The 461,373-nt window shown below is 64.9% G+C and carries 396 protein-coding genes, 4 tRNA genes and 2 pseudogenes (2 of these 402 running past the window's edge); 186 read left to right on the plus strand and 216 right to left on the minus strand.

Annotation, left to right across the window (positions count from 1 at the left end; translation table 11 throughout):
- The 3 genes from ACU4IU_RS07755 to ACU4IU_RS07765 form a co-directional block, all read right to left on the minus strand.
- On the minus strand, nt 1–1,547 hold the 5' portion of the coding sequence (locus tag ACU4IU_RS07755; protein WP_139469533.1) for a hypothetical protein. It extends 958 nt beyond the left edge of the window; 1,547 of the gene's 2,505 nt are visible here — the first part of the coding sequence; the start codon lies at nt 1,545–1,547; its stop codon lies off the left edge, out of view.
- A 92-nt stretch (nt 1,548–1,639) separates the two neighbouring features.
- Nucleotides 1,640–3,085: a dihydrolipoyl dehydrogenase family protein gene (locus ACU4IU_RS07760; RefSeq protein WP_139469534.1), complete on the minus strand. Its 1,446-nt coding sequence runs from the start codon at nt 3,083–3,085 to the stop codon at nt 1,640–1,642.
- 115 nt (nt 3,086–3,200) lie between these two features.
- Nucleotides 3,201–3,965 carry a GntR family transcriptional regulator gene (locus ACU4IU_RS07765; RefSeq protein WP_062860559.1) on the minus strand — a complete coding sequence of 255 codons (765 nt, stop codon included), beginning with the start codon at nt 3,963–3,965 and terminating at the stop codon, nt 3,201–3,203.
- A 187-nt stretch (nt 3,966–4,152) separates the two neighbouring features.
- Between ACU4IU_RS07765 and ACU4IU_RS07770 the strand changes: the two genes are divergently transcribed.
- The 9 genes from ACU4IU_RS07770 to ACU4IU_RS07810 all read left to right on the plus strand — a co-directional run bounded on the left by ACU4IU_RS07770 (nt 4,153) and on the right by ACU4IU_RS07810 (nt 15,025).
- Nucleotides 4,153–5,268, plus strand: a complete 1,116-nt coding sequence (locus tag ACU4IU_RS07770) for a TIGR03364 family FAD-dependent oxidoreductase (protein WP_139469535.1) — start codon at nt 4,153–4,155, stop codon at nt 5,266–5,268.
- Nucleotides 5,269–5,518: 250 nt separating this feature from the next.
- Nucleotides 5,519–6,523, plus strand: a complete 1,005-nt coding sequence (locus ACU4IU_RS07775) for a phosphate/phosphite/phosphonate ABC transporter substrate-binding protein (protein WP_420096842.1) — start codon at nt 5,519–5,521, stop codon at nt 6,521–6,523.
- Nucleotides 6,524–6,534: 11 nt separating this feature from the next.
- Complete coding sequence (phnC, locus tag ACU4IU_RS07780; protein WP_139469537.1) at nt 6,535–7,452, plus strand: phosphonate ABC transporter ATP-binding protein; 918 nt, start codon at nt 6,535–6,537, stop codon at nt 7,450–7,452.
- Complete coding sequence (gene phnE, locus ACU4IU_RS07785) at nt 7,449–9,128, plus strand: phosphonate ABC transporter, permease protein PhnE (RefSeq protein ID WP_446656381.1); 1,680 nt, start codon at nt 7,449–7,451, stop codon at nt 9,126–9,128. Before phnC ends, phnE begins: the two co-directional genes overlap by 4 nt.
- 111 nt (nt 9,129–9,239) lie before the next feature.
- Complete coding sequence (locus ACU4IU_RS07790) at nt 9,240–9,932, plus strand: phosphonatase-like hydrolase (protein ID WP_139469539.1); 693 nt, start codon at nt 9,240–9,242, stop codon at nt 9,930–9,932.
- Nucleotides 9,929–11,002 (plus strand): alcohol dehydrogenase catalytic domain-containing protein, encoded by a 1,074-nt coding sequence (locus ACU4IU_RS07795; RefSeq protein WP_248284040.1) that lies wholly within the window; start codon nt 9,929–9,931, stop codon nt 11,000–11,002. The genes ACU4IU_RS07790 and ACU4IU_RS07795 overlap by 4 nt, the downstream gene beginning before the upstream one ends.
- A gap of 244 nt (nt 11,003–11,246) precedes the next feature.
- Entirely contained in the window at nt 11,247–12,728 is a 1,482-nt protein-coding gene (locus tag ACU4IU_RS07800) for a GntP family permease (RefSeq protein WP_139467849.1), read from the plus strand.
- 49 nt (nt 12,729–12,777) lie between these two features.
- Entirely contained in the window at nt 12,778–14,082 is a 1,305-nt protein-coding gene (locus ACU4IU_RS07805; RefSeq protein WP_139467894.1) for a CaiB/BaiF CoA transferase family protein, read from the plus strand.
- A 10-nt stretch (nt 14,083–14,092) separates the two neighbouring features.
- Nucleotides 14,093–15,025 (plus strand): hydroxymethylglutaryl-CoA lyase, encoded by a 933-nt coding sequence (locus tag ACU4IU_RS07810; RefSeq protein ID WP_139467848.1) that lies wholly within the window; start codon nt 14,093–14,095, stop codon nt 15,023–15,025.
- A gap of 73 nt (nt 15,026–15,098) precedes the next feature.
- Here ACU4IU_RS07810 and ACU4IU_RS07815 read toward each other — a convergent pair whose 3' ends face one another.
- Complete coding sequence (locus tag ACU4IU_RS07815) at nt 15,099–15,896, minus strand: IclR family transcriptional regulator (RefSeq protein ID WP_139467847.1); 798 nt, start codon at nt 15,894–15,896, stop codon at nt 15,099–15,101.
- Nucleotides 15,897–16,095: 199 nt separating this feature from the next.
- Between ACU4IU_RS07815 and ACU4IU_RS07820 the strand changes: the two genes are divergently transcribed.
- The 3 genes from ACU4IU_RS07820 to ACU4IU_RS07830 all read left to right on the plus strand — a co-directional run bounded on the left by ACU4IU_RS07820 (nt 16,096) and on the right by ACU4IU_RS07830 (nt 20,297).
- The gene (locus ACU4IU_RS07820; protein ID WP_139467846.1) at nt 16,096–16,980 is read left to right on the plus strand and encodes a LysR family transcriptional regulator; all 885 of its coding nucleotides are present in this window, start codon (nt 16,096–16,098) and stop codon (nt 16,978–16,980) included.
- Nucleotides 16,981–17,080: 100 nt separating this feature from the next.
- A complete protein-coding gene (gene kdgD, locus ACU4IU_RS07825) occupies nt 17,081–18,028 on the plus strand; it encodes a 5-dehydro-4-deoxyglucarate dehydratase (protein WP_139467845.1) in 948 nt (315 codons plus the stop codon).
- 109 nt (nt 18,029–18,137) lie between these two features.
- On the plus strand, nt 18,138–20,297 hold the full coding sequence (locus ACU4IU_RS07830) for an aldehyde dehydrogenase family protein (RefSeq protein WP_446656382.1): 2,160 nt from the start codon (nt 18,138–18,140) through the stop codon (nt 20,295–20,297).
- Nucleotides 20,298–20,519: 222 nt separating this feature from the next.
- Here the strand turns inward: ACU4IU_RS07830 and ACU4IU_RS07835 are convergent, their stop codons facing one another.
- From ACU4IU_RS07835 to ACU4IU_RS07850, 4 genes are all read right to left on the minus strand, one after another.
- Nucleotides 20,520–22,169 (minus strand): M24 family metallopeptidase, encoded by a 1,650-nt coding sequence (locus tag ACU4IU_RS07835; protein ID WP_139467843.1) that lies wholly within the window; start codon nt 22,167–22,169, stop codon nt 20,520–20,522.
- A 119-nt stretch (nt 22,170–22,288) separates the two neighbouring features.
- The gene (locus ACU4IU_RS07840) at nt 22,289–23,068 is read right to left on the minus strand and encodes an ABC transporter ATP-binding protein (protein WP_139467842.1); all 780 of its coding nucleotides are present in this window, start codon (nt 23,066–23,068) and stop codon (nt 22,289–22,291) included.
- A 13-nt stretch (nt 23,069–23,081) separates the two neighbouring features.
- Nucleotides 23,082–24,110: an ABC transporter substrate-binding protein gene (locus ACU4IU_RS07845; protein WP_139467841.1), complete on the minus strand. Its 1,029-nt coding sequence runs from the start codon at nt 24,108–24,110 to the stop codon at nt 23,082–23,084.
- Between the two features lie 11 nt (nt 24,111–24,121).
- Nucleotides 24,122–24,970, minus strand: coding sequence for an ABC transporter permease (locus ACU4IU_RS07850; RefSeq protein WP_139467840.1), 849 nt, complete (start codon nt 24,968–24,970; stop codon nt 24,122–24,124).
- A gap of 596 nt (nt 24,971–25,566) precedes the next feature.
- On the opposite strand from ACU4IU_RS07850, the gene ACU4IU_RS07855 reads away from it, so the two are divergent.
- Nucleotides 25,567–26,643: an IS110 family transposase gene (locus tag ACU4IU_RS07855; RefSeq protein ID WP_139470449.1), complete on the plus strand. Its 1,077-nt coding sequence runs from the start codon at nt 25,567–25,569 to the stop codon at nt 26,641–26,643.
- Nucleotides 26,644–26,710: 67 nt separating this feature from the next.
- On the opposite strand, the gene ACU4IU_RS07860 is transcribed toward ACU4IU_RS07855, so the two are convergent.
- The 4 genes from ACU4IU_RS07860 to ACU4IU_RS07875 all read right to left on the minus strand — a co-directional run bounded on the left by ACU4IU_RS07860 (nt 26,711) and on the right by ACU4IU_RS07875 (nt 30,531).
- Nucleotides 26,711–27,469 (minus strand): HpcH/HpaI aldolase family protein, encoded by a 759-nt coding sequence (locus ACU4IU_RS07860; RefSeq protein ID WP_420096793.1) that lies wholly within the window; start codon nt 27,467–27,469, stop codon nt 26,711–26,713.
- 176 nt (nt 27,470–27,645) lie between these two features.
- On the minus strand, nt 27,646–28,206 hold the full coding sequence (locus ACU4IU_RS07865) for a dihydrofolate reductase family protein (RefSeq protein ID WP_446656383.1): 561 nt from the start codon (nt 28,204–28,206) through the stop codon (nt 27,646–27,648).
- A 127-nt stretch (nt 28,207–28,333) separates the two neighbouring features.
- A complete protein-coding gene (locus ACU4IU_RS07870) occupies nt 28,334–29,956 on the minus strand; it encodes a GMC family oxidoreductase (RefSeq protein ID WP_446656384.1) in 1,623 nt (540 codons plus the stop codon).
- Nucleotides 29,956–30,531 (minus strand): hypothetical protein, encoded by a 576-nt coding sequence (locus ACU4IU_RS07875; RefSeq protein WP_376905038.1) that lies wholly within the window; start codon nt 30,529–30,531, stop codon nt 29,956–29,958. The genes ACU4IU_RS07870 and ACU4IU_RS07875 overlap by 1 nt, the downstream gene beginning before the upstream one ends.
- Nucleotides 30,532–30,643: 112 nt before the next feature.
- Here ACU4IU_RS07875 and ACU4IU_RS07880 point away from each other — a divergent pair, with 112 nt between their 5' ends.
- The 3 genes from ACU4IU_RS07880 (at nt 30,644) to ACU4IU_RS07890 (ending at nt 32,838) form a co-directional block, all read left to right on the plus strand.
- Entirely contained in the window at nt 30,644–31,471 is an 828-nt protein-coding gene (locus tag ACU4IU_RS07880; RefSeq protein WP_172172749.1) for an IclR family transcriptional regulator, read from the plus strand.
- Between the two features lie 169 nt (nt 31,472–31,640).
- The gene (locus ACU4IU_RS07885) at nt 31,641–32,426 is read left to right on the plus strand and encodes an acetoin reductase (protein WP_446656385.1); all 786 of its coding nucleotides are present in this window, start codon (nt 31,641–31,643) and stop codon (nt 32,424–32,426) included.
- Between the two features lie 82 nt (nt 32,427–32,508).
- On the plus strand, nt 32,509–32,838 hold the full coding sequence (locus ACU4IU_RS07890; RefSeq protein WP_446656386.1) for a putative quinol monooxygenase: 330 nt from the start codon (nt 32,509–32,511) through the stop codon (nt 32,836–32,838).
- 183 nt (nt 32,839–33,021) lie between these two features.
- Here ACU4IU_RS07890 and ACU4IU_RS07895 read toward each other — a convergent pair whose 3' ends face one another.
- Nucleotides 33,022–33,522: an NADPH-dependent FMN reductase gene (locus ACU4IU_RS07895; RefSeq protein ID WP_259358188.1), complete on the minus strand. Its 501-nt coding sequence runs from the start codon at nt 33,520–33,522 to the stop codon at nt 33,022–33,024.
- Between the two features lie 649 nt (nt 33,523–34,171).
- On the opposite strand from ACU4IU_RS07895, the gene ACU4IU_RS07900 reads away from it, so the two are divergent.
- The 8 genes from ACU4IU_RS07900 (at nt 34,172) to ACU4IU_RS07935 (ending at nt 42,867) form a co-directional block, all read left to right on the plus strand.
- Nucleotides 34,172–35,356, plus strand: coding sequence for an amidase (locus ACU4IU_RS07900; protein ID WP_446656387.1), 1,185 nt, complete (start codon nt 34,172–34,174; stop codon nt 35,354–35,356).
- A gap of 55 nt (nt 35,357–35,411) precedes the next feature.
- Entirely contained in the window at nt 35,412–36,752 is a 1,341-nt protein-coding gene (locus ACU4IU_RS07905) for an MFS transporter (RefSeq protein ID WP_180345554.1), read from the plus strand.
- Between the two features lie 68 nt (nt 36,753–36,820).
- The gene (locus tag ACU4IU_RS07910; RefSeq protein WP_139467830.1) at nt 36,821–37,348 is read left to right on the plus strand and encodes a MaoC family dehydratase; all 528 of its coding nucleotides are present in this window, start codon (nt 36,821–36,823) and stop codon (nt 37,346–37,348) included.
- 77 nt (nt 37,349–37,425) lie between these two features.
- Nucleotides 37,426–38,586 carry a CaiB/BaiF CoA transferase family protein gene (locus tag ACU4IU_RS07915; protein WP_376905041.1) on the plus strand — a complete coding sequence of 387 codons (1,161 nt, stop codon included), beginning with the start codon at nt 37,426–37,428 and terminating at the stop codon, nt 38,584–38,586.
- Nucleotides 38,587–38,590: 4 nt separating this feature from the next.
- The gene (locus tag ACU4IU_RS07920; RefSeq protein ID WP_139467828.1) at nt 38,591–39,745 is read left to right on the plus strand and encodes an acyl-CoA dehydrogenase family protein; all 1,155 of its coding nucleotides are present in this window, start codon (nt 38,591–38,593) and stop codon (nt 39,743–39,745) included.
- A 14-nt stretch (nt 39,746–39,759) separates the two neighbouring features.
- Nucleotides 39,760–41,133 (plus strand): MmgE/PrpD family protein, encoded by a 1,374-nt coding sequence (locus ACU4IU_RS07925; RefSeq protein WP_139467827.1) that lies wholly within the window; start codon nt 39,760–39,762, stop codon nt 41,131–41,133.
- A complete protein-coding gene (locus tag ACU4IU_RS07930; RefSeq protein ID WP_181271064.1) occupies nt 41,126–41,983 on the plus strand; it encodes an HpcH/HpaI aldolase/citrate lyase family protein in 858 nt (285 codons plus the stop codon). Before ACU4IU_RS07925 ends, ACU4IU_RS07930 begins: the two co-directional genes overlap by 8 nt.
- Nucleotides 41,984–42,177: 194 nt before the next feature.
- Nucleotides 42,178–42,867, plus strand: a complete 690-nt coding sequence (locus tag ACU4IU_RS07935) for a FadR/GntR family transcriptional regulator (protein ID WP_139467825.1) — start codon at nt 42,178–42,180, stop codon at nt 42,865–42,867.
- Between the two features lie 64 nt (nt 42,868–42,931).
- On the opposite strand, the gene ACU4IU_RS07940 is transcribed toward ACU4IU_RS07935, so the two are convergent.
- Nucleotides 42,932–44,770 carry a hydantoinase B/oxoprolinase family protein gene (locus tag ACU4IU_RS07940; RefSeq protein WP_139467824.1) on the minus strand — a complete coding sequence of 613 codons (1,839 nt, stop codon included), beginning with the start codon at nt 44,768–44,770 and terminating at the stop codon, nt 42,932–42,934.
- Nucleotides 44,767–46,848 (minus strand): hydantoinase/oxoprolinase family protein, encoded by a 2,082-nt coding sequence (locus ACU4IU_RS07945; RefSeq protein WP_446656388.1) that lies wholly within the window; start codon nt 46,846–46,848, stop codon nt 44,767–44,769. Before ACU4IU_RS07945 ends, ACU4IU_RS07940 begins: the two co-directional genes overlap by 4 nt.
- A gap of 465 nt (nt 46,849–47,313) precedes the next feature.
- On the opposite strand from ACU4IU_RS07945, the gene ACU4IU_RS07950 reads away from it, so the two are divergent.
- The gene (locus tag ACU4IU_RS07950) at nt 47,314–47,988 is read left to right on the plus strand and encodes an SRPBCC family protein (protein WP_376905043.1); all 675 of its coding nucleotides are present in this window, start codon (nt 47,314–47,316) and stop codon (nt 47,986–47,988) included.
- A 40-nt stretch (nt 47,989–48,028) separates the two neighbouring features.
- Here ACU4IU_RS07950 and ACU4IU_RS07955 read toward each other — a convergent pair whose 3' ends face one another.
- The 11 genes from ACU4IU_RS07955 to ACU4IU_RS08005 form a co-directional block, all read right to left on the minus strand.
- The gene (locus ACU4IU_RS07955) at nt 48,029–48,727 is read right to left on the minus strand and encodes a helix-turn-helix domain-containing protein (RefSeq protein ID WP_139467821.1); all 699 of its coding nucleotides are present in this window, start codon (nt 48,725–48,727) and stop codon (nt 48,029–48,031) included.
- A 9-nt stretch (nt 48,728–48,736) separates the two neighbouring features.
- The gene (locus ACU4IU_RS07960) at nt 48,737–50,251 is read right to left on the minus strand and encodes a tripartite tricarboxylate transporter permease (RefSeq protein ID WP_376905044.1); all 1,515 of its coding nucleotides are present in this window, start codon (nt 50,249–50,251) and stop codon (nt 48,737–48,739) included.
- Between the two features lie 9 nt (nt 50,252–50,260).
- Nucleotides 50,261–50,857 (minus strand): tripartite tricarboxylate transporter TctB family protein, encoded by a 597-nt coding sequence (locus ACU4IU_RS07965; RefSeq protein ID WP_376905046.1) that lies wholly within the window; start codon nt 50,855–50,857, stop codon nt 50,261–50,263.
- A complete protein-coding gene (locus ACU4IU_RS07970; RefSeq protein WP_376905047.1) occupies nt 50,854–51,918 on the minus strand; it encodes a tripartite tricarboxylate transporter substrate binding protein in 1,065 nt (354 codons plus the stop codon). Before ACU4IU_RS07970 ends, ACU4IU_RS07965 begins: the two co-directional genes overlap by 4 nt.
- 69 nt (nt 51,919–51,987) lie before the next feature.
- Nucleotides 51,988–53,202: a CaiB/BaiF CoA transferase family protein gene (locus ACU4IU_RS07975; protein WP_181271070.1), complete on the minus strand. Its 1,215-nt coding sequence runs from the start codon at nt 53,200–53,202 to the stop codon at nt 51,988–51,990.
- A 13-nt stretch (nt 53,203–53,215) separates the two neighbouring features.
- Nucleotides 53,216–54,163: a hydroxymethylglutaryl-CoA lyase gene (locus tag ACU4IU_RS07980; RefSeq protein WP_181271071.1), complete on the minus strand. Its 948-nt coding sequence runs from the start codon at nt 54,161–54,163 to the stop codon at nt 53,216–53,218.
- Between the two features lie 156 nt (nt 54,164–54,319).
- Nucleotides 54,320–54,880 (minus strand): dihydrofolate reductase family protein, encoded by a 561-nt coding sequence (locus ACU4IU_RS07985; RefSeq protein WP_181271072.1) that lies wholly within the window; start codon nt 54,878–54,880, stop codon nt 54,320–54,322.
- A 38-nt stretch (nt 54,881–54,918) separates the two neighbouring features.
- A complete protein-coding gene (locus ACU4IU_RS07990; RefSeq protein WP_139467814.1) occupies nt 54,919–55,413 on the minus strand; it encodes an acetyltransferase in 495 nt (164 codons plus the stop codon).
- On the minus strand, nt 55,388–56,695 hold the full coding sequence (locus tag ACU4IU_RS07995; protein ID WP_139467813.1) for a CaiB/BaiF CoA transferase family protein: 1,308 nt from the start codon (nt 56,693–56,695) through the stop codon (nt 55,388–55,390). Before ACU4IU_RS07995 ends, ACU4IU_RS07990 begins: the two co-directional genes overlap by 26 nt.
- Before the next feature lie 136 nt (nt 56,696–56,831).
- Nucleotides 56,832–58,280, minus strand: coding sequence for a sodium:solute symporter family protein (locus ACU4IU_RS08000; protein ID WP_180345551.1), 1,449 nt, complete (start codon nt 58,278–58,280; stop codon nt 56,832–56,834).
- 1 nt (nt 58,281) lies between these two features.
- Nucleotides 58,282–58,629 (minus strand): hypothetical protein, encoded by a 348-nt coding sequence (locus ACU4IU_RS08005; protein WP_259358179.1) that lies wholly within the window; start codon nt 58,627–58,629, stop codon nt 58,282–58,284.
- Between the two features lie 280 nt (nt 58,630–58,909).
- Between ACU4IU_RS08005 and ACU4IU_RS08010 the strand changes: the two genes are divergently transcribed.
- Nucleotides 58,910–59,209 carry a hypothetical protein gene (locus ACU4IU_RS08010; protein ID WP_376905049.1) on the plus strand — a complete coding sequence of 100 codons (300 nt, stop codon included), beginning with the start codon at nt 58,910–58,912 and terminating at the stop codon, nt 59,207–59,209.
- Nucleotides 59,210–59,300: 91 nt separating this feature from the next.
- Here ACU4IU_RS08010 and ACU4IU_RS08015 read toward each other — a convergent pair whose 3' ends face one another.
- The 3 genes from ACU4IU_RS08015 to ACU4IU_RS08025 form a co-directional block, all read right to left on the minus strand.
- Nucleotides 59,301–60,152, minus strand: a complete 852-nt coding sequence (locus ACU4IU_RS08015; protein WP_376905051.1) for a fumarylacetoacetate hydrolase family protein — start codon at nt 60,150–60,152, stop codon at nt 59,301–59,303.
- Nucleotides 60,153–60,285: 133 nt separating this feature from the next.
- The gene (locus ACU4IU_RS08020; protein WP_376905053.1) at nt 60,286–61,203 is read right to left on the minus strand and encodes a universal stress protein; all 918 of its coding nucleotides are present in this window, start codon (nt 61,201–61,203) and stop codon (nt 60,286–60,288) included.
- Nucleotides 61,200–62,660 carry an APC family permease gene (locus tag ACU4IU_RS08025; protein WP_376905055.1) on the minus strand — a complete coding sequence of 487 codons (1,461 nt, stop codon included), beginning with the start codon at nt 62,658–62,660 and terminating at the stop codon, nt 61,200–61,202. The genes ACU4IU_RS08020 and ACU4IU_RS08025 overlap by 4 nt, the downstream gene beginning before the upstream one ends.
- 328 nt (nt 62,661–62,988) lie before the next feature.
- On the opposite strand from ACU4IU_RS08025, the gene ACU4IU_RS08030 reads away from it, so the two are divergent.
- Entirely contained in the window at nt 62,989–63,399 is a 411-nt protein-coding gene (locus ACU4IU_RS08030; RefSeq protein ID WP_139906572.1) for an ArsR/SmtB family transcription factor, read from the plus strand.
- A gap of 1 nt (nt 63,400) precedes the next feature.
- Complete coding sequence (locus ACU4IU_RS08035; RefSeq protein WP_446656389.1) at nt 63,401–63,898, plus strand: SRPBCC family protein; 498 nt, start codon at nt 63,401–63,403, stop codon at nt 63,896–63,898.
- 51 nt (nt 63,899–63,949) lie between these two features.
- Here the strand turns inward: ACU4IU_RS08035 and ACU4IU_RS08040 are convergent, their stop codons facing one another.
- The 3 genes from ACU4IU_RS08040 to ACU4IU_RS08050 all read right to left on the minus strand — a co-directional run bounded on the left by ACU4IU_RS08040 (nt 63,950) and on the right by ACU4IU_RS08050 (nt 66,851).
- Nucleotides 63,950–64,156 carry a hypothetical protein gene (locus tag ACU4IU_RS08040; protein ID WP_376905057.1) on the minus strand — a complete coding sequence of 69 codons (207 nt, stop codon included), beginning with the start codon at nt 64,154–64,156 and terminating at the stop codon, nt 63,950–63,952.
- Between the two features lie 206 nt (nt 64,157–64,362).
- Nucleotides 64,363–65,043 (minus strand): GntR family transcriptional regulator, encoded by a 681-nt coding sequence (locus ACU4IU_RS08045; RefSeq protein WP_139467799.1) that lies wholly within the window; start codon nt 65,041–65,043, stop codon nt 64,363–64,365.
- A 2-nt stretch (nt 65,044–65,045) separates the two neighbouring features.
- Nucleotides 65,046–66,851 carry a gamma-glutamyltransferase family protein gene (locus ACU4IU_RS08050; protein WP_139467798.1) on the minus strand — a complete coding sequence of 602 codons (1,806 nt, stop codon included), beginning with the start codon at nt 66,849–66,851 and terminating at the stop codon, nt 65,046–65,048.
- Between the two features lie 204 nt (nt 66,852–67,055).
- On the opposite strand from ACU4IU_RS08050, the gene ACU4IU_RS08055 reads away from it, so the two are divergent.
- The gene (locus ACU4IU_RS08055; protein ID WP_139467797.1) at nt 67,056–67,757 is read left to right on the plus strand and encodes a YoaK family protein; all 702 of its coding nucleotides are present in this window, start codon (nt 67,056–67,058) and stop codon (nt 67,755–67,757) included.
- Nucleotides 67,758–67,835: 78 nt separating this feature from the next.
- On the opposite strand, the gene ACU4IU_RS08060 is transcribed toward ACU4IU_RS08055, so the two are convergent.
- Nucleotides 67,836–69,131, minus strand: coding sequence for an MFS transporter (locus ACU4IU_RS08060; RefSeq protein WP_139467796.1), 1,296 nt, complete (start codon nt 69,129–69,131; stop codon nt 67,836–67,838).
- Between the two features lie 79 nt (nt 69,132–69,210).
- The gene (locus ACU4IU_RS08065; protein ID WP_139467795.1) at nt 69,211–70,674 is read right to left on the minus strand and encodes a M20/M25/M40 family metallo-hydrolase; all 1,464 of its coding nucleotides are present in this window, start codon (nt 70,672–70,674) and stop codon (nt 69,211–69,213) included.
- Nucleotides 70,675–70,812: 138 nt separating this feature from the next.
- Here ACU4IU_RS08065 and ACU4IU_RS08070 point away from each other — a divergent pair, with 138 nt between their 5' ends.
- Nucleotides 70,813–71,712 (plus strand): LysR family transcriptional regulator, encoded by a 900-nt coding sequence (locus ACU4IU_RS08070; protein ID WP_139906565.1) that lies wholly within the window; start codon nt 70,813–70,815, stop codon nt 71,710–71,712.
- Between the two features lie 49 nt (nt 71,713–71,761).
- Here the strand turns inward: ACU4IU_RS08070 and soxR are convergent, their stop codons facing one another.
- Nucleotides 71,762–72,229: a redox-sensitive transcriptional activator SoxR gene (soxR, locus tag ACU4IU_RS08075; RefSeq protein ID WP_139467793.1), complete on the minus strand. Its 468-nt coding sequence runs from the start codon at nt 72,227–72,229 to the stop codon at nt 71,762–71,764.
- A gap of 71 nt (nt 72,230–72,300) precedes the next feature.
- Between soxR and ACU4IU_RS08080 the strand changes: the two genes are divergently transcribed.
- Both ACU4IU_RS08080 and ACU4IU_RS08085 read left to right on the plus strand, forming a co-directional pair.
- Entirely contained in the window at nt 72,301–73,770 is a 1,470-nt protein-coding gene (locus ACU4IU_RS08080; RefSeq protein ID WP_446656390.1) for an MFS transporter, read from the plus strand.
- A 63-nt stretch (nt 73,771–73,833) separates the two neighbouring features.
- On the plus strand, nt 73,834–74,772 hold the full coding sequence (locus tag ACU4IU_RS08085; protein ID WP_376905061.1) for a PCC domain-containing protein: 939 nt from the start codon (nt 73,834–73,836) through the stop codon (nt 74,770–74,772).
- A gap of 104 nt (nt 74,773–74,876) precedes the next feature.
- Here ACU4IU_RS08085 and ACU4IU_RS08090 read toward each other — a convergent pair whose 3' ends face one another.
- The 10 genes from ACU4IU_RS08090 to ACU4IU_RS08135 form a co-directional block, all read right to left on the minus strand.
- A complete protein-coding gene (locus tag ACU4IU_RS08090) occupies nt 74,877–75,644 on the minus strand; it encodes an SDR family NAD(P)-dependent oxidoreductase (protein ID WP_376905063.1) in 768 nt (255 codons plus the stop codon).
- A 114-nt stretch (nt 75,645–75,758) separates the two neighbouring features.
- A complete protein-coding gene (locus tag ACU4IU_RS08095) occupies nt 75,759–77,282 on the minus strand; it encodes a TRAP transporter large permease (RefSeq protein WP_446656391.1) in 1,524 nt (507 codons plus the stop codon).
- Nucleotides 77,279–77,833 (minus strand): TRAP transporter small permease, encoded by a 555-nt coding sequence (locus ACU4IU_RS08100; RefSeq protein ID WP_139467788.1) that lies wholly within the window; start codon nt 77,831–77,833, stop codon nt 77,279–77,281. The genes ACU4IU_RS08095 and ACU4IU_RS08100 overlap by 4 nt, the downstream gene beginning before the upstream one ends.
- Nucleotide 77,834: 1 nt before the next feature.
- The gene (locus tag ACU4IU_RS08105) at nt 77,835–78,875 is read right to left on the minus strand and encodes a DctP family TRAP transporter solute-binding subunit (RefSeq protein WP_376905065.1); all 1,041 of its coding nucleotides are present in this window, start codon (nt 78,873–78,875) and stop codon (nt 77,835–77,837) included.
- An 81-nt stretch (nt 78,876–78,956) separates the two neighbouring features.
- Nucleotides 78,957–79,925, minus strand: a complete 969-nt coding sequence (locus ACU4IU_RS08110) for an SDR family NAD(P)-dependent oxidoreductase (protein ID WP_446656392.1) — start codon at nt 79,923–79,925, stop codon at nt 78,957–78,959.
- The gene (locus ACU4IU_RS08115; protein WP_446656393.1) at nt 79,922–81,562 is read right to left on the minus strand and encodes an AMP-binding protein; all 1,641 of its coding nucleotides are present in this window, start codon (nt 81,560–81,562) and stop codon (nt 79,922–79,924) included. The genes ACU4IU_RS08110 and ACU4IU_RS08115 overlap by 4 nt, the downstream gene beginning before the upstream one ends.
- On the minus strand, nt 81,562–82,725 hold the full coding sequence (locus ACU4IU_RS08120; protein ID WP_446656394.1) for a thiolase domain-containing protein: 1,164 nt from the start codon (nt 82,723–82,725) through the stop codon (nt 81,562–81,564). Before ACU4IU_RS08120 ends, ACU4IU_RS08115 begins: the two co-directional genes overlap by 1 nt.
- A gap of 109 nt (nt 82,726–82,834) precedes the next feature.
- On the minus strand, nt 82,835–83,176 hold the full coding sequence (locus ACU4IU_RS08125) for a DUF1330 domain-containing protein (protein WP_446656395.1): 342 nt from the start codon (nt 83,174–83,176) through the stop codon (nt 82,835–82,837).
- 4 nt (nt 83,177–83,180) lie between these two features.
- The gene (locus ACU4IU_RS08130; protein ID WP_446657585.1) at nt 83,181–84,464 is read right to left on the minus strand and encodes an MFS transporter; all 1,284 of its coding nucleotides are present in this window, start codon (nt 84,462–84,464) and stop codon (nt 83,181–83,183) included.
- Entirely contained in the window at nt 84,464–85,402 is a 939-nt protein-coding gene (locus ACU4IU_RS08135; RefSeq protein WP_446656396.1) for a hypothetical protein, read from the minus strand. Before ACU4IU_RS08135 ends, ACU4IU_RS08130 begins: the two co-directional genes overlap by 1 nt.
- A 173-nt stretch (nt 85,403–85,575) precedes the next feature.
- Here ACU4IU_RS08135 and ACU4IU_RS08140 point away from each other — a divergent pair, with 173 nt between their 5' ends.
- The gene (locus ACU4IU_RS08140; protein WP_139467781.1) at nt 85,576–86,169 is read left to right on the plus strand and encodes a TetR/AcrR family transcriptional regulator; all 594 of its coding nucleotides are present in this window, start codon (nt 85,576–85,578) and stop codon (nt 86,167–86,169) included.
- Between the two features lie 132 nt (nt 86,170–86,301).
- On the opposite strand, the gene ACU4IU_RS08145 is transcribed toward ACU4IU_RS08140, so the two are convergent.
- The 4 genes from ACU4IU_RS08145 to ACU4IU_RS08160 all read right to left on the minus strand — a co-directional run bounded on the left by ACU4IU_RS08145 (nt 86,302) and on the right by ACU4IU_RS08160 (nt 93,054).
- Nucleotides 86,302–88,860, minus strand: coding sequence for a GcvT family protein (locus ACU4IU_RS08145; protein ID WP_446656397.1), 2,559 nt, complete (start codon nt 88,858–88,860; stop codon nt 86,302–86,304).
- Nucleotides 88,861–88,922: 62 nt separating this feature from the next.
- Entirely contained in the window at nt 88,923–90,275 is a 1,353-nt protein-coding gene (locus ACU4IU_RS08150) for an MFS transporter (protein ID WP_446656398.1), read from the minus strand.
- A gap of 47 nt (nt 90,276–90,322) precedes the next feature.
- The gene (locus tag ACU4IU_RS08155; protein WP_446656399.1) at nt 90,323–91,837 is read right to left on the minus strand and encodes a flavin reductase family protein; all 1,515 of its coding nucleotides are present in this window, start codon (nt 91,835–91,837) and stop codon (nt 90,323–90,325) included.
- Nucleotides 91,834–93,054 (minus strand): aromatic ring-hydroxylating oxygenase subunit alpha, encoded by a 1,221-nt coding sequence (locus ACU4IU_RS08160; protein WP_229664036.1) that lies wholly within the window; start codon nt 93,052–93,054, stop codon nt 91,834–91,836. The genes ACU4IU_RS08155 and ACU4IU_RS08160 overlap by 4 nt, the downstream gene beginning before the upstream one ends.
- Before the next feature lie 262 nt (nt 93,055–93,316).
- On the opposite strand from ACU4IU_RS08160, the gene ACU4IU_RS08165 reads away from it, so the two are divergent.
- The 3 genes from ACU4IU_RS08165 (at nt 93,317) to ACU4IU_RS08175 (ending at nt 96,628) form a co-directional block, all read left to right on the plus strand.
- On the plus strand, nt 93,317–94,249 hold the full coding sequence (locus tag ACU4IU_RS08165; protein ID WP_139906551.1) for a LysR family transcriptional regulator: 933 nt from the start codon (nt 93,317–93,319) through the stop codon (nt 94,247–94,249).
- A 171-nt stretch (nt 94,250–94,420) separates the two neighbouring features.
- On the plus strand, nt 94,421–95,635 hold the full coding sequence (gene fdhA / locus ACU4IU_RS08170; RefSeq protein WP_139906550.1) for a formaldehyde dehydrogenase, glutathione-independent: 1,215 nt from the start codon (nt 94,421–94,423) through the stop codon (nt 95,633–95,635).
- A 312-nt stretch (nt 95,636–95,947) separates the two neighbouring features.
- Nucleotides 95,948–96,628: a GntR family transcriptional regulator gene (locus tag ACU4IU_RS08175; protein WP_172172886.1), complete on the plus strand. Its 681-nt coding sequence runs from the start codon at nt 95,948–95,950 to the stop codon at nt 96,626–96,628.
- A gap of 124 nt (nt 96,629–96,752) precedes the next feature.
- On the opposite strand, the gene ACU4IU_RS08180 is transcribed toward ACU4IU_RS08175, so the two are convergent.
- The 6 genes from ACU4IU_RS08180 to ACU4IU_RS08205 all read right to left on the minus strand — a co-directional run bounded on the left by ACU4IU_RS08180 (nt 96,753) and on the right by ACU4IU_RS08205 (nt 101,599).
- Complete coding sequence (locus tag ACU4IU_RS08180; protein ID WP_172172888.1) at nt 96,753–97,799, minus strand: LLM class flavin-dependent oxidoreductase; 1,047 nt, start codon at nt 97,797–97,799, stop codon at nt 96,753–96,755.
- Between the two features lie 75 nt (nt 97,800–97,874).
- The gene (locus ACU4IU_RS08185; protein WP_139467772.1) at nt 97,875–98,096 is read right to left on the minus strand and encodes a tautomerase family protein; all 222 of its coding nucleotides are present in this window, start codon (nt 98,094–98,096) and stop codon (nt 97,875–97,877) included.
- Nucleotides 98,097–98,100: 4 nt separating this feature from the next.
- Nucleotides 98,101–99,582 carry an aldehyde dehydrogenase gene (locus tag ACU4IU_RS08190; RefSeq protein ID WP_172173483.1) on the minus strand — a complete coding sequence of 494 codons (1,482 nt, stop codon included), beginning with the start codon at nt 99,580–99,582 and terminating at the stop codon, nt 98,101–98,103.
- Nucleotides 99,582–100,325, minus strand: a complete 744-nt coding sequence (locus tag ACU4IU_RS08195; RefSeq protein WP_172172890.1) for an alpha/beta fold hydrolase — start codon at nt 100,323–100,325, stop codon at nt 99,582–99,584. Before ACU4IU_RS08195 ends, ACU4IU_RS08190 begins: the two co-directional genes overlap by 1 nt.
- A 15-nt stretch (nt 100,326–100,340) precedes the next feature.
- Nucleotides 100,341–100,892 carry an amino acid synthesis family protein gene (locus ACU4IU_RS08200; RefSeq protein WP_172172892.1) on the minus strand — a complete coding sequence of 184 codons (552 nt, stop codon included), beginning with the start codon at nt 100,890–100,892 and terminating at the stop codon, nt 100,341–100,343.
- Entirely contained in the window at nt 100,889–101,599 is a 711-nt protein-coding gene (locus tag ACU4IU_RS08205; RefSeq protein WP_172172894.1) for an amino acid synthesis family protein, read from the minus strand. The genes ACU4IU_RS08200 and ACU4IU_RS08205 overlap by 4 nt, the downstream gene beginning before the upstream one ends.
- A 142-nt stretch (nt 101,600–101,741) precedes the next feature.
- Between ACU4IU_RS08205 and ACU4IU_RS08210 the strand changes: the two genes are divergently transcribed.
- Entirely contained in the window at nt 101,742–102,704 is a 963-nt protein-coding gene (locus tag ACU4IU_RS08210; RefSeq protein ID WP_139467767.1) for a flavin reductase, read from the plus strand.
- A gap of 74 nt (nt 102,705–102,778) precedes the next feature.
- Nucleotides 102,779–104,521, plus strand: coding sequence for a BCCT family transporter (locus ACU4IU_RS08215; RefSeq protein WP_172172896.1), 1,743 nt, complete (start codon nt 102,779–102,781; stop codon nt 104,519–104,521).
- Nucleotides 104,522–104,636: 115 nt separating this feature from the next.
- Here ACU4IU_RS08215 and ACU4IU_RS08220 read toward each other — a convergent pair whose 3' ends face one another.
- On the minus strand, nt 104,637–105,836 hold the full coding sequence (locus tag ACU4IU_RS08220) for a M20 metallopeptidase family protein (protein WP_172172898.1): 1,200 nt from the start codon (nt 105,834–105,836) through the stop codon (nt 104,637–104,639).
- 159 nt (nt 105,837–105,995) lie between these two features.
- Here ACU4IU_RS08220 and ACU4IU_RS08225 point away from each other — a divergent pair, with 159 nt between their 5' ends.
- Entirely contained in the window at nt 105,996–106,553 is a 558-nt protein-coding gene (locus tag ACU4IU_RS08225; protein ID WP_139467764.1) for a dihydrofolate reductase family protein, read from the plus strand.
- Nucleotides 106,554–106,609: 56 nt separating this feature from the next.
- Here the strand turns inward: ACU4IU_RS08225 and ACU4IU_RS08230 are convergent, their stop codons facing one another.
- Nucleotides 106,610–106,900 carry a winged helix-turn-helix transcriptional regulator gene (locus ACU4IU_RS08230; RefSeq protein WP_446656400.1) on the minus strand — a complete coding sequence of 97 codons (291 nt, stop codon included), beginning with the start codon at nt 106,898–106,900 and terminating at the stop codon, nt 106,610–106,612.
- Nucleotides 106,901–107,012: 112 nt separating this feature from the next.
- On the opposite strand from ACU4IU_RS08230, the gene ACU4IU_RS08235 reads away from it, so the two are divergent.
- Together ACU4IU_RS08235 and ACU4IU_RS08240 are read left to right on the plus strand one after the other, a co-directional pair.
- On the plus strand, nt 107,013–107,795 hold the full coding sequence (locus ACU4IU_RS08235) for an NAD(P)H-dependent oxidoreductase (RefSeq protein ID WP_446656401.1): 783 nt from the start codon (nt 107,013–107,015) through the stop codon (nt 107,793–107,795).
- A gap of 57 nt (nt 107,796–107,852) precedes the next feature.
- Entirely contained in the window at nt 107,853–109,028 is a 1,176-nt protein-coding gene (locus ACU4IU_RS08240; protein ID WP_446656402.1) for an epoxide hydrolase family protein, read from the plus strand.
- Here the strand turns inward: ACU4IU_RS08240 and ACU4IU_RS08245 are convergent.
- Nucleotides 109,009–109,365 carry a VOC family protein gene (locus ACU4IU_RS08245; protein ID WP_446656403.1) on the minus strand — a complete coding sequence of 119 codons (357 nt, stop codon included), beginning with the start codon at nt 109,363–109,365 and terminating at the stop codon, nt 109,009–109,011. The two genes, ACU4IU_RS08240 and ACU4IU_RS08245, sit on opposite strands and share 20 nt — an antisense overlap.
- A gap of 248 nt (nt 109,366–109,613) precedes the next feature.
- Here ACU4IU_RS08245 and ACU4IU_RS08250 point away from each other — a divergent pair, with 248 nt between their 5' ends.
- The 7 genes from ACU4IU_RS08250 (at nt 109,614) to ACU4IU_RS08280 (ending at nt 115,902) form a co-directional block, all read left to right on the plus strand.
- Nucleotides 109,614–110,408: a SurA N-terminal domain-containing protein gene (locus ACU4IU_RS08250; RefSeq protein ID WP_446656404.1), complete on the plus strand. Its 795-nt coding sequence runs from the start codon at nt 109,614–109,616 to the stop codon at nt 110,406–110,408.
- A 204-nt stretch (nt 110,409–110,612) separates the two neighbouring features.
- Nucleotides 110,613–111,983 carry an L-lactate MFS transporter gene (locus ACU4IU_RS08255; protein WP_446656405.1) on the plus strand — a complete coding sequence of 457 codons (1,371 nt, stop codon included), beginning with the start codon at nt 110,613–110,615 and terminating at the stop codon, nt 111,981–111,983.
- 15 nt (nt 111,984–111,998) lie between these two features.
- Nucleotides 111,999–112,169, plus strand: coding sequence for a hypothetical protein (locus ACU4IU_RS08260; RefSeq protein WP_172172908.1), 171 nt, complete (start codon nt 111,999–112,001; stop codon nt 112,167–112,169).
- A gap of 271 nt (nt 112,170–112,440) precedes the next feature.
- Nucleotides 112,441–112,878: a MarR family winged helix-turn-helix transcriptional regulator gene (locus ACU4IU_RS08265; protein ID WP_446656406.1), complete on the plus strand. Its 438-nt coding sequence runs from the start codon at nt 112,441–112,443 to the stop codon at nt 112,876–112,878.
- Complete coding sequence (locus tag ACU4IU_RS08270) at nt 112,875–113,483, plus strand: DUF998 domain-containing protein (protein WP_446656407.1); 609 nt, start codon at nt 112,875–112,877, stop codon at nt 113,481–113,483. The genes ACU4IU_RS08265 and ACU4IU_RS08270 overlap by 4 nt, the downstream gene beginning before the upstream one ends.
- 133 nt (nt 113,484–113,616) lie before the next feature.
- Nucleotides 113,617–115,107, plus strand: a complete 1,491-nt coding sequence (locus ACU4IU_RS08275) for a S1C family serine protease (protein ID WP_446656408.1) — start codon at nt 113,617–113,619, stop codon at nt 115,105–115,107.
- A 45-nt stretch (nt 115,108–115,152) separates the two neighbouring features.
- Nucleotides 115,153–115,902, plus strand: coding sequence for a TVP38/TMEM64 family protein (locus ACU4IU_RS08280; protein ID WP_446656409.1), 750 nt, complete (start codon nt 115,153–115,155; stop codon nt 115,900–115,902).
- Here the strand turns inward: ACU4IU_RS08280 and ACU4IU_RS08285 are convergent.
- From ACU4IU_RS08285 to ACU4IU_RS08335, 11 genes are all read right to left on the minus strand, one after another.
- Nucleotides 115,899–116,675 (minus strand): enoyl-CoA hydratase/isomerase family protein, encoded by a 777-nt coding sequence (locus tag ACU4IU_RS08285; protein ID WP_139467755.1) that lies wholly within the window; start codon nt 116,673–116,675, stop codon nt 115,899–115,901. The genes ACU4IU_RS08280 and ACU4IU_RS08285 overlap by 4 nt on opposite strands.
- Before the next feature lie 64 nt (nt 116,676–116,739).
- Nucleotides 116,740–117,609: a 3-hydroxyacyl-CoA dehydrogenase family protein gene (locus ACU4IU_RS08290; RefSeq protein ID WP_446656410.1), complete on the minus strand. Its 870-nt coding sequence runs from the start codon at nt 117,607–117,609 to the stop codon at nt 116,740–116,742.
- On the minus strand, nt 117,606–118,517 hold the full coding sequence (locus ACU4IU_RS08295) for an enoyl-CoA hydratase/isomerase family protein (protein WP_446656411.1): 912 nt from the start codon (nt 118,515–118,517) through the stop codon (nt 117,606–117,608). The genes ACU4IU_RS08290 and ACU4IU_RS08295 overlap by 4 nt, the downstream gene beginning before the upstream one ends.
- Nucleotides 118,514–119,677: a thiolase family protein gene (locus ACU4IU_RS08300; RefSeq protein ID WP_446656412.1), complete on the minus strand. Its 1,164-nt coding sequence runs from the start codon at nt 119,675–119,677 to the stop codon at nt 118,514–118,516. Before ACU4IU_RS08300 ends, ACU4IU_RS08295 begins: the two co-directional genes overlap by 4 nt.
- Before the next feature lie 91 nt (nt 119,678–119,768).
- Nucleotides 119,769–120,887 (minus strand): 1,2-phenylacetyl-CoA epoxidase subunit PaaE, encoded by a 1,119-nt coding sequence (paaE, locus tag ACU4IU_RS08305; RefSeq protein ID WP_446656413.1) that lies wholly within the window; start codon nt 120,885–120,887, stop codon nt 119,769–119,771.
- Nucleotides 120,887–121,426 (minus strand): 1,2-phenylacetyl-CoA epoxidase subunit PaaD, encoded by a 540-nt coding sequence (paaD, locus tag ACU4IU_RS08310; RefSeq protein WP_446657586.1) that lies wholly within the window; start codon nt 121,424–121,426, stop codon nt 120,887–120,889. The genes paaE and paaD overlap by 1 nt, the downstream gene beginning before the upstream one ends.
- Before the next feature lie 5 nt (nt 121,427–121,431).
- The gene (paaC, locus tag ACU4IU_RS08315) at nt 121,432–122,412 is read right to left on the minus strand and encodes a 1,2-phenylacetyl-CoA epoxidase subunit PaaC (protein ID WP_446656414.1); all 981 of its coding nucleotides are present in this window, start codon (nt 122,410–122,412) and stop codon (nt 121,432–121,434) included.
- 13 nt (nt 122,413–122,425) lie between these two features.
- Nucleotides 122,426–122,767 carry a 1,2-phenylacetyl-CoA epoxidase subunit PaaB gene (gene paaB / locus ACU4IU_RS08320; RefSeq protein ID WP_446656415.1) on the minus strand — a complete coding sequence of 114 codons (342 nt, stop codon included), beginning with the start codon at nt 122,765–122,767 and terminating at the stop codon, nt 122,426–122,428.
- The gene (paaA, locus tag ACU4IU_RS08325; RefSeq protein ID WP_446656416.1) at nt 122,764–123,798 is read right to left on the minus strand and encodes a 1,2-phenylacetyl-CoA epoxidase subunit PaaA; all 1,035 of its coding nucleotides are present in this window, start codon (nt 123,796–123,798) and stop codon (nt 122,764–122,766) included. The genes paaB and paaA overlap by 4 nt, the downstream gene beginning before the upstream one ends.
- Nucleotides 123,799–124,123: 325 nt before the next feature.
- On the minus strand, nt 124,124–125,095 hold the full coding sequence (locus tag ACU4IU_RS08330) for a transposase (protein ID WP_446657587.1): 972 nt from the start codon (nt 125,093–125,095) through the stop codon (nt 124,124–124,126).
- 68 nt (nt 125,096–125,163) lie between these two features.
- Nucleotides 125,164–125,556 (minus strand): hypothetical protein, encoded by a 393-nt coding sequence (locus ACU4IU_RS08335; RefSeq protein WP_181272604.1) that lies wholly within the window; start codon nt 125,554–125,556, stop codon nt 125,164–125,166.
- 313 nt (nt 125,557–125,869) lie between these two features.
- Between ACU4IU_RS08335 and paaI the strand changes: the two genes are divergently transcribed.
- The 3 genes from paaI to ACU4IU_RS08350 all read left to right on the plus strand — a co-directional run bounded on the left by paaI (nt 125,870) and on the right by ACU4IU_RS08350 (nt 128,667).
- Nucleotides 125,870–126,403 (plus strand): hydroxyphenylacetyl-CoA thioesterase PaaI, encoded by a 534-nt coding sequence (paaI, locus tag ACU4IU_RS08340; protein ID WP_139467748.1) that lies wholly within the window; start codon nt 125,870–125,872, stop codon nt 126,401–126,403.
- Nucleotides 126,404–126,562: 159 nt separating this feature from the next.
- On the plus strand, nt 126,563–127,858 hold the full coding sequence (locus tag ACU4IU_RS08345) for an AMP-binding protein (protein WP_446656417.1): 1,296 nt from the start codon (nt 126,563–126,565) through the stop codon (nt 127,856–127,858).
- Between the two features lie 107 nt (nt 127,859–127,965).
- A complete protein-coding gene (locus ACU4IU_RS08350) occupies nt 127,966–128,667 on the plus strand; it encodes a TetR/AcrR family transcriptional regulator (protein ID WP_434592776.1) in 702 nt (233 codons plus the stop codon).
- A gap of 24 nt (nt 128,668–128,691) precedes the next feature.
- Here the strand turns inward: ACU4IU_RS08350 and ACU4IU_RS08355 are convergent, their stop codons facing one another.
- Nucleotides 128,692–129,363: a TetR/AcrR family transcriptional regulator gene (locus tag ACU4IU_RS08355; RefSeq protein WP_446656418.1), complete on the minus strand. Its 672-nt coding sequence runs from the start codon at nt 129,361–129,363 to the stop codon at nt 128,692–128,694.
- A gap of 67 nt (nt 129,364–129,430) precedes the next feature.
- Between ACU4IU_RS08355 and ACU4IU_RS08360 the strand changes: the two genes are divergently transcribed.
- The 3 genes from ACU4IU_RS08360 to ACU4IU_RS08370 are packed head-to-tail and all read left to right on the plus strand — an operon-like array spanning nt 129,431 to nt 133,649.
- Complete coding sequence (locus ACU4IU_RS08360; protein ID WP_446656419.1) at nt 129,431–131,035, plus strand: FAD-dependent oxidoreductase; 1,605 nt, start codon at nt 129,431–129,433, stop codon at nt 131,033–131,035.
- Nucleotides 131,036–131,040: 5 nt separating this feature from the next.
- The gene (locus ACU4IU_RS08365) at nt 131,041–132,687 is read left to right on the plus strand and encodes an FAD-binding oxidoreductase (RefSeq protein WP_446656420.1); all 1,647 of its coding nucleotides are present in this window, start codon (nt 131,041–131,043) and stop codon (nt 132,685–132,687) included.
- Nucleotides 132,684–133,649, plus strand: coding sequence for a diacylglycerol/lipid kinase family protein (locus ACU4IU_RS08370; protein WP_376905094.1), 966 nt, complete (start codon nt 132,684–132,686; stop codon nt 133,647–133,649). The genes ACU4IU_RS08365 and ACU4IU_RS08370 overlap by 4 nt, the downstream gene beginning before the upstream one ends.
- Before the next feature lie 94 nt (nt 133,650–133,743).
- Here the strand turns inward: ACU4IU_RS08370 and paaZ are convergent, their stop codons facing one another.
- Nucleotides 133,744–135,780 (minus strand): phenylacetic acid degradation bifunctional protein PaaZ, encoded by a 2,037-nt coding sequence (gene paaZ / locus ACU4IU_RS08375; RefSeq protein ID WP_139467741.1) that lies wholly within the window; start codon nt 135,778–135,780, stop codon nt 133,744–133,746.
- Nucleotides 135,781–136,134: 354 nt separating this feature from the next.
- On the opposite strand from paaZ, the gene ACU4IU_RS08380 reads away from it, so the two are divergent.
- Both ACU4IU_RS08380 and ACU4IU_RS08385 read left to right on the plus strand, forming a co-directional pair.
- On the plus strand, nt 136,135–137,499 hold the full coding sequence (locus ACU4IU_RS08380) for an MFS transporter (RefSeq protein ID WP_446656421.1): 1,365 nt from the start codon (nt 136,135–136,137) through the stop codon (nt 137,497–137,499).
- Nucleotides 137,500–137,643: 144 nt separating this feature from the next.
- Nucleotides 137,644–138,609: a serine/threonine dehydratase gene (locus ACU4IU_RS08385; RefSeq protein ID WP_446656422.1), complete on the plus strand. Its 966-nt coding sequence runs from the start codon at nt 137,644–137,646 to the stop codon at nt 138,607–138,609.
- A 30-nt stretch (nt 138,610–138,639) separates the two neighbouring features.
- Here the strand turns inward: ACU4IU_RS08385 and ACU4IU_RS08390 are convergent, their stop codons facing one another.
- The 4 genes from ACU4IU_RS08390 to ACU4IU_RS08405 all read right to left on the minus strand — a co-directional run bounded on the left by ACU4IU_RS08390 (nt 138,640) and on the right by ACU4IU_RS08405 (nt 142,018).
- A complete protein-coding gene (locus ACU4IU_RS08390) occupies nt 138,640–138,831 on the minus strand; it encodes a hypothetical protein (RefSeq protein WP_446656423.1) in 192 nt (63 codons plus the stop codon).
- 82 nt (nt 138,832–138,913) lie between these two features.
- Nucleotides 138,914–139,717: an ABC transporter ATP-binding protein gene (locus ACU4IU_RS08395; RefSeq protein WP_446656424.1), complete on the minus strand. Its 804-nt coding sequence runs from the start codon at nt 139,715–139,717 to the stop codon at nt 138,914–138,916.
- 200 nt (nt 139,718–139,917) lie between these two features.
- Entirely contained in the window at nt 139,918–140,430 is a 513-nt protein-coding gene (locus tag ACU4IU_RS08400) for a hypothetical protein (protein WP_139467737.1), read from the minus strand.
- A 91-nt stretch (nt 140,431–140,521) separates the two neighbouring features.
- Entirely contained in the window at nt 140,522–142,018 is a 1,497-nt protein-coding gene (locus tag ACU4IU_RS08405) for a long-chain-fatty-acid--CoA ligase (protein WP_446656425.1), read from the minus strand.
- Nucleotides 142,019–142,267: 249 nt separating this feature from the next.
- Between ACU4IU_RS08405 and ACU4IU_RS08410 the strand changes: the two genes are divergently transcribed.
- Nucleotides 142,268–143,506, plus strand: a complete 1,239-nt coding sequence (locus tag ACU4IU_RS08410; protein ID WP_446656426.1) for a PucR family transcriptional regulator — start codon at nt 142,268–142,270, stop codon at nt 143,504–143,506.
- A 110-nt stretch (nt 143,507–143,616) separates the two neighbouring features.
- Here ACU4IU_RS08410 and ACU4IU_RS08415 read toward each other — a convergent pair whose 3' ends face one another.
- The 3 genes from ACU4IU_RS08415 to ACU4IU_RS08425 form a co-directional block, all read right to left on the minus strand.
- Complete coding sequence (locus ACU4IU_RS08415; protein ID WP_446656427.1) at nt 143,617–145,143, minus strand: aldehyde dehydrogenase family protein; 1,527 nt, start codon at nt 145,141–145,143, stop codon at nt 143,617–143,619.
- Nucleotides 145,140–146,768, minus strand: coding sequence for a GMC family oxidoreductase (locus ACU4IU_RS08420; protein ID WP_139467733.1), 1,629 nt, complete (start codon nt 146,766–146,768; stop codon nt 145,140–145,142). Before ACU4IU_RS08420 ends, ACU4IU_RS08415 begins: the two co-directional genes overlap by 4 nt.
- A 228-nt stretch (nt 146,769–146,996) precedes the next feature.
- Nucleotides 146,997–147,590: a dihydrofolate reductase family protein gene (locus ACU4IU_RS08425; protein WP_259358124.1), complete on the minus strand. Its 594-nt coding sequence runs from the start codon at nt 147,588–147,590 to the stop codon at nt 146,997–146,999.
- 114 nt (nt 147,591–147,704) lie between these two features.
- On the opposite strand from ACU4IU_RS08425, the gene ACU4IU_RS08430 reads away from it, so the two are divergent.
- Nucleotides 147,705–148,628: an IclR family transcriptional regulator gene (locus tag ACU4IU_RS08430; protein WP_139467731.1), complete on the plus strand. Its 924-nt coding sequence runs from the start codon at nt 147,705–147,707 to the stop codon at nt 148,626–148,628.
- 36 nt (nt 148,629–148,664) lie between these two features.
- A complete protein-coding gene (locus ACU4IU_RS08435; protein ID WP_446656428.1) occupies nt 148,665–149,654 on the plus strand; it encodes an Ldh family oxidoreductase in 990 nt (329 codons plus the stop codon).
- Between the two features lie 17 nt (nt 149,655–149,671).
- On the opposite strand, the gene dapA is transcribed toward ACU4IU_RS08435, so the two are convergent.
- From dapA to glyA, 10 genes are all read right to left on the minus strand, one after another.
- On the minus strand, nt 149,672–150,556 hold the full coding sequence (gene dapA / locus ACU4IU_RS08440; RefSeq protein WP_376905109.1) for a 4-hydroxy-tetrahydrodipicolinate synthase: 885 nt from the start codon (nt 150,554–150,556) through the stop codon (nt 149,672–149,674).
- Nucleotides 150,553–152,064 (minus strand): protoporphyrinogen/coproporphyrinogen oxidase, encoded by a 1,512-nt coding sequence (locus ACU4IU_RS08445; protein ID WP_446656429.1) that lies wholly within the window; start codon nt 152,062–152,064, stop codon nt 150,553–150,555. The genes dapA and ACU4IU_RS08445 overlap by 4 nt, the downstream gene beginning before the upstream one ends.
- A gap of 145 nt (nt 152,065–152,209) precedes the next feature.
- Nucleotides 152,210–152,878, minus strand: coding sequence for a GntR family transcriptional regulator (locus ACU4IU_RS08450; RefSeq protein WP_446656430.1), 669 nt, complete (start codon nt 152,876–152,878; stop codon nt 152,210–152,212).
- A 157-nt stretch (nt 152,879–153,035) separates the two neighbouring features.
- A complete protein-coding gene (purU, locus tag ACU4IU_RS08455) occupies nt 153,036–153,890 on the minus strand; it encodes a formyltetrahydrofolate deformylase (RefSeq protein ID WP_092009573.1) in 855 nt (284 codons plus the stop codon).
- Between the two features lie 57 nt (nt 153,891–153,947).
- Nucleotides 153,948–155,414 carry an L-serine ammonia-lyase gene (locus tag ACU4IU_RS08460; protein WP_446656431.1) on the minus strand — a complete coding sequence of 489 codons (1,467 nt, stop codon included), beginning with the start codon at nt 155,412–155,414 and terminating at the stop codon, nt 153,948–153,950.
- Entirely contained in the window at nt 155,414–156,130 is a 717-nt protein-coding gene (locus ACU4IU_RS08465; RefSeq protein WP_446656432.1) for a sarcosine oxidase subunit gamma, read from the minus strand. Before ACU4IU_RS08465 ends, ACU4IU_RS08460 begins: the two co-directional genes overlap by 1 nt.
- A complete protein-coding gene (locus ACU4IU_RS08470) occupies nt 156,123–159,050 on the minus strand; it encodes a 2Fe-2S iron-sulfur cluster-binding protein (protein ID WP_446656433.1) in 2,928 nt (975 codons plus the stop codon). Before ACU4IU_RS08470 ends, ACU4IU_RS08465 begins: the two co-directional genes overlap by 8 nt.
- A complete protein-coding gene (locus tag ACU4IU_RS08475; RefSeq protein WP_139467723.1) occupies nt 159,047–159,337 on the minus strand; it encodes a sarcosine oxidase subunit delta in 291 nt (96 codons plus the stop codon). Before ACU4IU_RS08475 ends, ACU4IU_RS08470 begins: the two co-directional genes overlap by 4 nt.
- 22 nt (nt 159,338–159,359) lie before the next feature.
- Nucleotides 159,360–160,577 carry a sarcosine oxidase subunit beta family protein gene (locus ACU4IU_RS08480; protein ID WP_139467722.1) on the minus strand — a complete coding sequence of 406 codons (1,218 nt, stop codon included), beginning with the start codon at nt 160,575–160,577 and terminating at the stop codon, nt 159,360–159,362.
- The gene (gene glyA, locus ACU4IU_RS08485; protein ID WP_172172962.1) at nt 160,577–161,968 is read right to left on the minus strand and encodes a serine hydroxymethyltransferase; all 1,392 of its coding nucleotides are present in this window, start codon (nt 161,966–161,968) and stop codon (nt 160,577–160,579) included. Before glyA ends, ACU4IU_RS08480 begins: the two co-directional genes overlap by 1 nt.
- A 136-nt stretch (nt 161,969–162,104) precedes the next feature.
- Here glyA and ACU4IU_RS08490 point away from each other — a divergent pair, with 136 nt between their 5' ends.
- Nucleotides 162,105–162,767, plus strand: coding sequence for a GntR family transcriptional regulator (locus ACU4IU_RS08490; protein WP_446656434.1), 663 nt, complete (start codon nt 162,105–162,107; stop codon nt 162,765–162,767).
- Nucleotides 162,768–162,965: 198 nt separating this feature from the next.
- Nucleotides 162,966–164,087 (plus strand): YkvI family membrane protein, encoded by a 1,122-nt coding sequence (locus ACU4IU_RS08495; protein WP_446656435.1) that lies wholly within the window; start codon nt 162,966–162,968, stop codon nt 164,085–164,087.
- A gap of 18 nt (nt 164,088–164,105) precedes the next feature.
- Here ACU4IU_RS08495 and ACU4IU_RS08500 read toward each other — a convergent pair whose 3' ends face one another.
- The 6 genes and pseudogenes from ACU4IU_RS08500 to ACU4IU_RS08525 form a co-directional block, all read right to left on the minus strand.
- On the minus strand, nt 164,106–164,804 hold the full coding sequence (locus ACU4IU_RS08500; protein ID WP_446656436.1) for an IclR family transcriptional regulator: 699 nt from the start codon (nt 164,802–164,804) through the stop codon (nt 164,106–164,108).
- A gap of 28 nt (nt 164,805–164,832) precedes the next feature.
- A complete protein-coding gene (locus ACU4IU_RS08505) occupies nt 164,833–166,086 on the minus strand; it encodes an aminopeptidase P family protein (protein WP_446656437.1) in 1,254 nt (417 codons plus the stop codon).
- Nucleotides 166,087–166,154: 68 nt separating this feature from the next.
- Nucleotides 166,155–167,505 (minus strand): annotated as a pseudogene (locus ACU4IU_RS08510) (MFS transporter).
- A 254-nt stretch (nt 167,506–167,759) separates the two neighbouring features.
- Complete coding sequence (locus tag ACU4IU_RS08515) at nt 167,760–170,402, minus strand: cytochrome b/b6 domain-containing protein (RefSeq protein WP_446656438.1); 2,643 nt, start codon at nt 170,400–170,402, stop codon at nt 167,760–167,762.
- 1 nt (nt 170,403) lies between these two features.
- The gene (locus ACU4IU_RS08520; protein ID WP_446656439.1) at nt 170,404–171,381 is read right to left on the minus strand and encodes an electron transfer flavoprotein subunit alpha/FixB family protein; all 978 of its coding nucleotides are present in this window, start codon (nt 171,379–171,381) and stop codon (nt 170,404–170,406) included.
- 11 nt (nt 171,382–171,392) lie between these two features.
- On the minus strand, nt 171,393–172,169 hold the full coding sequence (locus ACU4IU_RS08525) for an electron transfer flavoprotein subunit beta/FixA family protein (RefSeq protein WP_259358109.1): 777 nt from the start codon (nt 172,167–172,169) through the stop codon (nt 171,393–171,395).
- 422 nt (nt 172,170–172,591) lie between these two features.
- Here ACU4IU_RS08525 and ACU4IU_RS08530 point away from each other — a divergent pair, with 422 nt between their 5' ends.
- Nucleotides 172,592–173,047, plus strand: coding sequence for an Lrp/AsnC family transcriptional regulator (locus ACU4IU_RS08530; RefSeq protein WP_420097045.1), 456 nt, complete (start codon nt 172,592–172,594; stop codon nt 173,045–173,047).
- A 10-nt stretch (nt 173,048–173,057) separates the two neighbouring features.
- On the opposite strand, the gene ACU4IU_RS08535 is transcribed toward ACU4IU_RS08530, so the two are convergent.
- The 4 genes from ACU4IU_RS08535 to ACU4IU_RS08550 form a co-directional block, all read right to left on the minus strand.
- Nucleotides 173,058–174,071: an ABC transporter substrate-binding protein gene (locus ACU4IU_RS08535; RefSeq protein WP_181271140.1), complete on the minus strand. Its 1,014-nt coding sequence runs from the start codon at nt 174,069–174,071 to the stop codon at nt 173,058–173,060.
- Nucleotides 174,072–174,140: 69 nt separating this feature from the next.
- Nucleotides 174,141–176,033: an SIP domain-containing protein gene (locus tag ACU4IU_RS08540; protein WP_446656440.1), complete on the minus strand. Its 1,893-nt coding sequence runs from the start codon at nt 176,031–176,033 to the stop codon at nt 174,141–174,143.
- A gap of 222 nt (nt 176,034–176,255) precedes the next feature.
- Nucleotides 176,256–178,205: a hypothetical protein gene (locus tag ACU4IU_RS08545; protein ID WP_446656441.1), complete on the minus strand. Its 1,950-nt coding sequence runs from the start codon at nt 178,203–178,205 to the stop codon at nt 176,256–176,258.
- A gap of 172 nt (nt 178,206–178,377) precedes the next feature.
- Nucleotides 178,378–178,986, minus strand: coding sequence for a TetR/AcrR family transcriptional regulator (locus ACU4IU_RS08550; RefSeq protein WP_446656442.1), 609 nt, complete (start codon nt 178,984–178,986; stop codon nt 178,378–178,380).
- Nucleotides 178,987–179,095: 109 nt separating this feature from the next.
- On the opposite strand from ACU4IU_RS08550, the gene ACU4IU_RS08555 reads away from it, so the two are divergent.
- The 6 genes from ACU4IU_RS08555 (at nt 179,096) to ACU4IU_RS08580 (ending at nt 185,578) form a co-directional block, all read left to right on the plus strand.
- Nucleotides 179,096–179,611 (plus strand): YqeB family protein, encoded by a 516-nt coding sequence (locus ACU4IU_RS08555; protein WP_446657588.1) that lies wholly within the window; start codon nt 179,096–179,098, stop codon nt 179,609–179,611.
- Between the two features lie 184 nt (nt 179,612–179,795).
- Nucleotides 179,796–180,902 carry a pyruvate dehydrogenase (acetyl-transferring) E1 component subunit alpha gene (gene pdhA, locus ACU4IU_RS08560; protein ID WP_446656443.1) on the plus strand — a complete coding sequence of 369 codons (1,107 nt, stop codon included), beginning with the start codon at nt 179,796–179,798 and terminating at the stop codon, nt 180,900–180,902.
- The gene (locus ACU4IU_RS08565) at nt 180,899–182,005 is read left to right on the plus strand and encodes an alpha-ketoacid dehydrogenase subunit beta (protein ID WP_446656444.1); all 1,107 of its coding nucleotides are present in this window, start codon (nt 180,899–180,901) and stop codon (nt 182,003–182,005) included. The genes pdhA and ACU4IU_RS08565 overlap by 4 nt, the downstream gene beginning before the upstream one ends.
- Complete coding sequence (locus ACU4IU_RS08570; protein WP_446656445.1) at nt 182,005–183,528, plus strand: dihydrolipoamide acetyltransferase family protein; 1,524 nt, start codon at nt 182,005–182,007, stop codon at nt 183,526–183,528. The genes ACU4IU_RS08565 and ACU4IU_RS08570 overlap by 1 nt, the downstream gene beginning before the upstream one ends.
- A 236-nt stretch (nt 183,529–183,764) precedes the next feature.
- A complete protein-coding gene (locus tag ACU4IU_RS08575) occupies nt 183,765–184,067 on the plus strand; it encodes a DUF3311 domain-containing protein (RefSeq protein ID WP_446656446.1) in 303 nt (100 codons plus the stop codon).
- Nucleotides 184,064–185,578, plus strand: coding sequence for a sodium:solute symporter family protein (locus ACU4IU_RS08580; RefSeq protein WP_446656447.1), 1,515 nt, complete (start codon nt 184,064–184,066; stop codon nt 185,576–185,578). Before ACU4IU_RS08575 ends, ACU4IU_RS08580 begins: the two co-directional genes overlap by 4 nt.
- A gap of 26 nt (nt 185,579–185,604) precedes the next feature.
- Here ACU4IU_RS08580 and ACU4IU_RS08585 read toward each other — a convergent pair whose 3' ends face one another.
- From ACU4IU_RS08585 to ACU4IU_RS08595, 3 genes are read right to left on the minus strand one after another with little or no spacing between them, the layout of a single operon-like run.
- Nucleotides 185,605–186,810, minus strand: coding sequence for an acyl-CoA dehydrogenase family protein (locus ACU4IU_RS08585; protein ID WP_446656448.1), 1,206 nt, complete (start codon nt 186,808–186,810; stop codon nt 185,605–185,607).
- Nucleotides 186,807–188,135 (minus strand): beta-ketoacyl-[acyl-carrier-protein] synthase family protein, encoded by a 1,329-nt coding sequence (locus ACU4IU_RS08590; protein WP_446656449.1) that lies wholly within the window; start codon nt 188,133–188,135, stop codon nt 186,807–186,809. The genes ACU4IU_RS08585 and ACU4IU_RS08590 overlap by 4 nt, the downstream gene beginning before the upstream one ends.
- A 35-nt stretch (nt 188,136–188,170) precedes the next feature.
- A complete protein-coding gene (locus tag ACU4IU_RS08595) occupies nt 188,171–189,832 on the minus strand; it encodes an AMP-binding protein (RefSeq protein ID WP_446656450.1) in 1,662 nt (553 codons plus the stop codon).
- Between the two features lie 166 nt (nt 189,833–189,998).
- Between ACU4IU_RS08595 and ACU4IU_RS08600 the strand changes: the two genes are divergently transcribed.
- Complete coding sequence (locus ACU4IU_RS08600) at nt 189,999–190,679, plus strand: DUF402 domain-containing protein (protein WP_446656451.1); 681 nt, start codon at nt 189,999–190,001, stop codon at nt 190,677–190,679.
- A gap of 40 nt (nt 190,680–190,719) precedes the next feature.
- Here the strand turns inward: ACU4IU_RS08600 and ACU4IU_RS08605 are convergent, their stop codons facing one another.
- The 7 genes from ACU4IU_RS08605 to ACU4IU_RS08635 all read right to left on the minus strand — a co-directional run bounded on the left by ACU4IU_RS08605 (nt 190,720) and on the right by ACU4IU_RS08635 (nt 201,022).
- Entirely contained in the window at nt 190,720–192,207 is a 1,488-nt protein-coding gene (locus ACU4IU_RS08605) for an amino acid permease (RefSeq protein ID WP_181271155.1), read from the minus strand.
- Nucleotides 192,208–192,301: 94 nt separating this feature from the next.
- On the minus strand, nt 192,302–193,705 hold the full coding sequence (locus ACU4IU_RS08610; protein ID WP_446656452.1) for an aspartate ammonia-lyase: 1,404 nt from the start codon (nt 193,703–193,705) through the stop codon (nt 192,302–192,304).
- 74 nt (nt 193,706–193,779) lie between these two features.
- Nucleotides 193,780–194,802 carry an asparaginase gene (locus ACU4IU_RS08615; protein WP_446656453.1) on the minus strand — a complete coding sequence of 341 codons (1,023 nt, stop codon included), beginning with the start codon at nt 194,800–194,802 and terminating at the stop codon, nt 193,780–193,782.
- Entirely contained in the window at nt 194,799–195,515 is a 717-nt protein-coding gene (locus ACU4IU_RS08620; protein WP_446656454.1) for a FadR/GntR family transcriptional regulator, read from the minus strand. The genes ACU4IU_RS08615 and ACU4IU_RS08620 overlap by 4 nt, the downstream gene beginning before the upstream one ends.
- Before the next feature lie 311 nt (nt 195,516–195,826).
- On the minus strand, nt 195,827–197,221 hold the full coding sequence (locus ACU4IU_RS08625; RefSeq protein WP_181271159.1) for an NAD-dependent succinate-semialdehyde dehydrogenase: 1,395 nt from the start codon (nt 197,219–197,221) through the stop codon (nt 195,827–195,829).
- A gap of 343 nt (nt 197,222–197,564) precedes the next feature.
- Entirely contained in the window at nt 197,565–200,003 is a 2,439-nt protein-coding gene (locus ACU4IU_RS08630; RefSeq protein WP_446656455.1) for a transketolase-like TK C-terminal-containing protein, read from the minus strand.
- 2 nt (nt 200,004–200,005) lie between these two features.
- Nucleotides 200,006–201,022, minus strand: coding sequence for a 1-aminocyclopropane-1-carboxylate deaminase (locus ACU4IU_RS08635; protein WP_446656456.1), 1,017 nt, complete (start codon nt 201,020–201,022; stop codon nt 200,006–200,008).
- A gap of 185 nt (nt 201,023–201,207) precedes the next feature.
- Between ACU4IU_RS08635 and ACU4IU_RS08640 the strand changes: the two genes are divergently transcribed.
- From ACU4IU_RS08640 to ACU4IU_RS08660, 5 genes are all read left to right on the plus strand, one after another.
- On the plus strand, nt 201,208–201,867 hold the full coding sequence (locus ACU4IU_RS08640; RefSeq protein ID WP_181271161.1) for a GntR family transcriptional regulator: 660 nt from the start codon (nt 201,208–201,210) through the stop codon (nt 201,865–201,867).
- A 143-nt stretch (nt 201,868–202,010) separates the two neighbouring features.
- Complete coding sequence (locus ACU4IU_RS08645; RefSeq protein ID WP_446656457.1) at nt 202,011–203,036, plus strand: alpha/beta hydrolase family esterase; 1,026 nt, start codon at nt 202,011–202,013, stop codon at nt 203,034–203,036.
- 58 nt (nt 203,037–203,094) lie between these two features.
- Nucleotides 203,095–203,808 carry a FadR/GntR family transcriptional regulator gene (locus ACU4IU_RS08650; RefSeq protein ID WP_181271163.1) on the plus strand — a complete coding sequence of 238 codons (714 nt, stop codon included), beginning with the start codon at nt 203,095–203,097 and terminating at the stop codon, nt 203,806–203,808.
- Nucleotides 203,805–204,617: a creatininase family protein gene (locus tag ACU4IU_RS08655; protein WP_446656458.1), complete on the plus strand. Its 813-nt coding sequence runs from the start codon at nt 203,805–203,807 to the stop codon at nt 204,615–204,617. Before ACU4IU_RS08650 ends, ACU4IU_RS08655 begins: the two co-directional genes overlap by 4 nt.
- Nucleotides 204,618–204,744: 127 nt before the next feature.
- Nucleotides 204,745–206,289 (plus strand): AbgT family transporter, encoded by a 1,545-nt coding sequence (locus tag ACU4IU_RS08660; RefSeq protein ID WP_446656459.1) that lies wholly within the window; start codon nt 204,745–204,747, stop codon nt 206,287–206,289.
- Here ACU4IU_RS08660 and ACU4IU_RS08665 read toward each other — a convergent pair.
- Entirely contained in the window at nt 206,216–207,337 is a 1,122-nt protein-coding gene (locus ACU4IU_RS08665; protein WP_446656460.1) for a diaminopropionate ammonia-lyase, read from the minus strand. The genes ACU4IU_RS08660 and ACU4IU_RS08665 overlap by 74 nt on opposite strands.
- The gene (locus ACU4IU_RS08670) at nt 207,334–208,611 is read right to left on the minus strand and encodes a M20 family metallo-hydrolase (RefSeq protein ID WP_446656461.1); all 1,278 of its coding nucleotides are present in this window, start codon (nt 208,609–208,611) and stop codon (nt 207,334–207,336) included. The genes ACU4IU_RS08665 and ACU4IU_RS08670 overlap by 4 nt, the downstream gene beginning before the upstream one ends.
- A 142-nt stretch (nt 208,612–208,753) precedes the next feature.
- Between ACU4IU_RS08670 and ACU4IU_RS08675 the strand changes: the two genes are divergently transcribed.
- The 4 genes from ACU4IU_RS08675 (at nt 208,754) to ACU4IU_RS08690 (ending at nt 212,093) form a co-directional block, all read left to right on the plus strand.
- On the plus strand, nt 208,754–209,683 hold the full coding sequence (locus tag ACU4IU_RS08675; protein ID WP_446656462.1) for a LysR substrate-binding domain-containing protein: 930 nt from the start codon (nt 208,754–208,756) through the stop codon (nt 209,681–209,683).
- Between the two features lie 339 nt (nt 209,684–210,022).
- Entirely contained in the window at nt 210,023–210,637 is a 615-nt protein-coding gene (locus ACU4IU_RS08680; RefSeq protein ID WP_139467688.1) for a DUF6230 family protein, read from the plus strand.
- Nucleotides 210,637–211,254 (plus strand): DUF6114 domain-containing protein, encoded by a 618-nt coding sequence (locus tag ACU4IU_RS08685; RefSeq protein WP_446656463.1) that lies wholly within the window; start codon nt 210,637–210,639, stop codon nt 211,252–211,254. Before ACU4IU_RS08680 ends, ACU4IU_RS08685 begins: the two co-directional genes overlap by 1 nt.
- Entirely contained in the window at nt 211,251–212,093 is an 843-nt protein-coding gene (locus ACU4IU_RS08690; protein WP_446656464.1) for a hypothetical protein, read from the plus strand. The genes ACU4IU_RS08685 and ACU4IU_RS08690 overlap by 4 nt, the downstream gene beginning before the upstream one ends.
- Nucleotides 212,094–212,190: 97 nt before the next feature.
- Here ACU4IU_RS08690 and ACU4IU_RS08695 read toward each other — a convergent pair whose 3' ends face one another.
- The 6 genes from ACU4IU_RS08695 to eat are packed head-to-tail and all read right to left on the minus strand — an operon-like array spanning nt 212,191 to nt 218,861.
- Entirely contained in the window at nt 212,191–212,994 is an 804-nt protein-coding gene (locus ACU4IU_RS08695; protein ID WP_446656465.1) for a type 1 glutamine amidotransferase, read from the minus strand.
- Nucleotides 212,995–213,023: 29 nt separating this feature from the next.
- Nucleotides 213,024–213,800 (minus strand): 3-oxoacyl-ACP reductase, encoded by a 777-nt coding sequence (locus ACU4IU_RS08700; RefSeq protein WP_139467685.1) that lies wholly within the window; start codon nt 213,798–213,800, stop codon nt 213,024–213,026.
- A 43-nt stretch (nt 213,801–213,843) separates the two neighbouring features.
- A complete protein-coding gene (locus ACU4IU_RS08705) occupies nt 213,844–215,211 on the minus strand; it encodes an aldehyde dehydrogenase family protein (protein WP_446656466.1) in 1,368 nt (455 codons plus the stop codon).
- On the minus strand, nt 215,208–215,978 hold the full coding sequence (locus ACU4IU_RS08710) for a gamma-glutamyl-gamma-aminobutyrate hydrolase family protein (RefSeq protein ID WP_446656467.1): 771 nt from the start codon (nt 215,976–215,978) through the stop codon (nt 215,208–215,210). Before ACU4IU_RS08710 ends, ACU4IU_RS08705 begins: the two co-directional genes overlap by 4 nt.
- Nucleotides 215,959–217,377 carry a glutamine synthetase family protein gene (locus ACU4IU_RS08715; RefSeq protein ID WP_172173034.1) on the minus strand — a complete coding sequence of 473 codons (1,419 nt, stop codon included), beginning with the start codon at nt 217,375–217,377 and terminating at the stop codon, nt 215,959–215,961. The genes ACU4IU_RS08710 and ACU4IU_RS08715 overlap by 20 nt, the downstream gene beginning before the upstream one ends.
- 47 nt (nt 217,378–217,424) lie before the next feature.
- Nucleotides 217,425–218,861, minus strand: a complete 1,437-nt coding sequence (gene eat, locus ACU4IU_RS08720) for an ethanolamine permease (RefSeq protein WP_139467681.1) — start codon at nt 218,859–218,861, stop codon at nt 217,425–217,427.
- 188 nt (nt 218,862–219,049) lie between these two features.
- Here eat and ACU4IU_RS08725 point away from each other — a divergent pair, with 188 nt between their 5' ends.
- Both ACU4IU_RS08725 and ACU4IU_RS08730 read left to right on the plus strand, forming a co-directional pair.
- Nucleotides 219,050–219,796 carry a FadR/GntR family transcriptional regulator gene (locus ACU4IU_RS08725; RefSeq protein ID WP_172173036.1) on the plus strand — a complete coding sequence of 249 codons (747 nt, stop codon included), beginning with the start codon at nt 219,050–219,052 and terminating at the stop codon, nt 219,794–219,796.
- Between the two features lie 72 nt (nt 219,797–219,868).
- Nucleotides 219,869–220,678, plus strand: a complete 810-nt coding sequence (locus tag ACU4IU_RS08730; protein ID WP_446656468.1) for a MerR family transcriptional regulator — start codon at nt 219,869–219,871, stop codon at nt 220,676–220,678.
- 158 nt (nt 220,679–220,836) lie between these two features.
- On the opposite strand, the gene ACU4IU_RS08735 is transcribed toward ACU4IU_RS08730, so the two are convergent.
- Nucleotides 220,837–221,304 (minus strand): DUF2871 domain-containing protein, encoded by a 468-nt coding sequence (locus ACU4IU_RS08735; RefSeq protein ID WP_376905147.1) that lies wholly within the window; start codon nt 221,302–221,304, stop codon nt 220,837–220,839.
- A gap of 145 nt (nt 221,305–221,449) precedes the next feature.
- On the opposite strand from ACU4IU_RS08735, the gene ACU4IU_RS08740 reads away from it, so the two are divergent.
- The gene (locus ACU4IU_RS08740; RefSeq protein WP_139467678.1) at nt 221,450–221,935 is read left to right on the plus strand and encodes a hypothetical protein; all 486 of its coding nucleotides are present in this window, start codon (nt 221,450–221,452) and stop codon (nt 221,933–221,935) included.
- Nucleotides 221,936–222,050: 115 nt separating this feature from the next.
- Here the strand turns inward: ACU4IU_RS08740 and ACU4IU_RS08745 are convergent, their stop codons facing one another.
- Nucleotides 222,051–223,595, minus strand: a complete 1,545-nt coding sequence (locus ACU4IU_RS08745) for an 8-oxoguanine deaminase (RefSeq protein ID WP_446656469.1) — start codon at nt 223,593–223,595, stop codon at nt 222,051–222,053.
- A 450-nt stretch (nt 223,596–224,045) separates the two neighbouring features.
- Here ACU4IU_RS08745 and ACU4IU_RS08750 point away from each other — a divergent pair, with 450 nt between their 5' ends.
- The gene (locus ACU4IU_RS08750; protein WP_446656470.1) at nt 224,046–225,656 is read left to right on the plus strand and encodes a nucleobase:cation symporter-2 family protein; all 1,611 of its coding nucleotides are present in this window, start codon (nt 224,046–224,048) and stop codon (nt 225,654–225,656) included.
- 131 nt (nt 225,657–225,787) lie between these two features.
- Here the strand turns inward: ACU4IU_RS08750 and ACU4IU_RS08755 are convergent, their stop codons facing one another.
- The 10 genes from ACU4IU_RS08755 to ACU4IU_RS08800 form a co-directional block, all read right to left on the minus strand.
- Nucleotides 225,788–228,001: an HNH endonuclease signature motif containing protein gene (locus ACU4IU_RS08755; RefSeq protein ID WP_446656471.1), complete on the minus strand. Its 2,214-nt coding sequence runs from the start codon at nt 227,999–228,001 to the stop codon at nt 225,788–225,790.
- A gap of 172 nt (nt 228,002–228,173) precedes the next feature.
- On the minus strand, nt 228,174–228,851 hold the full coding sequence (locus ACU4IU_RS08760) for an HAD family hydrolase (protein ID WP_446656472.1): 678 nt from the start codon (nt 228,849–228,851) through the stop codon (nt 228,174–228,176).
- A 151-nt stretch (nt 228,852–229,002) separates the two neighbouring features.
- The gene (locus ACU4IU_RS08765; protein WP_259358075.1) at nt 229,003–229,752 is read right to left on the minus strand and encodes a M50 family metallopeptidase; all 750 of its coding nucleotides are present in this window, start codon (nt 229,750–229,752) and stop codon (nt 229,003–229,005) included.
- Nucleotides 229,753–229,917: 165 nt separating this feature from the next.
- Nucleotides 229,918–230,931: a sugar phosphate isomerase/epimerase family protein gene (locus ACU4IU_RS08770; RefSeq protein ID WP_446656473.1), complete on the minus strand. Its 1,014-nt coding sequence runs from the start codon at nt 230,929–230,931 to the stop codon at nt 229,918–229,920.
- Nucleotides 230,928–231,887, minus strand: coding sequence for a sugar phosphate isomerase/epimerase family protein (locus ACU4IU_RS08775; RefSeq protein WP_139467671.1), 960 nt, complete (start codon nt 231,885–231,887; stop codon nt 230,928–230,930). The genes ACU4IU_RS08770 and ACU4IU_RS08775 overlap by 4 nt, the downstream gene beginning before the upstream one ends.
- Before the next feature lie 22 nt (nt 231,888–231,909).
- Complete coding sequence (locus tag ACU4IU_RS08780; RefSeq protein ID WP_180345541.1) at nt 231,910–233,127, minus strand: substrate-binding domain-containing protein; 1,218 nt, start codon at nt 233,125–233,127, stop codon at nt 231,910–231,912.
- A 16-nt stretch (nt 233,128–233,143) separates the two neighbouring features.
- Entirely contained in the window at nt 233,144–234,289 is a 1,146-nt protein-coding gene (locus ACU4IU_RS08785) for an ABC transporter permease (RefSeq protein ID WP_374990283.1), read from the minus strand.
- Nucleotides 234,289–235,374 carry an ABC transporter permease gene (locus tag ACU4IU_RS08790; protein ID WP_139467670.1) on the minus strand — a complete coding sequence of 362 codons (1,086 nt, stop codon included), beginning with the start codon at nt 235,372–235,374 and terminating at the stop codon, nt 234,289–234,291. The genes ACU4IU_RS08785 and ACU4IU_RS08790 overlap by 1 nt, the downstream gene beginning before the upstream one ends.
- Nucleotides 235,371–236,885 (minus strand): sugar ABC transporter ATP-binding protein, encoded by a 1,515-nt coding sequence (locus tag ACU4IU_RS08795; RefSeq protein ID WP_139467669.1) that lies wholly within the window; start codon nt 236,883–236,885, stop codon nt 235,371–235,373. Before ACU4IU_RS08795 ends, ACU4IU_RS08790 begins: the two co-directional genes overlap by 4 nt.
- 19 nt (nt 236,886–236,904) lie before the next feature.
- Complete coding sequence (locus ACU4IU_RS08800) at nt 236,905–238,005, minus strand: Gfo/Idh/MocA family protein (RefSeq protein ID WP_139467668.1); 1,101 nt, start codon at nt 238,003–238,005, stop codon at nt 236,905–236,907.
- Between the two features lie 95 nt (nt 238,006–238,100).
- On the opposite strand from ACU4IU_RS08800, the gene ACU4IU_RS08805 reads away from it, so the two are divergent.
- The 4 genes from ACU4IU_RS08805 to ACU4IU_RS08820 all read left to right on the plus strand — a co-directional run bounded on the left by ACU4IU_RS08805 (nt 238,101) and on the right by ACU4IU_RS08820 (nt 241,748).
- Nucleotides 238,101–239,288: an ROK family transcriptional regulator gene (locus ACU4IU_RS08805; RefSeq protein ID WP_139467667.1), complete on the plus strand. Its 1,188-nt coding sequence runs from the start codon at nt 238,101–238,103 to the stop codon at nt 239,286–239,288.
- A gap of 118 nt (nt 239,289–239,406) precedes the next feature.
- Complete coding sequence (locus tag ACU4IU_RS08810; RefSeq protein ID WP_446656474.1) at nt 239,407–240,303, plus strand: PhzF family phenazine biosynthesis protein; 897 nt, start codon at nt 239,407–239,409, stop codon at nt 240,301–240,303.
- Nucleotides 240,300–241,271 (plus strand): methyltransferase family protein, encoded by a 972-nt coding sequence (locus ACU4IU_RS08815; RefSeq protein WP_446656475.1) that lies wholly within the window; start codon nt 240,300–240,302, stop codon nt 241,269–241,271. Before ACU4IU_RS08810 ends, ACU4IU_RS08815 begins: the two co-directional genes overlap by 4 nt.
- Before the next feature lie 45 nt (nt 241,272–241,316).
- Nucleotides 241,317–241,748: a YdeI/OmpD-associated family protein gene (locus tag ACU4IU_RS08820; protein ID WP_446656476.1), complete on the plus strand. Its 432-nt coding sequence runs from the start codon at nt 241,317–241,319 to the stop codon at nt 241,746–241,748.
- On the opposite strand, the gene ACU4IU_RS08825 is transcribed toward ACU4IU_RS08820, so the two are convergent.
- Nucleotides 241,749–242,174, minus strand: coding sequence for a VOC family protein (locus ACU4IU_RS08825; RefSeq protein WP_139467663.1), 426 nt, complete (start codon nt 242,172–242,174; stop codon nt 241,749–241,751).
- Between the two features lie 98 nt (nt 242,175–242,272).
- Between ACU4IU_RS08825 and ACU4IU_RS08830 the strand changes: the two genes are divergently transcribed.
- Entirely contained in the window at nt 242,273–242,755 is a 483-nt protein-coding gene (locus ACU4IU_RS08830) for a MarR family winged helix-turn-helix transcriptional regulator (protein WP_446656477.1), read from the plus strand.
- Between the two features lie 81 nt (nt 242,756–242,836).
- Here the strand turns inward: ACU4IU_RS08830 and ACU4IU_RS08835 are convergent, their stop codons facing one another.
- From ACU4IU_RS08835 to ACU4IU_RS08850, 4 genes are all read right to left on the minus strand, one after another.
- Nucleotides 242,837–243,310 (minus strand): VanZ family protein, encoded by a 474-nt coding sequence (locus tag ACU4IU_RS08835; RefSeq protein WP_181271182.1) that lies wholly within the window; start codon nt 243,308–243,310, stop codon nt 242,837–242,839.
- 80 nt (nt 243,311–243,390) lie between these two features.
- Nucleotides 243,391–243,858: a VanZ family protein gene (locus ACU4IU_RS08840; protein ID WP_258041814.1), complete on the minus strand. Its 468-nt coding sequence runs from the start codon at nt 243,856–243,858 to the stop codon at nt 243,391–243,393.
- A gap of 156 nt (nt 243,859–244,014) precedes the next feature.
- A complete protein-coding gene (locus ACU4IU_RS08845) occupies nt 244,015–245,094 on the minus strand; it encodes an NAD(P)-dependent alcohol dehydrogenase (RefSeq protein WP_446656478.1) in 1,080 nt (359 codons plus the stop codon).
- 132 nt (nt 245,095–245,226) lie between these two features.
- Nucleotides 245,227–247,017, minus strand: coding sequence for a bifunctional 3'-5' exonuclease/DNA polymerase (locus tag ACU4IU_RS08850; protein WP_446656479.1), 1,791 nt, complete (start codon nt 247,015–247,017; stop codon nt 245,227–245,229).
- 172 nt (nt 247,018–247,189) lie between these two features.
- Here ACU4IU_RS08850 and ACU4IU_RS08855 point away from each other — a divergent pair, with 172 nt between their 5' ends.
- The 9 genes from ACU4IU_RS08855 (at nt 247,190) to ACU4IU_RS08895 (ending at nt 257,159) form a co-directional block, all read left to right on the plus strand.
- On the plus strand, nt 247,190–248,563 hold the full coding sequence (locus tag ACU4IU_RS08855; RefSeq protein WP_446656480.1) for an FAD-binding oxidoreductase: 1,374 nt from the start codon (nt 247,190–247,192) through the stop codon (nt 248,561–248,563).
- A gap of 138 nt (nt 248,564–248,701) precedes the next feature.
- On the plus strand, nt 248,702–249,136 hold the full coding sequence (locus ACU4IU_RS08860; protein ID WP_376905164.1) for a YciI family protein: 435 nt from the start codon (nt 248,702–248,704) through the stop codon (nt 249,134–249,136).
- A 10-nt stretch (nt 249,137–249,146) separates the two neighbouring features.
- Nucleotides 249,147–250,400 (plus strand): RNA polymerase sigma factor, encoded by a 1,254-nt coding sequence (locus ACU4IU_RS08865; RefSeq protein ID WP_446656481.1) that lies wholly within the window; start codon nt 249,147–249,149, stop codon nt 250,398–250,400.
- Nucleotides 250,401–250,484: 84 nt separating this feature from the next.
- The gene (gene mvk / locus ACU4IU_RS08870) at nt 250,485–251,447 is read left to right on the plus strand and encodes a mevalonate kinase (protein WP_172173068.1); all 963 of its coding nucleotides are present in this window, start codon (nt 250,485–250,487) and stop codon (nt 251,445–251,447) included.
- On the plus strand, nt 251,444–252,460 hold the full coding sequence (gene mvaD, locus ACU4IU_RS08875; RefSeq protein ID WP_259358059.1) for a diphosphomevalonate decarboxylase: 1,017 nt from the start codon (nt 251,444–251,446) through the stop codon (nt 252,458–252,460). Before mvk ends, mvaD begins: the two co-directional genes overlap by 4 nt.
- Entirely contained in the window at nt 252,457–253,587 is a 1,131-nt protein-coding gene (locus tag ACU4IU_RS08880; RefSeq protein WP_446656482.1) for a phosphomevalonate kinase, read from the plus strand. The genes mvaD and ACU4IU_RS08880 overlap by 4 nt, the downstream gene beginning before the upstream one ends.
- Complete coding sequence (fni, locus tag ACU4IU_RS08885) at nt 253,577–254,737, plus strand: type 2 isopentenyl-diphosphate Delta-isomerase (RefSeq protein WP_139467653.1); 1,161 nt, start codon at nt 253,577–253,579, stop codon at nt 254,735–254,737. Before ACU4IU_RS08880 ends, fni begins: the two co-directional genes overlap by 11 nt.
- Entirely contained in the window at nt 254,734–255,852 is a 1,119-nt protein-coding gene (locus ACU4IU_RS08890) for a hydroxymethylglutaryl-CoA reductase (RefSeq protein WP_446656483.1), read from the plus strand. Before fni ends, ACU4IU_RS08890 begins: the two co-directional genes overlap by 4 nt.
- Nucleotides 255,849–257,159 carry a hydroxymethylglutaryl-CoA synthase family protein gene (locus tag ACU4IU_RS08895; RefSeq protein WP_446656484.1) on the plus strand — a complete coding sequence of 437 codons (1,311 nt, stop codon included), beginning with the start codon at nt 255,849–255,851 and terminating at the stop codon, nt 257,157–257,159. Before ACU4IU_RS08890 ends, ACU4IU_RS08895 begins: the two co-directional genes overlap by 4 nt.
- 179 nt (nt 257,160–257,338) lie before the next feature.
- On the opposite strand, the gene ACU4IU_RS08900 is transcribed toward ACU4IU_RS08895, so the two are convergent.
- Nucleotides 257,339–257,422, minus strand: a tRNA-Leu gene (locus ACU4IU_RS08900).
- Nucleotides 257,423–257,969: 547 nt separating this feature from the next.
- On the opposite strand from ACU4IU_RS08900, the gene ACU4IU_RS08905 reads away from it, so the two are divergent.
- From ACU4IU_RS08905 to pknB, 7 genes are all read left to right on the plus strand, one after another.
- Nucleotides 257,970–258,836 carry a DUF3662 and FHA domain-containing protein gene (locus ACU4IU_RS08905; RefSeq protein ID WP_446656485.1) on the plus strand — a complete coding sequence of 289 codons (867 nt, stop codon included), beginning with the start codon at nt 257,970–257,972 and terminating at the stop codon, nt 258,834–258,836.
- Nucleotides 258,833–259,342: an FHA domain-containing protein FhaB/FipA gene (locus tag ACU4IU_RS08910; RefSeq protein WP_446656486.1), complete on the plus strand. Its 510-nt coding sequence runs from the start codon at nt 258,833–258,835 to the stop codon at nt 259,340–259,342. Before ACU4IU_RS08905 ends, ACU4IU_RS08910 begins: the two co-directional genes overlap by 4 nt.
- Nucleotides 259,339–260,763, plus strand: a complete 1,425-nt coding sequence (locus ACU4IU_RS08915; RefSeq protein ID WP_446656487.1) for a protein phosphatase 2C domain-containing protein — start codon at nt 259,339–259,341, stop codon at nt 260,761–260,763. Before ACU4IU_RS08910 ends, ACU4IU_RS08915 begins: the two co-directional genes overlap by 4 nt.
- Complete coding sequence (locus ACU4IU_RS08920) at nt 260,763–262,355, plus strand: FtsW/RodA/SpoVE family cell cycle protein (RefSeq protein ID WP_446656488.1); 1,593 nt, start codon at nt 260,763–260,765, stop codon at nt 262,353–262,355. Before ACU4IU_RS08915 ends, ACU4IU_RS08920 begins: the two co-directional genes overlap by 1 nt.
- Nucleotides 262,352–263,821 (plus strand): peptidoglycan D,D-transpeptidase FtsI family protein, encoded by a 1,470-nt coding sequence (locus tag ACU4IU_RS08925; protein ID WP_139909578.1) that lies wholly within the window; start codon nt 262,352–262,354, stop codon nt 263,819–263,821. Before ACU4IU_RS08920 ends, ACU4IU_RS08925 begins: the two co-directional genes overlap by 4 nt.
- Nucleotides 263,818–265,638 (plus strand): protein kinase domain-containing protein, encoded by a 1,821-nt coding sequence (locus ACU4IU_RS08930; RefSeq protein WP_172173085.1) that lies wholly within the window; start codon nt 263,818–263,820, stop codon nt 265,636–265,638. The genes ACU4IU_RS08925 and ACU4IU_RS08930 overlap by 4 nt, the downstream gene beginning before the upstream one ends.
- 117 nt (nt 265,639–265,755) lie before the next feature.
- A complete protein-coding gene (pknB, locus tag ACU4IU_RS08935) occupies nt 265,756–267,639 on the plus strand; it encodes a Stk1 family PASTA domain-containing Ser/Thr kinase (RefSeq protein WP_446656489.1) in 1,884 nt (627 codons plus the stop codon).
- Nucleotides 267,640–267,730: 91 nt separating this feature from the next.
- Here pknB and ACU4IU_RS08940 read toward each other — a convergent pair whose 3' ends face one another.
- The 4 genes from ACU4IU_RS08940 to ACU4IU_RS08955 form a co-directional block, all read right to left on the minus strand.
- Nucleotides 267,731–268,243, minus strand: a complete 513-nt coding sequence (locus ACU4IU_RS08940) for a GyrI-like domain-containing protein (protein ID WP_139467643.1) — start codon at nt 268,241–268,243, stop codon at nt 267,731–267,733.
- 159 nt (nt 268,244–268,402) lie between these two features.
- Entirely contained in the window at nt 268,403–269,047 is a 645-nt protein-coding gene (locus ACU4IU_RS08945; RefSeq protein ID WP_446656490.1) for an anthranilate synthase component II, read from the minus strand.
- Nucleotides 269,044–269,211, minus strand: a complete 168-nt coding sequence (locus tag ACU4IU_RS08950) for a hypothetical protein (protein ID WP_167443994.1) — start codon at nt 269,209–269,211, stop codon at nt 269,044–269,046. Before ACU4IU_RS08950 ends, ACU4IU_RS08945 begins: the two co-directional genes overlap by 4 nt.
- Nucleotide 269,212: 1 nt before the next feature.
- Nucleotides 269,213–270,421, minus strand: coding sequence for a class E sortase (locus ACU4IU_RS08955; protein WP_446656491.1), 1,209 nt, complete (start codon nt 270,419–270,421; stop codon nt 269,213–269,215).
- Nucleotides 270,422–270,685: 264 nt separating this feature from the next.
- Between ACU4IU_RS08955 and ACU4IU_RS08960 the strand changes: the two genes are divergently transcribed.
- Nucleotides 270,686–271,408 (plus strand): cell division protein CrgA, encoded by a 723-nt coding sequence (locus ACU4IU_RS08960; protein ID WP_259358048.1) that lies wholly within the window; start codon nt 270,686–270,688, stop codon nt 271,406–271,408.
- Between the two features lie 431 nt (nt 271,409–271,839).
- Here the strand turns inward: ACU4IU_RS08960 and ACU4IU_RS08965 are convergent, their stop codons facing one another.
- Both ACU4IU_RS08965 and ACU4IU_RS08970 read right to left on the minus strand, forming a co-directional pair.
- Complete coding sequence (locus ACU4IU_RS08965; RefSeq protein WP_446656492.1) at nt 271,840–272,541, minus strand: rhomboid family intramembrane serine protease; 702 nt, start codon at nt 272,539–272,541, stop codon at nt 271,840–271,842.
- Nucleotides 272,542–272,579: 38 nt separating this feature from the next.
- Nucleotides 272,580–273,122 carry a peptidylprolyl isomerase gene (locus ACU4IU_RS08970; protein WP_139467639.1) on the minus strand — a complete coding sequence of 181 codons (543 nt, stop codon included), beginning with the start codon at nt 273,120–273,122 and terminating at the stop codon, nt 272,580–272,582.
- 175 nt (nt 273,123–273,297) lie between these two features.
- Here ACU4IU_RS08970 and ACU4IU_RS08975 point away from each other — a divergent pair, with 175 nt between their 5' ends.
- Nucleotides 273,298–274,038, plus strand: coding sequence for a hypothetical protein (locus ACU4IU_RS08975; RefSeq protein ID WP_229664020.1), 741 nt, complete (start codon nt 273,298–273,300; stop codon nt 274,036–274,038).
- Nucleotides 274,039–274,244: 206 nt separating this feature from the next.
- On the opposite strand, the gene ACU4IU_RS08980 is transcribed toward ACU4IU_RS08975, so the two are convergent.
- Both ACU4IU_RS08980 and argS read right to left on the minus strand, forming a co-directional pair.
- Nucleotides 274,245–275,531, minus strand: coding sequence for an MFS transporter (locus ACU4IU_RS08980; protein ID WP_446656493.1), 1,287 nt, complete (start codon nt 275,529–275,531; stop codon nt 274,245–274,247).
- Nucleotides 275,528–277,267, minus strand: coding sequence for an arginine--tRNA ligase (argS, locus tag ACU4IU_RS08985; RefSeq protein WP_446656494.1), 1,740 nt, complete (start codon nt 277,265–277,267; stop codon nt 275,528–275,530). The genes ACU4IU_RS08980 and argS overlap by 4 nt, the downstream gene beginning before the upstream one ends.
- Before the next feature lie 87 nt (nt 277,268–277,354).
- Between argS and ACU4IU_RS08990 the strand changes: the two genes are divergently transcribed.
- Nucleotides 277,355–280,678, plus strand: coding sequence for a S41 family peptidase (locus ACU4IU_RS08990; RefSeq protein WP_446656495.1), 3,324 nt, complete (start codon nt 277,355–277,357; stop codon nt 280,676–280,678).
- A gap of 171 nt (nt 280,679–280,849) precedes the next feature.
- Here the strand turns inward: ACU4IU_RS08990 and ACU4IU_RS08995 are convergent, their stop codons facing one another.
- Nucleotides 280,850–281,488, minus strand: coding sequence for a hypothetical protein (locus ACU4IU_RS08995; protein WP_446656496.1), 639 nt, complete (start codon nt 281,486–281,488; stop codon nt 280,850–280,852).
- Nucleotides 281,489–281,713: 225 nt separating this feature from the next.
- Here ACU4IU_RS08995 and ACU4IU_RS09000 point away from each other — a divergent pair, with 225 nt between their 5' ends.
- The 5 genes from ACU4IU_RS09000 (at nt 281,714) to ACU4IU_RS09020 (ending at nt 286,970) form a co-directional block, all read left to right on the plus strand.
- Nucleotides 281,714–282,547: an enoyl-CoA hydratase-related protein gene (locus ACU4IU_RS09000; RefSeq protein WP_139909571.1), complete on the plus strand. Its 834-nt coding sequence runs from the start codon at nt 281,714–281,716 to the stop codon at nt 282,545–282,547.
- A 62-nt stretch (nt 282,548–282,609) separates the two neighbouring features.
- Nucleotides 282,610–283,755, plus strand: coding sequence for an acyl-CoA dehydrogenase family protein (locus ACU4IU_RS09005; RefSeq protein WP_446656497.1), 1,146 nt, complete (start codon nt 282,610–282,612; stop codon nt 283,753–283,755).
- Between the two features lie 108 nt (nt 283,756–283,863).
- Entirely contained in the window at nt 283,864–284,628 is a 765-nt protein-coding gene (locus tag ACU4IU_RS09010; protein WP_139909569.1) for an SDR family NAD(P)-dependent oxidoreductase, read from the plus strand.
- A 94-nt stretch (nt 284,629–284,722) separates the two neighbouring features.
- On the plus strand, nt 284,723–286,345 hold the full coding sequence (locus tag ACU4IU_RS09015) for an AMP-binding protein (RefSeq protein WP_446656498.1): 1,623 nt from the start codon (nt 284,723–284,725) through the stop codon (nt 286,343–286,345).
- Nucleotides 286,335–286,970, plus strand: coding sequence for a TetR/AcrR family transcriptional regulator (locus ACU4IU_RS09020; protein ID WP_139467631.1), 636 nt, complete (start codon nt 286,335–286,337; stop codon nt 286,968–286,970). The genes ACU4IU_RS09015 and ACU4IU_RS09020 overlap by 11 nt, the downstream gene beginning before the upstream one ends.
- Before the next feature lie 205 nt (nt 286,971–287,175).
- Here ACU4IU_RS09020 and ACU4IU_RS09025 read toward each other — a convergent pair whose 3' ends face one another.
- Together ACU4IU_RS09025 and ACU4IU_RS09030 are read right to left on the minus strand one after the other, a co-directional pair.
- Nucleotides 287,176–287,976: a family 1 encapsulin nanocompartment shell protein gene (locus tag ACU4IU_RS09025; protein WP_139467630.1), complete on the minus strand. Its 801-nt coding sequence runs from the start codon at nt 287,974–287,976 to the stop codon at nt 287,176–287,178.
- Nucleotides 287,973–289,232, minus strand: a complete 1,260-nt coding sequence (locus tag ACU4IU_RS09030; protein ID WP_446656499.1) for a Dyp-type peroxidase — start codon at nt 289,230–289,232, stop codon at nt 287,973–287,975. The genes ACU4IU_RS09025 and ACU4IU_RS09030 overlap by 4 nt, the downstream gene beginning before the upstream one ends.
- A gap of 236 nt (nt 289,233–289,468) precedes the next feature.
- Here ACU4IU_RS09030 and ACU4IU_RS09035 point away from each other — a divergent pair, with 236 nt between their 5' ends.
- The 5 genes from ACU4IU_RS09035 (at nt 289,469) to ACU4IU_RS09055 (ending at nt 292,896) form a co-directional block, all read left to right on the plus strand.
- Entirely contained in the window at nt 289,469–289,948 is a 480-nt protein-coding gene (locus ACU4IU_RS09035) for a DUF488 domain-containing protein (protein ID WP_446656500.1), read from the plus strand.
- The gene (locus ACU4IU_RS09040; protein ID WP_446656501.1) at nt 289,945–290,463 is read left to right on the plus strand and encodes a DinB family protein; all 519 of its coding nucleotides are present in this window, start codon (nt 289,945–289,947) and stop codon (nt 290,461–290,463) included. Before ACU4IU_RS09035 ends, ACU4IU_RS09040 begins: the two co-directional genes overlap by 4 nt.
- A gap of 35 nt (nt 290,464–290,498) precedes the next feature.
- Nucleotides 290,499–290,846 (plus strand): VOC family protein, encoded by a 348-nt coding sequence (locus ACU4IU_RS09045; protein WP_139909560.1) that lies wholly within the window; start codon nt 290,499–290,501, stop codon nt 290,844–290,846.
- 113 nt (nt 290,847–290,959) lie between these two features.
- Nucleotides 290,960–291,610, plus strand: coding sequence for a TetR/AcrR family transcriptional regulator (locus tag ACU4IU_RS09050; RefSeq protein ID WP_446656502.1), 651 nt, complete (start codon nt 290,960–290,962; stop codon nt 291,608–291,610).
- Nucleotides 291,607–292,896, plus strand: coding sequence for an MFS transporter (locus ACU4IU_RS09055; protein WP_446656503.1), 1,290 nt, complete (start codon nt 291,607–291,609; stop codon nt 292,894–292,896). Before ACU4IU_RS09050 ends, ACU4IU_RS09055 begins: the two co-directional genes overlap by 4 nt.
- A 52-nt stretch (nt 292,897–292,948) precedes the next feature.
- On the opposite strand, the gene ACU4IU_RS09060 is transcribed toward ACU4IU_RS09055, so the two are convergent.
- Nucleotides 292,949–293,443: a winged helix-turn-helix transcriptional regulator gene (locus ACU4IU_RS09060; protein WP_139909554.1), complete on the minus strand. Its 495-nt coding sequence runs from the start codon at nt 293,441–293,443 to the stop codon at nt 292,949–292,951.
- A 76-nt stretch (nt 293,444–293,519) separates the two neighbouring features.
- Between ACU4IU_RS09060 and ACU4IU_RS09065 the strand changes: the two genes are divergently transcribed.
- On the plus strand, nt 293,520–294,902 hold the full coding sequence (locus ACU4IU_RS09065; RefSeq protein WP_446656504.1) for an MFS transporter: 1,383 nt from the start codon (nt 293,520–293,522) through the stop codon (nt 294,900–294,902).
- A gap of 18 nt (nt 294,903–294,920) precedes the next feature.
- Here the strand turns inward: ACU4IU_RS09065 and ACU4IU_RS09070 are convergent, their stop codons facing one another.
- Complete coding sequence (locus ACU4IU_RS09070) at nt 294,921–295,298, minus strand: VOC family protein (protein WP_446656505.1); 378 nt, start codon at nt 295,296–295,298, stop codon at nt 294,921–294,923.
- Nucleotides 295,299–295,411: 113 nt separating this feature from the next.
- Here ACU4IU_RS09070 and ACU4IU_RS09075 point away from each other — a divergent pair, with 113 nt between their 5' ends.
- Entirely contained in the window at nt 295,412–296,785 is a 1,374-nt protein-coding gene (locus ACU4IU_RS09075; protein ID WP_446656506.1) for an aldehyde dehydrogenase family protein, read from the plus strand.
- A gap of 180 nt (nt 296,786–296,965) precedes the next feature.
- On the opposite strand, the gene ACU4IU_RS09080 is transcribed toward ACU4IU_RS09075, so the two are convergent.
- Nucleotides 296,966–297,412: a MarR family winged helix-turn-helix transcriptional regulator gene (locus ACU4IU_RS09080; RefSeq protein ID WP_172173123.1), complete on the minus strand. Its 447-nt coding sequence runs from the start codon at nt 297,410–297,412 to the stop codon at nt 296,966–296,968.
- 168 nt (nt 297,413–297,580) lie between these two features.
- On the opposite strand from ACU4IU_RS09080, the gene ACU4IU_RS09085 reads away from it, so the two are divergent.
- Nucleotides 297,581–298,795 carry an MFS transporter gene (locus ACU4IU_RS09085; protein ID WP_446656507.1) on the plus strand — a complete coding sequence of 405 codons (1,215 nt, stop codon included), beginning with the start codon at nt 297,581–297,583 and terminating at the stop codon, nt 298,793–298,795.
- Between the two features lie 13 nt (nt 298,796–298,808).
- Here ACU4IU_RS09085 and ACU4IU_RS09090 read toward each other — a convergent pair whose 3' ends face one another.
- The 5 genes from ACU4IU_RS09090 to ACU4IU_RS09110 all read right to left on the minus strand — a co-directional run bounded on the left by ACU4IU_RS09090 (nt 298,809) and on the right by ACU4IU_RS09110 (nt 306,199).
- Nucleotides 298,809–299,483 carry a metal-dependent transcriptional regulator gene (locus ACU4IU_RS09090; protein WP_139467613.1) on the minus strand — a complete coding sequence of 225 codons (675 nt, stop codon included), beginning with the start codon at nt 299,481–299,483 and terminating at the stop codon, nt 298,809–298,811.
- Nucleotides 299,484–299,493: 10 nt separating this feature from the next.
- A complete protein-coding gene (locus ACU4IU_RS09095) occupies nt 299,494–300,801 on the minus strand; it encodes a sodium:proton exchanger (RefSeq protein ID WP_446656508.1) in 1,308 nt (435 codons plus the stop codon).
- Nucleotides 300,802–300,941: 140 nt separating this feature from the next.
- Nucleotides 300,942–303,503 (minus strand): excinuclease ABC subunit A, encoded by a 2,562-nt coding sequence (locus ACU4IU_RS09100; protein WP_446656509.1) that lies wholly within the window; start codon nt 303,501–303,503, stop codon nt 300,942–300,944.
- Between the two features lie 125 nt (nt 303,504–303,628).
- The gene (locus ACU4IU_RS09105; protein WP_172173512.1) at nt 303,629–305,077 is read right to left on the minus strand and encodes an MDR family MFS transporter; all 1,449 of its coding nucleotides are present in this window, start codon (nt 305,075–305,077) and stop codon (nt 303,629–303,631) included.
- A gap of 249 nt (nt 305,078–305,326) precedes the next feature.
- Complete coding sequence (locus tag ACU4IU_RS09110; RefSeq protein WP_446656510.1) at nt 305,327–306,199, minus strand: endo alpha-1,4 polygalactosaminidase; 873 nt, start codon at nt 306,197–306,199, stop codon at nt 305,327–305,329.
- 188 nt (nt 306,200–306,387) lie between these two features.
- Here ACU4IU_RS09110 and ACU4IU_RS09115 point away from each other — a divergent pair, with 188 nt between their 5' ends.
- Nucleotides 306,388–306,981 (plus strand): CHAP domain-containing protein, encoded by a 594-nt coding sequence (locus ACU4IU_RS09115; protein WP_172173133.1) that lies wholly within the window; start codon nt 306,388–306,390, stop codon nt 306,979–306,981.
- Nucleotides 306,982–307,063: 82 nt separating this feature from the next.
- Here the strand turns inward: ACU4IU_RS09115 and ACU4IU_RS09120 are convergent.
- The 9 genes from ACU4IU_RS09120 to dnaA form a co-directional block, all read right to left on the minus strand.
- A tRNA-Ala gene (locus ACU4IU_RS09120) sits at nt 307,064–307,136 on the minus strand.
- Between the two features lie 171 nt (nt 307,137–307,307).
- Nucleotides 307,308–307,381, minus strand: a tRNA-Ile gene (locus ACU4IU_RS09125).
- Between the two features lie 149 nt (nt 307,382–307,530).
- Entirely contained in the window at nt 307,531–308,391 is an 861-nt protein-coding gene (locus ACU4IU_RS09130) for a DUF3566 domain-containing protein (RefSeq protein WP_446656511.1), read from the minus strand.
- A complete protein-coding gene (gyrA, locus tag ACU4IU_RS09135; RefSeq protein ID WP_446656512.1) occupies nt 308,388–310,955 on the minus strand; it encodes a DNA gyrase subunit A in 2,568 nt (855 codons plus the stop codon). The genes ACU4IU_RS09130 and gyrA overlap by 4 nt, the downstream gene beginning before the upstream one ends.
- A gap of 141 nt (nt 310,956–311,096) precedes the next feature.
- Nucleotides 311,097–313,094 carry a DNA topoisomerase (ATP-hydrolyzing) subunit B gene (gene gyrB / locus ACU4IU_RS09140; protein ID WP_139467608.1) on the minus strand — a complete coding sequence of 666 codons (1,998 nt, stop codon included), beginning with the start codon at nt 313,092–313,094 and terminating at the stop codon, nt 311,097–311,099.
- A 219-nt stretch (nt 313,095–313,313) separates the two neighbouring features.
- On the minus strand, nt 313,314–313,826 hold the full coding sequence (locus ACU4IU_RS09145; RefSeq protein ID WP_101546518.1) for a DUF721 domain-containing protein: 513 nt from the start codon (nt 313,824–313,826) through the stop codon (nt 313,314–313,316).
- Nucleotides 313,823–314,959, minus strand: coding sequence for a DNA replication/repair protein RecF (gene recF / locus ACU4IU_RS09150; protein WP_139909528.1), 1,137 nt, complete (start codon nt 314,957–314,959; stop codon nt 313,823–313,825). The genes ACU4IU_RS09145 and recF overlap by 4 nt, the downstream gene beginning before the upstream one ends.
- Nucleotides 314,960–316,099: a DNA polymerase III subunit beta gene (gene dnaN / locus ACU4IU_RS09155; protein WP_172173149.1), complete on the minus strand. Its 1,140-nt coding sequence runs from the start codon at nt 316,097–316,099 to the stop codon at nt 314,960–314,962. It lies immediately after the preceding gene.
- A 557-nt stretch (nt 316,100–316,656) separates the two neighbouring features.
- Entirely contained in the window at nt 316,657–318,342 is a 1,686-nt protein-coding gene (dnaA, locus tag ACU4IU_RS09160) for a chromosomal replication initiator protein DnaA (protein ID WP_446656513.1), read from the minus strand.
- A gap of 416 nt (nt 318,343–318,758) precedes the next feature.
- Between dnaA and rpmH the strand changes: the two genes are divergently transcribed.
- From rpmH to ACU4IU_RS09200, 8 genes are all read left to right on the plus strand, one after another.
- Nucleotides 318,759–318,896, plus strand: coding sequence for a 50S ribosomal protein L34 (gene rpmH / locus ACU4IU_RS09165; RefSeq protein WP_039211706.1), 138 nt, complete (start codon nt 318,759–318,761; stop codon nt 318,894–318,896).
- 2 nt (nt 318,897–318,898) lie between these two features.
- Nucleotides 318,899–319,264, plus strand: coding sequence for a ribonuclease P protein component (rnpA, locus tag ACU4IU_RS09170; RefSeq protein WP_139909524.1), 366 nt, complete (start codon nt 318,899–318,901; stop codon nt 319,262–319,264).
- An 82-nt stretch (nt 319,265–319,346) separates the two neighbouring features.
- The gene (gene yidD, locus ACU4IU_RS09175) at nt 319,347–319,604 is read left to right on the plus strand and encodes a membrane protein insertion efficiency factor YidD (RefSeq protein WP_101546527.1); all 258 of its coding nucleotides are present in this window, start codon (nt 319,347–319,349) and stop codon (nt 319,602–319,604) included.
- 132 nt (nt 319,605–319,736) lie between these two features.
- Complete coding sequence (yidC, locus tag ACU4IU_RS09180) at nt 319,737–320,690, plus strand: membrane protein insertase YidC (protein ID WP_139467603.1); 954 nt, start codon at nt 319,737–319,739, stop codon at nt 320,688–320,690.
- A gap of 8 nt (nt 320,691–320,698) precedes the next feature.
- Complete coding sequence (locus ACU4IU_RS09185) at nt 320,699–321,256, plus strand: Jag family protein (RefSeq protein WP_446656514.1); 558 nt, start codon at nt 320,699–320,701, stop codon at nt 321,254–321,256.
- On the plus strand, nt 321,249–321,947 hold the full coding sequence (gene rsmG, locus ACU4IU_RS09190; protein ID WP_139467601.1) for a 16S rRNA (guanine(527)-N(7))-methyltransferase RsmG: 699 nt from the start codon (nt 321,249–321,251) through the stop codon (nt 321,945–321,947). Before ACU4IU_RS09185 ends, rsmG begins: the two co-directional genes overlap by 8 nt.
- A gap of 67 nt (nt 321,948–322,014) precedes the next feature.
- Complete coding sequence (locus ACU4IU_RS09195) at nt 322,015–322,911, plus strand: ParA family protein (protein WP_139467600.1); 897 nt, start codon at nt 322,015–322,017, stop codon at nt 322,909–322,911.
- 769 nt (nt 322,912–323,680) lie between these two features.
- Nucleotides 323,681–324,889, plus strand: coding sequence for a ParB/RepB/Spo0J family partition protein (locus ACU4IU_RS09200; RefSeq protein WP_446656515.1), 1,209 nt, complete (start codon nt 323,681–323,683; stop codon nt 324,887–324,889).
- 2,856 nt (nt 324,890–327,745) lie between these two features.
- On the opposite strand, the gene ACU4IU_RS09205 is transcribed toward ACU4IU_RS09200, so the two are convergent.
- The 7 genes from ACU4IU_RS09205 to ACU4IU_RS09235 form a co-directional block, all read right to left on the minus strand.
- On the minus strand, nt 327,746–328,834 hold the full coding sequence (locus tag ACU4IU_RS09205) for an N-acetylmuramoyl-L-alanine amidase (RefSeq protein WP_229664217.1): 1,089 nt from the start codon (nt 328,832–328,834) through the stop codon (nt 327,746–327,748).
- Nucleotides 328,835–328,986: 152 nt separating this feature from the next.
- Nucleotides 328,987–329,304, minus strand: a complete 318-nt coding sequence (gene trxA / locus ACU4IU_RS09210; protein WP_039211718.1) for a thioredoxin — start codon at nt 329,302–329,304, stop codon at nt 328,987–328,989.
- Nucleotides 329,305–329,427: 123 nt separating this feature from the next.
- Nucleotides 329,428–330,414, minus strand: coding sequence for a thioredoxin-disulfide reductase (gene trxB, locus ACU4IU_RS09215; protein ID WP_139467599.1), 987 nt, complete (start codon nt 330,412–330,414; stop codon nt 329,428–329,430).
- Between the two features lie 149 nt (nt 330,415–330,563).
- Entirely contained in the window at nt 330,564–332,993 is a 2,430-nt protein-coding gene (locus ACU4IU_RS09220) for a virulence factor MviN (protein ID WP_446656516.1), read from the minus strand.
- A 22-nt stretch (nt 332,994–333,015) separates the two neighbouring features.
- Entirely contained in the window at nt 333,016–334,635 is a 1,620-nt protein-coding gene (gene murJ, locus ACU4IU_RS09225; protein WP_446656517.1) for a murein biosynthesis integral membrane protein MurJ, read from the minus strand.
- Between the two features lie 3 nt (nt 334,636–334,638).
- The gene (locus ACU4IU_RS09230; RefSeq protein WP_446656518.1) at nt 334,639–336,951 is read right to left on the minus strand and encodes a DUF6049 family protein; all 2,313 of its coding nucleotides are present in this window, start codon (nt 336,949–336,951) and stop codon (nt 334,639–334,641) included.
- A complete protein-coding gene (locus tag ACU4IU_RS09235; protein ID WP_025779589.1) occupies nt 336,948–337,436 on the minus strand; it encodes an NUDIX domain-containing protein in 489 nt (162 codons plus the stop codon). Before ACU4IU_RS09235 ends, ACU4IU_RS09230 begins: the two co-directional genes overlap by 4 nt.
- A 140-nt stretch (nt 337,437–337,576) precedes the next feature.
- On the opposite strand from ACU4IU_RS09235, the gene ACU4IU_RS09240 reads away from it, so the two are divergent.
- From ACU4IU_RS09240 to rplI, 8 genes are all read left to right on the plus strand, one after another.
- Nucleotides 337,577–339,052, plus strand: a complete 1,476-nt coding sequence (locus ACU4IU_RS09240) for a CCA tRNA nucleotidyltransferase (protein WP_446656519.1) — start codon at nt 337,577–337,579, stop codon at nt 339,050–339,052.
- A 108-nt stretch (nt 339,053–339,160) separates the two neighbouring features.
- Nucleotides 339,161–340,867, plus strand: coding sequence for an AMP-binding protein (locus ACU4IU_RS09245; protein ID WP_420096558.1), 1,707 nt, complete (start codon nt 339,161–339,163; stop codon nt 340,865–340,867).
- A 445-nt stretch (nt 340,868–341,312) separates the two neighbouring features.
- Complete coding sequence (locus tag ACU4IU_RS09250) at nt 341,313–343,727, plus strand: transglycosylase domain-containing protein (RefSeq protein ID WP_446656520.1); 2,415 nt, start codon at nt 341,313–341,315, stop codon at nt 343,725–343,727.
- Between the two features lie 16 nt (nt 343,728–343,743).
- Nucleotides 343,744–345,117: a hypothetical protein gene (locus tag ACU4IU_RS09255; RefSeq protein ID WP_446656521.1), complete on the plus strand. Its 1,374-nt coding sequence runs from the start codon at nt 343,744–343,746 to the stop codon at nt 345,115–345,117.
- A 109-nt stretch (nt 345,118–345,226) separates the two neighbouring features.
- On the plus strand, nt 345,227–345,517 hold the full coding sequence (rpsF, locus tag ACU4IU_RS09260) for a 30S ribosomal protein S6 (protein WP_025779601.1): 291 nt from the start codon (nt 345,227–345,229) through the stop codon (nt 345,515–345,517).
- Between the two features lie 34 nt (nt 345,518–345,551).
- Nucleotides 345,552–346,181, plus strand: coding sequence for a single-stranded DNA-binding protein (locus tag ACU4IU_RS09265; RefSeq protein WP_172173179.1), 630 nt, complete (start codon nt 345,552–345,554; stop codon nt 346,179–346,181).
- Nucleotides 346,182–346,228: 47 nt separating this feature from the next.
- Nucleotides 346,229–346,468 carry a 30S ribosomal protein S18 gene (rpsR, locus tag ACU4IU_RS09270; protein WP_025779604.1) on the plus strand — a complete coding sequence of 80 codons (240 nt, stop codon included), beginning with the start codon at nt 346,229–346,231 and terminating at the stop codon, nt 346,466–346,468.
- A 16-nt stretch (nt 346,469–346,484) separates the two neighbouring features.
- Nucleotides 346,485–346,943 carry a 50S ribosomal protein L9 gene (gene rplI, locus ACU4IU_RS09275; RefSeq protein WP_101546503.1) on the plus strand — a complete coding sequence of 153 codons (459 nt, stop codon included), beginning with the start codon at nt 346,485–346,487 and terminating at the stop codon, nt 346,941–346,943.
- A 522-nt stretch (nt 346,944–347,465) separates the two neighbouring features.
- Here the strand turns inward: rplI and ACU4IU_RS09280 are convergent.
- The 7 genes from ACU4IU_RS09280 to ACU4IU_RS09310 form a co-directional block, all read right to left on the minus strand.
- Nucleotides 347,466–348,806, minus strand: coding sequence for a Dyp-type peroxidase (locus tag ACU4IU_RS09280; RefSeq protein WP_172173182.1), 1,341 nt, complete (start codon nt 348,804–348,806; stop codon nt 347,466–347,468).
- Nucleotides 348,807–348,825: 19 nt separating this feature from the next.
- The gene (gene efeO, locus ACU4IU_RS09285) at nt 348,826–350,139 is read right to left on the minus strand and encodes an iron uptake system protein EfeO (protein WP_172173185.1); all 1,314 of its coding nucleotides are present in this window, start codon (nt 350,137–350,139) and stop codon (nt 348,826–348,828) included.
- A 79-nt stretch (nt 350,140–350,218) separates the two neighbouring features.
- Nucleotides 350,219–351,166, minus strand: coding sequence for an iron uptake transporter permease EfeU (efeU, locus tag ACU4IU_RS09290; protein ID WP_172173188.1), 948 nt, complete (start codon nt 351,164–351,166; stop codon nt 350,219–350,221).
- 194 nt (nt 351,167–351,360) lie between these two features.
- A complete protein-coding gene (locus ACU4IU_RS09295; RefSeq protein ID WP_446656522.1) occupies nt 351,361–351,981 on the minus strand; it encodes a DUF488 domain-containing protein in 621 nt (206 codons plus the stop codon).
- Between the two features lie 10 nt (nt 351,982–351,991).
- Nucleotides 351,992–353,167: an acetylornithine deacetylase gene (argE, locus tag ACU4IU_RS09300; RefSeq protein ID WP_446656523.1), complete on the minus strand. Its 1,176-nt coding sequence runs from the start codon at nt 353,165–353,167 to the stop codon at nt 351,992–351,994.
- Between the two features lie 261 nt (nt 353,168–353,428).
- Nucleotides 353,429–354,202 (minus strand): class I SAM-dependent methyltransferase, encoded by a 774-nt coding sequence (locus ACU4IU_RS09305; protein ID WP_446656524.1) that lies wholly within the window; start codon nt 354,200–354,202, stop codon nt 353,429–353,431.
- Between the two features lie 181 nt (nt 354,203–354,383).
- Nucleotides 354,384–354,824, minus strand: coding sequence for a hypothetical protein (locus ACU4IU_RS09310; RefSeq protein ID WP_446656525.1), 441 nt, complete (start codon nt 354,822–354,824; stop codon nt 354,384–354,386).
- Between the two features lie 312 nt (nt 354,825–355,136).
- Between ACU4IU_RS09310 and ACU4IU_RS09315 the strand changes: the two genes are divergently transcribed.
- From ACU4IU_RS09315 to ACU4IU_RS09365, 11 genes are all read left to right on the plus strand, one after another.
- Nucleotides 355,137–356,453, plus strand: a complete 1,317-nt coding sequence (locus ACU4IU_RS09315) for a DUF445 domain-containing protein (protein WP_446656526.1) — start codon at nt 355,137–355,139, stop codon at nt 356,451–356,453.
- Nucleotides 356,454–356,623: 170 nt separating this feature from the next.
- Nucleotides 356,624–358,585: an ABC1 kinase family protein gene (locus ACU4IU_RS09320; RefSeq protein WP_446656527.1), complete on the plus strand. Its 1,962-nt coding sequence runs from the start codon at nt 356,624–356,626 to the stop codon at nt 358,583–358,585.
- 149 nt (nt 358,586–358,734) lie between these two features.
- Nucleotides 358,735–359,490 (plus strand): ABC transporter ATP-binding protein, encoded by a 756-nt coding sequence (locus ACU4IU_RS09325; RefSeq protein ID WP_446656528.1) that lies wholly within the window; start codon nt 358,735–358,737, stop codon nt 359,488–359,490.
- Nucleotides 359,490–360,908: an FtsX-like permease family protein gene (locus ACU4IU_RS09330; RefSeq protein WP_446656529.1), complete on the plus strand. Its 1,419-nt coding sequence runs from the start codon at nt 359,490–359,492 to the stop codon at nt 360,906–360,908. The genes ACU4IU_RS09325 and ACU4IU_RS09330 overlap by 1 nt, the downstream gene beginning before the upstream one ends.
- Before the next feature lie 11 nt (nt 360,909–360,919).
- Nucleotides 360,920–362,302, plus strand: coding sequence for an FtsX-like permease family protein (locus ACU4IU_RS09335; protein ID WP_446656530.1), 1,383 nt, complete (start codon nt 360,920–360,922; stop codon nt 362,300–362,302).
- Nucleotides 362,303–362,454: 152 nt separating this feature from the next.
- A complete protein-coding gene (dnaB, locus tag ACU4IU_RS09340; RefSeq protein ID WP_039211746.1) occupies nt 362,455–363,792 on the plus strand; it encodes a replicative DNA helicase in 1,338 nt (445 codons plus the stop codon).
- A gap of 14 nt (nt 363,793–363,806) precedes the next feature.
- Complete coding sequence (locus tag ACU4IU_RS09345) at nt 363,807–364,508, plus strand: hypothetical protein (protein WP_127365193.1); 702 nt, start codon at nt 363,807–363,809, stop codon at nt 364,506–364,508.
- Between the two features lie 86 nt (nt 364,509–364,594).
- Nucleotides 364,595–364,954: a Cd(II)/Pb(II)-sensing metalloregulatory transcriptional regulator CmtR gene (gene cmtR / locus ACU4IU_RS09350; protein WP_446656531.1), complete on the plus strand. Its 360-nt coding sequence runs from the start codon at nt 364,595–364,597 to the stop codon at nt 364,952–364,954.
- Nucleotides 364,951–365,676: a cation diffusion facilitator family transporter gene (locus ACU4IU_RS09355; protein ID WP_446656532.1), complete on the plus strand. Its 726-nt coding sequence runs from the start codon at nt 364,951–364,953 to the stop codon at nt 365,674–365,676. Before cmtR ends, ACU4IU_RS09355 begins: the two co-directional genes overlap by 4 nt.
- Before the next feature lie 24 nt (nt 365,677–365,700).
- On the plus strand, nt 365,701–366,606 hold the full coding sequence (locus ACU4IU_RS09360) for a LysR family transcriptional regulator (RefSeq protein ID WP_446656533.1): 906 nt from the start codon (nt 365,701–365,703) through the stop codon (nt 366,604–366,606).
- Nucleotides 366,607–366,629: 23 nt separating this feature from the next.
- Nucleotides 366,630–367,460, plus strand: coding sequence for a uroporphyrinogen-III synthase (locus tag ACU4IU_RS09365; RefSeq protein WP_446656534.1), 831 nt, complete (start codon nt 366,630–366,632; stop codon nt 367,458–367,460).
- Between the two features lie 2 nt (nt 367,461–367,462).
- Here ACU4IU_RS09365 and ACU4IU_RS09370 read toward each other — a convergent pair whose 3' ends face one another.
- A complete protein-coding gene (locus tag ACU4IU_RS09370) occupies nt 367,463–368,671 on the minus strand; it encodes a winged helix DNA-binding domain-containing protein (protein WP_446656535.1) in 1,209 nt (402 codons plus the stop codon).
- 92 nt (nt 368,672–368,763) lie between these two features.
- On the opposite strand from ACU4IU_RS09370, the gene ACU4IU_RS09375 reads away from it, so the two are divergent.
- From ACU4IU_RS09375 to ACU4IU_RS09400, 6 genes are all read left to right on the plus strand, one after another.
- On the plus strand, nt 368,764–369,267 hold the full coding sequence (locus ACU4IU_RS09375) for an SRPBCC family protein (protein ID WP_446656536.1): 504 nt from the start codon (nt 368,764–368,766) through the stop codon (nt 369,265–369,267).
- Nucleotides 369,268–369,402: 135 nt separating this feature from the next.
- Complete coding sequence (locus ACU4IU_RS09380; RefSeq protein ID WP_139909931.1) at nt 369,403–369,795, plus strand: acyl-CoA thioesterase; 393 nt, start codon at nt 369,403–369,405, stop codon at nt 369,793–369,795.
- 91 nt (nt 369,796–369,886) lie between these two features.
- Nucleotides 369,887–370,798, plus strand: a complete 912-nt coding sequence (locus ACU4IU_RS09385; protein ID WP_446656537.1) for a helix-turn-helix domain-containing protein — start codon at nt 369,887–369,889, stop codon at nt 370,796–370,798.
- The gene (locus ACU4IU_RS09390; protein WP_446656538.1) at nt 370,795–371,208 is read left to right on the plus strand and encodes a (R)-mandelonitrile lyase; all 414 of its coding nucleotides are present in this window, start codon (nt 370,795–370,797) and stop codon (nt 371,206–371,208) included. The genes ACU4IU_RS09385 and ACU4IU_RS09390 overlap by 4 nt, the downstream gene beginning before the upstream one ends.
- A gap of 56 nt (nt 371,209–371,264) precedes the next feature.
- Nucleotides 371,265–372,287 (plus strand): zinc-dependent alcohol dehydrogenase family protein, encoded by a 1,023-nt coding sequence (locus ACU4IU_RS09395; protein ID WP_446656539.1) that lies wholly within the window; start codon nt 371,265–371,267, stop codon nt 372,285–372,287.
- A 34-nt stretch (nt 372,288–372,321) separates the two neighbouring features.
- Entirely contained in the window at nt 372,322–372,891 is a 570-nt protein-coding gene (locus tag ACU4IU_RS09400; protein ID WP_446656540.1) for a DapH/DapD/GlmU-related protein, read from the plus strand.
- Between the two features lie 90 nt (nt 372,892–372,981).
- Here the strand turns inward: ACU4IU_RS09400 and ACU4IU_RS09405 are convergent, their stop codons facing one another.
- Both ACU4IU_RS09405 and ACU4IU_RS09410 read right to left on the minus strand, forming a co-directional pair.
- Entirely contained in the window at nt 372,982–374,205 is a 1,224-nt protein-coding gene (locus ACU4IU_RS09405; protein WP_446656541.1) for an amidohydrolase, read from the minus strand.
- Between the two features lie 113 nt (nt 374,206–374,318).
- Nucleotides 374,319–374,945: an HAD family hydrolase gene (locus ACU4IU_RS09410; protein WP_446656542.1), complete on the minus strand. Its 627-nt coding sequence runs from the start codon at nt 374,943–374,945 to the stop codon at nt 374,319–374,321.
- A gap of 98 nt (nt 374,946–375,043) precedes the next feature.
- Here ACU4IU_RS09410 and ACU4IU_RS09415 point away from each other — a divergent pair, with 98 nt between their 5' ends.
- A complete protein-coding gene (locus tag ACU4IU_RS09415; RefSeq protein WP_139467570.1) occupies nt 375,044–375,688 on the plus strand; it encodes a GNAT family N-acetyltransferase in 645 nt (214 codons plus the stop codon).
- A gap of 71 nt (nt 375,689–375,759) precedes the next feature.
- Here ACU4IU_RS09415 and ACU4IU_RS09420 read toward each other — a convergent pair whose 3' ends face one another.
- From ACU4IU_RS09420 to ACU4IU_RS09430, 3 genes are all read right to left on the minus strand, one after another.
- Complete coding sequence (locus tag ACU4IU_RS09420; protein ID WP_446656543.1) at nt 375,760–376,257, minus strand: GNAT family N-acetyltransferase; 498 nt, start codon at nt 376,255–376,257, stop codon at nt 375,760–375,762.
- 49 nt (nt 376,258–376,306) lie between these two features.
- Entirely contained in the window at nt 376,307–376,495 is a 189-nt protein-coding gene (locus tag ACU4IU_RS09425) for a hypothetical protein (protein WP_446656544.1), read from the minus strand.
- A gap of 227 nt (nt 376,496–376,722) precedes the next feature.
- Nucleotides 376,723–376,926 (minus strand): cold-shock protein, encoded by a 204-nt coding sequence (locus ACU4IU_RS09430; RefSeq protein WP_062240453.1) that lies wholly within the window; start codon nt 376,924–376,926, stop codon nt 376,723–376,725.
- A gap of 549 nt (nt 376,927–377,475) precedes the next feature.
- On the opposite strand from ACU4IU_RS09430, the gene ACU4IU_RS09435 reads away from it, so the two are divergent.
- The 7 genes and pseudogenes from ACU4IU_RS09435 (at nt 377,476) to ACU4IU_RS09465 (ending at nt 386,593) form a co-directional block, all read left to right on the plus strand.
- A complete protein-coding gene (locus tag ACU4IU_RS09435; protein WP_446656545.1) occupies nt 377,476–378,567 on the plus strand; it encodes an LCP family protein in 1,092 nt (363 codons plus the stop codon).
- A gap of 138 nt (nt 378,568–378,705) precedes the next feature.
- The gene (gene trxA, locus ACU4IU_RS09440; protein ID WP_139467566.1) at nt 378,706–379,143 is read left to right on the plus strand and encodes a thioredoxin; all 438 of its coding nucleotides are present in this window, start codon (nt 378,706–378,708) and stop codon (nt 379,141–379,143) included.
- Entirely contained in the window at nt 379,140–379,862 is a 723-nt protein-coding gene (locus ACU4IU_RS09445; protein ID WP_446656546.1) for a class I SAM-dependent methyltransferase, read from the plus strand. The genes trxA (ACU4IU_RS09440) and ACU4IU_RS09445 overlap by 4 nt, the downstream gene beginning before the upstream one ends.
- 173 nt (nt 379,863–380,035) lie before the next feature.
- Nucleotides 380,036–383,221, plus strand: a pseudogene (fdnG, locus tag ACU4IU_RS09450) (formate dehydrogenase-N subunit alpha); the annotation flags it as partial.
- Nucleotides 383,222–383,616: 395 nt separating this feature from the next.
- On the plus strand, nt 383,617–384,744 hold the full coding sequence (locus ACU4IU_RS09455; RefSeq protein WP_446656547.1) for a 4Fe-4S dicluster domain-containing protein: 1,128 nt from the start codon (nt 383,617–383,619) through the stop codon (nt 384,742–384,744).
- Nucleotides 384,741–386,054, plus strand: coding sequence for an NrfD/PsrC family molybdoenzyme membrane anchor subunit (gene nrfD, locus ACU4IU_RS09460; protein ID WP_446656548.1), 1,314 nt, complete (start codon nt 384,741–384,743; stop codon nt 386,052–386,054). Before ACU4IU_RS09455 ends, nrfD begins: the two co-directional genes overlap by 4 nt.
- Before the next feature lie 320 nt (nt 386,055–386,374).
- Nucleotides 386,375–386,593: a hypothetical protein gene (locus ACU4IU_RS09465; RefSeq protein WP_446656549.1), complete on the plus strand. Its 219-nt coding sequence runs from the start codon at nt 386,375–386,377 to the stop codon at nt 386,591–386,593.
- A gap of 77 nt (nt 386,594–386,670) precedes the next feature.
- On the opposite strand, the gene ACU4IU_RS09470 is transcribed toward ACU4IU_RS09465, so the two are convergent.
- Both ACU4IU_RS09470 and ACU4IU_RS09475 read right to left on the minus strand, forming a co-directional pair.
- Complete coding sequence (locus ACU4IU_RS09470) at nt 386,671–388,317, minus strand: amidohydrolase (protein WP_446656550.1); 1,647 nt, start codon at nt 388,315–388,317, stop codon at nt 386,671–386,673.
- On the minus strand, nt 388,314–389,579 hold the full coding sequence (locus tag ACU4IU_RS09475) for an MFS transporter (protein ID WP_420097315.1): 1,266 nt from the start codon (nt 389,577–389,579) through the stop codon (nt 388,314–388,316). Before ACU4IU_RS09475 ends, ACU4IU_RS09470 begins: the two co-directional genes overlap by 4 nt.
- Nucleotides 389,580–389,754: 175 nt before the next feature.
- On the opposite strand from ACU4IU_RS09475, the gene ACU4IU_RS09480 reads away from it, so the two are divergent.
- Nucleotides 389,755–390,363, plus strand: a complete 609-nt coding sequence (locus ACU4IU_RS09480) for a TetR/AcrR family transcriptional regulator (RefSeq protein WP_446656551.1) — start codon at nt 389,755–389,757, stop codon at nt 390,361–390,363.
- A gap of 4 nt (nt 390,364–390,367) precedes the next feature.
- Here the strand turns inward: ACU4IU_RS09480 and selD are convergent, their stop codons facing one another.
- The gene (selD, locus tag ACU4IU_RS09485) at nt 390,368–391,354 is read right to left on the minus strand and encodes a selenide, water dikinase SelD (RefSeq protein ID WP_446656552.1); all 987 of its coding nucleotides are present in this window, start codon (nt 391,352–391,354) and stop codon (nt 390,368–390,370) included.
- Between the two features lie 111 nt (nt 391,355–391,465).
- Nucleotides 391,466–395,458 carry a phosphodiester glycosidase family protein gene (locus tag ACU4IU_RS09490; RefSeq protein ID WP_446656553.1) on the minus strand — a complete coding sequence of 1,331 codons (3,993 nt, stop codon included), beginning with the start codon at nt 395,456–395,458 and terminating at the stop codon, nt 391,466–391,468.
- 199 nt (nt 395,459–395,657) lie between these two features.
- Here ACU4IU_RS09490 and ACU4IU_RS09495 point away from each other — a divergent pair.
- The 4 genes from ACU4IU_RS09495 to ACU4IU_RS09510 all read left to right on the plus strand — a co-directional run bounded on the left by ACU4IU_RS09495 (nt 395,658) and on the right by ACU4IU_RS09510 (nt 400,734).
- A tRNA-Sec gene (locus ACU4IU_RS09495) sits at nt 395,658–395,752 on the plus strand.
- A gap of 63 nt (nt 395,753–395,815) precedes the next feature.
- Nucleotides 395,816–397,135 carry an L-seryl-tRNA(Sec) selenium transferase gene (gene selA, locus ACU4IU_RS09500; protein WP_446656554.1) on the plus strand — a complete coding sequence of 440 codons (1,320 nt, stop codon included), beginning with the start codon at nt 395,816–395,818 and terminating at the stop codon, nt 397,133–397,135.
- Complete coding sequence (gene selB / locus ACU4IU_RS09505; protein WP_446656555.1) at nt 397,128–399,032, plus strand: selenocysteine-specific translation elongation factor; 1,905 nt, start codon at nt 397,128–397,130, stop codon at nt 399,030–399,032. Before selA ends, selB begins: the two co-directional genes overlap by 8 nt.
- A gap of 325 nt (nt 399,033–399,357) precedes the next feature.
- Nucleotides 399,358–400,734, plus strand: a complete 1,377-nt coding sequence (locus ACU4IU_RS09510) for an NAD-dependent succinate-semialdehyde dehydrogenase (protein ID WP_446656556.1) — start codon at nt 399,358–399,360, stop codon at nt 400,732–400,734.
- Nucleotides 400,735–400,812: 78 nt separating this feature from the next.
- Here ACU4IU_RS09510 and ACU4IU_RS09515 read toward each other — a convergent pair whose 3' ends face one another.
- Entirely contained in the window at nt 400,813–401,673 is an 861-nt protein-coding gene (locus ACU4IU_RS09515; protein WP_446656557.1) for a nucleotidyltransferase domain-containing protein, read from the minus strand.
- A 125-nt stretch (nt 401,674–401,798) separates the two neighbouring features.
- Between ACU4IU_RS09515 and ACU4IU_RS09520 the strand changes: the two genes are divergently transcribed.
- From ACU4IU_RS09520 to ACU4IU_RS09540, 5 genes are all read left to right on the plus strand, one after another.
- The gene (locus ACU4IU_RS09520; RefSeq protein ID WP_446656558.1) at nt 401,799–402,899 is read left to right on the plus strand and encodes a MerR family transcriptional regulator; all 1,101 of its coding nucleotides are present in this window, start codon (nt 401,799–401,801) and stop codon (nt 402,897–402,899) included.
- Nucleotides 402,900–402,910: 11 nt separating this feature from the next.
- Nucleotides 402,911–404,122 (plus strand): MFS transporter, encoded by a 1,212-nt coding sequence (locus ACU4IU_RS09525; protein WP_446656559.1) that lies wholly within the window; start codon nt 402,911–402,913, stop codon nt 404,120–404,122.
- Nucleotides 404,123–404,338: 216 nt separating this feature from the next.
- Nucleotides 404,339–404,929, plus strand: coding sequence for a hypothetical protein (locus tag ACU4IU_RS09530; RefSeq protein ID WP_446656560.1), 591 nt, complete (start codon nt 404,339–404,341; stop codon nt 404,927–404,929).
- Between the two features lie 88 nt (nt 404,930–405,017).
- The gene (locus ACU4IU_RS09535; protein ID WP_139909426.1) at nt 405,018–405,620 is read left to right on the plus strand and encodes an NlpC/P60 family protein; all 603 of its coding nucleotides are present in this window, start codon (nt 405,018–405,020) and stop codon (nt 405,618–405,620) included.
- A 563-nt stretch (nt 405,621–406,183) separates the two neighbouring features.
- Complete coding sequence (locus tag ACU4IU_RS09540; protein WP_446656561.1) at nt 406,184–406,777, plus strand: hypothetical protein; 594 nt, start codon at nt 406,184–406,186, stop codon at nt 406,775–406,777.
- Nucleotides 406,778–406,829: 52 nt separating this feature from the next.
- Here the strand turns inward: ACU4IU_RS09540 and ACU4IU_RS09545 are convergent, their stop codons facing one another.
- Entirely contained in the window at nt 406,830–407,090 is a 261-nt protein-coding gene (locus tag ACU4IU_RS09545) for a hypothetical protein (protein WP_446656562.1), read from the minus strand.
- A gap of 29 nt (nt 407,091–407,119) precedes the next feature.
- Between ACU4IU_RS09545 and ACU4IU_RS09550 the strand changes: the two genes are divergently transcribed.
- Nucleotides 407,120–407,332 carry a hypothetical protein gene (locus tag ACU4IU_RS09550; RefSeq protein ID WP_446656563.1) on the plus strand — a complete coding sequence of 71 codons (213 nt, stop codon included), beginning with the start codon at nt 407,120–407,122 and terminating at the stop codon, nt 407,330–407,332.
- Between the two features lie 190 nt (nt 407,333–407,522).
- Here ACU4IU_RS09550 and ACU4IU_RS09555 read toward each other — a convergent pair whose 3' ends face one another.
- The 6 genes from ACU4IU_RS09555 to ACU4IU_RS09580 form a co-directional block, all read right to left on the minus strand.
- A complete protein-coding gene (locus ACU4IU_RS09555) occupies nt 407,523–408,641 on the minus strand; it encodes a hypothetical protein (protein WP_446656564.1) in 1,119 nt (372 codons plus the stop codon).
- Nucleotides 408,631–410,229 (minus strand): ATP-dependent nuclease, encoded by a 1,599-nt coding sequence (locus ACU4IU_RS09560; protein WP_446656565.1) that lies wholly within the window; start codon nt 410,227–410,229, stop codon nt 408,631–408,633. Before ACU4IU_RS09560 ends, ACU4IU_RS09555 begins: the two co-directional genes overlap by 11 nt.
- Before the next feature lie 737 nt (nt 410,230–410,966).
- Nucleotides 410,967–411,197 (minus strand): hypothetical protein, encoded by a 231-nt coding sequence (locus ACU4IU_RS09565; RefSeq protein ID WP_446656566.1) that lies wholly within the window; start codon nt 411,195–411,197, stop codon nt 410,967–410,969.
- Nucleotides 411,198–411,246: 49 nt separating this feature from the next.
- Nucleotides 411,247–412,512: a M20 family metallo-hydrolase gene (locus ACU4IU_RS09570; protein WP_446656567.1), complete on the minus strand. Its 1,266-nt coding sequence runs from the start codon at nt 412,510–412,512 to the stop codon at nt 411,247–411,249.
- 116 nt (nt 412,513–412,628) lie between these two features.
- Nucleotides 412,629–414,377, minus strand: a complete 1,749-nt coding sequence (locus tag ACU4IU_RS09575) for a thiamine pyrophosphate-dependent enzyme (protein ID WP_446656568.1) — start codon at nt 414,375–414,377, stop codon at nt 412,629–412,631.
- A gap of 88 nt (nt 414,378–414,465) precedes the next feature.
- Nucleotides 414,466–415,797: an MFS transporter gene (locus ACU4IU_RS09580; RefSeq protein WP_446656569.1), complete on the minus strand. Its 1,332-nt coding sequence runs from the start codon at nt 415,795–415,797 to the stop codon at nt 414,466–414,468.
- A gap of 190 nt (nt 415,798–415,987) precedes the next feature.
- Between ACU4IU_RS09580 and ACU4IU_RS09585 the strand changes: the two genes are divergently transcribed.
- Together ACU4IU_RS09585 and ACU4IU_RS09590 are read left to right on the plus strand one after the other, a co-directional pair.
- Nucleotides 415,988–417,202 (plus strand): PucR family transcriptional regulator, encoded by a 1,215-nt coding sequence (locus ACU4IU_RS09585; RefSeq protein ID WP_446656570.1) that lies wholly within the window; start codon nt 415,988–415,990, stop codon nt 417,200–417,202.
- Between the two features lie 268 nt (nt 417,203–417,470).
- Nucleotides 417,471–418,499 carry an LLM class flavin-dependent oxidoreductase gene (locus ACU4IU_RS09590; protein ID WP_181271861.1) on the plus strand — a complete coding sequence of 343 codons (1,029 nt, stop codon included), beginning with the start codon at nt 417,471–417,473 and terminating at the stop codon, nt 418,497–418,499.
- 208 nt (nt 418,500–418,707) lie between these two features.
- Here the strand turns inward: ACU4IU_RS09590 and ACU4IU_RS09595 are convergent, their stop codons facing one another.
- Nucleotides 418,708–419,745, minus strand: coding sequence for a DUF2332 domain-containing protein (locus ACU4IU_RS09595; protein ID WP_446656571.1), 1,038 nt, complete (start codon nt 419,743–419,745; stop codon nt 418,708–418,710).
- 330 nt (nt 419,746–420,075) lie between these two features.
- Between ACU4IU_RS09595 and ACU4IU_RS09600 the strand changes: the two genes are divergently transcribed.
- On the plus strand, nt 420,076–421,440 hold the full coding sequence (locus ACU4IU_RS09600) for an MFS transporter (RefSeq protein WP_446656572.1): 1,365 nt from the start codon (nt 420,076–420,078) through the stop codon (nt 421,438–421,440).
- 43 nt (nt 421,441–421,483) lie between these two features.
- Nucleotides 421,484–422,920, plus strand: coding sequence for an FAD-binding oxidoreductase (locus ACU4IU_RS09605; protein ID WP_420095479.1), 1,437 nt, complete (start codon nt 421,484–421,486; stop codon nt 422,918–422,920).
- Nucleotides 422,921–423,000: 80 nt separating this feature from the next.
- Here the strand turns inward: ACU4IU_RS09605 and ACU4IU_RS09610 are convergent, their stop codons facing one another.
- The gene (locus ACU4IU_RS09610; RefSeq protein ID WP_446656573.1) at nt 423,001–423,885 is read right to left on the minus strand and encodes a LysR family transcriptional regulator; all 885 of its coding nucleotides are present in this window, start codon (nt 423,883–423,885) and stop codon (nt 423,001–423,003) included.
- Nucleotides 423,886–424,018: 133 nt separating this feature from the next.
- Between ACU4IU_RS09610 and ACU4IU_RS09615 the strand changes: the two genes are divergently transcribed.
- The gene (locus tag ACU4IU_RS09615) at nt 424,019–424,930 is read left to right on the plus strand and encodes a DMT family transporter (protein WP_446656574.1); all 912 of its coding nucleotides are present in this window, start codon (nt 424,019–424,021) and stop codon (nt 424,928–424,930) included.
- A 50-nt stretch (nt 424,931–424,980) separates the two neighbouring features.
- Here ACU4IU_RS09615 and ACU4IU_RS09620 read toward each other — a convergent pair whose 3' ends face one another.
- Entirely contained in the window at nt 424,981–425,994 is a 1,014-nt protein-coding gene (locus tag ACU4IU_RS09620) for a siderophore-interacting protein (protein WP_446656575.1), read from the minus strand.
- Nucleotides 425,995–426,215: 221 nt separating this feature from the next.
- Between ACU4IU_RS09620 and ACU4IU_RS09625 the strand changes: the two genes are divergently transcribed.
- Both ACU4IU_RS09625 and ACU4IU_RS09630 read left to right on the plus strand, forming a co-directional pair.
- A complete protein-coding gene (locus tag ACU4IU_RS09625; RefSeq protein ID WP_446656576.1) occupies nt 426,216–427,196 on the plus strand; it encodes an ABC transporter substrate-binding protein in 981 nt (326 codons plus the stop codon).
- A gap of 31 nt (nt 427,197–427,227) precedes the next feature.
- Nucleotides 427,228–428,583, plus strand: a complete 1,356-nt coding sequence (locus ACU4IU_RS09630; protein WP_446656577.1) for a D-serine ammonia-lyase — start codon at nt 427,228–427,230, stop codon at nt 428,581–428,583.
- A gap of 34 nt (nt 428,584–428,617) precedes the next feature.
- Here ACU4IU_RS09630 and ACU4IU_RS09635 read toward each other — a convergent pair whose 3' ends face one another.
- Nucleotides 428,618–431,743, minus strand: coding sequence for a hypothetical protein (locus ACU4IU_RS09635; RefSeq protein ID WP_446656578.1), 3,126 nt, complete (start codon nt 431,741–431,743; stop codon nt 428,618–428,620).
- A 173-nt stretch (nt 431,744–431,916) separates the two neighbouring features.
- Here ACU4IU_RS09635 and ACU4IU_RS09640 point away from each other — a divergent pair, with 173 nt between their 5' ends.
- On the plus strand, nt 431,917–432,807 hold the full coding sequence (locus ACU4IU_RS09640; RefSeq protein WP_446656579.1) for a hypothetical protein: 891 nt from the start codon (nt 431,917–431,919) through the stop codon (nt 432,805–432,807).
- Between the two features lie 67 nt (nt 432,808–432,874).
- On the opposite strand, the gene ACU4IU_RS09645 is transcribed toward ACU4IU_RS09640, so the two are convergent.
- On the minus strand, nt 432,875–434,293 hold the full coding sequence (locus tag ACU4IU_RS09645; protein WP_446656580.1) for an APC family permease: 1,419 nt from the start codon (nt 434,291–434,293) through the stop codon (nt 432,875–432,877).
- 100 nt (nt 434,294–434,393) lie between these two features.
- Between ACU4IU_RS09645 and ACU4IU_RS09650 the strand changes: the two genes are divergently transcribed.
- Entirely contained in the window at nt 434,394–434,786 is a 393-nt protein-coding gene (locus ACU4IU_RS09650) for a hypothetical protein (protein WP_446656581.1), read from the plus strand.
- Here ACU4IU_RS09650 and ACU4IU_RS09655 read toward each other — a convergent pair.
- Nucleotides 434,722–435,648: a LysR family transcriptional regulator gene (locus tag ACU4IU_RS09655; RefSeq protein ID WP_446656582.1), complete on the minus strand. Its 927-nt coding sequence runs from the start codon at nt 435,646–435,648 to the stop codon at nt 434,722–434,724. The two genes, ACU4IU_RS09650 and ACU4IU_RS09655, sit on opposite strands and share 65 nt — an antisense overlap.
- A 143-nt stretch (nt 435,649–435,791) precedes the next feature.
- Here ACU4IU_RS09655 and ACU4IU_RS09660 point away from each other — a divergent pair, with 143 nt between their 5' ends.
- Nucleotides 435,792–437,162: an aromatic ring-hydroxylating oxygenase subunit alpha gene (locus ACU4IU_RS09660; RefSeq protein WP_446656583.1), complete on the plus strand. Its 1,371-nt coding sequence runs from the start codon at nt 435,792–435,794 to the stop codon at nt 437,160–437,162.
- Nucleotides 437,159–438,433 carry an FAD-binding oxidoreductase gene (locus ACU4IU_RS09665; RefSeq protein WP_446656584.1) on the plus strand — a complete coding sequence of 425 codons (1,275 nt, stop codon included), beginning with the start codon at nt 437,159–437,161 and terminating at the stop codon, nt 438,431–438,433. Before ACU4IU_RS09660 ends, ACU4IU_RS09665 begins: the two co-directional genes overlap by 4 nt.
- Before the next feature lie 9 nt (nt 438,434–438,442).
- On the opposite strand, the gene ACU4IU_RS09670 is transcribed toward ACU4IU_RS09665, so the two are convergent.
- From ACU4IU_RS09670 to ACU4IU_RS09695, 6 genes are all read right to left on the minus strand, one after another.
- Nucleotides 438,443–439,984 carry an ABC transporter substrate-binding protein gene (locus ACU4IU_RS09670; RefSeq protein WP_139467529.1) on the minus strand — a complete coding sequence of 514 codons (1,542 nt, stop codon included), beginning with the start codon at nt 439,982–439,984 and terminating at the stop codon, nt 438,443–438,445.
- A complete protein-coding gene (locus tag ACU4IU_RS09675) occupies nt 439,984–440,805 on the minus strand; it encodes an ABC transporter ATP-binding protein (protein ID WP_139467528.1) in 822 nt (273 codons plus the stop codon). The genes ACU4IU_RS09670 and ACU4IU_RS09675 overlap by 1 nt, the downstream gene beginning before the upstream one ends.
- The gene (locus ACU4IU_RS09680) at nt 440,802–441,632 is read right to left on the minus strand and encodes an ABC transporter ATP-binding protein (protein ID WP_139467527.1); all 831 of its coding nucleotides are present in this window, start codon (nt 441,630–441,632) and stop codon (nt 440,802–440,804) included. The genes ACU4IU_RS09675 and ACU4IU_RS09680 overlap by 4 nt, the downstream gene beginning before the upstream one ends.
- Before the next feature lie 2 nt (nt 441,633–441,634).
- Nucleotides 441,635–442,564 carry an ABC transporter permease gene (locus ACU4IU_RS09685; RefSeq protein WP_139909407.1) on the minus strand — a complete coding sequence of 310 codons (930 nt, stop codon included), beginning with the start codon at nt 442,562–442,564 and terminating at the stop codon, nt 441,635–441,637.
- Between the two features lie 11 nt (nt 442,565–442,575).
- On the minus strand, nt 442,576–443,514 hold the full coding sequence (locus ACU4IU_RS09690) for an ABC transporter permease (protein ID WP_139467525.1): 939 nt from the start codon (nt 443,512–443,514) through the stop codon (nt 442,576–442,578).
- 92 nt (nt 443,515–443,606) lie between these two features.
- On the minus strand, nt 443,607–444,281 hold the full coding sequence (locus tag ACU4IU_RS09695) for a TetR/AcrR family transcriptional regulator (RefSeq protein WP_172173378.1): 675 nt from the start codon (nt 444,279–444,281) through the stop codon (nt 443,607–443,609).
- Between the two features lie 45 nt (nt 444,282–444,326).
- Between ACU4IU_RS09695 and ACU4IU_RS09700 the strand changes: the two genes are divergently transcribed.
- On the plus strand, nt 444,327–445,295 hold the full coding sequence (locus ACU4IU_RS09700) for a quinone oxidoreductase family protein (protein WP_446656585.1): 969 nt from the start codon (nt 444,327–444,329) through the stop codon (nt 445,293–445,295).
- Nucleotides 445,296–445,313: 18 nt separating this feature from the next.
- Here the strand turns inward: ACU4IU_RS09700 and ACU4IU_RS09705 are convergent, their stop codons facing one another.
- The gene (locus ACU4IU_RS09705; protein WP_446656586.1) at nt 445,314–446,375 is read right to left on the minus strand and encodes a proline racemase family protein; all 1,062 of its coding nucleotides are present in this window, start codon (nt 446,373–446,375) and stop codon (nt 445,314–445,316) included.
- Nucleotides 446,372–448,540, minus strand: coding sequence for an oxidoreductase (locus ACU4IU_RS09710; protein WP_446656587.1), 2,169 nt, complete (start codon nt 448,538–448,540; stop codon nt 446,372–446,374). Before ACU4IU_RS09710 ends, ACU4IU_RS09705 begins: the two co-directional genes overlap by 4 nt.
- Nucleotides 448,541–448,691: 151 nt before the next feature.
- Between ACU4IU_RS09710 and ACU4IU_RS09715 the strand changes: the two genes are divergently transcribed.
- Nucleotides 448,692–449,438, plus strand: coding sequence for a GntR family transcriptional regulator (locus tag ACU4IU_RS09715; RefSeq protein ID WP_265418609.1), 747 nt, complete (start codon nt 448,692–448,694; stop codon nt 449,436–449,438).
- 203 nt (nt 449,439–449,641) lie between these two features.
- Here ACU4IU_RS09715 and ACU4IU_RS09720 read toward each other — a convergent pair whose 3' ends face one another.
- Together ACU4IU_RS09720 and ACU4IU_RS09725 are read right to left on the minus strand one after the other, a co-directional pair.
- Complete coding sequence (locus ACU4IU_RS09720; protein WP_139909402.1) at nt 449,642–451,180, minus strand: MFS transporter; 1,539 nt, start codon at nt 451,178–451,180, stop codon at nt 449,642–449,644.
- A 312-nt stretch (nt 451,181–451,492) separates the two neighbouring features.
- Nucleotides 451,493–453,037 carry an aminotransferase class I/II-fold pyridoxal phosphate-dependent enzyme gene (locus ACU4IU_RS09725; RefSeq protein ID WP_446656588.1) on the minus strand — a complete coding sequence of 515 codons (1,545 nt, stop codon included), beginning with the start codon at nt 453,035–453,037 and terminating at the stop codon, nt 451,493–451,495.
- Nucleotides 453,038–453,128: 91 nt separating this feature from the next.
- Between ACU4IU_RS09725 and ACU4IU_RS09730 the strand changes: the two genes are divergently transcribed.
- Entirely contained in the window at nt 453,129–454,133 is a 1,005-nt protein-coding gene (locus ACU4IU_RS09730; RefSeq protein ID WP_446656589.1) for a LysR family transcriptional regulator, read from the plus strand.
- Between the two features lie 34 nt (nt 454,134–454,167).
- Here the strand turns inward: ACU4IU_RS09730 and ACU4IU_RS09735 are convergent, their stop codons facing one another.
- The 6 genes from ACU4IU_RS09735 to ACU4IU_RS09760 all read right to left on the minus strand — a co-directional run.
- Complete coding sequence (locus ACU4IU_RS09735) at nt 454,168–455,553, minus strand: tripartite tricarboxylate transporter permease (RefSeq protein WP_172173390.1); 1,386 nt, start codon at nt 455,551–455,553, stop codon at nt 454,168–454,170.
- Nucleotides 455,550–455,972: a hypothetical protein gene (locus tag ACU4IU_RS09740; RefSeq protein WP_446656590.1), complete on the minus strand. Its 423-nt coding sequence runs from the start codon at nt 455,970–455,972 to the stop codon at nt 455,550–455,552. Before ACU4IU_RS09740 ends, ACU4IU_RS09735 begins: the two co-directional genes overlap by 4 nt.
- A gap of 48 nt (nt 455,973–456,020) precedes the next feature.
- Nucleotides 456,021–456,956, minus strand: a complete 936-nt coding sequence (locus ACU4IU_RS09745; RefSeq protein WP_172173396.1) for a hydroxymethylglutaryl-CoA lyase — start codon at nt 456,954–456,956, stop codon at nt 456,021–456,023.
- Nucleotides 456,953–458,227 carry a hydroxymethylglutaryl-CoA reductase, degradative gene (locus tag ACU4IU_RS09750; RefSeq protein ID WP_420097695.1) on the minus strand — a complete coding sequence of 425 codons (1,275 nt, stop codon included), beginning with the start codon at nt 458,225–458,227 and terminating at the stop codon, nt 456,953–456,955. The genes ACU4IU_RS09745 and ACU4IU_RS09750 overlap by 4 nt, the downstream gene beginning before the upstream one ends.
- A 150-nt stretch (nt 458,228–458,377) precedes the next feature.
- A complete protein-coding gene (locus ACU4IU_RS09755; protein WP_446656591.1) occupies nt 458,378–460,276 on the minus strand; it encodes a helix-turn-helix domain-containing protein in 1,899 nt (632 codons plus the stop codon).
- Between the two features lie 78 nt (nt 460,277–460,354).
- Nucleotides 460,355–461,373 carry the 3' portion of a pyridoxal phosphate-dependent aminotransferase gene (locus ACU4IU_RS09760; RefSeq protein ID WP_446656592.1) on the minus strand. Its footprint extends 262 nt past the window's final position, so the window shows 1,019 of its 1,281 coding nt (coding positions 263–1,281); its start codon lies off the right edge, out of view; it ends in the stop codon at nt 460,355–460,357.

A 461,373-nucleotide genomic window follows, 5' to 3' on the forward strand; every position in this document is an offset into this window, starting at 1 on the left:
TCCCCCGAATCAGTTTCGAGTGAGACGACGGCGTAGCCGTCCTCTTTGTCCCCGTTGACGAGCACGTGCTCATCGGCGACCGCCACTCCGGTCGCGGCGGTGAGCTCTCCCCCTCCCCTGAGGTCGATCTCGTCCGGATCCGCCTCGGTGGAATGACTCGACGGCAGGGCTGCGCCCCATTTCAGGGCGGGAGTGTTGGCGGCGATCGGCAGGTCCGAGGTCGCATCGGAATCCGCCGCGTGGATGGTGCACTTGGCGGCCGCCTCGGCGCAGGTGACCAGGTAGTCATCGGTCATCGCGGCGGGGACGCTGTCGAAATCGTCGATTCTCGTCTCACCCTCACGGTCGACGGCTTTGAAGTCGCCGCCATCCTGTGTTGTGTCTTCGGTGATGATGGTCTCTCCGAATACCTGGGCCGAATTCCATGAATGGGCCGCGTCGCCGTCGTAGGGGCTCGACCGTTCGATGGCTGCATCTGCTCCGCTGATGGTGGTGAGTTCGTCGTCTTCGTCGCAGGCGATGAGCACGGCGCTCGACCGGCACTCCGCGAAGTCCTCGAGCTCCTCGACGACCGACCCGTCGCTGATGTCGATGAGTTCGGTCGAGTGGGCCGAACCGTCCGAATCGGCGGACGACAATGTTCCGGAGACCACCGCGAAGTTACCGGCTGCGGCCGTGATCGAGGCATGGTCGAAGCGGTCGTCGAGGTCCCAGACGGTATCGCCGCTGTCCGGGTCGATCCCGCGCGGAGCAGTTTTGTCGATGCGGTCGGGACCATTTGCCGACCAGAGCAAGTCGGGTTTCCGGGCGGGTTCGACGATGACGGTTCCCGAGCTGTCGGCATTCGTGCCAAGCGCGACCGGCCAGAGATTGTCGGTCTTCGACCTCGTCTTTCCGGTTTCAGCGTCGAGGATCCACCCGGTGATGTGGCCTCCCTTGCGCTTCCCCGAGGCGGCCACGACAGTATCGTCACCGGCGAGCACCGGCCGAGCCATGCCTTCATCGGTGCCTCTGCTGGCTTTTTCGAACGCCTCGCTGGTCCAGACCGCGTGGCCGTCTTCGCCCGACACAGCGGCGATTCCCCGGTCGAGGGGAGGCGTGGATCCGCTGTCCGAGGGGCTCGTCGCGTCCTCGGTCGAATCGGCCGAGCCTCGAGCCTTGCGGTAGGGAACGAGCACGTCGAACTTGCCCTTGCCCAGGTCTCGCACCGTCGGCGGCAGTGCCTCGTGAGGACTGCTGAGATCGACACGTGCCCCTTCCCCACGGAGGATGGGGTCCCCATCGTCGGTGCTCCACAGGGTCTTGCCCGAAGGAAGATCGATTGCGGCAAGTGTGCCGCCGCTGAAATGGGTGGTGGTGACCAGTGCGATATCACCGATGATCCGGGTGCCGGACAGATCGTCCGCTCCGATGTCGGTGCCCTTCAGCAGGGCGTCTGGTGAGAACTCGAGGGGTCTATTCGAGTCGCTCGTGCATCCGGCGATGGCGGTGAACGTACAGCACAGCAGGATCGCCCCAAGGGCCTGCCTAGGTCGAATCCTGTTCATGGTTCTTCAACATAGAGGACCCTCGGCGCAATCGCCACAGTTCGACAGAACTCAGATCAGCGACCCGCGAAACTTCGCTCTCCGCGCCGTGTTCATTTAAGTGCGCCGAGCACCTCGTTGAGCGCCTCGGTGGCGGAGGGGTGCGTGTAGATCGTGTCACGCAGCTCGGTCGCGGTGACGTCATGGCGCATCGCGAGCGCCACGGTGTTGATGACCTCCTGCGAGTGCACGTGGACGAGGGCAGCGCCGAGGATGTGGTCCGTTGTCGCGTCGACGACGAACTTGACGATTCCGCGCGGGTCGCCTTCGATCTTCGCCCTCGGCGCTGCGGCGATATCGGCCTGCAGCTTCGCGCCGACCTTGATCTCATAGCCTTCGTCGCGGGCGGCTTTCTCGGTCAGGCCGACGCGGGCGACGGGCGGGGTGAGGAACATCGTGTACGGCACGGATCCGCGGTCCTTCGTCGACCGTTTGCCCTCGCCGAGGAGTTGGTCTGCGAGGATCCGGTTGTCATCGAGGGAGATGTAGGTGAACATCGGTCCGCCGTTGACGTCGCCGAAAGCATAGACGCCTTCGGCGGAGCTGCGCAGGTACTCATCGGTGACGATGAACCCGCGATCGTCGGTGTCGATGCCGGCCTTCTCGAGGCCGAGGTCCGCGGTGGCGGGCTTGCGTCCGACGGCCAGGAGGACCGCCTCGGCGTCGATGGTCTTGGTCTCACCGCCCACCTCATAGGTCACGGTTGCGGCGTCAGCGCCGTCGTTGACTGCGGTGACGGAGGCGTCGTTGACGATGGTGACTCCGTCATCGGCGAGGGCCTGAGCGACCACCTCGGCGACGTCGTCATCTTCATTAGCGAGCGGGCGGGGTCCGCGGTCGAGGACGGTGACCTGCGAGCCGAAGTGGGCGAACATCGATCCGAATTCAAGTCCGATGTAGCCACCGCCCACGACGACGAGGCGTTTCGGGAACGGGTCGACGTGCTGCAGGGATTCGGAGTCGTGGATGCGGCCGCCGAGCTGGGCACCGTCGATGGGTGGGATATTGGCGACGGATCCGGTGTTGACGACGACCGTGTCGGCGGTGATCGTCATGGTGTCGGCGCCGCCGGTGACTCGGACTTCGCGTTCGCCGGTGAACTCGGCGCGGCCGCCCAACAGCAGCACCGAGTCGAGGTCGGCGAGCATCGAGTGGTTCTTCTTCCGCATTGCACCGGTCAGTGTGTCGCGGCGTTTGACGGCCTTGGCGAAGTATTCGTCGGTGTCGTCATCGGCGCGTTTGTTCTCGGCGTCGTGGACGAGGATCTTCGTGGGGATGCAGGCGATGTTGATGCAGGAGCCGCCGATCATCATCTCCGACTGTTCGACGACGGCGACCTTCTTGCCGGCGCGGGCCATGGTGCCGGCAAGTGTCTTGCCGCCCTTGCCCCAGCCGATGACGAGGAGGTCGACGTGTTCGGTGTGGTCGGCTCCGGTGGGGGCGGAGGATGGGGTGGTTTCGGTCGAGGTGCCCTGCTGCGTCACTGTCTCTGTGGTCATGCTCTGTCCTCTCGAGTCGGTGTCTGTCACTGTACCCGCCCCTTATTGCTACCCGAGGGCGGCCCAGATACCTGGCGCCAGGTTGCTGGGCCGCCCTCGGGTAGTAATTGGGGAATTAGTCGCCGGAGATGAGGGACATGGAGCTCGGGTTTCCGCGGGTGGAGTTCATCGTGAAGCTCGCCTTCCACGGCAGGTATCGGTCATCGGAGGACTCGATGACATCACCGGCGGTCGTGAACGCCCTCCGGCGCACCCGCAGCAGCGGGGTGCCCACGGGGACTTCGAGGAGCCTGGCATCGTCATCGTTCGCTCCGACCGCATCGATCGTGCGTGACGCCCGGTTGATGTCGACGCCCTGGTCGATGAGCTCCTGATAGATCGACCCGGAATCCGTGTCGAAGGCCAACACGTGACGTCCGAACTCGAACGGATAGTTCAGCCTCTCGACCATGGCCGGAGCTTCGTCCATGAGCCGCAGCCGGAACACCGAGACGATCGGATCGCCCTCTTCGATCCGCAGGCTCGCGGCCAGTGATTTCTCCGCCGGTTCCCGCGCCACACGCTGCGTGACCTGACCAGGCACGATGTCCGAGGCGTGGCACCACTGGGAGAAGGAGATGACGTCGTCGAAGGACTGCGTGAGGACGTTGTCGAGCACGACCGTGCGCCTCCCCCGCCCCGAGGAGATCAGCCCCTCCCCGCGCAGAGCGGACATCGCCTGCCGCACCGGTCCACGCGAACTCGCGAACTTCCGCGTCAGTTCCGCCTCGGAGGGCAGCTCATCGCCGGGCTGGAACGAGCCCTCACGAATCGCCGTGCGCAGATAGTGCGCGATCTCGTCATGCTGCTGACGGGTGCGGTGCCTCGGGCCGGTGGTCATGACCTCACTTCTCCTTCGACGGTGCTCATTCGACGGTTCAGAGGACAGCGCCTCAGAGTTGAGGAAGCGCTGTCTCGGTGAACTCGGCATGGCTCAACGAAGTCCGAATGTCACATTCAGGTGAACAGACATCAAACTTGTACATACATATCTTCATCTTATCCGACAACCGCACGAATATGAGGGAATGCCGACAACAGATCTCATCATCACCGGCTCAGGCATCCTCGGCCTGGCCACCGCATTCCTCGCCCGCCGACAGGGCCGCAGCGTCCACATCATCGACCGTTCCGACCGCCCCGTGGGCTCGTCCATCCAGAACTTCGGCCACGCCTGCTTCACCGGCCAGTCCGATGCCGCGCAGCCGATCGCCTCGAAGGCCCGCGAGGGCTGGCTCGACGCCGCGGCCGCCACGGGACTCTGGGCCGCCGAGACCGGAACCTTCATCCCGGCCATGACCGAGGCCGAGCTGACCGTCCTCGAGCAGTTCGCCGCCCATCGCGGCCCCGACCAAGTTCGACTGCTCGACCCGGAGGCGATCGTCGAGGCGGTCGGCAACCCCGACCTCCCGGCCATCGGCGGCGCACATCTGCCGCAGGACATGCGCGTCGACCCGCGACAGGCCGCCCCGAGAATCGCCGCATGGCTGGCCGGCCAGGGCGTGGAATTCACCTGGAACACGCACGTCACCGCGGTGGCCGACGGCACCGTGTCGACGACACGCGGGAACTTCCACGCCGAGCAGGTCGTCGTCTGCCCCGGCTATCAGCTGACCAGCCTCTTCCCCGAGATCGCCGAATCCCACGAGATCCGCATCTGCTCGCTCGTCATGTCGCTCATCGAGGCCCCGCAGCACATTCCGATCGGCTTCGCGATGCTCACCGGCACCTCCCTGGCCCGCTACGACGGGTTCGCGGCGATGCCCGGCGCCGAGGCGCTGCGCCACGACCTCGACGAACGGGAACCGGAGCTTCGCGGCTGCATCGCGAACCTCATGGTCACCGACATCCCGCAGGGCCTGCTCATCGGCGATTCACACGCCTACGACCTCAGCCCGGAACCCTTCATCGACGAGAAGATCGGCGCACTGCTGCTCGATCGGGCCACCTCGATGCTCGGGATCGAGAGCCCGCGGGTGCTGCAGCGGTGGCTAGGAATGTACGCCGACAGCCCGACGACGAACCTCGTCCTCGAGCGCCCGGACGAACGCACGACCGTCGCCGTCGTCGCCTCGGGGATCGGCATGACCCTGTCGTTCGGCATCGCCGACCTCATCCTCTCCGGCGCCACCGCCGACATCTGAGGCAGCTCCCCTTCCCCGCCCTGACACCGACCAACCCAACCGGCCCCGAGGCGGTCGCGCCCATCCGCGCGACCGCCTCGGGGCCGATTCGATGCCCTCAGAGATGCGACGCCCGGCTCGGACCCACCCGACCATTTCAGTGACCGCCGCCACGATACGTCGGGGTAACTCCGAACCGACCGTGAAGTTGTCATGTCCAATCGGTGAACTGCCTCGACTTGTATAGACATTCGCCAGTGATCTCGGCACGATGAATGCGAACGATCACCTCAGCGCCTCTGCCGCACTGCTCTCCGAAAGGCCATTCGCCATGACCATGACCTCCCTCCTCCGCTCCACAGCGGTCCGGACCTTCACCGCCGGTCTCCTCGCCCTGCCTCTGCTCGCCGCCTGCGGCAGCTCCGGAGGAAACGGCGACGACACGATCACCTTCGCCGCCGTCCCCGCCGAATCCTCCTCGACGCTCGAGTCCTCCTTCGAGAACGTCACGAAGCTGCTCGAAGAAGAGACCGGCAAGAAGGTCGAATTCCAGAACGCCTCGGACTACGCCGCGGTCGTCGAAGGCATGCGCGCCGGCCAGATCGACGCCGCTTCCTTCGGGCCCTTCGCCTACGTCATCGCCAAGGACTCGGGCATCAACATCGAACCGGCCGCGGCACCGACGAACGACAAAGCCAAGGATCCTGCCTACACCTCGCTGGCGTATGTGAAGAAGGGCTCCGACGTCAAGGACATGAAGGACCTCAAGGGCAAGAAGGTCTGCTTCGTCGATGCCGCCTCCACCTCCGGCTACCTCGTGCCGATGAAGGGACTCCAGGACGAAGGCATCGACATCGACAAAGACCTCGAACCGGTGATGTCCGGCGGCCACGACGCCTCGCTGCTGTCGCTGAACTCCGGTGACTGCGATGTCGCCTTCGCCCACGACGCCATGCTCACCACCCTCGAGAAGTCCGGCCAGGTCGACAAGGGCAGCCTCGAACCCATCTGGGAATCAGACCCGATCACCGAGGACCCGATCGCGGTGAACAACGACTCCCTCGACGCCGATACGGCCGCGAAGATCACCAACATCCTGCGCGAGAAGGCCAACGTCCCGGCGATGGTCGAAGCCGGAATCTGCGACTCCGAGGACGACTGCGTCCTGCCCGAAGAGATCACCTACGGCTACAAGGAAGTCTCCGATTCGGACTTCGATTCGATCCGTGACATCTGCGACGCCACCCAGGCCGACGCCTGCAAGAACATCGGCTGAGAAGGATGACCATGCCACACTCACACACCGTTCCCCGCCCGACCACACCGGAACTGCAGAAGGAGATCGACTCCATCTATTCCGTCCAACTCGACCATGTGACGAAGGACTTCGGCGGCGGAGTCCTCGGCCTCGACGACGTCAACCTCGGGTTCCGGACCGGCGGAATCAGCGTCCTCCTCGGCCTCTCCGGCTCGGGCAAATCCACCCTCCTGCGCCATATCAACGGACTGCACACCCCCACCTCGGGGAAGGTGCGCGTCCTCGGTGAGGACATGGACCGGCTGCGCCGCTCGGAGCTGAAGGCCGTGCGCCGCGACATCGGCGTCATCTTCCAGTCGTTCAACCTCGTCGGCCCGATGTCCGTGCTCGAGAACGTCTGCGCCGGGGCACTGGGATCGCTGCGCGGACCGCGCATCACCCTGATGATGTACCCGAAGGCCATCCGCCGCGAAGCCCTCGAGAAGCTCGACCGCGTCGGTCTGGCCGACCGCGCCTACCAACGCGCCGACACACTCTCCGGCGGTCAGCAGCAGCGGGTCGCGATCGCCCGCGCACTCATGCAGCACCCGAAGGTGCTGCTCGCCGATGAGCCGGTCGCCTCCCTCGACCCGGTATCGGCCCGCGACGTCATCGACCTGCTGCGGCAGATCTCCGCCGAGGATGACCTCACCGTCATCGCCTCCTTGCACCAGGTGCAACTGGCCATCGATTTCGCCGACCGGATCATCGGTCTGCGCACCGGCCGGGTCGTCCTCGACCGCAAGACCGCCGGGCTCAGCGCCGAGGAGGCCTCCCAGATCTACTCGAGCGTGTCCGGAATGGACACCGCCGCCGAGGCGAGCGAGCGAGCCGGTGCGACCACTGCCGGATCGCAGACCGCGACGTCCGGCACCGAGGCGGGCGCCCGGGTGGGAGCCACCCGATGAGTCTCGTGCTCGACCGAGAGGCTCCCGCCGTCGTCGAACCGCGGCGTCCCCGCCCGTCGGGGAACTCCGCCGTCGCCGTCATCGTGCTCATCGGCCTCGCCGTCGCCGGTGCCTGGTCGGTGTGGTCGCTCGGGATCGACATCGCCACGATCGCCTCGTCGTTCGACAATGCCGTGGGGTTCTTCTCCCGCATCGTCCCGCTCGACTTCCCGGCGTTCGGTGAGACCGTCTCGCTTGTCGTCGAGACCTTGGCGATCGTGTTCCTGGCGACTCTGCTCTCCGTCGTGCTTTCGATCCCCGTCGCCCTCTTCGCCGCTCGCCCCACCCGGATGGGGCGCGGTTCGCAGTGGACGGCGCGCACCCTCATCGTCCTCGCCAGAGCGATTCCCGACCTCGTGCTCGCCATCGTGTTCCTTCGGATGTTCGGCCTCGGCGCCACGGCAGGCATCATCGCCATGGGCATCCATTCGGTGGGGATGATCGGCAAGCTCTACGCCGATGCCATCGAAGAGCTCGACGACGGACCCCGCGAATCGATCGAGGCCCTCGGCGGCAGCCGCTCCCAGCAGATCCTCACCGCGATCCCGCAGACGCTCATGCCGCAGCTCATCGCCACGGCTCTGCACCGCTTCGACATCAACCTGCGCACCTCGGTGCTGCTCGGCTATGTCGGAGTCGGCGGAATCGGGCTGGCCATCGCGGACTCCCTGCGCACCTTGGACTACCAGCGCGGGATGGCCCTGGCGGTCATCGTGCTCGTCCTGTGCATCGTCATCGAACTCGTCTCCGGATCCATCCGGGCCGCGCTCATGGCCTCGACGGGGGCGAAGATCACCGGCGGCACCTGGGTCGACCGGATGTTCAACCGGGGTCGGGGAACCGGGGTCGGCGATCTCACGCTCACCCCACCATGGAGCGTGGCACGGTTCCGTCGTTTCGCCTCGGCGGCGGTGCTCATCGTCCTCACGATCGCCGCTCTGTGGCGGGTGGACGTGTCATGGTCGGCTCTGGCCGCGGGTCTGCTCGACCTGCCGCAGACCGTCAGCCTGTTCTTCCCGCCGTCGACCGGCGGGACGCTCACCAACCTCGTCGAGCAGCTGCTCGTCACCATCCAGATCTCGCTGGCGGCGACGTTCATCGGGGCGATCCTCGCGGTGCCCATCGGCGTCCTCGCCGCCCGCAATGTCGTGGCGAACCGGGCGGTGCACAAGACGTTCCGCGTCCTCATCGTCGTCGTCCGCGGCATCCCCGAGCTCATCCTCGCGATCATCTTCGTCGTCATCTCCGGACTCGGCGAGGTGGCCGGAACCCTGGCGCTGTCCATCGGTGCGATCGGCCTGCTCTCGAAGCTCATCGCCGACTCCATCGAGGAAACGGACCTCCAGGTCCAGGAGGCGGTGCGGGCCACCGGAGCCGGCGAGGCGCAGGTGTTCTTCTCCGCCACCCTGCGGCAGGCGGCACCGGCGTTCGTCGCCCACATCATGTACCTGCTCGACACGAACATCCGCTCGGCCACGCTGCTCGGCGTCGTCGGCGCCGGAGGCATCGGATTCCTGCTGCTCAACGCCTCGCGGGTCAACCAGTTCGATGTCGTGACGATGGTGCTCATCCTCATGGTCGCCGTCGTCCTTGCAGTCGAGGCCCTGTCCATGTGGCTGCGCCGAGCCGTGCGCTGAGCCTGCGCAATCAAGTCCACCCGCCCACCGAAATTTCCGTCCGCCGACCAAGCGGGCGAAGCAGAGCCCACGAACTCGCGTGGGCACCACCGCAAGAGAAAGAGAATCGACATGACTGAACTTGCCGTCTTCGACATGGCCGGAACCACTATCGACGAACGTGACGAGGTCTACCGCGTGCTGCGCGAGGCCACCGAAAGGGAGGGCGCGGACTACTCCGATGAGGTGTTCCAGAAGTGGATGGGCACGGAGAAGCACTGGGCGATCGAGAATCTGCTTCGCCTCGGCGGAATCGAGGTCACCGAGGAGGTTCACGAGCGGGCTTGGCAGTGGTTCCGTGCCGAACTGCGCGAGACCTACACCAAGAATCCTCCGCGTCCGCTGCCCGGAATCGAGGAGGCCCTGTCGACCCTGCGGGAACGCGGGATCAAGGTGGGCCTGACCACCGGATTCTCCCGCGAGATCGCCGCCCTCATCTTCTCCACCATGGGCTGGGCGCCGGGTGAGACCTTCGACGTCGCGGTCACCGGCGACGAAGTGCCCGCCGGACGTCCGGCGCCGGACCTGATCAACAAGGTCATGGACACGGTCGGGGTCACCGACCGCGCTGCCGTCGTCAGTGTGGGAGACACCTCGGCGGATATCGAATCGGCACTCAACGCCGAGGTCACAGCCGTGGGCGTGCTCACCGGGCACCTGAGCCGAGAGGATTTCGCGGCCGAGGGCGCGCACCTCGTCCTCGATTCCGTGGCGGATCTGCCCGCGGTCCTCGCCGAGCAGGAAGCTGCGGTGGTCGCGAAGTGAAATCGACCGTCCCCGATTCGACGATGACCGGCACCGAGGCGGCCGATCGTGGCCGCGCGACCGCTCAGCCGTTTGCCCAGGTGTGGACGGGAGGCTCGGAATTCGAGCTCCGCACGTTCGACCGGCCGCAGCTGGCACCGGGCGAGAGCCTCATCCGGCTGACCGCGGCGACGGTGTGCGGGTCCGATCGGCACACCGTCAGCGGACGTCGGTCGGGGGCATGCCCCTCGGTACTCGGCCACGAGGGCGTCGGCATCGTCGAGGAGACGCGCGGGGATGTGCCCGTCGGCACTCGCGTGGTCTTCTCGGTCACCTCGGTGTGCGGTCAGTGCCGGAACTGTCGGCGCGGGCTGAGCGCGAAATGCAGCTCGGTGCGCAAGGTCGGCCACGAATCGGCCGAGTCGGATTGGGCGCTGTCGGGCACCTACGCCAGCCATATCCACCTGCCGGCCGGGGTGGCGATGGTCCCGGTGCCGGATTCGCTGCCCGACGGGGTGGCGGCGACCGCGGGATGCGCCGTGGCCACCGTCATGGCGATGTGTGAAGCAGCCGGTGACCTGCGGGGACGACGGGTGTTCGTCAATGGCATCGGGATGCTCGGGTTGACCGCGGTCGGAGCCGCTCTGGCCCGCGGTGCGGCCGAGGTCGTCGCCGCCGATCCGCACCCGGACCGCCGCTCTCTGGCCGACCGGGCGGGGGCGACGCGGTCCGTTGAACCAGGTGAGGAGATCGCTGATGTCGAGGTCGCTCTCGAGCTCTCGGGTACCGAGTCAGGGGTGCGCTCCTGCATTTCGCCGTTGGGTGTCGGGGGCGTTGTGGTCCTCGCCGGCAGCGTGACGCCGGGGCCGCAGGTGTCGATCGATCCCGAGCAGATGGTGCGCGGATGGCGCACGATCACCGGAGTCCACAATTTCGAACCTCACCACCTGGCCGAGGCCGTGGACTTCTTGGCAGCCGACGGGGCTGCTCTGCCGTGGAAGGACATCCTCGGCGGCCCGATCCCCTTGGCTGACTTGCCCCAGGAATTCGCGTCCCCGCCAAAAGCCCTCCGCACGATAGTCTCCCTCTAATTGCTACCTGACGGCGGCCCAGATACCTCGCGCGAGGTATCTGGGCCGCCGTCGGGTAGTAATTACCTCACTAGGCAGGGCTTCTTGGCGTCGAAGGTCCAGCCGGGGACCAGGTACTGCATGGCGACCCGGGGTCTCCTCTAATGGATCGACGCTCCAGCGGTCTCCCGCAATATTGACATTGTGAGTTTGAACTCATATCGTGAGTCAGCAATGACTCACGCACACACACATAGGAGTGTTGATGTCCGACGTCGCCATCATCGTCAATACAGCCATCGCGGTTGTCGCCACTGTTGTATTGATCGTGCGCTTCAAGGTCAATCCAGTCATTTCCCTCGTCATCGGTTCGCTCTACCTCGGCCTCATCACAAGGATGGGAGTGGAGAAGACCGTCGAGACGATCACCAAGGGTTTCGGCGACATCATGGTCGACCTCGGACTTCTCATCGCCTTCGGCATCCTGATGGGATCGATCCTCAACGCCACCGGAGCGATTTCCCGCCTCGTCGATGGGCTGCTCCGCATTTTCGGCTCCCGCGGCATCCCCTATGCGCTGGGGACTGCGGTCGGAACTGTGTTGCAGTCGATCTTCGTCGATGTCCTTCTCGTCATCACTGCACCGTTGGCCAAACGCGTCGGACACAGGATCGGTCGCTTCGGAACTCCGAAGATGGCCGTCGCAATGGCCGTCGGTCTAGAGTGCGGCATCGTCTTCACCGTCCCCGGCGTCGGCGCACTCGCCCTCGCCGGACTCCTCGGCGTCCCCCTGGGCAAGATGCTCGTCTTCGGTCTGCTCGTCGTCGTGCCCACCGTCCTCCTCACCATCTTCATCACCTCATTCCTCTTCCGCCGGGGCTGGTGGAAGGAGGAACGAGACGAACAAGAAGTCGAGAAGGAACTGGCGGAGGCGACCTCAACCGCCGGTTCTGCGGCTGGGACGTCCACCGCAGGAGCCCGCTCTTCGGCTGGTGCATCATCAGGTGCCGCCAGGACATCGTCACAGCCTGATGACCCTTCCCGTCCCGCCGATGAAGGCGGTGCCGTCATGACCGCGACGGCCGAGTCGACGTCAACCCATCAACCACCACTGTGGCTGCTCTTCGGTCCGTTGCTGCTGGCCCTGTTCTTCATCGCCGGTGGCGCGGTGGCCGACATCGCCGGATTCACGCCCGGTTGGGTCCTCTTCTTCGGCGAACCCAACATCGCTCTGCTCATCGGGCTCCTCGGAACTATGGTCGTTGCGCACTTCTGCATCGGACGCGAAGGCATCGAAGATGCCGTCACCAGCGGCTTCCGGGAGAGCGGCCAAATCCTTCTCCTCACCGGGGTCGGCGGCTCCCTGGCCGCTGTGGTCACCGAAGCCGGCATGGGCGACATTCTCGGAGAGGTCTTCTCTGCGAGTACCGTGGCTCCTCTCCTCGTCGTCTGGGGCATCGCCGCAATCCTCCACGTGGCCGTCGGCTCCGTCACTCTCTCGGCGATCACCGCCGCCGGGCTCCTCGCTCCCGTGGCACCGAGCATCGGACTCGACCCTGTGCTCATCGCCCTCGCGGCCGGCGCCGGTTCACTGTTCATCATCCACGTCACCTCGAATACCTTCTGGCTGCTGCAGACCCTCCTCGGCCAGACAGTCCGCGGAGCCCTGAAGACCGTCACCGTCTCACTCTCCATCGCTTCCGTCGTCGCTCTCACCTGCGTCCTGGCCCTGAGCCTGTTCATCTGAACCACCGAAAGGATTCCCCTTGACTGCTGCCGCCCCCACTCCCGGGGACATGCCCACGCTCCTGACGACCACTTCACAATCCGAGGCGCCACTTCCCCTGGAAGGTGTGCGTGTCATCGAACTCGGCAACTACATTGCCGCTCCCACCACTGGGCGCCTCCTCGCAGACTTCGGCGCCGAAGTGATCAAGATCGAGCGCCCGCACACCGGGGACGAACTGCGCAATTGGCGGCTGCAGAAGGGCAGTGTGTCCATGCTCTACCGGACGATAAATCGCAACAAGAAGTCCGTGGAACTTGACCTTCGCTCGGAAATCGGCCGCCAGGCGATCCTCGATCTCGTCCGCGACTCCGATGTCCTTCTCGAGAACTTCCGTCCGGGCACGCTTGAGCGTTGGGGGATCGGACCTGACGTCCTGCACGCGGTCAATCCGGACATCATCATCACGCGCATTTCTGCCTTCGGACAGACCGGTCCGCTCGCCGAGCGCCCGGGCTTCGCCGCCGTCGCCGAGGCCTTCAGCGGATTCCGCAACCTCGTCGGCGACCCCGACCGCGCTCCGGTCCGGGTCGGAGTCTCAATCGGCGACTCCATCGCCGGACTCTACGCCGCTTTCGGCACCGCCATTTCCCTATTCCAACGCCTCGCACTCCGCGATGCACAACACCACGCCACCACTGGACCAGACCAGACGTCCGATGCGGAACCCGCCAGCCGCTCAGCCGCACCCAACCGGATGGTCGACGTCGCATTGCACGAGGCGATGTTCTCCATGCTCGAATCCCTCGTCCCTGACTACAGCGCCTATGGAACTGAACGCGAGCGCACCGGCGGACGGATGGAGGGCATCGCCCCATCGAACGCTTATCTGTGCGGCGACGGCGGCTCCATCGTCGTCGCGGGCAATGGAGACGGAATCTTCAAACGGTATATGGAAGCCATCGACCGGCCGGATCTCGCCGAGGACCCCGACCTTCAGACCAACGCTGGACGGTGGAACCGCCGGGACGACCTCGACGCCGCAATCGGAGCGTGGACCCTCACCCGCACCGTGTCCGACGCACTCAACACTCTCGATGCCGCCGGCGTCCCGGCCGGAGCCATCCACACAGCCGCGGACATCGTCAACGAGCCCCAATTCATCGCGCGCGACATGATTCAGTACCGCGAGGTGTCGACCGGCGAGGAGACGCTCACCGAGGTGGGATTCCCTGGAATCGTCCCTGTAATCGGCGAGAGGTCTCTGCCGATCCGTACGCTCGGGCCCGACCTCGGCGCGCACACTGAGGAGATCCTCGGCGACCGCCTTGGAATGAGCACCGCCGACATCCGCATGGCCACGAAGAAGGACTGAAGGAGTTCCCTTGACCGCCGCTTCCACAACTCCCATCCTCCGCGACGTCACATTGCGCGACGGGCTCCAGCTCACGGGAAAGTTGCTGAGCACCGAACGCAAGGTTGCCGTCGTCAGAGCTCTCATCTCCGCCGGCGTCGAGGAGATCGAGCTCGGTTCCATGGCCCGCCCCGACCTCGTACCGCCGATGGCCAACACGCTCGAAGTCGTCGAGGCGCTCACCGAGGACGAACTCGCCCACTGCTGGATCTGGGTGGCCACTCCCGGTCAGGTCCGACGGGCCGTCGACGCCGGCATCACCAACATCCAGTACTGTCTGTCCGTGTCCGACGCTCACAACAAGGCAAACATCGGCCGCGACACGGAGACCAGCATGTCTGCCTTCCCCGAGAGCTTCGACATCGTCAGGTCCGCGGGCGGACGCATCCAACTGTGCCTGGCGACGTCGTTCACCTGCCCGTTCGACGGCGAAGTCGACCCGCAACGGGTACTGGCCATTGCCCGCGATCCGCGCGCGATCGACGCCGACGACATCGTCATCTGCGACACACTGGGTCAGGCCGTGCCGGCCCAGGTGTCGTCGCTCATCGCTGCCGCAGCCGAGACGAACAGAGACCGCCGGGTCGTCTTCCACGGCCACGACACATGGGGTTTGGGAGTCGCCAACAGTCTCGTGGCCGCTTCTGCCGGTGCCGCAGTCCTCGATGGAGCTCTCGGCGGACTCGGCGGATGCCCGTTTGCTCCGGGTGCCAGCGGCAATACTTCGAGCGAGGACTTGCTCTTCGCCACTCGTCCTGAATGGCTGACGCCGGGGACGTTCGCCGACCTCGTCGAGCTTTCGGAATCGATCACCACTGAACTCGGTGAAGAACCGCGATCAAAGGCTGCACAGGGCGCCCGCTCCAAGGCGGAGGCCTTTCCCTGGGTGATCCCTACGACCTGATTGCGAAGGATTGGCCAATAGAGGTCGTAGACGAACCGGTGCATTCGGACTGCGGAATATCCGCGGCCGACGATCAGGATTCCGCGGCCTCGCCGGGGAAGCGTCCGCCGAGGAGCCGAGTGATCCGTTCGGCCGCGTCGACGACAGGTTCGATCCATTCCTCGCAGACCTCGCGGGGCATCCGAAAGACAGGACCGTTGATGGAGACCGCCGAGGTGATCCTCGCTCTGGCATCGAAGACCGGCGCCGAGAGTCCCGATGCGCCCGATTCGCGTTCGCCAATGGTGATGGCGAACCCGTCAGCTTTCGTCTGCGCGACCACTTGACGCAATTCGTCCGGCGAGGTGATCGTCGCATCCGTGAGCGGGTCGAGCGTGGCATCGAGCAGCTGCTCCATCGCTTCAGGATCCCATGCGAGCAGGACCCGTGAGGCCGAGCCGACATGCAAGGGCATCATCTTCCCAACATGCAGCTCCCGGCGCAGCGCATGCCGGGTCTCGGCCAGGCCGATGCACACTCGGTAGTCGCCTTCCCGCCGGAACAGCACAGCCGATTCCCCAGTAAGATCCCGCAGCTCCCTGAGCACCGGGATGACGACATCGTGTTCATCCCGCCCAGTCGTGGCCGGGGCCGCCCAGAAGGCCATCCGCATGCCGATCCGGTACTTGTCCTCAGTCTTCTCGAGGAACCCCTGCTCGACGAGGTTGGCGACAAGTCGTTGGACGGTCGATGCCGGCAAGCCAGTCGCGTCGCGGATATCAGTGAGCGTCCGTTCCGGAGCACGCAGCGAGAAGGCGTCGAGGATCGCAGAAATCTTCCCGAGCACCAGAAGTTGGTTCTGACGCCCGGCTTGCTTGTCCGCATCGGTCATGTTTGCCAGCTTAGTCGCGATGGACTCAACGTGCCCCGCCCAGAACTACGTGACGGCGGCCCAGATACCTCGCGCGAGGTATCTGGGCCGCCGTCGGGTAGCGCGGAGGGAGTTGCCGACAACTGAAAGCGAGGTGCCGCACGCCCGATACACTGCTGAACAGCACAGGCCGTGGCCCACGAAAGAAAACGAGCGAGCGATGCAGTTCACCTTGGCACAGATCACCGGCTTCATCGCGGTGGCCGAAAACCTTCACTTCGGACGCGCCGCTGAAGAGCTGAATATGACCCAGCCACCGTTGAGCCGGCAGATCCAGAAGCTGGAGAAATCGATCGGTGTCCACCTCTTCGAACGCAACAATCGCACCGTCACACTTACGCCGGCAGGTGAGGCCTTCCTCGCTGAGGCATACGGTCTGCTCGCCTCCGTCGAGCGTGCCCCGCGGCGAGCACAGAAGATCGCCGAGGGCTCCTGGGGTCAGATCACCATCGGGTGCACTGCGGTCTCGACGTTCGGCGTCCTCGGCAGTCTGGTCTCGACCCTGGCAGAACAGCTGCCGGGCATAAGCGTCGAGATCGCCGAGATGGTTACGGGAGAACAGATCAAGGCCTTGTCTGAGGGCAAGATCGACATCGGCCTGGGGCGAGTGGGCCGCATTCCCGAAACCATCGACGCGACCCTGGTCCTGTCTGAGCAGCTCGTACTGGCAGTCCCTTCGGACCATGCGTTCGCCGCACGTGACTCTGTGGACACAAAGGAGATCTCCGGTCAGCGACTGCTCATGCACGATGCCACGAGGGCTCGATACTTCTACGATCTCACCGTTCGCTACATCGATGTCGAAGCCAATGAGGTGGCTCATTCGCTGAGCCAGATCCTGACCATCGTCAATCTCGTCGCTGCTGGTCGCGGCATCGCCGTCGTCTCGGAATCAGCTGCTCGCCTCGGCGTCGACGGTGTCACATATGTGCCGCTCCACGACGCTCCACGCGATGTCGTCGAACTTCATGCGATCTGGAATCCGGAGTCCCGCAACCCGGCACTCAAGGAAGTCCTCGCATTGATTCGCAGAGAATTAAGATAATACCTTCTGGGCATCAATGCATATATAAATAATCTTGGACAGGAATTATTCCTCGTTCTTACAGTGGGATCACTATCCCGACTAAAAAGGACGTCATTCCGTGGCCAATTACCAACCTCAAGAACTCGCCGACCACCTCAAGGACGGACTCCTCTCCTTCCCCGCGACAGCATTCAACGCAGACCTGTCCCTCGACGCCGACGCCTATTCCGACCACATCACCTGGCAGTCGAGCTTCGACGTCGCAGGACTCTTCGCCGCTGGCGGAACCGGCGAGGGATTCAGCCTCACTCCCCCGGAAGCGAAACAGGTCGTGGGCTTGGCAGTTTCAAACTCACGTACTGAAGTGCCGGTCCTTGCTTCGGCAGGGGGTGCCACTGCACACGCCGTGCAGAATGCGATCGACGCCGAGGAAGCCGGAGCAGAGGGCCTTCTGGCCCTTCCTCCCTACCTCACTGAATGCAGCCAAGACGGCCTCTTCGAGCACGTATCCGCCATCTGCAAAGCAACCAAGATCGGCGTCATCGTCTACAACCGGGCAAATGCGATCTACTCGCCCGAGACCGTTGAGCGCCTCGCCGACACCCATGAGAATTTCATCGGCTTCAAGGACGCCCTCGGCGACATCGAGCAGCTGACGAAGGTCTACGCCCGCACCGGCGACCGCCTCTTCTACCTCGGCGGACTTCCGACCGCCGAAGTCTATGCACTGCCATTGCTGCAGCTCGGAATGAGCACCTACTCATCCGCCATGTTCAACTTCGCACCCGAATTCGCCCTCGACTTCTACGATGCGGTGCGCAAACAGGACCGCGCCGCCGTGACAGAGAAGCTCAACTCCTTCGTCCTGCCCTACTCGAAGATCCGCGAACGAGTGGCCGGCTACGGCGTCTCCATCGTCAAGGGCGGCCTCAAAGTCATCGGCCGCGACTGCGGGCCGGTCCGGCCACCCTTGCAGAACCTCACCGAGGCAGACCTGCAGGATCTCGAACAAGTTATGTCCGCTGCCGGCATCCGACTCGACCGCACCGCGTCCGCGGTCGCCTGAACGTTCAGTCCGCCACGAATCCGCGGCTGAGACAGCCACACCCACAGATCGGCGCCGATCGGCTTGAGCCGGTCGGCGCCGACATCGCTATCAGGAATAGAGGTCACTTATGACGACGCAGTTCACTACCGCGACGACCGACTCGGACGTCGACACATCACTTTCCGGCACATCAATTGTGGCCGGCACGAAGACGCCAGGACAGGGGGAGACCAGCCGTGCAATCAATCCGGCGACAGGTGAGACCTTAGATCCCGAATACACGCTGCTCACCGAGGAGCAGGTATCCGCAGCCATCGCCGAGGCCCACGATGCGTTCCCTTCGTACCGCGGCACTTCGCCGGAGATCCGCGCAACCTTTCTCGAGAGAATCGCAGCCAATATCGAGTCTGACGCGCGGCGCATCGTCGACCGGGCCGTTCTGGAGACCGGACTTCCTGCGGGGCGCCTGAATGGCGAGATCACCAGAACCTCCAACCAGCTGCGCCTGTTCGCATCGGTCGTTCGGCTCGGTGACGCCCACGGCGTGCGCATTGATCCCGCGCTCCCGGACCGCGCACCGCTGCCGCGCCCCGATATTCGTCAGCGCAAGGTTCCTCTGGGCCCCGTCGCTGTCTTCGGCGCGAGCAACTTTCCCCTTGCTTTCTCAACCGCAGGCGGTGACACCGCTTCCGCACTTGCTGCCGGATGCCCGGTCATCGTCAAGGCCCATAATGCCCACCCCGGGACCAACGAACTGGTCGGTGCCGCCATCACTCGTGCCGTTCGCGACAGCGGGCTTCACCCGGGCGTCTTTTCACTCGTCTATGGGGCTGGCTCCGAGGTCGGGCAGCAGCTAGCCACGGACCGGCGAATCACGGCCGTAGGATTCACCGGTTCCAGGGCTGCCGGACTGGCATTGTCGGCCGCCACCGCGGCTCGACCCACACCGATCCCTGTCTATGCCGAGATGAGTTCAATCAATCCCGTGTTCGTCCTGCCAGGTGCCATTGCCGATGACGTCGCCGAGGTGGCCCAAGGCTTTTTCGGAGCAGTGACCGGTTCCTCCGGTCAGTTGTGCACCTCCCCTGGAATTCTCTTCGTTCCCAACGGCGACCGTGGAGATGCTCTGACGGCTCGCATTGCTGAGGAATTCAACGCGGCGAAGGGTCAAACGATGCTCACTCCCTCCATAGCCGCAGCCTGGCAGAGTGGAATCGACCAGCTTTCAGCACAGCCGGGCGTCTCATCTCTGGCTCAGGGGGCGGATGGGGAGACGCTCAACGCGCCCGGGCCCCGCGTGTTCACGACCTCGATCCAGGACTTCGCGTCGAACAAGGAACTGCAGAATGAGATCTTCGGTTCCGCTGCCCTCGTCGTGCGCTATCACTCGACTGATGAGCTGGAGCATGTCGTAGCAGAGCTCGAAGGACAGCTGACTGCGACACTGCAGATGGGTGAACACGACACCGAGGTGGCCGACGCGCTTGTGCGCGCGCTGGAACTCACCGTCGGACGGATCATCGTCAACGGTTGGCCGACAGGAGTCGATGTCGGCCATGCGATGATCCATGGTGGACCGTTTCCAGCGACGTCAGCTCCGCAGACCACTTCGGTGGGTGCAACTGCGATCGACAGGTTCCTCCGCCCGGTCGCCTACCAGAACGTCCCGCTGGCCATTCTTCATCCGGTCCTCCAGGACGCCAATCCTTGGGCGGTGGCCCGGGTGCTCGATGGTCGATACTCTGCAGCACAGCGTGGCGATGCCTCGGCCGCTACCGACGCAGCTGTCTCGGCGAAATCCTTCGCAGACGGCGTGCGCCACCGTCTCAATGAACTCGGATTCGACCTTCCCGAAGCCAATCCCGCCAGCTACAGCTACGAGACGGTGACCGTCGCCGGCCAGTTGGCCTTCGTGTCCGGGCAGATTGCCAAACAAGGCGGAGAAGTACCGGTCCAGGGAGTCGTCGGTGAGGATCTGAGCATAGAGGACGGAATTGCGGCAGCTCAGCTGTGCGCGGTGAATCTCATTGCCCAGCTGGAGACGAACCTCAGCCTCGACAATGTCGAGGGCATCGCCAAACTCAACGTCTATGTGGCCAGTCCGACAGACTTCAGTAAGCACCCCGTCGTCGCTGAAGGGGCCTCCAAACTCCTTGTCGATGCTCTGGGAGACGCAGGCCGTCATGCACGCACTGCTCTGGGAGTCCCGCGTCTCCCTGCGAACTCACCGGTTGAGATCGAAGCCGTGGTCAAGCTCAAGAGTCCAGGTGAACTCCGCCCCAGCTGATCAGCTGCCAAGCTGACAGCACAAACGCAGAGCGGTCCGGTCGATTCAACGACCGGACCGCTTTCAATTCCCTGCTGACCATAAGGTAACTGCATCTCACTCTTCTGCTGGTTTCAATCTACGCAACGGGGCGGACACTCCCTTGTGGGAATGTCCGCCCCGTTCAACCTGTAAGGAGTTGAGCGTCCTGCGTGTGACACATCGAAGTGGAGAGGTCCCGCCTCAGCGCTTGGAGAGAATATAGGTACGGTCCGACCCGATGAACCAGAGGTCCTCAGTGCCGATCGCCACATTGCCGTACCGCCACGGGATCTCCGCGGCGCCGAAGGAACCGACCTCCAAGACGTGCTTGTAGCCGGGACGCAGCTCGTTGGCGAATGACTCCTGCTTGCCCATGAGGTGCCCGACATTGCGCTTCCGGTATTCCGTGTTGAAATCCACGTCTGCACCGAGCATGCCGATCTCGATCATCCTGTCGAGGTGGGGCGCCAAGTAGTCCAATGTCCCCTGATGGACATCCTCGCACACGACTCCGGGACGCAACTGGCCGATGATTCCCTCACGGACCACGTCGAAGAAGAACTCATAGGCCTCTTTGGCACTATCGGTACGCGGAAGCGACCGTGCCATATCGGAGGTCGCCACAGTGATCCCGTCAAAGGTGATCCGCACACCGGCGTCGAGTTGGATGCACTTCGTGTCATCGTTGATCGGGAAATCGACGGGAGGTCCGGGAAACAGCATTCTGTTCGAGGAGTGCAAGTTGGTGAAGTACGGTTCGATCGCAAAAGGAATCACGTTGTCCGTGCGAAATTCGACGATCTTGTCCACATAGCGCGCGTAGATGTCGAGCTCGGTGAACTCAAGCCCCGCCGCCAACGACTCCTCCGCCCATTTCAGAGCCTCTTCGATGGCGAAGACGCTGCACCTGGCAGCAACGATCTGGAACCCGAGGTCTTCGTGGTCACGAATATCGCGCCAGTGACCAAGAGCGGTCGACAACTCATTGAGGACGGCGCCTTCGGCTTCGAGTTCGAGTGCCAGACCGGTTGCGATCCACTCCTCCTCAACGCCGATCTGATTGCCATGAGCCAGTGCCACAGCTGCCGCACCAAGTCCGGCGAAGCGGCCGATAGGAGTGCCGGTCACACCGTGCGCGGTCTCCGGGGCGAGAACGTAGAGTTTCTCGTCCTGCGTTGACCAAACCGCCAGTTGATCTTCGCTCTGCTGAGTTCCGACGACCTCGCTGAAGTTCGGCGGAGCGGCGATGATGACGGCGTCGAGACCGCGGTCCTTCGCCATCGACTGCAGCGCCGAATAGCGTGTGTCGGTCTGCGACTGGATCTCCTTGTCCAGTCCGTCAAGATGTTCGACGTCGTCGATGAGCCGCGTCGCAGTCTCCGCTCCGAGCTCACGCCAGCGAGAGAAGCGCTCAAGAACCGCTGCGGTGTCGATCTCATAGGCGACCACCGGAGTCGTCGGCTGCTTGTCGGCGACGACATCGAGGCTCTTCGACAACGTCGAGTAGTGCTTCATGACAACACCGGAGTCGAGACCGACCTGATCCCCTTCTGCGAGCTCCTCAACCAATGTCGAGAGTGATGCTGAGGCTGGTGTATCGGCAACAATTCGGGGATCGATCGTCACCCACGGCGCATAGAATCTCATCCGCTCCTTCGGTACCCCGGCGGACAGGGCGTTTCCCTGCTCCTGCTGGCGAACAAGCAGCACTTCACCGTCGGTCGTGTCGGCGATGATCGGTGCAACCAGAGGGCTCGAATCAAGGCGAATCGCAGAGAACAGAAGGCTCTTCTGGGCATCTAGTCCGAACGAATCTGCCAGACGCGTCTTGTCGGTTGTCAGTTTGATCATTGCGTTTCCAACTCCATATCTTCCTTGAGACGTGTTCGCCTCGTGCGGTGTGCCTTGGGCCGAAGGATCCCTGCCGGCCATCCCTGGCATGTGTTCGTCGGGCCGGACGGGCGGACCGCTCAGCTGATTCCGGCGGTGACGCCGATGTGGGATTCGATCTCCGCCACGTAGCTGGCGAAGTTCTCTGAGAATTTGTGCTCTTTCGCGCGGGGACGTTCGATGTCCACCTTGACGTCAGCGACGATCCGTCCCGGACGATCACCGACAACGACGACTCGATCTGCCAGCCATACAGCTTCAGAGATGCTGTGGGTGACGAAGAGGACACTGCAGCCCGTGCGGCGCCAGATCCTCTGGATTTCGAAGTTCATCGAATCACGCGTCATCGCGTCGAGTGCGCCGAATGGCTCATCCATGAGGAGAATTTCCGGACGTGAAACCAACGCGCGGCAGATGGCGACGCGCTGCTGCATCCCACCGCTGAGCTCGTAGGAGTACCGGGTCGCTTTCTCTCCAAGTCCGACCATGTGCAGCAGCTCCATGGCGTGGTCCTTGGATTCCGATGTGACGGCGTCACGAAATTCCAAGGGCAGGAGGACATTGTCGAGATTATTCCGCCAGGGCAGGAGGACCGGGCTCTGGAACACCATTCCGATGTCCTTGAGAGCGGCGCTGATCTCACGTCCGCGGATGAGGATTTCGCCTTCAGAGGCTTCCTGCAGACCCGAGATCGTGTTGAGCAGAGTGGTCTTTCCGCTGCCGGACTGGCCGACGATCGAGACGAACTCCCCCGGGTTGACATGGAAGTCGAGTCCCTTGAGGACGACGTTCTCCTGCCCGTCTCGCGAGGTGTAGGTCTTGCCGACGTTGTTGACTGAGATCGCATAGTCAGTGGTCATGGTCGTACTCCATTCACTTTGTGGGTGCCGCAACGTCTTCGTCATGGCGAATCGGGTCGATGTAGTCGTTCGTATAGATGTCATCGACGGTGAGGTCGGTCGAATTCTCGAGACCGAGGAAGTCAGTGGCCACGTTCAGCATCTGCCCAACTCCATCGTCGGTCATCACACCGAACTGGTCGTCTGACTTTCCGGTGGCCCAGTTCAACTCGCATTGCGACTTGAGCGCATAGGTCACGGTCTCCGGTTCGTACCCTTGAACTTCCTTCGTGAAGTCCTCTGCAGTCTGATCCGGGTGGTCGCAGGCCCAGAGAAAGCCCTTCTGCATCGCGCGGTTGAAGCGCTCAACACGCTCGGGATCATTCTTCAGGGCCTCATCCGAGACCACGATGCCATTGCCGTAGAGGTCGATGCCGACGTCAGACCATTTGAGGATGTTCGCCTTCTCACCGAGCGCCATCAGCGCCGGCTCGTCGGAGACGTAGAGCGCGAGGTTCGCATCCCAGCGGTCGGCCAGCAGACCTGGAATCTTCGATTCGCCGGTGGCGTGGACGACGTTGACGTCATCCTGTTTGAGGCCACTGCGTTCGAGCGCGAGCGGCCACATAGCCGTCATGGCACCGGCACCCTCAGTCGCCACCGTCTTGCCCTTCATGTCCTCCCAGGTTTTGATACCCGAACTCTCGAGTGCGATAGTCGCATACGCTGATCGGGCCTGAAGCAGATTCACCTGCTTAACGTGAGCTCCTTTGCCCTGGCTGAGGATGGTCGCGCCGAAATCGGCCCATCCGGCGTCGACTCTCCCGGTTTCGACGGAAGTCACGGTGTTCGTTGAGCCGGAACCCGGCATCAGCGAGACGTCGAATCCTTCCTCTTCAAAGAACCCCTCGGCCTCAGCTGCGAAGAACGGTGCGTGCTTCGGCAGATAGGCGACGTCGACCATGAGGTTGAAGTCATCGAGTCCGTCCTTTGGCGTGCATCCTGTCAGAGTGACGACAGACAGCAGGAGCGGCGCAACTAGCAGTTTCTTCAAGATGTGCATGGTTCCGCCTCTCACTTCGTGTAGTTCTTCCACGGCAGCAGCTTCTTCGAGATGAGGTCGATGATGAAGAAGAGAAGCAATGCGATCGCCGCAAGCACGATGAATGCTGCGAACATCGAGGGGAGGTCGACCTGAGAGTTCGCGAGAAGAATGACGTATCCGAGGCCCTTGGACCCGGCGATGAACTCACCGACCACGGCACCGCCGACAGCCAGCGAGATCGAGATCTTAGCTCCCGTGAAGATCGAAGGAAGCGCATAGATGAAATCGATCTTCATCATCTTCTTCAGCTTCGAGGCACGGTTGATGCGTGCAAGGTCCTGCAGCTCGTGCGGCACAGAGTTGAGCCCGTCGAATGTGTTGATGACGAGCGGGAAGAATGCGATGGCCATTGCCACGAAAGCCTTCGACTCGAAGCCGAAGCCGAACCAGACGATGAACAGCGGCGCCAGAGCGACCTTCGGAATCGTGTCGATGGCGATGAGCGCCGGATAGAGGAAGGGACGAAGGAAGGAAGCGTAATAGAGGAGTGCTCCACACAGAACGCCCAATGCTGTGCCGAGCGCAAAGCCTGCGAGACCTTCCTGGAGGGTAGTGAGAGCGTTGACCGCGAAGTATCCCGGGTTCGTGAACAATTCTTCGAACGCCGAAATCGGACCGACAAGCAGATACTTCGGGAAGTCGAAGATGAAGACTGCTAGCTCCCAGATCGCGAACAATCCGACGAGCCCGACAACAGCTTTGATTCCCGCTGTGAATGACTCAGGTTTGAGCCTAGATGCAGTCGGCGGAGCTGCCGGCGCAGGGCTGGGCTCCACAGGTCGAACTGCATCGGTATCGATGCGTGGTGCTGTTGTCATTGGCGATCCCTCCATTGGGTTCTGGTCCATGAGCAGGTGTGGCATTGCATTTGTGACGTGGAACAACTGTGATGCGTTCCAGTATTCGCGACTCAACGATGCCTGTCCAAGATTGTTTTCGCATGTTTCGATACCCTGAAGGAATTGCATCAATGAGTTTGTGCAGGCAGGAAAAACTCGAGAGTTGAACTGAGAAACGCCAGGATACTCGGACTTCCCAAGAACATCCTGGCGCACCATGGCAACGTCGCGCGCAACGCGGATCCCCGAACTACCTGACGGCTGTGAGTCTTGGTAGTGGCTGGTCTGGGACCGGCTGGCAGAGTAGGTGTTGGCCTCTCCATCCCGTGATCGTGACTCAACCTGGCGGTGACCCACCCCCCTTTTGGTGGTGTCTTCGGGCCGATTTGTCCGATCACATGGGTGGTGCGGCCGGCACCGACTCGGCCCACCTCGGTAACTTGATCAGAAGGCTGTCCGCCCCTTGCCGGGGCGTGACTCATCACAGTGTTGTTCCGAAGTGACCTCATCCCGGACCGGTACCGGCCGCAAGCGGCCGCACAACCTATCGGTCAAACAGGGAGCTTCGAACCGCTATGTCCATTGTCGCGCACTTATACAACTTCTTCATCGGCGTCGATACACACGCCAGAAAACACGTCTACACGATCATCACCAACACCGGCATCCTCGTGGCTACCGGCAGCTTCCCGACATCTCGGGCCGGCATCAAACGGGCCCTGACCTGGGCAGGCCGGTGGACGAAAGGTGACCTCGACACCCTGTGGGTCGTGGAAGGAACCGCATCCTACGGGGCGGTGCTGACCGGTCATATCGCCACGACCGAATACCCCGTGGTCGAAGCTGGACGCATGGATGCCAAAGCCCGGTACGGCGTGGGTAAGAGCGATGAGCTCGACTCCTACCGGATCGCGAAGTCCGTGCTGGCGCTACACACCGACCAGCTGCGGTGGCCACGCCAAGGCGAAGGAGTCCGCCAGGGCCTGCGCGTGCTGTTGGCAGCCCGGGACGCGATGACCACCGAACGGACCCGGATGATCAACTCCCTGACCGCGTTGGTGCGCACTGTCGCTCTGGGAATTGATGCCCGTAACTCGTTGACCGATGCCCAGTTCGTCGAGATCTCGAAGTGGCGGTCGAGGAAGGAAGACATCGGCCTGGCCACGTCCCGGGACGAAGCGGTCCGTTTAGCTCAACGCGTCCTCGATCTTGATGACGATCTGCAGGACAACCATGACAAGCTCGCTGAACTTGTTGAGGCCAGTCCGGCGGCAGTCTTGCTGGCCGAACCCGGGATCGGTACGTTCACTGCCGCGGTGTTCTTCACCGCCTGGTCGCATCCGGGACGAGTCCGTAACGCGGCTGCGTTCGCAGCCCTGGCAGGGGCGAATCCGATCCCTGCTTCGTCGGGCAACACGCAACGACACCGGTTGAACAGGGGTGGGGATCGGCAGTTGAACCGGGCCCTGCACACGGTGATCACGAACCGGATGATCCACGATGAGAGAACCAGGGATTATGTTGCCCAGCGCTTTGGTGAGGACCCGACGAAGAAGTCGAAGAGGGAGCTCAAGCGCAAGCTCAAATGGTATCTCGCGCGTCGAGTTTTCAAGATTCTCAACGGGCTAGAAACAATTCCCACGCCGGCTTGACAGACATAGAAGGATCGGCCCAGATACCTCGCGCGAGGTTGCTGGGCCGCCGTCAGGTAGCAATAGATCAACTCCGGGCGTTTGCCAGGTCCTCTCGGAAGGCTCGGCCCGCGGCACCCAAGTCGCCGCATGAGGTGATGAAGCGGAAGCCCTGTTCCCGACGCAACCGAGCCTCCTCGCCGTCGCCGCAGTGGATTCCCGGAACCACCCCGGCGGCATCAGCGGCCGTGCGGATCCGCACGAGCGCCTCGGCGTGGGCCTCGTTGTGCTGCCCCGGCAGCGCGCCGACAGCGAACGCGAGATCGGACGGTCCGACGTACACCCCGTCGATTCCCGGCACGACGCAGATGTCCTCGACCGCGGCCAGACCCTCCTCGTTTTCGATCATGACGAACAGCAGAGGCCGCTCATCCCGCGTATCCTGCACGGCGCCGTGCATGATCTCGGCTGTCGGCCCCCACGAACGATCCCCGCCCCGCGAGGGATAGTCGAGCGCGGCCACCGCAGCCTGTGCCTCGTCGACCGAGGACACGAGCGGAACGATGATCGCCTCGACTCCGGCGTCGGCGAGCGCCCCGATCTCCGTGAATCGGTTCGCCGCGACCCGCGCCGTTACGAGTGCGTCGCCGCTGGCGCGCACAGCGTCGGACAGTCGCAGCACGTCGGTGGGCCGCACCAGCCCGTGCTGCAGGTCGAGGCAGACATAGTCGAATCCGGCCGCCGACCCGGCCTTCGCCAGCTCCGGACTCGTCGACATCATCCACAGTCCGTTGTAGATCTCCCCCGCGCGCAGGCGGGCCCGATGGTTCTCAATCGCAGCAGTCATGACTGCATCGAATCACGGAATCCCACCGCCCACCAGGGGTGCCCGATATCCGGATGAACCTCGCCGAGGCGGCCCACCCTTGCGTATAGATCATCGATCACTTCGCCGAGGCGGCCCTGAACGTCCGTACCAAAGATCGACCCGTACGAAACGTCGCCCCACCTCGGCGAGGGATTTCACTCGGTTGGGCTGTCCTCGAGGAGGGGCCCGATGACTCGGTGGCGGGAGATGACGAAGGGATCGCTGTGTCCGACCTCTATGAGTTCGAGGTCGAGGCGGCGCGGCAGCAGCGAGCGCCCCTTGCCGAGGACCACCGGCGCGGTCCAGGTGATGATCTCGTCGAGGAGTCCCTCGTCGGCGAACTGTCCGGCGAGGTCGCCGCCGCCCATCACCCACAGGTCATGGTCGCCCGTGGCGGTGCACATTTCGAAGTAGTGGTCGGAGACCGAGCCCTTCGCGAACCGGATGTCGGGTGTCTTCCCATCCTTCCCGGCTTCGGGCAGGCCGAGCTTCCGGTGGGTCATCACCCACGCGGGAACCTCATAGGGCCACGGCCCGTCGAGATTGCGCAGCACCCATTCGTACGTCGTCGAGCCCATGACGATCGCTCCGACTCCGTCGATGAACCCGTCGTCCGGCGGTTCTTCGGTCTGGCGCAGCAGCCATTCGAGCGAGTCATTCGGGTCGGCGATGAGCCCGTCGAGCGTGGTCGCGGTGTAGTAGACGGTACGTGCCACAGGCAGTCTCCTCCTTAATGCGTCTCCCTTTCATCCTATTGGTCCGATGCTCTCTCACAGCAGTTCGGCGTCGATTCCATCCGTTGACAGAACCGACGCCGATCGATGCGACGACATCCTGCCGCCCCTATATCTCCTGAGTCCGCAGCGCCTCGGCGATGTACTCGGCCTGCCGGATCGCGAGCGCCACGATCGTCAGTGTCGGGTTCGCGGCGGCGCCGGTGGTGAAGACCGATCCGTCGGAGATGAAGAGGTTCTTCACGTCGTGGGTCCGGCCCCATTTGTCGACGACTCCGTCTTCGGGGCGTTCGCTCATCCGCGCGGTGCCGAGGTTATGCGTCGACGGATAGGGCGGAGTGCGGTGGGAGGTCTGCGCTCCGACCGCCTCGTAGACCCTCTGACCTGCGGCGTAGGCGTGTTCGCGCATCGCCAGGTCATTGGCATGGTCGTCGTAGTGGACGTTCGGCACGGGCAGACCGTTCGTGTCCTTGACCGTCGTATTCAGCGTCACCCGGTTGCTCTCCTGCGGCATGTCCTCACCGACGATCCACATTCCCGCCGTGTTGAGATACCGGTCGAGCAGCGCCGCGAAGTCCGGTCCCCAGCCGCCGGGCTCGACGAAGGAGGCCATGAATGCCGGGCCCAACGAGATCGTCTCCATGTAGTAGCCGCCGGAGAATCCGCGGTCGGGGTCGTGGATCGACTCGTCGGCGATGACTCCGGCCATCGTCTCCCCGCGATACATCCGCACCGGCTTGTCGAAGTGGCCCCACACGGTACCGGTCAGGTGGCGCATATAGTTCCGGCCCACATGGCCGGACGAGTTCGCCAACCCATCGGGGAAGGACGGTGTGCCGGAGAGGAGGAGCAGCCTCGGCGTCTCGATCGAATTGCCGGCCACGCACACGACCTTCGCGGCCTGACGGTGGAGGTTGCCGTCCTTGTCGAGGTAGAGCACGGCGTCGGCCCGACCGCCCGCATCGTGGGTGATCTGCACTGCCTGGGACTCGGGCCGCAGATCGAGCAGCCCGGTGTCCGCCGCCCGCGGCAGCTCTCTGACCAGGGTCGACCATTTGGATTTGTTCTTATCGCCTTGGAAGTTGAAGCCGTCCTGGATGGAGGCGGGGCGGCCGTCGTATTCTTCGGCGTTCGTGGCGTACGGCCCGGTCGCATAGAACTTGTAGCCGACCTCCTTCGCCCCTCCGGCGAAGACCTTGTAGTTGTTGTTCGCCGGCAGCGGCTTCCGGCCGTGGACGTGGGTCGAACCCATCGCCTTCTCGGCCCGGTCGTAGTACGGGGCCATCTCCTCAAGCGTGATCGGCCAGTCGAGGAGGTTGGCGCCGTCGATGCGGCCGTAGACGCTGCGGGCCTTGAACTCATGAGCCTTGAATCGCGGGGTCGCTCCCGACCAGTGGGTCGTCGTGCCGCCCACAGCTTTGACGATCCAGGCCGGCAGGTTCGGGAAATCGCGGGCGATCCGCCACGATCCGGTCGTCGTCCTGGGATCGAGCCAGGCCATCTGGTTGAAGGCTTCCCATTCGTTGTTGACGTAGTCCTCGTTGCGCAGATACGGCCCGGCTTCGAGCACGACGACGGGAATGCCCTTCGCGGTGAGCTCGTAGGCCAGGGTTCCCCCGCCGGCGCCGGAGCCGACGATGACGACGGCCTCTTCGTCCGGGTCGATGCTGAATCCGGTCACGCTGCGTCCAGCCTCGGCGCTGGCACCGCGTCCTATATTCTCAGCGGTCATCACTTCTTCACCTCACCCATCTCGACGCTCTGCGGCGCCGGCTGATTGGTCGAATCGTCACCGGCAGCGCTGCCGCTGCGGACACCCGCAACCCCGTCGCCGAGCTCCGGCAGCGGCTCGTCCTCGGGGTAGACGATCCGCGGTTCGGGCAGCCAGTCGAGATCGTCGAAGCCGCGGTTGATGTAGCCGCCCTTGTCGAACGAGGGTCCTTCGTAGCCGAGCGTCTCCCACACCTCGACATCGTCATAGAGGTTGAGCACGGCGGTGCGGCGGACGAAACCGAAGAACTCGGTGGACTCGACCCGGCGCAGCACCTTGAGCGCGGAGTCATCATCGAGTCCGCAGAAATCACCGTCGGAGAGCTGATCCAACGACAGCAGCCCTTGGATGAGGGCCACCCGGAACCACGTCTCCTCATCGGCGGCGATGAGGATCTTCTCCGCGGTGCGCAAATACGGTCCGTCGGGGAAATCTGCGTGCGGGAATGCCACGCGCAGCACTCGGATGAGGGTCTGCTTCGCCTCGTCCGTCATCTCCATCGCATTCAGCGATGGGTATTTTGCAGGGAATGCCATCGGATGCTCCTTTGCTCCACTCGGCAGGCGGCATCGACGCACGCCCACCACTGTCCTGACATGAGCAACCTATGTGACCCGCGACACCATGGACTATCCTCATTCTCATCACATGAAAAAGTCGATCGCCGAGGCGATCGCACAGTCAGGAGACCGTGTGTCCAACAGTGCCGTGATCCAACGAACCTTCTCCGTCCTGGAGGCCGTCGCCGCTTCGGGCTGTGCCGCCGCGAAGACCGTGGCCACCCGCCTCGAGATCCCGCTGCCCACCGTCTACCGGCTCCTCAACGAGCTCGCCGATTCCGGGTATCTCGTCTACCTCAAGGACACCAAGCGCTTCGAGCTCGGTCCCAAATGCTTCGAACTCGGACTGTCGTTCCAGCAGCGCCTCGTCGCTCCGCATCCGATCCGGCAGATCACCGATCAGCTCCACCGGTCGCTGGGCACTGCCGCCTATTTCGCGATCTACCGCGGCTCGGACATCATCCTCACTTACTGCTCCGACTGCGAGAAGCATCCGCGGCTGCGGCCTCTGCGCTTCGGTTTCCACGAGGCGGCGCACGCCACCGCTTTCGGCAAGATCCTCCTGGCCGGAATGCCCGAACCGCAGCGCACCGACTACCTCGAGGCGCGCGGGATGCAGGTGCTCACCCCGCAGACGATGATCAGTCGGGAGGCCCTCGACCCCCACCTCGCCGAGGTGGCCACCCGCGGAATCGCCTGGGAGCACGAGGAGTTCCTGCCCCGTCAGACCTGCGCGGCCGTGCCGGTGCGCAACGGCACGGGAATGCAGGTCGGGGCGATGGCGATCAGCACCCCCTCGTCGAAGATGGCGGGTCGCGCGAAGCTGGTCGAGTCGACCCTGCGCGAGCATGCGGGACTGGCGTCGAGCTACCTGCGCGGCGGGTCGGTCACCGTCCCCGTCGCCGAACACGCCTGAGCCCCGAACTCCCGATGGAGACAGCACTCGCGACAGCGACCACCCGCCCCACAACCGGCCACGTGTGACCCCCAGCTTTATCGCCACATGAGAAGAACCATGTCCTCCGGCTGCCGGCTCTGCTGAGAATGATCGTGCTCGCTCACAGTTGAGAACTCAAGGAGGAGAAATGGGCACGAACAACAGCGTCGCAGTGGTGACGGGATCCGCTCGGGGAATCGGTCAGGGCATCGCGCAGAGGCTCGGAACCGATGGCCATCATGTCATCGTGGCTGACCTGCCGAGCATGCAGGACGGGGTGGCGGAGACCGTCACAACGATCGAAAGCGCAGGTGGGAGGGCCACCGTCGCTGAGGTCGACGTCACGGACGAGGATTCGCTGAGCCGCCTCGTCGAGGTCGCCGTGGAAGCGGGAGGAAAACTCGACGTCTTCGTCGCCAACGCCGGAATCGCGCAGGTCGAACCCCTCATTGAATATTCGAAGGCCGATTTCGAGAAGATCGTCGACGTCAATCTCACCGGGGTGTTCCTGTCGTATCAGGCCGCGGCGAAGCAGATGATCGAGCAGGGCAACGGCGGCAAGATCATCGGCGCCGCCTCGATCGTCGCGTTCCGCCCCTTCGCCCTCCTGTCGCCGTATTCGGCGACGAAATGGGCGGTGCGCGGGCTCACCCAGGGTGCGGCAATGGAGTGGGCCAAGCACGGCATCACCGTCAACGCCTACGGGCCCGGCATCGTCGGCACCGCGATGTGGGATCTCATCGATGAGAAGCTCGCCGCCGAGGAGGGACTGGCCAAGGGTGAGGCGATCAAGAAATATGCTGGTGACATCCTCATGGGCCGGGTGTCCGTGCCCGAGGACGTCGCGAACCTCGTGTCGTTCCTCGCCAGCGAGGACTCCGATTACATCACCGGGCAGACCATGCTCGTCGACGGCGGAATGCAGTTCTCGTAACGTTGTCGCTGATAGCAGAAACCGACACCGCCACACCCACATCTCCACCCGAGAGAACAACCACAGAGAGAAGGAAGAAGCCATGATCTTCATCGTCGTGAAGTTCCCCGTCAACCCCGAAATGGCCGACCAGTGGCCCGAACTCACCCGCGAATTCACCGAGGCGACCCGTGCCGAACCGGGCAACAAATGGTTCGACTGGTCGCGCAGCCTCGATGACCCGAACGAGTATGTCCTCGTCGAAGCCTTCGACGACGATGCCGCCGAAGCGCACGTGAAGTCCGACCACTTCCAGGCCGCGACCGCCGAAGGCGGGCCGATGCACTCCGCGCTGGCAGCGACCCCGAAGATCATCTCCCGTCAGATCGACGGTGACGATTGGGATGCGATGGGCGAGCTGCAGATCGGCTGAACCCCCACCGAGGCACCCGTCCCCGATCGGGGCGACCTCATTCGCCGAGGATGTCGCGCGGGTCCGCTGATGCGTTCAGCGGGCCCGCGCCACGTTCCCGGCACCGGCCAGCTCTCCCGCGTGGTGAAACTGCAATAGCTCGGCCCCTGCACTAAGCCGCTGCAGGTTCACCAAGCTGAAGGCTCACCTCTGCGGCAGGTACGCCTTCTGGCTGTCGACCCATTCGTCGAGCACGTTTGCGCGGTCATCGAATTTTGCGGTCGGGAACGCCAGACCTTTCGTCGGCACGCTGGCGCCGAGTTCGACGAGCAGCGGACGCAGGGTCGTCTCCACCGCGAGCGTGTGCGCCGGGGACCCGATCGTGAAGACCGGGATCGCGGTCAGCCCGTGCAGACCGCCAGCGTCGTACCGGTCGAGGAAGGCTTTGAGCAGTCCGGTGTAGCTGGCCTTATAGGTCGGCGTGGCGATGACGGCGTAGTCGGCGGTGGCCAGACGTTCGGTGAGTGTGTTGAGGCGGTCGGACTTCCATTCGAAGATCTCGTCGGTCACCTCGGCGAGTTCGATGGTTTCGTCGATCTCGGATCCGGTCACCTCGGCGATCTTGGCGGCGAGGTCTTCGGCCACTTGGCGGGTTCGCGAATTTGAGCTCGGGTTGCCGACGACGACGGCGATGCGTGTGGTCATAAGGGGTCCTCTCCCAACAGTTGAGCCGATGAAGGACGGACATTCGCCGCCTTCCATGACAGTCACCCTAACCATGCAGACCAGAGTCCTATTTCGCCACAGTCACAGGGAGTCACAGACGCGTTTCACCGTCACATAGCCACATCGAAGCCCAATTGATCAGATATTAACGAGCCTCAGAGCCAGCTTTAGCTCTAGAAGATTCCTATTGACGTATAAACATCATAGGTTTAAGCTCGATTCTGCCATCAGGAGTTTCCACTCGATCGCCTCGAGTCGCTCCATGGCCGGTGCGCGCAGAGCCGCGCTGCACCGCACATCGCAATGAGAACGGGCTGAAATGAGCACCACCTCTGAGAACCACGATGCGCACCCGGCGGCGCGCATCAGCGGAGCCGTCGACAACCTCCTCGGCTCTGTCGGCAATGACCGTGCAGAATCCCTAGTTGCCGCGAGTGCCACCGAAATAGACCGCTCGTTCACACCACCGTCACCGCCTCACTGGCTCAATCCACCAGGCACTTCAGTCGATTCCTCAGATGTTCACTGGCACAACACCGTCGACGAGTCCCCGAGAACCGGAATCTTCCGCACATACACAGAGTCCACGGTCACTGGCGCACCTGTACTGACATATGAACTGTCCGGGTTGAGAATCACCCACAAAGACAATATCGGCATCCGCAACTATCCGATCACTGCTGGCAGCCCGGCCTTGTCGGACACGCGAGCAGAGACCACCTCCCCCATACTCCGCTCACTCGAAACGGCAGGAGGAGCGATCATCGGGGCCAACCATATGGCGGAATTCGCGCTGAGTCCCACCGGCCACAACCAATGGTTCGGAGACGGCGTCAATCCCCTCAGCGCTTCCCACCTGTCCGGGGGTTCGTCGAGTGGCTCGGCAATCTCCGTCGCCACCGGCGCCTGCGATCTCTCTCTGGGTACGGACACCGGAGGATCCGTACGGCTTCCAGCTGCCTATTGCGGCCTCGTCGGATACAAACCCACCAATGGCCTCTTCTCCCATTCCGGTCTCATCCCGCTTTCCGAGACTCTTGACACCATCGGTCTGCTGGCCTCCGACACCACGATTGCGCAGCAGGCCTTCGAGGTTCTCGTCTCCGACCCCTCGGTCGTCTATATCGAAGCTCGCAGCCGGCTCGAAACCTGCAATGCCTCAGAGTTCTCCGGCTTCACACACCTGTCCCGGTCTGCCGTCGACAGAGACTGCGAGGACGAGGTCGCCTCCGCATTCGCTAGTGCACTCGACGTCGTCGAGGAGATCGGACTGAGCAATACCAGTGGATTCGGACGTCTGGACGGAAAGGGAGTCGACATCGACGATGCCGAGCTCAACAGAAGGTCCGTCACAGTTGTCAGCGTCGAGGCCGCACGAAACGTCGGCAGCATCCTCGGATGGAACTGGGACCTCCTCGGCGACCAGGTCCTCTCACGCGTGATCCGTGGAACTGCGATTCCCGCGATCGGCTACGCAGATGCTCTCGCCTGCCGTTCGGCCCTGACCTCCGAGTTTCTCGCCACGGCTATGGGAGGTTCGCGGTTCCTCCTCACACCGACGAGCCCGATCCTCGCGCCACAGATGTCGACGTCCAACGCGACAGGTTCCCGTGCTCGCAGCGACTACATGCGAGCCAGCAGGTACACACGCACCATCAACTATCTCGGACTGCCTGCGATCACTGTCCCGCTGCCAACTGCAGGAGGAGGCCTCTCGCCTGCACTTCAGCTCATCGGCCGCCCTTACGACGACCGGGCGCTGCTCGCAGTCGCGGCGACTATTGCAGAGACCTGCAGACAACCACAGAAATGACTGCCCAGAGAATCACCACTATTTCGGTATGAATCCGATGAAAGGCGCGACAAGGATGTCCGTTGACACCACTGCAGAACAAATAGAAATCGGGGCGCGCATGGATGCGCTCACCCCCAACACAGAACACAAGAAGCTCTTCGCCTACATCGGGGCTGGGGCCATGATTGATGCTTACGACATCTATGTCGCGGCCGGTGTCTCGGCGGCACTGGTCTCGACAGGCTTCGCCGGGGTCCACGAGATCGCAGTCTTCATGTCCATGACGTTCTTCGGCATGCTGCTCGGAGCGGCAACTGCCGGCTTCGTCGGGGACAAATTCGGACGACGGATGAGCTATCAGATCAATCTGGCCATCTTCGCCGTCGCTGGGTTCGCCGCCGCACTGGCTCCGAACTTCGAATTCCTCGTCGGCACCCGATTCGTTATGGGTATCGGACTCGGGGCCGAACTCGTCCTCGCCGCTGCCATCCTCGGCGAGTTCATTCCCCCACGTAGTCGCGGGAGGTGGACAGCAGCCCTCGGCATCCTCGTGAATTCGGGTCTGCTCTTCGCCTCGGCGATCGGCGCATTGGTGATCTCGAACTTCGGATGGCGCTGGATGTTCGTCATCGGGGCCGTTCTGGCGGTCATCGTCTGGTTGGCACGCCGGAGGTGCCCGGAATCGCCCCGCTGGCTTGTGGTCAGGGGACGACTGAGCGAGGCTCAGGCGATCGTCGAACGGTTCGAAGCGAAATCGGCGACGACCTTGGAGACCAATCCGCCTGCACCGACCACTGCCACCAACGCCGACGAATCGCCGACAACCTCCAAACGCCCGTTCTGGCAGCTTGCCGTACTCGGAACCGTCCTTGCCGTCGGAGTCAACATGTTCGTCTACGGCTTCATCTCCTGGATGCCGACGTTCTTCGTCGAACAGGGCATCGACGTCTCCCACTCCCTGGCCTATACGACGGCGATGGCTCTCGGCGCACCTGGTGGAGGCCTCGTCTGCCTGCTGCTCATCAATAAGCTCAACCGACGTACGGCAATCGTCGTGTTCTCGATCATCGTCATACCACTCGGCCTGGCCTATGCGGCCGCGCAGTCGATCCTCATGATCGTCGTCATCGGCATTCTGCTCGTTACTGCGATCTACACCCTGGTGACGTTTGTCCTCTACTCCTACATGCCCGAGCTCTATCCGACCCGCTTCCGTCTGCGCGGAACCGGCATTTCATACACCTTCGCTCGCGGCGCGTCGATCGTCGTGCCGTTCGTCATGTCGGGACTGTTCGTGGCATTCGGGATCTTCGGCCCCATCGGCTTCGTCTGCGCCATGGCCGTGTGCATGATCGCCGTCGTCGTTGCGATACCCATCGAAACCCGCGGACGCAGCCTCGAAGAGATCTCCTGATCTCGCCTTGCCCGATGAGACAGCACTCCCCTGACTTTTCAGCCACTGCCCACTAAGAAAGTAGAAACATGACAATCCACGACGCCACCATCGGCCGGTTCTTCGAGGACTACACCGTCGGTGACATCTATCAGCACCCTTTCGGACGCACCATCACCGAGGCGGACAACGTCTGGCTGACCAACCTGACCCTCAATACGAACCAGAACCACTTCAACGAACACTTCGCTTCGCAGAATCCGATCACTGGCGGCAAGGTCATCGTCAACTCCGGTCTCACTGTGGCCATGGTGCTCGGCCTGAGCGTGTTCGACATGAGTCAGAACGCTATCTCGAACCTCGCCTTCACGGACATCAACTTCCGCCACCCCGTCTATGTCGGCGACACGCTCTACGCGGAAAGCGCGTGCACCGAGGCTCGTCGGTCGAAGTCCCGTGACTACGCAGGCATCATCTCGATGACGACTCGCGGCCTCAACCAGGACGGCGTCACCGTGGTCAGCTGGAAGCGCTCGGTCATGATCGCCACGAGAGACAGCGGAATCGGCCAAGGGCATTTCCCCGAGACTGCTGACTCGGTCAGCGACTACAGCTGAGCACCATGATGAACACGCCTTTCCCGCAGCCGCGGACTCCGCATCAAGACAACACAACGAACTCAAGAGGAGACAGGATGCAGCCCCTTGAAGACATCCGAATCATCGCTGTCGAACAGTACGGTGCGGGCCCCTGGGGATCCATGCAACTCGCCGATCTGGGCGCCGATGTCATCAAGATCGAAGACCCGAGCACCGGCGGCGATATCGGACGTTATGTTCCGCCGTATCGCGAGGGAACCGATTCGCTTTTCTACGAGTCCTTCAACCGAAACAAGCGCAGCATCGCGCTGAGCCTGAGTGATGCAGCCGATCGTGAGATCTTCGACCGCCTCGTTGCCGGTGCCGACGTCGTCTATTCGAATCTCCGCGGCGATGTTCCGGCCAAGCTCGGCATCACCTACGCCGACCTCCAGGACATCAATCCCCAGATCGTGTGCTGCAACCTGTCCGGTTACGGCGGAGGTTCGGCGGCGAAGCGGCCGGGCTACGACTACATGCTGCAATCCGCGGCCGGATGGATGGACATCACGGGCGAGCCCGACGGACCACCCACGAAATCAGGCTTGTCTCTCGTCGACTTCAGCGGCGGACTCGTCGCCGCAATCTCGATGCTCGCGGCGGTCCATGCCGCCCGTCGAGACGGAGTGGGCACCGACTGCGACCTCAGCCTCTTCGACACGGCGGTGTCGATGCTCACCTACGTGGGCAACTGGCATCTCAACGAGGGATTCGAACCGCAGCGGACCCCCAAGTCCTCACATCCGTCGCTCGTCCCGTTCCAGGCGTTCGAGACCAGCGACGGTTGGATGACCGTCGGCTGCGCCAAAGAGAAGTTCTATCTCCGCCTCGCCGAGGTGGTCGGAGACGAAAGGCTGAACGACGACAGGTTCTCGAGCTTCGACAAGCGGATCGAACACCGAGGAGAACTTCTCGACATCCTCGACGAGGCTTTCCTCCAGCGCCCCGCCGATGAGTGGGTCGAGCTGTTGGAAACAGCCGGAGTCCCTGTGGCCAAGGTCAAGAGCGTGGCAGAGGCGCTGCAGGATCCGCTGATCGCCGAACGCGGCCTGGTCTTCGACACCGAACACCATCGGTGGGGAACGATCCGCAATATTGCGACGGCCCCGCGAGTCGGACCTCCGCTGACGAGCAATCGAGCAGCTCCGACGATCGATGAACACCGCGCCGAACTCCTGAAAGAGATCGGCACCACTTTGAACAGCAAAGGAGCCTGAGACCATGTTCGAACTCAGCGAAGAGCAGAACGATTTCAAGACATCGCTGCGGACTTTCGTCGACAAGGAGATCGTCCCCGTCGCCCGAGAGATGGAAGCAGCGGGTGAATACCCGGCCGAAATCATCGACAAGCTCAAAGAAATGGGGCTGTTCGGACTGACCATCCCCGAGGAGCACGACGGTCTGGGCATCGATCCCGTTTCTTTCGGAATCGTCTTCGAGGAGCTTGCCCGTGGCTGGATGGGCATCGCTGGAGTCCTCGGCAGCCACACGATGGCGGCGAAGATGATCGCCGAACACGGCACAGACGAGCAGAAGTCGAAGCACCTCTCTGCTCTCGCTTCGGGAAAGCGGCGTACGGCCCTCGCTCTGACCGAGCCCGATGCCGGAACCGATCTGCAGGGCATCAAGACGACGGCGAAGAAGATCGGTGAAAAGTACGTCATCAACGGGGCCAAGATGTGGATCACGAACGCAAGGCATGCCGATCCGCTGCCGGTTCTCGTGAAGACAGATACCTCGACAACGCCAGCGCACAAGGGCATGAGCATCCTTTTGGTCAGTGCGGACACACCCGGCTTCGAAGTCACCAAGGACATCCCGAAGCTCGGCTACAAGGGCCCCGAGAGTTGTGAGATCGTCTTCGACAACTGCGAAGTGAGCGCCGACGCTCTGCTCGGCGGAGTCGAGGGCCGAGGTATGCAGCAGGTGCTCTCTGCACTGCAATGGGGACGAGTGAATATTGCAGGCCGTTCCGTCGGCATCGCGCAGAGGGCGCTCGAAGAATCAGTCGCCTACGCCCAGGAACGCGAATCCTTCGGTCAGCCCATCTCCCAGTTCCAAGCGATCCAGCTGCGGGTCGGCCGGATGGCAACACGGGTGCAGGCGGCGCGTCAGCTGATGTACTGGTCGGCTCAGTCGCTGCTCAAAGGTCGGGCAGACGGAGAGACCGGTATGGCAAAGGTCTTCTGTTCAGAAGTCGCCCTCGAATCCGCAATCGAAGCCATGTCCATCCACGGCGGCTACGGCTACTCGAAGGAGTATGAGATCGAACGGCTGTATCGCGACGCCCCGCTGATGAGCATCGGCGAAGGCACGAATGACATCCTCAATACCGTGATCGCCAAGTCGATCTTCTCCGGCCGTACCGCGATCTGATTTCAGGAGACCTCATGACCAGCATCTCAGAATCCATTGCCTCTTCAGTCGCTTCGATCAGGCTCGATGACATTCCCGCAGAAGTGCAGTCGCGTGCCCGTCATCTTATGCTCGACTCGGTCGGGGTCGCCCTTGCTGCCAGCAATCAGGATTTCGCGGCAGTCACCTTGGCCGGACTCGCTGAGCTCGACCCTGGTGAGACTCCGGTCATCGGCAGCTCGACCACGCTTTCCAAGACCGGAGCGGCGATCGCGAACGGCCTGATGATCCACGGCCACGACTTCGATGACACGCACATAGCCGCCGTATCGCACGTCAGTGCCTCCTCTCTTGCCGCCGTCATCAGCGCGAGCGCCGCCGACGAATCAATCAGCTTCGGCGACCTCCTGCTCGGCTACATCCTCGCCATCGAGGTGAACTCCCGTCTGGGGATGGCCGTCGACGGACGGTTCCACGACAAAGGATTCCACCCCACGGGTATCCTCGGAGCGTTCGGATCGGCAGTCGGCATCGGAGTCCTGCGCAGCCTTCCGGTCGACAAACTCGTTGACGCTCAGGGCATCGTCGGTTCGTTCTCCTCCGGACTCCTCCAGTTCCTCGATGAGGGAGCCCCTACGAAACGGCTGCACCCGGGTTGGGCGGCCAACGCCGGCCTCCATGCTGTTTCGCTCGCCGCTGCCGGGTACACCGGTCCGACGGAAATCTACGAGGGCCGATTCGGTCTGTATCGGACTCATATCCAGGGTGAAGATGCGCCTGGGCTCGAGGTCTTCGAAACCCTCGGTGAGACATGGGAAGTGGCGAATGTTGCTGTCAAACCGTTCCCCACCTGTCACTTCACCCATTCGTTCATCGATATTGCGCTGCGCCTCCGGCAAGAACCGAACTTCGACTTCGACCGAATCGCGTCGATCTCGGCGAAGATCCATGATGTACCCGGTGCGGTGGTCTGCGAACCGGCTGCGGACAAGCTGCGACCTCGCAGCGAGTACGACGCCAAGTTCAGCCTGCCTTATCTCACAGCTGCGGCTCTGCAGCACGGGCAGATCACGTTCGCCGAACTCGACGAGACGGCTCGCGCCGACGAGTCGGTCCTCAGCGTCGCAGCACGGGTGGATATACAGCACGACCCAGCGAGCCTCTATCCGAAAGCATTCTCCGGAGACCTGGCCATTACACTCGACGACGGCACCACCTTCCACGAGGCGGAGCAGATCAATCGTGGTCACGAATCCCGCCCGTTGACGAACGCCGAGGTGGCTGAGAAGTTCTCCGCCTGCGCATCACCAGTCGTCGGCTCGGTACGAGCAGCAGAGATCGCGGCAACCGTGACAGATGCTCCTGTCGGCCGGCCAGCCGCCGCTGTCATCGGAGATTTCTGTGGTTGACGTCGACAGCGGACCGGGGAGCGTCACCGCCACGAACCCGCCGGAAACAGACGTGTTGGGTCCCGGATGGCTGTTCGTCCCGGCCGACCGACCAGAGCGCTTCGAGAAAGCCGCAGCAGTCAGCGACCAGATGGTCATCGACCTCGAAGACGGAGTTCGCGAAGCCGATAAGGAGAAAGCCCGAAGCCTGCTGCGGCGATCCGAGTCCGTACCGAGGCGGGCTTGTCTGCGTATCAACGGCCTGTCTACTGCGCACGCCGATAGGGACCTCGAACTCGCACGGGAGATGGGCTTCCGTTCGGTCATGGTTCCGATGGCTGAATCACATCAGCCCTTCACTCAGCTAGCTGACTTCAGCGTCGTCGCCCTCGTCGAGACGGCTCGCGGGGTCGTCGAATCCGATCGCATCGCGGCTCACCCCAACGTCAATGCTTTGGCCCTGGGAACGGCAGATCTGCAATTGGATCTGGGATCGCGCGACACAAAAGGGACCGCTGGTGTGTTCGAGGACCTGCTCGCATTTGCCCGGGCGACACTCCTCTTCGCGGGTCGAGCTCACCACGTTCCCGTCATTGACTCGGTGCATGCCACTGTGGCGGACGATGCGGGGCTGCGACGGGCCGCCGCGGTGGCGTCAGCATACGGAATGGACGGCAAACTGGCGATTCACCCGAGACAGATCGAAATCATTCGCGGCGAGTTCGCTCCCAGCGAGTCAGAGGTGGCTTGGGCAGCTGCCGTGGTCTCTGAGGCCGAATCTCGAGCTGCAGGCGCGTTCGTCCTCGATGGCGAGCTCGTCGACGAAGTCATCATCCGCAGGGCGGAAGGAGTTCTCGCCAGGACCCAGTGACCTGAGCACCCGGCGGCAATGCGATCCGACACGGATCTGCGCGAGCTGAGCGGTCCGTGGAAGGGTATCGCACTACCATGGCATCACAGGTGATCGTCTTCGGCTGCAGACCACCGATTCGAACAGCCTGACAAGGAGAGTAGACAGAATGCCTCAGTGCACCCGCCTCAATCGATTGCTGGTCAGGACTTCACATGGTTGAGTCGAAAACCGCCTATGCCGTCGTCGCTGAGAAGATCCGTCGAAACATCCTCGACGGGACTTTTGCCCCCGGCTCTCGGCTGCCCTCAGACGCCGACTTGCGCGAGACCTACGCTGTCGGACAGAGCACCATTCGCGAAGCACTTCGCACCCTGTCGAGCGAACATCTGGTCAAAAGCGTTCGCGGCGTCAATGGGGGCACGTTCGTCACGATTCCGACCGTCGGTCATTTGGGTTCGCAGTTGGAAGTCGGGGTCACTCTCCTGGCCTCTTCGGACTCGATCTCGATCGATGACCTCATGGAGATCCGGCATATCACCGAAGTTCCGGCAGCCGGCTATGCTGCATCGAGACGAACCGACGACGACCTGAATAAGCTGCGTAACTCGGATCCGAGTCTGCGCAGCGAAGAATCGTCGTTCTCCAGCCATTCGACTTTCCATCAGCAGATCGTCGAGGCGGCGCACAACCCCCTGCTCGAAGTCGTGACTATCCCACTGTTCAATGCACTTCAGAACATCGTCGGCGAAGCGAATGCTGCTGCAAACATCGGCACGAGCGTGAGCCACGATCATTCGGCGCTCTTCGACGCGATCGTCCGCCGCGACTCTATGGCCGCGATGTCACTCATGCGCCAGCATCTGGATTCCGTCTCTGAGTACTACCGCAGTCGCGGTCTCTGATTCAGCACTAGTGAGGGCCCTCCTACAAGAAGAGGGCCCTCACTGATGCTGAGCATTGCGCAGATCAATTCTCGGCGTTTCGAGTTTGAGAATCTCGAGACCTCAGTGCCGACGTTGCCGCGTCGTCGACGACCCACCGTTCAGTATCGACGACGACACCATAATCACGAGCAGCCTCTTCCGAGGTCAGATACTCATCCCATACATCGTGGAGAACCGCGAAGGGGTCTCTCTTGAAAGGGTCGCCGAATCCGCCTCCTGAGGGCATCCGGATCTCCAAGGTATCTCCTGCGTGAACGACCTCCTGAGTGACCTTCGAATGGAGCACCTCTTCTCGTTCCGTTCCCGGATTGCGAACGAAAGACCCGGAGACTCCGTCAGCGCCGCCCAACACACCCGCAGGCGGATCGCTTCGGTTGTCGGCCTCGGACCCGAGGAAGGTGTCCGTCATCATCAGCCAGCGGCGGACACTGCCAATGCCGCCTCTCCATTGTCCCGGTGCCGGAGATTCATCGCGCAGCTCGTATCGTTCGGCGCGCATGGCGTGGTTGAGTTCGAGTTCCTCAATCGGGTTGTTTCTCGTATTCGCCATCAGCGCGTCGACGGCGTCGAGCCCATCTCGGCCGTTGCGACCACCGTACGAACCTTCATTGATCTCGATGTATACCCAGTAGCTCTCTCCATCTTCCGCAACTCCCGAATATGCGATGGCGCAGAGCGCGGACGATGAACCGGCAACCGCCTGGTCCGGCAGAATCGGTGCCAACGCCAAGTTGATCGAGTCGAAGACACGATTGACCTGTGAGAATCGGGCAAAGCACGAAGCAGGGAAGTCTGGGTTGAATATTGTTCCTTCGGGGGCATAGGCCCGGACCGGACGGAAGCAGCCGTCGTTTTGAGGGACGTATTCTGGAGTCGTCTCCTCGTCGAGCAATATCGTTCGGATGGCGCTCACCGCAACCGGCAACACCGAGCCTTCGAAAGGAACGTTGAATGCTGTAGGAACCTGGTCGTTCGAACCGGTGAGATCGATAAGCACTTCGTCGTCTTCGATGTCGACTCGGACTGCCACCTTCAACGGGACTCCGCGGTTCTTCCCATCATCGTCGAGGTAGCCGATCGGTGCTTCGTAGCTGCCGTTCGGCAATTCGCGAATCCGGCTCCGGAGCATGTTCTCCGAATAGTCCATCCAGGCTTCGCTCGCGCTCATCACAGTATCGAGGCCATACGTCTCGAGGAGTTCGACGAATCTCTTTTCCCCGATACGAGCGCATGACACGAGCGCCTCGAGGTCGCCGCGGTTCTGCTCCGGCGTTCTGACGTTGTCGAGGATGTGCTGAATGAGCATGTCGTTGCGCACGCCCGCATCGTAGATCTTCATCGAGTCCATCAGCTTGCCCTCTGCCCAGACGTCGACAACGTCCATGCACAGTCCCGGGAAATTACCGCCAATGTCCGATACGTGCCCTGTGCATCCGGCGAATCCAATGTGTTCGTCGTTCCAGAAAATGGGAATGATGATTCCGTAGTCAGGCGAGTGAGCTGCACCGTGGTACGGATGGTTATGGAGAATCACATCTCCGGGACGGTAGCTTCCTGCAAGCCGGCGATTTACTCCCTTGATATAGGCGGGGATCGACCCACAGTGCATCGGTGTCGAGTCCGATTCGCAGAGTTCTCGTCCATAGACATCGAAGATTCCAGCTCCCAAGTCCTCTGATTCTCGGATGAGACTCGAATACGCCATCCGGTAGAGAACCTGGGCCATCTCCTTCGCCATAGAATCGAGGGCACCTCCGATCACTCGCAAGGTGATCGGGTCTACCTCAACCGAGTTCCACGTGCGATGAGGGACTTCAGGTGCCAGTGAGACACCAGTCATCGGCATTGTTGTTTCACTCATTGTGCGCACCTTTCGATGATGATGTGTCCGAGCTCATCGACCGTGGCCCGTTGTCCGATTCCAATAACAGTTGTCGAGTCGAATTGTTCGACAATGGCCGGTCCGTCGAAGACGTTGCCCGCTCGAAGAAGCTCTCGAGAATAGACGTCTGTGTCGACCCACTTCGGACTGCCCGCATCATCCGTCCACATCAGGGTCTGTGCCGTCGCCACCTTCGCAGGAGTAGAGTCGGCATCGCCAACGGGTATCTTCGGAAGCCTGATCTGAGGCACCATTCCGATACCGGTCATCCGAACATTGACCAATTGGACCGGTTTGTCGTCGAACCGCTGCGAGTACATACGCCCGTGCTGCTCGTGGAAAGCTTGAGCGACCTGCTCCACCCAGTTGGCGTCGATCTCTCCGCTGGGTGCCTGGACTCGCAGTTCGTAGCCTTGTCCGACGTATCTGCAGTCGACGCTGCACTCGAGGTCAATGTGCTCATCGGGGATTCCGTCGCCTTTGAGCTGCGCGACGGCCTGGTCGGTCAGGCGGGCGACTTCGCGTGCAAGCAGGTCGATGTCAGCCTGGTCCGACGAGGTCCACACCGTTGTCGGAACTTCGTAGCGTATGTCGGTGGCCAGGAGGCCCACTGCCGAGGTGATCCCGGGGTGCGTTGGCACGATGATCCGCGGAATATCGAGTTGCTTTGCAATATGCCAGGCGAACAGCGGACCGGCGCCGCCTTCTGCGACCAGTGAGAAGTCTCGTGGATCGTAGCCCTTGCGGACCGAGTGCAGACTGATCGCTTCGGTCATTGAATGTGCGAGCACCGTAAAGATGCCCATGGCCGCCTTCTCGGTGCTTTGGCCCAGAGGCTCAGCGATGTGATTCCTCACTGCCTGCTCGGCGAGCTGCGGTCGGACTTCCATGGTTCCGGAGAGAAAGCTCTTCTCGCGCAGCCACCCGAGGACCACCATGGCGTCAGTCGAGGTAGGTTCAGTGCCGCCGCGGTCGAAACAAGCAGGACCCGGCACGGCACCGGCGCTGCGCGGGCCGACACGGAACATGCCTCCTTCATCTATCGAAGCGATCGAGCCTCCACCCGCCCCGATGGTGTCAACTTCGGCCATCGGAACCATTGCGTGATAGTCGCCGATACGGGTATCGAGCAAGTGTTTCATCCGGAGGCGTCCGTCGGGTGCGACTCCAACGTCGGCTGATGTGCCTCCCACGTCGAGCGTGATGACGCTCGGATAGCCGGAGGCCGCTCCGATTGCGCAGCCTCCGATGAGCCCGGCGACGACACCACTCGTCAGGAGCGAAACCGGGGTTTGGCGAGCACTCCTGGCAGTGACGAGTCCGCCAGCAGAGGTCATGAGGTGGACGTCGTCACTTACGCCCGCAGCACTCGCCTCGTCGACGAGTTTCGAGATGTAGTTCGATGTCTTCGGTCCGACGAAGGCGTTGAGAGCGGTCGTCGAGAATCGCTCGTACTCTCGATACTGGCTGGCAACTTCGCTGGACAGAGAGATGAACGCCTCTGGGAACTCTTCCTCTACGATTTCGCGTGCCCGTTGTTCGTGGGCGGGATTCTTGTAGGCGTGCAGGAACGCGATGGCCACCGCGGCAACTCCACGCTCCCGCAGGAGCCGCGCTTCCTGTCGAACGGCGTCTTCGTCCAGCGAGGTGAGAACGGCTCCGGACGCATCAATGCGTTCGGGCACTGTCCGCCTGTTTCGGCGAGGAACCAATTGCCATTTCTGCCAAGGCAGCTCCTGATAGTTCGAATAGTTCAGAGGACGCTTCTTCCGCGCAATGTGGAGGAGATCTCTGAACCCCTCAGTCGTGATCAGGCCGACATCGTCACCGTTGTGCTCGAGGACGATGTTGGTCGCCACAGACGTCCCGTGGAAGAACATGTCGATGCTTTCGAGGTCGATCTCCGCTTTGACCTCCAGCGCAGAGATCCCCTTCATCGTGCCGACTGACGGGTCCTCATTGGTCGAAGGTGTCTTATGTACTGTGGTTGTGCCGTCGTCGTCCCATAGGACCAGGTCGGTGAAAGTTCCGCCGACGTCAACTCCAAGTCGTCTCATGGAAGTCCAATCAATGTGTAGGAGGATTTCAGTGATGCCTGACACTGCTCTGTGCGCACCACTGAAGCGAATATACATCAGATATATAGAGGCCGCTAGACCCAATTCTCGACAATATTTCCAGGAATTCACGAGAATACTTACATAAACACCTGATGTTTAAGCGATTGGGATACCCCCTCTAAACCGGATCCAGTTCCACTCCGTTCGACACCGAGGCGGCACTACTGCGCGGCGTCGACGAGTGGCTCACTCCATTCCGTCGTTTCTGGGTCCCGCAATCGGACATGCTGTCAGCCGAGATCGCCCGCGCAAAGCGACAGTGCCGTCTGGCAGAAGCCGAATCAGACACCATTCCACCGCCGCGCATCCTTGGTTACCATGAAGTACCGCCGATCTTCGGCGAACCTCCCGCACCTCACCTTCAACCGCCGTCAGATCATCGACGACCTCCGAGGAGCTTCCATGACCACCCCCGACTCCAGTCGCCCCACCGAAGACCAGGTCCTCGCCGCGCAGGCCGACGCCGTCGACCGCGGGCTTAACATCACCGTCGAGGGCGACAACCAGCACACGGTCCAGACGCTGAGCCAGACCTACCCGACCACCGTCTCCGACCTCTGGGAAGCCTGCACCGATCCGGTTCGGCTCGAGCGCTGGTTCGCACCCGTCAGCGGCGACCTCGAACTCGGCGGTCGCTACCAGATCGAAGGCAATGCCTCCGGCACGATCGAGAACTGCGAACCGCCCCACTTCTACTCGCTGACCTGGGAATTTGCGGGAGGAGTCAGCCATGTCACCGTCCGCTTCGCCGAGGCAGACGGCAGCGCACGCCTGACCCTCGAGCACTCGCACGCAGGTGAGGCGCACGCCGATTTCTGGGTGCAGTTCGGACCCGGCGCCACCGGGGTCGGGTGGGACATCTCCCTCCTCGGTCTCGCCAACCATCTCGTGGCCGGTACGGGACGCCCCGAAGACGAGAATGAATGGGTCGCCTCGGCGTCGGCCCAGGAATTCGTCCGCACCTCCAGCGCCCGCTGGGGCGAGGCCTCGGCGGCGGCAGGAACCCCGGTCGATCAGGCGCGCGCCGCCGCAGAACGCACCACCGGCTTCTACCTCGGCCAGCCTCCGGCAGAGTGACCTTCATCCGCTGACTGAGCCAACGGCGGAATAGTCCTCCCTACTCTCCCGCCTGCTTCCGAGCCCCCAGCGCCAGCCGGGCGATATCGCGCAGCACTTCGAGTTCCTCGCTGCCGTCGAGCAGTGCCCGCAGCTCGACGGCGGCCCGGCTGAGCAGGCTGCGATAGGCGCCGGCGACGTTGTCCGGTTCCCGCGTCAGCGGGTAGGACACACAGAGGGCGAACACGATCGCACCGACGGTGAAAGCCACACTCGCCGAGGCGGTCCCGGCCACCCGTGCCTGCTTCGTCGCGTAGAATTCCGCCGGATTTCCCGGCCCGCACAGCGCCAGGGCAGCCGAGCCGCCGTCGACGAGCGGGAGCACCGCACCGACTCCGCGCGAGACGCGCAGCTCATGATCGGCTTCGACGTTGCGCACGCACACGCGATCCTCACCGACGCGGACCCACATCTGCACGGATTCCCCGGTCATCGTCCGCAGATGGTCGAGCACCGAGTTCGTCGTGGCGATATTGCGCCTGCCCGGGAAAGGGCCCAACCGCAGCAGCCCCGAGGAGTCACGGACGATGAACTTGTGCGCCCGCAGGTCGGTCAGCAGCCGATACGTCGTCGACTTCGAATAGCCGAGGCGGCGGCACACCTCCGCAGCCGTCATCGGCGAGTCCTGGAGGACTTCGAGGATGGCCGCACTGCGGTCGATGACTCCGATCTCCGCCGGCACCTGGTCAGAACTCTTCATTCCCACTCCTCACGACACCGTCACATCGGCGAGCAGCTTCCGCCGGGACACCCACCACCGGAAGATGATGGGTCCGATGATGCCTGCCACCATGAGGATGATGATCGACAGCGACACCGGCCTGGTGACCAGGGGTGCGAACGATCCACCGGAGATCTGCAGCATACGCCGGAAGTTGTCCTCGAGCAGCGGCACGAGCACGAGCGCCAGGATCGCCGGGGCCAAGGGGATGCCGCCCTTCTCCATGAGATAGCCGATGACGCCGAAGATGCCGAGCATCATCAGCCCGAACAGACTGAATTCGATGGCGTAGGCGCCGATGACCACAAGCACGAGGATGGATGAGAAGAGGATCTCCTTGGGCATCTTCAGCAGCTTCACGAAGACCCCGACCAGCGGCAGGTTGAGGATGATGAGCGCGATATTGCCGATGTACATGCTGGCGATGATCGTCCAGATCAGACCGGTCTCGTCCCGGAAGATCAGCGGCCCTGGCTGCAGGCCGTACATCGTGAACACGAAGAGCAGCAGCGCCGTCGTCGCCGAACCCGGGATGCCGAGGCTGAACAGCGGAATCATCGCACCACCGACACCGGCATTGTTCGCCGCTTCGGGGCCGGCCACACCCTCGATGGCTCCGTGACCGAATTCGTCCTTCCGCTTCGAGATCCGCTTCTCCATGATGTAGGACATGAACGAGGCCAGCGACGGACCGACTCCTGGCAGGATGCCGATGATGAAGCCGACCACGGAACCGCGGGCCCACGGGCCGGCCGACCGCTGCCAGTCTTCCTTCGTCATCCACTTGTCGTTGCCGAAGCTCTGGATCTCGTCCTTGGCCCCACGTCCGAGCGCGAGGTTCCGGATCGCCTCGGGGATAGCGAAGAGCGCCATCGCGAAGATCGTGAAGTCGATTCCGTCGGAGAGCAGACTCATCCCGAACGTCTGCCGGGGCAGCCCGGTCTGGAAGTCGAGGCCGATGAGGCCGACGGCCAATCCGATGAAGATCGAGATGAGCGCCTTCGCCCGCGAGCCCGCCGACATCGTCGACGCGAGCAGCAGAGCCGTGGCCATGAGCAGGAAGTATTCGGTGGCGCCGAAGACGTTCGCGAGCTTGACGAGCACCGGGGACAGGAACGTCAGCCCGATGATCGCCAGGGTGCCGGCGAGGAACGAACCGATCGCCGCGGTCGCCAGGGCGGCCTTGCCCCGACCGCGGCGGGCCATCTCGTAGCCCTCGATCGCGGTCACCGCGCTGGCGACCTCACCGGGGGTTTTGATGAGCGTAGCGGTGATCGAACCGCCGTACATCGACCCGTAGTAGATTCCGCACAGCAGGATGAGGCCGTGCACCGGCTCCATGCCGAAGGAGACCGGGATGAGGATCGCGATCGCGGAGATCGGTCCGATTCCCGGCAGCACTCCGACGACTGTGCCGAGCAGCACGCCGAGGAGGGCGAAGGCGAGGCTGACCGGCTCGAGTGCCGAGGCGAAGCCGCCTCCCAGATCGATGAGAGTGTCCATGCCCGCCCCCTAACCCAGGATCCCGACCGGCAGGTACACGGCGAGTCCGTAGACGAACGCCGTGTAGACCACGACCGCGAAGAGGACGGAGAAGATGAGGTTGCGAATCCACTTCTCAGGTGCGTAGATGCTGGTCAGCCCCATCAGGAACGCCGCCGTCGACAGCAGGAATCCGACTGGGATGAGGATCGCCAGATAGACGAAGAAGAGCGCGAACTGGAATACGACCTTGCGCACCTGCGGCTCCGGCGGGGCTTCGAGGACGATCCCGCTGACCCCCTCCTGACCGGAGGATCGGTCGGCGGTTTCAAGGGATGATTCCCCCGCCGAGGCGGCCGTACCGTCCCCGTCCCTCGCCGGAGTCGTACGTGCAGTTCCCCCGGACCCGGTCCCCGCCTCGGCGAGGGTGTCCTTCCGGTGCCGGACGACGGCCTGGCCGGCGAGGAAGAGGCCGAGCACGATGAGTCCGATCCCGACGATGGCGGGGAAGGTGCGCGGGGTGACGATGTTCGCGGTCTCCTGGATGGAGAACGTCGCGATGTAGTACACCGCGCCGATGACGGCGATGGCGCCGCCGGTGATGAGGTCGGTGCGGAAAGCGGTCATTTGCTGTTGCCCAGGTCGGTCTCGTTGACGCCTTCGGCGACCGTCTTCGCCGCGTCGTCGACGTAGGCCTGGGCGTCGTCGCCGGTGTGGAACTCGGTGGCCCACTGGTTGTTCTTCAGCGTCTCCTGCCAGGCGTCGGACTTGCTCACGTCTTCGAGCGCCTTGGCCCAGAAGTCCACGGCTTCCTGCGGCATCTCGGCGGGTCCGTAGACTCCGCGCCAGTTGCCCAAGGTCACGTCGTAGCCGGAGTCCTTCGCGGTGGGCACCGTGTCGAAGGGCGCCGCCAGCGGTTCCTGGGCGAAGGTGACGAGGGGTTCGATGTCGCCGGCTTCGATGACGGAGCGGAATTCGCTCATGCCGGCGATGGCGACCTTCGCGTCCCCGTTGAGCATGGCGGTCGTCTGCTCGCCACCGCCGTCGTAGTTGACGAAGTTGATGTCGGCCGGGTCGACGCCGGCTTCCTTCGCGAACAGGGCGAACGGCAGAGTGTCGTCTCCGGCGGCCGCGACGGTGACCTTCTGCGGGTCGTCCTTGAGCGCCTTGACCAGGGCGTCGAGATCCTTGAAGTCCCCGTCTTTCGGCGTCACGACCATGAAGTCCTCGACGTAGAGGGTGGCGATGAGCGTCGTGTCCTCGGGACCGAACTCGCAGAGGTTGCGCGCCTTCATCGTCTGGCTGGCCAGGGAGGTGATGGCGATCTGATCGTCCTTGCCCTTCTCCTGCTGCATCATCGACGTCAGCCACGAGCAGCCGGTGCCGCCGGGCTTGTTCTGCACGGGCAGCGGCGAGGAGACGATGTCTTCCTTCTGCAGCGCCTCGACCAGCGCGCGTGCCGTGGTGTCCCAGCCGGATCCGGGTTCAGCCGGAGCGGTGACCGAGACCGGTCCCTTCGGATAGTCCCCGCCCTCGCCCGGGGGCTGCGCCTTGTTCCCGCAGGCAGCGGCGACGAGGGCGACCGAAGCGAGCACCGCCCCGATCTTCGCCGCGCGCTTGCGGGTACTCGTCGACCCTTCCTTCGCCGAGGCGGCCGTCCGTGTGCGTGTGATCGTCGTTGATCGCATGAGCTGTCCCCTTGTGTGTTCGGTTCTCGATATTCAGTGGTGTGCTTGGTGGTGCCGCTGGCTGAGTTGTCAGTCCAGGCGGTTTTCGTCGGGCTGGGGTCCGTCGACCGGCGGGCCCGTCGGCACTGCGGGGCCGTCCCGGTAATGGCTGTTGTGGCGGCCGGGTTCGGGCACGTCGCTGCGCAGCCCGAGCCGGTTCCCGTCGAAGGTCAGCGGAAGCAGCGGCACATCCACCCTTGCACCTGTCGGCAGCCCGGTGTGGGCGAGCGCTCCGGAGGCCACAAGGTGCGGGTCGTCGGTGAGGTCGGCCGGGGTGTTGACCGGAGCGACGGGCAGGCCGCGCCGGGTGCACTTGTCTTCGATCTCGGCCAGGCTCAGCTGTGACAGTGCCTGCTGGAGCTCGCGATGAATACGGTCGCGCTGGTCGACTCGGCCCTGGTTGGTCAGCATGTCCGGGTCGGCGGCCAGCCCCGTCAGTCCGAATTCGTCGCAGAGGTCGCGCCACTGCCCGTCGGAGACGGCGGCGACGAAGACCTGGTTGTCATCAGCATCGCGGAAGATGTCATAGACGGCCCAGGTTGCTTGCCGGGTCGGCATCGGGCGGGGTGGTTCGCCGCTGATCTGGGATTGAGCCATGTGCGTGCCGACGAGGAAGGCGTTGTTCTCGAACAGTGCGGAGTTGATGAGTTTTCCGCGGCCCGTGGTTTCGCGCACCCGCAGTGCGGACTGGATGCCGATGACTCCGAACATTCCGCCCATGATGTCGTTGACGCTGGCTCCGGCGCGCAGCGGCTGGCCGGGTGGACCGGTCATATACGCCAATCCCCCGAGCATCTGGACGACCTCGTCGAGGGCGGCGCGGTTCCCGTAGGGGCCGGAGAGGAATCCCTTGAGTGAGCAGTAGATGAGTCCGGGGTTGCGGGCCGAGAGCTCCTCGTATCCGAAGCCGATCGATTCCATCTTCCCGACGCGGAAGTTCTCAAGCAGGACATCGGCGGAATCGATGAGGTCGAGGACACGGTCACGGTCGGCCGCCTCGGCGATATCGAGTTGGACGCTGTGCTTATTGCGGTTGAACGCGGGGAACAGCCCGGATCCGGACCCGGGCAGGTAGCGGGTCTTGTCGCCGGCTCCGCGGGGTTCGATCTTGATGACCTCGGCGCCGAGGTCGGCGAGGATCATCCCGCAGCTGGGACCCATGACCATGTGGGAGAACTCGATGACGCGGATGCCTTCGAGCGGCAGCGGTTCGGGGGTCGTTGCCTGGGTCTGTTCGGCGGTCATGTGGGAAGTCATTTCAGACCTTCGCCGAGGCGGCCGCGAACCGGTCGTCGAAGACCGCGGGGGTCGCGGGGATGTCCGACAGGCTCGAAGTCAGGTCGTGTCCGACGGCGGCGATGAGGGGGTCGCGCACCTCGGTGAGCGCCTCGACGTCGACGCCGGTGGCCACGCCCTCGCGGTGGAGGAGGTGGACGAGGTCGTCGGTGCCGATGTTGCCGGCGGCGCCCGGGGCGAAGGGGCAGCCGCCGAGTCCGCCCATGGCCGCGTCGAAGTTCGCGATCCCCAGCTCGAGGGCGGCGATGACGTTGGCCATGCCGAAGTTGTAGGTGTCGTGGAGGTGGAGGTTGACCGGTTTGCCGGGGAAGGCGTCGAGAACCGCCGAGGTGTTGCGGCGGACCAGCGATGGGTTGGCGTTGCCGATGGTGTCGGCCACCCCGACGCCGTGGGCTCCGGCGTCGACGAAGGGACGGAGGACCTCGACGAGGTGGTCAGCCTCGGTGATCCCGTCGAAGGGGCAGATGAAGCTCACGGCGGTCGTGATGTCGAAGCGCAGTCCCCGGTCACGGGCGAAGACGGCGGCGTCCATGAGGCGGTCGGAGGCCTCGGCGATGGAGGCATCGGAATTCGCTTTCGAGTGTCCTTCGGAGGCCGAGAGCACGAGTTTGATGTTCTTCGCCCCGGCGTCGACGGCCCTTTGGGCGCCTTTGAGGTTGAAGACGAGGGTGAAGAACTCGACCCCGTCGGCCTCGTGTGGTGCCAGACGGCGCAGCAGTTCGTCGGTGTCGGCCATCTGCGGGACCTTCTTCGGATTGACGAAGGAGCCGACCTCGATGTGTTTGAGTCCCGAGCCGATGAGTTTCTCGGCCAGGGCAACCTTGACTTCGGTGGGCACGATGGCTTCTTCGATCTGCAGCCCGTCGCGCAGAGTGGTGTCGAGGATATCGACGGAAGTGGGCCGGACCATGGGACTCCTTCACGCAGGCTCCCGCTGAACGGGAAACGATTCGTCGCCGCGCGACCATGCGCGACTCCACTCTCGTTATATAACGCGCTCAGTCCAGGTAACAGACTTTGTTCGGCATATGAGAGGTCGGGGAGAATTGCCTGTGTTCATTCCCGTCTATCGGGACGCTAGGTTCTTCGGCCGGTATGTCTGGATCGCGTGGCCTGCTTCGAGTTCGCTGCGGTCGACGAGCTCCAGGTCGACGACGTCACTCAGACCCGCGAAGAGGTACGGTCCGTGGCCGGCGATGCAGGGGTGGATGACGAATTCGAATTCGTCGATGAGGCCGAGTTCGGCGAGCGCGAGCGGCAACGTCACTCCCCCGACTGCGAGTCCCGTCACGGATTGTTCCTTGAGCTCGCGGACGGCGGTGGCGAGGTCGCCGCGGATGAGTTCGGAGTTCCAGTCGACGCTGTCCAAGGTGCTCGAGACGACGTATTTGCGGGCCGGGCCGATGGCCGCAATGAACGGGTCGAGGTCCTTTTCCGGGGTCGTGTCACCTTCGGGCCGGCGCCAGGCGTCTTCCATCATCTGGTAGGTGATGCGACCGAAGATCAGCCCGTCGGCACGCTTGAGATTGTTCGCATGATGGCGATGGAAATCATCGCTGATGACTCCCACGCGATGATCACAGCAGCCGTCGACGGTGACGTTGATCGAGTACCTCAGCTCGCCCATGGCATAAGAGTAGACCTGGGCGGGCACTGCTGGAAGAGTCAATTCCCGCTGGCGTCGGCATCCCCAGCCAACCTCATGTGCAGGATCGGATAGGGCCGCCCGGCTTCATCGGTCTCACTGCGTCCGATCATTTCGAACCCCTGGTGCCGGTAGAACTCCAGCGCTGAGGTGTTCTGTTCATTGACGTCGACCGTGGTCACATCCTCGTGTTCGATCGCATAGTCAATCAGCGCGGAGCCGATCCCCCGGCCCCGTTCACCAGCGTCGATGAAGAGCATCGCGAGGTCTCCGTCGACGACCCCGCAAAACCCTACGGCTCGGCCGTCCAATTCAGCGACGGTGAGTCTCACGGCCGGAAAGTAGTCCGCAGCCAGATGCTTCTCGATCTCGTCCCGGTCGTCGTCGGACAGAAAATCATGCGTGGCGTCGACAGCGCTGCGCCAGATCGCCACAAGGGCAGGGACGTCAGAGCACCCGGATGCGGGCCGAAGCCTGAGGGCTGTCATATCAGTCCGTGTCTTTGGCGGCACCATCGACGTTCCCCTCCGAGTCGGCACCGAAATCCGCCTCACCGCGTGCGGCCGAGGCGAGGCCCAGCCACGACAGCACCTCGTCGGTGTGTTCGCCCAAGTCGGGCCCGAGGTGGTCGATCGCGATCGATTCGCCGCCGATGACCGGGGTGATGCCGGGGAAGGCGACGTCTTCGAGGACTTCTTCGCCGGTGGAGACGTCGAGGTTCTGAATCATCCCGCGAGCGGCGAGCTGCTCATCGGCGACGAGATCTTCGGCCGTGTAGATGGGTCCCGCCGGAACGCCCACTTCCTCCAGAGTCTCGACGACGTCCTCGACTGAACGCTGCGCGCACCACGCCCCGATGGCTTCGTCGAGTTCGTCGCGCCGCTGCCAACGGCCGGCATTCGTCTGCAGGTCGGCATCCTCGGCGAGGTCGGGACGGTCGATCGCCGTCATCAGCCGCGGGAAGATTCCATCCCCATTACCGGCGATGACCACGGACTTCCCGCCGGCGCACATGTAGCCGTTCGAGGGCGCGATGCCCTCCATCCGACCACCGGTGCGGGTGCGGACCTCGCCGAATGCGGAGTAGTCGGGGACGAGGGATTCCATCACGGAGAACATCGCCTCGTTGAGCGCGACGTCGACGGTCCGCTCCGACAGCGGACCCTTGCCTTCGAAGCTGTGCGCGGATCCGACGACCGCCTCGGCGGCTCCGGCGATCTTCTGCCGCTGTCGGTCGAAGAGCATCATCACGGCACCGAACGCCGCCTGCATTCCGGCGATCGAGTCGCCGATCGAGATGCCCACGCGCACCGGCGGGCGGTCGGGGTCGCCGACGAGTTCGCGGAAGCCGGAATATCCTTCGGCGACGGCGGCGAATCCAGGCCGGGACGACATCGGTCCGGTCTGGCCGAACGCTGAGATGCGCACGAACACAAGGTCGGGGTTCGCCTCTTCGAGCACGTCGGGGCCGAGTCCCCATTTCTCGAGGGTGCCGGGGCGGAAGTTCTCGAGCAGGATGTCGCTGCGGCGGACGAGCTCGAGCACAGCTTCGCGTCCCTCGTCGCTGCGCAGGTCGAGCACGACCGACTTCTTGTTGCGGTTGATCGTGCGGTAGAGCATCGAGGTGTCGCCGGCCTTGAGCCGCCAATTGCGCAGCTCATCGCCGGTGCCGGGGCGTTCGACCTTGATCACCTCGGCGCCGAAGTCCGCAAGCATCCGCCCGGCGGTGGGTGCGGCGATGTAGTTGCCGAGTTCGAGGACTCGCACACCGGAAAGGGGAAGTCGGTGCGTGCTCATGACGATGCTCCTAGTTGTGCGTGGTTCGGTTCTCCCATGGTGCCAGGTGTCGGGGCGATCGGCGCGGATATCCGCCGCCCGGGCGGTCGGACGGTCCACCTCCCCGAGGCGGTGCTCAGCTGTTCCGCAGCGTGACCTACGCGCGTTGACCGATGGATTCGGTCGGAATCTCAGCCTTCGACCGACCGACCCCGGCACGCACGGCTTCGCAGACCGCAACGACGAGGATGTTGACGCCGAGGCCGATGATGCCTTCGCTGATCGCCCACGGCAACGGCAGCCAGAACGTGTAGGCGATGACGACGATCAGTCCCGCCGCGAGACCGGCGATGATCGAGCGAACACTGAGACGACCGCGGAAGAAGAGAGCCGCGGCGATCGCCGGAGCGAGCTGGTCGAGGCCGGAGAAAGTCAGCAGCAGGAGGTTCGCCAGCAGGTCGGGCATGACGATGGCCAGCAGCAGCGACAGGGCAGTGGCGACGACGACGATGATCTGAGTCGCAGTGAACTGATGCCGTTCGGATCTGATCCGGAAGACATTGCGTGAAGCCAGGGTCGAGATACCGATGAGCAGCGCGGCCGAGGGCACCATCGCCGTGGTGATTCCGGCGACGGCGAGGACTCCGATCACCCAATCGGGGAACATCTGTCCGGACAGGTGGAGCAGAGCCGAGTCGGCGTCGGTGTTCCGACCGAGGATGACGACAGCCACGTAGCCGACGATGAGCGGCAGGACGATGAAGGTGTTGTAGATCGGCAGCCACAGGTAGTTCTGACGCAGCACCGCGGAGCTGCGGGCTGCGAGGATCGGCGGCCACATGTGCGGAAGAGTCACGAAGGCCACGCCGATGGCGCTGATCGCCATGTTCGAGATGTACCAGGGGATGCCGTATTCCTCTGTGCCGTGGACGCTCAGGAGGTCGGGCATGGTGGCAGCGACGGTGTCGAAGACGTTCGTGAATCCGCCGGTGAAATGGATGGGGATCGAGATGCATACGACGAAGAGCATGACGAGCATGAGCGCGTCTTTGAAGTACGCGGTCGTGGCCACGCCTCGCAGACCCGACCACAGGACGAAGGCGACGACGAGGATGAAAGCGATGACCATTGACCATACGCCCGTCGTTCGGTTGCCGGTGACGAGTTGAACGATGAGGCCGAGTCCGGTGATCTGCAGCTGCAGGTAGGGCAGCAGAAAGATGACTCCGCAGATGCCGGCGATGACTCCGAGGGTGCGCGAGGAGTAGCTGTGTTCGAGGAAGTCGGCCTGTGTCAGGTGTCCGCGTGCTTTGGCCATGCGCCAGATCTTCGGGCCGATGAAGTAGAGGACCAGGTAGCCGAGGGGTACGTAGGGCATCGAGTAGAAGGCGGCGGCGCCTCCCGAGACCACGAGCCCGGCGGTACCGAGGAAGGTGAAGGTGGTGAAGGTTTCGCCGGCCTGAAGCAGCCAGGTGGTGGCCACGCCGAAGCGTCGGCCGCCGACGGTCCACTCGGAGAGGTCGGCATTGGGCTTCTTGCGTCCGATGAACCCGAGAATTGCGACGAGGACGATTCCGCCGAGGGTGACGATCTCGATAGTGCTCATCTCAGCCCTCCCGACCGTTGTCGGGGTGTGCCTGCACTTCCGGTCGGTCTCCGACTTTGGCCGATTCGAGCCTCTCGGCTTCTTCGAGGGCAAGGTCGTCGAGGTGGCCCTGCCGTTCGAGATCGGGGCGGGTCTTCTCGATGATCAGGAGGATGCCGGTGACGAGGAGGCTGCCGGGCACACAGGTCCACCACAAGATGGTCGGCAGCCCGAGAAACAGATGTGGGCCGTTGAGAATCGGCAGCCATTGGAGGACGAAGGCGGCGATCACCGGAATGAGACAGAGAACCGCCCAGACCGTGACGCGACCTTTCGTCACCCGTCGTGTGTCGGAATCGGGTGTACTCATTGTGCCTCCCGCACTCGTTCGGCCGGTCTGCTCGGCCGGCGGTCCGACCACCATGGTCACGACCACGTCCATCTTCTCTCCACAATCGGTGCTGGACGGTGACGAAATGCCGCTGACAGCAAAGTCGCATTGAAAAGCTGCCTTGGCTGAACATCAGCTGCGGCTTGAGTGAACTTCGTGCAACATTCCTTGAACTCTATTGTCAGCCAGGCTCTGGGTACCGAAGACTGGCAATCGAGTCGCAGACAGCGATGATTCGTCACCGAATGAGGAGTTGGACATGGAATCGAACGATTTCGCAGGCAACAACGACAGCGGTCAGAACGACTTCGGCAATCAGCAGCAGAGCGGTCCCGAGGGACAGCAGAGCGGCTTCGGCGATCAGGGTGGCCAGCAGGGCCAGTCGGGTCAGCAGGAGCAGGGTGGCTTCGGCGGCCAGGAACAGTCCGGCGGATTCGGTGGAGATGACCGCGAGCAGGGCGGCCAGCCCGGCGGCCAGGATCAGGGTGGATTCGGCGGCCGGGATCAGGCCCAGGGTGGCTTCGGTGGCGAGCAGGGCGGCTTCGACGAGAACCGCTGATCTCAGCCCTCACCTGATCCGGCGTCATCGTTGAGACGCCGATCCGCAAACACAAGCGGCGCACCAGTCATCGGTGCGCCGCTTCGTGCATTCACTCCGTGACGGTCACGATCTGTCGGTGTCGGCCGAGGCCCTCGAGCTCGATTTCGACGACGTCGCCGTCGACCAGGTACGGGTACTGCCCCGACAGCGCGACGCCCTGCGGTGTGCCGGTGAGGATGACGTCGCCCGGTTCGAAGGCCATCGCCTGGCTGAGCTGGAAGATGATCTCGCCGACGGAGAAGATGAGGTCACTCGTCGACGAATCCTGCCTGGCTTCGCCGTTGACCCAGCTGCGCAGGCGCAGGTTGCCGGGGTCCACCTCGGCGGCGGGGCGGATCCACGGCCCGAGCGGGGTGAACCCGGGCAGATTCTTCCCTTTCGACCACTGGCCCCCGGACTCCTCGATCTGCAGTCGGCGTTCGGACAGATCGTTGCCGAGCACGTACCCGGCGACGTGATTGAGTCCTTCCTCCGCCGAGGCGACCCTGAAGGTCCGTGATCCGATGACCACTCCGAGTTCGACCTCCCAATCGGCCTTCGCCGCATACGGCGGCAGTTCGATCGGGTCGTTGGGCCCGGCGATGGTCGAGGGCATCTTGAAGAAGATGACGGGTCGCTCGGGAGGTTCGGCTCCGGCCTCACGAGCATGCGCTGCATAGTTCATGCCCACGCACACGATGGCTGAAGGTCGGGTCAGCGGCGCGCCGATGCGCATCTCATCAGCACCATCGAGCGGCTTGAGTTCCCCAGCGTCAAGCGCGCTTCGGACGCGTCCGATGCCGTCGGCAGCGAAGAAGTCCGGGTCGATGTCATCGGTCAGCGGGCGGAGGTCGAAGCAGACTCCGTCATGGCGGACCGCCGGAATCTCGTGTCCTATCGGTCCCAGTCGCAGCAGTTCCATGCGGTTCCTCTCTACTAGCTCTCGGCCACGTCGTTGTGACCTGTCGCCAGGCTAGCGAGACTGCCTGCGCTAATTTGGAACTGCTCAAGCATTGGACACCCGCAGGCGTCGAAGCGCCCACCCGGACCGACCGTCACACGGTCTGCTGGCGCGTGTAATCGGCCTTCGCTCGACGGGGTACGACGACGATCGGCACCGGAGAGTTCTGCAGGATCCGCATTGCGTGGCTGCCGAGCGAGACCCGCTTGAGCGCACCCAGCCCGGAGGATCCGAGCATCATCACTTCCGGATGCTTCCACTCGACAGCGCCGAGCGCCGCGGCCCAATCGGCGCCGGTTCCCACGACGACGTCCGTCTCACCTGGCTTGATGTGCAGCTGCTCGATCGAGCACAGGATCTTGTCCGTGTCACGCTGGACGGTCTTCGTCCATTCGTCGATGACGCGTGACTCCATGTCGAAAGGCACGTTCGCCGAGGCGACCACACGCGAACGCGGGGCGAACGAAGCGATGCGGAACGGCACGTCCGACTCCGCCGAAACCATCGCAGCACCAAGAATGAGATCCGCCGAGGTGGACGACCCCGAATACGCGGCAGTGATCCGCTCCAGCCGCGCCCCTGCAGGCGCTTCGAATCCGGCCGGGGCCAGGGCCACCGGCAGCCTGGCGCTGTGCAGCAGACCGTTCGACACCGACCCGAGCGCGATCTTGCCCGGCTTCCCTTCCGACGATGGTCCGACGACGAGGCGATAGGCGTCGGTCTTCTCGCACATCTCGAGCAGACCGCGCCGCGACGACCGCGCGGAGTGGAGGACGCATTCGGACTCGATATCGCTGGGAATGAGCGCACGCGCCTCGTCGAGGGCCGCCTCGGCGACGGTGCGGAACCTGTTCTCGTACTGGCTCTCGAAGTGCACGGGCGCCATCGGGAACGCAGCGGAGTCCACGGCGGTTGCGACGATCCGGCGTCGATAAGTGCGGGCGAGGACGATGCCCAGCTCGACGGCTGCGCGGTTGTCCTGACCTGGGGCAAGACCGACGACGATGCTCATTTGGCTCCTCCTGTGGAGTCCGGTCCGGGGGATTCGGGATTGGTGGGTCCCGCCTCGGCGAGCTGCTTGCCGAGGACGGAGGACTTGCGGCCGAAGATGAAGTACAGGCTCAGGATAAAGGCGGTCCAGATGATGAAGACGACGATAGTGATGACCTGCAGGCTCGAGATGATCCAGAAGCAGCCGATGATCGAGAGCACCGGCAGGACGGGATAGAACGGGACCTTGAAGCCGCGTTCGAGGTTCGGTTCGCGCACGCGCAGGATGATCACGGCCAGGGAGACGACGACGAAGGCGACGAGGGTGCCGATCGAGGTCATCTCGGCGAGGAAATTCAACGGGATGAAGCCGGCGAGGACCGCGATGACGGCGGAGACGACGATCGTGCCTTTGACCGGGGTGAGTGTGCGGGGATTGACCTCGCGGAAGAGCTTGGGCATCATTCCGTCGCCGGCCATTGTGAAGAGGATGCGGGACTGGCCGTAGATGGAGACCAGGGTGACGGAGAAGATCGAGATCACCGCGCCGGCGGCCACGACCGTGCCGGGCCACTGCGAGCCGACGATGTTCTCGAGGATGGCCGACAGGCCTGCGGTCTGTCCGTCGAATTTCTCCCACGGCTGGGCGGACAGGGCGGCGACGGCGACGAGGACGTAGACGGAGGTGACGATGATGAGGGCAGCGATGAGAGCTCGGGGCATCGTCTTCTTCGGGTTCTTCGTCTCATCGCCGGCCGTGGCGACAGCGTCCATGCCGACGTAGCTGAAGAAGATCAGACCCGAGCCGGCGACGACTCCGGAGATGCCGAAGGGGGCGAAGTCGGCGAAGTTATTCGAGTCCCAGCCGGTAACGCCGACGCAGATGAAGAAGATGAGCACGCCGATCTTGAGGCAGACCATGATCGCATTGACGACGATGGATTCGCCGGTGCCGCGCACCAGGAGGAAGCAGCACATCGCCAGCAGCAGGATGGCAGGCAGGTTGACGATTCCGCCTTCTTCCGGCGCATAGGCCAGGGCGTGCGGGATCTGGAATCCGAAGAGATTGAACAGCAGCTGGTTGACGTACTGCGACCAGCCGACCGCGACGGCCGCACCGGCGACTCCGTACTCGAGGAGGAGACACGCGGCCACCCCCATCGCCGGCAGTTCGCCGAGGGTCGCGTAGGCATAGGAGTAAGAGGATCCGGAGACGGGGACAGATCCGGCGAGCTCGGCGTAGCAGATGACCGCGAGGCCGGCGACGACGCCGGCGATGACGAATGACCAGATCACGGCCGGTCCCGCCACCGGAACGGACTCGGAGAGGATGAAGAAGATGCCGGTGCCGATGGTCGAGCCGACGCCGACCATCGTCAGCGAGAACAGCCCGATCGTGCGTTTGAGATCGGTCTCGACGTCTTCCTTCTGCCGCGGAACCGGTTTGATCCGGAACAGCTGCTGTCGCAGTGTGGGCATGTTCTTCTCCAGACTTCATCGTCTTACTTGCCTGTCGGCGGAGCCCGTCGCGCACCGGTCGGGTGCGCTCGCTGCTCGCCGCTACTGAGACCATACGACAGACTGCGCGGTCCGATTCGGTTTCTACCGGAATTCATCGGTGCGGAATCCGTCGCCTCTCACCGAGGCGGCTCCGACCCTGCGCACGTCACTGCAGGTGGAGCACGAGATACGCTCCAACGAATACTTTATTCAACCAAATGGTTGACTTACGAGAACTGGCAGACATACCCTTTTATCAACCCATTGGTTGAATGATTGTTTCGATTCAGATTCACAGGAGGCTCAAGTGGCCGATCAGCTGTCCAAGGTCTTCGCCGCTCTGGCCGACCCGACGAGGCGGGACATGGTGGCCAGACTCAGCGTCGCGGACTCGACGGTGAACGAACTCGCCGAACCCTATGACGTCAGCCTGCAGGCCGTATCGAAACATCTCAAGGTGCTCGAGGACTCCGGACTGGTCTCCCGCACCCGTGACGCCCAGCGCAGACCAGTCCACCTCGAAGACAATGTGTTCGATCTGATGACGAAATGGATCGAAAGATACAAGCAGCAGGCAGAGGAACGCTACCAACGCCTCGACGCGGTCCTCGAAGCGATGAACGCGGACGAGGTAGCGAACGACTCGGACTCCAGCGCCGCCTCGGCGAAGGGGTCCGAGGACACATCACCCCACAGAAAATCACGCAAAGGAGCATGACATGACCGCCACAGACACCGCAGCCGACTATTCGACTCTCAAGCTCGACGTCCCCGAGGGGGTGCAGACCGTCTCGATCACCCGCGATTTCGCCGCCTCACCGGACAAGGTGTTCCGGGCCCACATCGACCCCGAACTGTTCGTCAAGTGGTGCGGACCGGACTCGATCACGAACACGATCCGGGAATGGAATGCGACGACCGGCGGGAACTGGAGCTATGTTTCGAACGACGATCGCGGCGAGTACGCGTTCTTCGGCTCGTTCCACGAGGTGCGGGAGAACGAGCGCATCGTCCAGACCTTCACCTTTGAGGGCTTCCCGGACGCGGTCAACCTCGAGATCCTCACACTCACTGACCTCGGCGACGGGCGGACACGGCTGATGTCGACCTCAATCTTCGACTCGCTCGAATCCCGCGACGGCATGGTCGCCCCGGGTATGGAGCACGGCATCGTCGAGGGCTACAACAAACTCGACCGCCTCCTCGTCGAGGCCTAATTACTACGTGACGGGGGCTGAGCAACCTGGCGCCAGGTTGCTGAGCCGCCGTCAGGTAGTTGTGGGGCGTTCGGACGACTTGGCGATGTACAGGCACAGCTCGTTGATGCCGATGAGGAAGACACCGGAGCCCAGCAGGGCTGCACCCGGGACCTCGTACGCGAGGATCAGCAGGCTGATTCCCGCAACGACGAGCAGATAGCTCAATGCTGTCAGCAGCAGGGAGCGACGGGCGGGTTCCTGCAAGTTTCTGATCACCGTTCCAGTTGATGGGCTGGGCTGACTGGACCGTCATCACGTCCGACGAACCTTCAACGGGCGTCGTAACGGTGACGGGACCACTCAACAGTAGCGGGTCTCCGAGTCGATGTATCTCCCACAAAAGGATGAAATTCGCTCTCCAAGGCACCTGACGGCGGCTGAGCAACCTGGCGCCAGGTTGCTGAGCCGCCGTCAGGTAGTAGTTAGGGGCGTTCGGACATGGTGGCGAAGTAGGAATCGCGGCTGCGGCGCACGTGTCGGGCCATTGCCTCGGCGGATAGCTCGACCTGGCCAGCATCGATGGCAGCGATGATCTCGCGATGCTCCGGCCACGCCTGCGGGCCTCGACGCATGAGGTTGAGCGAGTACAGCCACTCGATCTTGCCGGAGATCTGACGCAGCAGGCTGATGAACGACAGGCTCCCGCTGAGCTCGGCGACCGCGAAATGGAATCGCATATTCAGCACCGCGAGGTCCTCAAAGCGCTCATCAGCGATGACGGCGTCGCCGGCCTCGAGGATCTCGTTGATCTCTGCGCGGATCTCCGACCACTTCGCATCATGCTCGCCGCCGGCACTGAGCTCGGCGGCCCGGCGGGCGGCGCGCTTCGCGGTCGCCGATTCGAGCACGATGCGGATCTCGAACAGATCCTCGGCATCCTCGGCCGGGGAGGGCGCGACAACCGAACCGCTGAACTTCCGGGACTCGACGAGCCCATCGGCCTCAAGAGTTCGCAGCGCTTCCCGAATCGGAATCCGCGACACTTCGTAGCGTTCGGCCAGGGCGACCTCACGCAGCTTGGTCCCGGGCTCGAGCTTGCCCTTGATGATGTCGGTGCGGATCTGCGCGGCGACATCCAGTGGCGCATCGTGCGAATCAGCCATGGTCATCTCCCCGCCGCATAACCCTGCGCTCCACGCGGATTCGCTCCTGCGCTCAGCCGCCCCGTCGCCGGATCCCGGGTCACGCACGACAGCCGACCGAGCTCCCACTCCCCCGCCCTGGTCACGTCATGACCGCGGTTGATGAGCCCGTTGATGACATCCTCGCCGAGGCGGTCCTCGACGACCGCCCCACCCGGAACCCAGGTGCGCGGCCAGAACGATCCCGCCAACGACGTCGTGTGCAGTGCCGGTGCGTCGATGGCCTCCTGCGCACGGTAGCCGCCGACGAGCATGCGCAGGATCAGCAGCAGCTGCCACTGTTCCTGCTGGTCACCGCCGGGTGAGCCGAGAGCGATGACCGGCTGCCCGTCTCGGGAGATCAAGGTCGGGGTCAATGTCGTGCGCGGACGCTTGCCCGGGCGCAGTGCCGAGGGGGCCGCCTCGTCGAGCCACATCATCTGCAGCCGGGTGCCGAGGCAGAATCCGAGTCCGGGGACGGTCGGCGAGGATTGCAGCCACCCTCCGGACGGGGTCGCCGAAATCATATTGCCCCACCGATCGACGACGTCGAGGTGACAGGTGTCGCCGTTGTTCACGCCGTTCTTCTGTACGGTCGGCTCCCCGATGCCGGCTTTGATCAGCGCTTCTTTGTCATCACCTTCGGGAACGAGGGGGGTGGTGAAGACGGGCGCCGCACCGTCCCGGCCGAGACCGGGCCGGAATTCCGCCGATGCCTGCTCAGTGATGAGTTCTCGTCGGGAGGCCGCATAGGAGTCGCTGAGCAGCCAGTCGAGGTCGACGTCGGCATCGCCGTAGTAGGTGTCACGGTCGGCCATGGCCAGCTTCAGCGCTTCGAGGATCGTGTGCGCTCCGCTCTCGGTCGACGGGTCGAGGCGGTCATCGTCGAAGCCCTCGAGGATCTTCAGAGTCTGCAGCAGCACCGGACCTTGACCCCAGGCACCGATCTTCGCGACCTGATATCCGCGGAAGTCGATGGTGACGGGATCTTCGAACCCAGCGTCGAACACGGAAATGTCCTTCAGAGTCATGACTCCGGCGTGGTCGCCTCCGGTCGAGTGTCTGTGCGCGGTGGTGATGAAGTCGGCGATCGCCCGCGCGACGAATCCGGACTTCCACTCCTGACGGGCCGCTCGGATCCGCTCCTCCCGTGTCGCAGTGCCGTCACCGGCGGCGATGAGTTTGCGCAGCACATCGGCGTAGGCGTGGTTGAACACCAGCTCGCCGGCATCGGGAACTCGGCCTTCGGGCATCCACTGTGCGACCGAGGTCGGCCAGTGCTCAGTGAAGAGTTCGCTGACCTTCGCGATCGCCCCGGCTGTTCGGGCGAGGATCGGATGCCCGTTATCGGCGTAGTCGATGGCGAAGTCGAGGACGTCGGCGAGCTCCCACGTCCCGTGGTGTTCGAGCAGGTTGAGCCACGAGTCGACGGCTCCGGGAACGGCGGCGGCGAGAGCCCCGGAGCCGGGGACCATATCGAGGCCCTCGCCGCGGAAATGCTCGATCGTCGCCGCGGCCGGAGCCGGCCCTTGACCCATCATCACCTGTGGCCGGGAAGGCTCGGCGGCGGTGGCGAAGATCCCGGTCATGTCACCTCCGGGTCCGTTGAGGTGGGGCTCGACGACGTGGAGGACGAAGGCTCCGGCGACGGTGGCGTCGAAGGCGTTCCCGCCGCGTTCGAGCACCGCCTGCGATGTTGCAGTGGCCAACCAGTGCGTCGATGCCGCCATCCCGAAGTGCCCCTCGAGGGTGGGGCGCGTGGTGAATGCTGGGGGCGGTGTAAAGGTCATGAGCGAAGTCCTTCGGCAGTGGTCAGCTGATCGTGGTTCGGCGTGCAAGCCGTGGTCAGCTGTCGATAACGACGATACCCGGACAATTCCGGTTGCCCCTCGATTGCATGCCAACCGTCACCTGATTACAGTTTTGTATACAAATTGCCCCTCATGGCGACATTCCGGCACTGCCGCCGGCTCCACTCGCCCGGAAAGGACACCATGACTCGTCGCCTCGACCTGGCCATGCTCCTGCTGCTGACCTTTTCGACCGGCATGGTAGACGCCATCGGCTACCTCGGCTTCGACAAGGTCTTCACCGGCAATATGACCGGCAACGTCGTCATCCTCGGCATGGGCCTCGCCGGCGCCGACGGCGTTCCCGTCCTCCGCCCCGCCCTCGCCCTCGTGTTCTTCATGGTCGGTGCGGCACTGTCCGGGCGCATCCTCGGCGACATCGGCGAGAACTGGCACCACCGGACGACCGCGATCTTCTCCGGCGTCGCCGTCGGCTGTGCCGCATTATCCGTCTACGTCGCGGTCGTCCCCGATCCCGAGATCGGGCTGGCCGGCACGATCTTCACCTCGGCCCTGTCCGCGCTCATGGGTGCGCAGGCCGCGGCAGCACGGAAGATGAAGATCGCCGACGTCACCACCGTGGTGGTGACCTCGACGATCGTCGGCCTCGCCGCCGATTCGAGCCTGGCCGGCGGTGACAACGTCCGCTGGATCCGCCGAGCCCTCGCCGTCGTCCTTATCCTCATCGGAGCGCTGGCCGGTGCCGCCACGCTCATGCTCAACCAGTGGATCGGCATCGCCCTCGTCGCCGTCATGATCGCCGCCGCAGCCGTGATCGGTCACCTCGGCGAGAAGAAGAGACGAACCCGCGCCGAGGCGGCCGCCGCCGTTGCCTCGAACGCCTGAGTTCCGTATTCGCCCAGTCGGGGCCGTGGTCGCAATCGACCACGGCCCCGATCTCACGGCGGCCCCATACCCTGGGCGTCAGCGCACGCCGAGCTTCTTCCACACCACGAGGATCGCCGCCACGCTCAGCGCTCCGGCAAGCAGCACCCAGTAAGCCGGGGCTTTCGCATCACCGGTGATGCCGATGAGCCAGGCCGCCACCAGCGGGGTCAGTCCTCCGAAGATGGCAACGCCGACGTTGTAGCCCAGTGACAACCCGGTCCCTCGCACCTCAGTCGGGAAGATATCGCCCATGACGCTGGCCAGCGGCCCGTAATAGGCGGCTTTCAGGATCGAGAAGATGACGACCACGACGATGAGCACCGTCAGCGCATTGGCCGCGACTACCCAGGTGAAGAGGACCCAAGTGAGCACCATGACCGCGAGCGCCGCCGGAATCATGAAGGTCAACCGTCCGACCTTGTCGCAGAAGTAGCCGGCGACCGGTGTGCAGAGGAACAGCACGAGTCCGGACACAAGCGTTGCCCAGAATCCTGCGGAGCTGTTCATACCGAGGTTGTCGACAGCGTAAGTCGGCACATACGTGATGAAGTAGTTGAGGCAGGTCGAGACAGCGATCGCACCGATCGCCAACAGCACCGCGAGTTTGTGATGTCGCAGCACCCCTCCGATTGCTGCTGCTTCCTTGGGCTTCTCAGCTTGGGCAGCGGCAAACTCGGGAGATTCGGGGACATGCCGACGTATGTAGAGTCCGACCGGGCCGACGAGGAGTCCGACGATGAATGGCAGGCGGAAGCCCCAGGTCTCGAGTTGCTCCTGCGTCAGCGTCGTCGTTACGGCCACACCGATGACGGAGGCGAGAATTGTCGACATCGCCTGCGAGGTGAACTGCCAGCTTGCAGCGAACCCTCGGCGATCGGGCAGGTGTTCGACCATGAGCGAGGTTGCCGAACCGAATTCGCCTCCGGCGGCAAACCCCTGAATGAGCCGCGCAAGCAGTATGAGCAGCGGCGCAGCCAGTCCGATGACATGAGCCGGTGGCATGAGCACGATCATCAGGGTGCCTGCGAACATCAGCCAGATCGTCAGCGTCAGTGCCGGTTTGCGTCCCTTCCGGTCAGCAAAGCTGCCGAGCACGATTGCTCCGACCGGGCGGATGAAGAAGGACAGAGCGAAAGTGCCCAAGGCCAGCATCACTGAGACCGCATGACTCTCGGAGGGGAAGAACGCCACGGAGATGTAGACGGAGAAGTACGCATAGACCGAGATGTCGTACCACTCGAGGGCGTTTCCGATCGAGGCCGCGGTGATGACCTTCCACGATTTCACCGGTTTGTTCTCAGCGGTATTCTGCGCTGACAGCTGTTCTGTCATGACTGGGCTCCTTTGCCTGCAGTGTGGTGGTGGGACGGCTTGGTTTTTTGCGACATGGGGTCTCCGACAGCTGGCGGGATCATTTCGAGGAGAACCAGTCGCCCGGACGCATGCGCATGTCCCAGAACATTCCCGTCATGATCTCCGCACCCTGCTTGAGGATCGATACCAGCGCATGCTCATTCGGTGCGTGCTGGTTGCATCCCGGGTAGGAATGCGGCACCCAGACGGTCGGCAGTCCGAGCACTTCGGCGAAGACATCGTTCGGGATGGTTCCCCCGAGGTTCGGCTCGACGGCGACGTCGAGTCCGGTCGTCTCGCGGATCGAGTCCACCGCTGCCGTGACGACTCGTGCTTCCGGGTCCAGACGTGTGGCCGGCATGCAGTGTTCGAGCTCGACCGCGACCCCATGGATCCCTTGTTCTTCGAGGAAGGTCCGGACCCGGTTCTCGAAATCGCTGACATCCGTGCCCACGACGTATCGCAGCTGCATGCTCGCCGAGGCGGCGCCGGGAATCGCGTTGACAACCTGAGTCGGGTCGCCCGCATCGAGGGCGAGGACCTCGAGCACATTGAACGCGAAGACCCGTTCAGCAGGGCTCAGGCCGGGCTCACCCCAGTCCGGATCGGTCTCCGGTGCACCTTCCTCGGCGATGTCAGGCAGCTTCGCCACTGCATCGAGCACCGAGGCGGGAGGATCGTCAGGGCGCAGTGCAGGGATCCGAATGACGCCGTTGGCATCCACCAGAGCGTTGATCGCGGCGGCGATGACCGTGGCCGGGTTCCGCAGCCGACCGCCCCAGTTGCCCGAGTGGTGGTCGCCGTCGCGCTCGTGGGCGATGAGCCGGAAATTCAGTGCCCCACGGGAGCCGAGGAACAGCGTGGGGACCTCGGCGGCGATCCGTGGACCGTCGGAGGCGAGGAAGAGCTCGGCCGAGAGGTCATCGGCATGTGCGGCCGCAAACGAGCGCAAGCCCTTGGACCCCGCCTCTTCAGCGGTCTCGATGAGGATCGTGATGTTGTAGCCGAGACTGGCTTCGCCGGTTCCGTGCTCTGCACGGAGGCCGTCGAGCACGGTCTTCAATGCCGCCGTGTTCACGCTGTGCTGGCCTTTGTTGTCGGCAGTGCCGCGGCCATACAGGCGGTCACCGTCACGAGTGAGCACCCAGGGGTCGAGGCCCTCGGCCCACTGCGAATCGTGGGCGAACTGCACATCGGCATGGCCGTAGAGCAGCACCGTGGGCAGCTTCGGGTCCTCGACGCGCTTGGTGATGAGAAGCGGGTGTTCGTCCGATTCCGGATTGTCGTGGATGGTCGAAACGAAATCGAGTTCGTCGAGTTCTGGAACCAGCTCTTCGCTGAGGTAGGCCAGCGCTGCCGGCCCGCCTCCGGGTGCTTGGCTTTCGGTGCGCCGGGCGACTCTGCGGGAGAGTCGATCGATGAAGTCTGCGCCGCGGACGAATTCGCCTGCACGCCGGGCAAGGTCAGTTCGGGTTTCGGGGGAATCTTCCGCACCCTCGCGGACAGTGTTCTCTGCGTTCATGACTGTCAGCATCGCCCAGCAGACGACTCGACAACACCCGGATCCGTCCACACCCAGGTGCGTTTCCCGCACCGAGGTGGTGCGTTTGCTGCACCACCGACGTACTCTGGAGTCGCACCCGGCCGAAGGACGACCACGATGACCGATCTCCGCAGTCTCAAGACCCTGCTAGCCGTCGTCGAATACGGGTCGATCCATCTCGCCGCGAGGTCGATCTTCATCTCGCACTCGACAGCGAGCCGTCAGATCAGGAGCCTGGAAGAGCATTACGGCACACAGCTCTTCGAACGGACGAGTGCCGGAGTCAATCCCACAGCACAGTGCCTGGCCGTCGCGGATTTTGCCCGCCGAACCATCGCCGAGTCGGAACTGCTCGCCGACTCGTTCGGGGAGTACTCGGGCGCGGTCGAAACAGTCTCGATCGTGACGAGCACCGGGTTGGGGCAGACCGTGGTGGCCGATGCCATCAACCGACTGATGCGGATGACTGACAGAGTTCAGGTCAGCATCATCGACCGCGGTTCGGTCGAAGCTCTGCAGGTGCTGCGGAACCGTCGGGCCGACCTGTGCGTGAATTTCTCGGTCTCCAGCCACGAATTCGGAACCTTACCGGGGGTCCGCAAAGTCGCCGAAGTGGAAGCGACGAACTTTGCGATTCTCGACGGACACCATCCGCTGGCTGACCGGTCCAGTCTTTTCATCAGCGATATGACGGACTTTCCTGTCGGAACACTTCCCGCCGGGAACACTGCTCGGATGCGCATCGAGCAGGCAGTCCGGGCCCAGGGGCAGGTCTTCTCCCCGTCACTTGAGGCCACATGTCCGGTTCTCATGCTGCGCTCTCTCGTGGGAACGTCGATGATCGCGATGATGGCCGGGCGAACCATTCCGACGAATCTCAATGCAGTTGGCTGCAAAGCGATTCCGATCGTCGATCCGGATATCGAATCGCGCTACATTCAGGTCCTCGAAGCCGATCCGCGCCGCGAATCCCACGGTCTCGATCTCGTAGTGGAGGCTCTGCAGAACAGTTTGTGAGATGTTCCGGGTTCTTCACATTCTTCTTCTCTTAGAACCGTTCATCCCCTCACTCGGAGGGGAATTCCGGAAGCAGGCGTGGGCCCGAACCGCTCGAGCCGAGCGCGTCATCGGGGTTGAGCACTCGGCAGCTGCGCAGTGAGACGCAGCCGCAGCCGATGCATTCGACGAGTTCGCTCTCCATCCGCTCGATCTCCTTGCGACGGGCTTCCAACTTGCCCCTCCAGCGCTCGCTGATCCGTCGCCAATCGGACTTCCCGGGCATCCGATCGGCAGGGAGATCCTCGAACACCTCGGCCACCTCGGCGAGGGGAATGCCCATCCTCTTCGCCACTTGGATCACCGAAACCCGGCGGAGAACATGACGGGCGTATCGGCGCTGGCCTCCAGCGGTACGGACCGAGGCGATCAGGCCCTGCCGTTCGTAGAAATGCAACGCAGAGACGGCGACTCCGGTTCGTGCAGCCACATCGCCCACGGACAGGATATCGGTCGGCGACGGCTTCTTGTCGCTCATGGACATTCTTTTTCCTCGCTCAGCAGAGACCTATTGACCTCAACTTAAGTTGAGGTTCTAGCGTAATCGATATGAGAGACGAACACGAGAGTGCGATTCCCGAACACCCCTCCGAAGGCGCAACCGCGGATGCCGCCGCAGCGCAGTCGACGGGCGGCTGGCGGGAACTCTTCAGCGCCGAGCATGCAAGCGCCTCCCTCGTCCTCGCCGGCGGCATCGCAGTGTTCGCGATGAACACCTTCGTCACGGCAGCCCTTCTGCCGTCGACGATCGCCGACATCGGCGGGCAGCAGTACTTCGCATGGGTGACCACGGCATTCCTCGTCGCCTCTGTGCTCGCCTCAATGCTCGTCGCCAGAGTGCTCGGTTCGATGGGCGCTGCGTGGTCGTACCTGCTCGCGTTCGGCCTCTTCGCTGTCGGCTCGCTCGGCGCCGCGCTCGCTCCTACCATGGAGCTGCTGGTGATCGCGCGGGTCGTTCAGGGACTCGGCGGAGGTCTGCTCGCCGGGCTCAGCTACTCGGTGATCCGCGATGCCCTGCCGAAGCGCCTTTGGACTCGCGCGACAGGACTGGTCTCGGCGATGTGGGGGCTCGGCACACTTATCGGCCCAGCCGTCGGCGGAGCATTCGCCCAGGTCGGGTACTGGCGCGGGGCCTTCGGTCTGCTGACGCTGATATCGGTTGTGCTCGGCCTTATGGCGCTGCGCAGCCTTCCCCTCGAGGCTTCCGGTCAACGGGACTTCGGCCGCCTTCCGATCCCCTCGCTGTCGCTGCTCGTCCTTGCCTCCGCTGCCTTCAGCATTGCCGCAGTGGTTCACACGGGCTGGCCCACGACGATCGCTCTTGCTGCAGGAGCGGCACTCATCATCACCTTCATCGCCGTCGATCGGACTTCCGCTTCTCCAGTCCTCCCACACATCACCTACCAGCGCGGCAATCCGCTCAAGTGGATCTACCTCGTCATCGGGATCCTCAGCTCCGCGGCGATGGTGGAGATCTTTCTGCCGAAGTTCGGTCAAGATCTCGTCGGCATGCCGCCACTGTTGGCGGCTGTGTTCGGCGTTAGCATCTCGGTCGGCTGGAGCTTCGTCCAGCTGTTCAGCGCGAGTATCGATGATTCTCGCACCGGCCGGAGGCTCATGACCCTCGGCCCCATCCTTGTGACCGCGGGGCTGGTCATCTACGCCGCGACTCAATTCGTCGACGCGGAGTGGATCGCTTGGGTCTGGGCCGTAAGTCTGGTGCTCGCCGGCTCCGGAATCGGCCTCGCCTTTCCGCACCTCAACGTCGCGGCGATGAGCAGCAGCGATGACCCCGTCGAAGGATCCAAGGCGGCCGCCGGGCTCGGCACCGCCGAGCTCATCAGCAACACGATCGCCTCAGCACTTGTCGGAGTGTTCGTCGCCGTCGGCGGTCCGGGCGCGACCGGTGCGATGACGATGGGTGCCGGCATCGCCTTCCTCGGCGGCATCGGCATCATCGGTACCGTGATGATCATGCGCGGCACCGAGGCGGCCGCCGCCGTTCCGTCAGATGTCTGAGCTCATGTTCCACCACTTGGATCTTCGGCGACACCGGCCCTGGCGCCTGACCATAATCGAGACATGAGCAATGGAGCCGAGACGACAGCACTGCAACAGCCGACCTTCCCGCTGAAGGCACCCGGAACAGCGGTGGTCCACGCGGGTCCACGGCAGAACCCCCGCATCGTCTCCGTCCGGTCCCGCTGCACCGAGCATGTCCTCGAACTGCAGGAGGGCGCGGACCTGTTCAGCGCACTCGAAGCATCCCTGACCGACTTCGTCGTTCCCGGCATCATGGCCGAGTTCGTCTCCGGACAGTTCGGCCATATCGACTATGTCCATCCGGCCTACGGCCCCGACGCCGAGCACCCGATGTCGTTCACCGAGGCATTCGCCGTCGACAGCCCCACGAAGCTTCGCCACGCATCTGCGACGATCGGCTTCCGTGAGGGCACACCGTTCTGCCACGTCCACGCCTCATGGACCGGTGCGGACGGCCAAACCAAGGGCGGCCACCTGCTCCCGGGCACCCTGGCAGGGCCGGCAGGACTGACGATCCGACTCTTCACCCTTCACGATGCGAAGCTGATCAGTGAGGTCGACCCCGAGACCGGGTTCTCAGCTTTCGCCCCGACGCCCACCGACCGGGCAGTGAGGAAGTCAGAACCGCCCGAGTCTTCGGGCTCCCCCGATGCCGTCGTCACCCGCATACGTCCCGGTGAGATCCTCGACGAGGCGGTCCTCGCCGTCTGCCGCGCCGCTGGCTTCGACTCCGCCGAGGTGGTCGCGAGTCTCGGCAGTACGACCGGAGCCGTGTTCACCGATGGCACCGCCCCGTGGCCGGCCGTCGAGTTCACCCATCTGAGCGGCGCCGTGACCGGAGCGCGAAACTCAACTCCACGGATCACCCTCTCCGGCGAAGTCGTCGACGTCGCCGGAGAGGTCAGCTCCGGCACCCTCAAGCCTCAAGCCAACCCCGTGGCCGTGACCTTCGAACTCTTCGTCCGCCGCACAGCCTGACCGGACACGTCGCCCAGCCAGACAGGTCCGCAGAGACAACGATCCCCGCACCATCCTGAGGATGATGCGGGGATCGTCCGTTCGAGCTCAGAACACTCAAACGCTCACGACATCACGGCCCCGCCGTCGACGCGGAGGATCTGTCCGGTCGTGAACGCGGCACCATCGGTGGCAAGGTAGGCGACCGCCTCGGCGATCTCATCCGGCTGGCCCATCCGATCGAGAGCCTGCCCTGAGGTGTCATAAGTCTGACCGACGGTGAGCGCTGATTCGACCGGCCCCGGTGCCACCGAATTGCAGCGGATGCCCTGGCGTCCGTATTCCTTGGCCACCCATTTCGTCAGGGCGATGATCCCGCCCTTGCTCGCCGCATATGCCGGTCCCGACCGTGCCCCGGCTTCTCCGTCGGAGACTGCTCCGCCGTTGATGCCCGAGATCGATGAGATGTTGATGATCGACCCGCGTCCCGCATCACACATGTGCGGGTGGACGGCGGCCTTGATGAAGTTGAACGTCCCACCCAGGTTGGTTTCGATATCACGCTGCCACTGCTCGGCGGTGATCTCATCGATGCCGATGCGCGCGGCCGTGCCCGCATTGTTGACGAGGATATCGAGACCCCCGAAGGTCGACGCGAACGATCCGACCGCAGCGGTCACCTCCTCGCCGTCGCGGACGTCGAGTGAGAACGCAGCAAACCGCTGATCCGGGTACTCCGTGGCCAACGACGCGGCAGCCTCCTCGGCGCCCTTGAGATCGACGATGCCGACGGAGGCACCCCGCCTGGCCAGCGCAGTGGCGATGGCCAGGCCGATGCCCTGGGCGGCGCCGGTGACCAGGGCCGTCTTGTTCGTGAGCAGATACGGTTCCATGTTTCTCCTTCGACAGAGTTGAGTGAGGCGTGAGATCCCCGGCCCGACCGAATGGCCGGGACCTGCCCGAGCCGACGCCCGCAGGCGCCGACTCCGACAGCCGACCGGCCCGAACTACCCGACCCCGAGCAGGTCAGGCAGCCAGTTCGAGATCGCCGGGATGTACGTGATGAGCAGCAGGGCGACGATCGCGCAGACGAGGAACGGCAGGATCCCGCGCACGACCTCCTCGAGTTTGGCCTTCCCGATGCCCGCACCCACATAGAGGTTGAGTCCGACCGGCGGCGTGAACAGGCCGATCGCGAGGTTGACGGTCATGAACACGCCGATCGTCGTCATGTCCACGCCTACACCGATGAGGATCGGCACGAGGATCGGGATGAACAGGTAGAACGCGCTGATCGCGTCGACGAAGGCACCGACGATGAGCAGGATGATCGTGATCGCCGCGAGGATGAGGTACTTGTTGTCCGTCACCCCCAGCACTGCCGTCGAGATCCGGTCGGCCACCCCTTCGACGGTGATGACGTAGGAGAAGAGGCTGGCCACGCCGACGATGAACATGATGACCGCGGTCGAGACCCCGGATTCGAGGAACACCTTCGGCATGTCCTTCCAGGTCAGCTCCCGGTAGACGAACACCCCGACGATGAGCGCGTACACGGATGCGACGGCTCCCGCCTCGGTGGGGGTGAAGACTCCGCCGTAGATCCCGCCGAGGATGATCACCGGAATGAGCAGCCCGGGGATGGCCTTGACCAGCGCGGTCATGATCTCGCCGAACCCGCCCTCGGGGTTGACCGTGGCTGTCGGATCCGCGGCGCCGACGCTCGATCCGGTGGATCCGGAATTCGCCGAGGCGGCCTTCCCGTTCGCCGTCAGCAGCTGGGTCTTGCTCCCTGCCGCGCTGTCACCCGAACCGCCGTTCCCGGCGGAGTCAGCACCGGCGGAACCGGACGCCGACGTTCCGGTCGACGTCGACCCCGTGACCGCCTCGGCGTCGGGCTTCGTTCTCACCGGCAGACCGGCGAGCTCACGCACCCTGGGGACGAACAGGGCGGCGATGAAGAACGCAACGGCCATGATGATGCCGGGCACGATGCCGGCGATGAACAGTCGGGAGATCGAGATCTTGCCGAACTCGGCGGCGACGACGGCGAAGATGATGAACGCGATCGACGGCGGCACGACGATGCCCATCGAACCGGAGGCCGCGACGAGGGAGACCGCGTGCTTCTTCTGGTACCCGTTGCGCACGAGCGCGGGGATGAGGATCGCACCGATCGCGGCCACGGTGGCCGGTCCCGATCCGGAGATCGCGGAGAAGAAGAACGCGGAGATGATCGTCACCGCGGCCAGGCCGTGGCGCAGGCGTCCGAAGATGAGGAACGCGAGGTCGACGAGTCGCTGCGAGATGCCCGTGTACTGCATGACGATGCCGGCGAGGATGAAGAACGGGATCGCCAGCAGCGTGCCCGAGCTCATCGACGGGAACATCACCGAGGGCACGACGTCGAGGACCTGCACACCGTCGGTGGTCACCAGGGTGACGACGGCGGAGAGGCCGAGGGCGAAGGCGACGGGGATCCCGAGACCGAGGAAGAGGAAGAAGCTGCCGAAGAGCAGAAGCGCGATCATTTCCGGCCTCCTTCGGAGTCGGTTGAGAATTCGGACGAGTCGATGGTCGGGGCGGCTTCGCTGGCGAGCCGCTCGACGACTGCCTCGGCGGAGGTGTCCTCGTGCAGTGCCGTCCGCAGGGCCTGGAGGCTGCGGAAGATTCCGAGCAGCCCGGCCAAGGGAATCGACAGGGTGAACAGCCATTGCGGGATCCCCAGCGACGGCGTCGCCCGGCCGCGCAGCCCCTGCGCGATGGTCATCTCGCCGCCCCAGATGAGGAGGACGGCGAGGAAGACGACGATGAGAGTGGTGCCGGTGATGAGCAGTGCCCGGCGGACACTGCCCTTCGCGTTCTCCACCAGGTAGGTGAACCCGAGATGCGCGCCGAGGCGGATCCCGACGACGGCTCCCATCATCGTGAGCACGACGAGGAGGTTGATGGTGATCTCCTCGGAGAAGGCCAGTGAGGCCTTGAAGATGTAGCGGGAGAGGACGTTGACGAAGGTGACGAGGACGATCACCATGAACGAGGCGATGACGACCCAGTCCTCGAAGAATCTGATGACTCTCATCTCACAGTCCTTTCGGGATGAACGCCTGGGACATGTCCGGTCCCCAGACCTTGCGGTATTCGCTGTAGATCGGACCCAGCTTGGCGCGGAAGGCGTCCTTCTCCTCATCGCTGAGTTCGTTGACCTCCATGCCTGAGTCGGCGAGTTCGGCGATGAGCTTCTCTTCGCCGTCCCTGTTCTTCTTGATCTGGAAGTCGTTGGCTTCGCCGGCCAGGCGGCTCACGAGCTTCTGGTCCTCCGGAGTCAGTGAGTCATAGAGGTCCTTGTTGATGCCGAGGACGAGCGGGTCATAGGAGTAGTTCCACAGCGTCAGGTACGGCTGGACTTCCTGCAGGTTCGCCGAGTAGATGACGTCGATCGGGTTCTCCTGCCCGTCGATTGCACCTTGCTGCAGGGCGGTGAAGACCTCGCCGAAGGGCATCGTCGTCGGGTTCGCGCCGAGTCCGCGGTAGAGGTCGGTGTACATGCCGAAGCCGGGGATGCGGAACTTCATGCCCTTCATGTCTTCGGGCGTGTGGATGGGCCGATGCGTGTTCGTCAGCTGCCGCATTCCGGATTCGCCGAAGCCGAGCAGGTGCACTCCGCGTTCGGCGAGGTAGTCGCCGTAGACGTCCCCGCCTTTTCCGGCGAGCGCCTTCTGACCGTCCTCGACGGAGTCGAAGACGAAGGGGGCGGTGACGGCACCGAAGCGCGGGTCGACGCCGGCGTAGATGATCGGCGAGTTGTAGGAGAAGTCCTTCGCCCCGTCCATGAGCTGTTCGACTCCGGCCGTGGCCTCACCGGCCGACAGCCGTTCGTTGGCGAAGACCTTCATGGTGATCCGTCCGTCGGTCTCCTCGTCGAGGTCCTTCGCGAATTTCTCCGCCGCGAGGTACCACGTCGAGGTCGATCCGGTCGTCACCGTCATCTTCCACCGGTAGCGCTGCTTTCCGTCGTCGGTGGTGCCGAAGTTCGTTCCGCACCCTGCCAGCAGCAGGGCGCACACCATCAGTACGGCGGACCAGACGAGCATGCTCCTCGTCGTCCGTGTTCTCGGCACCATTGCCTCCTTGATTTCCGTTATGTCACTGTCGTTGGGTTCGGTGGGGTCAGGCCCCGACCGCGGTGGATTCCGCCGTCCGCCTCATCGTTTCGGCATCCCCGCGTAATGGGTCAGTCCCCCATCCACGGGGATGAGAGTGGAGTTGATGTAAGCCGATTCGCCTGATGCGAGGAACACCGCGAGGTCCGCTACGTCCTCGGGCCGACCCATCTTCCCCGTCGGTGACTGCGCATGCCGAGCGGCGAGCATCTCCTCGACCGAGCCGTAGTGGCCCGAGATCGAGCGATGGATGAGCGGGGTCTCGATGAGGCCCGGAGCGATCGAGTTCGCACGGATGCCTTCGGAGGCGTACTGCGCGCCGACGACCTTCGTCAGCTCGATGAGTCCGGCCTTCGACGCCGCATACGCCGGATAGTCATACCCCATGTAGCGCATGCCGCCGACCGAGGACACCGTGATGATCGACCCGTGCCCGGCCGCACGCATATGCGGCAGAGCATGCTTGATCGAGGAGAACGCCCCGGTGAGGTTGATATCGAGGGCACGTCGGAAGCCGTCGGTGTCGAGTTCGTCGACTCCCCCGTTGACGACGATACCGACGTTGTAGTGGAGCACGGTCGGTCCACCGAGGCGGTCGGCGCAGTGCGCGAACGCCGCGGCCAGGGAGCCTTCGTCGCCGACATCGGCGACAACCGTGGTCAGCTGGGAGTCGAGGTCGACCCCGCCGAGGTGGACGCCCGTGCCGGGGACGCGATCGGCACCGGTGTCGCGGTCGGGCTCACCGTCGCGACGGTTGCTGAGGTCGACACGGTCAGTGCCGTCAGCACCGTCGGCGGCGGCCGCCTCGGCGAGGGCCCGTGTCGCTTCGTCAAGCGCCCTCGGGTCACGGTCGACGATGCAGACCTTCGCTCCCTCGCGAAGGAATCCGATCGCTGCAGCGAAGCCGTTGTTCACCTCCCCGTCCGGAGTGCCGCAGCCGATGGCCATGATCGTCGTGCCGACTAACCTACCTGTCGGCACTGACACGGCTGCCGTCTCTGTCGTGTTCATCGTGCGCTGCCCCGTCCTTGGGAGTATTCGGCCTTGAGTTCCTTGCGCGCGAGTTTGCCGTAGGCGGTGACCGGCATGGTCTCGACGAAGTGGATCTCCTTGGGCACCTTGTATTTCGCCAGCCCCGACTTGCACAGCGCGGTCAGCCGTTCGGCCAGGTCCTCCGCATCGGCATCGGCGCCACCGGCACCTTCGTTCCCGGTCGACGGCGCGCGTTCGATGACGGCCACGCCGATCTCGCCCCACTGCGGGTCGGGCACGCCCACGACGACGGCCTGGGCCACCTCGGTGTCGGTGAGGAGGAGCTCCTCGATCTCGCGGGGGTAGACGTTCGAACCGCCGGAGATGTACATATCGGACTTGCGGCCGGTGAGGAAGAGGTACCCGCGTTCGTCGAGGTAGCCGACATCGCCGGTGTGGAAGAGCCCTCCGGCGAAGGATTCGGCATTCGCATCGGGGCGGCCAAGGTAGCCGGCGCACACGGTCGGTCCGGCCACACAGACTTCGCCCTGCTCACCGGCGGGCAGCTGCGTGCCGGCCTCGTCGACGATGACGATTTCGACTCCGGTGCGGGCTCGGCCGCAGGTGCCGATGCCGGCGTAGTCGACGGGGATGGCTCCGTGGTCCTCGGGGCGGAGGATCGTGATCGCTCCGGTCACCTCGGCGAGTCCGAAGTACTGGACGAGGCACGGTCCGAGCCTCTCGAGTGCCCGGGCTTGGTCGGTCGCGAGCATCGGGGCTCCGGCGTAGATGACCCGCTCGAGGGTGTGGTCCTCGGGACCGCGGCCTTCTGGGTAGCCGGCGGCGATGCGGTTGAGAATGGTCGGGACGGTGAAGGCGTTCGTGATCCCGTAGGCGTCGATGGCCGGCCACAGGGACTCCACGCTGGGCTTGCCACCGGGGTGGATGATCGACGGGGTGCCGCCGAAGACCTGACCGAGCATGTGGATGCCCGCACCGTGCGACAGCGGCGCGAGCACGAGGGACGCCCCCGTCTCGTCCTCGTTGGGAAAGAGGTCGCAGCGGTGATTCATCAGCACCGCGCCGAGGTGGCGGTGCGTGAAAGTCGCAGCCTTGGGTCGCCCGGTCGACCCGGAGGTGAAGAAGTACCAGCAGGGATCGTCCTCGTCGACTGCCGAGTCGACGGCTTCTGCCGGTGCGGCTGCCGCCTGCGCCGTGGGCAGGTCCCCGATCCAGAAGACGGGGCCGGTGAAGCCGGTGTCTTTGAGAGCGGTGACGAAGTCGGCGTGGGCGCGGTCGGCGATGACGGCGGCGGGGGCGACTTCGGCGCTGATGCCGAGCAGCTCCTCGGTCGACAGGGCCGCGTTCGGTGGGGCGATGACACCGCCGGAGCGCAGGATGCCCCAGAAGGATTGGATCACCTCGGCGTGGTTGGCCGAGACGAGGAGGACGGTGTCGCGGCGGTCGACTCCACCGGTCTGCAGGGCAGCGGCGAGCGCTTCGGCGCGGGCGTCGAGTTCGGCCCAGGTCCACCGCTGCCCGTGATCGTCGTCGACGACGGCGAGGCGGTCGGGGATCCGGCGGGCGGTCTGGGTGAGGAAGTGGGAGACGTTGACCCCGCGCCGAGGTGTGGGCGTGAAGTCCTTGGCCGGGGATGTCTGGGAGATGGCGCGCATCAGCGGACGCGCTCGAGCACGGAGGCGAAGTTCGATACGGCGGCACCGCCCATATTGAAGACGCCGGCGAGTTCCGGGGTCTCGATCTGGATGCCGGGCGAGCGGCCGGTCAGCTGGGCGGCGGCGAGGGCGTGCATGGACACACCGGTGGCGCCGATGGGGTGGCCCTTGGCCTTGAGTCCGCCGGAGGGGTTGACGGGCAGGCGGCCGCCGACCTCGGTGGCACCGTCGTCGAGCAGGGTGTGGCCTTGCCCGGGGGCGGCGAGTCCGAAGGCTTCGTATTCGAGGAGCTCGGCGATGGTGAAGCAGTCGTGAGTCTCGAGGAAGTCGAGGTCGTCGATGCCGATGCCGGCAGATGTGAGCGCCTGCTCCATGGCGGCGCGGGCGCCGGCCATCTCGAGCGGGTCGCGTTGGGACAGCGGCAGGACGTCGTTGGCGTTGCCCATGCCTCTCCAGGTCACGGCCTGCGATGCGGAGGCGGCGACATCCTCGGCGGCCAGGACCAGGGCCGCGGCCCCGTCGGAGACCATCGAGCAGTCGGTGCGGCGCAGGGGTTCGGCGACGTACGGGTTCTTCTCGCTCACGGTGTTGCAGAAGTCGAAGCCGAGGTCCTTCTGCATGTGTGCCAGAGGATTCTGCGATCCGTTGGCGTGGTTCTTCGCGGCGATCTTCGCGAGTGCTTCGGAGTGGTCGCCGTATCGGTCGAAGTACTGGCGGGCGATCTCGCCGAAGACTCCGGCGAAGGACTTAAAGTGCTCTTCCTCTTCCCTGAAGCTGGCGCTGAGCAGCACTTCGTTGACGTCGTGGCCGGAGGCCTGGGTCATGCGTTCGGCGCCGATGACCAGGGCGGTCTTGTGGCGGCCGGCGGCGATGGAGTCGTGGGCTGCGAAGATCGCGGCGGACCCGGTGGCGCAGGCGTTCTCGTGCCGGTGGGCGGGTGTGCGGGCGAGCTCGGGGAACACGGTGCCCGGCAGTGCGGCTTCGAAGCCTTGGCGGGAGAGTCCGTTGTTGAAGACGCCAACGTGGATGACGTCGATGTCAGCCGGTTCCAATCCCGCCTCGGCGATGGCGTCGCGGGCGACGTCGGCCATCATCTGGGGCAGCGGTGATTCGGATCGTCCGAACTTTCCGTGGGACCAGCCGATGATCGCAGGTGAGGACATGGACACTCCTTCGGGTACCGGGCTCTGCGGAACGAGCACTGTCCTCTCATACTTTCCCGGTCCCACCAGCTGGTCAAAGAAAATCCACCATATGGAACATTGGTGTCGTTCAGCCGAGCTGGTTGCGCACGGCCTGAGCCGTGGTCCGCGGATCGTAGCCCTCGGCCACTCCCTCGACGATGACGATGTCGGTGTCGATATGGCGCGAACGCAGTGGGGCGATGTCCTGATAGGCCGGTGAGTCCCACCATTCGTGAGCGAGCCGAGCGTCGGGGAAGGCGATCATGACGACGTGTCCCGGCCACCGCCCTTCCATCACCTCGTGGGCGGTGCCGTGGACGAGGAACTGTCCTCCGAAGGGTTCGAAGGTCTCGCCGATCCGGTCGATGTACTCGGCGACCTCGGGGTGCGGCGCGAACTGCTGCAGGTGGGCGATCGCGTAGGCGGTCATGGTGTCACTCTCCTGTGTTCTCTGTGTGCTTCGATGAGTTGCGGTGGTGCGATTGATCTCTGTGGTTCGAGGATTTGCTGCCGTGGGACGCCTCGCCAGCAGGCGGCGTCACATCGGTGTCTCGCGCCCGTCCAGCCGGCGGCGACCGCCGGACGAGTTCCAACAGAAACAGAGCAGCCAGCCCGAATCCCGCAGCGGCCAGCGGCAGGACTCCGGGACCCGCCTCGGTGAGCACGACTCCGCCGACGGCAGCTCCGAACGCGATGCCCAGGTAGGTCCCAGAAGTGTTGAGCGCCAGCGCCTGTCCAGCGAGGGGTCCGGCCAGTGTGTGCAGGCGCATCTGGATCGCGGGTGAGTTCCAGAAGGCCATTCCGCCCCACACTGTCGTGACGATGAGCACGAGCCAGATGGGCACTGGCCGGACAGCCCACATCGCCCACATCGCGACCATGGCGGCGATGATGACGCCGATCCCGAAGAACAGTGCTCGCCCCGGACCCCACCGGTCTGCGACCTGACCGCCGAGCCAGATTCCGGCCATTCCCGCGAACCCGGAGAGCCCGAATGCCACTCCCCGTTCCTCGACTCCGGATCCGGCGGTCGCACTCAGATAGGGCGCCAGGTAGGTGAGGACCATCATCGTCCCCGCCATGAGCAGGCAGTTCGCCGCGAGACTCACGGCGATCGGGGCGCGCGTGAGGCTGCGCAGCTGTTCTGACAGTCGTGGAGAGCGGTCGCCGCGGCCGCTTCCGGGAACAGTGAGGAGGACACCGATGAGCGCGAGCATCCCGGCTACGGCAACGGCCAGAAAGGTCGCCCGCCATCCGAATGCGCCGCCGATCCACGTCCCCAGTGGGACACCGAGCGCGATTGATCCGGTCACCCCAAGGGAGACGGTCGCCAGGTAGCGGCCAGTCTTCTCCGTCGGCGCATGGGACGCAGCGAACGCGAAGATGGCCGGGGTGGCGCTGGCTGTCGCCGCGGCCGCCACCACTCTCAGCCCCATCAGCACACCGAAGGACGAGGTTCCCACCGCGCCGAGGTTTGCTCCCACGAAGATGATGAGCGCGACAAGGAACAGCCGCCGTGGCGGGACCCGGGCGAGCGCGACAGCTGCCACCGGCGCGACCACGGCTACGGTCGCCGAGTATGCCGTGACGAGCTGACCGGCCTGACCTTCGGTCACCCCGAGGTCGGCTGCGATCTCGGGCAGAATTCCGGCGATGACATAGTCGTCCGTATAGAGGACGAACGAGACTGCGAGCAGGACGAAGAGCCAGGGCGGCATCACGCTGACCGATCCGCACCACCGAGCCGGGGCCGGTCCCGGCTAGACGGCACGTGAGTCCGGCCCAGCCTGCGCAGGTGGGTTCTCAGCACAGCGAGACCGAAGAGGCTGGCGCCCGGAGTCGCGAGGGCAGCGATCCCGACGACCACCGGCGCAATCTCTCCGCCCTGAGCGAGAAGAATCTGCGTCGGCCCTTGGAGAGCCACAACGCAGCACCCGGTCCAGGTCACCAGCCACGCCGCGCGCGGCCATCTCCCGAGATAGCGCGAGAACATCGGACACAGCAGGCAGAGGAACCCCAACAGCGCGGTCATAGCCAACACCATCCGCTGTGCCGGCTGCTCCATTCCCTGGGGACCGGTGCTTCCCGGTCCCGCAATCGCCCAGAAGGCCATGGCACAGCTGAAGGGCAGGATACCGAGCGCACCGCAGACGATCATGGTCGGCGACGGTGCCGGGGGCGGAGTGTTCAGAAGATCGCCCCAGCGCCGGATCACATAGGCTCCGACGACGATCGCCATCGCCACGCCCAGAGCGCAGAATCCTGCGTAGACGAGCCCGAACACCCAGGGATGCATTCCCTGTTCGGCCAGTCGCACCTCTCCTTCGATGAGCGCCTGAATGAGAATGCCCGGCGGCAGTCCCAGCAGTATCGGGCCGAGGAGCCCGGCCGCTCCGGCGCCGAGCACGAACACCACGGGTGCCGGAATGCGTCGCGCCCATGGTCGTGTCAGCGCCACCACGAAGACCACGCCCACCACCATCATCGCGAGAGTGATGGTGTTACCGATGAGAAAGCGCGGCGCAAGCATTCCCTCGCCTCCGGCCGACGTGGTCGAACCGACCGACGAACCGCTCAGCCACAGGATCTTGAAGACGATATACGGCAGAACCGCGACGATCGCCGTGATGATGGCGGCGCGCTGCAGCGATGTCACAGGTGCAGGTGCTGATATCCGTGCGTTCGTCACGGCGACTCCCGAATTAGAGGACGTTCTCTAGATGCTAGTCTCTAGTTTGAGGTACGGTGGCCCCACGGTCAACCCTTCGGACCAGATTCTCCGATTCCCCGGACTGATCCGAACACCTGGAGCGAGAGGACGTGACAAGCATGGCGAAACGCGCACTCTATTCGCGGGACGATATTCTCTCGGCGGCCATCAGCGCTGTCGGCCGACGCGGCCATGCCGCCACAGTGGCCGATGTGACGCATGAGCTCGGTGCACCGTCGGGTTCGATCTACCACCGCTTCCCGACTCGGGAGTCGCTGTTCGCTTCTGCCTGGATCCGGTGCGTGCACCGATTCCACGACACGTTTGCAGCGATCACGGATGTCGATGACCCGCTCGAGGCGATCGTCGAGACCGGCCTGCTCATCCCCCGGTTCTGTCGAGAGAATCCCGACGAGGCCCGGACTCTCACCCTCTACCGGCACTCAGAATTGCTCGCCGACCCGCCCAAGGGACTGCTCGATGACCTCACAGGACTCAACGATCCCGTGGTCGCTCATATCTCCGAACTCACGCGACGCCGGTTCGGCGAAGTCACCCCTCGCAGCTTGCAGCTCGTCGCCCTGGCCTGCCGAGACACCCCGTACGGCATGGTGCGCGGCTTCATCGGCGGCGAGATCCCCGCCTGGCTCGACCAGCCGATCGCCGCAGGCATCGCCGCGATCGCCTCGTTGGACCCCTCAGCCGACCACTGAGCACTGAACCTTCCCGCCGAGAAACTCATGGAGCGTCGAGAAACGGGTGTGTACCCCCGTGTCTCGACGCTCCATGCGCTTTTCGATGAAGTCCGGCGGCGACTCCTCGCTGAGAATTCGAGCCGCCCGGCATCACCCTTTGAGGCGAGTCATCTCCGGGTCGAAGAGCGGCTCGGCGGTGACTGTGGCCGGCAGGCGGCGGCCGAGATATTCGATCTGCACAGCGTCACCAACCGCCAGAGTGTTCGGCAGCCAGGCGTAGGCGATCGACTTCCCGATCGTGTATCCGTAAGCCGCCGAGGTGACGTAGCCGTCCGCGACACCCGATCCGTCCGATCCGTCTGACTTCGCCGAGGCGGCCCCGCCGTCCGCGACACCCGACCTACCGACCACGTACACCGGCTCTTTGCCGAGCACCACGTCAGAGGGCACGTCGAGGGTGAGGCAGGTCAGCTTCGTCGTCGCGGCTGCGGCCCTCGACTCCAGCGCGGCCTTGCCGGTGAAGTCGTCGGTCTTCGACGCCTTCACGGCGAATCCGAGTCCGGCCTGAACCGGTTCGTGTTCGCTGGTCATATCGGTGCCGAAGGACCTGAACCCCTTCTCCAGTCGCATCGAGTTGAAGGCTTCGCGGCCTCCGGCGATGATGCCGAATTCCTCACCGGCTTCCCACAGCACGTCCCACAGTCGCGACCCGAGATCCGCCGAGGTGTAGATCTCCCAGCCGAGTTCGCCGACATAGGACAGGCGCATCGCCGTAACCGGCACACCGCCGAGCACCGCGGGCTTTGTGCGGAAGTACTTGAGTCCGGCGTCGCTGAAGTCCTCATCGGTGACCTTGGCGATGACATCCCTGGCCAGCGGGCCCCAGAGACCAATACAGCAGGTGCCGGGAGTCGTCTCGCGCACGGTCACCCATTTGGACGGGTCGGCGGCCGACTGGTGCCTGGCCGCCCGCGAGATGGCCGCGAGGTCGATGTTCGAGTTCGCTCCCACCTGGTAGGTCTCTTCGTCGAGGATCGCGACCGTGATGTCGCTCGTGATGCCGCCGGCTTCGTCGAGCAGCAGCGTGTAGCTGACCGCTCCCGGTTTGCGCAGCATCGACGAGGTGGTCATCCCGTGCAGCAGTTCGCCCGCTCCGGGGCCGGTGACCTCGAAGCGTTTGAGCTGGGTCATGTCGAACATCGCCACCGAGGTGCGCGTCTTCCACGCTTCGGCTGCGGCGATGGGCGAGTGGAACTGATCCGCCCAGGCGTCCCGTTCCGGTGCCGCCCACTCGGCCGGCATCTCCGACAGCAGAGCGGCGTTCGCGTCGAACCAGTGCGGCCGCTCCCAGCCGGAGGTTTCGAGGAAGAACGCACCGAGTTCCTCCTGCTGCCTCCGGAACGGGCTCGAGCGCAGGTCACGCGGGGAGACTCGTGGCTGCAGAGGGTGGATGATGTCGTAGATCTCGACGAAGTTCTGCTGGGAGGTCTCGCTGACGTAGTCCGCTGACGTCTGCACATCCTCGAAGCGGTTGAGATCGATTCCCGACAGATCGGTCTTCGACCGTCCTTCGGCGATGAGCTCGGCCACAGCGCGGGCGATGCCGGCGCCATGGGTCACCCACACCGCCTCGGCGACGAAGAATCCGTCAACCTGTCGGGACTGTCCGACCAGCGAACCACCGTCAGGGGTGAACGAGAAGATGCCATTGAAGCCGCGCTGGATCTGAGTCTGAGCGAGTTCGGGCAGCAGTGTCTTCGTCGCCTCCCATTCGGGGGCGAAGTCGTCCGGGGTGAACTCGAGGCTCGAGGGCATCCGTTCGCTGGTGATCTCGTCGGGTGAGTAGGTCTGCAGCGTGTCGAGGTCGACGGGCATCGGTCGGTGCGCGTAGGAGCCGATGCCGATCCGCTCGCCCCATTCGCGGTAGTACAGGTCCTTGTCCTGGTAGCGCAGGATCGGCGCCTGCGCCCCGGCGGGCGTCTCGTTCTTGCCGATGAGTGAGGGCACCTCGGTGGTCCAGGCGAACTGGTGTCCCAAGGGCAGCAGCGGGATCGAAGTACCGACCATCTCACCGATCTTCGGTCCCCAGAATCCGGCGCAGGAGACAACGATATCGGCAGGAATCCGGTCATCGCCGCAGATCACAGCGCTGACGCGACCGCCTGTGGTCTCGATGTCGGTCACCGTGGTGCGGTCGCGGAATTCGACCCCTGCGGCACGGGCACGGTCGATGACGATCTGAGTGCCTTTCGCCGCCAACGCGAGCCCGTCACCCGGGGTGAGCAGACCGCCGTGGACCATGTCCCGGTTGAGCATGGGGAAGAGCTTCGCGCACTCGTCGGCGTCGATGACGTCGGCTTCGACGCCGTAGGAGCGGTTCCATCCGGCTCGACGGTGCAGATCCTGCAGCCGATCTTCGGTGGTGGCGATCTCGAGGCCTCCGACGGGCAGGAATGATCCGCGCCCGTCGGCGTCCTTGAGCGAGGTGAGCTTCTCGATCGTGTACTGCGCGAATTCGGTCATCGACTTCGACGCGTTCGAGGAGAAGACGAGTCCCGGTGCGTGTGAGGTCGAGCCGCCCGGGATGTTCAGCGGGCCCTGTTCGATGACGAGGGTGTTGGTCCAGCCCAGCTGCGCGAGTTCGTCGGCGAGGTTGGCGCCGACGATGCCGGCTCCGATGATGACGACTCGTGGTGATGAGATCGGCACTGAGTACTCCTTGTTATTGACGGTGGTAGAGGCAGTTGTCGCAGCAGACGCCGGAGCGGAGCTCAGTCGTCCAATGCGGAGTATTTGGTTTCCGGTGCCCAGAAGAGCGAAGCGATGAACCCGACCAGAGGGAAGATCGCCGCAATGAGCAGGGTGCTCGAGACACCGAGGTGTTCGAGCGTGACCGGGAACAGATAGGTCGCTCCGGCCGCACCGACTCGGCTGAATGCCGCGGCGTAGCCGACGCCGGTGCTGCGGAACCGGGTGGTGAACATCTCCGGCGGATAGACGTACTGGATGCTGTTCGACGCCGTGATGATGAGGACGAAAGCGCCGAAGACGATGAGCACGACCACTGACGGCAGCTCGGCCCATCCACCGAGGAAGACGAGCAGGACCACCATGAGCGCGAAGGTCCAGTTGACGAACGTGCGTCGGGGCAGCAGCCACAGCAGCCACAGTCCCACGCTGGCACCGAGGAGCTGGAGCCCGTTCATGAGCAGATCCGTGGAGAATCCGCTGTTGAGTCCGAGGTCTTCGAGCACCGGCACGATGAACGTGAAGATCGCGAACAGCGGACCGACCTGGCAGAACCAGAACAGTCCGGAGTAGATCACCGTGCGAACGTCGTTCTCGCGGAAGAAGTCACGCAGGCGGGTTTTGACAACCTCGGTCGGCGCCGGAGGCAGTCCGTACTGCGGGCCATAGTGGGCGGAGACGATCGCCTGCGCCTCGGTCGTGCGTCCCTGTGCCTGCAGCCACCTCGGCGATTCGGGCAGGGCCATGCGCAGGATGAGCACGACCAGGGCCGGCACCGCGCTGCTGGCCAGGAGCATTCGCCACGAATCCGCGTCCCAGACGTGGGCGACGACGAATGCCGAGATGAACCCGATGAACCAGAACGCCGCGATCGACCCGAGCAGGACGCTGCGGTGACGGCGTGGGGTGAATTCGGCCAGCAGAGCGGTGCCGACCGCGTATTCGACGCCGATGAGCAGGCCCAGCAACAGCCGCATGGCCACGAGGTCCCATGTGCCGACGACGAAGAGCTGGGCCAGCGAGACGACGACGAAGCCGACGAGGTTCCAGAAGAACACCCGCTTGCGTCCATAGCGGTCGGCGATCCGTCCGAAGAACAGGCCGGAGACGAAGATGCCGATGAGCGCGCTCGCCGCAATCAGCCCCTGCCCCAGCGCCGACAGCCCCAGCTCCGCGGCCGCCGGAGCGACGGCACCGCCGATGACGCCGAGGATGTAGCCGTCGATGAAGATCCCACCGAAGGCCGCAACCGCGACGAGGAGCACGAGCCGGTTGAGCGGGGCCTCATCGATCGAGATCCGCCCGGCATCGGTCCGCTGCGCGAAAGCATCACGACGGACCGGCTCGATGCCGTCGATGTCCTTCTGCTGTGTCATGTGGTCTCCTTCGACTCACCGAACGAATATGGTAGTCAGCGCCCGGTTCAGGCGTCGATGACGAGGTCGGTCTTCGCCGTCGAGCAGCACGGCAGGAACTTCCCCGCGTCGATCTCTCTGGCGCGGATTCCGCCCAGATGGTTCATCTCGACATCGCCGTCGAGCTTGACGACCTTGCAGGATCCGCACATGCCCTCCTGACAGTTCGCGGGGATCTTCACCCCCGCCTTCCGCGCGGCCTGGAGGACCGTTTCGTCCTCCCCGACGCAGACGTTGAGGCCGGTGCGCACAAACGACATCGTGTGCTCACCCTGCCCCACAGTAGGCAGTGCGGCCGGGTCGACGACGGCGATTTCGTCATCGTCGCCCGATTCCCCCGCCGAGGCGGCCGCCCCATCCCCAGCCGGGACCGCGGGCCCAGCGTCGGACTCAGATCCGGGCCCCACCTCGGCGAGGTTCTCATCGGTGACCCCGACGACCTCGATCTCGACCTCGTCGTCGACGGGCACGACCGCCTCGGCGTCGACCGCTTCGGTCGGTGCGCCGACCGCCTCGACCGGTCCGTCGGCGTCGTACTCGGGTTCGTACATGTCGAGCGCGGCCGGCTGGGACTCGAAGTACTCCTCGGTCGTCGCCGCGATCTCCTCGGCGATCTCACCGGCGATGGCGACTTCCTCGGCGTATTCGGCACGGATCTCACGATCGCCGGAGAAGAACTCCATGAACACCGAGGTGTCGTCGACGCCGACTTCGCGCAGCAGTTCGGTCGCGGAGTTGAGGTATCCCTCCGGGCCGCAGGCGAAGACCTGCCGCCCATTGGCGTCGGGGACGAGCTCCTCGAGCAGTGCAGTCGAGAGCCGTCCCGTGCGTCCCTCCCATTCGTCGCCGCATTCCCGATCGCCGAGGCAGTAGATGACCTTGATCCGGAAATCCACGTTCGCGAGGAAGTCGAGTTCCTCGGAGAAGGCGAAGGAGTCAGGTGCGGCTCCGTGGTAGAGGAGGACGACATCGGCCTGGCCGGGCAGCGAGTGGACGGTGCGGATCATCGACATCAGCGGGGTGATCCCGGCTCCAGCCGCGAGCAACAGGAACCGTGCTCGCCGGTCATAATCGGCGAGGTGGAACGCACCGACCGGGCCGAGCATGTCGAGGACGGTGCCGGGGCGGATATTGTCATGCGCCCAGGGCGACACCCTGCCCTTGGGGTCGCGTTTGATCGTGATAGAGAACGTCCACGGCTCGGTCGGGGCCGAGGAGATCGAATAGCTGCGCGACACCGGCTCGGCATTCGGTCCGTCGATGGGGAAGTCGATGTTGATGTACTGCCCTGACCGGAACGCCAGGGGCGCCCCGTCCATGCGACGGAAGACGAAGACCATCATCCCTCCCGCCTCGGGGATGGTCTCCACACATTCGGCGGCGAATTCCTGCGGGTGCCACGGACCCAGCGCGGTGGCGGCTCCGGCCGGCCCCGAGGCGCTCGAGAGCACGCGGTTCCAGGGCATCTCCAGTCCGCGCACCCGCTGGGCCAGCGGCAGCGCGGGCACAGCGGAGGATCTCATCCGACGTGCTCCCGCATCCGCTGCACGTACCAGTTGATGAAGGCTTCGACCTGGTATTCGCTCTTCATATACGGGCCCTGCTCATAGAACGGGCTCGCCGCTCCCTGCTGGCAGAGTTCGACGAATGCTTTGTCCTGCAGGTTGGTCTGCTTCCATGTGTGAGTGAGGGTCTCAAGGTCATAGTCGACGCCTTCGACGGCGTCGTCGGCGACGAGCCAAGTGGTGCGCACGAGGGTCTTCGAGGCACTGATCGGGAATGCCGCGAAGGTGATGACGTGATCGCCGAGGAGGTGGAACCAGGAGTTCGGCTGCAGATGCATCGAGCAGCGGCCGAGGCGGAAGTCCGGCAGATCGCCGAGCAGCTTCTTCGACAGCCGGCGCCCGTCTGCCGAGAAGGACTCCCCCGCTCCGTCGAGCGATTCGCGGGAGATGCGGATGCCGCCGACCCGGGTGTCGAGTTCTTCGACGACTTCATAGGGCAGGCCGTAGCGGCGGCAGCGGTATTCGAGGGAGGCCTGCGCCTGCTGGTTGCGGTCCCAGACGTCTTCGAGGTGGGGCGGGATCGTCTCATCGGTCAGGCCCCAGGTCGGGAACAGCGAGCACGCGAGCTCCGGGTGGCCGTCGCAGTGGTAGCACTCGCGGTTGTTCTCCATCACGAGCTTCCAGTTGCCCTCTTCGACGATGTTCTGCTGATAGGCGACTTTCGTCTTCGCCAGCTCATGAGGGGCGATATAAGGTTCGAAGATCTTCGCGGTCTCGTGGAAGTCCGTCGGCGGCTCTTCGGCCAGGCAGATGAACACGAGTCCGGCGGCGATCTTCCCGTGCGCGCGTTTGAGTGCGTAGCAGGACTTGTCGAAGGTCATCTCCCCCGGCGCCGAGGCGTGGATGAGGTCGCCCTCGGGGGAGTACGTCCACGAGTGGTAGCCGCAGACGAGGTTGCCCGTCGTTCCCTGCGCATCGGTGAGGACTCGTGCCCCGCGGTGGCGGCAGACGTTGTGGAGGACGTTGACGCCGCCGTCGTCGTTGTGCAGGACGATGAGGGAGTACGGACCGTAGTCGAGCGTGACATAGTCACCCGGCTCGGGGATCTCGGCGACGCTGCACGCGAAGACCCAGTGCTGACCGAAGATGGCCTGCATATCGAGATTGAAGAGGTTGGGATCCGTGTAGAACGGAGCTTCGAGCGAGAAGCCTGTCCGACGGGTGTCGAGTCGGATTCGGGTCTCGTCGAGCTTCTCCTCGGTGAATCCCGCAGGGAAGCCCTTCTTCGTCGGTGCCAGGTTAGTAGCTGTCAATGCTCATCTCCCTTGATGTCTGCCTGCAGCGGCCCACCGATGGAAGGGGCGAAATCCTCGGCGGAGACCGCGGAGACCGTGTGCTGCCGGAACGATCTCGACAGTCACACTAGCGAGGAACTCCCTGCAGAAAAAGCGCGAGATTTCGTTACATATTCTGCGGATTCACTGCATAATTGTGCGCATGATCGATCCGCGCCTGACGACACTGCGCACCTTCGCCGCCTGCGGCACCATCGCCGCCACCGCCGAGCTCACCGGCTACTCCGCATCGGCGGTCTCCGGCCAGCTCAGAGAGCTGCAGCAGTCCCTGGGCATGACCCTTCTCGTCAAGGACGGTCGCGGTCTGCGACTGACTGCGACGGGGCGCTACCTCGTCCGCCGCTCCGACGAACTGACCGCCGCATGGGAGGACATCCGCGCCGGCGCGCTCGGGGCCGGGGATCAGGCCCCCACTCACTTCGGAATCGGGGGCTTCTCGACCGCATCCTCGAACCTGCTCGCGCCCTTGGCGGCGAACCTGCGGGCTTCACGGCCGAAGGTCCGCGTCCACGTGATCGAGGCGACTCCGACTCGCTGCTTCGAGCTCCTCGTCGCCGAGCGCATCGACCTCGCCGTCATCGTCTCGATGCAGGGCAATGTCCAGGTCGAGGAGGATCCCCGCTTCGAGAGCATCGACCTCCTCGACGATCCCCTCGACGTCATGGTGCCTTCAGGCCACCCTGCGGCGGGCAGGGAGTCGGTGACTCTCAGCGAGCTCGCCGGTGAGGATTGGATCACGGCCGGCCCTGGCTCGCCCTATCATTCGCTCTTCATCGCCGCGTTCACCGCCGCGGGAGTGACGCCGACGGTCGCGCACGAGTCCGCAGAGTGGGAGACGTCGGCGGCCCTGGTCGGCGCCGGGGTCGGAGTGAGCCTGCTGCCGAGGCTGGCCAGCCTCGCCGGAGAGGACAACGTCAGCCGGGTGCGGCTGACGGGCACCGGGAGACTGAGCCGGAAGATCATCGCCGCTGTCCGCGCCGGCAGTCGCAGATCCCCGCTGATCAGGGATTCCCTTCAACATCTGCGCACGACCTCCCAGTACATCCTCTCCACCCGCCTGCGCGAAGACTCCTGAAACGGCACCTCTGCCCGGCCACCGACACGGGGGCTTGACAGAGCTCTCTCACGACGGCGAGACTGCATCTAAGTCTGATGTCAGACTGATATGTCAGAGCTGTCGACGAGCTCCCGTTCGTCGCACTCGCATATCGAATTCCCACGCTTTCGCACCCATGGAGGCTCAACGATGAGCAATAAGGCAATCAGCTATGCAGGTCCCGGGAAGGTCGAGGTAATCGACACCGAGTACCCGGAATTCGTCCTCAAGGACGGGCCTGGAGTCAATCCCGCCAATATCGGCCGCAAGGTCGATCACGGTGTCATCCTCAAGACGGTGGCGACGAACATCTGCGGCTCCGACCAGCACATGGTCCGGGGCCGTACGACTGCCCCGGAGGGTCTCGTGCTCGGACACGAGATCACCGGTGAGGTCGTCGAGGTGGGCCGAGACGTCGAATTCGTCAAGGTCGGCGATCTCGTGTCGGTGCCGTTCAACATCTCGTGCGGTCGCTGCCGCAACTGCAAGGAAGGCAAGACCGGCATCTGCCTCAACGTCAATCCCGATCGTCCGGGCTCGGCCTATGGCTATGTCGATATGGGCGGCTGGGTCGGCGGTCAGGCCGAGTACGTGCTCGTGCCCTATGCCGACTGGAACGTCCTGAAGTTCCCGGACAAGGATCAGGCGATGGAGAAGATCCTCGACCTCACGATGCTCTCCGACATCTTCCCCACTGGGTTCCACGGCGCCGTCAGCGCCGGTGTCGGGGTGGGTTCGACGGTCTACGTCGCCGGTGCGGGTCCGGTCGGAATCGCCGCGGCCACCTCGGCGCTTCTGCTCGGCGCGGCCTGCGTCATCGTCGGCGATCTCAACGAGGATCGACTGGCTCAGGCCCGCGGATTCGGTTGCGAGACGGTCGACGTTTCCAAGGGTGACCCGAAGGACCAGATCGCGCAGATCCTCGGCGAGCCCGAGGTCGACTGCGGAATCGACGCCGTCGGATTCGAGGCGCGCGGACACGGCAAGGACGCCAGCCACGAGGCGCCGGCAACGGTGCTCAACTCGCTCATGGACATCACCCGAGCCGGCGGCAGCCTCGGCATCCCCGGCCTCTATGTCACCGGCGATCCTGGCGCGCCCGATGAGGCGGCGAAGGAAGGGTCGCTGTCGATGCGCTTCGGTCTCGGATTCGCGAAGTCGCATGTGTTCGTGACCGGCCAGTGCCCGGTGATGAAGTACAACCGGGGGCTGATGCAGGCGATCCTGCACGACAAGGTCTCGATCGCGAAGAACGTCAATGCGACCCCGATCCGCCTCGAGGATGCCCCGCAGGGCTACGCCGACTTCGACTCCGGTGTCGCGAAGAAGTTCGTCCTCGACCCGCACGGCCTCATCTCCGCCTGAGGCTCTCAGACCTCACGCTGAGCCCGAGCTTCTCATGGCCGAAAGCCGGGTGAAGCGGTGAGAAGTGGTCGCAATCGGATACTTTCAGGACGACCTCCTGAGTATCCGATTGCGACCACTGTTTTGTGCCCCATGGACCGAAAAGAGAGCACCCAAGTGACGTATCTTGCATGGCAGAATTTGCCACGCAGTCGTGTGTAGATGCACTCGAGCCTAGGTCCCAGCCAAAGAAAACATTGCCGTTGCGGCCAAGCGCGAGGATAGACCACATTCGCCTTGACCCTTTTGATGCATGCAACATAGCATCGGGCTATGCAGAATTCTCCCGATTCCCCGCCACCCACGCTTCTCGAGCGTATCCGGTCGAAGATCACCAGCGGCGAACTGGAACCGGGCAATCCGCTCTCCGAGGTCTCCCTCGCACAGGAGTTCGATGTCAGCCGAACCCCGATCCGAGAGGTCCTCAAGCAGCTCCAGCTCGAGGGCCTCATCGAAATCCGCCCAAAGGTCGGCACCTTCATCCGCGAGCCGAACCGACGCGAGATCGTCGAGCTCTTCCAGCTCAAGGAGGTCCTCGAAGGCCTGGCCGCCGCCCTGATGGCTCGCCGCGGGCCCTGCCCGGAACTCGACCAGCTCGAAGAGATCGTCGCAGCATCAGAGGTGTCGTCGAACGCAGGCGACACAGACACCTACGCTTCGCAGGTTCAGGACTTCCACCAGACCCTCGTCGACGGAGCGGACAACAACAAACTCGTCGAACAGTACTCGCGCCTGATGAATCAGCTCGCTTACTTCAGACTCGTGCGCAAAACTCTCAACCATCCGGGCAGGGCAGTGGACTCGAGCCGAGAGCACCGCCAGATTCTCACGATGATCCAGGACAAGGACCCGTTCGGCGCCGAAACGACGATGCGTGCGCACGTGTTCGCCTCGACCCAGGAACTCCTCGTTCCACAGACACGCACCACCCTGTCTCTCGAGCGCGACTCCTGACTTCCAGAAAACGGCCGGACCACCTGATGCTGAGCCGTCGCCACCTCTGACGCACGCCAGCGGGGCCGGGAAACTCTATGTTTCCCGGCCCCGTTGGCGTACGCCGTCAGGCGAACTGGTCACCTCACTGGAAGTTCGGAACCACCTCGTCGATGAAGAGCTGCAGGGACGCCTTCTTCTCATCATGGCTGAGCGCGTTGTCCGACCAGAAGCTGTACTCGTCGTAGCCGAGGTCCTCGTAGTGGCGGATGCGTTCGGTCACCTCCGCCGGGGTGCCGATCATCGCTGACTTGTGCAGCGACTCGAGCTCGAATTCGGGGCGGTCGGCGAAGTTCTCCTCCGGGGTCGGATCGAGGAATCCGTCGATGGGGTCCTTCTTCCCGAAGGCCCACGACGAGAACGTCCGGTAGTACTTGTTCACCCCGGCGGCACCCACCTTCCAACCGTCCGGCTCCTCCGGGGAGTGGACGTAGGTGTGGCGCAGCACCATGATCTCGGGGCGCTTCTCGACCTCGGGATGGGCGGCGACCGCGGTGTTGAATTTGTTCATCAGGTCTTCGACCTCACGGTCGTCCTTCATCAGCGGCGTGACCTGGACGTTGCAGCCGTTGGCGACGGCGAAGTCATGAGTCTCGGGGCTGCGGGCGGCCAGCCAGATCGGAGGAGTCGGGGTCTGCACCGGCTTCGGCACGGCCGTCGAGACGGGGAACTGCCAATGCTTGCCCTCATGGGCGTAGTCACCTTGGAGCAGTTCCTTCATCGCAGGAACGAGTTCACGCAGGTATTCGCCGCCGTCGGCTGCGGGCATGCCGTCGGCCATGCGGTTGAACTCGAACTGGTAAGCACCGCGGGCGATGCCGACCTCGGCCCGACCGCCGCTGAGCACATCGAGCAGCGCGACTTCGCCCGCCGCACGCAGCGGGTGCCAGAAAGGGGCGATGATCGTGCCCGATCCCAGTCGGATCGTCGACGTCTCGGCGGCCAGGTAGGCCAGCTGCGGCATCGGGCTCGGCGAGGAGACGTACTCCATCGAGTGGTGCTCACCGATCCAGACAGTGCCGAAACCTCCGGCTTCGGCGATCTTGACGAGCTCGACGAGGTTCTTCCAATGCTCTTGAGGGCTGACCGAGTCGTCCCAGCGTTCCATGTGCAGGAAGAGTGAAAAGCGCATGATGGTTCCTTTCCCAGCGGAGGCCTCCGTGCCTCCGACATGTTCTTCAGTGATGTGTGATCGCCGTGGCGGTATTCAGCCGTCGGTCTCCCGAACACCGGCCGCGGCACTCTCGCGTTCGGTGATCGTCGTGTTCGTCCGCGACCAGAGGTCCTTCTCTACTTCGCGGACGATCACGGTGATGTTCTCGTCGGCGGCTCCCGTCGTGGATGCGGCAACTTCATGAACTCCGGCGATGAGGGCACGCAGCTGTTCGGGAGTGCGCCCTCTCGCGATCGAGATATCGATGAGCGGCATGATCTCACCTGCCCAGCACGAAGGGATCTGCGACCGGCCCTTCGTCGGTGTTGATCCATACGCTCTTGAGCCTGGTGTACTCGTGCATCGACTCAAGACCGTGTTCGACCCCGACCCCGGAGTTCTTGAAACCCTGCCGAGGAGACATCGGCGACATCGCCCGATACATGTTGATCCACACGGTGCCAGCATCGAGTCGCTGCGACATCCTCATCCCGCGGGCGAGGTTCTGCGTCCACACCCCGGCAGCCAGTCCGTATTCGGTGTCGTTGGCCAGCCCGAGGACCTCCTCCTCGGTGTCGAAGGGCATGATCGCGGCAACCGGCCCGAAGATCTCCTCCTGGCAGATGCGCATATCGTTCGTCGTCTCCGTGAGAACGGTCGGTTCGAAGAAGTACCCGGGCAGACCGACATCGGGACGATTGCCCCCGTAGGCGATCTGTCCGCCTTCTTCCTCGCCGAGGCGGACGTATTCCTCGACCTTGTCCCGCTGAGCCGCGAAGGCGAGCGGTCCGAGCTCGGTGTCCTCGGCCATGGGATCGCCGATGACGATCGATGCCGCCCTAGCGGTGACCTTTTCAAGGAGTTCGTCGTAGACCCCGCGCTGGACGAAGACTCGAGACCCGGCGATGCAGGTCTGTCCGGCTGCGGCGAAGATGCCGGCGATGACGCCCATCGCCGCATTGGACACGTTCGCATCGTCGAAGACGATGTTCGGAGACTTTCCACCCAATTCGAGCGTCGATCCGATGAAGCGGCCGGCCGCGGACTTGGCGATGGCCGAACCCGTCCGGGTCGAGCCGGTGAATGAGATCTTCGCCAGCTGCGGTGCGTCGACGAGGGCCTGTCCCGCCTCGGCGCCGAGGCCAGTGACGACGTTGACGGCGCCGGCGGGGAAACCGGCCTCGTCCGCAAGTTCGGCCAGGCGCAGAATCGTTCGCGAGGTGTATTCGCTCGGCTTGATGACCGTGGTGTTCCCCGCCGCCAGCGCCGGTGCGAGCTTCGAGATCGTCAAGGTCATCGGCGAATTCCACGGCGTGATGAGTCCGACGACGCCGAGCGCCTCGCGCTGGGTGAAGTTGATGACTTCGGGCGAATTCGTAGGGATCTGCGATCCCTGCACCTTATCGGCCAGTCCCGCATAGTAGTAGAGGTATTCGGGCAGGCCCTGCAGCTGCCCCTTCATCTCGCGCAGGAGCTTGCCGTTGTCCTGACTCTCGAAACGGGCGAGCTCCTCGGCGTTCTGCCCGATGAGGTCGCCGAATCGGCGCAGCAGGTGCCCTCGCTGCGTCGGCGTGGTCCGTTGCCAAGCGGTGGAGTCGAAGGCTCGCTGCGCGGCCTCGACTGCCTGTGCGATATCGGCGCCTGTGCCGCGAGCGAAGCTGTAGAGCGTCTCAAGGGTCGCAGGGTTCGTGCTCTCGAGGTATTCCCCGTCGGCGGGTGCGCGATGCTCCCCTCCGATGAAATGGTCGAGTCGCGTAGTCATCATCGACTCCCTTCTGTGTGGTTGATCAGGGCGCGGAGGTGATCGGTGAGCACCTCAGGGTGGGTGACGGGCAGCATGTGGCGTGCGCCGGAGACGATCGCGACCCGTGTGTCCGGAATCCGGTTCGCGATCCTCTCGCTCATCTCCGGAGTCGATCCCGGGTCGAGTTCGCCGGTGATCGCCAAGGTCGGTGAGCTGATCGCATTCAGCTTCGATTCGAGCTCCCGGTCGCCCGCCGCGAAGACGGCATAGGCGTGGCGGTAGGAATCGGGGTCGTTGGCCAGAAGCACAGGCCGCGTCTCGTCCCGCAGCGTTTCGGAATCTCCCTCATCTTCCGGGAACCATCGGTCGAGTGCTCGTTCCATGCTGCCGCGGAAGTCCGACTCCGCTCCTTCGAGTCGCCCCTGCACTGCGGCAGATTCCTCCTGCGTGCGAGCGCACACGGAACTCACGCAGGTGAGGCTGCGCACGCGCGTCGGCTCCTCGATCGCGATCTGCTGGGCGACGAGCGAGCCGAGGGAGAACCCCACGAGGTGCACTTGACCGGCCGGCATCCGTGCGAGCACATCAGATGCCATCGCCGCCAGGTCCGTGGGGCCGGTCAGCGGCGGCTGCGCACCGTGTCCGGGCAGGTCGATCGCCGAGGCGGTCCTGGACAGCAGTGCTTCGACCCGTGACCATACCGTGCGGTCGAGACCGACCCCGTGGAGCAGCACGACCGGGACTTCATCGTCTGTCGGCATCGTCCGTCTCGTTTCCTACTGCTCGGTCGAGAGCGAAGCGAGTCGCTGCTGCGGGCGACCGCCGGTGGAGCCCGCGAGTGCAATGAGGATCTCGCCGGGGTGCGGAGCGTCCGCGACCCTCCACTCGAAGGTCTGGTGATGAGACCGGATCGTCGCGTCGGTGAAGTGCTTCAGAGGGATGTCGAAGACAGCTCCGGCCTCGCCGCGCTTCTCCACAGCCGGCAGAAGAGTCGAGGCCTGCGCGGCGTCGCGGAAGTGGTTGCCGAACTTGAGGGTGTGGATGAGTGCCGAACCGTGCTCGATCTCTCCCGAGAGTCCGACGATCGCGGCCTTGCCATAGGCCTCGAGCGTGCCGCCCAGAGCCTCCATGACCCGTGGAGCGAGAACAGCGCCGAGTTCGCTCGCCGTCGCGTCGATTCCCGGGCCGAGGTCCTCAACGAAGCCCTGCCCATGCCAAGGGTTCTCGATGACTGCCGCCACGGCAGCCACAGTGATGACGGGGTCCGTTCGCCGTCCGCCTTCGGCCAGGATCTCTTCGGTCACCGTCGTGATCTTGCGAATATTCATTTCGTCAGTCCTTTCAGGATTTCGGTGGTCACAGCACCGTCGGTGCGACGGTCGCCGATGCGGGCGAAGGGCCTCGGCCCCGTTGAGGCCGCCGCAATCACACAGAGTTCGTCAGCCTTCGGAGCATCGGCAAGTCGCAGGTCGATGGTCTGATAGTGGTCTCGCGAGGTGGCGTGGGTCTTGTGCCACATCGGCACCCTGATCGATGCCGAAGGACCCGATCGACCGTCGGCGAAGCAGAGAACAGAAGTGCCTTCAAGCATCTCTCGCATGATATTGCCGAAGTACGGAGTGTGGATGAGAGCCCCAGCGTGCTCAAGTTCTCCATCGACACCGACGACGGCACCCTTGCCGAAGGCCTCGATCGCAGAAGCCGGCCCGAGCGCGTCAAGCAGTCTGTCGGTGAGCACTTTTGCGAGCACCGGTGCAACCTGTTCGGCAGCCGGCGCCAGATCGGCCTGCGTGTCCGTGCCCGCCCAGGGATTGGCGAGCACGGCGATGGCGGCCGCCTGCGTCAACGGGGCATCCGGCGAGGCTCCGCCGTCGGCGATGATCTCTTCACGCTGCACGGTGATCGATCGGACACCGAGACGCCAGGCGAGCTCGTCGAAATCAGCCGGCAGCTCATCGAAATCATTCAATCGATCGAGGCTGGGCTTCTGTGCTCCGAGGCCCGGCTTCTGCAGCCGTGTCGGGGTGGTTGTCATGCGTCCTTCTCTCGAGTTTGTTGCATACAAGGAATCTACTTGCATGCATCGAAGCATGTCAATAGCTCTCTTAGATTGCGCGTTTTACGAGTTTTTCACGATCTATTGACGAATGCATCACACTCTATCTACGCTATCTAGCATGCAACAGATCACGATTGAACAGCTCAAGACAGAAATCCGCGCAGTGTGGCACGAGGCCTGGGACAGCGGGCGCACCGATGCGCTCGATTCGCTCTTCACCGACGACTACCAGCGAGTGTCAGCCAACTCCGGTCGGACCATGACCGCCGAGGAGACGAAGGCCGAGATCAATGAGATCCGCGCCGCCTTCCCCGACCTCACAACGACGATCGACCACATCCTCATCGAAGGCGACCAGGGCGCGATCTACTGGCACTCGGAGGGCACTTTCACCCAGCCGCTCAACGACGTTCCGCCCACAGGACAGCCGGTGACGACGCACGGTTCCAATCTCATCCGCCTCGAAGAGGGCCGGATCGCCCGCGAAGAGGTCACCTGGGATGCCCACGAGCTCCTGGCCGATCTGGGCCTGAAGTCCCTGTCCTCGGCATTCGAGGCTCAACCCGAAGTCGTCACCGATGACCTCTCCGGAGAGCCCTCGGCCGATGCCCTCAAGGCCTTCAACCGTCAGTTCATCACCGGCGTCACCGTCGTCACCACCACAGACGAGGACGGCAAGCCGCGCGGCCTCGCGGTCAACTCCTACAATTCGGTCTCTCTCGACCCGCCGCTCGTGCTCGTCTGCGTACAGAAGACCTCGTCGACGTATCCCGCGCTCTTCCGCTCAACGCACATGGGCATCAACATCATGAGCCGGAATCAGCGGGACACCATCGGCACGTTCGCGTCCAAAGCCGCAGACAAGTTCGCCGAGCTCGACTGGCACAAGGGAGCCAGCGGCTCTCCACTCATCGACGGCTCAGCAGCATCGATCGAAGTCGAGATCAAGGAGCGCTTCCAAGCGCTGACCCACACGGTCTTCATCGGACGTGTCCGCAGTGCCGAGGCATCCGAGGACGAGCCGATGATCTACAAAGCCGGTCGCTTCTTCGACAGCGAAGATCTCACCTCTCTCAACTGATCTCGCCCCGCCCTGGCGAACTCCGATACCGCCCGAACCCCTCTCCCTACGACACACGAAGAAGTGGAGTCCTGATGTATTCCGAACCCGACCATGACCCCAACGTTGACGATGACAGTGGGGAACGGAGCGGACACCGCCGCGCACAGCTGCCCGGCAGCGGTCTCGACTCTCTGACCGGGCCGAGCCCGGCCGTACGCTATGCCGATTCCATGCGGCACCGACCTGGACGCGTCTTCTGGATCTCGATCCTCGGTGTCGGCACATTCACGTTGTGGGGAGTCCTCTCTCCCGACGGCATGGCTGCGGCGATGACCACTGCCATGGATGCTGTCGCAGCGAAGGTGGGATGGGTCTATCTCGTCCTCACTCTCGGGTGCATCGGCCTCCTCGTCTACCTCGGTTTCGGTCGTTTCGGCCGAGTCCGCCTCGGCGCTGACGATGATCGCCCCGAATACAGCACTTGGGCCTGGCTGACGATGATTCTCTCCGCGGTGATGGGCATCGGTCTCATCAGCTACGGTGTGGCCGAACCGATCACCCACTTCACCACCCCTCCGCATGGGCTCGCCGACCCCGGCACCAACGAAGCCGCCGTACGTGCTCTGCAGTTCTCCTACTTCGACTGGGGACCGCATGCCTGGGCCGTGTTCGGTGTCTTCGGCCTCGCCATCGCCTACTCGACTCACCGGCGCGGCAACACCGGACTGATCTCCCCGATGCTGCGGCCACTGTTCGGCAAGGCAATGGACGGCTGGCTGGGAAATGTCATCGACATCCTCGCCGTCATCGCCACGCTGTTCGGCACGACCACGTCGCTCGGCCTCGGTGCCTCGCAGATCAGCGAGGGCCTCAACCGAGTCTTCGGAATCCCGAACGAGCTATTCGTTCAGATCATCATCATCCTCGGCATCACGGTGGTCTTCACGCTCTCGGCACTCTCGGGAGTCAACCGCGGGATCAAGTTCCTCAGCCAGACGACGGCCGTGCTCTCGATCTTCCTCGGCCTCTTCGTCCTCATCGTCGGGCCGACCGGGTTCATCGGAAACCTCTTCTTCCGCTCGACGGGTGAGTACCTCAACGACTTCTTCAAGGTCAGCCTGCTCACTCCGCTGGTCTCGGGTGACGTCGAGTGGTACCAGTACTGGACCTACTTCATGATGGCCTGGTGGCTGAGCTGGGGCGCTTTCGTCGGCGTCTTCCTCGCGAAGATCTCGAAGGGGCGGACCGTCCGCGAATTCGTCCTCGGCGTCATGGGCATTCCCAGTCTTGTCTTCTTCGTCTGGTTCACGATCTTCGGAGGCACCGCGATCAAGATCGACATGGACGGTGATGGCGGGATCGGCGCGGCAGCGGCCGAAGATGTGAATTCGGCGTTCTTCGAGACCCTCGAACATCTGCCCTGGGTGGGCCTCACCTCGGTGATCGCGATTCTTCTCGTCGTCCTCTACTTCGTCTCGGGTGCGGATGCGAACACATTCGTGCTCAGCATGCTCACGTCTCGCGGCACGCTCGAGCCGAGCCGATGGGTGCTCGCCGTCTGGGGTGCGCTCACGGGAACATCGGCGATGGTCCTCTTCTTCGCCGGAGGACTCGCGGCACTTCAGCAAGCGGCGATGCTCTCCGCCCTGCCGTTCGCGGTCATCGTGGCGCTGCTCGGCTACTGCATCGTCAAAACGCTGCACGAGGATCAGACGATGGATGCGTACCGCACGGTGCGGCGCAGGGACCTCGAAACTGGCGGGACAGGCACGCGCGGCGAAGAGTCCGTTGATATCGATGACACCACCGTCAAGCCGGCACCCGCCGCCGACTGACCCCGCTGGCAGACTCCACCGACTCAGACGGAATCTCGAAAAATGGTCGCAATCGGATACTTTCAGGACGACCTCCTGAGTATCCGATTGCGACCACTGTTTTGTGCCAGAGGTGTCAGCGCTTCTCCTCGTCTTCCAGCCGCGCAAACGCCAGGTGGGCGAGCGCTGCAGCCTGATCCCCGAGCAGCCCGTCGTCGAAGACCACCCTGGGTGAGTGGTTCGTCTCGGCGTCCGGGTCGATGCCCTCGGGTGTTGCGCCGAGGAACACGAATGTGCCCGGCACTTTCTGCAAGACGAATGAGAAGTCCTCGGACCCCATCCGCGGATGCTCCATCTCGACGACCCGCTCGGACCCGAATACTGAGCCCAGTCGCTCGAGCACGACCGTCGACTCGGCAGGGTTGTTCACGGTCACGGGGAATCCCACTTGGAAGTCCACCTCGGCGGTGCAGCGGTGAGCCCGGGCGATGTTCTCGGCGATCTCCGTCACCCGCTCCTGCAGCAGGGCCACAGACTCGGCGGAGAGGAAGCGGATGGAGGCGGTGAGCTTCGCCGAGTCCGGGATGACGTTGCTGGCCTGCGCGGCTTCGAGCTGAGTGACCGAGACGACGACGGGATCGAAGATGTCGAAGGACCGACCGGTCATCGTATTCAGGGCCAGCACCACCTCGGCGAGCGCCGGCACGGGGTCGCGGGTCGCCTGCGGTTGACTGCTGTGTCCGCCCGCCCCGTGGATGGTCAGGTTGAGGTCGGCGAAGCCGGCCATGAGCGGCCCGCCCTTCGTCGTGAAGCGACCTCGAACGTCGGCTTCGACGTGGATGCCGTAGGCCGCGACGACCGGGACACCGGCGGCTTCGAGCACGCCCTCGGCGATCATCGGCTCGGCCCCGCCTTCGACCTCCTCGGCGGGCTGGAACATGAAGATGATCGATCCGGGGATCTCCTCGCGGTGGGCGGCGAGCAAGCGTGCGGCGCCGACAAGCCCCGCCGTGTGCAGGTCGTGACCGCACGCGTGCATGTTCCCGTTCTCAGAGGCGAAGTCGAGGCCGGTGTCCTCGACGACCGGCAGCGCGTCCATGTCGCCGCGCAGCAGCACCGCGGGCCCGGGTTTCCCGCCCTTGAGGACGGCCACCACCGAGGTGAGCGACTCCCCCGTGGTGATTTCAAGTCCCAGCCCGGCGAGCTCATCGAGCACCGTCCGCTGCGTGAAAGGAAGGTCGAATCCCAGTTCGGGGTTCGCGTGCAGCTTCCGTCGCAGGGAAATGAGATCGCCGAGGTGACCCTGAGCTTCGGTGCGGAAATCTGGGGTGGTCATGGGGCTCCTCATCGTGTGGGTGGCGTGCGGTTCGGTTCGACCGGTTCCGGTCGACTGCTGTTACCAATCTATGCCCTGCGGTGGTCAACGCACCCTTGTTGCCGGTCTGCACGGGCAAGTAATGTTGATTACCCACGTCACTCAACGAGGAGACCGAGCGTGCGCATCATCATTACTCAGAACATCACCCTCGACGGTCGTGTCGAGATGCTCGACGACTGGTTCGATCCGCAGGCCCAGGACGAAGAGCTCTCGGCCGAACTCATGCGGCAGTCCGCGAACGAGGACGTGCTGCTGCTCGGTCGGCAGACCTTCGAGGACTTCCGCGGCTATTGGCCGAACGCCACCGATGACACCACCGGAGTCGCGGACCACCTCAATCAGGTCGACAAACGCGTCGTGTCTTCGACGTTGACCGAACCGGGCTGGCAGAACACACAGATCATCAGCTCCGATCCGCTGCGCGCGGTCGCTGACCTGCGCGAGGCACCGGGACGCGATGTCATCGTCACCGGCAGCATCACCCTGGCCCACGAACTTATCGCGGAGGGACTCGTCGATGAGTATCGGATGTTCACCTATCCGGTATGGCAGGGTCGCGGACGCGGTTACTTTCACGACGGCGCGCACTCGGCCAGACCGCCGCGCCTCAAGCTCATCGATGCGAAGTCCTTCCCGAGCGGCATCACCTACTCGGCCTACGAGCCGAGCGCCTGAAGCACCATACGGCAGGACCGAGCGCCAGAGCCCGCGGACGGCACTTGCCCCTGTCTTCAGTCCGCGTGAGTGCGTTCGAAGTCCTTGCCCCACTCGTTCATCGCCTCGACGATCGGTTGAAGGCTGCGTCCCAGATCGGTCAGTGAGTACTCGACGCGCGGCGGCACTTCCGGATAGACGGTGCGCAGAACCAGACCGTCCTCCTCGAGCTCGCGCAGCTGCCTGGTGAGAGTCTTCGTGTTCGCCAAAGGCACCAGTCGCCCGAGTTCGTTGAACCGGCGAGTTCTCTCGAGCAGATGCTTGATGACAGTGAGCTTCCAGGTGCCGCCGACCGCCGAGACTGCCACCTCGACAGGGCACACCTCCATCGCGCGCCGGACCGGCAACCGCATAGGCACCTCCGCAGGGACAGAAATGTCCGTACTAGACGCTCGTACTCTAAGCACCCACGATGGAGACATGCAATACGATGACACCCGTTCGACCGTCCTCTGGCTGAGTGCCCACCCCGAACCACGTTCGCTCAACGGAAGCTTGCGCACGATCGGAATCGAGCATCTGCGCACACTCGGCCACGCCGTCGTCGAATCCGATCTCTATGCCATGGAATGGGACCCGGTGGTGCGTCCGCGCGATGCCAGCATCCACTCATCGGATCGGTTCCGCATCAGTGCCTACAGCCGCGCTGCGCACCTCGCCGGCACCCAACCTGACGCGATCGTCCGCGAGCAGGAGAAGCTGCGACGGGCAGATGCGCTCGTCATTCAGTTCCCGCTGTGGTGGTACGGGATGCCGGCGATCCTCAAAGGCTGGTTCGACCGAGTCTTCGTCAGCGGCTTCGCCTTCGGCACCGACGAGACTACCGGACGACGGCTCCGCTTCGAGCAAGGACCTTTCACCGGCAAACGCGCGCTCGTCATCACCACACTCGGAGATCGTCCGCACGCCATCGGCCCCCGCGGGAAGTCCGGAGAGCTCAGCGAACTCCTCTTCGGCCTCCTGCACGGGACCTTCGCCTACACCGGCATGAGCGTTCTCGAACCGTTCGCCATTTCCAGCGCCGACCGTATCGACGACCTGACGCCGATCCGCTCCCGACTGACAGACCGCCTCGGCGAGCTCTTCACTGCCCCGACGATCCCCTACCGGCCGCAGTTCACCGGCGAGTACACCACCGATTGGGAACTCGCGCCCCACCTGTGCCCCGGAGAGCACGGGCTGCGGATCCACACCGCCTGCTGACCGGACGCTCAATACAGATCCGTCGTCCGTCGCACTATCGAAAGGCCCACCGAACCCATGAGCACAAGTGCCGTCGAACCCTTCCACCTCCATCTCCCGCAGTCCGAAATCGATGACCTCAACCGCAGGCTCACCTCTGCCCGCCTGCCCGAAGCAGAGACCATCGCGAGCCAGATACCGGCACCGGGACCTGGCCGGTGGTCCCAGGGTGTCCCGCTCACCGACCTCGTCGACCTCGTGGACTACTGGCGAACCGACTATTCGTGGCGAAACTTCGAGACTCGGCTCAACGAGATCGGCCAGTTCCGCACCGTCATCGACGGACTCGGAATCCACTTCCTCCACCGCCGGTCCTCGCGACCCAACGCAACCCCGTTGGTCCTCACCCATGGGTGGCCCGGCAGCATCGCCGAATACGTCGATGTCATCGACGAACTAGCCGAACCGACCGATCCCGAGGCACCGGCGTTCCACTGCGTCGTTCCCTCACTGCCGGGTTTCGGATTCAGCGACAAGCCGAGCAGCACCGGCTGGTCGACGGAGAAGATCGCCGAAGCCTGGGTGACGCTCATGAGCAGGCTCGGTTACGACCGCTTCGCAGCCTTCGGCGGTGACTGGGGAGGGGTGATCACCACGATCCTCGGCGGACGCTTCCCCGACCATCTCATCGGAATCCACACCACCTACGCCCCTGGCGTCCCCGACGCATCACTCGACGAGCTGACAGCAAGCGAGCGCGCATGGGCCGAAGACGCTGCAGACTTCTGGGCCAATCGGGCCGCATATGCCCATCAGCAGGCCACCCGCCCACAGACCATCGGATACGGCCTCGTCGACTCGCCGGTCGGACAACTGGCGTGGATCCTCGACAAATTCGCCGAATGGACGGACACCCGCGACAGCCCCTTCGAGAAGATCTCACGGGACCGACTGCTCGATAACGTCTCTCTGTACTGGCTGATGCGCACCGGTGCCTCCTCGGCGCGCATCTACTTCGAAAGCCACGACTCCCTCGACCCCGATCTGCGAGTCGACGTTCCCACGGCTATCACGATGTACCCCTGCGATATCGAAAGGTATCCGCGCGCATTGTCACAGCATCGCTACCGGCGCATCGTCCGCTGGCAGGCGGCCCCGAAAGGCGGACACTTCCCGTCCCTCGAAGCACCGCACGAGTTCCTCGCTGACCTCAGGGCCGGTCTGACGGCAATCCTCACGCCGTGCGGAACATGACTTTCCGGCCGTCGGGGTCCTCGACCGTGACGACGACATCGTCGACCGCCACGAGCGGAGTGCCGGCGTTCTTGATCCGTTCGAGGAACTCCGCCTGATCCGGGATCCGGAAGTACAGGTGCGTGAGATTCGACTCCGTCACCGGCGGGAACGCATAGTCGGCGAACGCCTCGGCCGAGTGCAGAGCCACCTGCACTCCCCCGGCCTCGACGACGAAGTAGGAGTACTCCTCATCGCCCTCGGTCGTCAGCGGCAGCCCCGCGATCTCGCGATAGAAGGCGGCGGTCGCCTCGGCGTCTGTGCAGGTGAGGAACACTCCGCGAAACGTCGATTCCATGGCCAACTCCCTTCGCTGCGGATGGCACGGACCGTGCTCCGTACGATTCCGGTAGCCGCAGTGTATCCGCCGAGGCGGCCGACCGTCAGTGCCCGATCGACGAATCCGAGACGAACAGAAGATACCCGGGGCCTCCCCGATCCTGCCGACCGCAATCGTCCTTGCCAAGCGACGCACATACTCCACACATTCTTCGGGGAGTCGGCACTGTTAGCCTGGCAGGCTGAAACCGATGAGCAGGAGTGAATGTGCGAACGAACCGGTGGCTGCTGGGCCTGGCCATGTCCGTCTCCGTGGTGGCGTTGGCCGCCTGCGGAAGTCAGGGCGACGAAGCAAAGCCGAAGGAGTCCTCGGCCGCGGCCGAACAGTCCCCCGGCGCCGACTCCGCGCAGGGCCAGAAGGACCAACAGGGCCAGCAGGGCAAACCGAACACGAAGGACATTCCGAAGGTCGTGGCCGAGGTCAACGGTGAGAAGATCCTCAAGGACGATTTCGTTCCCCTCTTCGAAACCCAGTATCAGCAGATGCAGATGCAGGCTCAGCAGTCCGGACAGCCGGTCGATGAGAAGGGCCTGAAGAAGCAGACGGTCGAGAACCTTGTGAGCACCGAAGTGCTCGTCCAGGAAGCCGACAAGCGCAAGATCGACGTCTCGGACAAGGACATCGACAAGGGGCTCAAGGAATCCGCGAAATCGGGACAGATGAGCGAGAAGGACTTCCTCAAAGCCATGAAGGACCAGGGCATGGACGAGGAGAACGTCCGCTCGGAGCTGAAGAACCAGCTGAAGATCGAGGGCCTCGTCGAGGACGAATACGGTGAGTTCGAGGTCAGCGGCGAAGAGATCGGACAGGCCTACGAACAGGCGAAGTCCCAGCAGGAGCAGATGGCGCAGCAGGGTGGCCAGGGCCAGCAGGAGATGCCGCCGATCGAGGACATGCGTCCCCAGCTCAAGGAACAGGTGAAGAACCAGAAGTCTCAGGAAGCAACGCAGAAGTTCGCGAAGAAGCTGCGTAAGCAGGCCGACGTCACGATCCACCTCTGAGCCCCGAGAGCCACGGACGACATCCCACTTGGCAAGAAATTGCCGCCTTTTCTCAAGAAAATGCTGAGTGTTCCTCGCATTTCTCTTGTGTGGAACTTACTCTGAGGTGGACTCTCCGGTCGGTCAACTGACCGCCGGCCGCACCTGCCGTCCGCTGACCGGTGTCGACGGTGACACGAGTTCCACTGCAGAAAAGGACTTCCCGTGGCTTCCATTCTCACGCGCTCGGCGATCGTCGCGCCGAAGAACTTCAACCGGTGGCTGATCCCACCGGCCGCTCTGGCCATCCACCTGTGCATCGGCCAGGTCTACGCATTCAGCGTCTTCAAGATCCCCTTCATGTCGCACTTCGACGCCGGTGAGGTCTCGATCGGCTGGATCTTCTCGATCGCGATTCTCATGCTCGGCATCTCCTCTGCCGTCTTCGGCCCCTGGGTGGAGAAGAACGGCCCCCGCGCCTCGATGGTCGCGGCCGGAACCTGCTGGGTCGTCGGCTTCTTCATCGCCTCGCTCGGCATCATGACCGGGCAGCTGTGGCTGGTCTACCTCGGCTACGGAGTCATCGGCGGAATCGGTCTGGGCATCGGCTACATCTCCCCGGTCTCGACCCTGATGAAATGGTTCCCTGACCGTCCGGGCCTGGCCACGGGACTGGCCATCATGGGCTTCGGCGGCGGTGCCCTCATCGCCAGCCCGATGTCGAACCAGCTCATGGCCCTCTTCGGCGGCGGCTCCGACCCGGAACACCTCGTCGCCGGTCTGACGCCGACGTTCGTCACCCTCGGCATCGTCTATGCCGTGGTCATCGCCGCCGGCGCCTTCGTCATCCGCGTCCCCCACCCCGAATGGACCCCGAAGGGCTTCGACCCCTCGAAGGTCGAGGCGAAGCCGATGCAGACGAAGGGCAATGTCTCCGTCCGCAACGCCATCCGCACCCCGCAGTTCTGGCTGCTGTGGGTCGTCCTGTTCCTCAACGTCACCGCGGGCATCGGCATCCTCGAGAACGCCGCCCCGATGATCCAGTCCTACTTCGGCATCACCGCGGCCGCAGCAGCCGGTTTCGTCGGTCTGCTCTCGATCGGCAATATGGGCGGCCGGTTCATCTGGTCGACGACCTCGGACTACCTGGGTCGAAAGAACAACTACATGATGTACCTCGGCGTCGGTGCGATCCTCTACCTCGTCGTCGCCCTCTTCGGCGGCGGCTCGATCTTCCTCTTCGTGCTCGCCACCCTCATCATCATCTCCTTCTACGGCGGCGGCTTCGCCACGATCCCCGCCTACCTCAAGGACCTCTTCGGCGTCTACCAGGTCGGAGCCATCCACGGTGCCCTGCTCACCGCCTGGTCGGCGGCCGGTGTGGCCGGTCCGCTCATCGTCAACTCAGTCGTCGAGGCCGGCGAGGTGGCAGGGAAGGAAGGCCCCGAGCTCTACACTCCGGGAATGTTCATCATGGTCGGCGCGCTGGTCATCGGCTTCATCGCCAATGTGCTCGTCCGCCCGGTCAGCGAGAAATACTTCGAACGTGAAGAGGACGTCGCCGCCAAGCAGGCCGCCGCCCTCGAAGAGAACTGAAGGAAGGGTCAGATCATGAACGATTCCACCCCCGTAGCCCACGTCCCCGACTCCGGATCGCCGCAGTCCCCCGTCGGCGGCGCCTATAAGGCCGTCGGCTCCGTCCTCACCGTTGTCGTGGTCGGCGGCCTCCTCTGGGGCCTGTCTCTGACCGTAGTCAAGGCCGTCGCGATCTTCACCGGCTGAGACTCCCTCAGGCAGGAACTTCGCCGAGGCGGTTCCCCACCCTCACCTCGCCGAGGCGGCACCCACGCAGCCGCCCACCCGCCGTCCTCGACGCGGGCCCCCCTTCCGATCCCCGGCAGAACCATGGTTCTGCCGGGGATCGGTCGTCTTCAGTCATGGTCGGACCGGCCGTGGACAGCCCTGCTGTGACCCCCGACCGTCTTCCTCCCCCTCAGTGAAGAATCTTCGCCGGCCCCTTGCCACCGAATAACTTAAGTGCTTAACTTACAGCATGGATCTCGCTCATGAACTCCACGACCTGGTCCGCACACTCGACCGGTGGGCGGAGCAGATGCTGCGCCCCGAGGGACTGACCTACAACCAGTACGTCGCCCTCGTCATCCTCGGCCAGCACCCCGGCATCACCGGGCGCACGCTCTCGAAATCACTCGGCGTCACCGAGGCGGCCGGATCCGGGATCGTCAAAGCCTTGCTGACCGACGGCCTCATCACCAACGGCACGACTCCGGGATCCGGCAATCGCAGGGAACTGCGCCTCACCTCGGCGGGGGAAGACAAGAGCGGGCACTGCGCACGCCTGCTCGGACACTCCCTCGACGACAATGCCCGAGCGATCGGCATCGACCCGAACTCTCTGGCCTCCACGATCCGCGACCTCCACGACGAGGTCCGCACCATCCGCTCCGAGACCCCGAAGGACCACTCATGACCCTCATCCTCGCCGCCCTCGCGGCCGCCTGCGGATTGGCTCGGCTCGCCCTCTTCATCGCTCTCCACCTCGTCAAGAGCGAGTACTCGATGGTCAGCCACGCCGTCAGCGACTATGCGGTCGGTTCAACCCGGCGCCTGAGCAGCGCGATGACCTGGGTGACGGTGCCGTTCTGGGGATTGCTCGCCGCGGCGGTCGTCGTCGGCTTGCCGGATTGGGAGGATTCGACGTTCGTCAGCATCGCCCTCGCGGTCCTCGCGATGATCTTCCTCGCCCTGCCCTTCGTCCCCACCGATCTGGAAGGCGAGAAGCTGACCACGATCGGGCGACTGCACTATCTCATGGCTATCGCCTGGTTCGCCCTCAGCTACGCCTGCATGGGCAACTTCGTGCGACTCTTCTCCGCCGAGGGACCGGCACCCTTGGCACAGCTCCTCCAGGTGATCTCGTGGTTCGCACTCGTGTCCCTCATCGTCAGCGTCGCCGTGCTCATCATCAAGCCCCTGCGCCCGAAGTTCTTCGGCATTGCCGAACGCATCTTCATCCTCTCGGTCAACCTCTTCTACATCGGCGCCGCGATCGGCATCATCGTCATCGCCGGCTGATCGGCTCAACCCTCTCAGCCCTCGACTGACAAAGTCGAAGCTTCGCTCCAGCTGCGCCACAGCTTGGCCACAGCGTGCGGGTACTCAATAGGAATCACAGAGCACTTCCGCAGAACGGAGAAAGGCACAGACCATGAACGAGTCGAAGCGCATGAGGTCAGCACAGATGGCGACCGGCGCTGGGTACAACGGTGAGAACGCATTCGGCACCGAGACGACGGCAGCATCCGTCACCCGATCCCGCCCCCGGAGGCGTCGACTCGCCCTGGCCGTCACCGGAGCGGCAGCGGCGCTGGCGCTGAGCATCGGAACGACTGCAGGTCTGCCGGCCGCCGCGGCGGCCCATGCCCGCACGGTCGCGGGCGTGACCACCGAGTCAGCCATCCCCTTTACCGGGCAGCCGACCGACCCCAGCCAGGGCAGCGGGCAGAGCGGCAACAGCCAAGGGGGAAGCGGGCAGAACGGAACACAGTCCCCGAACTTCGGACAGGGAAACGGCGGCCAAGGCAGCTACGGCGGAGGCACCGCTCCCGGCGGCTCACAGTCCCCTGACACCGGCCAGGGCAGCGACGGCTCGTCCCAGCAGGAGGCCAGCCCGGCGAGTGAGAAGGAGTCGACCGGCGTCGTCCTCATCGACACCGAGCTCGGCTATGAGAACGCCGAGGCGGCTGGCACCGGCATCGTGCTGAGCAAGGACGGTCTCGTGCTGACGAACAACCACGTCATCGCCGATTCGACGAAGATCTCCGTCACCGTAGCCACCACCGGCAAGACCTACGAGGCCTCCGTCGTCGGCTCCGATTCGACGGAGGACGTCGCCGTGCTCCAGCTCAAGGGCGCCTCGGACCTGCAGCCGGCCACGGTCGACGACGACTCGGTCACGGTCGGTGACGACGTCACCGCCGTCGGCAATTCCGAAGGACAGGGACAGCTGCAGGCCGCCGACGGCACGGTCACCGACCTCGGCGCCTCCGTCACCACCACCGCTCAGGGCTCCGAGGATTCGGAGACGCTGAACAATATGATCCAGGTCCAGGCCGATATCGTCTCGGGCGATTCGGGTGGGGCGCTGCTCGATGACGAAGGCGAGGTCGTCGGCATGAATACCGCGGCCTCGTCGGGATCGGCCACCGTCACCGGCTTCGCCATCCCGATCGAGTCGGCGCTGTCCACGGCCGAGTCGATTATCGACGGCGAGCAGACGAGCACGAACACGCTCGGCTATCCGGCGTTCCTCGGCATCGGGGTCCAGCAGGATTCGCAGAGCGGACAGTCGGGTCAGTCGGGCCAGGGCAGCCAGTCGATCCAGCCGGGAGCCGGCAGTTCGAACGGCCAGTCGGGCCAAGCCGGCCAGTCAGGTCAGTCAAGCCAGTCGGGCTCGTCGTCGCAGGCCGAAGGAGCAGTCGTCGCCGGAGTCTATGAGGACACCCCCGCCGCCGAGGCGGGACTGACCGCCGGAGACACGATCACCCGGATCGGCTCGACCCAGATCACCGACGGCACCGCACTGTCGGAGGCAATCGCCGAGCACAAGCCCGGTGACACCGTGTCGCTGAGTTGGACGGACGCCGACGGTCAGACCCACAGCGCGAATGTGACTCTGACCGAGGGTCCCGCGGCCTGAGCCGGAGATTGCCCAACCACCCCGGGCGAGACGTAAGATCGGGCCATGCCCGGACACGAAGACGCCTCGCCCGCGGAGGGGGCGGCCCAGACTCAGCAGAATCACGGACGCGTCGACTGGCCGACGATCCTGCGCAATATCGCACTCGCTCTCGTCGTTCTGGCCGGAGTATGGGCGGTCTTCAATGTTCGCCTGCCCTCGGTCGATGTGCTGCAGGCCGATATCGCGGCCGCCGGATTCTGGGGCTTCGCCGTCTTCGTCCTCATCTATATGGCCGTCGCCGCCACCCCGATCCCCGTGACGATCATGGCCACCGCCGGAGGACTCATCTACGGGCTGCCGTTCGGCACCATTCTGTCGATGGTCGGAGTCGTCGCGGGATGCTGGATCGGCTACTGGATCGCTCGGGCGCTCGGCCGGGACACTGTGCTGCGGCTGCTCGGCTCCCATGCCGAGACGATCGAATCCAAGCTCACCGGCGGCGGCTTCTACGCAGTGTGCGCCCTGCGCCTCATGCCCGGGTTCCCGTATTGGCCGGTCAACTACGGCAGCGGAGCACTGGGCATCGACAACCGCACATTCCTCAGCGCCACCATCATCTCGTCCCTGCCGGGTCAGCTCTCCCTCGTGGCCGTCGGCGCCTTCATCGGGGAGCCGAATGTCCTCAACGGCATCGGCGTGGGCATCTCCTGGGCACTGGTCATCACGCTGACGATCATCACGATGCGCCGCTGGAAGCGCACCCGAGACGCCGAACACGCACAGGCAGAGACGCCTGAACTCCCTGAGTCTTAGTCGAAGTTCGGCTTTCGACGCTCCTGGAACGCCGTGAACCCTTCGGCGTAGTCCGGGGTCTGCCGCGCTGATTCCTGCAGGGCCGCCTCTTGGGCGAGCACCTCGGCGAGGTTCGGGCGTTCGTCGGCGAGTTTCTGCACGAAGCCCTTCTCCATCGCGAAGGCCTCGGCCGGTCCGGTGACGATCTTCTCCAGCTTCGATTCGACGAAGTCGGTCAGTTCCACGGCGGGAACCGCACGGGAGACGATCCCGGTGGCGGCCGCCTCGGCGCCGGTCATGAAATCACCGGTGACGATGAGATCCATCGTCCGGTGATAGCCGACCCGGTCGAGGAACACGTGGTGGGCGCCGGAATCGAGCATCGCACCGATTGCGGCGAACGGGGACCCGAACTTCGCATCATCGGCGGCGAAGATGATGTCGGCTGCCGCCGCGACCCCGTACCCGAGCCCGAGGGCCGCCCCCTGGACCTGGGCGATCACGGGGATCGGCAGCGCCCTGATCGCCTGGAAGACGGGGGCGAAGATCTCGGCGAGGAAGGCGTGGGCGTCATCCGTCTCGACGTCGACGTTCGCGATGTCGCGACCGGAGCAGAAGACCTTGCCCTCTCCGCGGATGAGGAGGACGCGGACGTTCGGGACCGCCTCGGCGACCTTGGCCACGGCGGCCGCGATGTCGCGGAGGTTGTCCGCGTCGAGGGCGTTGCGGGACTCGGGTCCGTCGAGGACGAGCTCGGCGATCGGGCCGCGGTTCTTCAGTTGGATCTCGGTCATGGATGCTCCTTTGCGTGTCCTGTCAGTGTGGTGCGGCCGGTGCCCGCCGGGCGGGCGTCCTTGGTCACCAGGTGTAGAAACCCTGTCCGGTCTTGCGGCCGAGTTCACCGGCGGCGACCTTGTCCTTCAGTATCTGCGGGGGTGTGAAGCGCTCACCGATCTCCGCTGCGAGGTGCTCGGCGATGCCGAGGCGCACATCGAGGCCGACGATGTCCGTCGTCTTCAGCGGCCCGGCCGGATGCCGGTAGCCCAGCGTCATGGCCCGGTCGATGTCTTCCGCGCTGGCGACGCCGTCTTCGACCATCCGCATCGCTTCCAAAGCGAGAGCCACGCCGAGGCGGGAGGAGGCGAATCCGGGCGAGTCCTTCACCGTGATCGCCGTCTTCCCCAGCCCCGTCACCCAATCCTTGGCGACGTCGACGAGCTTGGGATCGGTGTGGGTGCCGACAACGACCTCGACGAGCTCGGACACGGGCACCGGGTTGAAGAAGTGCAGGCCGATGAGCGCCTGCGGCCGCGGCAGGGCTGCGGCGAGCTCGTCGATCGACAGCGCCGAGGTGTTCGTGCCGATGCTCGCAGCAGGAGCGTGCTTCGCGATGGTCGCGAGCACCTCCTGTTTGAGTTCGACGACCTCGGGCACGGCTTCGACGACGAGGAGCGCCTCGTCGAGCAGGGTGGGGTCGCGGTCGACGACGACGGTTCCGGGCACTTCGATGCCCTTCGTCTGCGACTTCTCGACCGAGGCGTCGATGCGTTCCCGGGCGGCGGCCACGGTGTCGTCGGTGTTCTCGATGACGACGACCCGAGCACCGGCGGTGGCGAAAGCATGCGCGATTCCGGCACCCATCCGACCGCCTCCATAGACGCCGACGACGTCGGGGACGCGGGCGGTGGTGGGGGCCGCCTCGGCGGAGGTGTCTGTGGTGTCGCTCATGCGTTGTCGCCTTCTTCTCGGGTGCGCGGATCGCGCTGCTGATCGATCGCTTCGGTGGTCACGGCTTCGGCGCGGGCACGCTCGGCCGCTTCCTGCTCGGCCGCCTTCTTCGCTTTCTTGGCCTCGCGTTTGGACAGGAACGCGTCCATGCGGGCGAACTTCTCATCGGTTTCGAACAGCACGGCCTGGGCCACATTGTCGATGAGGGGATGGGCTTCACGCGGTGCGTGGAACGCCGACTTGCTCAGCCGCACGGCCAGGGGTGCGAAGCTCGCAATCCGGTCGGCCAGCGCCTGACCGGCGAGTTCGAGATCCTCGGGATCGACGACGTCATTGAGCAGACCGATCGCCTTGGCTTCGTCGGCCTGCAGGGTGCGCCCGGCCAGGAGGATCTCCTTGGCGCGGGGTTCGCCGACGAGTTCGCGCAGACGCCACGCGGCTCCGGCTGCGGCGAGGATGCCCAGACCGGTCTCCGGGTTGCCGATCTTCGTCGACGGGGTGCCGATGCGGAAGTCCGCGGCGAAGGCGAGCTCGGCTCCGCCGCCGAGGGCGAATCCCTCAACGAGCGCGATGACCGGCATCGGCAGCTCCTGGATGCGGGAGAAGATCTTCGAGTTGATCCCGGCCAGGGCATCATCGCGGCGACGATTGCGCAGCTGCGAGATATCGGCACCTGCGGCGAAGATGCCGGAGGTGCCAGTGAGGATCGCGACCTTCGGTTCGGCCTCGAGTTCGGCACACACCGCGTGGAGGGCATCGACCATCGACTGGTCGATGGCGTTGCGGACCTCCGGCCGGTTGAGGCGGATGATCGTGCGGTCGGAATGGCGTTCGATGAGCAGCGGGGAGGCGGAATCATTCACACCGGGTGCGCCGTTCGTGTCCCCGCCGTTGCCGCCGGCGCTCACACGCGCTCCAGCAGCAGCGCCGAACCCTGGCCGACGCCCACGCACATGGTCGCCAGTCCCTTCTTCGCCCCGGCCTGCTCCAGGCGGTTGAGCAGGGTCAGAGTGATGCGGGTGCCCGAGCAGCCCAGCGGGTGGCCGAGCGCGATCGCTCCGCCGAAGCCGTTGACGGTCTCCGGGTCGAGGCCGAGGTCGCCCATGCACGCCAGCGACTGGGAGGCGAAGGCCTCATTGAGTTCGACAGCCTCGAGTTCGCCGACCTTCCACCCGGTGCGCTCGAGCACCTTCCGGGTCGCGGGGACGGGTCCGATGCCCATGATCTCCGGGGACACACCGGCATTGGCACCGGCGACGATCCGGGCGCGCGGGCTGAGTCCGTGCTTGTTCGCATAGTCCTCGGACACGAGCACGACGACGGCGGCACCGTCATTGAGCGAGGAGGAGTTTCCGGCGGTGATGACGCCCCCGGGTCCGTGGATGGGGCGCAGCTTGCCGAGCTTCTCCAACGTCGAATCGCGCGGACCCTCATCGGCGGTGACTTCTCCGATGGGCAGGATCTCCGGGCCGAAGCTGCCGGCCTTCTGCGCGGCCAGCGCCTTCTGATGGGACTGATAGGCGAATTCGTCGAGGGCTTCACGGCTCAGCTGCCACTTCTCGGCAACGCGTTCGGCCGTCTGCGGCATCGACAGAGTCGTGTCTTCACCGAAAGCGGGGTTCGTGAACCGCCAGCCGATGGAGGTGTCCCAGGTCCGGCCCGGCTTCGACCACGCACGCGAGGGCTTCTCGCTCACCCACGGGGCTCGAGTCATCGATTCGACTCCGCCGGCCACGACCACATCGGCATCTCCCGCGGCGATCATCGCCCGTGCCGTCGTGATCGCGGTCATCCCCGAGGCGCACAGACGGTTGACGGTGAACCCGGGCACGGATTCGGGCAGTCCGGCCAGGAGCACGGCCATGCGCGCGATGTTCCGGTTGTCCTCACCGGCCTGGTTCGCCGAGCCGAGGATCACCTCGTCGATATCGGTCGGGTCGATGCCCGCCCGCTCGACGACGGTCTTCATCGTGGTCGCCACGAGGTCGTCGGGCCGCTGGTCGGCCAGTGCACCCCCGTAGCGTCCGATGGGGGTGCGCAGTCCGTCCAGAATGAATGCCTCGGGCATGGGTCTCCTCGCTGAAGAGTTCGGGTAGGTGACATGGTACGGGCTTGCACCCGTTGGTGTGCGGGCCCGCGCCCGCTGGGGTTCGGGACGCTCAGGAGTCGAAGTCGACCGTGACCTCGTCGCTGACGGGGAACGTCTGGCAGGTGAGGACGAAGTTCGCTTCGACCTCGGCGTCCTCGAGGGCGTAGTTGCGGACCATGTTGACTTCGCCGCCGCAGATCTTCGCGCGGCAGGTTCCGCAGACGCCGCCCTTGCAGGCGAACGGCAGATCGGACCGGGATTCCTGTGCGGAATCGAGGATGGTCTTGCCCTGCGACATCGCCGAGGTGGAGCGCTTCCCGTCGAGGATGACCGTGACGTCGCTCGTCGCACCTTCGACGACCTTGTCCGCGTGGACGACCTCCGGTGGGGGTTCGTCGACGTAGAAGAGCTCGAAGTGGATCCTCTCCTTCGGCACGTCGAATTCGGCGAGGACCTTGCGGGCGTCTTCGAGCATGCCGAAGGGGCCGCACAGCCACACATGGTCCATGCTGCCGATCGGGACGATGGCGGTGAGCAGATCCCGCAGCTTCTCCGCGTCGAGGCGGCCGGAGAAGAGCTCGACATCGCGGGGTTCGCGGGAGAGGACGTGGACGAGGTCGAGCTGTTGGTTGCGGGCGTCCTTGAGGTCGGCGAGCTCCTCGGCGAACATCACGGTGTTCGTGTGCCGGTTGCCGTAGAGCAGGGTCACCGAGGCGTCGGGGTTGGACAGCACGGTCGAGGCGATGGAGAGCATCGGGGTGATTCCCGAACCCGCCGCGATGCACAGGTGCCGGCCGCCGGCGGAGGCGTCGGCGCGGAAGCTGCCCGAGGGCGGCTGCACCTCGATGGTGTCGCCGGCTCGGACCTCGTTGACCAGCCACAGGGAGAAGAGCCCTTCGGGGACTTCGCGGACACCGATGCGCGGGGCGGTTCCCGCCGGGGCGCAGATCGAATAGGTGCGGCGGTGCTCCTGGCCGTCGATGATGCGTCGCAGGGTCAGGGACTGTCCGGCGGCGAAGTCGAAGAGTTCGCTGTATTCGGCCGGCACGTCGAAAGTCACTGCGGCCGAATCCTCGGTGAGGTGGTCGACGGACTTCACGGTGAGTGGGTAGAAAGCCGACCGGGAGCGTCCGTCGGCGGGCTCGGTGGCGGGAGCCGCCTCGGCGGTCTGATCGATCGTCTGTGTCATCAGATCTCCTTCACATGGTCGAACGGTTCGAGGCAGTCGTTGCACTGGTACATCGCCTTGCACGCGGTCGCGCCGAACTCGGAGGACAGGCGGACGTTGTCGGATCCGCACAGCACGCAGGTCACGGCGCGGCGAGTGGGCATGAGGGTCAGCGCCACCGGGCCGGTGCGGACTGGGGCGGACCCGGGTGGGGAGATTCCGGCGTCCTTGAGTGCTTGTCTGCCGCGTTCGGTGATCCAGTCGCTCGTCCAGGCGGGTGTCAGGGACACGCGCACCTCGGCGTCGGGGAAGCCGGCCTCGAGTAGTTCGCGCTGCAGGTCATCGCGCATCGTCGCCATCGCCGGGCAGCCCGAATAGGTGGGGGTGATGGTGGTGACGACGTGGCCGTTCTCAATCGTGACGTCGCGCAGAACGCCGAGGTCGAGGAGGGTGAGCATCGGCATCTCGGGGTCGGTCACGCGTTCGGCGGCGGCCCAGGCACGGTCGATCGCCTCGGCGTCGGTGACTGGTGCGGCGTCGGTCGGGTAGGTCTCGAGCATGGCGGTCACCACTGACCCTCCGGGTGCTCCCGGGCGACGACCTGCATCTCGGCGAGCAGCTTCGACAGGGCCTCGGTGTGGAGTCCGTCGCGGCCCTTGCCGCCGTGGACGCCGACCCCGGCCAGACCACCGCGTTCGGGCCGATCGATTCCGGCTGCGGCGAACACCTGGTCGAGGATGACGGATGCCTCGTCGGCCACCGTCGCGGGGTCGACGCCGATTCCGGCCTCGGCCACGGCAGTCTCGACCGGGTGGGTCTCGAAGAGCTCGGACCACAGCGGCCACAGACCGTCGAGGGCTTTGACCAGGCGGGACTTCGATTCCTCGGTGCCGCGGGCCAGGGTCACGACCCAGCGTCCGGCGAAGTCGCGGTGGTAGGACATCTCCTTCACGCCCTTGGCCGCGATGGCGGCGAGCACGGTGTCGCGGCTGTCCACGAGGCGTTCGAAGATCGACAGGCGCCAGGTGGAGTAGATGAGGATCTTCGCGACCGCCTCGGCGAAGTCGCCGTTGGGCACCTCTGCCAGGCGGACATTGCGGAAGCCCAGGTCATTGCGGAAGTACGCGAGCCGGTCCTCATCGGGCACCGGGGAGCCAGCCGGCAGCTCGGGCACGAGCTCCGGATCGGCTGCGGCGGCGCGGGCGAGCAGGAGACGCGCCTGGCCGAGGAGGTCGAGCGCGATGTTCGCCAGCGCAATGTCCTCTTCGAGGTCAGGGGCGTTCGAGCACCATTCGGAGATCCGCTGGCTGAAGACGAGCGCGTCGTCGCCGAGCATGAGGCAGTACGCGCCGAGGTCCTTGGCGTCGACGCCGTCGGGCACGGTCGTATCGACGCCGGCCAGGGGGTCTTCGAAGTCGGTGCCGAAGGCCCAGTTCGCGTCGTTGACGAGCAGACCAGAGTACGCGTTGTCGTGGTCGCCGTGATCGACGTTCGTGCCGGCTTCGTCGTGTTCGACGTGGATGGTGGGTTCGTTGTTCGCAGTCATCTCTCGCCCCTTCTCACATATGGGGGACATCGTCGGGGATGTCGTAGAAGGTCGGGTGACGGTAGACCTTGTCGCCGCTGGGGGCGAACATCGGGTCCTTCTCATCCGGGCTCGAGGCCGTGATGTCGGAGGCGCGGACGACCCAGATGCTCACGCCTTCGTTGCGTCGGGTGTAGACGTCGCGGGCATGGTGGACGGCCATCTGGTCGTCGGCGGCGTGCAGAGATCCGACGTGGACGTGGTTGAGTCCGCGCTTGCCGCGCACGAAGACCTCGTACAGCGGCCATTCGCCGCGGGTCGAGCTTGCAGCGGATGCGTCCTTCGCCGAGGTGGAGCCGGGGGTGGTCTCGGTCATTTCGCTGTCTCCTCGGGGGTGGTGGTGTCAACTCCGGCGGCGGGAGTCGCATCGGCCGCGGTCAGGGTGGCGGCCGCCTCGGCGGTCTGGTTCTCTGTGAAGGCGAGCGCTGCTTCGCGCACCCACGCTCCTTCGTCCCAGGCGCGCTTGCGGTGATTGAGGCGCTGTTCGTTGCAGGGTCCGTCGCCCTTGACGACGGCCCAGAACTCGTCCCAGTTCGGGGTGGAGAAGTCGTAGTGTCCGCGCTCTTCGTTCCATTTGAGGTTCTCATCGGGGAACGTCACGCCGAGGGCCTCGGCCTGCGGGACGGACATGTCGACGAACTTCTGGCGCAGCTCATCGTTGGTGTGGGTCTTGATGCCCCAGGCCATCGACTGCTCGGTGTTCGGCGAGTTGTCGTCGGGAGGTCCGAACATCATCAGCGCCGGCCACCAGAAGCGGTTGACCGATTCCTGGACCATCTCGCGCTGAGCCTCGGTGCCGCGCATCATCGTCATCAGCAGCTCGTAGCCCTGGCGCTGGTGGAAGGACTCTTCCTTGCAGATGCGGATCATCGCACGGCCGTAGGGGCCGAAGGAGGTCCGGCACAGCGGCACCTGGTTGCAGATGGCCGCCCCGTCGACGAGCCAGCCGATCGTGCCGACATCCGTGTAGGACAGGGTCGGGTAGTTGAAGATCGAGGAGTACTTCTGCTTGCCGGCGACGAGCTTCTCGGTGAGCTCGTTGCGCGTGGCGCCCAGGGTCTCGGCGGCCGAGTAGAGGTAGAGGCCGTGTCCGGCTTCGTCCTGGACCTTCGCCAGCAGGATCGCCTTGCGACGCAGAGAAGGCGCACGGGAGATCCAGTTGCCTTCGGGCTGCATGCCGATGATCTCCGAGTGCGCGTGCTGCGCGACCTGCCGGATGAGCGTCTTGCGGTAGGCCTCGGGCATCCAGTCCCGGGGTTCGATCCGATCCTTGGCCTCGATCGTGGCGTCGAACTGCTCCTGCAGCTGCGCCTCGTCGAAGCGGTTGTCGTTCACTTGAGTTGTCATGACCACTCCACCCTTGGATGTGCCCTTGTCAGGACCTGCCTCGGTCAGCGGCTGCCGACCTCCTCATCGGTCCGACCATCGTAAGACCTCTGGCCCGAGGGCATCCATTTACTGACCATTTGTTCTGTATTGTTGCCACCAGTGTCGCACACCCCCGGCCTGGGTGCAATGCCGTGCCGCCCACGCGAAGGAGCCGCTCAGCCCCGCCGCCGTGCCGCGTCGCCTGCCGAATACAGGTCAGCATCAGATACTTTCAGCGCCGGAAAATGTCCGATAGCGACCTATATTTCTCGGCAGCGCGGGGTGTCAAGCTGTTTGGAGTCACTCACGCTGCTTCAGCAGTGATTTCTTGGACTTCAACTAGGACTGGTTCGTGATTGATACCGACCACACCGGCCGGCTTCGGCACCTGCGGTGGCGCATGGAAACGCTCGGGATGCCTGGCGTAATACTCATCATTCGCCTTCACCCGGGCGTTCCACGCTTCTTCCCACGACCCGTCATGGACCTGATTCGGGGTGAACAACGCGATCCCTGAATGCCGGTGCTCCGTGTTGTACCAGACGACATAGGCATCGATGTGGGCTCTAGCCGCCTCGAGTGATTCAAACGTCTTCGGATAGTCCGGGCGATACTTCATCGTCCGAAACTCCGATTCCGAATACGGGTTGTCATTAGACACATACGGTCGGTTATGCGATAACTCCACCCCGTATGCCTCGAGTGCGTTCTTCAACGCATTCGACTTCATTGCCGCTCCCGAATCGGCATGCACAAACTCAGGCACACCGTGCTCGGCGATCGCGGCCTCAAACATCTCAACAGCCAAATCATCGACCTCGCGGGACTCGACCCGGTAACCGACGATCTTGCGGGAGAAGATATCGATGATCGAGTATGCCTTGTACGTCACCCGACTCCAGATCGACTCCACATCCGTGATGTCCCAACTCCACACCTGCCCCGGACGGGTAGCCACCAGCACAGGTGCTACTCGGGGCGTCCTCGTCTCACCCCGGGACGGGACCCGGGGCCGCTGCGACTGATCCACAATCGCCTCAGCAATACGCCACCATGTGCGCCTGGATGCCAACATCACACCCTCGTCCCACGCTGAAGCAAACGACGCATCCACTGACCGGCCCTGCAGCCAACCGGCCTGGATCCGCTCCGCAATGCTCTGCCGGTCGGCAGCACCGATCCGCGTCGAGTAGTCCCGCTGCTTCTGCTCTATCGGGTCAGATAGTCGGGGACGAGGATTGACCCGGTAGTGCCACACCGATCGGGCCAGGCCCACCAGCGCCAATGCCTTCCGCTGTGAGGACAGAACGTCAGTCAGTTCGATGACCAGGGAGTTCTCGATGGTCAGGAATTGCCCGGCTTCGGCGTCGTCGGGGTTACGTCGGGCTCTTGTGCGTTCCGATCGTGCAAGAGCCCGATAGCTTTTCCCAAGGCTTCGTTCGCTGCCTCGAGTTGAGCATTGCGTTCTTCGAGTTCGGCGATACGTTTGGCTTGGTTTTCTTCGATTGATGATTGCATCAGTTGCCTCGGGTTGTAGGGAACTTTGCCTGCCCGTGACCGTGGGATCAGGCCACGGTCGAGGTCACCGTTGAATGTCGCTAGTCGCCACTTCCTGAACTGGTGGCGGCTGAACTCTTGCTCCGCTAACCACAGGGATTTATACCCGTGTGGGATCTTCTCGTGTTGGTAGACGAAGTTTCGGATCTCTTCGACAGTGTATCCGGGGGTGATGGCCATGGTGCTCCGGTTCCTCTCTTATCCGGAGTGGCTCACAACCAGCCTGACACAGAGGGCAGCTATCCGATAGTGACCTAATTCCCGCCCGCGCTTGACGATGCGTGCGCGATTCGCAGACGAACACACCCCAACCACACCCCGTGACTTGACACCGGCGACGATCGGAACGATATTTATTGACCAGATGGTCGTTTATTCTCCGACGGGCTGACCGCCCGGGATCACGGGGAACTCTCACCGTCGTCCACACGCAGCGGCGCAGGCACTCCTCGTGCATCGGCGCCTGAACCCGCGACTCGAGGAGGAGCCGACCATGGGACAGCCCGCCCACGATACGACGACCGCGGAGTCACAGACCCCGAACACCTCCACCCCCGCCGAGGCGGCGCCCGAGTCCCCCACCGAGGCGACCACTCCGTCCCCCGCAGACGCCCCCACCGAGGCGGCGCCCGAGCTCACCGGTGCCGCCGCGATGTTCGCCAACGATCGCGCCTCCCAGCACCTGGGCATCACCGTCGATGACCACGGACCCGGGTGGGCGCAGTGCTCGATGACGGTCACCGACATCATGACCAACGGCCACGACATCACCCACGGCGGCTACATCTTCCTCTTCGCCGACACCACCTTCGCGATGGCCTGCAACTATCCCGGCTCGATCACCGTCGCCTCCGGCGGAGACATCGACTTCCTCAAACCCACGTACCTCGGTGACGAGCTCGTCGCCCGCGGCCATGAGGTCATCAAGCAGGGCCGCTCGGGCATCTACGACGTCACGGTCACCCGCGGCGACGACATCATCGCCACCTACCGCGGCCGCTCCCGCACGCTGCCCGCCCGCAAGTAGACCCGACCAACCACACGGCCGCCGGCTCCGCGACAGGCACCAAGCCGCGCCGGACCACCCCCACCGAACCACCCGTCGACGACCGAACACCGAAGAACGGTGGACCACCTCGGCGGTTTTTGGATCTGACACACAGAAGAGATTCGCAAGGAGACGATGATGACTGAGACCGACCTCGACGCCGGCGAACGGATGAGCCTGGACGAGCTGCGCTCCGACCAGCTGAAGAACCTCAAGACGACGGTGACCTCGGTGTACGAACGGGTGCCGTTCTACCGGAAGACCTTCGACGACCTCGGCGTGACTCCCGCCGACATCACGAGCCTCGATGACATTGCGAAGCTGCCGTTCACGACCAAGCAGGACCTGCGCGACAACTATCCGTTCGGGCTCTTCGCCGTCCCGCAGGAGCAGGTCGCGCGCATCCACGCCTCCTCGGGAACGACGGGCCTGCCGACCGTCGTCGGGTACACGATGGGCGATCTCGATCGGTGGGGCAGCCTCATCGCGCGGTCCATCCTCGGTGCCGGCGGCAAGCGCGGACAGATGATGCACAACGCCTACGGATACGGCCTGTTCACCGGCGGACTCGGCGTCCACGGGGCGGAGCGTCACGGGTTCACCGTCGTCCCGATCTCCGGCGGTCAGACCCCGCGCCAGGTGCAGCTCATCCAGGATTTCAAGCCGGACATCATCACGGCTACCCCGACATACCTGCTCACGATCCTCGACGAATTCCACAAGCAGGGCATCGACCCGACTTCGACGAGTCTGAAGACCGCGATCTGCGGCGCCGAGCCGTGGACGGACGAGATGCGCAAGGAGATCGAGAACTCCTTCAACATCGATGCCGTCGACATCTACGGCCTCTCCGAGGTCATGGGACCGGGCGTGGCCTGCGAATCCGCGGTGACGAAGGACGGCCCGACGATCTGGGAGGACCACTTCTACCCGGAGATCGTCGACCCCTTCACCGGCGAGGTGCTGCCCGACGGCGAGGAGGGCGAACTCGTCTTCACCTCACTGACGAAGGAAGCGCTGCCGATCATCCGCTACCGCACGCACGATCTCGCAACGCTGCTGCCGGGCACCGCGCGCCCGAACTTCCGCCGCATCTCGCGCATCACCGGCCGCTCCGATGACCTCATGATCATCCGCGGCGTCAACGTCTACCCCGCGAACGTCGAGACCGTGCTCTTCGAGTTCGCACCCCTGAGCCCCCACTTCCAGCTCATCCTCACCCGCCCGGGTCGGATGGACGAGATGACCGTCGAGGTCGAGGCCCGCGAAGGCGTCGGCGCCGTCGAGCTCGACGGCCTCGACAAGCTCGTGGCCGCCCGCATCAAGGAGCGCCTCGGCGTCTCCTGCGCCATCGACATCAAGATGCCCGGGGACCTGCCGCGCTCGGTCGGCAAGATGAAGCGCATCATCGACCGCCGCGAGGGCGTGCGCTGAGATGAGGCGCAGTGCATGCGCTGAAGCGGCGCTGCGGACGCGCGCCGAGGTGAGTGCTGTGACTTGGATCGCGGCACTCACCGAGGTGGCCGATTAGACTGATGCGCATGCCCGAATCGTCCTCACCCGCGTCGACAGCTCCGGATTCGACGACGTCGTCCGCGGAATCGACGACCGCCGCGTCGACGTCCTCGACGACCCCCGCCGAGGCGACCGCCCCCAAACGCTCGCGCCGCGGCCGTCCCGGCTACGACCGGGAGACCTTGATCAACAAGGCCACAGAGGTCTTCGTCTCCCGCGGCTATGACGGCACGTCGATGGACACGGTCGCCCGTGAGCTCGGCATCACGAAGTCCGCGATCTACCATCACGTGAAGTCGAAGGAAGAGCTGCTGCACCTGGCGATCAGCCGCGGCATCCGCGCCCTCGATTCCGCTGTGGAGACCGAGAGCCTGCGAGAGAACGTCACCGCGCTCGAACGCCTGCAGCTGGCCGTGCGCGCCAGCGTCGTCATCCTCATCGAGTACCACCATTCGGTGACCTTGCTGCTGCGCGTGCGCGGAAACTCACCGCTGGAACGCGAAGCCCTCGAGGCCCGACGCAATATCGATGCGAAGGTCCGTGCGCTCGTCGAGGCCGCCATCGCCGAGGGCGGTCTGCGCTCGGACTTCACCCCCGGCCTCATCACTCGCCTGCTCTTCGGCATGGTCAACTCGATCACCGAGTGGTACCGCCCCAGCTATCCCGTCGACCCCGACACCATCGCCGAGGCGGTCACAACGATGGCCTTCCAAGGCCTGGAGGCCTGAGGGTCGGGTCCTGGCACCCGAGGCTCAGCCTTCCCCGATCGCTCCCGCAGTCAGAACCCAGCCGAGTGTCGATTCGATCTCGGACAGCAGCTCCTGCCTCGGAGGCTGATAGTCGCCGATCACCCAGTCGACGACGATCTGAATACCGGCGCCGACGAGCAGGTCCCCGAGCACTCTCCGACGCGTGCCGGTGAGTACGGTGCCCGAGACGGCCACGCAGAGCGCATCGGCGAGTTCGCCGCCGATCACCCGACCGTGCCGACGGTAGAGCTCGTCGATGCGCGCACTGACTCCGAGCACTTCGAAGAGGTGGACTCGCGCGAAGATCGGGTTCGCCTGCGCCCAGCCGAGAAACCCGTCCATGAATCCGCGCAGCACCGCCATGGCCTCGCCGCCCTGCGCCTCCGTCACAGTCTCAGAGCCCCCTGCATCGGCCGCACCACCAGCGAGCACCACGGCCCGCAGATCGGCCACCACCCGCTCGTAGACCTCGACCAGGAGATCCTCCAAGGTGGCAAAGGATTCGTAGAAGTAGCGCTTGTTCAACCCTGCGGAATCGCAGATCGCGCCCACCGTGGCCGCCCGGTATCCCTGAGTCCCGAACAGTTCGATCCCTGCCGCGATGATCTGCTCCCGGCGAGCACTCTCCCGTACCTCCCGGCTGGCTCCCGCGTAGGGGCGTCCTTCTTTAGTCACAGTGTGATCTTGACAACACTGATCGCCGAATGCAAACTGGTACGGCATCGTGCCAGAAAGGGCGGGAATGACCTCCACCAACGCAGACGACGGCCCCACGGCCTCGGCGGGACTCGGCTCCCACGCCACAGCGAACACCTCGTCCCTCAATGCCGCTCAGCGCGAGCGCGACCTCGCGGCCGCCTCGGCGAATATCTCCGACGTCGTCGTCATCGGCGGTGGATTCACCGGCACCGGCGTCGCTCTGGACGCGGCCAGCCGCGGACTCTCTGTCACCCTCGTCGAACGCGGCGACCTCGCCTCGGGAACGAGCAGCTGGAGCTCGAAACTCGCCCACGGCGGACTGCGCTACCTCGCGAAGGCCGACGTCGGAATCGCGTGGGAATCCGCCGTCGAACGCGGCCGGCTGATGAACACCATCGCCCCGCACCTCATCCGGCCGCTGCCGATGATCTTCCCGCTGCATCCGGGGGTCGGTCGCGTCGAGGCGGCCATGACGAACACCGGCTTCCACGCCGGCGACCTCCTGCGGATGCTCGCCCGCACCCCGAAGGAGCTTCTCCCCTATCCCCGCCGCGTCTCGGCCGCCGAAGTCCGGCAGCTCGCCCCGACGACGGCGAGCGACGGTCTGCGCGGCGGGCTGCTCAGCTGGGACGGTCAGCTCATCGACGATGCCCGGCTCGTCGTCGTCTTGGCCCGGACCGCCGCCGAACACGGTGCGGGTGTCATCACCTACGCCGAGGCGACCGCCATCGAACCCACCCGCGTGCACATCAGGGACCGCCTCACCGGGCAGGAGCACACGCTGCGCACCCGACAGATCGTCAATGCCGCCGGCGTCTGGTCGGACACTCTCTCGGACGAGGTCGAACTGGCACCGAGCAAGGGTTCGCACATCCTCGTGCCGGCCGCCCGCCTCGGCGACCCACAGGCCGCGATCACCGCCCCGGTGCCCGGTCACTTCGGTCGCTACGTCTTCGCCGTGCCGTGGCCCAACGGTCTGGTCATGATCGGTCTCACCGACGATCCGCACCACGGTCCGATCCCGGACCGCGCCCTTCCCGACGGCGATGAGGAGGCGTTCCTCCTCGACACGATCAACGCCGTTCTCGAAGACAAGCTGACTACTGACGACATCGTCGGCAGCTACGCCGGCTTCCGCCCGCTGATCAAGACAAGCGACACCTCGAGCAGCGCCGACCTCTCCCGCAAGCACGCCCTGCTGCGCGACTCGCGGACCGGGGCGCTGACGATCGTCGGGGGCAAGCTCACCGCCTACCGCCGCATGGCCGAAGACGCCGTCGACGACGTCGTCAAGGTCGGCGGACTGCGCGCCGGAGCGTGCCGGACGACCGAACTCGGCCTCGTCGGCAAGGGCACACCCGCACCCGGCCTGCCCGACCGCCTCGTCGCCATCTACGGAACCGACGCGGCGAAGGTGGCAGCCTACGGCGATGCCGACCCCTCCCTCAACGAACCCGTGCGCGAGGGCATCCCGCTGACCGGCGCGGAGGTCCGTTTCGCCGTCGAACACGAACTGGCGCTGACGGTCGAGGACTTCATCGACCGGCGGACCCGGTGGGGACTCGTCGACGCCGACCGCGCTGACCTCTATGACGCTGTGGCCCGGCTCGCTCCGGAACTCACCACCGAATCACGACACGAAGGATGACGACCATGGACAAGCCGCGTATGCGCTGGTGGGGCTGGGGCGAAGACGGCCACGACGGCCCGGTCAAGCCCGGGGCGAAGGTGATACTGAGCAAACACTGCGGGTGGCCGGCCGGAGTCGACAGGCCGCATGTGGCGCTCGAGGACGTCGAGCTGCCCGAATCAGTCCTGCCGTCCGCAGTCAGGGCCCGTTTCGCCGAGGCGGTGGGCGAGGAATTCGTCCGCGACGATCGCGCCGTCCGCGTCTCCCATGCGGCCGGGCGCAGCCTTCCCGACCTCATCCGGCTGCGCAACGGCGAGCTGGTCACCGCTCCCGATGCGGTGCTCTACCCGGCTTCGAACGCCGAGGTGGACACCCTCCTCGCGCTGTGCGCCGAGGAATCCGTGGCGGTCGTTCCCTTCGGTGGCGGCACCAGCGTCGTCGGCGGCATCGATGCCGTGCGCGGCGAGTTCGCGGCGGTCGTGAGCATCAGCCTGGCCCGCCTCGACAGGATCATCGACATCGACGAGGAGTCGCTGACGGCCACCGTCCAGGCAGGAGCCTTCGGACCCGACCTCGAGGAGGCGCTGCAGGCTCGCGGCTTCACGCTCGCCCACTATCCGCAGTCCTTCGAGTTCAGCACCGTCGGCGGCTGGGTCGCCACCCGCTCGGCCGGTCAGCAGTCGACCGGGTACGGCCGCATCGATGAGAACGTCTGCGGTCTGCGCTGTTCGACCCCGAGCGGTCCCGTCGAGCTGCGCACCACCCCGGCGACGGCGGCCGGACCAAATCCGCGCCAGCTGTTCGTCGGCTCCGAGGGAACGCTGGGCATCATCACCGAGGCGACCCTGCGGATCCATCGCGTGCCGAAGGCAGTGCAGGGCGACTCCTGGTTCTTCCCGGACTTCACCTCAGGCAGCGCAGCACTGCGGGAGATGGAGCAGTCGGGACTGCAGCTCGACATCGCCCGTCTCTCGGATGTCAACGAGACCGCGTTCGGTCTCGCGCAGCTCGGCAGCGAGCTGCAGCGCAAGGGCGTTCTCGCTTACCTGCGCGCCCGCGGCCTCACGACTCCCTGCCTGCTGGTCGTCCGCTACGACGGCACCCCCTCCGATGTTCGTGCGCGTCGCTCCCAGGGTCGTTCGATCGTGCGCAGGCACAAGGGCGTCAACCTCGGCGCGGTTCCGGAGACCTCGTGGGAGAAGCACCGCTTCTCGACTCCGTACCTGCGGGATCAGCTGCTGCGTGAGGGCATGATCGTCGAGACGATGGAGACCTCGGCCCCGTGGTCGAAGGTGGAGGACCTCCACGGTGCGATCGGCGCGGGAATCGAGAAGGCGATGGCCGATCGCGGCACTCCTGCTTTCGTGCTCTGCCACGTCTCGCACCTCTATGCCACCGGCTGCTCGCTGTACTACACGGTCTTCGCCAAGCAGGAGGTCGGGGCGGAGATCGCCCAGTGGAAGGCGCTGAAGTCTGCTGCCAGCGAGGCAATCGTGAACGGTGGCGGCACGATCACCCATCACCATGCCGTCGGTACCGATCACGCTCCGTGGCTGCCCGCCGAGGCCGGTCAGATGTGGCTGCGGATGCTGCGCGCAGCCAAGGCCGAGGTCGACCCGACCGGCATCATGAATCCCGGCAAGCTGATGAACGGACCGGATCGACTGTGAGCGGCATCGAAGACAAGGGCGACTTCGGCACGGGTTCCGCAGACCGGGGCTCTGCGCGGCCGGTCGCCGATCCGGCGGTCGTGCCCGTGATCCTCAATCCCACGGCACGGCGCGGAGCGGTGCTCAGACGCATCGATCCGCTCGTCCACGCTTTCGCCGCACACGGTCTCGAGGCACGGCTTGTGAGAAGCACGAGCGAGGAACATGCGAAGGAGCTCGCCGCAGCATTCGCCGCCGAGGGCGCCAAGGTCGTCGGCGCACTCGGCGGTGACGGGATGGCGCGTACAGTCGCCGCCGGCCTCGTCGATACGGACACAGCGCTGGGCGTCATCGCCGGTGGCCGCGGCAATGACCTCATCGGCAAACTCGGCATCCCTAAGCGCGTCGAAGAGGCTGTGGCCACGATCGCCGACGGCAGCGATCGAGTGATCGACGTGCTCGACCTCGATGGCACGATCAGCCTCGGCAACGTCTGTCTCGGCCTCGACTCGACCGTCCAGCGGCATGCGAACTCAACCAGGGTCGTCCGGGGCCATTGGGTGTACCTGTACGGGATCCTGCGTGCGATCCTGCCGCCGAGGAGCATCGACCTCGAGCTGACAGTCGACGGACAGCGCCTCGACTTCCGGGGCCTGACCGCGGGGTTCGCGAATTCCGGCCGCTACGGGGGCGGGCTCACACTGTCGCCCGAGGCGGCGATCGACGACGGACTCATCGACGTCGTCCTCCTCAGGGAGGCGTGGCTGCCGAGGCTCGCCGTCGAACTCGTCGCGTTCATGTCGGGCAAGCACGACCGGCATCCGAACATCCATCTCAGCCGGGCTCGCGAGATCCGCATCGACACCCCCGCCGGTGCCGAGCCGGTCGAGATCGTCGCCGACGGCGACGCGGTCGCACAGACCCCGGCGACCGTGACGATCCGCCCTTCTTCGCTCAGGGTCCGGGTGCCCCGGACCTCATGAACGACGTCGCCCCGCGCCGAGGATGCACATCCTCCGCGCGGGGCGACTCTTACCTGCCTGTCCGGCCGGCAGGGCCTTCAACCCAACCGGGCCCTCAGTACTCCTTGGCCACCAGGGTGAGCACATCGTAGTTCGCCACGGGTTCGTCGTTCTGGTTGACGACCTGCGCGTCCCAGCGGACCTCGCCGTATTCGTCGGTCTCACGCGGGGTGATGCGCTTGGCGGTGAGCGTCACCTTGAGCTTGTCACCTGGGGAGACAGGCGTGATGAAGTTGAGCCCTTCGAGTCCGTAGTTCGCGAGCACCGGGCCCGGGTCCGGCTGGACGAAGAGTCCGGCGGCGAAGGACACGATGAGGTAGCCGTGCGCCACGCGTCCCGGGAAGAACGGGTTCGCGGCGGCCGCCTCCTCGTTCATGTGGGCGTAGAAGGTATCCCCGGTGAAGTTCGCGAAGTGCTCGATATCGTCGAGCGTAACTTCCCGCCACTCCGAATCGAGAGTGTCGCCGAGGCGCAGATCCGCAAGCGACTTCGTGAACGGATGATCGCCGAGGCGGCGCTCCGACCCGTTGACCCATTCCCCGCCGATCGCGGTGAGCATGTCCGGGGAGGCCTGGATCGCGGTGCGCTGCATGAAGTGTGTGATACCGCGCAGTCCGCCCATCTCCTCACCGCCGCCGGCCCGTCCGGGGCCGCCGTGGATGAGGTTCGGCAGCGGCGAACCGTGACCGGTCGACTCTTCGGCATCGTCACGATCGAGGACGAGCACACGGCCGTGCCATGGGGCGATCTTCCGGACGAATTCGGTGGCGAACTCACGGTCGTGAGTGACGACGGAGCCGACCAGCGAACCGCGGCCACGGGCGGCCAGGCGGACGGCCTCCTCGGTGTCGGAATAGGTGATGATCGAGGTCACGGGCCCAAAAGCCTCGATGTCGTGGACGGCATCGGACCAAGCGTCATCGGCCTGGAGGACGGTGGCCGCCACATAGGCACCACCGTGTTCGGCAGCCAGACGATCGGATTCCTCACGCCCGCCGGTGAGCACGCGGGCTCCCCCGGCGATGATCTGGTCGACCGCGTCGAGGACGTCGGTGCGCTGCTTGTCGGAGACGACGGGGCCCAGGCGGGTGGACTTCTCGCGCGGATCCCCCACACCTTGGGTGGCGAGCTTCGCGGTGATGGCCTCAGCAACCGCCTCGGCGTGGGCCTGCGGCACGAAGGTGCGGCGGATCGCGGTGCACTTCTGTCCGGCCTTGACGGTCATCTCGGCGACGACGCCGGAGACGAAGAGGTCGAATTCTTGCGTGCCGGGTGCGGCATCGGGACCGAGCAGGGAGAAGTTGAGCGAGTCCGCCTCGGCGAAGAAGCGGGTGCCGCGCTGGGTCACGCAGTCGAGCGCGGACAGCGTGCGGGCGGTGTTCGCGGAACCAGTGAAGGCGATCGCGTCCTGTTCGGCGAGGCGGTCGAAGAGCGGGGTGACGTCACCGGAGACCAGCTGGATCGCGCCGGCAGGGAGCAGACCGGATTCGATCATATCCGCGACCACGGCACGGGTCAGGTGGGCGGTGTCGGTGGCGGGCTTGACGACGACGGGGACGCCGGCGACGAACATCGGTCCGAACTTCTCGAGCATGCCCCAGACGGGGAAGTTGAAGGCGTTGATCTGCAGCGCGAGGCCCTGCCGGGAGGTGAGGATGTGGCGGCCGACGAAGGTGCCGTTCTTCGACAGGCGTTCGACTCCGCCGTCGAGGTGGACGGTCGAGTTCGGCATCTGGCGGCGGGCGACGCCGGAGTAGGTGAAGAGTGTGCCGATTCCGCCTTCGATGTCGACGAAGGCGTCGCGCTTCGTGGTGCCGGTGGTGAAGGAGATCTCGTGGTAGTCCTTCGTGCGCTCCATGAGGTAGGTCGCGAGCTTCTTGAGGATCACACCGCGCTGGTGGAAGGTGAGCTTCTGCAGTTCGGCGATGCCGGTGGTCCGGGCGTGGTCGGCGACGGCGGAGAAATCGACTCCGGCCGAGCTCACCGAGTGCAGGAGCTCCCCCGTGCCGGCGTCGCGGACGGGCCGGGCACCGTCGGCCGAGCCGGGGGTGTGCCAGGTTCCGGCCACATAGGAACTGAGGATTTCGGTCATGCTTTGCTCTCCCTGGTGAAACGACGTCTCCCGGTCCACGGCGGCCGCATTCGGCACCGCTGCCGATTCCTAGACATATACTAACCAATCGGTCGGTAATTGTCATGGGCTGCCTCAACCAAGGCGATCGGACGGAACCGCGGCACATCCTCGGCGCGCTTCGTCGATGCGCGAGTGACACGGGGGTGCATTCTGACCTATGATCGTTCTCAATTACTGACCAAGCAGTCAGTCGAGGCAGACGTCCATCCGTCCGCCGCCAGACCCGAGGCACCGGCGATCACTCAGAGTCGAGGACCACCGCCTCCGGAGACGGCACCCGGCAAAGTCGCCCAGCAACAGAAGGTTCCGCTCATGTCCGCCACCGCTTCAGGCCCGGTCACTCCGAATCCGGCCACCCCACATACGACCACCCGCGAGGAACGCAAGGTCCTCGCCGGCACCCTCGTCGGCACCACCATCGAGTGGTACGACTTCTTCATCTACGCTCAGGCCGCCGGCCTCGTCCTCTCCGCCCAGTACTTCGGCCCTCTGGCCGCGGACAATCCGGCGCTCGGTCAGATCATGGCGTGGGCGTCCCTGGGCATCTCGTTCCTCTTCCGCCCGTTGGGCGCGATCATCGCCGGCCACCTCGGCGATCGGATCGGACGCAAGAAGATGCTCGTGCTCACGCTCATCCTCATGGGGGCCGCGACCTCGCTCATCGGACTGCTCCCGAACTACGCGATGATCGGTGTCGGCGCACCGATCCTGCTCACCCTGCTGCGGATCCTGCAGGGCTTCTCCGCCGGCGGCGAATGGGGTGGGGCCGCGCTGCTGTCGGTCGAGCATGCCCCGATCTCCAAGCGCGGCATCTTCGGCGCGTACCCGCAGATCGGCGTGCCGGTCGGCATGATCCTGGCCACCGGTGTGATCTGGGTGCTCACCACGGTCCTCTCCGCCGAACAGTTCGCGAGCTTCGGATGGCGGGTCCCGTTCCTCTTCTCAGTCGTCCTCGTCTTCGTCGGCTATTACATCCGCCGGCAGGTCGAGGAGTCCCCGGTCTTCGCCGAGCTCGCCGAGCGCAAGGCCGAATCCTCGGCTCCTTTGGGCACCCTGTTCAAGAAGAACACGAAGGAAGTCGTCCTCTCCGCGCTCATCTTCATCGGCAACAACGCCGTGGGCTACATGATCATCGCGTTCTTCGCCGCCTACGCCTCCCGCCCCATAGCCGAGGGTGGTTCCGTCGGCCTCGACCGTGCACCCGTGCTGTTGGCGACGACGCTCGCGAGCTTCGGTTGGCTGGTCTTCACGATGTGGGGCGGTGCGCTGTCGGACAAGCTCGGTCGCGTGCGGACCTTCCAGATCGGGTACGTCCTGCTCATCGTCTGGCTCATCCCGACCTTCCTCATGATCGATATGGCGAACATCTGGATGTACGGCATCGGCATCTTCGTCCTCACCGTCGGCATGGGCCTGTCGTATGGCCCGATGTCGGCGATGTACGCGGAGATGTTCCCTGTCGAGGTCCGCTACTCGGGCGTCTCGATCGGCTACGCGCTCGGCGCGATCCTCGGTGGTGCCTTCGCCCCGACCATCGCCGAGACCCTGCTCGCCGAGACCGGAAAATCGATCTCGATCGCGATCTACATGATCATCGTGTGCATCATCTCGCTCATCGGCGTCAGCCTCGTCAAGGAGACGAAGGGCAACGACCTCGGCCTGACGAAGCATCACTGAGGCTGCCGCGAACCCCTGGTTCGTCACCTGCACCTCGTTTTCCTGGTCGATCCACGGTGATTCCTCCGCCTGAAACGCCGTGGATCGACCCAACAATCCACCGAGGCGGCGCACCCCTCAGCAGCTCTCGCATAGGCTGATGAGATGACTGAGCTGACGTACTCCGACATCGAAGCCGCCGCTGCACGGATCGCAGGCCGTGTGCGCCCGGTGACCGTGGCCCCGGCCGACGAGGAAGGACACGTCTTCGCCCTCGAGTTCATGCAGCACACCGGCACGTTCAAGGCCCGCGGTGCACAGAACTTCATCCAGGCTCACCTTGCCGAAGGCACCTTCCCCGAGGCGGGAGTGACGATCGCCTCGGGCGGGAACGCCGGACTCGCCTGCGCATGGGCCGCCCGTGCCGCCGGTGTACCGGCGACCGTCTTCCTGCCGACCACCGCGCCGAGCGTGAAGGTCGAACGGCTGCGTTCGTATGGCGCGCGAGTGGAGTTGGTCGGTTCCGAATTCGCCGAGGCGGCCGCCGCCTGCCAGGATTTCGTCGTCTCATCGGGGGCGCTGGCCTCGCACGCCTACGACCACCCGCTCATCGCGGCCGGTGCAGGCACGCTGATGACCGAGATCCTGGCGCAGGTGCCCGATCTCGACACGGTCGTCGTCTCCGTCGGAGGGGGCGGCCTGTTCGCCGGCGTCGCGACTGCGGCAACTCATCACGGAGTGCGCACTGTCGCGGTCGAGCCGGAGAACTGCCGAGCGCTGAATGCAGCGATCGAAGCGGACGAGCCGGTCGACGTCACGGTCGATTCGGTGGCATCGGATTCGCTCGGTGCCAGGCGGGCGACATCCTTGGCGCTGGAGGCGGCACGGTCGGATCTGGTCACCTCGGTGCTGGTCAGCGACGACGCGATCGTCGAAGCACGCCAGCGACTGTGGGACGAACACCGGCTGGCGGTCGAGCATGCCGCGGCGACGGCGTTGGCGGGAGTCCGCGGTGGCGGCGGAGGGAAGACGGCCGGCGACGGCAAGTCGGCCAGCGGCTATGTGCCGACCGAAGGAGAGAAGGTCTGCGTCGTCCTCTGCGGGGCGAATACGAGCCTCGGCGATCTCTGAGGCGCAGTCAGCGCGTTCGAAGGCAGGAAGTCAGCGCGTTCGGTCGCGGTCCTTCGATTTCAACGAGGCCTTGATGAGGCCGAAGATCGCGAGCGCCACGACGACGGTGATGATGGCCTTGACGAGGAACCACGCGATGGAGAACGCGACGTTGACCACCCACCACGCGATGATGATGGCAATGATCGCGCCCACGATGCTCCACACGGTACTCATCTTCATGCCTCAAGCCTAGGCCCGAGTGCACAGCCGTGCAATGCGCGCGGTGATCGTCCCAGCCGATCCTCAGCACGGACGCAGTTCGTCAGCCGAGCACCGCACCGGACCGAACTGCGCGGGCGGACCAGCGGCGATCGGCGAAGCCCACTTCGATCGGGTGGTCGAAGGCGGCAGAGACCTGCTCGGAGGTGAGCACCTCGGCGATGGGGCCCGCCGCGGTCAGCCGACCGCCGGAGATGAGCGCGGCATGAGTCGTGGTCTCGGGAATCTCCTCGAGATGGTGGGTGACCAGCAGCGTCGACAGCTCCGGCGAGCGCACCGACAGGGCGTCGATGGTCTCGAGCAGCTGTTCGCGGGCGGCCACGTCGAGGCCTGTGGTCGGCTCGTCGAAGAGCAGCAGCTGAGGTTCGGCGATGAGCGACCGGGCGACGAGCGCACGCCCGCGCTCCCCCTGTGACAGCACCTTCCACCCGGCGTCGGCGCGGGGCTCCAGCCCCACCTCGGCGATCTGAGCATCGGCCTTCACGACATCCTCGGGTGAGGGTTCCCACCGCATGGGTCGTTCGACGGTGCCGGTCAGCCCGGTGAGGACGACCTCGCGGACGGTGAGGTTCGAGCGCAGCGGATGGCGCGGGTTGACGTGTCCGATGAGGCGGCGCAGCGCTGCGAGCTCGACCCGGCCCATGCGTGATCCGAGGATATCGACGGTGCCCGAGGTCGGGAACACCTGCGCCGAGGCGAAACTCAGCAGGGTCGATTTCCCCGCCCCGTTCGGACCGATGAGCACCCAGTGTTCTCCGGCACCGATGCGCAGGTCGATGCCGTGGAGGATCTGCGTCTGCCCACGCCGGAACGTCACATCAGCGATATCGAGGACGGTCTCGGCCACGTCTCACCTCCACTTCGGATCATCTGTCGAACATCGCCCATGGGCCGATGTTCGATCCCGAGCAGCTGTCTGCGTCCGGGCTCCTCGATTCTAGGACCCAATTCGCCGAGGCGGCCCCCGCACTGCAAGGCCTACGTTCCGCATCGTGGATCTGTGATCGGATCCCGTTCAGGTCAGATGGCTCGAAAGGTGAGCTCAGTTCAGGTTTGATCGTAGTTGCAGGAAACCGCAACAAGCCCTTCTGGCAGACCACTTATGCGGTCTCGAATAGTCTCCTCAGCTTCAGCAGAGATCATTGCTTCAATCCGAATATCACCAGCGTCATCGATCGATTCGCGAACTTCATAAATATGGTCGTCTTCGATTCCCTCGAATATAGTCATGGCATTTTCGTAATCAGATTTCTCCCATTTCGATCTTCTGACGCAGACATGTTCAGAGAGATCTATGCCCACCAACTCAGAGTTCAGTTGATTGTCATTGAAGGCAGTGATCAGAAGAACGGATTGAGACGGCGATACACGAATGCGGTTCGATGTTGCAATGTTGCCCTGGTCGCACAATGAGCAGAAGTCAGCCCAAAGCGTGTCGAATCTCGCATCATCAACACCAGCCCCCACGGCCTGAGCCCAGGCTCGAACCCACTCACGCCTTCTCTCGGAATCACTGAGAAGTCTCTGGAAGTGATCATCTGGCGAAGACTCAGCATTCATCAACCGCACTCTACGCCGACTGCACTGTATTCGCTCACCAGGAACAGGACTCAGTGTTTCGAGGGCACATGTGCTGGCTCGTGCACACCGCTCATGCGTCCTCTGGTGCCGAGATCTCGCGGCGGAGGATCTTGCCGGTCGGCCCCTTGGGCAGCTCGTCGACGATCCACACATTGCGGGGGTATTTGTACGCGGCGACGCGGTCCTTCGCGAACTCACGCAGCGCTTCGGCGTCGACGCTGCTGCCGGCCTTGAGGGCGACGGCGGCCCCGATCTCCTCACCCAGGTCGTCGTTCGCGATGCCGATCACAGCCGCCTCGGCGACGGCTTCGTGCTCGTAGAGCGCCTCCTCGACCTCACGCGGATAGACGTTGTAGCCGCCGCGGATGATGAGGTCCTTCTTCCGGTCGACGATCGTGTAATAGCCGTCCTCGTCCTGCTCGGCGAGGTCGCCGGAGTGGAACCATCCGTCGCGGATGGCCACCTCTGTCGCCTCCGGCCGACCCCAGTATCCCTTCATCACGGGTTCGCCCTTGATGGCGATCTCGCCGATCTCACCGACGGGAACGTCGTTGTCGTCATCGTCGACGAGCTTCATCTCGACTCCGCGCACGGGCACGCCGATGGTGCCGGTCTTGCGTTCCATGCCCGGCTGGTTGAAGCAGGCGACCGGTGAGGTCTCGGATAGCCCGTAGCCTTCGAGGATGATGCAGTCGAAGGCGGATTCGAAGTTCTTCATCACCTCGACCGGCATCGCCGATCCGCCGGAGATGCATGAGCGCAGGCTGGAGACGTCGAAGTTCTCCCGCCCTTCGGCGTTGAGCATGCGCGCGTACATCGTCGGCACACCGATGAAGATGCTGACCTTCGCTTCCTGAATGGTCTCGAGGGCCTCGATCGGGTCGAAGCGCGGGATGAGGGCGAGGCAGGATCCGCTGAGCACAGAGGCGTTGAGTCCGCAGGTCAGGCCGAAGCAGTGGAACAGCGGCAGGCAGCCCATGACCATATCGTCCTCGGTGAGGAAGGTGAGGGTCTCGGCGGTGACGGCCGCGTTCGTCATCATATTGAAGTGGGTGAGTTCCGCGCCCTTCGGCTGTCCGGTGGTGCCCGAGGTGTAGAGGAGCACGACGGTGTCATCATCGGCGCGGGACACCACCTCAGGTGTCGGGTCGAAGGCAGCCAGCTGATCGGCGAAGTCGGCGGGGTCGACGCGCACGCATTCGATGCCGACCGCGGCCGCTGCCTTCCCGGCTTCGCCCGCCATGTCCTTCCACGCGAAGACGATCTGAGCCCCGGAATCTTCGAGGTAGTACTGCACCTCGCGGTCCTTGAGCAGCGGGTTCATCGGCACGACGATCGCGCCGACGGACAGTGCACCGTAGAAGAGGACGGGGAATTCGAGAACGTTGGGCAGGACGAGTCCGACGCGGTCGCCGGGCCCGATTCCCCTGTCCTTGAGCATCGTCGCCACCCGCTGCGCCTGGTCCTGCAGCTGCGCATACGTCAGCACGGAATCGCCGAGGCGGACGGCAGGTCGCTGCCCGTGCCGGCTCGCGGTGGCGGTGAGATTGTCGGCGAGGTTGGTCATGTCTTCCTCCAGGCTTGATTCGTTCGTCGTTGATCGGCTCGGTGCTGGCGCTGGGACCACCACTGGTTGTGGCCCCAGCACAGGAGAAGAGTCGACTGAGCGGACGTGTCCGACTCCCGTTCGGTTCCCGCCGTCCGGCTCTATGGTGCCCACTCTGCCGTTGCCGGCGACCTCGGGCAACAGGATGCGCAACAGAACCACGGGTCATCGATTGTGGTCGGACGACAAGGATGCCCGTAAGCTTCTGCCATGGTCGCCAATCCACTCGTCCTGCGCATCGTCGACCGTGTCCGAGCAACGCTGCCGGCCACGGTCCAACGTTCGGTCAGCCGCACCTGGCGGGAAGTGCCCGCTTATCCGGCCAGCCCGGACAAGAATCTCGCCGAGGATCTCACCGCACACACGTTCACCGTCTTCGAAGCCGCGCTCACCCCCTTGGAGGAGGGCCGCCGCGCCACCGCCGAGGACTTCCCGATCACCGCCTCCCAGGCCCGGCGGCGACTGCGGCAGGGAGTGACCCTGCCGGACTTCCTCACCGGTTTCCGGATCGGGCAGGAGACTCTGTGGGAGGCGATCGTCGATGCCTCGGATTCCGAACAGGAGACCCGCGACGAGGCGCTGCACATCGCCATCCACGTCATGAGCGTCATCGAGGTCGGCAGCTCCGTCGGGGCCGTCGCTTTCCTTGAGACCCAGCAGCTTGAGATGGCTGAGGGCGACCGGGTCCGCCGTGACCTCGTCGACGATCTGCTCTCCGGTCGCCGCTTGGCACCGGGGCCGAGCGCGGACCTCGCCGAGGTGTCCGACCTCCGCCCGGATTCGCGCGTGCTCGTCGCCACGGCCACCTCGCAGACGCCGTTGCGTGATGATCTAGGGATGCGGGAGGTCATCACCGCCCTGCGCTCGGTCTTCGACGTCGGCCGTCGCGGCATCGCCGTGGTCCTCCAGGATCAGATCGTCGGCATCACCCCGGTGACCTCCGACGGAGCAAACACGTTGGCCGATCTCGAGCGGGTCCACCGGGAGCTGTCCCGCCACGGCACCGACCTGTGCGTGGGCACCTCCACCGTCCACGAGGGTCTGGACCATGTGCCCGAGGCGTACCGCGAGGCTGTGCTCGCGCAGGAGAGCCTCAACGGTGTGCCGGGGGTGAGGTCGCTGCATGCCCTCACTCCGCTCGATTACCTCGTCACCCTCGACGACGAGGTCGCCCACCGCCTCATCCGGCCCGAACTGCGCCGGTTCGTCGAGGACGATCTCGCCGCGGGCGGTGTCCTCATCGAGACGCTGCTCGAATATGCGGCGTGTGACCTCAACGCCAAACTCGCCGCCGAGCACCTCCACGTCCACGTGAACACCGCGTACTACCGGCTCGACACCGCAGCCGACCGCACCGGCCGCAACGTCCGCAGCTTCACCGACCTGCAGGAGACGATCATCGCCATTCGCATGCTCACCGCGCGCGGAAACGTCCCGATCTCGAATTGAACGATCCCCGCGCCGAGGCGGCCCACCCCCGGATCGGGAGGGCCGCCTCGGCGCGCGGATCGATGATTATTCGAACCGATGTCGGACCGTCAGGATCCGACGTCGGATGGTCAGGCCGGAACCGGGACCTCGGCCGGAGCCGGCAGCACGAGCGCGTATCCGTGCTTGGCCCAGTCGGTGTCGAGGCTTTCCTGGACGGCTTTGACCTGGGTGTATTCGGCCAGGGCGTCGGGGCCGAGTTCGCGGCCGATGCCGCTCTGCTTGTACCCGCCGAACGGGTTGAACGGGAAGCCCGCGTGCCAGTCGTTGACCCACACGGTGCCGGCTTCGAGTGAGTTCGCGACAGCGCGGGCACGCTCGGATGAGCCCCAGACTCCGGCGGAGAGCCCGTATTCGCTGTCATTGGCGATCGCGACCGCCTCGGCTTCATCGTCGTAGCCGATGACGACGAGGACCGGACCGAACACCTCCTCGCGGGCGATGCGCATGTCGTTGGTGACATCGGTGAACACGATCGGCGGCACCCAGGCCCCCGTCTCGAACATCTCCCCCTCGGGAAGTGTCCCGCGGTAGGCCAGCGTCGCTCCCTCCTCGGCGGCGATCGCCAGGTACCGTTCGACCCGGGCCTTCTGATCCTGAGAGGCGACCGGGCCCATGTCCGAGGCAGGATCGGTCGGATCGCCGATAGTCACATCCTGCAATCGGGTGATGAGGCGGTCGACGATCTCGTCCTTGCGGGAGTTGGGCACGAGCAGTCGGGTGCCCGATTCGCATACCTGCCCGGAGTACATGAGAAAGGCGAAGATCGATCCGTCGATCGCGGCGTCGAGGTCCGCGTCATCGAGGATGATGTTCGGGCCCTTGCCGCCGAGTTCGAGGGTCACCTTCTTGAGGTTGTCGGCGGCTGCGCGCTGGACGGACTTGCCGACCTCGGTGGATCCGGTGAAGCCGATCTTGCGGACGTCGGGGTGTTCGGCGAGCCGGGCGCCGACGGTCTCGCCGGGGCCGGTGATGATGTTGAGGACTCCGGGCGGCAGGCCCGCCTCTTCGGCGGACCGGGCGAGTTCGAGCAGGGTCAGCGGAGTGTTCTCGTCGGCTTTGAGCACGAAGGTGTTGCCTGCCGCCAGGGCCGGTCCGAGCTTCCATCCGGCGAGGACGAGCGGGAAGTTGAAGGGCACGATGCCGGCGCAGACGCCGATGGGTTCGCGGCGGATGGTCGCTCGCGCATCGCCGGTGGCCGGTGCCAGCGGATTGTCCTGTTCGGGGGTGAAGCCGCGGGCCATGCCCGCGAAGACTCGCAGGTTCGCCACACCGAGGCCGATGTGGAAGGCGCCGGCGGTGCGCACGGTGACCCCGTTCTCGGCGGTCGCCAGGGCGGACAGCCGCTCGGCCTTGGCCTCCATGCTCGCGGCGATCCGGTCGAGGATGTCCGCGCGCTGGTCAGGCGTCATGTTCCGCCACGTGCCCTCTTCGTGAGCGGTAACGGCAGCGGCGACCGCGGCATCGGCATGTTCGACTCCGCCGAAGGCGACTCGGGCGGCGGTCTGCCCGGTGGCCGGTGACGTGATCGCGTGTTTCTCGGCGGTGTCGATCCATCGGCCGTCGATGAACATTCGGTAAGTGGGGATCTCGGTCATGCCGGAACCTCGTCTTTCTGTGTGATGGGGGTGGCCGCCTCGGTGGCGGTGGTGGGCTTCGCGGTGCGAGTGGCGGTGGTGCGGGATTCGGCGATGAGGTCGGCGGCCTTCTCGCCGATCATGATCGTCGGGGCGTTCGTATTGCCGCGCACGACGGTGGGCATCACCGAGGCGTCGGCGACGCGCAGTCCGTCGACGCCGATGACCTTGAGCTCGGGGTCGACGACGTGGCCGATCGAGCAGGTCGAGGTCGGGTGGTAGAGCGTCTGTCCGACCTGCCGGGCGAAGTCGAGCAGCTCCTCGTCGCTGAAGCCCTCGGGGACGATGAAGTCGTCCTTGATGACGGCCTGCATCGCCGGCTGGGAGGCGATGTCCAGCGCGATGCGCAGTCCGGCGAGGATGCTCTGCTTGTCCTCTTCGGATCCGAGGTAGTTGTGGAGGATCCGGGGTGCGACCTTCGGGTCGGGCGAGCGCAGGGTGAGCGTTCCGGTGCTCGTGGGTTTGAGGACGCAGGGACCGGCGGCCAGTCCTTGGACCGTCTGGGCGCCGAGCCCCTCCTCGGCGAAGAGGCAGGGTGTGGAGTGGAACTGCACATCGGGACCATTCAGCCCTTCTCGGGTTTCGAAGAAGCCGCCGGCTTCGCCGATGTTCGAGGTCAGCGGGCCGCGGCCGGCGGTCTGCAGCAGTTCGGCGTTGGCCGGGGAGACGGCGGTCTTGAGCGTTTCGAGGTCAGTCGTGTAGTTGAGCATGACCATGTAGTGGTCCTGCATGCGCTCACCGACGGGCAGGTCGGCGACCTTCTCGATGCCGAAGGCGTCGAGCTGGGCGGCCGGGCCGACGCCGGAGAGCAGGAGGAGGTGGGCGGAGCCGTAGGCACCGGCCGAGAGCACGACCTCACGGTTCGCGCGGATCTGTTCGATCTCGCCGTAGCGTTCGATCTCGACGCCGACGGCACGGCTGCCCTCGATGAGCACCTTGCGGGCGTGGGCGTCGGTGATGACGGTGAGGTTCTTCCGCTCCGCCACGGGGTGGAGGTAGGCGACGGCGGTGCTGCAGCGCATGCCGTCGCGTTGGGTGACTTGGAAGCGGCCGACGCCGAGCTGTTCACCGGAGTTGAAGTCCTCGTTGTGGTCGAATCCGGCTTCGACGGCACCGTCGACCCAGGCGTCGCACAGAGGGTTCATCGACCGGGATTCGGAGACGGTCAGTGGGCCGTCGGCTCCGTGGAAGTCGTCTGCCCCGCGCTCATTGGATTCGGCTTTCCGGAAGTAGGGAAGGACGTCGTCATAGGACCAGCCGGTGGCACCGTCGGCGGCCCACTGGTCGTAGTCGGCGCGGTTGCCGCGGATGTAGATCATCGCGTTCATCGAGCTCGATCCGCCGAGCATCTTGCCGCGGGGAAGGTAGGCGCGGCGGCGGTGGAGTTCGGGTTCCGGTTCGGTGTCGAGGTCCCAGTCCCACTGGCTCTTGAACAGGGTGCTGAATGCGGCTGGGATGTGGATCTCGTCGGCGGTGTCGGCGGCTCCGGCTTCGATGAGCGCGACCTTGACGTCGGGATCTTCGCTCAGCCGAGCGGCCAGCACACATCCGGCCGATCCTGCGCCTACCACGATGTAGTCGTACATGATGTCCTCACTGTTGCGTCATTGCTTCGGGGTGCAGTTCGAGTGTGGTGCAGGCCACAGTGAGGATGCTTCGTGAGTCGGCCCAGACTTCACGGCGCTCGATTGTGAGTCGACCACAAATGGACCCCGGACCCCGGGGCGTTTTCCAGGGAAGGTGGATCGTCCCAGGTCAGCTCGCCGAGGCGGCCCTCGACTCGTCGCAGGCGGCAGTGGGGGATCGGTGCGGTGTCAGTCGGCCCGGGTGTGCAGTCTCGGTCGGTAGACGAGTTCGTGAATGCTTCCGTCGAGCAGCGTCGATTCGAGGAGGTCGAGGTCGAAATCCGCGGCTCCGGCGAAGACCGGCTGGGCCCCGGTCTGACCTGTGATGACGGGGTAGACGGTGACTTGAACTCGGTCGACGAGTCCGGCGGCCATGAGCGCTCTGTTCATCGACAGGGATCCGTGTGAGCGGATCGGCACATCTGATTCGTCCTTCAGCGCAGCGACCACATCGGCGGCATCGCCACGGGCAATGGTGGCGTCGGGCCAATCGAGCGGCTCGTCCAGAGTGGTCGAGACGACTGTGGTCGGGCTCTGTCTCATGGCCGTCACCCAGGGGTCGAGCACATCGGGGAACTCGTCAGCGGCGGCGAGCATGGCGGCGAATTCGCGGAACGTGGTCGCGCCGAGGACCAAACGGCAGTCGTCTCTGTAGGTTCGCAGCCGGTGGTCGAGCAGTTCGGGGCCCTGTTTGCCCCAGTAGCCTCCCCAGTCGCCTTCGGGGATGATCGAGGCGAACCCGTCGAGGCTCATGAAGACATCGAAGGTGTAGGTCGCGGACATGGTCGCTCCTGTCAGAACGCGCCCCGAAGTGGGTGCGGTGGTCCAAGTGTGCGCTTCGGCGGCCGCGCGCACCACCCCCGGGCACCGGTTCCGGCGACGGGCCATAATGGAGTCATGCACGATGCCGCCGATTCGAATGAGGACCTCCGCGAGGAATATCGCATCAAGATGCGCGGTCGGCTCCTGCGCCGGTCCGCTTCGTTCAATGTCGCCCACGCCGTCGACAGCCTCGAACCGGGCACCGGCGCTCAGAGCATCCAACGCGCGCTGACCCTGCTCAACCTCGTCGGGCTCATCGCCGGGGAGCGGCGCGAAGGCGCGAGCCTGTCCGAGCTCGCTTCGATCAGCGGCCGTCCGAAGGCCAGCGTCCACCGCATGCTCCAGGCGCTCATCGCTATGGGATACGTCGAACGCCTCGAAGAGGGCGGGTACCGCCTCGGCGTGCAGTCGCAGATCCTCGGTCAGCTGGCCCAGAAGTCGGTGGATCCCCTGGTCACGGAGTCCGAGTCGAGTCTGATGCGCTTGGCCGAACTCAGTCAGGACACCGTCTTCCTTACCCTGCGCACGGGCAGCTATTCGATCTGCGCCCGCCGCGAGGAGGGCTTCGGTGAGATCTTCAACAACGCCCTGTCCGTGGGCGACCGCCACCCGCTGGGCATCGGCGCCGGATCGCTGGCGATCCTCTCCGAGCTCTCCCCCGCCGAGGTGGACGCCCAGTTCGAGGCCAACGCCGAGATCCTCGCCGAGAGGTATCCGAAGGTCTCCGTTCCGCACCTGCGCGACATCATCGACCAGGCCCGCATCGACGGCTTCGTCCACAATCCAGGGCTCTTCGCCAAGGGGTCGTGGGCGGTCGCGGTTCCGTTGCGTATCCGCGGCTCCCGACCGCGAGCGGCCCTGTCGATCGCCTCGATCGCCGACCGTGTCACCGGTTCCCGGGTCGAACGCCTCGTCGCTCTGCTGCGCCGGGAGGCGAAGGCCATCGCCGAGGCGCTCAGTTCGCAGTCCGACCTCACCCCGGACTCCGGCGACCTCTGAGACGAGCAGCGGTCGGCGTCCGGTAGCGTGATGGGCATGCCGGAGACTCCTGACGCCGCGACAGTGTCCCTGACGATTCCCGAACTGCGTGACCTGTGCATCGCAGCGATCACCGCGGCCGGCGGATCACCAGCGCTGGCGCAGTCCCTGGCGGACGCGACAGTGGCAGCCGAGCGACGGGGCAAGACGCAGGTGGGCACGGCTCACCTCCTCGACTACCTCGACGGGCTCGAGGCCGGCCGGATCAACGGGCAGGCGCAGCCGCGAGTGACGAATCGCCTGCCCGCCGCACACCACGTCGACGCCGACCGCGGCACCGCGCAGCTCGCCTTCGACGCAGCCTTCGATGACTTCGCCGAGGCGGCCGCGACGCTCGGCATCTCCGTCCTCAACATCGCCAACGCCTTCACCGCCGGAGAGCTCGGCTACTATACGACGCGACTGGCCGAACGAGGCCTGGTGGCATTTGCCGGGGCCAACTCACCGGCGCTGATGTCGCTGTTCGGCGCACCAGGATCAGCGACCGGAACGAACCCGTTCTCGTTCGCCGTTCCCCATGCCGGTGGCCCGCGCATGTTCGATCAGGCGACCAGTGCGACCGCGTGGGTCAACGTCCGTGACGCCGCCGATCGAGGAGAGACGATCCCCGACGGATGGGCACTCGCACCCGACGGAGCGGCCACGAATGACGCCGAGGCCGCCCTCGCCGGTTCCCTGCTGCCATTGGGCGGGGTCAAGGGCAGCAATGTCGCTCTCATGATCGAACTCCTCGCCGTCCACGGCGGGGGCCGCTTCTCCGTCGACGCACCTGCCTTCGACTCGGGACAGGAGAGTCCGGGCACTGGCCTGTTCATCATCGCGATCGCGGCAGATGCTTTCGACCCTGACTATTCGCAGCGGGTCGCCGAGCATCTTGACCGTCTGCATGCACGGTTCGGCTTCGACTTCGGCCGCAAACGCAGCCTCGAGGTCGTCAAGCTGCCGGAGGAACTCCACTCTGCGCTGATCACTCGCAGCCGTAGTTGAGCGGTCGGTGCCTGTGCTCAGCTGCCGAGGGTGGCCAGTGCCGCTTTGATCCGTTCCCGGGCGTCGGGATCGGTGTCGGCCAGGGGCCGCCTCGGTGAACCGACGGGGACGCCGCGCAGCTCGAGGCCGGTCTTGACCGCCTGGATGAACGGTTCTGAGATCATCGCGTCGATGACCGGGTAGAGCCGCTGCCACTCCTCGCGGGCCCCGTGGAGGTCGCCGTCGGCGATCTTCGTCGACACCGACACGATCTCAGACGGCAGGACGTTCGCGGCTCCGGCGACCATTCCGGCCGCGCCTTCGACGAGGCCGGAGTAGATGTAACTGTCCCAGCCGATGAAGGTGGAGATGACGTCGCTGTGGTGGTGGATGAGTTGAAGTGCCTGTTCCCAGTTCGCGCTCGAGTCCTTGATGAAGCGGATGTTCGCGACATCCTCGGCGAGCTGCCTCACTGTGCCGGGGTCGAGGTTGACGCCGGTGGCCGCAGGGATGTTGTAGAGCATGACGTCGATGTCGACGGCCGCGGCCACGGTCTTGATGTAGTCGATCGTCTCGGCCAGCGTCAGGGGCTCGTAGTACGGTGTGACGATCATGAGGACATCGGCTCCGGCCGCCTGCGCCGCCTGGGAGTGACGGATGGCTTCCCGCGTCGAGGTGGCTCCCGTCTGCGCGACGATCGGCACGCGCCCGGCTGTGCGTTCGATGACGAATTCGAGCATGGTCTGCCGCTCCTCGCCGGTCATGGTGGCGAATTCTGCGGTCGAACCGCCGACGACGAGTCCGTCGACTCCGCCGTCGATCGACCGGTCGACGATGCGGCCGAGCGCCTCGAAGTCGATGTTCTCTTCGGTGTCGAAGGGGGTGGTGAGTGCGGTGAGGACGCCGCGCAGCTGGGTGGTCATGATGTCTCCATAAGGGTCTGAGAAGCGTTGGTTGATTGAGATGCAGTGTTTGTCTGAGATGCCGGGGTGGTGCTCGACTTCTCCCCCGCCGAGGTGGTCCTCGCCTCATGTCGAGGCGGTTCGTTCTCGTTGGGATGCTGGACGGGGTGGTGCCGGCGGGTCTGGCGCGCCGTGACGAGAATGCTCGCGGCCTCTTGTGCGGCAGTGAAGCCGGAGCTGATGGCGGTCTCCGTGTACAGGGTGCCCATGTAGTCGCCGGCGAGGAACACCCGCCCGGAAAGCGCGTTGAGTGTCGGCTGAAGTTTGCCGCGGCCCGGGAAGCAGTAGGGTGCGCCGGTGCGCCACCGCTGAACCTGGGCCTCTTCGACGATGCCGGCGAACCCGGGCAGGACCTCGTCGAGGTCGCCGATGTAGGTGTCGAGGATGTCCTTGTCGTCCTGGTCGAGCAGCTTCCTGGCGAGGCTCGCCGGAGAGAAGGTCATGATGCTTCCGCCCGGCTGACGCTCCGATTCCGTGCCGCGGACGATGTTGCCCTGGTTCATCACCACGTTGAAGGAGCGCTTTGGTGTGGCGATCCCGTAGGCCCGGTCCCAGGGCTGAGGTTCGGTCTCGTTGGTGAGGAACGCCGCGGACACATAGGGACCGTAGACGATCTGCCCGAGCGCCTCGCGCTTATCCTCCTGCAGGTCGACGGCGATCTTGTGTGCAACGGTGGCCGGGGTGGCGAGCACGACGGACAGGGCCTCGATCTCGTGGTCGATGTCGTCCTGCCGATAGCGGACGACGGCATGGTCCTTCTTATGGACGATCTCGTAGACTTTCGCATCCAGCTGGATGTTCTCCTGCAGCGGAGCCGCGATCGACTCGACGAGGTTGGACGGCCCGCCGCCGATGCTGCGGTTGAGACCCTGCCCGATGTTCCACACGAGGCTGAAGTAGCCGATGCCGGCACCGGCGGCGAGTTCATCGGGGTCGGCTGCCGAGCGGGTGATCGTGGGCCGGAACATCGCCTCGGCGTCTTCGGACAGTTCCCCGATGTAGTCGGCGAACGAGCGGTCGTTCTCGAAGTCGTAGATCCTCTGCTGACGCATCTCCGAGCTCTCGTTCGGGCGCAGTCGCACGGCGTTGGCGTAGCGGAGGACGTCGGCGGAGACCTTGACCCCGGCCTTGATCATCGATGCGCGGTCCTTCAACGACATCGGGATCCGGAACGGATACGACTGGACGGGTCCGTCAATGAGCAGCTTGCCGTTCATCGACACCGCAGACAGCGATCCGGGGATCTCCGACGAGCGGGTCTGTGTCTCGGTGATAAGGGAATTCGTCGCTGTCTTGCCTCCGGCGAACATGTGTCCGCCCCAGTTGAGGAAATAGCGTCCGCGGTTCTCCGAACGGATCCGACCGCCGACTCGGGAACCCGATTCCAGCAGCGTCACATCCCAATTGCGCAGTCGCCATGCTGCTGACAGTCCGGCGAGTCCGCCGCCGACGATGACGGCATCTTTCATGGGGAGCACCCCCTCTCTACTCTGAGCGTCCGCGCACCTTCACGCAGATCAACTGCACTCAGAATAGGATGTGATCACATTTTTCCGCAAGTGTTTGATCACATCCGATTTCAGGAGTTTCTTCGGGCCCGCACTTGCCGGCCCTTCAAGCGCCCAACCCGGCACGGATGCGGCGGACGGCATCGTCGAAGGACTCCTCGGTCACCTCGGCGGCCGCCCCCGGATCGCCGGCGTCGACGGCATCCATGAGTCGACGCTGGTGCTTGAGCAGCGGCGATTTGGCATCGGCCGCGATCTCCCGCCTGGCGCCGACGAGTTTGTAGGCCCGGCAGCGCAGCCACAGGGTCCGGATCGTCTCGACGAGGACGGGATTGCCCGAGGCGGAATAGATCGTCGCGAGCAGCTCCTCGTCGTGGTCGAGATACTCCGAGGCATCGCCGGAGTCGAGAGCCGCCTCCATCGCCGCGAACTCCTCATCGAGCCGCGCCCGGCCCGCCGCATCGAGCTTCTGCGTGCCCTGGACCGTCGCTTCGACCTCGAGGATTCGACGCACGGAATAGATCTGCAGCAGCTCCTCGGCGGTGAATTCCTTGACCACGGCCCCGCGGTGCGGGCTGGTCTCGACGAGCCCGACCTCCTCGAGGCGGGCCAGCGACTCCCGCACGGGCATGACGCTCGTACCCAGGGACGCCGCGAGCTGGCGTATCCGCAGTCGATCTCCGCTGCAATACTCGCCGGAGAGAATGCTCGCCTGCAGCGCTTCGAACACCTGGTCGCCGATGCGCGGGCCGATTTCGGTCTGGGTCTCGCTCATAGTCGACAGTCTATCCACGCCGAGGCAGCATGCAGTGGTTTCATGGCCTCCGTCCCCTCGGCACCATGGATACGCCGACCGCTCAGGTTGCCGTCGACCGCTCGCCGCATACCGCGGTACAGCGACGGCAACCTGAGCGGTCGGCGCGAAAGCGGTTCTAGCGCAGGACGATCGTCCTCTTGCCCGAGAGGAACACACGGCCGTCGCAGTGCCACTTCACGGCGTTGGACAGCGCCTTGCACTCGGCATCGCGGCCGGCGGCCACGAGGTCTTCGGGGGTGAAGGCGTGGTCGACCTCGACGAGCTGCTGAGCGATGATCGGGCCCTCGTCGAGTTCGCTGTTGACGAAGTGCGCGGTCGCCCCGACGGTCTTCACTCCGCGCTCCCACGCCTGGTGGTAGGGCTTCGCCCCCTTGAAGGACGGCAGGAACGAGTGGTGGATGTTGATGGCCCGTCCGGTGAGTTCGCGGGCGAGGTCGTCGGAGAGGATCTGCATATAGCGGGCGAGCACCACGAGGTCGACCTCGAAGCGGTCGACGAGTTCGAGCAGCTTCGCCTCGGCCTCGGGCTTCGTCTCCTTCGTCACCGGGATCCGGAAGAAGGGAATGTGGTGCCATTCGACGAGCTCACGGTGGTCGGGGTGGTTCGAGACGACCGCGGCGATCTCGATCGGCAGTTCGCCGACCCGGGCGCGGAAGAGCAGGTCGTTGAGGCAGTGCTCGAACTTCGAGACCATGATGAGCACCCGCCGCTTCTCCCCCTGCGGCCACAGCTGCCAGGTCGCGCCGAACTCCTCGCCGATCGCTTCGAAGTCGGTCCGCAGAGCCTCGACACCATTGCCGGGCTCGTCGGAGACGCTGAAGTCGATGCGCAGGAACAACTGCTGAGTCGACTGGTCATCGAACTGTTTGAGTTCCTTGATGTCTCCGCCGTGGGTGAGCAGGGCACCGGTCACGGCATGCGTGATTCCGGGGCGCTCGGCGCATTCGAGAGTGAAGATGTAGTCCTGCATGTCCGTGTCCTTCTGTCCGTGGGGCAAGGTCTGTGTGGTGCGAGGTCGGGATGGTGCTCAGCATTCGACGACGTTGACGGCGAGGCCGCCGCGCGATGTCTCCTTGTACTTCGATTTCATATCGGCTCCAGTCTGCCGCATGGTCTCGATCGCCTGATCGAGGCTCACCCGGTGGGAGCCGTCGCCGTGCATGGCCAACCGGGCCGCATTGATCGCCTTCACCGAGGCGATGGCATTGCGTTCGATGCACGGAACCTGGACGAGCCCGCCGACGGGATCGCAGGTCAGCCCGAGGTTGTGCTCGAGTCCGATCTCCGCGGCGTTCTCCACCTGTTCGGGAGTTCCGCCGAGTACGGCGCACAGGCCTGCGGCAGCCATCGCACAGGCCGATCCGACCTCCCCCTGGCAACCCACCTCGGCGCCGGAGATCGACGCATTGCGTTTGAAGAGGATCCCGATCGCCCCGGCCGTGAGCAGGAATTGCACGACGGCATCGTCGGCAGCACTCGCACCAGCGGCGGTGCCAGCTCCGTCGTCTGAGCTCGCATCCGCGCCAGCCGTCCCGTCACCGGTGACGAACCGGTCCATGTAATGAAGCACTGCGGGGATGATGCCTGCCGCCCCGTTCGTCGGAGCGGTGACGATCCGCCCGCCCGCGGCGTTCTCCTCGTTGACGGCCAAGGCATAGAGGTTGACCCATTCGAGGGCGTCGAGGGAACCCGATGCCCGGTAGTCCGCCGCTTCGAGCTTCGCCCGCAGTTCGGGGGCGCGCCTGCGGACCTTGAGCCCGCCGGGCAGCGTCGTCTCCTCCCGCGTGCACCCGTTGTGCACGCATTCGCGCATCACCGCCCAGATCGCCAAAAGCTTCTCCCGCAGCTGCTCATCACTGCGGGTCACGCGTTCGTTGACGGCCATGAGCTCGGCGATGCTCAGCCCATGCTCGCGGCAGCGGGCGAGGAGTTCATCGGCCGTGGCGAAATCAATCGTCCGACCGACTTCCCGCCCGGCCTGTTCAGACGCCTCGATCGTCTCCGCAGCGTCCTTCTCGGCCGCGAGCTCCTCGGCGGTGACGACGAATCCCCCACCGACCGAGTAGTACTCGCGCTCGATGACCTCATCATCGACCTCGGCGCGGATGAGCATCCCATTGGGATGGCCGGGAAGATTCTTCCGCATGTGCAGGACGAGATCCGTCTCCGGTTCGAATTCGATGACGAGACGCCCGCCGAGGTGGAGCTTGCGTTGGATCTTCACCTCGGCGACCAGCGGACCCACCTGGTCGGGGTCGAGCGTTTCGGGATCGAAACCGCTCAGACCTACGAGCACCGCCGAATCCGAACCGTGCCCGATGCCGGTCGCGGCCAGCGAACCATAGAGTCCGACCCGGACCCGACGCACCCGGTGCAGGAGACCTTGCCCCTCGAGTTCGTCGACGAATCGCAAGGCTGCACGCATCGGCCCCACCGTGTGTGAGGAGGAGGGGCCGATGCCGATCGAGAACAGATCGAGGACCCCGAGTGCCATCAGCCGACGTCCTCTTCACGCGCCGAGGCTCCGCTGGCATCGACGCTGTCGAGGAACTCCGCCATTCCATCGAGCAGCCAACGGACCGTGAAGTCCGCGAAGCTCGCCCGCGGGTAGATGCGGTACGTGTCCTCACCGCTGTGGTGGAGGATGACCGGCACGGGACCCAGCGCCGTGACGATCGCGGACCCGACTCCGAAGGCGCGGGGATGGAGGTCGGCGCGGCAGCTCTTCTCGAGCACCTCGCGGGCCTTCTGCCCCGTCAGTTCGAGGATCGTGCGGTTGGCGGAGAGGTCGACGGCCTGTCCCGGCAGTCCTTCGAGTCCTGCCTCGGCGACGATCGTCTCTCCCGGCTGCTGCTCGCGGGAGACGTCGACGGCGAGGAACTCGTCGGGGCTCAGCCACAGCACGTGCTGAGCCGCCGGATCACCGGTGACTTCGCCGACGCTGCGCGGCAGGCTGAGACCGAATGTGTCTTCGAGTGACTTCCACGATGCGGAGTCAGGCTGTGCCCGCAGGCCGATCTGCACCGTGAAGGGCAGTTCGCGCAGGCCGACGCTGCGGCCGCCGGCGGCACTCGCCTCGGACATCAGCCCGGCCAGGTGCGCGGCCGGCGAGACCCGCAGGTCATCGAGTCCGCTCGACCCGGTGCCGGCGTGGGTGGTGCCTGCCGCGGCCGTCGTGGCGGAAAGTGTGGAATAGGTGGTGTCAGCCATCGCGGCGGTTTCCTTCCGGATCGTAGAAGACGGGCGAGGTGATCTCGACGTCGACGAGGGTGTCGCCGAAGGGAGACTTGACGATCTCACCTTCGCGGTTGCGGCCGTTCTCGACGAGTGCGAGACCGAACGGCCGGTCGAGGCTCGGCGAGATATACGACGAGGTGACATGCCCGATCATCGGCACCGGACCGTCCTCCGGTGTAACGGGCGTGCCCGCCGCAATGAGCTGGGCGCCCTCGGCCAGACGCGTCGTACCGTCGACCGGCAGGACTCCGACGAGGTGCTTGCGGTCCTCGCGGGCCGTGTCGACCCGGGAGTAGGAGCGTTTGCCGATGAAGTCCTTGACCTTCGAGACGATCCACTCCATACCCGCATCCTGCGGGGTCACGGTCCCGTCGGTGTCCTGCCCGACGATGATGAAGCCCTTCTCAGCACGCAGCACGTGCATGACCTCGGTGCCGTACGGGGTGATGTCGAATTCGGCACCCGCCTCGGCGACGGCTTCCCAGACGCTCAGCCCGTAGAACGTATCGACGTTGATCTCGAAGGCGAGCTCTCCGGAGAACGAGATCCGGCAGATACGGGCGGGAATGCCGTTCGCCAGCGTGGTCTCACGGAAGCCCATGAACTCGAAGGCCTCGTTCGACACATCGAGGTTCGGTGCGACCTTGGCGATGACATCGCGGGACCGGGGTCCGGCCACGGCGACGGTCGACCACTGTTCGGTCACCGAGGTGAAGACGACGTCGAGGTCGGGCCATTCGGTCTGGTGCCATTCCTCGAGCCATTCGAGGACGGTCGCCGCCCCGCCGGTCGTCGTCGTCATGTAGTAGCGGTCCTCGGCCACGCGCAGGGTCACGCCGTCGTCGAAGACCATTCCGTCGGGCTTGCACATCAGCCCGTACCGGCCCTTGCCGACCTTGAGCTTCTTGAAGCCGTTCGTGTAGATCTGGCCGAGGAATTCCCCGGCGTCCTTCCCGCGGATCTCGATCTTGCCGAGCGTCGAGGCGTCCTGGAAGCCGACGGATTCGCGCACGGCCTTGCCCTCGCGCAGCACCGCCGCCTCCATGTCCTCGCCCGGCTTCGGGTAGTACCAGGGGCGCTTCCACTGCCCGACGTCTTCGAACTCGGCACCGTGGGCGACGTGCCAGGGATGGATCGAGGTGACCCGGGCCGGGTCGAAGAGTTCGCCCTTGCGCCGTCCGGCCAGCGCCGCAAAGGGCACCGGTGCGAAGGGGGCGCGGAAGGTCGTGTGCCCGACCTGACCGAGATCGTCGGCCTCCCCCAGCACCGAGGCGATCGCGCCGATCGCGTTGACCGCTGAGGTCTTGCCCTGATCGTTCGCCGTCGAGATCGAGGTGTAGCGCTTGATGTGCTCGACCGAGCGCATGCCCGCGCCCATCGCCCGCTGCACATCGGCGACGGTCTGGTCACGCTGGAAGTCGATGAAGTGAGTGCTCAGGTTCGCGTGATCGTCCTGCGCCGAGGTGACCAGCCACAGCGGACGGGCCGGAGCATAGGCCATCGCCGAGGCTGCGGGCACGGCGAGCGCGGCCGGGAAGCCGGTGCGGTTCGCCGCTTGGTTCCCCGCCTCGGCGCCCTGCCGCAGAGCCGCTTCGAGCGAGTAGTCCCCGGTCACTGCGCCGACGGTGAACTGGTCACGCACTGAGGTCGTCGGCACGAAGGCAGCGATGTCGACGTTCCAGTGGATCGGACCCTTGCGCTGACCGTGCAGGTGGATGACCGGCGAATGTCCGCCGGAGACCGCGAGCAGGTCGACGGGGATGCTCTCACCGTTCTCGGCTGCGACGCCGTCGTCGTCGAGTCCGGCGACGGTGACGGCGCTGACCCGCCCGGCGGGTCCTTCACCGGCGGTGCCGGTGACGGCGGAGCCGAGGATGAGACGGGTGCCCGTGGCTGCGGTGACGGATTCGGCGATCGCCGAGGCTGAGGTGCGGGAGTCGATGACCGCGGGGACGGTGATGCCTGCCGCATGGAGGTCGGTAACGAGATCGTAAGCGGAGTCGTTCGTCGTCGTCACTGCCACATTGTCACCGGCGGCCACACCGTAGCGGCCGAGGTATGTGCGCACGGCCGAGGCGAGCATGATGCCGGGACGGTCGTTGTCGGCGAAGACGATCGGACGGTCGTGCGCACCGGTGGCGAGCACGACCTGACCGGCGCGGATGTGCCAGACCTTCTGGCGCACTCCGCGGCCACCGGCAGCGGCGACGGCGTCGGTGCGGTCTTCGAGGGCGACGAAGTAGTTCGAGTCGTAGCTGCCGAAGACCGTGGTGTTCGGCACGTACGTGAGTTCTTCATGCTCGGCGAATCCGGCGACGGTGGACTCGACCCACGCCAGGGCGTCGACGTCGTCGATCGTTTCGGCCGTGGCCGGTCCCGCGGCGAGCAGCGAGCCGCCGGGAATCGACTGGTCGTCGAGGAGCAGGGTGCGCGCACCGGACTTGCCGGCCTCCCGGGCCGCGGCGAGTCCGGCGGGGCCGGCCCCGACGATGAGGACGTCGGTGTGGACGTGTTTGTGCTCGTAGGTCAGTTCGTCCTGGCCGGGATCGAGGATGCCGAGCCCGGCGAGGTAGTCGGCCTCGAGTCCTTCGGCGATGGCGACGCGGGTGGCGGGCAGCATCGACTCGGAGACGTCTCCGGGGAATCGGGAATGCACGCGGACGAGCGCATTGGACTCCTCGACGCCCGCGCCGAGGATGCCGCGGGCCCGACCCAGATAGGTCGAGTTGCCGCAGTCGATGCGGCCCGCGGCGATGAGCGCGCTGGCGATCGTGTCACCGGCGAAGCCCGAGTAGGTCGCTCCGTCGACCGTGAAGTCGATCGGGCGGGCGGTGTCGATGCCGGTGGCACCGGGCAGACGAGACGCCGAGTGCAGGCGGGTGGTGTTCGTCATCGAACCTCTCCTTGCGTGTCGGGACGGGGCGAGCCGATCGGGTAGATGGCGGTGAAGTCGTAGGTGGCCGTGTCGCGGATGGCGTTGAACCACTTCCGGCAGCCAGCGCTGTGGCTCCACATCTCGGCGTAGGCGCCGCGGCTGTTCTCACGGTAGAAGAGGTACTCGGCCCATTCCCTGTCGGTCAGGGCGTGCGGGTCTTCGGGGTAGGGAACGTGCGCCTGTCCGCCGTAGTGGAATTCGGTTTCGTCGCGTGGCCCGCAGTTCGGGCAGTCGATGAGCAGCATGTCGGTGTCTCTTTCCTTCCGCTCAGTGAGCCACGGCTGCGGCGCCGTGTTCGTCGATGAGGTGACCGGTTTCGAAGCGGTCGAGGGCGAATGGGGCGTTGAGCGGGTGGGGTTCGTCGTTCGCGATGGTGTGTGCGTAGGTGAAGCCCGCCGCGGGGGTGCCCTTGAAGCCGCCGGTGCCCCAGCCGCAGTTGGCGTAGAGTCCTTGGACTTCCGTCTTCGACACGATCGGTGAGGCGTCGAGGGTGACGTCGACGTTGCCGCCCCAGGTGCGCAGCACATGGGCGCGGGCGAAGATCGGGAACAGCTCGACCGCGGCGGCCAGCTGCTCCTCGATGACGTGGAAGCCGCCTCGTTGACCGTATCCGTTGTAGGAGTCGACGCCGGCGCCCATGACGAGTTCGCCTTTGTGCGCTTGGGAGACGTAGACGTGGACGTGGTTGGACATGACCACGGTCGGGTGTACGGGTTCGAAGAGTTCGGAGACCAGCGCCTGCAGCGGGTGGGTCTGGATCGGCAGGCGGATCCCGGCCATGTCGGCGAGCACCGAGGAGTCGCCAGCCACGGCAAGAGCGACCTTCTCGGTGGCGATCGGTCCGCGGTTCGTCTGGACGCCAACGACCTGATTGCCGATGCGTTCGATGCCCGTGACTTCGCAGTTCTGGATGATGTCGACGCCCATCTCATCGGCCTTGCGGGCGAAGGCCCAGGCGACGTGGTCGTGCTTGGCGATGCCGGCGCGCGGCTGATAGGTGCCGCCCATCACGGGGTAGCGGAGGTCGTCGCCGATGTTGATGATCGGGCAGACTTCCTTGACTTGGCTTGCATCGAGCCATTCGGCGTCGACGCCGTTGAGCTTGTTCGCGTTCACCCGGCGCTGGGATTCGCGCACGTCCTGAAGAGTGTGGGCGAGGTTGAGCACGCCGCGCTGGGAGAAGAGGAAGTCGTACTCGAGTTCTTCGGGCAGCTGTTCCCAGAGCTTGAGGGACTTCTCGTAGATCGCGGCGGATTCGTCCCACAGGTAGTTCGAGCGGATGATCGTCGTGTTGCGGGCCATGTTGCCCCCGGCAAGCCAGCCTCTCTCAAGAATGGCAATGTTCGTCATTCCGTGGTTCTTCGCCAGGTAGTAGGCGGTGGCGAGTCCGTGTCCGCCGCCGCCGACGATGACGGCTTCGTAGGACTTCTTCGGCTCCGGATTGCGCCACAGGAAGTCGGGGTGTTCGGGAAGCTGGTCAGCCATCAGCGTGCTCCGATCTCGGTGAGGGTGGGGTACAGGGGGTGATCGTTCGCCAGTCGGGTGACGCGTTCGCTCAGTTCGGCGATGATCTCCGGGCTCGCGCCGTTTTCGTCCGTGCCGGCCTTGAGCACCTCGGCGATGATGTCGGCTGCTTCGGCGAATGCTTCGCTGCCGAATCCGCGGCTGGCGAGCGCCGGGGTGCCGATCCGCAGACCGGAGGTGACCATCGGTGGTCGGGGGTCGTCGGGGACGGCGTTGCGGTTGACGGTGATGCCGATCTGGGCGAGCAGATCTTCGGCCTGGGCTCCGTCGAGGGTCGAGTTACGCAGATCGACGAGGACGAGGTGGACGTCGGTGCCGCCGGTGAGGACGGAGATTCCGCGTTCGGCGACATCGCCTTCGGTCAGGCGGCGGGCGAGTTCGCCGGCCCCGGCGAGGGTGCGCTTCTGCTTGTCGACGAAGGTGTCGGTGGCGGCCAAGCCGAAGGCCACTGCCTTGCCGGCGATGACGTGTTCGAGGGGTCCGCCCTGCTGTCCGGGGAAGACGGCGGAGTTGATCTTCTTCGCGATGTCCGCATCGTTGGTGAGGATGATGCCGCCTCGGGGGCCGCCGAGGGTCTTGTGCGTCGTCGACGACACGACGTGGGCGTGCGGGACCGGTGAGGGGTGGAGTCCGGCGGCGACGAGTCCGGCGAAGTGGGCCATATCGACCATGAGGTAGGCACCGACGGAATCGGCGATGCGGCGGAACTCTGCGAAGTCGAGCTGTCGCGTGTAGGCCGACCAGCCGGCGACGATGAGCTTCGGCTGGTGCTCGTGAGCGAGGCGTTCAACCTCGGCCATATCGACGCGTCCAGTCTCGGCATCGAGGCCGTAGGGGACGATCGAGTAGAGGCGGCCGGAGAAGTTGATCTTCATCCCGTGGGTGAGGTGGCCGCCGTGGGCGAGATTGAGTCCGAGGACGGTGTCGCCGGGACGGATGAGGGCGTGCATGACCGAGGCGTTGGCCTGGGCGCCGGAGTGCGGCTGGACGTTTGCGTACTCGGCACCGAAGAGTGCCTTGACGCGGTCGATGGCGATGCGTTCGATCTCGTCGACGTGTTCGCAGCCGCCGTAGTAGCGGCGGCCCGGGTAGCCCTCGGCGTACTTGTTCGTGAGCACTGACCCTTGAGCTTCCATGACGGCCGAGGCGGTGTGGTTCTCCGAGGCGATCATCTCCAGTCCCTCGCGCTGCCGGGCCAGTTCGGCATCGATGAATCCGGCGATCTGCGGATCGAGTTCAGCGATCGAGGTGCTCAGTTCGACGGGTTCACGGCTGGGGAAGGTCCCAGCGGAAGCGCCTGCCGGGGCACTGGCCGTGCCGGCTTCTGCGGGATTGGCGAGTTGCTCTGTCATGGATCTCCTTCGACCTGTCGCGATCGGCCTTTCCCAGCTGATCGGCAACTAATATATCAGATGCGTTCCTGTAGTGTAGGCAGAGAATTCCAGCCGATGCAATACGTTTGCCGCAGAGATTATGAAGGGGCTTCTCATGAGCACATCCGCCGACGCGACGTCACCGACGACGTCCTTGGCGAATCGCGCCTATGAGATCCTCCGCCACCGTCTCATCATGCTCGACATCGCTCCTGGCGATCCGATCAACGAGGCGGCCCTCAGCGCCGAGCTCGAGGTCGGCCGCACGCCGATCCGCGAGGCCCTCAAGCGACTCGAGCGCGATCACCTCGTCGTGTCGTATCCGCGGCGCGGCACCTTCGCCACGAATGTCGACCTCACCGATCTGTCGACGATCTCCGAGATGCGCGAAGCACTCGAGCCTATCGCCGCCCGGCGTGCGGCACGCAACCTCACCCCGGAGCGGCGCGCGGATTTCACGGCCTCGATCGCCGACCTCAAGGCACTCGAATCGACCGACGAGCAGCGCACCCTCATGGAGCGCGACCTCGACGTCCACCGCCTCATCTACAGCTCAGTGGACAATCCGCACCTGTCGGAGACGCTGATCCGCCTCGACGACCTGGCCACTCGCATCTGGTGCCTCGTCATCCCGGGGATCCCGGATCTCGTCACCCACATCCGCGAGCACATCGATCTACTCGAGGCCATCCTCGACGGCGACGAGGAGACTGTCGCCGCCCGCGCCGCCGAGCACGTCCGCGAGTTCGACAAGACCGTCCGCTCCACCCTGCGCTGAGGTCCCACTTCACCCGCTCACAGCCCCAGACCCCGCTGGAAGCCAGCTGCCCCGGCCCGCGCCAACAACGACGCCGTCGCTGAACCCCAGCATCCGTTGACGTGATCACAAACACACGCTAACGTGCTTGAATGTGATATATCAGTTGTCGACCTGACTCTGTCGACCACCTCATTCCCTCAACGACGAAGGACTTCCATGGCTGAGACCTCCACTGCCACCCATCTGGCCACGACCGAGAAGACCAGCCTTCTGCGGGTCATCACCTATGCCGGGGCGATCATCGCGTTCCTCATCGGCTCGGGCTTCGCCACCGGTCAAGAGATCCTCCAGTACTACGCGTCCTACGGCTTCTGGGGCGTCTTCGGCACCGGTCTTCTGGTGCTCGTGCTCATCTCCTATGTCGCCGTCGAGCTCTTCCTCACGGGCAGGCGGGAGCAGTTCGAGAAACCCTCACGCGTCTTCTACTACTACGGCGGAAAGTACCTCGGCACGTTCTTCGATTACTTCTCGATCCTCTTCGTCTTCCTGTCCTTCACCGTGATGATCGCCGGTGCCGGGGCGGTCTTCGAGGAGCATTACGGACTGTCGAAGTTCATCGGCGGGATCGCCTTGGCAGCCGTCGTCTGCGCCACCGTATGGTTCGGACTGACCAGCCTCGTCGACGTCATCGGCAAGATCGGCCCGGTCATCGTCATCGTCGCGATCGCCCTCGGTGTCTATGGAATCATGCGCGACCCCGAAGGCATCTCCACCGGAGTCGACGTCCTGCCGAGCCTCGACGTCACTCAGGCGTCGTCGAACTGGTTCCTCTCCGGCCTGTCCTATGTCGGATTCTGCATGCTCTGGCTCGCAGCGTTCCTCGCCGCCCTCGGCAAGACCGTGAAGAACCGCCGCGAGGCCACGGCCGGCGGCTTCGTCGGAGGCATTGCCTTCTCCCTGGCCTGCATGGTCGTCGGACTCGGGCTGCTGGCCAACATCGGCGAGGTCTTCGACGCCGAGATCCCGATGCTCGTTCTCGCCAGCAGTCTCGGACCGTGGATCGGGGCGCTCATCTCCGTGATGATCCTCGCCGGAATCTACACGACGGCGATTCCGCTGCTGTGGACGGTGTCATCGCGCTTCTTCGACGACAAGACGAAGAAGTTCAAGTACGTGACAATCGCACTCGCCGTTCTCGGCACGATCATCGGCCTCGTCCTGCCGTTCTCGCAGATGGTCAACATCATCTACGTCATCAACGGCTACGTCGGCATCGTCCTCCTGGCGCTGATGATCGTCCGCACGATCCGCGAGGTGGCCACCCGCACGGCCGGTTGAGCTCTCGCAGAAGCCTCGTTACCGCTTTGAGCCACCGAGCCGCAGCGAGACCCGCTCCGCAGCCTGCACACATTGATCTCCGAGCTCGGCAATGCGGGCGGCATCCGTACGAAACTTCGGTGCGGCGATGAGGACGGCCGCGACCACCTCGCCGCGATGATCGTACACGGGCGCGGCTATGCCGACCTCGTGCGGAGAGGTCTCGGCATCATTGAGGGCATAAGCGGGACCGGTGGCGCGTTCCGCACCGCAGCTGGCGTCGCGGAACACCTTCACCGAGGCGCTGCCTTCCGTCCGATACCGCGACCCCAGGCTGGAAGTGTGCTTGACAGGCTCGGGACTGGGCACCTGTTCGACGGTGACCGCTTCGGCGCCGTCCCATACCATCAGCGCACTCGTCTCCGACGTGGCCTGGGTGAGTGACTGCAGGATCGGATACGCTGCTCTCCGGACATCGAGATCGGCCAGCAGGGGCCCGGCGATCGCAATGATGCCCAGCCCAAGCCGATACCGTTTGGACGGCGCCTGTTCGACGATCCCTTCCTGCTCGAGTGAGGCGAGAATCCGCGACACCGAACTTTTGTGCAGCCCCACGCGCGGTGCGATCTCGGTGACACCGAGCTCCTGCCGGTCCGGCGCGAAACAGCGCAGGATGGCGACGGTGTTTTCGATGACCGAGGCACCGCGGCGTGGGTTGTCAGGCGATTGTCGGGACATGGTGTGAGTATATTCGGCGGCGAGGCCCTCAGGCCGGAATGATGTTGTGTTCGGCCCCGAACGGGAACTTCGTGATGTCCTCGGACCCGCTCTCCCCGACGACGACGATGTCATGTTCGCGGTATCCGCCGGCACCCGGCTGCCCCTCGGGAATGGTGATCATCGGCTCCATGGAGATGACCATTCCCGGTTCGATGACGGTGTCGATGTCTTCTCTCAGTTCAAGCCCGGCCTCACGCCCGTAGTAGTGGCTGAGCACTCCGAATGAGTGTCCGTACCCGAAGGTGCGGTTGGCGAAGAGTCCGTGTTCGAAGTAGATCTCGTTGAGTTCGGCGGCGATGTCCTTGCACACAGCGCCGGGCCTGATGAGTTCGATTCCGCGTTTGTGCACTTCGACGTTGACGTTCCACAGCTCGAGCGACCGGGCATCGGGCTCTCCGTAGAAGAGCGTGCGCTCCAGAGCGGTGTAATAGCCGGTCGGCATGGCGAAGCAGTTCAGGCTGAGGATGTCACCTTTTCGGATCTTGCGGGTCGTCGCCCAATTGTGCGCGCCATCGGTGTTGATACCCGATTGGAACCACACCCAGGTATCACGGAGTTCCTGGTCGGGGAACGTCCTTGCGATCTCATGAGTCATCGCCTCAGTGCCGATGAGCGCGAGTTCGTACTCGCTGATGCCTTCGGTGATGGCGGCCTTGATCGCCTCACCGCCGAGGTCGCCGATTCGAGCGCTGTGCTTGATCACCTCGATCTCCTCGGGTGACTTGATCATCCGCTGGCGCATCGACTCCTTCGAGATGTCGACGAGTTCCGCTGCAGGGAAGGCATCTTGGAGCCTGTTGCGGTTCTCGAGGGGCAGGTTGTCGTCTTCGACGCCGAGACGGCGCGGGTTGCCGATCCCGCGCTGACGCAGGCCCTCCTGGATCGCGTAGTAGTAGTTGTCACGACGCCAATCCGTGTACACGATATTCTCCCCGTAGCTGGTTCGCCACGGCATGCCTGCATCGATGTTCGCGGTGATCGTCACCGTGTCGTCGGGCGTGACGACCATGGCATATGAGCGACCGAAGTAGGTGAAGAGGAAGTCCGAGTAGTACTTGATGTTGTGATAAGAGGTCAGGACGACTGCGTCGAGTTCCTTCTCGGCCATAATGGCGCGAAGCCCGGTCAGTCTCCGCTCCATCTCCCCATCGGAGAAGGTCAGTGGTGTCTTGGAACCGCTATGGAGGACCTTGAGCCGCTCAAGGTCAGCGACGGAGGCGTGGTCGGCAAAGGTGGTCATGGGTTTCTCCTATTCGTTCGGTACCGCCGCCTCGGTGCTGCGGCGGTGTGGTGGGGTTCTGGGCGACTTCAGACGTCGCGCAGAGGCTTATGGAAGGTCTCCTTGGCACAGATGACGGCGCCGAGACAGATTGCGGCCGCAGCCATGAGGTACCAACCGGGGGCAAGATGCGAATTGGTCAGGCCGATGAGCAGAGTGGCCATAAAAGGTGCGGTGCCGCCGAACAGAGCATTCGACACGTTGAAGCTCACGGCAAACCCGGTGTACCGGATACGTGTCGGGAACATCTCGGCAAGGAAGCTCGGCAGAGTGCCGTCGTTGAGGGTGAGCATGGCTCCGAGTCCGATCTCGACAAGGACGACGAGGGTGAAGCTGCCGGCGTCCAGCAGCATGAAGGCCGGCACCGTGAGGACGATGAAAGTGACTGACGCGATGGTAAGCATCCTTTTGCGACCGAACCGATCCGAGGCCAGGCCGGTGAGCAGGATGAACCCGATATACGTGACGAGAGCGATGGTGGTGGCGAGGAATGATTTCAGCAGCCCCGTAGCCGAGCTCGGTCGTGAGATAGGTGGGCATATAGGTCAGGACGACATAGAACCCGACGGCGTTGAGCAGCACTGCGCACATCGAGATGACCAGGGGCCGCCAGTGGTCCCGGAACATGGCGAAGACCGGAGCTTTGATCACTTCATCCTGCTGAGCGAGTTCACGGAATGCCGGCGTGTCCTCGAGTCGGGTTCGGATATAGCGGCCGATCAGCCCCATGGGCGCGGCAAGGAAGAATGGGAGCCTCCAACCCCAACTCTCCAACTGTCCATCGCTCAGCGTCGACGAGAGGACTGCGGCGAGCACCGATCCCAATAGCAATCCGGTGGCGGTGCTGGCTGGAACGACGGCTGCGTAGAGACCGCGTCGACGTGGTGGAGCGTATTCGACGAGGAACGCCGAGGCCCCAGCGTACTCGCCTGCGGCGGAGAAGCCCTGCACGAGGCGGACGACGAGCAGCAGCACAGGCGCCAGGAATCCGGCCACCGCGAAACTCGGCAGCAGACCGATGGCAAACGTCGAGACAGACATGATGAGAATCGAGACGGACAGTGCGGAACGTCGTCCGATCTTGTCTCCGATATGACCCCAGATGAAGCCGCCGATGGGGCGGACGACGAAGGAGACGGCGAAGACCGCAAAGGTGGACAGAAGCGCGAGATTGCCTTCGGACTCAGGGAAGAAGACGATCGCGATGGTCGTCGCAAAATACCCGTAGACGCCGTAGTCGAACCATTCGACGAAGTTGCCGACGAAGCTCGCAGAGACGACACGCCGCAGCGTCCGCTTCTGCTCGATATTCGGCTGCGCGGTCGCCGACGCATCTGATTTCACAGCGTCATTGTCCTCTGGAGCGAGGTCGGACTTCATTGTCTTCTCCATCGTTGTGAACGGTGACAACGCATGTGTTGCACTCTTTACAACTGCGTTGCATTAAAGGTTATTGTGTCCCGGTCACCCGGTCAAGAGATTTCTGCTCAGAACTGCGCGCAATCAGAAAGCGGCAGGCGAAAGGCCCTGCCGGACCGCATGTCCGACAGGGCATTGGACTTTACGCCCCGACACAGCGAAGCCCCGCACGACCATTCGATCGTGCGGGGCTTCCCTGATGCGAGCGGCGTCGCCTACCTGCTCGAGACGCGTCCGAAGAGATTCGCGATCGGGGCGAGCAGCAGCGGCCTGGCCGCGAACCAACCGGCCACGACCACGACCATCGCGATGAGGAACCAGACGAGTCCGGCCCAACCGAGCATCTCGGTTCCCGCGAACATGTAGCCGAGGTTGTGCCGCAGTCCGGTCGTGAACACGAGGAACACGTGGACGAGGATGAAGAACACGAAGAACAGCATCGTCGGGAAGTGGATCGCCCGTGCCAGCGGCGCCGGGTAGATCTTGTTCAGCGTCGAAGCGTTCTTCGGCCACCATTCGCTCATCCGCACACCCGTGATCGCGGCCAGCGGAGCGGCGATGAACACGATGATGAAGTACATCAGCTGCTGGAGAGCGTTGTAGTTGACCCATGCATCTTCCATCGGCCATTCCATCGTTCCGTACTGCAGCGCCGCCGACAGCGCGTTGGGGAACACTTCCCAACTGGTCGGCACGATGCGCGCCCAGTGCCCGGAGACGAAGAGCAGCACGACGAAGACCACACCATTGGCCAGCCACAGCAGATCGAGGCTCGTGTGCAGCCAGAGGTTGATGCTGATCTTCTTCCCACCCTTCTTCGGGGTGTAGAACGCCGGCGGCTTCTGCTGGTGACGCACCTGCAGACCCGAACGGATGATGAGCACCATGAAGAAGATGTTGAGGAAGTGCGTCCACCGCACCCAGCCCGGGAAGCCGGGCTCGACGAATTCCGGGATGTGGTATTCGCCCGGGTAGCGTTCGAGGAACTCCGGCACGCCCGGCAGGGTCGTGACACCGCGCGCGGCGAGGATGAGGATCCCGGCCACGACGATGAGTCCGCCGAGTCCCAGTCCGACGAGCTTGGACCACTGTCCCAGCGACTTCGAACCGATCATGACCGGTTCCTTCTTCGCTGCAGGCTTCGCCGAGGCGGTGCTGCCCGAACTCGACGATGTGGCCTTCGCAGCCGGTGCCGTCTTCGCGGCCGGCTTGTCCGCGGTGCGAGCCGCAGCCTTGTCGTCCGACTTCGCTGCGGGCTTGGCCATCGGCTTGCGCTGGGCCGGCTTGTCCGCGGTCTTCGCCGCAGGCTTAGCCATCGGCTTGCGCTGGGCCGGCTTCTTCTCGGCTTCGTCGGATTTCTTCTCCGACGCCGAGGCGGCTCCCGCTGCTGCGGCACCTGCACCGGCAGCGGCTCCCGCACCTGCGGCTGCCGCGCCGGCACCGACGCCGCCGATTCCGGTGCGTCGACCTTGGGGCTTCTTCTCACCGGATTCGTCAGCTGCAGCCGGCTTCGCATCCGGCTTCGTCTCTGCTGGCGCCTGCGCTTCGTCGGCAGATTCGGCACCCGTCGGCGTGGCGCCGGCGGCTTTCTCTTCAGCCGGAGCCGAAGCGGCGGCCGAGCCTGTGGCAGGTTTGGCAGCGTGTGCTGGAGCGAAGCCTTCCGGCGGCCAGGGGTCTCCCCCGGCGGTGCGGGGAAGTCCGCGGCGCAACGGTACATCGGAGAGTTCTCCGGAGCCCGAGCCGTTCGCGGCTGCTGCAGCCACACCGGCACCGGCAACGCCAGCACCAGCTGCGGCGGCCGCCGCAGGAGCAGCGGACGAGGATTCAGACGTGGAATCGGCTGACGTTTCAGCCGGAGCGGTTTCGGCAGAGTCGGCCTGTCCTGCGGCTTCCTCCGCAGGGCTCTCGGCAGGAGCGGAAGCGGCCGCTGCCGGTGCAGCGGTGCCGGCGGTGGATCCGCCTGCGGCCTTGGCCCCGGCGGGCGCGAAGCCTTCCGGCGGCCAGGGCTCTCCACCGGCAACACGCGGCAGACCGCGACGCAGTGGAACCTCGGCGGCAGGAGCCGATTCGGCAGCGGGAGCATCGGCGGCGGCAGATTCTGCGGCAGCCGACTCATCGTCCGAACCGGAAGCGGCGACGGCGGCGCCGGCAGCCACTCCGGCACCAGCCGTCGCGGCAGCGGCAGCCGGGGCAGCCGAGGACTGTTCGTCCGATTCAGCGGGCGCCGCGTCCTCGGTCGAATCCTCGACAGCGACATCCTCTTCGACTGCAGTCTCTTCCGGAGCCGACGGTTCAGCGGACGCAACGGGAGCAGCTGAGGTACCGGTAGCCTTCACTCCTGCAGGAGCAAGACCTTCCGGCGGCCAGGGCTCTCCGCCCTCGACGCGCGGCAGGCCGCGGCGCAGAGGCACTTCGGCCGCGGGAGCGGCGTCGGCCTCAGGCTCACCGGCAGGAGTCGAGTCAGCTGACTCACCCGCGTCATCGGCACCGGCTGCGGCAACACCCGCAGCACCAGCGGCGACACCGGCAGCGCCGACGCCCGCCGCAACAGCGGCACCCGACGACGATTCGTCAGCCGATTCATCGACCGATTCCTCAGCGGCGTCCTCAACGGAGTCCTCAGTTGGCTCCTCCGCTTCAGCGGAAGCCTCTGCCCCCGTCGATTCCTCAGCCTCGGTCACATCGGACTCGGCCGCCTCGGCGGGGGAACCTTCATCCAGTTCCTCCGTCTCGGCAGTCTCCGGCAGCCACGACGCGCCCTCTTCCAAGGGTTCGCCGATGGTGCCCTCCGGGGGCCAGGGGTCTCCGCCTTCGACCCGGGGCAGACCCGAGCGCAGCGAACTGGAATAGGTTGCCATATCAGGACTTGTTCTCGTTCAGTGATTCGATGGCCTGGGGAACGACCTTGAACAGGTCGCCGACGACGCCGAAATCGGCGATGTCGAAGATCGGGGCTTCGGCGTCCTTGTTGACCGCGACGATGGTCTTCGAGGTCTGCATACCGGCCTTGTGCTGGATCGCGCCGGAGATGCCGAGCGCCACATAGAGCTGCGGGGACACCGACACACCGGTCTGGCCGACCTGGTGCGACTGAGCGATGTAGCCGGCGTCGACGGCCGCACGGGAGGCACCGACGGCAGCGCCGAGCGTGTCGGCGAATTCGCCGACGAGTTCGAAGGACTCCTCCGAACCGACGCCGCGACCACCGGAGACGACCTTCTGCGCGCCGCGCAGCTCTGGACGCGAGGAGGTTTCGACGACGGCTTCGAACGAGTCGATCGCAGCCGAGCGCTTACCGGAATCGGCGACCTCGAGGGCCTGCGTGTTTGCGGACTGTGCTTCTGCGCGAGCCTCGATCGAGCCCAGGCGGACGGTAACGATCGGGGCACCGAAGGTCGGGGCCGAGGAGGCGGTGTAGCCGCCGCCGTAGACGGAGTGGTTGGCCACGATGCCCTCGGAGTCGCGTTCGAGTCCGGTGGCGTCGACGGACACGGCCGATCCGCTGCGCACGGCGTAGCGACCGGCGATGTCACGACCGTCGAGAGTATTGGGCACGAGAACAGCGTCGGGAGCGGTGAGCTCCGCGGCTGCGGCCACGGCGTCGACGGCCGCGGCGCCGAGGTTGCCCTCGGTGGCTGCGGCGGTCAGGGTCGCCACGGCGCCGAGTTCGGCGGCCTTGTCGGCAGCGGCGTCGGCGCTGCCGGCGGCGAGCACGAGGGCGACGGGTGAGCCGATCTCAGCGGCACCGCCGAGCAGTTCGGCGGCCGGCTTCTCCAGCTGGCCTTCGGCATCGGCGGTGAGGACGACGAGAATGGAGTCCTGCGGGAATTCTGACATGACGATTCTCCTTAGGCCAGACGGTTCTTGGTGAGGTATTCGGCGAGTTCGACTCCGCCATTGCCTTCGTCGACGACCTTCTCGCCGGCTTCGCGCGGCGGCTTCTCGGCGACGGTGACCATGATCGAGCGAGCCACGGACTGGTCCTCGGCGTCGATGTCGAGATCGGACAGGCTGATGACCTCGAAGGGCTTCTTCTTCGCCGCCATGATGCCCTTGAAGTTCGGGAATCGAGCCTCGGGAAGCGCCTCGGTGATGGAGATGACGGCGGGCAGTTCGGCCGAGACCTGCTGCTTGCCGCCTTCGACCGCGCGGGTGCCGGAGACCTTGCCGTCGCCCAGTTCGACGGTCGTCAGGCCGGTCACGTGCGGGTAGTCGAGGTGCTCGGCGAGCATCGCCGGCATCATGCCGCCGTTGCCGTCGGTGGAGACGTTGCCGGTCACGACGAGGTCGAACTCACCGCGGCGCAGAGCGGCGGCGAGCACCTCGGCGGTCAGCCCGAGATCCGCACCGGCCAAACCTTCATCGGCCACGTGCACGGCATTGTCGGCACCCATGGCCAGACCCTTGCGGATCGTCGCGGTCGCGGTATCGGGCGCCATCGAGATGACGGTCACCTCGGTGTCGCCGTCGGAGTCCTTCTGCGTCAGGGCGACCTCGAGGGCACGCTCACCGATCTCATCGAGGACGGCTTCCGAGGCGCCGCGATCGGCGAGCCCGGTTTCCAAGTTCAACTTGCGGTCGCCGTACGTATCCGGGACCTCTTTGACCAACACCGCGATCTTCAAGGATGACTCCTTAGGTTCGTGAAGCAGTTCCAGCTGCGTGAGACTTTCGTCTCATAATCTACAGGTGGCTGATTTCCGTCCGTTGACCGGGTCCGGGTTAGAACCGATCATGTCCATCACCCATGGTACGTGGTAGGCACCACAGATATCTCCGTTACTGTACGAACGATCGACAGAATTTGTCCAGCGCGTCGGACTCCGTAACCTCGTGCACTTCCCCCCACCGAGGTGGTCCCCCCCTGTCGTCGACGTCTGGACCTCGACGCGGGGTCATCCCCTCGCCGAGGCGGGGCCCTAGAATGGGAAGCAGACCGACCATTCCTCCCGGTGCCCATCGCCGCCTCTCCGCGCGAGTGCATCCGGGCAGGCTGGACGCAGAGGTCGCAGGCAAGACGCAGACATCAACGGTGAAGGAGCGCCCCGTGGCATTCGACCTCGACGACATCGACCGCAGCATCATCGCCGCCCTCGTCGAGGACTCGCGCCTGAGCGTGCGCCAGTTGGCCGAACGCGTCCACATCTCCCGCTCCGCCGCGCATAAGCGCTTCACCACCCTCATCGAATCGGGTGCGATCAGGAAATTCACCGCCGAGGTGGACCGCGAGGCCCTCGGCATGACCGTGACCGCGGTCGTCGTCGTCAAGATCGGCGAGCGCCCCTGGCCGCAGGTCCGTGACGACCTGGCAACCCTTCCGTTCGTGGAGAAGGTTCAAGCCGTCAGCGGGGACATCGACGCCTTGGTGACGGTCAACGCCCCGGACAACACCGCACTGTCGCAGGTGATCCTCCGCCGCATCCACGAAGTCCCGGGCGTCGTGTCCTCCCGCTCGCTCCTCATCCTCGATGAGGCCGAGGGCCACAGGCCGGGCGCCGGCTGAGTAGTGCGGCTCAGTCCTTCTGGTATTCGGTGATGGCTTTCTCGGCAAGGTCGAGACCGTAATCCGCGTCGGCGTATCCGGCGATTGTGGCTTTGCCGATCGGATAGACGTGTCCGGCCCGGACAGCCGGGAGGTCTTTGAACACAGCCGAGTCCATGAGCGCCTTCGTCAACGAGTCATAGTCGCCGCGCAGGTCCGAGTTGACGAAGATGATGTCGGCATCGGACAGACTGCGGTCGAGGACTTCCAGCGAGATCTGAGCTTCGGGCTCGACGGTCCCTGACTTATTGCCTCCCTGTTCGGCCTTGCCGTACTTCTTCACCATGGCGTCCTCGTCGGCCGACCAATCGAACCCGAGTGGGGACAGAATCGTGCCGAGCATGTTCTCACTGCCCCACAGGTATGCCGAGTTCTCCTCGAAGGAGGACACCACTCCGATCGTGGTGCCCTCGGTGACCTCGGAATGCTTTTCGCCGAGCTGCTTCTGCCGAGCCGTGAATTCTCTGTCGAGTTCGTCGAGCTGATCGGTCTTGTTGACGGCGTCTGCGACTTCCCCAACACGCTGCTGCCAATTCGCGCGGTCTCCGCCGCGCAGGGTGAACTGGTAGACGGGTGCGATCTCCTCGAGCTGCTCGATCATCTCCGGTTCGAAGATGTTCGGGGACAGGATGAGGTCGGGTTCGGCCTCGGCGAGCTTCTCGAGGTCCGGCTCCTGCTGACTGACTGTGGGGATCCCCTCGAGTTCATCGAGCCACTCCTCGGGCACGGCCGGATCCTGGTACTCGCCCTGCGCCACGGGAGGCGCGTCAAGATCCATGAGGGTCTCGGTGGCGGCGTAGTGCAGTGTCGCGACGGCCTTCGGAGCCGCGGGCACTTCGACCTCCGCGCCGGTCGCATCGGTGACGGTGCGCGTCTCGGAGGCAGCGCCCTGGTTTGCCTCCTCACTGCCGCCTGCGCATCCGGCGAGGAGAGCGAGGCCGGTGGCTCCGGCGATGGCAGCAGCGGTCAGGCGCGTCAATGACATACGTTTGTCCTTATTCTTCTTTGATCTGGTGAACGTCCGGGTGAGGCGGCCAGGCCCCGGAGAGGCAGTTCAGGAGCGTGCGGCGATCACGGCCGATCGGAACCGGCCGAACCCCCATCCGATGTCTCTCACCTGCACGTGCGCGGCTCCGAGCTTATGCAGATCCGTGACGAGCTCGCCGCTGGTCAGCGACGGATTCCCGGTGGTGGCCAGGACCGTGATGAGTTCTTCGGCCTGATGGTCATCGGTCTCGGCATCATCGGTGAAGGGTTCTACGATCACCAGGGTCCGGCTCGCGGCGAGCATCCGGTCCAACAACGAGGTCACCTCTGTCCGAGATCGCCCCGTCAATCCGGCGATCACGAGGGTGCAATCGACGTCCGGCCAGGGTCGTCGACCGAACAGGCCCTGTACGCCGGGAGTGTGGATCGTCCGCCCCGAGTGCGAGGCCTTCCTCGTCAGGGCGGCGGCCGCCTCGGCGTCGACATCACCGACGACGGCGAGGTTCCCGGCCGAGGCCACGGGTTCGAGGTCGAGGATGAGATCGAGGACATACTGCAGGTGGTCGAGGCTGCGTCGCCGGTGGGCGGAGTCGAGTTCGGAATCGGCGTCGCGCTGGGCATGCCAGGTGGGAGCCTGAATCGTCGAGGCGCGCGAAGTGCGGGAGGCGAACCCGCCTCTGAGCACATCGATGAGGTCGACGAGGGAGAACAGGTCGAGCAGCGCCGCATCGCTCAGGTCGAGCCCGTCGGAGGCACCGTCGCCGGTGAGAACCGCCCCGGTCGGGGTGTTGCGGTAGATCTCGTCCTCGTGAGATAGGAGTCCGAGGGAGCACATAGCCGTCAGCACCGGGCGCACACGGTCGGCATCGATATCGAGTTCGGCGGCGATCGCCTCGGCGGTGGCGACTCCGCCGGCGATGAGGTCGTTGATGCCGAGGGTGACGGCTGTCCGGGTGATGATCGCGGGGAGCAGTTCGGTCATTTCGTGGACCTGGTGGAGGACCTCGAGAGTTCCGTCCGGTTCGGCGCTGCCCTCGCTGCCGGCTGCTGCAGAAGGGGCCGAATCATCGGCCGGGCCGGACTCGGCCCCAGATCCCTCGAGCGTGGCCTCGGGCGTGGAGGCGACTGCCGCACTTGGCGCGGCGGGACGAGTCGGCATCTTCCGCCAGTAGCCGACGACCTCGACGTCCGCTTTGGGAAGGCCGATCTCCCGGCGCAGGTAGCGGCGGATGGGGGCGATGGTCAGCGTCTCGCCCGCGCACCAGGCGTAAGTGCGGCCTTCGGGCAGATCGAGATTCTTTACGGCGTCGAACATCAGGCGCGATTCGCCCGGTGCGGTGGATCCGCGGATGAGCCAGTCAATTTCGACATCGGCTTCGGTGGGGATGTCTTGGATGTCGTCGGAGGTGGGTACTTCGATGATGATGTGACCGCGGGTGCCAGCAGGTGCCTCTTCGAGCCAGCGCCCGACAGCGGGCAACGCCGTCTCGTCGGCAACGAGGAGGTGGAAATCGATGTCGTCGGCCAGCCCGGCGCAGGTCTTCGGTCCGGCGAAGCTGATCCGATCACCGACCGCGACGCCGAAAGCCCAGTCAGAGGCCAGTCCGGAGTCATGGCGCACGATGTCGATGCTGAAGGAGTTCGTCTCGTGGTCGACGCTGCGAACAGTGTAGTCGCGGGCACGGTTGAGCGCTTCCCGATTCCAGTTGAAGCGGAACTCCTCCTGCTCGCCGATATCGAGGGATGAGCCGTCGGGCGGGGGAATGACGAGTTTCACGTGATCGTCGAAACCCTCGGAGCGGAATGCAGGCCGTGCAGCCTCGCCGACCCCACCGGCCGCCAATTGATCGCCTGCCACTGTCAGGCGTCGCATGTTCGGGGTGATGTCGACGATGCCGGTGACTTCCACTTCTCGCAGGATGATCGGCAGCACCTGCAGAGGCCTGGAAGTACGCGGCATGTATTCAGCTCCGAGGGTTCTTGACGTATGAAACAGCGAGAAACAGAGAAGCCGGACCCACAACTTCAAGCAGGTGTGTCAACTGCCTTAGGCAAGACCGATGTTCCCTATATCTCATAGGTGAGCCTAACCTGGGATCGCAGCAGGTGCAACCACTTATTTTCAACACCGACCAGAGGCCGCCACCTCAGTTCGCTCCGACACCCCTGGTCTCGCTTCGTCTTATTCGCGCGGTCCCGACAGCAGCATGAGCGCGGCACCGGCGACGATGCGCTTGTACACCGGCTCGGCCGACAGCGTGTCTCCGTCGGCCGTGAGGAGCCCGAGCTCGGCGAGCTCCTGCAGTTCGTCCTCCAAGAGCGTGGAGAGCCGTTCGCTGCGCACCTCGCCGAGGTCGAGTTCAGGGCGTTCCGGTGCCGAGTCGGGAGTGAGGATCTCGATGAGGCGCTGGGCGATCGTGATCGCCGGGGTGCCGTAGTCTTCTCCGGGAACGAGGTTGATCACGTCGAGCAGCCGCTCGTAGATGAAGGCGCCGATGACCGGCAGTGCGGTATCCGCGCTCACCTCGCCCTTCTTCCACTCGTCGGCGGCGTTTCCCGGGCGGACCTTGGTGCCGGAGATCTCGGTGATCTCGGCGCTCTGCATCACGGCCCACATCGCTTCGAGGACGGGCACCTCGTCGGCGCTGCGCGCATAGTTCACACCGTCTTCATAACGGGCGTTCGACGCAACTCCGACGGCTTTGATGCCGAACTTTTCGGCCGCCTCGGCGATATCGGCACGCTTCACCCGCCCCGTACCGGTCAGCGGCCGGGACTCGCCCACCCAGTCGAGGATGCCGACCACGCCCTCGACGAGGCGGTTGTGCGGCAAAGGCTGCGCGAGCTGCTCCTCGCTCAGAGCATTGGCTTCGACGGCGGCCATCAGGGCCGAGGGCAGCGGGTCGGTGCGCATGCTCGCGGCTTCGGCTCGGGCGCGAGCGGCATTCCAGCGTTCGGGGTCCTCGTCGGTGTCCATGCGGAAGCGGAGATAGTTGTCGAGAGCTTCGAGGCTGTCGAGGAAGATCACCGTCGAAGGCGATTCGCCATCGGTCTTCGCGGCTTCCTGCTGTCCGTCAACTGCGAAGCTTTCGAGGACGTCGAGGAGGTCGTCGATTCCCTCCGGTTCGTCGATATCTGCGCGGGAGGACACGGCGATGCAGAACAGGAGGTGGGCGATGTCGAAGACCTCTGAGTCTTCGTCGACATCGTCGTAGGTCTCGGCCAGCCAGTCGCGGAAGCGCTGGTAGAGCGGCATCTCGTAGACGGTCTTCTCGACCGCGTCCATTCGTGCATCGATGCCCTGCGGGTCAGCGTGGGGATTCGCCTGCGCACTCGCCTCGGCGCTCGATCCGCCGAGCCACTCCGGCAGGCCCTGTTCTGCGGCAGGGCCGTCCTGGACGTCCTGGTCACCCTGGAACACTCGGCCGGTGGAGCCGTAGGTGCCGGCAACCGGTTCCGGATAACCGTCGAGCGGCAAGAGCTCGTCGACGACTTCCTGCTCCGAGACCTTGTTTCGCTTGGCCAACCGCGCGACCGCGGCGGCTACGGCGAGCATGGAGCCCTCGAGGACGGGGAGTCCGCTGTTGTTGGTGATGAGGCGATCGAGGCTGTCGACGACGCGACCCTTATGTGCCAGGGCGAGGATGTCGCGGGCGACGTTGCGGGATTTCTTCGCCGACCACTTCGGTGCCATCACTCCGCCGAGCTTCGGCCCGTGCACGTCGTCGGTGAACCATTCGTCAACGAGGCCCATCGCCGCCCCGGTCACCTGCGCGACGCTCGGGCTGAAGTCCTCGGGATCGGAGGGCAGGGAGGCCACTACAGCCTCGGCGGTTTTGATGTCGCCTTCAGCAAAGGCCACGGAGAACGATCGCAGCTTCCCCAGAGCCAGTCCGCGGTGGGCACCGACCGGGGTGAATAGTCGGCGGTTGTATTCCACCTGCGCCTTCTCCATGGCAACGTGGAAGTCGGCTTCGGTGAAGTCCGCATTCGGATCATCGATGTCGATTCCTTCGGCCTTGAGGAACGGCGCCAGCTCCCGCATCATCCGATCGGACATTCCGGGGTCGTGGCTGATTTTGCCGCCCGCTGCCATTCCGTGGAATTCGGGACCGTCGAAGAAAGTAGACACGCATTGCTCCTGCAGAGGATGAACTGAAGCAATAACGGTAACAAGTCAGACCTCGTCGGCCACACAACTGCCCCGGCATGGCCCCGCGGCTTCACCGAGATCACATTTCGGGAGTCGGCGGTACCGCACACAGCTCTGCGGGCCCGGTCGGTGTTCACGCCCTGGTCAGCGCTCAGCCGCCCGGAGAAGCGAGGGTCTTCCGCACCGCCCTGATGGTCAGCTCGAGAGACTGGGCGCGTGCGGTCGGATCGTCGACGCCGACGCTCACGCTGTAGAGGTGTCCTGAGCCGATGGTGAGGTAGACGAACGCCGCCGCCCATCCGATCGGCACACTTTCATCGATGGAGCCGTCCGCCTGCCCCCTCGCGATGACGGCCTCGAGTGGATCATCCTCGGCATCCGCAGATTCAGCGCCCGTGCGGGACTCGGCGGCCGCCTCGGCGAATGTCTCATCGGTGATGATCGGGTTGTCGGCGAAGAGCAGGGTGAGCACATCGGGCAGAGTGAACAGCTCCGCACAGATCCGCTCGAGCGCCGCCAGACCGGCGCCCGCTTCGGGACGCGCCTTCATGACCGCCTCACCGAATCGCCGGGCACCGAGCAGGGCCGCCGCGCCGACGAGCGCCTCCCGATCACCGAAATGTCGGTAAAGAGTGGTGCGACCGACGCCGATCGACTGTGAAAGTTCGATCATCGACGCCTGCGGGTTCGCGGCAAGGTGGGTCAGTGCCTCGCTGACCAGCGCCTCTCGGCCCAATCGACGCATTCCCTGCACCGGCACAACCCCTCCCTGACTCTGCGAACGATACAGAGCAGTCTACTTGTGGAACAGCGTTGTTCCACTTTGGTATCATTGAGTACCGACAATGCCTTCGAGGATCGAGCACGTGATGGATCAGCCCCCGCAGAAGAACGACTTCGCAACCCAGCAGCCCCACGCCCCCGCGACGTTCGCGCTCAGTCGGAGCGACGTCGTCGTCATCGGCCTCGTCTGCATCGTCGTCGGCGTGGCACTCGGCTTCTTCCTTCCGGCCCTCGGATCGCTTGCCGCAACATTTCCCATTCCTTTCGGGGACGTCATCGAGAAGCTCAGCCGCTTCGACCAGGCGTGGGTCGTCATCGCCCGACCGATCATCGGCGGAGCACTCGGACTCATCGCCGCCTTCTTCATCGCCGCCTCGACGACTCCCCTGATCGTCGACGAACACGGAATCACCATCGGCCGAGACGACGACCACCCGCTGCGCATCTCCCGCGCCTCGTTCTCGACCGCGTACTTCGCCGACGGCAAGCTCGTCGTCGTCACCGAAGGCGGGCATCAGGCCTTCAAAGGAGATGTCGAAGGCAAGAAGGCCGCGGTCGCCGACGCCTTCACCTCCCGCGGTTACCGGTGGGGAGAGATCTGACCGCGCAGGGTGAGATCTGAGCAGTCCGAAAACGGAGTCTGCGCAACCCCGATCCTCCAGCCAAACGTCCACTCGGCCTGCCGGAACCGGTCCCTTCGTCCCGAGTTCGCGACACGTTTGGCCGCCCGTCCTCACCTGCACGTCAGCCGTGGAATCGTGACTCGGCTCACGCCACCATGGGGCCATGACCATTGACGTTCCCACCACAGGCCGTTCACTGCCCCAGCTGCAGCCGATCAGCTTCATCGGCGCAGATGGCCGGCTCACCGACACTCCGACCGAAGGGCTGCGGATCCCCAGCGATGCCACCCTCACCGGTCTCTACCGGCAGATGGTCCTCGTCCGCCGGTTCGAAGCGCAGGTCACGCACCTGACTAGACAGGGTCGACTCGCAACCTATCCCTCCGCGGCAGGTCAGGAAGCCGCCGAGGTGGGGGCCACCACCGCGCTGGCCCCGAACGATTGGCTCTTCCCCACCTACCGCGACTCGGCCGCGCTGCTGACCCGCGGAGTGCCCGTCGCCGAGATCCTCGCCGCCTTCCGCGGAGACTGGCACTGCGGTTTCGATCCGCACGAGTATCATGCCTCACCTGCGGCGACACCGCTGGCGACGCAGACTCTGCATGCCACCGGATTCGCGATGGCCGCGAAGCTCAAGGGCGAGGATGCAGCGACTCTGACCTTCCTCGGCGACGGCGCCAGCAGCGAAGGCGACACCCACGAGGCATTCAACTTCGCCTCCGTGTGGCAGACCCCGACGGTCTTCGTGCTGCAGAACAACCAGTACGCGATCTCCACTCCCCTGCGGGAGCAGACGAACGCGACGATGCTCGCCGACCGAGCCGCCGGCTACGGAATGCCGGGCCTGCGGGTCGACGGCAACGACGTCGCCGCCGTGTTCGCCGCCGTCTCGACCGCTCTCGAGCGCGGTCGGAACGGAGACGGTCCGACCCTCATCGAGTGCCTCACCTACCGGATGGAGTCACACACGAACTCCGACGATCCGACGAAGTACCGTGACACCGAGGAGGTCGAGCACTGGAAGCAGTTCGATCCCATCGACCGTCTCGAGAAGTATCTGCGGTCGACCGGTGCACTCGACGATTCGTCAGTCGCAGAGGTCGCCGAGGCGGCCGAGACTCTGGCCGCGTCCGTCCGCGATGCGATGAACCAAGAGGCCGAGGTCGACCCGCGCGAGCTCTTCGCCCACGTCTACGCGACCCCGCGCACGGGCCTTGCCGAACAGCAGCAGGTCCTCGAGGCCGAACTCGCCGCGGCAGGCCAGGCATGAGCGTCGAAACCGGCACCGACCCAGCTGCCGATCCGACTGCGGTGAACGACGAAACGGGCAGCGCCGCCTCGGCGAAGAGCGACACCGCACCCGGCACTGCACGGGCCCCCGAGGCCGGCCAGGCCCCGTCAGCGGTGACGATGACGAAGGCCCTCAACCAGGCGCTGCGGGATTCCCTGGCCGACGACGACACTGTGCTCGTCTTCGGGGAGGATGTCGGCCGCCTCGGCGGGGTCTTCAGGGTCACCGAAGGACTGCGGGCCGAATTCGGGTCGAATCGGGTCTGGGATTCTCCGCTTGCGGAGTCCGGCATCATCGGCACCGCGATCGGCATGGCGATGAACGGGATGCGCCCGGTGGTCGAGATGCAGTTCGACGCCTACGCCTACCCCGCGTTCGAGCAGATCGTGTCCCATGTGGCGAAGATGCGGAACCGGACGAAAGGCCGGGTCAGCCTGCCGATCACGATCCGGATTCCCTATGCCGGCGACATCGGCGGAGTCGAGCACCACTCGGATTCGTCCGAGGCCTATTGGACGTCGACGCCGGGTCTGACCGTCGTCACGCCGTCGAATCCGGCCGATGCGTATTCGCTGCTGCGCGAGTCGATCGCCTCCGATGATCCGGTCGTGTTCATGGAGCCGAAGTCCCGCTACTGGATGAAGGAGACGCTGACCCTGCCCGTGTCCACGGCGCCGATGAATCGGGCGCAGGTCATCCGCGAGGGCACCGACGTCACCCTGCTCGCCTATGGTCCGACGGTGCGGACGGCGCTCGATTCCGCCGAGGCCGGGGCCGAGCACGGACTGTCCATCGAGGTCATCGACCTGCGCACGCTGTCTCCGTTCGATGATGAGACGGCGTCTGAGTCCGTGCGCAAGACCTCGCGCGCGGCGATCATCCACGAGGCCGCGCAGTTCGGCGGATACGGCGCCGAGGTGGCCGCCCGCCTCACCGAACGCAACTTCACTTACCTGTCGGCCCCGATCCTGAGGGTCGCCGGGTTCGATGTGCCCTATCCGTCGCCGAAGCTCGAGGAGTTCTACTTGCCCACCGTCGAACGCGTGCTCGATGCGCTCGAGTCCTGGGATTGGGAGCTGTGATGAGTGCTGATCTGAATACCGGGATGCGCGGGACTGGCACGCGCGAGTTCATCCTTCCCGACCTCGGCGAAGGCCTCACCGAGGCGGAGCTGATCTCTTGGAAGGTCGAGATCGGGGACGAGGTCCACGTCGATCAGATGGTCGTCGAGGTCGAATCCGCGAAGTCAGTCGTCGAACTCCCCTGCCCGTACGCCGGGCGGATCGTCAGCCTTCACGCCGCCGCTGGGGACACCGTCAGTGCAGGCCAGGCCCTGCTCTCTGTCGCCGAGGCGGAGAGTGCGGCGGCGAGCGCGAGCGCGAGCGCAGACGGCAGCGCCGGCGAATCGAGCGGCGCGAACCTCATCGGCTACGGTACATCGGAGCCGAAGACCCGTTCGACGAAGAAGCGCTCGTTCGGCGGCAAGCGCACGGCTGTTCCGGACGCGACATCCACCGTGCCCCCGGGTGCCGCCCCAGCCGTCCCGACGGTCATCCCGGATGCTCCCGTGCAGCCGCCGACAGAGGCACAGACTCCCACCGAAGACTCGTCGAAGACCGCCATCGGAGAGTCGGCGACGGCCGCCGGCGAGCAGGTCTCCCCTGTGTCGTCCCCGCTTGTGCGCAAGCTAGCGAAGGATCACGGCATCAGCGCCAAGCACCTGCCCGGCAGCGGTCCCGGTGGGATCGTGACCAGGGCCGATGTCCTCGCTGCGATCGAGTCGGGCACGGCTGCGAACGTCGACGCGGCGAGCGCTCACGTCCCCGCGGGGACGTCACGAGCCGGCGAACCTCAGTCGATCACGGAACGCAGCGCCACCTCGGCGGGGGCACCTTCGCCTGTCGGGCGGGCCGACCGCGATACCCGCACCCCGATCACGGGGCTGCGGAAGATCGTGTCCGAACGCCTCACGAAGTCGCGGCAGGAGATCCCCGAGGCGACCATCTGGCTCGATGTCGATGCCACCGAGCTACTGGGCACGAAGCGCGCGCTCGAGGCGCGCACCGGTGAGAGATATTCGCTGCTGTCGCTCGTCGCCCGCTTCGTCGTGGCCGGATTGAAGAAGTATCCGATCATCAACTCGTCGATCGATACAGCCGCCGGAGAGATCGTCACCCATGGTGACATCAACCTCGGCCTGGCCGCGCAGACCCCGCGCGGACTCATGGTCCCCGTCGTCCACGGGGCCGGCGAGATGAGCCTGCGGCAGCTGCGCGACTCCGTGTCCGAGACCGTCGGGAAGGCCGCCTCGGGGAGGTTCGATCCGTCGGAGCTGTCCGGCGGCACTTTCACCCTGAACAACTACGGGGTGTTCGGCGTCGACGGTTCGGCCCCGATCATCAACCTCCCCGAGGTGGCCATGCTCGGTCTCGGCAGGATCAAGGACCGCCCATGGGTCGTCGACGGTGAGCTGACGGTGCGCAAGGTGATGTACCTGTCCTTCGTCTTCGACCACCGGGCGTGCGACGGTCAGGAGCCGAGCGAGTTCCTCACCTTCGTCGCCGACTGCATCGAGAACCCGATCTCGCTGCTGCCCGAGCTCTGAGTCCCGCCGAGCCGTAGCTTCCAGTTCGGAGCCGGCACGACGCTCGTTCAAGCGGCATCGCACTTGTCGATAGGTACACCGTTCGACAAGTGCGGGCCGCCTTGAACGACGCTTCCCGCACTGCACTTCCCCGCTGCGGTTCCACACTTCGGACGACCATTCCGTCTGTGACTCACAGCACTAACCTTGCCGAGTCCGCTCACCGCGGACGCGAACGCAAGGAAACGAGGTTGAGCATGTCACGGAACCCCAGTTCGGTACGTCAGGCGGGGCCGCCTCGGCGGCGGTATTCGCTGGTCCTCCTCATCGTCCCCGTGATCCTCTACGTCCTCACCCCGGTCGTGGCGAACTCGGTCGAGCCGCGCATCGCCGGATTGCCGTTCATCCTCGCCTATACGATCGCGGTCACGATTCTCACCTGGTTCTTCGTGTGGATGACCGCTCGCGGCGACCGGTACTACCGGCACGATCTGCCCGAGCACATCCCTTCCGATGTCGCATTCGGTGAGGACCACGAGATCGAGGAGGCCGGGAAATGAGCACCTCCGCGATCATCGCCTGCATCATCTTCGGCCTCGCCATGCTCGCGACCATCGGCATCGGCATCTGGTCCGGCCGCGGCCGGGAGAAGTCGCTGGACGAATGGTCGGTGTCCGGACGCGGGCTGGGCTTCGTCTTCATCCTGCTGCTCATGGCAGGCGAAACATATACGAGCTTTTCGTTCCTCGGCACGGCCGGTTGGTCCTACTCCTATGGGGCGCCGATCCTCTACCTCATCGGCTACCTGAGCATCGGTCTCGTCGTCGCCTATCTCGTCGGCCCACTGTTCTGGACCTACGCCGCCCGGCACAAGCTCGTCAGTCTCTCCGACATCGTCGAACACCGGTTTCGCTCGCGCGGGCTGGCGATCCTCGTGGCTGTCCTCGCAACGATCTTCATCGTTCCCTACATCCAGCTGCAGATCCAGGGCATGGGTGCGGTCGTCAACGCGATGAGCTACGGCGCGATCGACCTCAAGATCGCCGCCATCGTCTCCTTCATCGTCGCCGAGGCGTTCATCCTCTTCTCCGGACTGCGCGGTTCCGCCTGGGTCAGCGTCCTCAAGGACGGACTGGTCATCCTCGCTGTCGCGTTCCTCGCGATCTACGTACCGCTGCACTATTTCGACGGCCTGGCGCCCCTGCTTGACCGCGTCGTGAGTGAGAAATCTCAGTGGCTGACCTTCCCCGGCGCAGGCGATGGCATCTACGGGGGTGCATGGTTCATCTCGACGATCATCCTCAACGGGATCACGATCACCGTGTTCCCCACGTCGATCGCCGGCTATCTGTCGGGCACCTCGGCGAATGCTCTGCGACGCAACTCGATCATCCTGCCGTGGTATCAGCTGCTGCTCCTCGTGCCGATGATGGTCGGTGTGGCTGCACTCTTCGTCGTCCCTGCTCTCAAAGACGCCGACCTAGCCCTGTTCTCCGTGGTCATCGATTCCCTGCCCGCGCCGATCGTCGCGATCATCGGCGTCGCAGGCGCGCTCTCGGCGATCGTGCCGATGAGCGTGTACATGCTCTCGATCGGTTCGATGTGGGGACGGACTGTCTTGGGCGGCGGCTTGGCCGGACCGAAGAACGCCGCTTCGATGACTCCTGAGCAGCTGAACGCACGGGGCCTGCGGCAGAAGACACTGTCCCAGTGGGTGTGCCTGGCCGTCGGCATCATCGCCCTGATCATGAGCCTGCTCATGCCGGATGCGCTCGTCGAGCTCTCCGTGCTCAGCTACGAGGGCCTGGCACAGGTCGTGCCGGCCGCGCTGCTCTCCCTGTACTGGCCGCGCATGAGCAAGCAGGCGGCGGCTGCGGGTCTCATCGTCGGCTCCGTCGTCATGGTCGCCCTCCACTACACGGGACTCGACCCGCTGCTCGGAATCAACGGCGGCCTCTGGGCTGTCGCGGCGAACCTCATCGTGGTCGTCATCGTCACTCTGGCCAAGCCGGACCCACGCTGGGTGCCGTCAGCCCAGCGGCAGACGCGCACCGAGGCGGCAGCGTTGTAGGCGCGAGCCCTTCGATCAGCGCGACCTCACCCGTCGAGCAGTGCAGCCGCGTACATCGGGCGGGCGGCGTCGGCGCTCGGCGGGTGGAAGAGCCCGGCCGTGGCATCGCGGAAGAGGCGGGAGAGTTCGTGCTTGTTGCCGAACCCGTTGCCGCTCGTGCACATCAGCGCGGTCTCAGCGTTGCGGCGGGCCGCCTCGGCGGACTTGATCCTCGCTCCCACCAGGCGCAACGGCCAACCGGCACCGTGGTCGATGAGGTCGTCGAAGTCCCTAGCGTAGGCGTCGATCATCGCCGTCACCGGTATGAAGTCGAGATGCGCATCGGCCAGGCGCGTCCGGGCCTCGGGCACCTCGGCGAAGGTGACGCCGGCCTTCGCGGACTTCCGCTTGTGCAGCCCGGCGGCGCCCAGCTCGAGCGCACGGGCCGCTACTCCGGCATAGACGGCGGCGATGAGCAGCTGGAAGTTGCTCGTGATCGCGAAGGTGAGCAGGTCAGGGTGCTTGCCAGCGGGGATGACGCGTGAGACCCGTTCGGGTTTCATCGGCACATGGTCGAGGATCGTCGCCCGCGACTGCGAGGCCCGCATTCCCAGCACATCCCATTCGTCGGAGACCGTGATCCCGGGTGCATCGCGTTCGATGAATCCGTAGACGAGCTGCCCCTCGGCCGGCTCGTCCGCATCGGGGCCGGCGATGCCGTCGTCGGCGGCGGCCACGGCACCGTGGACGATGAGCCTGGTCCACACGGGAGACAGCGAGGTGAAGATCTTCACCCCGGTCAGTTCGTATCCGCCGTCGGCCGTCGACACCGCCTCGGTGTTCGAACCCTGCAGGACCCAGTCGTTCGACGGTTCCGAGATGCCGAAGGCGAAGATCTCACCGGCCATGACCTCGTCGAACACCCAGTTCAGCGAGTCGTCACCGCGGTCGGCCAGCGCCTTGACCACCCCGGTGGTCATGAGGTGCATGTTGATCGCCAGAGCCGTTCCGGGCGCCGCCGCTGCCAGCCGCTGCTGAAGTCGCGTGACCTCGAACAGGCTCAGCCCCGGCCCGCCATGCGACTGCGGGACGAACAGCTGAAGATAGCCGAGTTCCCCCAGTTCAGCGAGGTCTTCGTCGAAGAATCGGTTCTCCCGGTCATAGACGTCGGCTCGTTCGCGGAATCGTTCGAGCACATCATCAAGCAGGTACTGCGCGGCGAGCTCGCTCACGCGTGTCTCACGGTCGGTCATCGTCTCTCCTTCGTCGAGGGATCGTCTGCGTCTGTCGAGGGTGTCGCGGGCCGCGCGGTGCGGCGCAGGATGATCGCGCCGTTGTGCCCGCCGAAGCCGAACGACGTTGACAGCACAGTGTCGACGGCCGCCCCGGCGGGGTTCGGTCCACCGCGCATCTCACGGGCGTGACCTGCGACGATGTCCCAGTCGGGGAACTCGTTGTCGTCGAGGTTGAACGTCGGCGGCAGCGTCTGGTCACGCATCGTCAGGGTCGCGATGATCGCCTCGACGACCCCCGATGCGCCGAGGAGGTGCCCCGTCGTCGATTTCGTCGCCGAGATCGGGATCCTCCGTCCGACCTCCCCCAGGGCGGCGTCGAAGGCTGCGAGTTCGGCGCGGTCTCCGGCCGGTGTGCCCGTGGCGTGGGCGTTGATGTGGTCGATATCGCCGGGTTCCAGCCTTGCATCGTTCAGGGCCTGGACCACCGCCGAGGCGGCTCCCCGTCCCTGCGGATGCGGATTCGTCGGGTGGTGGGCATCGCTGGCGGCGCCGAATCCGGCGAGCTCGGCCAGTGGCGTCGCCCCACGTGAGGCCGCCGAGTCGGCGGATTCGAGGAGGATCGCGGCCGCACCTTGGCTCATGACGAAGCCGTTGCGGCCCCGGTCGAAGGGACGGCTGGCGGCGGTCGGATCGTCCTCGTATCCGGCGGCGAGCGCGCGCATGTTCGAGTTGGAGGCGAGATTGACCGGACCGAGGCAGTCCTCCATGCCGACGACGAGCACCGCGTCGGCGTAGCCGTGGCGGATCCGACGCATCGCCTCGCCGAGTCCGATCGCCCCGGAGGCGCACGTCGCCGAGACTCCCTGACCGGGTCCGCGCAGGTCGAAGCGCTGGCTGATCAGCGCTGCCGCGGAGTCCGGCGCACCGTGGATGGACAGGGTCAGCGGCACCGACCTGGGGCCGTCGGCGTCGAGGCGACGCGTCGCCTCCTGCATGGCGTCGACGGGTCCGGAGCCGGTCGCCGCGATGACGGCCGTGCGGTCGCGGTCCCAAGGCAGATCGTCGGCCGCGGACTCGATTCCGCCTGCGCGCATCGCCTGGTCGGCCGCGGCGATGGCCCAATGCTGGACGGGACTGAGCCGGCGGGCGAGCGCCCGGGGCAGAACCGCCTCGGCGTCGAAGTCCTTGATCTGCCCGCCGATTCGCACGGCGAGGTCGTCGAACTGCTCACCTGCGAGGACGTCGATGGCGCTGGTGCCGCTGCGGACAGATCGCCAGAGGCTTTCGGGGTCCTGGCCGCTCGGGGTGATGGCGCCGAGTCCCGTGATGACGACCTCGCGCACGCCATCTGTCCGGTGCCGATTGCTCCGGGATGCGTTCACAGCCGCTGTGCCTTTCCGCTCATGACCAAGTCAACGGTTTCGAGGCGTCGAATCTTCCCACCGACGGTCCGCGGCAGCCGGTCGAGTAAGTAGAACCGTCTTGGCACGAACTGCGGGGCCAGTTCCGCCCGGGCCTGGGCGAGCAGTTCAGCTTTGTCGGGCAGAGTCGAGTTCAGACCAGGCGTGCCCGACCCCCTGGGGCCGTCGTCGGAGGCAGGTTCCCCAGGACCCGGTTCGATGACGAGGGCGACGATGCTGCCGAGACCGTCGTCGGGCAGCGCGATCGCGCAGACCTCGCCGAGGCGGCCCTGCCCCGACCGCGGATCCGCGCGGTCGAATCCCTCGAAGGCGCGTTCGACCTCGGGCAGGGACACCTTGTGCCCTCCGGTGATCGCGATGTCACCGGCCCGTCCGGCGAGTTGGAGGAGTCCGTTTTCGATCCGTCCCTGGTCACCGACCGTGGCCCAGCCGTCAGGTTGTCGCAGCCGAGCGTCGGTGGTGCCGGTGACATAGCCGTCGGAGCAGGCGGCGGCTCTGATCCAGACCGTGCCGATCTCTCCGTCGGGCAGCCGGGCGTCGGAATCGTCGCGGACCTCGACGCCGATGGTGTCGTAGATCGAGATCCAGGTGCCGTCGCCATCACGACTGTCGCCGATGAATCCGATCTCGGCGGCACCGTAGTAGCTGATCAACCGCGTGTCGGGGAGGACGTCGGCGAGTGCCGAACGGATGGAGGCGGGCAGGTTCGCTCCTCCGGTGACGACGAGGTCGAGGCCGTGGAAGTTCTCCGGCGCTCGACGGGCCGCCTCGGCGAGAGCCTTGACCACGGCGGGCACGGCAACGACGCGGGTGATGGCTTCGTCGGTGATGCGCGACCCCATGGTGAAGGGGTCGAAGTCGTCGGCGACGTGGACGCTGCCCCCGGTGGCGAGGCTTTCGACGACGGCATAGAGGGTGAGGCTGTAAGACACGGGGCCAGGCGCCAGGGTGGCCACTCCGGCGAAGGGTTCGAGGTGGGTCGAGGACACAGCCACGTTGTCGCGGTACTGCTGGCGGGTCTTGATGAACGCCTTCGGGTTGCTCGTCGTGCCCGAGGAGAAGAGCATGAGGAACGGCTCGGACGCTTCGCGAACGCTCGGCGGTGCGGTGACGGCGGGGTCGATGGCGTCCTCGCGGGCACGGAATTCGGTCTCGGTGATGACGGTTCCGGTCCAACCGGCGGCGGCGAGCGCCTCGGCGAGGCGGGTCGAGTCGGAGATGACGAGGCCGATTCCGGTGGTCGTGATGACTCCGACCTGGTGGTCGAGCGGCCAGCGGGGGTCGATCGTGGCCGAGACTGCGCGGAAGCCGGCGAGGCCGGCGATGATGCGGGAGGTCTCGAACGCCGAGGTGAGGCTCACTGCCGTGATCGGGGTGCCGTGGGTTTCGGGAGCAGGATTCGGCGGTTCGGTCTGGACACTGTGGAGGGCGTCGACGGCGGCGAACATCGTGGCCGAATCCCGGACGAGCTGCGCATAGGTGAGGGAACGTGGGGCTCGCACGTCCGCGGCGGAGTCGGCGCTCTCATCGGGGGCAGGGCTGCCAGAGTGGCCGCCGACGATGGCCAACTGGTCCGGATCGGTGGCCGCGACCTCGAGGACCTTCGACGTGATGGGCAATTCCGTCCTCCTCGAATTCGTTCCTCGCAGGCCCGTTCCGGGCCGGCATGTGCCCGATCCTCGACTGACATCACCAGGTCCCGGGCACCGATCCTCAGTATAGGAGCCCTGCGATACCGCCGACTGCTCACGGCTCACGCTCACCCCGGTCCGGGACAATGAGAGCATGAGCGGAGCAGGGAGCCAGGACGAACGGGCAGACGAACCACGCTGGCGATACGGCGACCAGATCCTGTGGACCTACACCAACCCGGCACACCCAGGGCTGTACGACCAACGCCCTGTCACGGTCATCGCCGATGACGAGAACCACCTGGCCGTCTGGCTGGAGTCGGGGACGAGGATGCTTCATCATGTACTCGCCGACGGCTCGGGAATCCGCACCGCTGACGGACCCGCCCGCTTCGGTGCCCCACGGGCACAGGGCCTCAAACGGTGGCAGGGACCGGGCATCGTCGCCGTCTTCCGGCCGGGAGCAGCCTATTCGGTGTGGTTCTTCGAGAACCCGGACTCGGCCCGTCGCGATTCCTTCTACGTCAACCTCGAGGACCCCTTCACTCGCTTCGACAGGGGCATCCTCACCTCCGACCACGTCCTCGACATCGTCGTCGACTCAGATGGCACCTACCGGCTCAAGGACGAGGACGAACTCGAATTCGCGCGCGAAGCCGGAATGTTCTCCGACGAGAAGGTCGCACGCATCCGCGCCGCTGCGGACGCAGCCATCGACGACATCCGCGCTTGGGCCTTCCCCTTCGACTCCGACTATCCGGGCTTCCAACCGGACCCCGACTGGCCGATGCCTGACCTCCCCGCCGAGGCGACCTGGGACTTCGACGTCAGCTGAGCCGCCCGGTGACCATCACGGCCCAGCCGACCGACCAACCTCACATTTCGAACTCGACGGCCTCCCCCGCCTCGGCGATGGCTCGGATCCGCTTCCGGCAGACGAACCAGCCGATGACCATGCACACCGAGGCGATGATCGTCACGACCAGGGTCGGCGGGGAATCGGCGAAGACCATGACGAGGATGACAGCGAGGAAGAGCAGCGTCGCATAGCCGGTATAGGGGGCACCGATCATCCGGAAGGACGGACGTTCGAGCAGTCCGCGGTCGGCCCACCGCTTGAGCCGCATCTGACACAGCACGATCATGCCCCACGTGAGGATGATCCCCACCGAGGAGACACTGAGGACGATCTCGAACGCATCGCTCGGCAGCAGATAGTTGAGCGGCACGCCGAGGAGGGCGACCACTGCCGTGATGACGATCCCGCCGTAGGGCACGCCGCTGCGGTTCATTCGCTGCGCGAACTGCGGGGCCGACCCGGCCACCGACATCGACCTGAGAATGCGCCCGGTCGTGTAGAGCCCCGCGTTGAGTGAGGACAGGGCTGCCGTGAGCACAACGAGGTTCATCACGGTGTCCGCGCCCTTGACGCCGATGAAGGAGAAGAAGGTGACGAACGGGCTCTCTCCGTCGACGTAGTCGGTGAAGGGCAGGAGGAGGGCAAGCAGGGTGAGCGATCCGACGTAGAAGACCGCGATGCGCAGGATGACGGAGTTGATGGCCTTGGGCATCACCTTCTCCGGGTGCTCCGTCTCGCCGGCGGCCGTGCCCACGAACTCGATGGAGGCATAGGCGAAGACGACGCCCTGCATGAGGATGATCGCCGGCAGCGCACCGTTGGGGAAGAGTCCGCCGTTGTCGAGGATCATCGACAGTCCGGGATCGTGACCGGCCACGGGGGTGCCGAAGATGAGGAAACCGACCCCGACAACGAGGAAGATGATGAGGGCGGCGACCTTGATGAGCGCGAACCAGAACTCGAGCTCTCCGAAGACCTTGACGGAGATGACGTTGAGTCCGAGCACGAGGACGAGCGCGATGAGCGCCCACGCCCATTGCGGCACGGTCGCGATCCAGGCGACGTAGCGGCCGAAGAAGCCCATATAGAGCGCGGCCGCGGTGATGTCGACGATCGCGGTCGTCGCCCACACCAGCCAGTAGAACCACCCGGAGATGAACGCGGCTTTCTCGCCGAAGAACTCACGGGCGTAAGAGACGAACGACCCGGTGGTCGGGCGGTGCAGGACGAGTTCGCCGAGCGCGCGGAGGATGAGGAACGCGAAGAACCCGCAGACCGCGTAGGACAGCACGATCGAGGGTCCCGCCTCGTGGAGGCGACCGCCCGCACCGAGGAAGAGCCCGGTGCCGATCGCCCCGCCGATGGCGATCATCTGCACTTGGCGCGGGGCCAGGTTCTTCTGATACCCGGAGTCCTCGGCGGTGAGGTTCGGTCGGGTCGGGCCCGAGCCCGGTTCTGCGGGTGCGACGGCGGCGCTGCGGTCGGAGCCGAGATTGTCAGTCATGAGTGTCCTCGTTCGTTGAGTACAGATGGTCTTGTCAGAAACAGGCGGTCAGGTGGTCAGGTGGTCGATTGCAGGCGGCCCGGAGTCGGTTCGCTCACACGGTCGTGAGGTTCGCCAGCCGTTCGGGTCGGAGCAGACGTTCGAGTTCGGAGGCGGTCATCAGCCCGTGTTCGAGCACGAGTTCGGCGACGCCGCGGCCGGTCTTCAGCGCCTCCTGGGCGATCATCGTCGCCGCCTGGTAACCGATGGTCGGGTTGAGTGCGGTGACGAGTCCGATGGAGTGTTCGACGGCAGCGCGGGTGAGTTCTGGATTGGCGGTGATGCCTGCGATGCAGCGGGTCGTCAGCGTCCGCGACGCCGATTCGAGGTGGGAGATCGACTTGTGCAGGCTGTGCAGGATGACGGGTTCGAAGGCGTTGAGCTGCAGCTGCCCGGATTCGGCGGCCGCGGTGATCGTGACATCGTTGCCGATGACTTCGAACGCGACCTGGTTGACCACCTCGGGGATGACGGGGTTGATCTTGCCCGGCATGATCGACGATCCCGACTGCACGGCGGGCAGGTTGATCTCGTTGAATCCGGCTCGCGGACCCGAGGACAGCAGCCGCAGATCGTTGCAGATCTTCGAGATCTTCACGGCGATGCGCTTGAGCACCCCGGACAGGTGGACGAAGGATCCGACGTCCTGGGTCGCCTCCACGAGGTCGGGCGCGGTGACCAGAGGCAGCCCGGTCAGCTGCGCGAGATGGTCGCGGACCGCCTCGGCGTATCCGGCTGGTGCGTTGAGGCCGGTGCCGATGGCGGTGGCGCCGAGGTTGATCTCGTGGACCAGCGACTCGGCCTCCCCGAGGCGCTCGCGGTCCTCCCCGATCGTCACCGCGTAGCTGCCGAAGGCCTGGCCGAGTGTCATCGGCACGGCGTCCTGCAGCTGGGTGCGTCCCATCGTGACGATGTCGTGGAATTCGGACGCCTTCACGGCGAACGCGTCCTGAAGTTCCCCGAGGGCGGTGAGCAGCCGTTTGATCGCGAAGATCGTACCGAGCTTGACAGCCGTCGGGTAGGCGTCGTTCGTCGACTGGCTGAGGTTGACGTGGTCGTTCGGGCTGATCCGCGTGTAGGTTCCGCGCGGTTGCCCGATGATCTCGAGCGCCCGGTTCGCGATCACCTCGTTGGCGTTCATATTCGACGAGGTGCCCGCCCCACCTTGGATGACGTCGATCGGGAACTGGTCGTGCAGCTTCCCGTCGATGATCTCCCGGCAGGCTGAGACGATCGCGTCCCGCCGCTGCTCATCGAGGAGGCCGAGGTCGTGGTTGGCCCTGGCGGCGGCGAGCTTGACCGCGGCGAGTCCGCGGATGAGGTCGGGGTTGGACTGCAGGGTCTGCGCGGTGATCGGGAAGTTCTCGACCGCCCGCAGCGTATGGATGCCCCAGTAGGCATCGCCCGGGATCTCCCGATCGCCGAGGAGGTCGTGCTCGATGCGTGTATCCGTGCTCATGGTTCTCGTGTCGCCTTTGTTCGTCGTTGTTGCTGATGCCTGTCGGTGCTGGTGGGTGGTTCGGCTGCGGAGGCTCAGGAGGCGACCGACCGGGTGCGTTCCCACTCGCCGAGGCGGTCCTCGACCTCGCGGGTCACGCGCAGTCCGCCGACTTCCCGTCCTCCGCCGAGGACGGGCGGGCTGACGATGTCGCCAGCCTTTTCGGTCGGTGCGGGCAGAGCGGAGAGGATCCGGGTGGCGATCGGCAGCCTGGCCCGATCCGAGCCGTCGGCGATCTTGACGGCGATGCCCATGCCGTCGATCCCGAGCAGCTGAACCGCTTCGGCGCCGTCCTTGGCGATGAGTCCGGGGACGGTGCGCATGAGCGCGGTGACGTCGCGCCCGGCACCGGCGACCATGTCCGGGTGGTCGCGCATGGCGGCGGCGACGCGCGCCGCGCTCGTGCCGGTCGAGACGGTGGACAGGCGAGCGAAAGCGCGGGCCATTCCGGTCAGCGAGATCGCCGGCAACGGTGTTCCACATCCGTCGGTCGACACGGTCGCCGGCGTCTCGCCGGTGAGTTCGGCGATGGTGGCGCCGATGTGCCGCTGCAGAGGGTGGGTGGGATCGAGGTAGCCCGCGAGGTCCCAGCCGTTGATCCGGCAGGTCGCGACCAAGGCCGCGTGTTTGCCCGAGCAGTTCTGGGCCAAGCGGCTGCGCTGTCCGCCGGCGGCGAGGTGGGCTTCGCGCTCGGGCGCCCCATAGGGAAGGTCGATGACGTTGCCGAGGGCGGTCTCGTCGAGCTCGTACTGATGAAGGATCCGGCGGGCACCGTCGATGTGTTCGGGGGATCCCGAGTGGCTGGCCGCGGCGAGAGCGAGGAGCTCGGTCGGCAGATCGAGGCCGAGACGCAGCATCGCAAGCAGCTGCAGGGGCTTGAGGGTCGACCGAGGATAGAACGGCGTGCCGATATCACCGGCAGACACGAGCGGACGGCCCTCGGCATCGATGACGGCGAAGGAACCGAAGTGCACGCCTTCGACGAGGCCACCGCGGGTGACCTCGACGAGTGGGACATGGGCGCGGTGGGTCGCGGTGGGGGTGGCTGTGTGGGTCATGGTCTTCCTGGATTTCGGGCGAGGTCGGTGACGGCGACGGCGACCTGAGCGAGGTGCTCGGCCATGGCGTCGCGGGCGCGGGCACCGTCTCCGGCTTCGATCGCGCGGACGATCTCCGCATGCTCGACGTCGGAGTCCGGTTGACGGCTGGCGGCGAGGTTGAGGAGCTCGGACTGGGCGGTCAGGGCACCGCGGAGTTCGGCGATGACGCTTTCGAAGACTCGGTTTCCGCTGGCGCGGGCGATGGCGATGTGCAGCTCTCCGTCGAGCTCGACCCAGCCGCGGGGACTCGGCTCGGCGCTCATCGACTGCAGCAGGGCGTGGAGACGGACGAGGTCGGCCTCGGTGCGCCGAGTGGCCGCGAGTTCGGCGGCGGGAACTTCGATATGCGGTCGGGCCTCGTGGAGATCCCGGGAGGAGTAGTCGCCGAGGTGCAGTCCGGTCTCCGGAGCGGAGGCGATGACGAAGGTGCCGCTGCCGGTCTTCGTCTCGGTCAGCCCGAGGGTTGCCAGCGAGCGCAGGGCTTCGCGGATGACGGGACGGCTGACGGCGTATCGGTCGGCGAGCTTCGCTTCGGAGGGAAGGCGGTTGCCGACGGGAAAGGTGCCGTCGGCGATCTCGGCACGCAGACTGCGCACGACGCCCTCACCCGCGGACAGTCGTTCTACAGCCGTGCGTCTGGCCGTGGGTTCGGTCGGGCTGTTCGTCCCCATGACCACTCCTCCGGTTCGATCCGATCATTGATCCGGCACACAGCCCACCAGACAAACCTGTCAAGCTGTATGACAGGTTTGAGTGTAATCCCGCTCACCCAACGTGCGTCAACCCATCAGAGAGGCGTTTCAGACTCTGAGATTCACGGTCGCTCGCGCCTCCGGCCCGCAGGGAACACCCCGGCCCATGCAGAAAGGGCTGGCCCACATGCAAGACCATGAAAGACGGGCTGGGTGCCGAGAAACGCATGCGCGCACGCGTTTCTCGACACCCAGCCCGTTTCTCGACGAAGGCTGAAGCCAAGCCCCAGTCAGTCAGCCACGTAGTACATGCGCTTGTTGACGAACTCATCCATGCCGTAGGGCCCGAGCTCGCGGCCGAAGCCCGAGCGCTTCGTGCCGCCGAACGGGATCTCCGCACCCTCTCCGGCAGGGGTGTTGACGTTCGACATGCCGACATCGAGGCGCTGAGCGAGCTTCGCGGCACGCTCCTCGTCCTTGGCGAACACCGCGCCGCCGAGGCCGAAGCGCGAATCATTGGCCAGGGCCAGTGCTTCGTCATCGCTGCTGACCTTGTACACGGTGGCCACGGGGCCGAAGAGCTCTTCGCGGTAGGCGTCCATCTCCGAGGTGACTCCGGTGAGCACGGCCGGCGAGACGTACGCGGATCCGTCGGTGGCGAGCTCGCCGCCGACGAGGGTCGCACCCTGCTCGACGGCACGGTCGAGCTGCTTGCGCAGGTTCTCGGCAGCCGAACGCGAGGACAGGGGCGAGTACTTGCCGTCGCCCGCCTCGGCGGGGGTGCCCTTCTCCCAGGACTGGGCGCGCTCGGTCAGACCGGACACGAAGTCGTCGTAGATGTCGTCCATGACGATCATCCGCTTGTTCGCGTTGCAGACCTGGCCGGTGTTGTACAGGCGGGTGCCCCATGCGGTGTCGACGGCCTCGTTCATGTCGTCGGTATCGAGGATGATGTACGGGTCGGAGCCGCCGAGCTCCAGCACGGCCTTCTTGAGGTACTTGCCGGCCGTGGCGGCCACGGCCGATCCGGCGCGCTCGGAACCGGTCAGGGACACGCCTTCGACGCGGTCGTCGGCGATGATCGTCTCGATCTGCTCGTGCGTGGCGTAGATGTTGGAGTACACGCCTTCGGGGATGCCGGCTTCCTTCATGATCTCGGCGATCTTCGCCGAGGAGCGAGGGCAGATCTCCGCATGCTTGAGGATGATCGTATTGCCGAGCACGAGGTTCGGTGCGGCGAAGCGGGCGACCTGGTAGTAGGGGAAGTTCCAGGGCATGATGCCCAGCAGCGTGCCGACGGGGCGGCGCTGGATGAAGGCCTTGCCGCCGGACATCGATTCGATCGGTTCATCGGCGGCGAACTTCGGTCCGTTGTCGGCGTAGTAGTTGAAGATCGCCTCGCAGAACTCGGCCTCTTCCTCACCTTCGGCGGTGGGCTTGCCCATCTCCTCGGCGATGATCTTCGCGAGCTCTTCCTTGCGCTCGCCGAAGAGAGCGGCGACCTTGTTGACGATCGCGGCGCGTTCCTCGATCGTCTTCTCGCGCCAGCTCAGGTAGCCCTTGTGTGCGGATTCGAGGACCTGCTGGACCTCTTCGTCGGTGGCATTGTCGAACTTCTCGACGACTTCACCGGTGGCCGGGTTCTCGACACGGTAGCCGCCTGCAGCACTGCCTACGTTGCTCATTCCAGACTCCTTTGACTTGTGCGCGCCCGTTGGCGCCGCTGAAGCAATTGCATACCTGTTTGCCGCCCGAATCGACGGAATGCGTATGCCTGCCACCCACGCTATCAATAGGTGACCCGCGCAACAAGTGCCGAAACCTGGGGGAATCCTCAGTCCCCGATCGTCCGTGGTCCCCTCGCCGAGGCGGTGCGGATTCCGAATCGGTCACGACGAAATCCGAACCGCACTCGCGAGGAGAGAACTCCGGCCTCGATCGGGGACCACCCTCCTCGGCGAGGGGCCCGCTCCGGTCCCTGTTCATCGAACCAGAGGACCGAAACGGTTCACCTCGCGTCGCGGGAACTCACCGCCCCACGAGGTCGAGTCCGGCGCGCACGATGGAGTCCGTGTCGATCCCGTGGATCGCATGGGCCTCCCCCACCGAGGATGCCTGACCGAATTCGGTGACCCCGAGGTTCCGTGTGCGGTCCCCGCGCACTCCGGAGAGGAACGCGAGAGTGTGCGGGTGCCCGTCGAGGACGGTGACCAGCGGTGCCGGATGTTCTGCGGGGAAGAGTTCGTCGGCGATGGCCGAGCGGACACTCGAGCGGACCCGAGACCGATCCTGCACCGACCGGAACACCTTCGACGGTGAGCTGAGGCAGACGATTCCCGCCCGCACACCCAGGGATTCCAGTCGGGCCGCCGCCGCGATCACCTCAGTCATGATGGCCCCGGCGCCGACGAGGGTGACCTCGTCCTCGGCGGCCGGTCTCGTCGTCAGCCGGTAGCCGCCGGCGATGACCTGATCACGGCGGCGTTCCCGCAGCAGCGGATCTTCGGGCACATCTGCGAGCTCCTGCGCTACCGGTCTCGTCGTCAGTCGGAAGTAGGCGGAGTCGCCGTCCGGGTCGGCGAGTTCGCGCAGCGCTTCGAGCAGGGTCCACTCGAGGTCCTGGGCGAAGGCCGGCTCCCAGCTCGTCAGGCCCGGGATCTCCAAGGTCACCGACGGTGTGTTGAACGACTGGTGGGCCCCGCCTTCGGGCGCAAGCGATACCCCTGAGGGCGTGCCGACCATGATCGAACGCCCACCCGCGTAGAGGCTGAAGGTCCAGGGCTCGAGAGCACGGTTGATGAAGGGATCGTAGATCGTGGCGATCGGCAGCAGCGGCTGTCCCCAGCGCTGCCCGGTCGATCCGAGCTCCCCGGCCAGGGAGACGAGATTGACCTCGGCGATGCCGAGTTCGATGTGCTGTCCGCTCGTGCCTTCCTGCCACCGCAGCACCCGTTCCCGATCATCGGAGAACCAGTCATGCCGGCCCGCCGGTGACCAGATTCCGGTCTTGTTGATCCATCCGCCGAGGTTCGTCGACGTCGCGACGTCCGGTGACAGGGTCACAACCCGCTGGGCCACCTCGGGGGCGACGTGCTTGAGGTCGGAGAGGAACCGGCCCAGCGCCGCCTGCGTGGAGATCTGCGGTCGCGGAGTGAATCCCAGCTCGGCAGGCACTGCGGCCACGGCATGGTCGGTGACCGGCTCCCGTCGCAGCCGCCGCGCGGTTTCGGCACAGAACCGGCCGGCCGGGGTGTCCGGAGCGAAGGCGACCCACGGATCGTCCAAGTCCATCCCCGAGGCGGCCGCGAGCTCGCGCATCTGCGCTTCGGTCAGCTGCGCGGCATGGTTGCCGGGATGGCCCTCCGTGGCCAGCCCCTTGCCTTTGATCGTGTAGGCGAAGACCACCGTCGGCCGGTCGTCGTCGATCGCGTCGAACGTCGACACGAGCTGGCCGAGGTCATGTCCACCCAGGTCACGGATGAGGGAGGCGAGACCGTCCGCGTCGAAGCCGTCGATGACCGCGGACAGGGCGGTCGCCTCGGTGTCGGTGAGTCCCGTGAGCAGCCGGTCGTGGATCTCGGACGGGTGGGCGCGCAGCAGCCGCTGGTATTCGGGATTGGGCATCTGCACGAGCCGCTTCTTGAGCGCCTCGCCGCCGGGGGCCGCGAACACGGCTTCGAGTCGGCGCCCCCACGGGCAGGTGAGCACCTGCCACCCGGCGGCATCGAACATGCCCTGCAAACGGCGGATCTGGACGTCGGGGATGACCCGGTCGAGCGACTGCCGGTTGAGGTCGACGATCCACACGATCTCGCCGAGGCTGCGCACCTCCGGATCGATGATCGCCTCCCACACCGCCCCTTCGTCCATCTCGGCGTCGCCGAGCAGGGAGTAGAACCGTCCGGCTTCCGGGGTCTCGGGGAACCGGTCGGAGACGTAGCGGTGGGACAGGGCCGCCCAGATGGGAGCGGTCGCGCCGATGCCCACGGATCCGGTGGAGAAGTCCACCGTGTCCGGGTCCTTCGTCCGTGACGGGTAGGGCTGGAGTCCCCCGCGGCTGCGCAGGGTGTCGAGGAATTCCTCGCCGAGGTCTCCGAGCAGATAGTTGATCGCGTGGAGGACCGGCGAGGCATGCGGTTTGACCGAGACGCGGTCGATGGCGCGCAGTCGGGTGAACCAAAGCGCCGTCATGATCCCGGTCATCGAGGCCGACGAGGACTGATGGCCGCCGACCTTGACCCCGTCCGGGTTGACCCGGCCGCGGTTGGCACGGTCGATGATCGAGGTCGCCAGCCACAGCACGCGCTGGGCGATCTCGTCGAGGATCTCATCATCTCCCGAGGTCGAGGCGCGCAGCGGACGGTCATTCGTCCCGGGCGGGCTGACCTGCAGGGAGGTCTCGAATTGGTGGCGGTCCGTGTCCTGTGCGGTCGACTCCTGTGCTGTCGGCTCCTGTGCGGTGCTCATCGTCAGAAGATCGAGGAGTAGGCGTTGAGTGCGAGCTGTCCGCCGAGGTGGGCGTAGAGGACCGTCGAATCCGCCCCGATGGTGCCGTCTCCGACGAGGTCGAGGAGTCCGGCCATCGACTTGCCCTCGTAGACGGGGTCGAGGATGACGCCTTCGAGCTGGGCGGTGGTGCGGATCGCGTTCACGGTCGTCTCGTCGGGGATGCCGTAGGCCGGGCCTTCCCAGCCGGTGCGGATATCGACGTCGTCGGCGGTGATCTCACGCCCGAGGCCGATGAGTTCGGCAGTGGTGTTCGCGATCCTCTTCACCTGGTCGCGGGTCTTCTCGATCGTGGCCGAGGCATCGATGCCGATGACCTTGCGCTTCGGTCCGCCGGCGGCTTCGAGGGCGGCGAATCCGGCGATCATTCCGGCGTGCGTCGAGCCGGTCACGGTGCACACGACGATGGTGTCGAAGAAGACGCCGAGCTCCTTCTCCTGTTCGGCGACCTCATAGGCCCAGTTCGCGAAGCCGAGTCCGCCGAACTTGTGCTCGGAGGCGCCGGCCGGGATCGGGTAGGGCTTGCCGCCTGATTCTTCGACCTCGGCCAGGGCGTTCTCCCAGCTCGAGCGGATGCCGATGTCGAATCCGGCCGAGTCGAGGCGGACGTCGGCTCCCATGATGCGCGAGAGTTCGATATTGCCGACCTTGTCGTTGACCGGGTCCTCCCAGTCGACCCAGCGTTCCTGCACCAGGCGCGCCTTCAGTCCAAGGTGAGCGGCAACGGCGGCGACCTGGCGGGTGTGGTTGGACTGGTAGCCGCCGATGGACACGAGGGTGTCCGCACCCGAGGCGAGTACGTCGGGAACGATGTACTCGAGCTTGCGGGTCTTGTTGCCGCCGAAGGCGAGTCCTGAGTTGACGTCTTCCCGTTTGGCCCAGACGCGGGCCCCGCCGAGGTGGTCGCTCAGTCGCGGGAGCTCGTGCACGGCGCTCGGCCCGAAGGTGAGTGGGTAGCGTTCGAAGTCGGTGATGGCCATGATGTCCTCTGTTCTCTGAAGCGTTCGCTTCGGGGCGATCGCTCTCTCGTGCGATGTGTCCTGTGCGATGTGTCCTGGATCGCAATATGCAATATATTGCATTCTGCTGACGGTTACAATGGGTCAGAGTTCGAGTCCCATCCCGCGGGACGAGACCCACCCACTCAGAGACAAGGTGACCGAGCGTGCCGATCCCCACGGATTCCCCCGCCCCGCAGCGCAGCCTGCTGCGCGATGACGTCTATCGGTCGATCCGCGACGCCATCGTCCGCGGCCAGCTCGCCCCCGGAGAACAGTTGCGCGATCAGGAGCTCGGCGCCTGGCTCCAGGTATCCAGAACGCCCGTGCGCGAGGCACTCCAACGCTTGGCACAGGCCGGACTCGTCGTGGCGGAGCCGGGCCGGATGACGCGCGTGGCCCCAGAGGATCCGGAACTCATCCTCGCGGCCCGGCAGATCGCCGCCGAACTCCACGGCCTGGCGATCGACCTCGCCTTCCCCGCCCTCGACGAGGAGGCGCTGACTGAGATGGAGCAGGCGAACGGGCGATTGAGCGCGGCCCTCGCAGTCGGCGACGCCGAGGCGGCGATTGCGGCCGATGACGACTTCCACGAGGTGGCCCTCACCCGATCCGGCAATCCCCTCATTCCCGATCACCTCGAGGTCGTCACCGCCACTCTGCGCCGCGCGGAGTTCCTGCATTTCGAATCGGTGAAGGGATCAGCCTCACCGGAGCAGCACACCGAGATCATCGCCGCCGTCCGTTCCGGTGAGCATGCGCATGCCGTCGCACTGACGAAGGCGAACTGGTCGACCATCGAAGGGGACGCGCCCCAGACGGCCTGAGTCGAACACCTTCCAGCTGCGGGTTCCGGATCGGCAACACCACTGCCTTCTCGACGACGCCACCGTCATCGCCAACTCTTCTAGTCATCTGATGACCTGTGCTAGAGTCCTCACCACGATCACCGACGATCAAAGGACTGACGATGTCATCAAGGACGAAACGCATCACGACCGCCCTGCTCGCGACCGCCGCGAGCGCTGCTCTGCTGACGGGCACAACTGCGGCCCCAGGAATGGCCGCCACCGCACAGACCGCACCTGCGCATTCTGCCGCCGCTCAAACCGTCGGCAAGAAAGCATCGACGATGCCGGCCGCCCCGTCGGTCGGCTGCGGCACCGAGCAGAAGCCCGGCAATGACGAGAAGACGATCTCGACGGCAGACGGCGAGCGCAGCTACCGCATCAACATCCCGCGCGACTACGAACTTGAGACTCCCCTGCCGCTCGTCCTCGGTTTCCACGGCAACGGGTCCGACGGTGCCGAATTCCAGAACTACACGGGGCTGCCGACCCTGCCCGCGATCACCATCTTCCCCGACGGCGACCTCAATGACGGCAAACGCTCCTGGCAGGGCGCCCCGTACGCCAGCGGTGCCGATGACGTCGCGTTCGTCGCCGAGCTGCTCGATTCGATCGAATCCGAGCACTGCATCGACCTCAATCGGGTCTATGCCACCGGCAAGTCGAACGGCGGCGGCATGGTCTCCGTCCTCGCCTGTCACCTGCGCGATCGCTTCTCCGCCTTCGCCCCCGTCGCCGGCGCCTACTATCCGCAGTCGACGGAGGGCTGCGATTACTCGACACCCACACCGATGCTCGCGATCCACGGCACCGGGGACGCGACGATGCACTACGAGGGCGGCCACCGCCAGGGCGAGGACTACCCGGGAGTCCGCGAGTGGATCCAGCCATGGGCGGAGGCCTCCGGCTGCGCGAGAACGAAGGAACGCCAGGTCGGCCGCAAAGGCGAAAACGTTGCGCGCACTCAGTGGACGAGATGCGACGCCTCCGTCGAGCTCTACTCCGTCGCCGACGGCGGCCACGTCTGGCCCGGTGAGGTCGTCTACAGCGGAGGCGGATACGTCACGAAGAACTTCTCGGCCACGAACACGGTCTGGGACTTCTTCCGCAGCCACCCGGGAGCAACGCAGGGGCCCACCCAAAAGTGACCGTTGACACACATCACTCAAAGTGATTAGATGACTTAAACACTTGAAGGAGAGCACCATGACGTCCACCGTCGGACTCGTCGAACGCCTCACTCGCGAAATCGTCGACACCATCCGCACCGAGAACCTCCAGCCCGGGCAGACCCTGCCCTCGGCGAAGGTCCTCGCCGCACGCTTCGAGGTCACCGTGCCCACCGTCCGGGAGGCTCTGCGCCGGCTCGAGGCCACGGGGTCGGTCGAGCTCAAGCACGGTTCGGGCACCTACGTCCGCGAAGCGATCAACCGCCGCATCCTCGACAACCCGCACTATGTGCCCGTCGACCTCGCGGCGGCCATCGAACTCCTCGACGCCCGCATCGCCATCGAGCCCGGAATCGCCGAGCTCGCAGCGACAGTCCAGGAACCTGACGCCGTGTCCTCCATGGAGTCGGCACTCGATAATGCCCTCCAGGTCGAGACCGCGGTCCCGGCCGGTCACTTCCACGTCGAACTCGCTCGCGCCTCGGGCAACCGCGCTCTGCACGAGATGCTCGTGTCCCTGCTGGCCATCCATTCGCGGACCCAGCAGGCGGCGCGAACGAGCTACGACCGACTGCGCGACCACGACGAACACGCGGACATCCTCGATGCGATCCGCCGCGGCGACGGCTTCGAAGCCTCCCACCGCACCCGCAAGCACCTCGAGGCGATCAAGGCCGCCGTCCTCGCCGACTGGGCGGACGATACAGACCAGACCGGTGACGCCGACACCATCGGAGGATCCCAGCAATGAGCCGCCCGACGATCTCCGAGATCCGCCCGCATATCCGCGACTACGCCGAACTCACCTCTTTGGAGGTCGAGCTCGCGAAGGATCGAAGCAGCCTGCTCGTCCTTCCCGTCGGCGCCTGCGAACAGCACGGTGACGGACTGCCCCTGGGCACCGACAACATCCGAGCCGCTCACGTCGCCCGCGCCGTCGTCGACGCACTCACCGATGGCGACCGGGGGCGGGCGGGCAGCGCCTTCGTCCTGCCGAGCATCGACTACGGGGTCTCCCCGCATCACCGCTTCCTGCCCGGCACGATCAACATCGGTCCGCAGCTGTTCATCGACCTCGTCTCCTCGATCGTGCGTCAGCTCGCCGATGCCGGATTCGACAGACTCCTCGTCATCACCGGCCACGGCGGCAACCTCGCCGCGCTCGGCGTGATCCAGCAGTCCCTGCTCGCCACCCATCCGGACTTCGTCTTCGCCTATACTCCGGTCTCAGCATTGGCCACCGAGGCGACCGCCCAGCTGCCGCGCACCGAGGTCAGCGGCCACTGCGGAGAGTCCGAAACCTCGCAGATGCTCGCCATCGACGAATCCCTCGTCGACTCGGGCCACCTCAACCCCGGCGCCACCCGGCTCGACGATCTCGACCCACGTGCCCGACTCTCACGAACGAAAACACCGTCAACAGCGGTGACATTCGACCGCTACGCCGACAACGGCGTCCTCGGCGATCCGCGGACCGCCACGGCCGCGGCCGGGGAGGACATCCTCGGCGAGGTCGTCGACCGACTCGTCGCCTACTGTCAGGAGCTGCAGAGACTGTGACACCCGCTTCTCACTGACCGGCCGCTCGGCCCGCACCCCACCACAGAACACCCGATTCCAGCGCCGTAATCACCGTGCCCTGGTGGACCCTGCCCGAAAATCCCGCCTGGACTCTCAGGAGCTCACAATGAAACCGACCCAGACCACCGATACCGTGCAGACCGACGAGCAGGAGAAGCTGCCGCTGGTCATCCGCGCCCTCAACGTCATCGAAGTCGTCGGCAACAAGCTGCCGAACCCCTTCTGGCTGTTCTGGATCCTCGCGGCGATCCTCGCCGTATTCAGCCTCGTCCTCTCCCTCGCCGGCGCGGGAGTCGAGGATCCCGGCACCGGGGACTGGACCCCGGTGAACAACCTCCTCAGCGGCGAGGGCATCGCCATGGCCGTGAGCACCGCGCTCGACGCCTACGAGACCTTCCCACCGCTCATCACGATCATGGTCGTCATCATGGGCGTGGCCCTGGCCGAGCGCACCGGCCTGCTGTCGACGGCGATGAAGGTCTCGATCGCCCGCGTCCCGGCCGGACTCATCGTCTTCACGGTCGCGTTCATGGGCACGGTCTCCCACGTCGCCTCGGCGGCGGCCTATGTCATCCTCGTGCCGCTCGGCGGAATGGTGTTCAAGGCCGTGGGCCGCTCCCCCGTCCTCGGCGTCATCGTCGCGTACACCTCGATCGCCTCCGGCTACGATGCCAGCCCGATCCCGACGCCCAACGATGCGATCTTCGCGGGCATCACGACGGCTGCGGCGAACATCATCGACCCCGACTACATCGTCACTCCGATCGGCAACTGGTACTTCAACATCGCCAGCTCCATCCTGTTGGCCATCGTCATCACGATCGTCACCGAGCTCGTGCTCATGAAGCGCGACAACCTCGAAGCCGACGAGGATGCCGAACACGAAGACCTCGTCATCACCGACAAGGAACGCAAGGCCCTGCGCTGGGCGATGTTCGCCGTCATCGCAGCGGTCATCGCCATCGTCGTCCTCGTCGTCCCGGACGGCGCGCCCCTGCGCGGTGACGGGCCCTTCGGGGAGTCGCCGTTCCTCACCGGAATCGCCTTCCTCATCGCCATGCTCTTCGGCATCGGCGGCATCGTCTACGGCTTCCGCGAGGGCACGATCGAGACCTGGTCGGACGTGCCGAAGCTCATGGGTCAGGGGCTCGCCTCGATCTCCGGGGTCCTCGTCCTCTTCTTCGCCATCGCCCAGTTCCTCGAGTACTTCGAGTGGACGAACATCGGCATGCTCGTCTCGGTCTCCGTGTCCGAACTCTTCACCGGCCTCGGCCTGCCGACGTGGGTGGTGTTCATCCTCGTCCTGCTCGTGCTCTCGGTCGTCAACGTGCTCATCACCTCCGGCTCGGCGATGTGGGCGATCATGGCCCCGGTCATCGTGCCGCTGCTCATGCTGCTCGAGGTGCCGCCGGAGACCTCACAGGCGATCTTCCGCATCGCCGACTCGGGGTCGACGGCCATCACCCCGATGAGCCCGTACTTCATCCTCGCACTCGGCTTCATGCAGAAGTATCAGAAGAGCGCCGGCATCGGCACGCTCGCCTCGCACACCCTGCCCTTGGCCGTGTGCATGACGATCAGCTGGAGCCTGCTGTTCTTCCTGTGGTGGGGCCTGGGCATTCCGCTCGGTCCCGATGCGCCGGTGCGCTGAGTGCGTAGACTCCGGCATTCGCCGCAGCCGATTCCGTGCTGAGCAGGACGATGTGCGCGGACTCATCGAGTCCGAGGGCGCCCGGTCCGCCGGACGCGGTGAGCGCGGCTCTCAGCCCCGCCAACGAGGCGGCTCCACACGGGCCGACCGCCACACCGAGGTCATGGAGCTCGTCCTGGGCGGCGGCCGCCTCGGCGTCGGTGACCGTGACCGAATCGTCGAGTCCGGACTGGAGGACGGGCCAGGCCAGGGACGAGACGGTCCCGCAGTTGAGCCCGGCCATCGAGGTCGGCTGCGAGGTGTCGACGCTCACCGGCCGTCCTGCCCGCATCGACGCGGTGATGCACGCAGCCGTGACCGGTTCGACGGCGATCACGCGGGCTTCCGGCCCGTGCCTGCCCTGATGGACGACGGCGGCCTGGAGCAGGGAGCCGACCCCGCTGGGCACGAGGATGAGCGAAGCGGGCCCGCCCAGCTGCTCATCGACCTCGGCGAACAGCGTCGAATACCCGTCGACGATCCACCCGGGCACGTCCTCGTAGCCGTCCCATGCCGTGTCCTGAACGAGCAGCTCCCCGTCGCCGCAGCTCGCCGCCGCGTCCTCGACGGACCGGTCGTAGATGAGGCCGGTCTCCACGAGTTCGGCCCCTTCGCCGCGGATGGCCTCAAGCGTGCTGGCAGGCAGACCCGCGGGCACGTGGATGCGTGAGCGCAGCCCCAGGCGGGCGGCGATATGGGCGAGCGCCCGGCCGTGGTTGCCGTCGGAGGCGGTGACGAGGACGAGCTCGAGTCCCGCGGCGCGGTCACTGAGTTCGGAGAACGTCGCGGCCGGAGGCAGACCGAGGTGTGCGCTGATCACCCGATTGACTGCCCATGATGCTCCAAGTGCCTTGAATGCCGGCAGACCGAAGCGATCGGATTCGTCTTTCACCCGCACCGAGGCGGCCCCCACCTCGACGGCGAGACCGGGCAGATCGATGAGGTCGGTGACCCGATAACCGGGGATCGTGCGGTGGAATTCCTGCGGATGCGTGGATTCGCCGATCATGAGCTCAGCTCCTTCACTGCTGAGGCCAGGACCTCGACACCGGCGCGGCAGTCCTCGGGAGTCGAGTATTCGCGGGGGTTATGACTGATTCCGTGATGCTGACCGCGGACGAAAACCATGGCCGCCGGGGCGATCGCGGCCATCTCCTGCGCATCGTGACCGGCCCCGGACATCAGCCGAATCGAATCATAGCCGCGTTCCTTCGCTGCGGTCTCGAGCGTGTCCTGCACGGCTTCGCTGAAGGGCACGGCCTTGGTCCGCGCCATCTGCGCCGCCTCCACCCGCAGTCCGGGCTGGCTGTCGGGAAGACGCTCGAGGAACGCGGCGAGGTCCGCCTCGGCGCGGGCCATGTGCTCATCGTCGGGATTGCGCAGATCGACGGTGATCTCGGCCCGATCGGGCACGACGCTCGGCAGTCCCGGGGAGGTCTCGATGCGACCGACCGTCGCACGCAGCCGTCCGTAGGCGCCGGAGTCAACCATGCGTCGGACCTCGACGATGATCTGCGCGGCGGCCAGGCCAGCGTCGATGCGCAGTTCGGTCGGGGTGGTTCCAGCGTGGGCTGCACGGCCGTGAAGGGTCACCTTCTGCCAGGAGATCGACTGGACTCCGGTGACGATGCCGATCACGCGGTCCTCCTGAGCCAACACGGGTCCCTGCTCGATATGGCATTCGAGGTAGGCGTGCGGCGGGTCGATGTGCACGGGACGCTCGCCCTTGAAGCCGATGCGTCTCAGTTCGTCACCGAACCGTGCTCCGGTCTCATCGGTGAGTCCGTAGGCGTAATCGAGGCTCAGTCGCCCCGCCGCGACGGCGGATCCGAGCATATCGGTGCCGAAGCGCACTCCCTCCTCTTCGGTCCACGCGGCTACGACGATGGGGCGACGGGGCTGGAGGCCCGCCTCGGCGAAGGCGCGGATCACGGCCAGCCCGCCGAGCACACCGAGGCAGCCGTCGAAGGCACCGGCGGTGGCCACGGTGTCGATGTGCGAACCGACGAGCACGGGCGCGAGCTCGGGCTCCAGACCTTCGCGTCGGCCGAAGATCGTACCCATCTCGTCGATCGTGACCTCAAGGCCGAGCTCCTCCATCCAGGAGATGAGCAGTTCGCGTCCCGCCCGGTCCTCATCCGTCAGCGACTGCCGATTGACCCCCACGAGGCCGGTCGCCTCATCGTCATAGGAGCCGATCGCGGCGAGAGCCATGAGGTCGGCCCACAGTCGGTCACCGTCGATGCGAAGGTCTGTGCTGTTCGGGCACGTGGTCGGGGTCATTGAGCGTCCTTTCTCGAGTGTCTGATCTCGAGCCTACGAACACTGACTCATGAAATCGATAGACTGGCTTCCACCATTACTCATGAAATTCCCTCATGTTTTGACCTGCATCGTTCAGAGTTCACCCTGCACCGGAGGCACGATGTTCAGTCTCAGACGACTCCGTCTGCTGCGAGAGGTCGCAGCCCGCGGCAGTCTGGCCGCGGCCGCGACCGCTCTGGGCCAGGACCCGTCCTCGGTCTCCCATCAGCTCAAGATCCTCGAGTCCGAGGTCGGCGCACAGCTGCTCGAACGCGTGGGTCGCGGGGTGCGCCTGACGGAGGAAGCGCAGATCCTCGTCGCCCGCACCGAGGCGGTCCTGCGTGAGCTCGAAGCCGCGGAGGCCGAGATCGCCGAGGTCCGGCATCGTGTGGGCGGCACCGTGCGCGTCGCCGCCTTCCAGACGGCCTTGCACACTATCGTGCCCGGCGCGCTCGCCCGGCTGGCCCGGGACCATCCCGACCTCACGGTCATCACAACGCATATCCGCACCGAGGATGCCGTCCCCGCACTACTCGCCCGGGACTTCGATCTTGTCCTCCAGGAGGACTATCCGTCGCGTCCAGCACGCCGTGACGAGGGAGTCGAAACCGAGGTGCTCGGCGACGACGAGCTCTGCCTCATCACTCCCGCAGCCGCTGACTCCGGCTCTTCGGGCCCGCCTTCAGTCCCAAGCCTCGATGGGTGCGCCCACCATGCCTGGGCCATGGAGCCTGCCGATACCCGCGCCGGACACTGGTCGCGCGCCGAATGCCGAAGGGCAGGCTTCGAACCCGAGGTGCGCACCGAGTCCTCAGATATCCTCCTGCTCGTCCGGTTCGTCGCTCTCGGCCTCGCCTCGGCGCTGGTTCCGCGCATGTCTCTGCAGGCGGCCGCAGCGAACGCAGGCATCGATTCTGCGACGATCTCAACTCACCGGCTGCCGGAACCTGCGAGCAGGCGGATCTCGACGGCGATCCGTCGCGGCAGTGCCCGGACTCCGCGGATCATCGCCCTGCGCGCGGCTCTCGCCGCTGAGTTCGCAACGCCCTGAGCGTGCCGATCCAGCTGAGTTTTGAAAGTTTTGTTCACGAACTGCTTTTCCTCGGATTCCGTCGTCTCGGGCGGGTCCTCCGGGGCGTCGCTCGTGATTCAGATCTCTCCCACGGTCGCCGCTGACGCATCGTCTGACCTGGGCCGATGATGAACGTGATGATCCGACACGACTGCTTGGAACCTGGCCGCACGACCGCTCGCACCCGCGCCCTTGCGAGCCTCGTCGACAAAAGATGTTGACGCTCAAACTTCACCCGCGATACTGTCGGGTAACACCCCGTAGTAACTTACGTCACACGCTGATGCCCACCGAGCCTTCGGTGGTCAAGGAGGATCAATGAAGTTCCGCAATCCCAGCCTCATCCGCAGGCTCGTCTCATCCCATGCCGGTCGCATCGCCATGGTCGCAATTCCCACGGGTGTCGTCTCAGCCATGCTCATGGGCGGGGTGGCCCAGGGCGCGGTGCCGGTCTCGTTCGCCATCTCCGGGACTCAGTTCAAGATCGCCTCGTCGCAGCTCGAGGGAACCGGATTCTCCCAGTACAGCGGAGTCGCCAAGGACGCCGAGGGCGGCAAGCACGCCGTCGTCACCGCGAACATCAAGGATGCGACCCTGGAGAACCTCTGCCAGTCGGCCGTCCAGGAGACTCCTCTGGGCAAGGTGGGCATCCTTATCAAGGCCGGCGGAAAGGGCACCCCCGCCTCGGCGAAGGATCTGCAGATCGGCATGACCGGCCTCAAGGGCGATGCGGAATTCAAGAACATCCGCATCGGCGTCGATGCCTCCGACGTCAATACGAAGGCCAAGGGAAGCAAGGGCGACTTCGCCCAGGACTCCGACACCATCTCGATCAAGGACCTCAAGCAAGATTCCTGGTCGACCACGGCCTCGGTCTTCACCCTCAAGGACATGTCGCTGAAGCTCACCGACGGATCTGAGCAGTGCGACTGATGAGGGACTCAGCAGCCAACGGGCAGCCGACCGATGAACGGGGGGCCGCCGAACAGGAGGACACCGTGCAGAAGACGAGCCTGCTTGCGCTGTCCCGGCGGAGTCGACGCGCCAACGAACAGAGCGACCACACCGAATCCGGCGTCGAGACGGCAGAATTCGCCGTCCCGGCGCCGGAGGCGGGGGATGCTGACAACAGCGAGGGAGCCGAGATGACCGAAGGCGCCGAGAAGAAGCGCCGGGGGTTCAAGCACTGGCGTCGGCAGCGGCCCTTCATCGGAGGCGTGCTTGCCGTCCTCGGCGGAATCGAGCTCTTCTTCTCCGGTCAGCTGGACCTCGGCAATATGCAGATCCAGTTCGGCATCGAGGGTCTGCAGGCGACGGTGGTTCCGATCGCCATCGTCGTCCTCGCTCTGCTGTCGATCTTCCGTCCCACGCATCATGTGTTCTACGGGATCATCGCTCTCGTCCTCGCAGTCTATTCACTCATCGGAGTGAACCTCGGCGGGTTCATCATCGGCATGCTGCTGTCCACCATCGGCGCGATCCTCATCGTCGCATGGATGGGACCGCGTGGGCCGAAGGAGTCCGAAGCCGCTGAGGGGGAGACTGCATGAGGGCACCCAGCCGCCGCACGGCCTCAATCCTCGCGGCAGCTGTCCTGATCCTCCCGACGACTCTCGGGGCGGGTTCGGTTGCAGCCGCCCACTCGTCACCGCTGTGCTCACTCGTGGGCACCTGCGATGACGAGGATTCCGCAAAGGCCAAGGACTCCGCACCTGCGGGGAGCCTGTCGCCCGGAATGCCGGTGAAGCCCAGTGATCCACCGACGTCAGACCCCTCGCTGCCCGCACCGGGCCCCACGGATGAACCGAGCGAGGAACCGACGGGGGAACCGTCCGACGAACCTACGGACCCGGGTGGTCTGGGACTCGATGAGCCCAGCGACGACCCGACCGAGGACGAGGATGAAGACTCGGAGAAAGAGGGCAATGGTGAGTTCCCGTCCGATGCACAGATGGATGAGAACGCACCGGTCTTCACGAAGACTCCGGCCGCAATGGGTTCGGAAGGACTCTCGTTCAAGGGTCTGAAGGGCATTTCGTTCGTTTCGGTGCCCACCGCTGACGGCGGGTCCATCGTGACTCTGAAGCTGCAAGCCGAAGAGATCTCGATCGAAGGCTTCTCGCTGACGGTGAAGCCGCCGGACGAGGAGTATGGACTGGTGACGACGGCCGACACGATGACGCTGAAGGGCGATGTCACCGTGTACATCGGCTCGATCACCGCCACGACGAAGGACGGAAAGTCGCTCACCCTGGGACCGGAGACGCCGCCGCCCATGGATGACGTCGAACCCGGATTGCTGCGAGTGACGATGGGGCTCGTCGGCTCGACCGCCGATGGGATCTACTACACCAACACCGATCAGAAGCTCAAGAAGGCCGAAGACTGACCCACCATCGCCGAGGTGGTTCCTCCTTCACCGTGAGGAGGAACCACCCGACGGGGCCGAGCTCAGCCCAGAAAGGCCAGGCCCGAAGGCCGCGGACTCAGTCCGCGGCCTTCGTGCTTTGCTGTCTGCATTCCAGCTTGCATTCCCGGCCTGCCCGACGCCGGCCCTCCAGGAATTCCACGAAGGCACGAGCCAATCGCCTCCCATTGTCGACGAGAGCGGAATCGTCCACCTCGACCTCGGCGATGATCGAGTCCTCGGTCTTGCCGGCCGGCAGGGCCAGGTCGTTGCCGTCTAGCCAGCGAGCGATCTGCGCGGCATCGGTCTCCGGGTGGAACTGAGTGCCCCACGCGAATTCGCCGAGGCGGAAAGCCTGGACCGGGGCGTCGGAACCGGTGATCAGGAGTTCGGCTCCGGGCGGCAGCGCCATCTCCTCCTGATGGAAGAGCACGGAGGGCAGCGACTCCCCTTCAGTCTCCCCAGCACTGGTTGACCCACCACCGGCCAGCGCCCCGAACACCGGGTCGGATGCCCCCGCCGAGGTGACACCCAGTTCGTAGATCCCGATCTGCGGGTGCGCCCGCCGCCTGATCGGAGCATCACCTGCGACGGCAAGCATCTCCCCGCCGAGGCAGATGTTGAGGCTTGGGAACTCTCCCGCGATCGACCGGCGAAGCAGATCCCTGACCTCGGGGAACCAGGGATTCTCATCGTCCTCGGTGGGCCCCGCGGATCCGCCGAGGACGATGAGGGCGTCGAACGAACCGAGCTCCGGTATCACCTCGCCGACGTAAGGACGGGCCACGACCACCTCGGCGCCGGCTTCGATCAGCCATTCACCGAACCTCTGCGGTCCGGTGCCACGTTCGTGTTCGATGGCAAGGATTCTCACGGAAGTCATGGCCCCATCTTCTCACCCTCCGTGCGCCCCTATTCGGCGGTGACGTAAGCCGAGGAGATGCCGCCGTCGACAGTGAAGGTCGAGGCGTTGACGAAGGAGGAGTCGTCGCTGGCGAGGAAGGCCACGGCGGCAGCGATCTCCTCAGGTTCGGCGAAGCGCCCACCGGGGCAGTGGACGAGTCGCCGCTGCGCCTGCACGGGGTCCGAGGCGAAGAGCTCACGCAGCAACGGGGTGTTCACCGGTCCCGGGCACAGTGCGTTGACGCGGATGCCATCCTTCGCGAACTGGACGCCGAGCTCACGGCTCATCGACAGGACTCCGCCTTTCGACGCCGAGTAGGAGATCTGCGAAGTCGCCGCTCCCATGAGCGCGACGAACGACGCCGTATTGATGACCGACCCCGATCCCTGCTTGACCATGTGCTCGAGGGCGTACTTGCTGCAGAGATAGACGGAGGTGAGGTTGACCGTCTGCACCCTCGCCCAAGCCTCGATGTCGGTGGTGAGGATCGAATTGTCGTCGGTCGGGTTGATGCCTGCGTTGTTGAAGGCGACGTCGACGCGTCCGAAGTGCTCGACAGAGCGGGCGAACAGGTTCTTCACCTCCTCCTCATCGGCTACGTTGACTCGCACGAAGAGTCCGCCGAGCTCGTCGGCGACCTCGGGTCCACGCACTTCGTCGAGGTCGCCGATGACGACCTTCGCGCCTTCTTCGGTCAGACGGCGGGCACTGGCGAGTCCGATGCCCGAGGCACCGCCGGTGATGACGCAGATCTTGTCCTTGAGTCGGTTTGCCGCAGTGGTCATGATTCTCCTGATGATCGTGGTGATGAGGTGGCAGGTGGATGGGTCAGCGCACTGGCCGGGTCGCGAAGAAGACGTTCTTGACCTCGGTGAATGCCGACACGGCGTCGGGGCCGAGTTCGCGGCCGAGTCCGGACTGCTTGAATCCGCCGAACGGGGTCGAGTAGCGGACCGAGGAGTGCGAGTTCACCGACAGGTTGCCGGCCTCGACTCCGCGGGAGACCCGCATCGCCCGGTCGAGATCGTTCGTCCAGATTGAGCCGGAGAGTCCGTATTCGGTGTCGTTGGCGATGCGCAGGGCATCCGCTTCGGTATCGAAGGGGACGACGGAGAGAACGGGGCCGAAGATCTCCTCGCGGAAGTCGGCCGTCGCTGTGTCGGGCGGGGTGAGCACTGTCGGCGGAAACCAGAAGCCCGGGCCTTCGGGGGCAGAGCCGGTGAAGGCCACCTCGGCGGCAGCCACATAGCCGGCGACCTTCTCCCGGTGAGTCGCAGTGACCAGCGGACCCATGTCCGTGTCCTCGCGGCTCGGATCCGCACAGGCGAAGGACCCGACGGAGGATTCGAGTGCGGCCATGAAGTCGTCGTAGATCCCGCGCTGGACGAGCAGCCGGGACCGGGAGCAGCAGTCCTGGCCGGAGTTGTCGAAGACGCCTCCGGGGGCGGCGGCCGCGGCGGCCACGACATCGGCGTCGTCGAAGACGATGTTCGCGTTCTTCCCGCCGAGTTCGAGAGTGAGGTTCTTCACCTGCGCTGCACAGCCGGCCATGATCCGCTTGCCCACCTCGGTGGATCCGGTGAAGACGACCTTGCGTACGGCCGGGTGGGTGACGAAGCGCTCCCCGACGACGGATCCCTTGCCGGGGATGATCTGCAGAACACCCTCGGGCAAGCCCGCTTCGAGGGCGAGCTCGCCGATGCGGATCGCGGTCAGCGGCGTGATCTCGGCGGGTTTGAGGACCACGGTGTTCCCGGCTGCCAGGGCAGGGGCGAAGCCCCATCCGGCGATCGGCATCGGGAAGTTCCAGGGGACGATGACACCGACAACGCCGAGCGGTTCGGCGAAGGTGATGTTCACTCCCCCGTCGACGGGGATCTGCCGACCGAAGAGCCTCTCCGGCACCGCCGCGTAGTATTCGAGGACGTCGCGGACGTTGCCGGCTTCCCATCGGGCGTTCCCGATCGTATGTCCGGCGTTGGCCACCTCGAGCCGGGCGAGCTCTTCGTTGGCCGCGTCGACCTTGTCGGCGAAGCGCCGCAGGAGTCGGGCGCGATCGGCGGGGGCGACGGCGCGCCAGGATTCGAAGGCCCGCGCCGCCTTCTCTATCGCCCGGTCCGTCTGTTCGAGGTCGGCGAGTTCGACGTCGGCGATCGGCTCTTCCGTCGCCGGGTTGATGACCGTGTAGGTGCTCACTTCGGTGCTCTCCTTGTTCCTCTGTCTGTCGCGTGTCGTCGTGCCGCTTGAACGAGGGCACGGACGACTCGGTCGTCATCGGGGTCGTGTTCGGGATGCCATTGGACGGCGAAGAGCCATCCTCCGTCAGCCGGGTCTCCTGTCTGATCCACGGCCGGGTCCGGTTCGATAGTCTCGACGAGTCCCTCGGGACTGCGGCCGGTCGCACGCAGACCGGCGCCGAGGCGGTCGATCCCCTGATGGTGATAGCAGGGTGCCGTGGTCGCCTCGCCGAGGATCTCCCTGGCCTGTGACCCTGCTTCCGTGGTCACCGTGACCTCGCCGTAGACGCCGGGGGCCGGCTGATAGTCGGAATGTCCGAGCGACTCCGGCAGATGCTGGATCAAGGTGCCTCCCGCGGCGACGTTGATGACCTGCATCCCGCGGCAGATGCCGAGCACAGGCAGGCGGCGCTGCCGCGCGGCCGCCAGGAGCATCATCTCGCTCGAGTCGCGGAACGGGTGGGACACGGTCGTTTCGTGCGGATCCTGACCGTATTCGGACGATCCGACGTCGGCTCCTCCGGCCAACAGCAGGCCGTCGACACGGTCGAGGGCCGCAGGGGCCTGTCCGTGGGGCGGCAGCAGCACGGGGATCGCCCCGGAAGCGGCGACCATGCGCACATAGTCGCCCGGGATGAGAGCCGCCTCGGTGTCCCAGACTCCCCACTGGGCCTGCTGCATGTAGCAGCTGATGCCGATGACGGGGTCAGAGTCGTTCGAACCCACGGAGCCTCTCCCAGTCGGTGACAGTCGCGTTGTAGGCCTCCAGTTCGATGTCGGCCGCGTGGACGTAGTGGCGGACGACGTAGTCGCCGAACGCGTCCTCGGCGATCTGCGATCCGTCCAACCGGTCGCGGGCACCCTGGAGGGTGGTGGGCAGTCGGGAGGCACCGGCGGTGTAGGCGTTGCCTTCCGTGATCGCGGGCAGTTCGAGGCCTTTCTCGATCCCGTGGAGACCCGCCGCGATGAGAGCCGCAGTGGCGAGGTACGGGTTGAGATCGGCCCCGCCGACTCGGCATTCCACGCGCAGGGAGGGTCCCGAGCCGACGACGCGGAAGGCGCAGGTGCGGTTGTCGAAGCCCCAGGCGACCGCGGTCGGTGCGAACGAACCTTCGACGAAGCGTTTGTACGAGTTGATGTTCGGGGCGAAGAAGTACGTGAAGTCCTCGATGCAGGCGAGCTGACCGGCGATGAACTGCTCCATGAGGGTCGAGAACCCATGCTCGCGGTCTCCGGCCATGACCATATCGCCCTCAGCCGAGCGGAAGCTCAGGTGGATATGGCACGAGGAACCCTCCTTCTGGTCGTATTTGGCCATGAAAGTGATCGATTTCCCGTGCTGGGCGGCGATCTCCTTCGCCCCGTTCTTGTACACCGCGTGGTCGTCGCACGCCTTGAGGGCGGGCTGGTAGCGGAACGTGATCTCGTGTTGGCCGAAGTTGCATTCGCCCTTGGCCCCTTCGACGAAGAGCCCGGCCCCAGCCATCGAATTGCGGATGTCGCGCAGCAGAGGTTCGACTCGGGCGGTGCCGAGGAGGGAGTAGTCGACGTTGTACTGGTTCGAGGGCGTAACTTCGGTGTACTTCGAGGCGAAGGCTTCTTCGTAGCTCGAGTCGAAGGTGATGAACTCGAGTTCGGTGCCGACATGGGCGCTCAGCCCATGGTCGGCAAGGCGGGCGAGCTGGCGCTTGAGGATCTGACGTGGGGAGGGCGCCACCTCGGCGCCGGTGGTCGTCAGGAGGTCGCAGTTGACCATCGCACTGCCCGGCTGCCAGGGCAGGAGGCGCAGGGTCGCAAGGTCGGGCTTCATCACCATGTCGCCGTATCCGGTCTCCCAGGAGGAGACCTCGTAGCCGTCGACGGTATCCATGTCGACGTCGACGGCGAGCAGGTAGTTGCAGCATTCGGAGCCGTGGTCCATGACGTCTTCGAGGAAGAACTGGACGCCGAGCCTCTTGCCCTGAAGGCGACCCATGTGATCGGTGATGGCAACGACCACGGTGTCGATCGTGCCCTCGGCGGCGAGTCGGCGGAGTTCGTCGACGGTGAGCGGTTCGGCCTGGATCGACCCTCTGGAGGTCCTCTGCTCCGAGGTGGGCGAGGTGGGTACCGGAATCTCGGTCATGCGGCGTTCCTTTGCTGTGCGGGGTGGTTGAAGGTGGGTCGTGCGGGCTACTTGAGGCCCTTCTCGGCGGCCTCGATCTGTGCGAACTCCTCTTCCGGTGCGCTCGCGACGAGGTGGTGGCGGGAGTAGAACCAGAAGTAGGCGAGCGCGATGAGGAAGACTCCGGCGGCGATGCCGGCGGCGAGGATGTCGACGAAGAAGGTGGCGATGACGGCCACCGATGCGAGTACGAGGGCGATGGAGGTGGTGACGATGCCGCCGGGAGTGCGGTAGCCGCGGGGCAGATCGGGTTCCTTGACGCGCAGGCGGATGTGGGAGAGGTTGAGCAGGACGTAGGAGACCGTGGCACCGAAGACCGCGACGTTGAGGAGGACTCCGCCGTTGCCGTCGACGGCGATCGCGAGGATGAAGCCGATGGTGCCGGGGACGATGAGGGCGAGGACCGGGGTCTTGCGTTTGCCCGTCAGGGACAGCCACTTGGGCAGGTAGCCGGCGCGCGAGAGGGCGAAGAGCTGACGAGAGTAGGCGAAGATGATCGAGAAGAAGCTCGCAATGAGTCCCGCCAGGCCGGCCCAGTTGACGAAGGTCGCAAGGACGGAGTTCTCGCCGTAGATCGTGCGCAGGGCTTCGGGCAGCGGATTGTCCGATTCCCCCATCGCCGAGGCGCCTGCGAGTCCGGGGACGAGGAGGAGCATGAGGGCGCCGAAGACGACGAGCACGGCCATTGCCGTGATGATGCCGCGCGGCATGTCCTTCTTCGGGTTCGCCGATTCCTCGGCGGCCAGCGGGACGCCTTCGACGGCGAGGAAGAACCAGATACCGAAGACGAGCGAGGCGAGCAGGCCGGAGATGCCCATCGGCATGAATGCCGATGACCCGAGGGCGCCGGTGGGTTCGATGTCGAAGAGATTGCTGGCATCGAAGTGGCCGACCGCGGCGACCACGAAGACGATGAGGGCGATGACCGCGACGGCGGTGATGACGAACATCAGCCGCAGGGCCTCACCGACTCCCCATAGGTGGATTCCGATGAAGACCGCATAGGCGACGAGATAGATCGTCCAGGTAGGCACCGATTCGGGCAGAATGCCGAGCGCCTGGACGTAGCCGGCGATGAAGGTCGAGATCGCGGCCGGAGCCATCGTGTACTCGATGAGGATCGCCATGCCGGTGGCGAATCCGCCCAGCGGGCCGAGCGCTCGGCGGGCGAAGCCGTAGCCTGCACCGGCAGTCGGCAGAGTGGAGGAGAGTTCGGCGAGGCCGAAGACCATGCATACGTACATGAGTCCCATGAGGAGGAAGGCGATGAGCAGGCCGCCCCAGCCGCCTTCGGCCAACCCGAGGTTCCAGCCGGAGAAGTCTCCGGAGATGACGTAGGCGACGCCGAGGCCTGCGAGGAGGATCCAGCCGGCCGCGCCCTTCTTCAACTGTCGCTTCTCGAGGTAGTGCTCATCGACATTGCCGTATTCGATGTTCTTGCTCATGGCTGCCCCTCGGGGTTCTGGTGAGTCTCGATCTCGTCGTGGTCGAACAGTCGCCCAATGGATCGTTACCAGACCATTAGACTGAGACGAATGTAATCTGACTCACAGACGACTGTCAAGGATTTTCCGCGAGAGTGGAAGAATCAACGAAGACGAGTTGAGTTGCGAGACCAGGAGAGGAGGCAGACTTGGACAGAGCAGAAGAGCCGGGCGGCCCAGGGACCGCGGGCAGCCAACCCCGCCCGGGAGGCAAGCATGCGCGCGGCGGAAATGTGTTCGAACATACGATTGCGGAGCTGCTGCGGGCGATCCGTCTCGGCAAGTACCTCGTCGGCGACAAACTGCCGGCCGAGCGCGAACTCGCCGCCCAGGTCCGGGTCTCGCGGGCGACCCTGCGGCAGGCGCTCATCGAGCTTCAGACTGCGGGCATCGTCACTTCCCGTCGCGGTCGCTACGGCGGCACCTTTGTGACACGACTGCCGTCCGCCGACACCGATGAGCGCATCGACCCCGGCGAGCTCGATGATGCCGTCCGGTTTCGCTTGGTTCTCGAGACAGCCGCGGCCCGCATCGTCGCCGAGCGAGACCTCTCTCCGAACGAGGTCGCTGCCCTGACCGCAGCGGAGACGGATTGTCGTACGGTGTTCGCCTCCGCCGAACAGTTCCGCGTGCTCGATGCCAGATTCCACCTCATGATCGCCGAACTCACGCACATGCCGTCACTCATCTACGCCTCAGCGAGCACTCGCGATCGGGTCAACGCCCTGCTCGACCGGATCCCCTTCATCCATACGAACGTCGAGCACTCCTGCGATCAGCACCGAGAGATCGTCGACGCCATACTCGCCTCTGACCCTGATCGTGCCGCCGATCTCGCCGCACAGCATGCGGAAGGCACCGAGAAGCTGCTGCGCGGATTCCTCGAACAGAGGTGAGACCAGCGGCGAATGCTCTTGAACCTGACACCGTGTCAGGTGGTGGACTGTCGATGACGACGAGGAGAGCACATGAGGATCGGTGAATTCGCGCAGCTGGGGCAGGTATCGGTGCGCATGCTCCGCCACTATGAGTCGATGGGTCTGTTGGCTCCGGATTCGGTCGAACCGTTCTCCGGACACCGCAGCTACACGGTGGCGCAGCTGCCGCGCCTCAACAGAATCATGGCGCTCAACGCCCTGGGGATCTCGCTGCGGAAGATCGCCGAACTGATAGACGCCGACCTCAGCACGGCCGAGCTGACCGGCATGCTCAATCTGCGTCGTCATCAACTGCGAGCCGAGCAGTCGGCTGCAGCCGCGAAGCTGGCCGAAGTCGAATTTCGGCTGGCACTCATCGAAGGGACTGCTATGAACCATCCGGACTGCATCATCAAAGAACTGCCTGCAGAGAGGGTACTCGGACAGACGGTCGTTCTCGGCGAGCCGCCGTTCGACACTTCTGAGATCGGACCGCTGTTCGGCACCGTTGCCGACCGTCTCGCTGAGGCGGGGATCCGACACGCAGCCGGCATCGGCATCTACTCCGACGCCGGACACGGGACCGAGGTCACCTGCGGGTATCGCACGGAAGCAGCTCAGGATCTTGCGGATCTGCAGGTCACAGAGCTGGAGGCGTGCACTGCGGCAACTCTCATCCACGAGGGGTCGATGAGCCGCATCGGCGCCAGCTGGCAGCACCTTTCCAAGTGGTGCATCAGTCAGGGGTATTCCCTGACCGGCCCGTGCCGCGAGGTCTATCTCGACACCGATGACGACACCGCAGACAACTCCGACCAAACTGGGTGGATCGTCGAGCTCCAGCAGCCGATCATCGCGTGACGGCGACGCCCGAGGGGGCAGGGTTCCGTTCCCTCATTCAAGGCGAACCGCGTCTGTCGGTTCGTGTACGGATCGACAGACGCGGTTCGCCTTGAACGACGCTGCGGAACCGCCTCGGCGACGGTGTCCCGGTCAGCGCGACGGCGAAGGTGTCCCGGTCAGCGCGACGGCGAAGTCGCCTCCGCGCCTTCGGTCACAGCCTTATCGGCTACAGCCTTGCCGACCACGACCTTCTTGCGCAGGGCGAGGAAGAACAGGACGAGGCTGACGGACAGGGCGATGTGGCCGAGGCCGGCGATTCCGGCGATCATGGCGTTCGACTCTTCGCCGAGGACGGTGAGCGAGCCGTGCCAGACCATCACCCCCGCAGTGAGGATCACGCCGACGTTGTAGAGCCAGAAGAACCACGAGAACAGCTTCGTGCCGGAGAGTCCGAACACCTTGTCGAGGGCGAGGACGATGAGGAGAACGATGAAGCCGAGTGTGAGCAGGTGGGTGTGGACGAGGCCGAGCTGCGTGAACTCGCCGGAGGGGAAGTCGTTGGCCTTGGTGAACTCGCGGTAGAACAGTCCCGAGAGGACGCCGATGATCATGTACGTGAACGCTGCATTGAATATCTTCTTCATGCTTCCACTTCATCAGCACGCGGGCGCGGTTTCCTGACCCACAGGATTGAACTGCATCCCCAACTTTCGATTGATGTTCCATCACACAGGGTCCTGAGGCCCCGAAAATCGGTTCCGGAGCTCGTGATCCCGCTAGCCTGGAGGCATGGCCATGGAGAACCTGCTTGCGAAGATCGACCGCCTCGCCGGCGGCAGGAAAGCCGGAATCGTCGTGCCCTCGGACGGCCTCGCACACCCGAAGACCAAACGCGCCTTCGCGTGGATCACCTGGCTGCTCGTGTTCGAACTCGTGCTCGGCTTCGGAGCCGTGGTCTACGCAGTGCTCATCGCCCGGGCCGGGGAACCGGTGCCGTTCGCCGTGTGGATGCGCACGATCGTCGTCCTCGGCATGACCGTGACCCTCTTCTACTTCTTCTGGCGCGCAACGAAGGGCTTCTACTGGGGATACCAGCGCCTGCGCCTGTTCACGCAGATCTTCCCCGTCATCACCCTCGTCATGGCCGCGATCCCCGGCCTCTACCCGGTCTGGATGATCACCGAGCAGATCGTGTTCAGCCTGGTCATGATCGGCGTCGGCGACTTCCTCACCGGCGACCACCTGCGCGAGGTGTTCCGCAAACCCGAGGACTGAGCGGGCGGCATCCTCCTCGTGCCCGGGCCCGTACCGGAGGCCCATCGGATGAGGCCCCGGACCACGACCACCGAGGCGGCACCCGCCCACCACGTCATCCGACCTCAGCCGGAACTCACCCTGCAACGAGGCGGCGCGCCTCCTCCTGATGCGCAGCGATGAGCGCTTCTTTGTCGAGCGCGTGTCCGCTCGCGCCGATGGCGTGGCCGTCGACGACCCGCCACTGACCGCCGACCATCACGCGATCGGCCTTCTCTGCACCGCAGAGGACGAGTGCGGGGATCGGGTCGTGCGATCCGGAGAAAGCGAGGCCGTCGAGGCGGAACATTGCGAGGTCGGCCTGCTTGCCCACCTCGATGGTGCCGAGATCGTCGCGTCCGAGTGCCGCCGCCGATCCCTTCGTCGCCCAGTCGAGGACGCGGCCGCAGGTGACCGCCTCGGCGCCGTAGCGCAGACGTTGGATGTAGAGCGCCTGCCGGACCTCGCGGATGAGGTTCGAGGCGTCATTCGACGCGGATCCGTCGACACCGAGTCCGACGTTGACTCCGGCGTCCTCGAGTTCGACGGCGCGGGCGATTCCCGAGGCCAGCCGCATGTTCGAAGTCGGGCAGTGGGCGACGGAGACCCCGGCGGCGCCGAGGCGGCCGATCTCCGAATCGTCGAAGTGCACACCGTGCGCCAACCAGGTCCGCTCCCCCAGCCAGCCGACGGATTCAAGGTAGTCGACGGTGCGCAGGCCGAAGGTCTCGCGACAGAAGTCCTCTTCGTCGATGGTCTCGGCCAGGTGGGTATGGAGGCGGACATCGAGTTCCGCAGCGAGTGCGGCGGAATCGCGCATGAGCTCGGTGGTCACGGAGAACGGGGAGCATGGGGCGAAGCCGATCTGGATCTGAGCGCCGGGCTCACGTTGGTGGTAGGTCTCGACGAGACGGCGGGAATCGTCGAGGATGACCTCCGAGTCCTGGACGGTCTGCTGAGGGGGCAGTCCGCCGTCGTCCTGGCCCAGTGACATCGACCCGCGAGTCAGCATGGCACGCATGCCGAGTCTCCGGACGACGTCGACCTGGATGTCGATGGCCTCGTCCATGCCGGTGGGGAACAGGTAGTGGTGGTCGGCTGCGGTCGTGCATCCGGATTCGAGGAGTTCGGCCATCGCCACGGTCGTGGCGAGTTCGAGCGCGCGCGGGGTCAGCCTGGCCCAGACCGGGTAGAGGTTCTGCAGCCATCCGAACAGCGGCAGGTCGGCGACGGGCGCCCATGCACGGGTCAGCGTCTGGTAGAAGTGATGATGGGTATTGATCAGCCCGGGAGTGATGACATGCGCCGAGGCGTCGATGACTTCAAGGGCAGCCGTGTCACCGGCGGTTCCGCCGGCCCCGGATGAAGTGGGTTCGCCACCGGCGGGAACGAGTTCCACGATAGTTCCCGTGGCGGGGTCGATGACGATTCCCCGCGCCGCCCGGTTCGGATCGACACCGGCACCGAGGTGGACGGCCAGCGGATCGCGCAGCCACAGTCGCGCGGTCGATGTGTTCCCGGAAGCCGGGGAGTTCCCCGGCAGCGGGGAGTTCCTCGATGCGCGGTCTCCCGTATTGAATGAGCTTCCTGGTGCCGAGAAGCTTCCTGCTGACGGTGTGCCGGTTCCATTGCTTTCGGTCATCATGTCGCCTTTCCCTCTTGAACCGTGCGCGTCGAGCGCGCACTATTGGTCAGTGGCGACAGAACTGGGGCTGACGCCACCAGCTCAGGTTTTCCGGCGTCTGCTGCTCCGCCGGTCGGTATCCCATCCAAGATCCCCGACTGTACCCACCTATCGGCGAGACGGTACGATGATCCAAAACCATCGAACTGAGCGAACGTTCAGTAGATCGTCGGGGGATGAGTACACGACTGCCGTGAACTCTAGCATGTGCCGCGGGTCACTAAAATGGCTTGCGGCGAAAATGGTATTCCTTTAGAGTTTTGCGATAAGGAAATTTCCTTTCGCATAACGGAATTATGCAACCGATCCCTCGGTCGATCTGATGCCCGCTCGGACGCTACACCGGCCACTGAGGTCGGTCAGTCACAGTGAGGTCTTCGCCCGAGGACGCACTCAATGGAGAGATAGATGTCGGTATCCCATCAGTCACCCAGCAACGACCGCAAGTCCGCGGCCGCGAGCAAGTCGGCCCGTCCGGAGGACGAACGGCTTCCTGTCGGCAGTTCCTTCGCCTACGGTCTGCAGCACGTGCTCACCATGTACGGCGGAATCATCGCCGTTCCCCTCATCATCGGCAATGCCGCCGGTCTCGACGGCAACGGCATCAGCCTCCTCATCGCCTCCTGTCTGTTCATGGGCGGTCTGGCCACGATCCTGCAGTCGGTCGGAGTGCCGTTCTTCGGCTCGCAGCTGCCGCTGGTCCAGGGTGTCTCGTTCGCCGGCGTCGCGACGATGACGTCCATTCTGGCCGGCGGCGACGGTCTGCCTGCGGTCTTCGGATCGGTGCTGGTCGCCTCGGTGATCGGCCTGATCGTCGCCCCCGCCTTCGCGCTCATCGTGAAGTTCTTCCCTCCGGTGGTCACCGGCACGGTCATCACCACGATCGGTCTGTCACTCATGCCCGTGGCCGCAGGCTGGGCTATGGGCGGGGACGCCGAGGCCGCCGATTACGGCAGCATGCGCAATATCCTCATCGCCGTGGTCACCTTGGCCATCGTGCTCGTCCTCAGCCGGATTCCCGTCGCGGTGATCTCCCGCCTGTCGATTCTGCTGGCCATCGTCATCGGCACCATCGGCTGCCTCATCTTCGGCTGGGCCGATTTCTCCCATGTGCTCGATCGCGGGATCTTCGCGTTCCCCGAGCCGTTCGCCTTCGGTATGCCGACATTCTCGGCCGCGGCGATCATCTCGATGTTCATCGTCATCATCGTCACCTTCGCCGAGACTACGGCGGACATCATCGCCGTCGGAGAGATCGTCGATACGAAGGTCGATTCCAAGCGCATCGCATCGGGCCTGCGCGCTGACATGCTGTCGTCGGCGGTCTCGCCGATCTTCAACTCCTTCACCCAGTCGGCATTTGCGCAGAACGTCGGCCTGGTGGCGATCACCGGCGTGAAGTCGCGCTTCGTCGTCACGGCCGGTGGTGCGATCCTCGTCGTTCTCGGTCTGCTGCCCGTGATGGGCGGGGTCGTTGCGGCGGTCCCGACTCCGGTTCTCGGCGGCGCGGGCATCGTGCTCTTCGGCACGGTCGCCGCGTCGGGCATCCGCACGCTGTCGAAGGTCGAGTACGAGGGCAACCTCAATATGATCATCGTGGCGGTCTCGCTGGCCTTCGGCATCATCCCGGTCGTCGAGCCCGACTTCTACAATGCCTTCCCGGATTGGGTCGGCATCATCCTCCATTCGGGCATCTCCTCGGCCACTCTCATGGCCGTGCTGCTCAACCTCGTCTTCAACCACATCGGAGTGAAGACGAAGGACCGTTCTGATCGGTCGGTCTTCGTGGCCGGCACCGGACGAGTCATCCGCAAGGAAGAGCTGCAGCGACTCATCGACAACGAAGCCATCCTCTATGAAGGCGATACCGTCAAGGACGGCAAGATCGTCGATTGCAACGGAGAAGAGGTTCCGGTCGTCACCGAGGAGCAGCACGAGAAGGTCGTCGACGCCGCCCAGAAGGGTGAGGTTCGCACTCAGGAAGACGTCCGCCGCCTCATCGCCGAGGACGGTAACTGAGGCCAGATACGCCAGCTGGACCCGGATACACCGAACGGGCCCCGGCCGCCGTCTGCGAAGGCGCGCGTCCGGGGCCTCGTGCGATTTCGGGCTGCAGTCAGATCGGGCGGGCCGTCAGATCGAACCCGCCGTCAGAACGGGGGAGGATCTCCGGAGTCCCAATAGTCGTTCCACGGGGGCTCCCGGCCGACGCTCGAGACGGGCTTGGCGCCAGCGGTCGGGGCACACTTGTCCCCTCGTTCCCTGGAGCCTGGTTCGGAGTCCCTTGGCTCAGAGGCTACTGGTTCGGAGCCCCCTGTTGCGGTGTGGCCCTCTGGTTCAGGAGGGCGAAATGCATCTGTATTGTCGAGTCGTCCGGCTGGGCCCAGATTTCCGACGTCGCGAAGCTGCTCCGCGTCGACGGGATTCTGCCGGTCGAGCAGATTCGGCAGTTGGTCATAGTTCTCCACCTGTCGAGCGTGCTCGGCGTTGATTGGGTTGTCCGGTGGATACATTGTTGCGACGACTCCGCGGGTGAAGGAGTACTCCACTGCCCCGTCCTCGGTCATTCGGACCGCGAGCCTGCGGTCGGTCTTGGCCTGGTGGTCGGGTTTGCACAGCGGGTGGAGGTTTTCGAACGTCGTCTGACCGCCTCGGGCCGGATCGGCATGGTCGAACGGAATGATGTGATCGACTTCCGAGGTCTCCGCTCGTCGAGTGCAGCCTGGAGCGGTGCAGGACTGCCATCTGCCGACCAAGGGCGCGCGCACGTCTGCCGGGATGTAGTAACTGCGCGAGCGGGCATCGATCGGTGTCCCGGTGGCGGGATCGGTGAGGATCCGGTGCCAAGTGGGGCTCTCGCCTGCGAGCGCACGTGCCGCGTCGGGCGGCACCGGGGTGCCGTCGGAGAACGTCCCCGGGAGCTCCGACTTTCCCACCGCGGTGAGGTAGGGAACCGTCACCATCATCTTCGCCTGCTCTCGCACCCACTGCCCGTGGGTGGGCATGACGAGCTTGATGGTGGTCGTCACCTCGACGCCGGTGTTGGCGGTCGCTTCCGCTTCGCTCTGCGCCTCCTGCACGGCACGATCGACCGCGGCTGCCGTGATCGGAGCCGTGGAGTCGGATTCGTCGGCGACCGAGGAGTCCGAGCCGTCGGCGGCTTCGAGAGCGATCTCGTTCGTGGTGGTCTCACCGGTTGTGGTGTCGTGCGTCGTCACGGCGATGCTCATCTGCGGGGTCGCTCGAGTGGCGATGTCGAACATGAGGGCGGCGATGCTGTCCTGGTCGGCGACCTCGAGGCCGGCGGTGCTCTCTTCGGAGAGCGCCGAGATGTTGCCGTTGCGGATCGCTCGGGCGAATGCTTCGATGCGCAGGTAGAAGGCGTTGAGTTCCACGGCGGGTCCGGACAAGGTCACCGAGGCGGTGCCGTCGGGGTAGTTCATGATGTCGACCCGGCGACGCTTCTCGGCCAGTTCGGTCCGGTCGTCGACCGGGACGAGTGCCGCGATCTTGAGGTTGAGCGACTTCTTGAAGGTCTCCATAGTGATATCGGCACGGCGGTCGCCCAGGTAGGCATCGAGACGGGGCAGATATTCGAAGGCGACGTCTTTGATGGCACGGGTCGCTGCAAGTACGTGTTCGATCGTGAATTCACCGGCGAGGCAGCGCTGCAGGAACTTCGGCAGTCCGAACGCCAGTGTCACGGCGTTCGTGATCTCGTTGTAGGCACCGTTGCTCGTCGAGCCGAGGACCGTGGTCAGCTCGGCGATCTCTTCGCGCGTGGCAAGGTCGTGGACCCAGCTGTTGAAGGATTTGTGCAGTCCGAATTTGGGGAAATTCGGAAGCGGGGCTGCCGGCGGAGCCAGTGGCTGCTCGACGATGCTCTCCCCGGGTTCGCTGTCGTCGACGGCAGTGCCGGTGGAGGAATCAGCGTCATCAGACCCGTCGAGAGCGCGGTCTTCGAGAACGAAGCCGGTGGATGCCCACGGGTCCACGAAGTCGTCCTTTTCAGGCAGCAGTCCGTCACGTGCCGTGATGAAGCGGCCGGCCGTTTCGGTGAACGTTGAGTGATAGTAGATCTTGTCGCCCTCGGCGTAACGGAGCTTCTCAATGACATCGGTCAGAAACAGGCCCGCGATGGCCTGGAATTCGGCGAGGCGAACTCCCGTGCTCAAATGAGCCAGACTGACGACCACGGCCATCGGCGAATCGGGTTCGACGTCGAGACGACGGGGTGAGTCGGGGCCGATCAGAGGAACCTGAGGTGATGAAGAGAGGTCTGCCGATGTCGCGGGTGAACCGGAGACTGATTCATTCGAGGCACGCTCGAGACCGTTGTTGCCCGGATCCTGAGGATCCTTCATCGATCTCGCCGCCTTTCACGTCGATGTGAATGCCTTGACTCTATTTTACTCCCAAGGAGAAGATATGAATGTCACAATTCGATTACGAAAAGAATCTCTGCGAATTTGGGTGCTGTTTGATGTATTTTGATGATGAAGTTTTGCCCCAGCCGAGGCTCGGCGAGCCAGGAACCTACTCAGTCAGCAGGCCGGGCAGCTGGTCCATCGCGTTGAAGGTCTCGGCGGCACCCGCTGCCAACAGCGTTTCCACGCTCTGATGAACCGGAGAATCCGGGCAGAACCCGAGCACACGGGATCCGGCCGCAGCGCCGGCGATCACGCCGGTGGGGGAATCTTCGATCACGGCCGCCTCGGCGGGGTCGATCTGCAAGGATTCGGCTGCTGCCAAATAGACGTCCGGGGCGGGCTTCGAGTTCGGCTGCTCCATGCCGGAGAAGATCCGACCCTCGAAGGCATCGAACAGGCCGATCTTGCGCAGCTGCAGCTCGATCTTCGGACGATCCGCTCCCGAAGCGCAGGCGATCCTGCCCGGGTAGCTCTCGGCGATGCGGTGAACGGCATCGACGACCCCCGGAATCGCTTGGAGGGAGGCCTCGAGCTGGGCATTGCGCCGCCGCCGGAACTCCTCCATCCACTCCGCGCCGATGCGGAATCCGGTGTGCTCCTCGATGACATCAGCCTCATCGCGGAGCATCTTGCCGACGAATCGCGCAATGCACTCCTCGGCGCTCAGCTGCCAGCCGAGTTCCTGCAGCATCTGGTGGAGGACGCCGTTCGTGATGCTTTCGGAATCGACGAGGACTCCGTCACAGTCGAAGAGGACGGCGGAGAATTTCGGAAGTGGGGCCATACTCCGATTCTGCCACCCGGCACTGACGCGCAATCACGGGCATCCACGCCGGCTCGTCCCTGAATCTCGCGGACCCGATGCTGCCGCTGTCGCACCGTGCCGACCGACACCGTCCCTGCTGCCCCAGCTCAGGAAACGAAGAGAGTCCCAATCACACCGCGCCGACCGCCACCGCCGTATACAGCACCCGCGCGGTGGCGAGCGCGCAGACGATGATGACCAGCGCAAACAGCGTCAGCCAGGCACCGGCGGGCAAGGCCGAGCCCTGCGCGAGGATATAGGCATCGGACTGCTGCACATGGCGCCGGCGCGTATGGACGCGGATGACCTTGACGAGGTCCTTGAGCGACCCGATCGTCAGCGCCGTGCCGAGCGCGGCGACGAAGACCGAGATCCACTCCAGCGGCAGGAACACGACGACGAGCTGCGCCGCGATCGCCGTGATCACGGCGATGACCGCGCCCGCGAAGTTCCGGATGAAGATGAGCGCGACCAACAGGATCAGCGCGCCCACAGACAGTGCCAAGGGGGCCCAACCGAAGGCCGCCGAGGTGGCCAGGACGAGTCCGAGCACACCCGGTGCCGGATATCCCCAGAAACCCGCCCATGTGGCGGAGAAGCCGACTCGGCCGAAGGAGTTCATCTGCCCCGAATGATCGAAGTTCAGCGAGATCCCCTTGACCACTCGTCCCGTCATGAGCGCGGCGAATGCGTGACCGAGTTCGTGGATGAAGGTCACGAACAGTCCGAAGAACCTCCAGATCCCCGGAGTCAGGGTCACGACCAGGGGCACTCCGATGACGAGCACGAGCCCGAGGACGTCGAGCTCGAGCCCGTCCTGCCGCCCGAATCCCGAAGTGATGGCGTCCCACCACGTCGCCGTTGCCTGCTTGAAGTCCATAGCGGCCCAGTGTACGAACCGCTCCTGAGCGGGACCCTCAGGACCTCCTCAGCGATTCGGGAGGTCGGGACTCCTATGACTCAGGCAGTCGAGGTGCCCATGGTTCGGGAGATCGGTCGCTTCGAAGGTTTGAAAAGCATCACCTGGTCGATTGCTCAAGTGACCTCATTGATTCGAGAACGCTGCATCGAACGAGGTCTCCGGTCGCTTCCACAGCAATTCGCGGATCCGGCCGACCGCTTCTGCGGCGCCGTGAAGACGGTCCATCCCAGCGTCCTCCCATTCGATGGAGATCGGTCCGTCGTATCCGATCGAGGCGAGCGCCCGGAACGCGTCCTCCCAGTGCATATCGCCATGGCCGGTCGAGACGAAATCCCACCCTCGCCGAGGATCGCCCCAGGACAGATGAGAACCGAGGATTCCGCTTCTGCCGGTCGGCGGCCGCAGCCGGGTGTCTTTGCAATCGACGTGATAGATGCGATCGGCGAAATCCGTGATGAAGCCGACGGTGTCGATTCCCTGCCACAGCAGATGGCTGGGATCCCAGTTGAGACCGAACGCCTCGCGCTGGTCGATCGCCTCCAACGCCCGGACTGTCGTCCAATAGTCATAGGCGATCTCCGAGGGATGGACCTCGTGGGCGAACCTGACCCCTTCCCCGTCGAAGACGTCGAGGATCGGATTCCACCGATTCGCGAAGTCGTCATACCCCTCCTCGATGACCGATGCCGGAACAGGCGGGAACATCGCGACATAGGGCCAGATCTTCGAACCGGTGAATCCGACGACCGTGTCGACTCCGAGACGCCGCGCCACACGGGCAGCGCGCTTCATGTCCTCGGCCGCTCTCTGCCGCACCCCCTCCGCCTCGCCGTCTCCCCACACGTACTCTCTGACGATCGCCTGGTGCCGGAAGTCGATCGGATCATCGCAGACGGCTTGACCCGCGAGATGGTTCGATATCGCCCACGTCTTGAGCCCGTACCGATCGAGGACCTCGAGCCTCGACTTCAGATACGCGGGATCCTCGTCGGCCCGAACCAAGTCGAGATGGTCGCCGGAACAAGCGATCTCCAAGCCGTCATAGCCCCAGGAGGCGGCTAGGCGCGCCACCTCCTCGAACGGAAGATCGGCCCATTGCCCGGTGAAGAGAGTGACGGGATGAGGACTGTCGGTCATGGCTGCTCCTCTGCAGTGCCTGATGAGTGATCGCGCCCAGCTGGGTGGTCGAGTCTGGATGAGTTGTCGTGACCAGGTAAGTGGTCATCGTGGTGTGCTCCTGGCCGCGCCCGCTGCAGCGCGGTGAGAAACTCGGCGCTCGAACGCGCCAGTGCGTCCTGACTCTCTGCCAACGGCCGCCAGATCGAAGCAGCCACGGCAATCGTGTCGTTGTCACCGGTGAAGCTCTCCACCGTGAGCGGTCCGAGGTAGTCGATGTCGTCGAGTGCGTCGAAGAACGCCTCCCAATCCGTGTGATCGCCGCCCACTGGCCCACGGTCGTTGCCGCAGACCTGTACGACTCGACAGTGCTGCCCGGCGGCTCGGATCGCAGCGGCCGGGGAACGTTCCTCGATATTGAGGTGGTAACTGTCCAGGGCGATGCCGACACCGTCTCCCAGCAGGGGCTCCAATGCATCGAGCCCCTGCTCGACGGTGTTGATGAGGCTCGTCTCGTAGCGGTTGAGAGGCTCCACTGCGATCGTCACGCCCCTTTCAGCCGCGAACGCAGCCACAGGGCGCAGAGCCTCCCGAAGTGTCCGAACCACAACTGTCCGTTCCCCGTTGTCCATCCGCCACACCCGGCCGGTCGCTGCCGTGAACGGTCCGGCCACGGTGGGCGAACCGACCTGGACGGCCACCTCGACGCAGCGACGCAGGTAGTCCTGTGTATCCGGCCGGAACCTCGGGTCGATGAGGTCTCGACCGGGCCCCATCGCCCCGACGATCCGCGCGCCCAGACCGAACTCGGCCACCGCCTCGGCGGCGGCACCGGGGTCCCAGTCCCCCGGCACCTCCACCGGAAGTTCGAGCAGGTCGAACCCGAAATCGCGGGCACGGCCGGCGAACTCACCGAGGCGGTCGGTTGTCAGCGGCGACGCCCACACCCAGGTGTTGATCCCGATCTCACGTGTCATGATCCGACTCGTCTCTCACGGATCAGGGAATGACCCTGTCCTGCCACACCTCAGGGAATCCGGACAGGTCCTCGCCGCCGAACTTCGCATAGTGCCCATCGGGCATTCCCTTGTTCCGATCGAGGTACTCATCGAGGTCCTCGGCCGTGACCGGGCTCTGCGGCAGCACCCATTCGGTCGGAACCTCTTCACCGTTGAAGATCATCTCGGCGGCGAGCAGAGGTGTCCGCCACTGGAAGTTCGAGTAAACGGGTGCCAGTGCCGTCATGTCCGTGTCCTTCCATTTGCGCAGGAAGCTGAGCTCGTCCTCGCCGGTCATGACGGGGTAGTCCTTCCCAGCGTCCTCGAAGGCTTCGACCGCGGAGACGGCACCATCGCCGGCGTCCATCCACACGCCCTGGACGTCGCCCTTGGCGAGTTCATCGGAGACGACCTTCTTGATCTCGGCCGGGTCTCCCTCGGTGAAGTAGTCGACAACCTCGATATCGGCTTCACCGAAGAGCTTCTCAGCTGCCGCCCACCGCTGTTCGAGCACATCGACGCCGGGCAGAATCCGCAGTGCGACGACCTTGTCTCCCTTCTCCAGGTTGTCGATGAGGAACTGTGAGGTGTCAATGCCCCATGCGAAGCCGCCGATCGGATGGATGAAGGTCACCGCGCAATCGGTTTCCACACCTCGGTCGAAGACGATGACGGGTTTGTCGGTCTTGCAGGCGCGTTCAACGGCAGGGGTGATCGCCGAGGTCGAGTTCGGCGAGATGATGAAGCCGTCGCAGTCGCCTTCCGAGATGAAGTAGTCGATGTCGGCGATCTGGGTGTCGTCGTTGTCCTGTGCGTCGCGGGTCTCCATCTCGGTGATGACACCGTTCTTCTTGAGATCCTTCAGCTGTTCGTTCATGGTGATCCAGCCGGTCTGCCGCCAGGGGTTCGAGATCGAAGCATTGGCGAAGCACATCTTCTTCCCGCCCTCGGACTTGAACTCCGAGGTGTCGCCCATCTCGGGGTTGATCATCTGCAGGTACGGCTGGTCCTCGGGGCCTTCGGGAACGACGTCACGTTCTTCGAACTGACGATCGTAGAGCTTCTGATCGAACCACTCCTCGGAGGAGTCTTCGCCGCCGCCCTCGCCGCCGCCGGGTTCCACCGTGGGGTCTGTTGTGCACCCGGCCAAAGCGATGAGCGCGGAGGCACCGACCAGCGCGACCGCCGTCCTCAGCACTGGTTTCAGTCCTGTTCTCATGATGGTTTCTCCTCTGTCATTGCCGTACGGCACCATCGCCGCCGGCCGGTGGGGTCGACGGAATGGTCTCCGCCGAGGTGATCAATGAGTTCGTCGAAGTCGGGGCCCGGCCGCGTCTGCGCCGTCGGGCGAAGACCACTCCCGAATAGGCGACTGCGGCGATGATGATCGCACCTTGGATCGCATCGCGCATGGTTGCCGGAACCGCGGTGAAGTTCAGCAGTGTGAACAGGGCTTCTAAAGTGAATGCACCGGTGAGAGCGCCGAGGACAGTGCCTCGTCCTCCTCCGAGGACCACTCCGCCGAGGACGACGGCGGTGATCGCTGTGAATTCGTAGCCCTGCCCGACCGAGGGATGCACTCCGGCGAAACCGACCAGCAGCACGCCGGCGACAGTGGCCGACAGTGACGAGATCACGAAAGCCGAAGTCTTGGTCCACCACACCCGAGTGCCGGCGAAGGTCGCTGCCGCCGAGTTGTCTCCGATCGCGACCAGAGTCCGACCGAAGGGACGACGCGAAAGCCATACTGCCAGAAGAATCACTGCCGCCAGGATGAGCACCGCATAGGGAATGAAGTCGATGAGCGGAATGTCCTCGAACCCGCCCCGGCCGATCTGTCGGAAATTCTCCGCGGGGTTGCTCGTCGCCACGCCTCCGGTCCACCACATGATCGCACCGTGGATGATGAGCATGGTGCCCAAGGTGACGATGAAGGAGGGCACGCGCAGCAGAGTCGTGGCCAATCCGTTGACGAGACCGACGAGGATGCCGATCCCGAAGAGAACGAAGAGCACTGGACCGGTCTTCGACTCATCGACTCCCACGAGATGACCGACGGTCATCACCTGAGCTGTGACGACTGCTCCCATCGACAGGTCGAACTCACCGCTGACGATGACGAAGTACTGCCCGATCGCCACGATGGCGATGGGTGCGACCCGCTGGACGAACCGCATCAGCGATCCGGGCTCGGCGAAGCTCGGGTTGAGCACGACGATGGCAAGGAGGATGACGATGAGGAGGACCACGACGATCCCCTTCGGATCGAGTGCTCGCCGGCCCAACCCGGCAATCCGTTCCCCGACACCGAGGCGGCCCTGCCCCGACCGTGAAAGCTCGGATTGTGCTTGCGCAGACTGTGGGTGCGCAGTTGAGGAGATCACGCCTTGCTCCCCTCTCCGGTGACGGCCGCCCTCTCGCCGAGGTCGTCAGTCCGTGGAGTCTCGATGCCAGCGCGGTTGCCGGTGGAGATGTTCGGACCCTGCGGTGCATGGGCGAACCTGATGCGGCGGGCGATGATTCTGCGCCGCGCGTAGAGTGCGACGGCGACGATGATGACGAGCCCGCGGATGACGTCTTTGAGGAAGGGATTGAACTGCATGACGCTCATGAGGTTGTCGAGGACTGCGAAGATCGCGACTCCGCCGATGGTTCCCCAGATCGATCCTCGCCCACCCATGAGGACAGTGCCGCCGAGCACGACCGCGGCGATGGACAGCAGATCATAAGTGCCTTGTGAGCCGACGGTCGGGCTGCCGACTCCCAGCCGACTGGCCAACAGCAGCCCCGCAAATCCTGCGCAGACCGAACTGCCGATATGCGCCCCGATGATCGGCAGGCGTTCGCGGACTCCCGAGAGCCGAGCGACCTCAGCATTGCCTCCCGCGGCAAAGAGGTGGTGGCCGAAGGTTGTACGGACGAGGATGAACGCAACGAGAGCGGCCAAGGCCAGCATGACGATCGTCGAAATCGGGACCGGACCGATGCCCGAGGCACCGAAGAGCTGGAACGACCAGGGGACTTCACCCTCGGTGCCCTGATAGTTCGTGTCCAAGTAACCTTTGAGCATCAACCCGACTCCAAGGGTGGCGACGAAGCCGTGGATCTTGAGCACCGAGACGAAGAGTCCGTTGGTCAGCCCGATGAGTGCCGTGATCGCCACGGTGAGCAGCACTGCGGGAATCACCATCCCGTCTCTGCCGTCCATGGTCTGGGCAGCGATCAGGCTCGCCAGGCTCATGACGTAGGGGACCGACAGATCGAGGGAAGCGCCGAGGATGACGAGCGTCTGTCCGATCGCCACGAAACCGAGCACGCTCATACCGGTGAGGATGTCGCGGATGTTTCCGGGACTGAAGAGATTGCGACCGGTTGTGGAGACGAGGATCGCGGCGACGATGAGCACGATGACCAAGGCGATATAGACCAGAGCGGTGGTGTCGAGACGACGCAGACGAGTTCTCACTGTTCTGTCACCACCTGGGCTTCGGTTCCGGTCGCCATCGACAGAACCTCCTCTTCACTCGAACCGGGAGGAAGCTCTCCGGCGATCCGCCCATCGGCCATCACAAGGATCCTGTCGGCCATCCCCAAGACCTCCGGAAGCTCACTCGACACGAGGATGACGCCGACTCCGCGGCGCGCCAGGCTTCGGACCAGTCGGTAGACGGCGACCTTTGCTCCGACGTCGATCCCACGGGTCGGTTCGTCAAGGAGCACGATCCGGGGTGAGGTCGCCAGCCATTTCGCAAGAACGACCTTCTGCTGGTTGCCTCCGGACAGTGCACGCACTTCCTGGTCGAGTCCCCGGCTGATGATCTCGAGCGATTCGAGTATTGACGGGACTTCCGACTTCACCCGGGCAGTTCTCGACGGAAACACCGCACGAATGGCCAACAGAACATTGTCTGCGATCGATTGGGACAGCGCCAGACCTGTGCCTTTGCGATCTTCGGTGACCAGAGCCAGGCCCTGACGAACACCCTGCCGTGCGGAACCGATCCGCCCGGTCTTTCCGGACAAGCGAACTGTGCCTCGAGTGAACGGCTGCGTGCCGAAGAGCGCTTCGAGCAGTTCGGTCCGACCGGAACCTTGGAGACCGGAGACACCGAGAATCTCCCCTTCACGCAGTTCGAGTTCGATCCTCTCAAGCTGTTCGTTTCCTCCGCCGCTGACCTCCAGCAACGATTCTCCGATCGTCGTCCCCGCTTCGGGACCCGGGAAGAAGGCGCTGATGGGTCGACCGACCATGGCCCGCACAAGGCTCGCATGATCGAACTCGTCTCGTGGTCTGCCGGCCACCAGGGAACCGTCCTTCAACACGGTGATCTCATCGCAGAGGTCGAAGATCTCCTGCAGCCTGTGCGACACGTAGATGATCGCCACACCTTTGGCTTTGAGAGTGTCGATCACGCGATAGAGAACAGCCACCTCGTTGTCTGACAGCGCCGCGGTAGGTTCATCCATCGAGATGACCTTCGCATCAACAGACAGTGCTTTGATGATCTCGACGATCTGCTGCTCGGCCACAGTCAGCCAGCCGACTTTCGCCTCGGGGGTGATTCCTGTGACGTCGAGCTCGTCGAGGAGCTCTTGGGTCCGCCGCTTCATCGCAGCGACATCGACGATTCCCCACTTATGCGGTTCGCGTCCGAGGAAGACATTTTGGGCGACGGTGCGGTCCGGCAGCAGGTTGAACTCCTGGAACACGGTGGCGACTCCGGCTCGTTCGGCCTCGACCGGATGAGTGAAGTCGACGAGCTCGCCGTTGATCCGCAGGTCTCCGGAATCCCGCTGGTGGACGCCGGCGATGATCTTCATCAGAGTGGATTTTCCTGCTCCGTTCTCACCGACGAGACCGTGGACGGTGCCGGAGTGTACGTCCAGCGATACACCATGCAGAACTTCGACTCCGAAGAAGCCTTTCGTGATCCCGGTGGCCGAGAGCACCGGCTGGACCGACCCTGTTGTACTCATGTCTGGGCTCCCACGGTGATCACGGCGACTCGATCTCGACCCACGAGCGCTGTTCGGCAGACTTCAGAACGGCTTCTGTGATGAGCAGAGCGCGCAGACCATCGGACAGCATCGGCACTCCTTCTCGGTGTTCGCCGGCGAAGAGCGCATAGGAGTCGGCGACGAAGGCATTGAACGCATCCTGGTAACCCTGCGGATGCCCCGCCGGGACCATGCACAGACGCGCGGCATCGGCGAATAGGGAGTCGGGGTCGCGGACGAGAAGGCGGCTGTCGGCGCGCTGACCGAACCACAGCTGCTCGGGCCGCTCCTGCTCGAAGCGCATGCTCGCCTCGGTGCCGGCGATCTCCACTGTCAGCCCGTTCTTGCGTCCGGGAGCCAGCTGAGACACCAGCAGCGAACCGATGGCGCCGCCGGAGAACTCGACGGTCACGGCCACAGTGTCCTCCGTGGTCACCGCGGTGCCGCCTCGGCGTGCATGAACGGTTCTCGTGGTCGCCACCAGGGACGATATCCGGTCATCGACGATGAACTCGATGAGGTCGACGAGGTGGGAGCCGATATCGGCGAAGGCCCGCGACGGGCCGCCGCGTTCGGAATCGACACGCCAGTTCTCGTCGCCCGAGCCGAGCAGCCAGTCCTGGAGGTATCCGGCATCAACGGTCAGCAGCGTCCCGGCCTGACCCTCGCGGAAGCGCGCACGGGCCTCACGCACCATCGGGTGGTAGCGATAGACGAATGGAACGGTCCCAAGCAGACCAGCCTCGTCGGCGCGGGCCAACACGGCACGCGCGGCCGTCGAATCAGTGGCCAAGGGCTTCTCGCAGATGATGTTCGATCCCGCGTCCAGAGCTTGCAGGGACTGCGAGGCGTGGACGTCATTGGGAGTGCAGATGTGGATCGCGTCGAGGGCTCGCTCAAACAGCTCGGCGCCCGGCGCCGACCGGTCGAATCGCAATTCGGCGGCGACCTCGGCGCTTCTCGATGGGCTGGAGGCCGCGACGCTGTCGAGTACGGCTCCGGCAGACCGCGCGGCCCGACTGTGGACGCGCCCCATGAACCCGCCGCCGAGGAGGCCGATTCGAGGGGCCCGCGAAACCGCATGAGCAACATTGACCATGCACCATTATGTTGCGTGCATCACCCCTTTTGTCAATGCTTTTTCAAAAGCTTTCACACAGTCACTAAGAAGTTGCAATGTGGTTTACTGAATGGATGACATTGGCGACCGATCCGCATACTTTCGACCTGTCTCATGCAGGCGGGCTGTTTCAGCTGCTGCGTGACAGTCGGCCGCGGACTCGTGCGGAGCTGGTTCGCTCGACGGGCTTGTCTCGTCCGACGGTGGCACACAGGATCGAACAGCTGCTGGGTCTGGGACTCATCGCCCCGGTCGATGATGCGGTCTCCACCGGCGGCCGACCGAGCTCGCAGTTCGCTTTCAATCCTCGGGCCCGCGTCGTCATCGCTGCTGATTTCGGGGCCTCACATGCGAGGATCGCGGTGACGAACCTGGCCGGTGAGCTGCTCGCCGATCATCGCGCCAAGCGAGCCATCTCCACCGGCCCCGATGACGCCGTCGACTGGATGACCACCACCGCCCTCCAGCTGCTCGAGCAGACAGGGCGCAGCATCGACGAGGTCGTCGGCATCGGAATCGGTCTGCCCGGTCCCGTCGAGTTCTCAACCGGCAGGCCGATCAATCCTCCGATCATGCCCGGCTGGGATCGCTTCGATCTCCCCGGAGCGCTGAAGAAGACCTTCTCGGCGCCGGTCCTCGTCGACAATGACGTCAATATCATGGCATTGGGCGAGCAGACTGCGGCCTGGCCCGACGCCTCCGACCTGATCTTCGTCAAGGTCGCCACGGGCATCGGGGCCGGAATCATCTCCGGCGGCTCTCTGCGCCGTGGCTCGCACGGTGCGGCTGGCGATATCGGGCATGTTGCGCTCTCCCGTGCTGCGGACATCCCCTGCGCGTGCGGCAACCGCGGGTGCCTCGAAGCAGTCGCCTCCGGCCGAGCGATAGCGCTGAACCTGACGAAGTCCGGGGTTCCCGCTGCTACACCCGGCGATGTCGTCCGTCTCGCCAAAGACGGGGACCTGCAGGCCATTCAGGCCGTCCGCCAAGCCGGACGCGACCTCGGCGAGGTGCTCACCACATGTGTGAGCCTGATGAATCCGGCGCTCATCCTCATCGGCGGGACCATGGCGCAGGCCGCGGAACACCTGGTCGCAGGGGTGAGGGAGGTCGTCTACGCACGGTCGATCCCGCTGTCGACCGAGCACCTCACGATCGCACCTTCGCGTGCGGCCGGAGACGCCGCAATCCTCGGCGCGGCTCATCTGGCCATTGATGCAGCACTGTCGCCCGAGCGGATCTCCGCCGCCCTCCGCGGCTGACACCCCCGCGCCGCCGGGGGCCAATCCACCGGCGCTCCGGCCTGGGCCTTTACACTGTGAGAAGCGCCCGCGCAATCCCCCGCTCGCAGCGTGGTCCGCAACTCGCGAAGGAGTGTCATTGTCACAGCACCGCCGATTCGCCCAGGTCGATGTCTTCTCTGCCGTGCCCTTCCACGGCAACCCCGTCGCGGTCATCGTCGACGCCGATGGCCTCGATGAGGAGCAGATGGCCCGCATCGCGAACTGGACGAACCTGTCCGAGACCACCTTCATCCTCCCGCCCGACGACCCCACCGCCGACTACCGTCTGCGCATCTTCACCCCGCATCGAGAACTGCCCTTCGCCGGCCACCCCACGCTCGGTTCGGCCGCGGCCTGGCTCGACGCCGGCGGCGCCCCGAAGCACGAGGACCGTATCGTCCAGGAGTGCGGTGCCGGCCTCGTCGACATCCGCAGATCCCCTCGCCGAGGCGGCCCGACCGACCCGGCCAGCCCCAACGACCCGACCAGCGGATCCTCCGAGACCCTCGCCTTCGCCGCCCCCGATCGACTGCGCTCGGGACCGCTCGACGATGCCTACGTCGACCAGATCGCGGTCGCCCTCGGCGTCGATCGTGCCGAGATCCTCGGACACCAGTGGGCCGACAACGGCCCCGGTTGGGCGGCCGTGCGACTGTCCAGCGCCGACCAGGTGCTCGCGCTCACCCCGGACTTCTCGGCCATCCCCGATGCGAAGCTCGGCGTCCTCGGCGCCCACCCGGACGGGGCAGAACACGAGTACGAGATCCGCGCCTTCGTGCCGGGAGTCGGCGTCGCCGAGGATCCGGTGACCGGCAGCCTCAACGCCTCCGTCGCCCAATGGCTCATCGGTGAGAACCTGGCCCCGAACAGCTATACCGCGACCCAGGGAACCGCGCTCGGCCGCTCCGGAGTCATCTCCATCACCGCCGAGAACGACGAGATCTGGGTTGGCGGAGACACGTCCATCTGCATCCGCGGGACGGTGCACACATGAATCGACATCTCACCGAAGTGAACAAACCGAAGAAACGACTGCGCATCTTCCACGGCCGCATGTACTTCGCCCTCCAGGCCCTCGCCGGAGCGGCATGGTGGCTGGGCACCGCGATGATTCCCGGGGTGGCGGACGCGACTCTCGGCGGCATCGACCCGCTGCTCATCGCGATCGTCGACATTCCCCTCTTCGTCATCGGTTCTGCCCTGGCGGCACTCAATTTCCGCTGGGCGGTGTGGATCGCCACCGGGTGGACCGTGCTCGTGGCGCTGGGCATGGTCATCTACGCAACCGCCACCACCGAGGCGGGGCTCGGCGCCGTCCTCATGATCCTCGCCGCACTCGGCAGCCTCCTTGCCGGTGTGCTCATGATCGTCGGCCGCATCCCGTCCGAGAAGCTCCTGGTCGGGCCCTTCGCGTTCCACAGTTCGCATACCCGCATCCGGTCCCGCCTGCTGATGCGGACCACCATCCAGATCGTCGTGTTCTGGGGCGTCTTCCTCATCATCATCCCGGTCATCATCAATGCCTTCGAAGACCGCTGGAACCTCGCCTACAAGTTCCCGATCCTCCTGGTCGTCGTCGGTTTCGCCCTGCTCGCCATCTCCAGCGTCATCGGCGTCTGGTCAGCCCGCGCGATCGCGAACTTCGGCTCCGGCACCCCGCTGCCCTCGCAGATGGCCCACCACCTCGTCGCCCGCGGCCCCTACGCCTTCGTCCGCAATCCGATGGCCATCGCCGGCCTCGTCCAGGGCATGGCGATGGGTCTGCTCATCGGTTCGTGGCTCGTCGTCGTGTACGCGCTCATCGGCTCACTGCTGTGGAACTGGCTCATCCGCCCCCACGAGGAGACCGACCTGCTGGAGCGCTTCGGCGACGAATACCGCGACTACGCCAAGCGCGTGCGCTGCTGGTGGCCGACCTTCTCGACCGCCGAAACCGCTCCCGACCTTGTCGACGAGGACTGATCGGCCCACGCTCGGTCAAGACCATCCACTCACCGAGGAGGCCGCATGGTCACGTTCACCACTGAACTCCTGAAACTCGGCAACAACGTCGGCATCGAAGTTCCCGAGGACATCGTGCTCGGCTTCGGCGTGGGCAAGCGGGTCCCGGTCATCGTCACGATCGAAGGCTATTCCTATCCCTCGACGACCGCGGTGATGGGTGGGAAGTACCTGCTCCCGCTCGCCAAGGAGCACCGGGAGAAGATCGGCGTCGCCGGCGGTGAGACCCACGAGGTGACGCTGACACACGACACCTCGAACCGGGAGACCCCGGTTCCCGATTCCCTCGCCGAGGCGCTCGCCGCCGCCGGTGTCCGCGCGGCGTTCGATGCGCTCGCACCGTCGAAGCGCAAGGAGCATGTGCGGCAGGTGACTTCGGCGAAGGCCGAGGAGACCCGCGATCGCCGGATCAAGAAGATCGTCGACTCGCTCGGCTGATCACCCTGCGTCGTGCAGGGTCACCGCATAGCCGTCGGGATCGGCGAAGGCGAAGGTCAGCCCGAAGGGGCTGGGAGCGGGCGCCCGGAGGATCTCCACCCCCGCCTCGGCGAGGGAATCGTGCAGCGCCTGAGCATCATCGCACCTCAGCCACAGTGCCACCCCGTTTCCCGGACGGTCGCCGGAGTCGAGGTCGACGCCGGGCAGCGGCTCGCGCACGGCGAAGGGGATCGGCGAAGTCGTGAAGACGACCGCTCCGGGAGGGGCAGCCGGGGCACGGGTGAGGCCGAGCCGCGATTCGTAGAACTGTGCGGCCGCTTCCACGTCTCGGACCTGCAAGGCGATGAAGTCCGGACCGCTCACGGTGCCGGTCTCCTCGGTGCTCGTGGTGCCGGCTTTCACTGTATCGGTCGTCGATGCATTCATGTTCGTTCCCTTCTCTCGGCATCCCTCCCTTTCATGGAGAGCCGCCTTTGTCACATGTCAGTATTCTGACATCGATAAATGTATGTCAGAATACTTACATGAGTCAAGGGTCAGAGGATCACAATGCGGAAACCTGCGAAGAGCCGGTGGAACTCGAGTCGCTGCTCGGCTATCAGCTCAAGCATCTGCAGTCGGCGCTGCGGTCGACAATGGACGAGACGCTGCGGCCGTTGGAGCTGACCACCCCGCAGTACAACTGCCTCGAACAGCTGCGCCGGAGGCCGGGGGCGTCGAATTCCGAGCTCGCGCGCGGCGCCTTCGTCACCCGGCAGACGATGAATACGCTGGTGCGCGGCCTCCAGGAACGGGGACTGATCAAGAGGCCGGCCACGGCCGAATCCGGTCGAGTCCTGCCCACACGTCTCACCTCGGCAGGCGTTGAGGTGCTCGATCAGGCCGTCTCCCGCGTCGAGGCGGTCTCCGCTCGCATGGTCTCGCCGCTCGATGATGAGACTCGGACGATGGTCACCGAGGCGCTCGGCCGGTGCATCGCGGCCCTCGAAGAAGCCGAGGACGGCTGAGGGCCGGGAGATCGAGCGGTCACCGATAGGACGACTGGAAGACCGGCGGACAACCAGGGCCCTGGACCGATGTGATCGGACCTACACCGGCGCGAGCTCCTTGTCCGATTCCCTCCTCCTCGACCGTTTCGGCCATGCGGCCAGGCAGCACAGGCCGAGGATTGCGCCGATGCCGGCGCCGAGAGTGTTCGTGACGAGATCGCTGAGCGTGGCGAAGCGGGACTGAGTGAGCACGGTGCCTTGGAAGATCTCGATGGCGGCGCTGAAACCCGCGCCGAAAAGGAATCCGAGCCACCACCGTCGGCGCCCGAAGTGCAGGGCCGCGAGGAATCCGAAGGGAATGAACATCGCCACATTGCCGAGCTTCTCGACCCGTTCATAGGTCAGCCAGGCGGTCTCCCGGTGAGCGGCGAAGAGGTCGAGTGCGTGCCCGATGAGAGTGTCCGGGCCGGTGCCCATCTGCTGCGGGGTCAGCGTGATGGCGGCGATGAAGAGTGTGTAGAGGACGAGAAGAGCCAGCGGCGCACCGACTGTGCGCTGATCACGATCGGTCATCACCGCCCAACTTACGACCGAATCCTGGGCACATCCTCAGATGCGGATATGACCCGGCTCTCACCGGACCTCACGATCTGTCAACGAACCTCATGGTCGACGGGAACGACGTCCATCCTCGGCGGCCAGATCCTCATGACGATGAGTCCGACCACAGCCCCGATGCCGGCACCGAGGCTGTTCGTGACGAGATCGCTGATCGTGGCGAAGCGCGTAGGTGAGAGCAGGGTCGCCTGAGTGCCCTCGATGAGGCACGTGAAGGCGATGCCCGCGACCCAGCCGACCCACCAGCGGCTGCGGCCGCACTGGAGGGCCACCAGCAGGCCGAAGGGAATGAACATTCCGACGTTCGCGAGCTTCTCGAGGATGTCAAAGCTGATCCATGCGGTCATCCGGTGGGAGGCGAGGAACTCGAGCAGTCCTGCGATGAACGAGCCGGGGCCTGTGTCCATCTGGTTGGGTGTGAGCGTGACGAGGCCGATGAAGACCGTGTAGAGGATGAGCAGCGCCAGGGGCACCGTCCGCAGCTGTCGCCTCGTGCCCGTCATCGTTCCCCTGTCCCTCGACCGCCAGTCCCTCGACCCGGTCTCATTGTGCCCGCCTGCGGCATGAGGGTCGAGGGATTCCCGCATCGATTGCGGGAATCCCTCGACCATTGCGGTCTCACGCCCGGGATTCGGACGAGGCGAATCGGACGAGCTGAATCAGGCGACGGCCTCGACATCATCGAAGCTCGCGGTGTCGATGACGACTCGGAACTGCACGTCTCCGGCCACGACCCGGTCGTAGGCGGCGTCCGCCTCGGTGACGGGGATCGTCTCGATCTTCGCGGCGATGCCGTGTTCGGCGCAGAAGTCGAGCATTTCCTGGGTCTCGGCGATGCCGCCGATGTTCGAGCCGGCGATGGCCTTGGCCCCGCCGATGACGGCACCGAAGGAGAACTCCTGCTTCTCCGGCGGCAGACCGACGACGGCCATGACCCCGCGCGGCCCCAGCAGTCGCAGGTAGCGGTTGACGGGGATATCGGCGCTGATCGTGTTGAGGATGAGGTCGAACTCGCCGGCGTGGTCGGAGAAGAAGTTCTCGTCGGTGGTGGCGAGCATCCGCTGCGCGCCGAGTTCCAGTGCCGCTGCTTCTTTCTTCAGTGTGCGCGAGAGGACGGTCACTTGCGCGCCCATGGCCGCGGCGATCTGCACACCCATGTGGCCGAGTCCGCCGAGTCCGAGCACGGCGACCTGCTTGGGAGCGCCGTTCTTCTTCTCACCGGCGCCCCAGCGGTTGAGCGGTGCATAGGTGGTGATGCCCGCGCACAGCAGCGGGGCGGCGACGTCGAAGTCGAGCGCATCGGGGATCCGGCAGACGAAGCGTTCGTTGACGACGACCTTCTGTGCGTATCCGCCCTGGGTGATCGTGCCGTCGACGTCTTCGACGTTGTACGTTCCGACGTTGCCGTTCAGGCAGTTCTGCTCCTGACCGGCCCGGCATTCCTCGCACTCGCCGCACGAGTTCACCATGCAGCCCACGCCCACGCGGTCGCCGACCTTCCAATCAGTGACATCGGAACCGACGGCCTCGACGACGCCGGCGATCTCGTGGCCGACGGTGAGCGGGAAGTGCGCCTCGCCCCATTCGTTGCGGATGGTGTGGATGTCGCTGTGGCAGATGCCTGCAGCCTTGATGTCGATGACGACGTCATCGGGTCGGGGATCCCGGCGTTCGATGGCGGCCACGCGGAACGGCTGATCGTGGCCGGTCTTCTGCAGTGCCTTGACGCTGATGCTCATGTGATCTCCTTGGACTTGCGTATCCGTTGCTGGGCCACATCGTCCAGCGCTTGCGACTCGCAGTCTATTCCATGCACATGGACTTATTCTTCGTAAATCCGCTCAGTCCTTCATTCGGCCCCATCGAACGGCTCAGTCCTTGATCGCGCGCTCACCGATGCTCAGATCGAGGGGGAAATCGACGGGGGCATCTCCGAACAGCAGTCGACCCGCCGAGGCGGCCGCCGCCCTGATCGCCTCCGCCGCGTCCTCGGCCTGCTCGGTCGGGGCGTGGACGATGACCTCATCGTGGAGGAAGAACACGAGGTGAGCACGGCGGGAGAACACTGGCCCCGAGGCGGTCGCCTCTGATGTCGCCTCGATCTCCCGCAGCCGCGCCAGGCGCAGCCGCAGGTCGGCCAGCCAGGCCAGCGCCCATTCGGCCGCTGTGCCCTGAACGACGAAGTTGCGGGTGAATCGTCCCTGGTCGCCGGCGGCCCGCCTGGCCCGCTGCTCATCGGCACCGGTGGCGTCGAAGCGGTTCGCCGCCCTCTGCAGTCTCTGCCACCCCTCGCCAGGAGGTGGGGAGGTCCGACCCAACCAGGTGGACACGACTCCTCCCTGTCGGCCCGCCTCGGCGGCGGAATCGACGAGGTGCATGGCGGCGGGGAAATTCTGCCGCAGACGCGGCACCAGGGCTCCGGCCTCCCCGGTCGTCGATCCGTACATCGCCCCGAGCACCGCGATCTTCGCCTCCTGCCGGGTAGCTACGACACCGGCGTCGACGAGCCCGGAGTAGAGATCGCGGCCGAATCCGGCCGCGGCCATCGCCCGGTCTCCGGACATGGCGGCGAGCGCCCGGGGTTCTAGTTGGGCGACATCGGCGGAGACGAGCCGCCATCCCTCGTCGGCACGCAGGGCCGGACGCAGCTGCCGCGGGATCTGCAGGGCCCCTCCCCCGCTGGCCGCCCACCTGCCGGTGACGACCCCGCCGGGCACGTACACGGGTCGGTACCGTCCGTCATCAACCCATTCGTCGAGCCAGTGCCAGCCGTTGGCCGACAGCAGTCGGGCCATCTTCTTGTACTCGAGCAGGGGCGCGATCGCCGGATGTTCGCTCGTCTGCAGCTCCCATTTCGAGGTCGAGGCGACGTTGATGCCGGCATTGCGCAGCGACGCGAGCAGCCGGTTCGGCGAATCGAGGTTGACCCGCGGATCCTCAAGGGCCGCGCGGACCTCCTCGGCCTTGGCCAGCATCTTCTGAGGCTTCCCGTCGCGGATCGGCCGGGGACCGAGCAGTTCGGTCAGTTTCCGATCATGTTCGGCTTCGTCCCAGGGCACGCCTGCCGCGCGCATCTCCGCGGCGACGAGTCCTCCCGCCGATTCGGCTGCGAGCAGCAGCCGCAGTCGGCCCGGATCGCCTGCGGTCTCGATCGCCGCGGTCTGACGGGCATATTCGGCCAGAGCCGCCTCGAGATCGTGCGGAACCTGTGGGATGAATCCGCGCCCGGCATCGACGTCGAACAGAGCGGCCGCCTGTTCGGGTGCGGCGGCGTCGGCGGGCGCGGCGTCCCATTCGGAGGCGGCGCGCACCGCCTCCGGTGCGGTGACGAGTTCGGAGCGGGCGAGGATCGCATGAGCCAAGCGCAGATCGTGGCAGCGCTCGAGGCTCACCCCGGCCGCGAGCAGCGGGGGGCACCATTTCGCGGTGTCGCTGAGGACCCAGCGGGGGCGGGCTCCGCCCGGTTCGCTCGGATCTCCCCCGGCTCCGCCCTCACGGTCACGGACGAAATCGGGCAGGTCCGCCTCGGCGAGGTCGATCCGACCGATCTCCTGACCTGCGCTGTCGAGGTCGGCGATTCCGAACCGCTGCCCCTCGAACCCGGTTCCGGGCACGGTTCCGAGCAAGCAGGCGGCGGGCCGCTGAGCGAGGGCGGAGGTCATGGATCCAGCCTACGCCGCGGGCCCGCTCGGACGGTCTTCCGATCGCCCGTCCGCACCGTGGCTGCCAGCCCGTCCGCAGCCTGAACCCGACCGCCTGCGGCGAACGTGATCCTGGTAACGTCGAGAGCGAACTCCGGGTGCCGAACTCCGCTCGAAAGGTCAGACACACAACATGGACGTTGTCTCCTCCCTCACCTCCGCTCTGCCGGCCGAAGCCGTCATCACCGATCCCGATTCGATGGACGCCTACCGCTGGGACCGCGCGAACGACCCCGATGCCGGGGTGCCTGCCGCCGTGGTCCGGGTGAGGACCACCGAGGAGGTGCAGACGGTGGTGCGCATCGCCGCCGAGGCGAAGGTCCCGATCGTGCCCCGCGGCGCCGGATCCGGCCTATCGGGCGGCAGCTCCGCGATCGCCGGCGGAATCGTGCTGTCCCTGGACAAGATGCGCGAGATCAGCATCGATCCCGTCACCCGCATGGCCACGGTCCAGCCGGGCGCCTTCAATGCCGAGGTCAAGGCCGCCGCGGCCGAACACGGCCTGTGGTACCCGCCGGACCCCTCGTCCTTCGAGTTCTGCTCCATCGGCGGCAACATCGCCACGAACGCCGGCGGCCTGTGCTGCGTGAAATACGGTGTGACAACGGACTATGTACTCGGCATGACCGTCGTCCTCGCCGATGGACGGGCGGTCAAACTCGGCGGCCCGAGGCTCAAGGACGTCGCGGGTCTGCCGCTGACGAAGCTCTTCGTCGGTTCCGAGGGGACCTTGGGCGTGATCACCGAGGTGACCCTGCGGCTCATTCCCGCCCAGTTGCCCCCGACGACTGTCGTCGCGATGTTCCCGAGGCTCGCCGATGCCACGAACGCCGTGCTCGAGATCGCGAAGGCCATGCGACCCTCGATGCTCGAGTTCATGGACAAGCCCTCGATCAACGCCGTCGAGGATGAGCTGAAGATGGGGCTCGACCGTGAGGCCGAAGGCATGCTCGTCATCCAGTCCGACGAACCCGGCGAACACTGCACTGTGCAGGCGAAGATCATCGAGGAGATCTGCAACAGCAACTCTGCCTCAGAGTGCTATCTCACTGCCGACCCCGACGAGGGCGAAGCCTTCGTCACGGCCCGCCGGATCGCGATCCCGGCCGTGGAGAAGAAGGGTGCTCTGCTGCTCGAGGACGTCGGGGTTCCGCTGCCGAAGCTCGGCGACCTGGTCCTCGGCATCGAGAAGATCGCGGCCGAACGCCAAGTGACGATCGCCGTCATCGCGCACGCCGGCGACGGCAACACGCATCCGCTGCTCGTCCTCGATCCCAAGGATGAGGAACAGCAGAAGCGCGCGCAGATCGCCTACGGCGAAGTCATGGACCTGGCCACGGGGCTGGGCGGGACGATCACCGGTGAGCACGGCGTCGGCCGACTCAAGGCACCGTGGCTCGCGCCCTACCTCGGCGAAGACGTCATGGAGCTCAACCACCGGATCAAGCAAGCCCTCGACCCGGACAACATCTTCAACCCGGGATCGGTCTACACCGGACTCGTCTGAGGGTTCGGCTGGGTCGGGACCGCCTCGGCGGAGGGGATTCGTGGAAGAATTCTGCACAGCTGTCGAATCGGCGTCGATTCGATCGTCTTCTCTGTGAGCGGCCGAAATCCGGCCGCCGCACACAGAACGGAGCGAACCATGCGCTATTCACTGATCTTCCACGCACCCGAGCCCGGAGCCGACGGCCCTGCCCCCACCGAAGAGGACTTCCAGGAGATGATGCGCCTCATGGACGACTTCGGCCAGGCGCTGACCTCGGCCGGGGTCGTCGTCGCCTGGGAGATGCTCGCACCCCACTCCGAGACGAAGACCGTGACCCGCAGGACCGGAGAAGTCGTCATCGAGGATGGGCCCTTCGCCGCGGCGAAGGAGGCCCTGGCCGGGATCGTCGTCATCGACGTCCCCGACATCGAGGCGGCCCTGGCCTGGGCCGAGAAGTTCCCCGGCACGAGCTACGGCACCATCGAGGTCCGACCCGCGGCGACTTCGTTCGTCGACGGCACCTGGACCCGACCGGGTGACGAGCCGACCCGACCCGGCGAATGCCCGTCCCGCCCGGACGGCTCCTCCTGATCGCTCGCCGATGATCGAGTCCGCCGATCCTGCCGAGCGCGCGATGATCCTGTCCCAGGACGGCTGGGGCAGGATCATCGCGCTCATCGCGGCCGCCGACGGTGATATCTCCGGCGCCGAGGATGCGCTGTCCACCGCCCTCGAACGTGCCGTGACCGCGTGGCGGGCCCAAGGTCCTCCTTCCAATTCCGAGGGCTGGCTCTACCGGGTGGCTCTCAATGCCCGCCGGGACGTGTGGAGATCGGCGGCGGCACGGACCTCGACGGCCCTCGATGAGGAGACGATCGACCGCATCGACGCCGGCACCGACCCTGCCCATCACGACCCTGACGCCCTGCCCGACCGCCGGCTCGAACTCCTCGCCGCCTGCGCACACCCGGACATCGATCCTCCCGCCCGGCCGCTGCTCATGCTCTCGGCGGTGATGGGAATGACGGCAAAACAGATCGCGGCGGCCATGGCCCTGCCCGCCGCCACCGTCTCTGCCCGTCTGACCAGGGCGAAGAAGCGTGTTGCCGGTCTCGGTGTCGCCTTCGGCAGTCCCGACCGTCTCGACCTCGAGTCCCGTCTGCCCGATGTGTTTGAGGCGATCTACGGGGCATTCGCCATCGAATGGGCTCAGGCGGCCGCGCAGCCACGGGAGGGCATGATCGGCGAGGCCCTGTACCTGTCCCGCCTCGTGGCCGAACTCTGCCCCGGTGACGGCGAATCCCACGGACTGGCCGCCCTCATCCACCTCTCCGCAGCCCGGTTCCCCGCTCGTCGCAGCGGCGACGGACGATTCGTGCCCCTGACCGACCAAGACCCGGACCGCTGGGACGGAACTCTCACCGAGGCGGGCGAGCGCCACCTCGTCAACGTCCACCGCTGCGGACACGTCGGCCGATTCGGACTCGAGGCGGCCATCCAACTCCTCCATATGGCCGGAATCCGCACCGGATCCACGGACTGGCCGATGCTGCTGCGCCTCCACGACGATCTCGCGCAGGTAGCCCCGAGTCTCGGCGGGTCGGTCTCCCGAGCGGCCGTCCTCGCCGAGGTCGACGGCCCCGAGACGGGACTGGCCGCACTCGACGCGCTGGGCTTCGACCCGGACGGCCAAGACGATAAGCGCGTCTCCGCCTTCCAACCTGCCTGGGTGCTGCGGGCTCATCTGCTCACCCGCCTCGGCCGCACAGACGAGGCGGCCACCGCCCGCCGGCGGGCGCTCGACCTGACCACCGACCCGGCCGAACGCGAGTACCTCTCGGCAGGACCCACCTGAGACGGACGTCACCTCGTCTTCGGGATGGGCGGGGGTACGGCATATGATGGTGAAATCAATCCACAGACTCCGAAACCATCCTGCATGCACAATTCCTCTCAGACCGAACCCGCCCAGGGCACATCCCAGGGCTTCGCCCACGCAAAGGCGATCCTGTTCGGCGAACACGCGGTTGTCTACGGCTCTCCGGCCGTCGCAGTGCCATTGCACGGGCTCGGAGTCCAGACCGATATCCGCCGGTCCCCGCACCAGGAGACCCGGATCGAGAGCCAGCTGTTCTCCGGAAATGCGCAGACCGCTCCGGAGCCGATGGGCCCCGTCGTCGCCGGTCTCAACGCCGCGCTGAAGGCCGTGGGAAATCCCGACGCCGAGGTGGAGCTGCTCATCCGTTCGGCGATCCCCCACAGCCGGGGCTTGGGTTCGAGTGCAGCCGTGGCCACCTCCGTGGCCCGCGCGGTCGCGAACCTGCATGCGACGGTCTTCGACGAGAACACCCTCCACGAGATCGTGCAGGCGGCCGAGACCGTCGCCCATGGCCGACCCAGCGGAATCGACGCCTGGGCCGTGGCCAAACCCGCCCCCATCCGCTTCCAGACCGGGTGCGCCCAGACCATCGACGTCGGTCAGCGCCTCGTCTTCGTCCTCGCGGACTCCGGTCATCACGGGTCCACCGCCGAGGCGGTCGGAGGAGTCCGTGCCCGCCGTGACGCCGATCCTGTGCGCATCGGGGGGATGATCGACCGTCTGGCCGAGATCACCGACTCCGCCGTCGACAACATCCGCTCCGGTGATCGTAGAGCGATCGGCACGCTGATGAACGAAGCCCATGGACTGCTCGGCAGCCTCGGTGTGTCGACCCCGACTCTCGATTCCCTCGTGGATGCCGCCACGGCGGCCGGAGCCTGGGGTGCCAAACTCACCGGCGGCGGACTCGGCGGCTGCGTGCTGGCCCTGGCCGATGACGATGATTCGGCCGAAGAGCTCGCCGAGGCCCTGCGCAAGGCGGGAGCACCCCGCACCTGGACGACGGAGGTCAGACCGACATGAGAACGACGACGGCGCGGGCCTACCCGAACATCGCCCTGGTCAAGTACTGGGGCAAGGCCGATGAGGAGCTCATCCTGCCCGCTGCGGGCAGTCTGTCGCTGACCCTCGATCACTTCGAGACCACGACCACCGTGGTGCCCGCCCCGGACGCCGAGACCGATGTCCTCGAACTCGACGGCGCACTCGCCGATGCCGGTCAGACCGACCGCATCTCCACCTTCCTCGACCATGTCCGTGACCTGGCCGGACGCGATGATCGGGTCCTCGTCCGGTCCCGCAACTCCGTGCCCACGGGTGCCGGTCTGGCCTCCTCGGCGTCGGGCTTCGCAGCTCTGGCGACGGCCGCCGCCGCGGCCTTCGACCTCGACCTCGCACCCCGCGATCTCAGCCGGCTGGCCCGCCGCGGTTCGGGGTCGGCGTGCCGCTCGATTCCCGACGGCATCGCCGTCTGGCACGCCGGCGACGACGCCGCTTCCTTCGCCGAGACCGTTCCCGCCCCGGATATGCGGATGATCATCGTCACCGTCAACCGGGCCAGGAAGGCCGTGTCCTCCCGCGAGGCGATGCGCCTGACCGCCGCCACCTCTCCCTTCTACTCCGGCTGGGTGTCCTCGACCGAGGACTACCTCGAGCAGATGGTCGCCGCGTGCGCGGCCGGGGACTTCACCCGCATCGGCGAGATCACCGAATCCCACGCCCTGCGCATGCACGGCCTCATCCAGTCCACCGTGCCGCCGATCCGGTTCCTCAATCCGACCAGCCACGCGATCTTCGACGCCGTGGCCGAAGCCCGCGAGTCGGGGATCGAAGCCTATTCGACCGCCGATGCCGGCCCGAACGTCGCCGTCATCGTCCGCCCCCATGACGCCGAGGCACTCGCCGAGAAGCTCTCCGGCTTCGGCGACGTCCGCATCGTCGGACCGGGACCGGGAGCCCACCTGCTCACCGCCGCCGACGCAGTCCCGCCCGCAGACGCAGTGAACCCGGCTGCGGGTGAGGGCAGCCGGGCATGATCGAGACCCGGGCGCCCGGCAAGCTGTTCATCGCCGGCGAGTACGCCGTCGTCGAACCCGGACAGCCCGCCGTGCTCATCGCCGTCGACCGGTGCATCACCGTCCGGCTGACCGAGAGCGAAGGCGCCGGCCGCATCCATTCGAGCGAATACGGTCAGGCTCCCGTCGTGTGGCGGCGCGAAGACGATGGTGAGCACATCATCGTCGACGAGCGTCCCTTCGACTATGTGCTCTCGGCGATCTCCACCGTCGAAGAGCTGCGCTCCGGCCGGGGCGCCAGCCCCCGCTACTTCGATCTCGAGATCTCCAGCGAGCTCAATGACTCGGACGGCCGGAAGTTCGGTCTCGGCTCCTCAGCGGCGGTGACGGTGGCGACGATCGCCGCGCTCGATGAGTTCTATCGCCTCGGGCTGACCCTGACCGAACGCTTCAAACTCGCCGTCCTGGCGACCATCGCGATCTCCACGAAGGCCTCGGGCGGCGATCTTGCCGCGAGCACCTTCGGCGGCTGGATCCGCTACTCCTCCCCCGACCGTGCCGCCCTGCACGCTCACCGCGAGGCCCACGGGGTCGTCTCCGCCATGAGCTGCCCGGAATGGGCCGGCTGCTCGGCCAGGCGGGTCACCCCACCGAGCTCGCTCGACCTCCTCGTCGGCTGGACCGGATCACCGGCGTCGACCGAACACCTCGTCACACGCGTCCACACCCCGCGCGAGCGGACGGACGAATCCTCCTCCGAATCGTCCCCGGCAGCGCAGAAACCGCGCCCGCTCGTGTCCTTCGCCGCCGAGTCGCACACGCTCGTCGACGATCTCGTGGCGGCCTTCGACGCCGACGATGCCGAGGCGAGCCTGACCACGATCCGCTCCGTGCGCGGCCTGCTGCGGCGGCTGAGCGACTCCACGGGCAGCCTCATCGAAACCGAAGCCCTGCACGACCTGTGCGAGATCGCCGAAACCCACGGGGCCGCAGCGAAGCCCTCGGGAGCCGGCGGCGGTGACTGCGGAATCGCCCTCGCTCACCCCCACACCGAAGCACAGACCATTCTCAGCGGCTGGGAAGCCGCCGGAATCCGACCCCTGGACCTCGGTGCCCACCGAGAGGAAGGCGAGATCGATGAGTTCTGAGACCCCGGCATCAGTTGAGACTCCGGAGACCAAGGCCTCACGGGCCTCCCGCAAGGACGACCACGTGCGCCTCGCCTCGGCGCAGCAGACGGAAGGCCCCCGCCGCACCGACTTCGACGACCTCGAATTCGTCCACCATGCGCTCTCGGGCACGAACCCCGAACTTGTCGACCTCAGCGTCGAACTGGGCGAGTGGACCTGGCCGACGCCCTTCTACGTCAACGGCATGACCGGCGGCACGGAGACCACGGCGAAGATCAACCGGGACCTGGCCATCGCCGCCGCCGAGACCGGTCTGCCCATGGCCTGCGGATCGATGAGCGTGGCCCTCGACGACGCCGAGGCAGCGAAGGGCTTCACCGTCATCCGCGAGGAGAACCCGGACGGCTTCGTCATGGGCAACCTCGGTGCCGGTCGCAGCGCCGATGATGCCCGCCGGGCTGTCGAGCTGCTGAACGCCGATGCCCTCCAGCTGCACATCAATCCGGTGCAGGAGACCGCGATGCCCGAAGGCACCCGCGACTTCTCCACCTGGCTGTCCGGACTCGAGGACATCGTCGCCGCCTGCCCCGTGCCCGTCGTCGTCAAGGAGGTCGGATTCGGACTCAGCCGCCGGACGCTCACCCTGCTCGCCGATATCGGGGTCCAGTACGCCGATGTCTCCGGCGCCGGAGGCACGGACTTCCTGCGCATCGAGAACGATCGCTCACCGGCCGATGACTTCTCCATGCTCACCGGCTTCGGCCAGTCCGCCCTGGCCTGCCTGCTCGACGCCCCACCCGAGTGGACAACGGAGACGACGATGGACGACGGCGTCTCGAACCGCGTGCTCCTGGCCTCCGGCGGCGTGCGCAACCCCTATGATGTCGTGAAAGCACTGGCCTGCGGTGCTCGGGCCGTCGGCGTCGCCGGCACGTTCCTGCAGACCGTGCTCGACCACGGTCCGGACGGGCTCGTCGATCTCGTGCGCACCTGGCAGACTCAGACCTCGGCTCTGTTCGCCCTGCTCGGGGCGCAGCGGTCCACGGACCTCACGGCCACGGACCTGCTCACGCGGGGCCGCCTCGGCGAGTTCGCCCGCCTGCGCGGAATCGACGTCACCGCGCTCTCGCACCGATCCGACGTCCTTTCGAGGAGGAATCAGCTGTGAATCAGCAGACCACGATCACCGGGATCCCCACCACGTGGGTCGGTCCCCTGCGGGTCAGCGGCGAAGCGCTGGCGCCGAGTGGCACCCACACCGAGGTGGCTGTGCCCCTGGCAACGTACGAGACCCCGCTGTGGCCCTCCGTCGGCCGCGGGGCATCGATCTCCCGTGAGATCGAGGGTGGGATCCGCACCGTCATCGTCGATGAGCGGATGACCCGATCCGTGCTGTTCGTGGCCGAATCAGCGATCGGCGCTTCAGCGGCCGCGCAGGCCATCCGTCACCGCACCCGCGAACTCGAAGCCGTCGTCGAAGCCGGATCCGGCCACTGCCGGCTCATCGAGATCCACCCCGAGATCGTCGGGAACCTGCTCTTCGTCCGCTTCGCCTTCCGCACCAACGACGCCTCGGGCCACAATATGGTCACCCAGGCTTCGGATTCGCTCATGGACACCATCCTGTCCTGGCAGCTGGGCCTCGACTACGGCTCGGTGTCCGGCAACTACTGCTCGGACAAGAAGGCCACCGCGGTCAACGGGATCCTCGGACGCGGACGCAATGTCGTCGCCGAGATCGTCCTGCCCCACGAGGTCGTCGATCGTCGCCTGCGCACGAGCGCTGAGAAGATGGTCGAACTCGTCGTGCGCAAGAACCTCGTCGGATCGACGATCGCCGGAGCCCTGCGTTCGGCGAACGCGCACTATGCGAACATGCTGCTCGCCTTCTACCTGGCCACCGGTCAGGATGCGGCGAACATCGTCGAAGGTTCGCAGGGCATCACCTATGCGGAGAACCGCCCCGAGGGCCTGTACTTCTCGACGACGCTGCCGCACCTCATCGTCGGCACCGTGGGCAACGGCAAGGACCTGCCGCATGTCGATGAAGCGCTGGAGCGTCTCGGCTGCCGGGAGGATCGTGAGCCGGGAGCGAATTCGCGTCGTCTGGCCGCACTCATGGCCGCGACGGTGCTCTGCGGGGAGCTCTCGCTGCTCGCCGCTCAGACGAACCCCGGTGAGCTGATGGACACTCACCGTCAGATGGAACGCAAGGCTGATGAGCAGCGAGCTGCCGAGACTCCGACAGATTCAGCACACCGAGAGGACGGCGAGGCCGCATGACATCACACACTGCTGCGGGCACTGTACCGATCGGCATCGACGACATCGAACTGGCCACGAGCCATCATGTCGTCAGGCTCGATGACTTCGCCGAGGCGAACGGCACCGATCCGAACAAGTTCCGCCTCGGCCTCGGCCAGGACGAGTTCAGCTTCCCGGCACCCGATGAGGATGTCGTAACCATGGCCGCCGCTGCCGCCGCGTCCATCATTCAGCGGTGCGGGACGGAGGGCATCCGTACGATGCTCTTCGCCACCGAATCGGGAATCGACCAGTCGAAGGCCGCCGGCATGGCCGTGCACTCGCTGCTCGACCTGCCGTCGCAGATGCGCGTCGTCGAGGTCAAGGAAGCGTGCTATTCGGCGACGGCCGCCCTGCAGGCGGCCGTCGGCATCGTCACCCGGTCACCGGGTCAGCGCGTGCTCGTCATCGCCTCGGATGTGGCCCGCTATGCCCTCGATTCTCCGGGTGAACCGACCCAGGGTGCCGGTGCCGTGGCGATGCTCGTCTCGGCGGATCCGAAGCTGCTCGAGATCGAACCGGTCTCGGGCCTGAACTCGGCCGATGTCGATGACTTCTGGCGCCCGAACGATTCGACGACTGCGATCGTCGACGGGGCCCTGTCGGTCACCGCGTACCTCGATGCGCTCACCGGGGCGTGGACCGATCTGGCCGCGCAGGGCGGACCGGCCATGGCCGAGATCGACCGTGTGCTCTACCACCAGCCGTTCACGAAGATGGCGAAGAAGGCGCAGGTCCATCTCGCCGGACTCACGGGTGAGGATCTCGACACGGAGATCGTCGCGAGTGTCTCCGGCGCGGGCGCCGCTGCTGCCAGTCCCGGCCCGGCTGCCGCCCACTCGGCCGCCGCCACGGACTCGGCCACTGCCGGCGCTTCCGACAACTCCGTCGCCACTGGCCCGCGCGATACGGGGCTGGCCACGAGCACTCTGTACAACCGGCGCCTCGGCAACTCCTACACCGCTTCGCTCTATGCCGGACTGTGCTCACTGCTCGATCACGATGACGATCTTGCCGGCAAGCGCATCGGGCTGTTTAGCTATGGGTCGGGCAGCGTCGGCGAGTTCTTCACCGCCCGCGTCGTCCCCGGCTACGCACAGCATTCGCACCGACTAACCGTCACCGAGGCCCTCGAGTCACGGGTGCCTCTATCGATCGACGCGTACCGCGCGCTCCACGCCGCCGAGCTCTCCAGCGCCGAGGACGTCACGACCCCGAAGGTGACCGCGGGACCGTTCCGCTTCGCCGGGATCAAGGGCCGCGCCCGCCTCTACGAGCGCGCCTAGGCGGCTCACCCGACACTTCACGCACTGCGTTCGGCCCAGTTTGGGGCGAACAGCCCATGTTTGAAACTGGGCTGCTCAACTCAAACTGGGCCTTTCGCGAGTTTTCAACCGACCGCAGGCACGAAGAAGCCCCTCACCTTGACCCTGACGGGACCCGGTGAGGGGCTTCTCGTTCGCTGTGCGCGAGGGGGGACTTGAACCCCCACGACCTTGCGGCCACTGGCACCTGAAGCCAGCGCGTCTACCAATTCCGCCACTCGCGCGAACAAGGTAAAACTCTAGCATCGGAGGCGGCGAAACTGAAAACCGAGGAAGCCGAATCGAGGCAAACGTGTCCACCTTCACATTTTCGCCCCGCGCGGTCACTCACGCTGTGTCGCCCGCGCGGACCACGTCCATTCCGCACGGTCACTCATCGCGCATTCCACGCGGCCACTCATCTTCGCCCTTTGCAGTCATACGCCCTCGACCCTCGCAGCCCCACGTCCTCAGCCTTCCCAGCGCCCGCTCTCGCCCCACACGGCCCCACCCGCTCGCCCCGCACTCACCCCGCGCGGCCACGCACGCTCGCCCCCCGCACGGGCCCACCGGCACCGCGTGCACTGCCTCGATCTTCCCTGGACGCGCGCAGGGAATCCCGGCACAGCTTCGCCCCGCGAACACGCGTGACGTGAGTTGAGAGCCTCACCGCGTTAGGATTGGGTGTTGATGTGCCCAGAGTGCACGTGATCAGGACCACCTGGTCAGAGCACTCAAAGACGCTAGGCGAAGAGTTCGTCCGGCAACGGCAACACCTGATGAGGAGGTGCCATGGGGTTACTCGATCGCTTCGAGAAGGGGCTGGAGAACGTCGTCAACGGCGCCTTCGCCAAGGCTTTCAGATCCCAGGTCGAACCCGTCGAGCTCGCCGGAGCCCTGCGCCGTGAGGCCGACAACAAAGCCGCCGTGGTCTCCCGCGGTCGCACTCTGACGGCCAACCACTACGTCATCGAGCTCTCGCAGACCGACCACGACCGACTCTCCGGCCTCGAGTCCGAACTGCGCTCCGATCTGCGCCAGGTCGTCGGCGACCACGCCGTCGAACAGGCCTACAGCTTCGTCGGTCCCGTCTCCGTCGAGTTCGCTCTCGCCGACGACCTCGACACGGGAATGTACCGCGTCGTGTCCTCGACCCAGCGCCCCGACGGGTCCCCCGCCGCTCAGCCGGCCAACCGCGGCGGCTACGACCCGATCTCACGGGCGAATCCGATCGTCGGCGAGTCCCCGAACTCCGGTTCCCGGCCCGCGACCCCGCGCCGCACCCCCGAACCTGCCCGTTCGGCTCCGACCCCCGCCGCGACCTCGCGACCGAACCCTGCCGCCCGGCCCGCACCGGCACCGGCGCGCTCCATCGAAGCGAGCGTCACCATCGACGGTCGCACGCAGATGCTGCGTCAGGGCACGAACACCTTCGGCCGATCCTCGTCGAGTTCGGACTTCGTCATCGACGATCCCGGCGTCTCACGACGTCACTTCGAGATCGTCGTCGAGGGCGACCGTGCCGTGGCCAATGACCTCGGTTCGACGAACGGCACGCTTCTGCACGGACGCAAATTGACATCGGCGACCCTGTCCGACGGCGATGTCCTCCTCGCCGGAGAGGCCGAGGTCCACTACAACGAGCGGGATGCCCAGTGAGCGAATTCACCGTCACCGTCTTCCGGTTGGCATTCTTCGTCATCCTCTGGCTCTTCGTCCTCGGAGTCGCCGGAGTCCTCCGCCGCGACATCTTCGGCCCCCGGAAGGCCCGCGCCGGAAAGAAAGCTCGCCGAGGCGGCTCCAAGTCCGCCCCGCCGCCACCGTCACGTCAGGCTCCCGCACCTCGTCCGGCGGCCGCCCCGGTCGCCCACGCCCATCCGGGCACCATCCGCATCACCGACGGCCCCTTGGCCGGGCAGACGCTGATGCTCTCGGGAGCGCCAGTGACCTTCGGCCGAGCCCCCGACAACACGATCATCATCAATGACGACTTCGCTTCCAGCCATCATGCGCGGATCTCGGCGAAGAACGGGGCCTGGATGCTCGAAGACCTCGGGTCGACGAACGGCACCATCGTCGACGGCTCGCGCATGACCGGGCCCATCCAGTTGGCCATCGGCACCCGGATCACCATCGGACATACGACCCTGGAGACCCAATCGTGACGACCGGCGGTACCATCACTCTCCGTTCGGCAGCCCGGTCTCATACCGGGCTGGTTCGTAAGAACAACCAGGACTCCGGCTACGCGGGACCCAATTTCCTGCTCATCGCCGACGGAATGGGCGGTCACGCCGGCGGAGACGTCGCCTCGGCGATCACCGTGTCCCGCTTGGCCGAACTCGATCACGAGCCCGGAGGCGAGGACGCCCTCGAGATCCTGCGGACCTCGATCCTCGAGGCCAATGACCGCATCTGCCGCGGCGTCGGCGAGCAGCCCGAACTCGCCGGAATGGGCACCACCGTCACCGCGGTGCTGCGCGCCCCCGGCAATCGCTTCGCGCTCGCCCATATCGGCGACTCCCGCGGCTATGTGCTCCGCGACGACAGACTCCAGCCGATCACCCACGACCACACGTTCGTGCAGATGCTCGTGGATGAGGGCCGGATCACCGCTGAGGAGGCCGAGACCCACCCGCAGCGCTCGGTCGTGATGAAGGTCCTCGGCGACGTCGGGGCCTCCCCCGACCTCGACCTGTCCCTGCGTGAGGCCCAGGTCGGCGACCGTTGGATGCTGTGCTCGGACGGTCTGACCGGATTCGCCGATATCGACGACATCACCCGCGTGCTCAAAGAGGTGGCCGACCCCGACGAGGCCTGCCGTCAGCTCATCGACCTGGCCCTGGCCGGCGGCGGAGCCGACAATGTCACCGTCGTCGTCGGCGACGTTCTCGAGGGCGACGTCGAGACCACCGAAGGCGTGTCCGTCGGCTCCGTCCACCTCAACCCCCGCTACGCCGCGATCGGTGCGAACCCCGACGCCGAGGCGGCCGTGGACACCGAAGCCCATGCGACCTTCGCCGAGGACGACGTGTCCGCCGACACCGCCCCGATCCAGACCGTGGACGGCGAGGACGTCGAAGCACGGGACGGAACCACTCAGCAGCTGCAGACGAACACCGCGGCAGACGAGGAGGCCGACCTCGACGATGAGGTCGAGAAAAGGTCCTACCTCGGATGGATCATCACCGCCATCGTGATCGTCGCGCTGGCCGTCGGCGGATTCTTCGCCTTTAACTACGTCAGCCACCAGTACTATGTCGCCGACGACGACGGCAAGGTCTCCCTCTACCGCGGTCTCGACACGACGCTCGGGCCCATCGAACTCAGCCGCCTCGTCGACACCACGGACATCGAGGTCGGCAGCCTCAACAGCTACTCCCAGGACCGTCTGCGTGGATCGATTCCCGCCGGGTCACGCGATGAGGCCGATCGCATCATCGACAATCTGCGCAAGGAATCCGATCGCTCCTCCGGCATGTCCGGCGATGTCGAGGACTCGACGAGTCCGAGCGACCCGGCCCCCTCACCTCCGGATTCGAAGTCTGCCGACCCCAGTGACGCGATTACCCGGGAGTCGCAGTGATGAACCAGGCTCCCTCGCAGACCGCGCGCCCCAGAACCTACCGGTTGGCCGAGCTCGGTCTCCTGATCCTGGCTATTGCCGTCGCCACCAGTGCCTACGCCCTGGTCGGCCTCGGCGTCGAAGACACCATCCCGGCCAATGTCTACGGATATGCCGCGTGGCTGGCGGCCCTCGGCGTCATCCTCCACGTCATCGTGTGGATCAAGGCGAAATACGCCGATCCCGTGCTCGTGCCGATCGCGGTGCTGCTCAACGGCCTCGGCCTGGCCATGATCTACCGCGTCGACCTCGGCCGCAAGGAATACCTCGGTTCAGGTATGACCCAGCTGGTGTGGATGACACTCGGCGTGGGTCTGGCCATCGCCGTGATCTTCATTGTCCGCGACCACCGCTGGCTGCGCCGCTACACCTATGTCTCGGGCTTTGCCGCCCTGGCCTTCCTCCTGTTGCCGCTCATCCCCGGCCTCGGTAAGACCATCAATGGTGCGCGTATCTGGATCGGGTTCGGTTCGATGTCCTTCCAGCCCGGCGAGATCGCGAAGATCCTGCTTGCCATCTTCTTCGCGGGCTACCTCGTGAGCTACAAGGACCAGCTCGTCGCCGCCGGACCGAAGATCCTCGGCATCCGGTTCCCCCGACTCCGCGACTTCGGCCCGATCGTCATCGCCTGGGTTGCCAGCGTCGGCATCCTTGTCTTCGAACGCGACCTCGGCACCTCGCTGCTCTTCTTCGGCCTCTTCGTCGCCATGCTCTACGTGGCCACCTCGAAGGTCTCGTGGATCATCCTCGGCCTCGGCTTCTTCGCAGTCGGTGCAGTTGCAGCGAACTTCCTCTTCTCCCATGTGGGACAGCGTGTGTCCGGTTGGCTCAATGCGCTGACGCCCGAGGAGTACAACAAGGAGTTCGGCGGCTCGTATCAGCTCGTCCAGGGTCTGTTCGGCATGTCCAACGGCGGACTCATCGGCACCGGCTTCGGTGAAGGCCGACCGAATATGGTCCCCTACGCCGAATCCGACTTCATCTACGCCAGCTTCGGAGAGGAGATCGGCCTGGCCGGACTCTTCGTCATCCTGCTGTGCTACCTCTTCATCTTCCAGCGCGGAATCCGCACCGCTCAGCAGCTGCGTGACGGCTTCGGCACTCTGCTGGCCACGGGCCTGTCGTTCACGATCGCCCTGCAGGTCTTCGTCGTCGTCGGCGGCGTCACGCGCCTCATCCCGCTGACGGGTCTGACCACGCCGTTCCTCGCACAGGGCGGTTCCTCGCTCATCGCGAACTGGATGATCATCGGCCTGCTGCTGCGGATCTCGGACAATGCCAGGCGCCCCGTGGAGGAATTCCACACCGGAGTGCTCAGAATCACCGAGGATCCCGAACCAGTTCCCGCGGGTGCTCACGCCAACGACACGGCCGCCTCGGCGCGCACCGTCGACGAGGATGCCCCCACGACGAACCTGCCGCCGGCGGATTCCCGCGTGTTCGACGACGAAGCCCCGACCACGAATCTGCCACCCGCGGGCGCACGGCCCCGCGGCCAGGCACCGAACGACACCGATGCCACCGACCAACGACCCACCGGAGGTGAACGATGAAGAAGCCATTGACGCATATCGCCGTCGTCGGATTCGTCATGTTCGCGCTCCTGTTCGGGTCGACGAGCTGGGTGCAGTACGTAACTGCGGATTCGCTGAACAACAATCCGCTGAACAACCGGCGGATTCTCGACCAACTGGCTCGTGATCGCGGTCCGATCCTCGTCGACGGCACACCGATCGCCTATTCGGAACCCGTCGACGACAAGTACAAGTACCAGCGCAAATACGGTTCGGACAACCTCGATCCGCGCGCCTACGCCTCGCTGACCGGCTACTATTCCGTCGTGTCCGGCGCCTCGGGGATGGAGCGCGCCTCCGGCGATTACCTCTCCGGCGATTCCGACGCCCTGTTCTATGACAAGGTCGGCAGCTTCTTCACCGGTGAGCAGCCGCGCGGCGCCGCCGTCGAGCTGACGATCGACCCAAAGGTGCAGCAGGCTGCGTGGGACGGTCTGGGCAACCAGAACGGCGCTGCCGTGGCTCTCGACCCGAAGACCGGGAAGATCCTGGCCATGGCCTCGACCCCGGGCTGGGACCCCAATGCTCTGGCCAGCCACGACTCGACCGAAGCCAGCCAAGCCTTCAAGAACCTCGAAGCCGCCGACGGAAAGCCCGCCTACAACCGCGCTATCGGCGGCAACCTGTACCCGCCCGGCTCGACGTTCAAGGTCCTCGTCGCCGCGGCCGCCCTGGAATCCGGCGACTACGAGCCCGATTCCCAGCTCAACGGACCCGCCACGCTCGATCTGCCGCAGACGACGGCGACGATCGGCAACTCGCATCCCGGTGCCTGCCGCAACGGGGGCAAGCCGACCCTGGCCGATTCGCTGGCCGAATCCTGCAACACCTCATTCGCCTCCTTGGGAATGGATCTCGGAGAAGACGCAATCGCGAAGCAGGCCGAGAAGTTCGGCTTCGGCGAGGATCTCGAGATCCCTCTCAATGTCACCCCGTCCTCGTTCCCGTCCGACCTCAATCCGCCGCAGCTGGCTCAGTCCTCGCTCGGTCAGTACGAAGTCAGGTCGACTCCGCTGCAGATGGCGATGATGACCGCAGGAATCGCCAACGGCGGCAAGATGATGAAGCCCCAGCTCGTCGACAGGGTGCTCAATGCGAACACCCTCGAGCCGATCTCCGAGACCCGCCCGAGCCAGATGTCCCGGCCCGTGTCCGGAGATACGGCCGACAAGCTCACCGACATGATGACCGGTGTGGTCGAGAACGGCACCGCCTCGGTGGCGAAGATGGGCGACACGAAGGTCGCAGCGAAGACCGGCACCGCCCAGCACGCCAAGGGCGCGGCACCCCATGCCTGGTTCATCTCCTTCGCCCCCGCCGACGACCCTCAGGTCGCGGTCGCGGTCGTAGTCGAGAACGGTGGAAACGCGGGCAACGAAGCTTATGGTGCGACGGTCGCAGGACCGATCGCGAAGAACATGATGGAAGCGGTGGTCGAGAAATGAGACCCGTCGAAGGCACCCTGTTGGGCAACCGTTACAAACTCACCTCCCGCATCGCCGTCGGCGGCATGGGCGAGGTCTGGAAGGGTGTGGACTCCGTGCTCGGCCGCGAGGTCGCGGCGAAGATCCTCAAGGACGAGTACCTCTCCGAATCGACCTTCCTCGCCCGGTTCCGTGCCGAAGCCCAGAACATGGGCCGAGTCTCCGACCCGGGAATCGCCGGCGTCTACGACTACGGTGACGAGCAGGGTTCGCCCTACCTCGTCATGGAGTACGTGCCCGGTGAGGCTCTGTCGGCCATCATCGAGCGCAGTGCTCCCCTGTCCGAGACCGATACGCTCTCCATCGTCACGCAGGCCGCTCAGGCCCTCGGTGCCGCACACAAGGTGGGCGTCATCCACCGTGACATCAAGCCCGGCAACATCCTCATGACCCCGGACTTCCGGGTCAAGATCACGGACTTCGGCATCGCCCGAGTCACCGATCAGGCACCGCTGACGAAGACCGGGCAGGTCATGGGCACCGCCCAGTACCTCGCCCCCGAACAGGCCACCGGAAAGGGTTCGGGACCTGGTTCCGACCTCTATGCACTGGGCATCATCGCCTATGAGGCCCTGGCCGGTCAGCGTCCCTTCACCGGAGACTCGCAGGTGGCCATCGCCATCGCCCAGGTCAATCAGCAGCATCCGCCGCTGCCGGACACGGTCTCCGAACCGCTGCGCCGCTTCGTCGACTGCCTGCTGGAGAAGAAGCCCGAACGCCGTCCCTCGGACGCGTTCAAGGTCGCTAAGGCCGCCGAGGCGCTCTCGGCCGGGGACATCGCCGGGGCCGAGGAGCTCGTGCCGCAGATGCGCCACGGAGCCGCGGCGTCCGAAGCTCTGACCCAGGTCTTCAACAACCCGGAGCCGGCAGCCACGACGAAGACCCTGCCCGTCACCTCCTCGAACGATGCGACCCAGGTGTACCCGAACGGTGCCGCCGCCGGAATCGTCGGCGCTGGTGCCGCCGGTGCCGGAGCAGCTGCGGCGAATACGGGACAGATCGATCCCAACGATCCGCAGAATCAGGATCTGGAGAAGGACAAGCAGTCGAACAAGGGCCGGGTCCTCATCTGGATCCTTGCGATCATCGCCCTCATCGCGGTCGGTTCCCTGCTGTGGTTCTTCCTCGGCGGAGGCAATGCCGAACCCGAACCGGAGCCATCGACCTCGGCGCCCACCTCGGAGGCGGCGAAGACGATCGAGATCGATAAGAACGATTACATCGGACTCACGGAATCCTCGGCGACGCAGAACCTCGAGAACAAGGGACTCGAGGTCGAGACGACCGACATCAACTCGGATCGGGCGGCTGGAACCGTCGCGGACGTCGGCGAGGGCGACAACGGTTACACCTTCGAAGAGGGTGACACCGTGACCCTCTACATCTCCGCCGGTCCCGCCGAGCAGCCCGAAGAGCCGGCCTCGGACTCCGGATCCGATTCGGGGCTGGGCAATGACTCGGAGTCGAGCTCGGATTCCGGTTCCTCATCCGATTCGCAGGATCAGGGTTCGAACTCCGGTGACAACGGTTCGTCCTCCGATCAGGACTCCTCGAGCTCGTCGAGTTCGTCGTCGGACTCCGAGACCTCGAGCGAATCGGACTCCTCATCGTCGACGGACACGTCAGGCGAGTCGGATACCGCGAGCTCCGGCGATTCGGCCGACACCTCCGGCGGCTCCAACCCGAACAGCGGCAATAACGGAGCGGGCAGCAATTCCGGCTCGGCGAGCAGCTCGGAGGCCGGCGGCAACCAGAACGGAAACAACGGCAATGACTAGACAGTGATCGATACAGAGCAGCGATTACGAGAAGCGAAGAGTTTGAGATACTGAAACTCGACCCGGTTCAGGTGAGAATGAAGCCTGAAGCTCGGGTGAGACAAGCGGAGGACATACATGAGTGAACCCAAGGTGCTGTCGGGGCGTTACGAAGTTCGTGCGCTCCTCGGCCGTGGGGGCATGGCAGAAGTGCATGAGGGCGTCGACAATCGTCTCGGCCGTCGCGTGGCCATCAAACTTCTGCGCTCCGATCTCGCCCGCGATCCGTCGTTCCACACCCGCCTCAAGCGCGAGGCCCAGTCCGCGGCCGGTCTCAACCATCCCGGAATCGTCTCCGTCTACGATTCGGGTGAAGAGGAATTCGTCGAATCCGGCGGCTCCTCCGTGTCCGTTCCGTTCATCGTCATGGAATACGTCGAGGGCCAGACCCTGCGCGAAGTCCTCAACGAGCACGGCACACTCACCGTCGACGAGGCCCTCAACGTCATCGCTGGAGTCCTGGCTCCGCTCGAATACTCCCACCGCAACGGCATCGTCCACCGGGACATCAAACCCGCGAACGTCATGCTCACTCCTGAGGGCGACATCAAGGTCATGGACTTCGGCATCGCCCGGGCGCTCAAGGACAATTCGGGACTGACGCAGACCCAGTCGGTGGTGGGCACCGCCCAGTACCTCTCCCCGGAGCAGGCCCGCGGCGAAGTCGTCGACGCCCGTTCCGACCTGTACTCGACCGCCTGCCTGCTCTACGAGCTGCTGGCCGGTCGTCCCCCGTTCGTCGGCGATTCCCAGCTGGCCGTGGCGTACCAGCACGTGGGAGAGACTCCGCAGCCGCCGAGCTTCTATAACTCGAACATCCCACCGGCCGTCGACCGGCTCCTTCTCCACGCTCTGCTCAAGGACCGCGACGCCCGCTACCAGGACGCCTACACCTTCCGCGAGGACGTGCTCGCCGCCCGCGACGGCCGTCCCATGAGCTTCGAGGACGATGTCGAGGCCACGCAGGCGTATCCGATGATGGCCCCGCCCATGACCGCTCCGATGGCTCATGCCAACGAGGCCGAGCCCACTCCCGAAACCGGGCCCGTATCGGCGATCATGACCAATCAGGAGGAACGTCCGCCGCAGAAGCGCTCCCGCGCCTGGGTCTGGATCGGCAGCATCTTCGTCCTCCTCGCCCTGGCCGCCGTGGCCCTGTGGGTGTACGAGATCAACAAGCCCGAGCCGATCGTCCAGGTCGAGGTCACGGATGTGGCGAACATGGACGCCGATGAAGCCGAGGCCGCGCTCATCCAACAGGGCCTGCGCGTGGACACGGACGAGAAGTACAGCGCCGAAGTCGACGAGGGCAAGGCGATCGAGACCGACCCTCCGGGCGGTCAGAAGGTCGACAAGGACAGCGTCGTCAAGCTGATCATCTCCTCGGGCCCCGAGTCCGTGAAGATCCCCGATGTCACCGGCAAGACCGAGGAGCAGGCGCGGAAGATCATCAACGACGCGAAGCTGCAGGCCGGCACCCATATCCCCCAGAATTCCCCGGATGTGGAGAAAGGCGTCGTCATCGAGACCAAGCCCGGTGACGGTCAGGAGGTCGACGTCGATTCGAATGTCGATCTCGTCGTCTCCTCGGGCATGGTCGAGGTCCCCGACGTCACGGGTCAGACCGCCGAGGAGGCCTGCAAGACCCTCGAGGGCGATGAGTACCAGCTCACGTGCAAGACCGAAGAGGTCGAGACCGACGAACACGATGAGAAGAAGGTCTTCGAACAGTCAGCGACCGGCGGAAGCGAGGTCAAGCAGGGCTCGGAGATCACTGTGAAGGTGGCCAAGAAGCCGCCGGAGCCGTCGCCGTCGATCCCGTCGGTCCCCGGTGGAATCCCGACCGCTCCCGGCGACGACGGCGGAGACAACGGAGACGAAGGCGATAAGGACAAGAAGGACAAGGATTCGATGGGTGGAGGGCTCTTCGACAACTGGTCCGAAGGCATCATCGGCAACTGAGCTCTCAGCGCACAGCGGCCGGGTCAGTCATCGACTGATCCGGCCGCTGTCGTCTCCGGTGTATGTCTGTGGGCGTCGGTGACGCCGTTCCTCACTCCAAGGTGAGGAACAGGTCGGTGCGCATATCGGCGGGATCCGCCTCGGGGCTGGGTTCGGTGACATAGAGTTCGATGAACGGCAGTCCCGGACGGTGGCCGGCCGCCACCGCGTCTTTGAGCAGCTGCGCCCATGACTCCCCGAGGCCGTCGTATCCGCCGAGGTGGCTGCGCACGGCCATGGAGCCGCCGGGCAGCTCCGCAGGGATGACGATATGACCGCCGGCGATCGGCTGCGCATTCGTCAGCCCCGCCGAGGTGGGGATCCCGACCTGCAGATCCACCGTTTCGCTCGGCTGTCGAGTGTAGAGGGCGAAGGCCGGTCCCGCGGGTTCGAGGCCCGCCTCGGAGAGCACGGGGAAGAGACCGGAGAACGTGGCATCGAAGAGTTCCGGCAGGTCTGACATGTGCACTTCACGCGCTTCGACGACCGCCGCCGGAGTGGCAGGGACCTCGATGACGGTGAGTTCGGTGAACGGTTCGTCGCGCAGATAGGTCGGTTCTGACATCGTCGCTGTCTCCTGTTCGTCGGCAGTGCACGGCCCTTGAGGTCGTGCACGGATCCCGGCGCTGATTCGGATCATCTGAGCACCGGGACCACTGTGCTCACGATCATAACGATGGGCCGCCTCGGCGAGAACCCTGAGAACAGGGATCGGCGGGAATTCTCAGGCGATCGCGGTCGCCAGCGGCGACATGCCTGCCGCCGCCTGGGCGGCGCCTTCGAGACCGCACACCTCGAGCCAGTTGCCGAGCATGAGGTAGCCGTGTTCGGTGAGCACGGATTCGGGGTGGAACTGGACGCCGAACAGGGGCTTCTCCCGGTGTTCGATGGCCATAACGATGCCGTCGTCGGTGCGGGCGGTGACGGCGAACTTCTCGAGGTCGAGAGTCTCGTCGACGATCGCCAGCGAATGGTAGCGGGTGACGGTCAGCGGGCTCGGGCAGCCGAAGAAGATGCCTTCGCCGTCGTGGGTGATGACCGAGGTCTTGCCGTGCATGAGCACGGGAGAATGGGTGACCTCGGCGCCGAACACCTCGCCGAGTGCCTGATGGCCCAGGCAGACGCCGAACACGGGCATGCCGGCCGTCTCCGCCCAGGACAGAAGGGGCGGGCAGACTCCTGATTCTGCGGGCACGCCGGGGCCCGGGGACAGGAGCACGCCGTCGTAGGCGCTCACGGACTCCGCGATCGCGGAGGCGGGGATGTCGTCGTTGCGGACGACGTCGACATCCGCGCCGAGCTCACGCAGATAGGACACGAGCGTGTAGACGAAGCTGTCGTAGTTGTCGATGACGAGGATCTTTGTCATTGTCCGCCTTCGGTCACTGTGGCGTTGTTGAAGGGCATGTACGGGGCGATCACGGGGAAGACGTACTGCATGAGCAGCAGCACGACAGCCGCAATGAGGATGAGAGCGAGGATGAGCTTGACCACCCAGTTGCCCGGGAGGATCCGCCAGATGAATGCGTACATATCAGGCACCGCCGTTCTTGCTGACCTTGTCATAGGCCTTCGAGTCCTTGATATTGTCCGGTGCTCCGTCACTGGCCGGCGTCCAGTCCGTGAGTTCGGCGTAGGCGACGTAGCGTTCCCGGGCGGAGAACATCGGGTTGCAGGCCGTCATCGTCAGGATCCGATCCTTGCCCTTGAAATCGGGGGCGTCGGGCACGGGCGAGAGCACTTCGACGGCATCGGGGAGGATGATGTCGAAGTTGCGGAAAGTGTAGGTGTAGAAGCCGTCCTTCGTCTGGACGATGATCTCATCGCCCGGGCGCAGGTTCGCGATCTGGTTGAGCGGCTTGCCGTAGGTCACGCGGTGGCCGGCGATGGAGAAGTTCCCGACTTCGCCCGGCATCGCCGAGTTCGGGTAGCGGCCCACGCCCATCCGGTTGAGCACGGGTTCGAGGTCGACGCCCTCGGCGACGGTGCGGTAGTAGTCGTCGCCGAAGCGCGGGATGTAGAAGATGCCGAAGGCCTCGTTCTTGCCCACGGGATCGGAGACCACGGGTTCGTCCGGGTCATCGGGCAGCTCGTTCGGATCCTGGTTCGCCCAGTCCTGGGTGAGTTCGTCGGCGAGCACTTCGTTGTCGCGGTTGGCCTGGATGTCCGTCCACCACAGCTGCCAGACGACGAAGAGGATGAGGACGAGACCGGCCGTGATGCACAGTTCGCCGAAGGTGCGCACGGTCCCGCGAATCGGGCCCAGCGGTTCCTTCTCCACGGGCTGACGTCGTCGCTGGCGGCGGGTCTGAGGCCGGCCCTGAGGTTGGGGTGCGGCCTGAGGTTGGCGTGGATCCTCGCCGAGGCGGCCGTGCGCAGCATGTCCGCCCTGCTGGGGTGCGGCCGCAGATCCGTTGCCGGCCGCGCCACCGGCGTTCTGTGCCGCATTGGGAGCGTTCTGCGGGACCGCGGGCATGGCCTGGGTTGCCTGAGCGTGCGTCGAGTGGGGCTGTTCGTAGACGGGCGGGGCGTCGGAGTAGACGGCGGTCGGCTCGCCCTGGGCCGCAGCGGCTTCGGCTTCCCTGCGTCGCAGCTCGCGTCGGCTGGGCAGCGGCTGATCGCCGCCGGCACCGGAACCACCTGCAGACTGATCGGCGGAGTGACCGAGCTGCTGGTCACCGTAGTCAGATGGAGCCTGCCGTCTCTGAGCAGGACGGATAGTGGGTCGCGAGGGCGGATTCACGCCCGGCTCGTTACCCGAGGAGGAACTATTCACCACTTCTGCTCCGTGACTGTCACTGCATTGTCGGGGGCCGTCGAAGAAGACAGGCGGGGACACCCCTATGCACTTTATCCTATGAGAATCATCGTTCGGGGCGCGCTCGGGGCGCTTTCAGGGTAGTCGGAGTTTTTCGCTGTGACCCCCGCCCCGAGTAGACTGGTCTGCGATCGTCCCCAACCATTCATTCGGCGACCCCAAAGACGGTCGGCCGACAAAGGAGTACTTGTGGCCAAGTCCAAAGGACGCCCCCAGCGCACTTCTCGCACTTCGTCGGCGGCCAAGGCGAAGCAGGCCGAATCCGCAGAAACGGTCGAAGCGACCGAGATCGAGGAACTCGAGACCGAATCGCTCGACACCGATGTCGCCGAAGCTGCCGACACCGAGTCGGATGCGACGGAGTCTGCTGCGGATGACCTGAAGGACGATTCCGCGGATGAGGACGCAGAGAACTCCGAAAAAGCTTCCGCGAAGGACTCAGCGACCGCGGCCGCCGGAAAGAAGGACAAGGCGTCGACGGACGAGAAGTCGGCCACGAAGTCCGACTCGGCCAAGGACGCGAAGTCGGCCAAGGATGCGAAGTCGTCGAAGACCTCGGACTCCAAGACCTCAGGATCGAAGGCCTCTGATTCCAAATCATCGGCCTCCAAGACAACCGGCTCGAAAGGTGCGGCCGCCAAGCGCACGGCCCGGTCGGGCAATCCCGCCAAGCGCCCGCAAGGTCGCAAGACGGCGAGCTACACCTCGACTTCGGGGCAGCAGACCATCAAACCGAACCCGAGCTGGTTCCTGCCGGTCCTCATCGGCCTCCTGCTCATCGGTCTGATCTGGCTCGTCACCTTCTACATCACCCAGGGCGCTTTCCCCGTCGAAGCGTGGGGCAACTGGAACATCCTCATCGGCTTCGCCTTCTTCGTGGCGGGTCTGATCATGTCCACACGCTGGCGGTAGCCGACCCCGGCCGCAATCGCTGACGATTGTCTGGTCGATCCGCGGTGATTCTGAGCTCGGAATCATCGCGGATCGACCAGACAATCTGCATTCACCGGTCCACGCTCGCACCGGCAACGGCGCTCCGCTCGCTCCGGCAGCGGCGCCCCGGCATCAACAATCCACAAGCGCCGAGTTATACCCAAGCCGGGTGCGTCGCTTGTGGAAAACTTAATTTAAGCCTCTGACCAGGCTAAACACACAGGTGTAAGTTATCCACGTTGTGGATAGAGCTTGTGGACAAAGAATTTTCCACTGCAGAGTGCACACAAAACGGCTTTTGTCTGGTAAAAGCCTGATAGCGCCTGTGCGACTTCGCCCAGCAGACGAAAACGTCGCACTCTGCGTCTGAGTCCAGGGCCTCAGCCGAGTTCGGAATTCGAGCTCCTAGCTCAGGGCAGGGCTGAGAGGCCGGCCAGCTTCCACGCTCCGCCGGCCGCCAGGAGCACCACCAGACCGACCGCGGCCGACGTGAACACGAGCGTCCGTGAGCGCTGTGGCCCGAGCAGCCCCGCACACCCGAGCACGAACCCGGTGAGCAGACCGCCGAGGTGGGACTCCCAGGACACGCCCGCGACGAGGAATCCATAGCCGAAGTTGAGCGCCACGAACACGAGCACCCCGGCGATGTTCCGGTCGAGCCGACGGGTCGGGGCCAAGAGGACACCGACGATCGCGAACACCGCACCCGAAGCACCGATATGATGCGTCACCCAATCGACGCCGAGGGGATCGGCCAGCAGGAGCACCATGGCCGAACCACCCGCAGTGCCGATGATGTAGACGGCCAGGAACTTCCAATGCCCCAGCGCCCGCTCGACGAAGGATCCGAAGAAGAACAGTCCGATCATGTTCGCCAGCAGATGGAACGGTGAGGGCTCCTCGTGGACGAGGGCGACCGTGAGCACCCGCCACGGCTGTTCGAGCGTGAGCGCAGGCACGAAGCTCAGTCGGCGCAGCAGGTCGAGGCCGGGAATGAGCTCCGCGAGGAACGCCACGATGGTGACGATGAGGAGCGTGCGGGTGATCAGCGGCGGGGATGCAGAGAGGGCCCGGCCGGTTTCCCGTGCCGAGCCCTCCTCAGGTGTGTCCATCACACCATGGTACTCAGTGGTCCTCTACGGACAGTGACTCACTTCGCGGTGACGTCGACCTTCTCGATGACGACCGGCTCGACCGGCTTGTCCATCGCAGCGGTGCGCACACCCTCGATCTCGTCGACGACCCGCTGCGAGGCTTCATCGGCAACCTCACCGAAGATGGTGTGCTTGCCGTTGAGCCAAGGGGTCTCAGCGGTGGTGATGAAGAACTGCGAGCCGTTGGTGCCGCGTCCCATCTGCTTGCCGGCGTTGGCCATGGCCAGCAGGTACTTGCGGTCGAACTGCAGTTCGGGGTGGATCTCGTCATCGAAGGTGTAGCCGGGTCCGCCGGTGCCGGTGCCCAGCGGGCAGCCGCCCTGGATCATGAAGTTCGAGATGATGCGGTGGAAGCCGAGTCCGTCGAAGAACGGGCGCTTGGTCGGCTCGCCGGTCGAAGGATCGGTGAACTCACGCTCACCCTGGGCGAGTTCGACGAAGTTGGCCACGGTCTTCGGAGCATGATTGCCGAAGAGGTTGATGGTGATGTCACCGTGGTTGGTGTGCAGGACTGCGGTATGTGTCGAAGCTGTAGTCATGCCTTCATTCTTCCACGCCGAGACGGCGAATGCAGTTTCGCACCAGGTCCATTGCCCAACCTGTCAGGCGATCCGCAGACAATTCGATGACATCCGCTGTCCACAGGGTTGCCCCTAGGCCGTAGACTGGTCAATGATCACCTGACCACCGACATCTAAGGATTGGGAACTGTTTATGTCGAAGAAGCCCACTCGAGATCAGCTCACTTCGAAGCTCGATTCCGCGAAGCAGACGTCGCTCCGAGTCCTGGCAGATGCCAGCGAGAACGCCGCCCCTAAGCTGCGTGAGGCCGCAGACAAGGCTCGCCCCCAGGTCGAGGCGCTGGCCGGCAAGGCCGAAGAGTTCGCTGAGAAGGCGCGTCCGCAGGTCGAAGCTCTCGCCGACAAGGCCAATGATCGGGTCCACGACTGGGCCGACAAGCTCGAGTCCTACCGACCCGAAGCCACCGAACGCGCCGGCAAGTTCGCATCGAACGCCGCGACTTCGCTGTCCGCTGCCGAGACCCCGAAGCTCATCGATGACCTGGCTGTCCGCCTCACCGGCGACAAGAAGGCCATGAAGAAGGCCCGCAAGGCTCTCGCCAACGCCGGAAAGCGCATCGAGAAGGACACCGCCCGCAAGTCCGGTGGCGGAAAGGCCGCACTTGTGTGGACCCTCGTCATCGGTTCGGCCGCCGGAATCGGCTACTACGTGTGGAAGAAGGCCCAGCCGGTCGAGGATCCCTGGTCGACCCCGCTGCCGAACAACCGTCCCGCCGATGCCCGTCCGGTCGGTTCGACCCCGGCTTCGCGCCAGGCAGCGGCCACCGAGGTCTCGCAGACCGCTGTGCCCTCGACCAAGGCTGAGGCCGCGGACGAGGTCCCCGCACCGAAGCCGGCCGTCAAGCCTGCCGAAGGCTCCGACGCCAAGCACTGAGTCACTGACGACTGATCAGTGACGCTGTTCAGTCACCAGGCGAATCCACGGATTCGCATGACCGTCACCGAGGCGGCCCACCGTTTTACGGTGGGCCGCCTCGGTGTTTCTGTGAGCGCCGACTCCTTATTGCTACCTGACGGCGGCCCAGCAACCTGGCGCGAGGTTGCTGGGCCGCCGTCAGGTAGTAATTAGGGAGGGCGAGCCTATTCGGGGTCGAGGACCTCGCGCCCACCGCGGGGGAAGCCTCCGGCACGGCGGGCGGCCACGAGACCGGTGATCGTGAATGCGAGGGTTGCGGTGAGGATGAGCAGCAGCGGTGCCGTCCACCCACCGGTCGCGGTGTTGAGCCAACCGGCGAACGGCGGAGCCAAGGTCGCTGCGAGGTAGCCGCCGAACTGCACGCGCGCCGATGCTGACGCGGTCTGGGCGTCGCTGCCGGCGGTGCGGGCGATGATCGAGAAGATCGCGGTGAACCCGCCGCCCTGGGCGATGCCGCCGGTAGTCGCCCACAGCCAGTACGCACCGGGTGCTGCCAGCAGACCCACGGGCAGCGACAGCCAGAGGACTGCGACGATCGCCACGGGCACCCACGGTTTCGTCTTCACTGCCAGCAGCGGCACTCCGAAGGCGCCGAGGATCGCCGCGATCTGGAACAGGGATGCCGTGCCTCCGGCGGCGGTGGGGGCGAGCCCGATCGTGTCGCCGAGGTAGCTCGGCAGCCAGGTCGTCGTCACGTAGTAGGCGGTCGACTGCCCGGAGAACGTGATGATGAGCAGGGCGATGATCATTCGGAAGGAGGCGGGAGCCTCGGCCCACGACTGCTTCGCGGCGGGGGCGGCCGCCTCGGCGAGGGAAGGGTCAGTCGAATCGACGGCCTCCGCGGCACCGCGGGCGGCCTCCCCCTCGCGGCGCACGCGCACGCGGATGAGCACCATCCAGAAACCGAGCCCAGCGAGGGCGAGAACGCCCCATGCGGCCAGCGCCCAGCGCCAGCCGAAGGCCGCGGCCAGCGGGCCGGTGCCGATGAGGGTGGCCATCGACCCGACGTTCATCATCGCCGAGTACAGGCCGGTGACCATCGACACCTGTTCCCACGGGACCTCGCGGCGGATGATGACGGGCACGACGATATTGCCCAGGGTGATCGCGAGGCCGATGATTCCGGTGCCCACGAGCACGAGCCAGGACGGACCGACCGACCGCAGCACGGTGCCCAGCAGGACACCGGACAGACAGGCGAGAACCGTCGTTTCGGCCCCGAGGCGGGTGATGAACTTCCCCGCCACCGGCGTGGCCAGCGCAAACAGCAGAACCGGCAGACCGGTGAGGAGACCGAGTCCGGCCGCGCTGAATCCCGTGCCTTCCTGGATGTCGGGCAGGATCGCCGTCGGCGCGATGATCGGGGTGCGCAGGTTGAGGGCGAGGATGACGATGCCCAGAACGATCCAGGGCAGCATCCTCTTCGCGGAGGGCAGGTGAGGTGAACTCACATCCGCTCGGGAACGCGGATGCCGAGCACCCCGAGACCGGCCTGGAGGACCTCGAGCACGATCGCCGAGAGCCGCAGACGGGAGTCGCGCAGCTCTTCGGTCTCGGCGATGAGCACCGGGCACTGCTCGTAGAACGAGGTGAATGCCTGGGCGAGATCGAACAGGTAGGTGCACAGGCGGTGGGGCGTCGACCCGGCGGCCACCTCGGTGACCACATCGGCGAAGCCGAGGATCGACAGGGCCAGCTCACGTTCGGCCGTCTCGCCGAGGCTGATCGCAGCGTTCGCGACCTGGGAGGCATCGACGCCTTCGGCCTCGGCTTTGCGGCCGATCGAACGGATGCGGGCACCGGCGTACTGGAGGTACGGGGCGGTGTTGCCGATGGGGGCGAGCATCCGGTCGAGGTCGAAGGTGTACGAGGTGTCGTGGGCGACGGAGAGGTCGGCGTACTTGACCGCGCCGATGCCGACGATGCGCGCAACCTCGTCGGCCTCCTCGGGGCCGAAGTCCACGTGTGATTCTGCCAGAGTCGTCTTCGCCCGGGTCACGGCCTCTTCGAGGAGTTCGGCCAGGCGCAGCGGGGCCCCTGAGCGGGTGCGCAGGATCTTGCCGTCGGATCCGAGCACATTGCCGATCTTCACGTGTTCGGGGCTGAAGGTCTCCGGCAGCCAGCCGGCCGCGCGGGCGACGGTGAAGACCATTTCGAAGTGCATGGCCTGCGGGGTGCCGACGACGTAGAGGGCCCGGTTCACACCGAGGTTGATCGCCCGGTTGCGGACGGCCGCGAGGTCGGTCGTGGCGTAGCCGTAGCCGCCGTCGGACTTGCGGATGATGAGCGGCAGGGGTTCGCCCTCACGGCCGGTGAAGCCTTCGGGGAACACGCACAGCGCTCCATCGGAGATCGTGGCCAGGCCCTTGGCCTCGAGCTCGTCGCAGACCTCGGCGAGCATGTCGTTGTAGGTGGACTCTCCGGCGAGGTCGTCATCGGTGAGGGTGACGTCGAGGAGGGAGTAGATGCGGTTGAAGTACTCGCGGGAGTAGCCGACGAGCGTCGTCCACAGTCCCAGGGTCTCTTCGTCGCCGCCCTGGAGTTTGACGACGCGGGACCGGGAACGGGTGGCGAAGGCTTCATCGGAGTCGAACTTCGCCCGGGCCGCCTGGTAGAAGGCGTTCGGGTTCTCGGACACTTCGGAGGCTTCGTCGGAGTCGACTCCCACGTCGAGGAGGTGCTCGATGAGCATGCCGAAGGGGGTGCCCCAGTCGCCGATGTGGTTCTGGCGGATGACCGTGTTGCCGAGGAATTCGTGGGTGCGGGCCAGGGCGTCGCCGACGACGGTGGTGCGCAGGTGCCCGACGTGCATCTCCTTGGCCACATTCGGGGCCGAGTAGTCGATGGCGATCTTCTGCGGGGCATCGTTTGCCGGTGCCGCTGCGGCGCCTCCCGCTTCGAGGGTGGAGGCGAGGAAATCCGGGGTGAAGGTGAGGTTGATGAATCCGGGTCCGGAGATCTCCGGTGCCTCGCACACGCTCTCGAGGTCGAGGTTCTCGACGATCTGTGCGGCGATATCGCGCGGCTTCGACTTCAGCTCCTTGGCCAGCGGCAGGGCCACATTGGCCTGGAAATCTGCGAACTGGCTGCTGCGGATGACGGGGTCACGTCCGGCGAAGTCCTCACCGAAGGCCTGGGTGAGGGCGGCGGCGAAACGGTCCGTGAGCACAGAAGTCAGAGATGGCATGTGCCCATTCTATTGCCGGGTGCAAGTTGCCTGGGCATCGGTTCCGGCCCGCGGTCGCCGCACTGTCGAGCTTGTAATGTGGGTCACGTGAGTTATCTTCGCTATCCCCATATCCAGTCCGATCTCATCACCTTCACCGCCGACGACGATGTCTGGCTCGTTCCCTCCGCCGGCGGCCGCGCCTGGCGGCTGACCTCCGATCATGCGCCGGTCCGGTCACCGAGGATCTCGCCCGATGCCGCGCACGTCGCGTTCGTATCCTTCCGCACCGGCCAGGCGGAGCTCATGGTCGCCGAGGTGGCCACCGGGTCACTGCGTCGGCTCACCTGGTTGGGGTCGAGCGCGATGACGATGCTCGGGTGGGCCGATGCCGCCCATGTCCTCGTCGGCGCGAATGCCGGGGAGTTCGAGGTCCGCAACCATGTCGTGAAGTCCGTGAGCCTCGACGGCGAGGTCGATCGGCTGTCGTTCGGTCGTGCCTCGGGTCTGGCCCGGCACCACACGGGAGTGACCGCTCTGTCGACGCCGTTCTCCCGTCCGCCCGCGCACTGGAAGCGCTACCGGGGTGGGACTGCGCCGAGGCTGTGGCTCGATCGAGTCGGCAGTACGAACGCTGCCGGCATCGGAGATGGATCCGGGGCCCGGTGGCAGCGGCTGCTGCGCGAGGACGAGGCCTCTCTGACCGACCCGCTGTGGGTCGGCGATTCGCTCGTGTTCACCTCGGACCGGGCCGCGACCTTCCCTCACCATGCCGATGAACAGGCGAACCTGTGGATCATCGACGGGCTGGCCACCTCGGCGAGTTCGGGTGATGACTCGGTCGAACCACGGCAGCTCACGCACCAGTCCGAGGCCGAGGGCTATGTCCGAGACGCCACGACCGACGGCACCCGCATCGTCTGGCACTCCCGTGGGGAGATCAGGATCCTCGACAGCCTCGACGCCGAAGTCCGCACTCTCGCGGTGACTCTGCCGGGGACTCAGGTGCAGCCGCTCAGCCTCGATCCGAAGACCGGGCTCAACCACATCAGCCCCGACAGAGAAGGCAATGCCTCGGTGGTGGAATGGCGGGGCAAGACCTTCTGGCTCGCCCACCGCGAAGGCCCGGCCCGGGCGCTGTGCGCGGATTCGTCGATCCGCACCCGCGAACCCCTCGTCCTCGGTGACACCGGGTTTGCCGCGTACATCACCGACGTCGAAGGGGAGGACGCGATCGAGGTCGCGTCCGTGACCGGGGACAAGCCGCCTCGGCGAATCGGGGCCGGAGCCCTGGGACGGGTCCTGCACCTGAAGGCGGATCCGGCGGGGAAGATGCTCGCCACAATCTCCCACGACGGGTCGATCCGGACCGTCGAGGTGGGCAATGGTCGGACGCGTCTGATCGGGCATTCGGGACACGGCGAGGCGCGCGATCCGCGGTTCTCACCCGATGGGAAGTACCTCGTGTGGTCGCAGCCGACGCAGGGTGAGGAGCTGCTCGCACAGCTGATGATCGCCGAGGTGAAGTCGGATCGCGAGGCCCAGCCGCTGACGACGGGCAAGTTCAATGACTTCTCGCCGACGTTCACCCGGGACGGGAAGTTCGTCGCTTTCCTCTCCGATCGCACCTTCGATCCCTCGTACAACCAGCATTCCTTCGATCTGTCGTTCAACGGCGTCACCCGACCGTGGCTGCTGCCCTTGGCCGCCGATGAACCTGCGCCCTTCGGACCGAGCGCCGGCGGATGGGCGATCAGCGAGGTCACCGAGGAGGCGAAGTCCGAGCGCGGTCGCGGGGACAAACCCGCCGCCACCGTCGAGGTCGAGCTCGAGGGAGCCGAGGAGCGCATCGTGCCGTTCCCGGTCGCCTCGGGGGTCTTCCGGGATCTCGAATCCGCCGAGGGAGGTCTCGTCTGGCTGCGCACCGGCGACGTCGAAGCCGGTGAACTCGGCACCGGACGGGCCGGAGACGCCGGTGAGAAACCCGCCGAGGTGGTCCAGTACTTCGACTTCGCCAAGCGGAAGGTCAGCACCGTCGTCGACAAGGCCGACGAGTATGAGATCTCCGGAGACGGCAAGCTGCTCGTCGTGCGCAGCGACGACGCGATCAGCGTGGTCCCGGCGAACCGGAAGGTCGAGACCGACGATGATGACAACGTCTCCGTCGATCTCTCGCGTCTGCGATTCGAGCTCGACCGTCGGGCCGAATGGCTGCAGATGTTCGAGGAGAACTCCCGGATCATGCGCGACCACTATTGGCGCGAGGACATGAACGGGGTCGATTGGGAGTCGGTGACTCTGCGCTGGCGTGCTGTGGCCGCCAAGGCGCTGACTCATGACGACCTCGTCGACGTGCTGTGGGAGACCGTGGGCGAGCTCAACACCTCGCATGCTTATGTCACGCCGTCTGGGCTCGGCGATGGGTCGAAGAAGCTCGGATTCCTCGGTGCGGATCTTGAGCGGAGCGCTGAGGGTTGGACGATCTCTCGCATCCTTCCCGGTGAGAGCAGTGAACCGGGGGCTAGGTCGCCGCTGCGCCAGGCCGGAGTCGGAGCGCAGCCCGGCGATGTCATCGTTGCTGTCAATGGTCAGCCCGTCGACGAGGCGGCCGGTCCCGCCGCTCATCTGCAGGGGGCCGCGGACACAATCGTCGAGCTGACTCTGCGCCGCGGTCGCAAGGACCGCGCGGTCGCCGTGATTCCACTGCCCACCGAGGAGAAGCTGCGCTATCAGGATTGGGTGCGCTCCCGCCGGGAGTATGTGGCCGAGAAGTCATCCGGCCGCATCGGCTATGTGCATGTCCCGGACATGACCTCCTACGGGTGGGCGCAGATGCACCGGGATCTGCGGCAGGCCATGGGCTGCGAGGGCGTCATCGCCGATGTGCGGTTCAACCGAGGCGGGCACACGAGTGCTCTGGTGGCCGAACGCTTCGCCGATCAGGTGGTTGCCTGGGGTGCGGCTCGCAGCTATGACCAGATGGACCGGGACCCCGAGGATGCTCCGCGCGGCCCGGTGGTGTTCGTGGCCAACGAGTTCTCCGGCTCCGACGGCGACATCATCAACGCGCGCGTGCAGGCCAAGGGCATCGGCCCGGTGATCGGCGTGCGCACGTGGGGCGGAGTCGTCGGCATCGACGGTCGCTACGATCTCGTCGATGGCACCGGAGTGACGCAGCCGCGCTATGCCTTCTGGATCGAGGGCAAGGGCTGGAGTGTGGAGAACTACGGCGTCGACCCCGATATCGAGGTCGAGCACGATCCCGGTCAGCTCTTCGCCGCCGACGATCCGCAGCTCGACCGCGCCATCGCCGAGGTGTTCGCCGGGCTGGAAGCCCGTCCCGCCGCCCAGGCTCCGGAGTTCCCACCCCCGCGCGTGCAGCCGCTGAAGAAGGACGGCGCCGGGGTCCCCGAAGCCCCCGCCGAGGACTGACCTCCCGCCCCGCCGAGTGGCCACGAGCGCACGCGAAGCGACGTGAGGAGCCGCCCGGCCGGGCCACCTCGTGGGGAGTCATCGGGTTCTGATCCAGTCATCGGGAGAAAACTCGATGACTGGATCAGAACCCGATGACGAACCGAACGAAACTCGATGCATGCCAGTGCCCTACCGCTCGGTCGGGACGAGGGCCCACATGCCGAAGGCGAGCAGCACGAAGCCCGAGATCACGCCGCTGATGACCGGAATGAACGCCGGAGCCGCGGCGAAGAATGCGATGAATCCGCCGATACCGCAGAGAGTGACCACGGTGGCGAGCACATGGAAGCGGTCGAGCCCGAATACGCGGCCGAGCGCATAGAAATGAGTGCCGACGACCACTGCCACCCACGCCACTCCGAGCTCCGGATGGCCGAGGCTCGTGAGCAGTCGGGCTCCGGCGAACAGGAGAACCGCCTCGATGAGCACGATGATCCAGTAGGCGCGACCGAACGGCGGTTCCCGACGACCACGGGTACCCGATTCGCCGAGGCGGCCGCCTCCACCACGGTTCCGCAGCAGTCCGCGAACCGCGAGGACCGCGATGCCGGCGAAGACGATGACGCCGACCGCGATGACAAGCGTGCGCCCCAGGGTCGAGAACTGGCCGGTGTTGATGATGACGAACAGCAGCCCGAAGCCGGCGCCGATGAGCGCCCCGATCTCCGCACCGGCAGCTGTCTGCCTGCCCCTCGGTGACGTCGAGCCGTTCGGCCCAGGTTCTACAGCGGTCATCGTCGTCCGTCTCTCGTCGTCATCGTCAGCCACGCCCGACCCATTGCCGGGGTTCGGATCGGCCGGCACCCGAGCAGTGCATTCTGTCGGCACCCTTGCCGGCAACATTCTTCCACCAGTGCACCGTCGTTCCGATGCGGACGGAGGAAACTCGGCGAACTCACAAGAATCTTCCGGCACCGCAACTCTTGACCTTGTTCGTGAACTGATGTTCACTAGGTGTGAACATAGATTCATTTTTCGTTCGAGGAGGCAACGATGCCAACATCCACCAACCCGACTCAGCAGACCGCAGCCACGGATTTCGACGACATCCTCTACGAAGTGGAAGAGACCTTCGCGGTCATCACGATCAACCGGCCCGATTCCTTCAATTCGTTCCGGTCGCAGACCGTCGACGAACTCATCGAAGCCTTCACTCTCGCCTGGGGCGACAACCGCGTCCGCTCGATCATCCTCACCGGTTCCGGGCAGAAGTCCTTCTGCGCCGGCGGCGACGTCAAACAGAAGGCGCAGACCGGCGACTACGGCCCCAGCCGCTACGGCATGTTCCGCATCTCCGAACTCCACAAGGTCATCCGCTCGGTGCCGAAACCGGTGATCTCCGCGGTCAACGGTGTCGCCATCGGCGGCGGAAACGTGCTCTCCACCCTCTGCGACATCACGATTGCGGCCGCACACGCGCGCTTCGGCCAGGCCGGTCCCAAGGTCGGATCCTTCGACGCCGGCTACGGCTCGGCTTTCCTCGCCCGTGTCATCGGCGAGAAGCGCGCCCGTGAGATGTGGTACTTCTGCGAACTCATCGACGCACAGAAGGCCGAATCCTGGGGTCTGGCCAACGAGGTCGTCGACGCCGAAGAGCTCATGCCCCGCGCCAAGGAACGTGCCCGAGCCCTCGGTCTCAAGGCTCCGACGGCGCTGCGCTTCCTCAAGCAGTCGTTCAACGCCGATTCCGAGATGCAGACCGGCTTCACGAACCTCGCCATGAGCGCCCTCGACCTCTACGCGCACTCGCCCGAATCACACGAAGGAGCGGCCGCCTTCGCGGAAAAGCGTGATCCGGACTTCAGTCGCTTCGACGGCGCGTACTGACCCCCGGCGCCCCGCCGGCACAGATCCCACCCGCACAGACCCTGACAGCACAGAGGATTCCCGTGGACACGACTCTCACCCCCGATACGCAGACCCTGCTCGATGCGGCGGCCGGATTCGAGGAGCGGCTCATCAGCGAGGCCCGCGAACGCGAAGCCGCCGGCCGCATCGGTGCCGATATCACCCGGGAGATGGGCCGCGCCGGTCTCATCGCCCCCGAACTGCCGACCCACCTCGGCGGGACCGGGCTGACCAAGGTCACCGCGGGTCTCGTCACCGAGGCCATCGCCCGTGGAGACCTCACCGTCGCCTATGTCCAGGTCGTCGGATCCCTCATCGGACAGGTCATCGCCCGCAATGCCAGCACCGAGGTGGCCTCCCACTACTGCCGCCTCATCACAGCTGGTGACGAAACGGTGGCCATCGGACTCTCCGAACCGGAGGCTGGTTCGGACGCCGGAAACCCCTCGACCACGGCTCGGCGGGACGGCGACGACTGGATCGTCAACGGCACGAAGTCGATGTCGCTGGCCATGACCTCGACGGCAACGGTGATCTTCGCCCGCACCGACCCCGAGGCGGGGCGCGGAAAGGGCATCTCGGCGTTCCTCGTCGACCTCGACGCCCCCGGAGTCACCCGGAACCCCATCATCGACATGGGTCAGGCGGCCGTCGCTCGCGGCAGCGTGGACTTCACCGATGTCCGTGTGCCCGCCGACCACCTCCTCGGCGAGGTCGGTGGAGCATTCACCCAGGTCATGCAGGGATTCGACTTCTCCCGAGCTCTCATCGGACTGCAGTGCACGGGGACTGCGACGCGCGCGATCGAGGACGCCTGGGCCTACGTCAAGGGACGTGAGGCCTTCGATCAGCCGCTGTCGAAGTTCCAAGGGGTCTCCTTCCCCCTGGCCGAGGCGGAGACGAAGATGGCGGCGGCCCGACTGCTATGCCTGGACACACTGCGCCTCGGCGACGAGGGCCACCCGCACACCTCTCAGGCTGCCATGTGCAAGTGGTGGGCCCCGCTCGAGGCCTATCACGCGGTACATCAGAGCCTGCTTCTGCACGGGCAGAACGGCTACAAACAGGACCGCGACGTCGAGAAGCGACTGCGCGACGTGCTCGGCATGCAGATCGGCGACGGCACCGCCCAGATCATGAAGCTCATCATCGCCCGCAGCTCCGCCGGTCGCGAATACGCCCCCTGACCGGGAAGAACACAAACCGGTCCCACCCATAGCTTCTCCACTGGCACTCCTCTCGCACGGCTCACATTCCAACCGCAGCATCAGACACACGACTGGAAGGACACCACCATGTCAGCACCCACTCAGACCGCACCTCTGACCGATCGCATCATCATCGTCACCGGTGCCGCCTCCGGAATCGGCAAGGGAATCGCGACCCGCCTCGCCGCCGACGGCGCCACCGTCGTCGTCGCCGACCTCGACGCTCAGACGGCCGCGAACACCGCCTCGGCGCTGGGGCATGATTCGATCGGGCTCGCCGCCGATGTCACCGACCGTGCGGCCGTGGACGCCATGATCGCCGAGGTGGTCGAGCGCTTCGGACGCATCGACGTCCTCGTCAACAATGCCGGCTGGGACAAGGTCGAACCGTTCATGGAGTCGACGCCGGCGACCTGGCAGCGGGTCATCGCGATCAACCTCCTCGGCACGCTCAACTGCACGCAGTCGGCGGCCGAGCACATGATCGCAGCCGGATCGGGATCCGTCATCAGCATCGGCTCGGACGCCGGCCGGGTCGGATCGAGCGGGGAGGCCGTGTACTCGGCGGCCAAGGGCGGGATCATCTCGTTCACGAAGACCTTCGCCCGCGAGGTCGCCCGTCACGGGATCTCCGCGAACTGCGTGTGTCCCGGACCGGCCGACACGCCGCTGTTCGCTGAGATCTCCGCGGACAATCCGAAGCTGCGCACCGCACTGGAGAAGGCGATTCCGATGCGTCGGCTCGCCCAGCCCGAGGACCTCGCGAATGCCGTGGCCTTCTTCGCCCGTCCCGATTCCGCTTATGTCACCGGCCAGACACTCTCCGTCTCCGGCGGACTGACGATGGCCTGAGCATCACGGCCGTCTCCCGTCGGCGGCAGTTGTCAGCACGACTACCAGCACCACCCGAGTCACAGGCACGACACCAGAGCAAAGGAGCCCTGCTATGCCCACCCGATTCGAGACCATCCTGACCGACTCCCTCATCAAGGAATTCACCTCATCCGGGGACTGGAAGAACCAGACCCTCCTCGACCACCTCGAGCACTGGAGTGCACAACGACCTGACGCGGTCGTCACCCGCGATCCCTACGGTGCTCACACCTATGCCGAGCTCAGCTCGGATGTCGACACGTGTGCCCAGGCGCTCGTCGACCTCGGGGTCGAACCCGGCGCCGTGACCAACGGCCTCATCCCGATCTATCGGGACCGCGAGATCAGCTATATGGCCAAGAAGGCGTCGGTCTCGGTGCTCTTCGTGCCCAATCGCTTCCGGAAGTTCGACTATCCCGATATGGTCGACCGGCTGCGTCCGAACCTGCCGGAGCTGCGGCACACGATCGTCCTCGACACCCCTGGCGAGGCGACCTTCGACGGCCGGGACGGCTTCGAGAAGTGGACGGATTTCCTGGCTCGAGGGGAACGCGACTCAACGTCGGACGCTTCACGGTCGGCCGCCTCGGCGATCGAATCCATCGCTTGGGACGGCCGGCGCCCGGACCCCAATGATGTCGGACTCATCCTCTTCACCTCGGGGACGACGGGCAATCCCAAGGGTGTGATGCACACGCACAACAACGTGCTAGCGGCCTCGCTGCCGTGGCCGGATCACCTGGGCCTGGACGAGGATTCAGTCATCCACATGGCCTCGACCTTCGGCCATCTCACCGGCTACATGTACGGAGTGTGTCTGCCTCTGCTCATCGGCGGTTCGGGCGTGTTCCAGGACGTGTGGAACGGCGAGGAGTTCGCCCGTCTCGTCGCCGAGCACGGAATCCAGCACACATCGGGGGCGACTCCGTTCCTCCACGATCTGCTCGAGGTGGCGAAGTCGACGCAGCACGACCTGTCCTCCCTCAAGCACTTCTGCTGCATGGGCGCCCCGATTCCGCGCGTCATGGTCAATGAGGCGCGCACGCTGCTTCCGGAGCTCAACGTCTTCGGCGGCTGGGGACAGACGGAATGCGGGCTGGTGACGATGACGGCGCCGGGCGATTCGGAGGAGAAGGTCACGAGCACCGACGGACGAGCACTGGGCTCGATGAAGGTCCGCATCGTCGATCCCCTCGGGGAACCCGTGCCCGCGGGCGTCGAAGGAAGAATCCAGGTCACGGGCCCATTCCTGTTCGTCGGCTACCTCGATGAACCGGAGCAGACAGCAGACGCCTTCGCAGGCGTTTGGCTCGATACCGGAGACCTCGCCGAAATGGATGCCGAAGGCTTCATCCGGATCGCGGGGCGGTCGAAGGACATCATCATCCGCGGCGGCGAGAACATCCCGGTGGCCTATATCGAGAACGTTCTCTACGAACATCCCGCGGTCTCCCAGGTCGCCGTAGTCGCGGTGCCGCATCCCCGGCTGCAGGAGATCGCGTGCGCGGTCGTGACCCTCAATGAGGGCCACAGCCTGACGATGGACGAACTGCAGGAGTTCTTCGACGCGAAGGGAGTGGCCAAGCAGTACTGGCCCGAGGCCCTGCAGTGCCTCGACGAGTTCCCTCGCACGCCAAGCGGTAAGATTCAGAAGTTCAAGCTCAGAGAGGAAGTCGCCGCCGAGCATGTCAGCTGAATCCGAAGATCTCAACGCGATCGTCCGCGGTGCCCGCGCGGAATTCCGAGAGCGGCAGATCGTCGACGCCGCCGTGCGTCTGATGCAGGAGAAGGGCACTCATTCGGTGTCCATGCAGGCGATCGCGAGGTCCGGCGGGGTCAGTGTCGGACTGCTGTACAAGTACTTCTCGGACAAGGAGCAGATCGTGCTCGCCGCGATCACCCGCGTCCTCGAGGAGTTCCGTCTCCGTGTCCCCTCCGCCATCGCCGAGGCGGCCGAACCCGTGGACAAGGTCATCGCCGCGTTCACGGAGTTCTGCCGCATCGTCGGTGAGCAGAGACATGCGGTCGTGCTCACCTATCAGGTCTCCAGGGCACTGTCGAAGGACGGACTGAAGTCGATCCAGGACCAGGAGCTCGAGACCCTCCAGCCCCTCGTCGACGTCGTCACCGCCGCTGTCGAAGCAGGCGACCTGCGTGATGTCGATGCTCAGGTGCTCGGGCACGACCTCATGTCGATCGCCCATATGTGGGCGCTCAAGTACTGGTACTTCCAGCGGATCGGGCTCGACCTGGAGACCTATATCGACCGGCAGGTGCGCACGCTTGTGCTGAGCAACCTCAGCGAGGCTGCCCGCCGCTAGGCCACCTCGTGGGGAGTCATCGACTTCTGATCCAGTGATCGCAATATAACTCGATGACTGGATCAGAACTCGATGTGCAACCGTACAGAACCCGATGATTCAGGGAACAGAACCCGATGCCTAGGCAACTGCGGCCCTCTGCTGTGCAGCGCGACCTGGGGGCTGCGCCGCGACTCCGCAGGCGCAGCAGTTCACCGAGCCGGGCTCAGGGGTGCAGGGGGACGCTCGATTCGTCGGTGAGCGCGAGGAAGCCGAAGGTCTCCTGCAGGTACAGGTCGACGGTCTCGCTGTCGTGGCCGCTGTAGCCGATCGACAGGTCCTGGCCGAGGTGGAGTTCGTAGTCGCCGCCGCGGGTGGACACGAGCAGGGCACCTTCGAGCGCCGGCGCCCAGACGATCTCCCCGGCGCCGAGCTGGCGGGAGAGGTGATCGCGGATCGGGAAGCCGTGGTCGGTCGACTCGGAGACCTTCGTGTATTCAGCCTCGGACAGCAGCAGGCTGTAGGGTCCGTCGACACCGGCCGTGCGCAGGCTCGACAGCGCCTGCGCCACCGCGTCCGCATAGTCCTCCACTGCATCGGGCAGGGTCACGGCCGCGTTCGACGAGTTCGGGACGATTCCGCCGATGCCCGCGGAGTCGAGTCCGTGGAGGATGGCCCGGTCCTCGGCCAGGGCGATCGTCGTCGCTGCGTCCTTGACCGGCTGCCAGTCCGAATCGCCGGAGCCGCGTGCAACATCGTCGATGGCCTCACGCGTGACAGTGAAGGGGGCGCGCAGTTCGACGAATTCCTGCACGATGCGCTGTCGAATGTGCAGACCCGACGAATAGGACTGCACATCCTTGATATGTCCCGTGGTCACCGAGGAGGTCTCGAAACCGGTCGGCCCCTCGACGTCGACGATGCGCCGACCGGCGATATTGCGCTTGAAGGTGCGCCGAGCCTCCTCCTCGATCTCCGCCCAGGCCGGGCCGGTGATCGGGGCGAGTTCGCGATAGAGATTGTTCACTGTCGTCTCCTGTTCAGGCTGCCGATTCCCAGGCTGCCGTCCGTGGGTGCTGAGGTGTCCGAATCTGTCGGGTCGTCGCTGTCTGTCGGTTCATCAGCGACCGGATCGTCGTCCGATCCGTCGTCGATGTCCGGTCCATCGACCTTCGCCGAGGCGGCTCCGCCGATCCCGAGTCCCGCCTCGGCGAGTTCCCCATCGGGATCGTCGAGGAAATCCTGGGACGGGACGAAGAACAGCCCTCCGGTCACCGCGGTCGAGAAGTCGAGGATCCGGTCGTAGGTGCCCACCGGGTCTCCGATGAACATGTTCGTAAGCATCTGCTCGGTCGTCGTCACGTCTGCTGCATAGGCGATGAAATAAGTGCCGTACTCCGCGGAGCCGACGGATCCGAAGACCATATTGTCGCGCACGATCTCCCGGTCGTTGCCGTCCTCGTCCTCGATCGAATTGAGCACGAGGTGCGAGTTCGGTGCTTTGTCCTCCTCGGCGAATTCGACGTCGGAGAGTTTGTGCCGCCCGAAGGCCGCTTCCTGCTCCTCGACGCTGAGTGCGTCCCAGGCGGCCATGTCGTGTGTGTACTTCTGAACGATCACAAAGGTGCTGCCCGGATAGCCCGGGGCGCCATCGCCGGGAACGGCTCCCACCTCGGCTCCTGCCCCGGCGGCGGCAGCGACATCGGGTCCCGCCTCGGCGGAATCCAGGATGGCCTCCGGACCGGAATCCTGGGCGACGTCATCGGGGTGGCGGAACACGGCGTCGACGGCACCCTGGTCCTCGGGGTTCTCGGTGCCGTCGACGAAACCGAGGATGTCGCGTTCGTCGAAGTAACGGAAGCCGTGGACTTCGTCGGCTACGTCGACGGCGCCCTGCAAAGCATCGCCGATGAGTCGGGCGAGTTCGAAGCACATGTCGATGCGGCGAGCGCGGATGTGGAACAGCAGATCACCCGGGGTGGACGGTGCCGTGTGGACGTCTCCGCGCTGTTCGATGAAGGGATGGAGACCCCGGGGGCGGGGCGCGGTGAACATGCGGTCCCAGAGGTCGGCGCCGACGCCCGTGACACAGCTGAGATCGGCTTCGCGGGAGCGGAAGCCGACGGTTCGAGTCAGCCCCGCGATCTCGGACAGGAAGTCCTTGACTCTGCTCTCGAATCCGGGGCGGACCGTGAGGACGAGGAAGATCGCAGACGGCGACGGCGGGACCAGCACCCGTTGCGGACTCTTCCCATTGGGGAATGCCTGTTGCCAGACGGTCACTGCATCATCTCCTCCACTCGCGGCTTCGGCGCGGTGCACCTCGGGACACCAAGGTGACCTACGTCTCGGAGTCTACGCCTCACCAGGCGCGATTGGCCACGGTGCCCATACCGACTGTCGTTGAGAGCAGCTGTCGTCAGAAACAGCTGTCGACAAGACCGGCAGAGGCAGACGGGCACTGCCGCTGCATTCGCGTCGTAGACTCGAAGGGAAGCGAGCGAAAGGAACATCCTCCGATGTCCGGGAAGAAGAGCTCCGCCGAGAGCAGCTCACACATGGTCCGGGTCCGCCGCATCTACGACGAAGCGCAGACCTCCGATGGGCCCCGGATCCTCGTCGATCGAGTCTGGCCGCGCGGTGTGAGCAAGGACAAGGCCGAACTCGACGACTGGGTCAAGGACGTCGCGCCCTCGACCGAACTGCGCAAATGGTATTCCCACGACCCGGAGAAGTTCGACGAGTTCGCCCGCCGCTTCCGCGAGGAACTGAAGAGCGATGAAGCCGAGCAGGCCCTCGATGAACTGCGCGAGCTCGCGCAGAAGGGGACCTTGACCCTGCTCACGGCGGCCAAGCGCGATGACATCAGCCAGGCCACCGTGCTCGCCGAGATCCTCAACGACGGCAAGAAGACGAGTGGCAGGAAGGCGAGCGGCAAGACAACCGGAACCACCAAGTCCGGAAGCAAGAAGGCGAGCTCCAAAAAGGACAGCGAATGAGCGAGATCACCCCTGACACCCGCGACTGGACCGATGTCCTCGCCGCGGGCTGTTCCGACTGCGGCTTCACCGGCACCGAGGACCCGACCGGCGTCCCGACCACCCTCACCGAGGCGGCCGCCACCTGGCAGACGGTTCTGACCAGGGATGACGCTACCGAACGGCGCAGTCCGGACCGGTGGTCGGACATCGAATACGCCGCTCATATGCGCGATGTCCTCGACGAATTCCGCCGTCGCACCGAGCGCATGCTGGCCGAGACCGACCCGATCTTGGACAACTTCGACGGCGATGCGGTCGCCGTCGAATCCGACTATGCCCACGCCGATCCCGCCGAGGTGGCCCCCGCCGTGCGTACGGCCGCGGAGTCCTACGCCGGCCTCCTGTCCCAGGTCAGCGGGGAGGAATGGGAGCGTCAGGGTTTCCGCTCCGACGGTCACGCCTTCACCGTCGCCTCGCTCACGCTCTACGGACTCCACGAAATCCAGCACCACCTCGGCGACGTCGGGGCCTGAGGGCACAACCGAGACAACTGTCGAAAGGTGAAGCCATGTCATTGGAATGGGAACAGATCGTCATCGATTCGCCCGACCCATTCACGCTCGGGCGCTGGTGGGCTCGAGCGCTCGGCTGGGTGATCGTCGACGAGAACGACACGGAGATCGAGATCCGGCAGAATCCCGATCGCCTGCCGGGAATCATCGTCGGCATCGACCGGGAAGAGAAGGTCGTGAAGAACCGACTCCACCTCGATTTCCGGCCCGATGACCGTGACGCCGAGGTGGCCCGCCTCCTCGATCTCGGAGCACGCCGTGTCGATGTGGGTCAGACCGGAGACGAACCCTGGGTCGTCCTCGCCGACCCCGAAGGCAACGAATTCTGCATCCTCAACTCCTGATCGGGCCGAGAACGGCCGCAACACAGACCGAAGCCGGGCCGGAGACCAGGGCGTCGAAACCGTCACCACTGTTTTATTGGACACAGGTGTCCAAAATGCTTTAGTCTCGTCACATGGGCAGGAAGAAGAGCTTCGACGAGCAGTCCGTCATCGATGCCGCCATCGCCGTGTTCAGCGAGCACGGCTATGCGGGAACCGATGTCGGACTGGTCTGCGAACGCGCGAACATCGGCCGCTCGAGCTTCTACAACACCTTCGACAGCCTCGACGCCGTCTTCCTCCGCGCCCTGCGTGACTACACGGCCACGGGCATCCCGCTCAGGGAGGAACTCGAGCACAGCCTCGAACCCGCGCCCGTCCTGCTCATGCACCGCCTCGGCGGCGAGCTGAAGAAGCAGTGCGACGACGAGAACCGGACCGGGTGCCTATCGGCGAACACGGCGGCCGAGCTCGGCCGCGAAGTCGATGCCGTGTGCTCGATCCTCGACCCCGACCGCAACGCGTGGCTCGACACCTACTCAGGCATCATCGAGCGCGGTCAGACCGCGGGCCATATCCTCGCTGACCTCGACCCCCGAATCCATTCCCCACTCATCCACAGCGTGCTCGCCGGCCTGCGCATCGCCGCCCGCGTCATGACCACAGAGGACGTCCTCGCCCAGGCCCGAGCCTTCGTCGCCGGACTGTGCACTCCGGCCGGCAAGGCCACCCTCGAAACCGGAGGTGCTCCAGGCGCCTCGACGAAAGGCAGCCCCACCCCATGACCACTTCAACACCGCCCTCCCTGAAACCTCGGGTCCCCGGTCAGGTCTATCTGCTGGCCGCCGTGATCTTCTGCCTCGGCACCAGCGAATTCATGATCGCCGGAATCCTCGAACCCTTGAGCGCTGACCTCAGTGTGACGATCCCGCAGGCGGGCCTGCTCATCACCGGTTTCGCCATCGGCATGATCGTCGGGGCACCGGCCATGACGCTGCTGACGCTGACCCTGCCCAGGCGGGCGACGATGATCGTCATGATCATCGGCTTCTCCGCCCTCCACATCCTTGCGGCGCTGTCACCGAGCTACGGACTGCTCATGGTCTCAAGGGTGCTGTCGGCCTTCGCCTGCGGCGGGTTCTGGGCCGTTGCCGCCGTCCACACCTCGGCCATCGCTCCCGCCGCCGTGCAGGGCCGCGCACTCGCCAGCCTCGTCGGCGGACTCACCGTGGCCAACCTCGTCGGAGTGCCGATGGGAACATGGATCGGCACCCAGTTCGGGTGGCGATCGACTTTCTGGGCGGTCGCCCTCGTCACCGCCCTGGCCGCCGTTCTCATCGCCGTGACCACCCGGTCGAGCGCGAAGTCCACCGACCCATCGAAGTCCACCGACCCAGACGAAGCAGAATCGCCTGCTCCCGCCGAGGCGGCCCCCAGCCTGCGTACGCTGCTGCGTGCCGAGATCGCGGCGTTCAAGGGACCCCGAATCTGGTTGGCCCTGGGCACGACGGCGCTGTTCCAGGCTTCGGTGTTCGCGTCCTTCTCCTACTTCTCCCCGCTCCTCACTCGGGTGGCCGGCCTGTCCGCGGACCTCGTTCCCGCAGTCCTCGCTGCCTTCGGCGTCGGTGCCTTCGTCGGTGTCGTCGTCGGCGGGCGCTTGGCCGACAGGAATATCTTCGGCAATATCGTCGGCAGCCTCACGGCTTTGGCGCTCAGCCTCGGCGCCCTGTGGCTGGTCGCGGACAATGCGATCCTTGCCGTCATCATGATCGTCCTCGTCGGCGCCAGCGGTTTCTCGATCGCCGGGGCGCTCAATGCCCGCGTCTTCCAGATCGCGACTCAGGCGCCGACCCTGGCCGCCAGCGTCAACACTTCGGCCTTCAACGTCGGCAATGCGGTGGGACCGGCCGTCGGCGCCTGGGTCATCGCCGCCGGGTTCGGCTTCCCCTCCACGGTCATCGCCGCCATCGTCCTCGCGCTCGCTGCACTCGTCGTGGTGGCCGTGGCGATCCGCGTCGAACGGACGTGGGCACGGCGATCAGAGCCCATCCTCGCCGAGGCGGCCTGCTAGTCCCAGCAGACCGTGCAGCTTGTCCCAGCGGACCGTACAGTCCGGTCAGTGCTCAGCTCAGAGTCCCAGCCGGCTGCAGCCGTTCGCGCGCGTCCTTCCATGGCTTGACCCAGGTCATCTGTTCGGGAACCAGAGTCTCGCCGCAGGCGCTGCACACCTCGCCCTGAGTCGTCTCCTGCCCGCAGGCTTCGTGGATGAGTCCCATATGGCCTCCGCCGGCAGGCAGTTCGGTGTGTTTCTCTGCCCACAGCGACAGCTGCTGCAGGATCGGCAGCAGATCGGCCGCGGCCTCGGTGGCCGCATAGCCCTGCCGGATCCGGGCCCCATCGGCGTAGTCGACCTTCGTCAGCAGCCCGGCCTCGATCATCCCGGACAACCGCCGGCTGAGCACGGCTTCGGAGATTCCGAGATTCTCACGCAGCTGATCGAAACGCCCCCGACCATGGAGGACGTCGCGGACGATGAGCAGCACCCACGGATCGCCGAGCACGTCGAGGGACCGCTTCACCGGACAGAACTCCTGCGACCAATCCGAACGCAAAGCCATCTCGACTACCTTTCTTCGACGAAGTCTGCTTATACTTCCTCCAGTATAACTTCTTTGAAGAAAGTTCGAGGGATCGATGTCGACCACTCCACCCGCGCAGCGGCGACACCGCCGCATCCACCCCGCCTGGTGGGTCGCTGCCGTCGCCTTCATCGCCCTGCTCGCCGCCGCCGGATTCCGGGCTGCTCCCGGAGCACTCATGGTCCCGCTCCATGCGGACTTCGGGTGGTCGATGAGCAGCATGTCCCTGGCCGTGAGCGTCAACCTGCTGCTCTACGGACTCACGGCCCCCTTTGCCGCGGCACTCATGGATCGCTTCGGCATCCGCCAGGTCGTGGCCGCGGCTCTGGCTCTCGTCGCCCTCGGCGCCGGAGGCAGCGTGCTCATGACCGCGTCGTGGCAGCTGCTCATATTCTGGGGAGTGCTCATCGGGCTGGGCACTGGTTCGATGGCCCTTGTCTTCGCTGCCACCATCGCCGATCGCTGGTTCGTCGCCCGCCGCGGGCTGGTCATGGGCATCCTCACCGCCGGATCGGCCACCGGTCAGCTGATCTTCCTGCCGCCGGTCGCGACGATCGCCGAGTCCACGGGGTGGAAGCCGGCATCCCTGCTCATCGGCATCGCGGCGATGGCCGCCGTGCCGCTGGTCTGGTTCGTCCTCCGCGATCATCCCACTGACCTGGGCGTCCTGCCCTACGGTGCGGCTGATGCGAGCACGGATCGCCCGACCGACTTCAACGACGAGACCGAGCCTGAGGGCGACACCACGACCACGGCGGAGTCCGCCCCGACCACGCCCGCCGAACGCCGCGGCACCGGTGCCGCCCGACGCGCCTTCGCAGGTCTCTTCTTCGCCGCCCGTCATCGCTCGTTCTGGGCTCTGGCCATCGCCTTCGCGATCTGCGGCGCGACGACGAACGGACTCATCGGCATCCACTTCATCCCCTCGGCCCACGACCATGGGATGCCCGCGTCGACGGCGGCCGGCCTGCTCGCGGTCGTCGGGATCTTCGACATCGTGGGCACCGTGTTCTCCGGTTGGCTGACCGACAAATTCGATCCCCGGATCCTCCTCGTCGCGTACTACACGTTCCGCGGGGTCGGCCTGCTGCTTCTGCCCTGGCTGCTCTCGGACACGATCCACCCGAGCATGCTCCTCTTCATCGTCGTCTACGGCCTCGACTGGGTCGCGACGGTCCCGCCGACGGCCGCTCTGTGCCGGGAGATCTTCGGTGACAACGGCACCATCGTCTTCGGCTGGGTCTTCGCCGCCCATCAGATCGGGGCCGCCGCCGCTGCCTTCGCCGCCGGAGCCGTCCGTGACGCCTTCGGTGAGTACACCTACGCCTGGTGGGGTGGGGCGGCCATGTGCGTCATCGCCGCGGTCCTGTCGTTCGCGGTCCGCCGCCGTCTCGTCAGTGATCGCAGGGAACCCACCACCGCCGAGGCGGCCGCGTAGTCCCAGCTCGACCGAGGTTCAGTCCTGTTCCTCCGGTCCCCACAGCTCGATCCGATTCCCTTCGGGATCGGTCACCCAACCGAAGCGTCCGATTCCGTCCATCTGCTGGGTCTCGTCGTCCACCTCGGCGCCGGCAAAGCGGAGCTGCGCGATCATCGCGTCGAGGTCGGCGACACGGAAGTTCAGCATCGTCTGCTGCCGGTCCTGACCTTCCGGTCGCGTCCCGAAGTAGTCGGTGTCGGCCTCGAAGAGTCCGATCACGGTCGGTCCGGCCGGCTGCTGCCACAGCCCGTGATCACCGAAGTCGACGCCGAGGACGTCGCGGTACCAGGCCGTCATCGCCTCGGGGTCGGCTGCCCGCAGGAAGTATCCGCCGATTCCATTCACTCTCTCCATGTCCGAATCCTATGCCCGATCCCAATCCCAGGGATGGACTCAAGTGTCGCGGAATGTCGGGAGACTGTAGTTTGTTACAGGGCACAGATCGTCAACCCGTGAAAGGACGTTCCATGAGCAAGTTCGCTGTCACCAATGCCAACACCGGCGAAGTCGAGGAGGAGTTCGCCTCGGTTCCCAAAGAGGAGATTCCCGCCTACATCGATCGTGCCCACGAGGCACATCTGGCGTGGAAGGAGACGCCGCTGCATGAGCGCGCGGCGATCCTGCGCAAGTTCGCCGATCTCGTCGATGAGAATGCCGATGAGATGACCGACATCATCGGTCGTGAGATGGGCAAGATCAAGAAGCAGGGCCTCGGCGAGGTCGACAAGGTCGCCCGCACCGCCCGCTGGATGGCCGACAACGCCGCCACCCATCTGTCCACGACCCACCTGGCCGCCGCCGGCGCGGCCAGCAGCTATGTCGAGCACCAGCCGCTGGGCGTGCTGCTGGGCATCATGCCGTGGAACTTCCCGTACAACCAGATCGCCCGCTTCGTGCTGCCCAACCTCATGGTCGGCAACACGATCATCATGAAGCAGGCGTCGATCTGCCCGAAGTCCTCGCAGTACTTCGAGGACCTCCTCACCGAGGCGGGACTGCCGAAGGGCGTGTACCAGAACATCTACCTCGATTCCTCCCACGCCGAGGAGGTCCTCAAGGACTTCCGCGTCAAGGGCTTCTCGCTCACCGGTTCCGAGGGTGCCGGTGCATCGGTGGCCGCGATCGCCGCGAAGTACTACAAGCGCGCGGTCCTCGAGCTCGGCGGAAACGACCCGGCCGTCGTCCTCGACTCGAAGGACGTCTCCTCGGTGGCGCAGAAGCTCGTCGGGATTCGTCTGGCGAACGCCGGCCAGGTCTGCACCTCGCCGAAGCGCATGATCGTCGTCGATGAGCTCTACGACGAATTCGTCGCCGAGGCGGTCAAGGCCGCCGAAGCCATGAAGATCTCCGACTTCGACGACCCCGAGGTCGGCATGGGACCCGTGTCCTCCGAAGGTGCTCGCGACGAGATCATCGAGATGATCGAGAAGGCCGTAGCCGATGGTGCGACCCTGCACACCGGCGGCAAGAAGCTCGACCGCCCCGGCTGGTTCATTTCCCCGGCCGTGCTCACGGACATCGACCCGCACTCGGACCTCGGATGCAACGAGCTCTTCGGACCGGCCGTGATGATCTACCGTGCCAAGGACGAAGAGGATGCTCTGCGTCTGGCCAATGATTCCGAGTACGGCCTCATGTCCTCGGTGTGGACCGACGATCTGGAGAAGGGGCAGGAGTTCGGCAAGAAGATCAACGCCGGCATGACGCTGATCAACAGCCACATGGAGTCCGGACCGGAATACCCCTTCGGCGGCATCAACCGCTCCGGCTACGGACGTGAGAACGCTCAGTGGGCGTTCCAGGCGTTCACCAACGAACACCTCATCCGCGTCCACGCCTGATCAGTCGCACCTGTTCTCAGGTGGAACTGATCGGCTGAGTCCTGTGCCCTAGTGCAGGATCACCATCGCCGAGGCGGTCGAAAAGGCCCGATCGACAGCGAATTTCCGCTGTCGATCGGGCCTTTTCCTTTGGGCCAGCTCTGCCTCTGCGGTCAGAGTGAGTCAACTCAGGATGCAACTTCAGACGACCGACTCGGCATAGAGCGCCGAGACCAGAGGCGCGAGCTCCGGCGTCTCACGAGCTTCGGCGAGAGCGGATTCGAGCACACTGTCATGCGTCGGATGGGCTTCGGCGAGCAGCGTCTCACCGGCAGGGGTGAGTTCGGTGTAGATGCCGCGACGGTCGTCGGCACAGAGCACACGAGTGAGCAGCCCGCGGTCCTCGAGGCGAGTGACCAGCCGCGTCGTCGCGCTCGATGACAAGGCGGCGGCGCGGGCGAGCTGCCGCATGCGCATATGCCAGCCGTCCTGCCGGCTCAGCGCATCGAGGACGGTGAATTCGACCACGGAGAGGTCGTGCTCGCGCTGGAGACTGCGTTCGAGCTCGACCTCGATGAGTCCGTGCAGAGCAGCGAGCGTGCGCCAGCCCTTGGCCCGGATCTCCACCGCGTCGTCCCTGATGCCCACGTCATTCTCCTTGTTCTCGACGTCTCTCAAGGATACACCACTTGCGCGGATAAGACGCGTGTGCAACTATATTCATTGCGTCTGCAACTACTGCACACGCGCTCTATTGCACACGCACGTGATTTCGCGACCGCGGAATCCGCTCCCCACCGAAAGGTCTGCACCACCATGCCGCTCGCACTGCTCGCTCTCGCCATCGGCGGGTTCGGAATCGGACTCACCGAGTTCGTCATCATGGGCCTTCTGCCCGAGGTGGCCGCAGATTTCGCGGTCTCCGAGACCGTCGCAGGCTACCTCATCTCCGGCTATGCCCTGGCCGTCGCCATCGGAGCCATCGCGATCACCGTGGCGCTGAGCCGGGTCCACCGGAAGACCGCTCTCATCGGCCTCATGGTCCTCTTCATCGTCGGCAACGGACTCTCGGCTCTCGCCCCGAGCTACGAGATGATGATGCTCGGTCGCATCGTCGCAGCACTCTGCCACGGCGCCTTCTTCGGCATCGGCGCGGTCGTAGCCGCTTCCCTGGTGCCTGCGAACCGCCAGGCCGCCGCGATCTCCATGATGTTCGCGGGCCTGACCACCGCAAACGTCCTCGGAGTCCCCTTGGGCACCTTCCTCGGCCAGGCCGCCGGATGGCGGTCGACCTTCTGGACCATCGCGGTCATCGGCATCATCGCCCTCATCGGCATAGCCGTCCTCGTCCCCTCGATTCCGGCACGATCGGACGCGGCCTCGGGCATCCTCGGCGAATTCCGCATCTTCGCCTCCGGTCAGGTGTGGGCGTCGATCCTCATCACGATCCTCGGCTACGGGGGCATGTTCGGAGCCTTCAGCTATATGGCGTTCACGCTCACCGGAGTGACCGGCTTCTCCAGCGCCGCCGTCCCATGGCTGCTCGTCCTCTTCGGAGTCGGCCTCTTCATCGGCAACATCCTCGGCGGTCGGGCGGCCGATAAGAACCTCGGGGCGACCCTGCTCACCCTGCTCATCGGTCTCGTCGTCATCCTCGCCGTGTTCTCTCTGATCGCCGAGAACAAGGTCGCCACGATCATCGCGCTGGTGTTCATGGGCGGGTTCGGCTTCGCCACGGTTCCGGCCATGCAGATGCGCATCATGCGCCACTCGGGCGACGCGCAGACTCTCGGGTCGGGAGCGAACATCGCGGCCTTCAACGTCGGCAATGCCTTCGGGGCGTGGGTCGGCGGACTGACCATCGCCTCGGGCCTCGGCTATACCTCACCGCTGTGGGCGGGTGCGCTCGTCACCGTCGGCGGGCTCATCACCCTCCTCATCGCCGGACGCGCGCGGGGAGGGGAATTGCGCCAGAAGGCAGTAAACACCGAGGCCACCGCGGATCCCGAGTGGGAATCGCAGTCGGTCTGAGGCTCTGTCTGCCTCAGCCGAGGCCGGGACCGACGCGGATCGCGTCGGCGGCGTCGAGGGCGAGTTCGATGTTCTCGTCGCCGACTCTGACCGCGATCGCCGAGGCGGCCGAGCTGATCGATCTCACCTGCAGCTTCGTGCCGATGACGATTCCACGATCGGTGAGGTAACGCAGCAGTTCAGGCGACCGGTCGGAGACGCGCACGACCTCGACCTCGACGCCCGGGGCGGTCTCCTGCAGCCGCCGGCTCGGGAAATCGGCTGTGTGCCCGTCGGCATCGGGAATCGGATCGCCGTGCGGATCACGCTGCGGGCTTCCCAACGCTGCGTTCATCCGTTCGAGCACGAGATCGGAGACGGCATGTTCGAGTCGATCCGCTTCGTCATGGACCTGATCCCAGGTCAGCCCCAGAGCCTCGACGAGGTAGGACTCGACGATGCGATGGCGTCTGACGATCTCGACGGCGATCTGCCGGCCCACATCGGTGAGCACGATCTGCCCGTAGGGTTCGTAGTCGATGTAGCCGTCGCGAGCGAGCTTCTTGAGGTTCGCGGATACCGTCGAGGCGGTCACTCCCAGCTGTTCGGCCATCTCGGTGGTGGCGGGGCGACCGCCCGGCCATTCGTAGGCCTTCCAGATGAGGGTGACATAGTCCTCGACCATGCGAGTGACAGAGGGGCGCGGCATGATCGTCATTCTACGCGCGGGTACCGGTCGACTTCGGGTCGGCGGACATTGTGACGGGCGGTTCGCGCTCCGGATCGGCCGCCTCGGCGGGGTCTACACCGTCGTCACTGCGCTGCGGTTTGCGGAACGGGGCAGCGAGCGTGGGGAGGATGTCACTGCGGTGGAGGATGAGGAAGACGATCGCCAGCACCGCTTGGATCGCGGAGAGGACATAGCGGCCGGAGGTGTCCGTGACGAAGAACTGCACCCCGAAGAGCGCGGCGAGTCCCAGCGCTGGTGCCCAGTGGAAGCGCAGGGCCAAGATGATCGCCACACCGAGGAGGGTCTGCGTGGCCGTGAGCGTGAACTCCTCGATCTGCCGCCCGTCCAGAGGCAGCCCGAGACCACCCCCACCCGCGAAATGCGCGATCGGCAGGGAGCCGACGAGCAGGCTCCATTGGTTGACCTTCGAGGCGATGAGTGTGCCGATGGCGGCCCCGCCCATGCCGCGCAGGGCGAACATTGCGGCGATGATGAACTCGGGGGCCTCCGAGGCCAGCGGGGCCAGCCACTGGACGAGGAAGTAGCTGTCGATGCCCAACGCCGAACCCGAGGCCACGAGCGCCTCGGCGAATGGTTCGGCAGACAGCAGGATGATCGCTGCCGAGACGACGAACATCGTCACCACCGTGATCCGACGGGCCTTCTGCGGCATGGCGACGATGAGAGCCGCGGCGCCGACGAACTCCTCTTCGTCATCGCCGGCGGCCTGCCCGGCCCGCCACAGATAAGCGACGAAGATGAGCACGAGGGCTGAGCCGAACCAGATGGGGATGCTGCCGAGCAGCGGAATGGCGAAGGCGATCACACCGAGGATGACGAGGAAGCCGATGTCCATCCGGCTGCCCGAGTCGATGTGCAGGGAATGCTGGATGGGGGACTTCGTCCGCTTGGCCATGCGGCGGGCGACGAGGAGGGCGATGATGACGACGAGCGGCCACCCGAAGCCGAGCAGCAGTCGGTTCGATCCGGTCATATTCGCCGCCGCGAAGTGCAGGTAATCCGGATCCGTTCCGGAGCGGAACGCGTAGTAGAGGTCCACGGCGTATTCCGGGAGGACCGCGATGAGGGCGAGCAGGGCGATCGCGAGAGCACCCGAGATGTCCTTCTGCGCCGCCTCGGCGGCCCAGGCCAAGAGGAAGGCGGCCGCGACGATGGCGGCGCCGAACGCGAGGAGCTCGAGAACCGGGGCGAGTTCGATGCCGGTGATGCGCAGCACCACGGCGGGTGCGGCGATGACGAGGCAGATCGCGATACGGCGGATGATTGCGGTGGGCATATCTCAAGACTTCCCGCCGCGAATCGGGTGTGTCTACGCACAACTGAGACTTAGACGCCTCCAACAATTCCGGCAGGCCCCGGGATCCGCTTGTTTCTGGGGATCACACGGCCCGCTGAGATGAAGTCGTGTGCCTCAGATCACCGGAGTTCGGAGAGTGCCGCGGCGAGGTATTTCGCGGAGGGGCCCGCTCCGACGTCGACGATGTCGGCGGGGGTTCCGGTCGCCACGACCCGGCCGCCGTCGTCACCGGCGCCGGGACCGAGTTCGACGACGTGGTCGGCGACGGCCACGACGCGCATATCGAGTTCGACCATGACGACCGTGTTGCCGGCGTCGACGAGGGTCTGCAGGTGCGCGACGAGCCGGTCGGCATCCGCGCAGTGGAGTCCGGAGGTGGGTTCGTCGAGCACGTAGAGAGTGTCGCCGCGCTGGGAGCGCTGGAGCTCGCTGGCGAGTTTGACCCGTTGCGCCTCACCGCCGGAGAGCTCGGTGGCAGGTTGGCCGAGGCGCAGATAGCCGAGGCCGACGTCGATGAGTGCGGTCAGGGAGCGCATGATGTCGAATTCGCCGGTGAAGAAGTCGTGGGCTTCCTCGACGCTCATCCCCAGGATCTCGGCGATATTGCGTCCGCGCCACAGGATCTCCAGGGTGCTCGACTGGAAGCGGGTGCCGTGGCAGTCGGGACACTCGGTGTAGACCGAGGGCAGGAACAGCAGCTCGACCATGACCGATCCTTCACCCTCGCAGGTGGGGCACCGTCCACCGGCGACGTTGAAGGAGAAGCGACCGGGCTTGTAACCGCGCTCTCTGGCCTCAGGCGTCTCGGCGAAGCGGCGACGCACATGGTCGAACAGGCCCGTATAGGTGGCGACGTTGGACCGGGGCGTGCGGCCGATGGGCCTCTGATCGATGCTCACCACCCGTCGGACCCCGGTGAGTTCCCCGGTGACGGTGCCATCGAGTTCCTCGGGTTCGTCGGTGAGCAGGAGCTCATCATCATCGGACGCGGGTTCATCCGCAGTCGTGGAGGTGCCCAGCCGGTCGCCGACGATAGCCGGGAGCACCTGGCTGACGAGGCTGGACTTGCCCGAACCCGATACTCCGGTCACGGCGGTCAGCGAGCCCAGCGGCAGATCGAGGCTGATGTCGTGGAGATTGTTGCGGCGGATGTTCGTCAGTTTCATCCAGCCTCGCGGCTGCCGGGGTTCGTGGGGTTCGAGTCCACGTCCGCCGAAGACATAGCCCCTGGTCACGGATTCGTCGATCTCGGCAAGTCCGGCCGTAGGTCCGCTGTAGAGGACGTCTCCGCCGCGTTCGCCGGCGCCGGGCCCGATGTCGACGAGCCAGTCGGCATGGCGCATGATGTCCACGGAGTGTTCGACGACGAAGAGGCTGTTCCCGCGGTCCTTCAACCCGTCGAGGATGCCCAGCAGGGCATCCACGTCCTGCGGGTGAAGGCCGGCGGAGGGTTCGTCGAGCACGTAGACGACGCCGAAGAGGTCCGAGGTCAGCTGAGTGGCCAATCGCAACCGCTGCAGCTCACCTCCGGACAGCGTCGGTGTGGTCCGATCGAGTGAGAGGTACCCGAGACCGAGATCGACGATCGGCCGGAGCCGATCGATGAGACCCTCGCCGAGGCGGACGAACGCGGCGAGCTTGTCCGCAGCCAGGTGGTCGTCTGCCTCCGCAGCCGCCTTCGCCGAGGCGACCTCATCGCGGAGGACGGACATGAGTTCATGCAGCGGCAGCGCGGAGAATTCGGCGATGTCGAGACCGGCGATCGTCACCGACAGAGCGTCGGGTCTGAGTTTCTTTCCGTGGCACACGGGGCAGGGACCGGCACTGAGGAATTCGGCGACGCGCCGCTTCATCCCGGCACTCTTCGTGTTCGCAAACGTGTCGAGCACGTATTTCCGGGCTCCGACGAAGGATCCCGAGTAGGTCGGTTCGGCGCCTGCTGCGATCGCTTCGCGCGCCTCGTCCAGCGTCAGCCGGGAGTGGACGGGAAGGTGCGGAGTCTCTTCCGTGTAGAGGATCCAATCGCGGTGTTCGCGCGGCAGGTCCTGCCAGGGGACATCGACGTCGTAGCCGAGAGCGACGAGCACATCGCGCAGCTGGTGGCCGTGCCAGGCCTTCGGCCAGGAAGCGATGGCGCGCTCCCGGATCGTCAGCGTCGGATCCGGGACCATCTTGTCCTCGGGCACCTCGTAGACGCGGCCGATTCCGTGGCATTCCGGGCAGGCACCTTCGACGGTGTTCGTCGAAAAATCCTCGGCCAACAGCATCGACTGCCCCTCCGGGTACCGTCCCGCCCGTGAGTAGAGCATGCGCACGAGGCTGGACACCGTGGTGATGCTGCCGACGCTCGAGCGTGCGCTGCGCCCGCCGCGCTGCTGTTGCAGGGCGACGGCCGGCGGCATTCCCGTGATCGAATCGACGTCGGGGACCCCTGCCTGATCGATGAGCCGGCGGGCATACGGTGCCACGGATTCGAGGTAACGGCGTTGGGACTCGGCAAAGAGGGTGCCGAAGGCCAGGGAGGATTTGCCCGATCCGGACACTCCGGTGAACACGACGAGCGCATCCCGGGGCACGGTGAGATCGACGTTGCGCAGATTGTGTTCCCTGGCCCCGCGGACCCGCACGTCCGGCTGGATCTCGGTCGAGGATGTCGGAGCCGAGGGCACAGAGGAGGTCATGAGGTCACCGTACCAAGGTCGGGACCTCCGATCACCGAGGTGGCCGACGACAGAACCCCTCGTTCCGGGAAATTCGGAACGAGGGGTTCGATGTGCCTCAGTCGACCGCTGTCATGGGCCGACCGTCATTCGGCGGGGCTGGCCTCGGTCGGTTCGACCACCTCGGCGGGGTACTCTTCCTGGTCCTCCGGCTTGCGGATGAAGAACGCGAGGACGATCGGGACGATCGCGATGACCGTCGCCAACAGGAACGCGGCGTGACCGCCGGGGGCACCCGCCTCGGGGACGGACTTGCCCTCCGCCTGACCCGAGTGCAGGGCCGCGGAGTAGATCGAGATGAGCAGCGCGGTGCCTGCGGCTCCCGCGACCTGCTGCAGGGTGTTGAGCGCTGCCGAACCATGGGAGTACAGGTGGCGCTCCAGCGATCCCAGCGAGGCGGAGAACAGCGGGGTGAACGATGCGGCCAGGCCCAATGACATGACGATCTGGACGATGATGAGCAGCCAGATCGGCGTTCCCACGCCGGCCGTCGAATACGCGAACATCGAGGACGCGATCATGATCGTGCCGGGCACGAGGAGCGTCTTCGGTCCGCGGGCGTCGTAGATCCGACCCATCACCGGTCCGAGCAGACCCATGATCACCGAACCGGGCAGAAGTACGAGACCGGACTGGGTGGCACCAAGTCCGACGACGCTCTGCAGGTACAGCGGCAGCAGGGAGAACGTGCCGAACATGGACAGTGCGACGACGGCCATGATGATGACCGAGAAGACGTAGTTCCGCGAATTGAACACACGCAGGTCGAGCAGGGCGCGATCGCCCTTCTGCAGGACGAGCTGACGCCACACGAAGAGCGCGAGGAAGACGACTCCGCCGCCGATCGTCGCCCAGGCCAGGGTGCTCGTCGATCCGCCGCCCGCCTCACCGCCGTGGCCTCCGCCGAACTGGCTGAGGCCATAGACGATGCCGCCGAAGGCGAAGACGGACAGAACGATGGAGATGACATCGATCGGGGCGTGCGTCGACTCGCCGAGGTTGGTCATCCACTTCGCGCCGAGTGCCAGTGCGATGAGCGCGATGGGCAGGATGATGCCGAAGAGCCAGCGCCAGCCCAGCGAATCGAGGACGATGCCCGACATCGTCGGTCCGATGGCCGGGGCCAGCGAGATGACAAGGCCGACTCGACCCATCATCCGACCGCGCGAATGCGCCGGGACCACGTTCATCATCGTGGTCATCAGCAGGGGCATCATGATGCCGGTTCCTGCGGCTTGGACGATCCGTCCGATGAGGAGCAGCAGGAAGCCCTGCGAAACGAGGCAGATGAGCGTGCCCGCAGAGAACAGGATCATCGCGGCCAGGAAGATCTGGCGGGTGGTGAAACGCTGCAGGAGGAAACCGGTCGTCGGAATGACGACGGCCATGGTGAGCATGAAAGCGCTGGTCAGCCACTGGCCGAGCTCCGGAGGGATGTCGAGGGCCTTGTTGAGTTCGGGAATGGCGATGGCCATCGTCGTCTCATTGAGAATGGCCACGAAGGCAGCCACCAGCAGCAGCCAGATGACCTTCATACCGGCGGGGTCGATGGTGTCGTTATGCTGTGTCTGCGCGTGTGCGGGTGAGCTGTCGCTGGACAAGACGGTGCTCCGTTCGGATGTGTCTGAGGGGCCCGGGATGTGGGCGGAGGTCGCACGCAGATGCCGAATCGACGCGCAGACGAAAGTGTCAACAGCATCTCAGACTAACGTATTCCCGAATACCTCCGACAGTGGGGAGAACCCGAAATCGCGGCGATCTTCGTCACTGCTCGCTCGGTCTCCTCAGCAGGTGTCGTATCGGTACCCATGATCGCCTGCGGCGACGAGATCGCGGTCGCGCAGGATCATCAGCGGCGGACGATCCGGGACGGTGCAGGCGGCGGCGAAGTCCAGCCCCGCCTCGGCGAGGGTGTCGGGATATTCGATAGCGAGGACACGATCGCCGTAGATCTCGGTGTACGCAGTGCATTCGTCGAAGGCGGCGCATTCCTCGGCCACTGCGAAGTCGAAGCCGAGCTGAGAATGAGCGGTGTCGGCGAGCTCAGCGGCGTTCTTCTGTGCGACCGACAGACCATGGGCGTGGACACGGTCGACATACGCGGCCGCGAGTTCCAGGGCACCGGTTCGGTCGATGTCGGGGAATCGGTCGGCCGTGTCGAGATTGTCGATCTCCACGGCGTCGAATCCGGATTCGGCGCAGCCGTCGATGACGGGGCCGATGACATCGAGGATCTGGGATCGTCGGTCTGCGGTCGAGGGGTCGAGGATGTGTTCGTCAGGCCAATCCGGGTCGACGACCAGGTCACCGACGGCATCGTGGAGCAGCAGGTCAGCGTGGTCGCGCCAGTCCGCAGCCTCGTCAGGTTGGGTCTGGAAGCCGTTGACGTAGCAGACGGAGTAGGCCCCGGTCAGCGGCGCGGCACCCGCGTCGCGGACGACGATATCGATGCGGCCCCGCGAATCCGGCAGCGAGTCATAGGATCCGCCGAGCTGGTAGTCGAAGGTTCCAGACGTCGGCAGCGAGGGAGCTCCTGAGGTCGGCATCGTCGATGGCGGCGAAGCGTTCGCTGAACAGCCGCCCATTGCCACCGCAATGCCGATGGCGACCGCGGCCGCCATCCACCGCGGTGGAATCGGGCTCAGCAGAGGTCTCATGGAAACACTGTAGACAGAGGCGGCCGGCATCGATATCGCGGCGGAGTTCACACTCTCTTCGATTCGACGTATCGGATGTTCACTTAAGCGCTGTTAACGTCGGCGGAGGAAACGACCCGTCACCCAGGCGGATCGTCTCCTGGAAAGTCACTACCAGTCACACAGTCAAGCGGAACGAACGGATGAGAATGACTCTGAAGAACGTCACCACAAAGACCATGACAGCTGCGATGATCGCCGGAGCCGCCGTGCTCGGCTCCAGTTCGATCGCCTCCGCCGCCCAGCCGGCGGCACCGCCCGCCGCTTCCGCGGGAGCCGCCTCCGCCGCAGCCGAGAACTCGGCTGCGGACTCCGGCACCGCCTCGGCGAGCCCGGAGGCGGAGAAGAAGTTCTCGAACATCGGGGACTTCCTCAAGCACTACAAGGGCCAGTCGCTGGCGAACTCGCAGGGCGGCTACCAGGGAGAATGCGTCAGCCTCATCTCCCGGGCCCTCGAAGAGGTCCACGGCGTCGACCACGGAGCGTGGGGCAACGCCGTCGACTATCAGGCAGGCGGCTCCGGCGGTGACAAGATGAAGGCGAACGGCTTCACCTGGCACACCGACCAGAAGTTCAAGAACGGCGACATCCTCGTCTGGGGCGACGGCGACAACACCACCGCCTACGGTCACATCGGCATCTACTACGAAGGCCAGGTGTGGCACCAGAACTTCAACGGCGACCGCAGCCTGCACACCTATGACGGCCTCATCGACGGCTACCTCGGCTACTGGCGCGCCTGATAGGTTTTCGCAACGACGAAGGCTCCGAACCAATGTGGTTCGGAGCCTTCGTTCTACGAGTGCTGTCTCAAAACTACTCGAGTGGAGGTAAGGGGACTCGAACCCCTAACCCTCTGCTTGCAAAGCAGATGCGCTACCAATTGCGCCATACCCCCGAAACGGGTTCACACCCTCACACCGAGTCGGTGTGTTCGGACCATTCGGCTTGGGCACTCTGGTTCTGGTGCCGCCACCCGAAGAACACTCCCAGTCCCACTAACGTGAGACCGCTGAGAATCCATCTTCTCATGATCCTCCTCGAAAGGAAATCCTGTTGTGACAGGACGTGGGCCTACCTGGACTTGAACCAGGGACCTCTTCGTTATCAGCGAAGCGCTCTAACCGCCTGAGCTATAGGCCCTCATCGGGTGAACCCGAAGTAAAACAATACCCATCGACCGCAGCTAAACACAAATCGACGCCCAGTGACCCCTCTCACACCCTCCCAGAACTACCTGACGGCGGCCCAGATACCTCGCGCGAGGTTGCTGGGCCGCCGTCAGGTAGCAATTAGTCGTCGGTGAGGGTGAGGCTGAATCCGCCGGCGATGAGGGAGCCGATGTTGTAGATGAAGGCCGCAAGCGTCGACAGCGCCGTCATCAGCACGATGTTGATGACCGCGATGATGAAGCCGGCCGCGACGACTCGGCCGAAGCCGAAGATGCCGACGATCCGCTCGGCCGACTCGGCGCCGGCGAGCTCGCTCATCGTCGATTCGAGGCCGCTCATCACACCGGTCGCCTGCAGCACGACCCACAGGACGATGAAGGCGACGATCGTGGCTATGCCGATCGCCACGGACATGAGGAACGACATCTTCATGACCGACCACGGATCGACCGCGGAGACGGTGAGGCGGACGGTGCGGGGGCCTTTCTTCTTCTTGCCCTTCCCGCTGTCGACCATGTTCTTCACACCCATCTTCACGCTGCCGGAGCTCGCGCGGACGGTGTTCGCGGCATTTCCCATCACCGAGGTGGCGCCGCGGTTGCCGCCGCCCGATCCCTGGGAACCTGTTCCCTGTGAACCGGAAGCCGGTGCGCCGGATCCCTGGGACCCGGCCTGAGCACCCGATCCCTGAGATCCGGTGTGTGCCGACGGCGTCGTGCCCGCCGAGGGTGCCCGGTTGGGCTTCGGCGAGGCCTTCGGAGCGGGAGGTGCGACGACGGTGACGTTCTGGCTGTTCGGTCCCGAAGAGCCGCGACCGGGGCCGGATCCCTGTTTCGCGCCGGTTCCCGACCCGGAGTTCGAGCCTGAACCGCTTGCTGCAGCCGACTTGTCGTCCGACTTCGACGATCCGGCCGTCAGACGGGTCGAGCCGCTCGACGTGCGTATGATCTTGCCTGAGCCTGGCTGTCTGCTATCGCTCACTCTTCCACATCCTCGTTGCCGGTCTGAGGCTCTGCGACCTCACCTTCCGGGACCTCGGCATCGTCTTCGCTTTCGATCTCGTCTTCGACCTCGGCTTCGGGCCCACGGGTCACTGCGATAATACGATCTTTCTTATCCGGTTTCGCGAACACCACACCCATGGTGTTGCGTCCCTTCGCCGGAACTTCATCGATGCTCGACCGAACGATCTTACCGCGCTCCATGACCACTAGGACCTCCTCACCGTCTTCGACGATGAGTCCGCCTACCAAGTCTCCGCGCTGTTCGGTGATCTTCGCAACCCGGATTCCCAGACCGCCGCGCCCCTGCAGGCGGTACTCGTCGACCGGGGTGCGCTTGGCGAACCCGGCTTCCGTGACGACGAAGACGTAGGTGTCCGGCCGAACGACGTCCATCGTGAGCAGCTCGTCGTCGTCCTTGAACTTCATACCTGTGACGCCACCGGTGACTCGGCCCAGGGGACGGATCGACTCGTCATCGGCGGCGAAGCGGATCGACATGCCCTTGCGCGAGATCAGCAGCAGGTGATCCTCAGCACCGACGATGCGGGCCGAGACCAGCTCATCGGGCTGACCCTTGTATTCGCGCAGGTTGATGGCGATGACACCGCCGGTGCGGTTCGAGTCGTACTCGCTCAGGCGGGTCTTCTTCACCACACCGGAACGGGTGGCGAGGATGAGGAAGTCGGCTACTTCGTAGTCCCGGATCGACAGCACCTGTGCGATCGTCTCACCTGGTTGGAGGGCGAGCAGGTTCGCTACGTGCTGGCCCTTGGCGTCCCGTGAGCCTTCGGGCAGCTCATAGGCCTTCGCCCGGTACACGCGACCGGTGTTCGTGAAGAACAGCAGCCAGTTGTGGGTCGAGGTGACGAAGAACTGTTCGACGACGTCGTCGCCGCGCAATGCCGCGCCCTTGATGCCCTTGCCGCCACGGTGCTGGGCCCGGTAGAGGTGAGTCTGGGTCCGCTTCGCGTAACCGCCGCGGGTGATCGTGACGACGACCTCTTCCTCGGGGATGAGGTCCTCCATGGACACGTCTCCGTCGAATCCGGCGAGGATCTTCGTCCGGCGATCGTCACCGTAGCGCTCGACGATCTCGTCGAGTTCCTCGGACACGATCTCACGCTGGCGAGCCGGGGTTGCCAGGATGTGGTTGTACTCGGCGATCTGCTGCTCGATCTTCTCGGCCTCTTCCTGGATCTTCAGTCGCTCCAGTGCGGCCAGCCGGCGCAGCTGCAGGTCGAGGATCGCATTGGCCTGGAGTTCGTCGACCTCGAGCAGCTCCATCAGTCCGCTCCGCGCCTCGTCCGAGGACGGGGAGCGGCGGATCAGGGCGATGACCTCGTCGAGGGCGTCGAGGGCCTTGAGGTAGCCGCGCAGGATATGCGCGCGTTCCTCGGCCTTGCGCAGACGGAACTGCGTGCGACGGACGATCACTTCGATCTGGTGCTTGACCCACAGACGCAGGAAGGAGTCGATGCTCAGTGTGCGCGGCACGCTGTCGACGAGGGCCAGCATGTTCGCGGAGAAGTTCTCCTGCAGCGACGTGTGCTTGTACAGGTTGTTGAGCACGACCTTGGCCACGGCATCGCGCTTGAGCACGATGACCAGGCGCTGACCGGTGCGGCCGGAGGACTCGTCGCGCAGGTCGGCGATGCCGGCGACCTTGCCGTCCTTGACGTAGGAGGCGATCTTCGCGGCCAGTGTGTCCGGGTTGACCATGTACGGCAGCTGGGTGACGACGAGGCAGGTCCGGCCCTGGATCTCTTCGACTTCGACGACTGCCCGCTGGGTGACCGATCCGCGACCGGTGCGGTAGGTGTCCTCGATGCCCTTGCGGCCGAGGACCGTCGCGCCCATCGGGAAGTCGGGTCCCTTGACGATGCCGAGGAGGGCTTCGAGCGCCTCTTCCTTACTCGCCTCCGGGTGGGACAGCAGCCACTGTGCGCCCTGGGCGACCTCACGCAGGTTGTGCGGAGGAATGTTCGTGGCCATACCCACGGCGATGCCTGCCGAGCCGTTGACCAGCAGGTTCGGGAACCTGGAGGGCAGGACCATGGGTTCCTGGTTGCGGCCGTCGTAGTTGTCCTGGAAGTCGACGGTGCCTTCTTCGATGTCCCGGACCATCTCCATGGCCAGGGGCGCCATCTTGCACTCGGTATAACGCGGTGCGGCCGCTCCGTCGTCGCCCGGGGAGCCGAAGTTGCCCTGACCGGCCACGAGCGGGTAGCGCATCGTCCACGGCTGCACGAGGCGGACCATGGCATCGTAGATCGCCGTGTCACCGTGCGGATGGTACTGGCCCATCACGTCGCCGACGACGCGCGAGCACTTGGAGAAGTTGCGGTCGGGGCGGTACCCGCCGTCGAACATCGCGTAGAGCACGCGGCGGTGGACGGGCTTGAGTCCGTCACGGACGTCGGGCAGGGCACGTCCGACGATCACGCTCATCGCGTAATCGAGGTACGACCTCTGCATCTCGAGGTTGAGGTCAACCTGTTCGATCCGGTTGATTTCTGTTCCGATATCGTTCTCGTCGGCCAATGTGGGCTCTTCCCTTGTGTTCGAACCGTGTCCGGCTGGATCTCAGCCGTGTGCGGCGGCGATTGGTGCGTGCAAAGAATGGGGGCGGTGCATCCGGTCTCCCACCCTCACCGAGGCGGCTGCCCCGGTGAGGACGGACGATCAGATATCGAGGAAGCGGACGTCCTTCGCGTTCTCCTGGATGAAGCGGCGACGCGAATCCACGTCATCGCCCATGAGGACGGTGAAGATCTCGTCGGCGACGATCGCATCGTCGAGCGACACCTGCTTGAGCAGCCGGTGGTCGGGATCCATCGTCGTCTCCCACAGCTCCTCGTAGTTCATCTCGCCCAGACCCTTGTAGCGCTGGATCGCGAGATCCTTGGGCAGTCGCTTGCCGGCGGCCCGCCCGGTCTCGAGCAGTCCGTCGCGTTCCTTATCGGTGTAGGCGAACTGGTGCGGGGCGTTCGACCACTTGATGCGATAGAGCGGCGGGGTGGCGAGGTAGACGTAGCCGTGCTCGATGAGCGGCTTCATGTACCGGAAGATCAGCGTCAGCAGCAGGGTCGTGATGTGCTGACCGTCGACATCGGCGTCGGCCATGAGGACGATCTTGTGATAGCGCAGCTTCTCGAGATCGAACTCCTCACCGATGCCGGTGCCGAAGGCCGTGATCATCGCCTGGACTTCGTTGTTGCCCAGCGCACGGTCGAGTCGAGCCTTTTCGACGTTGAGGATCTTTCCGCGCAGCGGCAGGATCGCCTGAGTGTTCGGGTTGCGGCCCTGAGTCGCCGAGCCGCCGGCCGAGTCACCCTCGACGATGAAGACTTCCGAGATCGACGGGTCCTTCGACTGGCAGTCCTTGAGCTTGCCGGGCATGCCCGAAGACTCGAGCAGTCCCTTGCGGCGAGTGGCCTCACGGGCCTTGCGGGCGGCCAAGCGGGCCTGGGAGGCCTGCAGCGCCTTGCGCACGACGTCCTTGGCCTGGGCCGGGTTCGACTCGAACCAGTGTCCGAGTTCGTCGCGGACCACGCGCTGGACGAAGCCCTTGACCTCGGAGTTGCCGAGCTTCGTCTTCGTCTGCCCCTCGAACTGGGGATCGCCGAGCTTGACGGAGATGACGGCCGTGAGACCCTCGCGGATGTCATCGCCGGTGAGGTTCGGGTCCTTGTCGCGCAGCAGCTTCTGGTCCTTCGCATACGCATTGACCAGCGAGGTCAGAGCCGTGCGGAAGCCCTCTTCGTGGGTGCCGCCCTCATGGGTGTTGATGACGTTGGCGTAGGTGTGGACGGACTCGTTGTACGACGTCGTCCACTGCATCGCGATCTCGAGCGCGAGAGTCTGTTCGCCCTCTTCGGCTTCGAAGACGATGACATCGGGGTGGACGAGATCGGCCTTCTTCGTCGAGTTGAGGTACTCGACATAGTCGAGCAGACCGTTCGCGTACTCGTAGGTGACGGTGCGCGGCTTCCACTCGGTCGCCTCGTCCTCGTCGATCTGGACATCGTCGTCATCGACTTCGTTGTGGCGCTCATCGGTGAGGCTGATCTTCAGGCCCTTGTTGAGGAAGGCCATCTGCTGGAAGCGCGCACGGAGGTACTCGTAGGAGAAGTCCGTGGTCTCGAAGATCGAGCCGTCCGGCCAGAAGGTCACGGTCGTGCCCGTCTCATCGGTGGCTTCGCCGCGCTGCAGTTCGCCGTTGGGCACACCACGGTCGAAGTCCATCGTCCACACGTAGCCGTCGCGCCTGACTTCGACCTCGAGTCGTTCGGACAGTGCGTTGACGACGGTCGAACCCACACCGTGGAGACCGCCTGCCACGGCATATCCGCCGCCGCCGAACTTACCGCCGGCGTGGAGGATCGTGAGGATCACCTCGACGGTCGGCTTGCCTTCCGTCGGGTGCATCGCCACCGGCATTCCACGGCCGTCATCGGCGACACGGACGCCTCCGTCGGCGAGGATGGTGACCTCGATATGATCGCAGTAGCCGGCCATCGCCTCGTCGACCGAGTTATCGACGATCTCCTGAACGAGGTGGTGGAGACCACGTTCCGAGGTCGAACCGATGTACATGCCGGGCCGTTTCCGGACTGCCTCGAGACCCTCGAGAACAGTGATGTCGCCGGCATCATAATGAGGCTGATCCTCGGTCGTCATATGACTCCTTGTTCGGATGGTCGCTATCAGCTCCCCATTCTACCGCGCCGCACGCTGAAATGCCCGTAAGCGGCCTGTGAAGGCATATTTCCCGAATTTTCGTGCCGCAGATGTACCCCCGGACAGGTGAGGTAGCGGCTATGGCCGTTTAAGGCCCTCTGTGTTCTTCTCAGAAATACAGGGATTCTTCCCGGAATTTCGCCGAGGCGGCTGCCCACTTCACCCGAATGTGTCCCGGGGTCCGCGGCCGGCCACCGATCGTCGACCGCGTTTGAAGCTGCGTCCCTGTGGCCCCTTGATCTCGATCTCGGTGATCGTCGCCGAACCCAGCCCTTCCTCGAGTCTGCGCAGGATCGTCGGTTTGAGCACCCGCAGCTGGGTCGCCCAGGTCGTCGAGTCTGCGGCGATGACGAGCAGGGGAGGAGAGAAGTCGACGGGCGTCGCGTGCTGGGCCACCTGGGGTCCGACGAGGTCGGGCCACCGGCCGAGCACCTTGCCGATGTCGAGTGAGGACGACCAGCCGCGGTCCGTGATGAGCGACCCGAGCACGGATGACACGGTCTTCGGGTCACGGCCGTCACGACCCGATCCGGAGTAGACGGCTTCGCCGCGCAGGCGGGAACGGCGACGGCTGCGGACGAACTTCGCTTCGGTGACCTCCATCCGTCGGACTCGGTCGAGGGCTTCGAGTGCGGCGACGGGAGTGGAGTAGTCCCGGTCGATGCCGCTCATGATGCGCCGCTCTGCAGAAGTCGGGACTGGTCGATCCGGATTCCTTCGAGACCATCGGGCAGATCGGAGTCGACGGCCGCGGTGATGAAGACCTGTTCGGCCGATGTCACTCTGGACGCCAGACGCTGACGCCGACCGGTGTCGAGTTCGGCGAAGACGTCATCGAGGACGAGGATCGGCTGTTCAGCGGCGCTTCCGGCATCGGCGGAGAGCAGATCCCACCCTGCCAGCTGCATGGCCAACGCCAGCGACCAGGTCTCTCCGTGAGAGGCATAGCCTTTCGCCGGATGGGTTCCGATCATCAGGGACAGATCATCGCGACCGGGTCCGTGCAGGGTCAGTCCGCGCTCGATCTCAGTCGTGCGGCGACGATCGAGGGCCGCCAGCAGCAGCTCCTTGCAGTCGGCAGCGGATGCTGCCTGCGAGTAGTCGATGCGCGAATCGTAGGCGATGTGGGCGCCTTGCCGTTCCAGTCGGGCATCGGCTGCGATATAGGCGAAGTTCGTCTGCAGCGGCTCGACGATATCGGCGAGGATCCGCTGTCGCCCGAAGACGAGTTCGGCAGCGGAGTCCGCGTAGGCCATATTCCAGATGTCGAGTGTCGCCTCGAGGCCGGGATCGCGGTCCTCGCGGAGCCGTTTGAGCAGAGCATTGCGCTGTTTGAGTGCCCGTTCGAAGTCCGTGATGATCGAAGCGAAGCGCGGATTTCGCGCCACGACGAGCGTGTCGATCCACGACCGGCGTTCGGCCGGTTCACCGCGGACCAGACTGAGATCCTCGGGAGCGAAGACGACGCAGGAGACGAGGCCGAGGATGTCCTTGAGCTTCACCGCATTGCGGTTGACCCGGGCCCGGTTGGCACCCTTGGCCTGGATAGTCACCTCGACGGTGGCATGCCGCTGATCCCGGTTGACCAGTGCGGACACCGTCGCAGCCGGTCGCCCCTCGTGGACGAGCGGAGCGTCGAAGGCCACCCGATGGGAGCGCTGATGAGCGAGGTACCCGATCGCCTCGACGATATTGGTCTTCCCGGTCCCATTGTCGGCCACGAATGTGGTGACTCCGGGTGAGAACTCGAGGTCGAGTTCCGGATACGACCGATAGTCACGCAGGGAGAGTCGGGATATCCACATTCAGATGCGCGTGGGCATGAGCAGATAGCGATAGGACTCGTCGGCAGGACCGTCGAGTTCCTTCTGCCCGGAGATGATGACCGGCTTCATCGGCTGCGTGAAGGAGAAGTTCACGTACGGGCTCTCGACAGCGGCGAGACCTTCGGCGATGTAGTGCGGGTTGAAGCCGACGGTGATCTCGTCGCCCTGGAGGGTGGCTTCGACGGCTTCGGAGGCCTGAGCGTCGTCACCGGTGCCGGCGTGGAGGGTGAGCATGCCGTCGGTGACCTCGAAGCGCAGCGGTGTGTTGCGTTCTGCCACGAGTGAGACGCGGCGAACGGCTTCGCGCAGCACGGCGGTCTCGACGATGGCATGGATCGGAACAGAATCCGGGAACAGCGACCGGACCTTCGGGTACTCGCCCTCGATGAGCAGCGAGGTGGTGACTCGACCCGCCGAGGTGAAGGAGATGAGGTCCTTGCCGGCATCGGTGCTCAGGCCGATCGTGACATCGCCGCCGAGGGACTTCGAGACATCGGAGAGCGTGCGTCCGCGCAGCAGAGCCACGGCCGAGACGTCGGGGCGTCCCGGGTTCCAGGTGAATTCGCGAACGGCCAGACGATAGCGGTCGGTGGCGAGCATCGTGACCTTCTCGCCCTCGATCTCGACTCTCACGCTGGTGAGGATCGGCAGGGTGTCGTCTTTCGAGGTCGCGATCGTGACCTGTGAGACGGCGTTCTGGAACTCACCGGCCGAAACGGTGCCCGAGTCGTCGGGGATCTGCGGCAGCGCGGGGTATTCGGCCACAGGCATCGTCATGAGTGAGAAGCGCGAGGATCCGCAGGTCACGTCGACCTTCGCATCGATCTGTTCGAGAGTGACCTCTTGGTTCGGCAGAGCCTTGGAGATGTCGGCGAGCAGACGCCCGGAGACGAGGACCGTTCCTGCGGAGGCGACGTCGGCAACGATCTCGACGCGGGATGAGACTTCGTAGTCGAAGACGGCGAGACGCACTGTGCCGCCGGCTTCGGCGGTGATGAGGATGCCGGTGAGGACCGGAGCGGAAGGACGGTTGGGCAGAGTCTTGGTCGCCCAGGCAACAGCGTCAGCGAGAACGTCGCGATTGACTTTGAACTTCAAGGGGGATGCTTCCGCGTTCACTTTACTCCTTCGGGGTGGCCACCCGACCTGCACTGGGCATCTGGCACGAGATTCCGGGTTGCGAGTCACAGGCTCGATACTGCTCGGAAAACTTTACACAGCCTATCCGATTTGTGCCCACCTCAGGAGTGGCGGCCGAAAAGGGATGCCAGGGGTGCTCAGCGAGCGAATCTCGCATTCGAGAATCAGCCGAGATCCTGTGTTCGAATATTCTGCAGGTCCATGACTCTCTCGACCTCGAGCTCGTGAGCTCGAAGCTCATCCACCGCAGCAGTCGGTGGCGGTCGCCCTCTTAAGAGTTGAATTCACTTGGTAGAAGTATCAGCACATGTGGACACTGTGGACAAGTGCCGCTTACCCCAGAGTAATCAAGGGTTCTGAGTCTTTATGGGCTTGTGGATGCCATGTGCACCGTGACCGAGGCGTCGGTGGGCGCTTGGGTAAACACAAGCATGTAGTTCACATCTTTCCACCCGTGGAGCAGTTCTGTCCACCGTTCTGTCCCCAAGCTGTGAGCAATTGTCCCCAGGGTTATCCACAGATGTGTATGACGTCTTCTATAGGCGGTGCTGTTGTTTAATGCGGTTTGTGAGTTCGGTGACCTGGGTGTAGACGGCCCGTCGTTCGGCCATCTGAGTTCGAATCTTCTTGTTCGCGTGCATCACGGTGGTGTGATCGCGTCCACCGAACGCCTGTCCGATCTTCGGCAGGGAGAGGTCGGTGAGCTCGCGGCACAGGTACATGGCGATCTGCCTGGCCGTCGTCAGCGTCCTGGACCGGGAGGTTCCGCACAGGTCATCGAGGGTGAGGCTGAAGTAGGCAGCGGTCTGGCCCATGATGTCCGCGGCCGTGACCGCAGGGGTGTCATCGGGGGTGATGAAGTCCTTGAGCACGGTCTCGGCCAAGGAGACGTCGATCTGCTGATCGTTGAGGTTGGCGAATGCCGTGACCCGGATGAGAGCGCCTTCGAGTTCGCGGATGTTCGAGGACACACGGGAGGCGATGTATTCGAGGACATCGTCGGGAACATCGAGCTGCTCGGCTGCGGCCTTGCGGCGCAGAATCGCGAACCGAGTCTCCATATCCGGCGGCTGCACGTCCGTGAGCAGACCCCATTCGAATCGGGAGCGCAGCCGCTCTTCGAAGCCCTTGAGCATCTTCGGCGGCTGATCGGAGGTGATGACGACCTGTTTGGCCTCATTGTGCAGAGCGTTGAACGTATGGAAGAACTCTTCGACGGTCGCATCCTTGCCCTGCAGGAACTGGATGTCGTCGATCATGAGGATGTCGACCTCACGGTAGCGGCGCTGGAATGCCGGACGCAGAGCATTCGAGGTTTTCGATGAGCCGATCGTATTGATGAAGTCGTTGACGAACTCTTCACTGGAGACGTACTTCACTCGGATCTCCGGGAACAGTTGAGTCGCGTAGTAGCCGATCGCATGGAGCAGATGGGTCTTGCCCAATCCCGAGTCCCCATAGATGAACAGAGGATTGTAGGCCTTGGCCGGTGCCTCGGCGACAGCGAAGGCCGCTGCATGGGCGAACCTGTTGGAAGCGCCGATGACGAAGGTATCGAAGGTGTACTTCGGATTGAGCTGAGCGACGCCGGGAGCATCGACGGGCGGGCCCATCGGGGCGGCGGTCGCCTCGGCGATCTTCATCTCACGGTCGGTCATCCCGGAATCGGCGGGAGCCTGCGGCTGCGAGGCGGGCGTCTGCGTTGCCGGCGGTGCCGATGCCTGCGCCTGCGGCAACTGGGTGTCCGAGGTCTGCGCGGCCGGCTGGCCCTGGTTCGGCTGGGCGGATTCGGGCGTCGAATGATCGGCGGGGACCGGTCGGACCGGTTCGGCCGCCTCGGTGGGGATGGGTTCCGGCGATTCCGTCGCCGAGGAGGAGGTGGCCGGATCGATGGGAACCTGAGTTCCCGGTGTCGGCTCTCCGATGAGTTCTTCGAAGCGGATCGGCACGTCGAGTTCGGGATCGACGACGAATCCGAACGTCACTTCGAACCCGAGGACCTTGGAGAACTCCCTGGTCAGGGGGCCGAGCAGTCGAGTCTCGATGGTGCGGCGGGTGTGTTCTTCGCGCACGGCGAGAAGGATGAGGGCATTGTCGACGAGGGCCTTCGGCACGGCGAGGGAGAGGAAACCCTTCTGGTGCGACGAGAGGCCCGGGTCCTTTTCCAGGTTTGAGACCACCGTGTGCCAGCGGCTGATGAGCTCATTCTTGGAATTCGACACCGTCACATTTCCTCAGCTTTCAAAAAAATTCGTTCTGGCGTGATCCACACCTGTGCATGACTTCCACATAGTTTTCCACAGAATGTGGATCAGTGCCGACTCAGCCCAGTGAATCTCCACACTCGTGGATAAGCTTGTGGAAAACTACATGGGTGTGACTTGTGGACGAGGGTTGGTGACGGACACGCGAACGGCGATGAATTTCGGGCGAGCGTGACGTGAAACATGCAGATCCCGTTTGACCGGTCCGATTCCGCCTCGCTAAGATGGAGTGTCCTGTGTACCGGGCTTCATCCGATTATCCTGATTATCTTTTAGCTCTTATGCACAGGAGTGCTCGGCGGTCGAGACTCGCACCGCCGTTTTTTGTGAGAACGCACCGGCGTTCACCCGCAACCTAGAAATCGGAGACTGAAGTGAGCAAGCGTACATTCCAGCCCAATAACCGTAAGCGCGCCAAGAAGCACGGCTTCCGTCTGCGTATGCGCACCCGCGCGGGCCGCTCGATCCTGGCTGCACGTCGTCGCAAGGGACGTTCCGACATTTCGGCCTGAGCATGCTTGAAGCGGCACATCGGATCCGCAGCGGCGAAGACTTCAGACGAATCTTCAGAGCCGGGGTCCGGGTGCGCACAGAGCATCTCATGGCGCACAGCCTGAGAGACACCGATGATACCCACGCTGCACGCGTGGGTTTCATCGTATCCAAGGCCGTCGGCAACGCCGTGGTGCGCAACCGCACCAAACGTCGGCTGCGCGAGATCATGCGTGCGCGACTCGGAGAGCTGAGAGCAGGAGATCTGTTCGTCATCCGGGCACTGCCGCATGCCGGACAGGCCGACTTCAGCGTTCTGTCCGCCGAGGTCGACGAGCTGCTGGTCAAGGCAGAGAAGAAGCTGGAACGTCGTGGACGCCGAGCATGATCTGAAGCATGTCTCCGAGGTGCCCCACCGGCCGGCAGGTTTATGGCCGACACTCGGCTGGATCGTCCTGATCGGACCGAGGATGCCGTTCGTCTGGTTCATCCGCGCCTATCGGATCGTGATCTCACCTCTCTACGGCCAAGTGTGTCGCTACTATCCCAGCTGCTCCATGTACGGTCTCGAGGCGTTCGAGATACACGGAGTTCTCAAGGGCGTGGTGTTAACTGGGTGGCGCATACTGCGGTGCAATCCGTGGTCGCACGGAGGTGTCGACCATGTGCCGGGCTCGGCGCGGGAGGCCAGGTCGAAGACCATCCACCGCGGTCAGGCACACACCTGAATATATTGAACTTGCAGTCCGCGCACGAGCGTGAAGAAGCGGACTGCCTCGGGGCACACGTCGTGTCGCGCAGACCTGTGAACAATGGCAAAATGAACTTCGCGCAAGAATCGGTGTAACGAGGAGAACTGAATGGACTGGATGGACAAGCTGCTCTACCCGCTGCAGTGGGTAGTTGCTTGGATCCTCGCGATCTTCCACGAGATCTTCACCGCAATCGGTCTCCCGGCCGACAGCGGTTGGACCTGGGTGCTTTCGATCGCCGGACTGACCGTGGTCATCCGTGCTCTCCTCATCCCTCTCTTCGTCTACCAGATCAAGTCGCAGCGCAAGATGCAGCTGCTGCAGCCGGAGATCCAGCGCCTGCAGGCGAAGTACAAGGGCAAGAAGGACCAGTACTCCCGCCAGGCCATGGCCGAAGAGCAGATGGCGCTGTTCCGTGACAACAAGACGAGCCCGTGGGCATCATGTCTGCCGCTGCTCGTGCAGATGCCGATCTTCTTCTCGCTCTTCCGCGTCATCCACAACATGCCGAAGGTCGCCTCCGGTGACATCGGAGCCATCGGCGGTTTCACACAGCAGTTGGCGATCCAGGCCGAGAACTCCTCGATCTTCGGCATCCACCTCTCCGAGACATTCACAAGCCCGGGATTCGCAGTCAAGCTGCTGACCGGTGTGCTCATCGTCGTCATGGCCGCCACCATGTTCATCACCCAGAAGCAGATGATGGCGAAGAACATGTCGGAGTCGGCGATGGCCAACCCGATGATGCAGTCGCAGAAGATGCTGCTCTACGTGATGCCTCTCGTCTTCGGCATCGGCGGCATCTACTTCCCGCTCGGTGTCCTCATCTACTGGCTGGTCTCGAACACCTGGACGATGGCCCAGCAGCACATGGTCATCCGCAACATGCCCGCACCTGGCTCGAAGGCCGAGAAGGAGATGCTTGAGCGCAAGGCTCGCAAGGGCAAGACTGTGAAACAGGATGAGCTCAAGGGATCGACCGTCACCGAGGAGGCCCCGAAGAAGAGCGGCCAGCGGCAGCAGCCCGTGAGCAAGAACCGTAAGAAGAACAAGAAGCGCTGAGGACAGACATGACCGAAGAGAAGATCGACGAGACCTCCGAACAGACACCGGAAGAGACTCCGGAGGAGATCTCGCCGAAGCCGAGCCGTGCCGAACTCCTCGAAGAAGAGGGCGAGATCGCCGCGGACTACCTCGAAGAGCTGATGGATCTGGCCGACATCGACGGCGATATCGATATCGACGTCGCCGACGGCCGTGCGCAGCTGTCCATCGTCTGCGAGGACGACGAGGACTCTAACCTGAGCACCCTGGTCGGCCGCGAGGGCCGCACCCTCGGTGCGCTGCAGGAACTCAGTCGTCTGGCGGTGCAGACCCAGACCGGTCAGCGCTCGTGGCTGATGCTCGATATCGACGGTTTCCGCAACAGCCGTCGCGAAGAGCTGATCAAGAAGGCCAAGCGCGCGATCGCCGAAGTCAAGGACGGCGGCGAGGAGTTCGCGTTCAAGCCGATGAACAGCTTCGAGCGCAAGATCATCCATGACCAAGCAGCTCGTGCCGGCCTGGTCTCGGAGTCCGAGGGTGAGGGCGACGGTCGTCACGTCGTCATCCGGCTCGCCGATGACTGATCAGCCCGAGAACGACCCCGAGCTTTCGACCGAGGCAGAGCTCTCGACCGAGTCGACGACAGCGGAGATCGAGACGCCTCCGGCTGGCACTGAAGAGTACTTCGGTACGGCTTACCCTGCCGCGCAGCGGTATGCCGAGCACCTGGCCACGACCGGAATCGAGTGGGGTCTCATCGGACCGCGCGAGGTCGATCGACTGTGGACCCGGCATATTCTCAACTGCGCTGTGGTTGCCGAACACATCAATGATGATGATGTCGTCGGTGATGTCGGCAGCGGTGCCGGATTGCCAGGTATTCCGATCGCACTGATGCGCCCCGAGGCGAAGATCGTCCTCATCGAGCCGATGGAACGCCGCGTCGAATGGCTGACCATGGTCGTCGACGATCTGGGCCTGAAGAATGTGCGAATCGTGCGAGCACGCGTCGAGGAACTCGTCGACGAGGAGATGTTCACGGTCGTCACCGCACGCGCTGTCAAGGCGATGACGACTCTCATCGAATGGACCCGCGAGGTGATCAGCCCCGGGGGCCGGATCCTCGCCCTCAAAGGAGCTTCCGTCGAAGGCGAGCTGGTCAAAGCGAAGAAACTGATCAAGCGGTATCGACTGTCCCAACCTCAGATCCACGTCGTTGATGGCGGCGGCATCCTCGAGGTCCCGAGTCGTGTCGTCGAGATCGTCAAGAAATAGTACGAAGTAGAGTTGGTCTAGGCTGGATGAGAGCCTTGTGAAACCGATGGATGATGGAGTGCGCCCTATGCCGATCATGGACGAGTCGTCTCCCATTGGTGCCGCGATTGCACGGGACAACCGGCGAGCGGATCGACTGTCGCAGACAACCTTTCCACGGCCGGACTCGACCCGTATCTTCACGATCGCGAACCAGAAGGGTGGCGTCGGAAAGACCACGACGGCGGTGAACATCGCAGCGGCCCTGGCCAATCAGGGGCTCAATGTGCTGCTCATCGACATCGATCCGCAGGGAAACGCGAGCACCGCTCTGGGCATCGACCACTATTCCGAGGTCACGAGCATCTATGACGTCCTCATCGATGACGTTCCCATGCGCGAGGCGGTGGCGCAGTGTCCGGACTTCGACACTCTCAAATGCGTACCGGCCACCATCGACCTCGCCGGCGCGGAGATCGAACTCGTGTCTCTCGTCGCACGTGAACAGCGACTGCAGCGTGCCCTGGGCATCTACCTCAAGGAGGAGGAAGCAGCGGGAGACCGCGTCGACTACATCATCATCGACTGCCCGCCCAGCCTCGGTCTGCTGACGGTGAACGCTTTCGTGGCCGCTCGCGAGGTCCTCATCCCGATCCAGTGTGAATACTACGCACTCGAGGGCCTCAGCCAGCTGCTGAAGAACATCCAGCTCATCCAGAAGCACCTCAATCCCGAATTGGCGATCACGACGATTCTGCTGACGATGTATGACGGACGGACGAACCTCAGTGCTCAGGTCGCTGAGGATGTGCGCACTCACTTCCCGGAGCAGGTCCTCGGTACTGCCATTCCGCGTTCGGTGAGGATCTCCGAAGCACCGAGCTATGGCCAGACCGTGATCTCATATGACCCACATTCCAGCGGTGCCCTGTCCTATCGGGAAGCCGCCGAAGAAATTGCGAATCGAGGAGTAAGTCGTGGCTGAACGCAAAAAGAGGGGCCTGGGGCGCGGACTCGGAGCATTGATTCCCGACGCGAACTCCAATGATCGTCCGGTCGATGTGTTCTTCTCCGGCGGGAACTCGGAAGACGGCAAACGCGAGAGCGAGACGAAGACGTCACGCACTGCGCGCACGGACCCAGCGGCGTCGATGCAGTCGTCCCGACGACGCAAGCCGAAGGCATCCGGGACAACTCGATCGCCGTCCACGACTTCCGGGGCAGATACTGAGACTGAGGCGGCTGCCTCGAAGACAGCATCTTCGAAGGCCGGGTCGGCGAAATCGGGAACGGCCAACGCTGCGTCGTCCACGTCGTCCAAGAACTCTGGTTCCAAGCCCGCGGGTTCGAAGTCGACCGCCACTAAGTCGACTACGTCTAAGTCGACAGGGACGAAGACGACAGCCTCCAAGACGACGGGAACGAAGGCATCGACGGCGAAGTCGAGCGCACCGAAGACGAGCGCACCGAAGGCAGCCGGGACCGGTTCTTCCAGAACTTCCGCTGCCGCCGAATCGACGGCGTCTAAGTCGAAGTCTGGGTCTTCTGCTCAGTCGCGGTCCGGTTCCTCCTCTGACTCCCCAGTTGAAAGCCCAGAGAAGGTGTCTGCAGCGCCGAAGAAGACGACTCGGAAAACCTCATCCCCCGATGCGGTTTCTGACGCAGCAACGGGCTCAGGCGATGTCGAGACTCCGGCGGCGAGTTCGTCTTCTGATTCCACTTCGGTTCAAGTGGCTGACAATGAAGCTGTTGACGTGAGTTCTGACCTCGTCAATGACTCTCAGGTCCCAGAGGCCACTTCGGCAACTGCATCGGCATCGTCGGCCGAGGATGATGTTCGAGAAACGCATCCCGGCGTATACACCTCATCTGGGCGAAGCCATGCTGACAACGAGGCGGATGAAGAAGGCCAGTCCGGTGTCAGCGGAGGTGACGAGCACGTTGCTACTACGAATGTAGTCGCATCAGAGTCAATGGATGCCCTAGACGAGACCCGTCCGGCGGCGGCCTCGGAATCAGAACCTTCGACAGCTTCCGAATCCGATAACGGGACGAGCAGTTCAGCTTCAATCGGACAGCCGGGTGACTCCGACACCGTGGAGACTGCCGATGAGGGCGAACTCGACGATTTCGAAGGTGTCGAGTCGATTCCGGATACCGAATTCGGTGAGATCGATGTCGATCTCATCGATGCGAACCCCAGGCAGCCGCGAACGGTCTTCGATGAAGATCTGCTGGCGGAATTGGTCCACAGCATTCGTGAGATCGGTGTCCTTCAGCCTGTCGTAGTCAGGCAGAAGCCGAGCGACCGCTCGCGCTTCGAGCTCATCATGGGTGAGAGGCGTCTTCGCGCGACGAAGGACGCTGGTCTGTCGACGATTCCGGCAATCATCCGGTATGTCGAGGATACAGACCTTCTCCGTGATGCGCTTTTGGAGAACCTGCATCGTGCAGAGCTCAATCCGCTTGAAGAGGCAGCGGCTTATGGCCAGCTGCTCGAGGACTTCGGGTGTACGCAGGAAGAACTCTCCGAGCGTATCGGGCGTTCTCGTCCTCAGATCTCCAATACACTGCGTCTGCTGCGTCTTCCTCCTCTGGTGCAGAGACGGGTTGCTGCCGGCGTCATCTCGGCCGGTCACGCTCGAGCGATTCTCGGACTGCGCGATCCGGAGCATATGGAAGTGCTGGCGCAGCGGATCGTTGCTGAGGGTCTGTCCGTCAGGGCATCGGAAGAAGCTGTTGTGCTGCTCAACCGAGGCGACTCCATCAATGTTTCACGTGCAACGACGAAGGTGTCCCCTGAGTTTATCGCTGTAGCTGAACGTTTGGGTGATCGACTCGACACCAAGGTGAACATCTCCGTTGGCAAACGCAAGGGCAAGCTGAGTGTGGAGTTCGCGAACCAAGAGGACCTCGACCGTATTCTCGGTCTTTTGGGTATCCCGAACGAGGACGCGCTCTGAGCGGCTTGCTCTAGGCGAAGATGGGCTTCGGGGTGTTCGCCCCGAAGCCCATTTCCATTATGCGGAACTTGGTTGAGCCCGTCGTATCAATTCAACGCGCCGGTATCCACCATTTCGCTATTGACGGTAATAGGCCACTCTCTCGCTTGTGCAATGGCGTTCATACCGTTTCACGTGAAACGGCGCGACTGTAGGTTCGCCGTCGACTCTCCACCCATTAGACGTGGGTGTTGACGGAGTTCGAGAGTTCTTCTGGCAAACAGGCGAGATGTATTCAGAAGAAGCCTAGTATGAAGGTCCACAGGGTGGCTCTTGCAGCTGCCATGTGCGCCCTGCTGAGCGAGCATGTTCCGCTGTCAAGAGGTGGACTCCAGGAATCGATCTCCTCAATGGTGTGGGCAGGTGGCCCGATACCGTGCGATGTGGTTTTTATTGCGATTACAAGTTGCCTGAAGTCTTGTTTCACGTGAAACAGACGAGACGGATCGGTTGCCGGAACTTCCCCTGAAGCAGCCAGGCCTTGGTTGCGGACGGCTTGGATTACTTGTTGGAGGGTAGGCATGGCGGGTGTACCGGTCCTTGTTTCACGTGAAACAGGCCGGTGCTATGGCTGTGCAACATGCAGCGCGCTTTTCCACAACCACATCTGGGCCCTAGTGAGCTTCCTTAGACTCAGACGCGGTATGTTGGTTCTCAAGCGTCTGAGTCACTCCCCGAAGACGCACGGGCTGAATGTCTGTTTCACGTGAAACCATTTTTGATGCGTCCGGGAGTCTCGGGTGACTAACTAGGTGAAGTGCGATTTGGAACGCTGTTAGGACTGTGATCGCAGCAATCAGCTGACGGTGAATCGGGTGGTGATGTGGGATCCTCAGTCCACGCATGTCTCTTCTTGAGAGATCGCATGTCGGAAACATTGAGAGGCATTCAAAGCTCCCCTTCCACTTCCGCCAGCTCCTTTTCCGGCTATTGGAGTGTCGTTAGCAGGCAGAGTATGGACGACTGTAGCCGCATATTCGGGTTGCGCGGGATAGAAAATCAGCGTGAGTACGGATCCGACGGGGCGTTGGATATGATCCGGCAAGGTGGTCGCGGGTATAGAGCACCAGGGGCAACGTGCGAGTGGTGTTTCACGTGAAACAGCTGTCAGTCGAATGCCATTCATCAACACACACCGTGTCTTCGGGCCGGCTTGTTCAGACAAACACTTCTGCAGTTGAAGGTTGCCGCGTGTGGTTTAGTGACGAATCAATAGCTGACCGCCGGTGGTCACCGCTCCACAAGGCACTGAAATACGTCAACGGCCTCCTCCCTCAGGTGCCCAGGTAGCCTCTATTCGCGCGAGTAGATGAGAGCAAATGGGAGGATTCGCTGAACTCAGGGGTTGTGACTTGGCGAGTACTTTCAACGACCTTCACGGAACCAGTGCACTTTGTCTTGTGATGAACTGGATATAGGGCGATGTTTCACGTGGAACCACGTCTCAACCGACTAGGATGCAACGCGCTGCCTCTCGAAGTGCACCGAAAGAAGTAGTCGGCACCAGCATCATTGTTACAACGTTCGGGTTGTTCATTTTTCGCCGGTGACGAATGTGTCGCAATTCCCCAAAGTTGGCATCATGCGAGGGCCGGTGCTGTTTCGCTTTGTGTTGCGTGGGAAGGCCTCGTATGGCTCGTACGTGCCCAGTCCACTTGGCTCGTGCGTGCTCAGTCCACTATCGGTGCGTTTGCGAGATGATCACTCCCTACCAGTGATCAGCTCACGACTAGCTTCCGGTGTAGCGTGCGTTTCACGTGAAACACGTGCTTGCTAATACTATCGCACGGGTGGTTCGCGCATCTGCTCGACGTGAAGATAGCTGTTCTCCGCGTATTCAGGCATATGCGGGTGGGATAGAGTTTCTGGTTGTTTCAGTCTGCTGGGCCGAGGCGGGAACGAGATCATGTTGTGCGCACAGGTCATATCCCCAACTCAGGGGGTCATCGCCGAAACTACGGTCGCTCCGCTACGTTGTTTCACGTGAAACAACTGAGCATTGATAAGAGGCGCGCTGCTATTCAACCGCCGTTTTTGAGCTGAGCGGACAGTCCTATTAGTTGCGGAAGTAATAAGTATAGGGTCGGGGATTCTCTACGCCCCGATACCTGACATTTCGTTGTGCCGAACGCGAGTACTGTCGACTACCGCTTCTGGCTGGTCCAGCAAATCGCCCGTTCGAAGTGATGTCGCTGTCGGCGTGATTTGAGCCGGTGCCCCCGCAATTGCTTGAGCAGTAAAAGGGCGGGCTAGTTCGACGCCATCAGGATGCTGTGGTGTCAGCCGGGGCTTGTGGGTGTTGTTATTGTCGTCATTGGTGTTGCGCCATCGGAGAGCTCGTATGGTTTCACGTGAAACGGCGGACCTGGATTAGCCTCTTTTGTCGTCGGGTGAGAGCAACTCAGTTCGTGTGTATGGTCATTGCGAGGGTACACGAGGTTGCGGCCGAGAGTTTCAATTCGCAGGCAGTCGTCCAGATGGCTTCGCTCTTCAAAGGAGGTCCATTGTGGCTGGGGCGCTGCGTCGGTTGATGCCTGCCTAGTATGCCGTTTCACATGAAACCTAGCTCGCCCGCCCATGCTGCGAGGTCGGGTGCGTTCGGTACGCGCGCTGCGTCGGGGTAGGGGGTCGACCGTTGTCCGTGGTATGTGTTGTCTCTGAGCTGCATCGACCCGTCTTCGGCGCTTGAAGAGAGCGCGTGTTCTCTGTGGTTAGTCGTCTGTGCTTTGTCTCCAGAGGGCCAAGACTGGGGCGAGAAGAGCCGTGCTCCTATTCAAGAAGCACGGCTCTGGAGGCAGCGATGTTGAAGCTGGGTGACTAGTTCAGCGCCTTGATGGCATCGAGACTGAGTGTGCCGGTCTGCGGATCTTTGTCCTCAAGAATGTAGAGGCGCTGGAGCGCAGCGGCTATGCCGTCGGCGATCGCGTCCCTGACGTGCGGGTCCTTGAGATTCTCGAGATCGTCAGGGTTGGTGAGGTAACCGCTGACGACATGCACCTTCGGAGTCTTCAGTCGCTTGAGTGATGACCACGTGCGCGCATGCGTGCGGCAGTCCAGCATTCCGGTCCGTGCGACCAATTCGCCTTGGATGAGCTCCGCCAGCTTCTGCCCCGTGGGCGAGTTGAGGTCCGCCTGACGTTCATGACCGAAGTAGAAGGTTGCCAGTCCGTTGGCATCCTTGGATTTGCTGACATCTGCCGTGACGGTGATGACCGCAGATGCGCCGAGTGTATCTGCGCGATTGACCTCGACAGCATCGCCTTCGAGGAGAAGAGCCCCCGCTCCGATGGCTTCCAAACGACCGACAAGGCGACTTGCTATGTCTGAAGTGATCTGACGTTCGAGGGCAGATTGCTCGTCAGTCATCGGCAACGTTTGGAAATCTACAACTGTAGTTGCCGCCTCGATGACAAAAGTGCGGCCGACGAGGGATGTGCCCGAGGCTGCCACACGTGCACGTTCCTGAAGCGCGAAGAGATTGCCGGTGTCCTGGTTGCGGTCGATCGCGTTGAGTCCGCGCAGAGTCTGTGGTCCCGTGACACCGTCGACCTTCGTACCCAAACTCATCTGCAGTTCCTTGACCGCTGCCTCGGTCAGAGACGCGTACTCGGAATCGATACGACCTGGATAGAACCCCAGGCCGGCGAGTTTGGTCTGGAGGTCGACGACATCATCGCCTGTCAGCACCCTGACGGGGTCGAATCGGAGCACACGGTCACCCAACTGATATCGGGCCTGTTCCAGCGCAGAAAACGTCTCAGGACCCAACACACCGTCGCAGAGGATCCCTCGATCCTGCTGGAACTGGCGGACACCCAGCTCAAAGGCTCGATCGAAGTCCGCGGTCTCGGTATCACCGACATGGAGCCCCAAACGTGCCATCTGAGCTTTGATATTGGGCAGCATCTCGGAAATGTCGCCACGCGAATAGCGCGGTAAGTTCGTGTTCGTCAATGCGTTGCCAATCGTAGGTGATGCGTTTCGAGGGTCAGTGTTCAGCGGCGCTCAGAAATGCCTAAGGCACCCGTTGATACTACAACAGGCGCCTTAGAACTCGATCAGATGAAGTCGGAGAGCTCATCCTCGAGAGCGGGCTTCGGACGTGCGCCGATGATGGTCTTGGCGACTTCGCCGTCCTTGAAGACGTAGAGCGCCGGAATCGAGGTGATTCCATAGGTGCTTGCGGTCTCGAGATTCTCGTCAGTGTTGACCTTGACCACGTTGAGCTTGTCTCCGTGCTCTTCGGCGATCTGGTCGACGATGGGGCTGACCATACGGCAGGGGCCGCACCAAGGAGCCCAGAAATCGACGAGTACGGGCTTGTCGGACTTCAGTACGTTCTCTTCGAACGTGGCATCAGTGACTTCTGTCGACATGAGTAACCTTCCTTCACAACGAATGTCTCTATCAGAACAGTGGAGCTGGATCTTTCATTCCCGGGCCTATTCGCTCGGCCCGCTGTGCTGTCAAGCGCAGCGATACGAGCGGGCGTTTCGGGATCAGGAAGCGACTGAGGCTTCGGCCACTGCTGCCTCCGCCATGGCGGGCTTTGAAGCAGCCTCAAGATCACCGAGGTAATGTTCGGCGTCGAGGGCGGCCGAGCAGCCCGAACCGGCAGCAGTGATGGCCTGACGATAGACCGAGTCGATGACGTCGCCTGCTGCGAAGACGCCCTCGACAGACGTCTTCGAGGTGCGACCGTCGACGCTGAGGTACCCGTCGGCGCGCATCTCGAGCTGATCGGCGAACAGGCTTGTGCGCGGGTCGGAACCGATAGCCACGAACATGCCGGTCACCGGCAGTTCTGAGGTCTCCCCAGTGACGGTGTTGCGGATGGTCAGCCCGGTGAGGGAATCTTCACCGTGGACTTCGGCGACCTCGGAGTCGAGGAGGAACTCGAGCTTCTCATCGGCGTTCGCGCGGTCCTGCATGGCCTGCGAAGCACGCATCTCCTGCCGACGGTGGACCAGCGTGACCTTGGACGCGAAACGGGTGAGGAAAGTGGCCTCCTCGAGTGCGGAGTCGCCGCCGCCGATGACAGCGATGTGCTGGTCACGGAAGAAGAATCCGTCACAGGTGGCGCACCAGCTGACTCCGTGCCCGGAGAGCTTCTTCTCGTTGGGCAGTCCGAGCTCGCGGTATGCCGAGCCGGTTGCCAGGATCACGGCCTTGGCTGTGTAGCGCGCCCCCAGAGCGGTCTCGATCTCGTGAGCACCCGGGTTGAGTTTGAGGGTCTCGACATCGTCGTAGATGACCTCGGCACCGAACTTCTCAGCCTGCTCTCGCATGCTCTCCATGAGTTCGGGCCCCTGCACACCGGCGGGGAATCCAGGGAAGTTCTCGACGTCGGTGGTGTTCATCAGTTCGCCGCCTGCGGTCACCGATCCTGCGATGACGACCGGCGAGAGGTTCGCACGGGCCGCGTAGACGGCCGCGGTGTAGCCGGCTGGCCCCGATCCGATGATCACCAGTTGAGTATCAGTCATGTGAAAAGTTCCCTGCTTCTATCTGCTGTGCTCAGCGCGCCGCGGAGTGCCGCGCGAAATGACGTTCGTATCTATAACGGTACGGTGCCGCGGACTATTCCGCACCCGCATCCTGTTCGGCATCAGGGTACGAGGAACTGCTGGTCGGTTCAGAAGAACTTCACAGAGCTGATGGTGGCCTTATAGCCGCCGTCGGTCTGCGGCAGTTCAGTGACCCAGAGGATGAGTTTGTCCGTCTTGACCTCTTCATCGAACTCCACGGTGACGGCACCGTCGGAATCGAAGACGCCTTCGCCGATGACCTTCGCGTCCTCGGGGTCGTCACCGTCACGGATCTCGAACTTGCCTCCGGAGTTCCCCGACGCCACCTTCACCTTGCTGATGGTGGTCTCGTCCTCGAACTCGAAGAGCAGACCGACACCGGATTTGAGATTGCCGAAGCTCGCCGAGTTGTACCGGTCGGTGTTCCATGACCCTTCGGTCTTGGGAATGACGTTCTCGGTTTCACTGTCGTGTTCCGATCCGTCGCCTTCGGGGTCGAGGGATTCGACCGTCTTGATCTTCGGAGGATCGGCTTTCGGAGTCTTCTTCTCTTCCTTCTTCGTCGGCTGCTCGCTCGCTGCGGACGTCTCAGAGACCGGAGTGGACTCCTCATCTCCCGAGTTGAAGCCGATGATGACGATGCCGAGCACGATTGCGGCAACGACCGCGAGGCCGAGAACCAGCCACAGGAAGGGTTTCCGAGTGGCGGCTGGATCCCGCTCGTCGGGGCCTGCTCCACCCGAACCGCCGCCAGCACCGCCGGAAGCCGCGCTACCGCCAGCACCACCGGTGCCGGCACCCCCTGCCGTGGCACCTGCTGTCCCGGCAGCCTTGTTTCGGTTCTTCACAGACCCAGCCTGGGCTGCACCGGTCGAATCGCTGTGCTGTTGGCGCGGTTTCCCGGCCTTGCGCTCAGCAGGGCGCACAGATTCGGAGCCCTCAGCCGCCTCGGCGCGGGACTCACCACCGGTGTTCCGGTTGTCGACTGCACTGCGATCGTCAACGGAGTCCGGGGACAGCCGGCGCATCTCCTTCGGCGGTGCGGCAGCATTGGCTTCCTGCTGACGGGCAGTCGAACTCGCCTCGAAGGCGGCAAGCCGCCTGCGCGCTTCGTCTTCCTTGGCCTTCGCGATCCGCCGTTCGCGTTCATACTCGCGTCGCTGATGCTCGCGCTGCTGTTCATTGGTTTCGAACATGCCGCCGAGGAACCAGGAACCGTCGTCATCGTCCTCGCCGTCCATGATCACGCGCGTGTCGTTCTCATCGCTTTCGTCGTCGTTCTCGGGGACGATCTCAAGTGCCTGAGTGTCAGGATCCGAATCGTCTTCCCGGCTCATGATCGGGGTCGTGAGGTTCTCGTCGTATTCGTGCTCCGAATACTCCGAATACTCCGAGTACGTCTGCTCCGGCTGCCATTCCTCCCAGTCCTGAGCGGCGCTGTCGAGTTGTTCCTTCGCAATCGGGAAGCTCGAGGCCTCGCGCATCTGCATCCTGTCGGCATACCGGCCCGTGGTGCTTCCGACCACTCCGGCCGCCAGTCCCCGCGTTCCCGGACGAGTGATTCCGATGCGCACCAGGGCGGCCTGCACCTGATCTTCGCTGGCGCTGGTCGAACCGCCGGGACCGGGCCCGATGGTCTTCGAACGTGGAGCGGGCAGGCTGGTGGCCTCATCGAAGCTGCGCGGCGACTGATCGAACAGATTCTCGTTCTCCGCCACCGGAGCGCGATTGACGTAGCGCAGCAGTTCCGGGTCCCACTTGTCGATATAGCCGAGAACCTCGGCGACCGAACCCGGACCGGGATCCGAACCTGTGATGATTCCACTGACGAAATCATCGAGTCTGTCAGGGACCTCGGGGTTGAGCGCCTGCGCCCGGGCGATCCGGGCGTTCTCTTTCTCCGCAGGTGGAATGCCGTCGAATGCCTCTTCGCCGGGCCAGTATCCGGTCAGAGCCGTGTAGAAGAGCTGGACGAGCGCGAGGGCGTCTCGACGTGAGGCCTTTGTCGGCGTGTAGTCCTTCTGCTCGACGAGCCCGGTGTCCAGCGCCAGTGCCGCATCGATGCCGATGCCTGCGATGACCACCGCACCCTTCGACGTCAGACCGACCAGACTCGGACGCAGGAACATGTGGAACAGTCCCCGCCTGGCGGAGGTCACTAGCGCCGAGCCGACCTCGCCGATGAGTGCGCAGGCGGCGTCGACGGGCAACGGCGAACGGGGCAGGATCTGGTTGAACGGCGTCACCGCGATGCGCTTGATGACGATGTAGTCCAGTCCGTTGGAATGGCCGACGTCGAGGGTCGGGGCGATGCGCGGGTCACCGAGGATCGACACACGACGGGCGGCTTCGAGGACGTCGTTGGAACCGTCGGCATCGGCGACGAGGATGAGCACGGGTTCATCGAGGATCGCATCGAGTCCGGTGCAGACGGCACCGACCTCGGGCTTTTCGGGAAGCCATCGGCGGTCGACGGTCGATACGACATAACGGCCGGCCACCACCATGCCGGGTTCGATATCGATCAGGGCGACCACCTCCGGTGGGGATTGACGGGGCTCAGGCTGTTTTCCTAAGTTTTCCAGCTACCACGCCAATAATCGAATGCAACTCTCTGACTCTGAGCAAATAACAAGCTCCGATGAAGAACAGGAGCATCACGGTGCCGACGGCAGCCGTGGTGATGAACGCCTGCCAGCGTCCTGCCAAGGCGAAGTCCGGGAAGAAGTAGAGCAGACCGAACCCAGCGCCTGCGGCGACGATCGCAGCGAGTAGGAACTTCATGTGCGAGGTGAGGATTCCGCGCAGGTCGATGGCGCCGAGGCGCTTCTTCAGGACCGCAAACGAGATGATCATCGCCATCAGATAGCCGAGGCTCATGACGAGACCGATGATCGCCACCGTCACCGACTTCGGGAAGATCGATACCGAGAGCACCGCCAGGGACTGGAAGATGATCTGCGGCAGCTGGATGAGGAACGGGGTCTTCGCATCCCCGTAGGCGTAGAACACCCGCTGTGCGAGATAGTTCGCGCTGAAGGGTACGAGACCGAAGACCATCGTGATGATGACCAGGCCGATGGCCATGGCCTGTTCGCGACCAGGACCGGCAATGATCATCGCCACCGGTGAGGCGAGGACGACGAGGGCGGCGAGGGCGAAGGTGTTGACCATCCCGACCATGCGCACACCCATCGAGAAGTCGCCGACGACGGCCTCGGTGTCCTCCTCGGCCGCGTTCTTGGCCAGAGAGGTGAACAGCGCCGTGGCCAGGGACACCGCGATGAGCGAATGCGGGAGCATGAACACGAGGTAGGCGTTCGTATATGCCGTGTTTGAGGCATTGCCGTCGCCGGGGATCGACGCTCCCGAGGCGACGCGGGAGATGATGAGGAAGCCGATCTGGCCGATGAGCATGGCTGCGAACGTCCAGAACGCGACCTTGCCGGCCGAGCCGAGACCGACTCCCCGGAATCCGAACGTCGGCTTGTACTTGAAGCCGATGCGTTTGAGCGGCCAGATGAGGATGAGCGCCTGAGCCACGACGCCGAGGGTCGCCGTTCCGGCGATGAGGGCGATCTTGTCCGGGGTCCATGTATCGAGATCGTGGGTTGCAGAGTTGTTCGTGCCGAAGATGAGAATGAACGCGGCGAGACCGGCGATCGCGACGACGTTGTTGAGCACCGGTGCCCACATATAGGGGCCGAACGACGACTTCGCATTGAGCACCTGGCCCAGCAGCGTGTAGAGGCCGTAGAAGAACAGCTGCGGCAGACACCAGTAAGCGAAGGCTGTGGACAGCGCCAACTGTGCCGGAGACCAGCCCGAGGAGTACAGCCAGACGAGCAGCGGGGCCGCCGCCGTCGCGACGATGGTCACCACTCCGAGAATGAGGAACGACAGGGTCAGCAGTCGGTTCGTGAAGTCGGCACCGCCGTCTTCCCGTTTGGAGGCACGCACGATCTGCGGGACGAGGACGGCATTGACCACGCCGCCGGCCAGCAGCATGTAGAGGGTGTTCGGCACCTTGTTCGCGACGTCGAACGCGTCTGCCTGGACGAAGTTCACACCGATCGCGGTGGCCAGCATCGAGGCTTTGACGAAACCGAGCACACGCGAGGTCATGGTGCCGGCGGTCATGATCGCCGAGGACCGGGCCAGGGATGAGAAGCTGGACACGCTCTACCTCTTTTCGGGGTCGTCGGTCTTGGCGCGGGCCATCGCATCGGCCAGCTGCTGTTCGGGGATCTTCGGTCGCCCCCGAGAAATGGTCTTGATCAAGCCGATCACGAACACTACGGCCAGTGCCAATCCGATCACAGCGGTGCCGATGTTCTCCCAATCGGCGCGGACCCGAACCATGAGTGATTCCTGCTTGGGCAGGACCACCTCGTCGGCGGTGACCATCTCGATCGTCGTCGGCACATCGGCGTTGGCGAGGCCCTCGACGGGCACGTCCACACGCATCATCTCCGCGGCAGGCACCTTGACGGTCTCCGTCTCCTGCGCCCGCAGCTGCGGAGTGTTCGGCTTCATCCGGATCCGCAGCGTCGCCTCGGCGGGGGAATCATTGACGATCGTGACCGGAATCGTCGTCTTCTCGCCGGTGACGAGGAGGACGGACGAGCCCTTGCGCAGGTGCAGGCTGTCCATGAGGTTCTCGCTCTGTTCGCGGGCCTGACCGGCGCAGATGTTCGCGTTCCGGCCCAGGGTCCACGCCGCCGAGGTACAGGTGAGGAGTTCGCGGTCGAGCCGGATATCGGCGCTGTCACGGTCACTGAAGACGCTGTTGAAGTCCGCTTGGTTCGCCCGGGTCTCGGCCAGCGATTCCACGGCCCTCTTGCGGATGTGCGGAGCGTCGGCATCCGTCCGCAGCAGCCCGCGCGCCTCGGAACCGGAATCGAGGATCTTGTCGACCTCGGTGGGAGCGATCCACGGTGCCGAGCTCAGTTCCTCGACGGTCTGTTCCCAATTTGCCGAGGCGGCCGCGCGTGGGAGCGGAACGAACAGGCTGCGAGTGCGGTAGGGCGCCTCGGATTGGATCACCGCGGACTCCGCGACGAGCTCCGACAGTGCCCCGGCCGGGTTGTCCTCGGCGATCGCCTCGGCGCTCATGTCCGTGAGCTTCGTATCCGAGATGAGAGTGTCGATCGTCGACTCCCCGTCATCGGTGATCGTCGTCTGAGAATGCGCATCATCGTGGATGCCGGTGATCGAGGGCTGCTGACCATCGCTGAGGATCGCGGTGGAATTTCCGGACTTCTTCAGTGCCCGCAGCCCGTTCTTCGTCGCACTTCCGGCAACCGGCCAAGCGATGTCCGTGCGGGCATCGGGGAAGACGTCCTTGACGATCTCGCGCTGCTTCTGAGCGAAGGAGCTCAGTCGGTCTATCTTCGTCCCGCGCAGAGCACTGAGATCGGGATCGCCATAGGGCAGAGCCACGACCGGGTGCTTCTGTGCCGCCTCCACGAAGTCCTGATACCAGGAATCGAGGCGTTTGCGCTGCTTCTCTGCGGCTTCGAGTTCGGCGCCGCTGGAATCGGCGTCATCGTTCTCCGGTGCTCCGACCGGTGGCGACTGAGTCTCCTCACCGCTTCCCCCGTCGGGCTCTTCGGTCTCCTCCGGTGCGTCGGCGGGAGTCGGTTCGGCGATGGCGGCTTCGAAGGAAGCGATGATTCGGGGGTCGATCGCCAGAGCGAGCTCTTTGTGTTCCAGCAGCTTTGCGATCGTGTCGAGCGAACCGCCTTCGGCAATGGCGGCATCGAGCCGGTCGGAAGGGATGAGTCCGCCCTCGGAATGGCCGGGCAGAGTGACGGGAGCGAGCAGGCTGATCTTCGTCTGATCGAACTCCGGATCCGGGTACCACGTGGTGAAGCCGAGCGCAGAGGCCCGCAGACCGGTGTCGTCGCCGAGCTGAACCGCCAGCCCCCGCGGGCCCCAGGAACTCACGGGTGAGGACTTGCTCAGGTCGAGGTCATCGGCGGGCACGCGGAAGGTGAATTCCGCGGAGGTGCCGGGATCGATGGTGTCGTCGAACGAGGTGTCGAGGGTGATTCCCGAGCTGTCATCGGAATCGGCGTCCTTGTCCTTCTTCGCCTTCTTCCTCGCTTCGGTTCCATCATGTTCGAGATCGGCGACGGTGCGGTGCTGTGCCTGTCCCTGCTTCCAGGCGGTCAGGCGGGATTCGGAATCGAGCTTCCGAGTCGACATCTGCAGGCTCAGGCTCGGCTTCTCGACCGCCTTCTTCGTCGTGTTCGAGATCGTTCCCCGCACGGTCAGCGTGCCCTTGTCATCGATCCACGGAGTCACCTCGTCGAGGGTGATCGAGACCTCATCTTTCTTCGCATCGGTGTCCGCGTCGGTATTCGCATCGGTGCTGGCTGCGGCCGGGGCGGCATCGAGCAGCGGATATGCGAAAACCGGCCCTGCGAGCAGCAGGAGCGTGCTCAGCAGGGCGGTGAGGAATCGCAGTCGGCGAATGGGAATGGGTTTCACTGCTCCAGTCGGGACACCATCGGTCGGGCGGCGGCGACGATTCGGCGCTCATTGGCGAACGACAGTCGCGAACGCAGGTCATTGAAGGGCACCCACGCCGCATCGATCGCTTCTTGGTCAGGATCATTATCCACTGTCAGAGTCCCCGATTGTGCACGCAGCAGGAAATGGTGGACGAGTTTGTGGATCCGGATTCCGGTCACGGTGAACCAGTAGTCGACGGTTCCCAGCGGGCAGATGATCTGCCCCGCGATCCCGGTCTCCTCTTCGACCTCACGGCGAGCCGCCTCGGCGGGGGTCTCCGTTCCTTCGAGATGCCCCTTGGGGAGGCACCATTCGATCCGGCCGGCGCGATTGATGCGCGCGATGACGGCCACGGTCAGCAACGGGTGAGAGAAGTCGACAACGATGCCACCGGCGGAGATCTCCTCCACTGTGGTGCGGCGGGACGTGCGGGGTCCCGGCTTGGGCATCGGTGTGGTCATTCTCCTACCTTAGTAGGCGAAGCTTGGAAGTTTCGTGTCATCTGCTCCCGGTAGGCTTATGGAGATCGGAACTCACGCCTGGACGCGGGAGACGAGTTCCCATGGGCAAGAGCAGAGATCTGAAGAATTGAAGGAGCTCGGTGGATCCGCAGACCGCGCACAACCGACTGCACGACAAGCTCGACGAACTCGAGCACATCCTCGGCCCGCTGGGTCAGAGGTTCTCCTCAGCCGGTTTCGAACTCGCCCTCGTCGGCGGTTCCGTCCGTGACGCGCTGCTCGGTCGCCCCATGCCCGACCTTGACTTCACCACCGATGCCCACCCCGACGACATCCTCGGACTGATCTCCGATTGGGTCGACACACATTGGGACATCGGACGCGAATTCGGCACCATCGGGGCCGTGAAGTCCGGTGTGCAGATCGAGATCACGACCTACCGCGCAGAAGCCTATGAAGAGGACTCGCGCAAACCTGTGGTCGCCTTCGGCACGGACCTCGACGCCGACCTCGTCCGCCGCGACTTCACGATCGGGGCGATGGCGATCCGGCTGCCCTCGAAGACGTTCGTCGACCCGCATCATGGATTCGACGACCTCATCGCCGGTCGCATCCGCACCCCCGGGGCCGCCGCGGACTCGTTCTCCGATGATCCGCTGCGGATGATGCGCGCGGCCCGGTTCACCTCTCAGCTCGGGCTCGACCCAGTGCCTGAGGTGGAAGAGGCGATGACGGCGATGGCCGATCGGATCGAGATCATCTCCGCCGAACGCGTCCAGGTCGAACTCGTCAAGCTCATCACCGGCATCGATCCGGTCGCCGGAATCGACCTGCTCGTGCGCACCGGAATCGCCGACCATGTCCTCCCCGAGGTGTCCGGACTGCAGCTCGAGACCGATGAGCATCATCGGCACAAGGACGTCTACCAGCATTCGCTGACCGTGCTGCGTCAGGCAGTCGAACTCGAGAGCCGATATGCCGCGGCTCAAGAGGAGGCCGGAATGGCCGACGATGATCCGCAGCGCCTGCGCGTGCCGGACTTCGTCGTGCGTTTCGCCGCGCTCATGCACGATGTCGGCAAACCCGCCACTCGGCGTTTCCAGCCCGGCGGTGCCGTGACGTTCTACCATCACGACGCGGTCGGTGCGAAGCTCACGGCCAAGCGGATGAAGGCGCTGCGCTTCGACAAGGACACGACGAAGGCGGTCGGCCGCCTCGTCGAACTGCATCTGCGCTTCTACGGCTACGGCGATGCCGGGTGGACGGACTCGGCGGTGCGCCGCTATGTCACCGACGCGGGACGGCTGCTCTCGCGGCTGCACATTCTCACCCGTGCGGACGTGACCACCCGGAACAAGCGGAAGGCCGATCGGCTCGCGTTCGCCTATGACGACCTGGAAGAGCGCATCGAGGCCCTGGCGAAACAGGAAAAACTCGATTCGATCCGCCCGGACCTCGACGGCAAGCAGATCATGGCGATCCTCGATATCGAACCATCACCGCTGGTGGGCAAGGCGTACAAGCATCTGCTCGAGCTGCGGATGGAGCACGGGCCGCTCGGACGCGAACGCGCCGAGGCGGAGTTGCGCTCCTGGTGGGAATCCCACGGTCAGTGACCGACCCCCGCCTGCTCACCGGCTGATCAGTGCTGATAGCTTCGTAATCGTTTAGATTTGTGTGTGACGTCACATGATGTGACGGTGGCGAAAGGTGAGGAGACCACAATGACAGTGACCGAGGAGTTCCGTGCTGCCCGAGACAAGCTGATCGAGCTCCGCAGCGATTACGAGGCCGCGCGCGAACAGTTCGAATGGCCGCGTCTCACGCACTTCAACTTCGCACTCGACTGGTTCGACAAGATCGCCGAGAACAACGACAAGCCGGCTCTGTGGATCGTCGAACAGGACGGAACTGAGGGCAAGTGGAGCTTCGCGGAGCTCTCCGCGCGGTCGAACCAGGTGGCGAATCACTTCCGCCGCGCCGGGATCAAGCGCGGCGACCATGTCATGGTCATGCTCAACAACCAGGTCGAGCTGTGGGAGACGATGCTCGCCGGCATCAAGCTCGGTGCCGTGCTCATGCCGGCCACCACGCAGCTGGGCCCCATCGATCTCACCGACCGTGCCGAGCGCGGTCAGGCCGAGTTCGTCGTCGCCGGCGCCGAGGATGCCGCGAAGTTCGATGACGTCGATGTCGAAGTCGTCCGCATCGTCGTCGGCGGCGAGCCCACCCGCCAGCAGGACTACAGCTACTCCGATGCCGATGATGAGAGCACCGAGTTCGACCCTCAGGGCAGCTCGCGCGCCGATGACCTGATGCTCCTCTACTTCACCTCGGGCACCACCTCGAAGGCGAAGATGGTCGCCCACACCCATGTCTCCTACCCGGTCGGTCATCTCTCGACGATGTACTGGATGGGACTGACACCCGGCGACGTCCACCTCAATGTCGCATCGCCCGGCTGGGCCAAGCACGCCTGGTCGAACATCTTCACCCCGTGGATCGCCGAAGCCTGCGTCTTCCTCTACAACTACTCGCGCTTCGACGCCAACGCCCTCATGGAGACCATGGACCGCGTGGGAGTGACGAGCTTCTGCGCCCCGCCGACAGTGTGGCGCATGCTCATCCAGGCCGACCTCAGCCACCTGAAGAATCCCCCGACGAAAGCTCTCGGTGCCGGTGAACCCCTCAACCCCGAGATCATCGACCGCGTTCACAGCGAATGGGGTGTGCTCATCCGCGACGGCTTCGGTCAGACCGAGTCGACCCTGCAGATCGGCAACTCGCCCGATCAGGAGCTCAAATACGGCTCGATGGGCAAGGCCCTGCCCGGATTCGACGTCGTGCTCATCGACCCGGCGACCGGTGAGGAAGGCGACGAGGGCGAGATCTGCCTGCGCCTCGATCCTCGCCCCGTCGGATTGACCACCGGATACTGGAGCAACCCGGAGAAGACCGCAGAGGCCTTCGAAGGCGGTGTCTATCACACCGGTGATGTGGCCTCCCGTGACGAGGACGGATACATCACCTACGTCGGTCGCGCCGATGACGTGTTCAAGGCCAGCGACTACCGGCTCTCCCCCTTCGAGCTCGAAAGCGTGCTCATCGAACACGAGGCCGTCGCCGAGGCGGCCGTCGTGCCCTCGCCGGATCCTGTGCGACTGGCTGTGCCCAAGGCGTATGTCGTGGTGTCGAGCAAGTTCGAGGCCGATGCCGAGACGGCCCGGTCGATCCTCGCCTACTGCCGTGAGAATCTGGCTCCGTACAAGCGCATCCGCCGACTCGAGTTCGCCGAGCTGCCGAAGACGATCTCCGGAAAGATCCGTCGCGTCGAGCTGCGCGCCCGCGAAGACCAGCTGCATCCGTTCAGCGGCGAACCCGTCGTCGAGGGCAACGAGTACGCCGACACGGACTTCGACCTTAAGAGCTGAGCGGTGCCGCGACTCTCGTTCAAGCGGCCCAGCACTTTTCAGCCCGTATGCCTATGGCAAAGCGCTGGGCGGCTTGAACGAGGCGTCGCGGCTGGCGGCATCTGCGGAAAAGTGCGGGCACGCTTGAACGAGAAGGTACGCGCGCATGGTCGAGGTGCCCCGGCTGGCGACGCCGAGCACTGATCTGCGGGCAGACGTTTGAATGTGAGCAAACACGCACTCGTCATGGTTGATTCTCCCGCAGTCAAGTAAAATGCCTGGTGAGATGCCGAATGCGGGGTTACTCTGAGAACGGTTCGGTAACCTGGCGTGTCTGCAGGGCGTCAGGCTCAGCACTTTTTCATCCTCTACTAATGAATGCGTGCGAGACTGATTGGCGTCTTTGACCTTTTTCGGACCTCGTCGCCACGCATTGCGGCAGGCTGACTGACCTGGAGGACCTTGGGTGGCTAAGGGACAACACACAGCCAAGAACATCGGCAGGAATACGAAGAACCTGCTCAACTACCCGCGAGCGGGTGTGAGCGGATGGACCCGTTTCCTGCCGAGCATCCGCGTACTCGTCGTCGGCGGGCTCAGCCTCGTCATCGCCCTGTGCGTGGCGTTCGCCATCGGCTATGCCGCAACGGACATCCCCGAGCCGAACCTCGAGGCCACCGGTCAGACCTCGACGATCTACTACAGCGACGGCAAGACGCCGATCGGTCAGTACAAGGTCGAGGACCGCAAGTCAGTGGAGATCGACGAGATCTCCGAACCCATGCAGAAGGCCGCGATCGCCGCCGAGGACACCTCGTTCTACGAGAACCGCGGCATCTCGATCAAGGGTCTCTCCCGCGCTGTCGTCGGCGTGGCCACGAATAAGTACGCGGGTGGCGGTTCGACGATCACCCAGCAGTACGTGAAGAACTTCTACCTCACGAACGAGCATTCGCTTGATCGCAAGGTCAAGGAGATGTTCATCTCGCTCAAGATCGACCAGCAGCAGTCGAAGGACGAGATCCTCGCGAACTACCTCAACACCATCTACCTCGGCCGTCGTTCCTACGGCATCGAAGTGGCATCTCAGAACTATTTCGACAAGCCGGCCTCGGAACTCAATGTCAGCGAGTCCGCTCTGCTGGCCGCGATGATCCAGCGCCCGGGTGCCGCCGATCCTTCGGACAACCCCGAGGCCTATCAGGACCGCTTCGACTACGTGGTCAAGAACATGGTCGACGAAGGCTTCATCACCGAGGAGCAGGCCGCCAAGGTCGAGATGCCCGAAGTGAAGAAGCAGAACAAGGAATCCTCGCTGTCCGGGCAGAAGGGCTACATGTGGGACTTCGTCCGTCGTGAAGCCCTGCGCAAGCTCGATATCGATGAGGCCCAGCTCGACCGCGGTGGCTACAACATCGTCACCACCTTCGACAAGGATCGTATGAAGGCAGCCGAGCAGGCCATCAAGACGCTTCCCCAGGACCAGCCCGAAGGAATGCAGGCCGGACTCGTCTCGATCGACCCCGACAACGGCGGAATCGAAGCTTTCTACGGTGGTAAGAACTACCTCGATCAGGCGTTCAATGCCTCGACCCAGAGCCATGTGCAGGCCGGATCGACGTTCAAGCCCTTCGCACTCGTCGCAGGTCTGGAGAACGGTGTCAGGCTGACCGATTCCTATCCCGGTGCCAGCCCGACGGTGCTCAACAACGACGGCACGCCGTGGCCGGTGCGCAACTTCGGCGGCTCGAGCTATGGCCCGGTGAGCCTGCTTAAGGCGACGCAGTCCTCGATCAATACAGCCTATGCGGCACTCAACGTGCAGGTCGGGCCCGACAAGACTGTCGACGTCGCCGAACGTGCGGGTCTGAGCGAGAACTGCACCGACAAGGAGATGAAGACCGGGGATACCGGCGGCTGCTCGATCGGTCTGACCCCGAACCCCTCCAATGTGCTCGGTACGCCCAGCGTCAAGCCCATCGACATGGCTTCGGCGTACGCGACCTTTGCGGCAAACGGCGTGCACCACGAGACTCACTCGATCAAGAAGGTCACGAAGGGTGCCGAGGACGAGGAAGTGTACAAGGCCGAAACCAAGGGCAAGCGCGTCTTCGACAAGGCAGTTGGTGCCGAGACCTCGTACGCCCTGAGCCAGGTCGTCCAAGGTGGTTCGGGCAGCTACGCCCAGAACCTCGGTCGTCCTGCCGCCGGCAAGACCGGTACGACGAACGAGAACAAGGCCGCATGGTTCTCCGGTTACACACCGAACCTCGCCACCTCGGTCGTGCTCTATCGCGAGGTCGACGGAAAGTCCGTGTCTATCGGCTCCTTCGGCGGTCGCGGTGAGGTCACCGGTGGTTCGTTCCCCGTTCAGGTGTGGACCGACTACATGCAGAAGGCCCTCCAGGGTGAGAAGGTCGAACAGTTCCCGGCCCGCGGCGAGCTTCCCGATAAGCCGAAGCCGAAGAACTCCAACCCGGCCCCGGCTCCGAAGCCCGAGCCGAAAGCACCGTCGGGCAGCAACGACGGCAGCGACGGGGACGAAAAGGAAGAGCCCAAGGCTCCGATCGAGACTCCGAAGGACGACGAGGACAAGAACAAGGACTCCGACGGCGACGAGAAGGGCAAGGAAGAAGGCTCGAAGGACGGTTCCGACGAAGGTTCGAAGGACTCCGACGGTAAGGACAGTGGGTCCGATGACGGCGGCGGTGGTGACACCGGTGGCGGCAACGGTTCCAACAAGGGCTCCGGCGGCGGTGGCGACACCGGTGGCAACGGTACCGACAAGGGCTCTGGCGACGGTGGCGACACTGGCGGTGGAGACACCGGAAACGGCAGCAGTGAAGATGGCGGATTGGGCATCGATGACATCACCGGCTGACCGGTAACCTCGAGTCATGCCCTCGAAGTCCAGCACCCGGATCGCCGAGCCTCTGCTCGGCGGTCCGGTCGGCATTCACCTCGGTGCTGCCGGTCGCCGGTTCCGCAGCGCGCAGGCCTCTGCGCTGGCTGCGGTCCTCGGCGTCATCACCTTCCTCGCTCTGGCTCTGCAGGGCCCGTGTCTGAGCTCGGGATACGAACAGCCGGCCGCCTCGGCGAGGATGTGCGCAGGGCCGCTGTCCACGGCGTTCCTCGGTGACACCAACCCCGAAGTGCTCGGGCGCGCACACGGCGGAGCGGCGGCCCTGGCTCCGCTGGAAGCTCGCCTGGTCGACCTGTTTCAGCTGTTCACCAACGACGTCTCCCTCTTCATGGTCGTCGTGCTCCTGCTCAACACCGCAGGGATCGCTGCTCTCGGCGCCGGACTCCTCGTCCTCGCCCGCTTCCGGGGGTGGCTGGTCGCGGTATTCGCCTCCCCGCTCATCCTCTTCACCCTCGGCTCCACTCTCGACCCGATTGCCCTCGCGCTGGCGGTGTGGGCGATGGTCATCTTCTTCGGAACCCCACCGCTGCGCCCGCGCGGGTGGTTGGCCGGTGTGCTGCTGGGCATCGCGACGTTCATCAACCCACTCGCCCTCCTCGTGATCCTCGCCCTGACCGTGACCGGGCCGAACCCGGCACGGGGACTGAAGGCGCGCAATCCGCGGATGATGCTCGCCGCGGCCACGGTCACCTCGGCGGTGCTGCTCGTCGTCGATCTCAGCGCGATCGACCGGATCATCCACTGGTACTCCGATGCCGTCGACGGCGGATCCTTCGCGTCGATTCTGCTCATGGCCGAACTCGGCGACGTGTCCGTCTGGGCCCCGCTGTGGATCATCGTCAGCGCCGGAGTGGTCCTCGCCGTCACCGTCTCCCTCTACATGGTCCGCCGCACGGGTGTCGACCCGGCCGTAGCCGCATGCCTGCTCATCGGCGGCTGCCTGCTGCTTGCGCCGGGACTCATGCCCTGGGACAGCCTGTGGCTGCTGCCCTTCATCGCCCTGTCCGTCCGCCGCTGGTGGGTGCTCATCGTCTGGACCCTCGCCGAGGCGGTCTTCGCCGTCGCCGTCCAACTCGGTGATGTGTCGGGATTCGAAGTCGATGAGGGACTCGACTCCACCTTCGTCGCCCTGTTCACCCTGCTGCGACTGTTGGCTCTCGTCCTCGTCGTGATCATGGCCGGTGAGAACCTCTACCGGCGAGGTATCCGCGGTCGCATGGCTGCGTCGGCGCCGCCTCGGCGAGAAGAGATCGACGATCCTGGCGACGCACTGGAACATCGGGCTGCTGGACGTAAGGAAAAGCACGAATCCGGACATGACAGTCAGCGCACCGGTCGATTAGACTAGTGAGGTCTGTTCCCATTTCGTGACGATCACGAGACGGGGAGCGGGCGTGCATATACCCTCCTGCCATGGACCGACCATGGCCGCAAAGACCAGAGGAGGTGGGTGACATATGCGTAAGTACGAGCTCATGCTCATTCTTGATAACGACCTCGAAGAGCGGACGCTGGCTGACACCGTGAACAACCTGATCAAGGTTGTCCCGGCTGAGAACGGCACCGTCGACAACGTGGATATCTGGGGACGTCGTCGCTTCGCGTACGAGATCCAGAAGAAGTCCGAAGGCTACTACGTCGTGGTTGATTTCCACGCCGAGCCTGCAACGACCAAGGAACTCGATCGTCAGCTCGGACTCAACGAGTCCGTTCTGCGTACGAAGATCCTCCGCCCGGACGCCAAGTAAGGCATCTTAAGCTACCTCGCTTCTAGGAGATTCAATGGCAGGCGAAACAGTCATCACGGTCGTCGGGAACCTCACCAGCGATCCCGAACTGCGCTTCACACCGAACGGTGCGGCAGTCGCTAACTTCACCGTGGCCTCGACGCCGCGTATCTTCGACCGTCAGGCCAACGAGTTCAAGGACGGAGAGACTCTCTTCCTCCGCTGCTCGGTGTGGCGTGAAATGGGAGAGAACGTCGCCGAATCTCTGCAGCGCGGTACTCGGGTCATCGTTCAGGGCCGACTGAAGTCCCGGTCCTTCGAAACCAAGGAAGGCGAGAAGCGCACGGTCATGGAGCTGGATGTCGACGAAGTCGGCCCCAGCCTGCGACGCGCCACCGCCCAGGTCTCGAAGAACAGCCCCAGCGGCGGAGGAAACTTCGGCGGTGGCGGCGGCAACTTCGGTGGCGGCAGCCAGGGCGGAGGCGGCCAGCAGGGCGGCTTCGGCAACCAGCAGTCTTCCGGCTGGGGCAACAATCCTCAGCAGGGCGGCCAGCAGGGCGGTCAGCGCCAGGGCTACAGCCAGGGCGGCAACAACGCACCCGCCAATGACCCGTGGGCATCATCGAACCCGCAGAGCGGCAACGGCGGCTGGGGCAACCCCGGCGCCGATGAACCCCCGTTCTGATCCACGTCTTCACGACATTTCGAGACATTCGTTAACAGGAGATACTCATGGCAAAGCCAGAGATCCGGAAGCCTATCAAGAAGAAGGCTAATCCGCTCAAGAAGGGCGAAGCGGCGAACATCCACTACAAGGACACCGCTACGCTCCGTAAGTTCATTTCCGACCGCGGCAAGATCCGTGCACGTCGCGTCACTGGTGTGACCGTGCAGGAACAGCGCGTCATCGCAAAGGCCGTCAAGAACGCCCGCGAGATGGCACTTCTGCCCTACTCGAGCTCAGCTCGCTGATCGGAGGGAAAGAATAATGCCTAACCGCAAAGTGATTCTGAACCAGGAAGTCGACGGCCTCGGTGCCGCCGGCGACGTCGTCGAGGTTCGTGCCGGATACGCACGCAACCTGCTTCTGCCTCGTGGCTGGGCTTCGGCCTGGTCCGCCGGCGCTGAGAAGCACATCGAGTCTCTGCGCAAGGCCCGTCAGGCCAAGCAGATCGCTGATCACGACGAAGCCATCAAGGTCAAGGGCGAACTCGAGTCGACTACGGCTCGCATCGACATGAAGGCCGGCAAGAACGGTCGCCTCTTCGGCGCCGTCACCCCTGCCCTCGTGGCCGAGGCCCTGCAGACCGCGACCGGACGCGAGTTCGATCGCCGTCAGGTCGCCTTGACCGGTCACGTCAAGACCCCCGGCAGCTACAACGCTGTTGTGCGCGTCGGCGACGAGATCACCGCGAAGATCAAGTTCGAGGTCATCGGCAAGGCCTGATCAAGGCCTTGTCCGGGCGTCCCAGTTCGGATGATTCGGACGTGGTGAGGGCCTGAACGGCCCCACCGCACCACCGCCGAGGCGGCACCTGAGTTCAGGTGCCGCCTCGGCGTTTTTCGTGGGGTTGGGATTCGGCTGTCGGAGCTGTGAGGGTGCGGCCGGCGGCGGCTCGCTGCTGATACCTGCTCACGGTGGGCACTGACTCACGGTGGGCACTGAGTTGCGGACGGCGTCCGGGGGCTGCGGACTGCACTGGAGGGCAGTCGAGCATCCATCCGGGTTCTCGGCAAAACGACGTGTCGCACCTAGAACCTCGCGACAGCTACATAACATCCCGTTGCACCTGTGCGTTGTGCGGCTGCCGGTGACAGATGCATTTGCAGTCGTAGGTTGTGCCGCTTGCGGTGACGGATGCTCGTGGGTCGCAGATGGAGGACATGACGCTTGCGGTGCGCAACATCGCTGGCGGTGTGGGATGCTGCGATGCGGCCCGGACGTTGCGGGACGATGGGAAGGGATGGGTCAGGTGAAGAGCTTCTGGCCGATCATCGTGTCTCCGGTGCCGATTCCGGGCGGGATGGCGAACAGCGCCGAGGCCTGATGCTGCAGGTACTCGGTGAGCAGGTCCTTCTGTGCCATGGTCTTGAGGATCGGGTAGAAATTCGTCCGCGGGTCCCGCACATAGGCGATGAAGAACAGACCCGCATCGAGGCGGCCGAGCGAATCATTGCCATCGGTGAAGTTGTATCCTCGACGCAGCATCTTCGCCCCCTTGTGGTGCTCGGGAGCGACGATGGCGATATGCGACCGCGCATCGATCGCCGGTGCACCTTCGCCGTTCTTCGCAGAGAAGTCGATGGGGGTGAACTCTTCATCCGCGGTGGGTTCTGCCACGGACTGCGGGGCGCCATAGCGTTTGTCGCGGCCGATGATGTCTTCCTGTTCAGCCAAGGACACTCGGTCCCAGATCTCCAAGTACATGTGGATCTTGCGAGCCATGAAGTAGGTGCCACCGGCCAGCCAGCCATCGGAAGCCGGATCATCACCAGACTGTACCCACAGGTGCTTGTCGAGTTCGCCGTCGGCGTCCTCGCTCTTGATGTTGTTCGTCCCGTCCTTGAACCCGAACAGGTTGCGCGGCGTCTCCTGCTCTGTCGACGTCGACGAGGTGCGGCCGTAGCCGATCTGCCCCCACTTGAGCTTCGCAGTGCCGAAAGCGATGCGAGTGAGGTTGCGGATCGCATGGACGGCGACCTGCGGATCGTTCGCGCAGGCTTGGACGAGCAGATCACCGTTGCTCTCGGAGGCATGGATGGCTTCATTCGCGAACTTCGGCACACCGTCCTTGAGCACCTGCGGCATCTTGCCCTTCAGGCCGAAACGATCCTTGCCCGACTCATCGACGAACAAGGTGGCACCGAAGCCGAAGGTGATCGTCAGCCCGCTGGCCGGATACCCCCACACCTCACCGGAATCCTTCGGCGGCAGTTCGGTATTCGCGTCCGGAGCGCCACCGACCAGGTCACCGGCACTCATCTGTTCCGCCGCCACCGTCCAATCCTCGAGGAGGCTGATGAGCGCTTGACGGTCCGAGGTCGTGACATCGAAGGCCACCGTGTACATATTGTCCTGAGCGGGAGTGAGGATGCCCTGCTGCTTCTCAGCCCGGAAGGGATAGCTGAGATGGACGGCGGACTGCTTCTTCTCCTGCGTTCCGCGCACGGCATAACCGACCGCACCGCCCCCGACACCAGCGATGCCGAGAGCACCTGCGGCCCCACCGAGGGCAAAGAGCCGACGCCTCGGAATCCCGCGCACCTTGCCTTCGGTGGATCCCGCCTCGGTGGGTTCGTCATGGCTCATTCGCGTACTCCGACAGACTTCAGCGCAGGATGGTGCCGCTGACCTGCGACAGGGGTTCGCTCAGAGCGTTGACGGCATCCGAGAGCTCTTGCTGGGCTTTGGTGTAGTCGGTGTCCTTCGGAGCTTCGCCGGCGTCCTTCTGCACTGTCGCGACCTTCGAATAGTCCTTGTAGAGGATATTGCCCTCATCGTCCTTGCCGGTCTGGTACTTCTTGAGCACCGTCTTCACACCGTCGAGGTTCGTTGTGATCTTCTTCGCGAGCTCGGGATCCTGGGCTTCGACGAGCTTTTCGACATTGCCGTAGGCCACCTCGGCGCCTTCGATATTCGCGTGGAAGTCAAAGAGGTCGGTGTGTGAGAAGGTCTCCTCTTCGCCGCCGATCTTCGACAGTGCGACCTCTTCGAGCAGCGCGGATGCACCCGTGGCGACATCGGAGAGTTTGAGTTCGAACGTGCCGCTGGCGCCGTCGACCTTGCCGTAGACGAGGTCGTAGAGGGTCTTCGTGTCCTCGTTGAGTTTGTCTGCGACCTTCTTCCGTTCGGCCCCGGACTCGAACTTATAGCCTTCGGACTTGTCCGTGAACAGATCGGCTTCGATCCGGTGCCAACCGGTCCAGTCGGCCAACACCTCGGGGTCGTTGGGCTTCTTCCCGGCATCAGCCGAGAGGTCCTGGACTCGGGCGTCGAGCGCACCGTCGAGGTCTCCGGCCTCTTTGATGCCGAAGGACTCGGCGGTCGGTTCGATGCGTTCATAGTGCTGACGCGCCAACGGATAGAGGGCCTTCGCCTTCTCGGTATCACCCGAGGTGTAAGCATCGGTGAAGTCCTTCGTGGCATCGACGAGCTGACCGACCTGGTCCTTGACGTAGCCGGTGTAGTTCGTGATCGCCTTGTCCTCGGCGGCTTGGGTGTCGCTGTCGACGGAGACTTCTTCGCCCTTCGTGACGGCGAACTCCGCCAAGCCCACGAAATCGCCGACCATATTCGGCTTGCACGCCGTGTAGTACGTGCCTTCTTCGAGTGCTGTGGTCACCGTGGTCGTCGTGCCTGGGCCGATGTTCTCCTTCTCGGATTCGATCTGGAGTTTGTTCTCGGCGAGGATCTCGAACTCGTTCGGCTTCGTGCCGTTGTTCGTCACGGAGAAGCTCACCTTGCCCGAAGGCAGTGTGGCGGGGCTGACCTCACAGGTGTCATCGGTGATGGTCACCGTGACAGTGTCGCCGGAGGCAGCGGCATCGTCCTTCTTGTTCTGCGGATTGTCGGTGCAGGCTGCCAGCGACAGGGCGAGCAGAGTGACCGTGGGCAGAGCGATGAGAGCGGAATGGCGATTCATGGATGTCCTTGCAGATGAGACTGGTGAATGAGGATGGTGCTCTGGTGCGGCCGGGCCGCACCCGGGGCGGTGTGGCAGATCAGGGATGGGGCGTGGTCGCCGATGATCTCGCCTCGACCGCCGCCGAGGTGGGGCCCGCCTCGGCGAGGGTGTGCCCTTCCGTCGGGGCGGGGGTCGTCCCGCCCTTTTTGCGGGGTGACTTCCCGTGGACCTGGCGGTAGAAGATGATGGCCACGGGAACGATGTAGATGATCCAGCCGATGGTCTGGAGCACCGTGGGTTGGACGTTGACCTGGAAGATCGCCTGTCCGAGGACGTAGAGCCAGTAGATCGGCGACGTGGGTTCCGGCAGCAGGTGGCTGACGTCCCACGCATGGTTCATGATTCCGGGAAGGACCCCAGCCTCCTGCAGATCGCTGATGCCGTACGCGAAGATTCCTGCGGCGACGAGGATGAGGAAATAGCCGGTGACAGAGAAGAACAGCTTCATGTTGATCTTGCGCGAACCGCGGTAGATGAGCCAGCCGAGGATGAGCGAGAGCAGCAGCCCGGTGACGACGCCGGCGGTGGTGGCGATGACGTTGTTCTCCACCGAGGAGCGGACCGTGGCCCAGATGAACAGCGCGGATTCCGCGCCTTCCCTGCCGACGGCGAGCACGGCGAGCCAGACGAGACCCCAGCCGGACGAGCGCTTGTCCAACGAGGCGGCCATCGACGATTCGAGTTCACCTTTGAGTGCGCGTGCGTGCTTGCCCATCCAGAAGATCATTCCGGTCACCAGGGCAACGGTGATGATGGAGAGCACGCCGCCGATGATCTCCTGCGCCTGATAGGTCAGGGTCTTCGGCCCCCAGGTCAGCAGGGCGCCGATGCCGAAGGGAATGAGCGCGGCGAGACCGACGCCGAGCCAGAGTTTGGGCAAGACGTCTCGGCGACCGGTCTTGACCAGGTAGCCCACGAGGATGCCGATGACCAAGGTGGCCTCGAGACCTTCGCGCAAGGCGATGAGGAGGTTCGCGACGAACATCTGACTCACTCTCGTCAGTTCGTCGAGGCGGGTGTTCGGGCCGTCTCGAAAGGGGATGAACGAATTTAGCCTAACCTAAGGTCGGCTGATTCAGTGTACATCCAGTTTCGTGGTGCTGCGGACGCGGGAAATCACGCGAATTTCAGCGGCGGCAGGGGTGATTGTCGGATTCGACAGGTGGATCGGAATCAGGATCAGAGGTCGAGAGGATCCTCGGCGGGGTAGGTGAGGTTCCCATCGTCGCCAAGTCGTGCACCCTCGCTGAGCTTCGCCGCATCGACATGTCCCGCGCCGAGGATGTGTGAGACCGCGAGGCCGCGGGCAAGCAGCTGGTCGGCGATGATCCTACGGTGGCAGCGCCACCACACCGCCTCTGAGCACATGAGGACGCAGCGTTGGGTCGTCGACCATTCGATGAGGATGTCGAGGTCGGTGTGGAACTCTTCGGAGAGGCAGTGGTCGGCGTAGTTGTGGAAGCTGCGGTTCTGCCACCAGGCATTCGTCTCAAACGGCACGGTACGGCTGACGGGGCGGCGTCCGGTCAGTCCCTCGAGACGGCGCAGTTCGATCCCCGCCTCGGCGAGGTCGGTCTCAAGGGTATCGGCGTTGAACCAGGGGTACTTGTTCGAACCGGGCAGTTTCCGGACGTCGACGACCGCCTCGGTGCCGGTATCGGTGAGCAGTTCGATGAGTTCGTTCAGCTCTCGGTTCGAATGCCCGACCGTGAGGACGGCCGGCAGGTCGGACTGGGCGGTACCGGCAGGACCGGTGGCCGCCTCGGTGGAAGCGACGCGACCGGTCCAGCTGGCGTTCATATCCGGTCGATCAACCCTCGGAGAGGTCGGCGATGAGGGCGTCGATGAAGGATTCGCAGGCGGCGATCTGTTCGAGTTCGATGAACTCGTCGGGTGCGTGAGCCTGGGCGATGTCTCCGGGACCGCAGACGACGGTCGGGATGCCGGCTTCGGAGAACAGACCCGCCTCGGTGCCGTAGGTGACCTTGTCATCGGTGGCGATGGCGCCCCAGCTCGCGGCGAGCGAGACGATGTCTGCATCGGCCGGAGTCTCGCAGCCGGGAGCCTCGGCTTCGATAGTGAAATCGACGCCGGCTGCCTCGTTCTCGGCGGCCATCGCTCGACCGAGACGCTGAGCCTCGGCGCGGAAGCGTTCGACGAGAGCCTCGCGGTCCACGGAACCGAGCGATCGGAACTCGAACTGGACGGTCGCCTCGGCGGGGATGGTGTTGACGGCGATGCCGCCGGTGAACGTGTTCGCCGTGACCGAGGTGAAGGGCACGACATAGGCCTCGTCGAAGGGCCCTTCGGTGCGGAATTCGGCTGCGACGGCGTGGACGAAGGCGACGAATTCGGAGGCATAGGCGATGGCGTTGACGCCTTCGGGGGTGAGCGAGGAGTGGGCGGCGACACCGTGGAAGTCGACGCGGAAGACGTTCATCGATTTGTGGCCGCGGATGGCCCGCATGCTCGAGGGTTCGCCGACGATGCAGCCGCGGGGCGTCAGGCCCTCCTCGGTGATGGCCTCGACGAGGGAGATGGCGCCCACGCAGCCGATCTCTTCGTCATAGGAGAATGCGAGGTGGATGGGTTCGCTGAGTTTCGCGGATTTGAGCGCTTCGAGGCGGGAGAGGATGACGCCGATGAAGGACTTCATGTCGGCGCTGCCGCGGGCAAAGTACTTTCCGTCGCGGACCTCCGGGGTGAACGGGTCCGAGGACCAGTCCTGGCCGTCGACGGGGACGACGTCGGTGTGCCCGGACAGGACGATGCCTCCTGTAGTCGTTCCGTCGGCTGCGGGGATGGTTGCGAGCAGGTTCGCCTTCGTGCCCTCCGGGTTCGGGATCCGGCGTGATTCGATGCCGGCGGCCTGGAGGCGGGCTTCGACGTGGTCGATGAGCGGGAGGTTCGTGTCCCGGCTCGTCGTGTCGAAGGTGATGAGATTCGTGATCTCGGTGATGGTGGCCTCGGCGGGTGTCGCTGACACGACTGCTCCTGACTCTCGGATGCGGGTTGTCTCGGTTCGGTCAGATCGCTGCATCTGCGGGAGGGCCGCGGTGGTCCCAGCGGGAACGTCGGACGTCTCCGCGGAGTGGCGGTCCCAGCGGGGACGTGGTCCCCGTGCAGGACAGCGGTGACCAGACTCTTCTCACTCTACGTGTCGGTCTGGTGGCGCGTGGGACCGGCCCAGTCGGTGGGCACTGCTCAGCCTTGAGCGCGCAGCTTTTGAACCATGAGGGCCCCATATTCAGGCCCCAGCGAGGACGAGAAGTGCCTCGTTCCGCGCATCGAGCCCGTCGTCGGGGATTTCGGCGGACATCTCTTCGCGCATGACCGCTCTCTTCACCGGGTCCATCGTCAGCTGAGCCGAGTAGGTGAAGACCATCGACAGCCAGTCGTGCCTCGAATAATGGAGGTCTTCGACGAACGTGGTCTCATTCGGGGTGAAACCGGCATCCTGCAGTTTTGTGAGCGCCGGATGTTCGACGGGTTCGAGCTCCCGCGTGGACTCAGCTGTACTGCTGCCCGCCCTCGCCTCTTGGCTCGCTTCGGTGCCCCGGCTCGCTCTCGAACCGAGACTCGCGGTCCTGCCGTCGGCATGAAAGCGAGCGATGACCGCATCGAGCCGGGTCTTCAGCTCACTGATGGGTTCGATATCGTTCCAAGCCAGAGCCAGAATTCCACCGGGGCGGAGCACCGTGCGAACTTTCGGCAGAGCAACCAGAGGATCGACCCAGTGGAAGGACTGACCGAAGCTGACGAGATCGAAGGTCCGGCCCTGTGGGTCCCATTTCTCGAACGTCGAGACTTCCACATCGAGACCTTTGGCCCGAGCGACCGCAGCCATTTCGTCATCTGGTTCGACGGCGAGGATCTCGGCGCCTGCTGACCGGAGCTGGGACGCGAGTATGCCGGTGCCGGAACCGACATCGAGGATGCGCGGGGCGTCCGCGGTTCGATCGCCGGTGGACGGCAGTGAGGAATCCGTTTGGGAGTCGGCGCTCGCCCCGGCCGCTTGCATGATCGCTCAGAGGAGCGCGGCAGGGTACTTCGGTCGGAAGGCGTCGTAGTCCTGGGCCACCTCGCCGAAGGATTCTGCACGTTCTCGATTTTCGAAGTGTTCCATCCACGTAGCCTAACGTTCCACGGTCGGGCAGGGCCGCCTCGGCGAGGGGATGGAAATCCATCCGCACCGGATCAGATCAGATGGAGATCGTCTCCGGTTCGGGGAAATCCGTGAAACTCTGATCCTCGTCGATCGGCGCCAGCTCGAGATAGCTGGGATAATCGTCGTCAATGAAGAGCAGCAGCATCGCCCCTGGTGAACCGGCTGTGAGGACGGTGCGATCCGACCAGTCCCCGTCTCCGCCCTGATCGTTGCGGTGCTCATCGTCGATGCGATCCTGCGGACGCATTCCCACGCTTGGACAAGTTCCACAGTCGCAATGGCTGGTGACCATCACCTCGCCGAGGCGGCCCTCCCAGATCTGACGTTGTTCGTTCGAGATCGGCTCGGGTGGATCCCAACCCTGCCGCTGCTCAGGAGTGAAGTCGGCAGAGTCTGCTTCGTCGGGAGACGGCGTAGCCGAGCGGATCATGCGCAGCGCGACGCTGTGTTCCCGGGCGTTCAGCGGGCGGACCATGGTCGAATTCTAGCTCGAGTACCTGGTCGAAAGGCTCATCCCTCATGAGTCGTGGCATCTCCACCCGGTGCACTGGGGAGATATGGGAGGGACGGGGTGGATAGCGAGCAACGCGGCGAAGTAAGAGTAACGGTGGGTGATGCTCGCCGGAGCAACGGTGAGGGATGTTCGCGAGGTAACGGTGAGGGATGCTCGCGAGCGATGGGGCGGCCCGAGCGGCGGGGCTCTCCGCGGAATTCCCAGGTGCGAACCCGCCTGCGGATGCGTGTGGAGGGGCAGGGTTTCGCTAAAGTCGTGGAGCAGGGGGTAACGATGTCGATCGAGAAGACACCATCCGTACCGCGCTTCGGCGCCGGCAGCGGAAACGGCGGGCCGGCCGAGCTCACGCCGGAGGATCAAGAGCGCGCTCGCGGACTGAAGAAGATGCGCACGCTCGCGCTCTCGCTGCTCATCCTCGCCACGCTCATCTTCCTCTCCACCCACCTCTTCACCGACAACACCGGCGTCTGGGGGTTCGTCTCCCGCGCCTCGGAGGCCGCGATGATCGGCGCGATCGCCGACTGGTTCGCCGTCACCGCGCTGTTCCGCCACCCTCTCGGGCTGCCGATTCCGCACACCGCGATCATCCCTCGCAAGAAGGACACACTCGGAGCGAGTCTGTCGGCCTTCGTCGCCGCGAACTTCCTCCACGCCGAGGCGGTGTCGACGAAGATCCGATCCGCCGAGATCTCCCATCGTGCCGGAAAATGGCTGGCGAAACCCGCCAACCGAGATATCGTCGTCGACCGTGCCGCAGGGGGCCTCGAATATGTGCTCGCGCGCATCGATGACGACTCTATCAAGGCGCTGACCAGGAACGTCATCATTCCTCGGCTCGTGGCCACCAGGAAGACACCGGTGCTCGCTCAGCTGCTGCGTCAAATCGTGCTCGACGGGGCTCACCACAGACTCGTCGACCTCATCGTCGCGGAGGCCTACAGCTGGTTGGGTGACAATCCGCAGGTCATCGATGAGATCGTCCACAATCGGGCACCGTCCTGGGTCCCCGATTTCGTCAACGAACAGCTGGCCAACCGCCTGCAGCGCGAAGTGCTCGGCTGGGTCGCCGACGTCCGCGACAACGAATACCACAAGGCCCGACAGGCGCTGGATGCGTGGCTCGTCGATCTCTCCGACGACCTCGAATCCGACTCATCCCTGTCCCAGCGGGCCGAAGAGATCTTCAACGACCTGCTCAGCCAGGAGGGCGTCGTCGACTCCGTCCTCGAGATCTGGGGTTCGCTCAAACAGCTGCTGCGCGAGGCCATCATCGACGAAAGCGGCGAAGTCCGAGCCCGCATCTGGCAGCTCATCGGCGAGTTCGCCGAACGGCTGCAGGCGGACTCGGAATTCTCCCGCCGCATCGATGACCGGATCGCCACCACCGCCGGTGATCTGGCCGAAAGCTTCGGCCCTGAGATCGCCAGCGTCATCTCCGACACCATCGAACGCTGGGATGCGAAGGAAGCCGCCGAGCGCATCGAGCTCTACGTCGGCCGCGACCTCCAGTACATCCGCATCAACGGCACCGTCATCGGCGCGCTGGTCGGCCTCGTGATCCACACCGTCATCGTGCTCCTGCCGGGGTGAGACCGCCAGGGTGAGGCGCTGAAGCGCCCTCAGCCACTGAGGGTTCAGCGCTTTCGGCCCCGAGCACCTGGTCGAAGGGGACCATCGCAGGGGAAGTTGTGTCGAAACTCTGTCAAGGATTACGCGCGGGCTGTACTCTGAAATGACCGAGCAGAACCGGAAAGGATCCGATGCTCACAGTCGCAGCGCTGCTCTCCATCGTCATCCTGGGCTCCGTCTTGGGTCTGCTCTCGCGCCGACTCCTCGGCCCCGACGTCGGACTGCTCAGATCGATCCTCGTCGGAATGCTCGTTTTCTCATCCGGCGGCGCCTTCATCACGCACGTGGCCCGACTCAACGGCATCTTCTCTCCCGAGGTCTCCTATGCGAGCCTCGACCAGGTCCAGCTGCTGATCTTCGCCGGTTTCATGTGTCTGGCGATCCTCGCACTGAGCACGATCGTCCTGTTCGTCCTCGAAGTCATCATGCCCACCGGAACGCTGCCCGGCGCCCGCGGCGCAGTGATCGGGATTCGCGGCTGGACCCGACGGACCGGCCGGATATTCACCGTCATCCGAGCAGCGATGAGCTCGGGCCTGCACCGGTCGTTGACCTCGGGACTCAAACCCGACGACACCAGGTTCGCCGCCTCGCTCGTCGTCTTCCTCAATTCGGCAGGTACGACCTTCGTCAAACTCGGCCAGTTCCTCTCCACCCGCACCGACATCCTCCCGCCGACACTGACCTCCGCACTGGGAACCCTGCAGGCCGATGCCGAACGGCTGCCCTTCGCGCAAGTCAAAGGCGTCATCGCCGCTGAGCTCGGAGTCGACTGGGAAGAAGCGTTCGCCTCCGTCGACCCCACTCCGCTGGCCGCCGCGTCGTTGGCACAGGTCCACCGCGCGGTGCTCGAAACCGGCACCGAGGTGGCCATCAAGGTCAGGAGGCCGCGTGCCGTGGCCGCGGTGAGCGTTGACAGCGACATCCTCCTCAGGCTGTCGACTCATCTGCTCAAACGCTACGAATGGGCCCGCGCGATGGGACTCGGCGAGTTGGCTCACGGATTCGTCGAATCCCTCGACGAGGAGCTCGACTACCGGGTCGAAGCCCGCAACCTCGACATGGCCGCCGCTTCCCTCGGCTCTCGAGAAGGGGTGAGAGTCCCCGCAGTCCAACACGAGCTCTCCGGAGCGTCGATCCTCGTCACCGACTTCATTCCCGGGCGCACCCTCGGACAGGCGGCACTCGAGGGATACCCCCGCCTCGGCGACAGGGAGCGGAGCGCTGCGGCTCGGAGTCTGTGCCTGTCGACCATCCGGTCCATCCTCGTGACGGGGATCTTCCACGCCGACCTGCACCCGGGAAACATCATGATCACCGAGGATGGCGACCTCGTCTTCCTCGACTTCGGGTCGATCGGCATCCTCGACGACGAATCCCGCAACGCTTTGGCCCTCATCCTCCACGCCGTCGTCGTCGACGATGCGGCGACCGCCGCCGATGCGATCCTGCTGGCCTTCGACGCACAGGAGAACGTCGACGTCGACCTGCTCCGGCGCGACATCGGCCGCATCATCACCGTGCTGCGTGTACACGGACGCATCGACAGCGCGATGTTCCGGCAGCTTCTCGCCGTCCTCGGCGACCACGGAATCGGAGTCCCCGGGGACCTGGCAGCGGCGCTGCGCACCCTGGCATCGATCGAGGAGTCCGTCACCGGCCTCGACCCGCAGCAGACCCTGCTGAGCATTGTCCGCCGGGAGCTGCCCGCGATCACCGCGGCGGTGATCTCACCTGAGAGGATGAGCGCGAAATCCGTCGGCGCCGCCGGCGTTGCCGCGCTCACCGCCCGACGCCTGCCCGGACGTGTCGAGCAGGTGAGCAGGGAGATGGCTGCAGGCCGATTCAGTGTGCGACCGCAGCTGTTCACCTCCGACGCCGAACGCTCCTGGCTGCGCGGAGTTCTCAGCGAGTTCACGGCGGTGCTCCTCGCCTGCACGGCAGTGATCGCCGCAATCCTCCTGTTCGGAATGGACGGCGGACTCAAGATCTCGACGGACCTGACGATGTACCAGGGGCTGGGTGCTCTCTTCGTCTTTGCCGGAACGATGATCGCCCTGCGTGCCGTCATCCGTCTGTTCCTCAAGAAATGAGGCGGTCACCCCTGCGGTGACCGAATCCATCGCCGGAGCCGGCACGGACCACCGCGCAGGGGTTTCCGTCAACAGAGGTTGGGAAATCCCGCACCGGCTGACAGGCTGACTGCATAGTGCCAAGGGCCGTTGGGCGAAAACATGGAGACATGACTTCTTCACAGCATCCTGCCGCAGCGCAGCAGCCCGTCCACCAGCACCCCGCCATCATCACCGCCGGAAACGTCACCAAGCACTTCAACCAGACGTATGCTCTCGCCGGAGTCGACCTCACGATCGGCCTCGGCGAATCCCTGGCCATCATGGGACCTTCCGGCTCCGGTAAGACCACCCTCCTGCACTGCCTGGCCGGCATCATCAGTCCCGACAGCGGCCGCATCCGACTCTCGCCGACCGACCGCAGCGTTGCCGCAGAGATCACCTCCCTCAAAGAATCCGGCCGCACCGCTCTGCGCCGCGAGGTCTTCGGCTTCGTCTTCCAACAGGGACTGCTCCTGCCCGAACTCACCGCCATCGACAACGTCGCGCTCGCCGCCATGCTCGCAGGCATGAACCGCTCCGACGCCACCCAGCACGCCAGGGCCTGGCTCGACCGTCTCGCTCTGAGCGAGCACGGACACAAGCGGATCGGACAGCTCTCCGGCGGCCAGGCTCAGCGCGTGGCCATCGCCCGCGCCCAGGTCACCCAGCCCGTCGTCACCTTCGCCGACGAACCGACCGGAGCCCTCGACTCCCGAACCTCGAACGAGGTTCTCACCGAGCTGTTGGGCTCCACCGTCGGCCGCGGCTCCACTCTCGTCGTCGTCACCCACGATGAGAACGTCGCCGCCCGCTGCTCCCGTGTCGTCAGACTCGCAGACGGCCGCATCGTCGCCGATTCGGCAATGCAGGAAGCCGCCCAGTGATGAACATCCTTCCCATCCTCCTGTCCAAACAGTCCCTGACCTCGACGACGTCGCGGCTCGTCGGGATCGCTTTCTTCTCCTGCGCGACGATCTTCCTCACCGTGGCCGCCGGCGCCTGGGCATTCATCGATCGCCCCGAGGTCTCCGGATACGCCGAGGTGGCCGAGCTGTACCAGCTCCTCGCCGTCCTCGCCACGGTCTTCCTCATCGTGCCCGCGACCAGCCTCGGGGTCGCCTCGGCGAAATTGAGCGCCCGCCGTCAGGACGAACGACTCTCGACCCTGTCCCTGCTCGGGGCGCAACGCGGCACGATCCGCCTCATCGCCATCGCCGAACCCTTCATCCCCGCCTCGCTGGGCATCCTTGCCGGAATCGGCGGCTACCTGCTGGTCGCTTGGCCGCTGAGTTTCATCACGTTCGTCGGCGAACCTTTGGGCTACCAGGCACTGCTCATGCCGGTCTGGCTGCTCGCCGCGGTCATCGTGGGCCTCCTGGCGGTCTGCCTGATCGCCTCGCTCATCGGCCTGCGCAAGATCCAGGTCTCCCCGCTGGGCGTGCGCACCCGGTCGCTGCCCCGGAGATTCCCCCTGGCCCGCATCATCACGGCCATCGTGCTCATCCTCATCGTGGCCATCGCCACCTATGTCTCCACCCAGATGGAGCTGCCGATGGCGGTGACGATCATGTACAGCATCGCCACGATCGGCATCACCCTCCTGCTCATCAGCGTCCTCGGCGTCCTGTGCATCCGCGTCCACGCCGGCATCGCCGGCAGAATCGCCCGCGGTCCCGCCTCGGTGATGGCGGCGGGAATGATCGCCGACGCTCCCGGACAGTACTGGCGCCGGGTCGCCGGGCTGGCGATGATCACCTTCATCGCCGTCGTCGGCGGGGCGGGAACAGCGATGATGCGCAGCGGTCAGGAGGACTTCTCCGCCGAGGACCGCGCGGTCATGGGTCCGTACGTCTACCTCGGCGACGATATCTTCACAGGACTCATCCTCACCCTGGTCATCGCCCTCGTCCTCGTCATCGTCTCGGCCACGATCAACCAGGCCGCAGACATCCTGGACCGGGCCACGACCTACCGCGAGCTCCACGCCGCCGGAATGACCCAGCAGATGATGCACCGGGTGACCGTCAACGCCGTGATGTCGCCGATCCTGCTGGTCACCGTCGTCTCCCTGTTCCTCGGCGGAATCCTCGCCTGGCTCATGGCTTCGGTGAGCGACCTCGGCGATCCGTTCACCATCGGAACCGTTGCCGCCGTCCTCGTGGCCGGGGTTGCGATGGTGTGGCTGGGGCTGCAGGTCACCCGCCCGCTCGTCCGCCGGGTCACCGAGATCGATCCCCACAACCGCACCCTCGCCGAGGCGGCACCCGAGAACCGGGCCACCGCCGAGGCGACCATGGCCTGAGAGGAGACCCGATGTCCACGTCCTTCGCAGCAGTTCCCCTCGTCCTCGGGCGGAGATCGCTGACCTCGGCGAGCTCTGTGCTCGTGGCCGCCGCGTTCTTCGCGTGTGCCACGCTGTTCCTCACCGTGGCGGCCGGGACCTGGATGTTCTTCCAGATCCCACCGAGCCCCGACCCCGCGGACGAGGGCCTCGACATCATGTACAAGACCCTCGCGGCCCTGGCCACGGCTCTGCTGATCATCCCCGCCTCCACCCTGGCATCGGCCTCGGCGACCCTGTCGGCACGTCGCCAGGACGAAAGGCTGTCGACGATGTCGCTGCTCGGGGCCCGACGCTCCCAGATCACTGCGCTCGCCGTGGCCGAACCGCTGATCCCGGCTCTGGCCGGCATCATCCTCGGGGTGCTCGGGTATCTCGGACTGGCGCTGCCGGTCAGCTTCATCCACTTCATGGGCGAACCCATCGGGTACGCGAACATGCTCATGCCCGCGTGGCTCATCCTCGTCGTGGTCGTCTTCCTCGCCCTGGTCTGCGCGGGCTCGGCCCTGCTGGGTCTGCGCAAGGTCGCGGTCTCTCCGTTGGGCGTGCGGACGAAGAGTCTGGAGCGGAAGCTCCCCGTGGCCAAGATCATCGTCACGGTGCTCGTGATCTGCCTGCTGCCGGTCGTGTACGCGCTCACCCAGAGCGGCGGTCTCGGCGTGGGGATCGTGCTCGGCGCGGTGGTCGGATTCTTCGCTCTCGGGCTGATCGTCGTCGACCTCCTCGGCGGGCTCCTCGTCCGCTGGTTCGCTCACCTGTCCGGTCGGCGGGCCGCCACCCCGGAGCGCCTCATCGCGGCTCGCCTTGTCTCCGACGAACCCAAACGGTTCTGGCGACGCGTGTCCGGACTCGCGATGGCCTCGTTCACCGCGGCCGTCTGCGGGTCGGGGGTGGCGCTGATGCAGCTCGGCCTCGACGCCGCCGAGGACGACCCGGCAACGATGGGCACCTCCGATATCAACCTCTTCCACGACCTGTTCACCGGGGTTCTGCTCGTCATGGGCATCGCGATCGTGCTCATCGCCGTGTCCGCGGTGATCAACCAGGTCGCCGACATCTATGACCGTGCCGACACCTTCTCCGACCTCTATGCCGCGGGCGCCGATCCTCAGCTGCTGCACCGGGCACTGGTGCGGGCCGTCATGGCCCCAGCGATCTGGGTGTCCCTGCTGGCAGGAGGGCTCGGGCTGCTGCTCGTCCTGCCCCTGGCCGGAGCCGCGCTCGTGTTCAAGCCGGTCACCTTCCTCACGATCCTGCTCACAGTGGTCGTCGGCATCGGCATCATCCGTTGTGGGCTGCAGCTGACGAAGCCGATTCTGCACTCCGTGGCCACGGCCGGGAGGACGCGGGACTGAAGTTTCTGTGTCAGTGCCGCGTCCTAGGATGGTCGGCACCGGTTCGGCGGAAGTGGTCGGGCCGGTGGGACCCTCCTCGGGTCTCCGGGTACAGTTGGAGCGCACCATCTGCGGGTGCGTGTCGACGCGGCTGTGTAGGAAGAGGAACTGAAGTGAGCAACGACCAGGGCTATGACGGTCTGAGGACCCCTCCACAGGACGTCGAAGCCGAGCAGAGCGTGCTCGGTGCGATGCTTCTGTCGAAGGACGCCATCGCCGACTGCGTCGAGACGATGAAGGGCGACGACTTCTACAAGCCCGCTCACGAAACCATCTACGAGGCGGTCCTCGACCTCTACTCCAGGGGTGAGCCCGCGGACTCGGTGACGGTGGCGAACTACCTGACGAAGACCGGTGACCTCGCCCGCGTCGGCGGTGCCGCCTACCTGCACACCCTCATCTCGTCGGTGCCGACCGCCGCCAACGCCGGCTACTATGCCGCGATCGTCAGCGAACAGGCCGTGCTGCGCCGCCTCGTCGAGGCCGGCACCCGCATCGTGCAGATGGGCTACGACGCCGAAGGCGATACCGATGACGTCGTGAACTCCGCTCAGGCGGAGATCTACAAGGTCACCGAACGCCATACGACAGAGGATTACGTCATCCTCTCCGACATCCTCGGCGAGGTGGCCCAGGAGATCGAACGCAACGGCAACACCGATGGGCAGACCGCGGGTGTGCCCACCGGTTTCACCGAGTTCGACAACCTCACCAACGGTCTGCATCCGGGCACGATGATCGTCATCGCCGCGCGTCCCGGTGTCGGCAAGTCGACTCTGGCGCTCGACTTCATCCGTTCGGCTGCGATCCACAATGATGCGGCCGCTGTGTTCTTCTCGCTCGAGATGGGCAAGAACGAACTCGTCATGCGTCTGCTCTCGGCCGAGTCGGAGATTCCGCTGCAGAACCTGCGCCGCGGCGAGCTCAGTCCGCACGACTGGACGACGCTGGCCGCGACCGAGGCCCGGATCAACAATGCGCCGCTGTTCGTCGACGATTCGCCGAACATGGCGCTGACCGAGATCCGCGCGAAGTGCCGCCGGCTCAAGCAGCAGCACAATCTGCAGATGGTCTGCGTCGACTACCTGCAGCTGATGTCCTCGGGCAAGCGCGTCGAGTCCCGTCAGCAGGAGGTCTCGGAGTTCTCCCGTTCGCTCAAGCTGCTGGCCAAGGAGCTCGAGGTGCCGGTCATCGCACTGTCTCAGCTCAACCGAGGCAGCGAGCAGCGCACGGACAAGCGGCCGATGATCTCGGATCTGCGTGAGTCCGGTTCGATCGAGCAGGACGCGGATATGGTCCTCCTCATCCACCGTGAGGACATGTACGACAAGGAACACGAACGCGCCGGTGAGGCCGACATCATCGTCGCCAAGCACCGTGCCGGTCCGACGATGGACATCCCCGTGGCGTTCCAGGGCGCGAAGTCCCGATTCGTCAACATGCCGCAGTGACGAACGGGGCTTGAATGGACGCCTACTGGATGCGCGGCAAGTGGGGTGACGGCGGGAAGAGTGAGCGCCGCTGGAACCAGGGCAGCCGGAATCCGCTGACCATCATCATCACCGGTGCTGTCTTCTTCGTCGGCACGGGTGCGGTCTTCACGATCGGATACCTGTATCCGGACCAACTGCTGTTCACGATCATTCTCGGATGCTTCGTGTTCCTCGGCGTCACTCTGGCGATGCGCAGGTTCATGGGACACACGCCGGCGTATTGGTACACCGGACCGTTCGTGGCCATTGCACTCATCGGCACTGTGATGCTCGGCGAGGATCTTGCTTTGTCTCAGGCGGGCGAACTCACCGAGGTGGTCGTCGCCGATCACAAAGTCGAGCAGAAGACCGTGCACAGTTCCAATCCGCCCAGGTCGCGGCAGGTCTATGTTCATACCTACAGCCTCGAACGCACCGACGGCACCCCCGTCGCCGAACCGCTGATCTACCGCGGTAAGGACGGATACGACGACTTCGATGAGGGCGACACGATCTCCGTCCTCATCGATCCGGAGGGGAAGGCACCGACCAAACCGGCCGAGGACGTGGATCTGCCTGCCGATATCGGCATCCTCGTCACCGGACTGGTCACCTCGGGGATCGTGTTCCTCATCTGTCTGATCGTCGTGCTGCTGCGCTGGACGCGCTCGCCGTCGCAGCAGCACGTGCGCTGACGACCGGGCGGCAGGCGCCGGAGAAGCCCTCATTCCGTCGTGAGCGGCCCGCGACAACAGGTCAGCAAAGGCTGTATAGTCAGCATATGCTGACTATTGCCTCCCGTGTCGATGCCATGCAGCGCCTAGGCCGCGCGATGGCCGATCCCACACGCTCACGGATTCTGCTGTCGCTGCTCTCCGAGCCTGGCTATCCTGCGCGCTTGGCAAGTGATCTGGGACTGACGCGCACCAATGTGTCGAACCACCTCGCCTGCCTGCGAGGATGCGGAATCGTGGTGGCCGAACCTGAAGGCCGGCGGACGCGCTACGAGATCGCCGACCCTCATCTGGCAACAGCCCTCACTGCTCTTGTCGAGACGACTCTGGCAGTCGATGAGAACGAGCCGTGTGTCGATTCCGATTGCACGGTGGTCGGCTGCTGTGACGCTGGACCGAGCCAATGACCGAGACTGCGCCGGGAAGGGACAGAGCGGCAGTTCTGCGGAAGCGGATCCGGATCATCGTTGCCATCACCATCACATGGAACGTGATTGAAGCGTTCGTTGCCATTGCCGCAGGCGGAGCAGCCTCCTCGGCGGCTCTCATCGGGTTCGGACTCGATTCGATCGTCGAGGTCCTCTCAGCCGCAGCGGTAGCCTGGCAGTTCTCGGCACCGGAACCCCAGCGCCGGGAACGGGTCGCTCTGCGGGTCATCGCAGCATCTTTCTTCGCGCTCGCGGTCTACGTCAGCGTGGACGCTGTTCTGTCCATGGTGGGCCTGCGCCAACCCGAACATTCGACCGTCGGCATCATCATCGCCGCACTCAGCCTGCTGGTGATGCCGTTCCTCAGCTGGTTCGAGCGGAGGACGGGACGAGAACTGGGATCTGCTACGGCTGTCGCTGATTCCAAGCAGACCCTCATCTGCACCTATCTCAGCGCCGCAGTGCTGATCGGAGTCCTGCTCAACAGCCTGCTCGGGTGGGCCTGGGCCGATTCCGTCGCAGCTCTCACCATCGCGGTCTTCGCCGTTCGGGAAGGGGTCGAAGCCTGGCGAGGGGACGCCTGTTGCGCGGTTCCGGCTGCGGTTCTCACCGGTGAGCGTACAGAAGGGTGCTGTGCTGAAGATGATCCGGACGACGACGGGTGCCGAAACGCGTGCTGTGCTGCCGACACACAGCGTTGAGTAAGCCCGCCTACTATGGCAGGCATGGACACCACTCCTAACGATCTGCTCGTGCTGCTGGCCGTCTCCCGCACCGCCAAATTCACGACGGCGGCACACAACCTCGGTCTCACCCACTCGACGGTCTCCCGCCGCATCGCCGCCTTGGAGAAGTCCTTGGGCGGACGCGTTCTGGCTCGCTCGGATGACGGATGGGAGCTGACCGACCTCGGGGAACGAGCCGTTGCGGTGGCCGAACAGATGGAGACCGCGGTCGCCGAACTCGAGAGTCCCGGCCAGGGCCCGGAGACGGTGTCCGGAGTGGTGCGGATGACCGCGACGGATGGGTTCAGCGCCTATGTCGCCTCCCCGGCGGTCGCGAAGCTGCGACGTCGGTATCCCGGGCTGAGCGTCGAGATCGTCACCGTCACCAGGCAGGCCCTGCAGCAGCGGTCCGGTCTCGATATCGAGGTCGTCGTCGGCGAACCGCGCGTGCACCGAGCAGAGGCGATCGAGCTCGGTGACTACGAACTCGGTCTCTACGCCTCGCGTGACTATCTCGCGGCCAACGGCACCCCCGCCTCGGTGGAGGAAGTCAGCGACCACCGGCTCGTCTATTTCGTCGATTCCATGCTCCAGGTCGACGACCTCGATGCGCCGAGGCGGCTTTTTCCCGAGATGAAGGACGCACTGACCTCGACAAACGTCTTCGTCCACGTCGAAGCGACGCGTACGGGAGCCGGAATCGGCTTCCTCCCGTGTTTCATGGCCGACCGGCACCCCGACCTCGTGCGACTCTTCCCCGATTCGGTGGCCGAGCGACTGCCCTACTGGATGGTGCTCAGACCCGATTCGATGCGGCGACCGGCGATCGCCGCCGTCGTCCAGGGGCTCAAGGATGAGATGCTCGCCCACCAGGCTGCTCTCGAAGGCCGGAAGTTGCCCCGGTGAGACTGCGCGACCAGGATATGAGCATGAACCAGCCCCAAACTGACATCGGCGACGAGCTGGTCGGACGCCGCATCGTGCTCACAGCTCAGCGGCGCGCGGAACAGCTCGCCTCCGCCCTCGAGCGTCACGGTGCCAAGATCGTGCACGCCCCGACCCTTTCCGTCATTCCTCACATCGATGACCCTGAACTCGTCACACGCACCCGTGAACTCATCGAGGCCCGGCCGGACATCGTCGTGGTCACGACCGGCGTCGGATTCACCGGCTGGGGTGACGTGGCTGAAGCCGCGGGTCTGCACGAGGAGTGGCACTCGATGCTCGCCGGAGTACGGATATACGCTCGCGGCCCCAAGGCACGCGGAGCGATTCAAGCGGCCGGACTGAGGGCTCACTGGGTCGCCGAATCCGAGACGAGCGCAGAGATCCAGCAGGTCCTCCTCGGCGAGGGCGTGAATGGTCAGCGCATCGCCGTACAGCATCACGGTGCCGGCGCCGACGGACTCGATGAGGCCTTCGCCGCAGCAGGCGCCGATGTCCGCTCGCTCGTCATCTACCGGTGGGGCCCGGCCCCCGATCCGGCCGCCGTGGTCGACGCGGTCCGACTCGTCGCGGAGCGCAGGTGCGATGCCGTGGCCTTCACATCAGCACCCGGGGCGGCAGCATTCCTCACCGCAGCCGAGGAGCAGGGACTGCTGCCGGCCGTGATCGAGGCGTTCAACGAATCGGTGGTGGCGGCAGCAGTCGGCGACGTCACCGCAGCACCGCTGCATGAACAGGGGATCAGAACCGTGATCCCGGAGCGATTCCGACTCGGAGCCCTCGCTCGCGTACTGATCAGCGAACTGGCCGAGTGATCTCAGTCTGACGCGAATTCGATGTCGAGGGCGTCTGCCTCGCGCAGTGCGCCGATGGTCTCCGCCTCAACGGTCAGTGCGCTCTTCACCGACTTCGGGACGGTGCCGAACGGTGCGATCGTCATGCTCAGTCGTCGATTCCGCTTCCGCGCCCTCCAGGTCCCCGCGACCCGGCCGTCGACCAGCAGCGCTCCTGGATCGCCCACGGTCTTCCAGATCTCCCGATGGAAGTCCTTGGACGCGATCGTCTCCCGATCCCGCATCTGCGTATAGGGATCGTGCGGGGGAAGCAGACGAACGCCGTGCGGAAGCTGCGCGCGATGCAGCTGATCGACATCCTCGGCGAGCATCCAGGTCCGTCGCCCGCGCTCGATTTCGGTGATCTCTCCGGCGATCAGGTCCCACCATGGTGTCGCCTCCGTGGACCGGATTCCGATCCACGCGGCGAAGTCGGCGCGTGTCGACGGTCCATAGCAGTGCAGATAACGCCGCAGCAGTTCGGACCTGGCCCGGTCGCGTTTGCCCTCGTCGGATGCGGTCGAGGACAGCGCACGCGGATCGACCCATTCGTCGAGCAGAACGAACGGAGCCGTGTTTCCCTCGCGCGGGGCGAAGCAGAGGATCTGCCGCAGAGTGAGCAGCCGAATGCAGAAATGGATCACGCCGGCACCGAGGCTCTGGCCCTTCGCATACGGGCCCTGAGATTCCCAGGTGCTTCGCTGTTTCGTCGTCAGGGAGGTTGCGAGCACCTCGGCGAGTTCCTCGCCGAGTTCGGTGATCGTCATCCTCCGCCCTCTGAGCACCCCGGCGATCTCCTGCTCGACCCGATCGAGGATCTGGCTCAGCGAGATCCCGAGCGAATCGACCGACTGTTCGACTCCGAGGACGAAATGGCGCATCGCCTTCTCACTCGTCGGTTCGACCCCGGTGGTGAAGACCGGGAGATCCGCAGCGGGAAAGAAATGGGGCGCCCCTCGCATGCACCAGCTCTGCAGCAGCGACTTCTCCTCTTCGACGGCCGAATCCAACGCCGTCGCACTCATGTCCTCGACCCGCGCATGGAGTGCGGTCAGCGCGGATCCCGGTGGGCTGTTCTGGATGCCGCAGGCTCCCGCGGCCTCAGTGAGTGAGTTGCGGCTGAGTCGCTCATCGAGGTGATGAGCGCGGAGGCGGAAGGCGATGATCTCGTCGTTCGTCGCGGAGTCGGCCATGTGCCCAGGTTAGCTCAGGACCCGTGTTTGAATGGGGCCACGTGCTCGGCCGGCTCCTGGTGCGTGCACGACCACAATGAGAAGGGACGACGATGACGCGAACGATGCAGGTCAGCGACAGTATGGTGATCAAAGCCGACGTCGCCGGGCTCTGGGAGCAGATCGCCGATCCGACCCAGATGGCCCGATGGAGCCCGGAGAACACGGGCGCAAGCACGCGCACGACTGCAGGTCCGCTGCAGACAGGCGACGTCTTCGAAGGTACGAACCGTCGCGGGCCGGCGACGTGGGTGACCGAATGCGTCGTCACCGAATCTGTGCCCGGCAAACGGTTCGCCTTCACCGTGCGCCGGATCGGGCCCCGAACTCCCAGCATCGAAGGGGCGAATGCGAGTTGGGCATACGAGTTCGAGGACCTCGGTGGGGCGACCCGAGTGACGGAGTCGTGGACAGACGATCGTCGCGGTTGGCCCGACTGGCTGGCCTGGGTCTTCGACCACATCGTCACACGTGGGAGGAGCTTCGCGGACTTCCAGCGATTGAACATTCGCCGGACGCTCACGACCATGAAGGACGATTTCGAACGCGAAGGATGACTTCGACAATTGAAAGACGACGTCGCACAGCGGTGACGTGATCGAAACGAGGGCGAAACAACTCCTCGCTACTCTGATCGCATGACAGCGACGGCACAGTCCACAGAGAGCTCCGCCCGCCACGATGTGGAGGGGATGAACTTCTATACCCGCAAATGGGTGCGGCCCGAGGACCTCAACGCCAACGGCTCCCTCTTCGGCGGCAGCCTGCTGAGGTGGATCGACGAGGAGGCCGCGATCTACGCGATCATCCAGCTCGGCAACCATCGAGTTGTGACGAAGCTGATCTCGGAGATCGACTTCCAGGCTTCGGCGAGGGAAGGCGATCTCATCGAGATGGGACTCATTGCTACCCAGTTCGGGCGTACGTCGCTGACGATGAAGGCGAGGGTGCGCAATATGATCACCCGGAAGACGATCCTAAGCATCGAGAAGATCGTATTCGTCGGAGTCGACGAGGACGGCACACCGGTTCCACACGGGTACACGACGATCACCTACGATCGCGACCGAATGCCCCACCCATAGCCGTAGACACGCTCGGTGCTGCGAGAGTGATGCGCAGAGGTGCCCTGACAGGGTATCCCTCTCAGATGAGAACGCGTCTAGCCTGGAGAATATGGACAACCGGGCCGAAGTACGCGAATTCCTCATGTCACGGCGGGCGAAGATCACCCCTGATCGAGTCGGCCTTCCCACCCAAGGCACGAGGCGAGTGCCGGGCCTGCGCCGCAGCGAGGTCGCGGCCCTGGCCGGACTGAGCGTCGAGTACTACTCAAGACTCGAACGGGGCGCGATCGGAGGGGCTTCCGCAGCTGTCCTCGAAGCGCTCGCCGAGGCTCTGCTGCTCAACGACACCGAGCGGGGCCACCTCGTTGATCTCGCCCGTGCCGCCGACGGCATTCCGACCTCGGGTCGCAGACGACGTCCCGTGACCGCCCAACGTCCACCGCACGAGACGCTGTTCTGGATGCTCGATTCGATCAAGGAATCGATCGCCTTCGTCCGCAACGATATGCAGGACATGGTCGCCGTCAACGAACTCGGCCGAGCTTTCTACTCGCCGGTCATCGGGGATGGCGGACGGACACCGAACCTGGCGCGATTCCAGTTCCTCGATCCCGCATCGAAGGACTTCTATCCGGACTGGGAACTCTTCGCGCAGATGTGCGTGGCGATCATCCGCAGCGCGGCAGGAAGGGATCCGCATAATCGCGGAATCCAGGACCTCGTCGGGGAACTGTCGACTCAGAGCGAGACGTTCCGAACCCTGTGGGCCCAACATGATGTCCGCACGCACGGGACGGGGATGAAGCGGTTCAACCATCCGGTCGTGGGCGAGCTCGTCCTCGCCTTCGAGGAGCTGCGGATCACCGCCGAAGACGGCCTCGCCCTCCTCATCTACACAGCAGAACCTGGCTCGGAATCGGAGCAGAAGCTGCGTCTGCTCGCCTCGTGGGCGGCGCCGACGACCGAGACCGAACGACCACCCGAGAACCGACTTCTTGAGAACAGAGGACACCGATCATGAGCCACCGCATTCTCCCAACGACCCCGACAGCGAAGAACCCGCCCGAGCAATTCAGCGGCGATGTGTGGGTCGACCCCATCGCCTCCCCGCAGGAGGATGGTCAGACCATGGTCGTCGCACGGGTCCGATTCGCCCCCGGCGCACACACCGCATGGCATTCGCACGCCAAGGGTCAGACTCTGCACGTGACCAGCGGAACCGCTCTGTTCGGCACACGCGACGGTGACGTGATCGAGGCCCGCCCGGGGCAGACCGTCTACTGCCCGGCAGGCGAGGAACACTGGCACGGAGCCGCCCCCGAGACATTCATGGAACACATCGCCATGCTCGAGAACGCCGAGGACCCCGCTCAGACGACCACCTGGCTCGAGCACGTGGACGAGGCGGACCTGCATCGTCCGCGAAGCTGAGCCCCACGACCAGAACCGAACAGCAGCGAACAACCGAACTTCTCAAGGAGAGAACAATGCGCGGAGTGATCATGCACGGGCCCGGCGACGTCCGGGTCGAAGAACGACCCGATCCGACCATCGAGGCACCCACTGATGCCGTCATCCGGATCGTGGCCGCGTGCGTCTGCGGATCCGACCTGTGGCCCTACCGTGGTGCCGACGCACCGGATCAGCAGCTCATGGGCCACGAATACGTCGGCATCGTCGAGGAAGTCGGCGACGAGGTGCGCACCGTCAAACCCGGTGACTTCGTCGTCGGATCATTCGTCATCTCCGATAACACCTGCCCGATCTGCACCGCCGGCTACCAGTCCCGCTGCGTCAACGGAATCTTCGTCGACGGCGGGATCGGCACCCAGGCCGAATTCGCTCGCATTCCCCATGCCGACGGCACCCTGGTCGCCACGCCGGGACAGCCTGATGACGATCTCATCCCGTCGCTGCTGGCCGCATCCGATGTGCTCGGCACCGGGTGGTTCGCCGCAGATGCCGCCGAGGTGGGCCCCGGTAAGTCGGTCGCCGTCATCGGCGACGGCGCTGTCGGACTGATGGGAGTCCTTGCCGCCAAGCAGATGGGAGCGGAGACGATCATCGCCATGAGCCGTCACGTCGACAGGCAGAACCTCGCCCGCGAATTCGGCGCCACCCACATCGTCGAAGAACGCGGCGACGAGGGCGTGGCGAAGATCAGAGAGCTCACCGACGGACTCGGCGTCCACAGCGCCATCGAGGCAGTCGGCTCACAGGAGTCGATGATGCAGGCGATCCGGTCGACCCGACCCGGCGGTCATGTCGGCTATGTCGGTGTCTCACACGACGTCGAACTGCCTGGAGGAGAACTGTTCTTCGGTCTGGTTCATCTGCACGGCGGGCCCGCGCCGGTTCGTCGCTTCCTGCCGGACCTCATCGAACTCATCTGGAACCGAGAGATCGACCCGGGTAAGGTCTTCGACCAGACGATGAGCCTCGACGACGCGGCGGCCGCCTATTCGGCCATGGACAGTCGTGAAGCCGTCAAGGTCCTGCTGAGGCCCTGATCTCTTCATCTGTCAGTAAAGGAAAGGTGACACCGTGGACACAGCAGATCTGCTGAAAGCCCTCAACGCCGGAGAGACGATCACGGGCGGCTCGCCTCTTCATGAGGTCATGCACCGCACCAGCCAGGAAGCCCTGCGCATCACGGCGGAAATCAATGGCAGCTACCACGAACCCGATGAGGTTCGCGCGCTGCTGGCCGAGCTGACGGGACGCCCGGTCGATCCGACTGTGGCCATGTTTCCCCCGTTCCACACGGACTTCGGGAAGAACATCACTTTAGGGCAGCGGATCTTCATCAACTCCGGGTGCAGCTTTCAGGACCAGGGCGGGATCACGATCGGCGATGACACGCTCATCGGACACAACACGGTTCTCGCCACCCTCAACCATGGGATGGAGCCGGACCGTCGTGCGGACATGCACCCGTCTCCGATCGTCATCGGACGCAATGTCTGGATCGGGTCGAACGTGACTGTCCTGCCAGGCATCACCATCGGTGATGACGCCGTCGTCGCCGCGGCGTCTGTGGTGACCAGAGACGTTCCGGCTCGCGCCGTCGTCGTCGGCTCACCGGCACACGTCGTGCGCACGATCGACGAGTGACTCACCCGACGAGGGAGCCTGCTGTCTCCGCGCGACCGATCACAGGCCACGTGGAGACTGCTCGGGGTCGCCGGTCGAAGCAGTTAGGGCTCAGCCGCCGAGGTAGGCCAAAGCGCCGACGACCTGCGCCTTGGTCGCGATCTCGAGAGTCGGCTCGAGTTCGGGGGCGAAGAACGGCGAATGATTGGCCGGAACATCCGTGAGCACGGTTCCGGCCTCCTCGGCGGCCTGGTACTTCTCTGCATCGAAGGACCCCACGAACCAGTAGGCGTAGGGAATGCCGAAGGCCTTCGGCAGTTCGCTGAAGTCCTCCGACGCGGTCGCAGGGGTCGCCTCGAGCACCGCCTCGGTGCCGAAGAACTCGGTGAGCGCCTCGGTGATGGTGTCATTGACGGCTTCACTGTTGTCCGTCAGCGGGAACTGGTCGAAGTACTCGAACGTCGGTTCCTTCGGGGTTCCGGCGGCCTCGCATTCGCCGCGGACGATCCGCTCGATCGATGCGATCACCCGCCCTCGCACCGCGGTGTCGTAGGTGCGGACGTTGAGCAGCAGCTCGGCGCGGTCGGGGATGATGTTCGACTTCGATCCGGCGTTCGACGCGCCGACCGTGACGACGGCGAACTCACCCGGTTCGGTCTCCCGGGACACGATGGTCTGCAGGCGCAGAACGATCGAGGCCGCGAGGACCACGGGGTCGACGGACAGGTGCGGCATGGACCCGTGGGCACCGCGGCCGAAGACCGTGATCTTCACCGAGTCCCCGGCCGACATCACCGGTCCGGCAGCGGTGAAGATCTTGCCGGCCGGCAGCGGCATGACGTGCTGGGCCAGGGCCACATCGGGGGTCGGAACCTTGTCCGTCAGCCCGTCGTCGATCATCGCCTTCGCTCCGGCCGCGTTCTCCTCTGCCGGTTGGAAGAGTGCGATATACGTGCCTGACCAGGCATCTTGGTTCTCTTTGAGCAGCCGGACCGCGCCGAGCAGAGCGGCGGCATGCATATCGTGACCGCAGGCGTGCATGACACCGTCGACCTCGGACGCGAAGTCGAGGCCGGTGTCCTCGGTGACGGGGAGAGCATCGATATCGGCTCGTGCGAGAACGGTCGGTCCGGTGCCGTTGTCGATGACGGCGACCAGACCGGTGGCGGAGATCCGGGTGACCTCGAGGCCGAGTCCCTCGAGTTCGGCCGCGATGCGATCGGCGGTCTTGTGCTCGTCGAGGCTGACCTCAGGATTGCGGTGAAGGTCTTTGTAGACCTCGCGCTGCCAGTCGAGCTGGGAATCGATGGAGTCGAGGAATGAAGGTGTCGTCATCGTGTCTCCTGTTCAGGCGGCGGGTGGACTCTCCAGGCGCGGACATTTCTCACAGTATCAGCGGGTGAGGAACCCGTTCGGGGGTGTAGTCCGGGCGACGCGAGGAGAGCGCCCTATTGAGCGAGCAGCCCTCGCTCGGACAGGTCCGTGCGCAGCGAGGCGGCTCCTGAGAACACATGACCGATGAAGCCGAGCCGTTCGGCTGCCTTCACGTTGGCGGGCAGATCATCGACGAAGACCGTCCTGGCAGGGTCGAGGTCGAATCGGTCCCGGGCCAGTTCGAAGATCGCCGGATCGGGTTTGACCAGACCGACTCGACCGGAGACGACGATGTCTTCGAGCTCGCTGATCGCCGGGGCGACGACAGGGGCATGGTGGATGGTCTCAGCCGACCAGTTCGACAGCCCGAGCAGGCGGACGCCGGCGGTCTTGAGATCTGCGACGATCTCGGCCATGCCGTCGATCGGACCGGTCAGGGACTTGTCGAAGTTCTCGTAGTAGCCAGCGACGATCTCACCGTGGCGGGGGTCCGCCTCGGCGGCTCGGGCGACGATATCGGAGATCGAAACGCCGGAATCAGCTGCGGTATTGAGCGAGGGAAAGTCGGCCGCCTCGGCGAAGGAATGCCATTCATCGGCGCTCATGCGATCGGCCAGAGGCCCTGTCTGGTCCCAGCCGATGAGCACATTTCCGAGGTCGAAGACGACGGTCGTCGGGGTCGGGCAATCGGGTTCGGTCATGGGCCACCACCTGTCATCGGCATCCTGGAGTCGAACCCCACGCTACCCGGAGTCGTCGAACCATTGTGGATTCGGGCCGGCTGGCCTAGGTTGGTTGCATGATCGGCTACCCGCCATTGCAGATCCGGGTGAAGACTCCCCGACTCGAGCTCGTCGGTGCCGCCGATGAGATGCTCGCGGCGCTCACCCCTCTTGTGCGGGACGGCAAGGTCTTCGCGGAACCCGCCCCCTACGACGATCCGATGTCGTTCTACGAATCCGACCCGGACGTGCGGGTGAGCAGGTGGCTCCAGAGCGTATGGCGTGGACGGGGGCGGTTCTCTCCCTCTGATTTCCGGTTGGCCTTCGCCGTCCTCGTCGACGGTGAGGCCGTGGGGATGCAGGACCTCATAGCGGAGAAGTTCGACTCCTGCGGGACGTTCGCGTCATTCTCCTGGCTGTCGACGGATGTGCGCGGTCGCGGCCTCGGCACGGAGATGCGCAGTGCTCTGCTCCATCTTGCGTTCGCGGGGCTCGGGGCGAGTGAGGCCGGTTCCGATGCGTTCGTCGACAACATCGGATCGAACAAGGTGTCTGAAGCTTTGGGATACGAGCGCAACGGCGTCGACTGGGACATCCGCAGAGGCGAGCCGGGACGCATCCAGCGCTGGCGCCTGACCCGCTCGGCGTGGGAAACCAGACGGCGGAACGACATCGAGCTCAGCGGAGTCGAGGACTTCCTCGCCCTCCTCAACAACCACTAGCTACTACCTGAGGGCGGCCCAGCAACCTGGCGCGAGGTATCTGGGCCGCCGTCGGGTAGTAATTGAGGCGATCACAGATCCAGGGAGAACACCTCGTGGTCCGGGGACTTGTGTCGGAGTTCGGGGTTGCGCTGCATCCCGAGCTTCTCGGCCACACGCTGCGACGGTCGATTGTCTCGGTGGATGATGGCGGTCAGTGTTGCAGCCACCTCGAGCTCACGAGCGTGATCGACGCAGGCCAGAGCCGCCTCGGTGGCGAACCCATTACCTTGGTCGGACGGCTTCACATGAAAACCGACCTCAAGGTGAGGTGCGCCGTTGACGGTCTGCCAAGTCAGGCCGCAGTCGCCGAGGAACTCACCTTTGTGCGTCTCCACGATCCACAGCCCGAACCCGTGCTCTGCGTAATTGCGTCGGTTCCACCGGATCCACGCAGCCGCCTCGGTGCGGTCTTTGGGGTGAGGGTAATACTCCATCACCTGCGGATCGCCGAGGAGGGCGGCCATATCGTCGAGATCGTCGTCGGTCATCTCCCGCAGGCGCAGACGAGGAGTGTCGCAGGGCGGCATGAGTTCAGGATAACCGGGCGGGCCGAAGTGCGTGAAGCTGCCGGAGTGTTCAGCCAGATCGGCGTCGTCGACGGTCACGAATGACCGCGAGTGTCGTGGCGGTGATCATGAGTACGAGGGCCAAGAGCCACAGAAACGCGGCGAAGTCATGGAACGGCGCCGCCTGGGAACTCAGTATGCAGGCGGCGGCGAGCAGGATGAATGCGACGATCCAGCGGGTGAGTCGCGAGTGCTTCATCGCTCCTCCAACGTCAGGGTTCACGGCCGTTGGCACTGACTCTAAGTAGAGCAAGGGTGCCTGTCAACGTCGGTGACGGCGGCCCAGCAACCTGGCGCCAGGTATCTAGGCCCCCGTCAGGTAGTAATTGGGGAGGAGATGACAGCGACCCTGCGTTCACACCAAATGGGTGAACGCAGGGTCGCTGGTGAATCTCAGAAGTCTCTAGGTGAGACTCTCAAAGAGTCTCAGAGGCCGCGGACGCGAGTCGCCTGCAGGCCCTTGGAGCCCATCTCAGAATCGAACTCGACGTTCTGACCCTCGGTGAGCTCGCGGTAGCCGGAGGCTTCGATCGCGGAGAAGTGAGTGAACACGTCAGCCGAACCGTCGTCAGGCTGGATGAATCCGAAACCCTTTTCCGCGTTGAACCATTTCACGGTACCTGTTGCCATAATCTTTGTATCCTTATTTTTTAACTGATGACCGCTGCTGCGATCGTGATGGTCGAACCCATTGCTGGATCCGGCTTTCCCGCTGGCTGGACTGGATCTTCAGACGCAGATCCAACGAAAATCTGTGGGTGAACCGAGGACTCGGAATCGCTGGTGAGGATGAGTTCTCTGATGTGAGGTCTCTGTCTCAGACGAAATCGTGGGGATACTCGGTTTCGATCATGCACTCGAAGGTGCTGGACGGAAGTCGTCAGACGACTGAACTGGGAAAAATCATGAGGGGCGCGGAAGGCAGACACGCGCCGATGGGCAAACACATGGTGACGAGCGAATCTACCTGCTCTTCAGACACCATCTGCTCCGCACATTTCTGTGCGAGAACGATTCCAGCTTAACAGAGTGATCGCTCTGCGGGTGATTTCGGCCGAATGATTTCAGTCGAGAGATGGAACACAGCGATGTGCACTCGACCGCGCAGGCATCTAGGATTGTATACATTCCGTTTTGTATGCAATCCGCCGTGACCCCGGACGCAGGAGCACCCGAACCGTGGACAACGAAGAATCGTCACCGCCGCCAGGACCCCGCCGACAGCGACGCCTCGCCGCGAAGTACCGGCGCCGGCGCACCTTCGTCGCCGTGGCTGCGGTCCTCATCATCGGTGCCCCCGCGACGATCGCGGTGGCGGTGCACAACCTCGGCGCGAATATCTCCTCGTCCCCGCTGCGCGCCCACGGCGGTGACGTTCCCGAGAAGCTCACGGATGATACGAACGTCCTCATCATCGGATCCGACACTCGCGATCTCGCCTCGGCGAAGGACGCCTCCGATGACTCGGGCACAGGTGAAGGCGCGAACTCCGGGACCGCCTCGGGGCAAGGATTCGGCAGTGCCGAGGGTGCCCGCAGCGATGCGATGATCCTCGCTCACGTCGCCGCCGACGGCGGCCGCATCGACGCCGTGCAGATCCCACGTGACACGATCATGGACATTCCCGCCTGCGACGACACCGGCCACGGCGCGTCGGCGGCCACCCACGGGATGATCAACTCGGCCCTCAATGCGGGTCCGGCCTGCTCCGTATCAGCGTCGGAGGAACTCACCGGGGTGCGCGTCGACCACTTCATCAACGTCGACTTCGACGGATTCTCAGCGATCGTCGACGCGCTCGATGGGATCAACGTCGACCTCGACGAACCTCTCAACGACCCGAAGGCGAACCTCGACCTGCCCGCCGGCCACCAGACGATCGGCGGAGACGACGCCCTCGCCCTGGCCCGGACACGGCACGCCGTGGGCGATGGCAGCGACATCTCACGGATGGGCAACCAGCAGATGGTCATGGAGGCCATCATCGACCGCGCCAAGAGCGGCCAGGTCCTCACCCGGCCCGACCGCCTGTACGGATTCCTCGACGCTGTGACCTCGACGATCGGTGTCGACGACGAACTCGACTCGATGCGTTCGCTGGCCTCCCTGGCCACGACGGTGGCTTCCGTGCCCGAGGACGACATCACCTTCGAGATCATGCCGTGGACACCCGCACCGGAAGACCCAAACCGGGTAGTCAAATCCGCCGAGGCGGACGCCGTGTTCACCGCCATCATCGACGACGAACCGATCGCCGACCTCGGCAGGTAAACATCGGGCACCCGCCGAGTTGATCCCCGTCGTGGCGGTTGTCAGCTCCGTTTCAGCCGCCCCGTCGTTCCGGACATCGGCCCCGTCATGTGACCTCCGTCCAGGCGATATTCATCCGCGGCTCCTAGACTGGACGGCATGTCTACGATCGAAATCACGCAAGACAACTTCGAGTCGACCATCAACGACAACGAGATCATCCTCCTCGACTTCTGGGCCGATTGGTGCGGCCCCTGCAAGCAGTTCGCCCCGGTCTTCGAACAGGCCGCCGAGGCCAACCCCGACATCGTCTTCGGCAAGATCGACACCGAAGCCCAGCAGCAGCTGGCCGGACTCTTCGCGATCTCCTCGATCCCGACCCTCGTCGCCTTCCGCCAGGGCATCGTCGTCTTCGCCCAGCCCGGCGCGCTCGCCGCCCCGCAGCTCGAGCAGGTCATCACCGCCGTCAAGGGACTCGACATGGACGAGGTCCGTGCCGAACTGGCCAAGCAGGAAGCCGCCGCTGCCGCAGAGACCGACAGCGCGGACGGTGCCGCCCCCGATTCGATCCCTGCCGACCCGGGCGTCGACAAGTGACAGCGACCAGCAGCCACAACGACCACACCCACGCAGACAGAACCGGCGCAGACAATACCGGCGTACCCGATTCCGTGGCCGCCTGGGAAGAGCGCTATGCCGAGACCGATGACGCCATCTGGTCCGGAAATCCGAACGAATCCCTCGTCGCCGTCGTCTCCGATATGACCCCCGGCCGCGTCCTCGACGTCGGCTGCGGAGAAGGCGCCGACGTCGTCTGGATGGCCGAGAACGGCTGGGACGCCACCGGCATCGACCTGTCGACCACGGCCATCGACCGAGCCCGCCGGGCCGCCGAATCCCGCGGAATCTCCGCCGAATTCGCCGTCGCCGACGTCTCCACCTGGGAACCGGAGGACCCCGATCGCCGAGGCGGCTTCGACCTCGTCACCGGATCCTTCCTCCACACCCGGTTGCCCGATACCCGGGAAGAGCTCCTCACCCGCGTCGCCGCGCACGTGGCTCCGGGCGGCGCCCTCCTGCTCGTCTCCCATGCGACGATGCCGCCGTGGGCCGCCGAACACAGCGAGAAGTTCGAGCACGGCATGGACCACCACCATGAACTGGTCAGCCCGAACGGAGACTTCGCCCTCCTCATCGGCGCCAGCCCGCACCGCTGGGAGATCGAACTCGCCGACACCCGCACCCGAGAAGTGACCTCCCCGTCGGGCGAACCCGCCGAACTCGAGGACGCGATCCTCCTGGCCCGCCGGGTCTGAACTCAGCGAACCCCAAGACCCGAACCCGGAACCCGGCATCGAGGCGGCTGCGCGGTCGATCAAGACCGCGCAGCCGCCTCGGCGAACCGGGCGATTCCCAACCCACTGAGATGGGGTCGAAAACCCGGCCTCACCTGGTGCATTTCCGCCCCGTGAGGGGCTAAGGTGGTGCCATGGCTCGGTTCAGCTTCCTCGAGTGGCCGGTACTCCGGCAGCTGCGCACGTCGGATAAGACGGGACGCGGCGAATCCGTCGTGTCCCAGCAGACTCGGGACACCACTCCACGCACGGTCACGGCCGACAAGGTCGTCCAATCCGTGTGCCCCTATTGCGCCGTCGGCTGTGGGCAGAAGATCTTCGTCAAGGATGACAAGGTCGTGCAGATCGAAGGCGACCCGGACTCACCGATCTCTCGCGGCCGCCTGTGCCCGAAGGGCGCAGCCAGCGAACAGCTCGTCAACGCTCCCGGTCGTGTCACCGACGTCCTCTACCGGGCCCCGAAGGCCAAGGACTGGACGAAGATCGACCTGCCGACGGCGATCGACATGATCGCCGACCGATTCATCGAGGCCCGCCGCAACCACTGGGAGGACTTCGACGACAAAGGCCACCCGCTGCGGCGGACGATGGGCATCGCTAGCCTTGGCGGGGCGACCATCGACAACGAGGAGAACTACCTCGCCAAGAAGCTCTACACCGCGGCCGGGGCGATACAGATCGAGAACCAGGCGCGTATTTGACACTCCGCCACCGTTCCCAGTTTGGGAACTTCGTTCGGGCGCGGCGGCGCCACACAACCCGTCCAGGATATGGCGAATGCGGACTGCATCATCATCCAGGGTTCCAATATGGCCGAGTGCCACCCGGTGGGCTTCCAGTGGGTGAGCGAGGCCAAGGCCCGGGGTGCCCGCATCATCCACGTCGATCCTCGTTTCACGCGCACCACCGCGATCGCCGATAAGCACGTGCCCATTCGGGCCGGCTCCGACATCGTGCTGCTCGGTGCGCTCATCAACCGTGTGCTCACCGAGGGCCGTTACTTCGACGAGTACGTGCGCGCCTACACCAACGCCGCGAACCTCATCAGCGACGACTATGTCGACACCGAGGATCTCGACGGACTGTTCTCCGGGTTCGACCCGGACACGAACTCCTACGAGAATTCGACGTGGTCGTACCAGACGGATGAGCACGGTGCACCGCTCAAGGACCCGAGCCTGAAGGACCCGAAATCGGTGTTCCAGATTCTGCGGCACCACTACTCGCGCTACACGCCTGAGATGGTCGAGGAGAACTGCGGAATCAAACCCGCAAACTTCGACTACCTCTACGAATCGGTGACCGAGAACTCGGGCCGGGAACGGACCACGTGCTTCGCCTACGCGGTCGGGTGGACCCAGCACAGCCTCGGCGCGCAATTCATCCGCACCGCCTCGATCCTCCAGCTGCTGCTCGGCAACATGGGCCGACCGGGCGGCGGAATCATGGCGCTGCGCGGGCACGCGACGATCCAGGGATCGACCGATATCCCGACCCTGTTCAACCTGCTGCCCGGCTACCTGCCGATGCCCAGTGCCGGAGTCCACGACACCTTCGACGACTACGTCGCCGGCGTCGGCACCCCGGAGACCCACAAGGGCTACTGGGCCAACGGCCGTGCCTACGCCACCAGCCTGCTCAAGGCCTGGTGGGGCGACGCGGCCACGCAGGACAACGACTTCGCCTTTGACTATCTGCCGCGCATCAACGGCGCCCACGGCACCTACCAGACCGCGGTGCGCATGCTCAACGACGGTGTCGACGGGTACTTCCTGCTCGGGCAGAACCCGGCCGTGGGCTCGGCGAACGGGCGCATGCAGCGCATGGCCATGAGTCACCTGAAGTGGATGGTCGTCCGCGACTTCAGCCTCATCGAATCCGCCACCTGGTGGAAGGACGGCCCCGAGATCGAGACAGGGGAGCTGAAGACCGAGGACATCGACACCGAGATGTTCTTCCTGCCCGCGGCCAACCACACGGAGAAGGCCGGCACCTTCACGCAGACCCAGCGTCTTGTGCAGTGGCGCCACAAGGCCGTCAACCCGCCCGGGGACGCACATAGCGAACTCGACTTCTTCTACGAACTCGGCCAAGCCGTGCGCGAGAAGCTGAGGGACTCCGACGACCCCCGCGATCGGCCGCTGCTCGACATGACCTGGGACTACCCGGTCGACGAGGAGGGTGAAGTCGACGCCGAGGCGGTCGTCAAGGAGATCAACGGCTACTTCATCGGCGGCGACCGCGACGGCGAGCCCTTGGACAACTTCAACCAGATGACCGACGACGGGACCACCGCCGGAGGCTGCTGGATCTACGCCGGCGTCTACGCGGGAGGCCAGAACATGGCCGCCCGCCGCAAACCGCGGGATGAGCAGGACGAGACCGCCGCCGAATGGGCGTGGGCATGGCCGGCGAACCGCCGGATCCTGTACAACCGTGCCTCGGCCGCACCCGACGGAACTCCCTGGTCGGAACGGAAGAAGTTCGTGTGGTGGGACGACGAGACCGGGAAGTGGACCGGCAAGGACGTACCCGACTTCCCGATCGACCGCGCACCCGCCGCCCGATCGGATGCCGCCTACGGCGGACCCGCGAACCTCGACGGTGACGATCCGTTCATCATGCAGGCCGACGGCAAGGGGTGGCTGTTCGCACCCAGCGGCATGATCGACGGACCGATTCCCACCCACTACGAACCGCAGGAATCGACGGTCGCGAACCCGCTTTATTCCCAGCAGAACAGCCCGACCCGGATGGTCATGCGCCGTGAGGACAATCTGTCTGCTCCCGGTGCCGGGGTGCCCGGGTCCGAGGTCTTCCCCTATGTGTTCACGACCTACCGACTCACAGAGCACCACACCGCCGGAGGTATGTCCCGGTGGCTGCCGTACCTGTCGGAGCTGCAGCCGGAGATGTTCTGCGAGATCTCACCCGAACTCGCCGCCGAGGTGGGGCTCGAGCCCTACGGTTGGGCGACCTTGGTCTCCCCGCGGGCGGCGATCGAGGCCCGCGTCCTCGTGACGAAGCGGATGACCCCGCTGAACATCGGCGGGAAGACCGTCCACCAGATCGGCCTGCCCTATCACTGGGGCGTGGGAGGTCAGGGTGCCGTCGTCGAAGGCGATTCCGCCAACGACCTGCTCGGAGTGACGATGGACCCCAACGTCTACATCCAGAACAGCAAGTACGTGGCCGGAACGATCATGTCCGGCCGCCGTCCCCGCGGACCCGAACTCGTCGACTTCGTCGAGAAGTACCAACGCGAGGCCGGTCTCAGCCCCGAATCCGGCAACCAGCAGATCACCGTTCCCGCCGAGGATGTCGAGGCCTCCCATCACGCCGGACAGGGTCGCAGCGCCGGTGGGCACGCTCACCGAGGCGGCGACTCGGCCGTCGGCGTCACCCCGGGCAAGACCCTGGACGGGGGACGGGACGGAGCCTCCGACGGGGACGGCACGACCGCCTCGGCGACGGTCGACAGTGCCGATGATCGCAGCGGTAGGATCACCATCGAACCCACCGAACCCACCGAACCCGCCGAACCCGCCGAGACGGCGGTGTCGAACCGCGCCGACGACGGGGACCCCAGCGACGGCGACCCCGACCACGGCCGGCACGCCGACGGCAGTGCAATCGCAGAAACCGAGGTGGCCGAAGCGGAAGCTCGTGCCCGCGCCGCTCGGGACCGGCAGGAGAACGAGGAGGAAGACGACTGATGTCGACACCGACGATCGATGACGGCACGTTGGCGGACGGGCACTGGCACGATTCCGCGCACAGCCGCAAGGGATTCTTCACCGACACCTCGATCTGCATCGGCTGCAAGGCCTGCGAAGTCGCGTGCAAGGAGTGGAACCGCAACCCTCAGGACGGCACCTTCGAACTGCTCGGTTCCTCGTATGACAACACGGGCAGCCTCGGGGCGAACACGTGGCGGCACGTCGCGTTCATCGAACAGGATTCCGATCGCATCGAGAAGGCGCGGGAATCCGGGCGCAAGCTCGTCAATCTCGGCATGCCCACGATCCGCCCGCGCACCGATGAGTCTGCCGCCGCGCAGCCGCTGGACGGGGCCTTGGGTGCGGCGGCCGAGGGCCGAACCTCCGCCGGTCTGCCGACGACCCCCGACCTCAACGTCGATCTGCTGGCACCGGGTGCCCTGGAGCCGACCGACCTGTCGAACGTCGACACGACGCCCCCGGACACCGCGGACTTCCGCTGGCTGATGTCCTCCGACGTGTGCAAACACTGCACGCACGCAGGCTGCCTCGACGTGTGCCCGACCGGTGCGCTCTTCCGCACCGAATTCGACACCGTCGTCGTCCAGAACGATGTCTGCAACGGCTGCGGAACCTGCGTGGCCGGTTGCCCCTTCGGCGTCATCGAACGCCGCGACGACGGCACGATCAACACCCCCACCGATCGGGATGATCGCAAGGCCGCGGACATGGATGTGCCGAACGCGGGCACCGCGAACAAGTGCACCCTCTGCTACGACCGCCTCGTCGAGGGTCAGGAACCGGCCTGCGCGCAGACCTGCCCGACTCAGTCGATCAAGTTCGGCGACCGTCAGGACATGGTCGACCAGGCGCACGACCGCATGGCCGAACTCCACGCGAAGGGCCTGACCGAGGCCCGCCTCTACGGGGCGAACCCGAACGACGGGGTCGGCGGCACCGGATCCGTGTTCCTCCTCCTCGACGAACCCGAGGTCTACGGCCTGCCGCCGGACCCGCGGGTCGCGACGAAGGATCTGCCGAAGATGTACGCCAACGCCGGGATCGCGGCGCTGGGCATGGTCGCCGCGGCCGGACTCGCGTTCCTCGGGAGCCGCCGTTCATGAGCACCTCAGAGTACGATTCCTACCGCCCACCCGAGCCGGAAGGCGGACGCAGAAAACGTCGCCGAGGCGGCCGCGGAGGTCCCAGCGGACCTGACGGTTCCGGTGGCCGTCGGGGCGGTCGCGGCGGCAACGGTCGTGGCGGCGGGTGGAAGAACCGCGGTGCCGACGGCAACCGTGAGATGCCGATGGTCGAGGACGTCGAATTCACGTCCTACTACGGTCGACCGATCGTCAAGGCTCCGCCGTGGGGCGATGAGATCGGGACGTACCTGTTCCTCGGCGGTCTGGCCGGGGGATCTTCTCTGTTGGGCTTCGGTGCGCAGCTGACCGATCGGCCCGGTCTGCGCGTCGTCTCCCGGATGACTGCGATCGCGGCGACCGGTGTCGGCGGTGCCGCTCTCGTGGCTGACCTCGGCAGGCCCGAACGATTCCTCAATATGATGCGCGTGGTCAAGGTCTCGTCGCCGATGAGCTTGGGCACCTGGATCCTCTCGGGCTTCGGCGTCGGATCGGGAGTGACCTTCGCGATCGAACTCGACCGGATCACCGGTGAGAAGCTGCTGCCTCTGGGCTCACTGCGCAAGGTGCTCCATGCGATGGAGACGCCCGCGGCCGTCGAATCCGCCTTCTTCGCCACTCCGCTGGCCGCATATACCGCTGTGCTTCTCGGTGCGACGGCCGTTCCGACCTGGAACGCCGCCGGTCGCAACGGTCTGCCGTACGTGTTCGTGTCCTCGGCTTCGATGGCCGCCGGAGGTGCCGCGATGGCATTGGCACCGGTGGCCGAGACCGGACCGGCCCGACTGCTCGCGCTCGCCGGGACCGCCGGAGAGGCTTATGCGATGTCGGCGATGAGGAAGCGCATGCACCCGGCTGAGGTCGATCCGTTGGACGACGGCGAGCCGGGACACAAGCTCCACCGCGCCGAGAAGCTGCTCATCGCCGGAGTCGTCGGAGCCGCCGTCGTCGAGGTGGGGGCGCGCGTGTTCGCGAAGAAGCTGGGTGGGCGTAGCTCTGGCGGCTCAGCGAGTGCTTCAGGTGTGGCTGGCGCAGTTGCTGAGGCTGTCGGAAGTGCAGGCTCTGCTGGAGTCGCAAAGCGGAGTTGGAAGACTCGGGCTGTGCTGCGGGGGCTGTCCGTCGTCTCCGGTGCGGCCTTGGCGGCCGCCTCGGCGTACACGCGTTTCGGTGTGTTGGAAGCCGGCATCGAATCGACGAAGGACCCGCGTCACGTGGTCGAACCGCAGCGCGCTCGCCTCGAAGAGCGTCGGGCTCGCGGCATCACCGACGACTCCATCACCACCGGCCGGTAGGCGCGCGGGCGGGACATCACCGCTAAGCGCGAGCGCCCCTCACCGTGAGAACCCCTCACCGTTCGTGTTGCTGGGCACCGGCAGTGCCAGCACCCACTCGCGAGTGGCTCTTCATACAGTTCCGGCGGAACCCCTCGCCTTCAGTGCGAAAACACCTCGGTGTAACGGGGTGGTGTGCGACGACCGATGAAGGATGCTCGAACTCGCTGCGCGAAATCTCCCTCGGCGAACGCTGATCGGCGTCAAAAACAGCCTCACCAGGCACCTTATTCAGCAACATTGCTTGCAAAGTGAAGTGCGTCGGGTAGCGTGAGAGACCTATGAAGAAGCTGCTCAAGGATCGTCAGAGCCTTAGGTTCGGTGTGGCGGTCGCGGTGGCCTTTCCGCTGATCTACTTCCTAATGAATTTGCTTGGTTTGAGCAATGGGATGTTCAGTTGGTGGGAGACACTGTTGTTCGGACTCGTCCAGGGGGTCATCTTCTGGTTCTGTATGGCCAGCTTCCGCCAGTTCCGCGACGAGGACATCACCCCGCGCTGAGCAGGTATCGCGGTGACGCCGAGTCGCAGTACCGTCATTTGAAGACGCGGCCTGTGGGCAATGGCTCTTATTCCAGGTCAGCCATCTACGACTGAATCACTTTTCCTCCACACCAATTCACCGTCAACAATCGTGGCGCGCACCTGCGCCTCGAGCAGTCGGTCTTCACTATCGGAGAAGGGATCGACGTCGAGAACGACGAGGTTGGCACGACCCCCTGGGGTGATCCGGCCAATGCCGTCGGCGAATCCCCCTGCCCGCGCCGCGGCATGCGTGAGCGCACTCAATGCTTGGGCTGGCGTGAAGGCTCGCTCCGGATGATAGTTGGTATCCCCAGGTTCTAGTGCCGAGCGGGTGGTCAAGGCGATGAAGAGGTTGTGCGACATCTGATGCGGTGCCGTCGGCGCATCCGTGCCCAGAGCAATGTGGACTCCGGCCTCACGGAACTTCTGCCACGGGAACCCGTTCTCGGCGCGTTGCCCTCCGAGCACCGTCATCCAATTGCCCATGATCGCCGGATCGCAGTGCACCGGCTGCATCGATGCAACGACGCCGAGGCCGGCCATGCGTGCGATCGTCTCATCGGTCACCGACTCGAGGTGTTCGATCCGCGGGGACCGGATTCGGGGTCCATTGACGCGCACGCATTCGGCCACAAGGTCGAGGGCGATCTCACTGGCGTGGTCACCGATGGCGTGCATGGCAAGCTCGAGTCCATGGGCATCGGCAGCGACAGCGACCGGAGCCGCCGATTCGAACGACCAGATCGGCCCGGCCTGCGTTCCGTCGACATAGGGGTCGCGCATGGCTGCAGTGCAGGCATCGATGACGCCATCGAGGATGAACTTCACGCCGACGATGCGGAACCATTCGGAGCCGGGAAGTTCGGCGAACTGGTCGCGAATCTCGGCGGCTCGTGCGACAGCGGCGAGATCGCGGGCCGGATCGCCGGTGGGCCGCAGCAGCCAGTGAGCAGTGATGGGAAACGGCAGTCGTCCGTCCCTCTCGAGTCGACGGCGGAAAGTCGCCGCCTCTGCTTCGCCCACCGCCATGTCGGTCGCCGATGTCACTCCGTTCTCCAGATAGACGCGGAAGGCGCTGTCGAGGAACCGATCACGATCCTCATCGGTCGTGACGGACTCGAGATAGGACCATGCGTACTCGATCGCCGCGTTTTCGAGGAGGAGCCCTGTCGCCTGCCCCTGCCCATTACGGACGATTTCGCCGCCGTGCGGGTTCGGTGTCGCCTCTGTAATGCCCATGGCCTCAAGCGCTGCTGTATTCACCCAAGCGGAATGCACATCATTGGAGTCGAGGAGCACGGGGACGTCGCTGACCACCTCGTCGATCATGTCAGCCGTGGGCCGGTCGCCGGGGATGGCGTCGAACATCCAACCCGAGCCCAGCACGCACGGGGCTTCGGGCTGTTCCTGCCGCTTGAGCGCCAAGCGCTCTTGGATCTCCTCGAGACTCCTGCAGTCCCGCAGCTGAACTTTGTCGAGCGTCTGGCCGAGCATCATCAGGTGCGTGTGTCCCTCGACGAATCCGGGAGCGAGGAGGCTTCCTTCGAGGTCGATCCGCTGCGCTGAGTCTCCCGCGATATCGAGGACCGCTGAGGTGTCTCCGACCGCGAGAATACGGCCGGCGTCGACCGCCACTGCCTTGACGATCGGCGCGTGTTCGTCTCCGGTGAAGACAACGGCATTCTCATAGACCGTGGTCATGGTGTCCTTTCGTGGGTTACTGCGGCCTCGTCGAGGCTGTTGAGCGTCTTCTCTACGCGGGTTGATACGCGTGCGATGAGCATCGTCGGAATGATGAGGACGAAGCTGACGAGACCCACGATCAGTCCGAAGTTCGGAATTCCGACACCGTCGATGATCCAAGCTCCGATGATAGGGGCAAAGCTCGAACCGACGATATAGGCCCCGATCAGCGGTCCTGACCAGTTTCCTCGCGCATCGAGACCGGCGGCAGTGGCAATGAAGAGCGTGAAGGCGAAGGCGTAGATGGTGTTCACCGCGATGATGAGAGTGGCGAGCATTGCGGGGTCCGTCTCCACACCGATCCAGATCTTGATCGCTCCTCCGAGTGCCAGTGCGATGCCCAAGGGCAGGGCGCGTCCGATTCGGCTGCCGAGCAGGGTCACAACGAGCATTGCTCCGGCGCCGATGCCCGCAGCCGCGCTGAGCGCAAAGCCGAGGGTCTGATCGGACATGCCGACCGCATCACCAAGAGTCGGGGCAAGTGTCCAGACAGAATCTTCGCTGGTTCCCCACAGGGGGAATACTATGAGCACGCCGATTCCTGCGAGGAGGACTGTGCGCGGTGTGCGTGGTCGACTCGATAAGGGTGTCGCCTCGGCTCGGGTTTCGGCGAGCACCTCGGTCGTCGATGTTTCAGGTGTGCTCGGCAACCAGACCGTCACGGCGAAGCTGACCAGCGATAGCAGGGCCAGTGATCCGAAGACGGTGATCTGGGCCAGGCCGAGGATGGGAATGACGGCGAGGACGACCATGACGAGGAGTCTGTTGACGACTCCGGACGATGCGCTGACCCGGTTGGGGTTCCGCAGTGCGGCAATCGCGGCACCTGAGGTCGATACCGCAGTGCCGAGTCCCGCCGAGCCGATGAGGAAGCTGATGACGATGAGCGCAGTCGGCCCGGTGACCAGTGCTGCGACGAGGAAGGCGATCGTCGCAATGCCGAGCCCGCTGGCGGCGATGGTGCGCCTCCTGGTTCCGGCCGCGGCACGGGAGGTCGCCAACCCGATGATCGCCGAAGTGAAGAGTCCCCACGTGAGGATGTTGCCTGAGGCGACGACGTCGAATCCGATCTGCTCGAAGACCGACATGATCAGCGGAGCGAGGTTGGCAAGCATAAGTCCGGCGAGAGAGACGAGGAAGACTGCAGATCCGTTCCGCGGCCCAAGGGAGACCCGAGGATCATCCGGTGTCGGTGGTGCGGAAGTGGAAGTGGAACTCATGGGTCGGCCCCTTTGCCATTGCGAGTTTCGCGTAGTAAACGAAAAGTTTTCGGTTATATAGAATGGTGCCCGTACACCGAGACCTTGTCAATGCGCAGGCGAGTAGCGATACGTCCAGAATTCGGGCCCCTTAAGCGTCTGGGCGTCCGAACGTCCCCGAGGAAGTGAGCGCTTCATGGCACGACCTAGTTCCCCACTGCTGAGCCGGGAGAAGATCGGACGCGCAGCGATTGCAATGATCGATGGCGGCGGTGAGCTCAAGATCCAGCCCTTGGCCAAGAAGCTCGGGGTCAGTCTGTCCTCGATCTACCATCATGTCGACGGACGGGAGGGGATCATCCACGCGATGCGTGAGGTTCTCAGCGTCGAATACGCCCTGAACATCCCTGATCAGGGGGCATGGAAAGACAACCTGAAGGCAAGGGTGGATTCGCTGTGGCGGCTGTATTCGGACCATCCGCGGGTGATGATCCACCTGCTCGGGGTCACGGTCGAGGAGCCCGGGACGTTGACTCTCTATGAGTCCCTCATCGACGTGTTGGCCGATGCAGGTGTGCCGGAGGCCGAGCTTCTCACGACGATCGAGGTGCTCGATGCATTCGCCTTCGGAGCCGCACTCGACGCGCTGTCGCCGCAGGTGATCTTCGCTCCTGCGTCAGAGGACTCGCGGCTCACCAGTTTGATTGAGAATCACCCTGCGGGCACCGAGCGCAATCACCGGCTCTACCGACGCGGTCTCGACTTCATCATCGCCGGCATCGAAGTTGGGTTAAACCAGCCCTAGCCCCTCACCTCACGTGCACGCCTGAACCGGCGACGATCTCACCGATGACGGGGTGACCAGGCAGTTCGCCGACGACGAGCAGCCCGCCGGAAGTCTGCGCATCGGCCAGAAGCAGCAGGTCGTCCTCGGTCACGGAATCATCCGCGGTCAGATGAGGCCGCACCCAGTCGAGGTTTCGCCTCGTCCCGCCGGACACATACCCGTCAGCGATCGACTCATCGACACCGCCGAGCCGGGGCACCGCGGCCGCATCGATGACCGCTCGGACCCCGGAGGCTCGCGCCATCTTGAACAGGTGCCCGAGCAGACCGAAACCGGTGACATCCGTGGCCGCTCGTATGCCTGCAGCCACGGCCGCCCGTGACGCTTCGGCATTGAGCGCGGTCATCGTGGCGATTGCCTCGTCGAAGGTCTCACCAGTGACTTTGTGCCGATTGTTGAGGATCCCCACGCCGATCGGCTTGGTCAATGTCAGGGGCAGCCCCGCCTCGGCGGAATCGTTGCGCATGAGTTCATCCGGATGCGCCACCCCGGTCACGGCCATGCCGTACTTCGGTTCGGGATCGTCGATCGAATGGCCGCCGGCCACGGGGCAGTTCGCCTGCGCTGCGACGTCGAGCCCGCCGCGCAGGACCTCGGTGAGCAGCTCCATCGGCAGCTTCTCCCGCGGCCATCCGACGAGGTTGATCGCCGTGACCGGGGTCCCGCCCATTGCGTAGATATCGGAGAGCGCATTGGCCGCCGCGATCCGTCCCCAGTCGTAGGCGTCATCGACGACCGGGGTGAAGAAATCCGCGGTCGAGAGCACCGCGAGGTCATCGCGGACTCGCACCGCCGAGGCATCATCGCCGTCATCGAGGCCGACGAGGACATCCGGGCCGGGCTGACCGACCAGGCCGCGCACCGCGTCCTCGAGCTCGCCGGGAGGGATCTTGCAGGCGCATCCTCCACCGTGGGCGAACGAGGTCAGACGGTCCTGAATCGCAGTCATACTGCGAGACTAACACCGGCGGTCAAGGGCGTCGACGGACGCCCGATTCCACTCCGTCGCCGAGGCGGCCGTGCACCTCCGTACGGGCGCCCGGCCGGCCGCTCGCCCGGGTCAGTGCCTCCCCGCCGGGCGGCCGGCCCGCCGCGCGCGGGCCGCGCGGACGGCGATGATTCCGCCGATGACCAGCAACGCGCCGAGCAGTGCGGTGAGCAGAACCGGTCCGCCGGTGCGTGGCAGATCGCCACCCCCGTCGGACGATCCGCCCCCGTCGGACGATCCGTCCACGTTTGCGCCGCTTCCTGACGAGGCACTCGAAGAGGCATTCGACGAGGCTCCGTCCGAACCGGTTCCCGCCGAGGAATCCTCATCGGCACCGGCCGAGGCCCTGGTTGAGGCGCCGTCATCGTCCGACCCCTCCGATGAGCCGTCCTCGCCTCCCGCGGAGGAAGCGTCGGAGCCACGCGTCGAAGCACCGCCGTCCGACTCGTCCACCGAAGCGCCTCCGTCCTCAGCTCCCGCACTGTCGGCCGATGCTCCGCTGTCCTCAGATCCGTCGTCATCGCCGGGACCCGGAGGCGGTTCTTCCCCCGCGACCTCGACGGTGGCCTTCGCGGTCTTGCCGTTGACGGTGACCTCGAGGACCGCGGTTCCCGGATTCTCCGCGGTGATCTGACCCGTCGCCGGGTTGACGCGGACGACGTCGGAGGCCGCCTCGGGGACCCCCGATTTCACTGACTGGGCACTGACCTTCGCACCCGTCGCCTGCTGCATGTCCACCTCGGCGCCGGAATCGACCACGACACCGTCGCCGCCCCATTGGGCGGTCGCCGGCCAACCGACGGGCACGGTGCGCTCACCCTGTGTGAAGGACGCCGCGACATCCGCGGATTGACCCGGGGCCAGGGAGCCGGGTGCCTCCAACGAGATCGAATCGACGCGCGGCTTCGTCTCCGCGGCCAGCCAACCGACCCGATCGGCCGTGCTCGGATCGTCACCGACGTCGCCGACGCCGGGATCGACGCCGAGCATCGTCCATCCGGTGAATCCGCCGGTCGCCGGAGTGCCGGCCGGACCCTTCCCGGAGTTTCCGTTGATGAGGTAGCTCACGCCCTCGACCGCGGACCCGTGGAACGCCCCCACATGGCCGTTGATCACGGCCGCGGACTTCCCGCTGTCCTTGCGGAACTCTCCGAGCTTCTTCTCGAGTTCCTCGGCCTCCCGCCGGTCCCCGAGCTGGCTCGTCTTCGACGGCAGCGGATCCTGCGGGGGATGGTGGAAGAACACGGTGATGCCGGTGAGCTCGTCACGTTCGGCCACCTCGCCGAGGGCGTCTTCGAGCATGTTCAACTGCGAATCATCGCTGCCGTTCAACGTTCCGTCCGAGGAATTCAGGGTCACGATCTTCGTCCGCCCCACGGTGCGCTCGCCCGTCGGGGAACCGAACGCGGCCTCGAAGTTGTCGATCTCCCCACCCATGATCTCGTGGTTGCCGGGCACGTAGATGTAGGGGATCGACTCATCCCACTCCTCGTCGATGATCGTCTTCGCCAGCTCGAAATCCTCCGGAGAGGCCTCGTCGACGAGGTCGCCGTTGATGACGAGCAGATCCGGCTTTGCGGCACGGATCTCCTTGAGCGTCCGCCTGGCACCCTTGACAGCTTCGGAATCCGGGTCGGTGGCGACGAACTGGGCGTCGCTCATCACGGCGATGTTCTGCGGACGGTCAGCGACGGTCCCGGTCGTCAGCAGCGCCGGATCATGCCGCGCCGAGGCGGCCGGATCGTCGGTCTCGGGCGTGGAGATCGCCTGGAGGTCCGAGATCGAAATGTCCCCCTTGTACTTCTCGGCAGACCGGGTCTCCATCATCCGGATCCGTTCGAGGGTGAGCGGTTGGGAGAGCCCCTCGGGGACGGTGAAGCGGACCTTCTGCCACCCGTCGAAGGTGATGTGGTCGCCGTCGATGTTCGTCACCGTGCCGTCGGGAGTGCTCACCTGCAGCCTGGGCCAGGCCCCGGTGCCGTCGCCGCGGACCATCATCTCGAACGCCACCGTGTTGCCTTCCAGTTTCACCGGCTCCTTCGGGATGAGGTAGTAGCCGCGCGTCGCCGAGGAGGTGGTGAAGTCATACGTGAGATCGATGCTCGGCTTACCGTCCGGGCTGGGCTCCCCGGCTGCGAACGATCCGCTCGCCCGATCCTTCCCGTCGGTGAACGCCGAGGTGTCGGAGAAGTCGAGGACCTCGGTCGTTTCGGTGCCGACGGTCACCGGGATCGTCGTTGTCACGTCTCCGACGGTGAGCTTCACGTTCCCGGACGTCGGTTCGTCGTCGCGGGAGTCCTTGCCTTTCCCAGCCGTCGACGAATCGGCGGAGACGATGAGTTCGCCGAGGCTGTCGGTGTCGACTTTCAGCCCGTCGTCGGCATCGACGTCGATGTCCCCGGTTTCGATGAGTGAGCGTCTGCCTTCGGAGTCGTACCCGGTCAGGGACACCGACTGCGAGTCCTCGGCGTCTTGGAGGTTGATGGTCCGTGCGCTCGGCCACAGCCCGACCGGTTCGCCGAGCACGTCGAGGTCCGTCCGCGCGGTATGTCCGTCGACGGCATAGCTCACGCGGCCCTTGCCGGTGGTCTCACCGGTGACGCGTGTGCTCGTCTCGTCCGCCTCGTCGAGTTTCACCCCGCCGTCGGCGGAGAACGTCCCCGAGGCGGCCACCGGTTCGAGGTTCGCGCCGAGTCCCGTGCCCGTCAGCGACCGGGAAAGACCCTTGAGTACCGTGGTCTGCCCGTCGAGTTCGGGTTCTATCTGCGCATCGCTCAGCTGTTCGGCGGGAGCGTCGGAGTAGAAGACGAGGGCGTTGGCGACGGTGCGCTGCTCCCCGTCGGAGGGGTCGTTCTGCACCACGGGCGCGTTCTTGCCGGCGGTGCGGGCGAGCATCGTCGTCGACCCGCCGCCGTCGAGGTTGACCGCGTTGTAGGCGCCGATGTCGGAGAAGAATTCGCCCATGTCTTCCAGGCTCATGCCTCCCGAGGATTCGCTGCGTCCGTCGATGGTGGTGACGAACAGTTCCGAACCGTCCTTGCTGATGCCCACGGCCGTGCGCGGGTGTTCGGTGTCCTCGAGGTCGCCGGCGGGGAGGTCGGGAACCGAGCCGTCGGCCAGGATCTGGTGGCTGCCCGCAATGCCCATGTCGATGTCTTCGCTCGGTCCGATCTCGACATCGACTTCGTCGCCGACTTCGAGTTCCGACAGCGTCTTTGCCCCGGAATCACGACCGAGCAGGACCTGCCCGTCGGCGGGGATCTCCGGGTATCCTGCCTTGTCCACCATGCCGGAGGCCTCGGTGACCTTTCCGTCGACTACGGTGACGCGGGCGACTTCGGCGGCGAGCTCATCGGGTCCGCCGACGGGACGGTCGAGGGTGTGATCGCCCCAGGCTTCGTTGTACACGCCGATCGCATCGGGGCTCAGCTGCGGGTTGTTCAGTCCGCCGAGTTCCGTCTCCTGCCCGTCATGTGTCAGCGTCCCCGCGGCCGAGAGCATCGATACCGCGGCCTTCTGATCGGCGAGGGTGAGCGCCGGTTTGGCCTCCTTCGAGCCGATCCGCATGCCCTCCTTGGACACCGAGGTGTAGATCGGTGCCCACGACTGGTTGATGTCGAAGAACGTGCCGTTGACGGCGGCGACGGCCTTCTTCCCCTCGGGGCCTTTTGCCATGATCTCGCTGGTGGTGCCGGCGGCGGCGACCTTCCCGGTGTCGCGGACGTCCATCGACAGGGAGTCCGTGGTGAGGTCTGCGGTGAGGACGTTGCCGTTGTTCCATCCGCCGTCCTCGAGGCGGGAGAAGTTCGTCAGCTCGAGACCCGGGGCTACGCGTTTGGTTTCGACGTCGCGCAGTGCCGACCCGTCCTTGCCGAGGTCGTCCTCGCTTGGTGCTGCAGCATGGGCCGGTGTCGAGGCGGGACCGGGAAGACCGGGGAACGTTCCGATGGGTGCGACATGGGCAGCGAGGACCGCCAGTGTGGCGAGGATGGCGGGGATGAATAGTCGCCCTCCGGTGGGATGGGATCGGCGGTGTGACCAGGCAGGGTGAAGCGAAGAGGGCATGACGACCTTCGAGCGGTGACGGCTGGGAACCTTGTCACCTTAAGCCGCGCTCGGAGAAGCCTGAGCGAATGGTGAGTGAACTCGGTCGGAAGATCGGTACCGGCGCGCTCGATACTGGTTCGTTTGGTCAATCGAGCGCCGCCCCGGCCGCATCGGCCCTTCGCTTCACCTCGCACATACCCGCGATAGGATTCCTTATGGAGGCGTCCGTGTCCTGGTGGGCGCCCTGGTCTTCAAAACCAGTGAGACCGAGTATCTCGGTCTGGCGGGTTCGATTCCCGTCCGCCTCCGCCAACCGTTTCGCGGTCCCGCCGACCAAGCGGAGCCGCCGTGACCCCGCACAGAGGAGGAGGTCAGATGGTCGAATCCGACCTGCGTCGATCCATTCCGCGCACGGATCATCTCCTCGCCCTTCCCGAGGTCATCGCAGCAGGTGAGCGCCTCAACCAGGCGACCATCAAGGCCATCATCTCCGAGGTGCAGAACGCCGCCCGAGCCGGTGAGATCCCCGTCGCCGAGGTGGCCCCCGCCATCACCTCCAAGCTCAGCTCCCGTTCGGCTTCCTCCCTGACCTCAGTGCTCAACGCCACCGGCATCCTCGTCCACACGAACCTCGGCCGGGCACCGCTCTCACCTGCGGCAACCCAGGCGATCACCGAGGCGGCCGGATATGTCGACGTCGAAATGGACCTCGGCACCGGCAAACGCAGCAAGCGGGGCACCGGAGCGAAGGCCGCACTCTTGCGGGCCTGCCCGGCTGCCGATGATGCTCTCGTGGTCAACAACGGTGCGGCCGCCCTGCTGCTGGCCGTCACTGCGGTGCGCGGCCGCGGCACAGGTTCCGGCGAGATCATCATCAGCCGCGGCGAACTCATCGAAATCGGTGCCGGGTTCCGCCTCACCGACCTCATGACGACGACCGGCGCCAGGCTGCGCGAGGTCGGCACGACGAACCGCACCCACGTGGCCGACTACGCCGAGGCCATCAGCGACGACACGTCCTGCCTGCTCAAGGTGCACACGAGCAACTTCCGCGTCGAAGGATTCACCTCCTCCGTCGACGTGGCTGAACTGCGCGGACTCGCCGACGAGCAAAACCTGCCCCTCATCGTCGACCTCGGCTCCGGACTCTTCACTCCCGACCCGGCATTGCCCGACGAACCCGACATCGACACCGCCCTGCGCGCCGGCGCCGACCTCGTCATCGTCTCCGGCGACAAACTCCTCGGCGGCCCGCAGGCCGGACTCATCCTCGGCCGCGCCGAAGCAGTGCAGACACTGGCCAAACACCCTCTGGCCAGAGCGATGCGCACCGACAAACTCACCCTCGCGGCGCTGGAAGCCACGATCACGCACACGGCGAACCCGATCCACGACGCCCTCCACATCGACGCAGTTCACCTGCGGCAACGCACCGAAACTCTCGCCGAGGCGGTCGGTGCCACGATCGTCGACCACGACGGAAGAGTCGGCGGCGGGGGAGCCCCCGGAGTGCCCCTGTCCGGCTGGGCAGTCGAACTGCCCGAAGCCTTCGCCGAGCCGCTGCGCGGCGGCGATCCTGCGATCGTCGCCCGAGTCCACCAGGGACGATGCTTGGTCGACCTGCGCTGCGTACCCGAAAGCGAAGACAACCGCATCGCTGCCGCCATCAAGCGAGTCCGTGCTGACAATGCCTGACACTTTCGTCATCGCCACCGCCGGACACGTCGATCATGGGAAGTCGACGCTGGTCAATGCCCTGACCGGAATAGAACCCGATCGGTGGGCCGAAGAGAAGAAGCGCGGGCTGACCATCGACCTCGGTTTCGCCTGGACGACCCTGCCCTCGGGACGCGAACTCGCCTTCGTCGACGTTCCGGGGCACGAAAAGTTCCTCGCGAACATGCTCGCCGGGCTCGGCCCCGCCCCCATCGCCTGCTTCGTCATCGCCGCAGACAAGGGCTGGCAAGCCCAATCGACTGACCATCGCGACGCGATCAATGCGCTCGGCATCACCCACGGCCTCGTCGTCATCACCCGGGCCGACCTCGCCCCCGACTCCGTCGAGACCACAAAGGCTCAGGTCAGAGCGCAGCTGCGTGGAACACCACTCGAAGCAGCGCCGATCGTCACGGTGTCAGCCACGACCGGGCAGGGCCTGCCCGAACTCATCAGTGTCCTCGACGAGGTCACGGCCACGGCCGAGCCTCCGACCACCTCGGGGAGGGTGCGTTTGTGGGTCGACCGGGCCTTCACCATCAAGGGAGCCGGCACCGTCGTCACCGGGACCCTCACGGCAGGCACACTGACCACGGGCGATACAGTCGAGCTGCGCGGAGAGACCATCGACCGGACCGTGGGTGTGCGGGGTCTGCAGTCCCGTAATTCCACCACTACCGAGGTGGTCCCGCAGGCCCGCGTGGCCGTCAACCTGCGCGACGTCCCCGCCGACGACCTCCACCGCGGCGACGCACTGCTCACGAGTGGGGCCTGGCCGATCGTCGACACGATCGACGTGCGCCGCACCATGGGCGAGACCCTCGACTCCGGCATCCACGAACTCATGGCCCATATCGGCACCGCCGCCGTGCCCGCACGATTGCGGGCATTCGATGCCGACCACGCCCGGCTCACCCTCGACCGACCGCTTCCCCTGCAGGTCAGCGACCGGATTGTGCTCCGCGCGCCAGGAAGCCGCAACGTCTTCGCCGGCCTCCTCGTGCTCGACGTCGACCCGCCCGAACTGTCCCGACGAGGCGACGGTGCCAGGCAAGCTCATGAGCTTGCCGAGCGTCCTGTGAAAGGCGATATCCTCGCCGAGGTGGCCCGCCGCGGAGCCGTCGAACGCACCGTCCTTACCCGGTTCGGTCTGCAGGTTCCCGTCGACGAATCCTTGCCTGCCGATGTTGAGGAAGTGGGTGAGTGGCTCGTCCACTCGCCGACGCTGACCTCCTGGGTCGAGGCGACAAAATCCCTGGTCCGAGGCGAACTCGCCGCCACGCCGATGGCCGCGGGAGTGCCCGTCAAAGCCGTCGCAGAGGCACTTCAGCGAACTCCGGACTCAGGTCGCAGACGCGGCGCCGAATCGAAACGCGACTCCCCGGCGAAGGCGAAAATCCAACCGGCTCTGCCTCTGCCCGAAGGCTCCGGCGGCGCGATTCGCGCACTGCTCAACCAGATCATCTCCCGCGCCGGGCTCGAAGCCGTCGACGGAATGGTCCGCCCGCCCGGGCATGCCGCGGGACTCGGTGCCGCCGAAGCCGGTATCGCCGAGATCGAACGCCTGCTCGCAGCCGACCCGTTCGCGGCACCGGAAGCCGATGACCTGCGAGAACTCGGCCTCGGAGCGCGGGAGCTCGCGGTCGCCGCGAAGGCGGGACGGATCCTGCGCCTCGGCGACGGAATCATCGTGGCTCCGCGCACCCCCGCGCAGGCGATGCGGATCCTCGCCGGTCTCGACCAGCCCTTCACCACAAGCCAGGCGAGGCAGGCGCTGGGGACGACCCGACGCGTCGTCATCCCCCTGCTCGAACACCTCGACGGCCGGGGCTGGACGCGTCGCCTCGACACCACACACCGCGAAGTCGTGCGCTGAGGACCCTCGTGGCACTATCGGACGGGCGGCCACGACGACGAACCGATCGCCGGGTCGGTGGGCGGCCGCCTCGGCGAAACTTGGTGACCTGTATTACGATCAAGTCGGAATGATCGTTCGCGCCGGTTCGGGCGCTTCCGTCGATGGTATGGGTGATAACTGACTGCGGTGATGGGGCCGCAGCGACGCCATTCATCGCCTCACAATCCCCATGTCCGGGCGCGCTGCCCTGGTCGCAGCACTGACCGCCCACCAGAAATTCTCACCATTGACCGTCTCCGGTCGCGCAGATGCGATTCCGACCCGAGACTGCGAAGGAGCAACCATGTCGAACTATCGTGTTCAGAATCCCGCCACTGGCGAGGTCGTCGAGACCTTTCCCGAGGCAACGAATGCCGAGATCGAGTCCACAGTGACTGCTGCCCAATCCACGTACCTGATGTGGAAGGACACCGACATTCAGGAGCGGGCCGGGGTTGTGCGTCGGGCGGCGGAGATCTTCCATGAACGCAAGGACGAACTCGCCAGAACGATCTCGGTGGAGATGGGCAAGTCGTATGCCGAGTCCGTTGACGAGGTCGAGTTCGCTGCCGACATCATCGACTACTACGGCGTCCACGGCCCCAGTCTGGCCACGGATTATCAGATCCCGTCGACCATCCCCGGCACTGCACGCATCGAGTCTCTGCCGGTCGGTGCCCTGTTGGGTGTGATGCCGTGGAACTTCCCTTACTACCAGGTCGCCCGGTTCGCTGCCCCGAATCTGGTGTTGGGCAATACGATCATGCTCAAACATGCCGATATCTGTGGACGGTCGGCACTGTTGATCGAGGAGATCTTCCACGCCGCCGGAGTCCCTGCCGGCGGGTACTCCCACCTTTTTGCCAACCATGACCAGATCGCTGCGATCATTGCGGACCCTCGGGTGCAGGGTGTGTCGTTGACCGGGTCGGAGCGGGCGGGTGCGATCATCGGTGCCCAGGCCGGTCAGAACCTCAAGAAGGCCGTGCTCGAGCTCGGCGGGATCGACCCGATGGTTGTTCTCGACGCCGACGATGTTGCGGCGGTGGCGCGTGAGGCGTGGGAGTTCCGGACGTATAACGCCGGACAAGTCTGCAACTCGAACAAGCGCCTCATCGTTATGGACGACATTTATGACGACTTCGTCGCCGAGCTCGTGAAGTTGGGGACCGGGTTGACGCCGGGGGATCCGATGAATCTGAGTGAGGGTGAGTATGTGCCGCTGTCGAGCCGTGCCGCCGCGGAGACCGTTGATGCGCAGGTGAAGAAGGCCGTTGCTGAGGGGGCTCGGGTGCTCGTCGGTGGTGAGCTGGGCGAGGGCCCGGCGGCGTACTATTCGCCGACTGTGTTGGTTGATGTGCCCCGGGATTCCGAGTCGTATGGTGAGGAGCTCTTCGGGCCGGTGGCCACTGTGTTCAAGGTCGGCAGTGACGAGGAGGCTCTCGAGTTGGCGAACGATTGTGCTCTTGGTTTGGGTGGGTCTGTGTTCTCGACTGATGAGGGGCGTGCTGATCGTGTGGCGGCTCGTCTTGAGGTGGGGATGACGCATGTGAACACGATTGCGGCGGAGGCTGCTGAGCTGCCGTTCGGTGGGGTGAAGCGGTCTGGTTTCGGTCGTGAGATGGGTCCGATCGGGATGGGCGAGTTCGTGAATAAGCGCCTCCACTTCATCGCGAAATAGGGGCAGTTCGGCTGACCCCAAGATCACCGCAACCGTCGTCGAGTTCCCGGCGGCCGCTCAACCCACCACGGTCGTCGATCAGCCGAGTGATGCGGTGATCATGTCCTCCATCGCCTCGGCGGTCAATGCCCGCCACTGTGCACGTGACGGTGCGGACGGGATCCGCGCGCCGCGCACCTTGGCCAGGGCCACCTCGGTGATGGGGGCATGCTGAGGGAATGCGTCCAATCCGTGGCGACCCGCTGCCTCCTTGCCGATGATCTCACCGGTCGCGAGAGTGCGATGCATGCGCGCGGGACCGAGCACGCACCACGCAACCGTGCCGGCGCTCAGTCCCCGCGGGGACGTGAGGAGACGATGGAACAGCGTGCGTGGAGTTCTCCGCGGTCGGTCGCGCAGCTGTGCGACCAACGGAGTCCAGTACTCGCGCAGGTTCGTGCGGACCCATGGTCGAAGCGCCTCCGGCTGCGCATCGAGACCCCATGCAGCGATCGGTCGTCCCCGCACAGTGATGCCGCCGTCGACGAGCTCCTTCCAGATCACCGGATTGACGTCGAACGCCCCGTGCGCATCGAAGATCTCACCCGTATGGGAAGCGATCGGTCGGATCTCGGTGACGGGGCGACTGACCTCGGATTCGGCGATGAAGACGGTATTGCAGCACGCACTCACACCTCGCCCGAGCGCCGTCCCTGCCACCAGGCGGGGCACCTGCGAGAGGTGGAGCAGCCGCAGCCGCTGAATGAGATCCGGATGGTTCTGCCACTCATCGGCGATGACCGCGACGAGGTCGATGTCGCTGCGGCCCGGACGATAGGCGCCGAGGGCGATCGATCCGGTGACGGCGCAGGCGATGATGCCGCCAGGCAGGATCCGATCGGCGGCACGTAGGTAGGACCTGATGGCGGTTGCGGCATCTGGCGGCAGCGGCGCGGACATGGGATCAGCGTACACAGGGGCAGGGACCTGGACTCAGGAACTGTCCTGTGGGTCCGACGTGCCTGCGCAACGACTTTCTCCCGCACTCTTGACCTTCAGTCAGGGTGAAAGTCGATGATGGGTCCATGGATCCCACCCGCGAACCCGACACCGCACGAGTGCCGCAGTCGACGAGCCGGTCGCTGCAGACGATCGGTGACTTCGCTCGTGCCGTCGGGCTCAGCGCCAGCGCCCTGCGCGGGTACGACAGCAGCGGTCTTCTGTCGCCCGCACATGTCGAGGACCGGACAGGCTATCGGTACTACGCGCTCGACCAGCAGCAGCGTGCGATCTGGATCCGACGTCTGCGTGACGCAGGCTTTCGGCTGAGCACGATCGGGACCATCCTCGACAGCGAGCCGGCGATCGCCGAGGCCATCCTCGACGACTGGCTCGCCGAGGCCATCGGACGAGCCGAGTCCGCCGCGGCGCTGGTCGACGACTTGAGATCGGTGCTCCGATCCCGGACCGAGACGACGACGCTCAGCCGCGCTCGGGTCGACTCCGCCGTGCTCGCCGCCGCGGTGCGCCAGCTGGCGCAGCCGAAGGGGACGGACCCCGCCGATTCGCCCTTCGACCACCTGAGTGTGGAGATCAAACCCGACGCCCTCACCTTGGCCGTGACCGACGGTTATGTGCTGATGGCGCGCACGCACATCCCCGCCGAGATCGATGCTCCGACGCCCGCAGACGGTCCGAAGAGGCCGGTGGGGGTGTCGACGGTTGTCACCGCCTCGGCGCTGCTGTCGCTCCCGACCACGAGCTACGAGGTGACCCTCACGATCGCTGTCACCGGAGGATCCGTCGACCACCCCGAACAGGTGCGCATGTCGATCGAGCACTCCGACGGAGAATCGACGACCCTGTCGCAGTCCGACCGCCGGTTCCCCGACATCGGTCGCACGGTGGAGGCGGCCGCCGCACGCCGCAGAGGCAGAAGCCTGTTCTCACGCGAAGAGATCCTGCGGCTCGTCGACGAAGCCACAGGCCGGTCCCCTGAATCCGGAGTGCGGCTGCCGAGGGACGCGTCGAGGTTCGAACTCTCCGCCGGCTCCATGAAGTCCATCGTCGACGCGGGTATCGGCGACGAACTGACCTGCGACTGGGGCAACGAGGACGATCCCCTCATCTGGCGTGCTCCCAGCCAACCTGACTTCGTGGCGCTCGTCATGCCCCGCAGAGCCTGAGCCCCGTCGATATGGGTGCCTCAGGCAGGGACCGGGTCCCGCTGCCGAAGGGATTCAACGCTTGGGTGCTCACCTCGGTCGTCACCGAACTCGGCACCGGAGTCCTCGCGTTCGCTCTGACCTGGGTGGCCTCCGGCTACGGCCCTCATCTCGCTGCCTGGGTATTCACGCTCACCGTCCTGCCGGCGGTGCTGCTCGGGCTGCTCGGCGGCGCGGTCGCCGACAGATTCGGGCCGCGTCGGGTGATGCTCGCGTGCACACTCGCCTTCGTGCTCATCGGCTCGGGGATCGCACTCGCCGTTGCCGTCTGGTCGGCGGCTCCGCCGGTGCTCCTGGCGGCCGCCGTGCTCATCGGGTCGGCGGCAGCGTTCTATCGGCCCGCCGTCGGAGTCTTCCCACGGCTCTTCGTCCCCGAGAGATCATTGGGCACAGCCATGGCCCGATCGGGCATGGCCGGACAGCTGGCGCGCACCATCGCCCCGCCGCTGGGCGGAATCCTCATCGGGATCATCAGCCTGTCCGGGGTGGCACTGCTCGATGTGCTCGGATGCCTGATCATGCTCATCGCCCTGCTTGCGATCCGACCGCCTCGGCGAGGGGATCACCTGCCCGACCCGGTCAGCGTGCGCGGAATCGTCGACGGGGTGCGAGCGGCGCGGACGACGCCGGGAGTGCCGGCGCTGCTGACCGGTGTGTCCCTCATGGCCGGAGCCGTGATCCCGTCGGTACTCCTCGGCATTCCCCTTGCCGCCCGCGAGCGCGGCTGGACCGCCGCCGAGGCGGGGCTCATCGAATCCGGATGGATCGCCGGGGGCCTGCTGACGAGCGCCGTGTTCGCATGGCGCGGCATTGCGAATCGGGTGTGGACTCCGATGGTCATCGGTCCGTGCGTCGTGGCCCTGGGGCTCATCGTGCTGGCTGTGTCGGCCGACTGGCGAGTGGGTCTCGCAGCGACCGCCCTCGTCGGGGCCGGGGTCGTGGTCTTCACTGCGCATGTCTTCCCGGTCTATGTGCTGCTGGCACCTGCGTCCAAAGTATCGAGATTTCAGAGTCTGCTCATCGTCGTCCAACAGGCACCTCAGGTCATCGTCAATCCGCTCATCGGTCTCATCGTCGGACTGCTCGGCACCGGCGCCATGATTGCGGCAGCGAGTGTCATCGCAGTGGGTGCCTCCTTCGTCGTCGGGCGAGATCGGACGCTGCAGGCTTTCAGGTCCGAGTGACCTGGTTCACGTGGTGTTGAACTCGTGTTGAGAACCCTGTGACGTGATGTTGAAACGGAGTTTGTTGAGGCCTCTCATCGGATCGGACAGTCTGGAGGACGTGAGCGAAACGACAGGATCGCTTGCGTGATCGATGCTGGTTTCCGATCGCTTCCCCACTCAGCTGGTCTCGAGTTCTCGCTCACGGCAACTGCCCCTCAAGAGAACAGGAAACCGATGAAACTCGTACGCAGAATTGCAGTGACAGCCCTTTCCGCGGCTGTCATCGCCGGCGGTGTCTCCATGGCGACCGCCGCGTCCGCAGAGCCGGCTGCAGTCTCAAAGGAGGCCGCTCCGTTCACGAGCAAAGCACTCGACGGCGGCAAGGTTCCGAGCGCTCAGGACGCCACTCAGCTCACCCAGGAGCAGATCGACAATGCGCGCACGATCATCGCCGTCGGCAAGGGCGCGGACCTGTCGACGCAGGCGCAGAAGATCGCCGTGATGACGGCCCTGCAGGAGTCGAGCCTCTACAACCTCGACGGCGGAGACCGCGACTCCGCCGGACTGTTCCAGCAGCGTCCGTCCATGGGCTGGGGCACTCTGGCCCAGGTGACCGACCCGGTCTACGCCTCGAAGTCGTTCTATGGCGTCAACCCCGAAGGCTCGAACCTCGGCCTCATCCAGATCGAAGGATGGGAGACGATGGTCCCGGGAGCCGCAGCTCAGGCAGTGCAGGGCTCCGCCTTCCCCGCCGAGTACGACAAGTGGGATCCCTTGGCGACCGAGCTCGTCAACGGCAACCAGGATGTTGCCCCGATCAGCTGAGACCCGTTCCGCTGACCTGAAGTCGCACCACCCGAAACCGCACATTCCGAAATCACACATGCACACCCGAGAACGATCAGGAGAGATGATGAAGGTTTCACGCACACTCACCACCACCGTCCTCACCGCAGGTCTCCTCGCAGGCGGCACCATGATGGCCACCGCACCCGCTCAGGCCGACGCTGCCCCGGCACACAGCTACGCAGCACAGGGAGATTCCGGCAAGGCCACGACCGCGCAGTCGGAGTCCGGCCAGAAGACATCCACCCAGGCCGATGATCGTCGCGATGAGATCATCAGCCGCGCCCAGACCTGGGTCGACCAGGGAGTGCCCTACAACTGGGACACCACCCATCCGGATCCACAGGGCAAGCAGTACCGCATGGACTGCTCGGGATTCGTCTCGATGGCCTGGGGACTCGACGACAGCCTCAACACCGTGACCCTGCCGGATGTCTCCCACAAGATCGATAAGGACGAACTGAAGCCCGGCGACGTCCTGATGAAGGGCGGCCCCGGCACCGAAGGCGCCAACGGCCACGTCGTGATCTTCAACGGTTGGGCCAACGACGATAAAACCGCCTATCACGCCCTCGAGGAGAACGGTTCGCTCGGCTCGGTCGCCCACGAAGTCTCCTACCCGTACGACCAGGACGACAGCTTCGTCCCCTACCGCCTGAACGGCCTCTGATCTGAACTGCCCGTGATCCGGCACTGATCCGATGCCGATCCGGCGGCTCCGATCCGCCGACCGTACTCCGCGCACCTGAGCGCACATCGTCGCCGCGCCCCTCCCATGGGACGCGGCGACGACGCGTCCGACGAGGAGGGCCGCCTCGGAGGAACAGGGCCGACCTCGAAGTGTAGGATCGCCGAGGATCGACCCCCATTGATCGCCGCCAGCGCCTGAAATTTCCCTGGCTCGCGCCTGCGAACCGCCGGACGAGCGGATCGAGACCCCGGTCACGGTCGGGTGGGAGCACTGCTGGTGACCGCGCGGCGTTCAGCGAACTCTGATCGCATGCACACGGATCCGTGACGATTCGTTGCGGCGAGAATAAGTCATCTCGAAGTCTCTCTGCATTGAACAGGGCCAATCGGTCCGTCAGTGTTGTGTGGGGCGATTCCACGGCACCTTCTGCATTGGTGTTCCTGTGCCGACCACAGGGCAGATGCCGCAGAACCCACCACGTGTGCCGCGCACCAGGAATCGCCGACCGGGTCGAGCACCCGATCAAGAGAAAGTGAGAACAGATGAAACGTGCGCGCACACTTGCGGTGACTGCACTGTCCGCAGCCGTCCTCGCCGGGGGAGTCTCCCTGGCAACGGCGACCTCGGCCACGGCCGACCCGATCTCCGGAGGCGTCAGCCAGGAGGGTGAAGCAGCCCAGTCCGACGCCGGCTCGACCGGAGGGATCGACGACCCCGATGAGCTGAGCGAGGAGCAGATCGACAACGCGCGCACCATCATCGGCGTCGGCAAGGGCGCGGACCTGTCGAAGGAGGCTCAGACGATCGCCGTGATGACCGCGCTGCAGGAATCGAGCCTCAACGACCTCGAAGGAGGCGACCGCGACTCCGCCGGTGCCTTCCAGCAGCGTCCCTCGATGAACTGGGGATCGGCCGACGAAGTCACCGACACCGTGTACGCATCGAAAGCCTTCTACGGCGTCGACTCCGGAACCGACAATCCGGGGCTGACCCAGATCGACAACTGGGAGAGCATCGAACCCGGTGACGCCGCACAGGAAGTGCAGCACTCCGGATACCCCGACGCTTACGACAAGTGGGAGTCGCTGGCGAAGAAGCTCGTCGACGAGAACCAAGACGTCGACTCCATCGACTGATGCCTACTCAGCAGGTCTCTGCGTCCCCGCGGTTTGGTTCAACGATCGGCAATCAGGCCAGCGCGCCGGCGGCGAGCCGGCGAACCACCTCGGTGAGGTGATGGAGACCTGAGACGAGATCCTCGTCCTTCATGTTCGTCGAATCGTGCACGGCCACGGTCATCACCTTCGCCGAGGTGAGTCCCAAGTCGTCCGCGACCGTGCGGGCCAGTTCGACCCCGTCCTCGGAGTACGGGTTCTGATCCCAGCTGTGCTCGGCGACGATCTCGATGCCGACGCGATCCTCCTCCTCGACCTTCGCGATCGTGGACATGAGGGAATCATGGGCGGCGGCGATTCCTCATGCAACTCGCGAAGCTGAGCTACAACCGGGCCAAGCAAGCCCTCGCCGTGTTTCGGCCCGCGCTCGGGCTGGCGGTGGAACATGAGGTGATGCTGCGCAATCCGACAGAATATGTCTCGCGGCTGCGCAGGCCAGCGTCGACACCCAACGCGATTCGTACAGCGATCGCGTATTGGGCAGCCGGGCGCTCGTCTACGGCGGTCGGTCGTTGAGGCTTGCTGGTAGGTAGTGCGGAGTTTGTTTGCGGGGTGCCTTCGCCCGTCATTGGGATCTCGCTTTCCACCGGGCAAGGTTCGCGCTCGAAGCAGCTGAGGCGCTAACTCGGGCCACGTACTCAGGCAAACTGTTGCCCGCTGGCTCCCGTGACTCTTCCTGGATAACTCACGATTATCCTGGATCTGTTCATTTGGGGGTCCAGAGCGAGACTTGTCCCGCAAAATCCTGGTGAAGTTGCCCGTACAGGCGTGCAGCGTTCTTGGTCACGAGCGCTACGCTGTATCTCGCTCGCGTGGCCGCAACGTAGAAACCGCAGGCCGTGCTGGGGGTTAAGAGTTCCCTCTTCTTGAGCCACTTGCAGATCGGCCCTGTAGAAGTCGCGACTATGACCACTCGATCCCTTGTTAGACCCTTTGAGCCTCCGAAAGTGAGTAGCTCTGACTTGGGAAGCTTACGTTGACTCGATCGCGCCCACAGGATTGTCGGGGATGTATCCCAAGCAGTGACGTATAAGGAAAGGTCGCTGTCGTCGACGAGAAATACCCCATCGTGCCCGGTCTCTTCAGTCTGAGTTGAAGTAGTCGCGGGCAGTTCCAAGGCAGGATCGTGAATGAGATCCGAAAAAGAGGCGATCGCCTGATTGAAGCGGGTAGTCGTTTCATTGAACGTAAGGTCACAGACTCCTGCGTCATTCTTTTCGCGGAACCAGTGCATCACCTGCACGCCCCTGTACGACCTATTTGCTCGATCAGAACGAGACGTGGTCAGCACGGCCTGCCGGACGTCGCCTGTCACGAAGAGGTTGATGCTGGACTTCATGAGAGCCTCGAGGATGACGAGGTCGTTCCCACCAAGATCTTGGATCTCATCGAAGTAAAGATTGTTGTAGATTCGCTCGAGGCGTCGGATCGGTGCATTGGATGTGGCCTGCATCACCTTCTTTGCAAGGGTTCCGAGGCGGGTGCTGTAGGGCTGATGATGGTCGTTGAGGTAGTACTTCCAACCCGAGCGATTCTTCGGTATTTCGGCGTCGCTCTGCACGAAACACAGACCTGTCGCAACGAACCCCGGATGCAGTTTGGGAAGGTAGGGTCGGATGATGTGTCTCACGAGGAACGCAAACCAGCCCATGGTTTCGTGTTCACTTGCAAGCAGTCTTGGTAAGCGCGAGGAGATTTCGTTTTGACCGTTGGTCGTGAAGGTGATCGAAGCTGAGCGAGTGCCTGCCTGCTCTGCAAGGATACGGCTTGCTATTTCTGCGGTCTTCCCGCTGCCAGCCACAGCGACTCTGACCTCAGCCGGCATCGATGAACTCGATTGCTTCTGTGATGTAACTAGGCCATTCCAAGGTCTCGGGGGTGTTCGCGATGCGCCAAGCCGCTTCGGTCTTGTCGGAGAGCATATGCGCTTCAACGTCTTCATCTGCACCCATCCCGAAGATGGTGCGAAGCTTTTCTTCTCCGTTGGCGGAGATAATCTGCGGCTCTAGAGTTCTCCCGCAGCCCTCAGCGCCCACGAACAGTTCACGTGCACCCGCTAGTAGAAGGCTCCCTGCTTGAGATTGCCAGTGAGCGGGAGACTTGCCGTCATTGTCTCGTAGCACGGCGATCTTCTTTCCGAGGGCGGAAGCGAGTTCGAGGGCGCGCTTTCCACGTGTCCCAAGAGCCACTACATCGATACCGCGGTCGCGGGGTTCAGCCCCTTTGATTCGCTTGTACGCAAGGTTGAAGACCATCTCATCGGAAGGCCCTTCAACGACAACGACCTTGCTCGCGATCGCGAGACGCAAGGTGTCGTAGCCAGACTGCTTCTGGAAATAGGCGATCGTATCCTCGGAGAATACATCACTGTTGAGCGGAACAATTCGCGCATCATGCATGAGGTGTAGCATGTCGAATCCAAGGCGGTTGAGGACAAAAGAACTATGTGTCGTAATGAAAAGCTGTCGCCCTGCAGCGTTTGCCTTGATGATGTCGATCATCTGCGTTAGCTGCGTATGAGATAGATGGTTTTCGGGTTCCTCCACGAGTACAAAGCGAGTGTTCGCTGCACTGCGGCCCATCGCAAGCGCGATTTTGGTTGATACCTGCCGACCCTGACCGAGGAATGAAAACGGCGTCTCTTCGATGTGTGGAGTAACTGCGACGTCCCAGTTCGCATTCGCGCTTTGATCCATCTGTAGGCCGACACCGAAAGAGTTCCCGTCGTCATGGATTCGACGGTTGACGTCTCTTAGGACCCCTGATGTTAGCGCTCCTTTCGCCTTACGGTGTTCTAGAGCAATCTTTGCGCTCTCAGCTGGAGTTACGAAGTCCCGCAGCAACTGACGCATCTTGTAGTCGATTCCTGAACTGCTCGAGGAATTTCCAGCACTTACTGTTGCAATCCCCAAGCCGCGCGGTTGGCGCGTGATGAGTGACCCTTCGAAGCACCTCCATTCGGCAACGAGCAGGTCTGTGGGAATGAGTTCAGGCAGGTCGTCCTGAGCAAGATAAGTAGCGAGTTCAACGCTACGTTCTGGGTCGGGGACGACTTTTAGGCGCAGCCCCGGGCAATCTATCTGCTCCGAGTTGTGCAGCCCGCAAAGACGTTCTGCGCTCGGTGTGTCCTCGGTGAAAAAGATTTCAAGATCGATCAGGGGAAGATCCGGCGATTGTCCATTACGCCTTGCTTCAAAGAACTCCGCAACTACATTCTGATTAAACCAGTAGGGGTTGAGATCGTCGTTTGCCCACCGTCCCCTGACACGCCCAGAGACGACAAGCGAAATTACCTCAAGCAGAGTGGATTTTCCTGCCTCGTTGTCACCGACAAGAATGTTAACTTCAGCATTCGGCTGGAAGTCCAGATCTTTGAAGCATCGGTAGTTAGTCGCCTTGATACGAGTGATCATGTCTTTGAGTATGACAGCGCTGTAATCCCAGTCAACTCACTGTGTGTATTACAAGGACAAGTGAGGCTGGTATTGCGGAGGAGCTCACCGCGAAACGAATCTTCATGGCCATTCCTTCGGTCTCTCAGCCTTATTGTGTGCTCGCGGTGTCCGACCGGACGATTGGCTCTCAAGTCTGCTTCGCAAGGTCATCAGGTATCCATCAAAATCACCCAAGACAGACCGCCGATGACTGGCTCTACTCGGAGTAAGCGAACTGCCTAGATCCCCGTAAACACAAGGGAAGTCGAGGGGTTCCTCAAGAACCGGGTCAGGAGAATTGAACCTGCGAGCGCCAAGGCGTTGCGGGTCTAGATCATGCCAGCCCGACGTTTGTCCAGGTGAGAAACGATTTCCCATCGAGGCGTTGTCGTATCTACCGTCGATGTGACCGCAAAAGTAACCGCTAGAAACTGAGGAAAGCCTGCTGTACGAGGTGGACGATCGAGTAGTCTCCGACGGGTGAGCGTCCTGTCTCCACGTAGCCGCCGCGCTCGTTTAGGGGCATGTTCGCGGTTGAGTGCTCTCCGGGTGAAGGGCCGCATCTCTCGTGCATCGGGGAACACGGTTTCAACCTCGGCAAGCAGGAAGCTCCCGACGCCCTATCCTCAGCTATCAAGCACCACGGTCAGGCGTCCGTGGTCGACTCCGGAGCCGACTCGACGGAGATGCACAGTTCCGACGAGTCGGCCGGCCTCTCACACGCCGAGGAAAGCCACGTCAGGATCGTTAAGCTCCGGACTCAGCTCTTCGAGGCTCTGGGTTAGCGTTGGCAGGTCGAGGTCGTGGTGAGCCTGTGGTTCGGCGACGTAGGCGGCGTACTGGGGCGTCATGACCTGTTCGGCAACGGCATCGCTCAGCATTGTGATGGTGTACTCGGTCTTCTTCGGCTTGCTGACCGCATCGTGGTTCGCTATGCACTCATCCATGCGGTGGCCCACTTTCACCACTTCGGCATCCCCGCGGCCACTCCACACCTCACCCCAGCGCGCCGGCGGCGAGCCGGCGAACCACCTCGGTGAGGTGATGGAGACCCGAGACGAGATCCTCGTCCTTCGTGAACTCGGCCAGACTGTGCGAAACCCCGTCGACGCTGGGAATGAAGAGCATGACGGTTGGCGCCTCGTCCTTCATATTCGTCGAATCGTGCCCGGCCACGGTCATCACCTTCGCCGAGGTGAGTCCCAAGTCCTCGGCAACGGTGCGTGCCAGCTCGACCCCGTCCTCGGAGTACGGGTTCTGATCCCAGCTGTGCTCGGCGACGATCTCGATCTCCACGCGATCATCGGCGCTGACCTGGGCGATCGTGGCCATGAGCTTCTCATGGGCGGCGGCGATCACCTCGGCGCTGGGAGAGCGCAGATCGAGCAGCAGGCTGACTTCGCTGGCGACGACGACCGGAGAATTCGGGTAGACGGTGAGCTGACCGCACGCGGTGTGCAGGGCACCGGGCTCGAAATCGTCGACGAGTTCCCGTGCGGCCACGACCAGACGTGCCGCACCGAGCAGGGCATCCTGCCGATCGGCCATGAGCGTCGACCCGCTGTGCGCCTGTGCGCCGGTGACCTTGAACTCGTACTTGTGCGCCGCCCACGTGGCATTGACGAGCCCGATCGTCACCCCGTCCTCTTCCATGCTGCGGCCCTGCTGGACGTGGATCTCCGCATAGGAGGCGATCTCCGGGGCCGTGAAGTCTCCGCGTTCTCCCAACTCATCGAGCGCCTCGGCGACGGTGACTCCCGCAGCATCACGCGTGGTCAGGGCCGCCTCCAGCTCGGCCTTGCCGGTGAAGACATTCGATCCCATCATCGAGGGCTTGAACCGGGAACCCTCCTCGTTGAACCAGTTGACCACGGCGAGGTTGAACGTCGCCTTCGACGGGTCCGCCCGCAGCTCATCGGCGATCGCGAAACATGCATGCGCCGAGGCCATCACCCCGTAGGCACCGTCGAAACGGCCGGCCGTCGGCTGCGAGTCCATATGCGAACCAGTCAGCACATACGGGGCCCCGGGCACGAGCTCGAGGAGCCCGAACTGATTGCCGATCGGATCCCGGTGCACGCTGAAACCGTGCTTGACGAGTAGCTCTTCGAACCATTTCCGCTGCTGACCATCGGCGGCGCTCGCCGCCTGCCGGTCGACCCCGTTCGTGCCCTCGACGGCACCGAAACGCGAATGCACGGCCCAATCGGCGAGGAACTCGGCTTCGCGATCGGCGTTGATCAGAGAGGGTGAAACGGTCATAGCGGGTCCTTTCGAGAGGTGTCGCGGGCGGGTGGGTTGCGACTGTGCGGGGGAGGTGTGCGGCGCCGGCGGTGCCGATGTCAGGTCGGTGGTGCCGGGTGGGCACCCAGGATGGATCAGGCGGTTTCGTCGGCGGCCGGCGGCATCGTCGCCGGATCGATGAGCACATGGATGAGGGCGGGCCCGTCGTGGGCAAGGGCCCGGTCGAGCGCCGGCCCGAATTCCTCGGTCGTTTCGACGCGCTCCCCGTGCCCGGTCGGCCCGGTTACGGAGGCCCCGTCGCCGTTCATGGACGCTTTGCTCGCCGAGGCGGCCCCGGAACTGCTGAGATCGAATGCCGACATCCACGCCGCGAAGTTCGGATTGACCATGCGCGTGCCCGAGGGCCGTCCCGGATAGTGATTCTCCTGGTGAGACACGATCGTGCCGTACACGCCGTTGTCGACGACGATGATGAGCGGTGATCCGCCGTGGGCGAAGGCCGTGGCGATCTCCTGACCGTTCATGAGGAAGTCCCCATCGCCGCAGACCGCGACCGCACGCCGCTCCGGGTACGCCAGAGAAGCGGCCACCGCGGCGGGAACGGCGAGACCCATCGCCCCGTTGCGGGCTCCGACGAGGCTGGACGGGCGCTCATGCCGGATGAACCGGTGCCCCCAGATCGTCGCATTGCCCGCCCCGTAGGAGAGGATCGCCTCCCCGCCGAGGCGGTCATCGAGAATCCCGAACGCCACCCCGAGATCGACCCCGGCACGGCCCGAATTCTCCGGTGTCGCCTCGGCGTCGGGGCGATGAGCGGCGAACCGGGACTGCGCGTCCGCGCGTCCCTGCATCCACTCATCCGTCCGGTCACCGCGCAGCTGGCTCGCATCCCGAACATCAGCGGCATCGGTCCTGGTCAGGGCGCGAGTGAAGGAGTCCGCGGAGGCGATGATGTGCTCATCGATGCGCCCTGCGTGCTGGGTGGCCTCCGTATCGAGGGAGACGAGAATGGTCTCGGCGTCGAAGCCGATCGTGTAGCCGTCGCTTAAGACATCGGAGCGGGTGCAGCCGACGAAGATGACGAGGTCCGCCTCGGCGAAACCGGCCGCCACAGCATCGGCACGACCGTAGCCGAGCCAACCCGCCCACGCCGGTGAGGAATGCGGAATCGCATCGTAGGCGCGCCAATCGCAGAAGATCGGCACCCCCGCCGAGGCGGCCAGACCGGCCAGCTCGGCTCCGCAGCCGTTGTGCCACCCATCCCCGCCGAGCACGAATGCGGGACGCTCGGCCGCCGCGATCCGCGAAGCCAAGCCATCGATGACGGCGGGGGCAGGGGTCGGTGGGGCCACCTCGGGGAGGGTCGGAGTCGGGGCTTCGGTGAGACGGACGAGGACATCCTCGGGCAGGCCGACGACGACGGGCCCGGGGCGACCGGATGCGGCGATGCGCAGGGCATCGGCGGTGATCTCACCGGCACGGTCCTCATCATCGATGGTGAGCACGCGCTTCGCCGTCGAGGAGAACCACTCGGGCAGGCTGAACTCCTGGAAGGATTCGCGGGAGCGATCGTTGAGGGGGACGAGGCCGACGAAGAGGACGAGCGCGGTTGCATCCTGCCAGGCGGTGTGGACAGCGATCATCGCATTCGCCGCCCCTGGACCGCGGGTGACCATGGCGATTCCGGGACGGCCGGTCATCCGGGATTCGGCCAGCGCCATGAACCCCGCACCGCCCTCCTGCCGACACACGACGGTCTCGATGTCCGCGTCATACAGTCCGTCGAGGACGTCGAGGTAGGACTCACCGGGGACCGCGTAGACGCGCTCGATGCCCGCGCTCTCCAGAGTGTCGACGATGAGGTGGCCGGCGGAACGCGACATGGTGTGGGTGTCCTTTCGACGATCGAACGGTGCGAGGTCCGGGGCTCCCGGACCGGTGCTGCGCTGGGTTCTCAGCGCTGTGCGGTTCTCAGTGTTTGAAGCCGGGCAGGTCGACGCTCATCCGAGGAGCGACAAAGCCGGCGAACGCCGTGAACAGGGAGAGGAAGACGAGCATTGCGGCGGCCGGCCACCAGTGGTCTCCGGCGGAGGCGACGAAGCTCGTGGCCAGCAGCGGGATGAACCCGGAGAGCATGCCTGCGGCGTTCTGCGCCATGCCCACACCCGTGTAGCGGGTGGTGGCGGGGAACAGTCCGGTGAGCACGGTGCCCGATGCCGCGTAGGGCAGGGACAGAGTGGACACGGCCAGGGTCATGGCGATGACGACGAGGACCGGGTTGCCGGACTCGAACATGAAGAACGCGGGAACTGCGACGACCGCCGAGGCGATTCCACCCCAGAGGATGACCTTCGAGGCTCCGAACTTCGTGCCCAGGGCACCGCCCCAGATCAGGGCGAGGATCTCGACGGCGGCGGCGACCATGCTGCCGAGCAGGAGGAGCGAATCGTCGTAGCCGAGGACGTTGACGCCGTACCAGACGCAGAATGCGGTGACGAGGTAGAAGCCGCCGACGCCGAGCAGAGCCGCGGCCATGCCGATGATGATCTGCTTCCACGAGTCACGGAAGGTGGTGCGGATGGGGCTCTTCTCGACCTCGCCGGACTCTTCGAGCTGACGGAAGACCGGGGACTCTTCGAGGCGGGAGCGGAGGTAGACGGCGACTACGAGCAGCGGCAGGGCCACGAGGAATGGGATCCTCCAGCCGAACGAGTCGAAGCTGTCCTGTGAGAACACCAGGGTCATGATGAAGAAGCCGCCGGAGGACAGGATCGTGCCGATCGGGGAGCCGATCTGCGGGATCGCTGCATAACGGGCACGCAGGTGGAGCGGGGCGTTCTCGACGACGAGCGTCATCGCGCCCGACCATTCGCCGCCGACGAAGAGACCCTGGAGGATGCGCAGGAGCACGAGCAGCGCGGGGGCGGCGAAGCCGATCGCAGCATAGGTCGGCAGGAGGCCGATGAGTCCGGTGACGACGCCGATGCCGATGATCGTGATGAGCAGAACCTTGCGGCGCCCGATCTTGTCGCCCATGCGGCCGAAGATCAGACCGCCGATGGGACGAGCGGCCAGCCCGACTCCGAAGGTGGCGAAGGAGGCCATGGCGGCGGCCGTGGCGTTCTCGCTGGTGAAGTACTGGACGTTGAAGACCAGGGCGGCCGCTGCCGAGAAGAGGAAGAAGTCGTACCACTCGAGGGCGGTGCCGATCAGGGCGCCGGCGGCGACCTTATTCGCGTCCTTGATGCTCAGTTCCGTTGTGGCATTGAGCTCGGCGGACGCCGTGGTGTTCTGCTCGCTCATGGATTCTCTCCGTCGAGTCCGGGGACCTGGGCCTGGTCGGTCGAGTCCGGGTGCGGGTGGTGCATCGGTCGATCGTTGCGATCGACCGGCAGGTATCGACCTTACAGAGTGCCACATGTCCTGATCCAGGCACATTTGTCGCCGAAAAGTGGGCAGTGCTTGTGCAGATGCACATATTCTGGAGTGTGTGATGGATGAACAGGTTGGAATTGCGGGCACACGACAGCTTCGGGACCGTCCGGAGCCCGGAGACGAACGCCGGTGGCTCGAGCTCCTCGACGCTCTCGATCTCGACGAGCTGACCGAACGGTTCATGATCCGTGTCGTCACGGTCTCCGGCTACGATCCCGCACCGATTCCGGTCTCGGAGCTGCGGCGGACCGGTCGGCTCTCCTTCTCCACCCTCATCGAGGGACTGCGCGCCGGCGGATTCGACGGCCCCGTGGCAGTGTCGACGGAGGTCGGGGTCTCCCGGGCACGGGCAGGAATTCCGCTCGAGGCGCTGATGACCGCGATCCGCCACGACTTCAATGTGCTCTGGGAGGTGCTCACCCGTGTGGCGAACCAGGAGGACGCCGAACTCGTCATCCGGCACACCGGCATCGTCTTATCCACCGTCGACGAATACGTTTCTCAGGTCCAACAGGCCTATACCGCCGAGCGCACCCGGATGCGCGCGGAAGAGGATTCGGTGCACGCGGGCCTCATCGCAAGCCTCTTCGACGATCCCGATCCCACCGCGGAGCGCCTGTCGAGAATCGCGACTGGGCTCGGTCTCGATGTGGACTCTCCGCTGCTCGTCATCGCCGCCACCGGGGACGACGTCCGGGCGCTGCGGGTGATCATCTCCGATCATGCCCGCGCGGGCGGGACCATGTTCACGCACCACCTCGGCGAGGTTCTCATTGCGTTCACGCAGATTCCGGGCGGTGCGGGCCATGCTTCCAGTCCGGTCGGGGGCGGAGTCGGCCACACTTCGGCGGGGCTCTCCGGCAAGATCGCCGAGGCCAGGGTGGGGTATGTCCGCGCCGACGGGATCGGCACCCTGCGGCGGTCGGCGCTGACCGCGCGAGATCTCGCCGATGTCATCGCCGCTGATGAGACGTCTGCGATGACATGGCGCAGTGGATGGGCGCGGTTGGCCGCACGGTCGCTCAACGCCGCCGGTAATCCGATCCTCGCCGATGTGGAGTCCGCGCTGTCCGCCTGCGGCCCGGTCGAGCGAGAGCGCCTCATCGAGGCGGTGCAGGTCTATCTCGCTTCGGGGAGCATCGGTGCGTCTGCCGCGCAGCTGTTCTGCCATCGCAATACCGTGGCCAATCGTCTGCGCCGCTTCGCCGAACTCACCGGGGTCGATCCGACGATCCCCGCCGAGGCGGCCCGCCTCGTCGTCGGTTGGGCGTGATTTCGCGATCTGGGAGTCATCGGGCGACCACGGCCGCATCGTTCATAGCGGCCCTCGCTTTTCGAAACCAAGCTCCGTCGTTCAAGGCGGCGAGCACTTGTCGAAAGGTGCACAGTTCGACATCCGCGCTGCGGCTTGAACGACGCCCCGCGATCACCTCGAGGGCCGAGTGTGACGAGCCTGGCTAGAGTTCTCAGGCGGAGCTGATAGAAGTCAAGCATTCAACCATCGTCGGACGATGCCTTCAAGGCATCAGAAGAGAGGCACCGTGAGCACGTCGACAAATGACCGAGTCGGCCATCTCGGGTTCATCCACCTCGTTCCCTTCGATCGCGATGATCCTGGTCGCGGCCTGGCCGAGGGTATCGAACTGTTCCGCTTCGCCGAGGAGCTCGGGCTCGACAGCGGATGGGTCCGAACTCGGCACATGCAGTCCGGTCTGCCGTCGCCGGCAGTGTACTTCGCTGCTTTAGCCCAGCACACGCAGCGGATCGGGCTGGGCAGTGCGGTGATTCCCGTCGGTCATGAGAATCCGTTTCGACTGGCCGAGGATCTCGCCGTTGCCGACGTCCTCTCCGGAGGCCGGGTTCTGGCTGGATTGAGCGTGCATCCGCCCGCATTCGCCGAGGAGGTCAATGACATCGTCCATGGTGAGGGATGGCGCGGCGAAGACTACAGCTACGCGCGCATCGAGCGTCTGCGTGATCTCCTCGCGGGAGGCTCGGTACGGGAGAAGCCCGAGTACAAAGGCTTCGGCGGGGACATCGATTCCGAACGGGTGGAACCGCATGCGCCCGGACTGAGCGATCGCCTCTGGTACGGAGGGGGATCGCTGCGCTCGGCCACCTGGTCGGGCGAGGCTGGATTGAACTGGCTGATGAGCAACATCACCTCGGCAGAGGACGGGATCGAGGACTTCTCTCTCAACCAGGTCAACCAGATCGAGACTTACCGCGAATCGCTCTCTGTTGAGAATGGACGAGTGAGCCTGGCACGCGTGATCGTTCCAACCGATAGCGCGAGTCCGGTACAGGCGGCCAAGTACCGGAAGTACGCAGAGGAGCGGACTCCGCGGACGAAGCAGGTCCACGGGAAGAACACGATCATCGCACCGGACCTGCTCGGCTCGACCGAGGAGATCGTCGACTACCTGCTGTCCAACCCGGCTTTCCAGGCTTCGGATGACTATCTCTTCGAACTTCCGTTCGAGTTCGAACTCGATGACTGGAAGCACATCCTCCACCAACTTGCCACTGAGATCGGCCCGAAGCTCGGGTGGACGCCAGCAAGCTCTTAGACGTCTCCCTCGGTGGGCACTGTCCGCCGCTGTTCGCTGCCTCGCTGTCGACGCTTCGTTCAAGGCTTCGCTCTTCGACCCAGCCTCGATCAAGGCGCAACTCAGTCCTCGAAAGGCGCACGGGTCGACGTCTGCGCTCTGCCTTGAACGAGCCTCCTGGGGGCGTCGACTGCTTGAGCACGGCCCCGATTCCGAGCGGGTCGGCGCATCAGGGGATCACCGCGATGCCGACATAGCTCTGCCCGTGCGGTCCGGTCAGAGCGACAGCTTGGCCGTCGACGCTGAGCACGAATCGCCCATCGGGCTCGATCCCGAGTGTCTCGAGCTGAGCGCGAGTGTCAGGCAGAACGCCGGCGCCCTCATTGCTGATCCACACGACGTCGTCGCGCGATTGCATGAGCGAAGCGAAGCGGGCACGCGCCTCGGCGTCGACATAGGCCAGCACCGCACTGTGGAAGACGATCGGTTGGGTCCCGGCTGGCACCTCGGCAAGTAGGGTTTCGACGGTGTCGAGCAGGTCGCCGCGGACGAGGTGCGGGGGATCGGCGGCCGCGACCGAGGCAGCGGCGAGGAGGCGCTCCCGTCTCGACTCATGCTCCGGCCAGATCAGCGAAGTCAGCCATTCCCGCTGGTCAGCATCGGTGATATCGAGAGGATTGAGATCGATTCCGGCCCGCCACGCGACCTCGGGGAGACGGTTCGGCACGGCAGTGTTCGTCAGTTCGCATTCGAGCACGGCCGGGCTCGGACCGTCCGCGGGGTCGAGAGTCGTCGACTTCGCGGAATCTGAACCGGACGACCCGGCCGCCTCGGTGACGGTGAACCTGTAGCTGTACCGGTCAGGGTAGAGGCAGAGCCCCGCTGAGGCGCCGACTTCGATGAGTGCAAGCGGTCCTGGAACCCGTGCGAGTGCTGGAAGGAGCGTCGCGCAGCGACCCGCCTCATTCGTCTGGGTCGACCGGGCGAGCATGAGCTCGCGGACCTTCGCCCAGTGATCAAGCAGCCATGCACGCAGGTCAGCATAGGAGCCTTCGCCGGCGCCGAGGTGGCGGGCTGCGCCGAAGAGCAGATTGGCTTGGCGCTTCGGTCGGGGCAGTTCGAGCAGGCGCGAGAGGATCTCGTCATCCGCGGCCACTCCCTCGGCCCATGCGGCGTAGATCGGGGAGGTGTCGGCCGCTTCGAGGCGGGCGAACTTGCCGTAGTAGTCGCGCAGAGTCTCGGCTTCGAGTTCCGTCATCGGCTGCATGTCGCCCTCCTCGCAATGGTATCCGCGCCTCAGTGACTTCATCGTACTGAACAGTTGCCCGACGGCGAGCGGGCAACCGAAACGTCGTTCAAGGCGGAACGCGGATGTCGAGTCGAGCACGGTTCGACATCCGGGCGCCGGCTTGAACGAGCCGATTGAAGTCCCCGTCCCGGTATTCGGTACTTTTGCTGCGAACGCTAGGTCAGCCGCCGGCGCTGTCGTAATGTGTTGCCATCATGCGCCGACGACCATGTTCGCGGCGCATCCCCGCGCCACCATAGCGCTGCCATTGCGCCACCACCGTGGCCCGACTTGATCGAAGGAGATCCCATGTCATCCGAGGTGAGCCCGCCGACCAGCGGACAGACCCCCGCCGATTCGGCACTGGAGAAGAGGACCCTGCGCAAGGTCCTCATCCGTCTCATCCCGTTCGTCATCGCGATGTACTTCATCAACTACCTCGATCGGACGAACATCGGCATCGCCGGACCGGGCGGAATGAACGAAGACCTCGCGATGAACGCGACCCAGTTCGGGTTCGCCGCAGGCATCTTCTTCTTCGGCTACCTCATCCTCGAAGTGCCCTCGAACCTCGCTCTGCACAAGTTCGGCGCCCGCATCTGGCTCGCCCGCATCCTCATCAGCTGGGGCATCGTCGCCGCGGCCATGGCATTCGTGCCCAACCACGGCTGGCTCTACGTGCTGCGGTTCCTTCTCGGAGTCGCCGAGGCGGGATTCTTCCCGGGCATCATTCTCTACCTCACGTACTGGTTCCCGACCTCGATGCGCGCGCGGGCCACGGCTCTGTTCATGCTCGCCATCCCGCTCTCCAGCGTCGTGGGTTCGCCCCTGTCGTCGTGGCTGATCTCCAGCGGCAACTCGATCTTCGAGAACTTCGCCGGCTGGCGCTTCATGTTCATCATCGAAGGCGTGCCCGCCGTTCTCCTGGGCATCATGTGCATCTTCTACCTCACCGACCGCCCGCGGGACGCGAAGTGGCTGAGCGCCGAAGAGCGCAACTGGCTGCAGTCGACGATGGACGCCGAGGAGAAGAGCAAGGAAGAGACCTTCCACTACCCGGTCCGCCGGTCGCTGCTCCAGCCCCGCGTCTGGGCCCTGTCATTCGTCTACTTCGGCATGGTCTACGGCCTCTACGCCATGAGCTTCTTCCTCCCGACGATCATCGCCGGCTTCCAGGAGTCTTTCGGCGTCGAGTACTCGATCGTCGAGATCGGCCTCATCACGGCCATCCCCTATGTCTTCGGTGCCCTGGCCATGTACTTCTGGTCCCGGCACGGCGATCGCACGGGTGAGCGTGTGTGGCACGTGGCCATCCCGCTGTTCATCGGCGGTGTGGCGATCCCCATCGCCCTCTACCTGTCCTCACCGTTCACCACGATGATCGCCGTGACGATCACCTGCATGGCGATCTGCGCCGCCCTGCCGACCTTCTGGCCGCTGCCGCAGACCTTCCTCGCCGGTGCCGGTGCCGCCGCGGGACTCGCGCTCATCAACTCGCTCGGCAACTCCGCGGGCTTCTTCGCCCCCTACATCACCGGTTGGCTGGCCGATCTCACCGGAACCCAGAATGCCGGCATGTGGGTCGTCGGCGCGGCCATGGTCGCCGCCGGCATCGTCACCCTCATCCTCCGGGCCGCACCCGCTCCCGATAACCTGGACGTGACGCTGAAGTGACGGCCCGCCGTCCGCCTTCGACCCACCGATCCGAGGAACAGAATTGACGACCCCGACGTCCACCGCACCCGACTTCCCCGCCCTCGACCCGGTGGCGCTCGACGACCTCACAGCGAAGCTGAGTCCGGGTGCGCTGACGACTGACCCGGATGTCATCGACGCCCACTCGAGCGATGAGGCCCTGTTCTGCCCGCGCGAGGGGGCGATCGCCCTGGTCAGGGCCGCCTCGGCGGAAGACGTCCAAGAGGTCATGGCCTTCGCCAGCGCACATCGGGTGCCGGTCGTCCCGCAGGGGGCGAGATCCGGGATCTCGGGAGGCGCGAACGCCTCACCGGGAGCGATCCTGCTCAACGTGTCGAAGATGAAGGACGTCGTGGCCGTCAACGAGGCAGAACGTCTCGTCACCGTCCAACCGGGCATCATCAACCAGGACCTCAAGGACCACCTCGCCCCGTTCGGACTGTCCTACCCGCCGGACCCCGGATCGGTGGCACTGTCATCGATCGGTGGGAACATCGCAACGAACGCCGGCGGACTCTGCTGCGTGAAATACGGTGTGACCAGGGACTACGTGCGCTCACTCAAAGTCGTACTCGCCGACGGGACCATCACCACGCTCGGCCCGCAGACGGCTAAGGGCGTGGCCGGACTCGATATGCGCCATCTCTTCATCGGCTCCGAAGGCACCCTGGGCATCGTCGTCGAAGCGACGCTGCGCCTCGTGCCCGCCCTGCCCGAGCCGTTCACCGCGATCGCGACCTTCCCGGATGAGCGCAGCGGACTGCAGACCGTCGCCGACTTCATGGCCGGCGGCGGGGTGCCGAGCCTGTTCGAATTCCTCGACGGGGCCAGCCTGCGCATGCTCAACGACTACGGCGACTTCGGCCTCGACGGCGATGCCGGGTCGATGCTCATCATGCAGGTCGACGACAACCCGACCGATGCGGAGGCCGCGATGTCGACCTTCACCGAGGTGGCCCAGCGCTGCGGTGCCCTCGACGTCGCGTACTCCGACGACCCGAGCGATTCCGCGGCTCTCATCACCGCCCGGCGGATGATCCAGCCGGCCTACGAGAAATTCGCCAACGCTCACGGCGGCGGTCAGCTGCTCGACGATGTATGCCTGCCGCGCACCGCCGTGCCCGAATTCTGTGACCGTCTGGCCGAGCTGCGGTCATCATCCGGACTCGAGATCGCCCTCGTCGCGCACGCCGGCGACGGAAATATGCACCCATCGGTGTTCTTCGACTCCGGCGATGCGGCCGAGACGGCGAAGGCCGAAGGGGTGTTCGCTGAGATCATGCGCGTCGGCCTCGAACTCGGCGGCACGATCACCGGCGAACACGGGGTCGGGTTCCTCAAGCGCGCTTGGCTGCCGAACGAACTCGACGAAGGATCACGACGGATCCAGCTGGCCGTGAAGAACGCGCTCGACCCGCTGGGCATCCTCAACCCAGGGAAGATGCTCGCCGAGATCTGAGCGCAGTCGGACCGCCAGCAGAGGGCCCATGAGCTGCCGAGGCGCACCCTCGTGGCAGGAGGCCGGCGGTCTTTCCATCGTCAGCCGGTGGCGAGCTCGCGCAGGGCTGTGACCGCATCCTCGATGAGTTCCTGCTGCGGGTGGCCCGGATCGCTGATCGCGTGGATGAAGCGGATCGGTTCGGGCGCCGCCAGCCGGATGATGGCCACCCCGGGAGGCAGGGGTTCGACACCGAGCCGCGGGAGGATCGTCAGACCCAAACCCCGACTGACCATGTGCAGGGCAGTGGCGAAGCTGTGAGCCTCGTGCTTGAAGTGCACCGCCACCCCTGCACGTGCGCAGGCGTCGAAGAGGATCGTCCGACACGGACCGTCGCCGGTGTCGTTGTCGATCCAAGGATGATTCTCCAGCTCGTCGAGGCTGACCTCCGGACGCGAAGCCAGGGGGTGATCGTCGGGCACTGCGACCACATACGGATCCTCGGTGAGGAAGTGGCTCTCCACCTGCGATGGGAACACGGGATCCTCGGAATCTGCGATCACGACCTGGACATCGGAGTGGAATTCGTTCCAGGGGCCCTCTGCCAGGTTGAGCTGCACGGCGACATCGGGATGGCGGTTCTCGAGGTAGGAGACGAGTTCGGGCATCCACTGGGTGCCGGCCGTGCCGAAGTACCCGATCGACAGGCGTCCGATCCGATTCTCATGCAGGTCCGAGATGCGTTGGCCCAATCGCCCCGAGCTCTCGAGCACGGAGTCGACGTCGGACATGATCGCCGAACCGGTGTCGGTCAGGCACAGGCCGCGTCCCTGTCGCTGAAACAGAGTCAGACCGGTCTCCTGTTCGAGAATCTTGAGGTGATGGCTGACCGCAGACGGTGAGAGACTGAGATGTTGTGCGGCGGACCGGACGGACCCGGTGAGTGCGACCGATTTGAACGACTTCAGGTGGGCAACGTTGTACACAGTTGAACCGTACGCACATCACGGACAGTTGTGCAATAGTGTGCGCTTTTCTTTCACGATCATGCGACGAATAATCGTTCCTATGAACAGATCAGCCCTCAGTCCTCGAGTCGCGAGTCCAAATCCTCACCAGATGACAGCGCCCCGCGTCCTGCCCTGGATCGCTGCCCTGCTCACCATGACGTTCTGGGCGTCATCATTCGTCGTCATCCGCGATGCCGGCGAATTCTTCTCACCTGGTCCGATGGCGCTGCTGCGCGGCGCGTCCGCGGCTGTGGTGCTCTCCGCGTGGATGCTCTTCCGCCGCCCCCGATTCCCCTCCGGCATGGTCGTCTGGCTGATTCTCGTCCTGTGGGGAGTCGCCTGGTTCTCTGCCTACGTCGTCGTCCTCAACGCTGCGGAACGGTCGATCGATGCCGGAACCGCCTCGATGATCGTCAATATCGCACCGCTGATCATCGCCGTCTTCGCCGGCCTCGTCTTCGGAGAAGGGCTGCCGAAGCGCCTGCTCATCGGCATCATCGTCTCTCTGCTCGGAATCGGGCTGATCACGGCAGCCAGCTTCACCGGCTTCTTCACCGTCGGCGGTCTCGTCCTCAGTCTCGTCGCCGCAGTGCTCTACGCCGCCTGCGTGCTGCTGCAGAAGCACTTCCTGTCCGGAGAGGACTCGGTGACCGTGACCTGGATGGGAATCCTCATCGGCGCACTCGTCAGTCTCGTCTTCGCCCCCGGCCTCATCGACGAGGTGGCCACGGCACCCATCGAGATGACGCTGCAGATCATCTACCTGGGAGTCGTACCGACCGCTATCGCCTTCAACCTCTGGGGATATGCGCTCAAGCATCTGCCGGCAGGTCTGCTCAGCTCTTCGAGTCTCCTCGTCCCCGCCATCGTCGTCGTGATGGCCTGGATCGTTCTCGGAGAGGTCCCGCCTCCGCTGGCCGCGGTCGGTGGCGTGCTGTGCCTGGCCGGAGCGGCTGCCGCGATCGGGCCGCAGATCATCGGAGCTCTGCGACCGTCGCCGGCTCAGCCCGGCAAGGTCTGAGAGTTCAGTCAGGCAGAGTCTGAAGGCTCGGTCGAGCTGGGTCTGAGGGCTCAGCCCTCGGCCTTGCCCTGACGCCAGTAGCCCATGAACGCGATCTGCTTGCGGTCGACCCCGACTTCCTGCACAAGGTAGCGGCGCAGTCGCTTGACCGGTCCGGCCTCTCCGGCGATCCACGCATAGAAGGGGCGGTCGTCCTTGTCCGTCGCACTCGAACTGCCCTGAGCCGCCTCGGTGAGGGCCGCGGGAACGTCCCAGAGGATCTCTTCGTCGATGTTGACATCGTCGAGTTCCCGGACCTGACCATCCGGCCCGCCGGCCGCCCCCGCCGCTCCGGCCCCGACGGGGATCCGGGTTTCTGACCGAACTGCCTCGCGGACGGCAGGTTCGAGCAGCTGACCGAAATCGGCCTCCCCGCGTGGCAGCCATTCGATCTCGAAGCCGGTGGGAGCGGTGATATCGATGATGTCCTCGGCGCTCGGGACCTCGAGAACGGCCTTGCCCTGTGCCTGGCTGTCCTTGAGTGAATCGAGGATCGAGGCGATGGCGGGCACGGCGGTCTCGTCGCCGGCGAGCAGGATCTGGTGGGCATCCCCGGGGGCGAACTCGATCCCGGCGCACGGAGTCTCCGAGGCGCGGGAGGGCCCGATGATATGGAGGCGGTGCCCCACCTCGGCGGCCTCGGCCCACTCGGCTGCCGGGCCCGAGTGGCCGTGCTCATCGGTGTGGAGGACCATGTCGATGACGAGTCTGCGCTTGGCATCGTCCCATTCGCGCACGGTGTAGGTGCGCATCGCGCCGCGCTCCTCGGGGCTGACCTGCAGCCAGGCCTGGTACCAGGACACTCCAGCGGCTTCCTGCTCGGTGAGGAATGCCGGCAGATCGAACTGCGGCGAGGCGGCACGCTGAGGAGGGATGACGAGTTTGATCCGCAGATCACGAGGGTGGGTGTTCGGGCCGAATTCCTCGAGTCCCGCACCCCCGAAAGTCACCCGACGGAAGGACGGGCTGAGGTCTTCGACGGCGAGGACCTCTGCTTCGAAGGCACCGATGGGGGCTCGTGACACTGATTCTCCTTCGCATCCCCAGGACCATGTGGCCGTGAGGGCGTCCCCGCGGGGACGCGTTGTTTTCGTGTGTGCAGCTGTCGTGGATATGTCAACATCCGCAACGCTACTCTACTCTAATTTAGTAAGGCTAGCCTTTCCAAATAGTGCTACGGTGGTCCCGGCGTCACTACAGGCGCACCAGTTCCGTCCCTGCGGGGACGCCCACCGAAAGGCTCTTGATGCGTCGTCGTCAGCTCCTTGCCCTGTCCGTTCTCGCCCCGTTCGCCCTCGTCGGCTGCCGCGGCGAAGCCGATGGCGATGCGGGTGACGGCGCTACCGGCACTGCGGGCAGCGTCCCGAACTTCACGTATTCGCCCGAAGGCTATGACGGGCTGACGATCGAACTCGACCGTCCGGCGAAGCGCATCGCCGCGGACTTCTATTCGGCAGCCGGACTCGCGCAGTACGGAATCACGCCGGTCGCGGTCTTCGGGTTCGGACAGAACGAGTCCCCGGGCAAGTCGTTCGACTCGGAAGGAGTCGAGGTCGTCGGCACCGATATGGAATTCGATATCGAGGCCCTCGCGGTTGCCGAGCCGGACATCCTCGTCGCCTACGGCAATGAGGCCGGCGACGGGTGGACCTGGTGGGACGAGAAGGTGAAAGGCCAGGTCAGCGAGCTCGTGCCGTTCGTCCCGGTCAAACTCGGCGGGCAGGGTCCCGACGCGATGTTCGCTCAGTACGCGGCCATCGCCGAGGCGCTGGGCAAGGACACGGACACCGGCGCCATCGCGGACAAGCGGAAGGCCTTCGACGACGCTCGGGCACGCATCCGCAGCGTGGCGAAGAAGCAGGACCAGCTGACAGTGCTGCTGGCGAACTTCACCGCGGAGATCAACTACACCTCGAACTCCTTGGGCATCGCCGAGATGCTCAACGAGGACGGGCTCACCCTCGTCGGCCCCGATGCCACGGGAGAGAGCAGTTGGGCAGAAGTCTCCTGGGAGAAGATGTCGGACTACCCGGCCGACGTCGTCCTCGTCCACGACGCCTCGACCGACTACGAAGACAACCCGGTGTACAAGAGCCTGCCCGCAGTCAAGGAGGACCAGCTCGGCACCTGGGACGACAAACGCGCCTACACCTATGACGGCTACGCGAAGTGGCTGAACGAACTCGGCGACGTCCTCGAATCCGCTAAGAAGATCGTCAAGAGCTGAGGCCCGCACCCCGCCGGGCTACGATCGGTGCATGACCGACCTGCCTGACGAACTCAGCACCGACGAGATCATCCGGTCCCTCGCATCGGGTGCCCCGACCACATGGCTCCGCTCCACGGGCACCGAGGCGGCCCTGCCCGACCTCGGCGACGTGATGGATTTCGCGGCGGCCCGGTTCGACCGCTTCGCCCTCTGGTTCGCAGAGACCTTCCCGGAGACGGCGACCGTTCCGGCCGAGCTCGCATCGGCGTTTCCAGACGTCAGCGGCGGAATGATCGAATCGGCTCTCGTTCCGGCGCCTGCGGCGCAGCACCGCCTCGACGGTCTGTTCGGATCCGAGCTGGGCGGACGGCTGTGGCTCAAACGCGACGACTCCCTGCCGGTGAGCGGGTCGATCAAGGCCCGCGGCGGCTTCCACGAGGTGCTCGAATTCGCCGAGGCGGTCGCCGCCGATCACGGACTCGACGCTCTTGATCCCGCCACCTATTCGACTCTTGAGTTTCGTGAGATCGCCGCGAACCACCGCATCGTCGTGGGCTCGACGGGCAACCTCGGGCTGTCGATCGGGATTCTGAGCGCTCGCCTCGGCTTTGCCGCCTCGGTGCATATGTCCGCCGACGCCCGGGAATGGAAGAAGACGAAGCTGCGCGACCACGGGGTCGACGTCATCGAACACGCCGGTGACTTCGTCGAAGCCGTCGAGGCCGGCCGTGCCTCGGCTGAGGCCGCCGAAAACACGCACTTCGTCGACGACGAGGACTCGAAGAGCCTCTTCGCCGGATATTCGGTGGCTGCCCTTCGGCTGGAGCGCCAGTTCGCGGCCGCCGGCGTGACCATCGACGAACAGAATCCGCTCACCGTCTACCTGCCGTGCGGAATCGGAGGCGGCCCCGGGGGAGTGACCTTCGGGCTCAAACGGGTCTTTGGTACGGCAGTGCGCTGCATCTTCGTCGAACCGAGCCAGGCACCGGCGATGTTCCTCGGCGTGCGCACAGGCCGGCACAGCGGAATCTCCGTCCAGGACATCGGACTGTCCGGAGCCACCGCTGCCGACGGACTGGCAGTCGCCCGCCCCTCACGCTTCATCGGACCGACGATCGGGCCGCTCATCTCAGGCTTCGCCGCGGTCCCCGACGAAGTCATCCGCGCGGGAGTCGGCGTGCTCCATGAGACCGAAGGCATCGATGCCGAACCCTCCGCGACTGCCGGGCTGACCATTCCATGGCGGATGGGCCAGGCGGCGGCTCGGTCCGCGACCGGCGTCCACTTGGTGTGGCTCACCGGCGGGGCGATGGTCCCCGGCGACGAACGCGCCGCCTACGTTAGCGAAGGACTGGGAATCGTCGAACGGATCAGCAGCCCCGCCTCGGCGATCTTCGTCGACTGAACGGCGTGCCCTGGGCCGGGTCACGCGGCCTCGGTCACCAGCCCCAGGGGTCGTCGTTGACGGTGATGACGATCTTGCCGTCGACGATCTCGGCCGTGCCGTTGAGGTCGAAGGTCACGGTGTCATCGAAGGGTTCGGACTCGTCGAACAAGTCGTAGCTGCCGGTCACGAGCGCCTCACCGGAGGTGTCGGAGGAGATCAGCCACGCCGGACCGCCGTTCGGACCGGTCGCGTCCTCGGGGTTCGAATACTGGTCGGCACCAATGGAGTCATCGGCGACGGTCACCGTCGGATACGACGAGATCGACCAGGTGAGGCCGGTGGCGTCATAGCTGTCGGCCAGCGAGGATCCGAACGGGCACCCGTCGGGCTGGGCGACCGTCTTCTTCGCGCAACTGTCGATGAGGGTCTTGACCTGCTTGTCGACCTCGCTGCGGAACGCGTCCGAGGGATGGGCGGCGAGCAGCGGCGTGTCCTCACCCTCCATGTTCGCGTCATCGCCGAGGAACGCCCGCACCTCGACCGCGTCTGCGGTGATGAGATGGGACTTCTCGGCCAGGTCGATCGTGTAGAGACCGGGGAAGGCCGGCAGAGACAGTGCCGACCCGTCGCTGTCGACGTCGATTCCGTTGACCTTGACCTTCTTGAGGCCGGGAGTATCGACAGTGAGAGTGAGCAGGTCGGGGCTCTTGAGCGTCCAGTCGTCGAAGAACAGCGCCTTCTTTCCGGCTTTGTGCAGGGTCAGCGTGCTGTCGCCCTTGGAGCCGCCGACGTCGTAGGTGACCGCGACCGTCGCCGTGTCTCCGGAGATCTCGGCATCCTCGACGGTGACATCGTCGGGCAGTGCCTTGGAGCCGCCGAGAACATCGTTGGTCAAAAGGGTCCGTGACTCCTGCGGAACGTCGACGTCGGCGACCTCGAGGGCACCCTCGGCGTCACCGTCGGAGAGCTCCGAGAAGTACTTCTCGACTGTCGCCTCGGGACCGAACATGTGCCCGTTGAGCTGCGTGACGACGATGAGTGCCGCCACGAGGAGGAGGACGGCACCTCCGGCGACGGCCGATACGAGCGTCGTCTTCTTCTTGTCGAAGGGTTTGGCCGGACCCGCGTACGGCCGCGCGGCATACATTCCCTGCGGAGCCGAGTTTGACTGCTGCCCGGCTGAGCCCTGCGGCGTCGAATAGGCGGGCTGGTCGGCGACACCCTGCGGGTAGGCATAAGGCTGCTGGTCGGACGGGGTCGGATGCTGCTGCGGACCGACCGGATCAGAGAACTGCTGCGGACCCTGCTGGAGATGGGGCGGTCGGCCCTGCGAGTCGAACGCATTCGGCGATGCGGGCGGGCCCTGATGGCCGACAGGTCCCTGCGGTCCGAACCCGCCAGGGTCGTGCGGTCCGACTTCGCCGGGGCCGGGAGCAACCGGCGGTGGCGTCGGGGCGGCGGCTCGAGCCAGATCGGGATGGATGAACGCGAACTGCGGTTCGCTCATGCCCAGGTATGGTCCCCAGTGCGGGTGCACGGTCCGTCCGGCGGCGATCCGCGCCACGGCCGGGAAGGTGAGGGCGAGTCGCGGGCCGAGGGTGCGCGAAAGCACCTCGATGATCCCGCCCCAGAGGGCGAAGATGAGAAACGTCCAGGCCAGGGTGCCGATCCCCGCACGGGCCGCACCGGAACCGCCGAAGAACATGGCCGCCTCGGCGGATCCGGACATCGACAGGTTCGCGGGGATGGCCAACAGCGACAGCAGACCCCAGACGAGGCAGAACGCCACAGGCAGCTTCCACGCGCTCGACCACTGCTGCTTGTCCTGCTCGATCACGGTCCAGGCCGGACGCCGGGTGACGGTGGCGACGATCGTTGCGATCAGCACGGCGGCCACGACGACGAGCAGGCCCAGCCACAGCAGCCCGGGAGTCTCGCGGCTGAACATGGTGAGGCTCTCGGAGAAGGTGTCCGAGTACAAGCCCAAGTCGCCTTGGGCGGTGGCGCTGATTCCGCCGAGGTGGGTCAGCGACGTGAGGATGAGGCCCATGTTGACGAACGTCAGCGGCACCAGCTGACCCGGCATCTCGACTGACAGCGGCAGGACGAAGAGCGCGGCGATCGAGAACACGGCCACGGTGAGGGCGAGGTGGATCCAGGTCACCAGCAGAGGCGGAACAGCCCAGCGCAGGAACGGTGCACCGATCGCCTCGGTGCCCTTGAAATGTCCGGCGACACGACCGGCGATGCTCGTGATGAGGATGACGAGCATCGGCAGGAAGAACGATCGGACGGTGACCGCCGAGAAGGTGAAGGTGAACGATCCTTCCTCTTCGAAGGCGGAGGCGCGGGCGGCGAAGATGACCTGGAGGAGGAAGAGCACGAGCGTCATCGCCAGGGTCGCGACCCCGATGCGGATCCACGTGGACACTCGGTTGGGTGCGGGGGAGCGGCGTTCGCTCAATTTCGTCATCCACCACAGCAGACCCACGGTGACGATGGTGACCACCAGGGGTGCGCCGGTGGTGAAGATGCCCAGTTGGGCGTTGAAGGTGTCAGGGGCGTTGATGTCCAAGCGCAACGCCGCCGAACCGAACAGCGACAGAGCCATGAGGATGAACGGCAGGGCGTAGTTGAGGCTGTCGAGGTTGAGGCCGGTCTCCTCGGTCAGCGAGTCGAATTCCGACATCGACGTGAGGATGACGGTGAGGATGATGGAGACGATGATGCCGCCGAGGAGGGCGATCCCCGGCGGGATCAGGGCCGTCTTCCACGTCGCTCCCTTAGCCAGCGCCGAGGCGAATTTCGACTTCGGGGCATTCGCCGGGTAGCCCGGTGGTGCGGGGTAGGGCACAGGACCGGACTGGTAGGGACCCGAGCCCTGCGGGTAGGGGCCTTGCTGGTGAGGGACCTGCTGGTAGGGCGCCTGCAGATTGGGCACCTGCTGGCAGGGGTCTTGTTGGTACGGGTCGACGGTCTGCTCGGTGGTGGGCGTGCCGTCTTCCGGCGGCGCCCAGCGAGCGGTCTCTTCGGTCGCCTCATCGTCCTGAGCTGCAGGATCTTCCGAGGTCTCGGCGGCGTCCGGAACCTCGTCTTCGGGACTCTCCTGGTCCTCGGCGGTCTGATCCTTCGGATCCTCGGCGGCAGTCGGTGTCGTCTCGTCGGATTCGTCGTGCATACCCAGTCCTCAAGTGCAGTTGCCCGACAGCTCCGCAATGTCATTCACATCTAAACAATCAACTGAGCAGATCAAGCATGTGTAGTTCACAACTTATATTAGGCTGTTAATGCAAGAGAAGTTCTATATTGGGACTTTTTCTGAAATACGGCGTGATCGATCTGGAGTGACGGATGAGTACGAACCCTCCCGGGCGCGGGGATGAGAACGAATGGGACGTCAACGACCGGTCGGGAAGCCAATGGTCCTCGCAGCCGGGACCCCCGCCGAGCCCGCAGTCAGGGCCTCAGTCGGGCAATGGTTGGGGCACACCTCCGCCGCCTTCTCAGTCACCTCAGCCGCAGCGTCCCTATATCCAGACCCCGCACTCGCAGAGCGGCCCGCCTCATCGCAACGGTCAGTTTCCTCACCAACAGCCCTACGGCTACGGTCCGGGACCGTATCAGCAGGCCGGACCTCCGGCGCAGAAGAAGCGCGGCGGGCTGATCGCGCTCCTCGTCATCGTCGGCATCGTCCTCGCAGGGGGCATCGGATGGGGCGCGGCGACGTTCTTCTCGAAGGACTCCGAGGACCCCGCCAATGTCGCCTCCACCGATGAGCCGACGAACGCCGCCAGCGATGACGGTTCGGCTGCGGCCAGCAATTCACCTGAACCCACCGAGACCGAATCGGCTCTTCCCGACGACCCGAAGAAGGCACTCAAACAGCTTGCTGACTCCGACGGACAGACTGCGAAGAGCGAACTCAACGGCAAATGGGTGCCGCAGTTGAGTTCGAAGAAGGTCGGCCTCGAAGCCGAGGGAAAGACCTGGGACGAAGAAGCGATCCTCGAAGAATTCGAAGGGCTGCGCGAAGAGTTCCCCCGCGTGAAACTCATCTGGTCCGGCGATTTCAGCAGCTTCAAAGAGGACAACTTCTGGGTCACCGTCGTCGGCATCGGCTACGACGACCCCGATGATGCTCTGTCCTGGTGCTCATCGCATGGCCTCGGCCCCGACAGCTGCTATGCCAAACAGCTCAACACCTCCGGCGGCCACGAAGGAACGACCCGCCTGCAGGACTGAGACTCCCGAGCCGGTCCGTCCGGTCACACCCGCAACCGGCGGCTGAATGATGGGCCGCCGGAACGGCTCAGACGTGGGCGAGCCGCCGGTTGTTCATCGCGAACACCGCAATGCCGATGACGAGCCAGACCGCCCCGATGACCAGGGCCAGCGGGTTTGCGCTGACGAGCACTGCGATGAGCAGACCGGCGCCGATGACCGGAATGACGCCGTGGTTGAACCAGTTGGGAGTCTCGCTGCCCTGCTTCTTCACGAGGAAGTATCCGACCACCGAGGCCTGAAGGAAGATGAACGCCGTCAGCGCCCCGACGTTGACGATCGAGGTCAGCTGGTCGAGACCATCGGCACGGGTCGCCGCCCACCCGGCCACGATCACATTGCCGCCGGCGGCCACGAGGATTCCCTTCCACGGAACACCGGTCTTCGGGGCCACCTCGGCGAGGAATTTCGGCACCTGACGGGATCGTCCCATGTCCATGAGGATGCGGGAGCCTGCGGCCTGACCGATCATCGCGGAGAACGCCGCGCCCACGGCCTTGGCCAAGGCGAGCAGCCAGTGCAGCCACGGGCCGAGAGTCGAGTCGACGGCGTCGTAGTAGGCGGCTCCCTCGAGCGCGGGATCGGCCTGCAGGTCCGCCGGAGTCAACGGAGAGAGCAGACTGCCCACCCAGGTCTGCGCGACGAAGAAGACACCTGCGAGCACGAGGCAGATCAGCGTGGCACGGCCGACGATCCGCGGCCCGCCCTTGGCCTCCTCGGAGAATGTCGCGAGCGAATCGAAGCCGAGATACGACAGGACAGCCACGGACACGGCAGCGAGCACCGCAGTCACGGAGAACGCATCGACCCCGGTCAGCGGGGCCAACCATCCCCGCGTCGGCCCATGCTGCACGAGGTAGGCGATGCCGAGGACGAGGACCAGGGCGAGGACGGCCACCTCGGCGAGGACAACCCCGGTGATCACGCGGGAGGCGACCTTGACCCCGGCGAGATTGAGCCCGGTGGTGAGGATGACGGCCACGGCCACGAACACCCAGACGGGCAGCGCGGGGAAGATCGAGTTCAGAGCGATCCCGGTGAACAGATAGGCGACCGAGGGGATGAAGAGATAGTCGAGGAGGATCATCCAGCCGGCGACGAAACCGGCCGGTTTTCCGATTCCCGCCGAGGCGTAGGCGAACACCGTGCCCGCGCGGGGAACCTCCCGTGACATGCGCATATAGCTGACCGCGGTGAAGGCCATGACGATCGTCGCGACGATGTAGACGAGTGCCACGGCCCCGCCCGAGCGGGCATCGAGGGTGCCGAATACGCCGACTGCGGCCGCGGGACCGATGAAGACGAGTCCGAAGAAGACGAGTTCGCTCAGGCCGATCGTCCGTTTGAGCGTCCCACCTCGCGCCGAGGCGGCCGTGCCCTCGGGTGCGAAAGGCTGAGGTTCGCTGTCGGCCCGGTTGGGCCGATCGTCGGCGGTCATATCGTCCATCGTGGTGCCCGTCTTTCGAAGTATGTGCTTCAACTCTACGCGCAGGTTATGGCGTGGTTTCGAGTCCCCGATAGGATCGGGGGAGACGAAGGAGGCCCGGATGACGTATCACCCGCAGATGATCCAGCCCGGTGGGTTCCCGCCGGGAGGTGTGCCTGCGAAGAAACCGTCCGTGGTGCCGGGAATTCTCCTCATCATCGCCGGAGTCCTCGGCCTCGGGGTGGGACTGTGCATCCTCGTCATCCCGATGTTCCTGTTCCTCCTCGGCGGCGGTGGCAACGTCGACGCCTTCGATGATTTCGCCTCCGGCTTCTACACCACCGGATTCGTAGTGGCTGTCGTATCCGTTCTGGTGCTGATCGCCGGGATCGTTCTCACCACCGTCGTCGCACGGAAGCGGCGTCGAATGCGACCGCAGGTCTGGATGGTCATGCCCCCTGGCGGGCCGCCGTTTCAGCAGACTCCCGGAGGAACTCCAACGCCGAGGCGATGATCGGCTGAGCGCCCGAACCGCGGCGGATGCCTGAGAGGATCTTCCGTGACGGCACCGGATCACCGCGCAGCGGCACACGCACCACATCGAAGCCGTCCGGCAGGCGTGCCAGGCGGGGAATGAGCGCGACCCCGAGTCCTGCCGAGACCAACGACGCCCCCGTCTCCCACTCCCGTGACTGATGGGCCTGTTCCGGTTGGAAGCCGGCAGCCGCGCACGCGGTGCGCACCAGACGGTGATAGGGCGAACCCGACCGGTCGAGGATCCAGGACTCCTCGGCGGCCTCGCTCAATGCCACAGCTGACTTCTCTGCCAGGCGGTGTCCGACGGGAACCAGCAGATCGAGGCGATCGCTGAACAGCGCCGACTGCTCGAAGCGGGGATCGCTGCGCGGCGGCAGCGGGTCGGTGGCCACGACCACGGCGACGTCGGCATGGTCGGAGATGAGAAGGTCGAAGCACTCCTCGGGGTCGGCTTCGATGATCGTGACCTCGGCACCCGGGAATCGCTCCATCACCGTCAGCGCTGTCGGTGGAAGCAGCGCGGCCGCGGCAGTGGAGAAGCCGCACAGGCGCAGCCGCCTGGTACGCGTATCTCGGCCGGTGCCGAGGCCGTCGAGCTCACCCCGGATCTCCTCCCACCTGGTGAAGAGCTCCTGCGAGCGTTCGAGGAGGAGCTGACCGGCGCGAGTGAGGACGAGTCCGCGACCGCGCGGTTCGACGATGCGCACGCCGAGATCTTTCGACAGGCCTCTGAGCTGGTGGGATACGGCCGAAGGGGTGTATCCGAGGCGGTGTGCCGCTTCGGTGAGAGTGTCGACTTCGGCAAGGACCCGAAGGACGTGGAGACGCGGATCGATCATGCAATATTATTGCACGTTTCGGATGAAGAAGATTCGCTTTTCTTCAGCAAACCTCTGGCGGACACTGGGGGCAGGAGCACGAACTCCACGGTCGCGGTTGGCGAAGGGGCCGACAGCAGGCGCGGCCGAGACACGACGAGGTGGTGGACGAATTGACTCTGGCGCCAGAGCAGAAGCGGACCGATTTCAGCACGAGCGGACCCGCTGGGCCGGGTGCGGCTGACGGTTCGGGCGGGCACGGCAGGACCGATATCGACCGGCTCATCGACGAGCGTGTGCCCGGCTATTCGCTGGCGGCGCCGTTCTACATCAGCCCGGAGTTCTTCTCCCGCGATATCGAGGCGATCTTCGCCTCGACCTGGATCTTCGTTGCCTCTGCTGCCGAAGTGCCCGAGCCCGGTGACTATCTCACGGTCGACATCGGCGCCTACTCCGTCATCGTCATTCGCGATGACGACGGTGAGATCCGTGCCCACCACAATGTCTGCCGTCACCGGGGGACTCGGCTGCTCAATGACCTGTCCGGATCGGTGGGCAACATCGTGTGCGGCTACCACCAATGGACCTACACCCCTGCCGGAGAGCTCATCTCTGCAGGAGTTCAAGCTCCCGGCTTCGACCGGAGCTGCTTCTCTCTGCGTTCGGTGAACCTCCGCGTCATCGGCGGGCTCATCTTCATCTGCCTCAGCCCAACTCCGCCCGACGATATCGACGAGGTGGCCGAGGTCATCGAGCCCTATCTGACAGGGCATGACATCGCCGGGACGAAGGTGGCCGCGCAGAGTGACCTCATCGAGGACTCGAACTGGAAGCTCGTCATGGAGAACAACCGTGAGTGCTACCACTGCGAAGCCGGCCACCCGGAGCTGACGTGCACGTTCTTCCCCACCTACGGCTACGAACCAGACGAGATTCCCAAACGCCTGCAGCCGGCGTACCAGCGGTACCTCGACGCAGAGGATCAGCTTCATGCCGACTGCGACCGCAACGGCCTGCCCTATGCCCTCGTCGAGGAGCTGAGCGGACGGCCCACCGGATTCCGGATCGAACGGGCAGCTCTCGACGGGAAAGGCGAGTCGTACACGATGGACGGATCGGCCGCCTCGGCGAAATTGTTGGGTGACCTCGACACCTTCGTACTGGGCCGGGCCTCGCTGCACGTGCAGCCGAATATGTGGTTCCACGCGATGGGCGACCACGTGGTGACGTTCAGCCTGCTGCCGCTCGCCGAGGACAAGACGCTGGTGCGCACGACCTGGCTCGTCCACGCCGATGCGGAGGAGGGCGTCGACTACGACCTCGACAACCTCACGACGGTGTGGCTCAAGACGAACGAACAGGACGCGACCTTCTGCGAACGCGGGCACCTGGGAATCTCGTCGCCGGCATATGTGCCTGGTCCCTACGCACCCACCGAATCGCAGGTCGATGACTTCGTCACCTGGTACATCGAACGGCTCAAGGCCCATAGAGAACAGCGGACCGTGCAGTTGGAAGGAGCTGAGCGACGATGAGGTACCGCCATTCGACATTCGCCCAGGCTGCATCCACGCCCGTGGGCAAGGCGACGTTCCGAGTGCCCACTCGGGGCAGGCGACCCGCAACCGCGGCCGCTGCCCCGCCGGTTTTCGATACGGCAGTCGAGCCCGCGCTCGCCGCGCCGATCGACCGGGTGTCGGCAGAATCAGCTGGTCCCGTGCTCGCCGAACTTCAGCTCGATCCCGAACTGCTCACCGGTCCCGTCGAGGTCACCGGCATCACCCAGGTGACCCACGACGTGAAGACCTTCGAGCTGCGGGCGGGATGGATGAACGCGGTTGACTTCGCGCCGGGTCAGTACGTGACGATGCGCATCCCCGAGCTCGGCCTCGAACGCTGCTACTCGATCTCCTCGGCGCCCTTCGGCACGAACATCTTCACCATCACGGTCAAGCGCGTGCCCGGGGGAGAGGTGTCGCCCCATCTGCACGACAATGTGCGGGTCGGCGATCAGCTGCACGTGGACGGGCCCTATGGACTGTTCAGCACGAGCTTCCACCAGGCCGAACGTCACCTCTTCCTCTCCGCCGGCTCCGGAATCACCCCGATCATGTCGATGGTGCGCAGCCTGCTGGCCAGACAGGGAGGGTTCGGCACGGACATCGTGTTCGTCCACAGCGCCTCGTCGCCGCTCGACATCATCTTCCGCGCCGAGCTCGAACAGCTCGCCGAGGTCGCCGGAGTCAGCGTCACCATCCTGTGCTCCCGGGATTCCGAGGCCGAGACCTGGGCCGGTCGGCGGGGTCGGATCGATGCGTCCACCCTCGCTGAGGTGGTCCCCGACGCGGCCGACCGCGAAACCTTCGTATGTGGGCCGGGTCCGTATATGGAGGCGGTGCGGCCCCTCCTCGCCGAGGCGGGGGTGGCGTCGGTGCGAATGCATGAGGAGTCGTTCGTCTTCGCCACGTCACCTGCCGACCGTTTGGCCAAGGCCGGTGCGAGAGCCAAAGCTGTCGGAGCCGGCGTCGGCGGCGGCACTGGAGTGAGCCACCTCGTCGAGTTCGCGGTCTCCGGGCGCGTAGTCGATTGTGACGAGACCACGACCGTCCTCGATTCTGCTTTGGACGCCGGACTGTCCGTGCCCTCATCCTGCTCGGAAGGCGCGTGCGGAACCTGCAAGTCTGTGCTCATCAGCGGGGAGGTCGAGATGAAGCACGCCGGAGGCATCCGGCCGAAGGAGATCGCCGCGGGCAAGTTCCTGCCCTGCTGCTCGACCCCGCTGACCGATATCGTCGTCGAGAGGTGAGCTGCCTGCTCAGTGCTTGAGCTTCGTCTCCTTCAGCCCATAGGTGCCCAGCACGTAGGGTTCGAAGCCGACGACATCCCGGCTCATTCCGTACAGGGCCCGCTGGTAGGCGATCGGTACGATCGGGGCCTCGTCGGCGACCTGCTGCTGGATCTGGGCGTAGAGCTCGTTCTGCTTCTCCGGGTCCTCTTCGGCCACGGCCTCCTCCGCCCATTTCTCCACCTTGGGATTCGCGTAGCCGGAACGGATTCCGGAGTCGTCGGTGACGGCGAGGAAGTTGATCATCTGCGAGGTGTCGGAGACGTCGGAGGTCGCATAGCTGACCTGAACTTGGAAGTCTCCGTTCGTGCGGTTCGTCGTCAGAGTCGCGTCGTCGAGCTTTTGGACGTGAACGGTCAGGCCGATGTCCTGCCACGCCTGCTGGGCGATCTGCGCCAGCAGCTCACGATCGGCGACACCCGAGGGAATCTGGATGGTGATGTCGATACCGTCTGGATGATCCGACTCCTTGACCAGCTGCTTGGCCTTCTCCATGTCGAACTGGCTGCTGTCGACCTTGTCCGCATGACCGGCGAGGCCCGGTGAGATGAACGAGGTCGCGGGCTCAGCGTAACCGGCGTAGACCACCTCGACGATGGACTTGCGATCGACCGCATACGACATGGCACGTCGCAGCTTGGGATCGTCGAGGCCCTTCTCCTTGTTGTTGATGTTGAAGTAGAGGATCTTCGTTGAGGTGAACGCCTGGGCATTGATGTCCTGTGAGCGCGAGAGCTGACTCATGCTCAATGGAGCAGGCTCCTGATTGATGTCGGCCTGGCCGCCCTGCAGCTGCAGGCGACGAGTGTTGTCATCGGCGACGACGTTGAAGGTCACGGAATCCAGAGAGGGGACGCCGTCCTCCCAGTAGTCCGGATTCTTCACCAGCTCGAGGCTCTGTCCCTTATTCCAACTGCCGACCTCGAACGGCCCGGTGCCGTCTGCGTGCGCTGCCATGTACTCGGCGTCGTGTCCGCCGAAGTCATCGGGGTAGATCGATGCCGCGAACAGCGCCATATAGCTGGGCAGGGGACCCCACGGCTGCTTCAGGTCAATGCGCACCGTGTGGTCATCGACTTTCTTCACGTCTTTGATCGGGTCGAATTCGGCTGCCCAGAGATTGTTCTCATCCTCCTGATCCCGCGCATAGTTCAGGGAGAAGACGACATCGTCGGCGTCGAGGGTCTTGCCGCTGTGGAATTTCACTCCCTCGCGCAGGTGGAAGGTCCAGGACATCTTGTCCTTCGATTCCTCCCAATCGGTTGCCAGCCCCGGTTCGACCCCGGACCCGTCGGGTTTGTTGAGCGTGAGAGTCTCGTAGACCTGCTGGAGCGTCCAGATGTCTTCATTCTGGGTCGTCGTGGGCGGCAGCAGAGTTGTGGCATCGGCGGCGCGAGCGAAGACGAGGTCGCCTCCGGGTCGGGCAGTCTTCTCTCCTGATGAACTGCACCCTGCGAGGACCAGGAGGCAGGCGCAGAGCGCGGCAGTCACCGCTGCGAATCTCTTGGCCATCACCCTTCCCCTCTTCGGATCCGATCGAGGTAAGCGCTGTCGAAGGTGGGTATCGCCTTCAGCAGTGTCTTCGTGTAGTCGTCGCGCGGGGACGTGAAGATCTCCTCGGTGGTGTTCTCTTCGACGAGACGTCCGTTGTGGATGACGTAGATCCGCTCGCACAGCTTCTTGACGACCGCCAGGTCATGGGAGATGAAGAGGATCGACAGGTCGAGTTCCTCGCGCAGTCGGGCGAAGAGTGCGACGATCTCAGCTTGAACACTGACGTCGAGGGCGGAGACGGCCTCATCGGCGACGATGATGCTGGGCTCGACGGCAAGCGCTCGGGCGATCGCCACCCTCTGCCTCTGCCCTCCCGACATAGCGGTCGGGGTGCGGTCGAGGAACTCCTCGGGAAGCCGCACCATCTCCATGAGCTCCGCACACCTGGCCCGCAGAGCGGCACCGGAGGCGAGACGATGATGGCGGATCACCTCGGCGAGGGTCGCCCGCACCGTATAACGGGGGTCGAGGGAGGCGAAGGGGTCCTGGAAGACCATCTGCACGATCCGCCACTGTGCGCTCGTTCGCTTCTGTGCGAACTCCCGACCGTCGACGCTCACCGTGCCGTCGTAGTCGCGCTGGAGTCCGCAGATGACTCGGGACAGCGTCGATTTTCCCGAACCCGATTCGCCGACGAGTCCGACGATCTCGCCCGGGCGGACCTGCAGGTCGGCGGAATCGACCGCGGTGAAGGCGCGGTCACCACGTCCGAAGGTGACGGTGACGTTCTCGGCGCGCAGACCGCGCACCGACGCTGACGAAGGCTGAGTCTCGGTCATCGTGTCTCCTCGGCAAGGCCCGCATCGTCAACGTCCTCATCGATGCGCGGAGTCGCTGTCAGCAGTCGACGCGTGTACTCCTCCTGGGGATCGTCGAAGACCTCCTGCAGCACACCGTGTTCGACGATCTGCCCGTCCTTCATCACACTGATCGACGAGCACAGCTGAGCGACGACCGCGAGGTCATGGGTGACATAGAGCAGACCGAGACCCTCGTCCTGCTGCATGGTGCGGAAGAGATCGAGCACCTGTGCCTGGATCGTCACGTCGAGCGCCGTCGTCGGTTCGTCACACAGCAGCACCTGCGGCTCCTGCGCCAACGCCGCTGCGATCATCACACGCTGACGCATGCCACCCGAGAGTTGGAACGGGTAGTGCCTGGCTCTGCGGTCGGGGTCGGTGATGCCGACACGGTCCATGAGCTCAACGGCGAGGTCGTGAGCCTGCTTCTTCGACAGTCCTCTGCGCTCGGCGATGGCATCGGTGATCTGGCGGCCGACCTTCATCACCGGGTTGAGCGCGATGGCCGGTTCCTGGAACACCATCGAGATGCCGGTGCCGCGGATGCGCTGGTCGAATCGTCCGCCCGGCCCGGAGCTGAGGATATTGCGACCGTCGAACCGGATCTCTCCGTCGACGACGGAGGCGCCGGGCGGGAGCATTCCGAGAATGCTGCGCAGCGTCATCGACTTGCCCGATCCCGATTCGCCGACGAGACCCATCGGCTCACCGGCCTCGAGGCTGATCGACACGTCGTCGAGGATCCGACGCCGTCCGGCCTCTCCGTCGATGTCGACGGTGAGGGAGTCCACTTCGAGGATGGGCATGGTCACCTCTTCGGCTTCAGCGTGTTCGTCAGTCCGTCGCCGATGAGCGCCAGCGCGAAGGACACGATGACGACGGCGAACCCCGGCCACAGGATGAGGCCGTAGTTGCCGGTGCCCATGTACTGCTGACCGTCATTCATCATCTGACCCCAGTCGGCGGTCGGTGGGACGATGCCCATGCCGAAGTAGCTGAGGGTGACGACGACGCCGATGTTGAGCACGATGTCACTCATCGCATAGATGACGCCCTGGCTGACGGTGTTCGGAATGATGTGGCGGGTGAGGATCCGGGGAGTGCTCAGACCCGAGGCACGACAGGCGGAGATGAATTCCTGCTCTCTCAGGACGAGCACCTCGCCGCGGACGATGCGGGCGTAGGCCACCCAGGACACGGCGCTGATGGCGACGAAGATGCTGCCCATTCCGTTGCCCATGACGAAGACGAGCACGATGACCAGGACGTAGAACGGGAAGGCCGAGACGATATCGGCCAGGCGCATGATGACGATGTCGACCCAGCGACCGAAGTACCCGGCCAGCGAACCGAGGACCGTACCGAGGATGAAGGGCACGATGACGGCGACGACAGCGACGATGAGGTCGACGCGACCGCCGTGAAGGAAACGGGAGAGGACGTCTCGTCCGAGCTGATCGGTACCCAACGGGTGCGCGACCGAGGACGGGGCGAAGGTGTTGAGCAGGTCCTGCCGATTGGGGTCGTCGGTGACGAAGAGCGGTCCGACGGCGAGCAGCAGCACCATCGCACCGAGAATGACCGCACCGATCCACAGCTGCAGATTGTGCCGTCGCAGGAATGCCGGCAGGGGAAGCGTGAACCGCGCGGTCGGCGTCGCTCGGGACGCAGTGCCGCCGCGAGTCCGTGGCGGTTTCCCATTGGGGCCACCGGCTCCGGTCGCCGTGGGGGAGGTCATCGGTTCGCTCATCATGCCCCCAGCCGCACGCGCGGATCGACGATGCTGTAGACGACGTCGGTGAGCAGGTAGACGAGGACGACGAGGACACCGAAGATCACAGTCAGCGCCTGCACGACGTCGTAGTCGCGAGCGAGGACGGCTTCCATGAGGAGCGAGCCGACACCGGGGATCGCGAAGACGTTCTCTACGACGAGGGCACCGCCGACGAGGTGGCCGACCTGGATGCCGAGGATCGAAACACCTGTGATTCCGGCGTTGCGGAAGGCATAGTCGATGACCGTCCGCTTCCGGCTCAGACCCTTCGACAGGGCGAAGTTCGTGTACTCGGCCGACATCGAATCGTTCAGTGCCGCCGTGAGGCTGCGGATGAGCACGGGGCAGATCGTCAACGCGACAGCGAGTCCGGGCAGGACGAGGGAGTAGAGGTGCTCACCGAAGTTGCTGCCGTAGCCGCCGACCGGGAAGATTCCCAGGTTCACGCCGAGGACGAGGATGAGCAGGGTGCCGACGAAGAACGCCGGCATGCCCTGGACGGTGGCGGCGAAGACCCTGGACACGATCGCCGAGGCGGCTGATCTCTTTGCGGCCACCCACAGTGACAGCGGGACGGAGATGACGACAGCGAACACCAGAGACACGAGCATGAGCAGCAGGGTGGCCGGCATCCGGAGCTTCAGCAGCTCGAGGACGGAGGTCTGGAAGATGAATGACTGTCCGAAGTCACCGACGAGGAGGCCTGCGAGGAACTGGAAGTACTGGATGATCATCGGTTCGTTCAGGCCCCAGGCCTGACGAAGCTGAGCGACGTTCTCCGGAGTGGCTTTATCGCCGAGGTATGCGGCTGCGGGATCGCCGGGAGCCAGCTTCATGAGGATGAAGGACAGCGTGGCGACACCGAGGACGATCGGAATCATCAGCAGCACACGCCGGAGGATGTACTTGCCCACACCCACCCCTTCGCAGTGTGACCTGGATTACACCTGTCATTCTATTCGCAATATTGCTTGTCGCGGTGGTCCGGGACGCGGCGTGTCGACCTCTACGGGGCGGCGATGGCGGAGACGATCGCCTGGATCTGCGGAATGAGCTCCTCGAGTACGCGGCCCTGCCTGTTCAGCCACTGATCGAGCTGCGCGGCGGAAAGGACTGCCATGACCGCCTCGGCGCGAGTCCGGACCGGATCGGACGGGTTCGCATCCTTCGGCTCGGGAGCCGTGGCCGTCCACATCTCGGCGATGAGGATCTCCACGTGGCGTCGCCAGAAGGGGTAGCTCTGTCGGTCGAACCGGCCCTTCGGCGAGCTGCTCTCGGTGAGGAGGACGAGGTCGAGGTTGCCGGCGATATGCCGCAGGTACGCATCGACGAAAGCGGTGAGGCGCTCGCCTCCCGGGGCGCCCGGGCCCAGAGGCGGAGGGCCCTGGAGCATGCGGGCGTGCATGTCCCGGACCCGGTCGTCGAGCAGAGCCGAGGCGATCCCGGGTTTGTCGGTGAAGTTGCGGTAGAGGGTGCCCTTGCCGACTCCTGCCAGTCGCGCCAGCTCATCCATCGTCAGCCCGTCCACTCCCTTGTCGGCCAAGAGGCCAGTCGCGGCATCGAGGATCTTCCGACGATTGCGCTGCGCATCGGCGCGCAGCGGAGCCTGCGAGGGGACCAAAGGGAGGAATTTCCCGTTCCCTCTTCCATAACCGGACTGCAGTCCGTTAATGTCGTCCATATACGGACTATAGTCCGGATCGGATTCGACTTCGAGGAGGCAGCAATGACATCGATCATCGTCAACGAACACGGGGGACCCGAGAAGTACGAGGTCACCGACGACTCACCAGAGGGTGCCGCTGCGCCGGCCGACGGCCAGCTGCAGGTCAGCCTGAGTCTGGCCGGGGTGAACTTCCTCGACGTCGTCCAGCGCCGTGCCGCCCTGCCCACCCCCTTCCGCCCCGGAGTCGAAGGTGTCGGCACGGTCACCGCCGTGGGCGCAGGTGTCAACGGCTTCTCCGTCGGCGATCGCGTCGGCTGGATGACCGGCGGACAGGGCAGCTTCTCGTCCACAGCTCTCGTCAATGTCGACAAGGCCGTGCCGCTGCCGGATGACATCGATGATGAGACCGCTGTTGCGGCACTCATGCAGGGCATCACCGCCCACTACCTGACCACGAGCACCTTCCCCGTCTCGGCCAGCGACGTCGTGGTCGTCCACGCCGCGGCCGGCGGGCTCGGGCAGATGCTCACGCAGATCGCCGCGGCCAAGGGCGCCACCGTGATCGGCACGACCTCGACCGAAGAGAAGGCCGAGATCGCCCGAGCCAATGGCGCCGCCCACGTCTTCGGCTACGACGACTTCGCTGAGAAGGTCCGGGAGGTCTCAGATGGAGAAGGAGCCTCGGTGATCTTCGACGGCGTCGGCGCGACGACCTTCGAAGGCGACCTCAAGGCCCTGCGCACGCGCGGGACCCTCGTTGTCGTCGGCAATGCCAGCGGCCCCGTTCCCGCCGTCGACGTCAACACCCTCAGCGCCTCCGGCTCCCTCTTCCTCACCCGACCGACCGTCGTTGACCACGCCAGGACGCCCGAGGAGCTGCGCTCGCGCACCGACGAGATCTTCGAATGGATCCGCAGGGGAGACCTCACCGTTCACATCGGCGACCGGTTTCCCCTCACCGAGGTGGCCGCCGCCTTCACAGCACTCGAATCCCGGGCGACGACCGGAAAGATCATCCTCGAACACTGATCGAGGAGGAGCAGAGACTCAGCGCAGCACGAACCCGGGCACGAGATCATCGAGCGGGTCGACCTCGAACGTCGAGGTGGCCACCCGGTAGGCGCTGCCGGTGACGACCGGGACGACGCTGTCATCGGTCTCTTCGAGCACTCGCGCCCGGAACGTCGTGCCGACGATCGACTCATGGACGAGCGTCTGCCCCGGGCGAAGCTCACCGGCGGCGTGGAGAGCGGCGACTCGAGCTGCCGTTCCCGATCCGCACGGCGAGCGGTCGACCTGACCGTCGGCGAAGACCGTGACATTGCGCTGATGCAGTTCGCCGCCGGGCAGAGTGCCGAACCGGTCGACGAAGATCGTGCCGTACACCCCGGAGAGCCGGTCATCCTCGGGGTGGACGGTGTCCGGATGATCGGCGAGACCCGCCTTGATCTCCCGGCCCACGGCGATGAGCGCGGTGAGGTTCTCGGGCACGACTTCGCAACTCACCTCACCGAGGCGGCCCACCTCGTCGGCCTGGGCGGAACCGGCCGCAGTGTCTAATTGCGCGGTATCGACGAGCGCATAGATCGCCCCACCCCACGCGAGATCGACCGACACCGGATCCAGGCTCGTGTCCACCGTGATGCCAGAGGCGATGAGTCGGCTGGGCACGTTGACGAAGTCCACCGAGGTGGCCCTCCCCTCGGCGTCCGTGTGCACCTGCGCTCGCACTCGACCCGAGGGCACGTCGATCGTGACCTCCGTGGTCCCGGACGGATCGACGGCGACGATCCCGGAGGACACTGCCCATGCGCCGAGCGCCATCGTCCCGTGACCGCAGGCCGTGGAGAAGCCGTCCTTGTGCCAGAACAGGACCCCGAAATCGGCCCCGTCGTCATCGGGTTCGGTGATGAATCCGCCGTACATGTCCGCATGACCGCGCGGCTCGAAGCACAGCAGCCTGCGCAGATCATCGACTTCCGAGCCCGGCACGGCCAGTTCCCGCCGTTCTGCCACGCTCGCGCCGGGGATCTCGACCGGGGGTTCGGCGACGATTCGGAACGGTTCGCCGGCAGTATGGAAGTCCACACTCGTGCAGATCGTGCTCACAGCCCCATTCCCACTCTCAGCCCTTCCAACACCGCCGCATGCACATTGCGGGAGGCGACGGCATCACCGATACGGTACAGCGTGAATGGGTGCCCCGCCTCAGCGGAGGTGGTGGCGGAGGTGGTCGTCGGTTCCGCGACTGCCGTCGCACCTGGGTGAGTGCCCGTCGCACCGACGTATCCCGGCTGCGGACGTCCGTGGACCCACGCCTCGAGGTCCGTCGCCCCGTGGTTCGTCGATCGCGACTTGAGCTCGAAATAGACCTCATCATTGGGCGTCGTCCCGAAATCGACGACCACGGCATCGGTGACGACCTCTGCCTCCCGATCCGAATAGTCGTTGCGCAGCACCGCCACGATCTCCTTCCCCTCGATCCGCGGCTTCCGGCTCAGGCGCTCGCCGAGGCGGACCTCGACTCCGAATTCGGAGAACACCTGAAGGTAGGCGGGAGAGTTCATCGACCCCACGTCGATGCCGATGGTGCGTTCGGGGCTGACATAGGTGACCTGCTGGCCGGCTCGGGCCAAGCGTTCGACGGCGTCGAGCGCCGGGTAGAACCCGTGGTCGTCGAAGACGAGCACCCGCTGCTTCGACCTGAGCCGGTCGTCCATGACGTCCCAGACGTCGAAGCTCGGGCCCTGCTCACGGAAGGGATACCCGGCATCGGGAACCCCTCCGGTGGCGACGATGACGACGTCGGGGTCGAGTGCGAGGATGTCGTCCGCCTCGGCGAAGGTGTTCAGTCGCAGGTCGACGCCGTGCTTCCTGCACTGCTGGACACGCCAGTCGATGATGCCGATGAGATCGCGGCGGCGCTGCGAGCGAGCGGCGATGCGGACCTGCCCGCCGGGGGCGTCCTCGGCCTCGAGCAGGGTCACCCGGTGACCGCGCACGGCCGCGACACGGGCGGCTTCGAGCCCGGCCGGACCGGCGCCGATGATGACGACATGTTTGGGCCCTGTCGTGACGTCGTGGGGAACCTCCTGCGGCAGATCGGCCTCCCGGCCGGTAGCGGGATTGTGGATGCAGGTGGCCGAACCTGAGGTGTAGATGGAGTCGAGGCACATGTTGGCGCCGACGCAGGGACGGATATCGTCCTCACGTCCTTCGGCCACCTTGCGCGCCAGGTGCGGGTCGGCCAGCTGCGCCCGGGTCATCCCGACGAGGTCGAGGCAGCCATCGGCGATCGCGAACCGGGCGGTCGCGGCGTCGGAGATGCGTGCGGCGTGGAGGACGGGGATGTCGATGGCCTCGCGGATGCGACGGCAGGTCTCGAGCCAGGGGGCCGAGGGGGTGCCCATGCCGGGGATCGCCTCGGCGAGCTGACGGTCCGAGTTGATCATCCCGACGTTGAGGTTGAGGAAATCGGTGCCGTGATCGGTGTAGGTCCGGAGGATCTCGGTGGCCCTCGCTTCGTCCATGCCGTCTTCGCGGCGCTCGTCGACGGCCATGCGGATGCCGAGGACGAAGTCGTTGGGAACTGATGCACGCACGGCGTCGATGATGCGCATCGGGAACTTGATGAGATTCTCCAGTTCGTCGGAGTACTCGTCGTCGCGGTCGTTGAGCCACGGGGCGAGGAAGGAATCAAGCAGGTGACCGGCGTGCATGACCTCGAGTCCGTCGAATCCGGCGGCGGCGACGCGTTCGGCGGCGGACGCGAAGTCCGCGACGATGCGATCCATATCGAAGTCCTCGAGCGCCTTGGTGAACGACCGGTGCGCAGCCTCCCGGGTCCGAGAGGCCGAGACCAGCGGCAGCCAGTCGCCGGCGAAGTTCGAGGATCGGTGGCCCAGATGGGTCGCCTGGATCATGATCGCCGCGCCCTCGTCGTGGCAGTCGTCAGCGATCGCGGACAGCCACGGAACCACCTCGTCGGTGGACAGGTCGATATTGCCGAACGCGGCAGGGGAGTCCTTCGACACGATGGCCGAACCGCCGATCATCGTCAGACCGACACCGCCGCGGGCCTTCTCCCGGTGATAGAGGCGGTAACGGTCCTTCGGCATGCCGAGTTCGGTGTACGCGGGCTCGTGCGAGGTCGAGACGATGCGGTTGCGCAGCGTGAGTCTGCCGAGTTCGAAGGGCTGGAGCAGCGGATCGGCGGACACGTCGGTCGCAGACGTGGTCGGTGCGGGTGTGCCGGTTGCGGGGTCGGCGGTCATGGGTTCCTCCTTCATTGCAGGAACGTCACTGTGGGTTCGACTCCGTGGGGAGTCCGGGTGGGTAATCGATTACCGACTACTTAGTTCAATGGTGCGATCTCGCGGTTATGCTGTCAATAGTCGCCGACCACGATTCGAAGGGGAGTGTGCGATGGAGCGAGTGAGACCGCAGGCCGAATCTCTGCGTGAACAGGCACTGGGCATCATCCGCGATGCCATCACCTCAGGTGAGCTCGCCGAGGATCGCATCTATTCGGCAGCGGGCCTGGCCAAGCAGCTCGGCATCTCACTCAGCCCGGTGCGCGAGGCGATGATGGCGCTCGTCACCGAAGGGACCGTCGAGGCCGTGCCCAATCGCGGCTTCCGTCTGGTCACCATCACCGAGGCGGACCTCGAGGAGATCATCGCCATCCGCGTTCTTCTCGCTGTCCCCGCCGCCCGCAGTCTGGCAGAGGCCGGCAGCGATGACATCGTCGGTCGCGGCCTGAGAGCTGACGGTGTGCAGGCGGTGACTGACGGGTCGGTGACCGAGACCGGCAAGGCAGCGACCAAATGCGAGGCGATCGACCGACTGCGCGAACTCGCCGAGGCGACCGTGGACGCGGCCGAGGCCGGCGAATTCGCCGAGTTCTATACGCAGGACCGCAGGTTCCATGAGGCTCTGCTCGAGCACGGCCTCGGCGGGCGTGCCGCCGCGATCAGCCTGCGCCTGCGCGATCAGTCACGCCTCTACCGGCACCAGGATCAGATCGGGGCCATCGCGGTCGATTCCGCTCGCGAGCTGCCGAGGATCGTCGACCTCATCGAGTCCGGGGACGCCGCCGAGGCGGCCGACCTCGTCACGTCGAACCTCTACTTCTTCAAACGCGTCCCGGCCACAGCCGACGGCGAAGGCTGATTCGTCACTGTCAGAACGGCCCAGCTTCGGCTGGGTAGCCCAGTTTCGAACATGGGCTGCTCAGCTCAGAGTGGGCGGGTTGTCTCAATCGGCTGTAGTGCGAGCCGAGAAACGACGAAACGACGCTGGGCCGCCCCGAAACGGGACGGCCCAGCGTCGTTTCACTCGATCAGGTATCGCAGTCGATCAGGTTCTCACCTCGATCAGGCGGGTGCCTTGTCGGGGTCGATGTCGACGATCGGCATGGACTCGATGTCCATATCCGGGTTGTCGGCCTGAGTGCGAGCCAGCTCCTCGGCCTCCTCGTGGGTGTTCACCGTCGGGAACGAGCCCGGCAGCGGTCGGTGCGCCGATTCCTTCATGAGCAGCACGGCGACGAGTGCGACGACCGAGAAGAACATGATGTAGAACGCGGGCATGTACGAGTTGCCGGTGACATCGATGAGCGCCTGGGCGAACAGCGGCGTGGTGCCGCCGAACAGAGAGACGCCGAGGTTGAACGTCAGGCCCATCGCACCGTAGCGCGACGCGGTCGGGAACAGCGCCGGCAGGGTCGAGGCCAGGCAGGCGATGTAGAACCCGGCGGGCAGGGCGACCATGAACAGAGCCACCATCACTGCCCACATCTCACCGATCTGCATGACGGCGAACGCGGGAACGATGAGGACGATCGTCATGATGGCTGCTGCCAGGAAGACGAACTTGCGGCCCATCTTGTCGGAGAGTTTGCCGATGAGCGGCAGGCACAGCGACATGACGACGAGGACCGGGATCGTGGCCACGGCCGCCTGGACATTCGAGACCTTGACGGTCTCCTCCAGGTAGGTGGGCATGAAGCTCGTCAGCGCGTAGCCGACCGTCTGGGAGCCTGCGACGACGGCGATGCCGATGAGGATCTCTTTCCAGAAGTGACGGATGACGCCGATGAGGCCGTGGCGGGCGTACTTGTCGTCCTTGACCTTGACGTCGCGGCCGGCTTCCTCGCTCGATTCGAAGCTCGGGGTCTCCGGGATCTTCAGACGGAACCAGATGGCGACGGCGCCGAGCGGGATGGCGATGAGGAACGGGATCCTCCAGCCGCCGTCGAGCATGGCGTTCTCGCCGTTGATGGACGTGGTGATCACGGTCGTGAGAGCCACGGTTCCGGCACCGGCGGCGAAGCCCAGGTAAGAGCCGACATCGAGCCAGGAGGCCCAGTAGCCGCGGGACTTGTCCGGAGCGAACTCCGAGACATAGGTGGTGGCACCGGCGTACTCGCCGCCGGTGGAGAAGCCCTGGATCATCTTGAGCAGGTAGAGGGGGACGATCACCCACAGGCCGACCTGGGCCGCGGTGGGCAGGACGCCGATGAGGGCGGTGGCGGTGGCCATCGTGGCCATCGTGAAGAACAGGACCTTCTGGCGGCCGATCTTGTCACCCAGCGGTCCGAGCACCATGCCGCCGAGCGGGCGGACGAGGAAGGACACGGCGAAGCCGAGGAGGGTCACGAGCAGACCCATCTGTCGGTCCATGCCTTCGGTGAAGACGGAGGTCATCGTCACGGCCAGGTAGCCGTAGACACCGAAGTCGAACCATTCCATGAAGTTGCCGACTGTGGTGCCGCCGATGGCGGTGCGGATCGATTTGGTTTCGACGACGATGCAGTCATCGGCCTCGAACCGCTTCTGTTTCTTTATTGCACGCCGTTCCTTGCGGGTCGGCTTCTTGTCTTTCTGCGCGGGTCTGTCGTGGCCTTCTGACATCAGTGGTTCCTCGTTTCAGCTGCTGCTAGGCAAGTTGCAGGGCCGAGTCGCCGGAATGGTGCGAACTCTGCGCGGCAGTTGCTGTCGGATTTCGACAATGCAGAACATCCTTGCTTGGTACTCAGGGAGTGTCAATAAAAATTGTGACACAGTTCACGCCGAATGCGCCCGAGGGTAGTTGCCTTCGTTGAAATTCGTCCAGTGGTCCAGAAAATACGCAAGAAAGATGTTGCCTAATTCGCAGTGTCACTTGTCCAGTAGCATTGTCGGCAGCGACCGGCGGACACGGAGTGGACGGTGACTGCGCGGAGATCAGTTCCTGACGACGCGATAGGTCTCGAGGCCGGGATCGACGGCGCCGCGGACGTGGCCGGACGGACTCGCCGCCACGGCCTGGAGGAAGTCGACGGTGTCGGCGGTGATCTCCTCGCCGGGCAGGACATTGGGGATGCCGGGCGGGTACGCGGCCAGCGAGCTCACGCTCACTCGTCCGACCGCCTCGGCGGCGGTGACGAGTTCGGAATCGGCGAAGTACGCCTCACGCGGTGTCATCGCCAACCGGCCGGCCGTGGGCAGCGGCGGGAGGGAGGCTGCCGGGCTCGTCGCCATGGCGGAGTCCGTGGTCTCGAGTCGCAGGGTCTCCAGGGCGTCGATGAGGCGGCCGATGTCCGGGGACTTGCCGATGCCGATGAGGGCGACGAGGGTGGTCGCCGTCGACATCTCGGGGAAGATGTCGAATTCCTCGGCCAGGCGTTTGCGCACCGTGTGACCGTCGAGTCCGGTGGCTGTGATGTCGATGGGCAGGCGGAACGGGTCGATGTCGACGACGTCGGCATGACCGAGGAACTCGCCGGACAACAGGTGGTAGCGGTCGGTGGCTTCGATCTGCGCACGGATGTGGCGGATGTTCTCCAGCGAATCCGTGATCGCCTCGGTCGAGGTCATGAGTGCGCGGCGGGCGAGGTCGATCGAAGCCATGAGATGGGCGTTCTCGCTCGTCGAAGCGGTCATCATAAAGGCCCGGGCCAGCGCCGGTTCGAGGCGATCGGCGAATTCGGTGTCGCCGAGGTGGAGGAGCGCGGACTGGGTGAGCGAGCCTGCGAGTTTGTGCGTGCTCATGATGACGATGTCGGCGCCCTGGGTGACGGGGGAGGCCGGCAGGTCAGGGTGGAAGCCGAAGTGGGCACCCCAGGCGGCGTCGACGATCAGTGCCGCGCCTGCTTCGTGGGCCGCCTCGGCGAGGGCTTCGACGTCGGCCACAGCACCGAAGTAGCTCGGGGTCACGAGGTAGACGGCGGTCACCGGCTCGGGGTGATTGCGGATGGCCAGGCGCAGGGCGTCGGGGGTGACACCGTGGGCGATGCCGTTGACTTCGTCGACGTTGGGGTAGACGAAGCCGGGGTTGAGCCCGGCCAGCACGATTCCGTCGATGAAGCTCGAATGCGCGCTGCGCTGGGCGACGACGCCGGACCCGAGGGTGCCGATGGCCAGGGCGGCCATGCGGTTGCCCTGCGAGGAGCCGTTGGTGAGGAACCAGGTGCGGCGGGCGCCCCAGGCCTCGGCGGCCAATTGCAGGGCTTCGTCCTTCGGGGTGTCGACGCCGAGGTCGATGCCGTCGAAGAGCGGGGGGATGTCCAGGGAGAGGGTGTGCTCGCCGAAGAATTCGGCTTGACCTGCGGAGATGCCCTCGGTCGTGCCTCCGTGTCCGGGGGTGGACAGGAACAGCGAGTTGCGGTCGGCCGCGTGCGCCAGAGCTTCGGCATAGGGCGCGCGTGACTGCGTGAGGGCAGGATGCATCGGCGACCCCGAGGAGGAGTGCGGGGCCGGGGGCATGGGGGAGTCCTGGTGCACGGTCATGCGTCCAGATTAAGGAGGCGAGCAGGTACGAGAGAATAGCAACTTTCCTCTGTTGCTCTATAGTCAGTATTGAACTCAATGGGGGAGATCAATGGAACCACTCGATACCCGCGGCCTCACCGCTCTGCGCGCCGTGGCCGACACCGGATCCGTCGCCGCGGCCGCTGCCGCGCTGCAGTGGAGCCAGCCGACGGTCAATCATCATCTGCGCAATCTCGAGCGTGCCCTCGGCGCTACTCTGCTCGATCGCACACCGCGCGGATCACAGCCGACGACCGTGGGCAGCCTCGTGGTGACCCGAGCCGTGGAGATCCTCGGACTGTGCCAGCGCCTCGGCGCCGAGGTGGCTCTCTGGCGGGAATCTCAGGCCGTGCCGGTGCGCATCGGGGCCGTGCCCACCGTCGGTGCTCGCGTCATCCCGCGCCTCCACGATCAGCTGCAGGCTCGCCCGAGGTGGCAGACCCGTGACGAGGCGGTCGCCGGCGACCGGACCGACGTACTCACCGCGGCCCTGGATGTGACGATGGACGAGCACGCGAAGCTCGTCTCCCGGCTCGAGTCCGGGGACCTCGACCTCGCACTGCTCGTGTCGACCGATCTCGACCGCACGTGGATCCCGGCGACGCTGACTGCCGCCCACCTGTATTCGGAGCGGCTGTTCCTGTGCGTGCCGCGCTCGATCGGGCCGATCGAGCGCGATTCCCACGGCATGCCCGACCTCGCCGCGCTCGTGTCGCAGACCTGGGCGTTCAGCATCGACCCCGGTGACGCCATCGACGAGGTGGTCCGCTCCTTCTGTCTGAGTGCTGGGTTCGAACCCCGCGTGGGGATGCGGATGGATGACTATGCGGCCATCAACCGGATGATCTCGGCCGGTCTGGCGGTGGCGATGATCCCCGAATCATCACTGTCGACAGACCCGGACATCACGGTCATCCCGATGCCGCTCAGCGACTGCCGCCGTGACGTCCTGCTCGTCTCCCGGTCCTCGCGACCACAGGGGCGCGCGCGTCACGATCCGATCGTCGATGCGCACAATTCCGCCATCACCGAGGTGGTCGCCGACGTCCGTACCGTCACGCGGCGGTGGCGGTGATGCTGCGGTTTCAGAGCGGCGGTCAGAACGTGCCTCACAGCGCGAGGATCGCGGGCACGGTGAGCACCGCGACGTAGTAGCCCATGAACTGGACGCCGGCGTGCATGCCGATGAACCGGTTGAAGAGTCCCCCGACGAGGCCGACGGTGATCGTCACTCCGAGCGCCAGCAGACCGCCTTCGTAGAGGCAGATGACGCAGATGAGAGCCGCGAACCCAGCGATGATTGCCTCGTGGGAGACCGATCGCATCACCCAGGTCGCCGCTCGGTGAGCGTTCGTCATCACGAATGGGTAGGCGATGGCGACCGCGATGACCGCCGCGATCACGGAGAAGAGCGCGAACTGTCCGGTCGTGAGCAGGTCGTGGAGGTTGTTCGTCGTCCCTGCCTCGGTATCGAGTGTATAAACAGGAGGAGCGTTGAACAGCGGTCCTGCGGGACCGGCTGCCATCGGTGACAGGGGCAGGCCGATCGCGATGAGCGGGATGAGAGTCTCGGCGATATAGGTCGACTCTGTGGTTCCGTTGCGAACAGTGATGACGGTGGTGAGTCGTTCGTACCCGTTCTTGACCCGGCTTCCGACGATCTCGCCCATGAGCACGGCCATGGCCACGGGGGAGAAGACGAAGGTCGCGCTGGTGATCGCCGCTGAACCGCTGGTGTATGCCAGTTGCTTTCCGGTCAGCACCCTGAAGGGGTTCGGCATCCTCGATCCCCCTGCGGGCCGGACGTCGGGAGCAAGATTGAATTCCCGTTTGCCCGACTGCTGCATCGAGCGGCGTCCGGCGGGGGAGAGCGCAGCGAACAGGTCGAAGATGAGCGGCCCGGTGGCGATGCCGAGGAAGAACGAAGTGGTGAAGGTCGCTTCCTTCTGCTCCATGATGAAGGCCTGCAAGCCGACGATGAGCAGGACGAACGGGACGAGCCCCGCAACTGCAGCGAGCTTGCCCTTCGAGGTATAGGCGACGAGGACGGCCGCGGCGATGAAGATCCAGGGAGCGGCAGCGCCGATCGCCTCGGCGAAAGGGGTGAGTACGAGGGCGAACACGATCGACAGCGGAATGGCAATGGCAACTGAGACGACTCCTCCGGAGATCGCCTTCTGAAGTGCGATATGCGGGATTCCGAGAGACCTCAGCAGCTGCGCCTCACGCAGCATCGGCACTGCCGTGGTGTCACCGGGAATTCCGAGGAGAGTTGTCGGCACGGCGTGGGAGATGTGTTTGGCAATGATCGCGGCGAGGAAGAACGCGAGCACCCCGGCAGGAGGCACCCCGATGAGGATGACAAGCAGCGCCAGCGGTGCCACGATCGCCGTCTCGTCCGTGCCCGAGATCAGTCCGATTCCGGTGAAGAGCACCCCGGAGAGAAGCGCCATCCCGACGGCCCACAGTACTGGTTCGATGAGTTCCGCGGTCACTGGTGCCCACCCTTCTCGCGGATGCGCGCCTCATGGTTGTCGACGAGGGCGTCGAAGAGACCGAGGGCTCGGACTTCTGCCTGAACCGCCGGACCGAGGTCGCGGGGGTCGCCGAGATCCCCGTATTCCTCGACGACCTCGTCGATGATCTCCTGCCGGTTGCGGGTGTCGGCCGCCGAGGTGGTGATCACTCTCTTGGGTTTGAACAGAAATCCGGAGATCACGGCGCCGACGATGCAGCCGACGATGCCGACGAGGAGCGCATAGGAGTGACCCAGCGCTTCATCGTCTCCGGCAGCGAAGAGATGATCGGCGATGAGGTAGGCCGGGACTGCTGTCCCGACGGCTATGGCGATACCGCCGATGAGATGTTTGGGGTCGACGGTGTCATTCCACACCTCGAGCAATTGCGGCATCATTGCCTGCCTTCTGTCGGCCGACGGCTGTCGGGAACGTGAACGATGGAACTACCGGCCGAGGATGGCCGAGGATGTTGCGGATGGAAGCGGAATGCCGAGCTGCTCGCCCAGCCACTGGCTGATCGAAGCCACGGCCTCGTTGTCGACGCCGGTGGAGATGCCCAGCCCCTGAAGCATCCAGAGAAGATCCTCAGTGGCCAGGTTTCCGGAAGCTGTGCGGGCGAAGGGGCAGCCACCGATCCCTCCTGCCGATGCGTCGAACTGACTGACACCTGCTTGAAGCGCGGAATAGACATTCGCAAGCGCCTGGCCATAGGTGTTGTGGGTGTGCAGGGCGATCCGATCGATCGGAATCCCGGCGCCGACCAGGCTATCAAGAACAGCGGTCACATGACCGGGAGTCGCGGTGCCGATGGTATCGCCGAGCGAGATCGTCAGGCAGCCGGCATCGACGAGGCGACGCGCAGCCGTAGCGACGCGATCAGGATCGACCGCGCCTTCCCAGGGGTCCCCGAAGACCATCGACAGATAGCCGCGCACTCGCAGGCCCGCCACAGTCGCTGCGCGTGCCACCTCGAGGCTGCGATCGGTGGTGTGCTGAAGGGAACCGCCGAGGTTGGCCTGCGCGAACGATTCGGTGACGCTGATGAAGACCGAGGCATCCTTCGTTCCCGCCGCAACGGCATCATCGAGACCGCGCTGGTTTGGGATGAGGACGGGGAACGCGACTTCGGAGTCCAGGTCGAGCCCGGCGAGCACCGATCGGGTGTCGGCCATCTGGGGAACGGCCCGCGGAGAGACGAAGCTTCCGGCTTCGATGGTCTTCAGGCCGGCTCCGGAGAGCCGCCGAATCAGTTCGAGCCGTGTTGAGACAGGCAGTGTACGTGCTTGCGACTGCAGACCATCTCGAGCGCTGACTTCGCAGATACTGACTTCGGTCGGCAGGTTCGACGACGCGAACTGCTGTGGAAGCTGTGCCGTCATCGCGACACACCGGAGCGGAGTTCGTCGAGGATTGACTGGACCCTGTCGAACCGGAAGGCCCTCTCCTTGATCAGGCGGTCCACGATGATCGCTGTCTCCTCGGCGTTCGCTCCGGCAGAGGCCGCGAGGTTCTTCGCATGAAGTGACATGTGTCCGCGCTGCACGCCCTCGGTGGCGAGAACTCGCAGTGCCGCGAGGTTCTGCGCCAAGCCGGCGGCGACGATCATCTCGGCGAGATCCTGTGCGCTCGCCACTTCGGCGATCTGCAGTGCTGTGCGCGCGGCGGGATGGACCTTGGTGGCACCCCCGACAAGGCCGACCGGCATGGGCACCTCGAGGGTGCCGACCAGGTCGCCGTCGGCATTCCTCTCAAACGTCGAGAGGGAAGAGTAGCGGCCGTCTACGAGCGCATGGGAGTGCGCTCCGGCCTCGACCGCGCGGGTGTCGTTCCCGGTGGCGAGGACGACCGCGGAGATGCCGTTCATGATGCCTTTGTTGTGAGTGGCCGCTCGATAGGGATCGGCTGCGGCGAGTTCGTATGCGTGGAGGATGTTGTCGATGACCTCGTCTCCGCCGAGCAGATCCCTGTCGAAGACTGCCCGTGCCCGAGACAGTCGACGGTCCGCCTTGTTGGTGAGGATGCGCAGGAGCGCGTCACCTCCGGCGATCGCTGCCACGGTTCCGGAGACCGCCTCAGCCATCGTGTTGACCGCATTCGCCCCCATTGCGTCTCGAACATCGACGAGGAGGTGGACGAGAACATACGTCATCGTCCGTGCCTCGACGAGGCGGACCTCGATGCCCTTGACCCCGCCGCCGACCTCGACGAGCTTGGGATCCTGCGCATTGGCCAGGTCGATGATCTCTGCTTGGCGTTCGAGAACACGTGTGCGCGCGGCCTGCGGGTCCGCCACGTTGATGAGTTGGATCTGTGCCTGCATGACGGGCTCGGTCGAGCTTGTGAAGAAACCGCCGTGCGGACGTGCCATTCGTGCTGCGTTGCTGGCGGCGGCGATGACCGAGGCCTCTTCGGTTGCCATGGGTACGAGCACGTCGGTGCCGTTGATCGTGAAGTTGGTGGCTGCGCCGAGCGGAAGCGAGAACACGCCGAAGATGTTCTCGCTGAGGTTGGCGGCGTCTTCGGGACCGAAAGCGTCCGCATCGAGCTGGCTGAACAGTTCGGCGTCGAGCCCAGTCGAGGCTGCGACGGCTTTCCTGCGATCATCGACCGACATATTTCGGAAGTCGGCAATTCGGCTGTTCACTGCCATCGTGTATCTCCAGTCAGGTCGTCATTGGCCGACATCGCCTGTCGGTCGGAGTTCCTCCGCAGATATCAGTCAAACAATGCACGCGGGAATCTGCCATGTCTTTTTCGGATGTGAATATCGCTCAGCTATGGCTGTTCCAGACATGGAAGCTTAGGAAGATGACTTCAGCTTGTCCAGGCGGAGCGCGACCTGGAGGCGGAACGCCCGCTCCGGTGTCCTCCACTCCTGACCGAGCACGAGATCGGCTCTCTCAAGCCGTTGCTTGACGGTGTTGACATGCACTGACATCTGAATCGCGGTTCTGCGGATGTTCATCCCGGACTCGAAGTATTCCCGCAGCGTCGAGATCAGCTCGGCTGAATGGGTTCGGTCCCATCGGCGCAGCGGCTCGAGCATCCGTTGCATGAATCTCTCCGTCTGCTCCGGCGCGGTGCCGAACATTGCGGTGTAAGGCGCGAAATCTTCCGTGGGAAAGATTCCTTCGCTGATGCCGAGGGAATTGAGGACGCGGATGCAAGACCACATTTCGTCCTCGGCAGTGCGCAGCTGATTCCTGTCGTAATCGGTGTCGGAGATGATCACCAGCGAACTGTCGAGGGAGCCCGACTCTTCGAACAGGGTGTCCAGGGTGGGCCTGTCGCGGATCACGGCGCTGGGGAGGAGCACCGTGATCCCGGGGGATCGCTGCGTCATGAGAATGCGCGGCTCGACGCGGACTAGGCGAGCGGCGATGCGGTCATCGTTTTCGATGTCGCCCTGAATCGTCATGAGTCTCCAGGGTCCGGAGAGGCTGAAGCTGCCGGTTCGGGAACGGGCCTCGAGCTCACTGAGATCACGAGTGCCGGCAATGATGTCGACTGCGAGTTCTCCACGGACTCGGTTCTCGGCATCAGCCCGGGCTTGTTCGTTCATTCGGATGAGCGCTAGCGTCTGCGCCGCCTGGGCGACGATGTTCGCGTCGCCGTCCGCCGGTTCGTCGTTGAAACGCACGAACAGTGCGCTGTGCTGTCGGCGGTGAGACGCCACCGAGGCGACGTACATGTGCTGTGCACCAGCGACCTGTGCGCTTCGGCCAGTCGCCCGGCTGTGACTCAGTGCCGTTCGGACGTCAGCATCGTCCACCGTGATGCCGTCGAAGAACGCCTCATCGGCGGGGAATCTCGGAGAGCCCAGACGCCCGCTGTCGACGACGATCACGTCGGCCTCGAGTAATTCGGAGATAGCGTCGAGAACTGCGGGGACTCCTTGTCCCTGCAGGACGAGCTGCGTCAGCTGCTCCTCGACCTCGACGAGCCGTTGGAGGGTGCTGGCCTGCGCGGCTGCCGTCTCCTCGGCTTCCGCGGAGGCTTGGGCCGCCTCTGCGAGGTCTCCCATCAGCTGCGCCGTCTTCAGCACCACGGAAGCGTGGTCCGCGAGAGCCGACAGCAGGGTGATCTCGTCGGTAGTGAAGTCATGTGGGTAGCGGTTGGCCGCGAAGAGGGCGCCGAGGACTTCGCCGTCGACGACCATCGGCACTCCGAGGAGTGATTCCATGCGCTCGGCCTTCACCGCGGAGTCGACGCGTCTTTCGTGCGGCAGCCGGGTCAGATCGTAGTTCGACGTCCACTGTGCGGCGCGATCGCGCACGACCTGTCCTGCCAGTCCGACGCCGGGAGGCACACGCAGTTCTTTGAGATTCGCCGAGATCGCTCCGCGACTTGCCTGAACACGCAGGTCGTCGGTCTCCGGATAGTACTGGGAGAGGTAGGCGATATCGCATCCGATGAGTGTTCGGGCACGGTCGACGAGCTTCTGCAGCAGCTTCTCGGTGTCTCGCACACGGATGAGCTCTGAAGCGCTCTCCAAAAGAGCCGAACGCTCGCGATCTTTCTGCTTCCACCGGGTCATGGTCGCCGACAGATCGGAGAAGGATTCGATGAGGTCGTGGTGGTCCCCGAGACCACGGGATAGGGCCGCCCGGTCGAGATCTATCCCGCGGGAGAGAGCTCTGACGATCTCGGCCACGGCGGTGGCGGACACGGTCCCCGACTCATCATCGATCTCTGTCATGAGACCAGTGTCGCAGGGGCTCGGTGCCTCCGCCGCACCCGGCATCGGATGGGTGCTTCGCCTGAGCGGTCGTGGCCGTCAGCCGGCCGCGGGTGCTCCCGCGTGCTCGGGCTCGCGCACGACGGGCAGCTCGCACGTCGTCGGAGCGACCTGCCGGTAGCCGGAGAGGAAGGTGTCGAGGCGTTCGATCGCCTCGGTGAGCACCTCGACGGACGGCAGGGTGACGAGTCGGAAATGGTCGGGCTTGGGCCAGTTGAAGGCCGTGCCGTGGGAGACGAGGATCTTCTGTTCGCGCAGCAGGTCGAGGGCGAACTGCTCGTCGTCGGTGATGCCGAACTTCTCGACATCGAGCTTTGCGAACATGTACAGCGCACCGTCAGCCCGGTGGGCCGAGACACCGTCGATCGAGTTGAGCCCCTCGTGGGCGACCTGCATCTGCGCGCCGAGGCGGCCGGTCGGTAGAACGAGGTCGTCGATCGACTGCTTCCCGCCCAGGGCCGCTTGGATTGCGTGCTGGGCCGGAACGTTCGAGCACATGCGCATATTCGCGAGCAGCTTGATGCCCTCGAGGTAGCTGTGCGCCTCTTCCAGCGGTCCGGTGATCGCCAGCCAGCCGGAACGGTAGCCGGCGACCCGGTAGGCCTTCGACAGTCCGGAGAAGGTCAGGCACAGAACGTCGTCGCCGGTGAGAGTGGCCATGTTGACGAGTTCGACGCCGTTGTAGGTGATCTTCTCGTAGATCTCGTCGGAGAAGACGATGAGGCCGTGGCGGCGGGCGATGTCGGCGATCTTCTGCAGCGTCTCCTTCGAGTACACCGCACCGGTCGGGTTGTTCGGGTTGATGACGACGATTCCGCGGGTGCGTTCGGTGATCCGGGATTCGAGGTCGTCCAGGTCCGGCTGCCAGGCGTCTTCTTCCGCGCAGCGGTAGTGGACGGGGGTGCCGCCGGACAGCGCCACCGAGGCGGTCCACAACGGATAGTCGGGTCCGGGCACGAGGATCTCGTCACCGGGGTTGCACAGGGCTTGCAGACTGAGGGTGATGAGCTCGCTGACTCCGTTGCCGAGGAAGACCTCGTCGGTGCCGAGATTGTGGA

The sequence above is a fragment of the Brevibacterium sp. CSND-B09 genome, assembly GCF_052906525.1.

Excerpts from the sequence above, each read along its gene's own strand:
- ACU4IU_RS07760 (WP_139469534.1), bottom strand. The coding sequence starts at position 3,085 with ATGACCACAGAGACAGTGACGCAGCAGGGCACCTCGACCGAAACCACC.
- ACU4IU_RS07765 (WP_062860559.1), bottom strand. The coding sequence starts at position 3,965 with ATGACCACCGGCCCGAGGCACCGCACCCGTCAGCAGCATGACGAGATC.
- ACU4IU_RS07770 (WP_139469535.1), top strand. The coding sequence starts at position 4,153 with ATGCCGACAACAGATCTCATCATCACCGGCTCAGGCATCCTCGGCCTG.
- ACU4IU_RS07775 (WP_420096842.1), top strand. The coding sequence starts at position 5,519 with ATGAATGCGAACGATCACCTCAGCGCCTCTGCCGCACTGCTCTCCGAA.
- phnC (WP_139469537.1), top strand. The coding sequence starts at position 6,535 with ATGCCACACTCACACACCGTTCCCCGCCCGACCACACCGGAACTGCAG.
- phnE (WP_446656381.1), top strand. The coding sequence starts at position 7,449 with ATGAGTCTCGTGCTCGACCGAGAGGCTCCCGCCGTCGTCGAACCGCGG.
- ACU4IU_RS07790 (WP_139469539.1), top strand. The coding sequence starts at position 9,240 with ATGACTGAACTTGCCGTCTTCGACATGGCCGGAACCACTATCGACGAA.
- ACU4IU_RS07800 (WP_139467849.1), top strand. The coding sequence starts at position 11,247 with ATGTCCGACGTCGCCATCATCGTCAATACAGCCATCGCGGTTGTCGCC.
- ACU4IU_RS07805 (WP_139467894.1), top strand. The coding sequence starts at position 12,778 with ATGCCCACGCTCCTGACGACCACTTCACAATCCGAGGCGCCACTTCCC.
- ACU4IU_RS07815 (WP_139467847.1), bottom strand. The coding sequence starts at position 15,896 with ATGACCGATGCGGACAAGCAAGCCGGGCGTCAGAACCAACTTCTGGTG.
- ACU4IU_RS07820 (WP_139467846.1), top strand. The coding sequence starts at position 16,096 with ATGCAGTTCACCTTGGCACAGATCACCGGCTTCATCGCGGTGGCCGAA.
- ACU4IU_RS07830 (WP_446656382.1), top strand. The coding sequence starts at position 18,138 with ATGACGACGCAGTTCACTACCGCGACGACCGACTCGGACGTCGACACA.
- ACU4IU_RS07835 (WP_139467843.1), bottom strand. The coding sequence starts at position 22,169 with ATGATCAAACTGACAACCGACAAGACGCGTCTGGCAGATTCGTTCGGA.
- ACU4IU_RS07840 (WP_139467842.1), bottom strand. The coding sequence starts at position 23,068 with ATGACCACTGACTATGCGATCTCAGTCAACAACGTCGGCAAGACCTAC.
- ACU4IU_RS07845 (WP_139467841.1), bottom strand. The coding sequence starts at position 24,110 with ATGCACATCTTGAAGAAACTGCTAGTTGCGCCGCTCCTGCTGTCTGTC.
- ACU4IU_RS07850 (WP_139467840.1), bottom strand. The coding sequence starts at position 24,970 with ATGACAACAGCACCACGCATCGATACCGATGCAGTTCGACCTGTGGAG.
- ACU4IU_RS07855 (WP_139470449.1), top strand. The coding sequence starts at position 25,567 with ATGTCCATTGTCGCGCACTTATACAACTTCTTCATCGGCGTCGATACA.
- ACU4IU_RS07860 (WP_420096793.1), bottom strand. The coding sequence starts at position 27,469 with ATGACTGCTGCGATTGAGAACCATCGGGCCCGCCTGCGCGCGGGGGAG.
- ACU4IU_RS07870 (WP_446656384.1), bottom strand. The coding sequence starts at position 29,956 with ATGACCGCTGAGAATATAGGACGCGGTGCCAGCGCCGAGGCTGGACGC.
- ACU4IU_RS07875 (WP_376905038.1), bottom strand. The coding sequence starts at position 30,531 with ATGGCATTCCCTGCAAAATACCCATCGCTGAATGCGATGGAGATGACG.
- ACU4IU_RS07880 (WP_172172749.1), top strand. The coding sequence starts at position 30,644 with ATGAAAAAGTCGATCGCCGAGGCGATCGCACAGTCAGGAGACCGTGTG.
- ACU4IU_RS07885 (WP_446656385.1), top strand. The coding sequence starts at position 31,641 with ATGGGCACGAACAACAGCGTCGCAGTGGTGACGGGATCCGCTCGGGGA.
- ACU4IU_RS07890 (WP_446656386.1), top strand. The coding sequence starts at position 32,509 with ATGATCTTCATCGTCGTGAAGTTCCCCGTCAACCCCGAAATGGCCGAC.
- ACU4IU_RS07895 (WP_259358188.1), bottom strand. The coding sequence starts at position 33,522 with ATGACCACACGCATCGCCGTCGTCGTCGGCAACCCGAGCTCAAATTCG.
- ACU4IU_RS07905 (WP_180345554.1), top strand. The coding sequence starts at position 35,412 with ATGTCCGTTGACACCACTGCAGAACAAATAGAAATCGGGGCGCGCATG.
- ACU4IU_RS07910 (WP_139467830.1), top strand. The coding sequence starts at position 36,821 with ATGACAATCCACGACGCCACCATCGGCCGGTTCTTCGAGGACTACACC.
- ACU4IU_RS07915 (WP_376905041.1), top strand. The coding sequence starts at position 37,426 with ATGCAGCCCCTTGAAGACATCCGAATCATCGCTGTCGAACAGTACGGT.
- ACU4IU_RS07920 (WP_139467828.1), top strand. The coding sequence starts at position 38,591 with ATGTTCGAACTCAGCGAAGAGCAGAACGATTTCAAGACATCGCTGCGG.
- ACU4IU_RS07925 (WP_139467827.1), top strand. The coding sequence starts at position 39,760 with ATGACCAGCATCTCAGAATCCATTGCCTCTTCAGTCGCTTCGATCAGG.
- ACU4IU_RS07935 (WP_139467825.1), top strand. The coding sequence starts at position 42,178 with ATGGTTGAGTCGAAAACCGCCTATGCCGTCGTCGCTGAGAAGATCCGT.
- ACU4IU_RS07940 (WP_139467824.1), bottom strand. The coding sequence starts at position 44,770 with ATGAGTGAAACAACAATGCCGATGACTGGTGTCTCACTGGCACCTGAA.
- ACU4IU_RS07945 (WP_446656388.1), bottom strand. The coding sequence starts at position 46,848 with ATGAGACGACTTGGAGTTGACGTCGGCGGAACTTTCACCGACCTGGTC.
- ACU4IU_RS07950 (WP_376905043.1), top strand. The coding sequence starts at position 47,314 with ATGACCACCCCCGACTCCAGTCGCCCCACCGAAGACCAGGTCCTCGCC.
- ACU4IU_RS07955 (WP_139467821.1), bottom strand. The coding sequence starts at position 48,727 with ATGAAGAGTTCTGACCAGGTGCCGGCGGAGATCGGAGTCATCGACCGC.
- ACU4IU_RS07960 (WP_376905044.1), bottom strand. The coding sequence starts at position 50,251 with ATGGACACTCTCATCGATCTGGGAGGCGGCTTCGCCTCGGCACTCGAG.
- ACU4IU_RS07965 (WP_376905046.1), bottom strand. The coding sequence starts at position 50,857 with ATGACCGCTTTCCGCACCGACCTCATCACCGGCGGCGCCATCGCCGTC.
- ACU4IU_RS07970 (WP_376905047.1), bottom strand. The coding sequence starts at position 51,918 with ATGCGATCAACGACGATCACACGCACACGGACGGCCGCCTCGGCGAAG.
- ACU4IU_RS07975 (WP_181271070.1), bottom strand. The coding sequence starts at position 53,202 with ATGACCGCCGAACAGACCCAGGCAACGACCCCCGAACCGCTGCCGCTC.
- ACU4IU_RS07980 (WP_181271071.1), bottom strand. The coding sequence starts at position 54,163 with ATGGTCCGGCCCACTTCCGTCGATATCCTCGACACCACTCTGCGCGAC.
- ACU4IU_RS07985 (WP_181271072.1), bottom strand. The coding sequence starts at position 54,880 with ATGGGCGAGCTGAGGTACTCGATCAACGTCACCGTCGACGGCTGCTGT.
- ACU4IU_RS07990 (WP_139467814.1), bottom strand. The coding sequence starts at position 55,413 with ATGGTGCCGCCAAAGACACGGACTGATATGACAGCCCTCAGGCTTCGG.
- ACU4IU_RS07995 (WP_139467813.1), bottom strand. The coding sequence starts at position 56,695 with ATGAGCACGCACCGACTTCCCCTTTCCGGTGTGCGAGTCCTCGAACTC.
- ACU4IU_RS08000 (WP_180345551.1), bottom strand. The coding sequence starts at position 58,280 with ATGAGCACTATCGAGATCGTCACCCTCGGCGGAATCGTCCTCGTCGCA.
- ACU4IU_RS08005 (WP_259358179.1), bottom strand. The coding sequence starts at position 58,629 with ATGAGTACACCCGATTCCGACACACGACGGGTGACGAAAGGTCGCGTC.
- ACU4IU_RS08010 (WP_376905049.1), top strand. The coding sequence starts at position 58,910 with ATGGAATCGAACGATTTCGCAGGCAACAACGACAGCGGTCAGAACGAC.
- ACU4IU_RS08015 (WP_376905051.1), bottom strand. The coding sequence starts at position 60,152 with ATGGAACTGCTGCGACTGGGACCGATAGGACACGAGATTCCGGCGGTC.
- ACU4IU_RS08020 (WP_376905053.1), bottom strand. The coding sequence starts at position 61,203 with ATGAGCATCGTCGTCGGTCTTGCCCCAGGTCAGGACAACCGCGCAGCC.
- ACU4IU_RS08025 (WP_376905055.1), bottom strand. The coding sequence starts at position 62,660 with ATGCCCACACTGCGACAGCAGCTGTTCCGGATCAAACCGGTTCCGCGG.
- ACU4IU_RS08035 (WP_446656389.1), top strand. The coding sequence starts at position 63,401 with ATGACCGCCACAGACACCGCAGCCGACTATTCGACTCTCAAGCTCGAC.
- ACU4IU_RS08045 (WP_139467799.1), bottom strand. The coding sequence starts at position 65,043 with ATGGCTGATTCGCACGATGCGCCACTGGATGTCGCCGCGCAGATCCGC.
- ACU4IU_RS08050 (WP_139467798.1), bottom strand. The coding sequence starts at position 66,851 with ATGACCTTTACACCGCCCCCAGCATTCACCACGCGCCCCACCCTCGAG.
- ACU4IU_RS08055 (WP_139467797.1), top strand. The coding sequence starts at position 67,056 with ATGACTCGTCGCCTCGACCTGGCCATGCTCCTGCTGCTGACCTTTTCG.
- ACU4IU_RS08060 (WP_139467796.1), bottom strand. The coding sequence starts at position 69,131 with ATGACAGAACAGCTGTCAGCGCAGAATACCGCTGAGAACAAACCGGTG.
- ACU4IU_RS08065 (WP_139467795.1), bottom strand. The coding sequence starts at position 70,674 with ATGAACGCAGAGAACACTGTCCGCGAGGGTGCGGAAGATTCCCCCGAA.
- ACU4IU_RS08070 (WP_139906565.1), top strand. The coding sequence starts at position 70,813 with ATGACCGATCTCCGCAGTCTCAAGACCCTGCTAGCCGTCGTCGAATAC.
- soxR (WP_139467793.1), bottom strand. The coding sequence starts at position 72,229 with ATGAGCGACAAGAAGCCGTCGCCGACCGATATCCTGTCCGTGGGCGAT.
- ACU4IU_RS08080 (WP_446656390.1), top strand. The coding sequence starts at position 72,301 with ATGAGAGACGAACACGAGAGTGCGATTCCCGAACACCCCTCCGAAGGC.
- ACU4IU_RS08085 (WP_376905061.1), top strand. The coding sequence starts at position 73,834 with ATGAGCAATGGAGCCGAGACGACAGCACTGCAACAGCCGACCTTCCCG.
- ACU4IU_RS08090 (WP_376905063.1), bottom strand. The coding sequence starts at position 75,644 with ATGGAACCGTATCTGCTCACGAACAAGACGGCCCTGGTCACCGGCGCC.
- ACU4IU_RS08095 (WP_446656391.1), bottom strand. The coding sequence starts at position 77,282 with ATGATCGCGCTTCTGCTCTTCGGCAGCTTCTTCCTCTTCCTCGGTCTC.
- ACU4IU_RS08100 (WP_139467788.1), bottom strand. The coding sequence starts at position 77,833 with ATGAGAGTCATCAGATTCTTCGAGGACTGGGTCGTCATCGCCTCGTTC.
- ACU4IU_RS08105 (WP_376905065.1), bottom strand. The coding sequence starts at position 78,875 with ATGGTGCCGAGAACACGGACGACGAGGAGCATGCTCGTCTGGTCCGCC.
- ACU4IU_RS08110 (WP_446656392.1), bottom strand. The coding sequence starts at position 79,925 with ATGAACACGACAGAGACGGCAGCCGTGTCAGTGCCGACAGGTAGGTTA.
- ACU4IU_RS08115 (WP_446656393.1), bottom strand. The coding sequence starts at position 81,562 with ATGCGCGCCATCTCCCAGACATCCCCGGCCAAGGACTTCACGCCCACA.
- ACU4IU_RS08120 (WP_446656394.1), bottom strand. The coding sequence starts at position 82,725 with ATGTCCTCACCTGCGATCATCGGCTGGTCCCACGGAAAGTTCGGACGA.
- ACU4IU_RS08125 (WP_446656395.1), bottom strand. The coding sequence starts at position 83,176 with ATGACCGCCTACGCGATCGCCCACCTGCAGCAGTTCGCGCCGCACCCC.
- ACU4IU_RS08130 (WP_446657585.1), bottom strand. The coding sequence starts at position 84,464 with ATGCCGCCCTGGCTCTTCGTCCTGCTCGCAGTCTCGTTCGTCCTCTAT.
- ACU4IU_RS08140 (WP_139467781.1), top strand. The coding sequence starts at position 85,576 with ATGGCGAAACGCGCACTCTATTCGCGGGACGATATTCTCTCGGCGGCC.
- ACU4IU_RS08150 (WP_446656398.1), bottom strand. The coding sequence starts at position 90,275 with ATGACACAGCAGAAGGACATCGACGGCATCGAGCCGGTCCGTCGTGAT.
- ACU4IU_RS08155 (WP_446656399.1), bottom strand. The coding sequence starts at position 91,837 with ATGAGATCCTCCGCTGTGCCCGCGCTGCCGCTGGCCCAGCGGGTGCGC.
- ACU4IU_RS08165 (WP_139906551.1), top strand. The coding sequence starts at position 93,317 with ATGATCGATCCGCGCCTGACGACACTGCGCACCTTCGCCGCCTGCGGC.
- fdhA (WP_139906550.1), top strand. The coding sequence starts at position 94,421 with ATGAGCAATAAGGCAATCAGCTATGCAGGTCCCGGGAAGGTCGAGGTA.
- ACU4IU_RS08175 (WP_172172886.1), top strand. The coding sequence starts at position 95,948 with ATGCAGAATTCTCCCGATTCCCCGCCACCCACGCTTCTCGAGCGTATC.
- ACU4IU_RS08180 (WP_172172888.1), bottom strand. The coding sequence starts at position 97,799 with ATGCGCTTTTCACTCTTCCTGCACATGGAACGCTGGGACGACTCGGTC.
- ACU4IU_RS08185 (WP_139467772.1), bottom strand. The coding sequence starts at position 98,096 with ATGCCGCTCATCGATATCTCGATCGCGAGAGGGCGCACTCCCGAACAG.
- ACU4IU_RS08190 (WP_172173483.1), bottom strand. The coding sequence starts at position 99,582 with ATGACTACGCGACTCGACCATTTCATCGGAGGGGAGCATCGCGCACCC.
- ACU4IU_RS08195 (WP_172172890.1), bottom strand. The coding sequence starts at position 100,325 with ATGCCGACAGACGATGAAGTCCCGGTCGTGCTGCTCCACGGGGTCGGT.
- ACU4IU_RS08200 (WP_172172892.1), bottom strand. The coding sequence starts at position 100,892 with ATGAATATTCGCAAGATCACGACGGTGACCGAAGAGATCCTGGCCGAA.
- ACU4IU_RS08205 (WP_172172894.1), bottom strand. The coding sequence starts at position 101,599 with ATGACAACCACCCCGACACGGCTGCAGAAGCCGGGCCTCGGAGCACAG.
- ACU4IU_RS08210 (WP_139467767.1), top strand. The coding sequence starts at position 101,742 with ATGCAACAGATCACGATTGAACAGCTCAAGACAGAAATCCGCGCAGTG.
- ACU4IU_RS08215 (WP_172172896.1), top strand. The coding sequence starts at position 102,779 with ATGTATTCCGAACCCGACCATGACCCCAACGTTGACGATGACAGTGGG.
- ACU4IU_RS08220 (WP_172172898.1), bottom strand. The coding sequence starts at position 105,836 with ATGACCACCCCAGATTTCCGCACCGAAGCTCAGGGTCACCTCGGCGAT.
- ACU4IU_RS08235 (WP_446656401.1), top strand. The coding sequence starts at position 107,013 with ATGCAATACGATGACACCCGTTCGACCGTCCTCTGGCTGAGTGCCCAC.
- ACU4IU_RS08240 (WP_446656402.1), top strand. The coding sequence starts at position 107,853 with ATGAGCACAAGTGCCGTCGAACCCTTCCACCTCCATCTCCCGCAGTCC.
- ACU4IU_RS08245 (WP_446656403.1), bottom strand. The coding sequence starts at position 109,365 with ATGGAATCGACGTTTCGCGGAGTGTTCCTCACCTGCACAGACGCCGAG.
- ACU4IU_RS08260 (WP_172172908.1), top strand. The coding sequence starts at position 111,999 with ATGAACGATTCCACCCCCGTAGCCCACGTCCCCGACTCCGGATCGCCG.
- ACU4IU_RS08265 (WP_446656406.1), top strand. The coding sequence starts at position 112,441 with ATGGATCTCGCTCATGAACTCCACGACCTGGTCCGCACACTCGACCGG.
- ACU4IU_RS08270 (WP_446656407.1), top strand. The coding sequence starts at position 112,875 with ATGACCCTCATCCTCGCCGCCCTCGCGGCCGCCTGCGGATTGGCTCGG.
- ACU4IU_RS08275 (WP_446656408.1), top strand. The coding sequence starts at position 113,617 with ATGAACGAGTCGAAGCGCATGAGGTCAGCACAGATGGCGACCGGCGCT.
- ACU4IU_RS08280 (WP_446656409.1), top strand. The coding sequence starts at position 115,153 with ATGCCCGGACACGAAGACGCCTCGCCCGCGGAGGGGGCGGCCCAGACT.
- ACU4IU_RS08285 (WP_139467755.1), bottom strand. The coding sequence starts at position 116,675 with ATGACCGAGATCCAACTGAAGAACCGCGGCCCGATCGCCGAGCTCGTC.
- ACU4IU_RS08290 (WP_446656410.1), bottom strand. The coding sequence starts at position 117,609 with ATGAGCGACACCACAGACACCTCCGCCGAGGCGGCCCCCACCACCGCC.
- ACU4IU_RS08300 (WP_446656412.1), bottom strand. The coding sequence starts at position 119,677 with ATGCCCGAGGCATTCATTCTGGACGGACTGCGCACCCCCATCGGACGC.
- paaE (WP_446656413.1), bottom strand. The coding sequence starts at position 120,887 with ATGACACAGACGATCGATCAGACCGCCGAGGCGGCTCCCGCCACCGAG.
- paaD (WP_446657586.1), bottom strand. The coding sequence starts at position 121,426 with ATGCTCGAGACCTACCCGACCGACGCCGCACCAGTCACCGACGCCGAG.
- paaC (WP_446656414.1), bottom strand. The coding sequence starts at position 122,412 with ATGACTGCGAACAACGAACCCACCATCCACGTCGAACACGACGAAGCC.
- paaB (WP_446656415.1), bottom strand. The coding sequence starts at position 122,767 with ATGACCGAGACCACCCCCGGCTCCACCTCGGCGAAGGACGCATCCGCT.
- paaA (WP_446656416.1), bottom strand. The coding sequence starts at position 123,798 with ATGACAACTCAAGTGAACGACAACCGCTTCGACGAGGCGCAGCTGCAG.
- ACU4IU_RS08335 (WP_181272604.1), bottom strand. The coding sequence starts at position 125,556 with ATGGCCATCACCCCCGGATACACTGTCGAAGAGATCCGAAACTTCGTC.
- paaI (WP_139467748.1), top strand. The coding sequence starts at position 125,870 with ATGGGACAGCCCGCCCACGATACGACGACCGCGGAGTCACAGACCCCG.
- ACU4IU_RS08345 (WP_446656417.1), top strand. The coding sequence starts at position 126,563 with ATGACTGAGACCGACCTCGACGCCGGCGAACGGATGAGCCTGGACGAG.
- ACU4IU_RS08350 (WP_434592776.1), top strand. The coding sequence starts at position 127,966 with ATGCCCGAATCGTCCTCACCCGCGTCGACAGCTCCGGATTCGACGACG.
- ACU4IU_RS08360 (WP_446656419.1), top strand. The coding sequence starts at position 129,431 with ATGACCTCCACCAACGCAGACGACGGCCCCACGGCCTCGGCGGGACTC.
- ACU4IU_RS08365 (WP_446656420.1), top strand. The coding sequence starts at position 131,041 with ATGGACAAGCCGCGTATGCGCTGGTGGGGCTGGGGCGAAGACGGCCAC.
- paaZ (WP_139467741.1), bottom strand. The coding sequence starts at position 135,780 with ATGACCGAAATCCTCAGTTCCTATGTGGCCGGAACCTGGCACACCCCC.
- ACU4IU_RS08380 (WP_446656421.1), top strand. The coding sequence starts at position 136,135 with ATGTCCGCCACCGCTTCAGGCCCGGTCACTCCGAATCCGGCCACCCCA.
- ACU4IU_RS08385 (WP_446656422.1), top strand. The coding sequence starts at position 137,644 with ATGACTGAGCTGACGTACTCCGACATCGAAGCCGCCGCTGCACGGATC.
- ACU4IU_RS08390 (WP_446656423.1), bottom strand. The coding sequence starts at position 138,831 with ATGAAGATGAGTACCGTGTGGAGCATCGTGGGCGCGATCATTGCCATC.
- ACU4IU_RS08400 (WP_139467737.1), bottom strand. The coding sequence starts at position 140,430 with ATGAATGCTGAGTCTTCGCCAGATGATCACTTCCAGAGACTTCTCAGT.
- ACU4IU_RS08405 (WP_446656425.1), bottom strand. The coding sequence starts at position 142,018 with ATGACCAACCTCGCCGACAATCTCACCGCCACCGCGAGCCGGCACGGG.
- ACU4IU_RS08410 (WP_446656426.1), top strand. The coding sequence starts at position 142,268 with ATGGTCGCCAATCCACTCGTCCTGCGCATCGTCGACCGTGTCCGAGCA.
- ACU4IU_RS08415 (WP_446656427.1), bottom strand. The coding sequence starts at position 145,143 with ATGACCGAGATCCCCACTTACCGAATGTTCATCGACGGCCGATGGATC.
- ACU4IU_RS08420 (WP_139467733.1), bottom strand. The coding sequence starts at position 146,768 with ATGTACGACTACATCGTGGTAGGCGCAGGATCGGCCGGATGTGTGCTG.
- ACU4IU_RS08425 (WP_259358124.1), bottom strand. The coding sequence starts at position 147,590 with ATGTCCGCGACCTACACCTTCGATGTCTTCATGAGCCTCGACGGGTTC.
- ACU4IU_RS08430 (WP_139467731.1), top strand. The coding sequence starts at position 147,705 with ATGCACGATGCCGCCGATTCGAATGAGGACCTCCGCGAGGAATATCGC.
- ACU4IU_RS08435 (WP_446656428.1), top strand. The coding sequence starts at position 148,665 with ATGCCGGAGACTCCTGACGCCGCGACAGTGTCCCTGACGATTCCCGAA.
- dapA (WP_376905109.1), bottom strand. The coding sequence starts at position 150,556 with ATGACCACCCAGCTGCGCGGCGTCCTCACCGCACTCACCACCCCCTTC.
- ACU4IU_RS08445 (WP_446656429.1), bottom strand. The coding sequence starts at position 152,064 with ATGAAAGATGCCGTCATCGTCGGCGGCGGACTCGCCGGACTGTCAGCA.
- ACU4IU_RS08450 (WP_446656430.1), bottom strand. The coding sequence starts at position 152,878 with ATGAGCGAGACCCAGACCGAAATCGGCCCGCGCATCGGCGACCAGGTG.
- purU (WP_092009573.1), bottom strand. The coding sequence starts at position 153,890 with ATGCAGGACTACATCTTCACTCTCGAATGCGCCGAGCGCCCCGGAATC.
- ACU4IU_RS08460 (WP_446656431.1), bottom strand. The coding sequence starts at position 155,414 with ATGGCACTCGGGGTCCTCGATCTGTTCTCGATCGGCATCGGCCCCTCC.
- ACU4IU_RS08465 (WP_446656432.1), bottom strand. The coding sequence starts at position 156,130 with ATGGCTGACACCACCTATTCCACACTTTCCGCCACGACGGCCGCGGCA.
- ACU4IU_RS08470 (WP_446656433.1), bottom strand. The coding sequence starts at position 159,050 with ATGACGAACACCACCCGCCTGCACTCGGCGTCTCGTCTGCCCGGTGCC.
- ACU4IU_RS08475 (WP_139467723.1), bottom strand. The coding sequence starts at position 159,337 with ATGCTGCTCATCGACTGCCCGAACTGCGGGCCACGCGACGAAACCGAA.
- ACU4IU_RS08480 (WP_139467722.1), bottom strand. The coding sequence starts at position 160,577 with ATGGCTGACCAGCTTCCCGAACACCCCGACTTCCTGTGGCGCAATCCG.
- glyA (WP_172172962.1), bottom strand. The coding sequence starts at position 161,968 with ATGACAGAGCAACTCGCCAATCCCGCAGAAGCCGGCACGGCCAGTGCC.
- ACU4IU_RS08490 (WP_446656434.1), top strand. The coding sequence starts at position 162,105 with ATGAGCACATCCGCCGACGCGACGTCACCGACGACGTCCTTGGCGAAT.
- ACU4IU_RS08495 (WP_446656435.1), top strand. The coding sequence starts at position 162,966 with ATGGCTGAGACCTCCACTGCCACCCATCTGGCCACGACCGAGAAGACC.
- ACU4IU_RS08500 (WP_446656436.1), bottom strand. The coding sequence starts at position 164,804 with ATGTCCCGACAATCGCCTGACAACCCACGCCGCGGTGCCTCGGTCATC.
- ACU4IU_RS08505 (WP_446656437.1), bottom strand. The coding sequence starts at position 166,086 with ATGACCACCTTTGCCGACCACGCCTCCGTCGCTGACCTTGAGCGGCTC.
- ACU4IU_RS08515 (WP_446656438.1), bottom strand. The coding sequence starts at position 170,402 with ATGGCAACCTATTCCAGTTCGCTGCGCTCGGGTCTGCCCCGGGTCGAA.
- ACU4IU_RS08520 (WP_446656439.1), bottom strand. The coding sequence starts at position 171,381 with ATGTCAGAATTCCCGCAGGACTCCATTCTCGTCGTCCTCACCGCCGAT.
- ACU4IU_RS08535 (WP_181271140.1), bottom strand. The coding sequence starts at position 174,071 with ATGTCATTGACGCGCCTGACCGCTGCTGCCATCGCCGGAGCCACCGGC.
- ACU4IU_RS08540 (WP_446656440.1), bottom strand. The coding sequence starts at position 176,033 with ATGCCGCGTACTTCCAGGCCTCTGCAGGTGCTGCCGATCATCCTGCGA.
- ACU4IU_RS08555 (WP_446657588.1), top strand. The coding sequence starts at position 179,096 with ATGGATCAGCCCCCGCAGAAGAACGACTTCGCAACCCAGCAGCCCCAC.
- pdhA (WP_446656443.1), top strand. The coding sequence starts at position 179,796 with ATGACCATTGACGTTCCCACCACAGGCCGTTCACTGCCCCAGCTGCAG.
- ACU4IU_RS08565 (WP_446656444.1), top strand. The coding sequence starts at position 180,899 with ATGAGCGTCGAAACCGGCACCGACCCAGCTGCCGATCCGACTGCGGTG.
- ACU4IU_RS08570 (WP_446656445.1), top strand. The coding sequence starts at position 182,005 with ATGAGTGCTGATCTGAATACCGGGATGCGCGGGACTGGCACGCGCGAG.
- ACU4IU_RS08575 (WP_446656446.1), top strand. The coding sequence starts at position 183,765 with ATGTCACGGAACCCCAGTTCGGTACGTCAGGCGGGGCCGCCTCGGCGG.
- ACU4IU_RS08580 (WP_446656447.1), top strand. The coding sequence starts at position 184,064 with ATGAGCACCTCCGCGATCATCGCCTGCATCATCTTCGGCCTCGCCATG.
- ACU4IU_RS08585 (WP_446656448.1), bottom strand. The coding sequence starts at position 186,810 with ATGACCGACCGTGAGACACGCGTGAGCGAGCTCGCCGCGCAGTACCTG.
- ACU4IU_RS08600 (WP_446656451.1), top strand. The coding sequence starts at position 189,999 with ATGAGCGGAGCAGGGAGCCAGGACGAACGGGCAGACGAACCACGCTGG.
- ACU4IU_RS08605 (WP_181271155.1), bottom strand. The coding sequence starts at position 192,207 with ATGACTGACAATCTCGGCTCCGACCGCAGCGCCGCCGTCGCACCCGCA.
- ACU4IU_RS08610 (WP_446656452.1), bottom strand. The coding sequence starts at position 193,705 with ATGAGCACGGATACACGCATCGAGCACGACCTCCTCGGCGATCGGGAG.
- ACU4IU_RS08615 (WP_446656453.1), bottom strand. The coding sequence starts at position 194,802 with ATGACCCACACAGCCACCCCCACCGCGACCCACCGCGCCCATGTCCCA.
- ACU4IU_RS08620 (WP_446656454.1), bottom strand. The coding sequence starts at position 195,515 with ATGGGGACGAACAGCCCGACCGAACCCACGGCCAGACGCACGGCTGTA.
- ACU4IU_RS08625 (WP_181271159.1), bottom strand. The coding sequence starts at position 197,221 with ATGAGCAACGTAGGCAGTGCTGCAGGCGGCTACCGTGTCGAGAACCCG.
- ACU4IU_RS08630 (WP_446656455.1), bottom strand. The coding sequence starts at position 200,003 with ATGAGCACCGCACAGGAGCCGACAGCACAGGAGTCGACCGCACAGGAC.
- ACU4IU_RS08635 (WP_446656456.1), bottom strand. The coding sequence starts at position 201,022 with ATGGCCATCACCGACTTCGAACGCTACCCACTCACCTTCGGGCCGAGC.
- ACU4IU_RS08645 (WP_446656457.1), top strand. The coding sequence starts at position 202,011 with ATGTCATCAAGGACGAAACGCATCACGACCGCCCTGCTCGCGACCGCC.
- ACU4IU_RS08650 (WP_181271163.1), top strand. The coding sequence starts at position 203,095 with ATGACGTCCACCGTCGGACTCGTCGAACGCCTCACTCGCGAAATCGTC.
- ACU4IU_RS08655 (WP_446656458.1), top strand. The coding sequence starts at position 203,805 with ATGAGCCGCCCGACGATCTCCGAGATCCGCCCGCATATCCGCGACTAC.
- ACU4IU_RS08660 (WP_446656459.1), top strand. The coding sequence starts at position 204,745 with ATGAAACCGACCCAGACCACCGATACCGTGCAGACCGACGAGCAGGAG.
- ACU4IU_RS08665 (WP_446656460.1), bottom strand. The coding sequence starts at position 207,337 with ATGATCGGCGAATCCACGCATCCGCAGGAATTCCACCGCACGATCCCC.
- ACU4IU_RS08670 (WP_446656461.1), bottom strand. The coding sequence starts at position 208,611 with ATGACCCCGACCACGTGCCCGAACAGCACAGACCTTCGCATCGACGGT.
- ACU4IU_RS08675 (WP_446656462.1), top strand. The coding sequence starts at position 208,754 with ATGTTCAGTCTCAGACGACTCCGTCTGCTGCGAGAGGTCGCAGCCCGC.
- ACU4IU_RS08680 (WP_139467688.1), top strand. The coding sequence starts at position 210,023 with ATGAAGTTCCGCAATCCCAGCCTCATCCGCAGGCTCGTCTCATCCCAT.
- ACU4IU_RS08685 (WP_446656463.1), top strand. The coding sequence starts at position 210,637 with ATGAGGGACTCAGCAGCCAACGGGCAGCCGACCGATGAACGGGGGGCC.
- ACU4IU_RS08690 (WP_446656464.1), top strand. The coding sequence starts at position 211,251 with ATGAGGGCACCCAGCCGCCGCACGGCCTCAATCCTCGCGGCAGCTGTC.
- ACU4IU_RS08695 (WP_446656465.1), bottom strand. The coding sequence starts at position 212,994 with ATGACTTCCGTGAGAATCCTTGCCATCGAACACGAACGTGGCACCGGA.
- ACU4IU_RS08700 (WP_139467685.1), bottom strand. The coding sequence starts at position 213,800 with ATGACCACTGCGGCAAACCGACTCAAGGACAAGATCTGCGTCATCACC.
- ACU4IU_RS08715 (WP_172173034.1), bottom strand. The coding sequence starts at position 217,377 with ATGACCGAGATTCCGGTACCCACCTCGCCCACCTCGGAGCAGAGGACC.
- eat (WP_139467681.1), bottom strand. The coding sequence starts at position 218,861 with ATGAGCAAGAACATCGAATACGGCAATGTCGATGAGCACTACCTCGAG.
- ACU4IU_RS08730 (WP_446656468.1), top strand. The coding sequence starts at position 219,869 with ATGAGGATCGGTGAATTCGCGCAGCTGGGGCAGGTATCGGTGCGCATG.
- ACU4IU_RS08735 (WP_376905147.1), bottom strand. The coding sequence starts at position 221,304 with ATGAAGAAGATATTCAATGCAGCGTTCACGTACATGATCATCGGCGTC.
- ACU4IU_RS08740 (WP_139467678.1), top strand. The coding sequence starts at position 221,450 with ATGGCCATGGAGAACCTGCTTGCGAAGATCGACCGCCTCGCCGGCGGC.
- ACU4IU_RS08745 (WP_446656469.1), bottom strand. The coding sequence starts at position 223,595 with ATGACCGAAAGCAATGGAACCGGCACACCGTCAGCAGGAAGCTTCTCG.
- ACU4IU_RS08750 (WP_446656470.1), top strand. The coding sequence starts at position 224,046 with ATGTCGGTATCCCATCAGTCACCCAGCAACGACCGCAAGTCCGCGGCC.
- ACU4IU_RS08755 (WP_446656471.1), bottom strand. The coding sequence starts at position 228,001 with ATGAAGGATCCTCAGGATCCGGGCAACAACGGTCTCGAGCGTGCCTCG.
- ACU4IU_RS08760 (WP_446656472.1), bottom strand. The coding sequence starts at position 228,851 with ATGGCCCCACTTCCGAAATTCTCCGCCGTCCTCTTCGACTGTGACGGA.
- ACU4IU_RS08765 (WP_259358075.1), bottom strand. The coding sequence starts at position 229,752 with ATGGACTTCAAGCAGGCAACGGCGACGTGGTGGGACGCCATCACTTCG.
- ACU4IU_RS08770 (WP_446656473.1), bottom strand. The coding sequence starts at position 230,931 with ATGACCGACAGTCCTCATCCCGTCACTCTCTTCACCGGGCAATGGGCC.
- ACU4IU_RS08775 (WP_139467671.1), bottom strand. The coding sequence starts at position 231,887 with ATGACACGTGAGATCGGGATCAACACCTGGGTGTGGGCGTCGCCGCTG.
- ACU4IU_RS08780 (WP_180345541.1), bottom strand. The coding sequence starts at position 233,127 with ATGAGAACAGGACTGAAACCAGTGCTGAGGACGGCGGTCGCGCTGGTC.
- ACU4IU_RS08795 (WP_139467669.1), bottom strand. The coding sequence starts at position 236,885 with ATGAGTACAACAGGGTCGGTCCAGCCGGTGCTCTCGGCCACCGGGATC.
- ACU4IU_RS08800 (WP_139467668.1), bottom strand. The coding sequence starts at position 238,005 with ATGGTCAATGTTGCTCATGCGGTTTCGCGGGCCCCTCGAATCGGCCTC.
- ACU4IU_RS08805 (WP_139467667.1), top strand. The coding sequence starts at position 238,101 with ATGACATTGGCGACCGATCCGCATACTTTCGACCTGTCTCATGCAGGC.
- ACU4IU_RS08815 (WP_446656475.1), top strand. The coding sequence starts at position 240,300 with ATGAATCGACATCTCACCGAAGTGAACAAACCGAAGAAACGACTGCGC.
- ACU4IU_RS08820 (WP_446656476.1), top strand. The coding sequence starts at position 241,317 with ATGGTCACGTTCACCACTGAACTCCTGAAACTCGGCAACAACGTCGGC.
- ACU4IU_RS08825 (WP_139467663.1), bottom strand. The coding sequence starts at position 242,174 with ATGAATGCATCGACGACCGATACAGTGAAAGCCGGCACCACGAGCACC.
- ACU4IU_RS08830 (WP_446656477.1), top strand. The coding sequence starts at position 242,273 with ATGAGTCAAGGGTCAGAGGATCACAATGCGGAAACCTGCGAAGAGCCG.
- ACU4IU_RS08835 (WP_181271182.1), bottom strand. The coding sequence starts at position 243,310 with ATGACCGATCGTGATCAGCGCACAGTCGGTGCGCCGCTGGCTCTTCTC.
- ACU4IU_RS08840 (WP_258041814.1), bottom strand. The coding sequence starts at position 243,858 with ATGACGGGCACGAGGCGACAGCTGCGGACGGTGCCCCTGGCGCTGCTC.
- ACU4IU_RS08845 (WP_446656478.1), bottom strand. The coding sequence starts at position 245,094 with ATGAGCATCAGCGTCAAGGCACTGCAGAAGACCGGCCACGATCAGCCG.
- ACU4IU_RS08850 (WP_446656479.1), bottom strand. The coding sequence starts at position 247,017 with ATGACCTCCGCCCTCGCTCAGCGGCCCGCCGCCTGCTTGCTCGGAACC.
- ACU4IU_RS08855 (WP_446656480.1), top strand. The coding sequence starts at position 247,190 with ATGGACGTTGTCTCCTCCCTCACCTCCGCTCTGCCGGCCGAAGCCGTC.
- ACU4IU_RS08860 (WP_376905164.1), top strand. The coding sequence starts at position 248,702 with ATGCGCTATTCACTGATCTTCCACGCACCCGAGCCCGGAGCCGACGGC.
- ACU4IU_RS08865 (WP_446656481.1), top strand. The coding sequence starts at position 249,147 with ATGATCGAGTCCGCCGATCCTGCCGAGCGCGCGATGATCCTGTCCCAG.
- mvk (WP_172173068.1), top strand. The coding sequence starts at position 250,485 with ATGCACAATTCCTCTCAGACCGAACCCGCCCAGGGCACATCCCAGGGC.
- mvaD (WP_259358059.1), top strand. The coding sequence starts at position 251,444 with ATGAGAACGACGACGGCGCGGGCCTACCCGAACATCGCCCTGGTCAAG.
- ACU4IU_RS08880 (WP_446656482.1), top strand. The coding sequence starts at position 252,457 with ATGATCGAGACCCGGGCGCCCGGCAAGCTGTTCATCGCCGGCGAGTAC.
- fni (WP_139467653.1), top strand. The coding sequence starts at position 253,577 with ATGAGTTCTGAGACCCCGGCATCAGTTGAGACTCCGGAGACCAAGGCC.
- ACU4IU_RS08895 (WP_446656484.1), top strand. The coding sequence starts at position 255,849 with ATGACATCACACACTGCTGCGGGCACTGTACCGATCGGCATCGACGAC.
- ACU4IU_RS08905 (WP_446656485.1), top strand. The coding sequence starts at position 257,970 with ATGGGGTTACTCGATCGCTTCGAGAAGGGGCTGGAGAACGTCGTCAAC.
- ACU4IU_RS08920 (WP_446656488.1), top strand. The coding sequence starts at position 260,763 with ATGAACCAGGCTCCCTCGCAGACCGCGCGCCCCAGAACCTACCGGTTG.
- ACU4IU_RS08925 (WP_139909578.1), top strand. The coding sequence starts at position 262,352 with ATGAAGAAGCCATTGACGCATATCGCCGTCGTCGGATTCGTCATGTTC.
- ACU4IU_RS08930 (WP_172173085.1), top strand. The coding sequence starts at position 263,818 with ATGAGACCCGTCGAAGGCACCCTGTTGGGCAACCGTTACAAACTCACC.
- pknB (WP_446656489.1), top strand. The coding sequence starts at position 265,756 with ATGAGTGAACCCAAGGTGCTGTCGGGGCGTTACGAAGTTCGTGCGCTC.
- ACU4IU_RS08940 (WP_139467643.1), bottom strand. The coding sequence starts at position 268,243 with ATGTCAGAACCGACCTATCTGCGCGACGAACCGTTCACCGAACTCACC.
- ACU4IU_RS08945 (WP_446656490.1), bottom strand. The coding sequence starts at position 269,047 with ATGACAAAGATCCTCGTCATCGACAACTACGACAGCTTCGTCTACACG.
- ACU4IU_RS08950 (WP_167443994.1), bottom strand. The coding sequence starts at position 269,211 with ATGTACGCATTCATCTGGCGGATCCTCCCGGGCAACTGGGTGGTCAAG.
- ACU4IU_RS08965 (WP_446656492.1), bottom strand. The coding sequence starts at position 272,541 with ATGGACACACCTGAGGAGGGCTCGGCACGGGAAACCGGCCGGGCCCTC.
- ACU4IU_RS08970 (WP_139467639.1), bottom strand. The coding sequence starts at position 273,122 with ATGACTACAGCTTCGACACATACCGCAGTCCTGCACACCAACCACGGT.
- ACU4IU_RS08975 (WP_229664020.1), top strand. The coding sequence starts at position 273,298 with ATGTCGAAGAAGCCCACTCGAGATCAGCTCACTTCGAAGCTCGATTCC.
- argS (WP_446656494.1), bottom strand. The coding sequence starts at position 277,267 with ATGCCATCTCTGACTTCTGTGCTCACGGACCGTTTCGCCGCCGCCCTC.
- ACU4IU_RS09000 (WP_139909571.1), top strand. The coding sequence starts at position 281,714 with ATGCCAACATCCACCAACCCGACTCAGCAGACCGCAGCCACGGATTTC.
- ACU4IU_RS09010 (WP_139909569.1), top strand. The coding sequence starts at position 283,864 with ATGTCAGCACCCACTCAGACCGCACCTCTGACCGATCGCATCATCATC.
- ACU4IU_RS09015 (WP_446656498.1), top strand. The coding sequence starts at position 284,723 with ATGCCCACCCGATTCGAGACCATCCTGACCGACTCCCTCATCAAGGAA.
- ACU4IU_RS09020 (WP_139467631.1), top strand. The coding sequence starts at position 286,335 with ATGTCAGCTGAATCCGAAGATCTCAACGCGATCGTCCGCGGTGCCCGC.
- ACU4IU_RS09035 (WP_446656500.1), top strand. The coding sequence starts at position 289,469 with ATGTCCGGGAAGAAGAGCTCCGCCGAGAGCAGCTCACACATGGTCCGG.
- ACU4IU_RS09040 (WP_446656501.1), top strand. The coding sequence starts at position 289,945 with ATGAGCGAGATCACCCCTGACACCCGCGACTGGACCGATGTCCTCGCC.
- ACU4IU_RS09045 (WP_139909560.1), top strand. The coding sequence starts at position 290,499 with ATGTCATTGGAATGGGAACAGATCGTCATCGATTCGCCCGACCCATTC.
- ACU4IU_RS09050 (WP_446656502.1), top strand. The coding sequence starts at position 290,960 with ATGGGCAGGAAGAAGAGCTTCGACGAGCAGTCCGTCATCGATGCCGCC.
- ACU4IU_RS09055 (WP_446656503.1), top strand. The coding sequence starts at position 291,607 with ATGACCACTTCAACACCGCCCTCCCTGAAACCTCGGGTCCCCGGTCAG.
- ACU4IU_RS09060 (WP_139909554.1), bottom strand. The coding sequence starts at position 293,443 with ATGGCTTTGCGTTCGGATTGGTCGCAGGAGTTCTGTCCGGTGAAGCGG.
- ACU4IU_RS09065 (WP_446656504.1), top strand. The coding sequence starts at position 293,520 with ATGTCGACCACTCCACCCGCGCAGCGGCGACACCGCCGCATCCACCCC.
- ACU4IU_RS09070 (WP_446656505.1), bottom strand. The coding sequence starts at position 295,298 with ATGGAGAGAGTGAATGGAATCGGCGGATACTTCCTGCGGGCAGCCGAC.
- ACU4IU_RS09075 (WP_446656506.1), top strand. The coding sequence starts at position 295,412 with ATGAGCAAGTTCGCTGTCACCAATGCCAACACCGGCGAAGTCGAGGAG.
- ACU4IU_RS09085 (WP_446656507.1), top strand. The coding sequence starts at position 297,581 with ATGCCGCTCGCACTGCTCGCTCTCGCCATCGGCGGGTTCGGAATCGGA.
- ACU4IU_RS09090 (WP_139467613.1), bottom strand. The coding sequence starts at position 299,483 with ATGCCGCGCCCCTCTGTCACTCGCATGGTCGAGGACTATGTCACCCTC.
- ACU4IU_RS09095 (WP_446656508.1), bottom strand. The coding sequence starts at position 300,801 with ATGCCCACCGCAATCATCCGCCGTATCGCGATCTGCCTCGTCATCGCC.
- ACU4IU_RS09100 (WP_446656509.1), bottom strand. The coding sequence starts at position 303,503 with ATGACCTCCTCTGTGCCCTCGGCTCCGACATCCTCGACCGAGATCCAG.
- ACU4IU_RS09105 (WP_172173512.1), bottom strand. The coding sequence starts at position 305,077 with ATGAAGGTCATCTGGCTGCTGCTGGTGGCTGCCTTCGTGGCCATTCTC.
- ACU4IU_RS09110 (WP_446656510.1), bottom strand. The coding sequence starts at position 306,199 with ATGAGACCTCTGCTGAGCCCGATTCCACCGCGGTGGATGGCGGCCGCG.
- ACU4IU_RS09115 (WP_172173133.1), top strand. The coding sequence starts at position 306,388 with ATGACTCTGAAGAACGTCACCACAAAGACCATGACAGCTGCGATGATC.
- gyrB (WP_139467608.1), bottom strand. The coding sequence starts at position 313,094 with ATGACGACCGAGGATCAGCCTCATTATGATGCCGGCGACATCACTGTT.
- ACU4IU_RS09145 (WP_101546518.1), bottom strand. The coding sequence starts at position 313,826 with ATGAGCGGCATCGACCGGGACTACTCCACTCCCGTCGCCGCACTCGAA.
- recF (WP_139909528.1), bottom strand. The coding sequence starts at position 314,959 with ATGTGGATATCCCGACTCTCCCTGCGTGACTATCGGTCGTATCCGGAA.
- rnpA (WP_139909524.1), top strand. The coding sequence starts at position 318,899 with ATGCTTGAAGCGGCACATCGGATCCGCAGCGGCGAAGACTTCAGACGA.
- yidD (WP_101546527.1), top strand. The coding sequence starts at position 319,347 with ATGCCGTTCGTCTGGTTCATCCGCGCCTATCGGATCGTGATCTCACCT.
- yidC (WP_139467603.1), top strand. The coding sequence starts at position 319,737 with ATGGACTGGATGGACAAGCTGCTCTACCCGCTGCAGTGGGTAGTTGCT.
- ACU4IU_RS09185 (WP_446656514.1), top strand. The coding sequence starts at position 320,699 with ATGACCGAAGAGAAGATCGACGAGACCTCCGAACAGACACCGGAAGAG.
- rsmG (WP_139467601.1), top strand. The coding sequence starts at position 321,249 with ATGACTGATCAGCCCGAGAACGACCCCGAGCTTTCGACCGAGGCAGAG.
- ACU4IU_RS09195 (WP_139467600.1), top strand. The coding sequence starts at position 322,015 with ATGCCGATCATGGACGAGTCGTCTCCCATTGGTGCCGCGATTGCACGG.
- ACU4IU_RS09205 (WP_229664217.1), bottom strand. The coding sequence starts at position 328,834 with ATGCTGCCCAATATCAAAGCTCAGATGGCACGTTTGGGGCTCCATGTC.
- trxA (WP_039211718.1), bottom strand. The coding sequence starts at position 329,304 with ATGTCGACAGAAGTCACTGATGCCACGTTCGAAGAGAACGTACTGAAG.
- trxB (WP_139467599.1), bottom strand. The coding sequence starts at position 330,414 with ATGACTGATACTCAACTGGTGATCATCGGATCGGGGCCAGCCGGCTAC.
- ACU4IU_RS09235 (WP_025779589.1), bottom strand. The coding sequence starts at position 337,436 with ATGACCACACCGATGCCCAAGCCGGGACCCCGCACGTCCCGCCGCACC.
- ACU4IU_RS09245 (WP_420096558.1), top strand. The coding sequence starts at position 339,161 with ATGACAGTGACCGAGGAGTTCCGTGCTGCCCGAGACAAGCTGATCGAG.
- ACU4IU_RS09255 (WP_446656521.1), top strand. The coding sequence starts at position 343,744 with ATGCCCTCGAAGTCCAGCACCCGGATCGCCGAGCCTCTGCTCGGCGGT.
- rpsF (WP_025779601.1), top strand. The coding sequence starts at position 345,227 with ATGCGTAAGTACGAGCTCATGCTCATTCTTGATAACGACCTCGAAGAG.
- ACU4IU_RS09265 (WP_172173179.1), top strand. The coding sequence starts at position 345,552 with ATGGCAGGCGAAACAGTCATCACGGTCGTCGGGAACCTCACCAGCGAT.
- rpsR (WP_025779604.1), top strand. The coding sequence starts at position 346,229 with ATGGCAAAGCCAGAGATCCGGAAGCCTATCAAGAAGAAGGCTAATCCG.
- rplI (WP_101546503.1), top strand. The coding sequence starts at position 346,485 with ATGCCTAACCGCAAAGTGATTCTGAACCAGGAAGTCGACGGCCTCGGT.
- ACU4IU_RS09280 (WP_172173182.1), bottom strand. The coding sequence starts at position 348,806 with ATGAGCCATGACGAACCCACCGAGGCGGGATCCACCGAAGGCAAGGTG.
- efeO (WP_172173185.1), bottom strand. The coding sequence starts at position 350,139 with ATGAATCGCCATTCCGCTCTCATCGCTCTGCCCACGGTCACTCTGCTC.
- efeU (WP_172173188.1), bottom strand. The coding sequence starts at position 351,166 with ATGTTCGTCGCGAACCTCCTCATCGCCTTGCGCGAAGGTCTCGAGGCC.
- ACU4IU_RS09295 (WP_446656522.1), bottom strand. The coding sequence starts at position 351,981 with ATGAACGCCAGCTGGACCGGTCGCGTCGCTTCCACCGAGGCGGCCACC.
- ACU4IU_RS09305 (WP_446656524.1), bottom strand. The coding sequence starts at position 354,202 with ATGCAAGCGGCCGGGGCGAGCGCCGACTCCCAAACGGATTCCTCACTG.
- ACU4IU_RS09310 (WP_446656525.1), bottom strand. The coding sequence starts at position 354,824 with ATGGTCCGCCCGCTGAACGCCCGGGAACACAGCGTCGCGCTGCGCATG.
- ACU4IU_RS09315 (WP_446656526.1), top strand. The coding sequence starts at position 355,137 with ATGTCGATCGAGAAGACACCATCCGTACCGCGCTTCGGCGCCGGCAGC.
- ACU4IU_RS09320 (WP_446656527.1), top strand. The coding sequence starts at position 356,624 with ATGCTCACAGTCGCAGCGCTGCTCTCCATCGTCATCCTGGGCTCCGTC.
- ACU4IU_RS09325 (WP_446656528.1), top strand. The coding sequence starts at position 358,735 with ATGACTTCTTCACAGCATCCTGCCGCAGCGCAGCAGCCCGTCCACCAG.
- ACU4IU_RS09330 (WP_446656529.1), top strand. The coding sequence starts at position 359,490 with ATGAACATCCTTCCCATCCTCCTGTCCAAACAGTCCCTGACCTCGACG.
- ACU4IU_RS09335 (WP_446656530.1), top strand. The coding sequence starts at position 360,920 with ATGTCCACGTCCTTCGCAGCAGTTCCCCTCGTCCTCGGGCGGAGATCG.
- ACU4IU_RS09345 (WP_127365193.1), top strand. The coding sequence starts at position 363,807 with ATGGACGCCTACTGGATGCGCGGCAAGTGGGGTGACGGCGGGAAGAGT.
- cmtR (WP_446656531.1), top strand. The coding sequence starts at position 364,595 with ATGCTGACTATTGCCTCCCGTGTCGATGCCATGCAGCGCCTAGGCCGC.
- ACU4IU_RS09355 (WP_446656532.1), top strand. The coding sequence starts at position 364,951 with ATGACCGAGACTGCGCCGGGAAGGGACAGAGCGGCAGTTCTGCGGAAG.
- ACU4IU_RS09360 (WP_446656533.1), top strand. The coding sequence starts at position 365,701 with ATGGACACCACTCCTAACGATCTGCTCGTGCTGCTGGCCGTCTCCCGC.
- ACU4IU_RS09365 (WP_446656534.1), top strand. The coding sequence starts at position 366,630 with ATGAACCAGCCCCAAACTGACATCGGCGACGAGCTGGTCGGACGCCGC.
- ACU4IU_RS09370 (WP_446656535.1), bottom strand. The coding sequence starts at position 368,671 with ATGGCCGACTCCGCGACGAACGACGAGATCATCGCCTTCCGCCTCCGC.
- ACU4IU_RS09375 (WP_446656536.1), top strand. The coding sequence starts at position 368,764 with ATGACGCGAACGATGCAGGTCAGCGACAGTATGGTGATCAAAGCCGAC.
- ACU4IU_RS09380 (WP_139909931.1), top strand. The coding sequence starts at position 369,403 with ATGAACTTCTATACCCGCAAATGGGTGCGGCCCGAGGACCTCAACGCC.
- ACU4IU_RS09385 (WP_446656537.1), top strand. The coding sequence starts at position 369,887 with ATGGACAACCGGGCCGAAGTACGCGAATTCCTCATGTCACGGCGGGCG.
- ACU4IU_RS09390 (WP_446656538.1), top strand. The coding sequence starts at position 370,795 with ATGAGCCACCGCATTCTCCCAACGACCCCGACAGCGAAGAACCCGCCC.
- ACU4IU_RS09395 (WP_446656539.1), top strand. The coding sequence starts at position 371,265 with ATGCGCGGAGTGATCATGCACGGGCCCGGCGACGTCCGGGTCGAAGAA.
- ACU4IU_RS09405 (WP_446656541.1), bottom strand. The coding sequence starts at position 374,205 with ATGACGACACCTTCATTCCTCGACTCCATCGATTCCCAGCTCGACTGG.
- ACU4IU_RS09410 (WP_446656542.1), bottom strand. The coding sequence starts at position 374,945 with ATGACCGAACCCGATTGCCCGACCCCGACGACCGTCGTCTTCGACCTC.
- ACU4IU_RS09415 (WP_139467570.1), top strand. The coding sequence starts at position 375,044 with ATGATCGGCTACCCGCCATTGCAGATCCGGGTGAAGACTCCCCGACTC.
- ACU4IU_RS09420 (WP_446656543.1), bottom strand. The coding sequence starts at position 376,257 with ATGCCGCCCTGCGACACTCCTCGTCTGCGCCTGCGGGAGATGACCGAC.
- ACU4IU_RS09425 (WP_446656544.1), bottom strand. The coding sequence starts at position 376,495 with ATGAAGCACTCGCGACTCACCCGCTGGATCGTCGCATTCATCCTGCTC.
- ACU4IU_RS09430 (WP_062240453.1), bottom strand. The coding sequence starts at position 376,926 with ATGGCAACAGGTACCGTGAAATGGTTCAACGCGGAAAAGGGTTTCGGA.
- trxA (WP_139467566.1), top strand. The coding sequence starts at position 378,706 with ATGTCTACGATCGAAATCACGCAAGACAACTTCGAGTCGACCATCAAC.
- ACU4IU_RS09455 (WP_446656547.1), top strand. The coding sequence starts at position 383,617 with ATGTCGACACCGACGATCGATGACGGCACGTTGGCGGACGGGCACTGG.
- nrfD (WP_446656548.1), top strand. The coding sequence starts at position 384,741 with ATGAGCACCTCAGAGTACGATTCCTACCGCCCACCCGAGCCGGAAGGC.
- ACU4IU_RS09465 (WP_446656549.1), top strand. The coding sequence starts at position 386,375 with ATGAAGAAGCTGCTCAAGGATCGTCAGAGCCTTAGGTTCGGTGTGGCG.
- ACU4IU_RS09470 (WP_446656550.1), bottom strand. The coding sequence starts at position 388,317 with ATGACCACGGTCTATGAGAATGCCGTTGTCTTCACCGGAGACGAACAC.
- ACU4IU_RS09475 (WP_420097315.1), bottom strand. The coding sequence starts at position 389,579 with ATGAGTTCCACTTCCACTTCCGCACCACCGACACCGGATGATCCTCGG.
- ACU4IU_RS09480 (WP_446656551.1), top strand. The coding sequence starts at position 389,755 with ATGGCACGACCTAGTTCCCCACTGCTGAGCCGGGAGAAGATCGGACGC.
- selD (WP_446656552.1), bottom strand. The coding sequence starts at position 391,354 with ATGACTGCGATTCAGGACCGTCTGACCTCGTTCGCCCACGGTGGAGGA.
- ACU4IU_RS09490 (WP_446656553.1), bottom strand. The coding sequence starts at position 395,458 with ATGCCCTCTTCGCTTCACCCTGCCTGGTCACACCGCCGATCCCATCCC.
- selA (WP_446656554.1), top strand. The coding sequence starts at position 395,816 with ATGGTCGAATCCGACCTGCGTCGATCCATTCCGCGCACGGATCATCTC.
- selB (WP_446656555.1), top strand. The coding sequence starts at position 397,128 with ATGCCTGACACTTTCGTCATCGCCACCGCCGGACACGTCGATCATGGG.
- ACU4IU_RS09510 (WP_446656556.1), top strand. The coding sequence starts at position 399,358 with ATGTCGAACTATCGTGTTCAGAATCCCGCCACTGGCGAGGTCGTCGAG.
- ACU4IU_RS09515 (WP_446656557.1), bottom strand. The coding sequence starts at position 401,673 with ATGTCCGCGCCGCTGCCGCCAGATGCCGCAACCGCCATCAGGTCCTAC.
- ACU4IU_RS09520 (WP_446656558.1), top strand. The coding sequence starts at position 401,799 with ATGGATCCCACCCGCGAACCCGACACCGCACGAGTGCCGCAGTCGACG.
- ACU4IU_RS09525 (WP_446656559.1), top strand. The coding sequence starts at position 402,911 with ATGGGTGCCTCAGGCAGGGACCGGGTCCCGCTGCCGAAGGGATTCAAC.
- ACU4IU_RS09530 (WP_446656560.1), top strand. The coding sequence starts at position 404,339 with ATGAAACTCGTACGCAGAATTGCAGTGACAGCCCTTTCCGCGGCTGTC.
- ACU4IU_RS09535 (WP_139909426.1), top strand. The coding sequence starts at position 405,018 with ATGAAGGTTTCACGCACACTCACCACCACCGTCCTCACCGCAGGTCTC.
- ACU4IU_RS09540 (WP_446656561.1), top strand. The coding sequence starts at position 406,184 with ATGAAACGTGCGCGCACACTTGCGGTGACTGCACTGTCCGCAGCCGTC.
- ACU4IU_RS09545 (WP_446656562.1), bottom strand. The coding sequence starts at position 407,090 with ATGTCCACGATCGCGAAGGTCGAGGAGGAGGATCGCGTCGGCATCGAG.
- ACU4IU_RS09550 (WP_446656563.1), top strand. The coding sequence starts at position 407,120 with ATGCAACTCGCGAAGCTGAGCTACAACCGGGCCAAGCAAGCCCTCGCC.
- ACU4IU_RS09555 (WP_446656564.1), bottom strand. The coding sequence starts at position 408,641 with ATGCCGGCTGAGGTCAGAGTCGCTGTGGCTGGCAGCGGGAAGACCGCA.
- ACU4IU_RS09560 (WP_446656565.1), bottom strand. The coding sequence starts at position 410,229 with ATGATCACTCGTATCAAGGCGACTAACTACCGATGCTTCAAAGATCTG.
- ACU4IU_RS09565 (WP_446656566.1), bottom strand. The coding sequence starts at position 411,197 with ATGGATGAGTGCATAGCGAACCACGATGCGGTCAGCAAGCCGAAGAAG.
- ACU4IU_RS09570 (WP_446656567.1), bottom strand. The coding sequence starts at position 412,512 with ATGACCGTTTCACCCTCTCTGATCAACGCCGATCGCGAAGCCGAGTTC.
- ACU4IU_RS09575 (WP_446656568.1), bottom strand. The coding sequence starts at position 414,377 with ATGTCGCGTTCCGCCGGCCACCTCATCGTCGACACTCTGGAGAGCGCG.
- ACU4IU_RS09580 (WP_446656569.1), bottom strand. The coding sequence starts at position 415,797 with ATGAGCGAGCAGAACACCACGGCGTCCGCCGAGCTCAATGCCACAACG.
- ACU4IU_RS09585 (WP_446656570.1), top strand. The coding sequence starts at position 415,988 with ATGGATGAACAGGTTGGAATTGCGGGCACACGACAGCTTCGGGACCGT.
- ACU4IU_RS09595 (WP_446656571.1), bottom strand. The coding sequence starts at position 419,745 with ATGCAGCCGATGACGGAACTCGAAGCCGAGACTCTGCGCGACTACTAC.
- ACU4IU_RS09600 (WP_446656572.1), top strand. The coding sequence starts at position 420,076 with ATGTCATCCGAGGTGAGCCCGCCGACCAGCGGACAGACCCCCGCCGAT.
- ACU4IU_RS09615 (WP_446656574.1), top strand. The coding sequence starts at position 424,019 with ATGACAGCGCCCCGCGTCCTGCCCTGGATCGCTGCCCTGCTCACCATG.
- ACU4IU_RS09625 (WP_446656576.1), top strand. The coding sequence starts at position 426,216 with ATGCGTCGTCGTCAGCTCCTTGCCCTGTCCGTTCTCGCCCCGTTCGCC.
- ACU4IU_RS09630 (WP_446656577.1), top strand. The coding sequence starts at position 427,228 with ATGACCGACCTGCCTGACGAACTCAGCACCGACGAGATCATCCGGTCC.
- ACU4IU_RS09635 (WP_446656578.1), bottom strand. The coding sequence starts at position 431,743 with ATGCACGACGAATCCGACGAGACGACACCGACTGCCGCCGAGGATCCG.
- ACU4IU_RS09640 (WP_446656579.1), top strand. The coding sequence starts at position 431,917 with ATGAGTACGAACCCTCCCGGGCGCGGGGATGAGAACGAATGGGACGTC.
- ACU4IU_RS09645 (WP_446656580.1), bottom strand. The coding sequence starts at position 434,293 with ATGGACGATATGACCGCCGACGATCGGCCCAACCGGGCCGACAGCGAA.
- ACU4IU_RS09650 (WP_446656581.1), top strand. The coding sequence starts at position 434,394 with ATGACGTATCACCCGCAGATGATCCAGCCCGGTGGGTTCCCGCCGGGA.
- ACU4IU_RS09655 (WP_446656582.1), bottom strand. The coding sequence starts at position 435,648 with ATGATCGATCCGCGTCTCCACGTCCTTCGGGTCCTTGCCGAAGTCGAC.
- ACU4IU_RS09665 (WP_446656584.1), top strand. The coding sequence starts at position 437,159 with ATGAGGTACCGCCATTCGACATTCGCCCAGGCTGCATCCACGCCCGTG.
- ACU4IU_RS09670 (WP_139467529.1), bottom strand. The coding sequence starts at position 439,984 with ATGGCCAAGAGATTCGCAGCGGTGACTGCCGCGCTCTGCGCCTGCCTC.
- ACU4IU_RS09675 (WP_139467528.1), bottom strand. The coding sequence starts at position 440,805 with ATGACCGAGACTCAGCCTTCGTCAGCGTCGGTGCGCGGTCTGCGCGCC.
- ACU4IU_RS09680 (WP_139467527.1), bottom strand. The coding sequence starts at position 441,632 with ATGCCCATCCTCGAAGTGGACTCCCTCACCGTCGACATCGACGGAGAG.
- ACU4IU_RS09685 (WP_139909407.1), bottom strand. The coding sequence starts at position 442,564 with ATGACCTCCCCCACGGCGACCGGAGCCGGTGGCCCCAATGGGAAACCG.
- ACU4IU_RS09695 (WP_172173378.1), bottom strand. The coding sequence starts at position 444,281 with ATGGACGACATTAACGGACTGCAGTCCGGTTATGGAAGAGGGAACGGG.
- ACU4IU_RS09700 (WP_446656585.1), top strand. The coding sequence starts at position 444,327 with ATGACATCGATCATCGTCAACGAACACGGGGGACCCGAGAAGTACGAG.
- ACU4IU_RS09710 (WP_446656587.1), bottom strand. The coding sequence starts at position 448,540 with ATGACCGCCGACCCCGCAACCGGCACACCCGCACCGACCACGTCTGCG.
- ACU4IU_RS09715 (WP_265418609.1), top strand. The coding sequence starts at position 448,692 with ATGGAGCGAGTGAGACCGCAGGCCGAATCTCTGCGTGAACAGGCACTG.
- ACU4IU_RS09720 (WP_139909402.1), bottom strand. The coding sequence starts at position 451,180 with ATGTCAGAAGGCCACGACAGACCCGCGCAGAAAGACAAGAAGCCGACC.
- ACU4IU_RS09725 (WP_446656588.1), bottom strand. The coding sequence starts at position 453,037 with ATGACCGTGCACCAGGACTCCCCCATGCCCCCGGCCCCGCACTCCTCC.
- ACU4IU_RS09730 (WP_446656589.1), top strand. The coding sequence starts at position 453,129 with ATGGAACCACTCGATACCCGCGGCCTCACCGCTCTGCGCGCCGTGGCC.
- ACU4IU_RS09740 (WP_446656590.1), bottom strand. The coding sequence starts at position 455,972 with ATGATGCCGCAATTGCTCGAGGTGTGGAATGACACCGTCGACCCCAAA.
- ACU4IU_RS09745 (WP_172173396.1), bottom strand. The coding sequence starts at position 456,956 with ATGACGGCACAGCTTCCACAGCAGTTCGCGTCGTCGAACCTGCCGACC.
- ACU4IU_RS09750 (WP_420097695.1), bottom strand. The coding sequence starts at position 458,227 with ATGGCAGTGAACAGCCGAATTGCCGACTTCCGAAATATGTCGGTCGAT.
- ACU4IU_RS09755 (WP_446656591.1), bottom strand. The coding sequence starts at position 460,276 with ATGACAGAGATCGATGATGAGTCGGGGACCGTGTCCGCCACCGCCGTG.